This window comes from Pseudomonas frederiksbergensis (assembly GCF_001952935.1).
Classification (GTDB): domain Bacteria; phylum Pseudomonadota; class Gammaproteobacteria; order Pseudomonadales; family Pseudomonadaceae; genus Aquipseudomonas; species Aquipseudomonas frederiksbergensis.
In genome coordinates, this window is sequence record NZ_CP018319.1 from 1,751,825 (window position 1) to 2,213,197 (window position 461,373).

The 461,373-nt window shown below is 59.5% G+C and carries 391 protein-coding genes, 5 tRNA genes, 10 pseudogenes and 1 riboswitch (1 of these 407 running past the window's edge); of the genes and pseudogenes, 181 read left to right on the forward strand and 225 right to left on the reverse strand.

The genetic code is table 11. The annotated features are described in order from the left end of the window. The 3 genes from PFAS1_RS08255 to PFAS1_RS08265 form a co-directional block, all read right to left on the reverse strand. On the reverse strand, positions 1 to 3,561 hold the 5' portion of the coding sequence (locus PFAS1_RS08255; protein WP_076028826.1) for an NEL-type E3 ubiquitin ligase domain-containing protein. 1,737 nt of this gene lie to the left of the window's left edge; the window shows 3,561 of its 5,298 coding nt (coding positions 1–3,561); the start codon lies at positions 3,559 to 3,561; the stop codon falls past the left edge of the window. A 210-nt stretch (positions 3,562 to 3,771) separates the two neighbouring features. Then, on the reverse strand, positions 3,772 to 4,077 hold the full coding sequence (locus PFAS1_RS08260; RefSeq protein ID WP_074873330.1) for a chaperone modulator CbpM: 306 nt from the start codon (positions 4,075 to 4,077) through the stop codon (positions 3,772 to 3,774). A 23-nt stretch (positions 4,078 to 4,100) separates the two neighbouring features. Further along, positions 4,101 to 5,048, reverse strand: a complete 948-nt coding sequence (locus tag PFAS1_RS08265) for a DnaJ C-terminal domain-containing protein (protein WP_076028827.1) — start codon at positions 5,046 to 5,048, stop codon at positions 4,101 to 4,103. Between the two features lie 289 nt (positions 5,049 to 5,337). On the opposite strand from PFAS1_RS08265, the gene PFAS1_RS08270 reads away from it, so the two are divergent. Next, on the forward strand, positions 5,338 to 6,612 hold the full coding sequence (locus tag PFAS1_RS08270) for an Hsp70 family protein (RefSeq protein ID WP_076028828.1): 1,275 nt from the start codon (positions 5,338 to 5,340) through the stop codon (positions 6,610 to 6,612). 123 nt (positions 6,613 to 6,735) lie between these two features. On the opposite strand, the gene PFAS1_RS08275 is transcribed toward PFAS1_RS08270, so the two are convergent. The 3 genes from PFAS1_RS08275 to PFAS1_RS08285 all read right to left on the reverse strand — a co-directional run bounded on the left by PFAS1_RS08275 (position 6,736) and on the right by PFAS1_RS08285 (position 9,150). Next, positions 6,736 to 7,749 carry an AI-2E family transporter gene (locus PFAS1_RS08275; RefSeq protein WP_076028829.1) on the reverse strand — a complete coding sequence of 338 codons (1,014 nt, stop codon included), beginning with the start codon at positions 7,747 to 7,749 and terminating at the stop codon, positions 6,736 to 6,738. A gap of 236 nt (positions 7,750 to 7,985) precedes the next feature. Continuing rightward, positions 7,986 to 8,291, reverse strand: a complete 306-nt coding sequence (locus PFAS1_RS08280; RefSeq protein WP_076028830.1) for a PsiF family protein — start codon at positions 8,289 to 8,291, stop codon at positions 7,986 to 7,988. Positions 8,292 to 8,355: 64 nt separating this feature from the next. Further along, positions 8,356 to 9,150 carry an AraC family transcriptional regulator gene (locus PFAS1_RS08285; protein WP_198044960.1) on the reverse strand — a complete coding sequence of 265 codons (795 nt, stop codon included), beginning with the start codon at positions 9,148 to 9,150 and terminating at the stop codon, positions 8,356 to 8,358. Positions 9,151 to 9,246: 96 nt separating this feature from the next. Here PFAS1_RS08285 and PFAS1_RS08290 point away from each other — a divergent pair, with 96 nt between their 5' ends. Continuing rightward, entirely contained in the window at positions 9,247 to 10,122 is an 876-nt protein-coding gene (locus PFAS1_RS08290; protein ID WP_076028831.1) for a DMT family transporter, read from the forward strand. 116 nt (positions 10,123 to 10,238) lie between these two features. Here PFAS1_RS08290 and PFAS1_RS08295 read toward each other — a convergent pair whose 3' ends face one another. The 3 genes from PFAS1_RS08295 to PFAS1_RS08305 all read right to left on the reverse strand — a co-directional run bounded on the left by PFAS1_RS08295 (position 10,239) and on the right by PFAS1_RS08305 (position 12,184). Further along, entirely contained in the window at positions 10,239 to 11,129 is an 891-nt protein-coding gene (locus PFAS1_RS08295) for an esterase/lipase family protein (RefSeq protein ID WP_076028832.1), read from the reverse strand. A gap of 110 nt (positions 11,130 to 11,239) precedes the next feature. After that, positions 11,240 to 11,545 carry a DMT family transporter gene (locus PFAS1_RS08300; RefSeq protein ID WP_008157366.1) on the reverse strand — a complete coding sequence of 102 codons (306 nt, stop codon included), beginning with the start codon at positions 11,543 to 11,545 and terminating at the stop codon, positions 11,240 to 11,242. Then, on the reverse strand, positions 11,546 to 12,184 hold the full coding sequence (locus PFAS1_RS08305) for an FMN-dependent NADH-azoreductase (RefSeq protein WP_076028833.1): 639 nt from the start codon (positions 12,182 to 12,184) through the stop codon (positions 11,546 to 11,548). A 123-nt stretch (positions 12,185 to 12,307) separates the two neighbouring features. Between PFAS1_RS08305 and PFAS1_RS08310 the strand changes: the two genes are divergently transcribed. Then, entirely contained in the window at positions 12,308 to 13,231 is a 924-nt protein-coding gene (locus PFAS1_RS08310) for a LysR substrate-binding domain-containing protein (protein ID WP_076028834.1), read from the forward strand. Between the two features lie 131 nt (positions 13,232 to 13,362). Here PFAS1_RS08310 and PFAS1_RS08315 read toward each other — a convergent pair whose 3' ends face one another. Continuing rightward, on the reverse strand, positions 13,363 to 15,438 hold the full coding sequence (locus PFAS1_RS08315; protein ID WP_076028835.1) for an AsmA family protein: 2,076 nt from the start codon (positions 15,436 to 15,438) through the stop codon (positions 13,363 to 13,365). Positions 15,439 to 15,825: 387 nt separating this feature from the next. Between PFAS1_RS08315 and PFAS1_RS08320 the strand changes: the two genes are divergently transcribed. The 7 genes from PFAS1_RS08320 to PFAS1_RS08355 all read left to right on the forward strand — a co-directional run bounded on the left by PFAS1_RS08320 (position 15,826) and on the right by PFAS1_RS08355 (position 21,033). Next, positions 15,826 to 16,212, forward strand: a complete 387-nt coding sequence (locus PFAS1_RS08320; protein ID WP_076028836.1) for a hypothetical protein — start codon at positions 15,826 to 15,828, stop codon at positions 16,210 to 16,212. A 156-nt stretch (positions 16,213 to 16,368) separates the two neighbouring features. Beyond that, a complete protein-coding gene (locus PFAS1_RS08325; protein ID WP_076028837.1) occupies positions 16,369 to 17,001 on the forward strand; it encodes a TetR family transcriptional regulator in 633 nt (210 codons plus the stop codon). Positions 17,002 to 17,297: 296 nt separating this feature from the next. Continuing rightward, positions 17,298 to 17,798: an urease accessory protein UreE gene (gene ureE, locus PFAS1_RS08330; RefSeq protein ID WP_076028838.1), complete on the forward strand. Its 501-nt coding sequence runs from the start codon at positions 17,298 to 17,300 to the stop codon at positions 17,796 to 17,798. Beyond that, complete coding sequence (locus PFAS1_RS08335) at positions 17,795 to 18,469, forward strand: urease accessory protein UreF (protein ID WP_076028839.1); 675 nt, start codon at positions 17,795 to 17,797, stop codon at positions 18,467 to 18,469. Before ureE ends, PFAS1_RS08335 begins: the two co-directional genes overlap by 4 nt. Before the next feature lie 37 nt (positions 18,470 to 18,506). After that, positions 18,507 to 19,121, forward strand: a complete 615-nt coding sequence (ureG, locus tag PFAS1_RS08340) for an urease accessory protein UreG (protein ID WP_074873292.1) — start codon at positions 18,507 to 18,509, stop codon at positions 19,119 to 19,121. A 35-nt stretch (positions 19,122 to 19,156) separates the two neighbouring features. Beyond that, on the forward strand, positions 19,157 to 19,729 hold the full coding sequence (locus PFAS1_RS08345) for a HupE/UreJ family protein (RefSeq protein WP_076028840.1): 573 nt from the start codon (positions 19,157 to 19,159) through the stop codon (positions 19,727 to 19,729). Between the two features lie 176 nt (positions 19,730 to 19,905). Further along, positions 19,906 to 21,033 carry an AGE family epimerase/isomerase gene (locus tag PFAS1_RS08355; protein ID WP_076028841.1) on the forward strand — a complete coding sequence of 376 codons (1,128 nt, stop codon included), beginning with the start codon at positions 19,906 to 19,908 and terminating at the stop codon, positions 21,031 to 21,033. A gap of 36 nt (positions 21,034 to 21,069) precedes the next feature. Here the strand turns inward: PFAS1_RS08355 and PFAS1_RS08360 are convergent, their stop codons facing one another. The 9 genes from PFAS1_RS08360 to amaB form a co-directional block, all read right to left on the reverse strand. Beyond that, positions 21,070 to 21,975, reverse strand: coding sequence for a cation diffusion facilitator family transporter (locus PFAS1_RS08360; protein ID WP_076028842.1), 906 nt, complete (start codon positions 21,973 to 21,975; stop codon positions 21,070 to 21,072). 213 nt (positions 21,976 to 22,188) lie between these two features. Next, entirely contained in the window at positions 22,189 to 22,956 is a 768-nt protein-coding gene (locus tag PFAS1_RS08365) for an SDR family oxidoreductase (protein ID WP_076028843.1), read from the reverse strand. Positions 22,957 to 23,796: 840 nt separating this feature from the next. After that, positions 23,797 to 24,513: an ABC transporter ATP-binding protein gene (locus PFAS1_RS08375; protein ID WP_074873278.1), complete on the reverse strand. Its 717-nt coding sequence runs from the start codon at positions 24,511 to 24,513 to the stop codon at positions 23,797 to 23,799. Beyond that, complete coding sequence (locus PFAS1_RS08380) at positions 24,510 to 25,385, reverse strand: ATP-binding cassette domain-containing protein (RefSeq protein WP_074873276.1); 876 nt, start codon at positions 25,383 to 25,385, stop codon at positions 24,510 to 24,512. The genes PFAS1_RS08375 and PFAS1_RS08380 overlap by 4 nt, the downstream gene beginning before the upstream one ends. Then, positions 25,382 to 26,665, reverse strand: a complete 1,284-nt coding sequence (livM, locus tag PFAS1_RS08385) for a high-affinity branched-chain amino acid ABC transporter permease LivM (protein WP_076028844.1) — start codon at positions 26,663 to 26,665, stop codon at positions 25,382 to 25,384. The genes PFAS1_RS08380 and livM overlap by 4 nt, the downstream gene beginning before the upstream one ends. A gap of 3 nt (positions 26,666 to 26,668) precedes the next feature. Next, on the reverse strand, positions 26,669 to 27,583 hold the full coding sequence (locus PFAS1_RS08390) for an ABC transporter permease subunit (RefSeq protein ID WP_076028845.1): 915 nt from the start codon (positions 27,581 to 27,583) through the stop codon (positions 26,669 to 26,671). 170 nt (positions 27,584 to 27,753) lie between these two features. Beyond that, positions 27,754 to 28,887, reverse strand: a complete 1,134-nt coding sequence (locus PFAS1_RS08395) for an ABC transporter substrate-binding protein (protein ID WP_074873270.1) — start codon at positions 28,885 to 28,887, stop codon at positions 27,754 to 27,756. Between the two features lie 364 nt (positions 28,888 to 29,251). Then, positions 29,252 to 30,535, reverse strand: a complete 1,284-nt coding sequence (gene amaA / locus PFAS1_RS08400) for an L-pipecolate oxidase (protein WP_008153371.1) — start codon at positions 30,533 to 30,535, stop codon at positions 29,252 to 29,254. An 88-nt stretch (positions 30,536 to 30,623) separates the two neighbouring features. After that, on the reverse strand, positions 30,624 to 32,114 hold the full coding sequence (amaB, locus tag PFAS1_RS08405) for an L-piperidine-6-carboxylate dehydrogenase (protein WP_076028846.1): 1,491 nt from the start codon (positions 32,112 to 32,114) through the stop codon (positions 30,624 to 30,626). Positions 32,115 to 32,288: 174 nt separating this feature from the next. Between amaB and PFAS1_RS08410 the strand changes: the two genes are divergently transcribed. The 3 genes from PFAS1_RS08410 (at position 32,289) to nadE (ending at position 35,507) form a co-directional block, all read left to right on the forward strand. Further along, complete coding sequence (locus PFAS1_RS08410; RefSeq protein ID WP_076028847.1) at positions 32,289 to 33,200, forward strand: LysR family transcriptional regulator; 912 nt, start codon at positions 32,289 to 32,291, stop codon at positions 33,198 to 33,200. Between the two features lie 248 nt (positions 33,201 to 33,448). Beyond that, positions 33,449 to 34,675 carry a nicotinate phosphoribosyltransferase gene (pncB, locus tag PFAS1_RS08415; RefSeq protein WP_074873257.1) on the forward strand — a complete coding sequence of 409 codons (1,227 nt, stop codon included), beginning with the start codon at positions 33,449 to 33,451 and terminating at the stop codon, positions 34,673 to 34,675. Positions 34,676 to 34,679: 4 nt separating this feature from the next. Continuing rightward, positions 34,680 to 35,507 (forward strand): ammonia-dependent NAD(+) synthetase, encoded by an 828-nt coding sequence (gene nadE / locus PFAS1_RS08420; protein WP_076028848.1) that lies wholly within the window; start codon positions 34,680 to 34,682, stop codon positions 35,505 to 35,507. Positions 35,508 to 35,683: 176 nt separating this feature from the next. Here nadE and azu read toward each other — a convergent pair whose 3' ends face one another. Continuing rightward, on the reverse strand, positions 35,684 to 36,130 hold the full coding sequence (azu, locus tag PFAS1_RS08425; RefSeq protein WP_046054918.1) for an azurin: 447 nt from the start codon (positions 36,128 to 36,130) through the stop codon (positions 35,684 to 35,686). A 343-nt stretch (positions 36,131 to 36,473) separates the two neighbouring features. Between azu and PFAS1_RS08430 the strand changes: the two genes are divergently transcribed. Both PFAS1_RS08430 and PFAS1_RS08435 read left to right on the forward strand, forming a co-directional pair. Beyond that, a complete protein-coding gene (locus PFAS1_RS08430; protein WP_074873251.1) occupies positions 36,474 to 37,061 on the forward strand; it encodes an LOG family protein in 588 nt (195 codons plus the stop codon). A 68-nt stretch (positions 37,062 to 37,129) separates the two neighbouring features. After that, a complete protein-coding gene (locus PFAS1_RS08435) occupies positions 37,130 to 37,321 on the forward strand; it encodes a hypothetical protein (RefSeq protein WP_074873247.1) in 192 nt (63 codons plus the stop codon). Between the two features lie 223 nt (positions 37,322 to 37,544). On the opposite strand, the gene PFAS1_RS08440 is transcribed toward PFAS1_RS08435, so the two are convergent. From PFAS1_RS08440 to PFAS1_RS08465, 6 genes are all read right to left on the reverse strand, one after another. Continuing rightward, complete coding sequence (locus PFAS1_RS08440) at positions 37,545 to 38,435, reverse strand: transglutaminase family protein (RefSeq protein ID WP_076028849.1); 891 nt, start codon at positions 38,433 to 38,435, stop codon at positions 37,545 to 37,547. Next, entirely contained in the window at positions 38,435 to 40,921 is a 2,487-nt protein-coding gene (locus tag PFAS1_RS08445; RefSeq protein WP_076028850.1) for a circularly permuted type 2 ATP-grasp protein, read from the reverse strand. The genes PFAS1_RS08440 and PFAS1_RS08445 overlap by 1 nt, the downstream gene beginning before the upstream one ends. An 88-nt stretch (positions 40,922 to 41,009) precedes the next feature. Further along, positions 41,010 to 44,285, reverse strand: a complete 3,276-nt coding sequence (locus PFAS1_RS08450; protein ID WP_076028851.1) for a transglutaminase family protein — start codon at positions 44,283 to 44,285, stop codon at positions 41,010 to 41,012. A 189-nt stretch (positions 44,286 to 44,474) separates the two neighbouring features. Then, complete coding sequence (locus tag PFAS1_RS08455; RefSeq protein WP_076028852.1) at positions 44,475 to 44,924, reverse strand: hypothetical protein; 450 nt, start codon at positions 44,922 to 44,924, stop codon at positions 44,475 to 44,477. After that, positions 44,921 to 45,841: an NAD synthetase gene (locus tag PFAS1_RS08460; protein ID WP_076028853.1), complete on the reverse strand. Its 921-nt coding sequence runs from the start codon at positions 45,839 to 45,841 to the stop codon at positions 44,921 to 44,923. Before PFAS1_RS08460 ends, PFAS1_RS08455 begins: the two co-directional genes overlap by 4 nt. A 201-nt stretch (positions 45,842 to 46,042) precedes the next feature. Beyond that, positions 46,043 to 48,346 carry a YgiQ family radical SAM protein gene (locus PFAS1_RS08465; protein WP_074873229.1) on the reverse strand — a complete coding sequence of 768 codons (2,304 nt, stop codon included), beginning with the start codon at positions 48,344 to 48,346 and terminating at the stop codon, positions 46,043 to 46,045. A 227-nt stretch (positions 48,347 to 48,573) separates the two neighbouring features. On the opposite strand from PFAS1_RS08465, the gene PFAS1_RS08470 reads away from it, so the two are divergent. After that, positions 48,574 to 52,539: a dermonecrotic toxin domain-containing protein gene (locus tag PFAS1_RS08470; RefSeq protein WP_076028854.1), complete on the forward strand. Its 3,966-nt coding sequence runs from the start codon at positions 48,574 to 48,576 to the stop codon at positions 52,537 to 52,539. A gap of 30 nt (positions 52,540 to 52,569) precedes the next feature. On the opposite strand, the gene dnaB is transcribed toward PFAS1_RS08470, so the two are convergent. The 7 genes from dnaB to rnr all read right to left on the reverse strand — a co-directional run bounded on the left by dnaB (position 52,570) and on the right by rnr (position 59,867). After that, a complete protein-coding gene (gene dnaB, locus PFAS1_RS08475; protein WP_033055553.1) occupies positions 52,570 to 53,964 on the reverse strand; it encodes a replicative DNA helicase in 1,395 nt (464 codons plus the stop codon). Between the two features lie 121 nt (positions 53,965 to 54,085). Further along, positions 54,086 to 54,532, reverse strand: coding sequence for a 50S ribosomal protein L9 (gene rplI / locus PFAS1_RS08480; RefSeq protein ID WP_003197251.1), 447 nt, complete (start codon positions 54,530 to 54,532; stop codon positions 54,086 to 54,088). A 19-nt stretch (positions 54,533 to 54,551) separates the two neighbouring features. Then, positions 54,552 to 55,445, reverse strand: a complete 894-nt coding sequence (locus PFAS1_RS08485) for a YybS family protein (RefSeq protein WP_074873225.1) — start codon at positions 55,443 to 55,445, stop codon at positions 54,552 to 54,554. 36 nt (positions 55,446 to 55,481) lie between these two features. Beyond that, positions 55,482 to 55,712 (reverse strand): 30S ribosomal protein S18, encoded by a 231-nt coding sequence (gene rpsR / locus PFAS1_RS08490; RefSeq protein WP_002551829.1) that lies wholly within the window; start codon positions 55,710 to 55,712, stop codon positions 55,482 to 55,484. Positions 55,713 to 55,740: 28 nt separating this feature from the next. Then, a complete protein-coding gene (gene rpsF / locus PFAS1_RS08495) occupies positions 55,741 to 56,163 on the reverse strand; it encodes a 30S ribosomal protein S6 (RefSeq protein ID WP_003217491.1) in 423 nt (140 codons plus the stop codon). Between the two features lie 309 nt (positions 56,164 to 56,472). After that, positions 56,473 to 57,240, reverse strand: a complete 768-nt coding sequence (gene rlmB / locus PFAS1_RS08500) for a 23S rRNA (guanosine(2251)-2'-O)-methyltransferase RlmB (protein ID WP_074873222.1) — start codon at positions 57,238 to 57,240, stop codon at positions 56,473 to 56,475. Then, positions 57,237 to 59,867 (reverse strand): ribonuclease R, encoded by a 2,631-nt coding sequence (gene rnr / locus PFAS1_RS08505; protein ID WP_074873219.1) that lies wholly within the window; start codon positions 59,865 to 59,867, stop codon positions 57,237 to 57,239. Before rnr ends, rlmB begins: the two co-directional genes overlap by 4 nt. 226 nt (positions 59,868 to 60,093) lie before the next feature. Between rnr and PFAS1_RS08510 the strand changes: the two genes are divergently transcribed. From PFAS1_RS08510 to PFAS1_RS29440, 3 genes and pseudogenes are all read left to right on the forward strand, one after another. After that, a tRNA-Leu gene (locus PFAS1_RS08510) sits at positions 60,094 to 60,180 on the forward strand. A 166-nt stretch (positions 60,181 to 60,346) separates the two neighbouring features. Continuing rightward, positions 60,347 to 60,433 (forward strand) — tRNA-Leu (locus PFAS1_RS08515). 93 nt (positions 60,434 to 60,526) lie between these two features. Next, positions 60,527 to 60,661: pseudogene (locus tag PFAS1_RS29440) on the forward strand (hypothetical protein); the annotation flags it as partial. Between the two features lie 123 nt (positions 60,662 to 60,784). Here PFAS1_RS29440 and PFAS1_RS08520 read toward each other — a convergent pair. The 12 genes from PFAS1_RS08520 to PFAS1_RS08575 form a co-directional block, all read right to left on the reverse strand. Continuing rightward, positions 60,785 to 62,719, reverse strand: a complete 1,935-nt coding sequence (locus tag PFAS1_RS08520; RefSeq protein ID WP_076028855.1) for a methyl-accepting chemotaxis protein — start codon at positions 62,717 to 62,719, stop codon at positions 60,785 to 60,787. Positions 62,720 to 62,868: 149 nt separating this feature from the next. Then, complete coding sequence (locus PFAS1_RS08525; RefSeq protein ID WP_074873214.1) at positions 62,869 to 64,158, reverse strand: adenylosuccinate synthase; 1,290 nt, start codon at positions 64,156 to 64,158, stop codon at positions 62,869 to 62,871. A 54-nt stretch (positions 64,159 to 64,212) separates the two neighbouring features. Further along, entirely contained in the window at positions 64,213 to 65,400 is a 1,188-nt protein-coding gene (locus PFAS1_RS08530; RefSeq protein ID WP_076028856.1) for an ATP phosphoribosyltransferase regulatory subunit, read from the reverse strand. A gap of 315 nt (positions 65,401 to 65,715) precedes the next feature. Beyond that, positions 65,716 to 66,585 carry a protease modulator HflC gene (gene hflC, locus PFAS1_RS08535; RefSeq protein WP_056746351.1) on the reverse strand — a complete coding sequence of 290 codons (870 nt, stop codon included), beginning with the start codon at positions 66,583 to 66,585 and terminating at the stop codon, positions 65,716 to 65,718. Further along, positions 66,585 to 67,757, reverse strand: a complete 1,173-nt coding sequence (gene hflK / locus PFAS1_RS08540; protein ID WP_074873211.1) for an FtsH protease activity modulator HflK — start codon at positions 67,755 to 67,757, stop codon at positions 66,585 to 66,587. Before hflK ends, hflC begins: the two co-directional genes overlap by 1 nt. A gap of 96 nt (positions 67,758 to 67,853) precedes the next feature. Continuing rightward, positions 67,854 to 69,155 (reverse strand): ribosome rescue GTPase HflX, encoded by a 1,302-nt coding sequence (gene hflX / locus PFAS1_RS08545; RefSeq protein ID WP_076028857.1) that lies wholly within the window; start codon positions 69,153 to 69,155, stop codon positions 67,854 to 67,856. A 12-nt stretch (positions 69,156 to 69,167) separates the two neighbouring features. Beyond that, positions 69,168 to 69,428: an RNA chaperone Hfq gene (gene hfq, locus PFAS1_RS08550; protein ID WP_007902656.1), complete on the reverse strand. Its 261-nt coding sequence runs from the start codon at positions 69,426 to 69,428 to the stop codon at positions 69,168 to 69,170. A 94-nt stretch (positions 69,429 to 69,522) separates the two neighbouring features. Further along, positions 69,523 to 70,494, reverse strand: coding sequence for a tRNA (adenosine(37)-N6)-dimethylallyltransferase MiaA (gene miaA, locus PFAS1_RS08555; protein WP_076028858.1), 972 nt, complete (start codon positions 70,492 to 70,494; stop codon positions 69,523 to 69,525). Further along, the gene (mutL, locus tag PFAS1_RS08560; RefSeq protein WP_076028859.1) at positions 70,494 to 72,404 is read right to left on the reverse strand and encodes a DNA mismatch repair endonuclease MutL; all 1,911 of its coding nucleotides are present in this window, start codon (positions 72,402 to 72,404) and stop codon (positions 70,494 to 70,496) included. Before mutL ends, miaA begins: the two co-directional genes overlap by 1 nt. After that, positions 72,401 to 73,798 (reverse strand): N-acetylmuramoyl-L-alanine amidase, encoded by a 1,398-nt coding sequence (locus tag PFAS1_RS08565; protein WP_418329257.1) that lies wholly within the window; start codon positions 73,796 to 73,798, stop codon positions 72,401 to 72,403. Before PFAS1_RS08565 ends, mutL begins: the two co-directional genes overlap by 4 nt. A gap of 30 nt (positions 73,799 to 73,828) precedes the next feature. Next, positions 73,829 to 74,299 carry a tRNA (adenosine(37)-N6)-threonylcarbamoyltransferase complex ATPase subunit type 1 TsaE gene (gene tsaE / locus PFAS1_RS08570; RefSeq protein ID WP_074873195.1) on the reverse strand — a complete coding sequence of 157 codons (471 nt, stop codon included), beginning with the start codon at positions 74,297 to 74,299 and terminating at the stop codon, positions 73,829 to 73,831. Further along, a complete protein-coding gene (locus PFAS1_RS08575; RefSeq protein ID WP_076028861.1) occupies positions 74,287 to 75,786 on the reverse strand; it encodes a bifunctional ADP-dependent NAD(P)H-hydrate dehydratase/NAD(P)H-hydrate epimerase in 1,500 nt (499 codons plus the stop codon). The genes tsaE and PFAS1_RS08575 overlap by 13 nt, the downstream gene beginning before the upstream one ends. Positions 75,787 to 75,849: 63 nt before the next feature. On the opposite strand from PFAS1_RS08575, the gene queG reads away from it, so the two are divergent. Next, entirely contained in the window at positions 75,850 to 76,929 is a 1,080-nt protein-coding gene (queG, locus tag PFAS1_RS08580; protein WP_076028862.1) for a tRNA epoxyqueuosine(34) reductase QueG, read from the forward strand. Here the strand turns inward: queG and PFAS1_RS08585 are convergent. Then, positions 76,911 to 77,522 (reverse strand): trimeric intracellular cation channel family protein, encoded by a 612-nt coding sequence (locus tag PFAS1_RS08585; RefSeq protein ID WP_008153267.1) that lies wholly within the window; start codon positions 77,520 to 77,522, stop codon positions 76,911 to 76,913. The genes queG and PFAS1_RS08585 overlap by 19 nt on opposite strands. 227 nt (positions 77,523 to 77,749) lie before the next feature. Continuing rightward, positions 77,750 to 78,292 carry an oligoribonuclease gene (gene orn / locus PFAS1_RS08590; RefSeq protein WP_008035288.1) on the reverse strand — a complete coding sequence of 181 codons (543 nt, stop codon included), beginning with the start codon at positions 78,290 to 78,292 and terminating at the stop codon, positions 77,750 to 77,752. A gap of 107 nt (positions 78,293 to 78,399) precedes the next feature. On the opposite strand from orn, the gene rsgA reads away from it, so the two are divergent. Continuing rightward, complete coding sequence (rsgA, locus tag PFAS1_RS08595; protein WP_074873186.1) at positions 78,400 to 79,431, forward strand: small ribosomal subunit biogenesis GTPase RsgA; 1,032 nt, start codon at positions 78,400 to 78,402, stop codon at positions 79,429 to 79,431. Positions 79,432 to 79,587: 156 nt separating this feature from the next. Here the strand turns inward: rsgA and PFAS1_RS08600 are convergent, their stop codons facing one another. The 3 genes from PFAS1_RS08600 to motA all read right to left on the reverse strand — a co-directional run bounded on the left by PFAS1_RS08600 (position 79,588) and on the right by motA (position 82,118). After that, a complete protein-coding gene (locus tag PFAS1_RS08600; RefSeq protein WP_076028863.1) occupies positions 79,588 to 79,857 on the reverse strand; it encodes a hypothetical protein in 270 nt (89 codons plus the stop codon). 210 nt (positions 79,858 to 80,067) lie between these two features. Continuing rightward, a complete protein-coding gene (gene motB / locus PFAS1_RS08605) occupies positions 80,068 to 81,102 on the reverse strand; it encodes a flagellar motor protein MotB (RefSeq protein WP_076028864.1) in 1,035 nt (344 codons plus the stop codon). Between the two features lie 164 nt (positions 81,103 to 81,266). After that, entirely contained in the window at positions 81,267 to 82,118 is an 852-nt protein-coding gene (gene motA / locus PFAS1_RS08610) for a flagellar motor stator protein MotA (protein ID WP_074873180.1), read from the reverse strand. A 166-nt stretch (positions 82,119 to 82,284) separates the two neighbouring features. On the opposite strand from motA, the gene PFAS1_RS08615 reads away from it, so the two are divergent. From PFAS1_RS08615 to asd, 3 genes are read left to right on the forward strand one after another with little or no spacing between them, the layout of a single operon-like run. Further along, positions 82,285 to 83,823 carry an HDOD domain-containing protein gene (locus tag PFAS1_RS08615; RefSeq protein ID WP_076028865.1) on the forward strand — a complete coding sequence of 513 codons (1,539 nt, stop codon included), beginning with the start codon at positions 82,285 to 82,287 and terminating at the stop codon, positions 83,821 to 83,823. Positions 83,824 to 83,865: 42 nt separating this feature from the next. Next, complete coding sequence (locus PFAS1_RS08620) at positions 83,866 to 84,681, forward strand: rhodanese-like domain-containing protein (protein ID WP_076028866.1); 816 nt, start codon at positions 83,866 to 83,868, stop codon at positions 84,679 to 84,681. 18 nt (positions 84,682 to 84,699) lie between these two features. After that, positions 84,700 to 85,560 (forward strand): archaetidylserine decarboxylase, encoded by an 861-nt coding sequence (asd, locus tag PFAS1_RS08625; protein ID WP_046045706.1) that lies wholly within the window; start codon positions 84,700 to 84,702, stop codon positions 85,558 to 85,560. Positions 85,561 to 85,616: 56 nt separating this feature from the next. Here the strand turns inward: asd and PFAS1_RS08630 are convergent, their stop codons facing one another. Next, positions 85,617 to 86,018 (reverse strand): lectin OAA family protein, encoded by a 402-nt coding sequence (locus tag PFAS1_RS08630; RefSeq protein WP_042932429.1) that lies wholly within the window; start codon positions 86,016 to 86,018, stop codon positions 85,617 to 85,619. 198 nt (positions 86,019 to 86,216) lie between these two features. On the opposite strand from PFAS1_RS08630, the gene PFAS1_RS08635 reads away from it, so the two are divergent. After that, positions 86,217 to 87,995, forward strand: a complete 1,779-nt coding sequence (locus tag PFAS1_RS08635) for a molecular chaperone (protein WP_076028867.1) — start codon at positions 86,217 to 86,219, stop codon at positions 87,993 to 87,995. A 162-nt stretch (positions 87,996 to 88,157) separates the two neighbouring features. Here PFAS1_RS08635 and serB read toward each other — a convergent pair whose 3' ends face one another. Then, a complete protein-coding gene (gene serB / locus PFAS1_RS08640) occupies positions 88,158 to 89,372 on the reverse strand; it encodes a phosphoserine phosphatase SerB (protein WP_008153333.1) in 1,215 nt (404 codons plus the stop codon). Positions 89,373 to 89,507: 135 nt separating this feature from the next. Between serB and PFAS1_RS08645 the strand changes: the two genes are divergently transcribed. Next, positions 89,508 to 91,037: an AhpA/YtjB family protein gene (locus PFAS1_RS08645; protein WP_076028868.1), complete on the forward strand. Its 1,530-nt coding sequence runs from the start codon at positions 89,508 to 89,510 to the stop codon at positions 91,035 to 91,037. 230 nt (positions 91,038 to 91,267) lie between these two features. Here the strand turns inward: PFAS1_RS08645 and PFAS1_RS08650 are convergent, their stop codons facing one another. The 9 genes from PFAS1_RS08650 to PFAS1_RS08690 form a co-directional block, all read right to left on the reverse strand. After that, entirely contained in the window at positions 91,268 to 91,981 is a 714-nt protein-coding gene (locus PFAS1_RS08650) for a PqiC family protein (RefSeq protein WP_076028869.1), read from the reverse strand. 176 nt (positions 91,982 to 92,157) lie between these two features. After that, a complete protein-coding gene (gene parC / locus PFAS1_RS08655) occupies positions 92,158 to 94,425 on the reverse strand; it encodes a DNA topoisomerase IV subunit A (protein WP_074873163.1) in 2,268 nt (755 codons plus the stop codon). A 7-nt stretch (positions 94,426 to 94,432) separates the two neighbouring features. Then, positions 94,433 to 94,957, reverse strand: coding sequence for a retropepsin-like aspartic protease family protein (locus PFAS1_RS08660; RefSeq protein WP_076028870.1), 525 nt, complete (start codon positions 94,955 to 94,957; stop codon positions 94,433 to 94,435). Beyond that, a complete protein-coding gene (locus PFAS1_RS08665) occupies positions 94,954 to 95,943 on the reverse strand; it encodes an esterase-like activity of phytase family protein (protein ID WP_074873158.1) in 990 nt (329 codons plus the stop codon). Before PFAS1_RS08665 ends, PFAS1_RS08660 begins: the two co-directional genes overlap by 4 nt. Next, positions 95,943 to 97,847, reverse strand: coding sequence for a DNA topoisomerase IV subunit B (gene parE / locus PFAS1_RS08670; RefSeq protein WP_076028871.1), 1,905 nt, complete (start codon positions 97,845 to 97,847; stop codon positions 95,943 to 95,945). Before parE ends, PFAS1_RS08665 begins: the two co-directional genes overlap by 1 nt. Before the next feature lie 55 nt (positions 97,848 to 97,902). Further along, positions 97,903 to 98,511, reverse strand: coding sequence for a YqiA/YcfP family alpha/beta fold hydrolase (locus tag PFAS1_RS08675; protein WP_076028872.1), 609 nt, complete (start codon positions 98,509 to 98,511; stop codon positions 97,903 to 97,905). 204 nt (positions 98,512 to 98,715) lie between these two features. Further along, the gene (gene cpdA, locus PFAS1_RS08680) at positions 98,716 to 99,531 is read right to left on the reverse strand and encodes a 3',5'-cyclic-AMP phosphodiesterase (RefSeq protein WP_076028873.1); all 816 of its coding nucleotides are present in this window, start codon (positions 99,529 to 99,531) and stop codon (positions 98,716 to 98,718) included. A 104-nt stretch (positions 99,532 to 99,635) separates the two neighbouring features. After that, positions 99,636 to 100,088, reverse strand: a complete 453-nt coding sequence (locus PFAS1_RS08685; RefSeq protein WP_074873145.1) for a DUF1249 domain-containing protein — start codon at positions 100,086 to 100,088, stop codon at positions 99,636 to 99,638. Further along, positions 100,079 to 100,696 (reverse strand): NUDIX domain-containing protein, encoded by a 618-nt coding sequence (locus PFAS1_RS08690; RefSeq protein ID WP_076028874.1) that lies wholly within the window; start codon positions 100,694 to 100,696, stop codon positions 100,079 to 100,081. Before PFAS1_RS08690 ends, PFAS1_RS08685 begins: the two co-directional genes overlap by 10 nt. Positions 100,697 to 100,925: 229 nt before the next feature. On the opposite strand from PFAS1_RS08690, the gene PFAS1_RS08695 reads away from it, so the two are divergent. Then, positions 100,926 to 101,672, forward strand: a complete 747-nt coding sequence (locus tag PFAS1_RS08695; protein WP_074873139.1) for an RsiV family protein — start codon at positions 100,926 to 100,928, stop codon at positions 101,670 to 101,672. Here the strand turns inward: PFAS1_RS08695 and cytX are convergent. Next, a complete protein-coding gene (gene cytX / locus PFAS1_RS08700; protein ID WP_076028875.1) occupies positions 101,641 to 102,933 on the reverse strand; it encodes a putative hydroxymethylpyrimidine transporter CytX in 1,293 nt (430 codons plus the stop codon). The two genes, PFAS1_RS08695 and cytX, sit on opposite strands and share 32 nt — an antisense overlap. Before the next feature lie 140 nt (positions 102,934 to 103,073). Beyond that, on the reverse strand, positions 103,074 to 104,963 hold the full coding sequence (gene thiC, locus PFAS1_RS08705; RefSeq protein WP_076028876.1) for a phosphomethylpyrimidine synthase ThiC: 1,890 nt from the start codon (positions 104,961 to 104,963) through the stop codon (positions 103,074 to 103,076). A 163-nt stretch (positions 104,964 to 105,126) separates the two neighbouring features. Further along, a riboswitch (TPP riboswitch) is annotated at positions 105,127 to 105,232 on the reverse strand. Between the two features lie 192 nt (positions 105,233 to 105,424). Here thiC and PFAS1_RS08710 point away from each other — a divergent pair. Beyond that, entirely contained in the window at positions 105,425 to 106,864 is a 1,440-nt protein-coding gene (locus PFAS1_RS08710; RefSeq protein WP_076028877.1) for a TolC family outer membrane protein, read from the forward strand. Between the two features lie 174 nt (positions 106,865 to 107,038). Here the strand turns inward: PFAS1_RS08710 and waaA are convergent, their stop codons facing one another. Further along, the gene (waaA, locus tag PFAS1_RS08715; protein ID WP_076028878.1) at positions 107,039 to 108,319 is read right to left on the reverse strand and encodes a lipid IV(A) 3-deoxy-D-manno-octulosonic acid transferase; all 1,281 of its coding nucleotides are present in this window, start codon (positions 108,317 to 108,319) and stop codon (positions 107,039 to 107,041) included. 11 nt (positions 108,320 to 108,330) lie between these two features. After that, complete coding sequence (locus tag PFAS1_RS08720; RefSeq protein WP_076028879.1) at positions 108,331 to 109,233, reverse strand: LysR family transcriptional regulator; 903 nt, start codon at positions 109,231 to 109,233, stop codon at positions 108,331 to 108,333. Positions 109,234 to 109,336: 103 nt separating this feature from the next. Here PFAS1_RS08720 and PFAS1_RS08725 point away from each other — a divergent pair, with 103 nt between their 5' ends. The 4 genes from PFAS1_RS08725 to PFAS1_RS08740 all read left to right on the forward strand — a co-directional run bounded on the left by PFAS1_RS08725 (position 109,337) and on the right by PFAS1_RS08740 (position 112,894). Then, on the forward strand, positions 109,337 to 109,669 hold the full coding sequence (locus PFAS1_RS08725) for a DMT family transporter (protein ID WP_008027887.1): 333 nt from the start codon (positions 109,337 to 109,339) through the stop codon (positions 109,667 to 109,669). Between the two features lie 239 nt (positions 109,670 to 109,908). Continuing rightward, positions 109,909 to 111,084: an NAD(P)/FAD-dependent oxidoreductase gene (locus PFAS1_RS08730; protein WP_076028880.1), complete on the forward strand. Its 1,176-nt coding sequence runs from the start codon at positions 109,909 to 109,911 to the stop codon at positions 111,082 to 111,084. Next, positions 111,081 to 111,893: an aldo/keto reductase gene (locus tag PFAS1_RS08735; RefSeq protein ID WP_076028881.1), complete on the forward strand. Its 813-nt coding sequence runs from the start codon at positions 111,081 to 111,083 to the stop codon at positions 111,891 to 111,893. Before PFAS1_RS08730 ends, PFAS1_RS08735 begins: the two co-directional genes overlap by 4 nt. A gap of 32 nt (positions 111,894 to 111,925) precedes the next feature. Continuing rightward, positions 111,926 to 112,894 carry a metal ABC transporter ATPase gene (locus tag PFAS1_RS08740; RefSeq protein WP_076028882.1) on the forward strand — a complete coding sequence of 323 codons (969 nt, stop codon included), beginning with the start codon at positions 111,926 to 111,928 and terminating at the stop codon, positions 112,892 to 112,894. A gap of 112 nt (positions 112,895 to 113,006) precedes the next feature. Here the strand turns inward: PFAS1_RS08740 and hldE are convergent, their stop codons facing one another. Continuing rightward, positions 113,007 to 114,431, reverse strand: a complete 1,425-nt coding sequence (hldE, locus tag PFAS1_RS08745; RefSeq protein ID WP_074873111.1) for a bifunctional D-glycero-beta-D-manno-heptose-7-phosphate kinase/D-glycero-beta-D-manno-heptose 1-phosphate adenylyltransferase HldE — start codon at positions 114,429 to 114,431, stop codon at positions 113,007 to 113,009. Positions 114,432 to 114,664: 233 nt separating this feature from the next. Next, positions 114,665 to 116,464 carry a lipid A export permease/ATP-binding protein MsbA gene (gene msbA, locus PFAS1_RS08750; RefSeq protein ID WP_076028883.1) on the reverse strand — a complete coding sequence of 600 codons (1,800 nt, stop codon included), beginning with the start codon at positions 116,462 to 116,464 and terminating at the stop codon, positions 114,665 to 114,667. A gap of 115 nt (positions 116,465 to 116,579) precedes the next feature. On the opposite strand from msbA, the gene PFAS1_RS08755 reads away from it, so the two are divergent. Next, positions 116,580 to 117,221 (forward strand): BUD32 family EKC/KEOPS complex subunit, encoded by a 642-nt coding sequence (locus tag PFAS1_RS08755; RefSeq protein ID WP_074873105.1) that lies wholly within the window; start codon positions 116,580 to 116,582, stop codon positions 117,219 to 117,221. Positions 117,222 to 117,263: 42 nt separating this feature from the next. On the opposite strand, the gene PFAS1_RS08760 is transcribed toward PFAS1_RS08755, so the two are convergent. From PFAS1_RS08760 to glnE, 16 genes are all read right to left on the reverse strand, one after another. Next, positions 117,264 to 118,412: an O-antigen ligase family protein gene (locus PFAS1_RS08760; protein WP_083671730.1), complete on the reverse strand. Its 1,149-nt coding sequence runs from the start codon at positions 118,410 to 118,412 to the stop codon at positions 117,264 to 117,266. A 4-nt stretch (positions 118,413 to 118,416) separates the two neighbouring features. Next, positions 118,417 to 119,184 carry a glycosyltransferase family A protein gene (locus tag PFAS1_RS08765; RefSeq protein WP_074873099.1) on the reverse strand — a complete coding sequence of 256 codons (768 nt, stop codon included), beginning with the start codon at positions 119,182 to 119,184 and terminating at the stop codon, positions 118,417 to 118,419. Between the two features lie 38 nt (positions 119,185 to 119,222). Beyond that, positions 119,223 to 120,179 (reverse strand): glycosyltransferase family protein, encoded by a 957-nt coding sequence (locus PFAS1_RS08770; protein WP_076028885.1) that lies wholly within the window; start codon positions 120,177 to 120,179, stop codon positions 119,223 to 119,225. Then, positions 120,176 to 121,606 carry a PIG-L deacetylase family protein gene (locus tag PFAS1_RS08775; protein ID WP_076028886.1) on the reverse strand — a complete coding sequence of 477 codons (1,431 nt, stop codon included), beginning with the start codon at positions 121,604 to 121,606 and terminating at the stop codon, positions 120,176 to 120,178. The genes PFAS1_RS08770 and PFAS1_RS08775 overlap by 4 nt, the downstream gene beginning before the upstream one ends. Before the next feature lie 8 nt (positions 121,607 to 121,614). Beyond that, positions 121,615 to 122,511, reverse strand: a complete 897-nt coding sequence (locus PFAS1_RS08780; RefSeq protein WP_076028887.1) for an antimicrobial resistance protein Mig-14 — start codon at positions 122,509 to 122,511, stop codon at positions 121,615 to 121,617. After that, complete coding sequence (locus PFAS1_RS08785) at positions 122,511 to 123,641, reverse strand: glycosyltransferase (RefSeq protein ID WP_074873088.1); 1,131 nt, start codon at positions 123,639 to 123,641, stop codon at positions 122,511 to 122,513. Before PFAS1_RS08785 ends, PFAS1_RS08780 begins: the two co-directional genes overlap by 1 nt. Next, positions 123,625 to 125,382: a carbamoyltransferase family protein gene (locus tag PFAS1_RS08790; RefSeq protein ID WP_074873084.1), complete on the reverse strand. Its 1,758-nt coding sequence runs from the start codon at positions 125,380 to 125,382 to the stop codon at positions 123,625 to 123,627. Before PFAS1_RS08790 ends, PFAS1_RS08785 begins: the two co-directional genes overlap by 17 nt. A gap of 176 nt (positions 125,383 to 125,558) precedes the next feature. Further along, entirely contained in the window at positions 125,559 to 125,891 is a 333-nt protein-coding gene (locus PFAS1_RS08795; RefSeq protein ID WP_076028888.1) for a YceK/YidQ family lipoprotein, read from the reverse strand. 223 nt (positions 125,892 to 126,114) lie between these two features. Continuing rightward, a complete protein-coding gene (locus PFAS1_RS08800) occupies positions 126,115 to 127,566 on the reverse strand; it encodes a lipopolysaccharide kinase InaA family protein (protein WP_076028889.1) in 1,452 nt (483 codons plus the stop codon). Further along, positions 127,566 to 128,318: a lipopolysaccharide kinase InaA family protein gene (locus tag PFAS1_RS08805; RefSeq protein ID WP_076028890.1), complete on the reverse strand. Its 753-nt coding sequence runs from the start codon at positions 128,316 to 128,318 to the stop codon at positions 127,566 to 127,568. Before PFAS1_RS08805 ends, PFAS1_RS08800 begins: the two co-directional genes overlap by 1 nt. After that, positions 128,315 to 129,049: a lipopolysaccharide kinase InaA family protein gene (locus PFAS1_RS08810; protein WP_076028891.1), complete on the reverse strand. Its 735-nt coding sequence runs from the start codon at positions 129,047 to 129,049 to the stop codon at positions 128,315 to 128,317. Before PFAS1_RS08810 ends, PFAS1_RS08805 begins: the two co-directional genes overlap by 4 nt. Then, complete coding sequence (rfaP, locus tag PFAS1_RS08815) at positions 129,049 to 129,855, reverse strand: lipopolysaccharide core heptose(I) kinase RfaP (RefSeq protein ID WP_076028892.1); 807 nt, start codon at positions 129,853 to 129,855, stop codon at positions 129,049 to 129,051. Before rfaP ends, PFAS1_RS08810 begins: the two co-directional genes overlap by 1 nt. Further along, positions 129,855 to 130,976, reverse strand: coding sequence for a glycosyltransferase family 4 protein (locus tag PFAS1_RS08820; RefSeq protein WP_076028893.1), 1,122 nt, complete (start codon positions 130,974 to 130,976; stop codon positions 129,855 to 129,857). The genes rfaP and PFAS1_RS08820 overlap by 1 nt, the downstream gene beginning before the upstream one ends. Beyond that, a complete protein-coding gene (gene rfaC / locus PFAS1_RS08825; protein ID WP_076028894.1) occupies positions 130,976 to 132,037 on the reverse strand; it encodes a lipopolysaccharide heptosyltransferase RfaC in 1,062 nt (353 codons plus the stop codon). Before rfaC ends, PFAS1_RS08820 begins: the two co-directional genes overlap by 1 nt. A gap of 1 nt (position 132,038) precedes the next feature. Beyond that, positions 132,039 to 133,073 (reverse strand): lipopolysaccharide heptosyltransferase II, encoded by a 1,035-nt coding sequence (waaF, locus tag PFAS1_RS08830; protein WP_076028895.1) that lies wholly within the window; start codon positions 133,071 to 133,073, stop codon positions 132,039 to 132,041. Positions 133,074 to 133,365: 292 nt separating this feature from the next. Then, positions 133,366 to 136,305: a bifunctional [glutamate--ammonia ligase]-adenylyl-L-tyrosine phosphorylase/[glutamate--ammonia-ligase] adenylyltransferase gene (glnE, locus tag PFAS1_RS08835; RefSeq protein ID WP_076028896.1), complete on the reverse strand. Its 2,940-nt coding sequence runs from the start codon at positions 136,303 to 136,305 to the stop codon at positions 133,366 to 133,368. Positions 136,306 to 136,688: 383 nt separating this feature from the next. On the opposite strand from glnE, the gene aceE reads away from it, so the two are divergent. From aceE to msrA, 5 genes are all read left to right on the forward strand, one after another. Continuing rightward, the gene (gene aceE / locus PFAS1_RS08845; RefSeq protein WP_074873054.1) at positions 136,689 to 139,334 is read left to right on the forward strand and encodes a pyruvate dehydrogenase (acetyl-transferring), homodimeric type; all 2,646 of its coding nucleotides are present in this window, start codon (positions 136,689 to 136,691) and stop codon (positions 139,332 to 139,334) included. Positions 139,335 to 139,345: 11 nt separating this feature from the next. Further along, positions 139,346 to 141,325 (forward strand): dihydrolipoyllysine-residue acetyltransferase, encoded by a 1,980-nt coding sequence (gene aceF / locus PFAS1_RS08850; protein ID WP_076028897.1) that lies wholly within the window; start codon positions 139,346 to 139,348, stop codon positions 141,323 to 141,325. A gap of 298 nt (positions 141,326 to 141,623) precedes the next feature. Further along, complete coding sequence (locus PFAS1_RS08855) at positions 141,624 to 143,018, forward strand: alkaline phosphatase D family protein (RefSeq protein WP_076028898.1); 1,395 nt, start codon at positions 141,624 to 141,626, stop codon at positions 143,016 to 143,018. 289 nt (positions 143,019 to 143,307) lie between these two features. After that, positions 143,308 to 146,001, forward strand: coding sequence for a putative bifunctional diguanylate cyclase/phosphodiesterase (locus PFAS1_RS08860; protein WP_076028899.1), 2,694 nt, complete (start codon positions 143,308 to 143,310; stop codon positions 145,999 to 146,001). A gap of 228 nt (positions 146,002 to 146,229) precedes the next feature. Next, positions 146,230 to 146,877, forward strand: coding sequence for a peptide-methionine (S)-S-oxide reductase MsrA (gene msrA / locus PFAS1_RS08865; RefSeq protein WP_074873040.1), 648 nt, complete (start codon positions 146,230 to 146,232; stop codon positions 146,875 to 146,877). A gap of 127 nt (positions 146,878 to 147,004) precedes the next feature. Here msrA and PFAS1_RS08870 read toward each other — a convergent pair whose 3' ends face one another. The 9 genes from PFAS1_RS08870 to putP form a co-directional block, all read right to left on the reverse strand. After that, the gene (locus PFAS1_RS08870; protein WP_076028900.1) at positions 147,005 to 147,844 is read right to left on the reverse strand and encodes a 23S rRNA (adenine(2030)-N(6))-methyltransferase RlmJ; all 840 of its coding nucleotides are present in this window, start codon (positions 147,842 to 147,844) and stop codon (positions 147,005 to 147,007) included. 309 nt (positions 147,845 to 148,153) lie between these two features. Continuing rightward, positions 148,154 to 148,477: a hypothetical protein gene (locus PFAS1_RS08875; protein WP_076028901.1), complete on the reverse strand. Its 324-nt coding sequence runs from the start codon at positions 148,475 to 148,477 to the stop codon at positions 148,154 to 148,156. Positions 148,478 to 148,952: 475 nt separating this feature from the next. Further along, positions 148,953 to 149,369, reverse strand: a complete 417-nt coding sequence (locus tag PFAS1_RS08880) for a hypothetical protein (protein WP_076028902.1) — start codon at positions 149,367 to 149,369, stop codon at positions 148,953 to 148,955. Next, positions 149,369 to 149,566, reverse strand: coding sequence for a hypothetical protein (locus tag PFAS1_RS08885; RefSeq protein WP_076028903.1), 198 nt, complete (start codon positions 149,564 to 149,566; stop codon positions 149,369 to 149,371). The genes PFAS1_RS08880 and PFAS1_RS08885 overlap by 1 nt, the downstream gene beginning before the upstream one ends. Before the next feature lie 296 nt (positions 149,567 to 149,862). Then, complete coding sequence (locus tag PFAS1_RS08890; protein ID WP_076028904.1) at positions 149,863 to 150,273, reverse strand: hypothetical protein; 411 nt, start codon at positions 150,271 to 150,273, stop codon at positions 149,863 to 149,865. 8 nt (positions 150,274 to 150,281) lie between these two features. Continuing rightward, positions 150,282 to 155,045 carry an RHS repeat-associated core domain-containing protein gene (locus PFAS1_RS08895; RefSeq protein ID WP_076028905.1) on the reverse strand — a complete coding sequence of 1,588 codons (4,764 nt, stop codon included), beginning with the start codon at positions 155,043 to 155,045 and terminating at the stop codon, positions 150,282 to 150,284. Continuing rightward, on the reverse strand, positions 155,045 to 155,782 hold the full coding sequence (locus tag PFAS1_RS08900; RefSeq protein ID WP_076028906.1) for a DUF4123 domain-containing protein: 738 nt from the start codon (positions 155,780 to 155,782) through the stop codon (positions 155,045 to 155,047). The genes PFAS1_RS08895 and PFAS1_RS08900 overlap by 1 nt, the downstream gene beginning before the upstream one ends. Continuing rightward, positions 155,772 to 157,790 carry a type VI secretion system Vgr family protein gene (locus PFAS1_RS08905; protein ID WP_076028907.1) on the reverse strand — a complete coding sequence of 673 codons (2,019 nt, stop codon included), beginning with the start codon at positions 157,788 to 157,790 and terminating at the stop codon, positions 155,772 to 155,774. Before PFAS1_RS08905 ends, PFAS1_RS08900 begins: the two co-directional genes overlap by 11 nt. Positions 157,791 to 158,154: 364 nt before the next feature. After that, positions 158,155 to 159,639 carry a sodium/proline symporter PutP gene (gene putP, locus PFAS1_RS08910; protein WP_074873014.1) on the reverse strand — a complete coding sequence of 495 codons (1,485 nt, stop codon included), beginning with the start codon at positions 159,637 to 159,639 and terminating at the stop codon, positions 158,155 to 158,157. 466 nt (positions 159,640 to 160,105) lie between these two features. Between putP and putA the strand changes: the two genes are divergently transcribed. Together putA and PFAS1_RS08920 are read left to right on the forward strand one after the other, a co-directional pair. Continuing rightward, on the forward strand, positions 160,106 to 164,059 hold the full coding sequence (gene putA / locus PFAS1_RS08915) for a trifunctional transcriptional regulator/proline dehydrogenase/L-glutamate gamma-semialdehyde dehydrogenase (protein ID WP_076028908.1): 3,954 nt from the start codon (positions 160,106 to 160,108) through the stop codon (positions 164,057 to 164,059). 262 nt (positions 164,060 to 164,321) lie between these two features. Next, positions 164,322 to 166,124: an acyl-CoA dehydrogenase gene (locus tag PFAS1_RS08920; protein ID WP_076028909.1), complete on the forward strand. Its 1,803-nt coding sequence runs from the start codon at positions 164,322 to 164,324 to the stop codon at positions 166,122 to 166,124. A gap of 114 nt (positions 166,125 to 166,238) precedes the next feature. Here PFAS1_RS08920 and PFAS1_RS30365 read toward each other — a convergent pair whose 3' ends face one another. The 4 genes and pseudogenes from PFAS1_RS30365 to PFAS1_RS08935 all read right to left on the reverse strand — a co-directional run bounded on the left by PFAS1_RS30365 (position 166,239) and on the right by PFAS1_RS08935 (position 168,806). Next, positions 166,239 to 167,084 carry a methyl-accepting chemotaxis protein gene (locus PFAS1_RS30365; protein WP_371922128.1) on the reverse strand — a complete coding sequence of 282 codons (846 nt, stop codon included), beginning with the start codon at positions 167,082 to 167,084 and terminating at the stop codon, positions 166,239 to 166,241. Between the two features lie 21 nt (positions 167,085 to 167,105). Beyond that, positions 167,106 to 168,176, reverse strand: a pseudogene (locus PFAS1_RS30370) (HAMP domain-containing protein); the annotation flags it as partial. A gap of 100 nt (positions 168,177 to 168,276) precedes the next feature. Next, a complete protein-coding gene (locus PFAS1_RS08930) occupies positions 168,277 to 168,579 on the reverse strand; it encodes a cell division protein ZapA (RefSeq protein ID WP_076028911.1) in 303 nt (100 codons plus the stop codon). Then, on the reverse strand, positions 168,576 to 168,806 hold the full coding sequence (locus PFAS1_RS08935) for a hypothetical protein (RefSeq protein WP_008149645.1): 231 nt from the start codon (positions 168,804 to 168,806) through the stop codon (positions 168,576 to 168,578). The genes PFAS1_RS08930 and PFAS1_RS08935 overlap by 4 nt, the downstream gene beginning before the upstream one ends. A 275-nt stretch (positions 168,807 to 169,081) precedes the next feature. Here PFAS1_RS08935 and PFAS1_RS08940 point away from each other — a divergent pair, with 275 nt between their 5' ends. From PFAS1_RS08940 to selO, 4 genes are all read left to right on the forward strand, one after another. Continuing rightward, on the forward strand, positions 169,082 to 170,707 hold the full coding sequence (locus tag PFAS1_RS08940) for a methyl-accepting chemotaxis protein (protein ID WP_076031509.1): 1,626 nt from the start codon (positions 169,082 to 169,084) through the stop codon (positions 170,705 to 170,707). A 257-nt stretch (positions 170,708 to 170,964) separates the two neighbouring features. Further along, positions 170,965 to 172,707, forward strand: coding sequence for a potassium/proton antiporter (locus PFAS1_RS08945; protein ID WP_076028912.1), 1,743 nt, complete (start codon positions 170,965 to 170,967; stop codon positions 172,705 to 172,707). A 34-nt stretch (positions 172,708 to 172,741) separates the two neighbouring features. Further along, positions 172,742 to 176,092, forward strand: coding sequence for a mechanosensitive channel MscK (gene mscK / locus PFAS1_RS08950; protein ID WP_076028913.1), 3,351 nt, complete (start codon positions 172,742 to 172,744; stop codon positions 176,090 to 176,092). A gap of 48 nt (positions 176,093 to 176,140) precedes the next feature. After that, positions 176,141 to 177,604: a protein adenylyltransferase SelO gene (gene selO, locus PFAS1_RS08955; RefSeq protein WP_076028914.1), complete on the forward strand. Its 1,464-nt coding sequence runs from the start codon at positions 176,141 to 176,143 to the stop codon at positions 177,602 to 177,604. Positions 177,605 to 177,622: 18 nt separating this feature from the next. On the opposite strand, the gene PFAS1_RS08960 is transcribed toward selO, so the two are convergent. Next, complete coding sequence (locus tag PFAS1_RS08960; protein ID WP_076028915.1) at positions 177,623 to 177,844, reverse strand: hypothetical protein; 222 nt, start codon at positions 177,842 to 177,844, stop codon at positions 177,623 to 177,625. Between the two features lie 203 nt (positions 177,845 to 178,047). Here PFAS1_RS08960 and trxC point away from each other — a divergent pair, with 203 nt between their 5' ends. After that, on the forward strand, positions 178,048 to 178,482 hold the full coding sequence (gene trxC, locus PFAS1_RS08965) for a thioredoxin TrxC (RefSeq protein WP_076028916.1): 435 nt from the start codon (positions 178,048 to 178,050) through the stop codon (positions 178,480 to 178,482). A 182-nt stretch (positions 178,483 to 178,664) separates the two neighbouring features. On the opposite strand, the gene PFAS1_RS08970 is transcribed toward trxC, so the two are convergent. After that, complete coding sequence (locus PFAS1_RS08970; protein ID WP_074872981.1) at positions 178,665 to 179,435, reverse strand: ParA family protein; 771 nt, start codon at positions 179,433 to 179,435, stop codon at positions 178,665 to 178,667. A gap of 355 nt (positions 179,436 to 179,790) precedes the next feature. Between PFAS1_RS08970 and PFAS1_RS08975 the strand changes: the two genes are divergently transcribed. From PFAS1_RS08975 to PFAS1_RS09070, 20 genes are all read left to right on the forward strand, one after another. Next, the gene (locus PFAS1_RS08975; protein ID WP_076028917.1) at positions 179,791 to 180,516 is read left to right on the forward strand and encodes a beta-ketoacyl synthase chain length factor; all 726 of its coding nucleotides are present in this window, start codon (positions 179,791 to 179,793) and stop codon (positions 180,514 to 180,516) included. Then, entirely contained in the window at positions 180,492 to 181,301 is an 810-nt protein-coding gene (locus PFAS1_RS08980; RefSeq protein ID WP_046053983.1) for a lysophospholipid acyltransferase family protein, read from the forward strand. The genes PFAS1_RS08975 and PFAS1_RS08980 overlap by 25 nt, the downstream gene beginning before the upstream one ends. Further along, positions 181,282 to 181,542, forward strand: a complete 261-nt coding sequence (locus PFAS1_RS08985) for a phosphopantetheine-binding protein (protein WP_008149626.1) — start codon at positions 181,282 to 181,284, stop codon at positions 181,540 to 181,542. The genes PFAS1_RS08980 and PFAS1_RS08985 overlap by 20 nt, the downstream gene beginning before the upstream one ends. A 9-nt stretch (positions 181,543 to 181,551) precedes the next feature. Beyond that, the gene (locus tag PFAS1_RS08990; protein WP_028622164.1) at positions 181,552 to 181,806 is read left to right on the forward strand and encodes an acyl carrier protein; all 255 of its coding nucleotides are present in this window, start codon (positions 181,552 to 181,554) and stop codon (positions 181,804 to 181,806) included. Next, the gene (locus PFAS1_RS08995) at positions 181,803 to 182,348 is read left to right on the forward strand and encodes a COG4648 family protein (RefSeq protein ID WP_076028918.1); all 546 of its coding nucleotides are present in this window, start codon (positions 181,803 to 181,805) and stop codon (positions 182,346 to 182,348) included. Before PFAS1_RS08990 ends, PFAS1_RS08995 begins: the two co-directional genes overlap by 4 nt. After that, positions 182,345 to 184,027: an acyl-CoA synthetase family protein gene (locus tag PFAS1_RS09000; protein ID WP_076028919.1), complete on the forward strand. Its 1,683-nt coding sequence runs from the start codon at positions 182,345 to 182,347 to the stop codon at positions 184,025 to 184,027. The genes PFAS1_RS08995 and PFAS1_RS09000 overlap by 4 nt, the downstream gene beginning before the upstream one ends. Before the next feature lie 149 nt (positions 184,028 to 184,176). Beyond that, positions 184,177 to 184,911: a glycosyltransferase family 2 protein gene (locus tag PFAS1_RS09005; protein WP_076028920.1), complete on the forward strand. Its 735-nt coding sequence runs from the start codon at positions 184,177 to 184,179 to the stop codon at positions 184,909 to 184,911. Continuing rightward, positions 184,908 to 185,855 (forward strand): LpxL/LpxP family acyltransferase, encoded by a 948-nt coding sequence (locus PFAS1_RS09010; RefSeq protein ID WP_076028921.1) that lies wholly within the window; start codon positions 184,908 to 184,910, stop codon positions 185,853 to 185,855. The genes PFAS1_RS09005 and PFAS1_RS09010 overlap by 4 nt, the downstream gene beginning before the upstream one ends. Next, entirely contained in the window at positions 185,836 to 187,380 is a 1,545-nt protein-coding gene (locus PFAS1_RS09015; RefSeq protein ID WP_076028922.1) for an HAL/PAL/TAL family ammonia-lyase, read from the forward strand. Before PFAS1_RS09010 ends, PFAS1_RS09015 begins: the two co-directional genes overlap by 20 nt. Then, positions 187,373 to 187,798, forward strand: a complete 426-nt coding sequence (locus PFAS1_RS09020) for an acyl-CoA thioesterase (RefSeq protein WP_076028923.1) — start codon at positions 187,373 to 187,375, stop codon at positions 187,796 to 187,798. The genes PFAS1_RS09015 and PFAS1_RS09020 overlap by 8 nt, the downstream gene beginning before the upstream one ends. Before the next feature lie 146 nt (positions 187,799 to 187,944). Continuing rightward, the gene (locus PFAS1_RS09025) at positions 187,945 to 188,538 is read left to right on the forward strand and encodes an outer membrane lipoprotein carrier protein LolA (RefSeq protein WP_076031510.1); all 594 of its coding nucleotides are present in this window, start codon (positions 187,945 to 187,947) and stop codon (positions 188,536 to 188,538) included. Beyond that, positions 188,522 to 190,861, forward strand: coding sequence for an MMPL family transporter (locus PFAS1_RS09030; RefSeq protein ID WP_076028924.1), 2,340 nt, complete (start codon positions 188,522 to 188,524; stop codon positions 190,859 to 190,861). The genes PFAS1_RS09025 and PFAS1_RS09030 overlap by 17 nt, the downstream gene beginning before the upstream one ends. Further along, positions 190,861 to 192,018, forward strand: a complete 1,158-nt coding sequence (locus PFAS1_RS09035) for a cation:proton antiporter (protein WP_076031511.1) — start codon at positions 190,861 to 190,863, stop codon at positions 192,016 to 192,018. Before PFAS1_RS09030 ends, PFAS1_RS09035 begins: the two co-directional genes overlap by 1 nt. Then, positions 192,005 to 193,252: an NAD(P)/FAD-dependent oxidoreductase gene (locus tag PFAS1_RS09040; RefSeq protein WP_076028925.1), complete on the forward strand. Its 1,248-nt coding sequence runs from the start codon at positions 192,005 to 192,007 to the stop codon at positions 193,250 to 193,252. Before PFAS1_RS09035 ends, PFAS1_RS09040 begins: the two co-directional genes overlap by 14 nt. Then, the gene (locus PFAS1_RS09045; protein ID WP_076028926.1) at positions 193,249 to 193,974 is read left to right on the forward strand and encodes a class I SAM-dependent methyltransferase; all 726 of its coding nucleotides are present in this window, start codon (positions 193,249 to 193,251) and stop codon (positions 193,972 to 193,974) included. Before PFAS1_RS09040 ends, PFAS1_RS09045 begins: the two co-directional genes overlap by 4 nt. Further along, positions 193,974 to 194,579 (forward strand): hypothetical protein, encoded by a 606-nt coding sequence (locus tag PFAS1_RS09050; RefSeq protein WP_076028927.1) that lies wholly within the window; start codon positions 193,974 to 193,976, stop codon positions 194,577 to 194,579. Before PFAS1_RS09045 ends, PFAS1_RS09050 begins: the two co-directional genes overlap by 1 nt. Next, positions 194,576 to 195,772, forward strand: coding sequence for a beta-ketoacyl-[acyl-carrier-protein] synthase family protein (locus PFAS1_RS09055; RefSeq protein ID WP_076028928.1), 1,197 nt, complete (start codon positions 194,576 to 194,578; stop codon positions 195,770 to 195,772). The genes PFAS1_RS09050 and PFAS1_RS09055 overlap by 4 nt, the downstream gene beginning before the upstream one ends. After that, the gene (locus PFAS1_RS09060) at positions 195,769 to 196,230 is read left to right on the forward strand and encodes a hotdog family protein (RefSeq protein WP_076028929.1); all 462 of its coding nucleotides are present in this window, start codon (positions 195,769 to 195,771) and stop codon (positions 196,228 to 196,230) included. Before PFAS1_RS09055 ends, PFAS1_RS09060 begins: the two co-directional genes overlap by 4 nt. Continuing rightward, on the forward strand, positions 196,227 to 196,955 hold the full coding sequence (gene fabG / locus PFAS1_RS09065; RefSeq protein WP_008149595.1) for a 3-oxoacyl-ACP reductase FabG: 729 nt from the start codon (positions 196,227 to 196,229) through the stop codon (positions 196,953 to 196,955). The genes PFAS1_RS09060 and fabG overlap by 4 nt, the downstream gene beginning before the upstream one ends. Continuing rightward, on the forward strand, positions 196,955 to 198,181 hold the full coding sequence (locus PFAS1_RS09070) for a beta-ketoacyl-ACP synthase (protein WP_076028930.1): 1,227 nt from the start codon (positions 196,955 to 196,957) through the stop codon (positions 198,179 to 198,181). Before fabG ends, PFAS1_RS09070 begins: the two co-directional genes overlap by 1 nt. A 274-nt stretch (positions 198,182 to 198,455) precedes the next feature. Here the strand turns inward: PFAS1_RS09070 and PFAS1_RS09075 are convergent, their stop codons facing one another. Together PFAS1_RS09075 and PFAS1_RS09080 are read right to left on the reverse strand one after the other, a co-directional pair. Continuing rightward, positions 198,456 to 198,722, reverse strand: coding sequence for a DUF6124 family protein (locus tag PFAS1_RS09075; protein WP_076028931.1), 267 nt, complete (start codon positions 198,720 to 198,722; stop codon positions 198,456 to 198,458). A 510-nt stretch (positions 198,723 to 199,232) separates the two neighbouring features. After that, complete coding sequence (locus PFAS1_RS09080; protein WP_076028932.1) at positions 199,233 to 200,135, reverse strand: LysR family transcriptional regulator; 903 nt, start codon at positions 200,133 to 200,135, stop codon at positions 199,233 to 199,235. A 118-nt stretch (positions 200,136 to 200,253) separates the two neighbouring features. Between PFAS1_RS09080 and PFAS1_RS09085 the strand changes: the two genes are divergently transcribed. After that, positions 200,254 to 201,528, forward strand: a complete 1,275-nt coding sequence (locus PFAS1_RS09085; protein ID WP_076028933.1) for an MFS transporter — start codon at positions 200,254 to 200,256, stop codon at positions 201,526 to 201,528. 173 nt (positions 201,529 to 201,701) lie between these two features. Here the strand turns inward: PFAS1_RS09085 and hemE are convergent, their stop codons facing one another. From hemE to PFAS1_RS09145, 11 genes are all read right to left on the reverse strand, one after another. Continuing rightward, positions 201,702 to 202,769, reverse strand: coding sequence for a uroporphyrinogen decarboxylase (gene hemE, locus PFAS1_RS09090; RefSeq protein WP_008149581.1), 1,068 nt, complete (start codon positions 202,767 to 202,769; stop codon positions 201,702 to 201,704). A gap of 252 nt (positions 202,770 to 203,021) precedes the next feature. Next, entirely contained in the window at positions 203,022 to 204,440 is a 1,419-nt protein-coding gene (locus PFAS1_RS09095) for an FAD-dependent oxidoreductase (protein WP_008149580.1), read from the reverse strand. A 33-nt stretch (positions 204,441 to 204,473) separates the two neighbouring features. Next, complete coding sequence (gene gltB, locus PFAS1_RS09100) at positions 204,474 to 208,919, reverse strand: glutamate synthase large subunit (RefSeq protein ID WP_076028934.1); 4,446 nt, start codon at positions 208,917 to 208,919, stop codon at positions 204,474 to 204,476. Positions 208,920 to 209,269: 350 nt separating this feature from the next. Continuing rightward, positions 209,270 to 210,874 carry an AAA family ATPase gene (locus tag PFAS1_RS09110; protein ID WP_076028935.1) on the reverse strand — a complete coding sequence of 535 codons (1,605 nt, stop codon included), beginning with the start codon at positions 210,872 to 210,874 and terminating at the stop codon, positions 209,270 to 209,272. A 10-nt stretch (positions 210,875 to 210,884) separates the two neighbouring features. Then, positions 210,885 to 211,985 (reverse strand): 3-dehydroquinate synthase, encoded by a 1,101-nt coding sequence (aroB, locus tag PFAS1_RS09115; RefSeq protein WP_033055371.1) that lies wholly within the window; start codon positions 211,983 to 211,985, stop codon positions 210,885 to 210,887. 151 nt (positions 211,986 to 212,136) lie between these two features. Further along, on the reverse strand, positions 212,137 to 212,655 hold the full coding sequence (gene aroK, locus PFAS1_RS09120) for a shikimate kinase AroK (RefSeq protein WP_010464421.1): 519 nt from the start codon (positions 212,653 to 212,655) through the stop codon (positions 212,137 to 212,139). Positions 212,656 to 212,659: 4 nt separating this feature from the next. Next, the gene (pilQ, locus tag PFAS1_RS09125) at positions 212,660 to 214,750 is read right to left on the reverse strand and encodes a type IV pilus secretin PilQ (protein WP_076028936.1); all 2,091 of its coding nucleotides are present in this window, start codon (positions 214,748 to 214,750) and stop codon (positions 212,660 to 212,662) included. A 13-nt stretch (positions 214,751 to 214,763) separates the two neighbouring features. Beyond that, positions 214,764 to 215,291: a pilus assembly protein PilP gene (locus tag PFAS1_RS09130; protein WP_076028937.1), complete on the reverse strand. Its 528-nt coding sequence runs from the start codon at positions 215,289 to 215,291 to the stop codon at positions 214,764 to 214,766. Next, entirely contained in the window at positions 215,288 to 215,911 is a 624-nt protein-coding gene (gene pilO / locus PFAS1_RS09135) for a type 4a pilus biogenesis protein PilO (protein ID WP_076028938.1), read from the reverse strand. Before pilO ends, PFAS1_RS09130 begins: the two co-directional genes overlap by 4 nt. After that, positions 215,908 to 216,474 carry a PilN domain-containing protein gene (locus PFAS1_RS09140; protein WP_076028939.1) on the reverse strand — a complete coding sequence of 189 codons (567 nt, stop codon included), beginning with the start codon at positions 216,472 to 216,474 and terminating at the stop codon, positions 215,908 to 215,910. The genes pilO and PFAS1_RS09140 overlap by 4 nt, the downstream gene beginning before the upstream one ends. Continuing rightward, complete coding sequence (locus PFAS1_RS09145; protein ID WP_076028940.1) at positions 216,474 to 217,538, reverse strand: pilus assembly protein PilM; 1,065 nt, start codon at positions 217,536 to 217,538, stop codon at positions 216,474 to 216,476. The genes PFAS1_RS09140 and PFAS1_RS09145 overlap by 1 nt, the downstream gene beginning before the upstream one ends. Positions 217,539 to 217,756: 218 nt before the next feature. Between PFAS1_RS09145 and PFAS1_RS09150 the strand changes: the two genes are divergently transcribed. Then, entirely contained in the window at positions 217,757 to 220,198 is a 2,442-nt protein-coding gene (locus PFAS1_RS09150; protein ID WP_371916910.1) for a penicillin-binding protein 1A, read from the forward strand. Positions 220,199 to 220,429: 231 nt separating this feature from the next. Here the strand turns inward: PFAS1_RS09150 and PFAS1_RS09155 are convergent, their stop codons facing one another. The 3 genes from PFAS1_RS09155 to rpmE all read right to left on the reverse strand — a co-directional run bounded on the left by PFAS1_RS09155 (position 220,430) and on the right by rpmE (position 222,927). Next, positions 220,430 to 221,698, reverse strand: a complete 1,269-nt coding sequence (locus PFAS1_RS09155; protein ID WP_008149557.1) for a malic enzyme-like NAD(P)-binding protein — start codon at positions 221,696 to 221,698, stop codon at positions 220,430 to 220,432. A 183-nt stretch (positions 221,699 to 221,881) separates the two neighbouring features. Next, complete coding sequence (locus tag PFAS1_RS09160; RefSeq protein ID WP_076028941.1) at positions 221,882 to 222,682, reverse strand: thermonuclease family protein; 801 nt, start codon at positions 222,680 to 222,682, stop codon at positions 221,882 to 221,884. Between the two features lie 14 nt (positions 222,683 to 222,696). Continuing rightward, positions 222,697 to 222,927: a 50S ribosomal protein L31 gene (rpmE, locus tag PFAS1_RS09165; protein ID WP_008149553.1), complete on the reverse strand. Its 231-nt coding sequence runs from the start codon at positions 222,925 to 222,927 to the stop codon at positions 222,697 to 222,699. A 302-nt stretch (positions 222,928 to 223,229) separates the two neighbouring features. On the opposite strand from rpmE, the gene PFAS1_RS09170 reads away from it, so the two are divergent. The 10 genes from PFAS1_RS09170 (at position 223,230) to PFAS1_RS09215 (ending at position 236,443) form a co-directional block, all read left to right on the forward strand. Then, on the forward strand, positions 223,230 to 225,449 hold the full coding sequence (locus PFAS1_RS09170) for a primosomal protein N' (protein WP_076028942.1): 2,220 nt from the start codon (positions 223,230 to 223,232) through the stop codon (positions 225,447 to 225,449). Between the two features lie 239 nt (positions 225,450 to 225,688). Beyond that, positions 225,689 to 227,425: an arginine--tRNA ligase gene (gene argS, locus PFAS1_RS09175; protein ID WP_076028943.1), complete on the forward strand. Its 1,737-nt coding sequence runs from the start codon at positions 225,689 to 225,691 to the stop codon at positions 227,423 to 227,425. A gap of 1 nt (position 227,426) precedes the next feature. Then, positions 227,427 to 228,131: an SPOR domain-containing protein gene (locus PFAS1_RS09180; protein ID WP_074872886.1), complete on the forward strand. Its 705-nt coding sequence runs from the start codon at positions 227,427 to 227,429 to the stop codon at positions 228,129 to 228,131. 404 nt (positions 228,132 to 228,535) lie between these two features. After that, complete coding sequence (gene hslV / locus PFAS1_RS09185; RefSeq protein ID WP_007899242.1) at positions 228,536 to 229,066, forward strand: ATP-dependent protease subunit HslV; 531 nt, start codon at positions 228,536 to 228,538, stop codon at positions 229,064 to 229,066. 54 nt (positions 229,067 to 229,120) lie between these two features. Next, positions 229,121 to 230,461, forward strand: coding sequence for an ATP-dependent protease ATPase subunit HslU (gene hslU / locus PFAS1_RS09190; RefSeq protein ID WP_076028944.1), 1,341 nt, complete (start codon positions 229,121 to 229,123; stop codon positions 230,459 to 230,461). 206 nt (positions 230,462 to 230,667) lie between these two features. Then, a complete protein-coding gene (locus PFAS1_RS09195) occupies positions 230,668 to 231,048 on the forward strand; it encodes a gamma-butyrobetaine hydroxylase family protein (protein ID WP_033055352.1) in 381 nt (126 codons plus the stop codon). 257 nt (positions 231,049 to 231,305) lie between these two features. Further along, positions 231,306 to 232,985, forward strand: a complete 1,680-nt coding sequence (gene phaC, locus PFAS1_RS09200; RefSeq protein ID WP_076028945.1) for a class II poly(R)-hydroxyalkanoic acid synthase — start codon at positions 231,306 to 231,308, stop codon at positions 232,983 to 232,985. Positions 232,986 to 233,129: 144 nt separating this feature from the next. Then, positions 233,130 to 233,984 (forward strand): poly(3-hydroxyalkanoate) depolymerase, encoded by an 855-nt coding sequence (phaZ, locus tag PFAS1_RS09205; RefSeq protein ID WP_076028946.1) that lies wholly within the window; start codon positions 233,130 to 233,132, stop codon positions 233,982 to 233,984. Between the two features lie 128 nt (positions 233,985 to 234,112). Continuing rightward, entirely contained in the window at positions 234,113 to 235,795 is a 1,683-nt protein-coding gene (gene phaC, locus PFAS1_RS09210; RefSeq protein WP_076028947.1) for a class II poly(R)-hydroxyalkanoic acid synthase, read from the forward strand. A 27-nt stretch (positions 235,796 to 235,822) separates the two neighbouring features. Next, positions 235,823 to 236,443 (forward strand): TetR/AcrR family transcriptional regulator, encoded by a 621-nt coding sequence (locus PFAS1_RS09215; RefSeq protein ID WP_008149531.1) that lies wholly within the window; start codon positions 235,823 to 235,825, stop codon positions 236,441 to 236,443. A gap of 201 nt (positions 236,444 to 236,644) precedes the next feature. Here the strand turns inward: PFAS1_RS09215 and PFAS1_RS09220 are convergent, their stop codons facing one another. The 3 genes from PFAS1_RS09220 to PFAS1_RS09230 all read right to left on the reverse strand — a co-directional run bounded on the left by PFAS1_RS09220 (position 236,645) and on the right by PFAS1_RS09230 (position 238,409). Beyond that, positions 236,645 to 237,463 carry a phasin family protein gene (locus PFAS1_RS09220; protein WP_076028948.1) on the reverse strand — a complete coding sequence of 273 codons (819 nt, stop codon included), beginning with the start codon at positions 237,461 to 237,463 and terminating at the stop codon, positions 236,645 to 236,647. Positions 237,464 to 237,473: 10 nt separating this feature from the next. After that, entirely contained in the window at positions 237,474 to 237,896 is a 423-nt protein-coding gene (locus PFAS1_RS09225; RefSeq protein WP_074872868.1) for a phasin family protein, read from the reverse strand. 237 nt (positions 237,897 to 238,133) lie between these two features. After that, on the reverse strand, positions 238,134 to 238,409 hold the full coding sequence (locus tag PFAS1_RS09230) for a polyhydroxyalkanoic acid system family protein (protein WP_074872865.1): 276 nt from the start codon (positions 238,407 to 238,409) through the stop codon (positions 238,134 to 238,136). Positions 238,410 to 238,564: 155 nt separating this feature from the next. On the opposite strand from PFAS1_RS09230, the gene ubiE reads away from it, so the two are divergent. From ubiE to PFAS1_RS09285, 12 genes and pseudogenes are all read left to right on the forward strand, one after another. Next, positions 238,565 to 239,335: a bifunctional demethylmenaquinone methyltransferase/2-methoxy-6-polyprenyl-1,4-benzoquinol methylase UbiE gene (ubiE, locus tag PFAS1_RS09235; RefSeq protein ID WP_007948968.1), complete on the forward strand. Its 771-nt coding sequence runs from the start codon at positions 238,565 to 238,567 to the stop codon at positions 239,333 to 239,335. Beyond that, a complete protein-coding gene (locus tag PFAS1_RS09240) occupies positions 239,335 to 239,958 on the forward strand; it encodes a ubiquinone biosynthesis accessory factor UbiJ (RefSeq protein WP_076028949.1) in 624 nt (207 codons plus the stop codon). Before ubiE ends, PFAS1_RS09240 begins: the two co-directional genes overlap by 1 nt. Continuing rightward, positions 239,955 to 241,559: a ubiquinone biosynthesis regulatory protein kinase UbiB gene (ubiB, locus tag PFAS1_RS09245; protein WP_074872859.1), complete on the forward strand. Its 1,605-nt coding sequence runs from the start codon at positions 239,955 to 239,957 to the stop codon at positions 241,557 to 241,559. The genes PFAS1_RS09240 and ubiB overlap by 4 nt, the downstream gene beginning before the upstream one ends. Before the next feature lie 79 nt (positions 241,560 to 241,638). Beyond that, a complete protein-coding gene (hisI, locus tag PFAS1_RS09250) occupies positions 241,639 to 242,040 on the forward strand; it encodes a phosphoribosyl-AMP cyclohydrolase (RefSeq protein ID WP_074872856.1) in 402 nt (133 codons plus the stop codon). Then, positions 242,033 to 242,365 carry a phosphoribosyl-ATP diphosphatase gene (locus tag PFAS1_RS09255; protein WP_076028950.1) on the forward strand — a complete coding sequence of 111 codons (333 nt, stop codon included), beginning with the start codon at positions 242,033 to 242,035 and terminating at the stop codon, positions 242,363 to 242,365. Before hisI ends, PFAS1_RS09255 begins: the two co-directional genes overlap by 8 nt. Positions 242,366 to 242,390: 25 nt before the next feature. Continuing rightward, on the forward strand, positions 242,391 to 242,669 hold the full coding sequence (locus PFAS1_RS09260) for a twin-arginine translocase TatA/TatE family subunit (RefSeq protein WP_076028951.1): 279 nt from the start codon (positions 242,391 to 242,393) through the stop codon (positions 242,667 to 242,669). 10 nt (positions 242,670 to 242,679) lie between these two features. Continuing rightward, on the forward strand, positions 242,680 to 243,132 hold the full coding sequence (tatB, locus tag PFAS1_RS09265) for a Sec-independent protein translocase protein TatB (RefSeq protein ID WP_076028952.1): 453 nt from the start codon (positions 242,680 to 242,682) through the stop codon (positions 243,130 to 243,132). After that, the gene (tatC, locus tag PFAS1_RS09270; protein WP_076028953.1) at positions 243,129 to 243,923 is read left to right on the forward strand and encodes a twin-arginine translocase subunit TatC; all 795 of its coding nucleotides are present in this window, start codon (positions 243,129 to 243,131) and stop codon (positions 243,921 to 243,923) included. Before tatB ends, tatC begins: the two co-directional genes overlap by 4 nt. Beyond that, entirely contained in the window at positions 243,920 to 244,627 is a 708-nt protein-coding gene (locus tag PFAS1_RS09275) for a 16S rRNA (uracil(1498)-N(3))-methyltransferase (RefSeq protein ID WP_076028954.1), read from the forward strand. The genes tatC and PFAS1_RS09275 overlap by 4 nt, the downstream gene beginning before the upstream one ends. 355 nt (positions 244,628 to 244,982) lie before the next feature. Continuing rightward, positions 244,983 to 245,864: pseudogene (locus PFAS1_RS30375) on the forward strand (methyl-accepting chemotaxis protein); the annotation flags it as partial. A gap of 201 nt (positions 245,865 to 246,065) precedes the next feature. Beyond that, complete coding sequence (locus PFAS1_RS30380) at positions 246,066 to 246,770, forward strand: methyl-accepting chemotaxis protein (protein ID WP_418329258.1); 705 nt, start codon at positions 246,066 to 246,068, stop codon at positions 246,768 to 246,770. Between the two features lie 107 nt (positions 246,771 to 246,877). After that, positions 246,878 to 247,258, forward strand: coding sequence for a hypothetical protein (locus tag PFAS1_RS09285; RefSeq protein ID WP_076028956.1), 381 nt, complete (start codon positions 246,878 to 246,880; stop codon positions 247,256 to 247,258). Here the strand turns inward: PFAS1_RS09285 and mdoH are convergent. From mdoH to hutC, 17 genes are all read right to left on the reverse strand, one after another. Beyond that, positions 247,224 to 249,794, reverse strand: coding sequence for a glucans biosynthesis glucosyltransferase MdoH (mdoH, locus tag PFAS1_RS09290; RefSeq protein WP_076028957.1), 2,571 nt, complete (start codon positions 249,792 to 249,794; stop codon positions 247,224 to 247,226). The genes PFAS1_RS09285 and mdoH overlap by 35 nt on opposite strands. Further along, positions 249,787 to 251,622 carry a glucan biosynthesis protein G gene (locus PFAS1_RS09295; RefSeq protein WP_076028958.1) on the reverse strand — a complete coding sequence of 612 codons (1,836 nt, stop codon included), beginning with the start codon at positions 251,620 to 251,622 and terminating at the stop codon, positions 249,787 to 249,789. The genes mdoH and PFAS1_RS09295 overlap by 8 nt, the downstream gene beginning before the upstream one ends. Before the next feature lie 321 nt (positions 251,623 to 251,943). Next, a complete protein-coding gene (gene dtd, locus PFAS1_RS09300; protein ID WP_074872833.1) occupies positions 251,944 to 252,381 on the reverse strand; it encodes a D-aminoacyl-tRNA deacylase in 438 nt (145 codons plus the stop codon). After that, on the reverse strand, positions 252,378 to 253,349 hold the full coding sequence (gene pip, locus PFAS1_RS09305; RefSeq protein WP_074872830.1) for a prolyl aminopeptidase: 972 nt from the start codon (positions 253,347 to 253,349) through the stop codon (positions 252,378 to 252,380). The genes dtd and pip overlap by 4 nt, the downstream gene beginning before the upstream one ends. A 113-nt stretch (positions 253,350 to 253,462) precedes the next feature. Further along, the gene (locus PFAS1_RS09310; RefSeq protein ID WP_076028959.1) at positions 253,463 to 254,383 is read right to left on the reverse strand and encodes an alpha/beta hydrolase; all 921 of its coding nucleotides are present in this window, start codon (positions 254,381 to 254,383) and stop codon (positions 253,463 to 253,465) included. 207 nt (positions 254,384 to 254,590) lie between these two features. Then, positions 254,591 to 255,538 (reverse strand): choline ABC transporter substrate-binding protein, encoded by a 948-nt coding sequence (locus PFAS1_RS09320; protein ID WP_076028961.1) that lies wholly within the window; start codon positions 255,536 to 255,538, stop codon positions 254,591 to 254,593. 252 nt (positions 255,539 to 255,790) lie between these two features. After that, positions 255,791 to 256,591, reverse strand: a complete 801-nt coding sequence (gene hutG, locus PFAS1_RS09325; RefSeq protein WP_076028962.1) for an N-formylglutamate deformylase — start codon at positions 256,589 to 256,591, stop codon at positions 255,791 to 255,793. Between the two features lie 10 nt (positions 256,592 to 256,601). Next, a complete protein-coding gene (gene hutI / locus PFAS1_RS09330) occupies positions 256,602 to 257,807 on the reverse strand; it encodes an imidazolonepropionase (protein ID WP_074872816.1) in 1,206 nt (401 codons plus the stop codon). A gap of 136 nt (positions 257,808 to 257,943) precedes the next feature. Continuing rightward, positions 257,944 to 259,476 carry a histidine ammonia-lyase gene (gene hutH / locus PFAS1_RS09335; RefSeq protein WP_076028963.1) on the reverse strand — a complete coding sequence of 511 codons (1,533 nt, stop codon included), beginning with the start codon at positions 259,474 to 259,476 and terminating at the stop codon, positions 257,944 to 257,946. Positions 259,477 to 259,591: 115 nt separating this feature from the next. Then, the gene (gene hutH / locus PFAS1_RS09340) at positions 259,592 to 261,115 is read right to left on the reverse strand and encodes a histidine ammonia-lyase (RefSeq protein ID WP_076028964.1); all 1,524 of its coding nucleotides are present in this window, start codon (positions 261,113 to 261,115) and stop codon (positions 259,592 to 259,594) included. 158 nt (positions 261,116 to 261,273) lie between these two features. Further along, positions 261,274 to 262,104 (reverse strand): quaternary amine ABC transporter ATP-binding protein, encoded by an 831-nt coding sequence (locus PFAS1_RS09345; protein ID WP_074872806.1) that lies wholly within the window; start codon positions 262,102 to 262,104, stop codon positions 261,274 to 261,276. Then, entirely contained in the window at positions 262,101 to 262,952 is an 852-nt protein-coding gene (locus tag PFAS1_RS09350; protein WP_074872803.1) for an ABC transporter permease, read from the reverse strand. Before PFAS1_RS09350 ends, PFAS1_RS09345 begins: the two co-directional genes overlap by 4 nt. Positions 262,953 to 263,022: 70 nt before the next feature. Further along, on the reverse strand, positions 263,023 to 263,991 hold the full coding sequence (locus tag PFAS1_RS09355) for an ABC transporter substrate-binding protein (RefSeq protein ID WP_076028965.1): 969 nt from the start codon (positions 263,989 to 263,991) through the stop codon (positions 263,023 to 263,025). A gap of 68 nt (positions 263,992 to 264,059) precedes the next feature. Beyond that, entirely contained in the window at positions 264,060 to 265,532 is a 1,473-nt protein-coding gene (locus PFAS1_RS09360; RefSeq protein ID WP_076028966.1) for a purine-cytosine permease family protein, read from the reverse strand. A 148-nt stretch (positions 265,533 to 265,680) separates the two neighbouring features. Next, a complete protein-coding gene (gene hutU, locus PFAS1_RS09365) occupies positions 265,681 to 267,369 on the reverse strand; it encodes a urocanate hydratase (RefSeq protein ID WP_074872794.1) in 1,689 nt (562 codons plus the stop codon). Between the two features lie 481 nt (positions 267,370 to 267,850). Further along, a complete protein-coding gene (locus tag PFAS1_RS09370) occupies positions 267,851 to 268,420 on the reverse strand; it encodes a HutD/Ves family protein (RefSeq protein WP_076028967.1) in 570 nt (189 codons plus the stop codon). Further along, positions 268,417 to 269,085, reverse strand: a complete 669-nt coding sequence (gene hutC, locus PFAS1_RS09375) for a histidine utilization repressor (protein ID WP_232252242.1) — start codon at positions 269,083 to 269,085, stop codon at positions 268,417 to 268,419. The genes PFAS1_RS09370 and hutC overlap by 4 nt, the downstream gene beginning before the upstream one ends. Before the next feature lie 200 nt (positions 269,086 to 269,285). Between hutC and PFAS1_RS09380 the strand changes: the two genes are divergently transcribed. Next, on the forward strand, positions 269,286 to 270,650 hold the full coding sequence (locus PFAS1_RS09380) for a formimidoylglutamate deiminase (protein ID WP_076028968.1): 1,365 nt from the start codon (positions 269,286 to 269,288) through the stop codon (positions 270,648 to 270,650). Positions 270,651 to 270,779: 129 nt separating this feature from the next. Here the strand turns inward: PFAS1_RS09380 and PFAS1_RS09385 are convergent, their stop codons facing one another. Continuing rightward, positions 270,780 to 271,349, reverse strand: coding sequence for a lipocalin family protein (locus PFAS1_RS09385; protein WP_076028969.1), 570 nt, complete (start codon positions 271,347 to 271,349; stop codon positions 270,780 to 270,782). Positions 271,350 to 271,380: 31 nt separating this feature from the next. Further along, complete coding sequence (locus PFAS1_RS09390) at positions 271,381 to 271,635, reverse strand: hypothetical protein (RefSeq protein ID WP_074872779.1); 255 nt, start codon at positions 271,633 to 271,635, stop codon at positions 271,381 to 271,383. 30 nt (positions 271,636 to 271,665) lie between these two features. Between PFAS1_RS09390 and PFAS1_RS29445 the strand changes: the two genes are divergently transcribed. Then, the gene (locus PFAS1_RS29445; RefSeq protein ID WP_156886708.1) at positions 271,666 to 271,818 is read left to right on the forward strand and encodes a hypothetical protein; all 153 of its coding nucleotides are present in this window, start codon (positions 271,666 to 271,668) and stop codon (positions 271,816 to 271,818) included. Positions 271,819 to 271,918: 100 nt separating this feature from the next. Then, positions 271,919 to 273,811, forward strand: coding sequence for a methyl-accepting chemotaxis protein (locus PFAS1_RS09395; RefSeq protein WP_156886709.1), 1,893 nt, complete (start codon positions 271,919 to 271,921; stop codon positions 273,809 to 273,811). A gap of 127 nt (positions 273,812 to 273,938) precedes the next feature. Here PFAS1_RS09395 and PFAS1_RS09400 read toward each other — a convergent pair whose 3' ends face one another. The 5 genes from PFAS1_RS09400 to PFAS1_RS09420 all read right to left on the reverse strand — a co-directional run bounded on the left by PFAS1_RS09400 (position 273,939) and on the right by PFAS1_RS09420 (position 283,511). Further along, positions 273,939 to 274,541: a DUF924 family protein gene (locus tag PFAS1_RS09400; RefSeq protein WP_076028971.1), complete on the reverse strand. Its 603-nt coding sequence runs from the start codon at positions 274,539 to 274,541 to the stop codon at positions 273,939 to 273,941. Between the two features lie 3 nt (positions 274,542 to 274,544). Continuing rightward, the gene (locus PFAS1_RS09405; protein WP_074872770.1) at positions 274,545 to 275,555 is read right to left on the reverse strand and encodes a class 1 fructose-bisphosphatase; all 1,011 of its coding nucleotides are present in this window, start codon (positions 275,553 to 275,555) and stop codon (positions 274,545 to 274,547) included. A 273-nt stretch (positions 275,556 to 275,828) separates the two neighbouring features. Further along, the gene (locus tag PFAS1_RS09410) at positions 275,829 to 277,202 is read right to left on the reverse strand and encodes a DUF3999 domain-containing protein (RefSeq protein ID WP_076028972.1); all 1,374 of its coding nucleotides are present in this window, start codon (positions 277,200 to 277,202) and stop codon (positions 275,829 to 275,831) included. Further along, on the reverse strand, positions 277,199 to 280,771 hold the full coding sequence (locus PFAS1_RS09415; protein WP_076028973.1) for a DUF2339 domain-containing protein: 3,573 nt from the start codon (positions 280,769 to 280,771) through the stop codon (positions 277,199 to 277,201). The genes PFAS1_RS09410 and PFAS1_RS09415 overlap by 4 nt, the downstream gene beginning before the upstream one ends. A 289-nt stretch (positions 280,772 to 281,060) precedes the next feature. Further along, entirely contained in the window at positions 281,061 to 283,511 is a 2,451-nt protein-coding gene (locus PFAS1_RS09420) for a glycogen/starch/alpha-glucan phosphorylase (RefSeq protein ID WP_076028974.1), read from the reverse strand. A 254-nt stretch (positions 283,512 to 283,765) separates the two neighbouring features. Here PFAS1_RS09420 and PFAS1_RS09425 point away from each other — a divergent pair, with 254 nt between their 5' ends. Then, entirely contained in the window at positions 283,766 to 284,209 is a 444-nt protein-coding gene (locus PFAS1_RS09425) for a YkgJ family cysteine cluster protein (RefSeq protein WP_008149447.1), read from the forward strand. A 193-nt stretch (positions 284,210 to 284,402) separates the two neighbouring features. On the opposite strand, the gene typA is transcribed toward PFAS1_RS09425, so the two are convergent. After that, positions 284,403 to 286,223, reverse strand: a complete 1,821-nt coding sequence (gene typA, locus PFAS1_RS09430) for a translational GTPase TypA (protein ID WP_008149445.1) — start codon at positions 286,221 to 286,223, stop codon at positions 284,403 to 284,405. A gap of 139 nt (positions 286,224 to 286,362) precedes the next feature. Next, positions 286,363 to 287,817 (reverse strand): tRNA uracil 4-sulfurtransferase ThiI, encoded by a 1,455-nt coding sequence (thiI, locus tag PFAS1_RS09435; protein WP_076028975.1) that lies wholly within the window; start codon positions 287,815 to 287,817, stop codon positions 286,363 to 286,365. 330 nt (positions 287,818 to 288,147) lie between these two features. Here thiI and glnA point away from each other — a divergent pair, with 330 nt between their 5' ends. From glnA to ntrC, 6 genes are all read left to right on the forward strand, one after another. After that, positions 288,148 to 289,554 (forward strand): glutamate--ammonia ligase, encoded by a 1,407-nt coding sequence (gene glnA, locus PFAS1_RS09445; protein WP_046045568.1) that lies wholly within the window; start codon positions 288,148 to 288,150, stop codon positions 289,552 to 289,554. A 161-nt stretch (positions 289,555 to 289,715) separates the two neighbouring features. After that, positions 289,716 to 290,303, forward strand: coding sequence for a hypothetical protein (locus tag PFAS1_RS29450; protein WP_156886710.1), 588 nt, complete (start codon positions 289,716 to 289,718; stop codon positions 290,301 to 290,303). Positions 290,304 to 290,369: 66 nt separating this feature from the next. After that, positions 290,370 to 290,879 carry a DUF4124 domain-containing protein gene (locus PFAS1_RS09455; RefSeq protein ID WP_076028977.1) on the forward strand — a complete coding sequence of 170 codons (510 nt, stop codon included), beginning with the start codon at positions 290,370 to 290,372 and terminating at the stop codon, positions 290,877 to 290,879. Beyond that, the gene (locus tag PFAS1_RS09460; RefSeq protein ID WP_076028978.1) at positions 290,876 to 291,493 is read left to right on the forward strand and encodes a DUF4124 domain-containing protein; all 618 of its coding nucleotides are present in this window, start codon (positions 290,876 to 290,878) and stop codon (positions 291,491 to 291,493) included. Before PFAS1_RS09455 ends, PFAS1_RS09460 begins: the two co-directional genes overlap by 4 nt. Before the next feature lie 229 nt (positions 291,494 to 291,722). Then, positions 291,723 to 292,808, forward strand: coding sequence for a nitrogen regulation protein NR(II) (gene glnL, locus PFAS1_RS09465; RefSeq protein WP_074872746.1), 1,086 nt, complete (start codon positions 291,723 to 291,725; stop codon positions 292,806 to 292,808). Continuing rightward, entirely contained in the window at positions 292,805 to 294,241 is a 1,437-nt protein-coding gene (ntrC, locus tag PFAS1_RS09470) for a nitrogen regulation protein NR(I) (RefSeq protein ID WP_076028979.1), read from the forward strand. Before glnL ends, ntrC begins: the two co-directional genes overlap by 4 nt. Positions 294,242 to 294,788: 547 nt before the next feature. On the opposite strand, the gene PFAS1_RS09475 is transcribed toward ntrC, so the two are convergent. Beyond that, the gene (locus PFAS1_RS09475; RefSeq protein WP_076028980.1) at positions 294,789 to 295,229 is read right to left on the reverse strand and encodes a hypothetical protein; all 441 of its coding nucleotides are present in this window, start codon (positions 295,227 to 295,229) and stop codon (positions 294,789 to 294,791) included. On the opposite strand from PFAS1_RS09475, the gene PFAS1_RS09480 reads away from it, so the two are divergent. Next, positions 295,228 to 295,683 (forward strand): tRNA (cytidine(34)-2'-O)-methyltransferase, encoded by a 456-nt coding sequence (locus PFAS1_RS09480; RefSeq protein WP_076028981.1) that lies wholly within the window; start codon positions 295,228 to 295,230, stop codon positions 295,681 to 295,683. The genes PFAS1_RS09475 and PFAS1_RS09480 overlap by 2 nt on opposite strands. 205 nt (positions 295,684 to 295,888) lie before the next feature. On the opposite strand, the gene secB is transcribed toward PFAS1_RS09480, so the two are convergent. The 3 genes from secB to PFAS1_RS09495 are packed head-to-tail and all read right to left on the reverse strand — an operon-like array spanning position 295,889 to position 297,085. After that, positions 295,889 to 296,374, reverse strand: a complete 486-nt coding sequence (secB, locus tag PFAS1_RS09485; RefSeq protein WP_007897410.1) for a protein-export chaperone SecB — start codon at positions 296,372 to 296,374, stop codon at positions 295,889 to 295,891. 41 nt (positions 296,375 to 296,415) lie between these two features. Continuing rightward, the gene (grxC, locus tag PFAS1_RS09490) at positions 296,416 to 296,670 is read right to left on the reverse strand and encodes a glutaredoxin 3 (protein WP_008149430.1); all 255 of its coding nucleotides are present in this window, start codon (positions 296,668 to 296,670) and stop codon (positions 296,416 to 296,418) included. A gap of 1 nt (position 296,671) precedes the next feature. Continuing rightward, positions 296,672 to 297,085 carry a rhodanese-like domain-containing protein gene (locus PFAS1_RS09495; RefSeq protein ID WP_076028982.1) on the reverse strand — a complete coding sequence of 138 codons (414 nt, stop codon included), beginning with the start codon at positions 297,083 to 297,085 and terminating at the stop codon, positions 296,672 to 296,674. Positions 297,086 to 297,238: 153 nt separating this feature from the next. Between PFAS1_RS09495 and gpmI the strand changes: the two genes are divergently transcribed. The 5 genes from gpmI to PFAS1_RS09520 all read left to right on the forward strand — a co-directional run bounded on the left by gpmI (position 297,239) and on the right by PFAS1_RS09520 (position 303,828). Next, the gene (gene gpmI, locus PFAS1_RS09500; protein ID WP_076028983.1) at positions 297,239 to 298,768 is read left to right on the forward strand and encodes a 2,3-bisphosphoglycerate-independent phosphoglycerate mutase; all 1,530 of its coding nucleotides are present in this window, start codon (positions 297,239 to 297,241) and stop codon (positions 298,766 to 298,768) included. A 271-nt stretch (positions 298,769 to 299,039) separates the two neighbouring features. Beyond that, a complete protein-coding gene (locus PFAS1_RS09505; RefSeq protein ID WP_076028984.1) occupies positions 299,040 to 300,338 on the forward strand; it encodes a murein hydrolase activator EnvC family protein in 1,299 nt (432 codons plus the stop codon). A gap of 31 nt (positions 300,339 to 300,369) precedes the next feature. Continuing rightward, positions 300,370 to 301,689, forward strand: coding sequence for a S41 family peptidase (locus PFAS1_RS09510; protein ID WP_076028985.1), 1,320 nt, complete (start codon positions 300,370 to 300,372; stop codon positions 301,687 to 301,689). 1 nt (position 301,690) lies between these two features. Beyond that, positions 301,691 to 302,488: a divergent polysaccharide deacetylase family protein gene (locus PFAS1_RS09515; RefSeq protein WP_076028986.1), complete on the forward strand. Its 798-nt coding sequence runs from the start codon at positions 301,691 to 301,693 to the stop codon at positions 302,486 to 302,488. A 104-nt stretch (positions 302,489 to 302,592) separates the two neighbouring features. Further along, complete coding sequence (locus PFAS1_RS09520) at positions 302,593 to 303,828, forward strand: trypsin-like serine peptidase (protein ID WP_076028987.1); 1,236 nt, start codon at positions 302,593 to 302,595, stop codon at positions 303,826 to 303,828. 3 nt (positions 303,829 to 303,831) lie between these two features. Here PFAS1_RS09520 and PFAS1_RS09525 read toward each other — a convergent pair whose 3' ends face one another. From PFAS1_RS09525 to PFAS1_RS09555, 7 genes are all read right to left on the reverse strand, one after another. Next, a complete protein-coding gene (locus PFAS1_RS09525; protein ID WP_076028988.1) occupies positions 303,832 to 304,587 on the reverse strand; it encodes a substrate-binding periplasmic protein in 756 nt (251 codons plus the stop codon). A 77-nt stretch (positions 304,588 to 304,664) separates the two neighbouring features. After that, positions 304,665 to 305,435 carry an imidazole glycerol phosphate synthase subunit HisF gene (gene hisF, locus PFAS1_RS09530; protein WP_007897430.1) on the reverse strand — a complete coding sequence of 257 codons (771 nt, stop codon included), beginning with the start codon at positions 305,433 to 305,435 and terminating at the stop codon, positions 304,665 to 304,667. A gap of 9 nt (positions 305,436 to 305,444) precedes the next feature. Continuing rightward, positions 305,445 to 306,182: a 1-(5-phosphoribosyl)-5-[(5-phosphoribosylamino)methylideneamino]imidazole-4-carboxamide isomerase gene (hisA, locus tag PFAS1_RS09535; protein ID WP_007897434.1), complete on the reverse strand. Its 738-nt coding sequence runs from the start codon at positions 306,180 to 306,182 to the stop codon at positions 305,445 to 305,447. Positions 306,183 to 306,224: 42 nt separating this feature from the next. After that, positions 306,225 to 306,482 carry a DUF2164 domain-containing protein gene (locus tag PFAS1_RS09540; protein ID WP_008024930.1) on the reverse strand — a complete coding sequence of 86 codons (258 nt, stop codon included), beginning with the start codon at positions 306,480 to 306,482 and terminating at the stop codon, positions 306,225 to 306,227. Then, positions 306,483 to 307,121, reverse strand: coding sequence for an imidazole glycerol phosphate synthase subunit HisH (gene hisH / locus PFAS1_RS09545; protein WP_076028989.1), 639 nt, complete (start codon positions 307,119 to 307,121; stop codon positions 306,483 to 306,485). It lies immediately after the preceding gene. Further along, positions 307,121 to 307,714 carry an imidazoleglycerol-phosphate dehydratase HisB gene (gene hisB / locus PFAS1_RS09550; protein ID WP_003218037.1) on the reverse strand — a complete coding sequence of 198 codons (594 nt, stop codon included), beginning with the start codon at positions 307,712 to 307,714 and terminating at the stop codon, positions 307,121 to 307,123. The genes hisH and hisB overlap by 1 nt, the downstream gene beginning before the upstream one ends. A gap of 269 nt (positions 307,715 to 307,983) precedes the next feature. Continuing rightward, positions 307,984 to 309,648 (reverse strand): OFA family MFS transporter, encoded by a 1,665-nt coding sequence (locus PFAS1_RS09555; RefSeq protein WP_076028990.1) that lies wholly within the window; start codon positions 309,646 to 309,648, stop codon positions 307,984 to 307,986. Between the two features lie 220 nt (positions 309,649 to 309,868). Between PFAS1_RS09555 and PFAS1_RS09560 the strand changes: the two genes are divergently transcribed. The 5 genes from PFAS1_RS09560 (at position 309,869) to PFAS1_RS09580 (ending at position 314,083) form a co-directional block, all read left to right on the forward strand. Continuing rightward, a complete protein-coding gene (locus tag PFAS1_RS09560) occupies positions 309,869 to 310,273 on the forward strand; it encodes an acetyl-CoA sensor PanZ family protein (protein WP_076028991.1) in 405 nt (134 codons plus the stop codon). Positions 310,274 to 310,351: 78 nt separating this feature from the next. Then, on the forward strand, positions 310,352 to 312,571 hold the full coding sequence (locus PFAS1_RS09565; protein ID WP_076028992.1) for an AsmA family protein: 2,220 nt from the start codon (positions 310,352 to 310,354) through the stop codon (positions 312,569 to 312,571). Further along, positions 312,568 to 313,635 carry an A/G-specific adenine glycosylase gene (mutY, locus tag PFAS1_RS09570; protein ID WP_076028993.1) on the forward strand — a complete coding sequence of 356 codons (1,068 nt, stop codon included), beginning with the start codon at positions 312,568 to 312,570 and terminating at the stop codon, positions 313,633 to 313,635. Before PFAS1_RS09565 ends, mutY begins: the two co-directional genes overlap by 4 nt. Further along, complete coding sequence (locus PFAS1_RS09575; protein ID WP_008149405.1) at positions 313,632 to 313,904, forward strand: oxidative damage protection protein; 273 nt, start codon at positions 313,632 to 313,634, stop codon at positions 313,902 to 313,904. The genes mutY and PFAS1_RS09575 overlap by 4 nt, the downstream gene beginning before the upstream one ends. A gap of 103 nt (positions 313,905 to 314,007) precedes the next feature. Next, positions 314,008 to 314,083 (forward strand) — tRNA-Phe (locus PFAS1_RS09580). Positions 314,084 to 314,167: 84 nt separating this feature from the next. On the opposite strand, the gene PFAS1_RS09585 is transcribed toward PFAS1_RS09580, so the two are convergent. Further along, complete coding sequence (locus PFAS1_RS09585) at positions 314,168 to 314,617, reverse strand: hypothetical protein (RefSeq protein WP_076028994.1); 450 nt, start codon at positions 314,615 to 314,617, stop codon at positions 314,168 to 314,170. Between the two features lie 262 nt (positions 314,618 to 314,879). Between PFAS1_RS09585 and PFAS1_RS09590 the strand changes: the two are divergent. From PFAS1_RS09590 to vapC, 6 genes and pseudogenes are all read left to right on the forward strand, one after another. After that, positions 314,880 to 315,938 (forward strand): annotated as a pseudogene (locus PFAS1_RS09590) (PDDEXK nuclease domain-containing protein). Positions 315,939 to 316,007: 69 nt separating this feature from the next. Further along, positions 316,008 to 316,982, forward strand: a complete 975-nt coding sequence (locus PFAS1_RS09595) for an alpha/beta hydrolase family protein (RefSeq protein ID WP_076028995.1) — start codon at positions 316,008 to 316,010, stop codon at positions 316,980 to 316,982. Positions 316,983 to 317,018: 36 nt separating this feature from the next. Next, positions 317,019 to 317,435 carry a hypothetical protein gene (locus PFAS1_RS09600; RefSeq protein ID WP_076028996.1) on the forward strand — a complete coding sequence of 139 codons (417 nt, stop codon included), beginning with the start codon at positions 317,019 to 317,021 and terminating at the stop codon, positions 317,433 to 317,435. Between the two features lie 6 nt (positions 317,436 to 317,441). Further along, positions 317,442 to 317,894 (forward strand): hypothetical protein, encoded by a 453-nt coding sequence (locus PFAS1_RS09605; protein ID WP_076028997.1) that lies wholly within the window; start codon positions 317,442 to 317,444, stop codon positions 317,892 to 317,894. A gap of 177 nt (positions 317,895 to 318,071) precedes the next feature. Next, positions 318,072 to 318,302: a type II toxin-antitoxin system VapB family antitoxin gene (vapB, locus tag PFAS1_RS09610; RefSeq protein ID WP_033058311.1), complete on the forward strand. Its 231-nt coding sequence runs from the start codon at positions 318,072 to 318,074 to the stop codon at positions 318,300 to 318,302. Next, positions 318,302 to 318,709 (forward strand): type II toxin-antitoxin system tRNA(fMet)-specific endonuclease VapC, encoded by a 408-nt coding sequence (gene vapC, locus PFAS1_RS09615; RefSeq protein ID WP_076028998.1) that lies wholly within the window; start codon positions 318,302 to 318,304, stop codon positions 318,707 to 318,709. Before vapB ends, vapC begins: the two co-directional genes overlap by 1 nt. A 77-nt stretch (positions 318,710 to 318,786) precedes the next feature. Here vapC and gabP read toward each other — a convergent pair whose 3' ends face one another. Continuing rightward, positions 318,787 to 320,178 carry a GABA permease gene (gabP, locus tag PFAS1_RS09620; RefSeq protein ID WP_076028999.1) on the reverse strand — a complete coding sequence of 464 codons (1,392 nt, stop codon included), beginning with the start codon at positions 320,176 to 320,178 and terminating at the stop codon, positions 318,787 to 318,789. 566 nt (positions 320,179 to 320,744) lie between these two features. Here gabP and PFAS1_RS09625 point away from each other — a divergent pair. The 11 genes from PFAS1_RS09625 to PFAS1_RS09685 all read left to right on the forward strand — a co-directional run bounded on the left by PFAS1_RS09625 (position 320,745) and on the right by PFAS1_RS09685 (position 334,368). Next, positions 320,745 to 321,518 (forward strand): ABC transporter ATP-binding protein, encoded by a 774-nt coding sequence (locus PFAS1_RS09625; RefSeq protein ID WP_007897462.1) that lies wholly within the window; start codon positions 320,745 to 320,747, stop codon positions 321,516 to 321,518. Positions 321,519 to 321,531: 13 nt separating this feature from the next. Continuing rightward, positions 321,532 to 322,278 carry an ABC transporter substrate-binding protein gene (locus tag PFAS1_RS09630; protein ID WP_074872681.1) on the forward strand — a complete coding sequence of 249 codons (747 nt, stop codon included), beginning with the start codon at positions 321,532 to 321,534 and terminating at the stop codon, positions 322,276 to 322,278. A gap of 77 nt (positions 322,279 to 322,355) precedes the next feature. Next, a complete protein-coding gene (locus PFAS1_RS09635) occupies positions 322,356 to 323,048 on the forward strand; it encodes an ABC transporter permease (protein WP_076029000.1) in 693 nt (230 codons plus the stop codon). Next, positions 323,048 to 323,737 (forward strand): ABC transporter permease, encoded by a 690-nt coding sequence (locus tag PFAS1_RS09640; RefSeq protein WP_074872677.1) that lies wholly within the window; start codon positions 323,048 to 323,050, stop codon positions 323,735 to 323,737. The genes PFAS1_RS09635 and PFAS1_RS09640 overlap by 1 nt, the downstream gene beginning before the upstream one ends. Further along, positions 323,718 to 324,947, forward strand: a complete 1,230-nt coding sequence (locus PFAS1_RS09645) for a methyltransferase (RefSeq protein WP_076029001.1) — start codon at positions 323,718 to 323,720, stop codon at positions 324,945 to 324,947. The genes PFAS1_RS09640 and PFAS1_RS09645 overlap by 20 nt, the downstream gene beginning before the upstream one ends. Before the next feature lie 297 nt (positions 324,948 to 325,244). Further along, on the forward strand, positions 325,245 to 326,486 hold the full coding sequence (locus PFAS1_RS09650; protein WP_076029002.1) for a nucleoside deaminase: 1,242 nt from the start codon (positions 325,245 to 325,247) through the stop codon (positions 326,484 to 326,486). 129 nt (positions 326,487 to 326,615) lie between these two features. Continuing rightward, positions 326,616 to 326,691: transfer RNA gene (locus PFAS1_RS09655), tRNA-Thr, on the forward strand. Positions 326,692 to 326,855: 164 nt separating this feature from the next. Beyond that, on the forward strand, positions 326,856 to 328,184 hold the full coding sequence (locus PFAS1_RS09660) for a tyrosine-type recombinase/integrase (protein ID WP_076029003.1): 1,329 nt from the start codon (positions 326,856 to 326,858) through the stop codon (positions 328,182 to 328,184). A 903-nt stretch (positions 328,185 to 329,087) separates the two neighbouring features. Further along, entirely contained in the window at positions 329,088 to 330,068 is a 981-nt protein-coding gene (locus PFAS1_RS09670; RefSeq protein ID WP_076029004.1) for an integrase domain-containing protein, read from the forward strand. Positions 330,069 to 330,649: 581 nt separating this feature from the next. Then, on the forward strand, positions 330,650 to 332,479 hold the full coding sequence (locus PFAS1_RS09680; protein ID WP_076029006.1) for an ATP-dependent nuclease: 1,830 nt from the start codon (positions 330,650 to 330,652) through the stop codon (positions 332,477 to 332,479). Further along, a complete protein-coding gene (locus tag PFAS1_RS09685) occupies positions 332,479 to 334,368 on the forward strand; it encodes an ATP-dependent helicase (protein WP_076029007.1) in 1,890 nt (629 codons plus the stop codon). The genes PFAS1_RS09680 and PFAS1_RS09685 overlap by 1 nt, the downstream gene beginning before the upstream one ends. A 357-nt stretch (positions 334,369 to 334,725) precedes the next feature. On the opposite strand, the gene PFAS1_RS09690 is transcribed toward PFAS1_RS09685, so the two are convergent. The 8 genes from PFAS1_RS09690 to PFAS1_RS09725 all read right to left on the reverse strand — a co-directional run bounded on the left by PFAS1_RS09690 (position 334,726) and on the right by PFAS1_RS09725 (position 341,607). Further along, complete coding sequence (locus PFAS1_RS09690) at positions 334,726 to 335,655, reverse strand: restriction endonuclease (RefSeq protein ID WP_156886711.1); 930 nt, start codon at positions 335,653 to 335,655, stop codon at positions 334,726 to 334,728. A gap of 330 nt (positions 335,656 to 335,985) precedes the next feature. Then, complete coding sequence (locus PFAS1_RS09695; RefSeq protein ID WP_076029009.1) at positions 335,986 to 336,216, reverse strand: hypothetical protein; 231 nt, start codon at positions 336,214 to 336,216, stop codon at positions 335,986 to 335,988. 506 nt (positions 336,217 to 336,722) lie between these two features. Next, positions 336,723 to 337,364, reverse strand: a complete 642-nt coding sequence (locus PFAS1_RS09700; RefSeq protein ID WP_076029010.1) for a BRCT domain-containing protein — start codon at positions 337,362 to 337,364, stop codon at positions 336,723 to 336,725. Positions 337,365 to 337,464: 100 nt separating this feature from the next. After that, positions 337,465 to 339,204: a dipeptidase gene (locus PFAS1_RS09705; protein WP_076029011.1), complete on the reverse strand. Its 1,740-nt coding sequence runs from the start codon at positions 339,202 to 339,204 to the stop codon at positions 337,465 to 337,467. 375 nt (positions 339,205 to 339,579) lie between these two features. After that, the gene (locus PFAS1_RS09710) at positions 339,580 to 340,290 is read right to left on the reverse strand and encodes an SDR family NAD(P)-dependent oxidoreductase (RefSeq protein WP_076029012.1); all 711 of its coding nucleotides are present in this window, start codon (positions 340,288 to 340,290) and stop codon (positions 339,580 to 339,582) included. A 43-nt stretch (positions 340,291 to 340,333) separates the two neighbouring features. After that, on the reverse strand, positions 340,334 to 340,990 hold the full coding sequence (locus tag PFAS1_RS09715) for a DsbA family oxidoreductase (RefSeq protein ID WP_076029013.1): 657 nt from the start codon (positions 340,988 to 340,990) through the stop codon (positions 340,334 to 340,336). Further along, positions 340,987 to 341,208: a tautomerase family protein gene (locus PFAS1_RS09720; RefSeq protein ID WP_008149366.1), complete on the reverse strand. Its 222-nt coding sequence runs from the start codon at positions 341,206 to 341,208 to the stop codon at positions 340,987 to 340,989. Before PFAS1_RS09720 ends, PFAS1_RS09715 begins: the two co-directional genes overlap by 4 nt. A gap of 210 nt (positions 341,209 to 341,418) precedes the next feature. Further along, positions 341,419 to 341,607, reverse strand: a complete 189-nt coding sequence (locus PFAS1_RS09725) for a hypothetical protein (protein WP_076029014.1) — start codon at positions 341,605 to 341,607, stop codon at positions 341,419 to 341,421. A 200-nt stretch (positions 341,608 to 341,807) separates the two neighbouring features. On the opposite strand from PFAS1_RS09725, the gene PFAS1_RS09730 reads away from it, so the two are divergent. Next, positions 341,808 to 342,965, forward strand: a complete 1,158-nt coding sequence (locus PFAS1_RS09730) for an AAA family ATPase (RefSeq protein ID WP_076029015.1) — start codon at positions 341,808 to 341,810, stop codon at positions 342,963 to 342,965. 256 nt (positions 342,966 to 343,221) lie between these two features. Continuing rightward, the gene (locus PFAS1_RS09735) at positions 343,222 to 343,515 is read left to right on the forward strand and encodes a DUF3077 domain-containing protein (protein ID WP_076029016.1); all 294 of its coding nucleotides are present in this window, start codon (positions 343,222 to 343,224) and stop codon (positions 343,513 to 343,515) included. Positions 343,516 to 343,571: 56 nt separating this feature from the next. Here the strand turns inward: PFAS1_RS09735 and PFAS1_RS09740 are convergent, their stop codons facing one another. From PFAS1_RS09740 to PFAS1_RS09750, 4 genes are all read right to left on the reverse strand, one after another. After that, entirely contained in the window at positions 343,572 to 345,185 is a 1,614-nt protein-coding gene (locus PFAS1_RS09740) for a Fic family protein (RefSeq protein ID WP_076029017.1), read from the reverse strand. Between the two features lie 31 nt (positions 345,186 to 345,216). Continuing rightward, positions 345,217 to 345,480: a hypothetical protein gene (locus PFAS1_RS29455; protein WP_156886712.1), complete on the reverse strand. Its 264-nt coding sequence runs from the start codon at positions 345,478 to 345,480 to the stop codon at positions 345,217 to 345,219. A gap of 90 nt (positions 345,481 to 345,570) precedes the next feature. Then, positions 345,571 to 346,872: an OprD family porin gene (locus PFAS1_RS09745; RefSeq protein WP_076029018.1), complete on the reverse strand. Its 1,302-nt coding sequence runs from the start codon at positions 346,870 to 346,872 to the stop codon at positions 345,571 to 345,573. A gap of 254 nt (positions 346,873 to 347,126) precedes the next feature. Continuing rightward, positions 347,127 to 347,798, reverse strand: coding sequence for a DsbA family protein (locus tag PFAS1_RS09750; RefSeq protein WP_076029019.1), 672 nt, complete (start codon positions 347,796 to 347,798; stop codon positions 347,127 to 347,129). A 254-nt stretch (positions 347,799 to 348,052) separates the two neighbouring features. Here PFAS1_RS09750 and PFAS1_RS09755 point away from each other — a divergent pair, with 254 nt between their 5' ends. After that, the gene (locus tag PFAS1_RS09755; protein ID WP_076029020.1) at positions 348,053 to 350,143 is read left to right on the forward strand and encodes a TonB-dependent receptor; all 2,091 of its coding nucleotides are present in this window, start codon (positions 348,053 to 348,055) and stop codon (positions 350,141 to 350,143) included. Between the two features lie 196 nt (positions 350,144 to 350,339). Here the strand turns inward: PFAS1_RS09755 and PFAS1_RS09760 are convergent, their stop codons facing one another. The 4 genes and pseudogenes from PFAS1_RS09760 to PFAS1_RS09775 form a co-directional block, all read right to left on the reverse strand. Continuing rightward, entirely contained in the window at positions 350,340 to 350,552 is a 213-nt protein-coding gene (locus PFAS1_RS09760) for a hypothetical protein (RefSeq protein ID WP_076029021.1), read from the reverse strand. A gap of 245 nt (positions 350,553 to 350,797) precedes the next feature. Then, positions 350,798 to 351,903 (reverse strand): annotated as a pseudogene (gene aguA, locus PFAS1_RS09765) (agmatine deiminase). Positions 351,904 to 351,908: 5 nt separating this feature from the next. Continuing rightward, positions 351,909 to 352,787 (reverse strand): N-carbamoylputrescine amidase, encoded by an 879-nt coding sequence (gene aguB / locus PFAS1_RS09770; RefSeq protein ID WP_076029022.1) that lies wholly within the window; start codon positions 352,785 to 352,787, stop codon positions 351,909 to 351,911. Positions 352,788 to 353,087: 300 nt separating this feature from the next. Then, positions 353,088 to 356,000, reverse strand: a complete 2,913-nt coding sequence (locus tag PFAS1_RS09775; protein WP_076029023.1) for an aminotransferase — start codon at positions 355,998 to 356,000, stop codon at positions 353,088 to 353,090. A 194-nt stretch (positions 356,001 to 356,194) separates the two neighbouring features. Here PFAS1_RS09775 and rfbC point away from each other — a divergent pair, with 194 nt between their 5' ends. From rfbC to PFAS1_RS09795, 4 genes are all read left to right on the forward strand, one after another. Then, positions 356,195 to 356,740, forward strand: a complete 546-nt coding sequence (rfbC, locus tag PFAS1_RS09780) for a dTDP-4-dehydrorhamnose 3,5-epimerase (RefSeq protein ID WP_076029024.1) — start codon at positions 356,195 to 356,197, stop codon at positions 356,738 to 356,740. A gap of 105 nt (positions 356,741 to 356,845) precedes the next feature. Then, on the forward strand, positions 356,846 to 358,654 hold the full coding sequence (locus PFAS1_RS09785) for a sensor histidine kinase (protein ID WP_074880443.1): 1,809 nt from the start codon (positions 356,846 to 356,848) through the stop codon (positions 358,652 to 358,654). Further along, positions 358,651 to 360,042: a sigma-54-dependent transcriptional regulator gene (locus tag PFAS1_RS09790; RefSeq protein ID WP_076029025.1), complete on the forward strand. Its 1,392-nt coding sequence runs from the start codon at positions 358,651 to 358,653 to the stop codon at positions 360,040 to 360,042. Before PFAS1_RS09785 ends, PFAS1_RS09790 begins: the two co-directional genes overlap by 4 nt. 40 nt (positions 360,043 to 360,082) lie before the next feature. Next, a complete protein-coding gene (locus PFAS1_RS09795; RefSeq protein ID WP_076029026.1) occupies positions 360,083 to 360,538 on the forward strand; it encodes a YiiD C-terminal domain-containing protein in 456 nt (151 codons plus the stop codon). Between the two features lie 109 nt (positions 360,539 to 360,647). Here the strand turns inward: PFAS1_RS09795 and cysQ are convergent, their stop codons facing one another. Together cysQ and nudE are read right to left on the reverse strand one after the other, a co-directional pair. After that, the gene (gene cysQ / locus PFAS1_RS09800) at positions 360,648 to 361,475 is read right to left on the reverse strand and encodes a 3'(2'),5'-bisphosphate nucleotidase CysQ (protein ID WP_076029027.1); all 828 of its coding nucleotides are present in this window, start codon (positions 361,473 to 361,475) and stop codon (positions 360,648 to 360,650) included. Beyond that, positions 361,472 to 362,038 carry an ADP compounds hydrolase NudE gene (gene nudE, locus PFAS1_RS09805; RefSeq protein ID WP_008149334.1) on the reverse strand — a complete coding sequence of 189 codons (567 nt, stop codon included), beginning with the start codon at positions 362,036 to 362,038 and terminating at the stop codon, positions 361,472 to 361,474. The genes cysQ and nudE overlap by 4 nt, the downstream gene beginning before the upstream one ends. Positions 362,039 to 362,128: 90 nt before the next feature. Here nudE and yrfG point away from each other — a divergent pair, with 90 nt between their 5' ends. Next, positions 362,129 to 362,791 (forward strand): GMP/IMP nucleotidase, encoded by a 663-nt coding sequence (yrfG, locus tag PFAS1_RS09810; RefSeq protein ID WP_076029028.1) that lies wholly within the window; start codon positions 362,129 to 362,131, stop codon positions 362,789 to 362,791. A gap of 126 nt (positions 362,792 to 362,917) precedes the next feature. Here yrfG and lysM read toward each other — a convergent pair whose 3' ends face one another. Next, positions 362,918 to 363,358 carry a peptidoglycan-binding protein LysM gene (gene lysM / locus PFAS1_RS09815; RefSeq protein ID WP_076029029.1) on the reverse strand — a complete coding sequence of 147 codons (441 nt, stop codon included), beginning with the start codon at positions 363,356 to 363,358 and terminating at the stop codon, positions 362,918 to 362,920. Between the two features lie 136 nt (positions 363,359 to 363,494). Between lysM and PFAS1_RS09820 the strand changes: the two genes are divergently transcribed. The 4 genes from PFAS1_RS09820 to PFAS1_RS09835 all read left to right on the forward strand — a co-directional run bounded on the left by PFAS1_RS09820 (position 363,495) and on the right by PFAS1_RS09835 (position 368,408). Next, on the forward strand, positions 363,495 to 364,382 hold the full coding sequence (locus PFAS1_RS09820) for a LysR family transcriptional regulator (RefSeq protein ID WP_076029030.1): 888 nt from the start codon (positions 363,495 to 363,497) through the stop codon (positions 364,380 to 364,382). A 94-nt stretch (positions 364,383 to 364,476) separates the two neighbouring features. Then, entirely contained in the window at positions 364,477 to 365,316 is an 840-nt protein-coding gene (fdhD, locus tag PFAS1_RS09825; RefSeq protein ID WP_076029031.1) for a formate dehydrogenase accessory sulfurtransferase FdhD, read from the forward strand. After that, positions 365,313 to 367,661 carry an FdhF/YdeP family oxidoreductase gene (locus PFAS1_RS09830; RefSeq protein ID WP_076029032.1) on the forward strand — a complete coding sequence of 783 codons (2,349 nt, stop codon included), beginning with the start codon at positions 365,313 to 365,315 and terminating at the stop codon, positions 367,659 to 367,661. Before fdhD ends, PFAS1_RS09830 begins: the two co-directional genes overlap by 4 nt. Before the next feature lie 261 nt (positions 367,662 to 367,922). Beyond that, positions 367,923 to 368,408, forward strand: a complete 486-nt coding sequence (locus PFAS1_RS09835; RefSeq protein ID WP_076029033.1) for a glycine zipper domain-containing protein — start codon at positions 367,923 to 367,925, stop codon at positions 368,406 to 368,408. 69 nt (positions 368,409 to 368,477) lie between these two features. On the opposite strand, the gene PFAS1_RS09840 is transcribed toward PFAS1_RS09835, so the two are convergent. From PFAS1_RS09840 to PFAS1_RS09850, 3 genes are all read right to left on the reverse strand, one after another. Beyond that, complete coding sequence (locus PFAS1_RS09840) at positions 368,478 to 368,897, reverse strand: acyl-CoA thioesterase (protein WP_074872585.1); 420 nt, start codon at positions 368,895 to 368,897, stop codon at positions 368,478 to 368,480. Positions 368,898 to 369,038: 141 nt separating this feature from the next. Next, positions 369,039 to 370,265 (reverse strand): 3-hydroxyacyl-CoA dehydrogenase, encoded by a 1,227-nt coding sequence (locus tag PFAS1_RS09845; protein ID WP_076031512.1) that lies wholly within the window; start codon positions 370,263 to 370,265, stop codon positions 369,039 to 369,041. A 197-nt stretch (positions 370,266 to 370,462) separates the two neighbouring features. After that, entirely contained in the window at positions 370,463 to 372,397 is a 1,935-nt protein-coding gene (locus PFAS1_RS09850) for a RecQ family ATP-dependent DNA helicase (protein WP_076029034.1), read from the reverse strand. Positions 372,398 to 372,667: 270 nt separating this feature from the next. Between PFAS1_RS09850 and PFAS1_RS09855 the strand changes: the two genes are divergently transcribed. Further along, complete coding sequence (locus PFAS1_RS09855) at positions 372,668 to 373,765, forward strand: S8 family peptidase (protein WP_076029035.1); 1,098 nt, start codon at positions 372,668 to 372,670, stop codon at positions 373,763 to 373,765. Here PFAS1_RS09855 and PFAS1_RS29890 read toward each other — a convergent pair. Continuing rightward, positions 373,762 to 373,938, reverse strand: a complete 177-nt coding sequence (locus PFAS1_RS29890) for a hypothetical protein (RefSeq protein WP_232252220.1) — start codon at positions 373,936 to 373,938, stop codon at positions 373,762 to 373,764. The genes PFAS1_RS09855 and PFAS1_RS29890 overlap by 4 nt on opposite strands. A 278-nt stretch (positions 373,939 to 374,216) precedes the next feature. Here PFAS1_RS29890 and PFAS1_RS09860 point away from each other — a divergent pair, with 278 nt between their 5' ends. The 7 genes and pseudogenes from PFAS1_RS09860 (at position 374,217) to PFAS1_RS09890 (ending at position 377,930) form a co-directional block, all read left to right on the forward strand. Then, positions 374,217 to 374,480 (forward strand): hypothetical protein, encoded by a 264-nt coding sequence (locus PFAS1_RS09860; protein WP_074872576.1) that lies wholly within the window; start codon positions 374,217 to 374,219, stop codon positions 374,478 to 374,480. Positions 374,481 to 374,581: 101 nt separating this feature from the next. Next, positions 374,582 to 375,709, forward strand: coding sequence for a hypothetical protein (locus PFAS1_RS09865; protein ID WP_076029036.1), 1,128 nt, complete (start codon positions 374,582 to 374,584; stop codon positions 375,707 to 375,709). 382 nt (positions 375,710 to 376,091) lie between these two features. Then, on the forward strand, positions 376,092 to 376,388 hold the full coding sequence (locus PFAS1_RS09870) for a hypothetical protein (RefSeq protein WP_076029037.1): 297 nt from the start codon (positions 376,092 to 376,094) through the stop codon (positions 376,386 to 376,388). Between the two features lie 141 nt (positions 376,389 to 376,529). Then, positions 376,530 to 376,634: pseudogene (locus tag PFAS1_RS29735) on the forward strand (transcriptional regulator); the annotation flags it as partial. A gap of 113 nt (positions 376,635 to 376,747) precedes the next feature. Continuing rightward, entirely contained in the window at positions 376,748 to 376,918 is a 171-nt protein-coding gene (locus PFAS1_RS09880; protein WP_076029039.1) for a YhfG family protein, read from the forward strand. Next, a complete protein-coding gene (locus tag PFAS1_RS09885; protein ID WP_076029040.1) occupies positions 376,918 to 377,532 on the forward strand; it encodes a putative adenosine monophosphate-protein transferase Fic in 615 nt (204 codons plus the stop codon). Before PFAS1_RS09880 ends, PFAS1_RS09885 begins: the two co-directional genes overlap by 1 nt. 32 nt (positions 377,533 to 377,564) lie before the next feature. Then, complete coding sequence (locus PFAS1_RS09890; RefSeq protein WP_076029041.1) at positions 377,565 to 377,930, forward strand: DUF1493 family protein; 366 nt, start codon at positions 377,565 to 377,567, stop codon at positions 377,928 to 377,930. 129 nt (positions 377,931 to 378,059) lie between these two features. Here PFAS1_RS09890 and PFAS1_RS09895 read toward each other — a convergent pair whose 3' ends face one another. The 3 genes from PFAS1_RS09895 to PFAS1_RS09905 form a co-directional block, all read right to left on the reverse strand. Further along, positions 378,060 to 379,601, reverse strand: coding sequence for a phosphoenolpyruvate carboxykinase (locus PFAS1_RS09895; RefSeq protein WP_074872562.1), 1,542 nt, complete (start codon positions 379,599 to 379,601; stop codon positions 378,060 to 378,062). Positions 379,602 to 379,783: 182 nt separating this feature from the next. Next, positions 379,784 to 380,686 (reverse strand): Hsp33 family molecular chaperone HslO, encoded by a 903-nt coding sequence (hslO, locus tag PFAS1_RS09900; protein WP_074872561.1) that lies wholly within the window; start codon positions 380,684 to 380,686, stop codon positions 379,784 to 379,786. A gap of 491 nt (positions 380,687 to 381,177) precedes the next feature. After that, a complete protein-coding gene (locus PFAS1_RS09905) occupies positions 381,178 to 381,585 on the reverse strand; it encodes an RNA-binding S4 domain-containing protein (RefSeq protein WP_017335914.1) in 408 nt (135 codons plus the stop codon). Positions 381,586 to 381,701: 116 nt separating this feature from the next. Here PFAS1_RS09905 and rimA point away from each other — a divergent pair, with 116 nt between their 5' ends. From rimA to rimK, 3 genes are read left to right on the forward strand one after another with little or no spacing between them, the layout of a single operon-like run. Further along, on the forward strand, positions 381,702 to 382,481 hold the full coding sequence (rimA, locus tag PFAS1_RS09910) for a S6 modification regulatory phosphodiesterase RimA (protein WP_076029042.1): 780 nt from the start codon (positions 381,702 to 381,704) through the stop codon (positions 382,479 to 382,481). Between the two features lie 17 nt (positions 382,482 to 382,498). After that, on the forward strand, positions 382,499 to 382,978 hold the full coding sequence (rimB, locus tag PFAS1_RS09915; RefSeq protein WP_074872557.1) for a retropepsin-like aspartic endopeptidase RimB: 480 nt from the start codon (positions 382,499 to 382,501) through the stop codon (positions 382,976 to 382,978). After that, on the forward strand, positions 382,975 to 383,880 hold the full coding sequence (gene rimK / locus PFAS1_RS09920; protein WP_008149287.1) for a 30S ribosomal protein S6--L-glutamate ligase: 906 nt from the start codon (positions 382,975 to 382,977) through the stop codon (positions 383,878 to 383,880). Before rimB ends, rimK begins: the two co-directional genes overlap by 4 nt. 126 nt (positions 383,881 to 384,006) lie before the next feature. Here rimK and PFAS1_RS09925 read toward each other — a convergent pair whose 3' ends face one another. Both PFAS1_RS09925 and ompR read right to left on the reverse strand, forming a co-directional pair. Beyond that, a complete protein-coding gene (locus tag PFAS1_RS09925) occupies positions 384,007 to 385,320 on the reverse strand; it encodes an ATP-binding protein (RefSeq protein ID WP_074872555.1) in 1,314 nt (437 codons plus the stop codon). Positions 385,321 to 385,435: 115 nt separating this feature from the next. Then, the gene (ompR, locus tag PFAS1_RS09930) at positions 385,436 to 386,176 is read right to left on the reverse strand and encodes an osmolarity response regulator transcription factor OmpR (protein ID WP_008149284.1); all 741 of its coding nucleotides are present in this window, start codon (positions 386,174 to 386,176) and stop codon (positions 385,436 to 385,438) included. A 361-nt stretch (positions 386,177 to 386,537) separates the two neighbouring features. Between ompR and PFAS1_RS09935 the strand changes: the two genes are divergently transcribed. The 7 genes from PFAS1_RS09935 (at position 386,538) to tauD (ending at position 394,962) form a co-directional block, all read left to right on the forward strand. After that, positions 386,538 to 388,862 carry a Tex family protein gene (locus PFAS1_RS09935; RefSeq protein WP_076029043.1) on the forward strand — a complete coding sequence of 775 codons (2,325 nt, stop codon included), beginning with the start codon at positions 386,538 to 386,540 and terminating at the stop codon, positions 388,860 to 388,862. Next, positions 388,862 to 389,245 carry a PaaI family thioesterase gene (locus tag PFAS1_RS09940; RefSeq protein WP_007903088.1) on the forward strand — a complete coding sequence of 128 codons (384 nt, stop codon included), beginning with the start codon at positions 388,862 to 388,864 and terminating at the stop codon, positions 389,243 to 389,245. Before PFAS1_RS09935 ends, PFAS1_RS09940 begins: the two co-directional genes overlap by 1 nt. A gap of 255 nt (positions 389,246 to 389,500) precedes the next feature. Then, entirely contained in the window at positions 389,501 to 391,084 is a 1,584-nt protein-coding gene (gshA, locus tag PFAS1_RS09945; protein WP_076029044.1) for a glutamate--cysteine ligase, read from the forward strand. Between the two features lie 273 nt (positions 391,085 to 391,357). Continuing rightward, complete coding sequence (gene tauA / locus PFAS1_RS09950) at positions 391,358 to 392,335, forward strand: taurine ABC transporter substrate-binding protein (protein ID WP_076029045.1); 978 nt, start codon at positions 391,358 to 391,360, stop codon at positions 392,333 to 392,335. Positions 392,336 to 392,350: 15 nt separating this feature from the next. Beyond that, the gene (tauB, locus tag PFAS1_RS09955; protein WP_076029046.1) at positions 392,351 to 393,145 is read left to right on the forward strand and encodes a taurine ABC transporter ATP-binding subunit; all 795 of its coding nucleotides are present in this window, start codon (positions 392,351 to 392,353) and stop codon (positions 393,143 to 393,145) included. Further along, on the forward strand, positions 393,142 to 393,975 hold the full coding sequence (gene tauC / locus PFAS1_RS09960; protein WP_076029047.1) for a taurine ABC transporter permease TauC: 834 nt from the start codon (positions 393,142 to 393,144) through the stop codon (positions 393,973 to 393,975). Before tauB ends, tauC begins: the two co-directional genes overlap by 4 nt. Before the next feature lie 144 nt (positions 393,976 to 394,119). Then, on the forward strand, positions 394,120 to 394,962 hold the full coding sequence (gene tauD, locus PFAS1_RS09965) for a taurine dioxygenase (protein ID WP_076029048.1): 843 nt from the start codon (positions 394,120 to 394,122) through the stop codon (positions 394,960 to 394,962). 131 nt (positions 394,963 to 395,093) lie between these two features. Here tauD and mgrA read toward each other — a convergent pair whose 3' ends face one another. Further along, on the reverse strand, positions 395,094 to 396,131 hold the full coding sequence (gene mgrA, locus PFAS1_RS09970) for an L-glyceraldehyde 3-phosphate reductase (protein WP_076029049.1): 1,038 nt from the start codon (positions 396,129 to 396,131) through the stop codon (positions 395,094 to 395,096). Between the two features lie 524 nt (positions 396,132 to 396,655). Here mgrA and PFAS1_RS09975 point away from each other — a divergent pair. Beyond that, the gene (locus tag PFAS1_RS09975) at positions 396,656 to 396,916 is read left to right on the forward strand and encodes a hypothetical protein (protein ID WP_076029050.1); all 261 of its coding nucleotides are present in this window, start codon (positions 396,656 to 396,658) and stop codon (positions 396,914 to 396,916) included. 27 nt (positions 396,917 to 396,943) lie between these two features. On the opposite strand, the gene betT is transcribed toward PFAS1_RS09975, so the two are convergent. Together betT and epsC are read right to left on the reverse strand one after the other, a co-directional pair. Continuing rightward, complete coding sequence (betT, locus tag PFAS1_RS09980; protein ID WP_198044978.1) at positions 396,944 to 398,899, reverse strand: choline BCCT transporter BetT; 1,956 nt, start codon at positions 398,897 to 398,899, stop codon at positions 396,944 to 396,946. Between the two features lie 397 nt (positions 398,900 to 399,296). Next, entirely contained in the window at positions 399,297 to 400,223 is a 927-nt protein-coding gene (epsC, locus tag PFAS1_RS09985; RefSeq protein WP_033058482.1) for a serine O-acetyltransferase EpsC, read from the reverse strand. 193 nt (positions 400,224 to 400,416) lie between these two features. Between epsC and PFAS1_RS09990 the strand changes: the two genes are divergently transcribed. The 12 genes from PFAS1_RS09990 (at position 400,417) to PFAS1_RS10045 (ending at position 412,769) form a co-directional block, all read left to right on the forward strand. Next, a complete protein-coding gene (locus tag PFAS1_RS09990; RefSeq protein WP_076029052.1) occupies positions 400,417 to 401,409 on the forward strand; it encodes a D-cysteine desulfhydrase in 993 nt (330 codons plus the stop codon). A gap of 298 nt (positions 401,410 to 401,707) precedes the next feature. Continuing rightward, entirely contained in the window at positions 401,708 to 402,502 is a 795-nt protein-coding gene (gene tcyJ / locus PFAS1_RS09995) for a cystine ABC transporter substrate-binding protein (RefSeq protein WP_074872532.1), read from the forward strand. Then, entirely contained in the window at positions 402,502 to 403,167 is a 666-nt protein-coding gene (gene tcyL / locus PFAS1_RS10000; RefSeq protein ID WP_074872530.1) for a cystine ABC transporter permease, read from the forward strand. Before tcyJ ends, tcyL begins: the two co-directional genes overlap by 1 nt. Before the next feature lie 4 nt (positions 403,168 to 403,171). Beyond that, positions 403,172 to 403,927, forward strand: coding sequence for an L-cystine ABC transporter ATP-binding protein TcyN (gene tcyN / locus PFAS1_RS10005; RefSeq protein WP_076029053.1), 756 nt, complete (start codon positions 403,172 to 403,174; stop codon positions 403,925 to 403,927). Positions 403,928 to 404,428: 501 nt separating this feature from the next. Beyond that, positions 404,429 to 405,232, forward strand: coding sequence for a hypothetical protein (locus PFAS1_RS10010; RefSeq protein WP_076029054.1), 804 nt, complete (start codon positions 404,429 to 404,431; stop codon positions 405,230 to 405,232). A 175-nt stretch (positions 405,233 to 405,407) separates the two neighbouring features. Beyond that, positions 405,408 to 406,649 (forward strand): SfnB family sulfur acquisition oxidoreductase, encoded by a 1,242-nt coding sequence (locus PFAS1_RS10015; RefSeq protein WP_076029055.1) that lies wholly within the window; start codon positions 405,408 to 405,410, stop codon positions 406,647 to 406,649. A gap of 38 nt (positions 406,650 to 406,687) precedes the next feature. Continuing rightward, positions 406,688 to 407,881, forward strand: a complete 1,194-nt coding sequence (locus PFAS1_RS10020; protein WP_076029056.1) for an SfnB family sulfur acquisition oxidoreductase — start codon at positions 406,688 to 406,690, stop codon at positions 407,879 to 407,881. Beyond that, on the forward strand, positions 407,881 to 409,233 hold the full coding sequence (locus PFAS1_RS10025; protein ID WP_076029057.1) for an LLM class flavin-dependent oxidoreductase: 1,353 nt from the start codon (positions 407,881 to 407,883) through the stop codon (positions 409,231 to 409,233). The genes PFAS1_RS10020 and PFAS1_RS10025 overlap by 1 nt, the downstream gene beginning before the upstream one ends. Positions 409,234 to 409,389: 156 nt before the next feature. After that, the gene (locus tag PFAS1_RS10030; protein ID WP_076029058.1) at positions 409,390 to 410,199 is read left to right on the forward strand and encodes a MetQ/NlpA family ABC transporter substrate-binding protein; all 810 of its coding nucleotides are present in this window, start codon (positions 409,390 to 409,392) and stop codon (positions 410,197 to 410,199) included. A 2-nt stretch (positions 410,200 to 410,201) separates the two neighbouring features. Beyond that, positions 410,202 to 411,323 (forward strand): methionine ABC transporter ATP-binding protein, encoded by a 1,122-nt coding sequence (locus tag PFAS1_RS10035; protein ID WP_076029059.1) that lies wholly within the window; start codon positions 410,202 to 410,204, stop codon positions 411,321 to 411,323. Then, entirely contained in the window at positions 411,313 to 411,957 is a 645-nt protein-coding gene (locus PFAS1_RS10040; RefSeq protein ID WP_076029060.1) for a methionine ABC transporter permease, read from the forward strand. The genes PFAS1_RS10035 and PFAS1_RS10040 overlap by 11 nt, the downstream gene beginning before the upstream one ends. Before the next feature lie 185 nt (positions 411,958 to 412,142). Next, positions 412,143 to 412,769 (forward strand): class I SAM-dependent methyltransferase, encoded by a 627-nt coding sequence (locus PFAS1_RS10045; protein ID WP_076031513.1) that lies wholly within the window; start codon positions 412,143 to 412,145, stop codon positions 412,767 to 412,769. Positions 412,770 to 412,877: 108 nt separating this feature from the next. Here the strand turns inward: PFAS1_RS10045 and PFAS1_RS10050 are convergent, their stop codons facing one another. Genes PFAS1_RS10050 through PFAS1_RS10060 form a run of 3 tightly spaced genes read right to left on the reverse strand, consistent with a single transcriptional unit; the run spans position 412,878 to position 418,095 of the window. Further along, positions 412,878 to 415,931, reverse strand: a complete 3,054-nt coding sequence (locus PFAS1_RS10050) for an efflux RND transporter permease subunit (protein ID WP_076029061.1) — start codon at positions 415,929 to 415,931, stop codon at positions 412,878 to 412,880. Beyond that, on the reverse strand, positions 415,928 to 416,995 hold the full coding sequence (locus PFAS1_RS10055) for an efflux RND transporter periplasmic adaptor subunit (protein ID WP_074872509.1): 1,068 nt from the start codon (positions 416,993 to 416,995) through the stop codon (positions 415,928 to 415,930). Before PFAS1_RS10055 ends, PFAS1_RS10050 begins: the two co-directional genes overlap by 4 nt. Beyond that, positions 416,992 to 418,095: an efflux RND transporter periplasmic adaptor subunit gene (locus tag PFAS1_RS10060; protein WP_076029062.1), complete on the reverse strand. Its 1,104-nt coding sequence runs from the start codon at positions 418,093 to 418,095 to the stop codon at positions 416,992 to 416,994. Before PFAS1_RS10060 ends, PFAS1_RS10055 begins: the two co-directional genes overlap by 4 nt. Before the next feature lie 215 nt (positions 418,096 to 418,310). Between PFAS1_RS10060 and PFAS1_RS10065 the strand changes: the two genes are divergently transcribed. Then, positions 418,311 to 419,507 (forward strand): AAA family ATPase, encoded by a 1,197-nt coding sequence (locus PFAS1_RS10065; protein ID WP_076029063.1) that lies wholly within the window; start codon positions 418,311 to 418,313, stop codon positions 419,505 to 419,507. 574 nt (positions 419,508 to 420,081) lie between these two features. Here PFAS1_RS10065 and PFAS1_RS10070 read toward each other — a convergent pair. The 4 genes from PFAS1_RS10070 to PFAS1_RS10085 all read right to left on the reverse strand — a co-directional run bounded on the left by PFAS1_RS10070 (position 420,082) and on the right by PFAS1_RS10085 (position 424,248). After that, entirely contained in the window at positions 420,082 to 420,864 is a 783-nt protein-coding gene (locus tag PFAS1_RS10070; RefSeq protein ID WP_074872503.1) for a MetQ/NlpA family ABC transporter substrate-binding protein, read from the reverse strand. Between the two features lie 254 nt (positions 420,865 to 421,118). After that, positions 421,119 to 422,048, reverse strand: a complete 930-nt coding sequence (locus tag PFAS1_RS10075) for a sigma 54-interacting transcriptional regulator (protein WP_076029064.1) — start codon at positions 422,046 to 422,048, stop codon at positions 421,119 to 421,121. Positions 422,049 to 422,119: 71 nt separating this feature from the next. Further along, complete coding sequence (locus PFAS1_RS10080; protein WP_076029065.1) at positions 422,120 to 422,701, reverse strand: alpha/beta hydrolase; 582 nt, start codon at positions 422,699 to 422,701, stop codon at positions 422,120 to 422,122. A 473-nt stretch (positions 422,702 to 423,174) separates the two neighbouring features. After that, positions 423,175 to 424,248 carry a fatty acid desaturase gene (locus PFAS1_RS10085; RefSeq protein ID WP_076029066.1) on the reverse strand — a complete coding sequence of 358 codons (1,074 nt, stop codon included), beginning with the start codon at positions 424,246 to 424,248 and terminating at the stop codon, positions 423,175 to 423,177. Between the two features lie 100 nt (positions 424,249 to 424,348). Between PFAS1_RS10085 and PFAS1_RS10090 the strand changes: the two genes are divergently transcribed. Further along, a complete protein-coding gene (locus PFAS1_RS10090; RefSeq protein WP_076029067.1) occupies positions 424,349 to 425,353 on the forward strand; it encodes an AraC family transcriptional regulator in 1,005 nt (334 codons plus the stop codon). Here PFAS1_RS10090 and PFAS1_RS10095 read toward each other — a convergent pair whose 3' ends face one another. The 4 genes from PFAS1_RS10095 to PFAS1_RS10110 all read right to left on the reverse strand — a co-directional run bounded on the left by PFAS1_RS10095 (position 425,354) and on the right by PFAS1_RS10110 (position 428,060). Continuing rightward, positions 425,354 to 426,586, reverse strand: a complete 1,233-nt coding sequence (locus PFAS1_RS10095) for a type II toxin-antitoxin system HipA family toxin (RefSeq protein ID WP_076029068.1) — start codon at positions 426,584 to 426,586, stop codon at positions 425,354 to 425,356. Then, a complete protein-coding gene (locus PFAS1_RS10100) occupies positions 426,579 to 426,827 on the reverse strand; it encodes a helix-turn-helix domain-containing protein (RefSeq protein WP_074872489.1) in 249 nt (82 codons plus the stop codon). The genes PFAS1_RS10095 and PFAS1_RS10100 overlap by 8 nt, the downstream gene beginning before the upstream one ends. A gap of 110 nt (positions 426,828 to 426,937) precedes the next feature. Further along, the gene (locus tag PFAS1_RS10105; protein WP_074872488.1) at positions 426,938 to 427,303 is read right to left on the reverse strand and encodes a response regulator; all 366 of its coding nucleotides are present in this window, start codon (positions 427,301 to 427,303) and stop codon (positions 426,938 to 426,940) included. 70 nt (positions 427,304 to 427,373) lie between these two features. Continuing rightward, positions 427,374 to 428,060 carry a Crp/Fnr family transcriptional regulator gene (locus tag PFAS1_RS10110; protein WP_076029069.1) on the reverse strand — a complete coding sequence of 229 codons (687 nt, stop codon included), beginning with the start codon at positions 428,058 to 428,060 and terminating at the stop codon, positions 427,374 to 427,376. Positions 428,061 to 428,145: 85 nt separating this feature from the next. Between PFAS1_RS10110 and PFAS1_RS10115 the strand changes: the two genes are divergently transcribed. Then, a complete protein-coding gene (locus PFAS1_RS10115; protein ID WP_074872484.1) occupies positions 428,146 to 428,664 on the forward strand; it encodes an Mpo1 family 2-hydroxy fatty acid dioxygenase in 519 nt (172 codons plus the stop codon). A gap of 131 nt (positions 428,665 to 428,795) precedes the next feature. Here PFAS1_RS10115 and PFAS1_RS10120 read toward each other — a convergent pair whose 3' ends face one another. The 6 genes from PFAS1_RS10120 to dibA all read right to left on the reverse strand — a co-directional run bounded on the left by PFAS1_RS10120 (position 428,796) and on the right by dibA (position 435,132). Continuing rightward, positions 428,796 to 429,785 (reverse strand): sulfate/molybdate ABC transporter ATP-binding protein, encoded by a 990-nt coding sequence (locus PFAS1_RS10120; protein ID WP_076029070.1) that lies wholly within the window; start codon positions 429,783 to 429,785, stop codon positions 428,796 to 428,798. A gap of 3 nt (positions 429,786 to 429,788) precedes the next feature. Continuing rightward, entirely contained in the window at positions 429,789 to 430,658 is an 870-nt protein-coding gene (gene cysW / locus PFAS1_RS10125; RefSeq protein ID WP_007899636.1) for a sulfate ABC transporter permease subunit CysW, read from the reverse strand. 12 nt (positions 430,659 to 430,670) lie between these two features. Next, entirely contained in the window at positions 430,671 to 431,489 is an 819-nt protein-coding gene (gene cysT, locus PFAS1_RS10130) for a sulfate ABC transporter permease subunit CysT (RefSeq protein ID WP_007899634.1), read from the reverse strand. 208 nt (positions 431,490 to 431,697) lie between these two features. After that, complete coding sequence (locus PFAS1_RS10135; RefSeq protein WP_076029071.1) at positions 431,698 to 432,711, reverse strand: sulfate ABC transporter substrate-binding protein; 1,014 nt, start codon at positions 432,709 to 432,711, stop codon at positions 431,698 to 431,700. A 70-nt stretch (positions 432,712 to 432,781) separates the two neighbouring features. Next, positions 432,782 to 432,964, reverse strand: coding sequence for a sulfur starvation response protein OscA (gene oscA / locus PFAS1_RS10140; protein WP_007941032.1), 183 nt, complete (start codon positions 432,962 to 432,964; stop codon positions 432,782 to 432,784). 242 nt (positions 432,965 to 433,206) lie between these two features. After that, a complete protein-coding gene (dibA, locus tag PFAS1_RS10145; protein WP_076029072.1) occupies positions 433,207 to 435,132 on the reverse strand; it encodes a phosphodiesterase DibA in 1,926 nt (641 codons plus the stop codon). Between the two features lie 147 nt (positions 435,133 to 435,279). Between dibA and desA the strand changes: the two are divergent. Together desA and PFAS1_RS10155 are read left to right on the forward strand one after the other, a co-directional pair. Continuing rightward, a pseudogene (gene desA, locus PFAS1_RS10150) lies at positions 435,280 to 436,466 on the forward strand (delta-9 fatty acid desaturase DesA). A 238-nt stretch (positions 436,467 to 436,704) separates the two neighbouring features. Continuing rightward, the gene (locus PFAS1_RS10155) at positions 436,705 to 437,694 is read left to right on the forward strand and encodes a GGDEF domain-containing protein (RefSeq protein ID WP_076029073.1); all 990 of its coding nucleotides are present in this window, start codon (positions 436,705 to 436,707) and stop codon (positions 437,692 to 437,694) included. Positions 437,695 to 437,739: 45 nt separating this feature from the next. Here PFAS1_RS10155 and PFAS1_RS10160 read toward each other — a convergent pair whose 3' ends face one another. From PFAS1_RS10160 to gabD, 3 genes are all read right to left on the reverse strand, one after another. Beyond that, positions 437,740 to 438,954, reverse strand: coding sequence for a response regulator (locus PFAS1_RS10160; RefSeq protein WP_076029074.1), 1,215 nt, complete (start codon positions 438,952 to 438,954; stop codon positions 437,740 to 437,742). A 149-nt stretch (positions 438,955 to 439,103) separates the two neighbouring features. After that, positions 439,104 to 440,381, reverse strand: coding sequence for a 4-aminobutyrate--2-oxoglutarate transaminase (gene gabT, locus PFAS1_RS10165; protein ID WP_007899625.1), 1,278 nt, complete (start codon positions 440,379 to 440,381; stop codon positions 439,104 to 439,106). Positions 440,382 to 440,578: 197 nt separating this feature from the next. Next, entirely contained in the window at positions 440,579 to 442,021 is a 1,443-nt protein-coding gene (gene gabD / locus PFAS1_RS10170; protein ID WP_074872468.1) for an NADP-dependent succinate-semialdehyde dehydrogenase, read from the reverse strand. Positions 442,022 to 442,371: 350 nt separating this feature from the next. On the opposite strand from gabD, the gene PFAS1_RS10175 reads away from it, so the two are divergent. Then, positions 442,372 to 442,448, forward strand: a tRNA-Arg gene (locus tag PFAS1_RS10175). A 121-nt stretch (positions 442,449 to 442,569) separates the two neighbouring features. On the opposite strand, the gene PFAS1_RS10180 is transcribed toward PFAS1_RS10175, so the two are convergent. From PFAS1_RS10180 to PFAS1_RS10210, 7 genes are all read right to left on the reverse strand, one after another. Then, positions 442,570 to 442,902 carry a type II toxin-antitoxin system HicB family antitoxin gene (locus tag PFAS1_RS10180; RefSeq protein WP_076029075.1) on the reverse strand — a complete coding sequence of 111 codons (333 nt, stop codon included), beginning with the start codon at positions 442,900 to 442,902 and terminating at the stop codon, positions 442,570 to 442,572. Then, positions 442,899 to 443,153: a type II toxin-antitoxin system HicA family toxin gene (locus PFAS1_RS10185; protein WP_076029076.1), complete on the reverse strand. Its 255-nt coding sequence runs from the start codon at positions 443,151 to 443,153 to the stop codon at positions 442,899 to 442,901. Before PFAS1_RS10185 ends, PFAS1_RS10180 begins: the two co-directional genes overlap by 4 nt. A 527-nt stretch (positions 443,154 to 443,680) precedes the next feature. Next, on the reverse strand, positions 443,681 to 443,950 hold the full coding sequence (locus PFAS1_RS10190; protein WP_232252221.1) for a hypothetical protein: 270 nt from the start codon (positions 443,948 to 443,950) through the stop codon (positions 443,681 to 443,683). Positions 443,951 to 443,971: 21 nt separating this feature from the next. Beyond that, complete coding sequence (locus PFAS1_RS10195) at positions 443,972 to 444,595, reverse strand: hypothetical protein (protein ID WP_076029077.1); 624 nt, start codon at positions 444,593 to 444,595, stop codon at positions 443,972 to 443,974. Beyond that, a complete protein-coding gene (locus tag PFAS1_RS10200; RefSeq protein ID WP_074872463.1) occupies positions 444,592 to 445,158 on the reverse strand; it encodes an RNA polymerase sigma factor in 567 nt (188 codons plus the stop codon). Before PFAS1_RS10200 ends, PFAS1_RS10195 begins: the two co-directional genes overlap by 4 nt. A gap of 1 nt (position 445,159) precedes the next feature. Next, positions 445,160 to 446,863 carry a vWA domain-containing protein gene (locus PFAS1_RS10205; protein WP_076029078.1) on the reverse strand — a complete coding sequence of 568 codons (1,704 nt, stop codon included), beginning with the start codon at positions 446,861 to 446,863 and terminating at the stop codon, positions 445,160 to 445,162. Between the two features lie 88 nt (positions 446,864 to 446,951). Then, positions 446,952 to 447,512 carry a YbhB/YbcL family Raf kinase inhibitor-like protein gene (locus PFAS1_RS10210; protein WP_074872461.1) on the reverse strand — a complete coding sequence of 187 codons (561 nt, stop codon included), beginning with the start codon at positions 447,510 to 447,512 and terminating at the stop codon, positions 446,952 to 446,954. Positions 447,513 to 447,651: 139 nt separating this feature from the next. On the opposite strand from PFAS1_RS10210, the gene PFAS1_RS10215 reads away from it, so the two are divergent. Beyond that, positions 447,652 to 449,181 (forward strand): apoptosis inducing factor family protein, encoded by a 1,530-nt coding sequence (locus PFAS1_RS10215; protein ID WP_076029079.1) that lies wholly within the window; start codon positions 447,652 to 447,654, stop codon positions 449,179 to 449,181. A 119-nt stretch (positions 449,182 to 449,300) separates the two neighbouring features. On the opposite strand, the gene PFAS1_RS10220 is transcribed toward PFAS1_RS10215, so the two are convergent. From PFAS1_RS10220 to PFAS1_RS10245, 6 genes are all read right to left on the reverse strand, one after another. After that, complete coding sequence (locus PFAS1_RS10220) at positions 449,301 to 450,806, reverse strand: YdgA family protein (RefSeq protein WP_076029080.1); 1,506 nt, start codon at positions 450,804 to 450,806, stop codon at positions 449,301 to 449,303. A 327-nt stretch (positions 450,807 to 451,133) separates the two neighbouring features. Beyond that, positions 451,134 to 451,772: an NADH:ubiquinone oxidoreductase subunit N gene (locus tag PFAS1_RS10225; protein WP_076029081.1), complete on the reverse strand. Its 639-nt coding sequence runs from the start codon at positions 451,770 to 451,772 to the stop codon at positions 451,134 to 451,136. Positions 451,773 to 451,854: 82 nt separating this feature from the next. Continuing rightward, entirely contained in the window at positions 451,855 to 452,184 is a 330-nt protein-coding gene (locus tag PFAS1_RS10230) for a type II toxin-antitoxin system RelE family toxin (RefSeq protein ID WP_076029082.1), read from the reverse strand. After that, the gene (locus PFAS1_RS10235; protein ID WP_076029083.1) at positions 452,174 to 452,419 is read right to left on the reverse strand and encodes a type II toxin-antitoxin system Phd/YefM family antitoxin; all 246 of its coding nucleotides are present in this window, start codon (positions 452,417 to 452,419) and stop codon (positions 452,174 to 452,176) included. The genes PFAS1_RS10230 and PFAS1_RS10235 overlap by 11 nt, the downstream gene beginning before the upstream one ends. A 111-nt stretch (positions 452,420 to 452,530) precedes the next feature. Then, positions 452,531 to 452,776 carry a DUF2789 domain-containing protein gene (locus tag PFAS1_RS10240; protein ID WP_074872451.1) on the reverse strand — a complete coding sequence of 82 codons (246 nt, stop codon included), beginning with the start codon at positions 452,774 to 452,776 and terminating at the stop codon, positions 452,531 to 452,533. 137 nt (positions 452,777 to 452,913) lie between these two features. Beyond that, the gene (locus PFAS1_RS10245; protein ID WP_008148137.1) at positions 452,914 to 453,375 is read right to left on the reverse strand and encodes an aminoacyl-tRNA deacylase; all 462 of its coding nucleotides are present in this window, start codon (positions 453,373 to 453,375) and stop codon (positions 452,914 to 452,916) included. A gap of 197 nt (positions 453,376 to 453,572) precedes the next feature. Here PFAS1_RS10245 and PFAS1_RS10250 point away from each other — a divergent pair, with 197 nt between their 5' ends. The 3 genes from PFAS1_RS10250 (at position 453,573) to PFAS1_RS10260 (ending at position 455,604) form a co-directional block, all read left to right on the forward strand. Next, positions 453,573 to 454,103, forward strand: a complete 531-nt coding sequence (locus PFAS1_RS10250) for an NfeD family protein (protein WP_076031514.1) — start codon at positions 453,573 to 453,575, stop codon at positions 454,101 to 454,103. A gap of 2 nt (positions 454,104 to 454,105) precedes the next feature. Further along, positions 454,106 to 454,864, forward strand: a complete 759-nt coding sequence (locus tag PFAS1_RS10255; RefSeq protein WP_008148132.1) for a slipin family protein — start codon at positions 454,106 to 454,108, stop codon at positions 454,862 to 454,864. 356 nt (positions 454,865 to 455,220) lie between these two features. Then, the gene (locus PFAS1_RS10260) at positions 455,221 to 455,604 is read left to right on the forward strand and encodes a DUF6124 family protein (protein WP_076029084.1); all 384 of its coding nucleotides are present in this window, start codon (positions 455,221 to 455,223) and stop codon (positions 455,602 to 455,604) included. Positions 455,605 to 455,740: 136 nt separating this feature from the next. On the opposite strand, the pseudogene PFAS1_RS30385 reads toward PFAS1_RS10260, so the two are convergent. Both PFAS1_RS30385 and PFAS1_RS29470 read right to left on the reverse strand, forming a co-directional pair. Next, positions 455,741 to 455,938 (reverse strand): annotated as a pseudogene (locus PFAS1_RS30385) (sulfotransferase family protein); the annotation flags it as partial. After that, positions 455,937 to 456,029: pseudogene (locus tag PFAS1_RS29470) on the reverse strand (efflux RND transporter periplasmic adaptor subunit); the annotation flags it as partial. The pseudogenes PFAS1_RS30385 and PFAS1_RS29470, both read right to left, overlap by 2 nt. A gap of 289 nt (positions 456,030 to 456,318) precedes the next feature. Between PFAS1_RS29470 and PFAS1_RS10270 the strand changes: the two are divergent. Beyond that, positions 456,319 to 457,007: pseudogene (locus tag PFAS1_RS10270) on the forward strand (NYN domain-containing protein). On the opposite strand, the gene PFAS1_RS10275 reads toward PFAS1_RS10270, so the two are convergent. The 3 genes from PFAS1_RS10275 to PFAS1_RS10285 form a co-directional block, all read right to left on the reverse strand. Then, positions 456,988 to 458,421 (reverse strand): efflux transporter outer membrane subunit, encoded by a 1,434-nt coding sequence (locus tag PFAS1_RS10275; protein WP_418329253.1) that lies wholly within the window; start codon positions 458,419 to 458,421, stop codon positions 456,988 to 456,990. The pseudogene PFAS1_RS10270 and the gene PFAS1_RS10275 overlap by 20 nt on opposite strands. Before the next feature lie 143 nt (positions 458,422 to 458,564). Next, positions 458,565 to 459,629: an HlyD family secretion protein gene (locus PFAS1_RS10280; protein ID WP_076029085.1), complete on the reverse strand. Its 1,065-nt coding sequence runs from the start codon at positions 459,627 to 459,629 to the stop codon at positions 458,565 to 458,567. A gap of 26 nt (positions 459,630 to 459,655) precedes the next feature. Further along, positions 459,656 to 461,191, reverse strand: coding sequence for an MFS transporter (locus PFAS1_RS10285; protein WP_076029086.1), 1,536 nt, complete (start codon positions 461,189 to 461,191; stop codon positions 459,656 to 459,658). Between the last annotated feature and the right edge of the window lie 182 nt (positions 461,192 to 461,373).

Consider the following 461,373-nt stretch of genomic DNA (forward strand, 5'->3'; position numbering starts at 1 on the left):
CTGCCTGATTTTTCGGGCGAATTGATTCCTGGCATTCCACTCCCCGACGCCACTGGGACTCAAACGAAAATCCCGGGTCGGCGAATTCACCCACCGCTTCAGCGTTGTATTCAACCGTTCGAACTCAAGTTCAAGCTCTTCGAGCTGCATGTCCACCGGAATCCCTTGTTGGTTGAAAAGCTCCAGCAACGCAGTGGTTTCTTCCTCCGTGAAAGCGGGGTAGAGCCTTCTTATCCGCGCCTGGGAACTTTGCTCCCCACGCCCGTCAGCGAGCTCACGCAAATACCCCAACATGCCGCCTGGCAAGCGCATGGCTTGCGAGTCGTACACCGGTTTACGAATCGGCTGCTCAAGCAGGATCGGTTCGAATTGCTCGTGGCTGAGTGGTGAACGCTGCACCGCCTCCTTCAACCGGGTACCTTCGTGAATGTCATAACCCAATGCGTTGCGTTCGGTATCCGGCAGGGCATGCAACAGCGAGGCGTAGAGATCGTCGGTACCGTGCAGGTGCTGATCCTCCGCGCCCCGCGCCTGATAACGACCGTCCTCGTCCAGCACCAATACTTTGCGGATCGGCGCATCCGCCGCCCCTGCGCTTGCGAGCAGATCCCCGGAAAATCCCAAATGACGAATTTCGATCCGGACTTGCGTCGACCATCCGGGCAGGCTGGCCAGCGTGGCCAGTTCGAGCCGGCGAGTATCGTTACTTTCCAGTTCATCCAGGTAGAGCCCTTCATACGCCCGGTTCAAGCGCACGCGCTCCTGCGCCCGGCGTGTCTGGTGGCGCAAACGCAGCGGCAGGCGCTGTTTCTCGGTCAGGTGTTGCAGGTCGGTGGGCTCGGCGCTATCGAGTAATTCTTGCGCCACGCTGGCGGGCAGTTGCGGGGAATCGTCCACCAGCAAACGCACCTGCGCGCTGTCGGACACATTTCGACTCTTGTATAGCGCGTCGAACAGGCGCTTGTGTTGTTTGCGCGCCTGCATGGCCAATCGGCTGCGCAGCGCGTCGATCCGTGAGGGCGTGTCATTGGCGACCTGTGCGCCAAGCATTTCCCGCAGCTCGGTCGGGTTCAGGGATTCAATCACTCGCTCAGGCAGTTTCCCGGCCACCACCTCCGAGCGGCTGATCTTGATGCTTTGTGGTCCCGTGGCCATGGCGTTGCCATGTTTGACGGATGCCCCGGTGCGATCATCGCCTTCGAACACCTCCAGGGCTCGGGACTCCGGCCAGCGTGGCAGCTCGACCAGAGTCGCCGGCAGAAAACCGGACATCTCCTCCGGCACCTGATTCGCTAGGATTTGCTCGGGATAGCGTTCCGCGTCGGCATAGGTATTGAAGCGTTTGAGGGTGTCGCGCAGCAGCGCCGGCGGTGTTTCATGCTCGGCATGCAGCCGGCGCAACACGCCCTCTTCAACGCCGCTCACCTTCTGGATTTTGGCCAGGGTGGCGGCCGAGTAATCCTCCATAGAGTCGTCCAGTCGACGCATCAGGCGAGTCGTGTCCCAGGCCAGCGGTTGCTCGGTTTCAGCTTTCCAGGCACCAGCGCCGTTATGCTCCACCACCGGTTGATAAGCGTTGGACCGGGTCGGATGTTGCAGGCGATGCTCGCCCGTCGCCGGGTCCTGGCGCACCTGGTAGTGCTTTTGTTCCAGGCGCAGCCATTGCTGATCGCTGTGCTTATACAGCCCCAGGTCATCGGGTTTGGCCTCGGTTGGCAGCGTCACCGGGTGCTCGTACGGCGTCAGGTCCGGTTTCCACAGGCGGGTCTTGCCCGTGGGCAGTTCCACCGGTTTGAGGTTGTCGATCAGCGGACTGGGTTTGACCGGGATCCGCGCCGCCTGCGGGATGACGTGCCCGGCGCTCATCAGGGCCAGTTGCGCAAAGTTGATGATCACTCCGTTGATGTGTGCCGACGCCTCGTCGCGGTCGCCCTTGCTCCAGTCTTCGATGCCTTCCAGCAGCTCGGCGGCCATCTGCGCCACCATCAGCGCCAGCATGGCTTCGCCCAGCCCCGGCACCAGCATCGCGGCAAAGTTGAAGACGTTCCAGCCGATGTCCAGGTAGCTGCTCAGGCGCTTCCAGCGCGTGGTGGCGTCTTCATCGCCGGTGGGGACGGCAATCGCTCGCGCGTCGCTGAGCGCCTTGTCGCGCTTGAGCCGATACAGCTGCGGCCACAGCTCGCCCGTCAACCGGTTGGTGATCGGCTCGGCATTCGGATTCTCCACCGCGGTTTCCCGCCACCACGGCCCCATGTCCAGCGGTTCGCGCTGCTGCCAGGTGATCCGGCTCAGACGCTCGCGGACCCGGGCAAAGAACCGGCCCTGGTCCTTGTGTGCCACGAAGCGGCTGAAGAACGCCTGATAGTCCGGCGCGCGCAGTTGGCTGATCAGCGTTTTCATGAAGTCCGCCAGCGAGGCGTACTCTTTCAGCGGGTGCAGCGGGTCGTCCGGCACATAGGCAATCACCGGGCCGCTCAAGCGGCTTTGCCGGTAGATGTCCTGCTGGCGCAGCATCTCTTCGCTGACCCCGGTCGGGCCATTGGCGAAAAAGGCCTGCAGCAATTTGAACTTGTCCAGGTCGCGACCCGGCGCCATCAGCGACAACACGCTCGACCAGTCGAGCCAGGAGGCCCGCGCGTCAGGCGCCAGGGCCTCCACCGCCGCCTGGATCTTGCCCGCATCGCCCTCGGCGCTGAACAACACCACACCGTGCAACTTGAAGCCCATCAGCGACAGCCGATGCAGGTGCAGCGGCCGATGGTGAAAACGGATATCGCTTGTATGCTCGCGGACCTGGCGCAGCACTCCGTAGGCGTTGGAACTGATGTCGCCTTTCAGCAGGGCGATCAGCGAGGCCAGTTCGAACGCCGCTTTTTCACTGGCGGCGCCATGCCGTTCCAGGGTTTGCCTTTTCTGCGCATCGGCCGGCAGCAGCCGGGCTTGCAGATGCGCTTGATACTGCCCGCCGAGGTCCAGCCGACGACACAGCGTGGCGATTTTACTCACCGTCATCGCCGGTATCAGCGACGGTTCCCCCCTGAAGTTGCTGCGATAGACCCCGGAGCCGGTCCGGAAATAATCGGCGGCGGTTTCCGGTTCCTCGAAGTTATGCAGCGCCGCGTCCAGGAGGCTGGACTCGCGCAAATGGCTGGCGCCGCGATCGATACCGAAGATGATCCGGTCCGGCACATACAGTTTAAGGGTCAGTTGGCTGGCGTCCTCCTGGCTATTGAAGTTCGAACTCATCGACAAGGACAGCAAGGGCTTGGCAAACGCCCTGATGTCCTGTTGCAGGTCTTGCAACGGTGCATCCACCAACCGCTGCAACAACCAGCGTTTGTCGATCAGTTCCTTGAGGTATTGCCGATCGACTGCGGACGCTTTCAGGTACCAGTCCGGTGTCGGCACCGTGGTGCTGGCGGGCACCGACACCCTGACCGGCGGGGTCGCTGTTATAGCGGGAGGAAGTGCCTGAACGATACGTTCATAATGAACACCGTTGTTGTCCGCCGGTAATACTGACGAACTTGAAACATCGTTAACATCCTGTAACTCATCCATAGACTGACATTCCAAAACAACTTGATAAGCCCTCAGCTTAAATCCTGCGCAATAAAACAAAAGACTAAAAACCTGCTGAACTTTGCGGACAGTAGTTGAATAATCATTCGAATATTAAAAAGATGGATATATATAAATACCACCACGCCTTGCCGATACATCAACTAACAGAGTATCAATCTCGAGAAGGCCAGATCTTTTGATGTTGAACTACTCGATCACCAACCGGGCCAACCGCTGCTTGAGCATGCGGTTCTCGGCCCGCAGTTGCTGGACCTCTTCCAGCAGGTCCAGCGCCAGGGCGACGCCTTCCCATTCCAGCTCAAGGTCGCGCCGCAGCTTGGCGGCACGTTTGGCCAGCACCAACTCATAATCGGTGAAACGCCAATCCTTGGGCTGCTTGCCCTGAGGTTCGAGGATGCCGTGCTCGACGATTTCGATCACGTAGACGTCCGGGAGGTCGGTCGCCTCGCAGAATTCTGCCAGGTCCAGTTGAACGATCAGGGGGTTGCTCATGATGGGCTACTCCGTCTCTTGGATCAGAAGTTTTCTCTGGGGTTGAAAGCCGCTTTTTTCGCCAGTTCCTGCCACAGCGCCTTGACCTCGTCGTCCGAGGTTTTAGGCATGACTGCCTTGAGCTGCACAAACAGATAACCGCGATGACCGGCCTTGTTCAGCAAACCGTGGCCCTTGGCGCGCATGCGCTGGCCGTTCTGGCTGCCGGCCGGGATCTTGAGATTGATCTTGCCTGTCAGTGTAGGCACTGCCACCTCAGTCCCTAATGCCAACTCCCACGGAGCCAGCGGCAAGGTAATGATCAGGTTCTCGCCTTCGACGTCGAACTTGGGGTGCGGCGCAAAGCGAATGATCAGGAACAAGTCGCCATTGGCCCCGCCACCAATGCCCGGGGCACCCTGGCCCTTGAGGCGGATGCGCTCGCCGTCGGCCACGCCGGCCGGGATCTTCACGTTCAGGCTTTTGCTGGTGTTGCTGACGTGCTGGCCGGCAGCGTTGTACTGCGGCACCTGGAAAGTAACCTTCTTCGATTCGCTCGAAAGGGTTTCTTCCAGAAAAATCCCGAGTTCCATTTCCACGTCTTGCCCTCGACGCCCGGCGCTACGGCCCGACTGTCCACCACCAAAGCCAGGGCCACGGTTGCCGAAGATCGAACTGAAGAAGTCCGAAAAATCGCCCGTGTCCTGACCACCACCGAAACCACCTGCGCCACGCCCCTGCCAACCCGGCGGGCCCTGGAACGGTTGGCCGTGCTGGCCGTATTTGCGCAAGTCGTCGTATTCGGCGCGCTTGTCGGCGCTTTTCAGCGCTTCATAGGCTTCCGAGGCGTCCTTGAATTTGGACTCGGCGTCCTTTTCCTTGCTGACATCCGGGTGATATTTACGCGCCAGCTTGCGATAGGCGGCCTTGATCGTCTTATCGTCCGCGGTCGGTTCCACACCGAGAATCTTGTAATAGTCTTTGAAGTCCATCTAAGGATCACCATCCGTTATCGATATCGCGCCACTACCGGCAGCATGCGCTCTTTGGCAGCCGCCAGGTTGATCGATCTCAAGGTGGCAGCGCATCAGAAGTTTTTCGGCAGCAGTGGGCGGTTCTTGCGACCGTCCGAGGGCTGCCAGGGCCAATGCAGACAAGTTTGGGGCATCTGGCCGTCTTATCAAGGCGCTAATCGCTGAGATTTAGCGGATAGTCGGCCTTCGAATCTGCGCCGCACTGACATACACTGCGCGGCCGTTTTTTAACCGGAACTCGATAGACATGAAAAACGCATCTCCAGCCCGTGCCTGTGGTATCGACTTCGGCACGTCCAACTCCACCGTCGGCTGGCTGCGCCCCGGCATGGAAACGCTGATCGCGCTGGAGGACGACAAGATCACCCTGCCTTCGGTGGTCTTCTTCAACATGGAAGAACGCCGCCCGGTGTACGGCCGCCTCGCGCTGCACGAGTACCTGGAAGGTTATGAAGGCCGGCTGATGCGCTCGCTCAAGAGCCTGCTGGGCTCCAAGCTGATCAAACACGACACCAGCGTCCTCGGCACGGCAATGCCGTTCAAGGATTTGCTTGGGCTGTTTATCGGCCAACTGAAGAAACGCGCCGAAACCGCCGCCGGTCGCGAGTTCGATGAAGTGGTGCTCGGTCGTCCGGTGTTTTTCGTCGATGACGATGAATTGGCCGACCAGGAAGCCGAAAACACCTTGGTGGACGTGGCCCGCGCCATCGGCTTCAAGGATGTTTCGTTCCAGTACGAACCGATTGCGGCGGCCTTCGACTATGAGTCGACCATCGAAAAAGAAGAGCTGGTGCTGATCGTCGACATCGGCGGTGGTACCTCGGACTTCTCGCTGGTGCGCCTGTCCCCTGAACGCCGTACCCACGACAACCGCCACGATGACATCCTCGCTACCGGCGGCGTGCACATCGGCGGGACCGATTTCGACAAGCAGCTGAGCCTGCAAGGCCTGATGCCGCTGTTCGGCTATGGCAGCCGGATGAAGAGCGGCGCCTACATGCCGACCAGCCACCACATGAACCTGGCGACCTGGCACACCATCAACTCGGTGTACTCGCAAAAGTCGACCCTGGCGCTGGGCAGCATGCGCTACGACATCGAAGACACCGGCGGCATCGATCGCCTGTTCAAGCTGATCGACCAGCGCGCCGGCCATTGGCTGGCGATGGAAGTGGAAGAAACCAAGATTCAGCTGACCCACGCCGACAGCCGCCATGTGCCGCTGGACCGCATCGAACCGGGGTTGAGCGTGGAACTGAGCCGGGCACTGTTCGAATCGGCCATCGACAACCTGCTCGAGCGCGTGCGTAACAGCGTGACCCAGCTGTTGAACGACGCCAACGTACGAGTCGATCAGGTCGATACGGTGTTCTTCACCGGCGGCTCGAGCGGTATTCCGGCACTGCGCAACAGCGTCTCGGCGATGTTGCCGAACGCACGGCATGTGGAAGGGAACATCTTCGGCAGCATCGGCAGTGGCTTGGCGATTGAAGCGATGAAGCGCTACGGCACGATGGACTGACCCAGGACCGAGTCGCGCCCTTCGCGAGCAAGCCCGCTCCCACATTGGATCTGAGTCGCCTCGGTCAATTGTGGGAGCGGGCTTGCTCGCGAAGGGGCCCTACCAGGCGCTGCATCTGTTGGATCAAACCATCCCCACCTGCTTCAACTCACTCTTCAGGTACGCGTAGTAAATCGGCCCTGCCACCACCCCCGGCAGGCCGAACGCGGCCTCGAACACCAGCATCGCCAGCAGCAACTCCCACGACTTGGCACTGATCTGCCCGCCAACGATGCGCGCGTTGAGAAAGTATTCGAGCTTGTGGATAACAATCAGGTACCCCAACGCCGCCACGGCCACCCAGATCGACAGCGACAGACCGACGATGGTGATCAGGGTGTTCGACATCAGGTTGCCGATCACCGGCAGCAGGCCGAGCAGGAACGTCAGCACGATCAGGGTTTTGGTCAGTGGCAGCTTGATCCCGAACATCGGCAGGACCACCGCCAGGAAAATCCCGGTGAAGAAGGTGTTGAGCAGGGAAATCTTGATTTGGGCGAACACGATGTTGCGAAACGCCTGGACCAGCAGGTGCAAGCGGTCGAACAGCGCGGCGGCCAATGGTTTGCGTTTGGTCACGTCCGGCACGCGCTGCAAGGCAATGATCGCCCCCAGCACCATGCCGATCAGCAGCGTCACAAACATGTGCGCCGCGTCCTTGCCCACCAATTGCAAGTCGCTTAGATGCTTGCTGATCCACTCGCCGATCGCCACGCGGAACTCGGCGGCGCTGGCGGGCAGATAGGCGTCGATGAACGGCGGCAGTTGCCCGCGTGCCCGATCAACCACACCCATGAATTTGTCGAGAGAAGCGCCGGGGTTTTCCGCTTCATGCAGCAGAAAGCTGAAGGCACCGGCAAAGATCAGCGTCAACACACTGACCACTAGCGTCCCCAACAGCGCCACCGCCAGCCAGCGCGCACGCCGACCTTCGATCAGCCGCTGCAATTGCGGGGTGAGCATGTTGACCAGTTCGAACACCAACAGGCCGGCCAGCAAACTCGGCAGTAATCGCAGCGGGATCACCAGCAACAAACCGCCGAAAATGATGACCCAACTGATGAGTTGCAAGACTTGGCGTTGAGAAAACGTTGGCATACAGCCTCAAAACGAACGGCGTAAAAGGATTGGCAGTCTGCCAGCGTTCCGGTGCAAGCACTAGGGATTGTGTAGGTCGACCTTAGTGGGGGCGGGGGCGGCTTTTTGCAGTGCCCTTGCCGGCCCCTTCGCGAGCAAGCCCGCTCCCACATTTGTCCTGCGAACACAGATCCATTGTGGGAGCGGGCTTGCTCGCGAAGAGGCCCTCACAGCCGCCACATATCCCGACCCAATGTTTATTTCTTCTTCAGGCAATCACTCATGAAGGCCTTGCGCTCATCACCCTTTAGAGCTTTGGTCGCCGCATCGGCATTACAGGTTTTCATCTTCTCTTGCTGAGGGGTAAGGGTTTTTGCGTCATTGGCGGCCGGCGCCGCCTTGAGGCAATTGCTCATGAAAGCTTTGCGTTCGTCTCCCTTGAGGCTTTTCGCGGTAGCGTCAGCATTGCAGGTGGTCATCTTGTTCTGTTGCTCGGTGGCGGCAAAGCCCTGGGCGCAGAACAGCAGACCGATCATCAACAAAGGGACACGCAACATCTTCATGGAGTTTTCTCCTTGTTGCCGCGCCGACGAGCACGGCCTCGCTCAGGAGTGTAGACAACACCTGTTACACCTTCCTGGCCTCAAGGTGACTGCGTCGATACTGTTCCGGCGTGCACTGCGCCTGGCGTTGAAACATCGCGATAAACGCAGAGCCAGTGCTGTAGCCCATGTCGAAGGCGATCTCCTGGACGCTGCGATGACTGTCCAGCGCTTCGATCGCCGCCAGAAACCGCAGCCGCTGCCGCCACTCGCCAAAACTCATGCCCAACTCACCCACGAACCGCCGCGCCAGGGTGCGTTCGCTGACATGGATCTGCGCGGCCCACTCCGCCAAAGGTCGGTTATCACCGGGCTCGGCCTGCAAGGCTTCGAGTATCCCGAACAAGCCAGGGCTGCTGGCGTAAGGCAAATAACACTCCTGCACCGGCGCCTGCTGCAGTTGGTCCACCAACACTTGGGCCAGACGTTGGTCCGCGTCGTGCTGAGGAATCTTCACATCGCGGCTGGCGAAGTCTTTGAGGATCGCTTTAAGAATGTCGCTGATGGCCAGGGTGCAGGCCTGTTGCGGCAGGTCCTGGCACATCGGCGGAGCCAGGCAGACCGCGCGATAGTTGATCGGCTGATGGCTATAGAAGCTGTGTTCGGTCTGCGGCGGCACCCACACCGCGTATTGCGGCGGTGACATAAAGCGGCTGCCAGCGATTTCCATGTGTAATACGCCGTGGGCCGAATACTCCAGCGTGCCCCATGGATGACGGTGCGCTGAGGCATAACGATGCGCATCAAAGTCGGCATAACGGAAGTACACCGGGGCAGGCAGTTCGCTGAAGTCGAGCAGATCGATGTGTTTACTGGTCATGCTGTCCGTCATCGGGGGCAGGTTGTCTGGATCGAAGTATAGGCTTGTATCCAGACAGGCGATAATCACCCCTCATTAACGTTCTGGTTTTCTCTGATGCAATACGCTTATCCCCTGCTGGCCATTTTCATTTGGGCCGGCAACACCGTGATCACCAAGATGTCGGCCGGGGCGATTTTCCCCGCCGAGATCGGCTTTTACCGCTGGCTGCTTGCCGGACTGCTGTTCACTCCCTTCATGCTCAAACCGGTGATCGCCCATTGGCCAGCGATCCGCCCGAACCTGGGCAAGATCTTTGTCCTCGGCGTGCTCGGCATGGCGGTTTACCAAAGCCTGGCGTACTTCGCGGCGAGCCTGACCTCGGCCACCAACATGGGCATCATCCTGTCGCTGATGCCACTGATGTCGCTGGCCATGGCGATCATCAGCCTCGGCCAGCGCCTGACCATTGGCGCACTGGTCGGCGCGCTGCTGTCGCTCGCAGGGGTTTTGGTGGTCGTCTCGTCCGGCAGCCTTGGTGCGCTGCTCGAACACGGGGTGAACCTGGGTGATGCGATGATGCTGATCGCCACCCTGGCCTACGCGATCTACAGCACGCTGCTGAAAAAGTGGCAGCTGCGTTTGCCGCCGCTGGTGTTGCTGTACTTGCAGGTATGGGTGGCGGTGGTGGTGTTGTTTCCGCTGTTTGTCGCCTCGCCTAAGATTGGCCCGACCTTGCAGAATATTCCGCTGGTGCTTTACGCCTGCCTGCTGGCCTCGATGGTTGCGCCATTGGCGTGGATGCAGGCCGTGATCCGCCTGGGGCCGAGCCGGACCACGCTGTTTTTCAATCTGCTGCCGTTGATTACTGCGCTGATTGCGGCGGTGGTGCTGCATGAGCAGTTGGCGATGTATCACCTGGTGGGCGGGATGTTGACGTTGGGCGGGGTGATTCTTTCGGAGCGTTGGACCACGGTTCTTGGCCGCGCCTAATCCTTTGTGGCGAGGGAGCTTGCTCCCGCTCGAGCGCGAAGCGGTCGCAATTCGGGGCCGCTTCGCAGCCCAACGGGACGGTGCGGCGATCCGACAAGCTCCCTCACCACAAGAGGCTAAACCCCGGCCGCTTTCAGCCGCGCCGCATGCTCGACAAACAACCGCACCGGCTCCGCCCCTTTGCCCACCAAACCCAACGACTGATTGACGATATCGAAGTGATCCATCGGGTACTCATCGCCAATCACCGTCCCCAGGTGGGAGCTGTAACGCCCGACCATCCCGTCGCAATGCCCGACCTCTCGAACGAAGGTCCTGGCAAACAACCGACAACTGCGGTTAGTCCCATCAAACCGGTTTCGCCCGCCATCGGTCTTGCCCGGCTGCAAGGTCCCGGACCAGGAGTAATACCGCACGCCGTTGACCTCTTCCGGCCCATGCCCGCCCCAGGTTTCAGGCAAGCCCTGTGGATAACGCTGGTTGAACAGCGCCACCCCTTCGGTCGTCAGTGAATGATGGGAGGCGGGGATATCCACTGGCAATTTCGGTCCGCGATACCCGGTTTCCAGCAGGCACATCAGCGCACTGATCCAGCGCAGCAAAACGCTGAGCAAACGCCCCTTGGCGCTGTCTCCCGGATAGTGTTTGTGCAGGTAATCCGCCAGTTCCGAACCGTGATTGGGCCCGGCCACCGACGTCACCGACGCCACCCGATCCGGGCGCTTGGCAGCGGCGTAGCGGGCGGTGAGCGAGCCCTGGCTATGGCCGATCAGGTTGACTTTCTCGGCCCCGGTTTCTCGCAGGATTTCCTCGATCCGCGCCAGCAGCTGCTCGCCACGCACCTCGCTGGAGTTGAGCGGAGAAACCTGTACCGCAAACACCGTCGCTCCACCCCGGCGCAGCGCAGAAATAATCCCGTACCAATACGGATAGATCAGCAGACGGATAAACCCGAGCATTCCCGGGACCAGCACCAACGGATAACGCGTGGCGGAACCTTGCGACATGGGCGAACGTCCTTGTGATCGGTGAGGTGAAGCAAGGCTTGAATGCAAGACATCAGCCAAGCATCGGTATCGAAGATGACAACTCGACGACCAGTCTATGACATCCCGCCCTACTTGAGCCCCACCACCCCCGCCACGATCAATCCGACCGACACCAGTTTGACCGCCGTCAGGCTTTCACCGAGCAACGCAAACCCGAGAAACACCGTGCCCAGTGAGCCGATGGCGGTCCAGATCGGGTAAGCGATACTCACCGGCAACTCGCGCATGGCCAGGGTCAGGAAGTAGATCCCGCCCACCGCAGCCACCACGGTAATCATCGACGGCCAGAGCCGGGTGAAGCCCTCGGCGTACTTCATGCCCATGGCAAAGGTGACTTCGAAACCGGCGGCGATCAGCAAAAACAGCCAGGCCATCTAGAACTCCCTGGCCAGCGCCAGCAAGCGCTGCTCGGCCTCGGCGGCGGAGATCTGGAAAGTGCGCGCCTCGGACTCTTCGCCTTCGGCGGCCACGACCGTGATGTCGGTGATGCCGATGAACCCCAACGCCGTTCGCAACAACGGATCGGCATGGTTCATCGCCTCAAGTTCCCCACCGGGCCCGAAACCGAACCCGCCGCGACTGGTGACGATCAACGCCTTTTTGCCCTGCACCAGCGGCTCGTATTGAGCGATGCCATTGTCCAGGGTGTGATTGAAGGTCAGCCCCAGCCGCACAATCTGATCGATCCAGGCCTTGAGGCCGCTGGGCACGCTGAAGTTGTACATCGGCGTGGAAATCACCAGCAAATCGTGACCGAGCAACTCGCCCACCAGTTCATCGCTTAACGCCAGGTCGGCCTGCATCGACAGCGGCCGCGCATCGGGCTCGGGGTAAAACGCGGCGGCCACAAACGCCTCGTTGACCGGCGGAATCAACGCCCGACCGACTTCGCGGCGGGTCAGGTGCGACTGCGGATTGGCCGCCTGCCAGGCTGAAAGGAACACCTCGGCCAAGCGCCGGGAGTGAGAACGCTCGCCACGGGGGCTGGCATGTATGGCAAGAATTGTGCTCATCTATATCTCCTGAAGAATTAAACTAAAACTGCTGGCGGCTTGCAGCTTGAAGCGCCTCGCAGTCCTTCTTCAAATGAGAAAAAATCAGTCTGGATGAATTTATTTCATCCATGGAGTTTTCAAATGTTTGCCTCGCTGCCGCTGACCGCCTTGCGCGCCTTTGAATCCGCCTCGCGCCTGCTGAGCTTCAAGGCGGCCGCCGAAGAACTCGCGGTGACGCCGACGGCGGTTTCCCATCAGATCCGTTCGCTGGAGACCTGGCTCGGCGTGCCGCTGTTCGAGCGACTGCCACGGCAAGTGCGCCTGACGGACTGCGGTGAACGGCTGTTCCGCAGCTTGCACGGTGCCTTGCTGGAAGTGGCACAAAGTGTCGACACCTTGCGCCCGCAACGCAGCGGCGCGAGCCTGACAATCTCCACCACCGCCGCTTTCGCCGCGTTGTGGCTGGTGCCACGACTGGGCCGGTTCTACACCCGGCATCCGAACATCAGCCTGCGGCTCGATACCCATTGCGAAGTCATCGATTTGCATCAAGACGCCAGTGTCGATCTGGTGGTGCGCTACAGCCTCGATGACTACCCGAACCTTTATGGCCTGTGCCTGTTCGACGAATCCTTCGGCGTCTATGGCTCGCCGGAGCAAGTCGCCCTGGCCACCAGCCGGGCGCCGACGCTGATCAGCGTGCGCTGGCACAACTCCAAACTGTACGCCCACGGCTGGGAGGCCTGGTGCGCACAATCCGGCGAAAACTGGCTTGCCGGGCAACCTGCGGTTCGCGAATACGACGAAGAGCACTACGCCCTGCAAGCGGCAATTGCCGGGCAAGGCCTGGTGCTGGCGAGCAATATTCTGGTGTCCGAGAGTGTGGCCAATGGTTTGCTGGTGGCTTACAAGGGTGAAGTTCAGGTCGATGGCGCCGGTTACGCTGCACTGTGCGTGCCGGGGCGCGAACGGCATCCGCCGGTGCGGGCATTTTTTGCGTGGTTGCAGGAAGAAGCAGCGTTGTCAGGGTTATTGCCAAGGTCGCAGCTTTCGGCAACTGACTGATCGTTGACTGATCGTTCCCACGCTCTGCGTGGGAATGCAGCCCGGGACGCTCTGCGTCCCAAGAGCGGACGCGGAGCGTCCGTAGAGGCATTCCCAAGCAGAGCGTGGGAACGATCTCCAACGATCTGTGACTACCGGGTGGGTTTGACGGTGACCGGCGCCTTGCCGGCCTTCATCTGTTCCAGCAACGGCGCGCACTGATTCGGTTCGCCAGCGCTCGGCGCTATCAGCGCCAGCAAGCCCGCCGCCGGCGCGGCAAGCACACCCAGCGCCACCATTCCCGCCCCTCGCAACATCAGCGGTACAGCCTTCACACCGGCATCAGGCTTGATGAACTTACCCCGCACATACAGCGGCGAACGCAGCGAAATCACGCGCCAGCCCTTGGATTCCGGGGTGATGGTCAGGTCCAGTTGCTCAGTCGCCATGTTGGCGGTGCCATCAATGTAGACGATCGCGTTTTCGGTATCGAAGACGAACAGGCGCGTAGTCGCCAGACCCGCCTGGATGTCGAAGTCGGCGGCAGCGCAGTTGATCTTCACTTCCTTGTCGCCAAAGATCTTGCCGACCACATAGTTGCCGACGTTCAACCCGGCCAGCTCCATCAACTCACGGCTGATGGCCCCATCGTTAATCAGCAACTTCAGATTGCCATTGGCAGTGCCCAGCAGTTTGGCCACCGAGTTGCCACGACCGGTGATGTCGGCGTCACCGTTGAGCTCGCCGAAACTGGTTTTCATCAGCTCAAAGGTCGGAAACAACTGCTTGAGTTTGAACTTGCGTGCGGTGAGTTTGGCGCGACCTTCCAACGGTTCGGTTCGGCCATTGAGGCGAATCTGAGCGTCCAGGTTGCCGCCAGCCACCCCGAAGCGCAGGGGTTCCAGGCTGAGCACGCCGTCAGTGAGTATCAGGTGAGTGTAGAGATCGTTGAACGGCAGTTTTTCGCTGTGGACGATGCGCTTGCCGGTGAACTCGACGTCCGCGTCCATAACCCGCCAACGCTCGGTTTTGAACTCTTCGACCGGCAACACCTTGTCGGCCGGCTGCTTACTTTCGCCGCCACGGGCCTTTTGTTCGGCGTTGGAATCGGCACCGATCAGCGGGGCGAGGTCGGCAAACAGCAATTGGTTGGAAACCAGCGATCCACTCAGTTTCGGGCGCGGCTGACTGGCGACATACACCAGGCTGCCATGGATATCGCTCTGACCGATCTTGCCGTTGAATTCTTCGTAACGGAACACTGCACCGCCCGCTTCCTGCAACTTGGCGATCAAGTGCCCGTCAGTCTCATACGGCGGTGTGTCCGGCAGGGTTACGCCGGTCAGCGGGTAGAGATTGCCCAGGCTGGTGCCGGCCAGTTTCAGGCGCAAATCCAGGGCGCCGAGGTTCAGTGGATCGGTGAGGGTGCCCGCCAATTCCACGCGGGTGTCAGCGATTTTCACCTGTGCCTGAAGCGGGAGCGGTCTGGACGCATCCTGCAACGCCAGCAAGCCGCCGACCTTGCCTTCGCCCGCGAGTGTCTGGCCGTGGTACTGACCTTTGACCTTCAGCGCGAACGCGTAATCCTGCGGCGCGGCGCCCTTTTCCGCGGCGGTTTTCGCGGCTTTGTCACCGACGATGTCACTGAACGGAATCGGTTTACCCAGCGGGTCGATGATCAAGTCGAGCTGAGTCTTGAGGTTCTGGTCGTCGAGGATGACATGGCCTTTGTCGAAACCGATCGCACCGATGTCCACCACCCAGTTTGAAGGCTCGGCGTTCGGGTCCTTGGGGTCGAACTTGAAGGTCCAGTTAGCACGACCGTCGGCCAGGCGCTGGAGCTCGGCATTCGGTTCGGTCAGGTCAATGCGCGGAATGACCAGGCGCTGCGCCAGCAAGGCCAGGGGCGAAATGCGCAGCTCGACGCGTTTGAGGGTGACCATCTGCGGTTTCTTCGACCAGTCCGGGTTGCCCAGGCTCAAGTCTTGCGCCACGACATGCGGCCACGGCACCCAGGCGCGCCAGCCGCCCTCGTCGGGCTCACGCTGCCAGATCACCGCCAGGTTGCCGTTGATGGAGAACGGGCGGTGCAGCTCTTCGGAAACCTTGGCGTTAAGTGATGGTTTGATCCGGTTCCAATCGAAGAACGCGATGATCACAACCAATGCAGCCAGCAGGACAACAAGGCTGGCGAGGGTCCAGGTAAATACTTTACGAGTGCGCGTCATTGCACAGGGCTCCTGATACGACTGAGCGCCCGGACCGCGACGCATGTTTGAAACGTTAGGCCAGAACCAGCCTGCCATTGAGTTTAGGACTTGGAAATGGTGCGCAGGTTTAACCGAAATTCTGCTTAACGTTCAAATAATCGGTCGGCGAGAGGATGCGCCCCGAGTCCAGCGTTACCGGCCCCGCACTTTTGCAATGCGCAAGTGAGTGGAAAATACCCATCCCAGCGCAAAAACATCCGCCGGAAACGCCCGATTTAGAGCTGTCTCACGGAACAATCAATTCCGTTGATTATTACCATTGCGTTTATGAACTTTTGTATCGACTTATCGAGAGTAGCATTGCCCTCGTACCCACTTTACCGCCCTCCTACGGAGCACCCGATCATGAAACGCCAATTACTGCTTAGCCTTACCCTCTCAATGCTGGCCAGCACTGCTTTCGCCCTGCCAGCGGCTGACCAAGCAACCCCTCAAGTGAAATCCACCCACTCGGCGTTCAGCCAAACCGTTGCCGAAGGTGGCAATGATCGCCTGAAAGAAAAAGGCCTGATCACCCAGGATGGCTCGGACCGCACTCCACAAGGCCAAACCCTCGCTGCTGATGGTTCCGATCGCACTCCACAGGGTCAAACCCTCGCTGCTGACGGTTCCGATCGCACTCCACAAGGTCAAACCCTGGCGGCTGACGGTTCCGACCGCACTCCACAAGGTCAAACCCTGGCCGAAGGTGGTGGTGACCGTGTCATCGAACGCAACAGCGCCTTGAGCTGAGCCCATGGCGGCCCTGAAAAAAAGCCCAATCTCCGGATTGGGCTTTTGACGTTATAGAGGCCTCACTTCCCCGCTTGATTCCCTGATAGTCATTCGACGCCGGCAAAGCCGATTTGCTAGAGTGCGCCGCTGTCTTATCCAGAAAACACCCTTGCGATGCTGCCCCGCGCCGAACAGAAACAACAGACCCGCAACGCCCTGATGGACGCTGCCCGCCACTTGATGGAATGCGGCCGAGGATTCGGCAGCCTGAGCCTGCGCGAAGTCGCCAGAACCGCCGGCATCGTGCCCACCGGTTTCTACCGGCATTTTGCCGACATGGATGAATTGGGCCTGGTGCTGGTAAGTGAAGTCGGCCAGACCTTCCGCGAAACCATTCGCCTGGTGCGCCACAACGAGTTCGTCATGGGCGGCATCATCGACGCCTCGGTGCGGATCTTTCTCGACGTGGTCACGGCCAATCGCTCGCAGTTCCTGTTTCTCGCTCGCGAGCAGTACGGCGGTTCGCTGCCCGTGCGCCAGGCGATTGGCCGATTGCGTGAAGACATCAGCTCGGACCTGGCGGCCGACTTGTCCTTGATGCCGAAGCTGCAACACCTGGACCTCGCCGGCCTGAGCGTCATGGCTGACCTGATTGTCAAAAGCGTGTTCGCGACCTTGCCGGACATCATTGATCCGCCTGCCGAGGCGCTACCCGAACATCTGACCCCGCAGGCAAAAATCACCCAGCAGTTGCGCTTTATCTTTATCGGCCTCAAACACTGGCAAGGCCTGGGCAGCACCGAATAACCCCCTTTATCACTAATGATCGTTCCCACGCTCTGCGTGGGAATGCAGCCCAGGACGCTCTGCGTCCCAACAGCGGACGCGTCCATTGAGGCAATCCCCCGCAGAGCGTGGGAACGATCTGGAGCACCGCACACGCACCAACTTTGCGCACAACCCTCCCCGCACGCACCAATCCCAGCCAAAGCCCGCCACTTCCTGAATCATCTCCTCCATTCCGACAGGCATTTCCTACGCATCACCCGATTGGCAAGCCCCTTGCTCTAGCCTAAGCATTGTCCATTGCTGGAAGCCTTCCGATGCTGGTGATTCATCGCAGAATCGACCCTCAACCCGTCTGGGCCGCCGAGTTGCACCTGAACTTCGAAGCCCGGAGCAAAAGCCGTTTGCGCTGTTTCAGTGCCGAGGGTGAAGACGTCGGGCTGTTTTTGGAGCGCGGTCAGCCGCCGCTGTATGACGGCGAGTGCCTGCAAGCCGAAGACGGACGCATCGTGCGCGTCTGCGCCCGAGCCGAACAGCTGCTGCACGTCACCTGCGCCAATGCTTTCGAACTGACTCGCGCCGCCTATCACCTCGGTAATCGCCATGTCGCCCTGCAAGTCGGTGACGGCTGGTTGCGCCTACTCGACGACTATGTGCTCAAGGCCATGCTTGAACAGCTTGATGCCAAGGTCGAGAACATCGAAGCGCCGTTCCAGCCGGAACACGGTGCTTATGGCGGCGGCCACCACCATTCCCGTCACGGCGATGAAGACTTCAACTACCCGCCGAAATTGCATCAGTTCGGCGTGCGGCTATGAACCCAGCCTGGGCGTTGTTGCGCCTGGCCAGTCCGCAGTTGCCGATTGGCGGTTACAGCTATTCCCAAGGTCTGGAAATGGCGGTGGATAACGGCCGAGTGAATGATCCTGACAGCGCACGTCGCTGGATCAGCGATCAGTTACTGCTGAACCTGGCGCGTTTCGAAGCGCCGTTGCTGCTCGCCCATTGCGTGGCCGCAGCAGAAGAAAACTGGGGTGAACTGCTGCAACGCTGCGAAGAACATCGCGCCAGTCGGGAAACCCGCGAGCTGCATCAGGAAAGTCGGCAGATGGGTTATTCGTTGCAGCAACTGCTCAACGGTTTGCCAGAACTCGATGCGCCCGCCCGTGCTTTTCTCGAACAACATCCCGAGCCGCACCTGGCCCTCGGCTGGGCACTGGCCGCTCGCGCCTGGAATATCAGCCCGCAAGATGCCTTGGCCGCATGGCTCTGGAGCTGGCTGGAAAACCAATTGGCGGTGCTGATGAAAACCCTGCCGCTGGGTCAGCAAGCCGCGCAACGCCTGACCAGCGAACTGCTACCGCTGCTGCAACAAGCCCAACAGAACGCCACCCGCATCAACCCCGAACACTATGGCAGCGCCGCTTTCGGCCTGTCCCTGGCGTGCATGGCCCATGAGCGCCAATACAGCCGTCTATTCCGGTCCTAGGGCCTGTTATTTTGGCCCTGTTATTTTGGAGAAACACATGAACACACAACCTCTGCGCGTCGGCATCGGCGGCCCGGTCGGTTCCGGCAAAACCGCTTTGACGTTGGCCCTGTGCCTGGCGCTGCGCGACCGCTACAACCTGGCGGTGGTCACCAACGACATCTACACCCGCGAAGACGCCGACTTCCTGGTGCGCAACGAAGCCCTGGCGCCGGAGCGAATCATCGGCGTGGAAACCGGCGGTTGCCCGCACACGGCGATTCGCGAGGACGCTTCGATCAACCTTGAAGCCGTGGACCAACTGAACCGTCGCTTTCCGGGGCTGGACCTGATCCTTGTGGAGTCCGGTGGTGACAACCTGTCCGCCACCTTCAGCCCGGAACTGTCCGACCTGACCATCTACGTGATCGACGTCTCGGCCGGCGACAAGCTGCCGCGCAAGGGTGGGCCGGGGATCTGCAAATCGGATCTGCTGGTGATCAACAAAATCGACCTCGCGCCATTGGTGGGTGCGTCGCTGGAGTTGATGGACAGCGATACCAAACGCATGCGCAACGGCAAACCGTTCGTTTTCAGCAACCAGAAAACCGGTCTGGGCCTGGAAGAGATCATCGCCTTCATCGAACGCCAGGGCCTGCTGATAGCGGCGTGAACACGATCAACTTTTATCAACAAGGAAGCTTATCCATGACACTTAAACGCATTCTGGGCGCCATGGCCCTGCTGCTGGCCCCGACTATCGCCTTCGCCCACCCGGGGCATGACGATAACGGTTTGATCGCCGGTATCAGTCACCCGATCGGCGGCCTCGACCACTTGTTGGCGATGCTTGCAGTCGGTTTGTGGGCGGCCCAACAGAAGGGCGCTGCACGCTGGGCGCTGCCATGCACGTTCGTCGGCATCATGCTGATCGGCGGGTTGCTGGGGTTTGAAGGGCTGAACTTGCCAGCACTGGAGAGCGGGATTGCGGCGTCGGTACTGGCGCTGGGTCTGGCGGTGGCTTTGGCCGTGCGTCCGCCGTTGAGCCTCGCCGTTGCGGCAACCGCTTTGTTCGCGCTGTTCCATGGAGTGGCGCACGGACTGGAGTTGCCGCAGATGTCGAGCCCTTGGGCGTACGCGGCGGGTTTTGTAGCGGCGACGGCTGCCTTGCATGGTTTGGGTTACGCCGTAGTGCGGGTGTTGCCGCAAGCGGCGGCGCCGCTGGTTCGGTTGGCGGGAGCGGCCTCGGCGGCGACTGGCGCGTGGTTGTTGGCAGGCTAACGCCCACCGATCGTTCCCACGCTCTGCGTTGGAATGCCTAATTGGACGCTCCGCGTCCGCTTCGAAAGGGACGCTGAGCGTCCCGGGCTGCATTCCCACGCAGAGCGTGGGAACGATCGATGCGTTCACTCTGATAACATGTCGCGCAATCAACCCTGCCGTGACGACGCCAGCCAATGCCGCCTGTTTCCCGCTCCGCCTCCCAGCCTGAATTGACCGCTCTGTTTGCCTCGGTGCAACAGCACTTTTTGGACGTGATCGTGCCGCTCTGGCAAGGGCCCGGCTGGAATGCCGACATGGCGCTGCCCTATGAAGCGCTGGACGCCGAGCATCAACCCTTGCAGCCCCAACGCTACCGGGCCATGGCTTGCGCGCGTCAGCTCTATCTGTTTTCCAGCCTGATCGGCCAGGTACCGGCCGCCGAAGAGCGCGCCGCAGCGCTGTTCCGCTCCTTGCAGGAGCATTTCCACGATGCCGAGCATGGCGGCTGGTTCTACAGCGTCGACCCGCAAGGCGCACCGCTGGATCAGCGCAAAGACCTCTACACCCACGCCTTCATCCTGTTCGCTTGCGCCCATTATTGGGACAAAGTCCGCGAGCCGCGGGTGGAATCGGTGCTCAACGCCGCATTGGAAGTGGTCGCGCAGCGCTTTGCCACGGGCGACGGCCTGTATGAAGCCAGCCTTGACCGTGACTGGTCCTCGCTAAAATCCGGCCCACTGCAAAATCCCCTGATGCACCTGGCTGAAGCCTTCCTCGCCACGCTGTCGGTGCGCGAAGACGTTGCCGTGCAAGGCGCGCTGATCGAGTTATGCACAGCCCTGCAGCAACGCTTTATCGATCCGCAATATGGTGTGTTGATGGAACAGCCGTTGGAGGCTGTGGATAACTGGTTTGAACCAGGGCATCAGTTCGAATGGTATTTCCTCCTGGAGTCGTCGCCGTTGCTGCGCGGCTCGGCACTGCACACGTCACTGGAACGCGCGTTCGCGTTCACTGAACAAAGGGGCGTCGATCCACAAACCGGTGCTGTTCGGGCGATGCTCGATCCGGGTGGCCCTACGAAAGACGCCACCCAACGAATCTGGGCTCAAGCCGAATACCTGCGGGCGCTGACCTTGCGACCCGACAGCGAGGACGCGGTACTGCGCCAGCTGCGGGCATTGCAGCAGCGTTTTCTGCATTCGGGCGGCTGGTATGAGTGCAGGGATCAGAACGGTGACGTGAGCCGTCAGGACATGCCGTCGACCACGCCTTATCACTTGGCGACTTGTTATCGCGGCTTGGTCGACTATCTCGGTTGACTGCTCGCGAAGGACCTCAAAGAGGTCACCGGCTGATCACGCAATCCATTTTCGATCACCGGTAAAGCTGATGGTCAGCCATCGCGCCGCATCCGGCTTGCCGAGCTTCGTGGAAATCTCTTCCCGCAGGCTGTCCAACTGTCCCACGCTCTTCAGCGGATACTCCACCGGCAATACCACATGAATCTCGATAAAACGGGCACGTCCGTGCTTCTGCACGTAGGAAACGTAGTCGTCGAAGCCATGCTCAAGTTTCGCCGCGTCCATCACCTGGCGCACCTTGTCGTCCAGTTGATCCGGCGCAATCCCCAGCACGTCGCGCAAGGCCGGGCCGAGGATTTTGAAGGCCGGTGCAAGCATGCTCAGGGCCAAAAGAATCAGGATCAGCGGGTCGACGTACACCGCCCACTGGCCATAACCCTGCGCCTTGAGCAGCAGCGCGGCGAGAAAACTCACCAGCAAGCCCACCGATAGCATCGCGTCCACCAGCCAGCTGATGTTGTCGAACTGGATCAGCGTTGATTTGAGCCGCCGATTACGGTGGCGGATGTAGAAGAAATACGCGAACTCGACAACGGTAAACACCGCCGCGTAGATGATCACCAGTCCAAGTTCAATCTCGCGTCCGCCATTGATGATGCCGAACACACCGTTGAGAAAGGCGTAGATCGCAATCAAGAACAGAAAGCTGCCTTCGATCAGCAGCACCATCGGCTCCAGGTGCCAGAAGCCGAACTGGAAGCGCTGGTTGCTTTCCTTGGCGATCAGCTTGGCGGTGATCAGCATCAGGACTTTGATAAAGGTCGCGATCAACGAAAAAAAGCCATCGAACAGGATGGATTGGGCACCCGAAACAAAACCGGTGACGACCCCGGCAATCGCCACGGCGAGCATCAGGAGGGTCGATTGTTTGAGCAGCGACTGCTCACCTCGGTTACTCACATAACCTCCTCTGAAAACCTTGAAACCGCGGGGTGCGGTGGGGTTATTGGACGAGGAGTCTAGCTTATGTGTTGTTTTGCCTGTGCCGGCCTCTTCGCGAGCAAGCCCGCTCCCACACTGGAAATGCGTTCCCTGTGGGAGTGAGCCTGCCCCCACATTGGAAATGCGCTCCCTGTGGGAGTGAGCCTGCTCGCGATTGGCCGTTATGCGGTCTTACGCCTTGGCATTGCGCTCAATCGCAAACCCGCTCCACGTCTGGCTCACCGGCATCAGCTCAAGGCTGTTGATGTTGATGTGAGCCGGGGCATTGAGCACCCAGAAAATGGTGTCGGCGATGTCTTGCGGCTGGATCGGCTCGGCACCGGCGTAGGTCGCGTTGTAGCGCTCCTGGTCACCGGCGAAACGCACCAGCGAAAACTCGCTTTCGCACAGGCCCGGCTCTATGTTGCTGACCCGCACGCCCGTACCTTGCAGGTCGCAGCGCAGGTTCAGGGAGAACTGTTTGACGAATGCCTTGCTCGCGCCATACACATGGCTGCCCGGGTACGGGTAGTTGCCGGCGATGGAGCCGAGGTTGACGATGCCGGCACCGCGACCGTGAGCAATCAGGCGGGGCAACAACAGACGAGTGCTGTACATCAGGCCTTTGATGTTGGTGTCGACCATGGTGTCCCAATCGTCGAGGTCGCACTTGGGCGCCGGGTCCACGCCCAGAGCCAGGCCAGCGTTGTTGATCAGCCCGCGCAGCTTGGCGAAGGACGGCGGCAGGTTGGCAATCGCCTCCTCCATGGCCCTGCGATCACGCACGTCGAGCACCAGGCCATGGACCTCGGTCTGCTTCGACAGCTCGGCGCACAACGCATTGAGGCGCTCTTCACGACGGCCGGTCAGCACCAGTTTCCAGCCGGCTTCGGCAAAACGACGGGCGCAGGCTTCACCAAAACCGGAGGTCGCGCCGGTGATAAACAGGGTGTTGGACATCGTGTTCTCCTTACTTCGGCTGATCGGCAGCCACTGGAATAGAAAATCAGCAGCCAGCATGCCCGGCCTTGCCCACAGCGGCAACTACCGCAGAAGCTGTACAAAAAACGATCAAACGTCGCCACGCCTTACCGGCCGTGGCTTCCAACCATGTGCGCGCACCTTATCCACAGGCCGGTCCACAGTTTCCGGGGGCAAGTTGAAAAGCTGTAAGCCGCTGTGCACAAGGCTTTGCGGGCAAATTGGAAATTTTTTTGCTTGACCCTGGAACGCGCGGTGTGTAGCCCATGGCATTCTGCACGATTGACCGGTCATACCGACGATGGCGCCAAGCCAGTAACTACGGCCTTCAGCCAAGTCTTTCCAGAGTTTAACCACAGACTTATCCACAGGCAGCCTGGCCCGGTTTCAGTCCGTTTTCATCACCAACAAAAAGGTTGACAACGCCCGTTCGAGGCCGCGTAAAAACCCCTGATCAAAAAACAACCACAACTCTGCAAGCCACGGTTTCAAAGGCTTTCAGCCAGCTACTCCCACGTTATTCACAGCCAGTTCCACAGCAAACGGGGACAAGTCAAAACCGTGACAAAACAACTATTTGCAGCGGCTTTATGTCGCGCTTTGAGAGCTTGTGAATATTGTTTTCCACAATTTCCGGAAAGCACACAGAGACACCTGTGGGAGTGAGCCTGCTCGCGATAGCGATAGGTCAGTCGACGTTGAAGTGACTGATCCACCGCTATCGCGAGCAGGCTCACTCCCACATTGATTTGTGATGTTTTGAAGGTGTAAAAAAGCCCCGGCGATTGCGCGCCGGGGCTTGGTGCTACAACAGCGAACTCAGTGCCCGCCGAGATAGGCGTTGCGCACTTCCTCGTTAACCAGCAGCTCCTTGCCGGTGCCCGTGAGGCGGATCTCGCCGTTAACCATCACGTACGCCCGATCGGACAGTTTGAGGGCGTGGTTGGCGTTCTGCTCCACCAGGAAGATGGTCATGCCGGTTTTCGCCAGCTCCCGCAGGGTCGCGAAGATCTGTTTCACCACAATCGGCGCCAGACCCAGGCTCGGCTCGTCAAGCAACAGCAGTTTCGGCCGGCTCATCAACGCTCGTGCGATGGCGAGCATTTGCTGCTCGCCGCCGGACATGGTCATCGCCCGCTGATTGCGCCGCTCTTCGAGTCGCGGAAACAACTCGAACATCCGTTGCATGTCTTCCTTGGCGTACTTGTCACCGATAGGAATGGTGCCCATTTGCAGGTTTTCCTCGACAGTCATGTCAGGGAACACCCGCCGGCCTTCCGGCGATTGAGCGATGCCGTTGGAGGCGATGTAGTGGGACGACTTGTGGGTGATATCCACACCCTGATAGATGATCTGCCCGTCCGCCGCCCGTGGCTGACCGAAAATCGACATCAGCAGCGTCGACTTGCCGGCGCCGTTGGAGCCGATCAGGCTGACGGTTTCTCCTTCATTTATGTGCAGCGAGACATTCTTCAGGGCCTGGATCGGCCCGTAAAACACATCCAGATCCTTCAGTTCGAGGATGGGTTGGCTCATAGCACCACTTCCTCTTCATCGGCGCCCAGGTAGGCCGCAATCACTTTCGGATCGTTACGAATCGCATCAGGTCCGCCCTCGGCGATGACGATGCCGTGGTCCAGCACCACGATGTGGTCGGAAATGCTCATTACCATGCCCATGTCGTGTTCGATCAGCACCACGGTCAGATCGTGCTCGTCGCGCAGCAGCCGGATCATCGCGCTCAGCGCTTCGGTTTCCTGAGGGTTGAGGCCGGCGGCCGGTTCGTCGAGGCAGATGATCTGCGGCCGGGTGCACATGGCCCGGGCGATTTCCAGACGACGTTGTTGACCGTAGGACAGCTCACCGGCCAGACGGTTGGCGCAGTCCACCAGGTCCACCACTTCCAGCCAGTAGAACGCATGGTCCAGCGCATCGCTTTCGGCCTTGCGGTAGCCCTTGGTGTTGAGGATCCCGGCCAGCAGGTTGCGGTTGACCCACATGTGCTGGGCGACCAGCAGGTTTTCCAGCACCGACATTTCCTTGAACAGGCGAATGTTCTGGAACGTCCGCGCCAGGCCGGCCCGGTTCACCAGGTGGGTGCCGCCGAACATCTTGTAGAACATCCGGCTGGCGAAGGATTTCGGCGAAACGAAATCGACCGGTTTGAACGATTCACCCAGCAGCTTGATGACGTTGGTCTGCTCGCCGCGGATGTTGAGTTCGATCTTGCCGCCCGAGGCCTTGTAGAACCCGGTCAGGCAGTTGAACACGGTGGTCTTGCCAGCGCCGTTGGGGCCGATCAGGGCGAAGATCGAGTTGCGCTTGACCTTCAGGCTGACATCGTTCAACGCCTTGATGCCGCCGAAGTGCATCATCAGCTTCTCGACCGAGAGTACGACTTCGCTCATGGCGCTACTCCTTTACGCGGGGTCACACCGGTACGGCTGATCCGAATCAGGCCGCGCGGTCGCCAGATCATCATCAACACCATCAGGATGCCGAACAGCAGCACGCGATATTCAGCAAACCCCCGCAGCAGTTCCGGGGCGACGGTCAGCACGAAGGCCGCAATCACCACACCGATGGTCGAGCCCATCCCGCCGAGTACCACAATGGCAAGGATCAATGCCGATTCGAAGAAGGTGAACGAGGTCGGGTTGACGAAACCTTGATAGGTGGCGAAGAACACGCCAGCCAGACCGGCCGTCGAGGCACCGATGGTGAACGCCGAAAGCTTGACCAGTACGTGGTTCAGGCCCATGGAGCGGCAAGCGATTTCGTCTTCACGCAAGGCTTCCCAGGCGCGACCAACCGGCATGCGAGTCAAGCGGTGCTTGATGTGCAACACGGCCAAGACCACCAGGAACAACACCGCGTAGATGAAGTAATACTTCACGTCCGGGTTGTAGGCGATGCCAAAGAACTCATGGAACGGCACCCCGCCCTCTTTCGCCCTCTTGCCGAACTCGATGCCGAAGAAGGTTGGCAATGGAGCGGCCATGCCATTCGGGCCGCCGGTCAGGGACAGCCAGTTATTGAGGATCAAGCGGATGATTTCACCGAAGCCCAGAGTCACGATCGCCAGGTAGTCACCGTGCAGGCGCAGCACCGGAAAACCGAGGATGCAACCGGCAAGGCCCGCGGTGATCGCCGCCAGCGGCAGCACCGTCCAGAAGCCCAGACCGAGGTATTGGTAACCGAGCGCCAGGCCGTAGGCACCGATGGCGTAGAACGCCACGTAACCCAGGTCGAGCAGACCGGCCAGGCCGACCACGATGTTCAGCCCCAGGCCCAGCAGTACGTAAATCAGCCCGAGGATGACCACGCCCAGCAGGTAGGAGTTGGAGAAGAACGGGAACACCACGGCAATGACGATCACCAGAGGGATGATCCAGCGCAACCGGGTTTTGTAATCAGGCGGCAGTACATGAACCCCGGAGCCGGTGCTTTCAAAGCCTTCGAGAATTCTCAGGCCCTTGGGAGTTTGCAGGAACAGGCTCAAGGCAAAGCGGCCGGCCATGACGATGGCGACGATCCATGCCACCCGGGTCGTTTCCAGATTGAAGCCGTAGCCGTCGAGGACCACGCCGACAATCGGGCCGAACACAATCAGGGCGACAAGTCCGGCAAGAATCGCGTCAACCAGGCTTCTTTTGAGATCAATGGTTTTTTTAGTGGTTGAAGACATCGCTTACACCTTCGACACAAGAGGACGGCCGAGCAGGCCTTGGGGCCGAAAGACCAGAACGAGAACGAGCAGCGAGAAGCTGAAAACGTCTTTGTAGTCCGAGTTCACCAGACCAGAGAACAGCGATTCGGAAATCCCCAGAATGATCCCGCCGAGCATGGCGCCAGGTAATGAGCCGATCCCGCCGAGTACCGCGGCAGTGAACGCTTTGATCCCGATGATGAAGCCCGCGTAGAAGTCGAATGTGCCGTAGTTCATGGTGATCAGCACGCCGGCCAGGGCCGCCATCGCTGCACCGATGATGAACACGTAGGAAATCACCCGATCGGTGTTGATCCCCAGAATCGAGGCCATCTTGCGATCTTGCTGGGTGGCGCGGCACATGCGGCCGAGCTTGGTGTACTTGATGACATAGGTCAGCAGGGCCATCCCGGCAAACGCTGCGACCAGAATGAAGATCTTGGTGTAGGTCAACTGCACAAAACCTGTACCGACCTCGACGCGCCAGGCCCCCGTGAGCAAGGTAGGAACCCCTTGTTGCTTCGCGCCCTGGGCGATCTGTGCATAGTTTTGCAGGATCAGCGAAATACCGATGGCGCTGATCAGCGGTGCCAGTCGGGTGGAGTTACGCAGGGGTTTATAGGCCACCCGTTCGATGACCCAGCCATACACCGCCGTGACGATGATGGTGAAGATCAGTGTGCCAAGCATCAGCAGTGGGAAGGATTCAATACCGAAGTATGCCAGCAGAGCCAGACTGATCGCCGCGAGGTAAGCAGAGATCATGTAAACCTCGCCGTGGGCGAAGTTGATCATGCCGATGATGCCATAGACCATTGTGTAGCCGATGGCGATCAGGCCATAGACCGACCCGAGGGTCAGGCCGTTGACCAGTTGCTGCAGGAAAATACCATCCATAACGCAATCTCACGCATTTGAGAGACTGCACAGAAGCCGGATGCGACGGACCGGGGTTCAGCCACCGGCGCAACACGGTTGTGTGCAGCTCTACGAGAAAAGACAGGTACTGCACGGACATGTTGATTGACGGCTCGGCGCAAAAGGGGCCGAGCCATCAGCAGTTCATATCACTTCTGTTTTTCCAGTTGGTGGTATTTGCCGTCCTTGTCCCACTGGTAAACCACGTAGTCGGAGACTTTCAGGTCGCCCTTGGCGTCCCAGGTCTTCTCGCCCATCACGGTTTTGACCGGGTTCTTCTTCAGCCACGCGGCAGCCTCTTCGCCCTTGTTGGACTTGGCGCCATTGAAAGCAGCGGCCAGGGTCTGAACCGAAGCGTAGGCGTACAGGGTGTAGCCTTCAGGCTCGGTGCCTTTCTTGCGGAACTCGTCCACAACGGTCTTGCTGTCTGGCAGCAGTCGTGGGTCGGCGCCGAAAGTCATCAGCACGCCGTCGACGAATTGCGGACCGCCAGCAGTGGTCACCAGTTCATCGGTCACGATGCCATCATCGGACATGAACTTGACGTCTTTGAGGCCTTGTTCACGAAGTTGACGAACCAGAGGACCGGCTTCCGGGTGCAGACCACCGAAGTAGACGACGTCGGCACCAGCGCCGCGGATTTTGGTCACGATGGTGCTGAAGTCTTTTTCACCACGGGTCAGGCCTTCGTACAGCACCGGCTTCACGCCGCGTTTTTCCAGCTGGGCCTTGGTAGCGTCCGCCAGGCCTTGGCCGTAGGTGTCCTTGTCATGCAGGACAACGACTTTTTTGCCCTTGAGCACATCGACGATGTAATCACCGGCCACGATGCCTTGCTGGTCGTCACGCCCGCACATACGGAACATGGCGCTCAGGCCACGCTCGGTAACGGCCGGGTTGGTGGAACCTGGAGTGATCGCGATGATGCCCGCTTCGTCGTAGATCTCCGAAGCCGGGATGGTCGAGGAGGAGCAGAAGTGACCGACTACCCCAGCGACTTTCTGGTTGGTCAGGTCCTTGGCGACCGTCACAGCCTGTTTCGGTTCGCAGGCGTCATCGCCTTTGACCAGTACGATTTTTTCCCCGTTTACGCCGCCCGCTGCGTTGACCGCATCGGCCGCAGCCTGTGCACCCTTCATGTACTGCTCGCCAAATGCCGCGTTGGCGCCTGTCATCGGTCCCGCCACACCGATTTTCACATCAGCCTGTGCAAACGCAGAAACACCCAACGCAGTTGCCACTGCGAGGGCCAAAAAGCCTTTTTTGTAAAACGTCTGGGACATGAGGTGGTGCTCCAAGGGTTTTTTTTAGTTGGCACTGCGACTTCCTGAATGCTCAGAGCAAGGGCCGTGCCATCGGTTTTTTATTCTGAAAAAAGTCGCTGCTTTATTGTTATTTCGACTGTTTCGATCCCATTTTCATTGGGCGTGCAACCGTCTAAACCGCGGAAGGTGAAACCATTTATTTTTAAAGGCGCAACCCGAGCGCGCCATCATTGCAACCGCGGCGCCAAACGACGTGCAACCAGCCTGTAACAACGTGCGTCACCGAAGTGCACACTGCTGGTGCGGAACTGCTACAACCCGCACCTTTTACAGGCTAGCCGCTGCGCGAAAAAGCGCCGCTTTCAGCAACAAATTTCAACAATCAAATAACGATCCGCAAGCACTGGCCTGCGTGATACAGCGAGAATCCGGCCTCGTACAGGCAGCTGCGCAATCCCACGCCCGCCAATGGCTGCATGGGCGCGAAGGGAATCGGCAGCGCCTGAGGATTTCCGTTACACAGATAATCGGCAAAGGCTTTGCCGACGACAGTGCCAGTCGTGACGCCCCGGCCGTTGTAACCGGTGACTGCCACTAAACCGGGCGCCGGCTCGAACAAACGCATCAAATGATCGGGGGTAAAGGCAATGCAACCGGTCCAGGTGCACTCCCATTCCACCGGTTTGAGGTAAGGGAAATAGTGCTGCTGAACCCGATCGGCCCAGGCTTTGAGAAACCAGGTTGGTTTCTGATTGCCATTACCGAGACTGCCGAGCAGCAGACGACCGTCCTTGTCGCGACGAACACTGCTGAGAACCTGGCGGGTGTCCCAGGAACCCTGGCCACCGGGGAGAATTTGCTGCGCCGCCTCTTCGGTCAGTGGGACCGAGGCCACTTGATAGTAATAGCCGGGGAAGAAGTTACGCCGCAATTCCGTCCAGTCACCTTCGGTGTAGGCGTTGGAGGCAATCACGACTTGCTCGGCAAGCACCGAACCCTGAGCGGTTTGTACCGACCAGCGCTGGCCCTGGCGTTCGAGCCGGGTTACCGGGGAATGATCGAACAACTGACCGCCCAGACCGATGGCCGCTTTGGCCAGCCCCGTCGTGTAAGCCATTGGGTTGATCGTGCCGGCTCGACGATCGAGCAGCGCAGCGGCGATCTTTTTGGTCCCCGTTGCTTGTTCGCAGGCTTGACCGGTCAGCAGTTCCACCGGCGCGCCGCGACGTTTCCATTGTTCTTCACGACTGCGCAAGTCCGCTTCGCCACGGGCGTTGTGCGCCATGTGCAGCGTGCCTTCGCGACGCAGTTGGCAATCGATGTTGTACTTGTCCACAAGGCTGAACACCAGGGACGGTGCCGCACCGAGCATGCGATTGAGCTGACTGCCGACCGCTTCGCCAAATCCGGCTTCGATCTCGTCCGGTGGAATCCACATCCCGGCGTTGACCAGCCCGACGTTGCGCCCCGATCCGCCATGACCGGCGCGATGGGCTTCCAGCACACAGACGCTTTTGCCTTTTTCCAGCAGATGCACCGCCGCCGACAGACCGGTAAAACCGGCGCCGATGACGCAGACATCCACCGTCACCTCCCCCTTGAGCGCCGCGTTGTCAGGCCTTTGCGGCGTCAGCTTTTCCCACAGACACTCTTCGCGTAACGGCATTGCCAGACTCCGAAAATGAAACCTAACCAACCCGATCGTTCCCACGCTCTGCGTGGGAACGATCAACAACAAAAAGCTCCACGGTCCATCAGTCGAAGGTAATGCCCTGAGCCAACGGCAACTCCAGCGAGTAGTTCACGGTGTTGGTCTGACGGCGCATGTAGCCGCGCCATGCATCGGAACCGGACTCACGACCACCGCCCGTTTCTTTCTCACCGCCAAACGCCCCGCCGATTTCCGCGCCGCTCGGGCCGATGTTGACGTTGGCGATGCCGCAGTCGCTGCCCACCGCCGACATGAACTGTTCGGCTTCACGCACGTCAGTGGTGAAGATGCACGACGAAAGGCCTTGTGGCACGGCGTTGTTCAGGCGCAGCGCTTCGTCGAAATCCTTGTAACCGACCACGTACAGAATCGGCGCGAAGGTTTCGTTGCAGACCACGTCGCTCTGCTCCGGCATTTCAACGATGGCCGGCGAGACGTAATAAGCGTTGGGGAATTTGTCTTCCAGCTGGCGCTTGCCGCCGAACACCCGGCCGCCTTCGCTCAAGGCCTGCTCAAGCGCGTCCTGCATGTTTTCGAAGCTGTGTTTGTCGATCAGCGGACCGATCAGATTGCCTTCCAGTGGATTGCCGATACGCACTTTGGAGTACGCGGCTTTCAGGCGGGTGACGATTTCTTCTTTCACCGATTCATGGGCAATCAGGCGACGCAACGTGGTGCAACGCTGACCGGCAGTGCCGACGGCGCTGAACAGGATGGCTCGTACGGCCATGTCCAGGTCGGCGCTTGGGCCGAGGATCATCGCGTTGTTGCCGCCCAGTTCCAAAATGCTGCGAGCGAAACGTGCGGCGATTTTCGGCGCCACTTCACGCCCCATGCGGGTGCTGCCGGTGGCGCTGATCAGCGCGACACGCGGGTCATCGACCAGGGCTTCGCCAGCATCGCGACCGCCGATGATGACCTGACTCAGGTGCGGCGGCGCGTCGCTGAAATTCTTCAATACACGGTCGAACAGTGCCTGGCAGGCCAGTGCGGTCAGTGGAGTTTTCTCCGATGGCTTCCAGATCACCGGGTTACCGCAAACCAGCGCCAGCGCGGTGTTCCAGGCCCAGACCGCAACCGGGAAGTTGAACGCGCTGATCACGCCAACGACGCCCAGCGGGTGCCAGGTTTCGCGCATGTGGTGGCCCGGACGCTCGGAAGCGATGGTCAAACCGTACAGCTGACGGGACAGGCCGACGGCGAAATCGCAGATGTCGATCATTTCCTGAACTTCACCCAGGCCTTCCTGAGTGATCTTGCCGGCTTCCCAGGACACCAGCTCGCCGAGGTCGGCCTTGTATTCGCGCAGGATATCGCCCAGTTGGCGAACCAGTTCGCCACGGCGCGGCGCCGGGACCTTGCGCCACAATTCGAACGCATGATCTGCACGACTGATGTGCTGCTCGACTTCAGCGGCGCCTTCCCAGTTCACGGCGGCGATCCGGCTGCCATCGATCGGCGAATGCACCGGCACTTTGCCGTTCTGGTACAGGGCCGGGTTCACACCAAGACGATCAAGCAATGCGGCAACCATGGGTCACTCCTCAAGCGAAAAACAGAAAACGTGCAGCCGGATTGATTCGGCTGGTGAGGCCTGTAGTTTTAGCGCTCCCGACGTTACCCAACAAACGACCTTTAAGAGAGATATCATTCCGTTTATTCATGCTGCGAATTGCTGGTAAGAAAGAAACAAGAAAAAGGACAACCAATGCTGAATAAACGCTACTTGCCGTCGATCACCGCGCTGCAGTGTTTTGAGGCCGTAACCCGGCATTTGAGCTTCACCCGGGCGGCTGAAGAGCTGAACCTGACCCAGAGCGCTGTCAGCAAACAGGTCGCGCAACTCGAAGAATTGCTGCAGCACCTGCTGTTCCGCCGGGTGCGCCGACGCCTACAAATGACTCCGGCCGGTGACTTGTACCTGGTGGAGGTCAGAAAAATCCTCACGCAAGTCGAGATGTCGACCCACTACCTTCGCTCCTACGGCGGTGAAACCGAAGTCCTGCGCGTTTCGACGCCTCCGACCTTCGGCGCGCGCTGGCTAGTGCCACGCTTGAAAGGCTGGCGCCTGCGCCATCCGTCGATCCATCTGGACCTGTGCAGCGAACAGGAAGCTGATGATCTGTTGCAAGGTCGCAGCGACCTGGCGTTTTATTTCGGCCAGGGCTCACGGCCCGGCACTGAATGCCTGAAGCTGTTCGGCGAAGAACTGGTGCCGGTCTGCGCACCGGGCAGCCTGCCGGACACGCCGTTCACCGACCCGACGCAACTCACCGACCTGGTCCTGCTGCAAAACGCCTCCCGGCCCCAGGCCTGGCATGACTGGTTCGACAGTCAGGGCTACCACACCGAACACAGCTACCACGGCCCGCGTTTCGAAACCTTTTATATGTGCATCCGCGCCGCCCAGGTCGGCTGCGGCGTGGCGCTGTTGCCGCGGTTTCTGGTGGAAGAGGAATTGGCCGACGGCAAACTGGTCATACCCTGGCAGCACGCGATGCCCAGCACCGACGCCTATTACCTGGCGTATCCGGAGCATTCGGCGGAAGTGCCGAAGGTGCGCGATTTTGTGAAGTGGATGCTGGAGCAGATCGACAGCCCGGAGATGCCGCAACATTAAGTCCGCATGCGATACCTGTGGCGAGGGAGCTTGCTCCCGTTGAGTCGCGGAGCGGCCCTAAAATCGACGACTGCTGCGCAGCCGAGCGGGAGCAAGCTCCCTCGCCACAAAGGCTAGCTCCCACAAAGATTTCCAGCGCCTAAAAAAACGCTGGCAATACCTGCCGTTGATATGCGCCACTAGCCCCATTCATTGAAACAGCTGCAACGTCGCTGCCACAGGCCGCGGCCAGCCTGGAGAACCCCGTTATGAGCGAGAGCGTGTTTGGCGATCGCATCGTGCAGAACCTGCTCGACACCGACTTCTACAAACTGACGATGATGCAGGCGGTGCTGCACAACTACCCGAACGTGGAAGTCGAATGGGAGTTTCGTTGCCGTAACAGTGAAGATTTGCGCCCGTACCTGGCGGAAATCCGCTTCCAGATCGAGCGCCTCGCTGAGTTGAGCCTGAGCGCCGACCAGTTGAGTTTCATGGAGCGCATCAGCTTCATGAAGCCGGATTTCCTGCGCTTTCTCGGGTTGTTCCGCTTCAATCTGCGCTACGTCCATACCGGTATTGAAAACGGCGAGCTGTTCATCCGCCTGCGCGGGCCATGGCTGCACGTGATTCTGTTTGAAGTGCCGCTGCTGTCCATCGTTAGCGAGGTGCGCAACCGCTATCGCTACCGTGAAGTCGTCCTGGAACAGGCGCGGGAGCAGCTCTACCGCAAGTTCGACTGGCTCACCACCAACGCCAGCGTGGAGGAATTGTCCGAATTGCAGGTAGCCGATTTCGGCACTCGTCGTCGCTTCTCGTACCGCGTGCAGGAAGAAGTGGTGAACGTGCTCAAGCACGATTTCCCCGGGCGTTTTGTCGGCACCAGCAACGTGCACCTTTCACGGGAGCTGGACATGAAACCGTTGGGCACCATGGCCCACGAATGGATCATGGCCCACCAACAACTCGGCCCGCGGCTGATCGACAGTCAGATTGCTGCCCTTGATTGCTGGGTCCGCGAGTACCGTGGCCTTTTAGGGATCGCCCTCACCGACTGCATCACCACGGATGCCTTTCTCAGCGATTTCGACCTGTACTTCGCCAAGCTGTTTGACGGCCTGCGCCATGATTCCGGTGATCCAGTGCTCTGGGCAGAAAAGGCCATCGCGCACTATCACAAGCTGGGCATCGACCCGATGAGCAAGACGCTGGTGTTCTCCGATAGCCTGACGCTGCCCAAATCCCTGGAGATTTTTCGGGCGTTGCGCGGTCGGATCAATGTCAGCTTCGGTATCGGCACCAACCTGACGTGCGATATTCCGGGTGTCGAACCGATGAGCATCGTGCTTAAAATGGCCGCCTGCAACGGCCAGCCCGTGGCAAAGATTTCCGATGAGCCTGGCAAGACTCACTGCAAAGACCCGAATTTCGTCGCCTATTTGCGACACGTTTTCAAAGTACCTGCTGCCATTTCCAGCACATCAAGCAAGGAGTGAATTCATGCAAGCCGAACAGCGTGAGATTGCTGAACAGCTCAAGGTCCAGCCGCCGTTCGCTGACCAGGCCACCCTCGAGGCTGAAGTCGCCCGGCGGATAACCTTCATCCAGGATTGCCTGGTCAATTCCGGGCTCAAGACCCTGGTGCTCGGCATCAGCGGCGGCGTCGATTCCCTGACCGCCGGCCTGCTGGCCCAGCGTGCCATGCGCGAACTTCGCGAGCGCAGCGGTGACGACAGCTACAAGTTCATCGCCGTGCGCCTGCCGTACGAAACCCAGTTCGACGAACACGACGCACAGGCCTCGGTGGATTTCATCGCCCCGGACGAGCGCCACACCGTGAACATCGGTCCGGCGGTCAAATCCCTGGCCAGTGAAGTCGCAGCCTTCGAAGGCAAGCACGCAGTCTCGGTGGATTTCGTGCTCGGCAACACCAAGGCGCGGATGCGCATGGTCGCCCAGTACACCATCGCCGGCGCAGCCCACGGCCTGGTGATCGGCACCGACCACGCGGCGGAAGCGGTGATGGGTTTCTTCACCAAGTTCGGTGATGGCGCCTGCGATCTGGCACCGCTGAGCGGACTGGTGAAAAACCAGGTCCGGGACATCGCCCGCAGCTTTGGCGCGCCGGAATCGCTGGTGGATAAAATCCCGACGGCGGACCTTGAAGACTTGTCGCCCGGCAAGCCGGATGAAGCGTCCCACGGCGTGACCTATGCCGAGATCGACGCGTTTTTGCACGGTCAGCCAGTGCGTGAGGAAGCGTTCAAGATCATCTGCGACACCTACAAAAAGACTCATCACAAGCGAGTGATGCCGTTTGCGCCTTAAGTGAGGCGGCGCCTGGACGGACGTCTTCGCGAGCAGGCTCGCTCCCACAAGGACTGCGCAGTACCTGTGGGAGCGAGCCTGCTCCGGGCGGCGTTCCGACGAAGAACGATGATGCGGTCCAGCGTCAGGCAAAAAAAAAGCGTCCGGTGGACGCTTTTTTTAGGCGTTCGATTCGCTTACTTCAGGACAACAGTGCCTTTCATCATCGAGATGTGGCCAGGGAACGAGCAGAAGAAGCCGTACTTCTCGGCAGCATCGAGCTTCGACACGTCGAAGGTCACCGAGTCGGTTTCCTTGGCGCCGATGATTTTGGTGTGGGCGATGATGCGCGCGTCACCTTCCGGCAGGTAGTTCTTTTCGATGCCTGCTGCCAGGCCCGCGGTGGCGATCGGCTGCATGTCAGCTTCTTTACTCAGCACCCAGTTATGGCCCATGACGTTTTTCGGCAGGTTGCCGGAGTGTTTCAGCTCCACGGTGAACGTCTTGCAGCTCTTGTCGATGCTGATTTCCTTGGTATCGAAGGACATCTGGTCAGTCGAGTCGACAGTGACCTTGCACTCGGCAGCCATCAATTGGCTGCTGGCCAGTGTCAGCAGGGATACTGCAACAAGTTTGGCAAACATGGTGAATCTCCAAGGCAGGGTTAATAAAAGTGCGAGTGGACAGAAGACTGCCTGAAAACTTCGCAAGTTCCTATGACCTGAATCAAAAATTGTATACAACTTTCGGGCTATGACACCTATCGAAACAATCTACCAGCCAGACGTCTGGGGCGGCCCTATCATCAGCTCGTCCTCACCCATCTGGAGCGTCAGTCATGTCCCTTAACAGCCTCTTGCGCAGTTTGCTCGCCGCCTACGCCTATGGCGCCAGCGGAACCTGTGAAACACCTGAAAGCGAAGTGTAGACCTTGGAACGTCGTGTGCCTGCCTTTACTCTGTGGCCATCCTGACCATGGAGTAAGGCATGTCTTTAGCGTCCGTTTGTGTATTTTGCGGTGCCAGCACTGGCACCAACCCGGCTTATCGTGAAGCGGCTGTCGCCTTGGGGCGAGCATTGGCCGAGCGTAAGCTGACCCTGATTTATGGCGGCGGCGCGGTCGGGCTGATGGGCATCGTCGCCGATGCTGCGCTGGCGGCCGGCGGTGAAGTGATCGGGATCATCCCGCAAAGCCTCAAGGACAAGGAAATCGGCCACAGCGGCCTGACTCGTCTGGAAGTGGTCGACGGCATGCACGCACGCAAGGCGCGGATGGCCGAACTCAGTGACGCCTTTATCGCCCTGCCCGGCGGCCTGGGCACGCTGGAAGAACTGTTCGAAGTCTGGACCTGGGGCCAGCTCGGCTACCACGGAAAACCACTGGGGCTGCTGGAAGTGAACGGTTTCTATAGCAAATTGACGTCTTTTCTCGATCATATCGTCGGCGAAGGCTTCGTTCGCGAACCGCACCGTGACATGCTGCAAGTGAGCGAATCGCCGCAAACCCTGCTTGATGAACTCGATGCCTGGCAGCCGACAGTAGTGCCAAAGTGGATCGAGCAAAAACCCAGCTAACGGCTGGGCATCGATACAGGGCAGAATACGCGCCGCTCAACATCACCTTCGACCCCAGAGGATCGCCCATGGCTAAACCCAATTATTCCTTCGCCAAACGTCAGAGAGACTTGGCCAAGGAGCAGAAGAAAGAGGAAAAGCTTCAGCGCAAGAAAGCTACAGCTGAAGAAGAAGCCGCCGCACTGAACCCGGATGCAGAAGGTGAAGTGGCCGCAGAAGACGCTGTTGAAACACCGAAAGATCAGGCGCCCGACGCCTGAGACCCTCAGGGCCCGATGATCTGATCAGGCCCACCGGATCTGTGTCCAGGGTCAGCAGTTCCTTTGCTGACCCTCACAGTCCCATCTGAAATGCCCCACCCAGAAATCACCGCACATTCCCTCTGTGGGAGCGGGCTTGCTCGCGAAAGCGGCGGCACATCCAACATCTATGTGAATGACAGACCGCTTTCGCGAGCAAGCCCGCTCCCACATTGGATCTCTATTACTCCAGTGGCATTACGGTGACGCGGACTTCCGGATCATGGTTGCCGCCACCCAGAATCACCCCACGCAACGGCGATACATCGGAAAAATCCCGGCCCCAGGCCAAGGTGATGTGTTCCAGCGCTGGCTGCACGTTGTTGGTCGGGTCGAAATCCACCCAACCGAGCACCGGGCAAAACACTGAAACCCAAGCATGTGACGCATCGGCGCCGATCAGTCGCGGCTGGCCCGGTGGTGGCTGGGTCAGCAGGTAGCCACTGATGTACCGCGCCGCCAACCCACGGGAGCGTACACAGGCGAGCATCAGGTGAGCGAAGTCCTGACAAACACCGCGCCGGCGCTCCAGCACTTCTACCAGCGGCGTCGCCACTTGGGTCGCCTCGGCATCGAAGGTGAACTCGCTGAAGATCTTCTCCATCAGCGCCTGAACACCCAACAGTAGCGGCCGACCCGGTGGAAAACAGCTTTCGGAAAACTCGACGAAGTTGCGTTTCAAATGCACGTAGGGCGATTCGAACCGGTAACGACACGCTTCCAGCAATTGGGGGGAAAGCGGCTGACTGCTGTAGGTCAACGCGTTGCGGGTTTCTTCCCACGCGGGGGATTGATTGAAATCCAGCGCGGGCCGGGCCAGCACTTCGACGGTGAGCCGGGCATTGACCAGCAATTCATCATGCGGCCGTTCGAACGCCAATCGGGTCAGCGGATTACCGAACACATCCAGTTCATCGCGGCGGCTCGTCGGGTCGGGACTGATCTGCAGTTGCTGCTCGGTGCAGCGCTGCCAGGCACACGCCCGCGGCCACAGGTGCGCAAGCTGCTGGGCCAGAGAGACCGGGCTGTCATAGTGATAATGGGTGTCGTGGAGAATCTGGTAATGGGCGCTCATCAGACGGACACCGTACGCTGGCTGACGTCATCGACGTGGGCGAAATGGCGCAACGCCAGACGATCCGACACTTGTCCGCTGGCGTCGGCGATCTCTTGTAACAGGTCGGCCAGCCCCTCGATGGCTGCCCGCACGCTGGCTTCGCCGAACAGCGAGTTCTCCAGGCATCCCAGATCGAACTGTGCCAGTCGTTCCACCAACTGCGGCAACCCCACTTCGCGAGGCACGCCGAAGTCGTCATTCAAGCGTTTCAAGGTACGAGTCACCAGTTTCAACTGAAACAGCACGGCATGAGGGTTCTGCTCGTCGAGCAGCAACAGGTCAAGCACCGGGATCAGTTGCGCCACCGCCAGATACCGCGAACGGTAGGTGATGCTGCTGTTGCCCAGCTCCAGCAGCCACTCCAGTCCGGCCTGATCGTAAGCACCGGCACCGCGCAGAAATGCCGCCAGGCTGGCGCTGAGAAATTGCAGGCGTTCGATCCGGCGGCCGATCATCAGGAAGCGCCAGCCTTCGTCCCGGGTCATGTCGTCGAGGGCAAAACCGGATAACGCCGCCAGGGACATCACCAAACGGTTGAGGAAATCCAGCAACTCGCCGAAATCCGGCGCTTCGGCTTCCAGCTCCAGGGCCTCGCGCTGCAGCTCCACCAGCGCTTGCCAGTTTTCCCGTGAGAGCTTGCCGCGAACCTGCGAGGCCGCCCACTGCAAACGCTGCAGGTTGGAGCGCAGGCTGAACGACCAGTCATCGCCGAGCAATGCCGCCAGCAAACGCTCCGGCAACTCGCCTTCATCGGGCAACAACATCAACCGTTCGCCCAGATCGACCGCCGCCTCAAGGGCTTGAGGGTCATCGCCATCGACATACCGCGCCAGCATGATTCGCAGCAGCCGCGCGCTGTCATCACAGCGTTCGCAATAACGGCCGAACCAGAACAGGTTTTCCACAACCCGGGAAGGCAGATACGGATCCCGTCGCACCAAATCGTGTACGCCGATTGTGCGCTGGGTTTTCCATTGCTCACCGCTCGGCGGGCGATCGCCCAACACCCAGGTGTCCTTGCTCGCGCCACCGCGTTGCATCGACACCACTTCGGCGTCAGCCTCGGCGGCAACCCGGGTAAGGCCGCCGGGCAAAACCCGATAGCCCTCACGGCTGGCCACTGCGTACACGCGCATGCCAATGGCTCGAGGTTGCAGATGACCGTCTTCAGCCTGCCAGATCGGCGCTTGAGAGAGCTGAGCCAATTCTTGCGCGACATAGGCGTAAGGCCGGGCCTGCATGCGCTCAGCCAGCTCCTGACGCTGTTTTTCACTCAAATCGCGGCCAAAAACCGGAGTAAAGCTCTGCGACGGAAAAGCCGGTTTGATCAACAACTCCGGCAATTTTTCCAGGGCCTGGGCCAGCACCGGCGCTTCACCGCACCACCAGGTGGCGATGGAGGGCAGGATCAATTCTTCGCCGAACAGGAATTGATTGATCCTCGGCAGAAAGCCCAACAACCCCGGCGACTCCAGCACACCGCTGCCGAGGGCGTTGGCCACCAGCACCCGCCCGCGGCGTACCGCTTCCAGCAATCCCGGCACGCCAAGGGCCGAGTCAGTGCGCAGCTCCAGCGGATCGCAGAAGTCATCGTCGAGTCGCCGCATGATCGCGTGAACCCGGCGCAATCCGCTCAAGGTTTTCAGGTAGACCGTGGCATCCCGGACGGTCAGGTCGCCGCCCTCTACCAGCGGATAACCGAGCTGGCGCGCCAGATAGAGGTGCTCGAAATAGCTTTCGTTGAAACGTCCCGGCGTCAGCAGCACGATCAGCGGCGCTTCGTCATCACTGGGCGCCTGACGGGCCAGGGTTTCCTGAAGCGTGCGAAAGAACCCGGCCAGGTGCTGCACTTTCAGGTCGCGGTACAGCTCGGGAAAGGCCCGGGACACGATGGTGCGGTTTTCCAGCGCATAACCGGCACCGGATGGCGCTTGCGTCCGATCCGCCGTGACCCACCAGCGGCCGTCAGGCGTACGCGCCAGATCCACGGCGTACAGATGCAGAAAAGCCCCGTCGGGGGGCGTAATGCCCTGACAGGGCCAGAGGAAATTGTTGTGACCGAAGACCAGTTCAGCAGGCAGCAGACCCTCAGCGATCAGTCGTTGCGGGCCGTACAAATCTGCCAGCACAGCATTGAGCAAGCGTGCCCGCTGGGCGATTCCGGCCGATAACTGTTGCCATTCATCAGCCGCAATCACGTGCGGCAGCAGATCGAGTTCCCAAGGTCGATCCGCCCCCTTGGGATCGGCGTAGACGTTATAGGTCACGCCGTTTTCCTGGATCTGCCGAGTCAGCAGCGCCTGACGCTGCACCAATTGTGTTGGCGTGCTGCGCTGCAATTGATCGAACAACCGGCGCCAATGCGGGCGCACCGCGCCGCTGTCGTCGAGCAGTTCGTGATAAGTGCCCGCCGTCAGCGGGTAGCGGTCAAGCAGGTCAGGCATGGAAAGCTCGGCAGACAGCTAGGAACGGTCAGACTAACGCAGGCTCATGACGCCCGGATATACGAAAAATCCGAGCGTCGCGTACGGTTTAGAAACGTCGTAAATCGAGAGTCATCGGTAGCTCGTCGTTAATTTCCATATTGGGTATAGGAAGTTTCCCCGGCGTATGTCCGATGCGGAAAAAACGCGCCATTCGACGGCTCTCCGCCTCATTGGCGTTCACCGGCAAGCTGTCGTAGTTGCGCCCGCCCGGATGGGCAACGTGGTACTGACAACCACCCAGCGAGCGCTGCATCCAGGTGTCGAGCAGGTCGAACACCAACGGCGCATGGACCGGGATAGTCGGTTGCAGGCAGTTGGCCGGTTGCCAGGCGCGAAAACGCACCCCAGCGACAAACTCGCCGACCCGCCCGGTGGGTTGCAATGGCACCGGAATGCCATTGCAGGTCAGCACGTAACGCTGTGGTGGCAGGCCCGTGAGCTTGACCTGCAAGCGTTCCAGCGACGAATCCACATAACGCACCGTGCCGCCGACCGCGCCCTCTTCGCCCAGCACATGCCAGGGCTCCAGCGCTTGACGTAATTCCAGTTCGATCCCGCTGACCGCGTAATCGCCGACCTTGGGAAAACGAAACTCAAGATGCGCCGCAAACCACTCGGCGCGCACCGGATAACCGGCGGCATTGAGGTCGACGATGACGTCGGCGAAATCCTGTTCGATAAAGTGGGGCAACAGGAATCGATCGTGCAGCTCCGTGCCCCAGCGTGCCAGTTTCGGCGGTGCATAAGGTTCGCGCCAGAATCGAGCCACCAGCGCCCGCAGCAACAACTGTTGTGCCAGGCTCATGCGCGCATGGGGCGGCATCTCAAAGGCGCGTAATTCGAGCAACCCCAGGCGTCCCGTCGCGCCATCCGGTGAATAAAGCTTGTCGATGCAGAACTCGGCGCGGTGTGTGTTGCCGGTCACGTCGATCAGCAGGTTGCGCAGCAGCCGATCCACCCGCCACGGCGCGCACTCCTCACCCGGCTCAGGCATCTGGGCAAAGGCGATTTCCAATTCATACAGCGCATCATTACGCGCTTCATCAACCCGTGGTGCCTGGGACGTCGGGCCGATGAATAATCCGGAAAACAGGTAGGACAAGGACGGGTGGTTATGCCAGTAGCTGATCAGGCTGCGCAGCAGATCGGGGCGGCGTAGAAACGGTGAGTCAGCCGGTGTCGCGCCACCCAGTACGAAATGGTTACCGCCGCCGGTGCCGGTGTGCCGGCCGTCGATCATGAATTTCTCGGTGGTCAGTCGGGTCTGGCGCGCTTCTTCGTACAGAAATTCGGTGCGCTCGACCAGTTCATCCCATGTGGCGGACGGCTGCACGTTGACCTCGATCACACCCGGATCGGGGGTGATCCGGAAGTTGCTCAGGCGCGGATCGCTCGGCGGTTCATAGCCTTCCAGCAACACCGGGCAATGCAATTCCTCGGCGGTGGCTTCGATGGCGCTGACCAGTTCCAGATAATCCTCGACCCGCTCCAGCGGCGGCATGAACAGGTACAACCGGCCTTCTCGCGCCTCCGCGCAGAACGCGGTGCGGGTCAGCCAATCGGCGGATTCGTCGATCTTTGGCGTGCGTTCATCAGCCACCGCAGGCTCGCCTTGGCGCTGAAGTTGCGCAGTGTCGGGCAGTGCAGGGAAATCCTGATTCGGGTCCACAGGATGAATGAACGGGTATTCCGCCGCTTTCACCCAAGGCTGCGAGCCGAGCGGCAAGCGATAGCCCAGCGGCGAATCCCCCGGCACCAGTCGGCAATGCTCATCGCGCAGATACCAGCGGCCGCTTTGCCACTGATCACCCTTGGCGGTGCGCGCCAGCGGCAGGACCTGGCCGATGACCTTGTCCAGGCCCTGGCTGAAGACTTTGCGCAGGCGCGCCCGCTCCAGCGGCTCTTCCAGACGCGAGTCTTCGGCGCTGACGTTCTGCGGCAAAGTGCCTTCGCGCCAGAGGTAATAGAAATTGTCTTCGTAGGCTGGAAACACAAAACGTGTCGGAATTTTCAGACGCTCAGCGACACTCGCCAGAAAACGCCCGGCCAACTCGCCATCGGCACCGTAGCCTTGCTGCTCATCGGCAATCAGCGCGCTGTTGCGCCAGATCGGTACATTGTCGCGGCGCCAGTAGCAGTTCAGCGACCAGCGCGGCAATTGCTCGCCGGGGTACCACTTGCCCTGGCCGAAATGCACCAGACCATTGGGCGCGTAGTGCTTGCGCATGCGCTGGAACAGTTCGGCGGACAGACGCCGCTTGTCTGGCCCCAGTGCCGCCGTGTTCCACTCGGCGCCGTCTGGATCGTCGATGGAAACAAACGTCGGTTCGCCGCCCATGGTCAGGCGTACGTCACCTTCCAGCAGGTCTGCATCGATCTGCCGTCCCAACGCCTGGATCGCCAGCCACTGGTCTTCGGTGTAGGGCTTTGTTACCCGTGGTGCTTCCCAAATCCGTTCCACCGACATTTCGTGAGTGAATTCGCACTCGCACGGTTCAACCAAGCCACTGATTGGTGCCGCAGAGCCCGGATCGGGACTACAGGCCAACGGAATGTGTCCTTCCCCGGCAAACAGCCCTGACGTCGCGTCCAGGCCGATCCAGCCAGCACCGGGCAAATAGACTTCACACCAGGCATGCAGGTCGGTGAAGTCCACGTCAGTGCCCGACGGGCCGTCGAGGCTTTTGACGTCGGCGGTCAGTTGAATCAGGTAGCCGGAGACGAAACGCGCCGCCAGGCCGAGGTTGCGCAACAGCTGCACCAGCAACCACGCCGAGTCGCGGCAGGAACCAGAGGCATGTTCGAGGGTATGTTCGGGCGTTTGCACGCCCGGCTCCATGCGGATCAGGTAGCCAATGTCCTCGCTCAAGCGCTGATTAAGTGCGACCAGAAAATCCACACTGGGCAGCGGCGTTCGGTCGATGCCATCCAGATACGCCTTGAATTTCGGCGTCAGGGGCAAGGTTTCCAGATACGGCGCCAGCTCCTTGCGCTCATCCGCGGCGTAGGCAAAAGGAATCTTTTCCGCGTAGGGCTCGAGGAAGAAGTCGAACGGATTGAAGACTGCCATCTCCGCCAGCAGATCGACTTCAATGCGCAGCTCTTGGGTTTTCTCCGGGAACACCAACCGCGCTAGGTAATTGCCCTGGGGGTCCTGCTGCCAGTTAATGAAGTGCTGCTCGGGAGAGACTTTCAGCGCATAGGACAATATCCGCGTGCGGCTGTGGGCAGCCGGGCGCAAGCGAACGATCTGCGGACCGAGTTCGACGGCGCGGTCGTATCGGTAATGCGTGACGTGATGCAATGCGACATGAATCGACACGGCGTGCCTCCTGCGAGCCTGGACGTTATCGAAAGCGGCGCAAGACTTATGCCAGAGCGGCGGTCATTGCGCTTTATCAACAGACCCGGTGCAGTACAGCACCAAAACGGCGCCGCAGCTGCGGTTATAGTGCGAGGGCTGCACATATTTGTGGCGCACGTGTGAGGCGCGGGTGCTGAATCTATCCAACTAACGGGCTTTGTGCTTTGCAATAAAAGCTTGGCGCAAGTGACGTACTTCAAGCAGCTTCTGGCGCATCTCGCGGTGACGTTTGCTGTTGAGCAGCAATAGCGCCAGCAGTGGGAACAGCAACGTCACAGCATAAACCAGGGGATGCACCTCATATGCAATGGTAGGCAATACCCCAAGAAAACAAAGGGCCAGGAGCACAACCAGAGGCCGCACCCATTGCGGGCGACCGCGCGCGACCATGAAATGGCAGTGCACGACGATGAGGGTCAGCGCGATCCCCCCGAAAAAAGAGTACTTGGCGTTGTCAGCCAACGGAAGGTTTCGAAAATAGCTTTCGAAAAACAAAGGCACCGCAAAGACCAGGGTAAAAATTGACGCGAATATTGCCCCAATGAAGACCGGGAAATACTTCGATAGAAAATGGCGAATGCTGGGCAGCTCATTCATTGCTCAGCCTCTTCGTACAGGCCTACGGCAATGGTGCGGACATTCCCCGAAATTGCACTGCCGGTAAAACCGATAGCGGCGCCCAAGGCGTCTTTTATCTGAGTGACCGTTGCATGCTTGACCTCGGTGGGTGTGAAACGCTTGGGCAATTCACCCGACAACTGCTTCAACTTGATCATCTTCGACGTCAAACGCGGGTCGTTGATGCTCAATAGTTCTTTGGTCAGTTTGGCGCGTTCCTGTCGATTCAGCCCCCTGAGCACTTCCCTGACACTTTTCCCGGTCGTGGCCTTATTCAGCCTGACCAGTTTGAGTGTTGTCAGCGCGGATGCGCCTACCCCGACCAAGGACGCAGCATCCAGCGCAATCATGGTGTACTGGTACCACTCTTCGCTGTCGAGCTCATCGTTACGGGCAGGGTTGACGATCTCATTGCGGGTCCGATAGCCGCTGGCAAAACACTGCACTGAGCTGGCAGCCGCAGCGGTATAACCGAGCGCAGCGACCACCGTACTTGCCCCTGCCGAAAACGGAATAGCCACTGAACCACTGAGCACTACGATCCAGCCGATCACTGCACCCACGCACGATAAGCTGGTGTTGACTGCCTCACCCACCAGGCGCGATTCACGCGGATTGTCCCGCACCTGCTGGGCGAATTGAGCAGGCGCAATGTACTTCTGCGCCTCGCGCAAAATGATTCGCTTGGGCCTGATACTACAAATCGGCTTGAACTCGCGCAGGGTCACTACGTTGAATTCGGCATCGATGTACACCACGCCCGCGCCAACGATTCCGGGGTCGGCGTCGATGGCGGCGAACAGGCGTGGCAGGTTGATCTGGCTTTCGATGCGTTGGCGGGCCATGAACTGGGAGGGGCTGTAGTCCATGCCGATACCCGGTAAGGGGTTGCTCATGTGAATCGTCCTTGAAGATCGCGGGTTAAATCTTTAATGCCTGTGCAGGCGACTTCCGTCTTCCACAGGGTTGGCGTTGCACGGGAAATCGATTTTCCGGTCAGCCATTGAAGCGAGCGTCACCTTAGCAAACGGGCCGCACAGTCGCTAGAAAACAAAACGCCAGCACTCAGGCTGGCGTTTTGCGATATCGCGGGCAGATTAACGCGGCACGACTGGTTTGCGGGCCGGTTTGGGCCCCTTGCCTTTGGCCGCATCCTTGCGATCCTTGGCCGCCTGCTGGTTGCGGGCGAATGCCGCAGCCTTGGCCTGTTCACGCTTGTCCCACGGGTTGCCGCCATCGCTGGCGCGCGGTGGCAAGCCAGTGTGCTGGGTCAGGATCTTGGTGGTCTTCTCACCCGCAACTTTGTGGCTGCCAGCCGGCGTCGAGTTCTTGCGACGGGCGCTCTGGTAGCTGTCGGTCGCCGGCTGATGCAGCGGGATCAACTGGTTCTTGCCCGGCCCGATCAGGTCGGCGCGGCCCATGCGGGTCAGCGCTTCACGCAGCATCGGCCAGCCTTTAGGGTCGTGATAACGCAAGAACGCCTTGTGCAGACGACGCTGCTCTTCGCTCTTGACGATGGTCACGGCGTCACTCTTGTAAGTGACTTTGCGCAGCGGGTTCTTGCCCGAGTGGTACATCGCAGTAGCGGTGGCCATCGGTGACGGGTAGAACGCCTGCACCTGGTCGGCACGGAAGCCGTTGCCCTTGAGCCACAGGGCCAGGTTCATCATGTCTTCGTCGGTGGTACCCGGGTGAGCGGCGATGAAGTACGGAATCAGGTACTGCTCTTTCCCGGCTTCCTTGGAGTACTTCTCGAACATGCGCTTGAACTTGTCATAGCTGCCGATGCCCGGTTTCATCATCTGATTGAGCGGACCTTCCTCGGTGTGTTCCGGGGCGATCTTCAGGTAACCACCGACGTGGTGGGTCACCAGCTCTTTGACGTATTCCGGTGACTCGACTGCGAGGTCGTAGCGCAGACCGGAAGCGATCAGGATCTTCTTCACACCCGGCAAGGCACGGGCGCTGCGGTACAGCTGAATCAGCGACGAGTGATCGGTGTTCAGGTTCGGGCAAATGCCGGGGAACACGCACGAAGGCTTGCGGCACGCGGATTCGATTTCCGGGGTCTTGCAGGCGATGCGGTACATGTTCGCGGTCGGGCCGCCGAGGTCGGAAATGACACCGGTGAATCCGGGGACCTTGTCGCGGATCTCTTCGATTTCGCGAATGATCGACTCTTCGGAACGGTTCTGGATGATCCGGCCTTCGTGCTCGGTGATCGAGCAGAAGGTGCAGCCGCCGAAGCAGCCACGCATGATGTTCACCGAGAAGCGGATCATGTCGTAGGCAGGGATCTTTTCCTTGCCGTACGCCGGGTGCGGAATGCGCGCATAGGGCATGCCGAACACGTAGTCCATTTCTTCGGTGGTCATCGGAATCGGAGGCGGGTTGAACCAGACGTCGACTTCGCCGTGCTTTTGCACCAGCGCACGGGCGTTGCCCGGGTTGGTTTCCAGGTGAAGCACGCGGTTGGCGTGAGCATAAAGAACCGCGTCACCGCGGACTTTCTCAACCGATGGCAGACGAATCACGGTCTTGTCGCGAGTCATCTTCGGACTCGCCAGGATCTGCACGACCTTGGCTTCGCTCGGGTCTTCAACCGGGCCCTTTTCCTGCTCGATCGCACAGGCCTGGGTGTCCTGGGTGTTCACGTACGGGTTGATGATCTTGTCGATCTTGCCCGGACGGTCAATACGCGTGGAATCGATTTCGTACCAGTCTTTCGGGGTATCGCGACGGATGAACGCGGTACCGCGCACGTCGGTGATGTCTTCGATCTTGTGACCGTAGGACAGACGCTGGGCAACTTCGACGATCGCACGCTCGGCGTTGCCGTAGAGCAGGATGTCGGCGCAGGCGTCGATCAGGATCGAGTTGCGAACCCGGTCCTGCCAGTAATCGTAGTGGGCGATGCGACGCAGGGAGGCTTCGATGCCACCAAGAACGATCGGCACGTTCTTGTAGGCTTCCTTGCAACGCTGGCTGTAAACCAGGCTCGCGCGATCCGGACGTTTGCCCGCCATGCCGCCAGGGGTATAGGCGTCATCGGAGCGGATTTTCTTGTCGGCGGTGTAGCGGTTGATCATCGAGTCCATGTTGCCGGCCGCGACACCGAAGAACAGGTTCGGCTCGCCGAGCTTCATGAAGTCGTCTTTGGACTGCCAGTCTGGCTGGGCAATGATCCCGACGCGGAAGCCTTGCGACTCCAGCAGCCGGCCAATGATTGCCATGCCGAACGACGGATGGTCAACGTACGCATCACCGGTGACGATGATGATGTCGCATGAATCCCAGCCAAGCTGATCCATCTCCTCCCTGCTCATCGGCAGGAATGGCGCTGGACCGAAACATTCGGCCCAGTACTTGGGATAGTCAAATAACGGCTTGGCTGTTTGCATGACGATGACCGGTGTTGAGATGAAAAATCGCGGGCGCGGAATATAGCACAAAAAATAACCAATTCCGACAACAGCGGTCGGCTTTTACCCTCAGGCCTGCCCCCCTGACCGATACAGCACATTTCGCTGGGCAAAGGTCACTACATAGAGATTCTTCAAGCAAAAAACCCGCGAGTAATCTGGCGCTTCAATTATCAGACTGGCTTATCCAGAGCCACGGAGCGCCCTTGAACGATTCGACTTTACACAATACAGCCCCCGCACCTGCCCCTGCGGCCCTATCTGCTCACGCAAGTTTCATCCAGAGCAAGCTGCCTGGCTGGCTAGTCGAGGGATCCGCCGAACAACGCAAAACGTTTCGCGCTTGCCTGCTCAAAAGCAATGCCGCCAGGCAGGCGTTGGTCTCAGTCTTCGAGGATCTGAAAAACCCCGTGAACTTTGCCCGAACCTTGTTGAGCGAAAAGCTTACAGGGCACCTGGGATCGCTGGACGCTGAAAAATCCACACTGCTGCGCGAGTGGAAGAACTCCCATCTCCTGGGGCTGATCAAAACACATCATAAAACCACCGAACAAACGCTTGTAGACGCCGCTCTGCAGAACTTCGAACCTTCCGAAGCCCTGAGCGGTGGTTTTGAAGCGGGATCGGCCATCTATTTGTCCGGGTACGTCGAAAAGAAAAAAAGTGCTGTCAGCCCAGAAAACTTCGCCGGGGTTTGCCGCGAGCTGGACATTGGCATGCAGTACCAGAGACACATCAGCGAAATACTGGAACCTTCCGCGACTGCGGGAACAACCGCCACTCACTCGGCAAACCAGATAAAGGCCCTGATCAGGAACGACGATCAAAATACTTTTGAGGCGGCGATCCACATCGCCCTGATGAAGAAATCCATCAACAACGATCTTTACACGCTATTACTCGAACTGAAACACGCCGGCAGCCACAAGGACTTGATCTGCTCACAGCTGACACTGGACGGCATAGCCCTTCCGGGCATCGTGATACTTCGGGATAAATGGCCTCAGATCAAACACGTCCTTTACATTCCCGATGACCCCGATCACGCGATCAAACGATATGACTCATATAACGAGCTTCAAAAAGCCTTGGCAATCAAGCTGGACACACCCTCTTACCGCAAGTTCTTCAATCGCTTCATTTCGTTTGAGCGCCAGGGAACGCCGCTGACCACAGGCACTTTGTGGTCAGGCGAATCCCGCCTGAGTAATCCGTCTTTTGCCAAACCCTTAGTGCGTGTCGATATTGCCGGTGACATCTATGAAACGGCCTTCAAGCAACGCATTGCCCACCTGAAAGCTGATGCACGTGTGCTGGCGGTCCCCACGGCAGATGCCAACACCGCCGGCAGTTTGAAAAAACGTCAGGAGCTCGAGGCAGCAGGAGAGTCGCTGTTGGTTTTCGCCGCGTCCTTCATACCGGTCATCGGTGAAGTGATGCTGGCGGTAACAGCCTTGCGGTTACTCCATTCGGTCTATCACGGCGTCGCCGCCTGGAGTCGTGGCGATACCGATGAAGCGTTGAATGATCTGCTCGACGTCGCAGACGCCGCGGCCCTGGGCATCATCACGGCCGGCGCAATAAAAACCACCGGGATCGCCACTCATCTGGTGAGAATCAGGTTGAGCGACAATAGCGAACGACTCTGGCACCCCGATCTGACGCCCTACCGGAATACACTTCAACTTCCTGAAAACATCCATCCCAACGCTCAAGGCTTGTACAAACACAACGCAAAAACCTATGTAGCACTGGAAGACCATTTCTATGAAGTAAAGGTCGACATCGCCACCCAAAAGTGGGAGCTGCAACACCCTTCTGACCCAGACGGGTATGCACCACAGATGGTACAAAACGATGCCGCCGGATGGCGCCATCTACACGAGGACCCGCGCACTTGGGATGGGTTGAAACTGATCAGACGTCTTGGCCCTGTCGCACGCAATATCCGCCAAGAAGCCGTCGAGCCCATTCTGCTGGTCAGCGGACTAGACCGATTGGCTCTCATTGAACTTCATCTGAACACCCAACGTCCGCCCCCCCTGCTGACCGATGTGTTGAAGCGCTTTGATTTGAGGCAGGAAATAAATGATTTCAAGATAGAACGCAGCAAAGGTACTAAAACCGGCACTTACTCACCGTTCATCTTGATGCACCTGCTCACCACTCTGAGCGGCTGGCCAACCACTCGATACCTGACCGTAGTCGACGGGACTGAAACGCTCTTTGCTTTTGGTGACTCCGCCAATGCAACACTGCCAGAACTTAGATTGACCTACGCCCAAATCAGAAACGGCGTACTGACTGACGCTGTTGTCGAGAAGTTGGAAACTGAAGAGCTCAGTGAGCTGTTCAAAGGGCTGGCGCCATCCACTGCCTCTAACGCAGAGCGCCTGGCGCAGTGTCTCGAGATCAAACTTGCGGCAACAAAAGATCTGCTGTTTCCAAAAATTTATGCACTGACCGATCAACCGGAAAACTCGATACAGGAACACATTCGCACCCAGTATCCAGCGCTGCCAAAAAGCTATCTGCAACAAATGACACTCAGCCTCAGCACACTGGAAAAACAACAAATCGTGCGGGAACGGCAGTTGCTGCCACTCATGGAAAAGGAAGCAGCCGAATATTCCAAGGAAGTTGAAACAGCACGTACTTATGAGGGGCTTTATCTTGATTCGGCTCGCCCTCTCGACACCGACAAACTCATCCTCACGAACCTCAAGCACTTGCCTGACTGGTCCGACTCGGTGCACATCGAAATGCGTGATGCAACTCTCAACGGCACATTGCTGAGCAGCGTCGGCAGTGACACAGCCGTTCATCGCAGGGTTCTGGTTCGAGTAGGCGCGCAGTACAGGGCTTACGATGCTGCGGGAAATTCGCTTAATGGATTGGCCGACCTCTATACCTCGATCAAAGCAGCCCTGCCTGAAGCCGAGCGCTTTGCCATCGCCAATCGCTGGACTGACCGTGTCAAAACCGCGCTCAACAACGTCATGGAGCATTTACACAAACAACCTTTGGCTATTCGGGAAGCTGATGCGTCATGGGCTACCGAGCCCGTAACTCCAGGCTTGCCTCTTGATACCTATTTTGCCCGGCAAGAAACACCAACGAACCTGTCGCTGCGCGCAGATGGCGTTTATGAACAGCGCCCCGGACAAGGTGGCACGCACACGTATTACGTGCAGGAAAACCGCCTGTACTATCAAGTGCAATACGCCAAACCGGGCTGGCAAGTCATCGATGCGCGCAGCCCCTATCGAGCGTACAAGCCTTATGTGCGGAAAAAGGCTGGGGGTGGTTGGGAGATCGATACCGATAGCGGATTACCGGGCGGCACCCCGGGCGTTGGCTCGTCAAGGCACCTCGATATTCCGGAGGAGGCAAGCGGCAGCTATCACAGCGCCACCGAATACATCATGCCTGTGCCATTCACTGCCGCCGAACGAGAGCGAATGTCCAGCATCAGATCCTTTCAACAGGCCATCAACACACGCGGCAACTATGATCGCGCCAACAACGGCCGTTACCCCCTCAGGGACTTGAAAGGGCAACCGTTACGCATCAAAAAAATTCAGCAGCAGGCCAGATCGGCTGATGGCAGTACCCGCTACCAGGCCGCGGCAATCAAACCTTACATTCAATGGGAGGGCTTCGAAGACGTAGCCAACCTGTACGAAGAGAAACTGGCGCTACGTACATTCACCGCTGCCGACTGCAAGATGCCTGAGGAAAGGACCTTGATCGGACAAGACATGGTGAGCAACAAAAAACCGCTGGTTAAAGGAGAGATTCTTGGGGTCTATGGAGGAGGATTGATACCCGGTTATGTCGGTGTCGCCAGAAAGGACCCGTTCCTCATCGATGTACTGCCCGGGAAGCTGTTCACCCACGCCAGACCCTCTACCGTTCTGTTGTCTGGAGACAATGTACTGTCCCGAATGAATACTCTCTTCGAGTATGAACAGGGGAAGCCGGCACGACAGGCAACAACGGGTTACAACGTCGAAGCCGTGTCGTTTGATGTGGTGGTTCAAGCCCAAGGCGCAGGCACGGAAAAATACTTGCTGTACGCATTCTTTGCCATCGACGACATTCCCGTCGATAACGAACTGCGTTGGAACTATGGCTACACCGAGCAAGCGATCAGAGCCCTGTTCGCCTGAAACACAGCTATCAACCGGACCCCCTTGACGTTACTCGTCGTCGAAGTTGTAGCTGCCCGGCGCCAGGTTTTCGAAGCGGGTGTACTTACCGATGAACGCCAGTCTTGACGTGCCGATCGGGCCGTTCCGCTGTTTGCCGATGATGATCTCGGCGATGCCTTTGTGCTCGGTTTCCGGGTGATACACCTCGTCCCGGTACACGAACATGATCACGTCGGCATCCTGCTCGATCGCTCCGGATTCCCGGAGGTCGGAGTTGATCGGGCGTTTGTTCGGTCGTTGCTCCAGGGAGCGGTTGAGCTGGGACAGCGCCACCACCGGGCAGTTGAATTCCTTGGCCAGGGCCTTCAAGGAACGGGAGATCTCGGAAATCTCGTTGGTTCGGTTGTCGCCGCCAGAACCCGGGATCTGCATCAATTGCAGGTAGTCGATCATGATCAGGGCGATGTCGCCGTGTTCACGTACCAGACGCCGGGTCCGTGCGCGCATTTCCGACGGGCTGATACCGGCCGTATCGTCAATGAACAGCTTGCGATCATTGAGCAAGTTGACCGCCGATGTCAGGCGCGGCCAATCGTCGTCTTCCAGGCGACCGGCACGAACCTTGGTCTGGTCGATCCGGCCGAGGGACGACAACATACGCATGATCAGCGATTCGCCTGGCATCTCCAGCGAGTAGACCAATACGCATTTGTCACTGCGCAGCACGGCGTTTTCCACCAGGTTCATCGCAAAGGTGGTTTTACCCATGGATGGACGGCCGGCGACGATGATCAGGTCAGACGGTTGCAGGCCGCTGGTCATACCGTCGAGATCGGTGTAACCGGTGGACAGGCCGGTAATCGCGTTGTCGGTGTTGAACAAGGTGTCGATGCGGTCGATGGCCTTGGTCAACAGGTCATTCACGCTCACCGGGCCGCCGGTTTTTGGCCGGGCCTCGGCGATCTGGAAAATCTGCCGTTCGGCTTCGTCGAGAATCTCTTCAGCCGAGCGGCCTTCCGGGTTGAAAGCGCTGTCGGCGATTTCTGTGGCGATGCCGATCAACTGTCGCAACGTTGCCCGTGCACGGACGATCTGGGCATAAGCCTTAATGTTGGCGACGGACGGCGTGTTTTTTGCCAGTTCGCCAAGGTATCCGAGACCACCGACTTGCGAGGTCTGACCTTCCTTGTCCAATTGCTCGGCAAGGGTCACGACATCGATCGGGGAGTTCTGGTCGGCGAGCTTGGCGATCGCGCGGAAGATAAGGCGGTGGTCATGTCGATAGAAATCACCGTCCGACACCTGATCCAACACGCGTTCCCAGGCGTTGTTGTCCAGCATCAAACCACCGAGCACGGCCTGTTCGGCCTCGATGGAATGGGGCGGCACCTTCAGGGCAGCGGTTTGCAGGTCGTATTGCTCAGGAGCGGAGATATCGTTCATGGCCACTTGAATAGTTTTGTGAAAATCAGGAACTGCAGAAAGACAAAGGGCACGACCTGTAAACAGGATCGTGCCCGATGTTACCGGCAAGTACCCGAGGGTACCAGCCGACAAGTGCTGCTTAAGCTGCTACCACGACAACGCGTACGGTGGCTTCAACTTCGGCGTGCAGGTGCACGGCTACGTCGAATTCGCCTACGTTGCGGATAGTGCCGTTCGGCAGACGAACTTCGCTTTTTGCAACTTCAACGCCAGAGGCGGTCAGTGCATCAGCGATGTCGTGAGTACCGATCGAACCGAACAGCTTGCCTTCGTCGCCAGCGGTGGCAGTGATAGTCACTTCCAGCTCAGCCAGTTGGGCAGCGCGGCTTTCAGCCGAAGTTTTACGATCTGCTGCGGCTTTTTCCAGCTCAGCGCGACGCTCTTCGAACGCAGCCAGGTTGGCAGCGGTCGCAGCGGTAGCTTTGCCGTAAGGCAGCAGGTAGTTACGACCGTAGCCAGCCTTAACGTTCACTTTGTCACCCAGGTTGCCCAGGTTGGTGACTTTTTCCAGAAGGATCAGTTGCATGTGAAAATCCTCTTAACTTTTAACCTTCACCGTTCGCGCTATCGACGTCTTTCGGCGTCGAACGACCGCGAAAATCAATCAGGCTGTCGACGATGGCCAAGACCACCAGCAACGGATAGATCAGCTGCATGAACAGCAACAGCGTGACGTACAACCCCACCAGCCAGAACCTGGCCAGTCGCTTTTGCGCCACCAGCCCATGAATCAGGGCCAGCCCGGCGAACACCAGCGGTACACTGCACAACGGCGTCAACATGGCCATCTGCGGACCGATGTTCGGCCCCAGAAGCATGAACGCCAGCAGTAACATCGCCAGCCCCAGCGGGAATCGGATGGCGCGAAACTCGCGACCAAAACCACCCGGGTTGTACAACAACGCCTGCCAGTAGCGCCCGACAAGCAGGCTCAGCACACTGACGATTTGCAACAAAGCCGCAATCAGGCCGGTCAGGACCGGTGCGATCAGGGACGCAAATTGCGCTTGCTCGTCTACCGACAACTTCTGGTAGACATCACCGAGTAGCGACGGCATGACTTTTATCAAAGCCTGCGCCAGCATCTCGATTTGGGGAGCAAAAACTGTCCCCAGCACCACTGAAAACACCACTCCCATCGCTATGCTGACCAGCAGCACGCGGTTCCAGGACTCGCTTGCGCGCAAAACCAACGCAAGGCTCCAAGACCCCAGCAGCACCAGAAGTGCCCGTGGGTCATCGGAATAAAACCACCAGATCAACGCCGGCAGCAGTCCCAGAGCAAGAACGCCCAGGGCGTCCTTCAATCCGCGCCGCAGGAGCACAAGGCAACCCGCGGCAGCACCCAACCAATACAACAACGGCAACGTTGCGCATCCGGCCACTACCAGAGTGGCCTGCATACGGCCGCGCATGATGAACTCAGCTATGGCACGCATGCTTTCAATCCTTTGCTACGTGTCGACTGCCCGGTCTCAGCGGCCGTGGCTGTCGGTGTAGGCCAGCAGGGCCAGGAAGCGGGCGCGCTTGATAGCGGTGGCCAGCTGACGCTGATAACGTGCTTTGGTACCGGTGATACGGCTTGGAACGATTTTGCCGGTCTCGGATACATAAGCTTTCAGAGTGTTGAGATCTTTGTAATCGATCTCTTTCACGTCTTCAGCGGTGAAGCGGCAGAATTTACGACGACGGAAGAAACGTGCCATGTAATAGGCTCCTCAAAAGGTCCGTGGATTACTCGTCAGCGTTATCGCTGTTGTCGCTGTCATCACTATCAGCGCTTTCAGCGCCTTCGTGCTCAGGACGGTCGCGACGCTCACGGCGCTCACTGCGGTTTTCTTCAGCCTTGAGCATCTCGGATTGGCCGGTAACGGCTTCTTCGCGACGGATGACCAGGTTACGGATCACTGCATCGTTGTAGCGGAAGTTGTCTTCCAGCTCGGCCAGGGCCTTGCCAGTGCACTCAACGTTCAGCATCACGTAGTGAGCCTTGTGAACATTGTTGATTGCGTAGGCCAGTTGACGACGGCCCCAATCTTCCAGACGGTGGATTTTGCCGCCGTCTTCTTCGATCAGCTTGGTGTAACGCTCTACCATGCCGCCGACTTGCTCGCTTTGATCCGGGTGGACCAAAAAGATGATTTCGTAATGACGCATGAATGCTCCTTACGGGTTGTAGCCTGCCGCTCAAAAGCGGTCAGACAAGGAGTGAATGACACTTATGGACTTGCTTGCGATAGACACATGCGTGCCTGCCGTCACAGCAAGGGGCGCAATTGTAGAGAAGGGACGGAAGAGGCGCAAGGCAATTGGTGATTATTTGAACAACCACGACTAATTGCCCAAAACACAAACCACTGTGGGAGCTAGCCTGCTAGCGATGAGGAAATAACATTCAATATTGATGTTGAATGTGACTCCGCCATCGCTAGCAGGCTAGCTCCCACAGGAGGGTTTAGCGCTGGATCAGGACTTCTTGGCAGTTCCGGCAGCCTTGACACTGCGCTGGCGCCGGGCTTCGAACAGGCAGACGCCGGTTGCCACGGAAACGTTGAGGCTGCTGACGCTACCCGCCATCGGCAGGTGCACCAGGTAGTCGCAAAGATCGCGAGTCAGGCGACGCATGCCGCTGCCTTCAGCACCCATGATCAAGATGGTCGGGCCGGTCATGTCTTGCTGATACAGACTCTGCTCAGCCTCGCCCGCCGTACCGACGACCCACAAGCCGCGCTGCTTGAGCTTTTCCAGGGTGCGCGCCAGATTGGTCACCGCAACCAACGGAATCACTTCCGCCGCGCCGCAGGCCACTTTACGCACCGTCGGAGTCAACGTCGCCGACTTGTCCTTTGGAACGATCACCGCCAGTGCGCCCGCCGCATCGGCAGAACGCAGACAAGCGCCAAGGTTGTGCGGATCGGTCACGCCGTCGAGCACCAGCAACAGCGGCGCGCCTTCGGTGCGATCGAGCAGTTCGTCGAGCATCGCCTCGCCCCAGACCTGGCTCGGACTCACCTCTGCCACCACGCCCTGGTGCACGCCTTCAACCCAGGCATCCAGCTCACGGCGCTCGGCATTACCGACGGCCACACGATTTTCGCTCGCCAACTCGATCAGCGTCTGAACACGCGGATCACTGCGACCTTCGGCCAGCCAGATCTGCTTGACGCGTTTTGGGTGGTGACGCAGCAACGCTTCTACAGCGTGCACGCCGTAGATCTTTTCCAACTGACTCATGACTTGGCCTTCGGTTTACGCGCCCCGCCGCTTTTGGCGGCTGGAGCAGAACCCGCTTTTGGCGGGCCTTTACGGTGTTTGCTCGGTTTGGCTGGCTTGCCGCCGGGAGCCTTGTCAGGCGCCGACCGTCCGGTCTTTCCCCCAGACGCCGCTTTACCGCCGCTTTTCGCTTCAGACAGCAACGCCTGCTTCAATTCGCGGCTTTTGCGCAATTCGGCATTTTTCGCCGCGGCATCGCTCGGACGATAAGCTTCGACAGCCTTTTCCTTGGCAGGACGACGACCGGTTTTCGCCGGGGCCGGTTCTGCGGCTGTTTTTGCAGCAGGAGCAGCAGTTTCAGTCCCGCGCTTTTTGCGACCGATCGGCGCACTGATGGTCTTTTCAGCCATCTCGAAGTCGATCTTGCGTTCGTCGAGGTCGACGCGCATGACCCGCACTTCAACGGTATCGCCTAGACGGAAGCTGCGACCGGTACGCTCACCGGCCAGGCGATGGTGCACAGGATCGAAGTGGTAGTAATCGCCCGGCAGCGCGGTGACGTGCACCAGGCCTTCGACGTAGATATCGGTCAGCTCGACGAACAGGCCAAAACCGGTCACGGCAGTGATCACACCCGGGAACGACTCGCCCACACGGTCTTTCATGAACTCGCACTTGAGCCAGTTCACGACGTCGCGGGTCGCTTCGTCGGCACGGCGCTCGCTCATCGAGCACTGCTCGCCGAGCTGTTCCAGGATCGCTTCGTCGTACGGATAGATGCGCGCTTTCGGAATGGTCATCGCGCCGGCGCGGCGAACGTGCGGGGTGTCCATTTTCGAATGGATGACGCTGCGAATCGCCCGGTGCGTGAGCAAGTCCGGGTAGCGGCGGATCGGCGAGGTGAAGTGGGTATAGGCTTCGTAATTCAGGCCGAAGTGGCCCTGGTTATCGGCGCTGTACACCGCCTGGCTCAACGAACGCAGCATGACAGTCTGGATCAAATGGAAATCCGGACGGTCCTTGATGCTCGCCAGCAATGCCTGGTAATCCTTCGGCGACGGGCCGTCCTTGCCTTTGTGCAGGGACAGGCCGAGCTCGCCAAGGAAAGCGCGCAGCTTTTCCAGACGCTCCGGTGGCGGGCCATCGTGGACGCGGTACAGCGCAGGGATTTCGTGCTTTTTCAGGAATTCGGCGGTGGCCACGTTGGCCGCCAGCATGCATTCCTCGATCAGCTTGTGCGCGTCGTTACGAACGGTCGGACGGATTTCGGCAATCTTGCGCTCGGTCCCGAAGATGATCCGGGTTTCCTGCGTTTCGAAATCGATCGCACCACGCACGTGACGAGCGGCCAGCAGCACTTTGTACAGCGCGTAAAGCTGCTTGAGGTGCGGCAGAACGTCGTTGTACTCGCCACGGAGCTCACGCGCCTCGGTGAGTTTCGGCGTTTCCAGCATCGCGCTGACTTTGTTGTAGGTCAGGCGAGCGTGGGAGTGGATCACCGCTTCGTAGAAGCAGTAGTCGGTCATCTCGCCGGATTTGGAGATGGTCATCTCGCAAACCATGGCCAGGCGATCGACGTGCGGGTTCAGCGAGCACAGGCCGTTGGACAGCTGCTCAGGCAGCATAGGCACGACGCGCTCGGGGAAGTACACCGAGTTGCCACGAACCTGGGACTCGTTGTCCAGCGCCGAACCGATTTTCACGTAGCTGGAAACGTCGGCGATCGCCACGTACAACTTCCAGCCGCCGGAGAACAGGCGCAGCTTGCCCGGTTTGGCTTCGCAATAGACCGCATCATCGAAGTCACGCGCATCTTCGCCGTCGATGGTCACGAACGGCAGATGGCGCAGGTCGATGCGCTTCTCTTTGTCTTTCTCTTCGACTTCCGGCTTGAGCTTGGCGGCTTCTTTCAGCACAGCCTCAGGCCAGACGTGGGGAATATCGTACGTGCGCAGGGCAACGTCGATTTCCATGCCCGGCGCCATGTAGTTACCCACGACTTCAACCACGTCGCCTTGCGGCTGGAAGCGTGGCGTCGGCCAGTGAGTGATCTTCACTTCGACGAACTGACCGATCTGGGCGTTGGCGTTACGGCCCGGCGTCACCAGCACTTCTTGCTGGATCTTCGGATTGTCCGCAACAACAAAACCAATACCGCCCTCTTCGAAGTAACGGCCAACGATGGTCTCGTGGGCACGGGACACCACTTCGACGATCATGCCTTCGCGACGACCGCGACGGTCGAGACCGGAAACACGGGCAAGGGCACGATCGCCATCGAACACCAGACGCATTTGCGCCGGGCTCATGAACAGGTCGTCACTGCCGTCGTCCGGGACCAGGAAGCCGAAACCGTCACGGTGACCGCTGATGCGGCCCAGGATCAGGTCGAGCTTGTCCACCGGCGCATAGGTGCCGCGACGGGTATAGATGAGTTGAGCGTCGCGCTCCATGGCGCGCAGGCGGCGGCGCAGGGCTTCGATCTGGTCTTCTGTGGTCAGACCAAACTCTTCAACCAGCTGCTCGCGGTTAGCAGGCGAACCCCGATCAGCAAGATGCTGAAGGATCAGTTCGCGGCTAGGGATAGGGTTATCATATTTTTCCGCTTCACGAGCGGCCTCGGGATCGAGGGACTGCCAATCGGCCATTAGAGAGTTTTCACCTTGTCTATATGCGGGTTAGTTTGGCATAGGCGTAATGAAACGGGAAATTTCAGGCTGTGACAGCCCATCTAAAGCCCTATATCGACACCGAGAAGCTGAATTAAATGCCACTGGTAAAATTTTCCAGGTTTTTTCGACCTCAGGGGTTTACAGTTAAAAAGACGCTCCGTATAGTGCGCGCCATCGACGACGCAGACGCATTGCCGATAATGCCCAGATGGTGAAATTGGTAGACACGCCAGCTTCAGGTGCTGGTGACCGCAAGGTCGTGGAAGTTCGAGTCTTCTTCTGGGCACCAATTTCGAGCTTGAGATTAGATCAATTTCAAGGCTCATACAAAAACCCGCGAAAGCGGGTTTTTTGCATTCCAGGCCCCTGGATTATTAAAACTAAATCAGGGGTTTACAGATCAAAAAGCTCTCCGTATAGTGCGCCACATCAACAGCGGCGACGCTGAAGATAATGCCCAGATGGTGAAATTGGTAGACACGCCAGCTTCAGGTGCTGGTGACCGCAAGGTCGTGGAAGTTCGAGTCTTCTTCTGGGCACCAATTCAAATTTCAGAGTCGATCTGAAATTTCTCAAAAACCCGCGAAAGCGGGTTTTTGCGTTTCTGGCTTTCGAAAAACCGGCTGCACGCACGCACACTGGCGACGGAAGTCTGGGCACATACCGCGAATGTGGAGTTTGCGGCGGCGGCGCCTTATGCGGCGCTGTTGATTGTGGTGTCGGGTTTGCCGGTTTATCTACTTACTACCCGGATGTATTTGAGCCGCTGAGATTACCTTCGCGAGCAAGCCCGCTCCCACATTTGATCTGATGTGTTCACAAATCTTGTGCCCACCAACCATCACTTTGGGAGCGGGCTTGCTCGCGAAGAAACCAGCCCAATCAATACAAGTTTAAGCCCTGAACTGCCCCAGACTCGCCTTCAACTGCGCCGCCAACCCATCCAGCACCTTGCCGCTGGCCGTGGTTTCCACCACTGCTTGAGCCGCTTTCTCAGCCTGTGCATGAATGGTTTCAACCCGACCGCGCACCGCTTGCGCGCCTTGCGCCTGATGCGCCGCGGCCTGCGTTGCCAGACCAATCGCCGCATGCACCTGCTCGACCGACGCCTGCACCGATTGCTGCAACCGCGCACTGTCACGCAGCACCAGCAAACCTTCGCTGGCTTGGCGCCCGGCCTGACCGATCGCTGCCACCGCTTCACGCGCCCCCTTTTGCAAGGCAACGATGTGCGCCTGAATGTCGCCAGTGGAGCTCTGCGTCTTGCTCGCCAGCGCTCGCACCTCGTCAGCGACCACGGCAAACCCGCGACCAGTCTCGCCCGCACGCGCCGCTTCGATGGCCGCGTTCAGCGCCAGCAGGTTGGTTTGCTCGGCGATCCCGTGAATCACCGTCAACACCACTTCAATCTGCTCACTCTGCTGTGCCAGTCGTTCGATGACTTTCGCCCCGGTGTCGACCTGCCCGGCCAACGCCTCGATCAGGCCGCCGACTTTCGCCGAGGTCCGCGTGTTTTCATCCGTGGCCGAACGAATATCCACCACTTGCTGCAAGGCCGCCTGCATGGCATGACTTTCAGACTGGGCTTCGTCAGCCATTTGCGACAACGCACGCAGGCTCTCGGCCACTTCATCGCGCTGCATGCCCGCCGCTTTGTCGGCCCCGGCATTGCGTAAAGTCATGGCGCCGATTTCCACGCCGGTACGCTGAGCTACATCGCCCGCTTCGCGCACGATCGGCTGCAACTTATCCACAAAGCGATTGACCGCCGAAGCCATGTCGCCGATTTCGTCCTTACTGTTGATCTGTACTCGCTTGGTCAGGTCGCCCTCGCCCGCCGCCAGGTCATCCATGGCCGCAATCAGCAGCTTCAGGCGATTGACCACGCGACGACCCAGCACCACGGCCAGCAACAGCAATACGCCGAAGCCCACCACCGCCAGGCCCATGCCGATGCGCCAGCGCAAGGTGCCCGCTGCTTCCTGCACGGTGCTGGTGGTGTTGGCCTGCATCTCTGAAGCCGTGGACTGCGCCGACTTCAGGCGCGCGCCCATCGCTGCCGCACTGTCAGCCGCCGCGCCTTTGAGACTGTCGCCTACCAATTGATCACTGCTGGCGATCAGCGCCGAGAAGCGCTTGTCGAGGGCTGCCAGATCGACTTCCACGGAAGCAGTGGAGACGCCCATCAAGACCTTGCCGATTTCCACGCCATTGGGGCTGATGGAGGCTTCGAGGTAGTAGACCGACGGATCGTTCTTCGCCGCATCCAGCACTTTGTCCAATGCGCGCTCGCCCTGGCCTTTCTCCAGCAGCGCTTTGTTGATCGGGTTCTCGCGGTTCAGGTAGCGCGTCAGGTGCTGGCCGGTAGCGTCGTCGTAGATTACGAACAGCACGTTGGGATTGCGCTGTGCCCGGCGGGCGAATTCGGACAGGGTTGGAACGTCGCTGTCCCACATGGCCCGAGGTGCGACCGAAGCCAGAAGCTGCGCCATATCGTTGGCGGAGTCCTTCAGATCCTTCTCCAGCGTCGCACGCAGCTGTGCTTGTTCGTCCTTCAATCGCGAGGACAAACCCGTCGCAAGACGCTGACGCGTGCTGGTAGAAAGGCTATCGAGGCTCGACGTGACTTCACGCCCCGCCTGCTCAAGTTCCCCGGAAAGTTTTTGACTGTCGGCACCCAGGCGCACACCCAGATCGGCTTCGAGCGCGGTCACTGTGCTCCGAGTCAGAGCGACAGCTACAAGCACTTGCACCAAAAGGGCGATACCCAGGGTAACGAACACAGGCCGCAATAGACGGCTTTGTAACAGTGAGAGAATGGCTGACACTTAAAATCCCTCTGCTTGGCGCCATTAAATTGATGGCGCACTGGAAGCGATGCTTTTAATCAACATCACAGCAAAGGTCGTGCCGTCCGACAGACAGATACGACAAAGGCCCCAAATGAGGGACCTTTGTGTTTTACATCAACGACTTATTAAGCGAACGGATGACGCAAAACGATGGTTTCGTTGCGGTCCGGGCCCGTCGAAATAATGTCGATCGGCGCACCGATCAGTTCTTCAACGCGCTTGATGTAAGCACGGGCGTTAGCTGGCAGCTCTTCCATGGTTTTGGCACCCACAGTCGATTCGGTCCAGCCCGGCACTTCTTCGTACACAGGCTGCAGGCCCACGTAGCTGTCAGCATCAGTCGGGGCAACGGCATTGCCTTGCGCATCTTTGTAGCCGACGCAGATGTTGATGGTTTCGAGGCCGTCGAGCACGTCGAGCTTGGTCAGGCAGATGCCCGAGATGCTGTTCACATCGATGGCACGACGCAGGATAACGGCGTCGAACCAGCCGCAACGACGGGCACGGCCGGTGGTAGCACCGAACTCGTGACCTTGTTTGGCCAGGTGAGCACCCACTTCATCAAACAGCTCAGTCGGGAATGGACCCGAACCTACGCGAGTGGTGTAAGCCTTGGTGATGCCCAGGATGTAATCCAGGAACATCGGACCAACGCCCGAACCGGTCGCCACGCCACCTGCGGTGGTGTTGGAGCTGGTCACGTACGGATAGGTACCGTGGTCGATGTCGAGCAACGAACCTTGGGCGCCTTCGAACATGATGTCTTTGCCGGCGCGACGCAGGTCGTGCAGCTCGGCGGTCACGTCCAGCATCAGCGGCTTGAGCAGCTCAGCGTATTCCTTGCACTCGGCCAGGGTTTTTTCGAACTCGATGGCAGGCTCTTTGTAATAACCGACCAGCATGAAGTTGTGGTAGTCCACCAGTTCACGCAGTTTGTCTTCAAAGCGCGGCATGTTGAGCAGGTCACCCACACGCAGGCCACGACGTGCAACCTTGTCTTCGTACGCCGGGCCGATGCCGCGACCGGTCGTACCGATCTTCAGTTCGCCACGGGCCTTTTCACGGGCCTGGTCCAGCGCTACGTGGAAGGACAGGATCAGCGGGCAGGACGGGCTGATACGCAGGCGCTCGCGCACCGGTACGCCTTTCTCTTCCAGCTTGATGATTTCCCGCAGCAAGGCGTCGGGTGCAACCACCACGCCGTTGCCGATCAGACACTGCACGCCTTCGCGCAGCACGCCCGACGGAATCAGGTGCAAGACGGTTTTTTCGCCGTCGATCACCAGGGTGTGACCAGCGTTGTGGCCACCCTGGTAGCGCACTACGGCGGCAGCATGTTCGGTCAGCAGATCAACGATCTTGCCTTTGCCCTCATCACCCCATTGGGTGCCCAGGACTACGACATTCTTACCCATAACACTTGTCCTCATTCGCGCAAACTTGGTGCCGGCGGCAGCCGGCAGGAAAACTCAAGAAGCCAGTGGCGATACTTGCCAAAGCCCGTTCTGCTGAATCAATTGCCGGTCGCAGTCCGCTTCACGGGCGGCGGCCAAAGGTTGTCCAGGCAACGCCTGAACGACACGCTGACCCTCACTGCGCAACTGGCAAACCCGCTGCCAGAGAGCGGCATCCGTACTGTCAGGCATCCAGATACCGCCAGACGGTAACTCGATCTCAGCACGCCCCAGGGTCACCAGGGTTTTCAAATCGGTAGAGAAGCCGGTTGCCGGACGGGCGCGACCGAAGTCGGCACCGATGTCGTCGTAACGCCCCCCCTGAGCAATGGACTGGCCAACACCCGGTACGAATACAGCGAACACCACACCGGTGTGGTAGTGGTAGCCGCGCAACTCGCCCAGGTCGAAATACAACGGCAACTCAGGGAAACGCGTGGACAGACGCTCGGCAATCGCCAGCAAGTCATCCAGAGCCGCCAATACTGGCGCCGGCGCATTCGCCAGGCGCTCGCGGGCAGCGCTCAATACTTCACGGCCGCCACACAGATCGACCAGCGCCCGCAGCATGCCCGACAGATCGGCAGGCAGGCCTTCGGTCAAGGTAATGACCTCGTCGATGGCCTTGCGTTGCAACGCGTCGAACAACTGTTGCTCGACTTCACCGGACAAACCGGCGGCGCGAGCCAGGCCGCGGTAGATACCCACATGACCGAGGTCCATGTGCACATCCGGCACATCGGCCAGTTGCAGCATAGCCAACATCAGGCTGATGACTTCCACGTCGCTGCTCGGGCTGGCATCGCCGTACAACTCGGCGCCCAGCTGGATCGGGCTGCGCGAGGAAGACAAGGCGCGCGGCTGAGCGTGCAGCACGCTACCGGCATAACACAGACGGCTCGGGCCTTCGCGACGCAAGGTGTGCGCATCGATACGCGCCACTTGCGGCGTGATGTCGGCACGGAAACCCATCTGCCGGCCCGATTGCGGGTCGATGACCTTGAAGGTACGCAGATCGAGGTCCTGGCCCGCGCCGGTCAGCAGGGATTCCAGGTACTCGATATGGGGAGTCACGACAAACTCGTAACCCCAGCTCTGGAACAGATCCAACACCTGACGACGCGCGACTTCAATGCGCGCCGCTTCTGGTGGCAGTACTTCTTCGATGCCATCTGGCAGCAGCCAGCGGTCTACCGTTGCCATTACGCCATTCCCCTATGATCCGGGCGGCAAGCCTTTGGGCGAGCCTTGAGTGAAGCAGAAAATGATCGGCTCATGCGCAAAAAACGCGCATGAACAACGCGGCGAAAAGCCTGAAATCGGCTTCACCAACCACTTTCCTCGAAAAACCTGTCGAGTCATTCAACTCGCACGCCTGCATAAAAACAGCAATCAAACGTGCAGACGCAAAAAAGCCGGGAATTTCCCGGCTGCCGCATCATACACACGTTTTCCCAAAGGATCACCCCGCCCGAGGTGTTAGCCGCCAGGCGGGGGATGATTCAGGTCAACGTTGTATCAAGGCTTGGCTTTTTCCAGGTAACGGAAGAAGTCGCTGCTTGGGTCCAGGACCATGACGTCGGATTTGTTCGCGAAGCTTTCACGGTAGGCACGCAGGCTACGGTAGAAACCGTAGAACTCCTGGTCCTGGCCGTAGGCCTTGGAGTAGATCGCAGCGGCCTGGGCATCACCATCACCGCGAACCTCTTCAGATTCACGATAGGCTTCAGCCAGCAACACGCGGCGCTGACGATCAGCGTCGGCACGAATGCCTTCTGACAGCTCGTTACCCTTGGCGCGGTGCTCGCGAGCTTCACGCTCACGCTCGGAACTCATGCGTTCGAACACGCTGCGGTTCACTTCTTTCGGCAGATCAATGGCCTTGACCCGAACATCGACAACTTCGATGCCCAGCTCTTTTTCCGCCATCTTGTTCAGCGAAGCCGTGATATCGGTCATCAGCGCATCGCGCTCACCGGACACCACTTCATGCAGCGTGCGCTTACCGAACTGGTCACGCAGGCCCGACTCCAGACGACGGGAAAGACGCTCGTCGGCAATCTGCTTGAGGCCGGAAGTCGCGGTGTAGAAGCGCTCGGCATCTTTCACGCGCCACTTGGCGTAGGCATCGACCATCACGGCTTTCTTTTCCAGCGTCAGGAAGCGCTGTGTCGGTGCATCCAGTGTCATCAGGCGTGCGTCGAATTTGCGCACCTGGTTAACGTAAGGCACTTTCACATGCAGACCTGGCTGAACATCAGCCTGGACCACGCGACCGAACTGCAGCAGCACCGCACGCTCGGTCTGAGCCACGATGTAGAAGCAGTTCCAGGCAGCGATCGCCACGACGACGCCGACAATAAGGGCGATCAGCGATTTATTGCTCATCAGCGACTCTCCCTGGTACGTGCTGGCTGTTGCTGCAGATCGGCTGCCGCACGCGCATTCGCTTCATTGCTGCTGGCTGCCGCACCGGTCACCGAAGTGCTGGTGTTGCGACCACTTTCGACCATCTTGTCCAGCGGCAAGTACAGCAGATTGCTCTGGCCATTCTTGTTGCCGGTCACGAGAACCTTGCTGGTGTTGCTGAAGACTTCCTGCATGGTGTCCAGGTACAGACGCTCACGGGTGACTTCAGGTGCCTTGCGGTATTCGGCCACCAGTTTGGTGAAGCGATCGGCCTCACCCTTGGCGCGCGAGACGGTTTCGTCACGGTAACCATTGGCATCTTCGATGATGCGCTGGGCCTGACCACGGGCTTCCGGCACGACGCCGTTGGCATAGGTTTCAGCCTGGTTGCGCGAACGCTGCTCGTCTTCACGGGCGCGGATCACGTCATCAAAGGCTTCCTGTACTTCACGCGGTGCGGCTGCGCTCTGTACGTTGACCTGGGTGACGGTGATGCCGGTGCGATAGGTATCCATGAAGCGTTGCAGACGCTCCTTGATTTCGCTGGCCATCAATTCACGACCTTCGGTCAGCACCTGATCCATCGCGGTGGAACCCACCACGTGGCGCAAGGCACTTTCGGTCGCGTGCTGAAGGCTGATTTCCGGCTGATCAACGCTCAGCACGAAGTCCTGCAGGTTGCTGATCTTGTACTGCACGGTCAGCGGCACTTCGACGATGTTCTCGTCTTCAGTGAGCATTTGACCCTGCTTGGTATAGGCACGCTCACGCGTGACGTTTTCCAGGTACTTGCGATCGAGCGGCGGGAAATAGATGTTCAGACCCGGGCCGACAGTTTCGTAGTACTTGCCGAAGCGCAGCACCACGGCTTGCTCCTGCTCGTCGACGACGTAGACCGCGCTGTACAACCATACGGCCGCCAACACGACCAGGCCGATGCCGAGCAGACCGCCGAAGCCGCTACTCCTGCCCGAACCGCCCCCGTCATCACCGCGTTTCTTACCACCACCGAACAACCCGTTCAGGCTTTCCTGCAGCTTTCGGAAGGCCTCGTCGAGATCCGGTGGTCCCTTGCGGTCGCCGTTATTGCGGCGCTTGCCACCCCAAGGATCCTGATTATTCGAGTTGCCACCCGGCTCATTCCAAGCCATAGCGCTCTCCATCTGATAAAGCAAAGACGCACCCACGGCGCGCCGACCAATGCTACAGAATGCCTGTCACCGCGGCACAACCGCTTTTTCAGGCTTTTATTGCAAAGTGTGTTGTTCGAGGAATTCCATCGGTTGCAGACCTTCGCGACTCACCAGTCGATTCAACTCAACCCGTGGCAAGCGAACGGCCAGCAGGCTGATGCCTTCTTCGTCGTGTTCTTCTTTCTGCACCGCACCGAGTTCGAAAAACTGCGCACGCAGTCGAGCAAAACGTTGCGGCAAACGCAAGGTGCCAACAAACAAATCACCGCCCAGCAACTCGGCAATGGCTTGCTCAAGCAATTCCAGACCACTGCCATCACGCGCCGATAGCCAGACCCGTTGGGGCTTGCCGTTTTCGTCGCGCTGGATTTGTGGCTCAACGCCTTCAAGCAAATCGAGTTTGTTATAGACCTCGAGGATCGGCAAGTCCTGGGCACCGATCTCGCCCAGCACCACCATCACTTGCTCGATCTGCAACATGCGATCCGGTTCGGCCGCATCGATCACGTGCAACAGCAAATCTGAGTTGCTCGACTCTTCGAGCGTAGACCGAAATGCCTCAACCAGTTTGTGGGGCAAGTGGCGTATGAAACCCACCGTATCGGCCAGGACAATCGGCCCCAGGTCGTCGAGTTCCAGACGGCGCAAGGTCGGGTCCAGCGTGGCAAACAACTGGTCAGCCGCGTACACGTCGGATTTCGTCACGTTATTGAAGAGCGTGGATTTGCCGGCGTTGGTATAGCCCACAAGGGACACGGTAGGAATATCCGCACGCGAACGGCCGCGTCGCGACTGTTCGCGCTGACTGCGCACTTTTTCCAGTCGGCCCTTGATCTGTCGCAGGCGTACCCGCAGCAAACGGCGGTCGGTTTCCAGCTGGGTTTCACCCGGGCCACGCATACCGATACCGCCACCCTGACGCTCAAGGTGGGTCCAGCCACGAACCAGCCGGGTGCTCATGTGGTCAAGCTGGGCCAGTTCTACCTGGAGCTTGCCTTCATGGGTACGGGCGCGTTGGGCGAAAATATCGAGAATCAGACCGGTACGGTCGATCACGCGACACTCGAAAACACGTTCGAGGTTACGTTCCTGACTGGGCGTGAGGATGTGATTGAAAATCACCAGATCGGCCTCTTCGGCCTTGACCAGGTCGCGCAGCTCCTCGACCTTGCCGCTGCCAATCAGGAATTTGGCGGTTGGCCGATGACGCGGCACGTTAAAAAACGCAACGGTCTCGGCGCCGGCCGAATTAGCCAACTCCTGAAACTCCTGCGGATCTTCGCGCGCCTCAGGGTCCTGTCCATCCAAGTGAACGAGGATCACTCGCTCACCACCACCGTGGCGCTCAAAGAACAAAGGAGACTCCTATCAGGCGTTACCTGGCTCAGCGTCACCCGCTTCGGATTCGGTTGCGCTAGGCAGACGAATTGGACGAACCGGCACCACTGTAGAGATAGCGTGTTTGTAAACCATCTGGCTGACGGTGTTTTTCAGCAGGATAACGAACTGGTCGAAAGACTCGATCGTGCCTTGCAGCTTGATCCCGTTGACCAGGTAGATGGAAACCCCCACTTTCTCTTTACGTAAAGTATTCAAGTAAGGGTCTTGTAGCGAATGCCCTTTTGACATGTGCCGCACTCCTTTAAGGATTCAATATAAAAAATAGGTAAACAGATGGCTTGGGGCCGTCACACCCCCAAGGATAGACGGCAATTGCAAGGACTCAGCTCAATATGGAGATGGTCCCAAGGTATTTCAAGGCGCGCGGCAGATTGTCGCAATCGAGGCTGTCCAACCAATGTAAATCAGCCCAACTGCGCAGCCAGGTGAACTGGCGCTTCGCCAATTGGCGCGTGGCAATGATTCCACGCTCCTGCATCTCGGCTTGCGTCAGCTTGCCATCCAGGTAATCCCAGACTTGTCGGTAGCCTACTGCACGTATAGACGGCATCCCCGAATGCAGGTCACCTCTATCTCGCAGGGCTACGACCTCGTCGATGAATCCCTGTTCCAACATATTCGTGAATCTTTGTTTAATTCGCTCGTGCAATACCTGGCGATTTGCCGGAGCAATGGCCAAGTTCGCGACAGTATAGGGCAATTGTTGCAGTCCAGAGGCGGCTGCTTCAGTACTTTGCGCAGATTGTTGCAACCTTAGTGCAGTCATGCTCTGGCCGCTGACGCGATAAACTTCCAGCGCTCGACTCAGTCGCTGCGGATCGTTCGGATGAATACGCGCCGCAGATTGCGGATCGATGACTGCCAATTGATCGTGCAGGGCTTGCCAGCCAAGGCGTGCGGCCTCTTCTTCGATCTGTGCGCGAATGGCCGGGTCAGCCGCCGGCATGTCTGCCAGACCTTCAACCAAAGCCTTGTAATAGAGCATTGTGCCGCCCACCAGCAGCGGGATTTTGCCCCGCGCGGTGATCTCGGCCATGGCTTGGAGGGCATCACGACGGAAATCGGCGGCCGAATAACTCTCTGCCGGATCAAGAATATCGATCAAACGGTGTGGAAATTCAGCCAAAAGCTCTTTTGAAGGCTTGGCGGTGCCGATGTCCATGCCACGGTAGACCAGCGCCGAATCGACGCTGATCAGCTCACACGGCAAGACTTTGGTGAGTTCGATGGCCAGGTCGGTCTTGCCGGCGGCGGTCGGGCCCATCAGGAAAATCGCAGGAGGGAGCTGGTTCATCAACGACCGCGCAGGAACAGTTTGTCCAGATCGTCCAGGCCCAGTTGGGTCCAGGTCGGTCGGCCATGGTTGCATTGACCGCTGCGTTCAGTGTTTTCCATATCGCGCAGCAGACCGTTCATTTCCGGGATCGCCAGACGCCGATTCGCCCGAATCGCACCGTGGCAGGCCATGGTGCCGAGCAGTTCGTTCAGGTGCGCCTGAATCCGGTCGCTGGTGCCGTATTCCATCAAGTCCGCCAGAACGTCACTGACCAATCGATTGGCTTCAGCTTGTTTGAGCAAGGCCGGAATCTGCCGGATCGCCAGGGATTCCGGCCCCAGACGCTGCAATTCAAAGCCCAGGCGCTGGAACCACGCGACGTGTTCTTCGGCGCAATCGGCTTCACGCTGACTGACCGCCAGCGACTCCGGCACCAGCAGCGGCTGACCGCTCAGGCCTTCGCTGGCCATGGCGATTTTCAGGCGCTCGTACATGATCCGCTCATGAGCCGCGTGCATGTCCACCAGCACCAGGCCCTGGGCGTTTTCCGAAAGAATATAAATGCCTTTGAGCTGCGCCAATGCATAACCCAGCGGCGGAACATCGTCCTGCCCGGCCGGCAGCGCTACCGCGTTGGCTTCTGGCAACGGTGCAAAAAACTCGCGATACGCTGCCTGGGCCTCAGCAACCGGCACACCGGATTGAGGCCGCGGCGAGTACTGATATTGATAACCGGCACCCGCGCCCGAGCCGGCCGGCGTATTGAACGACGGCTGGGCTTGAGGCTGTTCCAGCAAGGCATTGGCCGCCAGACGCATTTCGCCCTGTGGACCGAATTCGCCAGCATCAATGCCGGTAGGTCGAACGATCGCGGTCGCGACAGGCGCGGCCAGATGGTCTTCCGGCCGCACATCGCCCAAGGCGCGGTGCAGGGTGCCGTAGAGGAAATCGTGAACCATGCGTCCGTCACGGAAGCGCACTTCGTGCTTGGTCGGGTGCACGTTGACGTCAACGCCCGCCGGATCGACTTCGAAAAACAGCACGAACGTCGGGTGCCGACCGTTGAACAACACGTCGCGATAGGCCTGGCGCACCGCGTGGGCCACCAGTTTGTCGCGTACGGCGCGGCCATTTACGAAGAAGTACTGCAAATCCGCCTGGCTGCGGTTGAATGTCGGCAAACCGACCCAGCCCCACAAATGCAGGCCATTGCGCTCTATCTCGATCGGCAGCGCCTGCTCGAGGAAACCCGAACCGCAAATCGCCGCCACACGCCGGGCACGGGCCGCGTCGTCATGGGCTTCATGCAGGCTGAGGATGGTCTTGCCGTTGTGGCGCAGATGGAACGCCACGTCGAACCGCGCTAACGCCAGACGCTTGATCACTTCTTGCAGGTGATCGAATTCAGTTTTTTCGGTTTTGAGAAACTTGCGGCGTGCCGGGGTGTTGAAAAACAAGTCACGCACTTCCACCGAGGTGCCCACCGGATGGGCCGCCGGCTGCACGCGAGGCGCCATGTCCCGGCCTTCGGTTTCGACCTGCCAGGCCTGATCAGCGTCTTTGGTGCGGGATGTCAGGGTCAGGCGCGCCACGGAGCTGATCGACGCGAGTGCCTCACCGCGAAAGCCCAGGCTCATGACCTGTTCGAGGTCTTCCAGATTGCGGATTTTGCTGGTGGCATGTCGCGCCAAAGCCAGCGGCAAGTCATCGGAAGAAATGCCGCTACCATCGTCGCGCACCCGCAGCAGCTTGACGCCGCCCTGCTCCACATCGACATCGATACGCCTGGCGCCGGAGTCGAGGCTGTTTTCCAGCAACTCCTTGATCACCGAAGCCGGGCGCTCAACCACCTCACCGGCGGCAATCTGGTTCGCCAGTCGCGGGCTGAGCAGCTCGATACGAGCCGTGTTGGTCAGCACCTGGTTCATTCTTTGGCCGCCAGCTCAGTGCCAGGGATGGTCAAGTGCTGACCGACCTTGAGCTCATCACTCGACAGCTTGTTGGCGCTGCGCAGCGTGGCCGGAGACACCTGATATCGCACGGCAATCATCGCCAGCGTCTCGCCGGGGTTCACCCGATGGTCACGCGGACCTTGGGCGATCCCACCGGAGTCGCGCAGCCAGGCGATGTAGGTGCCCGGCGGTGGGTTTTGCTGGAAGAACTGGCGCACGCCGCTGCTGATCGAACGCGCCAGCGCTTGCTGGTGGTTCGCTGCGGCAAGCTTGGACGCTTCGTTGGCGTTGGAGATGAACCCGGTTTCCACCAGGATCGAAGGAATGTCCGGCGACTTCAGCACCATGAACCCGGCCTGCTCCACGCGCTGTTTGTGCAACGGCGTGACGCGGCCGATGTTGCTCAGGACTTTCTGGCCGACGTTCAGGCTAGAAGTCAGGGAAGCCGTCATCGACAGGTCAAGCAGCACGCCCGCCAGCATGCGGTCCTTGTCGTCGAGGCTGACGTTGCCGGCACCACCGATCAAGTCGGAACGGTTTTCGCTGTCGGCCAGCCAACGGGCCGTTTCCGAGGTAGCACCGCGATCAGACAGGGCAAACACTGAGGCACCGAAGGCTGCGGCCGAAGGTGCGGCGTCGGCGTGGATCGAAACGAACAGGTCGGCGCCCTTCTTGCGGGCGATTTCGGTACGGCCGCGCAGTGGGATGAAATAGTCGCCGGTGCGGGTCAGTTCGGCGCGGAAGCCTTTCATGCCGTTGACCTGACGCTGCAGTTCACGGGCGATGGCCAGTACCACGTCTTTTTCACGCTGACCGCGAGAGCCGGAGGCACCCGGGTCTTCGCCGCCGTGACCGGCATCGATGACGACAATAATGTCGCGCTTGCCGGCCGGGGCTGGCGGCAGTTTTACCGGAGGCTCCACCGGAGTGACCGGCACCGGGGCTACCGTCGCAACATTGGTCGGCGCCGGAATGGGCGCGGCATCGGCAGCGTTGTCGAACAAGTCGACCACCAGGCGATTGCCGTACTGGGCGTTTGGCGCCAAGGTAAAACTTTTCGGCGTCACGGCTTTTTTCAGGTCGATGACCACCCGCAGGTCGGTCGGGGTACGTTGAGCCGAGCGCATGGCGGTGATCGGAGTGTTCGAGCTGTTGACGTTCAGCGGCGCCCCCAGAGTCGCGCCATTGATGTCGATGACCAGCCGATCCGGGGCGGTCAGGGTAAAGACACTGTGCTGGACAGGCCCGGTCAGGTCGAACACCAGTCGCGTGTTGTCCGGAGCTCGCCACAGGCGAACGCTGTTGACCTTCGTCGCGGCCACAGCATCGACGGTCACCGCCAAAAACAACAATCCTACGGCAGCTACCATCGCGCGAAAGCGCATACCTAACCCCATCATTTAATTGGTTTCCAATGCCAAAGCGGCACACCACGACTCGCCACGCGAGCCCTGGGACAAAATTTTCAGCGAACGCCCGCCATCTTGCGGGCTAATGGTAATGGTCAGGTCGGGCTTTGGCAAAAAGCCTGCACCTTTTTCGGGCCACTCGATCAGGCACAACGCGTCGTCTTCGAAGTAGTCGCGGATGCCGAGGTACTCCAGCTCCTCAGGGTCGACCAAGCGATAGAGGTCGAAATGGAAGGCCCGGATGTCACCAATCTCGTAGGGTTCGACCAAGGTAAACGTAGGGCTTTTTACCGACCCTTGATGCCCCAGCCCCCTGATGATGCCCCGGGACAGCGTGGTTTTCCCCGCGCCCAGATCGCCCTCGAGAAAAATCAGACCGTGCCCTTCAGTGGTTTGTGCGATGCGTGCGCCAAACGCGGTCATCGCCTCTTCATCAGCCAGGTACAGGGTTACTTCAGACACGGGGTTTGCTCCTCCAACAACTGACGAATGGCTGGAATCAGATCACTGGCCGCCAGCCCACGGCCCGATTTACCTTCTTGCGCGCCAGCATTGGCGTGCAGCCAGACGGCCAGGCAGGCGGCGTCGAACGCTGCCATGCCTTGCGCCAGCAACGCGCCAACCAGACCGGCCAGCACATCACCCAAACCGGCGGTGGCCATGGCCGGATGGCCCTGATGACACAACGCCAGTCGCCCATCGGGACTGGCGATCAAGCTGCCGGCGCCTTTGAGCACCACGACAGCTGTATATTTTTTGCTCAATGCGTGAGCCGCCGCAGGACGATCGGCCTGCACTTGGGCAGTACTCATCCCCAACAAGCGCGCCGCCTCGCCCGGATGTGGGGTGATCACACAATCCCTGGGCAAGCTCACGTGCTCTGTGGCAAGCAGATTCAATGCATCGGCGTCCCAGACTTGCGGCAGCGGCGCATTGGCAGCCGCCGACAAAAGGCTGCGCCCCCAGGAAGCCTGACCCAAGCCTGGGCCGACCACCAGCACGGAAACCTTTTGCAGCAGTTCCATCAGCTGATTGGCCGACGAAGTGCCCAACACCATGGCTTCAGGAATTCTCGCCAGCGCGGCCGGAACATGCTCACTGCGCGTCGCCACAGACACCATGCCTGCACCGCTGCGCAGGGCACTTTGCGCGCTCAGCAGGATGGCGCCACCAAAGCCGCGATCACCGCCGATCAGCAGGACGTGGCCGAATTTGCCTTTATGGGAGGTTGGAGCACGGCCCGCCAGACGCGGCAAGGAACTGGCTGTCAGGCGACATGCACTGATGGCGACTCCGTTAAACGACTCGGGGGAGGCTTGCAGATCGTTGAATACCAACTCGCCGACCACGTCCGCAGCATCGCCGGTGAACAGACCCAGTTTCAGGCCAATGAACGTCACCGTCAGGTCCGCCCGCACCGCCGCGCCGAGTATTCGGCCGGTATCAGCGCTCAACCCCGAAGGGATATCCACCGCCGCAACCGGCAACCCGCTGCCGTTGATCAGCGCGATGGCGCCCGCGTAGGGCTCTCGCACCTCTCCTGTCAGACCGGTGCCGAGCAAGGCATCCAGTACGACACCGCGCAACTCTGACTGCGCACTGAAAGCTTGAACCACGACACCTTCGGACACAGCCTCAGCATGGGCTAATGCCGCATCACCCTGTAAACGCTTGGGATCACCGACTGCCAATACCCGCACATGCCAGCCGGCACGTCGGGCCAGCACGGCCACCAGATAACCGTCGCCGGCGTTGTTGCCGTGGCCAGCCACAACACTTAGTTCATTCGCCGACGGCCAGTGGCGGACCAGTGCACGCCAGGTCGCTCGCGCCGCGCGCTGCATCAATTCGAAGCCCGGCGTGCCGGCCGCGATCAGGCTCGCATCGAGGGCTCGCACTTGCGCGACGCTATACAGCGCGTCGGGTAAATCATCTTTAGTGTGCGGCATGCGTCTTCGGGCTCCGATGTCTGGCAGAATTATACGCACCTCAGCTCCGGTTTCTCTCGCCTCATGCCCGCAATTACCACAGACCTGCCCGCCCTCGCCCAATCCATCAAGGACTGGGGCCGCGAGCTGGGCTTTCAGCAAGTCGGCATCAGCGGCCTCGACCTGGCCGAGCATGAGCAGCACCTGGAGCGCTGGCTCGCGGCCGGTTACCACGGCGAAATGGACTACATGGGCGCCCACGGCAGCAAACGCTCACACCCGGAAGAGCTGGTGCCCGGCACACTTCGGGTGGTTTCCCTGCGCATGGACTACCTGCCGGGCGACACCGAAATGGCCAAACGTCTGGCACAACCGGAAAAAGCCTACGTCTCGCGTTATGCCTTGGGCCGCGATTACCACAAATTGATCCGTAAACGCGTGCAACAACTGGCCGATAAAATTCAGGCCGAAATCGGCCCGTTTGGTTTCCGCGCCTTCGTCGACAGCGCACCGGTGCTGGAAAAAGCCATCGCGGAACAGGCCGGTCTTGGATGGATCGGCAAAAACACCCTGGTCTTGAATCGAAAGGCCGGCAGTTACTTCTTTCTCAGCGAACTGTTTGTCGACCTGCCGCTGCCGGTTGACCCGCCGCACAGCACCGAACATTGCGGCCGTTGCACGGCGTGCCTCGACATCTGCCCGACCAATGCCTTCGTCGGCCCCTACGTGCTGGATGCCCGACGCTGTATTTCCTACCTGACCATCGAACTGAAAAGCGCGATCCCGGAAGATTTGCGGCCACTGATCGGCAATCGGGTATTTGGCTGTGATGACTGCCAGATCGTCTGCCCGTGGAACCGCTTCGCCCGTCCGTCCGGCGAAAGCGACTTCAAGCCACGGCACAATCTGGACAACGCGGAGTTGGCAGAGCTGTTCATGTGGGATGAAGAGAAGTTTCTCAGCAGCACCGAAGGTTCGCCGCTGCGGCGGGCGGGTTATGAGCGCTGGCTGCGAAACCTGGCGGTTGGCCTGGGCAATGCCCCGTCGAGCATTCCGGTGCTGGAAGCGTTGAAGGCGCGCAAGGATTACCCGTCGGAGTTGGTGCGAGAGCATGTCGAGTGGGCGCTCAAGCAACACGCCAAACGTCAGGCTTCGTCGTTATAAACGAACTTCGGCATTTCCCAATGAAACCGGATCGCCAGCAAGCGCAGCAGGAAACCGCCAAACAGGGTGATCAAAATCGCCTGTTCCCCCGGCAATTGCAGGTAAATGCACAGCATGTAGCACCACGCCGCGGCGAACGAGACGCTGGCGTAGAGTTCGCGGCGGAAGATCAGCGGGATGTCGTTGCAGAAGATGTCGCGCAGGATGCCGCCGAACACCCCGGTGATTACGCCGCTGACCGAGGCCACCAACATACCGTGACCCATTTCCAGCGCGGTCATGCAGCCGATCAGGGTGAATGCCACCAGGCCCACGGCGTCGAGCACCAGAAACAGCGAGCGCAGGTGGCGCATCCAGCGTGCGGCGAAGACCGTGAACATCGCTGCCACCGAGGTCAGCACCAGATATTCCGGGTGTTTGACCCACGTCAGCGGGTAGTGGCCGAGCAGCACGTCACGCACCGAACCGCCGCCCAATGCCGTGACACAGGCGATCAGCACCACGCCAAACCAGTCCATCCCGCGACGACCGGCAGACAGGGCACCGGTCATGGCTTCGGCGGTAATGGCAATCAGGTAAAGCATCAGCAACATGGTGGCGGTCCTTGCAAGAAGGCGCGCAGTCTAGCCATTTAGTCCCGGCACCAAAAGGGGGCAAAACAGACACTGATACCTGTGGCGAGGGGATTTATCCCCGTTGGAGTGCGAAGCACTCCCCTGCATTGGCAACGCATTCGCAGGTTTACGACTGCTTCGCAGCCGAACGGGGCGGTGCGACGTTTCGATAAATCCCCTCGCCACAATGGCCCGCGAGCACCCAATCAGAACTTGATGAAATGCTTGCGATAGTGCTGCAGCTCGGCGATCGATTCGCGAATGTCGTCCAGGGCCAGGTGAGTGCTGCCCTTTTTGAAGCTGTCGCGCACGTCCGGCGCCCAGCGTGCGGCCAACTCTTTCAGAGTCGACACGTCGAGGTTGCGGTAGTGGAAGAAGCTTTCCAGGGATTTCATGTGCGTATAAAGGAAGCGACGATCCTGGCAGATGCTGTTGCCACAGATCGGTGATTTGCCCTTCGGCACCCATTTCTCCAGGAAAGCGATGGTTTCGGCTTCGGCTTCGGCCATGCTGATGCGGCTGTCGCGAACGCGCTGGGTCAGCCCGGAGCCGCCGTGTTGACGGGTATTCCACTCGTCCATGCCAGCGAGAATTTCGTCGCTGTGGTGGATGGCGATCACCGGACCTTCGGCCAAGGTGTTCAGGTCACTGTCGGTGACGATGGTGGCCATCTCGATGATGACGTCGGTATCAGGGTTCAGACCGGTCATTTCCAGGTCGATCCAGATCAGATTCTGCGGGTTTTGCATGTGTCGGCTCCTAGGCAATGCTGCGCAGTTTAGCCTAGGGCGGCGGCCGGGCGTGCTAAACTCGCGGCCGTTTTACCTAATCGCTGCATTCTTGATACGGAACACCCATGGCCAAACGCCAACTCAATCGTCGTCAAAACTGGCGCATCGAAAAGATTCAGGGCGAACGCGCTGCCCGCGCCGCCAAACGCGAGTCCTCGGCTGTCGAGGCACTTGAGGGTGGCGATCTGGGTCCGGAACAGACGGGCCTGGTGATCGCGCACTTCGGTGTGCAGGTCGAAGTCGAAGCCCTCGATGGCGATCTGGCCGGCCAAGTGTTCCGCTGTCACTTGCGCGCCAACCTGCCGGCGCTGGTGACCGGCGATCAGGTGGTCTGGCGTGCCGGCAACCAGGGCATCGGTGTGATCGTGGCGCAACTGCCGCGTAAAACCGAACTCTGCCGTCCGGACAGCCGTGGCCAGCTCAAGCCTGTAGCGGCCAACGTCGACATGATCGTCATCGTCTTCGCGCCGCTGCCCGAGCCCCATGCCAACCTGATCGACCGTTATCTGGTTGCCGCTGAGCACGCCGGTATCCGTCCACTGCTGCTGCTCAACAAGTTCGACCTGATCGACGAGCAGAACGCCCCGGCGTTGAATGCCTTGCTGGCGGTTTACCGCACGCTGGGTTATCCGGTGTTGGAGGTTTCGGCGCACCACGGCAATGGCATGGAGCAATTGCAGGCACAACTGGACGGGCACATCAGCGTGTTCGTCGGCCAGTCCGGCGTCGGCAAATCGTCGTTGGTCAACACCCTGTTGCCTGAAGTCGAAGCCCGTGTCGGCCCGCTGTCCGAGTTGTCCGGCCAGGGCACTCACACCACCACGACCGCGCGGTTGTTCCACTTCCCCGGCGGCGGTGAGTTGATCGACTCCCCGGGTATCCGCGAATTCGGCCTGGGCCACGTCAGCCGTGCCGACGTCGAAGCCGGTTTCATCGAGTTCAACGACTTGATCGGCACCTGCCGCTTCCGCGATTGCAAGCACGACCGCGAGCCGGGTTGCGCTCTGCTCAAGGCCCTGGAAGAAGGCCGCGTGCAGCAGCAACGGATGAACAGCTATCGCTCGATCATCGCCAGTTTGCCCGAAACCAGTTACTAGACCACCACAAAACCTGTGGGGGCGAGCTTGCTCGCGAAAGCGGTAGGTCAGTCAACATTGATGTTGAATCTGCTGACCCCTTCGCGAGCAAGCCCGCTCCCACAGGGTTTCAGTGATCCACAAAAAAGCCGCGATTATCTCGCGGCTTTTTTGGTTTCAGGGTCCTGCTTTTTCCAGCTTCCAGCCCAGGGCGTCCAAGGCGTCACAGCCATCCTGAATCAACAGGTGCGCGGCATTGGCGAAATGCTCCAGATCATGACCTTCGGCGTCTTTGACACACAGGCAGGTGACGCTGTTGAGCAGATTACGCGCGGCTTTGAGTCGGTGGACGGCGGTTTCGAGGAGATCGGAAGCGCGGGCTTCGGTGTCGATGTACAGCGTCGGGGCGACGCTGAAGTTGCCTTGGAGCGGGTGATACTTAGCCATGGGTCAAAACTCCGGATAATTTCGAGAGATTTCATCTGTGGTTCGACCGGCTAAGATCGGTCACCGTGTTGGCAGCAACGGCGGAACTATAGTCAGATGTTTGTACGACTGAGAACCCCGGCACGAAATTTCAGATCGTTCCTACAACCACCACCAACGCACAAACAACAGGCACAAAAAAGCCGACATCACTGTCGGCTTTTTCATGGGTCACTGCTTCGGCGGCTCACCCGGTTTCGGTGCCGGATCTTCGAACAGATTCAACCGCTCCCGAAGCTCATGCGCCGGCAACGGCTCTTTATCCGCCGGCAACGCATTCGGGTCGGCTGGCGTGGCGGGCACTTCGCCCGGGCCGCCCTGCCCTTGCGTCGGCGTTGTTTCTGGAGCCGGCTCCGCACCTTGCGAACCTTCGATGGCACGCTGGGCTTTCTTGGTCAGCACCACGATGTCGATACGGCGATTGATCGGATTGAACGGGTGCTCGCGATCGAACAGTGCCGACGAGGCATAACCGACGATCCGCGCCACCTGTGCATCCGGATAGCTGCCGGCGACCAGCGCACGACGTGCCGCGTTGGCACGGTTGGCCGAAAGTTCCCAGTTACCAAAGTCACCGGTGCCCGTGTACGGCTTGGCATCAGTGTGGCCGCTGATACTGATCTTGTTCGGCACCGCTTTAATGGTGTCGGCCATGGCCAGCAGGATGTCTTCGAAGTACGGCTTCAGGCGAGCTGAGCCTGAATCGAACATCGGCCGGTTTTCGGCGTCCACGATCTGGATGCGCAAACCGTCCGGCGTGATTTCGAAACTGATCTGGTCTTTGAATTTCTTCAGCTGCGGGTTCTCTTCGACCTTGGTCTGCAGTTCTTGCAGCAACAGCTCCAGGCGCTCCTTCTCGACCTGTTCGGCCATGCCTTCGACCTGCTCAGTGTCGATGGTCACCTTGTCTGGCTGCGGCTGAGATTTCACCTCGGGGTTGAGGGTGTTCTCCGGCGCCAGGGTCGGTGTGCCGCCCAGGTCGATGATGTACGGCGTGCCGCTTTCGGAAAAGCCGACCGGGTCCTTGAAGTAACCGGCGATGGCGATTTTCTGTTCAGGCGTTGCGGTGGACAGCAGCCACAGCACCAGGAAGAACGCCATCATCGCCGTTGCAAAGTCAGCGAAGGCGATTTTCCAGGCGCCCCCGTGATGACCGCCGGCGATGCGCTTGACGCGCTTGATGATTATCGGCTGGTTATTTTCCATGATCTAAGTGCTCTGTCTCACAAATACTGTTCCTTTTTGGCGGTGCCTGTTGTCGCCATACGGCGTTGCCGCTCCTCGCCATAGCGGGCTATGACTCGTCGCGGCGCCTTGTCTGGCAACAACAGTCACTCGCCAAAAAAGGAACGTACTTGCGAAACAGAGCACTAGCGACCGCGAACCGCTTGTTCCAGCTCAGCGAAGCTAGGACGGTGCGCCGGGTACAGAACCTTGCGACCGAACTCTACCGCCAGCGATGGCGGCATACCGGAAGCCGAAGCAACCAGCGAGGCCTTGATGGCTTCGTAGACGTTGAGTTCTTCCTTGGCATCGTGGGCCAGGGAGTGGGCCAGCGGGCCGAAGAAACCGTACGCCGCGAGAATACCGAAGAAGGTACCGACGAGGGCCGCACCGACGTGCAGGCCGATGGATTTCTGATCGCCCTCACCCAGCGAAGCCATGGTCACCACGATACCGAGTACCGCCGCGACGATACCGAAACCGGGCATGGCGTCGGCAATACCGTTCACCGCGTGGGACGGATGCTCGAGGTCTTCCTTGAGGCTGTAAAGCTCCATGTCGAACAGGCCTTCAAGCTCATGGGGCGCCATGTTGCCGGAGGACATGATGCGCAGGTAATCGCAGATGAATGCGGTCATGCGTTCGTCTTTGAGCACGGCCGGATACTTGGCGAAGATCGGGCTCGCAGCAGCGTCTTCGATGTCGCCTTCGATGGCCATCATGCCTTCGCGGCGGCTCTTGTTGAGGATCTCGTAGATCAGGCCCAGCACTTCCAGATAGAACGTATGGCTGAAACGCGAAGTGAACATGCCCAGGGATTTCTTGAGCACGTGCATGGTCATGTAACTGGGGTTGGCCTGGAGGAATGCGCCGAGGGCCGCACCACCAATAATCAACACCTCGAAGGGCTGAATCAGGGCGGCAATTTTGCCGTGGGAGAGCACGTATCCGCCGAGCACGCTCGCGAATACGACGATGATGCCGATTATTTTAGCCATAGGTAGGAGAGCACTTACTGAGTCGGGTTCAAGGTCATATTCGGAAGTTAAAAAATCTCTTCTTCTACTTATCGGCAAAACTGCGCCAGACTATAGCCAGTTCAGGCGAAAAGCCAATTTGGCCCGCTCCGGGCATAGGTAATGCAGACGGTGATCGCGTCCAGACATGGCTAACGAAACGAACGTTCCAATTCCAAAACCGACCACTCTTGAAGGCTGGGTCAAGCTTCTCGATGGCGTGCGCCTGCCGGTTCCGCAAGCCAGTCATGACCGTGTCTGCAAGGCCATCGCCAACAATCGCAGCTCCCTGCGCGATATCGCCGAACTGATACAGGACAGCCCGGCGCTGGCCTTGAGCGTGATTCGCGAAGCCAATCGCCACACCCATGGCAGCATGACCGAACCTGCGGAAAACCTTGAGGTGGCGATCAATCGCCTCGGTTTGAAACGCACCGAAGAACTGCTCGCCCGGTTGCCTGCCCTGCCGCAATCGGAGATCCCGATTGCCCTGCGTCAGCTGCAGCTGATCAGCCAGCACGCGACCCAACAGGCCAACGGTTTTTTCGCCAGTCGCCTGGCGCGGCTGTGGCAGGACATCCACTGGGGCAGCCTGCTGTTTCTCTCGCCGCTGTGGCCGATGGCATTGACTCATCCGCAGTTGCTCGAAGAGTGGGAACTGCGGGTCATGCACAAAGGCGAGTCGGCGCACAACGTTGAAAAGCAATTGTTCGGCACGCGCCTGCTGGAAATCTGCCTGGCGCTCGTGGACATCTGGCGCCTGCCGATCTGGGTGCAGCAGGGTTATCGGCTGCTGCTCAACGAGCAGCGTGAGCTGGTGAAAGTGCTGCGCATCGCGCGCGACAGCGATCATCCATTGCGCCAGCAGAACCGCCTCGATGACGACCCGACCCTGCGCCGCTGGCTCAATCAGCCGGCCAATACGGTGCTGCTGGCCAACGGTCTAGCGCTGTCGGCGCAGCAGTCCTGGAACAGTCCGCACAGTGAACGCTGGCAGTACCTGACCAGCCTTTACCTGCAAATGCCGATGGACGAAGTGCAGCAGCAGTTGCACCAACAGGCCGCCAACAGCGCCCGCCATCACGCCATGCCAGACCTTTGGCACCCCGCCGTTTCGCTGATCTGGCCGTGGGGCATGAACCGCGTGCACGCAGGCTTGCTGCCGGCCCCGGCGCCGACCGCCGAAGACCTGGCGAAATGGCGCAGACAATGCGCCGAGTTGCTGGTCGAGCCCAGCCGCTTCACCAATGCCATGCACTTGACCACGTCTGCCCGGGACGCTTTGGTCGCGTGCGGCATGCGTCGGGTGATGATCCTGATGGCCGACCGCACCCACGCCAATCTGCGGGTGCACCAGACGGCCGGGCTGCCAAAGGAAGCGGCCGGCCTGAATTTTGTCGTCAGCCAAAGCACCGTGCTGCAACGCCTGCTCTCGCAACAAGCCCAGGTGCGCCTGACGCCGGCCAACAACGCACAATTCTCGGCCATGCTGCCGGCCAGCCTGCGCTCGCAGTTCGACGGCGAACACCTGCTGCTACGCTCACTGGTCAATAACGGCCGGGTGATCATGATTGTGGTGGCGGATCAGGGCGGCGGACCGTTCTCTGAAATCACCGTACAAGCCTTCGGCAAAACCGCGCAGTGCATCGAAAAGGCACTGTACAGCTTTAGTCACCGCGGCCAATGACGCTGCTATACAATCCTCCCCTTTGTGCTCTGGAGACCTCACATGTCTGACTTCTCTGGCTTGCCGCTGGTGATCGAGCCGAGCGACTTGCTCCCCCGTCTCGACGCCCGCGATCTGATTCTGGTGGACCTGACCAGCAGCGCCCGCTATGCCGAAGGGCATATCCCCGGTGCGCGTTTTGTCGATCCGAAACGCACGCAACTCGGTCACGCGCCTGCGCCGGGACTGATGCCGCCGCAAGCGGCGCTCGAAGCGTTGTTCGGTGAGCTGGGACACAACCCTGATGCGGTCTACGTCGTCTATGACGACGAAGGCGGCGGTTGGGCCGGGCGCTTTATCTGGCTGCTGGATGTCATCGGCCACAGCAAGTACCACTATGTCGACGGCGGCCTGAAGGCCTGGCTGGCAGAAGGCTTGCCCATGTCGATCCAGATCCCGGCTCCGGTCGGCGGCCCGGTTGCGTTGACCCTGCACGACGAACCCACTGCCACCCGCGAATACCTGCAAAGCCGTCTCGGTGCCGCCGACCTGGCGATCTGGGATGCACGCGGACCGCTGGAATACTCCGGTGAGAAAGTCCTGGCAGCCAAGGGCGGGCACATTCCCGGCGCGGTCAATTTCGAATGGACCGCGGGCATGGATCAGGCGCGCAACCTGCGCATCCGCACCGACATGCCGCAGATCCTGGAAAAACTCGGGATCAGCAAAGACAAAGAAGTGATTACCCACTGCCAGACTCACCATCGTTCTGGCTTCACCTATCTGGTGGCCAAATCCCTCGGTTATCCGCGGGTCAAAGGCTACGCCGGTTCCTGGGGCGAATGGGGCAACCATCCCGATACGCCCGTAGAGCTTTAAGGTTTTTAAGGACAGTTAATGAATAAGCGTTTGTTTATCCTCAGCCAATACCTGCTGCCCCATCACTTGCTGTCGCGCCTGGCCGGCTGCATTGCCGAATGCCGCGTGCGCTGGTTCAAGAACGCCTTCACCGCCTGGTTCGCCAAGCGTTATCAGGTGGACATGTCCCAGGCGCTGGTCGAAGACCTGACTGCCTACGAACACTTCAACGCATTCTTCACCCGCGCCTTGAAGGACGGCGCTCGCCCGCTGGACGAGACGCCTGGCGCGATCCTCAGCCCGGCCGACGGTGCGGTCAGCCAACTCGGCCCGATCGAACACGGTCGCGTGTTCCAGGCCAAGGGCCACAGCTTCAGCGTGCTGGAATTGCTGGGCGGCGACGCTGCCAACGCAGCGCCGTTCATGGGCGGCGATTTCGCGACTATTTATCTGTCGCCGAAGGACTACCACCGCGTGCACATGCCGTTGGCCGGCACCTTGCGCGAGATGGTCTACATCCCGGGCCGGATCTTCTCGGTCAACCAGACCACCGCCGAAAACGTTCCGGAACTGTTCGCCCGTAACGAGCGTGTGGCGTGCATTTTCGACACCGAGCGCGGGCCGATGGCCGTGGTGCTGGTGGGCGCAATGATCGTTGCGTCGATCGAAACCGTCTGGGCCGGGCTGGTCACGCCGCCGAAACGCGAGCTGAAAACCTTCCGCTACGACGAAGCTGCCCGTGCGCCGATCCATTTGGAGAAAGGTGCAGAACTGGGTCGCTTCAAACTGGGTTCGACCGCTGTCGTGCTGTTCGGGCCTGATCAAGTGAAGTGGGCTGAAGAGCTGGCGGCCGGTTCGCCGGTGCAGATGGGCCAGGGCATGGGCCTGGCAAAAGCCTGATCCCTGATCCGAACCCCGCGAACGTCTTCGCGGGGTCGGACATTTCGGTGGTGCCGTTACTCTATCTGTCCACGGAAGCCGATCGGCCCTTCGTTAGCGTAGGTATTGGTGCCACTGAGGTTTTTCCCTCCATCACTGGAGGTCACGCTCAACGCCACAACGTTCTGATTATCACGGCCGCCGATGACCCATTTGCCACCCGGATGCCATGGAGCGTCGTTGCCGCCCCACTGATTTTCAACGTTGTACTGGTTCTGGCCCGTGCGCTGAGCCTTGAAGCCAATGGGACCTTCACCCGCATACGTCATGGTGCCGGTGAAACTCTTGCCGCCATCGCCCGATTTGATCTCGATCGCGACAACGTTCTGGTTGTCCCGCGCGCCTAGCGTCCAGTCTCCGCCCGGATGCCAGGGTGCCGAACTACCGCCCCATTGATTTGCCACTACATATCTAGACATAAACTTCATCTCCTTGAAGTTACAAGAGACCTGCCCTGCGTAGGCAGCAGGCCGTACGACTGTGCGTATCCAGTCGCACGACTGTCAGATTAGTAGTACGCCCGGACGGCATTCGACTGACAGACAAACGGTAAAAATCCATAGCTGCTACAGTCAGGTCATTCACTGCCCATTTACCGGTTGGAGTTTTTTCACGGCATGAATGAGACCAGCCCCCATCTTCTGCTACGCGCGCCCGTTCCGCTGCAGGTGCGCCTGTCGTTCTGTGAAGCCACCCCGCGCGATCTCAAGCGCTGGATCGCCAATCTGCCCAAAGCCAACATCGGCGAAACTGCTCGCCAGCTGTATCAAGGCTTGAGCGAACTCAATCAGCTGTTCACGCCCAGCGACAATCGCCTGCAATTGCTCGAACTGCTGCGGCCTGAGGTGTATTACGTCTGCAAACACCTTGAGCAGCATTTCCTGCATCAATCGATTGTCCTCGACGAGCGTTCCCGCAAGATCGCCAACCTCTGCCAGGCGCTGCAAAGTCACTTGGCCATTGGCTATAAACAGATCGTGGTGCGCATCACACCAAAGTTCAGCAAGGACCGTGCACCGCTGCTGACCCAGGCATTGCAACGGGCGATCCATTGCCTGAACGGGCCGCTGATTCGCGCGACCAAACTCTATTGCCCGGTGCCGGAAGGCTTGTGGCTGGAGTTGCATCAGCTCTACCGGATCGCTTGCACGCACCGGCTCCAGCACACAAACCTGCGCGATGAGCTGGCCAGCCAGACGCAAACCCTGAGCATCGAACAGACGTACGTGGTCGCCTTGCTGCTGGGCGCCTCACGCTGCAACCAACTGCGCCAGCATCAGATTGCCCGGGTGGCCGAGGTGCTGGAGCCCTGGAGCCGATGGATCAAGCTGCAACCGGGCATGCCGGCCACCGGGTTGTTTGCCGTCGCGCAAGACCTCGACACCGGGCCGCGTTACCGCACCAAGTTCCGCGCAGAACAGCAGGAGAGTTTGCTGGGGATCGATCCGCAGCCGTTGGTCGCGGCAATTGAAGCTCATCTGCAAAAAAATGACAGTTCATCGCCACTGCCCGTGCCGGCGGGATTAAGCCTGGACACGTTGCAACACCTTCATGCCGCCTGGGGCCAGACGGCCGAGCGCGGTTTCCAGCGTACCGTGGGCCATGGCACGCTGACCCTGTGCCTGGGCATGAGCGCGCTGCATTTTTATCTGGGTGGGCAACGCTCATTCAGCGACATCCTGAAAAACCCCGGCGCCCGGCCTGCACAGTTTTCGGTGACGCCTGTGTCCGGCCGGGAAAAGGATCAATGGCACCATGCCTTCGACGCTGCACCCCAAGGCAATCCAGACGCTTTATTGCCCTACGAAGAGATCGAATATCCACAACTTCAGAATGACGACAGTCGCGAAGCGTCCGACCGCAATCAGCACTTCCCGACCCATGTCCTGTCGGTGGTCAATCACAGCCCCGGCGGTTACTGCCTGGCCTGGCCTGGCGCAGTGCCGGCCGAGTTGCAGGCCGGTGAGATGGTCGGCATCGAGGATGCTGCCGGTCAGGGTTGGAGCATCGCGGTGGTGCGCTGGATCCGCCAGGTGCGCGGCGGTGGCACGCAGATGGGGATCGAGCAGGTTGCGCCCTGCGCCGAGCCTTGCGGCCTGCAACTGGTGCGTACCCACGATGACCACAGCCAATACCTGCGCGGCCTGTTGCTGCCGCAAATCAGCGCCATCGACGTGCCGGCCACTTTGCTCGCGCCGCGCCTGCCCTTTCAGGAGGGCAACAAGGTCATGATCAATACCCACGGCGAGGAACGCCGGGTCGGGCTGGAGCGGCGGCTGGCGAGCACCAACAGTTTCAATCAGTTCGCCTACCGTCCACTGGAGGTAGCCAGAAACGACAACGCCGCGGTGAGCGGCGCTGAGGAGGATTTTGATTCGTTGTGGAAAACACTTTGAGGGTGAATCTGTAAGACCGCGGCGCGGCCTTCGCGAGCAAGTCGGATCGCCGCACCGCCGCTCCCACAGTGGATCTCTGGAGTTCACAAATTATGTGTTCACAGCAGATCAAGTGTGGGAGCGGGCTTGCTCGCGAAGAGGCCCTTTTAGTAAATACAAGACTTAAAGCTGCCCGTCGCGATCCCGGAAACCCAGCAGATACAGCACGCCATCCAGCCCAAGGGTGGAAATCGCCTGCTTCGCCGACTGCTTGACCAGCGGCTTGGCACGGAACGCCACGCCCAACCCGGCAATCGCCAGCATTGGCAAATCGTTGGCGCCGTCGCCGACCGCAATGGTCTGCTCCAGACGCAAACCTTCCTTGTGCGCCAGTTCCTTCAGCAGATCCGCCTTGCGTTGCGCATCAACAATCGGCTCGACCGCCACGCCAGTCACTTTGCCGTCCACGACTTCCAGTTCATTGGCGAACACGTAGTCGATGCCCAGCTTGGCCTGCAATTGCTTGGCGAAATAGGTAAAGCCGCCCGACAGGATGGCGGTCTTGTAGCCCAGACGCTTAAGTTCGGCGAACAGTGTTTCGGCACCTTCGGTCAACCGCAGGGAGGCGCCGATGGAATCCAGCACGCTGACGTCCAGCCCTTTCAACAAGGCCAGGCGCTCCTTGAAGCTGGCGCGGAAGTCCAATTCGCCGGCCATCGCCCGCTCGGTGATCGCAGACACCTGATCACCGACGCCGGCAGCCTTGGCCAGTTCGTCGATGACTTCGGCTTCGATCAGCGTCGAGTCCATGTCGAACACCGCCAGGCGACGGTTACGACGGAACAGTGAATCTTCCTGGAAGGCGATGTCGACGTTCAGTTCCTGCGCGACGCTGAGGAATTCGGCCCGCAGCGCTTGCGGATCAGCCGCTTCACCACGAACGGAAAACTCGATGCAGCCCTTGCCCTGATCGGCCGGTGTGTCCAGCGGCATGCGCCCGGACAGACGATCGATGTGGTCGATGTTCAGGCCATATTTGGCAGTGATCGAACTCACGGCCTGCAATTGTCCGGCGGTCACTTTGCGGGTCAGCAGGGTCACGATGTGGCGTTTCTTGCCCTGATTGCCAACCCACTGCTGGTAATCCTCTTCGGACACCGGCGTAAAACGCACTTGCTGATCGAGTTTGTAAGCCGTGAACAGGATGTCCTTGAGCACCGACTTGCCTTGTTCGGTGTCAGGAATTTCAACCAGGATGCCAAACGACAGGGTGTCGTGGATCACCGCCTGGCCGATGTCGAGAATGTTCACACCACCCTGGGCCAGAACGCCGGTAATGGCCGCAGTCAGACCCGGACGGTCGACTCCCGTGATGTTTATCAGGACGATTTCGCGCAAGGCGCACCCCCGCAAGTGGAAAAAAACCGCATTCTACCTACATTCAGTGACCATCGGGCACCGTGAGCGCTTTGACGGTCTAGGGCCTGTCGCTATACTGCGCGTCAACTTCACGGACAAAAGAGCCGAGCTCAAGTGAACCGGCCCACGCCAGTAAAAACCGATAACTTCTTTCTGCTGATCTTCCGTGCACTGCGCCACCGCCGTGTACCGATTGCATTGCGCATCGCCAGCCATAACGTGATCCTGGTCGCTCTGGCCCTGGTGATCTATGCCTGCGTGATGGGTTTGCAGTTCAAGCAGGCCATGCACGAGCAGGCGGATGCGCTGGGCGAAAGCCTGACCACCCAGACTGCCACGTCCGCCACGGAGCTGTTGGTGTCCAACGACATCCTCAGCCTCAACGTGCTGCTCAACAACCTGACCAAAAACAAGCTGGTGGCTCACGCTGCCATCTACAGCGTGGATAACCGCATCCTCGCCGAAGCCGGTCAGCGCCCCAAGCACAGCCTGCTGGGCGAAGCCGAAGGCATGTACCAGAGCAAGATCACCTTCCAGGATGTGACCGCCGGGCAACTGCGCATCAGCCTGGACATGGATCAGTTCCAGCAGCCGATGACCATCAGCCTGCAAAGCATGGGCATTTTGAGCGCGATTCTGCTGGCACTGTCCCTGGCCTTGAGCCTGCGCCTGGGGCGGCACATCTCCACGCCGTTGCTGCAATTGCGAGTGTGGCTGCGCCATATCGACGAACACACCCCGGCCACCGAGCGTCAGGATGAGATCGGCGATCTGGCCCGTCAGTTGCACGCCGACTTCGCGCCAGAGCCCGCCGAGCCGGAACCCGCTCCCGAGCCTGAATACGACGAAAGCGACTACGAAGACGCGGACGATAACGAGCCAACCTTCGAAGTGCGCAATTTGCGTGACCCGAGTTTCGATGAAACCAAGCCTGTGGCCGGCCTCAAGCCTGCACCACGGCGCGTTGTCAGCACCGTTGAAGACGATGACGACGATGCATTTGCCGATTTGCGTGACGAATCAGCTGCGACCGCGCCGAAACTGCTAGTCAAACCGCAACTGTCGAACGTGCCGCAACACAGCGCGGTGCTGGCCGTGCAGCTGGGTGCCCAGGATCAGCTGCGTCGCCTGCCCCGCACACGTTTGGAAGAGCTGCTCAAACGCTATCGCGACTGCCTCGATCAGGCCGCCTCGCTCTACCAGAGCGAACTGCACACCCTGAACGATGGCAGCACGCTGATGCTGTTCCACACCGAAGACAGCGGCGACGACTACCTGACCAACGCTATCTGTTGCGGTGAGTTGTTGCGGGCTCTGGGCCATCAATTGCAGATCGAAGTCGCCGACAGCGGCATCACCCTGCAATTGCAATTAGGCCTGACCCTGGGTGACGAGCTGTTCGGCCTGAGCCAGATCGATCTGCTGCTGACCGAATCCGCCCAGGATGCGTTGGCCCTGTCGCAACACAGCCGCAACCTGTTGCTGGTGGAGCGCAAGATCGGTGACGACGCGCTGATCCGCCAGCGCGCACGAATCCGGCCGATTGCCAGCCCGGAAGGCGCTTGTTGCGTAGAGCGGCTGATGGAGCCTTATCCGTCGATGCTGGAGCGGCAACTGGCGCGGATGCACGAACGACGGGCGTAATAGCCCTGTTGTGAAGAAGCCCGCAGACGAGTGATTGTCTGCGGGCTTTTTGTTGCCTGTCCTGGCCTCATCGCGAGCAGGCTCGCTCCCACAGGGACCTTGTGTACGCCAGAAAACCATGTGGGAGCGGGCTTGCTCGCGAAGGGGCCAGGACGAACAACAGAGATCTCCAACCTGCAGAAACAACAAAGCCCGCATCTCTGCAGGCTTTGTGTTGAATCCATCCAGGCTTAGAACCTGAACACTTCCATATCGGTCCTGATCGGCGAAGCCATCGGGATCTTCGGTTGTTTGTCTTGCCCGGCTGCCGGTGCCGCAGGCTTTGCAGGAGCTTTACGTGGCGCCTCGGCGATCGGTGGCTGATTCGCCAGCGGCTTGAGCGCCGTCGACAGTTGCTCGGCCAGACGCTGCAACAACACACCCTGGGCTTGAACCTGAGCCGCAGTCCCGCCCGCATGCTGCTCTTGCAGATGAATGATGCGGTTATCACGAACCTGGCCACGACGGTCGATCAGACGCCATTGCGCATCCAGGATCGCCGGTTGCGACTCACCCGAGTCCAGGCGAGTAATCGTCAGGAGAACCTGCACATCCGGCGTGAAGCCTACTGTCGCTGGCGCCAGCACCACGCGCTGGCTGTCCAGATGACCGGCGACCTGACGCAGCAGCAGCTGGTCGATATCCGACGACAGGCTACCCGCCCAACGACCATCCGTCGAAGCTTGCAAGCTGCCATCCGGCTGTCGCTGCAACAATGTTTCGCGTTGCAGGTAATCGGCAACCGTTACCGGACCCAACAATACCGCCATGCCCGCGCTTTGCGCAGGCTGAGCCGGACTTCCGCTGTCCAGCTGATACAGCGACACCGGTTGGTGAACGCTGCAACCCGCCAGGCCAAGAACGCCGGCGAGCATCAAAATAAAAGGAAGGCGCAGAGCAGTCATCGTCCCATCCAGGTGGTTGCCACAAGGCTAACCACAGTGAAAATACTCAAAAAATGTGAAGAACGCTCGGCCACGCCGGCGCTTGAAAGGCCATATCATCCGTGAATATGCGTTCCGACTCCAGCGGCAAAGCGTCGATCTACGCGTTAAATCGTAGATCGAGCGCTCTAGGACGCTTAATTGAGGTTTTCGACGAGCAGTGCATCTACCCTCTGAAAGCCACGTGGCAGTTTGTTACCACGACGCCCACGCTCACCTTTGTAGTGTTCGAGGTCGTCTGCTTTTAGTGACAAGGTACGTTTTCCGGCCTGCAACACCAATGTGGCGCCATCCGGCAGAACGGCGATGTCCGTGACATATTCTTCGCGGCTGGCCACACGCTCGCCGGAAATCCCGATGATCTTGTTGCCTTTGCCCTTACCTAATTGTGGCAGGTCGCTGATTTTGAAAATCAGCAGGCGACCTTCGGTAGTCACCGAGGCCAGCCAGTTCTGTTCACGATCAGCCACCGGACGCGGCAAAATGACCTTCGCGTTGTTCGGCAGACTCAACAGAGCCTTGCCGGCCTTGTTCTTGGCTTGCAGGTCTTCACCTTTTACCACGAAACCGTAACCGGCATCGGACGCAATCACGTACAGCGAGTCGTCTTCCGGCATCAGCACGCATTCAAAGCTCGCCCCCGGTGGCGGCGTCAGACGACCGGTCAGCGGTTCGCCCTGGCCTCGGGCCGATGGCAGCGTGTGCGCGGCCACCGAATAGCTGCGACCGGTGGAGTCGATAAACACCGCAAACTGGTTGGAGCGCCCGGGCGCCAGAGCCTTGAAACCGTCCCCGGCCTTGTAGGAAAGCCCGGTGGCGTCGATTTCATGACCCTTGGCGGAACGAACCCAGCCTTTTTCCGACAGGACGACGGTCACTTTCTCGTTTGGCAGCAGATCGTGCTCGGTCAGGGCCTTGGCTTCGGCGCGTTCGACGATTGGCGACCGGCGGTCGTCGCCGTACGTTTCGGCGTCCTTGATCAGTTCGGTGCGCACCAGTTTTTTCAGTTTGGCTTCGCTGCCCAGCAGGGCTTGCAGCTTGGCTTGTTCCTTGAGCAGTTCATCCTGCTCGGCACGCAGCTTCATTTCTTCCAGTCGCGCCAATTGACGCAAACGGGTGTCGAGAATGTAGTCGGCCTGGATTTCGCTCAGGGCGAAACGCTCGATCAACGCGGCTTTCGGGTGCTCCTCGGTGCGGATGATGTGAATCACTTCATCCAGGTTGAGGTAGGCGATCAACAAACCGTCCAACAGGTGCAGGCGACGCTCGACCTTATCCAGGCGGAATTGCAGGCGGCGACGCACAGTCTGCACCCGGAATTCCAGCCACTCGACCAACAGCGCGCGCAGGTTTTTCAGCTGCGGCTTGCCGTCCAGACCAATGATGTTGATGTTGACCCGGTAACTCGACTCCAGCTCGGTGCTGGCGAACAGGTGGGTCATCAATGCATCGTGGTCAAAGTTTTTGCGTGCGCCCGGAATAATCACGATCCGGCACGGGTTTTCGTGGTCGGACTCGTCTCGCAAGTCAGCGATCTGCGGGGCTTTCGACGGTTTGGCCTGCATCATGGCCGCGATCTGTTCCAGCACCTTGGCGCCAGACACCTGATGCGGCAGCGCGGTGACGATGATGTCGCCGTCTTCGACGTGGTAAACAGCGCGCATGCGCACCGAGCCCTTGCCGGTTTCGTACATTTTCAGCAGGTCGGCACGCGGCGTGATGATTTCCGCTTCGGTCGGGTAATCCGGGCCCTGGATGTGTTCGCAGAGTTGCTCGACCGTGGCTTTGGGCTCATCAAGCAGACGCACGCAAGCCGTGGCGACTTCGCGCAGGTTGTGTGGCGGTACATCGGTGGCCATGCCCACGGCGATGCCGGTGGTGCCGTTGAGCAGGATGTTGGGCAAACGCGCCGGCAACACCAGCGGCTCTTCCAGCGTACCGTCGAAGTTCGGCCCCCAGTCCGCAGTGCCCTGGCCCAGTTCGCTGAGCAGCACTTCGGAATAACGCGACAGCCGCGCTTCGGTGTAACGCATGGCGGCGAAGGACTTGGGATCATCCGGCGCACCCCAGTTACCCTGGCCGTCGACCAGCGTGTAGCGATAGCTGAACGGCTGGGCCATCAGGACCATGGCTTCGTAGCAGGCCGAGTCACCGTGCGGGTGGAATTTACCAAGCACGTCACCGACGGTACGCGCCGATTTTTTGTGCTTGGAATCGGCGTCCAGCCCCAACTCGCTCATCGCGTAGATGATGCGCCGCTGTACCGGTTTCAGGCCGTCGCCGATATGCGGCAAGGCACGGTCCATGATCACGTACATGGAGTAGTTGAGGTAGGCATTTTCGGTGAAGTCAGCCAGTGACCGGCGTTCTACACCGTCCAGGCTGAGATCAAGGGAGTCGCTCATGCGGGCCTCATCGGTTCGTTGTCTGGCGCAGCAGCATGGTGCCACCGCGCTGGGTAAATTCAAGTTTGTTCAGCGCGCTCATTCCGAGCAGCACTTGCTTGCCATCCAGGCCCGGCACGACGAGGGCGCGCACATCACGCAGCACAATGTCGCCCAGTTGCAGGCGGTCGATGCGGGTTCGGTAACCCTGGGCTCGACCGTTGGCTGTGCTCAGGGTCACCCCGAAGCCTTTTTCCAGCTTCAGCCGTTCGGCCAATTCCGCCGGGATCGACACGTCGGTCGCCCCGGTATCGAGCATGAAATCCACCGGTTGGCCGTTGATCTGGCCGCTGGCGACGAAGTGACCCTGGTTGTTACTGGCCAGTTTCACCTCGATAAAACCTTCGCCCTGCTCCGAGCTGACCACAATATTAGGATTCTGCTGACGCGCTTCCCACTGGCCGAAAAATCGAGTGGCCAGAAACAGCGCCGCGCACCAGGCCAGCACCATTAACACACGACCGACGCGTTTGCCTGGCGGCTGCTGACTCATGACTTGGCACTCCAGCCACCTTCAGGCGCGGCAAAGCGCCAGACGATCGGCCGTTCCTCGCCATCGGCGCGGGCATCGTTGTTGTTGTCAGTGCCAATCCACGCGCCCTCGGCGTCAACAATCAACGCTTCGGTCAGGCCGTAGGGATTTGAATAGCGGCGCTGCACCTGCAAGGCTTCATCGGCAAAGGACCAGCAGCGCTCGACCTTGGCCGTCACCGAATCACGGCGGCAGATCTGGTAGGCGTTGCGCTCAAGGGTAAACAGCTTGCCGTTGAACAGCGACAGGTCGGCGAAGTCTCGGGTCACCGCTTTGGCTCGGGGAAACGGTGCCGGCTGCATTTCTTTACCGGCTTCGCTCAGCAACACACAGCCACCATCGCAATCCCAGACCGTCTGTTTGCGCTTGATCAGCAACAAGCCACGGCTTTGACGCTCAGAGGCGAGCCACAATTGATCACCCGCCGGATTGATCGCCAGGCCCTCGAACAACGCATTGAAGTGCAACAGCATGCCGCTGGCCCGGGCTTCGCGAATCAGCATCGGCGAGATTTTCAGCCAGGACGATGGCCCAACGGGTGGCACTTGCAGAATCGCGGCATGGGATTCGCTGACGAGGTAGCGATTACCGGCGCTGTCGCAGGTGATGCCTTCAAAATCCAGGTCCCCGCCACGGACAAACGACGCCACCCAGGTTCGTGAACGCAAGCCCCAGGGCAAACCGCTGTCTGGCACCGGTGGTACGCCGATGGCCACCGTTTCGGCTTGCCATACCTTGTCGCGGGTATCGAGCCGGTATATCTGATCGTCGTCGCGATCAGACACCGTCCACAGGTCATTACCGCACTGGGCCAACCCTGACAGGTTGCCGCCGCGCATACCTTCAACGGGATGCTCGGACAACAGGCGCAGTTCCGGCACCGGCTCGGCAACCGCCGAAATCGAGGTCAGAAGTAACGCACACGCCAGGGCAAAGCCAACCCGCATCAGCCAAGAACCTCGGCCAGGTTGCCTTTGGATTCCAGCCAGGATTTGCGGTCACCGGCGCGTTTCTTCGCTAGCAGCATGTCCATCATTTCCGAGGTTGCGTCGAAATCTTCCAGCGTCAACTGCACCAGACGCCGAGTGTTCGGGTCCATGGTGGTTTCGCGCAGCTGCGGCGGGTTCATTTCACCCAGGCCTTTGAATCGTGTGACCTGCGGCTTGCCGCGTTTCTTCTCGGCCACCAGGCGATCGAGGATGCCATCGCGCTCGGCTTCGTCCAGGGCGTAGTAAATCTCTTTGCCCAGGTCGATTCGGTACAACGGCGGCATCGCGACGTAGACATGACCGGCATCCACCAACGGGCGGAAATGCTGGACGAACAACGCACACAGCAACGTGGCGATGTGCAGACCGTCAGAGTCGGCGTCAGCGAGGATGCAGATCTTGCCGTAACGCAGCTGGGCGATGTCAGCCGAGCCGGGATCGACACCGATGGCGACGGCGATGTTGTGCACTTCCTGGCTGGCCAGCACTTCGCTGCCGTCGACTTCCCAGGTGTTCAGAATCTTGCCGCGCAACGGCAGGATCGCTTGAAATTCTTTGTCTCGCGCTTGCTTGGCCGAACCGCCGGCGGAATCACCTTCCACCAGGAACAGCTCGGAACGCATCGGGTCCTGCCCGGCGCAGTCGGCGAGTTTGCCCGGCAGTGCCGGCCCCGCCGTGATGCGCTTGCGCTCGACCTTCTTGCTGGCCTTCAGACGTCGGCCGGCGTTGTTGATCGCCAGCTCTGCCAGCAACATGCCGGTTTCCGGGTTGGCGTTGAGCCACAGGCTGAACGCGTCCTTGACCACACCGGAAACGAATGCAGCCGCTTCACGGGACGACAGACGCTCTTTGGTCTGGCCGGAGAATTGCGGCTCTTGCATCTTCATCGACAGCACGAAAGCGATGCGTTCCCAGACGTCTTCCGGCGCCAGCTTCACGCCGCGTGGCAGCAGGCTGCGGAATTCGCAGAACTCGCGCATCGCATCGAGCAAGCCCTGACGCAGACCGTTGACGTGGGTACCGCCCTGCGCCGTCGGGATCAGGTTGACGTAGCTTTCCTGAACGCTGTCGCCACCTTCGGGCAACCACAACAGCGCCCAATCGACCGCTTCTTTGTTACCGGCCAGGCTGCCGCAGAACGGCTCGTCCGGCAGGCGTTCGAATCCGTTGACCGCGTCCACCAGATAGGAACGCAGGCCGTCTTCGTAATGCCATTCGACTTTCTCGCCGGTGGCCTTGTCTTCAAAACTGACCAGCAGCCCCGGGCACAGAACGGCCTTGGCCTTGAGCACATGCTTGAGGCGGCTGATGGAGAATTTCGGCGAATCGAAGTATTTTGGGTCCGGGGCGAAGAACACGCTGGTACCGGTGTTGCGCTTGCCGACAGTACCAATGATTTCCAGCTCGGTTTTCTTGTAACCGTCGGCGAACGTCATCTGGTATTCGTTGCCGTCACGTTTTACGCGCACCCGGACTTCGTTCGACAAGGCGTTGACCACGGAAATACCCACCCCGTGCAGACCGCCGGAGAACTGGTAGTTCTTGTTGGAAAACTTGCCGCCCGCATGGAGCTTGGTGAGGATCAGCTCGACGCCCGACACGCCTTCTTCGGCGTGGATATCCACCGGCATGCCGCGGCCGTCATCGCTGACTACCAGGGAGTGATCGGCGTGCAGGATGACCTGCACCGAGGTCGCGTGCCCGGCCAAGGCTTCGTCGACGCTGTTGTCGATGACTTCCTGGGCGAGGTGGTTCGGCCGACTGGTGTCGGTGTACATGCCGGGGCGTTTGCGCACCGGGTCGAGGCCCGAGAGGACTTCGATGGCGTCTGCGTTATAAGAGCTAGCGCTGGGAGTGGCCATGGGGTCTCGTCGTCCGCCTGTAAAAAGAGTGCTCGTTGAAAATAGGGGCGATGAGTCACAGTGCAGTGAAATCAATCGCCTGATACAAATCTGCGCCGATGCCGGCAAAACTCAGCATTGCCGGCAATTGCTCGGCAAAACCCTGGAAGCTATGGTCGCCGCCGGCCTGGATGCGCAAGGCACAGGCCCGGTAATACTGCTGGGCGAGGCGGTAGTCCAGCGTTTCATCGCCGGTCTGCAACCACACCTGATAACGCTGCGGGTCCCGGGGCGCCGGCACTTCCAGCTCGGCCAGGGCCGTCACGTGGTCGTGGGTCAATTCCCAGGCCTCATCGGTATACAGGTTTTTCTGCGTCCCCAGATACCCGTCGAACATCCGGTGCGGACTGACGGCAGGATTGATCAACAGGGCCTTGAGGCCATGGCGCTCGGCCAAGTGAGTCGCATAGTAGCCGCCGAGTGAGCTGCCGACCAGCAGTGGCCGCCCAAGCTCCTCAATCGCCTTGTTTAGCTGACCGATGGCCTCACGCGGATGGTGATGCAAGGCCGGGACGCGCAACTGATCGCTCAAGCCCAGACGTTCCATTACTTGTACCAACTGCGTGGCCTTTTTAGACGAAGGCGCGCTGTTGAAACCGTGGATATAAAGGATCGAACCAGACATTTGAGCTCCCTGTGCGTCGGGTAAAGAAGGCGGAGTTTACAGGGAGTCGGGGGATCGGGGATATCCGTGGGAATGAGCGCGGCTGTGCCGACGCCTTCGCGAGCAAGCCCGCTCCCACATTGGATCTGTGTCATTCACAAATCCCCTGTGGGAGCGGGCTTGCTCGCGAAAGCCGCGACTCGGTCCTGCCGAATGACAAAAAAGTCAGTAGCCGTTGGAACCGTAATCGACCTCAAAGTCGAAACCGGTAACGCGTTCCACGCCGGTTTCGAGCTGACCATCCGGCAAAAGCCGCAACCACCGATATCCCGGCGCCTGGTCACTGACCTTGAAATCATCACTGCCCGGTTCGAACTGAATACAGGTCGAAGGCGAGGCAATCAGCCGCACGCCATTGCGAACCTGATCGACCTCTTGATGCACATGCCCCCATAAAACAGCGCGCACCTGCGCAAACCGATCCAGCACGGCGAACAAAGCGTCTGGATTGCGCAATCCGATCGGCTCCATCCACGCACACCCGATCGACACCGGATGATGATGCAAGCACACCAGATGATGCCGTTCAGGCGCCTCGCTCAACGAGCGGACCAGCAACTGTAACTGCTCATCCTGCAAATACCCCGGCACCGAACCCGGTACGGCCGAATCGAGCAACGTGACGCGCCAGTTACCAACGTCCACCACTGGTTCCAGCAACGCACTCTGCACAGCGGCCTGCGCCATGATCTGCGGCTCATCATGATTGCCGGGAATCCAGCGCGCCGGCGCATCGAGTTGCCGCGTCAGGTCACGAAACTGCTGATAGGACTCCAGCGTCCCGTCCTGAGAAAGATCGCCACTGGCAATGATCAGGTCGATCCGCGGCTGCTGACGCCGAACCAGCTCGATGACTTTTTGCAGGCTGTCCCGGGTATTCATGCCCAGCAACGTTTCATCCGATTCGGCAAACAGATGACTGTCGGACAGTTGCACCAGCAACGCCGGATCGGCGGTGGTCAAAGTGGATACGCTCGGCAAGGCGTTCTCCCAGGGCTGAATCACGGGATGGATGAGTGCCGCAATTATGCTGGGGGATGATCAAAAGGGGAAACCTGTGAACCTGACGCAGTTCACATCTACCGCTACCGCACCACCGCGTACTCGTGTCCGCAGGCCAGGCAATGGCTCAGCCATTCACCCAGGAACATATTCAGCTGGGCCTTTTCGTCCGGCTGATGCATTGAAGCATTCGGGTAAGGATAGATGCCGCGAAAGCGTCGTGCATGTTCGGCGCTGACCACTTCGGCCATGCACGCGTCGTGATAGACCTGAACTTCCAGTTGCGGCACCGGCAGCCACGGCAGGCTGTGTTCCTGGCGTACTTGCAGGGTTGTGGTGTACGGGCAGACTTGAAGGACTTCGAGGGCCAGTACGCCGAGCATCTGCTCGCCATGAGTCACGGCTATGCGCCGCGCCTCCGGTTCGTTGCGCATGTCGGGCAGCAATCGCATCAGGCGCGCGTAGTTGGCCTCGCAGGAGGCTTGCAGCCCCACCAGGTCGACCCTATAGCGATCGCGCAACTTGTTTACGACCATAACCCCCTCACTTCAACGCGGTTCAAAGCTAACCATTGCAAGGCAATGATGCTGGCCGCGTTGGCAATTCGTCCGTCGCGTACGGCTTGCAAGGCATCTTCGAACGCCCAGACCGTGACGCGGATATCTTCTGCTTCTTCCTCCAGCCCATGCAGGCCACCGACCCCTACACTGTCACAGCGCCCCAGGTACAAGTGCACAAATTCATTGCTGCCGCCCGGCGATGGAAAATATTTGGTCATCGGCCAAAGCGCCCCGAACACAAGCCCAGCTTCCTCCTGCGCTTCGCGGTGAGCAACTTCTTCCGGCACCTCATCCTTGTCGATCAGACCGGCGACCAGTTCGATCAGCCATGGATTGTCGATTTTGCCCATGGCGCCGACGCGAAACTGCTCGATCAACACCACTTCATCGCGCTGCGGATCGTATGGCAGCACGCACACCGCATCGTGGCGAACGAACACTTCACGATTGATCTCGCGACTCATGCCCCCGGCGAACAATTCGTGGCGCAAGTGCACACGATCGAGCTTGTAGAAACCCTCGTAGCACTTTTCGCGCCGAACGATATCAACGGCGGTCGGAACGGCGTTGGCAAAATCAGTCATGACTATCCTCGTTTACTGCAAATCCGTTATGAGGCTCCTTTTTGTTACTTGCAACCTCGACTTCGCGCCATCCTAACGCGCCCGCGATGTTTGATGCAGCCCCTTTCCAGTCAGCGGGATAGACGGTGAGAGCAAAACCAACTCTAATCAGCTTAGTGGCGAACTGACTGCTTCGTTGAGAGTCGAAGCGGATAACTTTTTGCCTTTCCCTGTTTCATGAAGGACGCCCATGTCGCTTTTTAAAATCGCCTCCGTGGCTGCAATCGCCCTGACTTTGGGCGCCTGCCAGAGTTTGTTCCAACCCAACTACCGGGCGCCGCTTGAAACTACCCGCGATGCATCCGAACAGCTGAAACCGGGTTGCACAACAGCTGACTGCCCGCTGGTTAACATCGATACGCTGCGCTTCCCTGCCGAACCTGCGCTTGACGGCATCATCGAAAAACGCCTGCTGCAACTGACCCGAACCTCGCCCGACGCCCCGGTGGCGCCCACGCTGGCCGCGTATCGCGAGCAGTTTTTGAGCAGTGCCGGCCCGCGTAACAGCAGTTACTTGCAAGCCAAGGTACGTGAGCAGCATGACGGCTTGGTGATCGTCGAATTTTCCAGCTACCTGGACACTGGCGGTGCCCATGGCACGCCGGGCCGCAGTTTCATCAACTATTCACGCCAGCAACACAAAGTGCTGACGCTGTCGGACATGTTGGTGCCGGGGCAGGAAGAAGCGTTCTGGAAAGCGGCGCAAGTAGCGCACAACAGCTGGCTGATCAGCACCAAGCTCGATCAGGAGCCAGAGTTCGTGAAGAGCTGGCCTTTCGTCAAAACCCAAAACATTGCGCTGACGTACGGCGGGGTGATCCTCAAGTACGAAGTGAGCACCATCGCGCCATACGCGCTGGGCCACGTCGAACTGAAGATCCCCTACCCGCGCCTGAACGGTATTCTCAAGCCCGAGCTGTTTCCCGGCCGTAGCTGAAGGCTCGACCGAGCAGCAGTTGCAGCAGCCCTGCCAGAATCAGCGACGGCAGGGTTGCGCCGATGTCCGGATACAGATTGGCCAGCAAATGATAGGTACTCACCCCGCCCAACCAGGCGAGCAACACCGGCCAGCGCAATGCGGCTGACGCCACGCGAGCACTGCGCTTGCGCAGGATGAAGTGATCCACCAGCACCACGCCGAACAGCGGCGCAAACACCGAACCGATCAACAGCAGGAAGTTCTGATACTGGGCCAACGGCGCCAGGCAGGCGATCAGTGTGCAGATCACGCCAATCGCCAGTGCCAGATGCTCAACTTTCAAGCGCAGCAAAATCCCGCTGGAAACGGCCGCCGAGTGAATGTCGGCGAAGGCGTTTTCCGACTCGTCCAACAGGATCAGCAGCAGCGGAATCCCCAGGCCGGCACCCGCCAATGCCAACAGCAAGGCATTCACTTCACCGCTCGGCGCGAACGCCAGGGTGTAGGCCACGCCCAGGCTCATCAGCCAGAAGTTACCGATAAAGAAGCCGATCGCTGTACCGCCGAACACGTTTTTCGCACGCTTGCCGAAACGCGAGTAATCGGCAATCAGCGGCAACCACGACAGCGGCATGGCGATGGCAATGTCGAAGCCCACGGCGAACGGCATCGAACCATCACCGGCCTGTGCCCACAGCGCCGCCAGATCAGCTTTGGCGAACAGGTTCCAGGTCAGCCAGATGCACGCGGCCAGCAGCAACCAGATGCCCCACTTGCGCAGGATCTGACGGACGAATGTCAGCGGACCACTGACGGCCAGCAAGGTCGCCAAACCACCAAAGAACACGGTCCACAGCAGCGGATTGGACAGCAGGCTGCTTTCGCTGAACGCCCGCGCACCGAGCAGGCTGGCGGCGTCGCGCATGACGATGATTTCGAACGAGCCCCAACCGATCAGTTGCAGCAGGTTCAGCACGGCCGGCAGGCTCGCGCCTTTTGCACCGAGGCTGAGTTTGAGCGCGGCCATTGACGACAGACCGGTGTCGCTGCCGATCACGCCGACGGCGGCCAGCAGCAAAACGCCGACCAGCGTGCCGAGGAAGATTGCCAGCAGCGAACCGGACAGGCCCAGGCCTGGCGCGAGCAGAGCGCCGGTCTGCAACACCATCAGACCGATGCCGAGGGAGAACCACAGGGAAAACAGATCGCGGCCGCCGAAGACACGTTTGTCTTGGGGCACCGCGATATCAGGGGAATACGTGCTGGGTTGAATGCTCAAGGGTGTTATCTCAGAGGGGCATTTGTTGTGATCGTTCCCACGCTCCGCGTGGGAATGCCTCTAGGGACGCTCCGCGTCCAGTGACGCGGAGCGTCACGGGCTGCATTCCCACGCAGAGCGTGGGAACGATCAGTACGGAATCAAACCTTCTTGTACAGCTGGCTGCCTTCCTGCTTGAACCGCTCGGCCTGTTCCGCCAATCCCTGGGCGACTTCGGCATCGACCGTTTCGATGCGCTGGTTGGCCGCGTATTCGCGGACTTCCTGAGTGATCTTCATCGAGCAGAATTTCGGTCCGCACATGGAGCAGAAGTGCGCGACCTTGGCCGAATCCTTCGGCAGGGTCTCATCGTGATACGAACGAGCGGTATCCGGATCGAGACCCAGGTTGAACTGGTCTTCCCAGCGGAATTCGAAACGCGCCTTGCTCAAGGCGTTGTCGCGGATCTGCGCGCCCGGATGGCCCTTGGCAAGGTCGGCGGCGTGCGCGGCGATCTTGTAGGTGATGATCCCGGTCTTCACGTCATCCTTGTTCGGCAGACCCAAGTGTTCCTTCGGCGTCACGTAGCAGAGCATGGCGCAACCGAACCAGCCGATCATCGCCGCACCGATACCCGAGGTGATGTGGTCGTAGCCTGGCGCAATGTCCGTGGTCAGCGGGCCGAGGGTATAGAACGGCGCCTCGTCGCAGCATTCCAGCTGCTTGTCCATGTTCTCTTTGATCAACTGCATCGGCACATGGCCCGGGCCTTCGATCATGCACTGCACGTCGTGCTTCCAGGCGATCTTGGTCAGTTCGCCGAGGGTTTCCAGCTCACCGAATTGCGCCGCGTCGTTGGCGTCGGCAATCGAGCCCGGACGCAGGCCATCGCCCAGCGAGAAGCTGACGTCGTAGGCCTTCATGATTTCGCAGATGTCTTCGAAATGGGTGTAGAGGAAGTTCTCTTTGTGGTGCGCCAGGCACCACTTGGCCATGATCGAACCACCACGGGAAACGATACCGGTCACGCGTTTGGCGGTCAGCGGCACGTAGCGCAACAGCACGCCGGCGTGGATGGTGAAGTAGTCGACGCCCTGTTCGGCCTGTTCGATCAGCGTGTCGCGGAACAGCTCCCAGGTCAGGTCTTCGGCAGCGCCGCCGACTTTTTCCAACGCTTGATAGATCGGCACGGTACCGATCGGCACCGGCGAGTTACGGATGATCCACTCGCGGGTTTCGTGAATGTGTTTGCCGGTGGACAGGTCCATGACCGTGTCCGAACCCCAGCGAATGCCCCAGGTCAGTTTCGCCACTTCTTCTTCGATGGACGAACCCAAGGCGCTGTTGCCAATGTTGCCGTTGATCTTCACCAGGAAGTTACGGCCGATGATCATCGGTTCCAGTTCGGTGTGGTTGATGTTGGCCGGAATGATCGCGCGACCGCGGGCGATCTCTTCACGGACGAATTCGGGGGTGATGATTTTCGGCACGCTGGCGCCAAAGCTGTAACCGGCGTGTTGCTGGTCCAGCAGGCCGGCGGCGCGAGCCACTTCAAGCTTCATGTTTTCGCGGATGGCGACGTATTCCATCTCGGCGGTGATGATGCCTTTGCGCGCGTAGTGCATCTGGCTGACGTTGGCGCCGGCCTTGGCCCGGCGCGGGTTGTTCACGTGAGCGAAACGCAGCTTGGTCAGCTCCTCATCAGCGAGGCGTTCCTGGCCGAAGTTGGAACTCAGGCCTGGCAGGCGCTCGGTGTCGCCACGGGATTCGATCCACGGCGAACGCACATCGGCGAGACCTTTGCGTACGTCGATGACGACGTTGGGATCGGTGTACGGGCCCGAAGTGTCGTACACAACGACCGGCGCGTTGATCTCGCCGCCGAAGTCGGTCGGGGTCACATCAAGGCTGATTTCGCGCATCGGCACGAGGATGTCCGGGCGGGAGCCCTGAACGTAGATTTTTTGCGAGCGGGTAAACGGCTGAACCGATTGCTGATCGACTTGGGCCGAATCACTCAGGTTCGTAGTGTTTTTTAGTTTTATCGTCATCACGGGCTCTCCAGACACATCCAGGCAGTGGATTTTTGTCGGAGCGAACCTGTAAACGAATGGACGCACGTGCGCTGGGAAAACCAGCTGTGCTGTGCTCAGTGCTCGAGGGGTGTTCGATTGTCGAACAACATCCCGGACGAAGCACAAGAGGACTCGCCGGGTGACGAGAAATCTTGTTCCCTACGCAGGCGCTAACCTGATCAGGTTCAACGGGATCCGAAATTATTCGATCTCAGCCTCATAGCAAGGCACCCCGACAAGAACCCGGCCAGTCTAGACACAACCGGCAAAGAACGCCAACACCGCGGTAAACACCGTGATGAATGGCGCAATTACAGGATTGTTGCGGTCGTTGCGCACAACTACACTCGCTACGCCATACCGCGCCTTGACGCTGTATGGGCCGCGCCGTAGCCTTGGCGCTCAAATTATCAGCGTAATTTTTTAGGGATGGCCTCATGCTGCGCAAACTCTCACTGGCCGTTGCCGTGTCTTGTGCGTCCAATGGAATGGCCTGGGCAGCAGAAGCGCCCTTATCGACCAAAACCGATCTGGTCAGCGTCTACCAGGAAGCGGTGGACAATAACGCCGACCTGGCTGCCGCCATCGCCCAATATGGCGCCCAGAAAGAAGTCGTGCCCCAGGCCCGCGCCGGGCTGCTGCCGAACCTCTCTGGTGGTGCCGAAGTGGCTAACGTGCGCACGTCGATCGATCAGCCTGCGTCCACCTTCAGCCGCAATGCTCATTCGTATCAGGCAACGCTGGCGCAACCGCTGTTCCGGGCCGATCGCTGGTTCCAGTTCCAGGCTGCCAAGGACGTTAATGAGCAGGCCGCGTTGCAACTCTCGGCGACCCAGCAAAACCTGATCCTGCAGACCGCCGAAAGCTACTTCAACGTATTGCGCACCCAGGACAACCTGGCCTCGACCAAGGCCGAGGAAGCCGCATTCAAACGCCAGCTCGATCAATCCAACGAGCGCTTCGATGTCGGCCTGTCGGACAAGACCGACGTGCTGCAATCCCAGGCCAGTTACGACACCGCGCGGGCCAACCGGATCGTCGCGCAGCGTCAGGTGGATGATGCGTTCGAAGCCCTGATCACCCTGACCAACCGTCAGTACAACTCGATTCAGGGCATTGTCCACACCCTGCCGATTCTGCCGCCATCACCGAACGACGCCAAATCCTGGGTCGATACGGCGGCCAGGCAGAACCTCAATCTGTTGGCCAGCAACTACGCCGTCAGCGCCGCCGAAGAAACCCTCAAGCAGCGCAAGGCCGGCCACGCGCCGACCCTGGACGCCGTGGCGAAGTACGAGAAAGGCGATAACGATGCCCTGGGCTTCAGCAACCCGAATGTCTTCGGCTCGCCCTACAAGGGCGACGTTGACCAGACCACCGTGGGCCTGCAACTGAATATCCCGATCTACAGCGGCGGCCTGATCAATTCCCAGGTGCGTCAATCGTATGCCCAGCTGGATCAGTCCGAGCAGCAACGTGAAGCCCTGCGCCGGCAAATCGTCGAAAGCACCCGCAACCTGCACCGCGCGGTGAACACCGACGTCGAGCAGGTGCAGGCACGCAAGCAGTCGATCATCTCCAACCAGAGCGCGGTGGAAGCGACCGAAATCGGTTATCAGGTGGGCACGCGAAATATCGTCGACGTGCTGGATGCCCAGCGTCAGCTGTACACCTCGGTGCGCGACTACAACAACACGCGTTACGACTACATCCTCGACAACCTGCGCTTGAAGCAGGCCGCGGGCACGTTGAATCCGGGGGACTTGCAGGATCTGGCGCGTTACCTCAAGGCTGATTACAACCCGGATAAAGACTTCCTGCCGCCGGACCTGGCGAAGGCTGCGGCGGAGCAACTCAAAGCCAATCCAACGCAGTAAAGGTAAACCTGTGGCGAGGGGGCTTGTCGGAACGCCGCATCGCCCCGTTCGGCTGCGAAGCAGTCGTAGAATCAGCTGCCTCGGTGCTTCTGGAAGAAACTGGTCGCCTGTTTTGGGGCTGCTTCGCAGCCCAACGGGGGCAAGCCCCCTCGCCACAATGGATCAGCGGCGGATTCAGGACTTGTCGATCAACCGCCCCAACCCATCCAGCAATCGCTGCAACGCGCCCTGATTGGTGCGCATCACTTTCAACCCCGCCTGCGCCATCCGTTGCGCATCGCTCGGCAATTCGAACAGCCGCTGCACCGCCAGCGCCAGACCTTCGGCATCCTCCACTTCCTGCAACGCCCCGGCACTGCGCAACTGCGCGGCGATTTCGAGGAAATTGAACAGGTGTGGCCCGCTCAACACCGGTTTGGCCAGAGCCGCCGGCTCCAGCAGGTTGTGCCCGCCGTTCGGCACCAGACTGCCGCCAACAAAAGCGCTGTCGGCCAAGGCATACAGAAACAGCAACTCACCCATGGTGTCGCCCACCAGCACCGACGTTTGCGCGGTGACCGGGTCGCCAGTGGAGCGACGCACCGTGGCGAAACCCTGTTGCCGACATAGCTCGAACACCGTGTTGAAACGTTCTGGATGGCGCGGCACCAGAATCAACAATGCATCGGGATGATTGGCCAGCAACTGACGATGAGCCGCCAGCACCACTTCGTCTTCGCCTTCGTGCGTACTGGCCGCAATCCACACCGCGCGCTCCTGCGCCTGCCATTGCGCACGCAACTCGGCGGCACGCTGAAGCAGTGCCGGGTCGATGGTCAGGTCGAACTTGATCGAGCCGGTCACTTCGACGGTTTCCGGGCGCGCGCCCAAATCGCGGAAGCGCTGGGCCTCGGCTTCGGTCTGCACCGCGAACAGGCTCATCTCGGCGAGCATCGGCTGGGTCAGTTTGCCGAAGCGGCCATAACCCTTGGCGGAACGCTCGGACAGTCGCGCATTGGCCAGGGCCACGGGAATCCCGCGCCTGGCGCACTGATGGATATGGTTCGGCCAGAGCTCGGTTTCCATGATCACCGCCAGTTTCGGCTGCACCCGATCAAGGAATCGCTTCGCTGCGCAAGGCAAGTCATAAGGCAAATAGCAGTGCTGGATGCGCGGTTCATTGGCGAACAGCGCGTGGATACGCTCCGAACCGGTCGGGGTCATGCAGGTCACGGTAATGGGCAACTGTGGATAACGTTGCAGCAAGGCGCGAATCATCGGCGCCGCGGCAATGCTTTCGCCCACCGACACCGCGTGCACCCAGATGCCGCCCGTTTTCATCGTCGGTAACCCGAGGGAGAAACGTTCGCCAATGCGCTTGGCGTACGCCGGCGCCTTACGCGCCCGCAGCCACAGCCGAATCGCTACCAGTGGCAGCCCCAAGTAAAACAGCGCGGTGTAGAGAGTTCTATTCATGGCGGCGGAGTTTATCGGCTTTTTTCACCGATCGTCTGCAAGTGCACGGCAAAACGTTCCGCCAACCAACGAGCCGCCGGCCCAAGAGGCTCATCGCGGCGCCAGACCAGCTCCACCACCAGCGCCGGCGGGGTCCATTCGCTGACCAGTTCGACCATCAGATCCTGATACGCCGGGTACTGCACCACGTGGCGCGGCAGCCAGGCCCAACCGAGTCCGCGTACCAGCCATTCAGCCATCACGTAGAAACTGTCGGCCCGCCAGACTTGCGGGCTGGCCGGCTCGCTGCCGGGATAGACACTCGACTGTGTGGACATCAGCAACTGTCGATGCTGCGCCAGTTGCTGGCAATCGACCTGGGTCTGTTGCGCCAGTGGGTGGGCGACGCCGCACACCGTGACCATTTCAACGCTGCCCAACACCCGGCGCTCGAGCGCTTCGGGAATCTGGTCGTGATAAAACAGCAACCCCAAATCGGCCCGACGCTCCACCAGTTTGCGCGCGACATCGCCCTGGGCGGCGCTGGTCAGCTGCACTTCAAGGCTGGGAAATTGTTCAGCCAGGGCTTCGAAGCTTTCGATGATCGGCTGATAAGGCATCGCCTCATCCTGGGCCACACGCAAACGCGCCTCCTGGCCGCGCATCATCGCCAGCGCCCGACCGTTAAGGCGTTCGCATTGGCGCAGCACTTCCCGCGCCTCATCCAGCAATGCGTTACCGGCCTCGGTGAGTTTCGGCTGGCGGCCGCTGCTACGGTCGAACAGGCTGACGCCCAGGTCCTCTTCCAGCAGCGCAATCGAACTGCTGACCGCCGACTGCGCCTTGCGCTGATCCCGCGCTACCGCAGAAAACGAACGCTGCTCCGCTACGCTGACAAACAGCCGCAGCTGCTCCAGATTCCATTGCGTGTTCATGGCTCAACCCATCTTCAGAACAGATAGGTAATGACTTTACCGCATCTGGAGAATCTCTAAAATGCCGACCTCAGAAAGCAACACTTCACACGAGGATGCACCTATGACCGCTTACTACTACCTGGCCATTGCCATCTGCGCCGAAGTGATCGCCACCGTTTCGATGAAAGCGGTCAAAGGCTTCAGCACCCCGCTGCCGCTGATTCTGGTTATCGTCGGTTATGGCATCGCCTTCTGGATGCTCACGCTGGTGGTGCGCAGCGTTCCGGTAGGCGTGGCTTATGCGGTATGGGCCGGCATGGGGATCGTGATGGTCAGTGTCGCGGCGCTGTTTATCTACGGCCAGAAACTGGATGTGCCGGCCATGCTGGGGATGGCGTTGATCGTATTGGGCGTTGTCGTCATCCAGCTCTTCTCCAAAACTGCCGGGCACTAACTGACACCAGCAATCCCTTGTGGCGAGGGAGCTTGCTCCCGCTCGGCTGCGAAGCAGACGCAGATGGATTGATGCGATCTGCCTGAACAAACGCGGCGTCCGGTTGGGGGCCGCTTCGCGACCCAGCGGGAGCAAGCTCCCTCGCCACAGGTTTTGCATCCTGGCTGTTGATCACCAACAAATCCCCTCTTCGTCGAGTCTGTATACTGCGCCCTCGTCTTGAACACTGAGGTCGCTGCATGCCATCCGTTATTTCCACCGACGTTCTGATTGTCGGCGCTGGTGTCGCCGGCCTCTGGCTGAATGCGCGCCTGCGTCGCCAGGGTTTTTCGACCGTGCTGGTGGAAAGCGCCAGCCTCGGTGGCGGGCAAAGCGTGAAATCCCAAGGCATCATCCATGGCGGCGCCAAGTACGCCTTGCATGGCGCCCTGACCGGCGCCTCGGAAGCCATCGCCGACATGCCTCGGCGCTGGCGCGAAGCCCTGGCCGGTGACGGCGAACTGGACCTGAGCGGCGTGCGCCTGCTGTCCGAAGCCCATTACCTCTGGTCCCCCGGCACGATCGCCGGCAATCTCACCAGTTTCTTCGCCAGCAAAGCGGTGCGCGGCCGCGTCGATCAAGTCAAGGGCGAGCAACTGCCGCCCGCCCTGCAAGACAAGCGTTTCAAGGGCAAGGTCTATCGTCTGGCGGAATTGGTGATCGACGTGCCTAGCCTGATCCGGCGCCTGGCCGATCTGGCGGGTGATGGCCTGCTCGCCGGCCAGCACATCGAACCGTTGCTGGAGGGTGGAAAACTGGTCGGCCTGAAGGTCGACGAGCGCGAGATTCGCGCCCAGCGCATCGTCTTGAGCGCCGGTGCCGGGACGGCAGCGCTGCTCGAAGCCCTGGGCTTGAGCCAGCCCGCCATGCAGCGCCGGCCGTTGCACATGATCATCGCCAAAGGTCCGGGCCTCAAACCACTGTATGCCCACTGCCTGGGCGGCGGCACCAAGCCGCGCATTACCGTGACCACCCATCCTGCCGCCGATGGTCAATGGGTCTGGTATCTGGGCGGTGACATCGCTGAAGCCGAAGGGGTCGCCCGCGAACCCGCCGAGCAAATTGCCACCGCGCAAAAAGAACTCGGCCAGTTGCTGCCATGGATTGACCTGAGCACAGCGCAATGGGCCACCCTTCGGGTGGATCGCGCCGAGCCACTGCAATCGGGACTGACCCGTCCCGACAATGCATTCCTTGCCGAAGAAGGCCGCTTGCTGGTCGGCTGGCCGACTAAACTGGCGCTGGCTCCTGACTTTGCTGATCGCGTCATCGCGTCCTTGCAGCGCGACGGCATCCAGCCAAGTCATCCGGCGCCACTGCCCGAGCTGCCAAAACCGCCGATGGGCGTCCCTGCCTGGGAGCAACTGCTGCCATGAGCCAACCGACCTTGCACGACCTGCATCGCCCGCTGGGCAGCACCGGCCTGCTGGTTTCACCCCTGGGCGTGGGCACGGTAAAACTCGGCCGCGACCAAGGCGTGAAATACCCCAACGGTTTTCAGATTCCCGATGATGACGAAGCGCGCATGCTGCTCAAACTGGCGCGCGACCTGGGCATCAACCTGATCGACACTGCTCCGGCCTATGGCCGCAGCGAAGAACGCCTCGGTCCATTGCTGCGGGGTCAGCGCCAGGATTGGGTGATTGTCAGCAAGGTCGGCGAAGAGTTTGCCGATGGCCAGTCCCATCACGACTTCAGCGCCGCCCACACCCGGATGTCGGTGGAACGTAGCCTGCAACGCCTGGAAACGGACTTCATCGACCTGGTGCTGGTGCACTCCGACGGCAACGACCTGGCGATCCTCAACGACAGTGAAGTCTATGCGACCCTCGCCGAGCTGAAGAGCGAAGGCAAGATTCGCGGCTTCGGTTTTTCTGGCAAAACCGTCGAAGGCGGTTTGAAGGCTCTGGAACAAGGTGATTGCGCGATGGTCACCTACAATCTGAACGAACAGAACGAGAAGCCGGTCATTGACTATGCTGCTGCTCACGGCAAAGCCATTCTCGTCAAAAAAGCCCTCGCCAGCGGTCATGTTTGCCTGAGCCCGGGGGTGGACCCGGTTCGCGCCAGCTTCGAGCTGTTGTTTGAACACCCGGGTGTTGCCAGTGCTATTGTCGGGACCATCAATCCGCTGCACCTCGCCCATAACGTCGCGACCGTTGCCCAGGTCCTACGTAGAAACTGATGCCGCCCACGCGGCCTTAAGCAGGAGCCGACATGCCGCGTACGCTCATAAGAAAGAACCCGAGCAACTTCAAGACCCTGCCGTTATTCGTCGAAGCGACTCCCGAAGGCCTGAGTTATCAAAGCGTCGGGATGCCGCTCAATTTCTCCCAGACGCTGCAACGTCGCCGCCCGGTGACGGTGGCTGACACGCAGCGGTTTTCGCTTGAGCTGGCCAACCTCGGGGTTTCGGTGCGCCTGACCCTGCATTGGCAGAACCGCGATTACTGGGTGTTGGTGCGTCAGCGTCGGCAAGACCGCGGCGATGTGGTGCTCAAGCTGATCTCCGGTTACGTGCCCGCCCATGAGCTGAACCTGCCACTGCACACCGCGATTCAGGAAATTGCCGAAGAGTGCCTGCTGGAAACCCCGGAAGGCTGGCTCGGCGGGCGTTTCAACGACACGTGGCTGCCGGCGCCCTACTCGTCCGCGCTGCATTACCGTGAAGCCCTGCCGTTTCGCCTGACGCCGTTGTCCGGTTCGGCGCGGCCGGTGCGTTGCGCCAAGATGCAGTTGATCGAACGCCCGCGGGCTTATGTACATTTGCCGACGGCCTCGCTGCAATTGATTTATGACTTGCGCCTGGACGTGCCCAAGGAGGCCAAATCCCTGAGCCTGTTCCATGTCGACGAACGACTCGAAGGCGATCAACTGGTGGCCCGGCTCGATCGCAAACGTCCCGACTTGTATTTGATGCCGCTGCAGGACGGCCAACCGATGGCCGAGCTCTACACCTTGAAAAAGGATCAGCTGTACCCGGCGAGTACTCGCGGGTTGTACCTGGCAGAGAGTTTTGCCCAGCAGGAAGGCTGGCTGGTGAGGGATGAGCGGATTCGCTGGAAGGATTGGGTGCGGCAACAGGGCTTGAGCCCGCCGGGGAAAGATTCAGGTTTGGCGCGGTTGCGTGGGAAGGCCAAGCTATTACTGAAAAAAATGGTGCCGCGTAAAAAAGTCAGCTCCTGATTGATCGTTCCCACGCTCTGCGTGGGAATGCCTCAATGGACGCTCTGCGTCCGCTTTGGGACGCGAAGCGTCCCGGGCTGCATTCCCACGCAGAGCGTGGGAACGATCAGTGTTACTCAGACTTGCGGATCTTCTCGACAATCGCGGTAGTCGAGCTGTTTTCCACCAGCCCCAGCACTTTCACCGTTCCGCCATAAGCGGTCACGATGTCCGCGCCGACAACCTGCTCGATCCCGTAGTCCCCGCCCTTGACCAGCACATCCGGCTTGACCTCGCGCAGCAGGTTTTCCGGGGTGCCTTCAGCGAAGCTGATCACCCAATCCACGGCGCCAAGCCCTGCCAGTACGGCCATGCGACGGTCGACGCTGTTGATCGGACGGCCCGGGCCTTTCAGTCGGCTGACCGACGCATCGTCGTTGACCGCCACGATCAGGCGATCGCCCTGGGCCCGCGCCTGCTCGAGGTAAGTCACATGGCCGGCGTGCAAAATGTCGAAGCAGCCGTTGGTGAAGACGATCTTCTCTTTATGCGCACGCGCATCATCGACGGCCAGTAACAGTTGCTCCAGGCCAAGCACACCACGCTCCGAACCTTCTTCACGCTGGATGGCGCGACGCAGTTCCGGCGCGCTGATGGCTGCCGTACCGAGTTTGCCGACCACGATGCCCGCCGCCAGGTTGGCCAGGGCCACCGCGTGGGGCAGTTCTTCGCCTGCGGCAATGGCGGCGGCGAGGGTGGAAATCACCGTGTCGCCGGCACCGGTCACATCGAACACTTCACGGGCACGGGCCGGCAGGTGCAGCGCCGGATGATCCGGGCGCAACAGGGTCATGCCGTGTTCGCCGCGGGTCACCAGCAAGGCGCCGAGATCAAGGTCGTGCATCAACTGCGCACCCTTGCTCACCAGCTCGTGCTCATCGGCGCATCCACCGACGATGGTTTCGAATTCGCTGAGGTTCGGGGTGATCAGGCTTGCACCCCGGTAGATCGAGAAATCCTTGCCCTTGGGGTCGGCCAGCACCGGAATGCCACGGGCACGGGCGGCCTGGATCAGCACCTGATGGTTTTTCAGCGCGCCTTTGCCGTAATCGGACAGCACCAGCACTTTGATGCCTTCGAGCAATTCGTCGACTTGCTCGCCCAACGCCAATGCGTCGGTGGCGAAAGGTTCTTCGAAGTCGATACGCAGCAATTGCTGGTGACGGCTCATGACCCGCAGCTTGACGATGGTCGGCTGGTGCGCAATGCGCTGGAACACCGCTCGCACGCCAGCACCCTTGAGGCTGTTGGCCAGGCTGTCGGCGGCTTCATCGTCGCCGGTCACGCCGAGCAGCGAGGCCGGGGCGCCGAGGGCGGCAATGTTCAACGCAACGTTGGCGGCACCGCCCGGGCGGTCCTCGATTTGCTCGACCTTGACTACCGGTACCGGCGCCTCAGGGGAAATCCGTGAGGTACCACCATGCCAGTAACGGTCGAGCATGACATCGCCGACCACCAAGACAGGGGCTTGATCGAATCGCGGCATGGACAACTTCATGGAGCAACCCACATACAAAATGAACAGGGGCGCGATATTAACACAGGGTTGGCGTGGGCTTGTGTGACGGCTGCAATGGGAAGGTTCGGCAGATGTTTCTGATCATTTATTGATCAGAAAATCCGACAATCGACAGGTTTGGTCAAGGAGGGTAAAGGTTTGGGTACCAATCACCGGGCGCATTGCACGCCGGGTGGACAAAGGGGTGAGCCAGGCTCACCCCTTTTTTCGGGTCAGGCGATGTCGCCAACCGGGGCATCGAGGCCCATCGCATGCAGGCGCGAGTAGTAGCCGTTTTGCGCGAGCAGTTGAGCGTGAGTGCCGCGCTCGACGATTTCACCATGATCCATGACCAGGATCAGGTCGGCTTTCTCGATGGTCGACAACCGGTGAGCGATCACCAGCGTGGTGCGACCTTTCATGACCTGATCCAGTGCCGCCTGAATGTGTCGCTCGGACTCGGTATCAAGCGCCGACGTTGCCTCGTCGAGAATCAGCAACGGTGCGTTCTTCAACAAGGCCCGGGCAATCGCCAGGCGCTGACGCTGGCCACCGGACAACAACACGCCGTTTTCGCCGACCTGGGTGTCCAGGCCTTGCGGCATTTCCGAGATGAAGTCCATCGCGTAAGCATCCGTGGCGGCCTTTTCAATGTCGGCACGTGGGGCGCCGGCCAGGTCACCGTAAGCGATGTTGTTGGCGATGGTGTCGTTGAACAGGGTCACATGCTGCGTCACCTGTGCCACGTGTCGACGCAGATTACGCAGGCGATAGTCTTCGATTTCCACGTCATCGAGCATGATTTCGCCGGTTTCGTGGTGATAAAAACGCGGGATCAGGCTGGCCAGGGTCGACTTGCCGCTACCCGAACGACCGACCAGGGCGACCATTTGCCCCGGTGCCGCCGTGAAGCTGATGTTCTTCAGCACTTCACGCTCGGTCCCTGGATAGGTGAAGCTCAGGTTGCGCACTTCCAGGTGGCCGCTGACGCGATCACGCTCGACAGTACCCAGGTCAACCTCTGGCTCGACGTCCAGTTGCTCGAAAATGCTCTCGGCGCCGGCAACGCCTTTCTGGATGGTCGAGCTGACTTCCGACAGTTGCCGAATCGGCTTGGGCAACAGGCCCGCTGCGGTGATGTAGGCCACCAAATCACCGGCGGTGGCATCGCCGCGCAGGAACAGCACCAGGAACATCAGCACCGCCATGGCGGTGTAGATCACCAATTGCAGCATGGGCGTGTAGACCGCACCGGTCTTGGTCATGCGCAATTGCTTGTCGGTGTTGCCCTGGCTGGCTTCGGCGAAACGACGCTCTTCATAGCTTTCGCCACCGAAGCTGCGCACCACGCGATAGCCCTGGATGGTTTCGGAGGCGACGTGAGTCACATCGCCCATCGCCACCTGGATTTTCTTGCTCTGCTTGCGGAATTTTTTGCTGGTGCTGCTCACCATCACTGCGATGATCGGCAGGATTGCCAGCATTACCAACGTCAGCTTCCAGTTCATCCACAGCAGGTAAGCAAACAGGAACACCACGGTCAGGCCTTCACGAATGACCACTTTGATGGCGTCCGTGGCAGCACCGGTGACCATGGTCACGTTAAAGGTGATGCGGGAAATCAGGTGCCCGGAGTTATGGGTGTCGAAATAACGGTTGGGCAATACCAGCAACTTGTTGAACAGCTCGACCCGCAAGTCGTGGACCAGCCCCAGCGATACTTTGGCCAGGTAGTAATTGCCCAGGAAAGAGCCCAGTCCTTGCCAGGCGGCGATCAGGATGATCAGCAGCGGCACGGCCATCAGCAACTGCAGATCTTGCAGATAGGGAACAGTCGGGAAGAGCACCGCTTCGGGGTTGCTCAGGCCATCGACGAAATATTTGAGAATCCCTGCGAGCATGGGCTGCGTCGAGGCAAAAATCACAAAGCCGACGATACTGATGGCAAACATGCCCCAGTACGGGCGCACATACGACAGCAGGCGCAGGTAAATCTTCAAGCTCGACGGCGCAGGCGAATCAGGGCTGGTCATGAGAACCCGTTGTATGAGAAAAGAGCCCGCGAGTGTAACACAGGCCATTTTAGTCGCTGAGCTGCGGTAACATGGCCGGCTATCCATGCCTCACGGCGCCCAACCCGGAGTATTGATGCAAGCGCTTGATCACACCCGATATCTCGCCCTGCGCGAGGGAGCACAAGTCCTTGAAGCGGATGGTTCGGGGGACAAGGTTCTGCGGTTGACGGACGGTTCAATACTCAAACTGTTTCGCCGCAAACGCCTGCTGACGTCGGCCGCGTGGTACCCGTACGCCAAACGCTTTGCCGACAACTGCGATGCGTTGCGTGAACGGCACATTCCCTGCCCCACGATTCGTCAGGTTTACCGTATTGCGAGTATCGAGCGCGATGCCGTGCACTACGATCCGCTGCCGGGCCAGACCCTGCGTCAGCTGCTGGACATCCAGGGCGATGCCGATCCGTTGCGCGGCCAATTGGGGGTCTTCATGGCCACCTTGCATGAGCGGGGGATTTACTTTCGCTCGGCGCACCTGGGCAACATCGTACTCACACCCGAACATCAGCTGGGTCTGATCGACATCGCCGACCTGCGGGTGTATCGCCGTCCGCTGCGCAAGACGCTGCGACTGCGCAACTTCAAGCATATGGTGCGTTACCCGCAAGATCGCCAATGGCTACTCGACAGTCGCGGCGAAGTCTTCATGCAGCATTATGGCCAGACCCAGAGCATCTGCTCCAAGGAGGAGCTGAGCGTCGCCCTGCAAAAATGATCTGATTGCCTTCGCCTCCGGGGAGGAAGCGAAGGCCAGGCATTACACCAGCGCAGGTTGTCGCGTCTTCAGCACTCGAGAGAGGATCATCGCCGCGGGCAGCAGCACCAGTGGCCACAACTCGTCAGGGTTACCGATCAGCAAACTGCCATCGAAATTCAACATCACCAGCGCACACGCCAGGTACATTCCCCACGCGTCGCGCAGACGCCAGGCCTGCCAAAGGCTTGCGACCATCAGCGCGACGAACAACGCCAGCGCGACCCCGCCGCTGTAAAGCCCCAGCGCTACGAAAATGTTGTGTGGATGCTGAATCGGCATAGAGCCATCGAGCACCTGGGCGGTATGAAAGTTGATGCCGCAGCCCAGCGTCCAGCCACAGTGGCGCCACTCGCCAACCATGATCTGGAAGATTTCGATACGGTACGAATCGCCTCGAGTCCAGAGGGACTGGTACCAGGCTTCGTTGTGCACCATCAGGAACAACAGGCCTGAAACAACCGCGCCAATCGCCACCGCAGTGCCAACCAGCCGCGGCTTGAGATAAATGCCGTAAAGCAACCAGATGCCAAACAGGAACACAGCCCCCACGAACGCAGTACGCGTCTGCAGGACGAAGGCTACCGCGAACACCGACAAAACGATGGCCAGGCCACCCTCAATATACTTTCGCTCCTTGAGCCAGATTGGCAGCGCCAGCGCCAACGCACAAAACAGCCAGATGCTGGCGTAGATGACGTTCTCCAGGCGTGCCGGAAGTATCGCCACCCGGCTACCGACGGCGAACTCACCGGTTGCCCATCCGTAGAGCGCACTGCCGAAAATGTACAACGTCAGAATCCAGAACTGAGCGCGAATAAAAGCTGCGCTGCGGAAAAACTGCGGATCGGTGAGGGCTGCGGCCACCATCACGAACATCAGTACATAGAAGACGTGTTTGTAGAATTGCAACTGCCCGGCAATCGTCGCAGGCACCAGAAACCACAGAATGAACGCCAGCCAGCCCCATGCCATTGGCTCCTTGAACAAGCCCGCACCGCGCGCCTTGATCAGGAAGACCAGGCCCGGCAATGCCATCAGGACGTAGAACAGGTTGTTGGTCCACTTCGACGACCAGCCCACCACAAAGCTCAACAGAAACAGGCAAAGCACTGCGCCGAAATAGGTCAAGGTGTTCTTTGCTGGCTTCATGCCGCTAAATTCCATGGAGCACCCAACCTATTGCCAGACCCAAGATAAGAGCTGCAATCAGCTTCAGCCGATCGAGACGTTTACGCCGTAACTTGTTCTCCCGCTCCTTCGGAACCACTACATGCTCTCCGAAGCCGGTGTGCAATACCGCGTCGTTTTCCAGAATCAACGCATAGCGGTTTTCGCCAGCGTACAGGCGCGACAGGTCTTTCTCCCCGGAGAAACCGGAATACGGTGCATGCATCAAGTAATCCGCACGACGGCGCAGCCCTGGATTAAAGGAAAAACCTTGCCACTCGGCTTTTTGCGAGCCCAGTACGTAGAAAGGAATGCCATGGCTGACTTTGCGTTCGTTCAGGAACACATAAGGACTGTGAACCATCAGGTCATGATTGAAGCTGCGCAACCACACTTGCAGTGCCTGAGGATCTTCTTCCAGCAGGCATTGGGACTCTTCGATGAACCCTTCGCGATAGAAGTCCCAGTCGTCCTCACAGTGGAAAATCCACGATGTCTGCACTTGAGCATAAGCAGCATCGATGGATCGCAACTGCCCAAGACGTGGCTGATTGATGAAGAACTGAGTGTGCGCTCTCCAGTGTTCCGGAATACAGGCCTCTACGGCGCTGTCGCCGGAGTCCTCGGTAATGAACACCTTACGAATGGGAGCCGTGTTGAACCGGTCAAACGTCTCGAGCGTACGCTTCAACAGATCGAAGCGACCGCAACTAGTGATTACTACCGAAATGTCGCTAGTCTCGCTGAACAGCATTTATTTGCACCGCACATTGGTTGTGTAATCGCCCGGCTTCACAGCCCCAGCGACAAGCGTAATTTTTCTTTCCAGCCCAGCGGAACATGCTCGCGCAGCGGCGCACGCAGGGCGTCGACGATCGCATGTCCTACCGCCCGGAACGTGTAATGCTGCTCTACCAAAGCCTGCCCGGCCAATGAAATGGTCTCGGTCAGCTGTGGGGACTGGCGCAACACCGCCAGTTTTTCCCTGAGTTCGTCGCGGGTTCGATAGAGCACGATGTTGTGCATATCGACAAACCCCAGCGCGCGATTCTCTGCTTCCCCTTGATCGTAAGCAAACAGCACACAACCACAGGCCATGGCCTCGAAGTTCTTGATCATGTATTCGCCCATGCCGACGTCGGCACTCACGAAGTAACGGATCCGGCTCAACGTCTCGCAGTATTCCTCGCCCGACTTGGTGCGCGTGATCAGCAGGTTCTCCACTTCGGCCACGGACTCGAGCATGGCCTTGCGCCCGGCATACGCCACGCTGTTGAGGCTGCCGACGAAACCCAGCTCGATATCACGTTCACGCTGGCAGTTTTGCAACAACGCCTGATCGTAGCCCTTGGGCACGAAATGCGCGTCAAACCCTTCCTCACGCAAGCGCTGGCTGACCATGAAGCCCGAGCTGATCACCCGCACCCAGGGCAGCTTGCGGTAATGGGCGCTGAACTTGCCGGTGTACTTGCACGGGATGTAATTCTGGTACGCATCGTGTTCCAGAATAACCAGATTGGGCAGGGTCTGGATGAACCTCACCTGTCTGATTTCTTTTTTGAAGCGCAGGAAAAACACTATCCGGTCGTAGCGGGTCACATCGACATGCTTGCGGAAATATCCACGCAAGTCGTCCTGCTCCGCGCTGGTCAGATCGCGTTTGTCGCAGTCGCAGTGCTCGGCAATACCGTCGTACAGTCGATCGAGGATCGCTCGCTGCTCTTTCTGCACCAGAAACAGAACTTTCAATTGGTCTCTCTCTTTCCAGACAGCTCTTGGACCCAGAACAATTCGTGGCGTCGCACCGCTTTACGGAAGAACTCGTTTTCGCCGAAAGCCGGCCAGCGTCGGGCCGCCAGACAACGTTGGATCGCCCGGCGAAGTAGACGCTTGAGGGGCAGTCGGGGCTGAAGGTCGTGCATCATGCCCAACGACATAGCCTTGTGCCACTGTTTTTCGGCCGACAGACAAAGCGCCCAAGGACGCAACGGTTCGTGATTATTGATCTGTGGCGGCAGGGTCACACCGGTCCCGGCATCACCCATTGGCCAGCGATCGTTGTCGTGAAGATGATTGGCGTAATGCAATAAGGTGCCGGGCTGCCAGGCTGTACCGTTCAGTGCCTGCATTACCGCCTGCTGTGAGCATAGATGGTCCGGGTGCGGGTCGAAACGCGGATGTGGCAAAACGATGACCTCAGGCTGAATACGCTCGATCAACTCACTCAGGTCGGCCAGCAGATTGTTCCATGACGGTATGCCATCGACGTCACTGCCCAGGGCAAACGGATTGAACCGTCGAAAATATCGGGTATCACCCAGTTGTGCCTCACGGGACACCACGGCCTCGGTCGGCGCGCTTTGCATGGCGGGTAATTGCAGACAGAAATACCCCAACTGAATGCAGCGCTCCTGAGGTACACCGCCCCACAGCGGCACGCTGAGACTGTCCCAGGCGCGAAGCGAGCCTTTCAACCGGGACGCTTCGACGCCATCGAGCCCCATCTGCTGATAGTGCCCGGCCTCGATTTCACCGGCAGTCAGGGTCACGATCCAGCTTTGACTGGCGCTGCTGTACAGGCCAAATGCGGCCAACTCGGCATCGTCGGCATGGGGTGCGATCACCATCACCCGTTGACGGCTGTAATCCGGATGCTCGAACGCCCTGAGCACCGGCTCACCCAGCAGTCGGCAGAACCGCCCGCGCAGGCGTAGCTCACCTTGCGACAGAACCTGCGCCTGACCACTGAGGTTGAGGTAACGCAGGCCGTTCACACCCCGCTCGAACGTTTGTCGGTCCGGGTTATCTCCCCCCGACAACTCGACCACGGGATCGATGAAGCGTCCCAGCCAAGTGCTTTTTATCCGTAGCGCCAGGATCAGCGTAGCGTCGTCGACCAGCATGACCCCGTCGTCCAGGCGCAAACGTTCACCGTCAAGATGAACCTTGGGCTGTTGGGTGTACGGTGGAAAGCTGTACTGATAATCGTCATTGGGCGAATAGAACAAATGGTCGGCGAACCAGGCCTCATGAGCAATCCAGCCTAGAACCGCGAGCACCAGCGGCAGCCACCAGGCCACCAGCACACCCACGGCAATCAAAAGCACCAGCGCGATGAGCAGACCGATGCGTTTGTTGCGCCGATGGCGCTTGAGCAATTGCTGTTTGCGGTTCATGGGCTGGCTCATACGGTGAACACCGGCACAGGATTGCACCAGCGATCCTTGTATTCACGGTCGGCGCGACCGAAAGAAAAGCGCAACGGTTTGCCCAACGCCCGGGCATGCTCCCAGGCGCTTTGCGTATTGATAAAGCTCAGCACGCTGCCCGGACTGAATTCGCGGGTTTCGGGATCGACGCCGCCATTGATGTACTCGACGCTGATCCACTGCGGTGTCTCGACACGGTAGACCAATTGAATCGCGATGGGCGCATCGTTGAGAAAAATCACCGAGCCGATCAGCAAGTCACGCAGCAACTCGATGACCTCCGCCATGCGCTCGGCCCCCGTCGCCGGGAAGCCCCAGCGACGCTGGAACAGGTCGCAATAGATCGCCGCCAGTTCACTGCTGGAAAACTCCGCGACCGGCCGAACCACTCCGCCCGCTTCTTCCAGCAATCGCAATTCACGGCGCTGGTTGTAGCGAAACTTCTTCGACAGTTCTTCGGGAGTGCGGGCCATCGCCAGCTGTTCAGCTTGCAACTTGATGCCAGTGAAGCGGCCTTCATTCAGCGCTGACAGGTAGCGTCCACGATGACGCAGCGGCGCTTGTGCATCGGCAGCAGCCGGCAGGATGAACTCGGCATTACCGAGGTCGAACAGGCCTTTTTTACCGCGGCGCTTGAGCACATCCTTGGACAAGGCAAGGTCGCGGCCCCAGGTCGGGATCGCCGCTTTGACTTCACCGTTTTGCTCCCAGGCCAGGTAGCGCACAGGAATCTCGGCCAGCTGCGAAAGCCGCTCGACCACCATGGGATGAGTGGCGACACTGCCGCCATATCGTTGCCAGGCCTGGGCATATGTCGAGGCGTCGACTACCGCCCAGCCACGTTCGCGCCAGCCTTGAAATCGGTTGAGCATCAGGCCCTCGACGCCAGTTCGGTAACGTGCGGCAAACGCCAGAAGGCATCGCGTACCGCGCGGTCGGAGAAGCGTTCACGCAAGCGATCGAGCATCAGCTCGGCACACTGGTGACGCTGCTGCTCATCCATCGCGGCCAGATGTTGCAGCCCTTGAGCCAAGTGTTCGGCATCGCCCAGCGGGAACAGGATACCGACGCCCTCGACCACTTCCTTCGCCCCGCCACACGCCGTAGCGAGCAACGGCACACCGGCCGCCATCGCCTCCAGCAGCACCATGCCGAACGGTTCGTGATCGGAACTCAGTGCAAACACATCGAAGGCACGGAAATAACGTCGGGCTTCAGGCACTTGGCCGAGGAACAGCACGCGGTCGCCGATACCCAACTCGCGGGCCAGGGCCTTGAGGTCCTGCTCCAGTCGACCGGCACCGAGAATCACCAATTGACTGCTGGCCGGCAAACCCGGCAACGCCGCAGCAAAACCGTGCAGCAGCGTGGTCTGATCCTTGTCCGGGTGCAGCCGTCCGACATTGCCGACAACCCACGCATCCGGTGCCAGGCCGAGGGTTTCCCGGGCCTCGCGAACTGATACCTGACTGTCCTGCAAGGTCTGCACATCGATACGGTTATAGAGCGTCTGAATCCGCGCCGCCGGCCACTTCGTCAGGCACTGGCGCATGTCGTCGCGCACGGCATCGGAAACCCCGAGCAGGCTCAGGCGCTTGCGGAAAATATTGGCGAAGAGTTTGCGCGTGCCGCGCTTGTAATCGTCAAACGCGTGATGCACGCCAATCACTGGCAACGACGTGCCGAGCAAGGCGATATAAACAGGCTTGAAACGGTGAGCGATGCAGAAACTGAAATTGCGCGAGGCGGCGATCTTGCGCAGGTCGCTGATGGCGCCCAGCTTCAGGCCACGAATGGCCTTGGAGCTGTATTCCATGAACAGCACCTCATCGGAAGCGCAGCCCGCGGCGACTTCGGCATCGGCGGCCCCGGTCAGAAACACCGTGGTCACGCGATAACCGGTCCCCGCGAACAGGCTGGCGTACTGCCGGGCGCAGTCTAGAAACGGCCCGTCATAGCCGTGACAGAACTGCAGCACATGGCGTTCAGCCGAGCGTGTCATATGCGTCCGCGCCCTCTTTGACCACCAGGATGTCTTCCATGATCAGGTACTGCAGATCGGAACCGAAGAACATGTTCAGGGCGTCCGTCGGCGAGCAGATCATCGGTTCGCCACGACGGTTGAGCGAGGTGTTCAGCGACACGCCGTTACCGGTCAGCACTTCCAGCGCCTTCATCATGTCGTAGTAGCGCGGGTTGTATTCGCGCTTGAGCACCTGGGCCCGGGACGTACCGTCTTCGTGGACGACTTCCGGCACACGGGTCTTCCACTCTTCCGCCACTTCAAAGGTGAAGGTCATGAACGGCGCCGGGTGATCGATCTTGATCATCTGCGGTGCAACGGTGTCGAGCATCGACGGGCAGAAAGGCCTCCAGCGCTCGCGGAACTTGATCTGGTGGTTGATGCGGTCAGCCACGCCAACGGCGCTCGGGCAACCGATGATCGAACGACCGCCCAAGGCGCGCGGACCGAACTCCATGCGACCCTGGAACCAGGCCACCGGGTTGCCATCGACCATGATCTTGGCGATGTTTTCCGGCATGTTCTCAAGCTTGCGCCATACCGGCTTGCTCGGGTGACGGGCACACGCGGCGAGCACGTCTTCGTTGGTGTACGACGGGCCGAGGTAGACGTGTTCCATCTTCTCGACCGGCACACCACGGGCATGGGACACATAGGCCGCCGCGCCTACCGCGGTGCCGGCATCGCCGGACGCAGGCTGCACGAACAGTTCTTTAACGTCATCGCGGGCGATGATTTTCTGGTTCAGCTTGACGTTCAACGCACAGCCACCGGCGTAGGCCAGCTTGCCGGTTTCCTTGAGCACGTCGCCCAGGTAGTGGTCGATCATCTGCAGCGAGATTTTTTCGAACAGCGCTTGAATGCTCGCTGCGTAGTGGATGTACGGCTCGTCGGCGATATCACCTTCGCGCTTCGGGCCCAGCCACTCGATCAGCTTCGGCGAGAAGTAGTAACCTTTGCCTTTTTCCTTGTAACGACGCAGGCCGATGACGTTGGCGTAGTCGGTGTTGATCACCAGCTCGCCGTTTTCGAACGAAGCCAGGCGCGAGAAATCGTATTTGCTGGCGTCGCCGTACGGCGCCATGCCCATGACCTTGAACTCACCGTCGAGCATATCGAAACCGAGAAACTCGGTGATCGCGCCATACAGGCCGCCGAGGGAATCCGGATCAAAGAATTCCTTGATCTTGTGGATCTTGCCATTCTCGCCGTAACCGAAGAAGGTCGTGGCGTACTCACCCTTGCCGTCGATCCCCAGGATCGCGGTTTTCTCTTTGAAACCGGAGCAGTGATAAGCGCTGGAGGCGTGGGCCAGGTGGTGCTCGACCGGCTCGATCTTGATTTTCTTCGGATCGAAGCCCAGTTGCTCGAGGCACCAGACAATCTTGTTGCGATAACGCTTGTAGCGACGGTTGCCCATCAGGATCGCGTCAAGAGCCCGATCCGGGGCGTACCAGTAACGCTTGGCGTACTGCCAGCGAGCCTTGCCGAACAGGCTGATCGGCGCGAACGGAATCGCTACCACATCAACGTCGGATGGCTTGATACCGGCCTGCTCGAGGCAGAACTTCGCCGACTCGTAAGGCATGCGGTTCTTTGCATGTTTATCGCGCACAAAGCGCTCTTCCTCAGCTGCCGCGACCAGCTTGCCGTCGATGTACAGGGCTGCGGAAGGATCATGGCTAAGGGCGCCGGACAGGCCAAGAATCGTCAATGCCACAGGGGTCTAGCCTCTTTAGTCTGCATGCAGGCGCAAGGCGCCTCAAAGATTAATGTGCCCTCGCAAAGGGCGAGTGGCAGCTAAAGGGCGGGATTATAGCGTAAACATGGCGGGAATGACCCAGCGCATATTGCCCCCGTGAAGATGGCTCGGGCGATAGCAGGCGGCATTGCTCATCAGCGGCCTGCTCGCCAATAGATGCTGATATTGCCGTCAGTAGCCTGGCGGTAAATCGTATAGGGCAGGAGGACGGTATCGAAAACACCCGACAGGGTGAAATCCACCAATACGAACGGCAAGAGAATTCCCGTGGGATCAGGCGCTGCATTCAATACGCAAAAGTCGAACGCCAGACCACTGTAGATACGCGGGATGGACTGGCAGTAGGTCTTCTGCTTTCTAAGACTGCGAGCCGCGTCTTCTTCATCTTGCAGCACTGTAACAGCGGTCCCGCAGCCTGATAAAACCAGTGCAAAAGCGCTCAGCAACAGCGTTATTTTTATTGTCAAAATCTGCCCTCCGTGAACGTCAGGCAAACTAGCATTGCGGCTATTCAGGGCACAGTTCACGGGTTCTGCAGATCATGTAGGACATTTCATAAGAACCTGTCCCTTAATCTCGGGGGGCTGTTCTGGCCCCATCGCGAGCAGGCTCGCTCCTACAGGGGATCTGTGTCGCAACGGAGATCCAGTGTGGGAGCGAGCCTGCTCGCGATAGGACCGAAGGTCCGATTCAGGCAGCGCTAGAGATATCTTTGGGAAGACGCTGATCGATGACCTGATACAGCGCGCTGCTCTCAGGCCAGTTACGCATGAACCGCGCCCGATCCCGCGCATACGCCGGGGCGAAGCTGTTGAGCGAGGCATGCTGACACATCGAATCCAGATCGATCAGCGCCCAGCGATCGTGCTGCCAGAACAGGTTATGTCCCTTGAAATCGCCGTGACTGATCCGCTCGCCAATCAGCTCGGCAAACAAATGATCCAGCGCCCGCAACTCGGCTTCCGGTGCCTCACCGCTTTCAACGTAAGGCGCAAAGCGCTCGATGATGTCCGGCCCCGGCAAATACTCGGTCACCAGATAAGCCCGACTGCGCAGCCAGAGAAAACGTTTCTCCAGCAACGCCAACGGTTTGGGCGTGGCGATGCCGAGAAACGCCAGGCGATTGCCTTCGCGCCAGGAGTGCCAGGCACGGCTCGGGCGCCAGAAGCGTTTGAGCCAATGGGCAAAACCTTTGATGTTGTAGCGCTTGATCACCAGCGTGCGGCCGCCCACCTCGACCTTGCCGACGCTCGCCGCGCCGCCGGTCTTGTACAGATGACCCTGATCGAGCAACACATCGGCCTGCGCCAGCACCGGCAGCATCGCCGCTTCTTCCTCGCGACGAATCGCCCGCAAGCCGAACGCTCCGTGCTGGACACTGAACAGCGTGCAGTCGCGGCCGACCTTGATCAGGAAGTCCTTCAGGCGCCAGCTGCGCACCTTGTTGATCTGCTTCTGCAACGCTTCCATCGGCAAGGCATGCTCGCCGTTGCTCAGCAGGTAATACACCAGCAGCTCTTCGGTGAAAGGCTCCAACGTCTTGGGCAACTGGGCGAAAAACACCCCGAGGTTTTCCAGGACTTTCTGTCGCGACAGCGGCTGGCCAGGGGTTTCGGAGCAGACGCCGCCGCCATCGATCAAATACAACCGGCCGCGCTGGCGCAAAAGGTTGTCCAGGTGCAGGTCTTCCTGCCAGAGCCCCTTGCGATGCATTTGGCCGATGGCGCCCAACGCCTCGGCCAGCACAGCCCCTTGCATATCCGCCAGCACCGGCAAATGCTCGACCTGTTTCCAGGTTTCACCGAGGCTTTCGGCGCCCTCGATGAACTCGAACAGCAGCCAACCGCCCTCGCCGTCCTTCAGGCCATCCGCCAGCAACAACGGCGTGGTCAACCCCTGAGCCGCCAGCAACCGCACGCCGTCCAGTTCACGCTGGAAATGCCGCGCCGCTTTGCTGCCGACCAACAACTTGGCCAACACCGGCCGCCCGCGCCAGACGCCGGCACCGACATAACGCTGCCCCGGCAACACCCGCAACAGACTCAGCAACTGCAACTCGGCAGGGCCGGCAGCATCGGCCAGTGGAATGTTCAGCGGCAGGCGCGGGCTGCGGCCAGCATTTTTCAGCTCAGACAAACGCATCAGCGCGTCTCCTTATGGGTGCGCCGCGCGGTCAGTCGCGCAAGCCAGGCGTCGATCAACGAACTGTCTTGCGATTGATCCAGATAGGCGGCCAGCAGCTCACGCAACTGCGCTTCGCTCCACTCAGGCGCCCGACGCAGCAACGGCTCCAGGTCTTTGGCCCGATCACGCAGGCCAAACAGCAACGGCCGGGTCTTTTCCAGGTCGATCAGTTGGGCCAGGTAACCATCGCCAGTGGCCTGGAGAAAAATGTGCTTGGGGTAGAAGCAACCGTGAACCTGACGCGCGCCGTGCAGGCGCCGGGCCAATAGCCCACAGGCCTGAAGAATGGCCGAATGCTGCGCCGAACTCAGGTCCGACCAGCGCTGCAACAGCGAATCCAGATCATCCCAACCGTCCAGGGCACGGGTCAGCAGAATCGCCCGGACTTCGCCGTCGACTTTACGCTCACCGAAAAACGCCGCTTTCAATGCTGGAATACCGAGCTTTTCATAGCGACTGATATTGCGAAATTCACGGGCAAAGCTCGGCTCGCCAAAAGGCGCATGCAAGGTGCGCATCTGGTAGTTGCTCTGGCGTTTGAGGTAGTAACCGTGACCTTCCAGATTCAGCCGAAACACGCTGCTCCAGCCGCCGCGAGCGGTGTTGGGCTCGTCCACAGCGTCGAGCTGCTTGGCCCAGAGTGCGTCGAAGGTGCCGAGGCCGTGACGCTCAAGCAGCGCACGGTCTTCAGCGGCCAGAAAATCAGTCATTCGCGTCCCTCGAAAAATCTCACCACGTGCCGGATCCGTTTTTTATCGGCGGCATTCAGCCGATCACACTGGCGGTATTGCAGATAAAAGCGCAGGCGCTGGGTAGCCGACAAGTGATACTTGGCGACCTTGTCCAGACAGGCCAGGTCCTTGGTGATCCGGTATTTGAGCCAGAAGCCGCGCCAGAAATCGCCGTTCGGGCAGTCGATCAAAAACAGCCGGGGCTCATCGTCGATCAGCAGGTTGCGCCACTTCAAATCGTTATGGGTGAAGCGGTGGTCGTGCATGGTCCGGGTATAACTCGCCAGCTGCCGGCTGACGTTGTCGACCCAGGCGCGGTCCGCCAGTTTCGGATCATGCCGTTCGGCCAGGGCCGACAAGTCTTCGGTATGCGGCAGCTCACGGGTGATCATCGCCCCGCGATCGTACGACGCGCCGCGACGCTCCAGGCCCCAGGCCACCACTTCAGCGGTAGGAATGCCCCACTTGGCGAAGCGCTTGAGATTCTGCCATTCGGCCTTCACCCGGGGTTTGCCCAGATAACGGCGCAGGCCTTTTCCGGCACCCACGTAGCGTTTGACGTAATAGTTGACGCCATTGCGCTGAACGCGAATGACCTCGGACAACGGGTCGCGGGTCAAGCGCTCGCCCTGAAGCGAAAACACAGCCTCAAGGCTGCCGAAATCTTCTGCCAGATCGCTGTACTCAGGCTCCAGTGTCCAACCCGCCATCAGAGCGCATCCCCGTATCGCTGTTTACGGTCGTAGAGTTTATTGGCCTTGCCTTCGAGCCAGGCGAGCAACCCGGCCTCGTCACCCAGGATCTGGCGCAGGGGCCGCTGGAAATAGCCCTTGAGGAAACGCAGTTTGTCGCGGCGGGTCAGGCCAATGTCCAGCGCCGAAAAATACAGCGCCGCCAGGTCCTTGTTGCGCCAGCGCCGGGTAATCGTCGGGCGGGTCTGGGCGCGGTGCAGGTCGATCACCGAGAGCCTGAAATCGTCGGCCGTCACCGGTTTGTCGGTGTGCAGCAGAAAGTGGCAGATGTAGCAGTCACGATGGTTGACCCCGGCGCGGTGCATCATGCCGGTCATGCGCGCGACCTCGGCGATCAGCGCTCGCTTGAGTCTTGGCTCGGGCGGTTGCTTGACCCAGTCGATGCTGAAATCTTCAAGGCTGACAGTGGGCGCCAGCTCTTCGGTGATGATGAACGAATGCTGGTCCGCCGGGTTGCTGCCCTTCTCGCCGTAAGCCACGGCGGTCATGGTCGGCACACCGACTTCTTGCAGGCGCTGGATGGCCTTCCATTCCTGGCCGGCACCGAGCACCGGCAGCTTGGCGGTAAACAGGTTCTTGAAGATTTCGCCCCAGCCAATGCCACGGTGGATCTTCACGAAAAAACCACTGCCGTTGACTTCGGTACGCAGAGTCCGGCGCGCTTCAAGTTCGCGGTATACCTCGCCCTGGAGACCTTCGACTTCGGCGAACGGGTCGCGTCCGGCCCAGAGGCTCTTGAACGGTTCAGCCAGCATCAACTTCATTAAGCGTGCTCCGCCAGAATCACATCGGCCGCGTGCTGCGGCATGCTGTAGAGGTCGGCCGTCTCGGCGAAGGCCAGACCGTTGCGGCTCCAGGCCGCCCGTGCTTGAGCGTCGTTCAACATACCGGTCAGGTACTGGGTCAGCTGCGCCTGATCGAAAGGCTCGTCCAGCACCAGACCGGCGTCGGCCTCGGCGATGTAGTGGGCGTAACCACACACCGCGCTCACCAGCACCGGCAACCCGGCCACCAGGGCTTCGAGCAACACAGTCCCGGTGTTTTCGTTGTACGCCGGGTGAATCAACAGATCGGCGCCGAGCAGAAAACGCGGGATGTCGCTGCGACCCTTGAGGAACGTCACGTTATCGCCGAGCCCCAGTGTGGCGCTCTGCATCTGGAACAATTTGGGGTCGTCCTGGCCAATTACAAACAGCCGGGTGCGTTTCTTCAGATCGGCGGGCAATGCAGCCAGCGCCTTGAGGCTGCGATCCACGCCTTTGGTCTTGAACCCGGAGCCGATTTGCACCAGCAGCAGATCGTCCTCTTTCAGGTTGAATTCGCGACGGAATTCGGCACGGATCTCGGCGGCATTGGCCGGTGCACGACGGTCCTGAGAGATACCCGGCGGCAGCAGATGGAAGCGTTCCAGCGGCGTGTCGTAATGCTTGATGAACAGCGGCTGCTGGACTTCGGAAATCATCAGCACTTCGGTCTTGGCGTCCTTGGCGAACACCGCGCGCTCGTACTCGGCGAAGTGCCGGTAGCGGCCCCAACGGCGGTACAGCGAGTTGCGCAGGTTTTGCGCCTTGTCTTCGAAGCAGCCGTCAGCGGCGTAGTAGACATCCAGGCCGGGCATCTTGTTGAAACCGATCAGGCGGTCCACCGGACGCTTGGCCAGATCCGCTTCCATCCATTCGCTGAGTTTCTCGTTGCGACGATGATTGAAGAACGCCTTGACCGGCGCCACCAACACTTCGAAGCCCGGCGGAATATCGCCTTCCCAGATCAGCGTGTAGACCCGAATCTGATGGCCGCGCTGCTGACATTCCAGGGCGATGCGCATGAAATCGCGCTGCAAGCCCCCGAATGGAAAGTACTTGTACAAGACGAATGCCAATTGCATCAGCGCAGCTCCTCAGCCAGTAACAACGTGCTCAGTCGGGTCGCGACACGCTCGGGATTCAGACGCGTGAAGCACAGGGGCCACTCGCGCTTAAGGTCAAACTGACGGGCATCTTCGGCCGTCGGTTGATACGTACATTTCTTTTGCATACACGGCGCACAGGGGAAATCGCTGGCCATGTGGATCTGCGCTTTACCGTAGGCGCCGGTCAGGCCCGGGTTGGTCGGGCCGAACAGCGACAACGTTGGCACGTCCAGCGCAGCGGCGAGGTGACCGAGACCGGTGTCCACCGCCACGCAGGCTTGCGCGCCGGCCAGCACTTTGCCGACACCCGCCAGGTTCAGCTTGGGCAGCACTTCGACGTGCCGCATGTCTTTGGCAATGCGCTCGGCCCGGGCTTTCTCGATCGGATTACCCCACGGCAGCTTCACCGCGACACCGAGATAGCCGACACGCTCTGCCAACTCGCGCCAGTAGGCTTCAGGCCAGTGTTTGGTGTCCCACGTGGTGCCGTGCAGGAACACCACGTAAGGATTCTTGCGCGGCAGCTCCACCAGTCGCTCGATGTTCAGGCCGTAATCGCCCAGGCCTTTGGGCAGGTCGTAACCCAGGGCCACGGCGAACAGCTGACGCACTCGCTCTACCGCGTGTTGCCCACGGGCCACGGCCAGACGCCGGGAATAGAAGCGTGCGGCAATCGGCTCGCGGGCCGAGTTTTTATCCAGCCCGGCCGCCGGGGCTTTGGCGTATCGGGTCAGCAAGGCACTTTTGAGCAGGCCCTGGGCATCGATCACCAAATCATATTTGTTGGCGCGAACGCTTTGCTTGAAGCGCTTCCACTCGCCACTCTTGATGGTCTGCCAGATGTTTTTGCGCCAGCGACGGATCGCCACCGGAATCACCTTGTCCACGGCCGGGTGCCAGGTCGGGATTTCGGCGAAGCCTTCTTCCACCACCCAGTCGAACTGGATGCCGGGGATCGCCCGTGCCGCGTCGGTCAGCGCCGGCAACGCGTGAATCACGTCGCCCAGCGAAGAAGTCTTGATCAGCAGTACCCGCAAACTATTTGACCTCGACCACAGTGCCCTGCAAACGCTGCAAGGCTTCGTTCACCGCTTGCGGCATGAGCTGGCGCAGGCAGTTGTAATGACCGAAACGACACGTGCGATCGAAGCAGGGGCTGCATTCGATGCCCAGGCGCACGATCTCGACGTGCTCAGCCAATGGCGGCGTGAAACCCGGCGATGTCGAGCCGTAAATCGCCACCAACGGGCGATTCAACGCAGCGGCGACGTGCATCAGGCCGGAGTCGTTGGACACCACCGCGTCGGCGCAGGACATCAGGTCGATGGCTTCGGCCAGGGAAGTGCCACCGCTGAGGTTCACCGACTCTTCACGCAAACCGGGAATCAGCCGAGAACGGATGTCTTCGCCGACGGCGTGATCGTTTTTCGAACCGAACAGCCAGACTTGCCAGCCTTCGCGGATCTTCGCTTCGGCAACCTTGGCATAGTGCTCGGACGGCCAGCGCTTGGCCTCGCCAAACTCGGCACCGGGGCACAGCACCAACACCGGGCGATCGAGAGCCAGGCCGAACTTGGCCAATGCCGCTTTGCGAGTGACCGGATCAATCTGCAGGCTCGGCCGTGGATACGGGGTCGGCAGCTCGGCACCCGGCTCGTAAGCCAGGGCCATGAAGCGTTCGATCATCAGCGGGTAACGTTCTTTGTCCAGCGTGCGCACGTCATTGAGCAGGCCGTAGCGGAATTCGCCACGCCAGCCGGTGCGTTTCGGGATGCCGGCGAAGAACGGCACCAATGCCGACTTCAGGGAATTGGGCAGCAGGATCGCCTGGTCGTACTGGCCGGCCAGGGATTTGCCGATGCGCCGACGCGTCGCCAGCTCCAAAGCACCGTGACCGAGCGGAAAGCTCAAGGCCTGGCGTACTTCGGGCATGCGCTCAAGAATCGGCCGGCTCCACTCGGGGGCCAGCACGTCGATTTCGCATTGCGGGTGGCGCTGCTTGAGACACTGAAACAGTGTCTGCGCCATCACCATGTCACCGACCCAACTGGGCCCAACGATCAGAATTTTCATGTGGTTTCCATAAACGAACCGGGGAGGCATACGCCTCCCCGCCTCGAGAATCACTGCGGGAGCGAGGCTGCTTGCGATGGGTCATCACCTTCAACATTATTGTCGACTGTCATTCCGCTATCGCGAGCAGGCTCGCTCCCACATTGGGATTTGGTGTACTTCGATCTGCGAAACACTGCAGATCTACTGTGGGAGCGGGCTTGCTCGCGAAGGCGTAGTGTCAGTCACTATAGAGGCTGAATGTGACGGCCTCTTCGCGAGCAAGCCCGCTCCCACATTTGAATTGTGTCGCTTAACTCAATCCCAGCTCGCGCCAGATCCGCACTACCTGCCGCCGTTCGTCCACGAACTGGTCGCCCGGTATCACCCCGGCGTCCTTCTGCAAGGCCTGCCGGTGAGCGGCTGAACGATAGGCTTTATAGGCCTCGCGCAACAGGCTGGCGTCTTCGGCGGGCATCAGCCCTTCCTCCTCCAGCCCTTCCAGAATGCGGATGTTGTCAGTCCAGCGCAGCAATGGCGGGTGCGATTCGGACCACGCCAGGGCCGCGTATTGCACCATAAATTCAATATCGACGATACCTCCGGCGTCCTGCTTGAGATCGAAGGGCGCCGTGGCCTCGAAGGCATTTGCCCCGGTGCCCGCCGCCGTGCTCTTGCTGCCAAGGTTATCGCGCATTTTGGCGCGCATCTCGCTGACCTCCTGGCGCAAGGTAGCCAGGTCCCGCGGCTTGCCCAATACCGCTGCGCGGACTTTCTCGAATGCCTGGCCGACGTCCGGGCTGCCCACCAGCACCCGCGCCCGCACCAGCGCCTGATGCTCCCAGGTCCAGGCTTCATTTTCCTGATACCGGGCAAACGCTCCGAGCGAACTCACTAGCAACCCCGACGCGCCGGACGGCCGCAGTCGCATGTCCACTTCATACAGCTGACCAGAGTTGGTCTGGGCCGTGAGCAAGTGAATGATCCGCTGCCCCAGCCGGGTGAAAAATTGCGCGCCGTCGATAGGTTTCGGCCCGTCGGTTTCCGCCTGCGGATCGCCATCGTGGATGAACACCAGGTCCAGGTCGGAACCATGCCCCAATTCCAGGCCGCCGACTTTCCCGTAACCGACAATGATGAAGCCGGGATCGCACAAAGTGCCGTCGGTACGCAGCGGCGTACCGTACTTGGCCACGGTCTGGCGCCAGGCCAGGGCCAGCACTTGCTCGAGGATCGCTTCGGCGAGCCAGGTCAGGTAATCGCTGACTTTCATCAACGGTAGGCTGCCAGCGATTTCCGAAGCGGCGACGCGCAAGCGGTGCGCCAGTTTGAAATGTCGCAGGGCTTCCATTTGCTGTTCGAGGTCGTCTTCGGGAATCCGCGTCAAACGCTCGCGCAACTCGGCGGCCAATTCCGGTGCCAGCGGCGGCTTGAACAGCCGGCCTTCGTTGAGCAATTCGTCAAGCAGCAGCGGGAAGCGGGTGATCTGTTCGGCGATCCACGGGCTCGCGGCGCACAAGGTCAACAAACGTCGCAGCGCGCCCGGGTTTTCGGTCAGCAACACCAGATACGCGGAACGACGGGCCACGGCTTCCACCAGCGGCAAGACTCTTTCCAGCACCAGATCCGGATTGGCGTGCTCCACGGCCTGCGCCAGCAACCGCGGAATAAAGGCATCGAGGCGCTCACGCCCCAAGCGCTGCATCGCGCGCAATTGCGGACTGCCGCGCAAACCGGCCAACGCTTTCAAAGCTTTGGTGGCATCTGCGAAACCGCCCTCTTGCAACTGACGGCAAGCGGCCTCTTCATCCTGAGCCTCTTCCCACAACGGCAGCCATTCACCGCCGACCACCACTTCGCTTTCGGCGCCTTGCTCTTCGTCGGGATCGGCGATCACCTGACCAAAGTGCCAGGCCACGCGACCGCGCCAATACATAAGCTGTTCGTGGAAAGCGGGCCAATCGGCGAAGCCCAACATAAAGGCAATACGCGCCTGATCCTGCGCGCCGTCCGGCAGCATCTGGGTTTGGCGGTCGGCAATCGCCTGGATCGCGTGCTCGGTGTACCGCAGGAATTCGTAGCCTTCGCGCAGTTCGCTGATCACCGCTGGCGGCAGGTAACCCTGACCTTCCAGCGTGCTCAGTACTTTTAATAGAGGTCGTTGCTGCAAGCTCAGGTCGCGGCCGCCGTGGATCAGCTGGAAGGCCTGGGCGATAAATTCGACTTCACGGATACCGCCAGAGCCGAGCTTGATGTTGTCGGCCATGCCCTTGCGCCGCACTTCCTGCTGGATCAGCTGCTTCATGGTGCGCAGCGCTTCGATCGCCGAGAAGTCGAGGTAACGCCGGTAAACGAACGGCCGCAGCATCTCTTGCAACTGCGCACCAGCCACTTGATCGCCGGCCACCACCCGCGACTTGATCATTGCGTAGCGTTCCCAGTCACGGCCCTGATCCTGGTAATACTGCTCCAGCGCGTTGAAGCTCAGCACCAACGCGCCGGCCGAACCGTAAGGCCGCAGGCGCATGTCGACGCGGAAGACAAAACCGTCGACGGTCATCGGGTCCAGGGCCTTGATCAGGCGCTGGCCGAGACGGATGAAGAACTCCTGGTTATCCAGCGAGCGTTTGACCCCGACGGTTTCGCCGCCCTCGGGATAGGCGAAGATCAGGTCGATGTCCGACGACAGGTTGAGCTCCACCGCACCGAGCTTGCCCATGCCGAGAATGACCATCTGCTGCGGCTCGCCGCTGCGCCGGCCAGTCGGCACGCCGAACTGCTGGCAGTGTCGCGAGTACAACCACTGATAGGCCTGATCGATGCTGGCATCGGCCATGTCCGAGAGGTCGCGGCAGGTCTGGATCAGATCGCACTGACGTGTCAGGTCGCGCCAGATGATCCGCACCTGATGACGGCTACGCTGACGGCGCAGGGCGCGACCGAGCTCATCGTCGGTGTCCGCTGCACTCACCGCGGCCGCAATCTGTGCGCACAGCTCGCCGGGCGCAAAGCTTCGGTCCAGCTCACCGGACTGCACCAGTTCCAGCAACATCAACGGGTCGCGGACACTTTGTTCAATCACGAAGTCGCTGGCAGCGGTGACGCGGGCGAATTGCGCCCAGCGTTCAGGCGTCCAGCCGGCCAGGCCATGGTCGTCGTCGAGGCCGGCGACGGCCGTGCGGAACGACTGTTCGGCACGGGTGACAAACGGCAGGAGGATGCCGGGCAGTTCGGCAAGCGAAGGGAGGCTCATGGTCTATCCTTGATCGGCGTGTAGAGGGCTGCATGTAGTGATTCGCGAGAATGCACTACCTGATCGACTGTCGAACAAAGGTTAGAAATAGCTGAAATTTCTTTATTTTTGGCAGACAGCATCAAGCTTTCACCTTTTCTGGTTGGTAAAAGACCAACCTTAACGATTATTCTCACAACGCAGCTGGAGGCCACAAGCCGCTCATCTGTAGTTTTACTACTCGTATATACATTCGAAAGGCTGAAATGCCCGATGATTTGTAGTAAAACTACACGCCGCCGGAACAACCTCTCGGCAATCCAAGAATTTATATCGTCTGCCCACAAGGCCAGTCGCAAACTCAGGCAACCGATTCTGGAAGCCTTTCCGCCCTGGAGCAAGCCATGCAAGACCTCGATCCCGTCGAAACCCAGGAATGGCTGGACGCCCTGGAATCGGTTCTCGACAAAGAAGGCGAAGACCGCGCTCACTATCTGATGACCCGTATGGGCGAACTCGCAACCCGTAGCGGTTCGCAATTGCCTTACGCCATCACCACGCCATATCGCAACACAATCCCTGTTACTCACGAAGCACGCATGCCTGGCGACCTGTTCATGGAACGCCGCATTCGCTCGTTGGTACGCTGGAACGCGATGGCCATGGTGATGCGTACGAACCTGAAAGATTCTGACCTGGGCGGTCACATCTCCAGCTTCGCCTCCAGCGCAACCCTGTATGACATCGGCTTCAACTACTTCTTCCAGGCCCCTACCGACGAACACGGCGGCGACCTGATCTACTTCCAGGGCCACACCTCGCCAGGCGTTTACGCCCGCGCATTCATGGAAGGCCGCATCACCGAAGACCAGATGAACAACTTCCGCCAGGAAGTGGACGGTCAGGGCCTGTCGTCCTATCCGCACCCTTGGCTGATGCCTGATTTCTGGCAGTTCCCGACCGTATCCATGGGTCTGGGCCCGATCCAGGCGATCTACCAGGCACGCTTCATGAAGTACCTGGAAGCCCGTGGTTTCATCCCGGAAGGCAAGCAAAAAGTCTGGTGCTTCCTGGGCGACGGCGAGTGCGACGAGCCGGAATCCCTGGGCGCGATCTCGCTGGCTGGCCGCGAGAAGCTCGACAACCTGATCTTCGTTATCAACTGCAACCTGCAGCGCCTTGATGGCCCGGTTCGCGGCAACGGCAAGATCATCCAGGAACTCGAAGGCGTGTTCCGCGGTGCTCAGTGGAACGTGACCAAAGTCATCTGGGGCCGTTTCTGGGACCCACTGCTGGCCAAAGACGTCGACGGTATCCTGCAACGCCGCATGGACGAAGTCATCGACGGCGAGTACCAGAACTACAAAGCCAAAGACGGCGCGTTCGTGCGTGAACACTTCTTCAACTCGCCAGAACTCAAGGCGATGGTTGAAGACTTGTCCGACGACGAGATCTGGAAACTCAACCGTGGCGGTCACGACCCGTACAAGGTCTACGCGGCGTACCACGAAGCGGTCAACCACAAAGAACAACCGACCGTCATCCTGGCCAAGACCATCAAAGGTTATGGCACCGGTGCCGGCGAAGCGAAGAACACCGCGCACAACACCAAGAAAGTGGATGTTGAAAGCCTGAAGCTGTTCCGCGATCGTTTCGACATCCCGGTAAAAGACGAAGAGCTGGAAAACCTGCCATTCTTCAAGCCAGAGCCAAACAGCGCCGAAGCCCGCTACCTGAGCGAGCGCCGCACTGCACTGGGCGGTTTCGTGCCACAGCGCCGCGCCAAGAGCTTCGACATCCCGACGCCACCTCTGGATACCCTCAAGGCAATCCTGGACGGCTCGGGCGACCGTGAAATTTCCACCACCATGGCTTTCGTGCGGATCCTCGCGCAGCTGGTCAAGGACAAGGAAATCGGTTCGCGCATCGTTCCGATCATCCCGGACGAAGCCCGTACCTTCGGTATGGAAGGCATGTTCCGTCAGTTGGGCATCTACTCCTCCGTCGGCCAGCTCTACGAGCCAGTCGATAAAGACCAGGTGATGTTCTACAAGGAAGACAAGAAAGGCCAGATCCTCGAAGAAGGCATCAACGAAGCGGGCGCCATGAGCTCCTTCATCGCTGCCGGTACGTCGTACTCCAGCCATAACCAGCCAATGCTGCCGTTCTACATCTTCTATTCGATGTTCGGCTTCCAGCGTATCGGCGACCTCGCCTGGGCCGCTGGCGACAGCCGCACCCGTGGCTTCCTGATCGGCGGCACCGCCGGCCGGACCACGCTGAACGGCGAAGGCCTGCAACACGAAGACGGTCACAGCCACATCCTGGCTGCCACCATCCCGAACTGCCGCACCTTTGATCCAACCTACGGCTACGAGCTGGCGGTGATCATCCAGGACGGCATGAAGAAGATGACCGAAGAGCAGCAGGACGTTTTCTACTACATCACCGTGATGAACGAGTCCTACCAGCAGCCAGCCATGCCGGCCGGTGTCGAGGAAGGCATCATCAAGGGCATGTACCTGCTCGAGGAAGACACCCGCGAAGCGGCGCACCACGTTCAGCTGATGGGCTCCGGCACCATTCTGCGCGAAGTTCGCGAAGCGGCGAAAATCCTGCGTGAACAGTTCAACGTCGGCGCTGACGTGTGGAGCGTTACCAGCTTCAACGAACTGCGTCGCGATGGCCTGGCCGTAGAGCGCAGCAACCGTCTGCACCCGGGCCAGAAGCCTAAACTGAGCTATGTCGAAGAGTGCCTGAACGGCCGTCAAGGTCCGGTCATCGCGTCTACCGACTACATGAAGCTGTTCGCTGAGCAAATTCGTCAGTGGGTCCCGTCCAAGGAATTCAAAGTCCTGGGCACCGACGGTTTCGGCCGCAGTGACAGCCGTAAGAAGCTGCGTCACTTCTTCGAAGTCGACCGTCATTTCGTGGTGTTGGCAGCCCTGGAAGCCTTGGCTGACCGTGGTGATATCGAGCCTAAAGTGGTGGCTGAAGCCATCGCCAAGTTCGGGATCAACCCGGAAAAACGCAACCCACTGGACTGCTGAGGAGACACTCTGTGAGCGAACTCATTCGCGTACCTGACATCGGCAGCGGTGAAGGTGAAGTAATCGAACTATTTGTGAAGGTCGGCGACCGTGTGGAAGCCGACCAGAGCATCCTGACGCTTGAGTCGGACAAGGCGAGCATGGAAATTCCTGCGCCCAAGGCCGGCATCGTCAAAAGCATCAAAGTGAAGCTGGGCGATCGCCTGAAAGAAGGCGACGAACTGCTGGAGCTGGAAGTCGAAGGTGCCGCTGCTGCGGCCCCGGCGGCTGCGGCTGCCGCTGCCGCTGCGCCGGCTGCCAAGGCTGAAGCGAAACCGGCTGCCGCGCCTGCTCCGGCAGCAGCTGCACCGGCCGCAGCTCCGGCTGCCGCCAGCGTCCAGCAAGTGCACGTGCCGGACATCGGTTCGTCGGGCAAGGCCCAGATCATCGAGATCCAGGTCAAGGTCGGCGACACCGTCGCGGCTGATCAGTCGCTGATCACCCTGGAATCCGACAAGGCCAGCATGGAAATCCCATCGCCTGCCGCTGGCGTGGTCAAGAGCATCAGCGTCAAGCTCAACGACGAAGTCGGCACTGGCGACCTGATTCTGGACCTCGAAGTGGCGGGTGCTGCGGCCCCTGCTGCTGCCGCGCCAGCCCAGGCTGCTGCGCCTGCTCCGGCCGCCGCTGCTGCTCCAGCCGCCGCGCCTGCTGCACCGGTTGCCGACAGCGTTCAGGACATTCATGTCCCGGACATCGGTTCGTCGGGCAAGGCCAAGATCATCGAAGTCCTGGTCAAGGCTGGCGACACCGTCACCGCCGACCAGTCGCTGATCACCCTGGAATCCGACAAGGCCAGCATGGAAATTCCATCGCCTGCCGCGGGCGTGGTGGAAAGTGTTTCCGTCAAGCTGGATGACGAAGTCGGTACCGGCGACCTGATCCTGAAGCTGAAAGTCAAAGGCGCTGCGCCTGCTGCTGCCCCGGCAACCGCCGCTGCTGCTCCTAGTGCTCCAGCTCCAGCCGCCGCTGCTCCTGCCGCTCCGGCACCGGCACCGGCAGCACCAGCTGCTGCACCGGCCAAGCCGGGCGCCAAGGTTCATGCGGGCCCGGCAGTGCGCCAACTGGCTCGCGAGTTCGGCGTCGAGCTGAACGCCGTCGGTGCCAGTGGTCCGCACGGTCGCATCCTGAAAGAAGACGTGCAGGTTTACGTCAAAGCCATGATGCAGAAAGCCAAGGAAGCACCGGCCGCTGCTGCTGGCGCAACCGGCGGCGCGGGCATCCCGCCGATTCCGGTCGTGGACTTCAGCCGCTTCGGTGAGACCGAGGAAGTGCCGATGACCCGCCTGATGCAAATCGGCGCGTCGAGCCTGCACCGCAGCTGGCTGAACATTCCGCACGTGACTCAGTTCGATTCGGCTGATATCACCGACCTGGAAGCGTTCCGTATCGCTCAGAAAGCCGTTGCAGAGAAGGCTGGCGTCAAGCTGACCATCCTGCCGCTGCTGCTCAAATCCTGCGCGCACCTGCTCAAGGAACTGCCGGACTTCAACAGTTCGCTGGCACCAAGCGGCAAGGCGATCATCCGCAAGAAGTACGTGAACATCGGCTTCGCCGTCGACACCCCTGAAGGCCTGCTGGTACCGGTCATCAAGAACGTCGACCAGAAGAGCCTGTTGCAACTGGCAGCCGAAGCCGCTGTGCTGGCCGCCAAAGCCCGCGACAAAAAGCTCACCGCTGACGACATGCAAGGCGCCTGCTTCACCATTTCCAGCCTCGGCCACATTGGCGGCACCGGCTTCACGCCGATCGTCAACGCGCCGGAAGTGGCGATCCTCGGTGTTTCCAAGGCAACCATCCAGCCAGTCTGGGACGGCAAAGCCTTCCAGCCGAAACTGATGCTGCCGCTGTCGCTGTCCTACGATCACCGTGTGATCAACGGCGCCGCTGCTGCACGCTTCACCAAGCGTCTGAGCGATCTGCTGGCGGACATCCGCACGATCCTGCTGTAACACCGATCGGCCCTCCTTCATCGGAGGGCCCGTCGCGTTCCACGTTTTCCGAGCGCCACGCTCGTACCTCAACCCCGCCAGTTTGGCGGGGCTTTTTTTGCCCTCAAGAAAACCACTCCGTTCAGCCCTCTCTTCCGATTTTTATTCCTACATTCACGGCTTACGCCGCCTACAACTCGAGTCCACTTCCGCCCGATATTTTTCGCAAGCCAATAACTAATCTTAGTTAGGAGCACCCCCAATAGACACTTCTACAACTTAATCTGCTTAGTTAGCATTACTTCGAATGGATTCGAACATGTTCAAACCGACTGTCGGCCCTATTATTGGCCATACAACAACTAACCACGCCCGCATTTTCTTGCGCGGCGAACTTCAAAACACTGCGCCAGTATTTGCAGGCATTCGTTATCGCCGGGCAGGCGAAGAGCGTTGGTCCCAAGGTGTATTTGCAAAATTGACGATCTTGCGGGATATGTCCGATGTGATTGCACTCAACGACCTTGCCACCGACACCGAGTACGAATACCAGGCAGGCTGGTTCAGCCCCATGAGCCCGGTGCACACCGTGGAAACGGTTCAGGAACTGCCGCTGCAATGGCCGCGCGACATCTACCGGTTTCGCACACAATCCAGCAAAGTCACGATTCCACGGGCCTATATCGTCGGTTCATGTCGCTACCTGCGCATGACCGCTGGCATCCCGTCTGCACCGTATCTGGGCGACAGGATTTTCGCCTCGATCACGAATCTGGCGCAGCAGGCCGAACCGCCCATTAGCGCCATGCTGATGACCGGCGATCAAATCTATGTCGATGACCTGAACGTCATCGCTCCCGACCGGGAATACAAGGCAATACTCAGCAAGTACCGCGCAGCTTTTTCCCAACCCAATATTGCAAAGTTAATGTCCGGCGTCCCGACTTACATGATCCTCGACGATCATGAAATCGAAGACAACTGGCCCGCCAACGAAAGCAAGGCAGATGCCTATTTATACAAAAACGCCATCGCGGCGTATGAGTTGTATCAAGCCAGTCATAGCCCGACACATGAACTTCTTGCCAACGGGCAAGTAAACAGACAACTGCAGCACTATTGGTATCAATTCGCCGAAGGCGATATCGAATGGTTTGTCACTGACAGTCGAACCCGACGCAACCTGTCGGCCAATGATCGACGCATCCTCGACGACGAGCAGGAACTAGCCTTGTGCAAGTGGTTGATTCACAGCCCGGCCAGGGTCAAGTTCGTGGTCACCAGCGTAATGTTCTACCCCGACCGCAAGCTTCACGGTGATGACGCCTGGAAAGCTTTCCCGGAACAACGGCTACGACTGCTGGAGACCATTCGTACGCACCGAATAAAGAACGTCTTCTTCGTGTCCGGCGATGTCCATGGCTCCCTGACCAGTCGCCTGACCCACAGCGAAGACCCGGACTTCGCGGTGCACACCATCGTCTCCTCGCCTTTGTGCAACAGCAAACTGCTGCCGTATGCCAAGGCATCCACTTTCATCCTCGGCCAACCATTGGCGCGAACAGCCGCTGGCGACTATCAGCATGAACTGACCAGCCAGGTGGTCAGCCAGGACAACTTTGCCCATCTGGTCGTTGATCAGGAGAAGGTACAGGTCAACTATCACGACCGGGACGGCCAGCGGCTGCAATCGGTAGGCATTCCTTTGCGTTAAACCAAACCTGTGGCGAGGAAGCTTGCTCCCGCTTGAGTGCGCAGCGCTCACAAGATTTTTGGGCCGCTGCGCAACCCAGCGCGAGCAAGCTCGCTCGCCACAGGGCTCCAAACGATTACTTTTAGCCATCCATTGGAGAAATCCTCTCTCCTGCCGACATATTCTTATAGCACTTGGCCTTCATGTCTCTTGTCAGTCACTGTCGCAATGATGCAACCTTGCCGCAGTTAACAGTACAGAGGGCGGAAGCCCGGCGCGATCAGCCTATTCGAAGTGAGTTCCCCTCCATATGAAGAGCCAACCCGATGCCGCCAGCCGTATGGTGGCCGAGGTAGTGACGCAGTTGCCTGTGCCCTCGCGGCTCGGCATGCTGCGTTTCGAACGGCTGAATGAAGCGAGCTGGGCGCTGCTGTTTCTCGATCCCAATTGCGAACGACAGTTCGGCCTGCCGGCGGTGGAGCTCTGCGCTCTGGTCGGCTCGCCCTACGCCAGCCTGATGGAGCCCGAAGCGCGCTATCAGCTGCATGACGCGGTGCAGCAGCAACTCACCGAAAGCCCGCATTACCTGATCCGCTACACACTGCACACCGCCGCAGGCTCCTTGAACCTGCTGGAACTGGGCGAAGCCTACAAACAACACAATCGACACCTGCTGCGCGGCTACCTGTTGGTGATCGACGGCTTGCTCGAGGGTGAGCAACTGCTGCCGGCCCTGGACCTGGAAACCCAGAACTCTCGCCTGCAAATCGCCCTGGAACTCAATCAGCGCGCCCAGCAGGAACAGCTCCTGCACCTGGACCGGGTGCGCGCCCAGCAAGACTTGATCCTGCTGCTGACCCGCCAGCGCTATAGCAGCAACAACTCCCTGAAAGAAGCCGCCGAACTGATCACTCGCAGTGCCTGTGACATTTACGAAATCGACTGTGCCAGCCTGTGGAACCTCGAAGGTTCGCTGCTCGTGCCGATTTCGGCCTATCACCGCGCCAGCCAGGAATACCTGCTGCCGGAGCCGATCGACGTCAGTCTCTTCCCTGATTACCTGGATGCCTTGCAGACCGGCCGCGCCATCGACGCCCACAACGCCATGCGCGACCCGCGTACCCGGCAAATGGCCGAACACATGCGTCCGCGCGATGTGAATGCGATGCTCGACGCCAGCATCCGCGTCGACGGCCAAGTGGTCGGCGTGCTCTGCCTGGAGCAGACCGGTACGCCCCGCGCCTGGCAATCGGACGAAATTGCGTTCGCCGGTGAATTGGCGGATCAGTTTGCCCAAGTCATCAACAACCACAACCGCCGCACCGCCACCAGCGCCCTGCACCTGTTCCAGCGTGCGGTAGAGCAAAGCGCCAACGCCTTTTTGCTGGTCAATTGCGATGGCGTGGTGGAATACGTCAACCCCAGCTTCACGGCGATCACCCAGTACACCACCGAAGAAGTCCACGGCCAGCGGCTGTCGGAACTGCCGGCACTGGAAAACCTCAGCGAGTTGCTGTTCGACGCGCCCTCGGCGCTGGCCAAGAGCAACAGCTGGCAGGGTGAATTCAAAAGCCGTCGTAAAAACCTCGAACCCTACTGGGGTCAGTTGTCGATTTCCAAGGTTTACGGCGACAACCGCGAGCTGACGCATTACATCGGCATCTATGAAGACATCACCCAGACCAAGCTCGCTCAGCAGCGCATCGAGCGTCTGGCTTACACCGACAACCTGACCAACCTCGGCAACCGTCCGTCCTTCATCCGCAACCTCGACGAACGTTTCGCCCGAGACAGCGATACCCCGATCAGCTTGTTGCTGGTGGACATCGACAACTTCAAGCGGATCAACGACAGCCTCGGCCACCAGACCGGCGACAAACTGCTGATCAGCCTGGCCCGGCGCCTGCGCAACAGCCTGAGCCCGAGCGGCAGCCTGGCGCGGTTTGCCAGTAACGAATTCGCCGTGCTGCTGGACGACACCGACCTGCGTGCGGGTCAACAGATTGCCAATCAACTGCTGGCGACCCTCGACAAACCGATGTTCGTCGACAACCAGCTGATCAGCGTCACCGGCTCCGTAGGCCTGGCCTGCGCGCCGTTGCACGGCCGCGATCCGCAAACCCTGATGCGCAACGCCGGCCTCGCCCTGCACAAGGCCAAGGCCAACGGCAAACATCAGGTCCAGGTGTTCACCGAAGCGCTGAACGCCGAAGCCAGCTACAAACTGTTCGTCGAAAACAACCTGCGCCGCGCCCTGACCCAGAACGAGCTGGACGTGTTCTACCAGCCCAAGCTCTGCCTGCGCAGCGGTCGCCTGCTGGGGATGGAAGCGCTGCTGCGCTGGAACCATCCGGAAAAAGGCATGATCCGCCCGGACCAGTTCATCAGCGTCGCCGAAGAAACCGGCCTGATCATTCCGATTGGCAAATGGATCGCCCGCCAGGCCTGCCGCATGAGCAAAGACCTGACCGCCGCGGGCCTGGGCAATCTTCAGGTGGCCATCAACCTGTCGCCCAAGCAGTTCTCCGATCCGGACCTGGTGTCGTCCATCGCCAACATCCTCAAGGAAGAAGCGCTACCGGCAAACCTGCTGGAACTCGAACTCACCGAAGGCCTGCTGCTGGAAGCCACCGAAGACACCCACTTGCAGCTCGATCAGCTCAAGCGCCTGGGCCTGACCCTGGCCATGGATGACTTCGGCACCGGTTACTCGTCGCTCAGCTACCTGAAAAAATTCCCGATCGACATCATCAAGATCGATCGCAGCTTCATCCACGAAATCCCCGACAACCAGGACGACATGGAAATCACCTCCGCGGTGATCGCCATGGCCCACAACCTGAAACTCAAGGTCGTGGCTGAAGGCATCGAGACCGCCGAGCAGTTGGCTTTCCTGCGCCGCCACCGCTGCGACGTCGGCCAGGGTTACCTGTTCGACCGACCGATCCCCGGCGTAGAGCTGATCGAAAAGCTCAAACGCTACCCGCGTGGCCCGATCGCCTGACACCCCCCCTTTGGGAGTCAACCTGTGGCGAGGGGGCTTGCCCCCGTTGGGCTGCGAAGCAGCCCCAAAATCCCTGAGGCACCAAAGATCTTGTGAGTGCTACGCACTCAAACGGGGGCAAGCCCCCTCGCCACAGTTCGCTCCCACAGGGGTAGTGATTAACTTGGCATCATTGGGCACACTGGCGGTCTGTGTATTTACATTCAAACCTGACTGAGAGGACTGATCATGGTTCTGCGCTCGGAAATCCTGGTGAACAAAAACGTGCTCCCGACTAAAGAACAAGCTCTGCCCGGCCGTGAAACCCCAATGACCGTGCCGGAAAAACACTTCGTCCACGACGCCCCGCTGCTGGGCCCATTCGCGATGGACGTGGATTTCGCGATCTTCGGCCTCGGCTGCTTCTGGGGCGCAGAGCGCAAGTTCTGGCAGCGCGAAGGCGTGGTCAGTACGGCGGTGGGTTACGCCGGCGGCTTCACGCCGAACCCGACGTATGAAGAAGTCTGCTCGGGCCTGACCGGCCACAGCGAAGTGGTACTGGTGGTCTACGAGCCGGCGAAAGTCAGCTACGAAGAGCTGCTGAAAATGTTCTGGGAACTGCACAACCCGACTCAGGGTATGCGCCAGGGCAATGACATCGGTACTCAGTACCGCTCGGTGATCTACGCCACCAACCCTGCTCAACTGGCGGCGGCCGAACACAGCAAGCAAGTGTTCCAGGCTGAGCTGACCAAGGCTGGCAAAGGCACCATCACCACTGAAATCGAAGAAGCCCCGACGTTCTACTTTGCCGAGGCGTACCACCAGCAATACCTGGCGAAAAACCCTGAAGGGTACTGCGGGATTGGCGGTACCGGCGTGACTTGCCCGATCTGACTTTCGGGCCCTGATCGTTCCCACGCTCTGCGTGGGAATGCAGCCCGGGACGCTCCGCGTCCCTACCGAAGTGGACGCGGAGCGTCCGTTGAGGCATTCCCACGCAGAGCGTGGGAACGATCACTGGTCAACTTTCAGCAATCAACCAATCCATCTGCCACCCACCCTGGGTCTGCCCCAACTTCTTGGACAACCACGGCAGCAACTCACGCAATTCCTCTTCCAGCCCCCACGGCGGATTCGCAATCGCCAGCCCCGAACCGTTCAGGCTGTTCGGCGTATCCAGCGGATGCACCAGCAACTCGACCCGCAACAACTTCGGTGCGCCCGTGCCCGCCAGGTCCTGATAAAAACGCCGCAACAGGCGCTGGTCCTTCACCGGGTACCAGATCGCCGCCACGGTTTGGCGCATCCGGCCAATCGCCTCTTTCAGCGACGCCGCACAGCGCTGCATCTCATCCAGCTGCTCGAACGGCGGATCGATCAACATCACCGCCCGCTTCTCCTGCACCGGCAACATCGCACGCGGCACATGCCAGCCTTCGCCCAGATGCACCTTCACCCGACGGTCGCCGGCCATGTTGTCCTTGAGCAACACACCATCTTCCGGGTGCTTCTCGTTGAGCATCACCCGATCCTGCGGCCGCGTCAGCCGCCGCGCCAACTCCGGCGACCCCGGGTAATAGCGCAACTGGCCATCCGGGTTCATCTCGTGCAGCACCTTCATGTAATCAGCGGTCAACGCCGGCAGATCAGGCTGATCCCACAAACGCGCAATACCTTCCAGGTATTCACCGGTACGGCTCGCCTGATCGCCCTGCAGGTCATACAGACCAATGCCGGCGTGAGTGTCGAGATAGGCAAACGGCTGCTCCTTGCGCGACATCAAAGCGATGATGCGGGTCAAAGTCAGGTGTTTGAACACATCGGCGTGATTGCCGGCATGGAAGGCGTGACGATAATTCATGGCTGCTCCTGCGAAGGGCGGGAAGTTTACCTTGTACGGGGCTGGACGTCAGGGGTTCGCAGCCGAGCGGGCAGTTGCAGCACTCACAAAGGGGAAAACACACCTCAGCTAGGCCGCAACACGATCTGTAGCAGCTGGCGAAGCCTGCGTTCGGCTGCGCAGCAGTCGTAAACCCTGCCTGCACGGTGCACCTGAAACACCGCAAGCTATGATTTTACGACTGCTGCGCAGCCGAACGCAGGCTTCGCCAGCTGCTACAAAAACGTGCGTATCAACTTAACTGAACAGCATCAGCGAAAGCCCCCGGCGCTACTCCGAAGACCGCGCCTTCAACCGCCGCCCTAACACATCCAGCACATCACACCCATCCCGCAACGGAATGGCACAGAGCAAAGCAAAATCACTAAGAAGAAAGGACTGACACTCGATCGAACCGCGCATGGACAAGTTCTCCATCACCTGGGTGACGGCACGAATTCGGTAGTTGGCAGCGTCATACAAAACATCCAGCGGCGCTTGGGTGTCGACGAACAGGGTTGGCATGTCGTCGCAATTGCTGGTGAGTGCCATGAAGCGGCTTTGGGGATGGGGGGTTGGTTTTTCATAGGGGGGATCGGGATGAAGTGTTTTCATTTTTTGAGACCTTGGTGGATAAATTCAAGCTACCAACGGCCTTTCCTACGGGCTTGGGTGGCAGCCGTGCGCGGGAGTAGGAAACTGAGGATCCACCAAACTCAGCCACGCCGAAGCGTGTCCCACGCACAGCCGCCGCGAACGATCTTACGGACACAAATAAAGTGCCGCAATCAAACGACAGCGTTGACGCGCGGTGAATTTCCAAGGGTTCCTACACCCTGCCACTGCATTTGCAGCGACAGCCAAAGACTATCCATGGAGCTCACTTCGCACCAGTTCATGGAAACCGCTACGAGTTGAAGGAAACTTCCGACGATCTTGCCCAGAAAATTCGCTACCCTTCACATCGTGCATGGTCAAATAAGCAAGCACCAACAAATTAAAAAGCCGAGAAAACACTCACTTATTATTGACAATAATTCTCAAACACTACAGCCAAGCATTAAATTTATCTCTCGGTTAAGTACTACCCTCACCAAGTTGAAAAATCCTCCTGACTCGCTTTATACAGATCATCAACCCACGCTTCGGATAACTTGAGGTACACATCTTCAAAAAACGCCCGCGGATTTTTCATTTCGTTCCACCCAGGAGGGAGCAAGGAGGGGGACATCGGATCATGTTCCAAAATCTCAGAAAAAACACTTGAGTCACCATCAAGAGCCTCTCCCAACACAAAAAACAAAACAAATTTGTGCCGATAACTCAACGCAGCGAAACGCTTGACAATAAACCGAGATATTAAGAACTCTCTATCTGAAGGACAATCAGGATCGTACGCCGACAACTCAACCCCAAGACTCTCCTCGCGATCATATATATCGAACCCGCCGAGAAAATGCCCTAGGCTTGGGTTGTATGGAGCATTCAGATACGGATGCATCAGCATTAGATTTTCTCTATCGGATAAAGCGCTATAGGCTGCAGTGTCTCAAAGTCGAATTTCATCTCAAAGGCATTCATCTGAGGAATGAAACGCGGATTTGTTGGATCTAAAGGATTAGGCTCATATCCCTGACCTACGTTTTCAGCCTCCATTCTTACTAACAAATTTCCTTTACTATCCTCCCCAGTAAAACGAGACATTTTTCTAGTCTCCCTTGTCATCGCTTCATTATAAGCATTCAGCTGCGCTCTATAGCTTATAAACTTAGAGCTCGGAACGGCTCTCCACCTTTCGCTCTCACCATGAAGTTCGCAGCTAGTGGTTTGTTGCTGAACAGCAGGACCCGAACCATTCGCCCAATTCTTATACATAGTTCGCAGTGTAGAAATCAATTTTTTAATAGGTATTAATAACATCATTTTTCAAAAGCCGACCATAACTGAACACAATAGAATACGGGGCAGAAGCAACTAAACTAAAAAATCACTAAAACTCTTTACCAACTCGCTGGGTCTTCAAGATTGGCCTTTTGAAAATCCTCTTTCCACTCGATAGTTGCCAAACGATAAATATCTTCAAAAAAAGCTCTCGTATTTTCCATTTCATCCCACCCACAGGGAAATGAGGAGTACGCCTCTGGGTCGTACTTAAAAAGCGACTGAAAGTCGTAGTTTTTATCCTCAAGCGCCTTTTCCAAACACTTGTAAAGTAAAAAGCGGTGTCGATAGGTACGATTTCTAACCAGACAATACTTGAGTATTAGCTCCTCTCTGTCCGACGGGTCATTCGGATTAAATTTCTCCAACTCCTCTCCAAGTGTTTCTTCACGATCATAAATATCGAAGCAGCCCAAAAAATATGAAGGTGTCGGTATATATGGCTGCTGAGTATCAGGATCAATAAACATAATCTTCCTCACTTGATCGGATATAACGTAAAAGGAACGCCAGCATCATCAAACTTCATTTCAAAACCGTCCAATTTAATAAGCCTTGGATTTTCCTTTGACCTAGTGTTTGGTATATATCCCTCCCCGGCACCCGGAAGCCTCATTCTAACGATGTTATTATCCTCTCCGTCCTTCCCCGTAAATCGAGACAGCCCTCGCTCAGTCCTCGTTGTTGCAAGAGTGTAAGCCTCGAGCATCAACTCCCAACTGCTAAATCTGGAACTTGGATTACCACGTTGGTGCCTAGGTCTTCTACCAGTTATCGGATCCGTACCATCAATAGCACGCTGCTTCCACTTAGCATCTGGTACCGCTGGACTATGTTTTCCAACCATATGCATGCCTTGACTGTCGTTTAATCTTTTAACTTCTTTCTTGGCAAGCTCCGCAGCACTCAGCTTGGGCTTCGGCAGCGCCGGCTCACCCTCATCCACCCTAGCGCCAGTCGTATCATCCGGCGCCCCACACCCAAGCTTATTAGGCGGCGGACAACTCCCGCTCAACCCCAACGGATCAACCCATCCCGTCGGATTCGGCGTGTACTGGTACTGGTTCAGCCCACCCGCCAACTTGATCGGATCGGGCGTCAGGTACCGACCCACCTCCGGATCATAGTACCGATGCCGGTTGTAATGCAGACCACTCTCGGCATCGAAGTACTGCCCTTGAAAGCGCAACGGCTGCTCGAGTTGTTCTCCTCCACCGAACGCCAGGCGAGTGACTTGGCCGTAGGCGTTGTACGTCGCCGACCAGACGATGTCGCCGCTGTAATCGGTGAGTTCTTGCGGTGTGCCAAGGTGGTCGAGTTGGTAATAAAAGGGGCAAGCCTGGTCCGGGCCTTTGCCGTCGAGCATGGCGAGCGGGCGGAATGTGCCGGGTTCGTAGACGTAGCTGCGGTAGTGCTCGCGGCTGCTTTCGGCGATGAGGTGGTCGCCTTGCCAGAAGAATTCGGTGGTCTTGCCGTCGACGGTTTTGCTGATGCGGCGGCCGAAGGCGTCGTAGCGGTAGCTGGCGCTGCGGCCGTCCGGGGTGGTGACGCCAACCAAGCGGTGCTGGCCGTCGTAGCGGTATTCGGTGACGCGTTTTTGCCCGGTGCCGCGGCGTTCGCGGATCAGGTTGCCGTAGGCATCGTAGTCGTAGTGGCGGTCGCCTTGGATCAGCAGGCGGTTGCCTTTGACGGTGGACGGGCCGGGACGATCGTGCATCAGCAGGTTGCCGGCCGGGTCGTGGGCGAAGCTTTCCGGGGGTTGATCGCGGGTGTGGCGGACGCGGATCAGGCGGTTGAGCGGGTCGTAGTGGTAACTGCGTTGGCCGTGACGGGTGTCGGCAATGTAGTCGAGGTTGCCGTTGGCGCTGTAGGCATAGTCGCGGCGATACAGCGCTTGGTGCTGTTGGCTGACCGCGTGGGCCTTCAACCGGCCCTGATCGTCGTAGGCATATTCGCTGAGCAACTGCCCCTGCTGGCGTTGCTGTTCGCGGCCGAAGGCGAATTGGTGCTCGCTGAGCCGCGCGCCGTTGAGGTCGATCGCCGTCAGCGCGCCACCCCGGGCGTGGTGGTAATCGAGTTTGCTGCCGTCCGGCAGGCGCAGGCGATTGAGCTGGCCGCAGGCGTCGTAGCCATAACGCAGCGTGCCCCAGCCCTGATGCTCGGTGATCAGCCGATCCTGCGGGTCGTACTCGAATTCCAGCGGATGGTCGTGGCCGTCGTCGACGCTGAGCAGTCGGCCGAGGCGGTCATAGCGGTATTCAACCTTGATGCCGTCGGGCAGGGTTTTGACCCGCAGGCGTCCGGCCGAATCCCGCTGGTAAGCGGTCATTAGCTGCGAGCCGTCATCGCCGAACTCGGTTTTCTTCAGCAACTGGCCATTGAGGTCGTAGGCGTACGCCGTGCGTTGGCCGTCGAAGCCGGTTTCCTGTCGGATCAAGCCGTTGGGCGTGTAGTCCAGGCGATAGGTTTCGCCGGATTCGTTTTCGATTGCCGTGAGCAACAGCTGGGCGTTGTCGTAGCGGTAGCGCAGCTGGGTGCCGTCGGGATTGAGGCGGCGGCTGACCAGGTGCAGGTCGTCGAGGTATTCGTAGCGGGTGACGCGGCCCAGTTCATCGCGCTCGGCGGTGATCTTGCCGTAGGCGTTGTAGCTGAAGGCGCGACTGGCGCCGGTAGGCAGCGTGGTCTGGATCAGTCGGCCAACGGCATCCCAGTGGTACTGGGTAACGGCACCGTGTTCATCCTGACGGGTAATCTGCCGCCCCAACGCATCGTAGGAAAAGCGCCGCTGACCGCCGTCCGGCAAGGTCTCTTCGAGCAGTTGCCCCAAGGCGTTCCAGACGAACACATGCCGGCTGGTGTCCGGGTAGCGGATCGACAGCAGTTGCCCTTTGTCGTCGTAGTAATAGTGGCTGACCTGGCCGTCGGGGTCGGTCGCTTCGGTGATGTCGCCTTGCGCATTGCGCTGATATTTCCACACCGCTTTGCCGCGATACCGCGCGTGCAGGAAACCGTTGCGATACTCGTAGGCTGTCGGCTCGTCTTCCGGCGGAATCAGCGCGATCAGCCGTCCGACTTCGTCGTAACGGTATTCGGTGACGGCGCCAAGCGGGTCCTGCTCGGCCAGCAGCCGACCGTGGTCGTCGTAGGCCTTGAGGTGTTCGCCGCCGTCCAGCCCGACCTTGCGCACCAGCCGCGCGCGCTCGTCGTGCTCGTAAACCTCTTCGCTACCGTCGGCGTTTTTAACCCGCACACTGCCGTTGTCATCCCAGACATACCGCGCGTCCATCTGCGAAAACGACGCCCAATGCCGGATGCAGCGGGCCGCCTTGCCGGAGCGTTCCCACTCCCAGAAGAAACTCGCCCCACCGGCCAACTGCCGCTGCAGGATGACGTGCTGATCGTCGTAGTCGTAGCGCTCGCTTTCGCCGGCGGCATTGGTGGCTTCGATCAAGCGATGACGAGCGTCGTAGCGGTAGGCAACCAGTGTTTGCTCGGTACGCCAGGCGTCTTCCAGGGTGTCGGCGGGCTGAAAACGCTGATAGTCGATGGCGACCAAATGGCTGCGGTCATAGCGCAATCGCAAGGCACGGCCAGCGCCGTTGTCGAGATGCTTGATGCGGTCTTGCCGGTCGCGGGTGATGCGCAGGCGGTTGTCGTAGACGTCGCTGATCGCCGTCAACCGACCGTTATGAAAGTGATAGAACCGTGCGTCGTCACCGGCCTGGGCGAGGATCAGTTCTTCCGGCTCGTCACCCAGATAAATCGCCGCCCGCGACAGGCTGTTGTGAATCGCCGGGCGCTCGATATTCGGTAACGGAAAGGTGGTACGGCGGTTTTCGTGGTCGATCCAGATAACGCTGTCGCCCTCGATTTCCAGTCGATGCGACAGCGAATGACTCCAGCCGAACCCGAGCCCGCAATCGATCTCCACCGCACTGGTGCGATAGAGCCGGGTGAACTCGAACGGCAAAATCCCGTCCAGCGTACCGTCGGTCAGGGTCAGCAGTTCTTCGCCGGTGACCATCGACACCGGGCATTTGTTGGTGGCGGTTTTATCAACGGAATCGGCGCTGTCGCCATTGGGGTTTTTCGCCTGATCCGGGGCGTTGTCGTGGTGTTCGTCTTTTTTCAGCGTGGTGTTCTTGCGGCCATTCCAGCGCAGTTGCATCCGACCTTGTTTGAGCCCCGCCGCCACACCCCGTGCGGCAACTGTTTTATAGCGATCAACGTAAGCCATGAAGTTGTTGATGATCGTGACCATCGACTTCACGAAGCCCATCGCGGCCTCATAAATCTGCGCGCTGTACTTCTTTAATCGCATCGCGAGCCAGGCAACACCCACCCCAACCACGCTCAGCACCAGGCCAATCAACAAATCGATGACCAAGCCAACCACGACCCTGGAAATGGCTTCCGCTGAGGACCCGGCAAGTTGCGAAGGTGGCAATGCTTCAAGCCATAGCACTGCGGTACGCATCAACAAACACAGCGCCGCCTCGTCGCTGGCCAGCAACATGGCTTTTTCCATCAGGTCGGGGGCGGTTACGGCCAGACCGGCAAGTTGCCCAGCACTTTCGCCAAGCTTCTCGGCAAAAGCGTTGGGGTCTTTCAGGATGTCGGCAAGTTCACCGATGCCATCCCAAACAGCCTCGACCGCCGCCCAGCTCCCCGCGAGCATTCCATTGCCCACCGCCGCCAGTGAAGCTGATGCCGATTGCTGCGACCATTGCGGCTTAAACCCTTCCCACTCTTTGCGCAGCCAGACTTCCAGCTCTTGGGTCAGGCCGTCGTAAGAGGAGAAAAGCGCATCAATTTGTTTCGCAGTGACTTCGCTCCGAACATGAACGCGATAGAACTTGCCGGGAGTGCCTTCGAACTGCCCTTTACCGTTTTTATCGAGTGTTACAGGCGTCGACTTGCCGCCATCAGAGGCAATCACATCGACCTGAATATTCCCCAGCGGAATGTCGTAAACCGACTCGAACTTGCTCTCGATCTCCAGAATCCCGCTCTTGGGGCACTGCGCAAGACTGGAGAAAAAATCGTCATCACGACTGCTCACCGCGGTGGTGGTATTACCCAGTTTTATGAGCCGCTCCATGTCCATCAGCGAGGGCATGTCCGTAGCTCGGCTGACTTTGTCCGCATTCCTGCTTAAGAAGCCACCAAGTTGTTGGCGATACAGACTCAAGGTGTCTTTAAAACCGTCGAGTTCCTGCTCGATCCGTACGATCTGATCCATCAGTTCAGCTCCGCCATCAGGTAGTCCACCAAGGCTGTTTTGGGTGCTTGAGGCAGGTCGGGCGTTTCAAGAAAGATCGCGACTTTGTGGCGAAAAACGCTTTCGGAGAACGCCTCGTAAAGGTCAGGGCGTTCCTCGCTCAGCCACTTCACCAAGTTGTTGATGCGGGTTGTTGCGGACTCTTCGGCGAGCTGTTTGAGCAGCGATTCGGAAACTTCCCACCACGGAAAAACCCGAGAAGTGGTCAGCGCTTGGCCACCGATGTCGAGCGATTGACCATTGATCAAACAACGCTCGATCACCGGCATCAGCTGCGTAGCGTCAACCTCGGCCGACCGAAGAATCGGCAGCAAATAACGCCCATCCCAGAAGCGGAAAAACACCGCATTACCGTTGGGTAAAAGAACTTGAGTAAGGCTGCGAAGATGCTCAACCAACACCTCCTGAGGGGCAGAAGAAACCACCAGCCAACCCCAATCGCGAGACTCGGTTGTTGCAACCCACTGCAGAAACTCACTACCCGCAGCGACGATTCCGACATAGGGCATCACCGGTTCCCACTCCGCGTAAGCGGTGCCGGCCCAGATCGGACTGGGTGCTTGAGCTTTGATCGAACGCTGCCAGGCTTTAAACGGTTCAGCGGTACTCGCGCTGCCGAAAATCGCGAACAACTGCTCGGAAGGTTTGAGCGGTTGGCGATCCAACCAGGCGTGGGGTGACAAGGCATCAGGCTGCACAGACACCCTCCTTGCAGCGCTCACATTCCTCACAGAACGGCGCGTCGCTTTTCAGGCTCAGAATTTGTGCAGCGCTTAACAGTGCTGCCGGGGCAGCGGCGAGTTTCAGTGGCGTATCCGGCGACACGGGCGCAGCGGCCATGGCCGGCATCAACGCGCCTCCCACCTGAATCGGCACGCTGCTGAAGATCCCGCCGGGACCGATGTTGATCCACTGCCCGCCCGCCTGAATCGTCGCGCTGGCGCCGCCGTCGATCACCACTTGCTGGCCAGCGCTGACATGGAACTGCTGGCTGGCATTCAGCGCCTGGCTGGTCACCCGAATGTGTCGGTCACCGACCACCACCAAGTGATCGTCCAGCTTCACTTCGGTCTGGCGCTGGCCATGGGTGATGCGCTGCTCGTCGGCCTTCAGCTCATGGCGAGCGGTGCCGGTGACGATGATGCTGCGGGCGTTATCGACCTGCACCTGTTGATCATTGAGTACGTGCTGAGTCCAGTTTCGCTGGGCGCGCAGGTAGATTTCCTCGGCGCCTTTGCGATCTTCGATGCGCAATTCGTTGTAACCGCCACCACCGGGACTGCTCTGGCTGCGGAAAATGCTGCGGGTTTTGTCGGCGGGCAGATCAAGCGGCACCGGGGTTGCGGCGTTGGGCAGGCAACCCATCACCAGCGGTTTGTCGGCATCGGCGTCGACGAACCCCACCAGCACTTCCATGCCGACTCGCGGGATCATCACGCTGCCATAACGGTCGTGCGCCCAGCCGGTGGCGACGCGTAGCCAGCAACTGGAGTGTTCATCGAGCTGACCGTCGCGGTCCCAGGCGAGCTGAACCTTGACCCGGCCGAACTCGTCGCAATGGATTTCACTGTCGGTCGGGCCGGTGACCACGGCTGATTGATAGCCGAGCATGCGCGGTTTTTCCGGCCCGAGTGGAGGACGAAACCAAACGTCCCACGGTGTGGCCAGGAAGGTATTGCGATAGCCCTGGAAATCATCCGGGCCGTCACTGGCAACCGACTCTTCCAGCACTTGTGGTTGACGGCCATGGTGTTCAATTTCAGTGATCAACCACAGGTCATTCCACGCCTGATGCGGGTGTTCGGCCAGGTGTAGGAAATGCCCGCTGACCAAAGCCGATTCGTCGCCACGACCTTCGGCCTGACGGAAGTCGGCGTTGTGCCGTTCGAGTGCTCGTTGGGCCAGATGCTTGCCGTGTTCGCGGTCGGTGAATTGGCCAGGAAAGTGATAATCCTCGAGCACCGGTCGCAGCTCACTGTCGAGGCGGCTTTCAAGTTGCAGGCGAGGTTTTTTGAAGTCGTAGTCGCGACGGGTGACCGCTGTCGTCCGGGTTTCCAGTCGCACGTTGAAACGTTTGATGGCCGGCGCATCCGCCGCCATTCCGCTGCCCGGCAGGTAGAGCGTCGGCTCGGGCAGGCGAGGGAAAACCGTCTGGTCATCGCCAAACACCAGCAGGTGCCCGTCGAGGCTGTGCTGAAAGTGGTAATGAATGCCGATCTCGGCACACAGCCGCTGGATGAAAGCCAGATCGCTTTCCGCGTATTGCACGCAGTACTCACGCTCGGGGTAATCGCTGCCGAGTCGAAACTCGAAAGCATCGCGCTGGATGCCGTGGTCCTTGAAGATTTGCGCGATGATCGTCGGCACGCTTTTGTGCTGGAAAATCCGCTGATTGATGCGCTGGCCGAGGTAGGCCAGGCGCGGCACGAGACTGATTTGGTAGCCCGTCAGACGTTGTCCGGAATCGCTTTGGCCAACGCGAAAAATCTGACCATGAATGCCGGAACCCTGCGCATCGAAACTCAGGAATGCCTGACGATGCAGGAGGCTTTCGAGTTCGATGTCGGGCCGTTCGCTGACCAGTTCCAGATCAAAACGGTAGGGCTGACTGATCGCTTCCGTTCCCGTGAACTCAAGCACCTTGAGCTCATTCTGGAAGCCGTCGATCGTCAACGTGAAACGCGGTTGATTGGCAGGAGCGAACATCCGATGTGTCTCTGCAGAATGAAGGCGGGCGATTCTGCATGAGCGACAAGGGGTATTGATGGAGGGGTGGGGAAATCAGATTTTCCCTACTTTTTCTGGAGATTCCCCCTTCAGAAAACAGTGTATTTGGCTACAGACATTCCTGTCAGAAGCACCACCGGACAAATGTGGGAGCGGGCTTGCTCGCGAAAGCAGTGTGTCAGTCAACATTAATGCCGGATGACCCACCGCATTCGCGAGCAAGCCCGCTCCCACATTGGAACTTCAATGCCACAAGATCGCGCCATAAAAAAACGGCCCGCATCCATAAGGAAACGGGCCGTTTTCATGTTCGGCGAAAGGTCAGAGCATCAGCTCATCCCCATCACTTGTTCAGGCGGAAATCTGCCTCGGCAGCGGCGAAGCGCTGAAGCATGCCTTTGGTAGGCTCGCCCAGTTTGCTGACGATGTAGATCGCCAGGCTGGCGAAGATGAAACCAGGGATGATTTCGTACAGGCCCAGCAGTTCGAAGTGTTTCCACACGATCACGGTGATCGCGCCGACCAGGATGCCGGCCAGTGCGCCGTTGCGGGTCATGTCTTTCCAGATCACGGAGATCAGGACAACCGGACCGAAAGCAGCACCGAAACCAGCCCAGGCGTAGCTGACCAGACCCAGCACACGGTTTTCCGGGTTAGCGGCCAATGCGATAGCGATCAAGGCAACCAGCAACACCATGGCACGACCGACCCAGACCAACTCGACCTGGGAAGCGGTTTTACGCAGGAAGGTTTTGTAGAAGTCTTCGGTCAGTGCGCTCGAGCACACCAGCAATTGGCAGCTCAGGGTGCTCATCACCGCAGCCAGAATGGCCGACAGCAGTACACCGGCAACCCATGGGTTGAACAGGATCTTGGCCAGTTCGATGAACACACGTTCGTGGTTTTCGCTCACTGGCATGGCCACGGCAGGGTTTGCCGAGAAGTAGGCAATACCGAAAAAGCCTACAGCCACGGTGCCGCCCAGGCACAGGATCATCCAGGTCATGGAGATGCGGCGAGCGTTAGCGATCGATTTGACCGAATCCGCCGCCATGAATCGCGCCAGGATGTGCGGCTGACCGAAGTAGCCCAGGCCCCAGCCCATCAACGAGATGATGCCGATGAAGGTGGTGTTTTTCAGCATGTCGAAGTTGCTTGGATCTTGCGCTTCGATGGCCAGGAACGTGGTGTCGATGCCGCCAGTGGCCAGCAGCACGATGATCGGCGTCAGCAACAGCGCGAAGATCATCAGCGTGGCTTGTACGGTGTCAGTCCAGCTCACTGCCAGGAAACCGCCAACGAAGGTGTAGGCAATCGTCGCCGCAGCACCGGCCCACAGCGCAGTCTCGTAAGACATGCCGAAGGTGCTTTCGAACAGACGGGCGCCGGCCACGATGCCGGATGCGCAGTAGATGGTGAAGAACACCAGGATCACGACCGCAGAGATGATCCGCAGCAGGCCGCTTTTGTCTTCGAAACGGCTGGAGAAGTAATCCGGCAGGGTCAGCGCATCGCCGTTGTGCTCGGTCTGCACGCGCAGGCGGCCGGCGACGAATAGCCAGTTCAGGTAAGCACCGATGATCAGACCGATGGCGATCCAGCTTTCGGAGAGACCGGACATATAGATAGCGCCCGGCAGGCCCATCAACAACCAGCCGCTCATGTCGGAGGCGCCGGCGGACAATGCAGTCACGACGCTGCCCAGGCTGCGACCGCCCAGAATGTAGTCAGAAAGGTTGTTGGTGGAGCGATAGGCCATGAAGCCGATCAGCACCATTGCTGCGATGTAGATCACGAACGTGATCAGTGTTGGATTGCTTACGCTCATTTGAGTGATGCCCTGGCTTTGTTTTTATGTAGCGGCAGAGTGTGAAAGCGCCGACAAACGACAATGTTTGTTCAGACGATTTCCGGGCCCGCGCATTTAATGACTGATGTTTCCCCAGGAAAGCCATCAGCCGGTACACCTGTCTTTTTTGACCGGTTGCACCTTGGGCGCGAATGCTATTCAACAAAGCAAATAAGGTGCAACCAGTTTCGAGCGAATAAGTTGCACCTAGTCGGATTTACTTGAAAAAAGCCTGTTTTTGCTCCCTTTTAGCGCAGTCCTGACGGTTTACTAGAAGCAAAAGCACCAAGCAGGAGCAGTACATTCGTACCGGAATTTATTTCCTGACGAGCTGCGTATTATTCCGACAAAAAAAGGGTTGCACCCGGTTGCACCTCGACGGTTGCGCGGCTAATCTTGCCGCCAGCTGATGCCACGCGGTCGTGGCAAACATGAGGATAAAAATATGGCTACCACCACCCTTGGGGTCAAACTTGACGACCCGACCCGCGAGCGCCTCAAGGCCGCCGCGACCTCGATTGATCGCACGCCACACTGGCTGATCAAGCAGGCAATTTTCAATTACCTGGAAAAACTCGAGGGTGGTGCAACCCTGTCCGAGCTGAACGGTTTGAACGGCAAGGAAGTTGACGAAGCGGGCGAGATCCACGTCGATCACGCGCATCAGTGCTTCCTGGAGTTCGCTGAAAGCATCTTGCCGCAATCGGTGCTGCGCGCTTCGATCACCGCCGCTTACCGTCGCCCTGAGCCGGAAGTGGTGCCGATGCTGATCGAGCAGGCTCGCCTGCCAGCCTCGATGGCCGAAGCCACCAACAAGCTCGCCGCCTCGATTGCCGAAAAACTGCGCAATCAGAAAAGCGCCGGCGGCCGTGCCGGAATTGTTCAGGGCCTGTTGCAGGAATTTTCCCTGTCGTCCCAGGAAGGCGTGGCCCTGATGTGCCTGGCCGAAGCGCTGTTGCGTATCCCGGACAAAGGCACGCGTGATGCATTGATTCGCGACAAGATCAGCACCGGCAACTGGCACCCGCACTTGGGCAACAGCCCGTCGCTGTTCGTCAACGCCGCCACCTGGGGCTTGCTGCTGACCGGCAAACTGGTCGCCACCCACAACGAAGCCGGCCTGACATCGTCCTTGAGCCGCATCATCGGCAAGAGCGGCGAGCCGATGATTCGCAAGGGCGTCGACATGGCCATGCGCCTGATGGGCGAGCAGTTCGTCACCGGCGAAACCATCGCCGAAGCCCTGGCCAACGCCAGCAAGTTCGAAGCCAAAGGCTTCCGCTATTCCTACGACATGCTGGGTGAAGCCGCACTCACCGAGCACGACGCCCAGAAGTACCTGGCCTCGTACGAACAAGCCATCCACTCGATCGGCAAAGCGTCCCACGGTCGTGGGATTTATGAAGGTCCTGGCATTTCCATCAAGCTGTCGGCACTGCACCCGCGTTACAGCCGTGCGCAGTACGAGCGCGTGATGGACGAGTTGTACCCGCGCCTGCTGTCGCTGACCCTGCTGGCCAAGCAATACGACATCGGCCTGAACATCGACGCCGAAGAAGCCGACCGCCTCGAGTTGTCGCTGGATCTGCTGGAGCGCCTGTGCTTCGAGCCGCAACTGACCGGCTGGAACGGCATCGGTTTCGTGATCCAGGCTTATCAAAAGCGTTGCCCGTACGTGATCGATTACGTGATCGACCTGGCTCGTCGCAGCCGTCATCGCCTGATGATCCGCCTGGTAAAAGGCGCGTACTGGGACAGCGAAATCAAGCGCGCCCAGGTCGAAGGCCTGGAAGGCTATCCGGTCTACACCCGCAAGGTGTACACCGACGTTTCCTACATCGCCTGCGCTCGCAAATTGCTGTCGGTGCCGGAAGTCATCTACCCGCAGTTCGCCACGCACAACGCCCATACCCTGTCGGCCATTTACCACATCGCCGGTCAGAACTATTACCCCGGCCAGTACGAGTTCCAGTGCCTGCACGGCATGGGAGAACCGCTGTACGAACAGGTTGTAGGCAAAGTTTCCGAAGGCAAGCTGAACCGTCCGTGCCGCGTGTACGCTCCGGTTGGCACGCACGAAACACTGTTGGCGTACCTGGTACGTCGTCTGCTGGAAAACGGTGCGAACACCTCGTTCGTCAACCGCATTGCCGACCAATCCATTTCGATTCAGGAGCTGGTGGCCGATCCAGTGGCCAGCATCGAGCAGATGGCTACGCTGGAAGGCGGCTTCGGCCTGCCACACCCGCGTATCCCGCTGCCGCGTGATCTTTATGGTGCCGAGCGCGCCAACTCCAGCGGCATCGACATGGCCAACGAACATCGTTTGGCTTCGCTGTCCTGCGCACTACTGGCAACCGCTCATAACCACTGGAAAGCCGCGCCGATGCTCGGTTGCGCGTCCAGCAGCGAAACCCCTGCGCCAGTGCTGAACCCGTCGGATCTGCGTGACGTGGTCGGCCATGTACAGGAAGCGACCGTCGAAGACGTCGACAACGCGATCCAGTGCGCCCTGAACGCTGCGCCGATCTGGCAGGCCACTCCGCCCGCCGAGCGCGCCGCGATTCTGGAACGTGCCGCTGATTTGATGGAAGGCGAAATCCAGCCGCTGATGGGCCTGCTGGCCCGCGAAGCCGGCAAGACCTTCGCCAACGCCATCGCCGAAGTGCGTGAAGCCGTGGACTTCCTGCGTTATTACGCGGTGCAGGCGCGCAACGATTTCACCAACGACGCCCACCGTCCATTGGGTCCGGTGGTCTGCATCAGCCCGTGGAACTTCCCGCTGGCCATCTTCAGCGGCCAAGTCGCTGCGGCACTGGCTGCCGGCAACCCGGTTTTGGCCAAACCTGCGGAACAAACTCCGCTGGTGGCTGCTCAAGCCGTACGTTTGCTGCTCGAAGCCGGGATTCCGGAAGGCGTGCTGCAACTGCTGCCGGGCCGTGGCGAAACCGTTGGTGCTCGCTTGGTCGGTGACGATCGGGTTAAAGGTGTGATGTTCACTGGCTCCACCGAAGTCGCTCGTTTGCTGCAACGCAATGTCGCCGGTCGCCTGGATGCTCAGGGCCGTCCGATTCCGCTGATCGCTGAAACTGGCGGCCAGAACGCAATGATCGTCGACTCTTCGGCATTGACTGAACAAGTCGTGATCGACGTGGTGTCGTCGGCCTTCGACAGCGCCGGTCAGCGTTGCTCGGCGCTGCGTGTGCTGTGTTTGCAGGAAGATTCCGCTGACCGTGTCATCGAAATGCTTAAAGGTGCCATGGCTGAATGCCGTCTTGGCAACCCGGAACGCCTGTCGGTGGACATCGGCCCGGTGATCGACGCCGAAGCCAAGGCCGGTATCGAGAAGCACATCCAGGGCATGCGCGACAAAGGTCGCAGCGTGTACCAAGTGGCAATCGCCAACACCGAAGAAGTCAAACGCGGCACCTTCGTGATGCCGACGTTGATCGAACTGGAAAGCTTCGACGAGCTGCAACGGGAGATCTTCGGCCCGGTGCTGCACGTGGTTCGCTACAAGCGCAAAGACATCGATCAGCTGATCGGTCAGATCAACGCTTCCGGTTATGGCCTGACCTTGGGTGTGCACACTCGTATCGACGAGACCATCGCCAAGGTGATCGACAACGTCAACGCCGGTAACGTCTACGTGAACCGCAACATCGTCGGTGCCGTGGTAGGTGTGCAGCCGTTCGGTGGCGAAGGCCTGTCGGGTACGGGTCCGAAAGCCGGTGGTCCGTTGTACCTGTACCGTCTGTTGTCGACACGTCCTACCGATGCGATCGAACAATCCTTCGCTCGCGGTGATGCCATCGCGGCACCGGACGTTCGTCTGCGTGATGCCATGAGCAAACCGCTGAAGGCCCTGCAAGCTTGGGCCGACAGCAACAAGTTCACCGACCTGAGCACCCTGTGCGTGCAGTTCGCGGCGCAATCGCAAAGCGGGATCACCCGTCTTCTGGCGGGCCCGACCGGTGAGCGCAACAGCTACGCCATCCTGCCGCGTGAACACGTGCTGTGCCTGGCGGAAGTCGAAGGCGATCTGCTGACACAACTGGCGGCGGTATTGGCTGTAGGCAGCTCGGCGGTATGGCCAGAAGCTGAATTGACCAAGGCGTTGTTCGCACGTCTGCCGAAGGAAATTCAGGCGAAGATCAAACTGGTTTCCGACTGGAGCAAGGACGAAGTGCTGTTTGATGCGGTTCTGCATCACGGCCATTCCGATCAGTTGCGCGCGGTCTGCCAGCAAGTGGCCAAGCGTGCCGGTGCGATTGTTGGGGTTCATGGCTTGTCGCAAGGCGAGACCAACATTGCGCTGGAGCGTCTGGTGATCGAGCGGGCGTTGAGCGTTAACACCGCTGCGGCGGGTGGTAATGCCAGTCTGATGACTATCGGCTAAACCGCAAACAAGACCGGGCATCCGCAATGGGTGCCCGGTTTGCAGTATCCCCTGTGGGAGTGAGCCTGCTCGCGATAGCGGTGTAACAGTCGACAGAGATGTTGAGTGTTATGGCCTCATCGCGAGCAGGCTCGCTCCCACAGTTGTTTTGGGGTGTCTGCTAAGTCGCTGCTCTGCTCCACCATCACGCTCATCAATCATCCTGTTCAGCCCGCCCTCCCCACGCCTAGACTCGGTCCATTCCAAAAAAAGGTAGGCCGCCATGTCCGAGACGTTGCTCAGTTCCCGCAATCTGGCTTTCGAGCTGTATGAAGTCCTTGATGCCGAGGGCCTGACCCAGCGTGAGCGTTTCGCCGAGCACAACCGCGAGACCTTCGACGCCGCCATCGGCACCGCCCGCACCATCGCCGAGAAGTTCTTCGCCCCGCACAACCGCAAGGGTGACGAGAACGAACCGCGCTACGAGGATGGTCAGGCGATTCTGATTCCGGAAGTGAAACCGGCGGTGGACGCCTTCCTTGAAGCCGGTTTCCTCAACGCTGCGCGCAGTTTCGATGCCGGCGGCATGCAACTTCCTACGCTGCTGTCCCAAGCCTGCTTCGCGCACTTTCAATCAGCCAACGCGGCGTCGACCTCTTATCCGTTCCTGACCATGGGCGCGGCGAACCTGATCGAAAGTTTCGGCACCGAGGAGCAGAAACAGCGCTTCCTGCAACCGATGATCGACGGACGTTTCTTCGGCACCATGGCGCTGACCGAGCCGCATGCCGGCTCGTCGCTGTCGGATATTCGTACCCGCGCAGAGCCTGCGTCTGACGGCACCTATCGCCTCAAGGGCAACAAGATCTTTATTTCTGGCGGTGATCACCCGCTGTCGGAAAACATCGTGCACATGGTGCTGGCCAAGTTGCCGGACGCACCGGCCGGGGTGAAGGGCATTTCGCTGTTCATCGTGCCCAAGTTTCTGGTCAACGATGACGGCAGCCTGGGCAAACGCAATGACGTGTTGCTGGCCGGGCTGTTCCACAAGATGGGCTGGCGCGGCACCACCTCCACCGCGCTGAACTTCGGCGATAACGGCGAGTGTGTCGGCTACCTCGTGGGCAAGCCACATCACGGGTTGAGCTACATGTTCCAGATGATGAACGAGGCGCGGATCGGCGTCGGCATGGGCGCGGTGATGCTCGGTTACGCCGGTTATCTGTATTCCCTGGAATACGCTCGCGAACGTCCGCAGGGTCGCGTGCCGGACAGCAAGGACCCGAATACCGCACCGGTGGCGATCATTCAACACGCCGACGTCAAACGCATGTTGCTGACCCAGAAAGCCTACGTCGAAGGCTCGTTCGACCTGGGGTTGTACGCGGCGCGGCTGTTTGACGACACCACGACCCTTGAGACTGAAGCCGAGCGCAAACAGGCCCATGAACTGCTGGATTTGCTCACGCCGATCGTCAAATCCTGGCCGTCGGAGTTTTGCCTGAAGGCCAACGAACTGGCGATCCAGATACTCGGCGGCCATGGCTACACCCGCGAATACCCGGTGGAACAGTATTACCGCGACAACCGGCTGAACCCGATCCACGAAGGGACTCACGGCATTCAATCGCTGGACTTGCTGGGTCGCAAACTGGCGCAGAACGGTGGTGCGGGGCTCAAGCAATTGATCCGCCTGATTGCCGACACCGCCGAGCGCGCTCAAGCGTATGAATCGTTGACCACGCTACGTGAGCCGCTGGAGAAACTGTTGGCGCGCCTGCAAACGGTGACCATTGGCCTGCTGACGGATTTGGGGCAAGGCAAGGTTAATAGCAGCCTGGCGAACTCGGCGCTGTACCTGAAAGTGTTCGGGCACACGGTGATTGGCTGGCGCTGGCTGGAGCAGGCGATTCGCGCGGAGGAAGGGTTGGCCAAAGGGAATGTGGCGGATGTGAGCTTCTATAAAGGCAAGCTGCAGGCGGCGCGGTATTTTCTGACGTGGGAAGTGCCGGGTTGTCACCATGAACTGGCGATTCTTGAGGCTCGGGATGATGTGTGTTTGACGATGCAGGATGAGTGGTTCTAACTAGAGCCTTGTGGTGCTGCTGATATCCATTCGCGAGCAAGCCCGCTCCCACAGGTGACCGTGTTCCAATGTGGGAGCGGGCTTGCTCGCGAAGGCGCCCGCACAGACAACTCATCAACTCAACTTGAACCCACCCACTTGCCGCGCCAGATCATCGGCCAACCGCTGCAACGTCTGACAATCCTCACGGCAAGCCCTGACCTCCCCGGCGGTGGCACGGGCCAGATCAGAAATCCCCTGCACGTTCCGGTTGATCTCTTCCGTCACCGCCGACTGCTCTTCCGTCGCCGCCGCCACCTGATGGTTCATGTCGCTGATGCGCTCCACCTGACCGGTAATCGCCGTCAACGACACCCCGGTGCGCTGGCTCGACTCGACGCCCGTACCGGTCGCCGCTTGCCCGGAATGCATCGACGACACCGCGTTCTCCGCGCCTTGCTTGAGGCTGCCGATCATCTGCTGAATCTCATCAGTCGACGACTGCGTCCGCCGCGCCAACGTGCGCACCTCGTCCGCCACCACCGCAAACCCACGCCCCATGTCCCCGGCCCGCGCCGCTTCGATGGCCGCGTTGAGCGCGAGCAAATTTGTTTGCTCGGAGATCCCGCGAATCACTGCCAGCACCTGATCGATGGATGCCACCTGATGGGCCAACTCGCCCACCGCGCTGGCAGCGAGGCCGATTTCATCCGACATGCTTTCGATATGCCGGATCGACCCGCCCACCACTTCCCGCGCCTGCATCGCCTCATCGCGGGCAGTTTGTGAAGCCACCGCAGCGTTGCCGGCGTTCTGGGCGATTTCCTGCACGGTCAGGCCCATTTCGTGGACGGCAGTGGCGACCATGTCGGTCATTTCCTGTTGGCGGCCAGAGCGTTCAGCGGTGTTGTCCACCACCCGCGCCACCTGCCCGACTGCCGTGCGTAAACGTTCGCTGGTGGTCAGCACTTCGCCGATCATGTCGCGCTGGCTTTCCAGGAATCGATTGAAGCCGCGAGCCAGGTCACCCAGTTCATCGGCGCGACTGGAATCTAACCTGTGGGTCAAATCTCCACCACCGCTACCGATGGCTACCAGCGCCGCTGTTACCTGACGAATCGGCCGCACCAAGCCACGGGCCAACAACACCACCAGCATCAGGCAAACCAGCGCGACCGCCAGGCCGATGCCGCTGCTCATCCACATCGCGCGGCGGGCTTCGGCGTAGATCTGCGACTGCGGCACTTCGGCCACCAGCGTCCAGCCCAGGTCCCGCAACGGCAGGCTCAATGCCAGGAAATCTTCGCCCTCGCGTATAAAGCTGCTACTGGTGGCGGCTTTTTGAGCCATGACCGCTTGCGCTGCCGCAGCGCCAATCTGTTCGGCCAAGGTGCGTTTGCCGCTGAACTGAGCCTCGGGATGAACCTGGATCAAACCGTCGGAACGTACGAGATAGACCTTGCCGCGCTCACCGAAGTTGAAGTTGTGGATCAGCTCCGACAGCTCTTTCATGCTCAGGCCAAGCCCGGCAACGCCCACGACTTTGCCGGCCTGCTCGACCTTGAGGTCGATGAACAGCGCCAACTCTCCGGTCGCGGTGTCATTGTCGATATTGAGGGTGCGCGGCTGATTGCTGTCGAGAAAGGAATAGAACCAGGCGTCTTTGGGGTTGGAACGACTAAGGGTCCGGTCCAGGCCTTTTTCCGTGAAGTAGTGGTTTGAAGCCGTGCCGACGATCAGCGCGGTAAAGGCTTTGTGCTCGGCGCGGATGCCTTCCAGATACTTCACGAAGGTATCGGTCTGGGCGCTGTTTTCGCCCCCGGCCAACCAGTCGCGCACCATGCTGTTGCTGGCGATGTCCTTGGCGGCAGTGAGGGGTTGAACGAGGATTCGCTCGATGTCGTTGCGCATCGCTTCGATGCTCGACGGCAGCGCTTGTTCGACCAGATAGCGCTCGGTGAGACGGTTGACCACCAGGGTATAAATGCCAACCACGATCAGGATACTGACCAGCAGGGCAGTGCCCATGCTCAGGATCAACTGCCATTGAATACTGCGTCGCCAGAACTGCATGGAGCACCCCCAAAGAATAAGAGGCTGAAACACTGCAACAGCCGTGCCGATTGTATACAACACAAACGACGATTTATTCTTTGGTTGTGCGCAAAGCCGATCAGGCCTGATTGATCGTCTTGGAAATCACTTCAACCGTGGCGCTGACTTGCTCTTGGTAACGGTCGAGTTCCTGCTGGTGCTGCTTTTTCATTTCAATCTGCTGGGAGCACAGATTCATCGCGGCCAATACCAGCAAGCGGTCACCGATCAGCGTCGGGTACTTCCTTTTGGTGTCAGCCAGGGCAGCCTTCAGCATTAACGCGGCGTCCAGCAGGGTTTGCTCTTCCCCGGCCGGCGCCTTGATCGAATAGTCCTCCCCCAGGATCGAGACGACTTTTACCCCTGCGGCGCCGTGATTCATGCGCTGACCGGGCCGGCGCTGACGCGCTCAACCAGGGCCTGGATGCGTGCAGCGGTGGCACCTTGTTTCTCTTCCTGTTCCATCAGGCTCAGTTGCAGGCTTTCGTTTTCATCCTTGGCCTGGGCCAATTCTGCGCTCAGGGTCTGGTTGGTGCCGAGCAGGGTCTGGTTCTGTTGCACCAGGTCGCTGACCAGCTGTTCCAATTGGCTTAGGGATGCTTCCAACATTTTGATTTTCCAAGCATTTTCAAAGGGCGCGTACGATAAAGAAAAGTCACCACGGATGCCAGGGTTATTGGGGTGCAAACCCTTGATTTTCCTGGCGGGCGACCGTCCTCGCGAACTTTAAAGACTGTGATTGGCGGATCTGGTTCCTGCACTTCGTCGCCGAAGCGTTTGTGCGACAAAAACGCGCAGGGCCTCAAGACTTTAGTCGTATGACCGATAAGCCATCCATACGTCAGTCTCAGCGCCGCACGGATGCGCTCTTTTCGGTAAACACCATGTCCCTTCGTAATATGAATATCGCGCCACGGGCGTTCCTCGGTTTTGCCCTGATTGGCGGCCTGATGCTGATTCTGGGTGTGTTTGCCTTGAACCAGATGAGCAAGATTCGCGGTGCGGGTGAAGACATCGCCTCCATGAGCGTGCCGAGCATCAAGAGCCTCGACGAATTCACTCAGTTGACCCTGCGTCTGCGAGTGCTGTCCTATCGTTTGCTGGTGAACCGCGAACCTGATGTGCAGCAGAAAACTTTCGAGCTGTTTGAACTGCGTAATCAGCAGATCCGCGACGCTCAACGAGTCTACGAACCGCTGATCGACGGCCCGCAGGAACGCGCTGCTTACGATCAATACGTGCAGTTGCTGGCGCAGTATCGCCAACTCGAAGACCGGATGAAGACGCTCTCGCGCAACAACCAGGTCGACGAACTGCGCGCCATGCTCAACAGCGAATTGCTCTCCAACTCCGAAGCAGTCAACTCGGCCCTCGCGAAGTTGCTTGAGATCAACACCCAACAGATAGAAGCAACCGACACGCGTGCCGGTGAGCAGTATTCGACGTCCCTCAATCTGGTGATCACCTTGCTGGTCATCGCCAGTGGCCTGACCCTGCTTTTCGCCTGGTTGCTGACCAACAGCATCACCAAGCCGATCGCCAACGCCCTGAGCGCTGCCGAAGAAATTGCCGAGGGCAACCTGACCCGCCCGATCACCGTCGATGGTGAGGACGAAGCCGGCCGCTTGCTGCTGGCCATGTCGAAGATGCAGGACAAGCTGCGCGACACCCTGCAACGGATTTCCGGTTCCGCCACGCAACTGGCGTCCGCCGCTGAAGAGCTCAACAGCGTCACCGACGAAAGCGCTCGTGGCCTGACCCAGCAGAACAACGAAATCGAACAGGCTGCCACCGCGGTCAACGAAATGACCAGCGCCGTGGAAGAAGTCGCGCGCAATGCCGTCAGCACGTCCGAAGCCTCGAAAAATGCCACCACCTCTGCCGGTGATGGCCGTGACCTGGTGCAGGAAACCGTCAGCGCCATCGAACGCATGAGCGCCGACGTGCAGAGTACCGCGACCCTGATTGGCGACCTGGCCAACGAGTCCCGTGACATCGGTAAAGTGCTGGACGTGATTCGCGGCCTGGCTGACCAGACCAACCTGCTGGCATTGAACGCAGCCATCGAAGCGGCCCGTGCCGGTGAGGCCGGTCGTGGATTTGCCGTGGTCGCGGACGAGGTTCGTGCCCTGGCGCATCGCACCCAGCAATCGACCAGCGAAATCGAACGCATGATCGGCAGCATCCAGAGCGGTACCGAGCACGCGGTGGATTCGATGCGCAACAGCACCGAACGCGCCGAGTCGACGTTGAACATCGCTCGTGGTGCTGGCATGTCGCTGGACACTATTAATAGTGCAATCGTCGAAATCAACGAGCGCAACCTGGTCATCGCCAGCGCGGCCGAAGAGCAGGCGCAAGTGGCCCGTGAAGTGGACCGCAATCTGGTGAACATTCGTGATCTGTCGGTGCAGTCGGCGACCGGGGCCAACCAGACCAGTGCCGCGAGCAATGAGTTGTCGCGATTGGCGCTGGACCTGAACAACATGGTTGGGCGGTTTAGCCTCTAACAACCCTATGGAGAGGGGATGTTGATCGTTCCCACGCTCCGCGTGGGAATGCAGCCCGGGACGCTCCGCGTCCCAAAAAGCGGACGCGGAGCGTCCGTTGAGGCATTCCCACGCAGAGCGAGGGAACGATCACTGTCCTTGCGTCCCCCCTCTGCAAAAAGCTTTTTGACAGCATCACATTTCAACAGGTTAGAATCGCTGGCACGCAGACTGCATGGTCAGTTTGCGCCCGCCTTTAGCTTTCTGGAGTACTGCCTTTGAATGCGACGACCATCAACAGCCTGTTCTTGATCGGCGCGTTGCTGGTAGGTGCAAGCATTCTGGTGAGCTCACTTTCATCGCGCCTTGGCATCCCGATTCTGGTGATCATCCTCGCGGTGGGCATGTCGGCCGGCGTCGATGGCGCCGGCATTATCTTCGATAACTACCCAACGGCTTATCTGGTCGGCAACCTCGCGCTGGCTGTCATCCTGCTCGACGGCGGCTTGCGCACCCGGGTTTCCAGCTTCCGCGTGGCGTTATGGCCGGCGCTGTCGCTGGCGACGGTCGGGGTGTTGATCACCACCGGGCTGACCGGCATGGCCGCCGCGTGGCTGTTCGATCTGAACCTGATTCAGGGCCTGCTGATCGGCGCTATCGTCGGCTCCACCGACGCCGCGGCGGTATTCTCGCTGCTCGGCGGCAAAGGCCTGAACGAACGGGTGACCGCCAGCCTCGAAATCGAGTCCGGCAGCAACGACCCGATGGCGGTGTTCCTTACCGTGACCCTGATCGACATGCTCGCCAGCGGCCAGTCCGGTCTGCACTGGAGCCTGCTCGGGCACTTTTTGCGTGAGTTCGGTATCGGCGCTGTCATCGGTCTGGGCGGCGGCTGGGTCATGTTGCAACTGGTCAACCGTATCCACTTGGCCACCGGCCTGTACCCGATCCTGGTCATTGCTGGCGGATTGGTCGTGTTTGCCCTGACCAACGCCTTGCACGGCAGCGGCTTCCTGGCGGTTTACCTGTGCGGTCTGGTCATCGGCAACCGCCCTGTGCGCAGCCGCCACGGCATTTTGCACATGCTCGACGGCATGGCGTGGCTGGCACAAATCGGCATGTTCCTGGTGCTGGGGTTGCTGGTAACACCCCACGACCTGTTGCCGATTGCCCTGCCCGCCCTGGGCCTGGCGCTGTGGATGATTCTGTTTGCGCGGCCGTTGTCGGTGATCGTCGGCCTGCTGCCCTTCAGGGCATTCCATGGGCGCGAGAAGGCGTTCATTTCCTGGGTCGGGCTACGCGGCGCGGTCCCGATCATTCTGGCGGTGTTCCCGCTGATGGCCGGCCTGCCCAACGCTCAGCTCTATTTCAACCTCGCCTTCTTTATCGTGCTGGTGTCGTTGCTGGTGCAGGGCACGAGCCTGCCGTGGGTGGCGAAGCTTTTGAAAGTGACCGTTCCGCCGGAGCCGGCACCGATCTCCCGCGCAGCCCTGGAAGTCCACGTCACCAGTGAGTGGGAGCTGTTCGTTTATCGCCTCGGGGCCGAGAAATGGTGTATCGGCTCGCCCCTTCGCGAACTGAAAATGCCCGAAGGCACTCGCATTGCAGCCCTGTTTCGGGGCCAGCAACTGCTCCATCCGTCGGGTAGTACGGTGCTCGAAGTCGACGATTTGCTGTGCGTAATCGGCCACGAACACAACCTTCCGGCCCTCGGAAAACTCTTCAGCCAGGCACCGCAACGAGGCCTCGATTTGCGCTTCTTCGGCGACTTCGTACTCGAAGGAGACGCCCAGTTGGCCGCGGTTGCGGCGCTGTACGGGTTGAAAGTGGAAGGCATCGATCCGGACATGTCGCTCGGCCACTTCATTGCCCAGAAAGTGGGCGGTGCTCCGGTAGTCGGTGACCAGGTGGAATGGAACAACACCATTTGGACCGTCGCTGTCATGGAAGGGAACAAGATCGGTAAAGTGGGCGTCAGATTCCCCGAAGGAAGTCGCCCCGGCCCGGGACTCTTCCTCTAAACTCCACACTTCGTCTCGCTTTCGATCGGTCTCTATGTCAACCCTGCGCACGTTCATCATTACGGCCCTGCTGGGCTTGAGTCTTTCTGTCGGTACATTGCAAGCGGCCGAACCGCCGTCCAGCGAAGCCGTGCAGGCGAACCTGAACAAGATCGCCGAGCGCAAATTGCCGGAAGCCGATCAGAAAGCCCTGCAGAGCATCCTGCAAAACACGCTGACACAACTCAACAACAAGCGTGATTACGAGCAGAAGCTGGCCGATCTCAAGCAGCAACTGGCCAACGCCCCAAAGCAGAACATCGAAAACCAGCGAGAACTGACCAAGCTCAAAGCCAGCAAAGTGCTGCCGGTGCCGCAGCGCTATGCCAAAGAGCCTATTCAGCAACTGGAGCAAATGCTCACCGAGCGCTCCACTCAGCAAAGCGATCTGCAGAAGGCCCTCTCGGACGCCAACAGTCTGGTGATCACCGCCCAGACCCGCCCCGAACGCGCCCAGGCGGAAATTTCCACCAGCCAGACGCGCATCCAGCAGATCAACAACATCCTCAAGATCGGCAAGGACGCCGGCAAGACCTTGACCCCTGAGCAACGCGACCTGCTCAACGCCGAGCTCGCGGCGCTGAATGCCCTGATCCCGTTGCGTCGCCAGGAACTGGCCGGCAACAATCAACTGCAGGACCTGGGCAACAGCCAGCATGACTTGCTCTCGGAAAAATCCGATCGCCTGGATCAGGAAATCCAGGAGCTGCAAACCCTGATCAACCAGAAGCGCCTGGCCCAGTCCCAGGAGACGGTGACCCAGCAGTCCATCGAAGCGCAGAAATCCGGCGGCAGTACCCTGCTGGCTACCGAAAGCGCAGCCAACCTCAAGCTTTCCGATTACCTGCTCAAAAGCACCGACCGCCTCAACGAAGTCACCCAGCAAAACCTGCAGACCAAGCAGCAACTGGACAACGTGACCCAGAGCGACTCGGCGCTGGAAGAGCAGATCAACGTGCTCAAGGGCAGCCTGCTGCTCTCCAAGATTCTCTACAAACAGAAGCAGGCCCTGCCACGCCTCAAGCTCGACCGAGACCTGGCCGACCAGATCGCCGACATTCGCCTCTATCAATTCGAAGTCAGCCAGCAACGGGAACTGCTCAGCAACCCGGCGACCTACGTCGACAACCTGCTGTCGACCCAGCCTCCCGAGCAAGTCACCCCGCAATTGCGCAAGAGCCTGCTGGACCTGGCCACGACCCGCGCCGACCTGCTGGAGCGGCTGAACCGCGAACTCAGCGCGGTGCTCAACGAATCCATCACGTTGCAACTCAACCAGAAGCAACTGCTCAGCACCGCGCAAAGCCTGCGGGCGACCCTCGATGAGCAGATGTTCTGGATTCCCAGCAACAAGCCGCTGGACCTGGAATGGATGCGCGCCGTGCCGGAGCGCCTGGAACGTCAGGTCACCACGCTGCCGTGGGCTTCCAGCCTGAGCGAATTAGGTGACGGCCTGACCCAACGGCCGCTGCTGTTCCTGCCCCTGGCGCTGTTGATCGGTGCCCTGCTGTGGCGACGCAAAAGCCTGTATGCCCGACTGAGCAAGGTTCACCAGGACATCGGCCACTTCAAACGCGACAGCCAGTGGCACACGCCGCAGGCCATCCTGATCAACATTCTGCTGGCGATGCCGGTGTCCCTGGGCCTGGCCTTGTGTGGCCTGGCCTTGCAAATCGACGCCCGCGGACAAAACGCGAACATGGGCGCAGCGCTGCTGCAAATGGCCCAGGCCTGGCTAGTGTTCTACACCGCCTACCGGATACTTGCGCCGGGCGGCGTGGCCGAACTGCATTTCCGCTGGGAAAAACCGCAAGTCGAATTCCTGCAGGGCTGGGTCCGTCGACTCGGTCTGGTGGTCATGGCCCTGGTCGCGGTGGTGGCGGTCGCCGAGCTGCAACCCGCCACCCTGGCCGATGACGTACTCGGCATGCCGGTGGTGCTGACCTGCTACGCGTTGATGGCCTGGCTGCTCAGTCGCCTGCTGATCAGCAGCCCGACTCACCAGAACGCTTCGTTGTTCCGCAAGGCCGTGGGGGTCATATTCACCGTCCTGCCTGTGGCGCTGTTCGTGGCGGTGTGCTTCGGCTATTACTACACCGCGCTGAAGCTCAGTGACCGGTTGATCAACACCCTTTACCTGCTGATGTTCTGGCTGGTGATCGAGGCCACCTTCGTGCGCGGCCTCAGCGTTGCCGCACGCCGCCTGGCCTACCAGCGCGCCCTGGCCAAACGCCAGGCCGCGAAAGAGGCCGGCGACGGCGAAGCGGTGATCGAAGAGCCAACGCTGGATATCGAGAAGGTCAACGAACAGTCCCTGCGCCTGATCCGCCTGGCACTGCTGGGCGGCTTCATCGCGGCGTTGTACTGGGTCTGGTCGGACCTGATCTCGGTGTTCTCGTACCTGGATAACGTCACCCTCTACGAATACACCAGCGGCACCGGCGCCAACATGAGCATGGTGCCGATCAGCATTGGCGACATGCTCGGCGCGTTGATCATCATCGGCATCACCTTCGCCCTCGCGCGCAACTTGCCGGGGTTGCTGGAAGTGTTGGTGCTGTCGAAGCTGAACCTGGCTCAGGGCAGCGCCTACGCCACCACTACCTTGCTGTCCTACGTGATCGCCGGTATCGGTTTCGTCTCGACCCTGTCGACACTTGGCGTGAGTTGGGACAAGTTGCAATGGCTGGTGGCGGCGCTGTCGGTGGGTCTCGGCTTCGGGATGCAGGAAATCTTCGCGAACTTCATCTCCGGGATCATGATCCTGTTCGAACGTCCGGTACGGATCGGCGACACCATCACCATCGGCAACCTGTCCGGCACGGTGAGCAAGATCCGCATCCGTGCCACGACCATCACCGACTTCGACCGCAAGGACATCATCGTCCCGAACAAGACGTTCATTACAGGACAACTGATCAACTGGTCCCTGACCGACACCATCACCCGAGTGACCCTCAAGCTCGGTGTCGATTACGGCTCGGACCTGGACCTGGTCAAGGAATTGCTGCTCAAGGCCGCGCGCGATAACCCGCGAGTGCTGAAAGACCCGGAACCTCACGTGTACTTCCTGAATTTCGGCGAAAGCACCCTCGACCACGAGCTGCGCATGCATGTGCGCGACCTCGGTGACCGTAACCCGGTGCTCGACGAGGTCAACCGCTTCATCAATCGCGAGTTCAAGAAGCAGCACATCAACATCTCGTTCCGGCAGATGGAGGTTTACCTCAAGAACATCCAGGGCCAGGAATACAGAATGGTACCCGTCGATCCGGAAGCCAAAACCATCGTGCCCAAACCCGATGGCCAACCGCTGCAAGAGCCGCCAGCCGCCAAGCTCGACTAAGCGGCTTATCCCTAGCAGAATGCTCGGACATTCTGCTGGAGATGGCCCTTGAAAGCCCTCGACGAACTGACCTTCGATAATCGTTTCGCTCGCCTGGGCGATACGTTTTCCACCCACGTGCTGCCCGAGCCGATCGACAACCCGCGCCTGGTGGTGGCCAGCCCTGCCGCCATGGCGCTGCTCGATCTCGACCCTGCCGAAGCCGAAACCCCTGAGTTCGCCGAACTGTTCAGCGGCCATAAGCTCTGGGCCGACGCGGTCCCCAGGGCAATGGTCTATTCAGGACATCAGTTCGGGTCCTACAACCCACAGTTGGGCGATGGTCGCGGTCTGTTGCTGGGCGAGGTCTACAACGAGGCCGGCGAGCATTGGGACCTGCACCTCAAGGGTGCCGGCCAGACGCCCTTTTCGCGCATGGGTGACGGGCGGGCGGTGCTGCGGTCCTCGATCCGCGAATTTCTTGCCTCCGAAGCGCTGTATGCCCTGAACATCCCGACCACCCGCGCCCTCTGCGTGATTGGCTCCGACACGCCGGTGTGGCGCGAGAAGCAGGAACGCGCGGCCATGGTCCTGCGCATGGCGCCGAGCCATGTGCGTTTCGGGCATTTCGAATATTTCTACTACACCAAACGTCCCGAGAAGCAGAAAGAACTCGGCGACCACGTGCTGGCCATGCATTTCCCGGAATGCCTGGAACAGCCGGAACCGTACCTGGCGATGTTTCGCGAAATCGTCGAGCGCAACGCCGAGCTGATCGCCAAATGGCAGGCCTATGGCTTCTGCCACGGCGTGATGAACACCGACAACATGTCGATCCTCGGCATTACCTTCGACTACGGCCCGTTCGCCTTCCTCGACGATTTCGATGCCCATTTCATCTGCAACCATTCCGATGACCAGGGCCGTTACTCCTTCAGCAACCAGGTGCCGATCGGCCAGTGGAACCTCAGCGCCCTCGCCCAGGCCCTGACGCCGTTCATCAGCGTCGAAGCCCTGCGTGAAACCCTCGGCCTGTACTTCCCGCTGTACCAGGCCCATTACCTGGACCTGATGCGCCGCCGCCTCGGTTTCACCACGGCCGAAGATGATGACCAGAAACTGCTGGAGCACCTGCTGCAACTGATGCAGAACAGTGGCGTCGACTACAGCCTGTTTTTCCGCCGGTTGGGGGATGAGTCACCGGAACTGGCCGTCGCCCGTTTGCGCGATGACTTCGTCGACATCAAGGGCTTCGATGCATGGGGCGAGCTCTACATCGCCCGGGTCACCCGTGAAGGCGAGGTTGTTCAGGAACAACGCCGCAAACGGATGCATGCGGTCAATCCGCTCTACATCCTGCGTAACTACCTGGCGCAGAAAGCCATCGATGCAGCGGAGAGCGGCGACTATGCAGAAGTTCGTCGGCTGCACGCGGTGCTGAGCAATCCGTTCGAGGAGCAACCGGGGATGGAGAGCTATGCGGAGCGGCCGCCGGAGTGGGGCAAGCATCTGGAGATCAGTTGTTCGTCTTGAGGTAAAACACTGAATATTTCAAATTGGCATTGATCGGTGCGCACGGTCATAGGCTTCGATATGGTCGCCTATGATCGACACCAGCCCCTCCAGCGGATGCAATTCATCGCTGCCCATCATTCCCCGCAGCTCATCCCGCGACTCGACCAACCGATTGTATTCAGCTTCGGATTCAGGACGTTTCAATAACCATGACACAGATGGCCAATGTTCAATGGCTTGCTTGACGAGTTCACTCATTTTCGTACCTGTTTGGTTGCTATCTGAAAGTGCGAGTGAAGGTTAAGAGTTGAATCACTCGCTAACTAGCAGACAGAGGCACCTTGACCTGTAGGTCACCTCTCCAATTGCAGAAGGCTCCTGCCTACATATCTCTGCCTTGATAAACGCGGGCTTTGCCTCCAGATCCATCGCATCGACTGCCAACTTTCGAAGAGCCAACCATGACCGACCCACTCCTCATCCCCTGCCCCCACTGCAACGGCCTCAACCGCATCCCCGCCGAGCGTCTCAACGACCATCCAAAATGCGGCCGCTGCAAAGCCGAAGTCCTGCTGAACAAACCCTTTGAACTGAAGCAAATCGATTACGCCAGCCAGATCAAAGGTGATCTGCCGTTGCTGGTGGACGTTTGGGCGGATTGGTGTGGGCCGTGCAAGTCGTTTGCGCCGGTGTTCGAGCAGGCGGCGGTGCAATTGGCCGGCAAATGTCGGTTGGCCAAGCTGGACAGCGAGGCCAACCAGCAGCTGTCGGCGCAGCTGGGGATCCGTTCGATCCCGAGTCTGATCCTGTTCAAGAACGGCCGGGAAGTGGCGCGTCAAAGCGGGGCCTTCCCGTTACCGCAGTTGATGAGCTGGTTGCGTAGTCAGGGGATTTAAGAACACCTCAATCAAATGTGGGAGCGGGCCCCTGTGGCGAGGGGATTTATCCCCGTTCGGCTGCGAAGCAGTCGTAAACGCGCTTTAACTTTGAAATGCCGGGGCCGCTCCGCAGCCCAACGGGGATAAATCCCCTCGCCACAGGGGCTCACTCCCACAGTGATTGGGCGTCATCCACGCAATCAGGCATTTTCCAGCAAGTTGTGCAGATCGACGAATTGCTGCGTCAGCTTATGACGCGGGTCGAGGTGAATCAGCGGCGTGTTGGCCTGGTGGGATTCACGCATGCGCACCGAACTGCCCAGGTACACCGGTAATACCGGCAGGCCTTCGGCGATCAGTTCGTCGAGAATTTGCTGGGGCAGACTGGCGCGAGCCTGGAACTGGTTGACGACAATCCCTTCGACTTCCAGCCCTTCGTTATGGTCATCCTTCAATTCTTCGATTTCCGCCAACAGGCCGTACAGCGCCTGGCGCGAGAAGCTGTCGCAGTCGAAGGGAATTAGCACACGATCAGCGGCAATCAATGCAGATACCGCGTAAAAATTCAGCGCTGGCGGCGTATCGAGGTAGATCCGGTCGTAATCGCCGCTCAGCTCTTCGAGCAATTTGCGCAGCTTGTTGATCTTGTGCTTGGCCTCAAGCTTGGGCTGCAAGTCAGCCAGCTCGGCGGTGGCCGTGATGACGTGGAGGTTGTCGAACGGGGTTTCGTAGATATCGACCTGGTTTTTCTTGGAGAACGGTCCGGATGACAGGGTCTGCTTGAAAAAATCGGCAATACCCATAGGAATGTCATTACCGGTGAGGCCCGTCAGGTACTGAGTGGAGTTGGCCTGGGCATCGAGATCCACCAACAGGGTGCGATAACCCTCGCTGGCACTGACCGCCGCCAGATTGCAGGCAATGCTGGATTTGCCTACGCCACCTTTCTGATTGAACACCACGCGCCGCATGTCAAAACCTCCGTGTATCAAAGAATGACCGAGTGTAGTAGTCCACGGCGCTGCTTAGCTACCTCGCTGGCATCGGGACTACACAGTCATCGGCAATCTCTCAGTAAAAAAGCCGCTGACTCTGTCGTTGATCTCCGATTAGAGCCGACAGACAGGCTCACTACGATGTGGATAATGGCCAAGTGACAGCCTCGCACGAACCAACCGGTACATTTCATTGAGCAAAATGTAACCATCATTTGCTACACGCCCGCTGCAACGGGATAATGCGCACCACTCAGCGCTCAGCGCTCCGTAAGGTAGTTCGCGTGTTTTGCGACTCGCCGCGTCAAGGAAGCCCGCAGGGGCGGGATGAATGTCTGTGATCAATTTCAACATCGCCCAATGGCGCGCGTGGGCCCCTGGGCTCGAAAGCGTGGACGATTGGCAAGCCTGGAGCCGACAACCGGTCGTGCTTGCGAGCAGCGATGCCGCACCCGACGTCTCGTTTCTGCCGGCCATGCAGCGCCGGCGACTCAGTCGTCTCGCGCGGATGGCGTTCAGTGTCGGCTGGCCATTGGCCGATGGCCGCCAGGACCTACCGTTGGTCTTTATTTCGCGCCACGGCGAAACCCCGCGCACTTTCGAGATTCTCAGCGACCTGGCTGCCGATCAACCGCTGTCACCGACTCAATTCAGCCTGTCTGTGCACAACGCGATCATCGGCCTGTGGTCGATCCTGCGCGGCGAAACCAGTGAAATGACGGCCCTCGCAGCAGCCGGCGACGGCCTTGAACACGGCATGCTAGAGGCCGCGGCCTTGCTTGCCGAGGGCGCTCCCGCGGTCCTGCTGATCGTCACCGAAGAGCAACCGCCCAAGGCCTATTCGACCTGGATCGACGACGTGCCGTTCCCTTACGCGGTCGGCCTGCTGATCACTCCCGGAAACGACTGGCAGTTGTCCCTGAACAGCGCCTCGGATGAGTTGTCCAAAGCCCAATGGCCCCATGCCTTGAACCTATTGCGTACCCTGCTCGGCCAGCAGACCACCTGCCAACATGCCTGGAAAAATCGTGTATGGACCTGGCAACGCAACCTGTAACCGAAAAAAACCGCGACGCCTATTACTGGCGCCTGCTGGCTACCGCCGCAAGCTTCACCCTGTTCGGGTTGGGCGGGCTGTGCCTGCGGCTTGTGGTTTTTCCGCTGCTCAATTGCCTGCCCGGCGATGCCCGGACACACCGGCGGCGAGCGCGGCACACCGTCGCCCGCCTGTTCTGGTTTTTTGTGCGGTTCATGGCGCGTACCGGCGTGCTGACTTACGACATCCAGGGCGCCGAAAAACTCGGTCGGCCGGGGCAAATGATCATTGCCAATCACCCGTCGCTGATCGATGTGGTGTTCCTGATCGGCCTGGTGCGCCACGCCAACTGCGTGGTCAAGAAAAGCCTCTGGGAGAACCCCTTTACCCGCGGCCCGCTACGCTGCATCGAATACATCAGCAACGACGGCAGCATGGACATGCTTGATGCCGCTGCCGACGCGCTGAAAAGCGGCCAGACCCTGATCATCTTTCCCGAAGGCACCCGCACTCAGCCCGGCCAGGCACCCGCCTTCCATCGGGGGGCTGCGGCAATCGCCCTGCGCGGTGCGAAAATCCTCACCCCCGTGATCATCAAGGTCAACCCGACCACATTGACCAAGGCCGAACCCTGGTATCGGATCCCCAAACGCCGCGTGCACTTCAGTTTCCGTGTCGGGGCCGATATAGATCCACAAGCCTTTGCCTCGCTGGGCCCTGCTCCTCAGGCCTCGCGCAAGCTCAATGACTATTTGCATCACTACTACATTAAGGAGCTCGCCGAAGATGAGCGATCTACACCGTGAAATCAAAGAACTGATCATCGACGCCCTGGGCCTTGAAGACATCAGCGCACAAGACATCGGCGACGACCAGACGCTGTTCGGCGAAGGCTTGGGCCTGGATTCGGTAGACGCTCTGGAACTCGGCCTGGCCATCCAGAAAAAATACGGCATCAAAATCGACGCCGACGCCAAGGACACTCGCAATCACTTCAGCAACGTGGCGAGCCTTGCGGCGTTCGTCACTGCAAAACAGGCAGCTTGAGACCGGACCATGCAAACTCGTGACGACATCTTCAACACCCTGCGTGATGCTCTGGTCGAACTCTTCGAGCTGGAGCCGGAGCGTGTAAGCCTCGAATCCAACCTGTATCAGGACCTGGAAATCGACAGCATTGACGCGGTCGACCTGATCGATCACATCAAGCGCCAGACCGGCAAGAAAATCGCTGCCGAAGAGTTCAAGTCGGTGCGTACCGTCAGCGATGTGGTCGAGGCGGTCTACCGTCTGGTTCAGCCGGCCGCATGAGCCGACTGATCGGCCTCGGCCTGCTGCTGGCGGGCCTGCTGTACCCCTTCGCGGTGTATTTCGGCATGGAACATTTCGCGCCGTGGCAGTTCGGCCTGCTGCTGGGCAGCCTGTGGCTGGCCCGGGCGCTGTTCGGTACGCGCAAGCCTGGCAGTTTGTGGATGGCAATCACCGCGATTGCCTTTTGCCTGTTGCTGGCGTTGTTCGACAGCCCGCTGCTGTTGCGCTGGTACCCGGTGCTGATCAGTGCGTTCATGCTCGGCCTGTTTGGCCTGAGTTTGATCGTTGGCCCGCCGATCATCGAACGCCTGGCGCGTTTGCGCGAACCGCAACTGCCGGCCAAGGCGATTGTTTATACCCGCCAGGTGACGATCGTCTGGTGCGTGTTTTTCTTCTGTAACGGTTTGCTCGCTGCCGCCCTGACCCTTTGGGCGCCGCTCAGTTGGTGGATGTTGTACACCGGCCTGATTTCCTACGGATTGATGGGCCTGCTGTTTGCCATTGAATGGCTTATACGACAACGGGTACGAGGCCACCCATGAATTGGATAAAACTTGAGCACCTGTTGCTCAAGGCACAACCGGAACGTGCCGTGACGGCCGAACCGAACCTGAACCACGCTCAGCTGTGCGAACAGGCTTTAAGCCTCGCCGCGGGCCTGCAAGCCCAGGGTGTGCGGCGTATTGCCGTGCACCTTGAGGACGCCGCTGACCTGGCGATTGCCCTGCTCGGTGCCTGGCGCGCCGGGGTCAGCGTGCTGCTGCCCGCAGACCTGCAAGCCCAGACTCGCCAGCGCTGGTCGACCGAAGTCGATCTGTGGCTGACCGATCAGGCCGATGACGCACACCTGAGCGATTACCGGCATCCGCCGTTGATCGCGGCTGCACTGGATCTGGATCGCTGTTCGCTGAGCCTGTGCACGTCCGGCTCCAGCGGCGAGCCCAAGCGCATCGACAAAACCCTGCGCCAACTGGCCAATGAAGTCGAAGCGCTGGAACAGCTCTGGGGCGCCGATCTTGGCGCGGCTTGCATTATCGGCAGCGTCGCCACTCAACATATCTACGGATTATTGTTTCGAGTGTTGTGGCCGCTGTGCGCCGGGCGCTCGTTTGTGCGCAAGCAACTGGCATTCCCTGAAGACCTGCAGCGCGCCAGCCGCGAACACCCGGCGTTTGCCTGGGTCGCCAGCCCGGCGCTGCTCAAGCGCATGGGCGACAACCTCGACTGGACCGCATTAAGTGCGGTCCGCCGAGTATTTTCCTCCGGAGGTGCCTTGCCGGCCGAGGCTGCACATAGCCTTCAGCAACGCTTGCAGCAATGGCCGACAGAGATCCTCGGCAGCTCGGAAACCGGCGGTATCGCCTGGCGTCAGGGGCTCGCGCTCTGGCAGCCCTTTGCGGGTATCGAGTTGAGCCAGGACAGCGACGGCGCCCTGCTCATTGCTTCGCCGTACTTGCCTCCCGGGCATATCGAACACACCGCGGATGCCGCACGATTCGCTGCCGACGGTCGATTCGAACTGCTCGGACGCCTGGACCGGATCGTCAAACTGGAAGAAAAACGTATCTCGCTACCGATGCTGGAACAGGCACTGATGGCCCACGACTGGGTCGCCGAAGCGCGTCTTGGCGTGGTTCAGGAAAACCGCGCCTCATTAGGTGCGCTGCTGGTGCTGACCGAATCAGGCCTGCATGCCTTGCGCAATCAGGGTCGACGCACCCTCACGCAAGAACTGCGTCAGCATCTGCACCAGCATTGCGAAGCCCTGGCCCTGCCACGACGCTGGCGCCTGCTGCGGCAACTGCCGCTGAACGCTCAGGGCAAACTGCCCCAAGCCACCGTTGAAACCCTGCTGCTGGCGCCGCGCCCAAAGGCGCCGGAAGTGCTGGATCAGCTCGAAATCGATGGCGAATGGAACCTGCAACTGGCGGTACCACCCGACCTCGCCTACTTCAGCGGCCACTTCCCCCAGACACCGGTATTGCCCGGCGTGGTGCAAGTGGAATGGGCGTTGACGCTGGGTCAGCAACTGATGAACCTGCCGGCAAAATTCGCTGGCATGGAAGTGCTGAAATTCCAGCAACTGGTACGCCCCGGCGATGAAGTCCAGCTGCACCTGCGCTTCGATCCGACGCGCAGCAAGTTGTATTTCACCTATCGCAACGAAACTGCGACCTGCTCTAGTGGGCGGATCTTGCTGGAGGCCTCCGGCGATGCATAACTATGGTGAGTGCTGCGCACTCATTCGCGAGCAAGCCCGCTCCCACAATGGATTGGCGTCGTGCACAAAATGGGTGTTCGACACTGATCAAATGTGGGAGCGGGCTTGCTCGCGAAGCAGGCACCTCGGTCTTTCAGGTGAACACAAGCATGCATAACCCCTGCGCCGTGGTCCCGGTCTACAACCACGAAACCGCCATCACCACGGTGGTCGATGCGCTGCTCGCCAGCAACCTGCCATGCATTCTGGTAGACGATGCCAGCGATAAACCCTGCGCAAAGGTGCTGGACCAATTGGCCCGGCGCGACAAAGTGTTCCTGATCCGGCTCGGCGCCAACCAGGGCAAGGGTGGCGCGGTCATGACCGGCATGCGTGAAGCCTCGCGCCTGGGCTTCAGCCATGCCTTGCAGGTGGACGCCGACGGCCAGCATGACTTGCAAGATGTCCAGACCTTTATCGAACTGTCGCGCGCCCATCCCGAGGCGGTGATCTGCGGCTATCCGCGGTACGACGCCAGCGTGCCGAAAGGTCGCTTGTACGCACGCTACCTGACTCACGTCATGGTCTGGATCAACACCCTGTCGTTGCAGATTCGCGATTCCATGTGCGGCTTCCGCGTCTATCCGCTACCGCCGACCCTGGCGCTGATCGATTCGGCGAAGATCGGCAAGCGCATGGACTTCGACTCGGACATCCTGGTACGACTGGCCTGGCGCAATCTGCCCATGCAATGGCTGCAAACCAACGTCCGTTACCCGCTGGATGGCGTCTCGCATTTCCGCCTGTTCCACGACAACGTGCTGATTACGAGCATGCACACCCGGTTGTTCTTCGGCATGTTGCTGCGGGCGCCAGTGATTCTCTGGCGACGGTGGCGAGCATGAGCACTGACGCCGATAAAAAGCACTGGGCTGACCGCCAGGAGCGCGGCAGTTTCTGGCTGATGAAATTCACCGCATTCTGCGCCAAAGTGCTCGGCCGTCGACTGCTGAGCCCGCTGCTGTACGGCATCGTCCTGTATTTTTTCCTGTTCGGGCGCAGCGCCCGTCACAGCGCCTGGCAATACCAGCAGCGGCTCGCCGACTGGAGTGGTCGCAACGAATTGCGCCCGAGCCATTGGCGAGTCTTCAGCCAGTTCATGGCCTTCGCCGACTCAATGCTCGACAAGCTCGACGTCTGGAACGGCAAGTTGAGCATCGAACAGATCGAAATCATCGACCCGGCCTTGCTGCGCAATCAACTGCGCGGCACCCGCGGGCAGATGCTGGTAGGCGCGCATCTGGGCAATCTCGAGGTCTGCCGTGCGCTGGCCGAGATCGGCGAAAAAGTCACGATGAACGTGCTGGTGCACACCAAGCACGCCGAGCAATTCAACCGCTTGCTCGGTGAAGCCGGCGCGACCAATTTGCGCCTGATTCAGGTCAGCGAGCTGGACCCGCTGATCATGCTGCAACTTCATGAGCGCCTGGAGCGCGGCGAATGGCTGGCGATTGCTGGCGATCGCGTTCCGCTGCACGGCGGGCGCAGCGTGACGGTGGATTTCCTCGGCCATCCAGCTGCGTTCCCGCAGGGGCCCTGGTTGCTGGCCGGTCTGCTGAAATGCCCGATCAACCTGATGCTGTGCCTGAAGAAGCCGACGGGCGACTATCGACTGACCCTCGAACCGTTCGCCGAAGCCGTGGTGTGGAAGCGCAGCGACCGCGAGCAGGTCATTCATCAGTGGGCTTCCCGCTATGCCGAACGCTTGGGTCACTATTGCCTTGAAGCGCCCCGACAATGGTTCAACTTTTACCCTTTCTGGAAGACCGATGACGACGCCAACGCTTGAGCCGGTAACCTTCGGCGAACTCCCTTTGCGCATCGAAGACGTGCTGGCCCTGGCCAACCGTCAGGTGCCGACGCAGTTGCAAAGCGACCCTGCGTACCGTGAGCGTATCGCCAAGGGTGCGCGATTCCTGGACTCCCTGCTGGACAAGGAAGGCGTGATCTACGGCGTGACCACCGGTTACGGCGATTCCTGTGTGGTCGCGGTGCCGCTGCATCACGTCGAGGCATTGCCTCGTCATTTGTACACCTTCCACGGCTGCGGCCTGGGCAAACTGCTTGATGCGCAGGCCACTCGCGCGGTGTTGGCGGCGCGGTTGCAGTCGCTGTGCCACGGCGTGTCCGGGGTGCGCGTGGAACTGCTGGAACGCCTGCAAGCCTTCCTCGAACACGACATTCTGCCGCTGATCCCGGAAGAGGGCTCGGTGGGCGCCAGCGGTGATCTGACGCCGTTGTCTTACGTCGCCGCGACGTTGTCCGGCGAGCGTGAAGTGATGTTCCGTGGCGAGCGCTGGCAAGCGGCCGACGTACACCGCGAACTCGGCTGGGAGCCGCTGGTATTGCGCCCCAAAGAAGCCCTCGCCTTGATGAACGGCACCGCCGTCATGACCGGTCTCGCGTGCCTGGCCTATGCCCGCGCCGATTACCTGCTGCAACTGGCCACGCGCATCACCGCGTTGAACGTGGTCGCCCTGCAAGGCAACCCCGAGCACTTCGACGAGCGCCTGTTCGCCACCAAACCGCATCCGGGGCAAATGCAAGTCGCCGCGTGGCTGCGCAAGGATCTGGCGATCGACGCGCCGACCGCGCCGCTGCATCGTCTGCAAGACCGCTATTCCCTGCGTTGCGCACCCCACGTCCTCGGCGTATTGGCCGACAGCCTGAACTGGCTGCGCTCGTTCATCGAGATCGAGCTCAACAGCGCCAACGACAACCCGATCATCGACGCCGAAGCCGAGCGCGTGCTGCACGGCGGGCACTTCTACGGCGGCCACATTGCGTTCGCCATGGACAGCCTGAAAAACCTGGTGGCCAACGTCGCCGACCTGCTCGATCGTCAACTCGCCCTGCTGGTGGACGAGCGTTACAACCACGGTTTGCCGAGCAACCTGTCCGGCGCCAGCGCGGATCGGGCGATGCTCAACCATGGCTTCAAAGCCGTGCAGATCGGCACCAGTGCCTGGACCGCCGAAGCGCTGAAAAACACCATGCCGGCCAGCGTCTTCTCGCGCTCCACCGAATGCCACAACCAGGACAAAGTGAGCATGGGCACCATCGCCGCCCGCGATGCGATCCGTGTGCTGGAGCTGACCGAACAGGTCGCCGCCGCCACCCTGCTGGCCGCCAACCAAGGCGTTTGGCTGCGCAGCAAAGCCGAGGATGCACGGCCATTGCCGCCAGCCCTGGCCGCCATGCACGAAGAGTTGGCCAAGGACTTCCCGCCGGTCATCGAAGACCGCGCGCTGGAAGGTGAATTGCGCCTGTGTCTGCACCGCATCGCCGAGCAACACTGGAGGCTGCATGCGTAGCAAGGGAGTGCTTCACACCGATACGGAAATCCTCGTGCCGTTCTTTGATGTCGACACGATGAACGTCGTCTGGCACGGCCATTACATCAAATACCTGGAAGTCGCCCGCTGCGCGCTGCTGGACAAGATCGGCCACAACTACACGGCCATGGTCGAGTCGGGTTACGCCTGGCCGGTGATCGATCTGCAATTGCGTTATGTGCGCGGCGCCGTGTTCGGCCAAAAGCTCAACGTGCGGGCCAATCTGGTGGAATGGGAGAACCGTCTGAAGATCAGCTACCTGATCAGCGATCTGCAAACCGGCGAACGCTTGACCCGTGCCAGTTCCGTGCAGGTCGCCGTCGACATGAGCAGCCGCGAAATGCAGCTGGCCTCACCCAGGGTCTTCACCGACGCAGTTGAAAGGGTGCTCGCATGACCCCAGGAATCGACACCTCTTTTGATGCCAAGCCAATTCCTTGTGGCGAGCGAGCTTGCTCGCGCTTGAGTGCGAAGCACTCACAAACCCGCCAATTTTGGGGCCGCTACGCAGCCCAGCGCGAGCAAGCTCGCTCGCCACGTTCAGTGTTCAGATGCATTGCTGCGTTGGTGCTGCTCGGGTTGTCATCGATCGCTCATGCATTCGATCTGCAACAGCTCAGCGATCAATTGGCAAAACCTGACGTGATCCATGGCAGCTTTATCCAGGAAAAACACCTGCGTGCCCTGCCCCAGCCGCTGACCAGCAAGGGCACTTTCGTCCTCGCTAAAAACCACGGTTTGCTCTGGCTGCTGAAAAGCCCCCTGCAACAGGATTACCGCATCAGCGACAAAGGCATTGCCCGGCGTGACGCCAGCGGTTGGCAGATGCTGCCGAGCAAGAGTGCCGGCGCCGAGCAGAACCGTTTGTTCCTTGCCGTCCTGCAAGGCGACAGCAGCGGGCTGCAACGGGATTTCGAGCTTTCACTGAGCGGCGATGCACAGAACTGGAAGCTGACGCTGACCCCGCGCTCCATGCTGCTCAAGCAGGTGTTCACGCAGATCAACATTGCCGGCGGCGAACTGGTGCACAGCATCGAGCTGCTCGAAACCCAAGGCGACAGCACCCTCTTGCGCATGCAGGACGTCACCAGCGCCCAACCGTTGAGCGACGCGGAGCAACATGACTTTGCCGAGTGAACGGAAGCTTCCATGGCTGTTTCTGATCCTGCTGCTGGCGGTGCTTGCGCTCGCCGGCTGGCAATGGCGTGACGGTGCCCCGCTGTCGGCCAACCTGATGGAACTGGTGCCGGGCACGGCGCCAGACCCGCTGGAACTGCGCGCCGAACAGCGCATGCAAGAACCACTGAACCGCGAAATGCTGGTGCTGGTCGGTCACACCGATCGCCAGCAAGCGGTCGCGATGGCGCAGAAACTGGGTGAGCAATGGCAGGCGAGCGGCTTGTTCGAGAAGGTCCAGTGGAACCTGCAAGCCGACTTGCCGGCGCTGCGCACGCAGTTGCTCAATGGCCGACTCGCGATGTTGTCAGCGGCTGACCGACAGCAACTGATCGAGCATCCCGACGCCTTTATCCAGCAGCGAGTCCAAGCGCTGTTCGACCCCTTCACCGGTTTCAGTCTGGTGCCGAGCCAGGATGACTGGCTGGGCCTGACCGGACGCATCCAGAACAGCCAGCCGCAGCGCGGTTCGGTGCAATTGGACATCGGCAGCGGTGCGCTGGTGGCCGATGCCGACGGCAAGAGTTGGGTGCTGCTACGCTCGCGCACCACGGGCAACGCCTTCGACATGAACCTGCCGCTGCAAGTGGCCGACCTGCTCCAGCACAGCCGTGAAGAAGCCGCCCAGGCCAACGTCCAATTGCTTGCCGCCAGCGGTTTGCTCTATGCGGCCAGTGGGCAAAAGCAAGCCGCCCGGGAAATGACCTGGGTCGGTGGCGGCGCCACGGCGGGCATTCTGTTGCTGTTGTTGCTGGCCTTCCGGCGCTGGCGGGTGTTGCTGGCCTTCGTCCCGGTGCTGGTCGGCATGCTCTTCGGCGCGGTGGCCTGTGTGGCGCTGTTCGGCCGGATGCATGTGATGACACTGGTGCTCGGTTCGAGCCTGATCGGCGTAGCGGTCGATTACCCGCTGCATTACCTGTCCAAGAGCTGGAGCCTGAAACCCTGGCACAGTTGGCCGGCCCTGCGCCTGACATTGCCGGGCCTGACGCTGAGCCTGATCACCAGTTGCATCGGTTACCTGGCCCTGGCCTGGACACCGTTCCCGGCGCTGACCCAAATCGCCGTGTTCTCTGCCGCGGGTCTGCTCGGCGCTTATTTGTCCGCGGTGTGCCTGCTGCCGGCACTGCTCAAGGGCGCAGATTTGCGTCCAGCGCAGTGGCCGCTGCGGGTAGCCGAGTATTTGCTGGGGCGGCGTGAAGCGCTGCTCAAACTCGCGAGCACGCCGGTGCTGCTGGCGCTGCTGATCGCCTTTTGTGTGGCCGGCCTGTTGCAGCTCGAGACCAAAAACGACATTCGCCAATGGGTCGGTGCACCGCAGCAACTGACTGACGAAGCACAAACCATTGCACGCATCACCGGCTATCAACCCACCAGCCAGTTCTTCCTGGTGCGCGCGGCCAATCAGCAGCAATTGCTGGAACGCCAAACCGCGCTGAGCGAGCGGCTGGATCAGTTGGTCAACCTGGACAAACTCCAGGGTTATCTGTCGCTCAATCAATTGGTCAGCCAACCCACCGAACAGCGCAAAGTGCGTGAAGCGCTGAACAAGTTGCCGCAGTTCTGGCAACCGCTGCTCGATGTCGGCGTGCCGGCCGAGGCGCTGCAAGCTGAGCTTACGAAATTGCAGGCGATGCCCACCGAAGACATCGACGCGGCGCTGGTCGGTCCGTTGGCCGAGCCCTATCGCCCGCTGTGGCTGGGACCGACCGAGGACGGCGTAGCGGCGATGGTCAGTCTGCAAGGCTTGAACAACCCCTCTCTGCTGCGCGTCCAGGCGCTGGATTTGCCGGGCGTGGAACTGGTGGACCGCCTCGGTGAGTTGAACAAGGTGTTCGCCGACACCCAGATCAGTGCCGCAGAGTTGAAACTCGCTTCCTGCGTGTTGATCGTGCTGGTGCTGATCCTGCCGTTCGGTTTCGGCGGCGCCCTGCGAATCGTCGCCCTGCCGCTGTTGGCCGCACTGTGCAGCCTGGCCAGTCTCGGCTGGATGGGCCAACCGCTGACGCTGTTCAGCCTGTTCGGCCTGCTGCTGGTGACGGCCATCAGCGTCGATTACGCGATCCTCATGCGTGAGCAGGTCGGCGGCGCTGCCGTGAGCCTGCTGGGCACCTTGCTGGCGGCGCTGACCACCTGGCTGTCGTTCGGTTTGCTGGCGGTGTCCAGCACCCCGGCGGTGAGCAATTTCGGTCTGTCGGTGAGCCTGGGGCTGGCATTCAGTTTCATTCTTGCGCCATGGGCCGGACGCCAGGTTCACGTTGCCCCGGTCACGGAGTCGGCGACATGATGATCGTCGTGTTCTGGATCATGGCCCTGGCGCTGTTCGCCGTGGCCACCCGTGTCGGTCGTCACTTCGGCGTGATCCCGATTGTCAGCCAGTTGCTGCTGGCCACCTTCGGCCTGCCGCTGCTGATGTACTTCTGGATCGAGCCCCAATGGCAATTGAGCGGCGCCGCACTGGTCGCGCCGGTCTGGCTGAAAAACCTCTACAGCCTGGGTTTTGCCTTGTTGCTGGGGCACATTCTCAGTGACGTGATTGACCTGCGACTTGACCGTCAAAGCCTGAAAATCGCCCTGCCGAGTTTCTGCATTCCGTTTGCCTGCGGCCTCGCGACAGCGGTCTGGCTGTTGCCGCCGCAACCCTGGATCAGTTCGCTGGCGGTCGGCCTGCTGTTCGCCATCACCGCGATTCCGGTGTTGTATCTGTACCTGCGGCACATCAAGTACCCACCTGCCGCTACCCGGCGACTGGTGCAGACCGCGATCCTCATCGACCTCACTTGCTGGACCCTGTTTGCCATCGCCCAGGGCAGCCTGCACCTGAGCAGCCTGTTACTGCCGCTGGCCGGCGCCTGCCTGCCGCTGCTGCTGCGTCTGCTGCGCTTGCGCCAGCCATTGCTGCACAGCGTGTGCTTCTTCGCGCTGCTGGTCGTGGCGGAACACTTCAAGCTCAATGCGCTGATTTTCGGCATCGGTTACCTGCTGTGGATGGCCGCGCTCAAAGTGCCGCTGGTGTTGCCGTTGCCGGTGATCTGGATGAGTCACTTGCAGACGTATATCGCGATCCCGCTGATCCTCACGTTCGGCATCGTGCAAATCAATGTCCACGCGGCCATGGCCAGCCTCGGTTGGGTGCAACTGGCGGCACTGCTGCTGTTCCCGATTGCCAGTAAGCTGCTGGGCAACTGGCTGGGCCTCGGCTGGGCCGGCGCCTCGTTTGAGGGTGCCAGCCGCTGGCGCGAAAGCGTCTTGCTGAATATTCGTGGGTTGAGCGAGATCGTCTTTCTCAACCTGCTGCTGCAACAACAACTCATCACCCCGGCGCTGTACTTCGCGCTGATGGTGATGGGCCTGATCGCGACACTGCTGCCGGCACTCGCCGGTATGCACCGAACCCCTCTGAACATCGCCGTCCCGGCAAGGAGCTCCCGTGCCAACAGTTGAAATGGAACATCGTCAGGTCGTGGTGATCGGTGCAGGTCCATCGGGCGCCATCGCCGCCGCGCTGCTCAAGCGCAAAGGCCATGACGTATTGATGATCGAACGCCAGCATTTCCCAAGGTTTTCCATCGGTGAAAGCCTGCTGTCCCACTGCCTGGATTTCGTCGAAGAAGCGGGCATGCTCGAGGCGGTGAATGCCGCCGGATTCCAGTTGAAAAACGGTGCGGCATTCGCTTGGGGCGAGCAATACAGCGCCTTTGATTTCGGCGAGACGTTCAGCAATGGCAAGCCGACCACCTTCCAGGTCCAGCGGGCCGATTTCGACAAGCTGCTGGCCGATCAGGCCGCGCTGCAAGGGGTGGACGTTCGTTACGGCGAAGCCATCGTCAGCGTCGATTTCACCCTGGCGAAACCGCAACTGGACGTGCTTCGCGAAGACGGCAGCCAGTACCGCGTCGAAGCCGATTTCGTGCTGGATGCCAGCGGCTACGGCCGTGTGCTGCCGCGCCTGCTCGACCTTGAAGCGCCGTCGGACTTCCCGGTGCGCCAGGCCGTGTTCACCCACGTCGAAGACCACATCGACAACCCGGCCTTCGAACGGGAAAAAATCCTCATCACCACCCATCCGATCCACCGCGACATCTGGTTCTGGACCATCCCGTTCAGCGACGGCCGTTGTTCGGTGGGCGTGGTCGCGGCAGCCGAACACTTCGAAGGCCGCATGGAGAACCTGGACGATTGCCTGCGTGGGTTCATCGCTGAAACCCCAAGCCTGGCCGGTGTGCTGAACAACGCCGTGTGGGACACGCCTGCCCGAACCATCGGCGGCTACTCGGCCAACGTCAAAACCCTCCATGGGCCAGGTTTTGCCCTGCTCGGCAACGCGGCGGAATTCCTCGACCCGGTGTTCTCCTCCGGCGTGACCATCGCCATGCGCTCGGCGAGCATGGCCGCCGCGGTGCTGCATCGCCAACTGCAAGGCGAAAGTGTCGATTGGCAGACTGAGTTCGCCATCCCCCTCAAGCGCGGCGTCGACACGTTCCGTTGCTACGTCGAAGGCTGGTACGCCGGGACGTTCCAGGATGTGATTTATTTCGAGGGCGGCTCGCCGGATATTCGCCGCATGATCAGTTCGATCCTTGCTGGTTATGCCTGGGACGAGCGTAATCCGTTCGTCACCGAACCCAAGCGTCGGCTGCGGATGCTCTCGGAGCTCTGTGCAAAGGACGCCACATGAGCTACTTGAGCGACACCTACGTCGAAGAGACCCGCTTCGGTTTCTGGTTCCTGCGCAGCCACACCTGGCAGCACCATGTTTTGCGCGTGGCAATCGCCGATTTGCGCAGCCTGTTCAGCGAAACACCGCCGAGCAACCCGGTGCTGCTGGATGCCGGTTGCGGTCAGGGCAAGTCGTTCCAGTACCTGCGCCAGACCTTCGCGCCCCAGCGCCTGATCGGTCTGGACGCCGACCCGCACAGCCTGAACCTGGCCGGCGAAGAAGCCGTCCGCCAGGGCATGGCGGTGGAGTTGATCGGCAGCGACTGCGCGAGCATCAACGTCCCGGACGCCAGCGTCGATTTGCTGTTCTGCCACCAGACCTTCCATCATCTGGTGCAGCAACAACAGGCACTGACCGAGTTCTACCGCGTGCTCAAACCCGGTGGCTATCTGCTGTTCGCCGAATCCACCGAGGCTTACATTGATACTTGGGTGATCCGCTGGTTGTTCCGTCATCCGATGCACGTGCAAAAGAGCGCCGCCGGGTACCTGGACATGATTCGCCAGCAGGGTTTCGAACTCGGCTCGCAGAATGTGTCTTATCCATACTTGTGGTGGAGCCGCGCCAAGGATTTCGGCCTGTTTGAACGCTTGGGCCTGCGCCGGCCAAAGCCCTTCGGCCAACGGGAAGAAACCCTGGTCAATGTGGTCGCGCGCAAACCTCTTGAGGGTGTTGTGTGATGTTCAGTGCAACTCAAACCTGTGGGAGCGGGCTTGCTCGCGAAAGCGGTGTGTCAGTCGACATCATTGGTGAATGTAAGACCGCATTCGCGAGCAAGCCCGCTCCCACAGGGATAGTAAGCATTCTGCGATTTCTGCTGCTTGGCGCGGTCCTGTTGCTGAGTGCCTGTGCCAGCCGGGCGCCTTTGCCCGAGCAAACCCCGAACCTGTCGTTGCCGCTGCAATTGCACATCCAGCGTCTGGTGGCCGACCAACGGCAGGACTGGGTGCTGGTGATCCAGCGTGAAGGCCCTGGCATTCGCTGGTCGATGATGGACTTGCTGGGCATTCCCCAGGCACGCCAGAAACTGGTCGATGGCAAGTGGCAGGCTGACGGTCTGCTGCCGCCCAATCCGGAAGCGCGAGAGCTGTTCGCGGCGCTGCTGTTTGCGCTGACCCCAAAAGATGAACTGTCGGGCAACTATCCCGCCGCGTGGCAGCATGGCTCGCAACGGTCCTTGCCAGCGCACTGGGAAGTCCGCTACTCACAACCCATGAGCTTTGAATTGAACCTGCCCAAAGGCCCGAAATATCAAGTCACGCCGCTCAGCGGGGAGACGCCATGACGGCCTACCTGAATGCCCTCGGGGTGATCTGCGCCCTGGGCCGTGACAAGTCCGAAGTCGCCCGTAACCTGTTTGCCGGTGATTGTTCGGGCATGCGTGATGAGGCTGGCTGGGTGGCAGAACGGTCGTTGCCTGTGGCCGCAGTCCAAGGCGAACTGGCACCGATCCCGGCCGAGCTTGCGCCGCAAAACACCCGCAATAATCAATTGCTGCTGGAAGCCGCGCTGCAAATTCGCGAAGACATCGACCAGGCGATCCAGACCTACGGCCGCGACCGCATCGGTATCGTCCTGGGCACCAGCACTTCGGGCATCGACGAAGCCAGTCGCGGCCTGGCCCATTACATCCGCGAGCATCAGTTCCCGGCCAGTTACGACTATCAGCAACAGGAACTCGGCGCCCCGGCGAACTTCCTCGCCGACTGGCTGCAATTGAGCGGCCCGGCCTATGTGATTTCCACGGCCTGCACCTCCAGCGCCCGAGCGCTGATGAGTGCGCAGCGACTGCTGGACCTGGGCATTTGCGACGCGGTGCTGTGCGGCGGTGTCGACAGCCTGTGCAAGTTGACCCTCAATGGGTTCTCGGCGCTGGAAGCGGTGTCCGGGCAACGCTGCAACCCGTTTTCGGTGAACCGTAACGGCATCAACATTGGCGAAGCGGCGGTGCTGTTTTTGATGAGCAAAAATGTCGGCGACAGCCAGCCGATTGCCCTGCTCGGCAGTGGCGCCAGCTCCGATGCCCACCACATTTCCGCACCGGAGCCGACCGGCCGCGGCGCCCTGCAAGCGATGCGCAAAGCCTTGAGCCGCGCCCAACTGCAACCGCAGCAGATCGATTACCTGAACCTGCACGGCACCGCCACCCAACACAACGACGCCATGGAAAGCCTGGCGGTGGCGACGTTGTTCCCGGCGGGGGTGCCGTGTTCGTCGACCAAACCCATGACCGGCCACACCCTCGGTGCGGCCGGCGCGCTGGAAGCGGCGTTCTGCTGGTTGAGCCTGAGTGCAGGCAACCGCGAGCACGCCCTGCCGCCCCACGTCTGGGACGGCCAACCGGACCCCGATTTGCCAGCCCTGAAATGGGTGACCCCGGCCGATCGCCTGACGTCCATTGCACCTCGCTATCTGATGAGCAATTCCTTTGCCTTCGGTGGTAACAACGTCAGCCTGATTATCGGAGACGCCCCATGATTGACTGGCCGATCGCCGAGCTGCTGCCGCACGCTGGCGACATGATCTTCATCGAACAGATCCTGTCGTTCGATGACGAGCAGATTTACACCCGCCTCACCGTCAAACCCGATGGCCTGTTCAGCCGCCCGGACGGCAGCCTGCCGGCCTGGGTCGGCATCGAACTGATGGCCCAGAGCGTCGCCGCCTATGCCGGTTGCCACGCGCGCCAGCGAGGCGATGCGGTGGAGCTGGGGTTTCTGCTCGGCACCCGCAAATTCGAGTGCAACGTCGAGCACTTCCCCGTCGGCACCGAGTTGACCATCCACGGCATCCGCTCACTGGAAGACGACAACGGCATGGGCGTGTTCGAATGCCACATCACCGCCCCCGGCATTCACGCTACCGCTCGTCTGAACGTGTTCCGTCCGCCTCAGGCCGCCCAATACCTTCATGAAACCCAAGGAACCCAGCCATGACTGAATCCGTACTGATCACCGGTTCCAGCCGTGGCATCGGCCGCGCTATCGCTTTGCGCCTGGCCCAGGCCGGGCATGACATCGTGCTGCATTGCCGCAGCGGCCTGGCGGACGCAGAAGCCGTGAAGGCGGAAATCGAAGCCTTGGGGCGCAACGTACGCATTGTGCAATTCGACGTGTCCGATCGCGCCAACTGCAAAGCCATTCTCGAAGCCGACGTGGAAACCCACGGCGCCTATTACGGCGTAGTGCTGAACGCCGGCCTGACGCGCGACGGTGCCTTTCCAGCCCTTACCGAGGATGATTGGGACGTGGTGATGCGCACCAACCTCGATGGTTTCTACAACGTGCTGCACCCGGTGATGATGCCGATGATTCGCCGTCGCGCGGCCGGACGGATTGTTTGCATCACCTCGGTGTCCGGGTTGATCGGCAACCGTGGCCAGGTCAACTACAGCGCCTCCAAGGCTGGTTTGATCGGCGCGGCGAAGGCGTTGGCGATTGAATTGGGCAAGCGCAAAATTACCGTTAACTGTGTCGCACCCGGCTTGATCGACACCGCGATGCTCGATGAAAACGTGCCGGTGGAAGAAATGATGAAGATGATCCCCGCCCAACGCATGGGTACCCCGGAAGAGGTGGCCAGCGCGGTGAATTTCCTGATGTCGGCGGAAGCGTCGTACATCACCCGGCAGGTTCTGGCCGTTAACGGAGGCCTGTGCTGATGAAGCGCGTCGTCGTCACCGGCATGGCCGGCATCACCTCACTGGGCAGCGATTGGGCCACCATCGTCGCCAACTTCGCGGCCAACCGCAGCGGTATCCGCCGGATGGACGAGTGGGATCGCTTCACCGAACTCAATACGCGCCTGGCGGGGCCGATCGATGATTTCAAAGTGCCGAGCCACTGGACCCGCAAGCAATTGCGCAGCATGGGCCGGGTTTCACGCCTGGCGGTCGGCGCGGCAGAACAGGCATTGGCCGATGCCGGTCTGCTGGGTGACGAATCGATCAAGGACGGGCGCATGGGCGTTTCCTGCGGCTCATCCACCGGCAGCACCGACGAGATCAAGGCGTTCGGCAACATGCTGCTCAACTCAGTGGCCGAGGGCCTGAACGCCAACTCCTACGTGCGCATGATGCCGCACACCACGGCGGCGAACATCAGCATCTTCTTCGGCCTCACCGGTCGGCTGATCCCGACCTCCAGCGCGTGCACCAGTGGCAGTCAGGGCATCGGTTACGCCTACGAGTCGGTCAAGTTCGGTCGCCTGCCATTGATGCTCGCCGGCGGTGCCGAAGAACTGTGCCCCACTGAAGCGATGGTCTTCGATGCGCTCTACGCCACCAGCCTGAAAAACGATGCGCCGCAGACGTCCCCGCGCCCCTACGACAGTGGCCGCGATGGCCTGGTGATCGGTGAAGGCAGCGGCATGCTGGTGCTTGAAGAACTCGAACACGCCTTGGCTCGCGGTGCGCACATCCACGCCGAACTCGTCGGTTTCGGCAGCAACGCCGACGGCCAGCACGCCACCCGCCCAGAGCAGGTCACCATGCGCCGGGCCATGGAGCTGGCGCTGGAAGACGCCGGGCTGCAGCCTTCCGACATCGGCTACGTGAATGGTCACGGCACGGCCACTGAACAGGGCGACATTGCCGAAACCCTGGCAACGAGCGCGTTGTTCGGCGAGCACATGCCGATCAGCTCGCAAAAGAGCTTCCTCGGTCACACCCTCGGAGCCTGCGGTGCGCTGGAATCCTGGTTCAGCATCGAAATGATGAACCGCGACCTGTACGTCCACACCCTCAACCTCGACGACGTCGACCCGCACTGCGGCAAACTCGATTACCTGCGCGGCGAGTTCCGGCAGATGAGCAACCAATACGTGATGAACAACAACTTTGCGTTTGGCGGGGTTAATACATCGCTGATCTTCCGGCGCTGGTCGTAACGAGGCAATGCCCGGCAGATAAATAAACGCTGCGAGCAATGAATAACCTGTGGCGAGGGAGCTTGCTCCCGCTGGACTGCGTAGCAGTCCTTTCTTTTGGGGCCGCTTCGCGACCCAGCGGGAGCAAGCTCCCTCGCCACAATAGCGCCGTCTCAAACAGGTCGGTTCGACATAGCCCCGGCCCTGTCTGGCTCTGCGATGGCTGGTTACCCAGGATCCTCAGAGTCTCACAAGCCCCTCTCGGGAAAGCAGGCAGTGTTAGCGCCCTGACGCACTAGGATGGATCGAGGTTATCCAGCACCCGATTCACCGCCAGCTCCCCCAGCATGATCGACTGCTGAATCCCCAGCAGTGTGTTGCTTTGCGATCCCTCCAGAGACCTCGCGAAATCGCTCGCCATGACGTTGGCTGATGCCAGGGATTCACAGGCGTATGCCAGCAGGGTGTGATTGTCGATATTGGGGGCGATGAGGAAGATTTTGCTTGGTTGGCGTGGAGCATCCGGATCGGTGTCCGGTGAGTTCGATTTATATTCACGCATCATTCGGGTCCTGGAGATTAGAGCTACCACCACATCCCTACTAATAAGATGAGGTGGTAGCTGTGCGCAGGTTAGTAGACCGGGGACCCGTGAGACCGGCGCGCTCGAGAGCACCCTACGCACAGCCACCATAAAGTACAGGGATGGGGATACCTGACAATCTGATGCGCTACACGCCACGGGTAAACACGGGCTACTAAACCCGATCACTGGAAATCAGTGATGCGAACGAAGTTACCGATGGCCCCCAAAGCGCACAAGCCGGCGGATTCTGGAGTAGTTGTAGGCAATGCCGCAAGGCGCTGTGGCCTGTTCAAGGTAGTTCGGAAATGTCTTACACCCTTCAGCGAAGCGTCCGCTTTGGCATAGGCAACTGCAGCTTTTTTGGTGGACTTGCGGACGCTTTCGCGGGCAAGCCCGCTCCCACAAAGTCCAGCAGCGCGCCGAAACAGGTGTTCACACCGCTGAACCCTGTGGGAGCGGGCTTGCTCGCGAATGACTGCGAAGCAGTCACGCCTTCAACGGCTCAACCTTACGCGTCAACAACTCCACAAACGCCTTGGCCATCGGCGACTTCTGATCCTTGCGCTGTACCAGCCACACTGCCGACACGGCCTCAGGATCGAGCAGTGGCCGATAGACCACCCCATCGATGCGCATCCGCTGATAAGACGCCGGCAGCACCGAAACACCCAACCCCGCCGCCACCAGACCAATGATCGTCATCGCCTCGCCCGCCTCCTGGGCAAAGTGCGGGCTGAAACCGGCATCCCGAGCCAGGCTGAGCAATTGTGCGTACAAACCACTGCCATAACTGCGCGGGAAAAATACGAAGGGCTCGAGGGCCAGGGCCGACAGAAACAAGCCCTCTTCGCTGTCGTTCACCAATGGATGCTTGGAGCTGAGCACCGCCACCAGTGGCTCACGCATCAGTTCCACCACGCTGAGCGAGTCCGGTAACCCAAGCGGTCGCATGATTCCTACTTCGATCGACTCCTCCACCAACGCATCGGCGACCTGGGTGCTGCTCATCTCCCGCAGGTTCAGGTGCACCGCCGGGAATCGCTGACGAAATGAAAAGATCGCCTGTGGAATAGTCGAGTTGAATGGCGCCGACGAGGTGAAGCCAATTTTCAGTTCGCCCAGCTCACCCAACTGCGCCCGCCGTGCAACATCCGCCGCTTTGTCGACCTGCGCCAGCACCAGCCGCGCCTCTTCCAGAAACAACCGGCCGGCTTCACTGAGCTCCACCCGACGATTGGTGCGTTCGAACAACCGCGCTCCCACTTCTTGTTCCAGCGCCTGAATCTGCTGGCTCAGCGGTGGTTGCGAGATGCCCAGCACCTGGGCGGCGCGGCCGAAGTGCAGCTCTTCGGCGACGGCGATGAAGTAGCGCAGGTGACGCAATTCCATGAAAACTCCATTAGGTCGTTAAACCTATCAAACAGGTCGAACAATATATTGGATTGAATCATTAGGCGGCTATATGCTTTTTTCATTGCCTGACCGGCTGCTTGTCCCGAGGTCTGAAGTGAAAACTGCTGTCGCCCCACTCGCTCATGAAGTTCCGCCCGCCGCGGTGGACGATGTTATCGCCGAATTAAAGGAGATCTACATCGAAAAAGGCACGCCAATGTTCATGCGTACCGTGCTGGCGCTGTTCTGCGGCGGCTTCGCGACCTTCGCCCTGCTTTATTGCGTGCAGCCGATGATGCCGCTGCTGTCCCATGAGTACGCCATCAACGCCGCCCAGAGCAGCCTGATCCTGTCGGTCGCCACCGGCATGCTCGCCATCGGCCTGCTGATCACCGGCCCGATCTCCGATCGCATCGGGCGCAAACCGGTGATGGTCGCCGCGCTGTTCGCCGCAGCGCTCTGCACCATCGCCAGTTCAATGATGCCGAGCTGGCACGGCGTGCTGGTGATGCGGGCGCTGATTGGGTTGTCATTGAGCGGCCTGGCAGCGGTCGCCATGACTTACCTGAGTGAAGAGATCCACCCGCAGCACATTGGCCTGGCCATGGGTTTGTACATCGCCGGCAACGCGATTGGCGGGATGTGCGGACGCTTGATCACTGGGGTGTTGATCGACTTTGTCAGCTGGCACACGGCGATGCTGGTAATCGGCGGCCTGGCCCTGATCGCGGCGGCGGTGTTCTGGAAAATCCTTCCCGAGTCGCGCAACTTCCGCGCCCGCTCTTTGCACCCGCGTAGCCTGATTGACGGCTTCACCCTGCACTTTCGTGACGCCGGCCTGCCGCTGCTATTCCTTGAAGCCTTCGTGCTGATGGGCGCGTTCGTCACCCTCTTCAACTACATCGGCTATCGCCTGCTGGCCGGGCCGTACCACATGGACCAGGCCTTCGTCGGGCTGCTCTCGGTGGTGTATCTGTCGGGTATCTACAGCTCAGCGAAAATCGGCTCGTTGGCCGACCAGCTCGGCCGTCGCAAAGTGCTGTGGGCGACCATCGTGCTGATGATCGCCGGCCTTGCGCTGACCATGTTGACGCCGCTGCCGCTGGTGATCATCGGCATGTTGATCTTTACCTTCGGTTTCTTCGGCGCCCATTCGGTGGCGAGTAGCTGGATTGGGCGTCGGGCGATCAAAGCCAAGGGGCAGGCGTCGTCGCTGTATCTGTTCAGCTATTACGCCGGCTCGAGCATTGCGGGGACGGCTGGCGGGTTTTTCTGGCACATGGGTGGCTGGAACGGGATCGGGTTGTTTATTGGCGGGTTGCTGGTGATTGCGCTGTTGGTGGCGTTGAAACTGGCGAAGTTGCCGCCATTAGGCGGTGTAAAAGCCTGAAGCAAAACCCTGTGGGAGCGGGCTTGCTCGCGAAAGCGGTGTGTCAGGCAACATCAATGCTGACTGACACTCCGTCTTCGCGAGCAAGCCCGCTCCCACATTTTGACCGCGTACGATCTGATATCTCATACAAAAACGCCCGGCATAAGCCGGGCGTTTTTATTGGGAGACGATCACTCGTGATACTGCGCCGACAGTTCATGCACCGCGCGCAGGAAGGCGCCGGCGTGTTCCGGGTCGACTTCGGGCGTGATGCCATGGCCAAGGTTGAACACGTGGCCGCTGCCCTTCCCGTAGCTGGCGAGGATGCGGCCGACTTCGGTGCGAATGGCTTCTGGCTTGGCGTACAGCACGGTCGGGTCCATGTTGCCTTGCAGGGCGACTTTGCTGCCGACGCGATCACGGGCGCTGCCAATGTCGCAGGTCCAGTCCAGGCCCAATGCGTCAGCGCCAGCGTCAGCAATGCTTTCGAGCCACAGGCCGCCGTTCTTGGTGAACAGGATGACCGGCACTTTGCGGCCTTCGTGCTCACGGATCAGGCCGCTGACGATTTTGCGCATGTAGGCCAGGGAGAATTCCTGGTACGCCGCCGCCGAAAGGCTGCCACCCCAACTGTCGAAGATCTGCACCGCTTGCGCCCCGGCCATGATCTGGCCGTTGAGGTAGCTGGTGACCGTCTGCGCGAGTTTGTCCAGCAACAGGTGCAAGGCTTGCGGGTTGTCGTAGAGCATGGTTTTGGTCTTGCGGTAGTCTTTCGACGAGCCGCCTTCGACCATGTAGGTGGCCAGGGTCCATGGGCTGCCGGCGAAGCCGATCAGCGGCACACGGCCGTTCAGTTCGCGGCGGATGGTGCTGACCGCGTCCATGACGTAGCCGAGGTCTTTGTGCGGATCAGGAATCGGCAGCGCTTCGATGTCCGCCATCGTGCTGATGACTTTCTTGAAGCGCGGACCTTCACCGGTTTCGAAGTACAGGCCTTGGCCCATGGCATCGGGAATGGTCAGGATGTCGGAGAACAGGATCGCCGCGTCCAGTTGTGGGTAGCGGTCGAGCGGCTGCATCGTGACTTCGCAAGCGAACTCCGGGTTCATGCACAGGCTCATGAAGTCGCCGGCCTTGGCACGGCTGGCGCGGTATTCCGGCAGGTAGCGACCGGCCTGACGCATCATCCACACGGGGGTGACGTCTACGGGTTGCTTGAGCAGGGCGCGAAGGAAACGGTCGTTCTTCAGGGCAGTCATGTCGGCATCCGGAAAAAAAGTGCGGGCATTTTCTCAGAGCGCGACGCAAAAGGCACGGTTGCAGGTCAGCCTTTTGTCTATCGGGGCAATTTGTCGCGGTGGAACACTGTATTCGCAACACCGAGAAACAACTGTGGGAGCGGGCTTGCTCGCGAAAGCGGTGTGTCAGGCAACATCAATGCTGACTGACACTCCGTCTTCGCGAGCAAGCCCGCTCCCACATTTTGACCGTATTCCAATCTCAGGAAGTGATCAGACGCCCAGGTAATCCAGGATCCCTTCGGCGGCGTTGCGGCCTTCGAAGATCGCCGTCACTACCAGGTCAGAACCGCGAACCATATCGCCACCGGCGAAGATTTTCGGGTTGCTGGTCTGGTGCTTGTACTGACCTTGCTCCGGGGCCACGACGCGGCCCTGGCTGTCGGTCTGGATGCTGTGCTGTTCGAACCACGACGCCGGGCTCGGACGGAAACCGAACGCGATGACCACGGCGTCAGCCGGGATGATCTCTTCGGAACCCGGGATCGGCTCGGGGCTGCGACGGCCACGGGCGTCCGGTTCGCCGAGACGGGTCTCGACCACCTTCACGCCTTCGACGCGGTCTTCACCGACGATCGCGATCGGCTGGCGGTTGTAGAGGAATTTCACGCCTTCTTCCTTGGCGTTCTTCACCTCTTTGCGCGAGCCCGGCATGTTCGCTTCGTCACGACGATAAGCGCAGGTCACCGACTTGGCGCCCTGGCGAATCGACGTACGGTTGCAGTCCATCGCCGTGTCGCCGCCACCCAGTACCACCACCTTCTTGCCTTTCATGTCGACGAAATCTTCCGGCGACTTTTCAAAGCCCAGGTTGCGGTTGACGTTGGCGATCAGGAAATCCAGCGCGTCATGCACGCCCGGCAAATCCTCACCGGCAAAGCCGCCCTTCATGTAGGTGTAGGTGCCCATGCCCATAAACACGGCATCGTATTCTTCGAGCAGTTGCTCGACGGTCACGTCCTTGCCCACTTCGGTGTTCAGGCGGAACTCGATGCCCATGCCGGTGAAGACTTCGCGACGATTGCTCAGCACGGTCTTTTCCAGCTTGAACTCGGGGATGCCGAAGGTCAGCAAGCCGCCGATTTCCGGGTTCTTGTCGAACACCACCGGGGTCACGCCGCCGCGTACCAGCACGTCGGCACAGCCCAGGCCTGCCGGGCCTGCGCCGATCACCGCAACACGCTTGCCGGTCGGTATGACCTTGGACATGTCCGGGCGCCAGCCCATGGCGAACGCGGTGTCGGTGATGTACTTCTCGACCGAACCGATGGTCACCGCGCCGAAACCGTCGTTGAGGGTGCAGGCACCCTCGCACAGACGATCCTGCGGACACACCCGGCCACAGACTTCCGGCAGGGTGTTGGTCTGGTGCGACAACTCGGCAGCCTGGAGGATGTTGCCCTCGGCCACCAGCTTCAGCCAGTTCGGAATGAAGTTGTGCACCGGGCACTTCCATTCGCAATACGGGTTACCGCAACCCAGGCAGCGGTGGGCCTGATCGGCCGAGTGCTGGGGTTTGAAGGGTTCGTAGATCTCCACGAACTCTTTCTTGCGTTGACGCAACAGTTTCTTCTTCGGATCCTTGCGCCCGACATCGATGAACTGGAAGTCGTTATTCAGACGTTCAGCCATTGTTAAAACCTCATCAAACTCTTCAGGCGCATATCACTGCGGGTTGGCACGGGTGCTGGAAAGCAACGATTTCAGGTTGGCAGCCTTGGGCTTGACCAGCCAGAAACGACGCAGATAGTCATCGAGGTTTTCAGCGAGGTTACGACCCCACTCGCTGTCGGTTTCCTCGACGTATTCGTTCAGCACGCGTTGCAGGTGGCTGCGATAGGCTTCCATCGCCTCACCGCTGATCCGCTGGATTTCCACCAGTTCGTGGTTGACCCGGTCAACGAAGGAGTTGTCCTGGTCGAGCACGTAGGCGAAACCGCCGGTCATGCCTGAGCCGAAGTTGTAACCGGTCTTGCCCAATACGCAGACGAAACCACCGGTCATGTACTCGCAGCAGTGATCGCCCGTGCCTTCCACAACCGTGTGAGCACCGGAGTTACGCACCGCGAAACGCTCGCCTGCGGTGCCGGCGGCGAACAGCTTGCCGCCAGTGGCGCCGTACAGGCAGGTGTTGCCGATGATGGCACTGTCCTGAGTCTTGTAGACACTGCCCTTGGGCGGAACGATGACCAGTTTGCCGCCGGTCATGCCTTTGCCGACGTAGTCGTTGGCGTCGCCTTCCAGGTACATGTTCAGGCCACCAGCGTTCCACACGCCGAAGCTCTGACCGGCCGTCCCTTTGAAGCGGAAGGTGATCGGCGCATTCGCCATGCCTTGGTTGCCATGCTTGCGAGCGATTTCACCGGAGATCCGCGCGCCGATCGAACGGTCGCAGTTGCAGATATCCAGCGCGAAATCGGCGCCGCTCATGTCGTTGATGGCCGAGGTGGCCATCTCGACCATTTTCTCGGCCAGCAGGCCTTTGTCGAACGGTGGGTTGCGGTCGACCTGGCAGAACTGAGGCTTGTCCGCCGGGATGTGATCGCTGCCCAGCAACGGCGTCAGGTCCAGGTGTTGCTGCTTGGCGGTCTGGCCTTCGAGGATGTCCAGCAGATCGGTACGACCGATCAACTCTTCGAGGGAGCGCACGCCCAGCTTGGCCAGCCACTCACGGGTTTCTTCGGCGACGTAGGTGAAGAAATTCACCACCATGTCGACGGTCCCGATGTAGTGATCCTTGCGCAGCTTCTCGTTCTGAGTCGCGACGCCGGTGGCGCAGTTGTTCAGGTGACAGATGCGCAGGTATTTGCAGCCAAGGGCGATCATTGGCGCGGTGCCGAAGCCGAAGCTTTCAGCGCCGAGGATCGCTGCCTTGATCACGTCGAGGCCGGTTTTCAGGCCACCGTCGGTTTGTACCCGCACTTTGCCGCGCAGATCGTTGCCGCGCAGGGTCTGGTGGGTTTCGGCCAGGCCGAGTTCCCACGGGGCGCCCGCGTATTTGATCGAGGTCAGCGGCGATGCACCGGTACCGCCGTCGTAGCCGGAAATGGTGATCAAGTCCGCGTAGGCCTTGGCCACACCGGCAGCGATGGTGCCGACGCCCGCTTCTGCAACCAGCTTCACCGAGACCAGGGCCTTCGGGTTGACTTGTTTCAGGTCGAAAATCAGCTGCGACAAGTCTTCGATCGAATAGATGTCGTGGTGCGGTGGAGGCGAGATCAGGGTCACGCCCGGCACTGCATAACGCAGCTTGGCGATCAGACCGTTGACCTTGCCGCCAGGCAGCTGACCACCTTCGCCGGGCTTGGCGCCCTGAGCGACTTTGATCTGCAACACTTCAGCGTTGACCAGGTATTCCGGGGTCACACCGAAACGGCCAGTCGCGACTTGTTTGATTTTCGAGCTCTTGATGGTGCCGTAACGCGCCGGATCTTCGCCGCCTTCGCCGGAGTTGGAACGCGCACCGAGGCGGTTCATCGCTTCGGCCAGGGCTTCGTGAGCTTCCGGCGACAAGGCGCCGAGGGAGATACCCGCGGAGTCAAAGCGCTTGAGCACCGATTCCAGCGGTTCGATCTCGCTGATGTCCAGCGGCGTGTCCAGGGTCTTGACCTTGAACATGTCACGGATCATCGACACCGGACGGTTGTCCACCAGCGCCGTGTATTCCTTGAACTTGCTGTAGTCGCCCTGCTGCACAGCGGCTTGCAGGGTGTTGACCACGTCCGGGTTGTACGCGTGATACTCGCCACCGTGGACGAACTTCAGCAAACCGCCCTGCTGGATTGGCTTGCGCGGGCTCCAGGCTTCGGCCGCCAGGGCTTTCTGCTCGGCTTCGATGTCGACGAAACGCGCACCTTTGATGCGGCTTGGCACGCCACGGAAGCTCAGCTCGCAGACTTCTTCGGACAGGCCAATGGCTTCGAACAGCTGCGCACCGCGGTACGAAGTGATGGTCGAGATACCCATCTTCGACAGGATCTTCAACAGGCCTTTGGTGATGCCTTTGCGGTAGTTCTTGAACACCTCATAGAGGTCGCCCAGCACTTCACCGGTACGGATCAGGTCGCCCAGCACTTCGTAGGCCAGGAACGGATAGACCGCCGAGGCGCCGAATCCGATCAACACGGCGAAGTGGTGCGGATCGCGAGCCGTCGCGGTTTCCACGAGGATGTTGGAGTCGCAACGCAGGCCTTTTTCGGTCAGGCGATGGTGCACCGCGCCGGTGGCCAGGGAAGCGTGGATCGGCAACTTGCCCGGGGCAATGTGACGGTCACTCAGCACGACCTGGGTACGACCGGAGCGCACGGCTTCTTCAGCCTGATCGGCCACGTTGCGGATCGCCGCTTCGAGGCCGACGCTTTCGTCGTAGTTCAGATCAATGATCGCGCGCTCGAAGCCCGGACGATCGAGGTTCATCAGCGAGCGCCACTTGGCCGGGGAAATGACCGGCGAGCTGAGGATCACGCGCGAGGCGTGTTCCGGCGACTCCTGGAAGATATTGCGCTCGGCACCGAGGCAGATCTCCAGCGACATGACGATGGCTTCACGCAGCGGGTCGATCGGCGGGTTGGTGACCTGCGCGAACTGCTGGCGGAAATAGTCGTACGGCGTGCGCACGCGCTGGGACAGCACGGCCATCGGCGTATCGTCGCCCATCGAGCCGACGGCTTCGTAGCCTTGCTCGCCGAGCGGACGCAGCACCTGATCACGTTCTTCGAAAGTGACCTGGTACATCTTCATGTACTGCTTGAGCTGGTCAACGTCGTAGAAGGCCGAACCGTGGTCGTTGTCTTCCATGGTCGCCTGGATGCGCAGGGCATTCTTGCGCAGCCATTGCTTGTACGGATGACGCGACTTCAAGCGGTTGTCGATGGCATCGGTGTCGAGGATCTGGCCGGTTTCGGTGTCCACGGCAAAGATCTGACCCGGGCCAACGCGGCCCTTGGCGAGCACGTCTTCAGGCTGGTAGTTCCAGACACCGATTTCCGAGGCCAGGGTGATGAAACCGTTTTTGGTGGTGACCCAACGCGCCGGACGCAGACCGTTACGGTCGAGCAGGCACACCGCGTAACGACCGTCGGTCATGACCACGCCGGCCGGACCGTCCCACGGCTCCATGTGCATCGAGTTGTATTCGTAGAACGCACGCAGGTCCGGGTCCATGGTTTCAACGTTCTGCCACGCAGGCGGAATGATCATCCGCACGCCACGGAACAGGTCGATGCCACCGGTGACCATCAACTCGAGCATGTTGTCCATGCTGGAGGAGTCGGAACCGACACGGTTGACCAGCGGGCCGAGTTCTTCCAGGTCCATCAGGTCATTGGTGAACTTGGTGCGACGGGCCACGGCCCAGTTGCGGTTACCGGTGATGGTGTTGATCTCGCCGTTATGCGCGAGGAAGCGGAACGGCTGGGCCAGCGGCCATTTCGGCAGGGTGTTGGTCGAGAAGCGCTGGTGGAACACGCAAATCGAGGTCTGCAGGCGCTGGTCGCTGAGGTCTGGATAGAAGGCGGTCAAATCCGCCGGCATCATCAGGCCTTTATAAATGATGGTCTTGTGCGAAAAGCTGCAGACGTAGTGATCGGCGTCGGCGGCGTTGGCCACGGACGAGCGACGACGGGAGGTGAACAGCTTGACGGCCATGTCCTGATCGCTCAGGCCATCACCGGCGATGAACACTTGTTCGATCTGCGGCAGGCGCTCAAGGGCCAGGCGACCGAGGACGCTGGTGTCGATCGGCACTTTGCGCCAGCCGACGAGGGTCAGTCCAGCAGCGAGGATCTCGCGGTTCATGTTCTCGCGAGCGGCTTCGGCTTTGACCGGGTCCTGGTTGAAGAAGACCATGCCCACTGCATATTGCTTGGGCAGTTCGACGCCGAAGGTTTCCTGGGCGATGGCTCGCAGGAACACGTCCGGCTTTTGAATCAGCAGACCGCAACCGTCACCGGTCTTGCCGTCGGCGTTGATCCCACCGCGGTGGGTCATGCAGGTCAGGGCCTCGATGGCCGTTTGCAAAAGGGTATGACTGGGCTCGCCCTGCATATGGGCTATCAGGCCGAAACCGCAGTTATCCTTGAATTCATCTGGTTGGTACAGACCTGCTTTCATAGACACTTTCTCACCAGGCTGCCTCTTGTCGAGGCAAATTTCTTTTCAATTCAACCACTTACCATCCGCGCCGAACGTACGCCAGCTTTGCGGGGGCAAAAGGGAGGTCATTGTACACACCGACACGGAGGCTCACAAATTTGACGACGAACTGTCGCAAATCTATGTCGCATTTGTGAAAGGTTTAAAGCGATATGCTGTGCTAGTCAAAACTTTTTTAATTTTGACCGCAACGACTCAAAGACTACTGTGACGCAGACACCACAAGGCACGCGGTCTGTAGAGACGGCATGCGCTTGTAGAAATTTTGAGGTGCTTGGAGAGGCGGCCTGGGTAAGGCCGCCGAATCTTCAGCGAGTTGTTGCCAGTTCCTGTTGGACGCTGGCGACAGTGCGAGGCCAAGGTTTACCAGCCTGAACCTTCGCTGGCAAGGCCTTGATAGCGGTAACGGCTGCATCGCGGTTGGCGAAGCTACCGTAGGTGATGACGTAAAGCGGCTTGCCGTTGAGGACTTTCTTGAAATAACGGTACTCGCCGCCCTGCTCCTTGACGAAGGATTGCGCGGCCGCTTCGGAACTGGTGCCGAGGATCTGCACCACGTAGTTACCCGGCGCTTGCGCTGAGTACCAGGTGCCGCCCGCAGCCTTGGCCACGGTGGCTGGTTTCTCGGCAGGCTTGGCGGCTGCGGCGGCTGGCTTGGCTGGCACTGGAGCGGGAGCCGGCTTCACGGCAGGCGCAACCGGGACTGGCTTGGCCGTCGCGACCTGAGTCGGCGCAGGCACAGGCTTGGCGGCAGGTGCCGGTGTCGGTGCCGGGCCAGGCTGGATGCCCGCAGGCGGCGCGGTGGTCGTCACGGTCGGCGGTGTAGCGCTCGAACCTTCGACCGGCACACCGTCATCGCCTTCGGTGATGCCACCGGCGGCTTCGGCCAGCGGACCGCGCATGACCGGCTGCGAGTTGCCGACCAGCGGCAATGGCATCGGCTGCGAGTTACCGGCGAATTCGACGGCAGGCGCGCCGCCGCTGTCAGGTTGTGGCGTGCCCTGGCCGAGCGGCAGTTGCGCCTGTTCATTGGCAGGTGCGCCGGTGGTCGGTGCTTTGCTGCGACCCGGCATCAACCAGGCGGCGGCTACCGCGACCACGACAACGGCGGAAATCGCCAATACGTGTTTCTTCGGCATGTTGAACCCCATACTTGGACGCTTCACCGCTGAGCGGCTGGCAATCATGGCTTCGATCATTGCATCGCGGGCAACCTGGTTGATGGTGCCAGGCCAACCGTCGGAGCTTTCGTGAATATCAGAGATCTGATCTGCGGTGAAAAGTTCGATACCCCGGCCGGCGCCTTCGAGACGCTGTTCCAGATACTCGCGGGTTTCTTCTTCGGTGTAAGGCTGCAACTCGATGACGTGGAAACGCTCTTCCTCGAGGCTCAGCGCATCCAGTTGAGCAATCAGCGACGACTCGCCGAACAGGAACACATGCGGGCGACCTTCCGGTGCACCGGCAGCCAGGGCCAGCAAGGCTTCCAGCGCGGATTCGTCAAGCTGCTCGGCGTCATCCACCAGCAAATAGACTTCCTGCCCCGTCAACGCAAGTTGCACCACTTGGGCCAGAATCGCGCCGATCTCGGCCTGGGCGACGTTCAGCGCCTGGGCCACCTGACGCAGCACGCCGGCCGCATCACCGGCGCCACGGGCGGAAACCACCACGCTCTGCACCGACTGTTTGTTGGTGCTGGCCACCAGGGCCTGACGCAACAGCGTCTTGCCACTGCCTTGCGGGCCGGTGACAACCAGCAACAACTGACTGTAGCGCGCCAGGTGATGCAGTTGCCCCAGCACCGGTTTGCGCTGGGCCGGAAAGAATTTGAAGCCAGGCACCCGTGGAGAAAAAGGGTCATGACTCAACTGGTAATGGCCGAGGAAAGCCTCGTCGGCGTGCAAACTAGTCATCGGGATCTTATTAACCTTTAAGCTGAGCCAGAGCGCGGTAATCCGCTCCCAGCGTGGCCTGTAAAACCTCTTTCGGATAATCGTCGGTCACCACCGCTTCGCCCATGTGGCGCAGCAGCACCAGGCGCAAACGACCGTCGATCACTTTCTTGTCAATTGCCATGTGTTCGAGAAAATCGGCTTCAGTCATCTCTTCTGGCGGGATAACCGGCAGGCCGGCACGCTGGAACAGACGAATGCCGCGATCGCGTTCCTGTTCGCTGATCCAGCCCAGGCGCGTGGACATTTCCAAAGCCATTACGGTGCCAGCAGCGACCGCCTCACCATGTAGCCAGACACCATAGCCCATGTGGGTTTCGATAGCGTGGCCGAAGGTGTGACCCAGGTTGAGCGTGGCGCGAACACCGGTCTCCCGCTCGTCGGCACCGACCACCGCAGCCTTGGCCGCGCAAGAGCGCTCGATGGCGTAGGTCAGGGCGACCTGGTCCAGGGCGCGCAGGCGATCGACGTTGTCTTCGAGCCAGGTCAGAAACGGCTCGTCGCAGATCAGGCCGTATTTGATGACCTCGGCAAGCCCGGCGGAGAGTTCCCGGGCCGGCAGGGTATTGAGGGTCGCGGTATCGATCAGCACCACGTTCGGCTGATAGAAAGCGCCGACCATGTTCTTGCCCAACGGATGGTTGATCCCGGTCTTGCCGCCCACCGAAGAGTCGACTTGCGACAGCAGCGTGGTGGGGATCTGGATGAAATCGACACCACGCTGATAGCAGGCGGCAGCAAAACCGGCCATGTCGCCAATCACGCCGCCACCGAGGGCGATGACCGTGGTACGGCGGTCGTGTCGCGCAGTCAGCAGACCGTCGAAAATCAGTTGCAGGGTTTCCCAGGTCTTGAACGCTTCACCGTCCGGCAGCACCACGGAAACCACCGAGAACTGCGCGAGGCTGCGGGTCAGACGCTCGAGATAGAGCGGCGCAACGGTCTCGTTGGAGATGATCGCCACTTGCCGTCCGCGGATATGCGGGGCCAGCAGCTCCGGCTGATCCAACAAACCTTCGCCAATATGAATCGGGTAGCTGCGCTCGCCTAGATCGACCTTGAGTGTCTGCATGTGTCCCCACAGTGAAGATGGAATCAGGCGTCCTGCCTTGAGTTAACGTATGTCCACAGCGTCTGCTGCTGTGACGCCGTTCGGTAGCCATCTGCCACAACCTTGAGCGGCCACGACAGGACGCCGAGGATAGCGCATTTCGCGCTGCGCTTTAACGGGGAGGTAGCTGCTGCAAGCGTTCGAGAATATCGAGCACGACCATACGCGGCGGCCGCTCATCGGTTTCCACCACCAGATCGGCGATTTCCCGATAGAGCGGATCGCGTATCGCCAGCAGATCCCGAAGGGTCTTGGCCGGATCGGCAGTACGCAACAGGGGGCGATTGCGATCGCGGGACGTGCGGCCCACTTGCTGCTCGACAGACGCATGCAGATAGACCACTCGCCCCCCGGCGTGCAGCGCCCGGCGATTGGCCTCGCGCATCACCGCGCCGCCACCGGTCGCCAGCACCACGCCGTCGCACCCGCACAGCTCGGCAATCATCGCCTGCTCGCGGTCACGAAAGCCCGGTTCGCCTTCCTTATCGAAAATCCACGGGATATTGGCGCCCGTGCGCAATTCAATTTCCTTATCGGAATCTTTGAACGGCAGGCGCAGCTCTTTGGCCAGCAACCGGCCGATGGTGCTTTTTCCAGCCCCCATCGGTCCAACAAGAATCAAATTTCGCACAGAATCAACGACTCACAGCAATCGCCTGGTTATTCATGATACGCGGTGTGAGAAACACCAACAGCTCGGATTTTTTCTCCGAAACCACGTCACGCCGGAAAAGGCGGCCAAGATACGGCACATCGCCGAGAAATGGCACCTTATCTACAACCTTGCTCTGAGTATTTGAGAAAACCCCGCCAATGACGATGGTCTCGCCGTCGTTGACCAGGACCTTGGCATTGACCTCGTTTTTCTTGATCGGCGGCACATCCTGCACCTTGTTCAGGTAGTCCGGTTCGTCCTTGGTGACCTTGACCTCCATGATGATCCGGTTGTCCGGCGTGATCTGTGGCGTCACTTCCAGAGACAGCGAGGCCTCCTTGAACGACACAGACGTTGCGCCGCTGGAGCTGGCTTCCTGATAGGGAATCTCCGTGCCCTTGAGGATTTTCGCGGTCTCCTTGTCCGAGGTGACCACCTTGGGCTGCGAGACGATTTCGCCGTTGCCGGTCTTCTCCATGGCCGTCAGCTCGAGATCCAGCAACACATTGTCGGTGATGAAGGCGATCCCGAGCCCCGAGGTATTGCCGGCGGCACCCAGATCGACGAATGGCGAGTTGGTGCTGGTGCTGCCAGGCGTACCGATGGTCGATGAAGCATTCGCCCCACTATTACTGACACCCGAGGTGTTCCAGTTGCCCTTGTTCTGGATCGATCCGCCCCAGCGCACGCCGAGGCTTTTGTCATAGTCGACGTTGGCTTCAACGATCCGTGCTTCGATCATCACCTGACGCACCGGGATATCCAGTTGCGCGACGATACGGCGCAGTTCGTCGAGGCGGTTCTGGGTCTGGTAGGCAATGATGTTGTTGGTACGCTCATCCACGGTGATCGAGCCCCGCTCGTCGACTTTCGACTCGACACTGGTGACCGACTGGAACAGCTTGGCGATATCGGCAGCTTTGGCGTAGTTGACTTGCAACAGTTCGCGACGCAGGGGCGCCAGGTCAGCTATCTGCTTTTGCGACTCCAGTTCCTGACGCTCGCGGGCGGCAATTTCATCGGCCGGCGCCACCAGCAAAACGTTACCAATCTTGCGTTTATCCAGGCCCTTGGTTTTCAACACCAGATCCAGCGCCTGATCCCACGGTACGTTCTGCAAGCGCAGGGTGATGCCGCCCTGCACCGTGTCGCTGGCCACCAGATTGAGGTTGGTGAAATCGGCGATCAGTTGCAGCACCGAACGCACATCGATGTCCTGGAAATTCAGCGAGAGCTTTTCACCGGTGTAGGCGAAGCGTTCGGTGTTGCGTTTCTGCAAGTCATCGGCGGTCATCGGCCGGATGCTGACGGTCAGCTTGTTGTCGGTCTGGTAAGTCGAATAATCAAAGGCGCCGCTGGGTTCAATGCTGATCGTGGCCCGATCGCCCGTGGCGCTGGCGTTGACGAACTGCACCGGGGTGGCGAAATCCTTGACGTCCAGACGAACACGTAACGGTTCAGGCAATCGGGTCTTGGGGAAACCGAGAATGATCTTGCCGTCGCGCTCCTGAATGTCCGGGGCAATGGAAGGGTCCGACAGATCGATGACCACATTGCCCTCGCCTTGGGTGCCGCGCTGGAAATCCACACCCCGGATGGCCTTGCCTGCCGGCGCATAGGCTTTCGCCGGGGCTGGCGTTGCAGTCGCTGCACGCGGCGCTTTGGGCGCCGGGCTGGAGGCCGTTTTGTTGGCACCTTGCCCGACTACCACCAACAGCGTGTTGCCTTCGACCCGTGCGTTGTACGGCGTCAACTGGGTCAGATTGATGATCAGCCGCGTACGGTCCTTGGCTTGCACCACCGTGGCGCTGCGGGCATTTCCGCCGCCCAGTTCACGATTTTTGCTTTTCAACTGACTGACGACACCAGGCAGATCCAGCGCAATCCGTGCCGGCGATTGCGTGGTGTAACCCTGAGGCGACGGTGGTGGCCCATCGAACGACAACTTCAACTCGACGCGGTCCCCCGGCAACGCCGCAACATCCAGCGCTTCAAGGTTGGCCGCTAGTACCATCGGCGACAGCAACGCTATCCATAGCGAAGTACCGAAGGTTGAGAAAATCCTGTTCATTATTCGAGTTCCACTATGAGTGTTCTTTCAAAGGGATGGTCCGCGGCCGCTCCAGCCAGGCGCCTTCGCCGTCGGGAACGATTTCGACCACATCGACCTGCGAACCACTGATGGCGACGATCCTCCCATCGTTACGCCCCAGGTAATCGCCGACTTTCAACCGATGCACCCCGCCCGCCCCGCGCAGCAGCGCGAAGGAACCGGTCGCATTGGCGATCGTTCCGACCATTTCAAACTGCTCGATGTTGAAACCTTCGAGGTACTGCTTGACCCGATTCAGGTCAGGTTTGACGTTGCGCGAGCCGTGTTTCTGGCCGGCCAGATCGACTCTGATCTGTCGGGAAAACGGGCTTCGCAGGTTGGCGGCGCTGTAAGTGAATGTTGGGTAAGACCGAAATGTCGGCGTTGGTTCAATCTTGCCGGGCGCACGCAGCCGCATTTCGTTCATGTAGGCATCCAGGTCGCTGAAATCATTGTCGCCGCCGCAACCGGCCAGGCCGGCGACCAACACAACCATCGACAAGCAACGAATCGGGCTCATTTTTGCAGCCCCTTGTCGTTGTAGCGGTAGGTCTTGGCGAGGATTCTCATGCGCAACTTCGAGCCACCTTCCGGGTTGGCCGACGCAAGGTCGAAGTCATGCAGGGTGACAATCCGGGGCAGCCCGGCGACACCGCTGACGAAGGTGGCCAGGTCATGATAGGCGCCGGTGACGGTGATCTGGATCGGCAGCTCGATGTAGAACTGCTGTGTGTTCTCCGGCAGCAGTTTGATCTCTTCGAACTCCAGGCCACTGCCCAGGCCGGTGCGAGTGATGTCCTCCAGCAGGCCGGGCACTTCGGTGTCGCTGGGCAATTGCCGCAGAAGTACGCCAAAGGAGTTCTCCATTTCCTTCATCTGCTGCGTATACAGCTCCAGATTCGCCGCCATATGGGCCTTGTTGGCGAATTGCTCCTTGAGGGCCGACTCTTCCTCGCGCTTGAGTTCGAGATGGCTCTGAAGGTCGCTGATGGAAAAACTGTAGCCCAGCGAAAGCACCAGCATCATGAGCAGGATACCCGCCAGTGCCTTGATGGCTGGCGGCCAGGAACCCATGTTATTGGTGTCCAGGTCATTGATGTCGATCTTGCGCAAGCTTTCGAACCAGTCAGACAGCCTCATTTGCCGCCCTCCGCAGCGGCGGGCTGGGTCTGACGAACGGTCAGCTGAAAGACGTTGGCCTGATCCAGCTGACCGGCGGTCATCGCTTTGACTTCCGTGAGGCTGGGCGCATCGAACCAATCGGACGCATCCAGATTGCGCATCAGGTCCGAGACTCGATTGTTGGACTCCGCCGCTCCGGTGATGGACAAGGACTTGCCGGCCATTTTCACCTCAGTGAAATACACGCCGTCGGGCAGCGTCCGCGCCAGCTGATCGAAAATACGCCCGCTGATCGGCCGGTTGCCTTGCAGGTCCTGGATGATGCGCATGCGCTCGACCAGTTGCTGGCGACGCGCCTTCAAATCGCTGATCTGTTTGATCCGCTCATCAACCACGGCAATCTGTTTGCCGATGTAATCGTTTCGAGCCACTTGCCGATCGATAGCGCCACTGATGGCCTGGTTCGCGATGAGCACAGCACCCACAGCCCCTACCATCACACCGACCAGCGCCAGCAGAAAGCGTTTGCGGCGCACTTCACGCAGTTCTTCGCGCCAGGGTAAAAGATTGATCCGTGCCATCAGTCGAAACTCCTGAGGGCCAGCCCGCAGGCGATCATCAGTGCCGGCGCATCGCTGGCCAAGGCACCGGCGTTGACCTTGCTGCTCAGTGTCATGTCGGAAAAGGGGTTGGCCACTTGCGTCGGCGTACCCAATCGTTGCTCGATCAAGCGGTCCAGCCCCGGGACCGATGCGGTACCGCCGGCCAACAGAATGTGATCGACCGAGCTGTACTGACCGGAGGCGAAGAAAAACTGCAACGAACGCGACACCTGTTGCACCAGCGCATCGCGAAACGGCTGTAACACCTCAATGACGTAATCGTCCGGCAAACCACCCTGTTTCTTCGCCAGCCCCGCCTGCTCGATGGTCAGGCCATAGCGTCGCTGGATTTCTTCCGTCAGTTGACGACCGCCGAACAATTGCTCGCGGGTGTAGATGATCCGCCCCTGGTGCAGCACGCTCAGGGTGGTCATGGTGGCGCCGATATCGACCACCGCTACCGTGAAACGCTCCTGAGAAGCAGCCAGCTGTCTCGCCAGCAATCCGTAGGAACGCTCCAGCGCATAGGCCTCCACGTCGACCACGCGAGCTGTCAGGCCAGCCAGGGCCAGGGCCGCTTCCCGGACCTCGACGTTTTCCTTGCGACAGGCCGCCAGCAGCACGTTGACCCGCTCGGGGTTGCGCGCAGAAACGCCCTGGACCTCAAAGTCGATGGCCACTTCGTCCAATGGATAAGGGATGTATTGATCGGCCTCGATCTTCAGCTGGTTTTCCATTTCGTCGTCGGAAAGACCGGCGTCCATCTCGATGGTCTTGGTAATCACCGCCGAACCGGCCACGGCCACGGCGACGTTCCTGAGGTTGGTCTTGGCCTTGAGCAACACGCGGGCGAGCGCCTGCCCTACGCCTTCGAGCTCGGCGATATTTTTCTCGACCACCGCATTAGTGGGTAAAGGTTCCACCGCATAGGCCTCGACCCGATAACGGTCGCCTTGGCGGCTTAGCTCCAGAAGCTTGACCGACGTGGAGCTGATGTCGATCCCCAGAAGCGTATTGGCTTTCTTATTGAAGAGTCCTAGCACTACCAATTCCCTATGACTATCCGTGTCTTACGGACTCTGTAATATCCATTGCGTTCAAACCACCCGTCTTGACAGCAGCGCAAATCACGCTCCCGCCGGAAAAATGCTTATAATGCCCAGCGCTTTTTTCCGGTTTTTACTTCAAGTGCGGGTCGTTCCCTGTTTATCTGAACCCTGATGCCTAATTCATTCTTTGCCCTGGATGTCCAAAAGCCTTGATTCGTCTGCTGAAATTTTTCGGTTGGTCCATCGTCGCCGTTTTCTGCGGACTGCTCCTCGGTCTTAGCGGCGCCTTTCTCTACCTTAGTCCGGGATTACCATCCGTGGAGGCTCTGAGAAGCATCCAGTTGCAGATTCCTTTGCGGGTCTACAGCAGCGACAACAAGCTGATCGCAGAATTTGGCGAAATGCGCCGCACACCGATCCGGTTCGCCGACATTCCGCCCAATTTCATTAATGCGTTACTAAGTGCTGAAGACGACAACTTCGCCAATCATTACGGTGTCGATCCTGGCAGCCTGATGCGCGCGGCCACCCAATTGATAAAAAGCGGACACATTCAGTCCGGCGGCAGCACTATCACCATGCAGGTGGCGAAGAATTTCTTCCTGACCAGCGAACGCAGCTTCTCGCGCAAAACCACTGAAATTCTCCTGGCCCTGCAGATTGAACGGCAGTTGACCAAGGACGAGATTCTCGAGTTGTACGTCAACAAGATCTATCTGGGCAACCGTGCTTATGGCATCGAGGCCGCCGCGCAGGTTTACTACGGCAAGTCGATTCGTGATGTCAGCCTGGCGCAGATGGCGATGATCGCCGGTCTGCCGAAAGCCCCTTCGCGCTTCAACCCGCTGGCCAATCCGGCCCGCAGCAAGGAGCGTCGCGACTGGATCCTTGGGCGCATGTACAAGCTCGGCAAAATCACCGAAGCCGACTACACGACCGCGATCAACGAGCCGCTGAACGCCAGCTATCACGTGCCGACCCCGGAAGTGAACGCACCGTACATCGCTGAAATGGCCCGCGCCGAAATGGTCGGCCGGTATGGCAGCGACGCCTATACCGAGGGTTTCCGCGTCACCACCACGGTGCCGAGCAACCTGCAGGAAATGGCCAACACCGCCCTCCATGAAGGGTTGATGACCTACGACCAGCGCCATGGTTATCGCGGACCGGAGTCGCGCCTGCCGGGCAAGACTCGCGAGGCCTGGACAACCGAGCTGACCAAGCAACGCACCATCAGCAGCCTTGAGCCCGCCATCGTCACCCAGGTCGACAAGACCGGCCTGCAAGTGCTGACCCGTACCGGTGAGGAACATGTCAGCTGGGACACCATGAAATGGGCGCGGCCGTTCCTCAACACCAACAGCATGGGCGCCAACCCGAAACAGCCTTCGGACGTCGCCCAGGTCGGCGACCTGATTCGTGTGCAGCGCCAGCCAGACAACTCGCTGAAATTCAGCCAGATCCCACAGGTTCAGGGCGCCCTGGTTTCCCTCGATCCGCAGAACGGTGCGATTCGTTCCCTGGTCGGCGGCTTCGCCTTCGAACAGAGCAACTACAACCGCGCCATGCAGGCCAAGCGCCAGCCGGGCTCGAGCTTCAAGCCGTTCGTCTACAGTGCGGCGCTGGATAACGGCTACACCGCCGCCAGCCTGGTGAATGACGCGCCGATCGTGTTCGTCGACGAGTACCTGGACAAAGTCTGGCGCCCAAAGAACGACACCAACACCTTCCTCGGCCCGATCCGCATGCGCGAGGCGCTCTACAAGTCGCGCAACCTGGTGTCGATCCGCTTGCTGCAAGCGCTGGGCGTTGACCGCACCATCGACTACATCAGCAAGTTCGGCTTCAACAAGCAGGACCTGCCACGCAACCTGTCCCTGGCCCTCGGCACCGCGACGCTGACGCCCATGGAAATCGCCACAGGCTGGAGCACTTTCGCCAACGGCGGCTACAAGATCACCCCCTACATCATCGACAAGATCGAAAGCCGCAATGGCGACACGCTGTTCGTCGCCAACCCGCCGAGCGTCCCCAAAGGCAACGTCGTCACCGACGGTATCGCTGCCCCTGTCGCGGCCAACGCCTTCACCGTCAGCGCCACCCCCGGCGAAGCGCTGACCGCACAGCCAGCACCACAAACGCCGGCCGTGGCCGAGCGCATCGTCGATGGCCGCACCACTTACATCCTCAACAGCATGCTCGAGGACGTCATCAAACTCGGCACCGGCCGCCGCGCCCTGGCCTTGGGCCGTAGCGACATTGCGGGCAAGACCGGTACCACCAACGAGTCCAAGGACGCCTGGTTCTCCGGGTATAACGCCGATTATGTGACCACGGTCTGGACCGGTTTCGACCAGCCTGAAAGCCTGGGTCGCAAGGAGTTCGGCGGCACCGTCGCCCTGCCGATCTGGATGAGTTACATGGGCGCCGCACTCAAAGACCTGCCGCCCCACACGCAGCCGGAGCCGGAAGGCATCCTCAGCCTGCGAGTCGACCCGATCAGCGGCCGTGCAGCCAGCCCAGGCACGCCAGGTGCCTACTTCGAGCTGTTCAAGGCCGAAGATACGCCACCGTCGGCAAACGAGCTGGGCAACGGTATTGCACCGGGAAGCCCACTGCCAGCGGATGAAGCGGCGCCGATCGATTTGTTCTGATCGCCTGAAGCTGCAAAAAGCCCCGTCTTCGAAAGAAGAGCGGGGCTGATCGTTCCCACGCTCTGCGTGGGAATGCCTCAAGGGACGCTCTGCGTTCCAGCTCTGGAAAGGGACGCGGAGCGTCCCGGGCTGCATTCCCACGCAGAGCGTGGGAACGATCGGCGACCCTCAGACATAAAAAAGCCCCGACTCAATAAGAGCCGGGGCTTTGTGTTGAAGCGCTACAACGACTTAGCCGTTGAACACGTCATCCACGCTTTTCAGCGGGTAGTTCTTCGGATACGGCAGGGTCGCTACGCCGGTCTCGATCGCAGCCTTGGCCACCGCATCGGAGATCACGGTGATCAGACGGGCATCCATTGGTTTCGGAATGATGTACTCGCGACCGAATTCCAGTTTGATGCCGCCGTAGGCGTCGCACACTTCCTGAGGAACCGGCAGCTTGGCCAGTTCACGCAGAGCGTTGGCCGCAGCCACTTTCATTTCTTCGTTGATGCGCTTGGCGCGAACGTCCAGGGCACCGCGGAAGATGAACGGGAAGCCCAGTACGTTGTTGACCTGGTTCGGGTAGTCCGAACGGCCGGTCGCCATGATCACGTCGTCACGGGTGGCGTGAGCCAGCTCCGGGGCGATTTCCGGATCAGGGTTGGAGCACGCGAACACGATCGGGTTGGCCGCCATGGATTTCAGGCCTTCAGCGCTCAGCAGGTTCGGGCCGGACAGGCCAACGAACACGTCCGCGCCTTTCAGGGCATCGGCCAGCGTGCGTTTTTCAGTCGAGTGAGCGAAAACAGCCTTGTACTGGTTCAGGTCGTCACGGCCGGAGTGGATCACGCCGGTACGGTCAACCATGAAGATGTTTTCGATGTTGGCACCCATGCTCACCAGCAGTTTCATGCAGGAGATGGCGGCAGCACCGGCGCCCAGGCAGACGATCTTGGCGTCGGCGAGGGTTTTGCCAGCGATTTCCAGGGCGTTGATCATGCCGGCCGCAGTAACGATCGCGGTGCCGTGCTGGTCATCGTGGAATACCGGAATGTCGCACTGCTCGATCAGAGCACGTTCGATCTCAAAGCACTCAGGTGCCTTGATGTCTTCCAGGTTGATGCCACCGAAGGTGATGGAGATGCGCTTGACGGTGTCGATGAAGGCTTGCGGGCTTTCGGAGTCGACTTCGATGTCGAAAACGTCGATGCCGGCGAAGCGCTTGAACAGCACGCCTTTACCTTCCATGACTGGCTTGGAAGCCAATGGGCCAAGGTTACCCAGGCCGAGAATTGCGGTGCCATCGGAAATGACTGCAACCAGGTTGCCTTTGCCGGTGTATTTGTAGGCCAGTTCAGGATCGCGGGCGATTTCGCGTACTGGTTCGGCTACGCCGGGGCTGTAGGCCAGCGACAGGTCGCGGGCGGTAGCGGTGGCCTTGGTGAGCTCGACACTCAGCTTCCCTGGACGGGGATGGGCGTGATATTCGAGAGCGGCAGTTTTCAGATCAGACATAGGGGCATTCCGCTTTTTACTGTTGGACAGACGGACCGCCGAGGATACTCGCCTCGCAAAGTCCTCACAAGACTGACCAGTCACCCCTGTCAAGCGCCCGGCCCTACGACTTTGGACCAAGAGCCGCGGAACACAAGGGATTGACTGTTCACAATCGACAGAAAAAATGTCTACAATTTTTTATCACTGCGCCAGTTGAAGCATCGCCGGGTCGGTCAAGGGCAAAAGCCAGCGCGCCTGCCCTTCTTTCAGTCCGCCACGCCGCGAGCGATCCAGCACCCAACCACGGGCCTCGATCTGCCTGCCTTTCAGCCGCTCGAGATTCGCCACATCGAACTGCCCCAGCAAATTGGGTGCAACGCGCAATACAACCGAATCCTGCAACTCGATCCAAACCCCGCCGCGATTGCGCTGAACCTTGCTCACACGGCCGCTGAGCACAGCGAAACCGGACGTGTTGATCTGCTCCGCTTTCAGCACAGGGGATTGACGCCACAACCCGAGCCCGGCCCGACGGGCACTGTGTTCCGCCGCTTGCTGGCAGTCGACCAAATCGACATTCGGCGCGACCGCCACCAGGAAACCGAGCCCTTCAGCAAGCATCTGCGCTTCAAGGTTGGCGCCATCGGCGCCGTAGACATGGGCCAAGGTGCGGCCGTAATGGTCTTTGCTTTCTTTACCGGGCAGCAAACCGACTCGGCCATCACTGGCAGCCACCAGCGCTTCCAGGCGTTGGCGTGCCGCCACGGCGAACGGCTCGTCGGAGCGGCCTTTCTTGCCCAGCTCCGGCGTATTCAAACCGATCATGCGCACGCTGCGGCCATCGCTCAGGCGTAGCGTGTCACCATCCACCACCCGTTGCACCACAACGGATGACAGCCCGCTCGGCGCCGGGCAGAAGGCCTGGGCACCGGAAAGCCAAATCGCAGACACAAAAAAGGCGCCCGCGAGGGACGCCTTTTTCATCAGCAAGGTAAAGCCCATGGGGCTTTGTAACCTTACTCTGCTGCAGCAGCAGGTTTCTTGCCGAAAGCACCGAAACGGTCTGCGAAACGCTGTACACGGCCGCCAGTATCCAGAGTCTTCTGCTTACCGGTGTAGAACGGGTGGCACTCGTTGCATACGTCAGTACCCAGTGGCTTGCACAGGTTCGAACGAGTTTCGAACTTGTTGCCGCAGCTGCAAGTTACTTCGATGGTTTCGTACGCTGGATGGATATCGGCTTTCATGGTGTATTCCTCAGGCTAGTGTGCCGCCACTCAACACTATTGTTGAATACCGCACATAATTAGGCCGCGGATTCTACCAGACCTTCGCGATCACGCAAGCTGTCCCTTACACCGACCGTCTGCTAGGCTCGCGCCCCAAATGCTGATCATCTGCACGCAGACCTGTGGGAGCGGGCTTGCTCGCGAAAGCGTCCTGACAGTCAATGAAGATGCCGACTTTATAGGCCTCTTCGCGGGCAAGCCCGCTCCCACAGGGATTGCGCTCAGCCTTTCTTACTGCCCGCTCAGAGAGAATCCCCCGCGTGCCCGACGCCATTTTGCGCCTCGCCCTGCCTTCGCCGCTGCGCCGTCTGTTCGATTACCGTGCCCCGGCCGGAGTCCTGCGTGCCCAGTTGCAACCTGGCATGCGCCTGCGGGTGCCGTTCGGCCGACGGGAGATGATCGGGATTCTGGTGGAGGTCACCGACACCAGTGAAGTGCCGGTAGAAAAGCTCAAGCCGGCCCTGGCCCTGCTCGATGCCACACCGCCCCTGCCGCCAGCGCTGTTCAAGCTGTGCCTGTGGACGTCTCAGTATTACCAGCACAGCCTCGGCGACACTTTGAGCTGGGCGCTGCCGGTGTTGCTGCGTCAGGGGGAACTGGCCGAAGCACGGCAGGAACGCTTCTGGTCCGCCGCACCCGGCGCCAGCCTCGATGATCCGCGCATCGCTCGCGCCCCGCGTCAACGTGAGGCCCTGGCGACCCTGGCCCAGCATCCCCACGGTGTCGCCCATCAGTTGTTGAGCAAACTGATGTTGAGCAAGGACAGCCTGGATTTGCTGCTGGCCAAGAATCTGGTGCAAGTCGAAATCCGCAAGCACGCCCCCGACGCCCGCCACGAACACTGGCTGGCGCAACCGGAACTGCCGCTCAACCCCGAGCAACGTGCGGCCTATGAGGCGATTCGCGCAGGTTTCGACAGTTATCACGCGTTCCTGCTGGCCGGCGTCACCGGCAGCGGCAAGACTGAAGTCTATTTGCAGTTGATCCGCGAAACCCTCGAGGCCGGTAAACAAGCGCTGGTACTGATCCCGGAAATCAACCTCGGCCCCCAGACCCTGGCGCGCTTCGAGCAGCGTTTCAATGCACGCATCGCGCTGATCCACTCGGCGGTCAACGACCGCGAGCGCCTCGAAGCCTGGCTCGCCGCCCGGGACGGTGACGCCGACATCATTATCGGCACCCGCTCGGCGCTGTTCACGCCGATGAAGAACCCCGGCCTGATCATCATCGATGAAGAGCACGACGGTTCCTATAAACAGCAGGAAGGCCTGCGCTATCACGCCCGCGACCTGGCATTGGTGCGCGCCCGCCAGGAAAACATCCCGATTGTCCTCGGCTCCGCCACGCCGTCGCTGGAAAGCCTGCACAACGCCTACACCGGTCGATACGGGCTCCTACGCCTGAACGAACGTGCCGGCGGCGCCAAGCAACCACGCTTCTTACGTCTGGACGTGAAAAGTCGTCCGCTGGACAGCGGCATTTCCGGGCCGATGCAGCAGGCCATCGGCCAGACGCTGGCCGCCGGGCAACAAGTGTTGGTGTTCCTCAACCGTCGCGGTTTTGCCCCGACCTTGCTCTGTCACGACTGCGGCTGGATGTCCGAGTGTCAGCGCTGCGATGCGCGCATGACCGTGCACCAGCGCTCCGGCGAACTACGCTGCCACCATTGCGGCTACGTCGAACGCGTCCCTCGGCATTGCCCGAAATGCGGCAAGGTCGATTTGCGACCCGTCGGCGCCGGCACCGAGCGCGCCGAAGAACGATTGGGGATTTTGTTTCCGGACGTCCCGGTGCTGCGGGTCGACCGCGATAGCACTTCGCGTAAAGACGCGATGAATCAGCTGTTCGCGACCATACAGAAGGGCCAGCCCTGCATTCTGGTCGGCACGCAAATGCTTGCCAAAGGGCACCACTTTCCACGGGTGACGCTGGTGTCGATTCTCGATGCCGACGGCGGGCTGTTCTCCGGCGACTTCCGCGCCAGCGAGCGCATGGCGCAGTTGATCGTCCAGGTGGCCGGGCGTGCGGGCCGGGCTGAAGAGCCGGGCAAAGTGATTATCCAGACGCACCTGGCCGACCATCCGCTGCTGGTGCAGTTGACTGAACAGGGCTATTTCGCCTTTGCCGAACAGGCGTTGAGCGAACGTCGCTCGGCGGGTCTGCCGCCGTTTGCGCACCTGGCGCTGCTGCGGGCCGAAGCGCACAAACCGGGGCAAGCTGAAGGTTTTCTGGATGAGGCGTGCAGCGAGGCCGAGCGTTTGCTGGCCGAACAGCACCTGACCGGGATTGAACTGCTAGGGCCGGTACCGGCACCGATGGAACGCCGGGCCGGGCGTTATCGTGCGCAGTTGTTGCTGCAAGCGACGGCCCGGGCGCCGTTGCATCGACTATTAAGCAGCTGGCTGCTGGTGTTGGAGCAGATGCCGAGTGGGCGGGCGGTGCGCTGGTCGCTGGATGTCGATCCTGTGGATTTGTATTGATTTCAAAATCGCCATCGCGAGCAGGCTCGCTCCCACAATGGGTCTGTGGTGTTCATTGGTTTGGTGATTGACGCCTATCCCCTGTGGGAGCGAGCCTGCTCGCGATGGGGCCCGATTTGTCACCACATATCCATAACCAGCCCGCTATAGTTGGCAAGCCCGTCTTCGCAACGGATAATGCCCAGTTTTTCCACTAGCGCATCCAGGCGCCGCCGCGCTTGCGGTCGAAAGAGAACACCATGAAAGACACCATTCGCCAGCTGATCCAACAAGCCATCACCCAACTCGTCAACGAAGGTGTGTTGCCTGAAGGCCTGTCGCCGGCGATCCAGGTGGAAAACTCCCGCGACAAGACTCACGGCGATTTCGCCAGCAACATCGCCATGATGCTGGCCAAGCCGGCTGGCATGAAGCCGCGCGACCTGGCAGAGAAAATCATCGCCGCGCTGCCGGCTGACGAAAACGTCACCAAGACCGAAATCGCCGGCCCAGGTTTCCTGAACTTCTTCCAGAACACCCAGGCCCTGGCCACTCGCCTGGACGCTGCTCTGGCCGACGATCATATCGGCGTGCGCAAGGCGGGTCCGGTGCAGCGCACTGTCGTCGACCTGTCGGCACCGAACCTGGCCAAAGAGATGCACGTCGGCCACTTGCGCTCGACCATCATCGGCGACGGTGTGGCCCGGGTCCTGGAATTCCTCGGCGACGAAGTGATCCGTCAGAACCACGTCGGCGACTGGGGCACCCAGTTCGGCATGCTGATGGCGTATCTGCAGGAAAACCCGATCACCAGCGACGAGCTGTCGGACCTGGAAAACTTCTACCGCGCCGCCAAGCAACGCTTCGACGAATCCGAAGAGTTTGCCGATCGCGCCCGTGGCCTGGTGGTCAAGCTGCAAGCCGGCGACCCGGACTGCCTGGCGCTGTGGACCAAGTTCAAAGACATCTCGCTGTCGCACTGCCAGAAAATCTACGAACTGCTGAACGTCAAACTGACCATGGCTGACGTGATGGGCGAAAGCGCCTACAACGACGACCTGATCAACGTAGTCAACGACCTCAAGGCCGCCGGCCTGCTGGTCGAAAGCAACGGCGCCCAGTGCGTGTTCCTCGACGAGTTCAAGAACGCCGACGGCGACCCGCTGCCGGTGATCATCGTCAAGGCTGACGGCGGTTACCTCTACGCCACCACCGACCTGGCGGCCGTGCGTTACCGCAGCGGTGTGCTGAAGGCCGATCGTGCGCTGTACTTCGTCGACCAGCGCCAGGCCCTGCACTTCCAGCAAGTGTTCCAGGTCGCGCGCCTGGCCGGCTTCGTGACGCACCCGATGGAAATGGAACACATGGGCTTCGGCACCATGAACGGCGCCGATGGCCGTCCGTTCAAGACCCGTGACGGCGGCACCGTGAAGCTGATCGACCTGCTGACCGAAGCCCAGGAGCGTGCCTACAACCTGGTGAAAGAAAAGAACCCGGAACTTGCCGAAGACGAACTGCGCAACATCGCCAAGGTCGTGGGCATTGGCGCGGTGAAATACGCCGACCTGTCCAAGCATCGCACCAGCGACTACAGCTTCAACTTCGACCTGATGCTGAACTTCGAAGGCAACACCGCACCGTACCTGCTGTACGCCTACACCCGCGTGGCCGGCGTGTTCCGCAAACTCGGCAAGGACTTCAGCGAAGTCGAAGGCCAGATCGTCCTCGAAGCCCCGCACGAACACGAACTGGCGGCGAAGCTCGCGCAGTTCGGCGAAGTGCTGAACAACGTGTCCGACAAAGGCACGCCGCACATTCTGTGCACCTACCTGTACGATGTCGCCGGCCTGTTCTCCAGTTTCTACGAGAACTGCCCGATCCTCAGCGCCGAGACCCCGGCACAAATGCAGAGCCGCCTGCGCCTCGCCGCGCTGACCGGTCGCACTCTCAAGCAAGGCCTGGAACTCTTGGGCCTGGAAACTCTGGAGCGTATGTAAGTTGGCTGCCAAGAAAAAACCAGCACCCAAGCGTGGCGCCAGCCGTTACCAAGCTCCTGCAAAGCAACCGATCCCGGGTTGGCTGTGGATGGCCATCGGCCTGACGGTCGGCGCTTTTCTGGTGTTCCTGATGAAACTGGAACCGGGCAAGGGTAGCGAGAGCGTCAAGCGCGAGAAGGTCGAGCAGCAGAAAGCCAAGATCGCCGAGGCCAACAAGACCCCGCCGAGCCCGACGCAACCGGTGAAGCCGAAGTACGACTTCTACACGTTGCTGCCGGAATCGGAAGTCATCGTGCCGCCGGATGCGGTGCCGGAGAAAACCCTGCCGACGCCGCAAGTGCCGGCCATTCCGACGACACCGGTTACGCCCGAGCAAGCGGCGAAGATCGATACCGCACGGGCTCAGGCCGCCCTGGCCGGGATTACCCCGCCGCCAGCGCCACCGGTGTCCAAAGCGGCGCCGGTGACCAAGTTCTTCCTGCAGGCCGGTTCGTTCCGCAAGGAAGCTGATGCGGACAAGGTTCGGGCCCAGATCATCCTGCTCGGTCAGGCGGTAGCGGTTGAATCCGGCACCGTGAAGGACGAAACCTGGTATCGAGTGCTGGTTGGTCCGTTCAGTAATCGCGAACAACTGACCACCGCCCAGAAACAACTGGCTGGCAGCGGGTTCAGCAACCTGTTGTTACAACAACGCCAAAGCCGCTAACCCTTCATGATCGTTCCCACGCGCAGCAAAGGAATGCAGCCCGGGACGCTCCGCGTCCTTTCCAGAGCTGGAACGCGGAGCGTCCCTTGAGGCATTCCCACGCAGAGCGTGGGAACGATCAATAAACAGCCTGCTTTTGTGGCGAGGGAGCTTGCTCCCGCTGGAGTGCGCAGCACTCCCAAATCCGGCCACCGCGATCCGTCAGACGGACCGCGGAGGCTGGGTTTACGACTGCTTCGCAGCCGAGCGGGAGCAAGCTCCCTCGCCACAGGAACTCACCCGTCCCCTTCTTTGCCACTGACACACCGCTCGTCCCCTCTCCCTTCCTGCAGTTGAAATCCTCTCCACCACCCCCATATGAGTTGGCATAAGGCATTTTCGCCCCGCTGCGTGGAGACTCTCCCTTGACCACCATCGTTTCAGTTCGCCGCCACGGCAAAGTCGTCATGGGCGGCGACGGCCAGGTTTCTCTGGGCAATACCGTTATGAAAGGCAACGCGAAGAAAGTTCGCCGCCTGTACCACGGCCAAGTGATCGCCGGTTTTGCCGGGGCCACCGCTGACGCCTTCACCCTCTTCGAGCGCTTCGAAGGCCAGCTTGAGAAACATCAGGGCCACCTGGTTCGCGCCGCTGTCGAACTCGCCAAAGAATGGCGCACTGACCGCTCCCTCAGCCGCCTCGAGGCCATGCTCGCGGTCGCGAACAAAGACGCTTCTCTGATCATCACCGGCAACGGCGACGTGGTCGAACCTGAAGAAGGTCTGATCGCCATGGGTTCCGGTGGCGGTTACGCCCAGGCTGCCGCCAGCGCGCTGCTGAAGAAAACCGACCTGTCGGCCCGGGAAATCGTCGAAACCGCCCTCGGCATCGCCGGCGACATCTGTGTATTCACCAACCACACCTTCACCATTGAGGAGCAGGACCTCGCTGAGTAAGCCTGTCTTGGCCACCACGCCACGGCTCACTTTTACCTGAGGACCGCCAATACTATGTCCATGACTCCCCGTGAAATCGTCCACGAACTCAATCGCCATATCATCGGCCAGGACGATGCCAAGCGCGCCGTCGCCATCGCGCTGCGTAACCGCTGGCGCCGGATGCAGCTGCCTGAAGAGCTGCGCGTTGAAGTCACGCCAAAAAACATCCTGATGATCGGCCCGACCGGTGTCGGTAAAACCGAGATTGCCCGTCGTCTGGCGAAACTGGCCAACGCGCCGTTCATCAAGGTCGAAGCGACCAAGTTCACCGAAGTCGGCTATGTCGGCCGCGACGTTGAATCGATCATTCGTGACCTGGCCGACGCGGCGATCAAGCTGCTGCGCGAACAGGAAATGACCAAGGTTCGCCACCGCGCCGAAGACGCCGCCGAAGATCGCATCCTCGACGCCCTGCTGCCACCGGCACGCATGGGTTTCAGCAACGAAGACGCCGGATCGTCCGCTGACTCCAACACCCGCCAACTGTTCCGCAAGCGCCTGCGCGAAGGTCAGCTGGATGACAAAGAGATCGAAATCGAAGTCGCCGAAGTGACCGGTGTCGATATCTCCGCGCCACCGGGCATGGAAGAGATGACCAACCAGTTGCAGAGCCTGTTCGCCAATATGGGCAAGGGCAAACGCAAGAGCCGCAAGATCAAGGTCAAGGAAGCGCTGAAACTGGTGCGCGACGAAGAAGCCGGTCGCCTGGTCAACGAAGAAGAGTTGAAGGCCAAGGCACTGGAAGCGGTCGAGCAGCACGGCATCGTGTTCATCGACGAAATCGACAAAGTCGCCAAGCGCGGCAATTCCGGTGGCGTCGACGTCTCCCGTGAAGGCGTACAGCGCGACTTGCTGCCACTGATCGAAGGCTGCACCGTCAACACCAAACTGGGCATGGTCAAGACCGACCACATCCTGTTCATCGCGTCCGGTGCATTCCACCTGAGCAAGCCGAGCGATCTGGTGCCAGAGCTGCAAGGTCGCCTGCCGATTCGTGTCGAACTCAAGGCGCTGACGCCTGAAGATTTCGAACGCATTCTCAGCGAGCCGCACGCGTCGCTCACCGAGCAGTATTGCGCCCTGCTGAAAACCGAAGGCCTGGTGATCGAGTTCCAGCCGGACGGCATCAAGCGCATTGCCGAAATCGCCTGGCAGGTCAACGAGAAGACCGAGAACATCGGTGCCCGCCGCCTGCACACGCTGCTTGAGCGCCTGCTTGAAGAGGTGTCGTTCAGCGCCGGCGATCTGGCCAGCGCCCACGACGAAAAGGCGATCCTGATCGACGCCGAATACGTCAACAGCCACTTGGGCGAATTGGCGCAGAACGAAGACCTGTCCCGTTATATCCTGTAGGTCACATTCTGTGTGAGCGGGCTTCTGTGGCGAGGGAGCTTGCTCCCGCTGGGTCGCGAAGCGGCCCCAAAATCGGCGAATGCGGTTTATCAGCAAGACCCCATTCGCCGGATTTACGACTGCTGCGCAGCCGAGCGGGAGCAAGCTCCCTCGCCACAGGATCACCCGCCGACACAGGGCCTCCATTAAGACGGACGACCGGCCCCATGACGACCCAACTCCCCACCGACATCAAACTGCACAAAGCCTCGAAAACCCTGTCGCTGAAATATGCGTCCGGCGAGGAACATCACCTGCCCGCCGAGTTCCTGCGCGTGCACTCTCCTTCCGCCGAGGTCCAGGGCCACGGCAAACCTATCCTGCAATTTGGCAAGATCGGCGTAGGCCTGACCAAGGTCGAACCGGCCGGTCAGTACGCACTGAAATTGACCTTCGACGACGGCCACGACAGCGGCCTGTTCACTTGGGAATATCTGTACCAGTTGGGCGTGCGCCAAGAGGATCTCTGGAACGATTATCTTGCCGAACTCAAAGCCGCCGGAAAGACCCGCGACCCGAACGAATCCATCGTCAAGCTGATGCTCTAACTCGGGCCTCTCGCTCATTAGAAGGCATTTTCTAATTCCATCTGTTTGAATGCTCCGCTTTCGGGTCAACGATTGGCCTGCTTGCGAAAAAAATTAAACTCGGGTAACCAATGGAGCTGGCAAGGTACCTGCAGTGCTCTCTGAACTAAAAAGCAGCGATGCAGAATTAACGGTCACCCGAGCAGTAGTACCTGGCACTGGCTGTGGACTGCACAGCTGGACCCAGGTACTCGTCTCAGGACAATGGAGCGTCGTAGATGAGTAACAAGAATAACGATGACCTGAAAGTTCAGGCCTCGGAAAATACCTTGGGGCTGAATCCGGTCGTTGGACTGCGTAGAAAAGATCTGTTGGGCTCTGCCCGTATGGTGCTGACCCAGGCCATCAAACAACCGATTCACAGTGCAAAGCATGTCGCTCATTTCGGTATCGAACTGAAGAACGTGCTGTTCGGCAAATCCGCGCTGCAACCGACAAGCGATGACCGTCGCTTCCACGACCCGGCCTGGAGTCAGAACCCGCTCTACAAACGTTATTTGCAAACTTACCTGGCGTGGCGCAAGGAACTCCACGACTGGATCGGCGAAAGCAACCTCTCGCCCAAGGACGTCGCACGCGGGCATTTCGTGATCAACCTCATGACCGAAGCCATGGCCCCGACCAACAGTGCGGCCAACCCGGCGGCGGTCAAACGCTTCTTCGAAACCGGCGGCAAAAGCCTGCTCGACGGCCTCTCCCATCTGGCCAAGGACCTGGTGCACAACGGCGGCATGCCGAGCCAGGTCAACATGGGCGCATTCGAGGTCGGCAAGAGCCTGGGCGTCACCGAAGGCGCGGTGGTGTTTCGCAATGACGTGCTGGAACTGATCCAGTACCGGCCGACCACCGAGCAAGTCCACGAGCGCCCGCTGCTGGTAGTGCCACCGCAGATCAACAAGTTCTATGTTTTCGACCTGAGCCCGGACAAGAGCCTGGCGCGCTTCTGCCTGCGCAACAACATGCAGACGTTCATCGTCAGCTGGCGCAACCCGACCAAGGAGCAGCGCGAGTGGGGTCTGTCGACCTACATCGAAGCGCTCAAGGAAGCGGTCGACGTGGTCACCGCGATCACCGGCAGCAAAGACATCAACATGCTCGGCGCCTGTTCCGGCGGCATCACCTGCACCGCCTTGCTGGGCCACTACGCCGCACTCGGCGAGAAAAAGGTCAACGCCCTGACGCTGCTGGTCAGCGTGCTGGACACCACCCTGGACAGCGACGTGGCACTGTTCGTCGACGAGCAGACCCTCGAATCCGCCAAACGCCACTCCTACCAGGCCGGCGTACTGGAAGGCCGCGACATGGCGAAAGTTTTCGCCTGGATGCGCCCCAACGACCTGATCTGGAACTACTGGGTCAACAACTACCTGCTGGGCAACGAGCCGCCGGTGTTCGACATCCTGTTCTGGAACAACGACACCACACGGTTGCCCGCCGCGTTCCACGGCGACCTGATCGAGATGTTCAAGACCAACCCACTGATCCGTCCTGATGCACTGGAAGTGTGCGGCACGCCGATCAATCTGAAGCAGGTCACTGCCGACATCTACTCCCTGGCCGGAACCAACGACCACATCACTCCGTGGAAGTCCTGCTACAAGTCGGCGCAACTGTTCGGTGGCAAGGTTGAGTTCGTGCTGTCCAGCAGCGGGCATATCCAGAGCATTCTGAACCCGCCGGGCAATCCGAAATCGCGCTACATGACCAGCTCCGAAATGCCGGTCAAGGCCGAGGAGTGGCAAGAAAATTCCACCAAGCACACCGATTCCTGGTGGCTGCACTGGCAGGCGTGGCAAGCCGAGCGTTCGGGCGAGCTGAAAAAGTCCCCGACGAAATTGGGCAACAAGGCTTATCCAGCAGGTGAAGCTGCACCAGGCACGTATGTGCATGAGCGGTAACTGACACACCTCGCTCCCCTGTGGGAGCGAGCTTGTGTGGCGAGGGGATTTAGCGATACGTCGCTAAATCCCCTCGCCACACAAGCGCGCTCCTACAGGGGATCGGGGGTGAAATTGAGAGAGTGACCCCACAGGGCTTGAAGCATGCCGCAACCGTTCATATTTCGTACCGTCGACCTGGATGGCCAGACCCTCCGCACGGCGGTACGCCCCGGCAAGCCTCACTTGACGCCCTTGCTGATTTTCAACGGCATCGGCGCCAACCTGGAGCTGGTGTTTCCGTTCGTCGCGGCGTTGGACCCGGACCTTGAGGTCATCGCCTTCGACGTTCCTGGTGTCGGCGGTTCGTCGACGCCAAGGCAACCGTATCGCTTTCCGGGCCTGGCGAAACTCACGGCGCGGATGCTCGACTATCTCGACTACGGGCAAGTCAACGTGATTGGCGTGTCGTGGGGTGGCGCCCTGGCACAGCAGTTCGCCTACGACTATCCCGAGCGCTGCAAGAAACTCGTTCTGGCGGCCACGGCGGCTGGCACGGTGATGGTGCCGGGCAAGCCGAAAGTCCTGTGGATGATGGCCAGCCCACGACGCTATATCCAGCCATCCCACGTGATCCGTATTGCGCCGATGATCTATGGCGGTGCGTTCCGTCGCGATCCGACCCTGGCCGCCAGCCATGCCGCCAAGGTCCGCTCGGCAGGCAAGCTCGGTTACTACTGGCAGCTGTTCGCCGGCCTCGGCTGGACCAGCATTCACTGGTTGCACAAGATCCACCAGCCAACCCTGGTCCTGGCTGGTGACGACGATCCGCTGATCCCGTTGGTCAACATGCGCTTACTGGCCTGGCGGATTCCCAACGCCCAGTTGCACATCATCGATGACGGGCATCTGTTCTTGATTACCCGGGCCGAAGCAGTGGCACCGATCATCATGAAGTTTCTCCAGGAAGAACGTCAGCGTGCCGTGATGCATCCGCATCCGGCGCCATTGGGCGGCTAATCGGCCCTGGCTTTTGTTACAAAAAGGGGTCGGGAAGACGCAGCGCCGCGCAACAACCCGCAACAGCGTCTATGGTGTTCTGGTTCGGTGTATCTGTATTTGGCCTGAAGACGAAGGAGTGTTGATTCATGCGCGAAAAACCAGCGAGGGAATTTTTATCCACTCCCGCCGCGTTCATTAATGCGCAGAGTGCAATTACCGGTCTGCGTGGTCGGGATCTGTTTTCCACCCTGCGCAGCGTGGCCGCCCATGGATTGCGCAACCCGGTGCACACCGCCCGACACGCCTTGAAGCTGGGCGGTCAACTGGGCCGCGTACTGCTGGGCGAAACCTTGCACCCGACCAATCCGCAGGACAATCGCTTTGCCGACCCGGCGTGGAGCCTCAATCCTTTTTATCGCCGCAGTTTGCAGGCTTACCTGAGCTGGCAGAAGCAGGTCAAACACTGGATCGACGAGAGCAACATGACCCCGGACGATCGCGCCCGCGCGCACTTCGCGTTCGCCTTGCTCAACGACGCCATGGCACCGTCCAACAGCCTGCTTAATCCGCTGGCGATCAAGGAGATCTTCAACTCCGGCGGCAACAGCCTGGTGCGAGGCATCAGCCACCTGGTCGATGACTTACTTCACAACGACGGCCTGCCCAGACAAGTCACCAAGCAAGCTTTCGAAGTCGGCAAAACAGTCGCCACCACTACGGGCTCCGTGGTGTTTCGCAATGAGCTGCTGGAGTTGATCCAGTACAAGCCCATGGGCGAAAAGCAGTATTCCAAACCGCTGCTGGTAGTGCCGCCACAGATCAACAAGTACTACATTTTCGACCTGAGCCCGCACAACAGCTTCGTCCAGTTCGCCCTGAAGAACGGCCTGCAAACCTTCATGATCAGCTGGCGCAATCCGGATGTGCGTCATCGCGAATGGGGGCTGTCGACGTACGTCGAAGCCGTCGAAGAAGCGATGAATGTGTGCCGGGCAATCACCGGCGCTCGCGAGGTCAACCTGATGGGCGCCTGCGCGGGCGGGCTGACCATTGCCGCCCTGCAAGGCCATTTGCAGGCCAAGCGACAATTGCGGCGAGTGTCCAGCGCGACCTATCTCGTGAGCCTGCTCGACAGCCAGATGGACTCGCCTGCGACCCTCTTCGCCGACGAACAGACGCTTGAAGCGGCCAAGCGTCGCTCCTATCAGAAAGGCGTGCTGGACGGCCGCGACATGGCCAAGGTCTTCGCCTGGATGCGCCCCAACGATTTGATCTGGAGCTATTTCGTTAACAACTACCTGTTGGGCAAAGAACCTCCGGCGTTCGACATCCTCTACTGGAACAACGACAACACACGTTTGCCGGCAGCCTTGCACGGCGACTTGCTGGACTTCTTCAAACACAACCCGCTGAGTCATCCGGGTGGTCTGGAAGTGTGCGGCACGCCGATCGATTTGCAGAAAGTTACCGTCGACAGTTTCAGCGTCGCCGGCATCAACGACCACATCACCCCGTGGGATGCGGTGTATCGCTCGACCCTGCTGCTGGGTGGCGAGCGGCGCTTCGTGTTGTCCAACAGCGGTCATGTGCAGAGCATTCTCAACCCACCCTCAAACCCGAAAGCCCACTTCGTCGAGAGCACGAAGCTGAGCTCTGACCCACGGGCCTGGTATTACGACGCCAAGCAAGTCGATGGCAGTTGGTGGACCCAATGGCTGGGCTGGATTCAAGAACGTTCAGGTGCGCAAAAAGAGACCCGCATGGTGCTTGGCAACCAGAACTATCCACCGATGGAGGCAGCACCCGGTACTTACGTGCGTGTGCGCTGACGTTCAACGAACCATTAAGAAGACTGGATGAAAACCCGCGACCGGATTCTCGAGTGTGCTTTGCAGTTGTTCAATCACAAGGGCGAGCCGAACGTCTCCACCATGGAAGTGGCCAACGAAATGGGCATCAGCCCGGGCAACCTCTACTACCACTTCCACGGCAAGGAGCCGTTGATTCTCGGACTGTTCGAGCGCTTCCAGGCCGAACTGGCGCCCCTGCTCGATCCCCCGGCCGATGTGGAACTGGCACCGGAAGATTACTGGTTGTTCCTGCACCTGATCGTCGAACGCCTGGCCCATTACCGGTTTCTGTTCCAGGACCTGTCGAACCTCGCCGGGCGCTTGCCGAAACTGGCCAAGGGCATACGCAACCTGCTCAATGCGCTGAAGCGCACACTGGCTTCGTTGCTCGCTCGATTGAAGGCTCAGGGGCAATTGGTCAGCGATACCCAGGCGTTGGGGCAGTTGGTGGAACAGATCACCATGACGCTGCTGTTCTCGCTGGACTATCAGCGGATTCTTGATCGCGAGGGCGAGGTGAGATTGGTGGTGTACCAGATCATGATGCTGGTGGCGCCGCATCTGTTGCCGCCGATCAAGGTCGCGACGGAGCAAATGGCCCTTCAATACCTCGAAGAACACGAGTAACCCTGTAGGAGCGAGCCTGCTCCGGGCGGCGTTCCGAGGATGGCGGCGTGTCAGCCAACATTAATATCGACTGACACTCCGCCATCGTCGGAACGCCGCCCGGAGCAGGCTCGCTCCCACAGTGGATCTGTGGTGTTCATTAATCTGTGCACAAAAAAACGCCCGACCTTTTCAGGCCGGGCGTTTTCTTGAGCCCTGGAATCAGGACTGACTGGTTGGCGTCGAAGGAGCTGGCGCGACAGTCGGGGTTGCAGCAGGGGTCGGCGCAGTTGCGGAGTTCGATGCACTGACCGGGGCCGGGGTTGCCGGTTTGGCGGCAGCCGCTGCTGGTTTTGGTGCAGCGGCTTTCGGCGCTGCCGGCTTTTTCACCGCTGGCTTCTTCGCTGCGGCAGGTTTGGCCGCTGGCTTGGTAGCGGGTTTGGCCGCTGCAGTTTTGGCAGCCGGTTTAGCGGCTGGTTTTGCTGCTGCCTTGGCCGCTGCAGGTTTCGCTGCGGCAGTTTTGGCCGCTGGTTTGGCAGCCGGTTTAGCGGCAGCTTTAGCCAGTGGCTTGGCAGCGGACTTGGCTGCAGGTTTGGCCGCCGCGGTTTTCGCCGCAACAGGCGCTACCTTGGCACCGGTGAGTTTTTCGATTTGCTTGGTCAGGGTATCGACCTTGCTGTGCAGTGCCTTGACTTCATTGCGGCTCGGTACACCCAGGCGCGAAATGGCGCTGTTCAGACGCTTGTCGAAAGCCCCTTCCAGCTCATCCCACTTGCCCAGTGCGCGATCTTTCACACCGCTGATGCGCGACTTGGCCGACGTAGCAGAGTCCTTGGCAGCATCGACTTTTTTGCCGACAGCGCTCTTGGTGAGCTTCTCGGCTTTCTCGCCGTCTTTAACCAATGCATCGAAGAGCTTGCTGCCGTCAGTGTCGATCTTCGAGTACACGCCTAAACCAGCCAGCCAGATTTTGCGGGAGTAGTCTTCGACTTTCCCAATCCACGAGCTGCCTTCTTTTTCGGTGTTCTTTTTACCAGCCATCCCGTTCTCCTTAAGATTTACGCGCGACGCGTTCGAGCAATGCCGTCAGCTCATCGAGCTTGGCAGAGAGTGTCTCAACGTCATGTTTAGACGGAATGCCGATACGATTCAAGGTACTTGCGACACGCGAGTCAAAAGCCTTCTCGACCTTGTCGAGTTGAAGTTCGACCTTGCCTTTGAAAGTGCTCACTTCACTCTTGGCTTCATCGATCTCGGCATTGGCCGCTTCAAGCTTCTCGGCAACTACTTTTTTGCCTTTCTTTTCAACAGTTTGACCAGCCTTTACCAACTCTTGAAAGTACTCGCTGCCCTCTTGGCCGACCTTGGTGTAGGCACCCAGGCCTGCCAGCCAGATCTTGCGGGCATAAGATTTAACGTCGCTCAGAGCAGTCGTCGAAGCGTCGATTTTTTTCTTCAAAATAACTTTGGCCATGGTGCACCTCACGCGCAGAAGGTTTGAGGAACTGCCCGCGAAAGCGTCGGGCTCAGGCACAAAGTAGTGAGAATAATTAGAAACGGCACCCTAACAACTGACATAAAAGGTCGGGAACACCACAAAACAAATGTAGGAGTGAGCCTGCTCGCGATAGCGGTCTATCAGTCGAAATCAATGTTGACTGATGGACCGCTATCGCGAGCAGGCCCACTCCCACAGAGGAAGGGATTTCAATCAGGCCAACGCTTTATCGAGGGCCTTTTCGATTTCCGATTTGATGGTGCCGCTCATGGCCGACATCAACAGACCCAGTTCGACATCGACCTTGATCGAGTCCTCACCCACATACACCGCGCCTTTCACACCGGAACGCTTGAGGTTCAGGGTGTCGCCGGACCATTGCGGCTCCAGGCCATACTGATCGGACAGTTTCTGCGCCAACAGATCAGCCTTCTCGCGGGCCGCTTCCTTGCCCAGGCCATGGGCACGCTCAACACTAATACGGGCCATCGAATGACTCCTGCTTTATGAATACTTTCCTGAAGCATCTTGACCGCTACTGCGGCAAAACGTCCCGGTGGTTACCTATCTTACCTGCAGCCTTGCCAAGACAAAGCAGGCCACCGGGATTAGAATGTCCCGCATTCTCTTTTGGTGACAGCGATATGACTGATCAGCGCAAAGGCAGCGATGCCGAACCCACCACTCACTTCGGCTTCAAAAACGTTCCGGAAAGCCAGAAAGCGGAAAAAGTCGCTGAGGTATTCCACTCGGTAGCCGCCAAGTACGACTTGATGAACGACCTCCTGTCGGGCGGCATGCACCGTCTGTGGAAGCGTTTCGCGATCGAGCTGTCGGGCGTTCGCACCGGTAACCGCGTGCTGGACATCGCCGGCGGCACGGGCGACCTGACCAAGAAGTTCTCGCACCTCGTTGGCCCGACCGGCCAGGTCGTGTTGGCCGACATCAACGAATCCATGCTCAAGGTCGGTCGTGACCGCCTGCTGGACCTGGGTGTGGCCGGCAACGTCGAATTCGTCCAGGCCGACGCTGAAAAGCTGCCGTTCCCGGATAACCATTTCGACTGCGTGACCATCGCTTTCGGCCTGCGCAACGTTACCCATAAAGAAGACGCCCTGCGCTCGATGCTGCGCGTACTGAAACCGGGTGGCCGTTTGCTGGTGCTGGAATTCTCCAAACCGACCAACGCGCTGATGTCCAAAGCCTACGACGCCTACTCGTTCGCCTTCATGCCGTTGATGGGCAAGCTGATCACCAACGACTCGGAAAGCTATCGCTACCTGGCCGAATCGATCCGCATGCACCCGAATCAGGAAACCCTGAAGTCGATGATGGTCGAGGCCGGTTTCGACCGCGTGACCTACCACAACATGACCGCAGGCATCGTCGCCCTGCACCGTGGCATCAAGCCCTGATGTTGCTGGCCGGCCTGCTCGCCAGCGTTGAACTCGGTCTGAATCGGGTGCTGCGTCTCGACAGCACGGCGTTGCCGCGGCTGGCGCATTTGAGTGGCAAGGTGATTGCCGTCGACTGCCGCAACCCGGCGCTGCAACTGTTCATCCTGCCCAGCGACGAAGGCCTGATGCTGGCTTCCCAGTGGGAAACCGGCGCCGACTGCACCTTGCGCGCACCGGCCTCCAGCCTGTTGAAGCTTGCCATGAGCAAGGACAAGACTTCGATCCTGCATGCTCCTGAAGTCGAACTCGATGGCGACAGCGGCGTGCTGCTGGAACTGGCGGCGATCCTTCAGGACCTTGAACTGGACTGGGAGTATGAACTCTCGCGCTGGCTGGGGCCTGTCGCCACGCAACTGCTCGGCGGTCACCTGCGCAGTCGCGCACGCTGGTATCAGCAAGGGTTCGCCAGCCTCAATCAGAACCTTGGCGAGTACCTGGCCGAAGAATCGCGCACCCTCGTCGGTCAGCGCGAAGCCGAAGCCCGTTTCAGTGAACTGGACCAGATCAAACTCGATCTGGAACGTCTCGAGGCGCGTTTCGAGCGCCTCTCCCGATCCCTCGACCCAAGCGATAACGCATGAAGCTGCTTGCCGTCCGCCGTTTGTTGCGCATCCAGCGCGTTGTGATTCGCTACCGCCTCGATGACCTGTTGTTCGCCCTGCCACTGCCGTGGTTTCTGTTGGCGTTGCGCTACGCCCTGCCGTGGCGCTGGTTCCCGCGCAAGACGCTGGACCTGAGCCGCGGCGCGCGATTGCGTCTGGCGTTGCAGGACCTGGGACCGATTTTCATCAAGTTCGGGCAAATCCTGTCCACCCGCCGCGACTTGCTGCCGGAAGACATCGCCGATGAGCTGATGAAACTGCAGGACCGCGTACCGCCGTTCGACTCGCAAGTGTCGGTCAGGCTGATCGAAGAACAGCTCGGCAAAAAGATCAGCGAAGTCTTCAGCCGCTTCGACGTCGAACCGCTGGCCTCGGCCTCGGTGGCGCAAGTGCATGCCGCGCAGCTGAAAACCGGTGAAGAAGTGGTGGTCAAGGTGATCCGCCCGGGCCTCAAACCGATCATCGCGCAGGATCTGGCGTGGCTGTTCATCCTCGCCCGCGCCGCCGAAAAACTCTCGGCCGACGCGCGCCTGCTGCACCCGGTGGACGTGGTCCAGGACTACGAAAAAACCATCTACGACGAACTCGACCTGTTGCGTGAAGCGGCCAACGCCAGCCAGTTGCGACGTAACTTCGACGGCTCGGAGCTGCTCTACGTGCCGCAAGTCTATTGGGACTGGTGCCGGCCGAAAGTGCTGGTGATGGAGCGCATCTACGGCATCCAGGTCACTGACCTCGCGACCCTCGCCGACCAGCGCACCGACATGAAAATGCTCGCCGAACGCGGCGTCGAGATCTTCTTCACCCAGGTGTTCCGCGACAGCTTTTTCCACGCCGACATGCACCCCGGCAACATCTTCGTCAGCACCGTGAACCCGTGGAGCCCGCAGTACATTGCGATCGACTGCGGCATCGTCGGCAGCCTGACCCCGGAAGACCAGGACTATCTGGCGCGCAACCTGTTCGCGTTCTTCAAGCGTGATTACCGTCGTGTGGCGCAGTTGCACATCGATTCGGGGTGGGTGCCGGCGGAAACCAAACTCAACGAATTCGAGGCGGCGATCCGCACCGTGTGCGAGCCGATCTTCGAAAAACCGTTAAAGGATATTTCTTTCGGCCAGGTGCTGATGCGCCTGTTCCAGACCGCCCGGCGCTTCAACATGGAAGTGCAGCCGCAGCTCGTGTTGCTGCAAAAAACCCTGTTGAACATCGAAGGCCTGGGCCGTCAGTTGTACCCGGACCTCGATTTGTGGAACACCGCCCAGCCGTTCCTCGAACGCTGGATGCGTGAGCGCGTCAGCCCCAAAGCCTTGATCGGCAATGTGCAGAGCCAGTTCGAACAACTGCCGCACCTGGCCAACATGGCCCGCGATCTGCTCGAGCGCATGTCCCAGCCCCACGCCTACGACCCGCCGCCTCCGTGGCACCGCCGCAAGGACGATTGGCTGCTGCGACTGCTCGGCTGTGCGCACCTGGCCGGCGGCACCATACTCGCTGCCGGCGGGCCGCTGAACGAGCTGGGGCATTGGCCGGCCGGGATCATGGTGGCCGTTGGTTTGTATCTGGTCGTTCGTCGATAGCCAGCGCCCCCGCACGCTGGCACACTGTTTCAACGCTGGGTTCTACTCATGAAGTGTGGAACCGCTGTCGGAGTCAAAGATGAAAAACTGGCTGGACGAGATCAAGTGGGACGCCGACGGCCTGGTGCCGGCGATTGCCCAGGATCACAAGACCGGGCGCGTCCTGATGATGGCCTGGATGAACCGTGAAGCGCTGGAACTGACCGCTGCCGAGAACCGCGCCATTTACTGGTCACGTTCCCGTGGCAAGCTGTGGCGCAAGGGCGAAGAGTCCGGCCACGTGCAAATCCTGCATGAGATGCGCCTGGACTGTGACGCCGACGTGATCATCCTGATGGTCGAGCAGATCGGCGACATCGCTTGCCATACCGGTCGTCAGAGCTGCTTCTACCGCGTCTTCGAGAACGGCGACTGGAAAACCGTCGACCCGGTGCTCAAAGACCCGCACGCCATCTACTGCGCAGGACACACCCATGAATGACACGTTGACCCGTCTGGCCCAGGTGCTGGAAGAGCGCAAAGGCGCCGCCGCCGACAGCTCGTATGTCGCCAGCCTTTACCACAAGGGCTTGAACAAGATTCTGGAAAAAGTCGGCGAAGAGTCGGTCGAAACCATCATTGCCGCCAAGGATGCCGCCATCAGCGGTGACTGCAGCGATGTGATCTACGAAACCGCCGATTTGTGGTTCCACAGCATGGTCATGCTCGCCCAACTGGGACAGCATCCTCAGGCTGTGCTCGATGAATTGGACCGTCGTTTCGGTCTGTCCGGACACGTCGAGAAAGCCTCGCGTCCGTCCGCCTGAACAACTATTAGAGAGGAGCAGCGACATGGGCATTTTTGACTGGAAACACTGGGTCGTCATCCTGGTTGTTGTCGTGCTGGTGTTCGGCACCAAGAAACTGAAAAACCTCGGCACTGACGTGGGCGAGTCGATCAAGGGCTTTCGTAAAGCCATGAACGACGACGAGAAACCGGCCGACCCGACAGCGACCCCGGCGCAACCGGTTCCGCCAGCTCAACCACAGACCACACAGTCCGTGAACCAGCCGCACACCATCGACGTGCAGGCGCAAAAAGTCGAAGAGCCGATCCGCAAAGACGTGTGAGCACTGACTAATGTTTGGTATCAGCTTCTCTGAACTGCTGCTCGTCGGCCTCGTGGCCCTGCTGGTGCTGGGTCCCGAGCGTCTGCCGGGTGCTGCGCGCACCGCCGGCCTGTGGGTCGGCCGCCTGAAGCGCAGCTTCAACGCGATCAAACAGGAAGTTGAACGTGAAATCGGTGCCGACGAGATTCGTCGGCAGCTGCACAACGAGCACATTCTGTCGCTGGAGCAGGAGGCGCGGAAGATTTTCACGCCGACTCAGCAGGAGGCCACGCCGGTTCAGCCGGTTGAGCCTGTGGCGGAGCAGACGATTCATGCTCCGGCCGCTGCCGAACCTGCACCTGTTGTAGCAGCCGCTGAACCTGCGCCCGTTGTTGCAACCACCCCGGCTGAACCAGTTGCTCCTGCCGCCGCGCCGACAACGCCGGCTCCTCACGACACCACTTTGCCGCCGCGAGCCCCATGAGCGATCTCCCCGAAAACGACCAGCACATGCCGCTGGTTTCGCACCTCACCGAGTTGCGTACCCGCCTGCTGCGCTGTGTAGCGGCGATCTTCATCATCTTCGCCGGGTTGTTTGCCTTCACCCAGCAGATCTACACCTTCGTCTCCACGCCGCTGCGGCAATACCTGCCTGTGGGCGCGACGATGATCGCCACCGATGTGTCGTCGCCGTTCCTGACGCCGCTGAAGCTGACGATGATGGTCTCGCTGTTCCTGGCGATCCCGGTGATCCTGCATCAGATCTGGGGCTTTATCGCGCCAGGCCTGTACAAGCATGAGAAACGCATTGCGGTGCCGCTGCTGGTGTCCAGCATCCTGCTGTTCTATACCGGCATGGCGTTCGCCTATTACCTGGTGTTCCCGCTGATCTTCAAATTCTTCGCCGCCGCCACCCCGGCCGGCGTGGAAATGATGACCGACATCAGCAGCTACCTCGACTTCGTCATGACGCTGTTCTTCGCCTTCGGCGTGGCGTTCGAGATTCCGGTAGCCGTAGTGCTGCTGGTGTGGATCGGCGTGGTCAACGTCGCTTACCTGAAGAAAATCCGTCCGTACGTGATCATCGGCTGCTTTGTGGTCGGCATGATCCTGACACCACCGGACATCTTCTCGCAGACACTGTTGGCGATACCGATGTGGCTGCTGTTTGAAATCGGCATCCTGTTCGGCGGCCTGATCAGCAAGCGCGGCGAGCACCCTGACGACCAACCGGCCGACGACCCCAACGACCAGCCACCAGCGACTCAACCGTGAACCTGCTGCTTCTCGAAGAGGCCGACTTCATTGCGGCCGACCGAGTGATCCTGCGTGATCGCCGGTTGACGCACATGCAGGAAGTCCACCGTTCGGTTGTCGGCGACAGCCTGCGGGTCGGGCGTGTCGGCGGGCTGATGGGCTCGGCCGAACTGCTGCGCCTGGACGCCGATGAAGCCGAACTGCGCGTCACCCTCGACCAGCCACCACCGGCCAAGCTGCCGCTGACCCTGGTACTGGCCCTGCCACGGCCGAAAATGCTCCGTAGGGTGTTCCAGACCGTGGCGGCCATGGGTGTGCCACGAATCATTCTGGTGAACAGCTATCGCGTCGAGAAGAGCTTCTGGCAAACGCCGTTCCTGGAACCCGAGGCGATTCGCGAGCAGTTGATCCTCGGCCTCGAACAGGCCCGAGACAGCGTGCTGCCGGAAATCGTCATCGAGAAGCGCTTCAAGCCGTTCGTCGAGGACCGTCTGCCGGCGATCACCGAGGGCACCCTCGGCCTCGTCGGCCACCCCGGCAATTACCCGCCCTGCCCTCGTGGCCTGGACGAACCGGTGACCCTGGCCATCGGCCCCGAAGGTGGCTGGATTCCTTACGAAATCGAGCTGCTCGGCAAGTCCGGCCTGCAACCGGTGCAACTCGGCGACCGCATCCTGCGGGTCGAAACCGCCGTCACCGCGCTGCTCGCCCGCCTGTTCTAAGGCTTGTGGCGAGGGGGCTTGCCCCCGTTCGGCTGCGAAGCAGTCGTAAACCGGTCGGCGTGGTCTGGCTGGGGGAAAAAGGTGGCCGCTTCGCGCCCAAACGGGGGCAAGCCCCCTCGCCACAGGTATTTACCCCTCCATGAACATTGGGTAGCACCTACAGATTCCCGGCTGCCAGCCGACACAGTTCCCATAAAACCAACAAATGGTTCGAGGGAGTTGCAGCATGTACCGATGGCTAGCCGAGAAACTGGGGAACGTCAGCGTCAATCGCAAACTGAGTGTCGGCTTCGGTCTGGTGCTGCTGCTTACCTTGTTGATCACCTTCACCGGTTGGACCGGCCTGAGCGGCGTGATGAGTCGCGGTGACAAGCTGGGGTTTATTGCCAGCCTCAATGACCTGACCAAAGACCTGCGCCTGGCCCGTCTGGATTACGAAATGCGTCGCGGCGACCAAGGCCCCGGGGCGGTCAACGACCTGCTCGGCCAACTCGATACCGGTCTGAAAACCGCACGCACGTTAATAGAACAACCGGCCGACGTGGCCATGATTGACCAGCAACTGGCCGCCGTCAGTGAGTACAAACAAGCCTTCACCGCCATGACCCAGGCTGGCGCCCACCGCGAAGACGCCCGCAGCAAACTCGGCGCCACTGCCGACAACGCCGTGGCCCGTGTCGCCGACGTCGAAAAATCCATGCTGCAAGGTGACAGCGTCGCCGATTTCAACAGCGTGATCGACCTGAGCAAACTGATCCAGCAAGCGCGCTTCCAGGTGCGCGGTTACACCTACAGCGGCAAGACCGAGGCCGAGCAACCGGCGCTGGACGCCATCGACAACGCGCTGAAAAACCTCGAAAGCCTGCCCTCCAAACTGCCGGAACAGCACATCGCCAACCTGCAGCAGGCCACTGACTCACTCAAAGCCTATCGCGCCGCTGTCAGCCAGTTCCGCGACTCTCAGGTGGCCAGCGCTGCCGCGCTTAAGCGCATGGCCGTGCAAGGCGATCTCCTGCTCGATGTCAGCAAAAAACTCACCGCGTCGCAAACCATCGTCCGCGACACCGACGCCGCGCACGCCAAAAACCTGCTGCTGCTGGCCACCGCCCTGGCACTGGCCTTCGGCATCCTTGCCGCGTGGGCCATCACCCGCCAGATCGTGATCCCCCTGAGCCAGACCCTCAAGGTAGCGGAGCGTGTTGCTGCCGGCGACCTGACCCAAAACCTGATCTCTGAGCGTCAGGATGAACTCGGCCAGCTACAGCGCGCCATGCAGAGCATGACCCTGGGCCTGCGCGAATTGATCGGTGGCATCGGCGACGGCGTCACACAAATCGCCAACGCTGCCGAAGAACTGTCGGCAGTCACCGAGCAGACCAGCGCCGGGGTCAACAGCCAGAAGGTCGAGACCGACCAGGTGGCCACCGCCATGAACGAAATGACCGCCACCGTGCAGGAAGTTGCGCGTAACGCCGAAGAAGCGTCCGAAGCCGCCGTCGCCGCTGACCAGCAGGCCCGCGAAGGTGACAAAGTGGTCGGTGAAGCCATCGCCCAGATCGAGCGCCTGGCCAAGGAAGTCGGCCACTCCACCGAGGCCATGGGGCATCTCAAACGCGAAAGCGACAAGATCGGCAGCGTACTCGACGTAATCAAATCCGTGGCCCAGCAAACCAACTTGCTGGCGCTCAACGCCGCCATCGAGGCCGCCCGTGCCGGTGAGGCCGGACGCGGTTTTGCAGTGGTCGCCGACGAAGTCCGCAGCCTGGCCCAGCGTACCCAGAAGTCCACCGAAGAAATTGAAGAGCTGATCGTCGGCCTGCAAACCGGCACCCAGCAAGTGGCGACCATCATGGACAACAGCCGCAGCCTGACCGACAGCAGCGTCGAACTGACCCGCCGCGCCGGTGGCTCGCTGGAAAGCATCACTCGCACGGTGTCGGCGATTCAGTCGATGAACCAGCAGATTGCAGCGGCGGCCGAGCAGCAGAGCGCCGTGGCCGAAGAGATCAACCGCAGCGTGCTGAACGTGCGCGACGTCTCCGAGCAGACCTCGGCAGCCAGTGAAGAGACCGCGGCGTCCAGCGTTGAACTGGCACGGTTGGGGACGCATCTGCAGATGCTGGTGGGCAGGTTCAAGGTTTGAGGTGATGTGAATGCCTCGGTTCGCACAGGACCGAGGTGAGACCTTCGCGAGCAAGCCCGCTCCCACAGGGGATATGTGTCGATCACAAAGCCAATGTGGGAGCGGGCTTGCTCGCGAAAGCGATCGAACAGGCACTGAGGTCAGAGAACCTGGCGCAAGAAGGCCTGCGCCCGCGGATCCTTCGGTGCATCGAAGAATTCGGCCATTGGGCTTTTTTCTGTTTCATGGGTTTAGCAAAATCCGAAAGCTATGTCGCCAGGAAGACCGTCATCGCCAGCAGGCTGGTTCCCACACTGGATCTGTGGCGTACACAAATCCCCTGTGGGAGCCAGCCTGCTGGCGATGGGAGCGACGCGGTTGAACCGATCGAGCCTTATTCCATGTCCTTGAAGGATTTACTGCCTGATGCCGATCATCAGCGCAAAAAAAACCCCGCTTTCGCGGGGTTTTTTGTCAGGCCAACTGAGGCTGCACACTCAGCGGTTTGAGCGGCAACAGCGGCGCATGGGGATCGGCTTTCACCGATTTACGCCACGCTTGCAGCCACTCGGGGTGGGCTTCGTTCCAGACCTGCTCATGCAGGCGACCCAGCGCTACCGGGTCACTGAGCAGTTGCACCCGCTCATCGTTGCTCAGACCCTCTGGCCCGACTTTCAGCGCATGACGCACCCGTTCGATCCGCAGCCACTCGATCGGCTCGGCCTCACGGTGGCGTGAAGTCGCCAGCGAGCATGCCAAGGCATTCTGCTGTGGATCGACCACTGCCCGGACGAAGCCGTCGTTCAGCGCATGCCAACGGTTTTCATGGGTGTACTGGTCGGTCGCCACCAACGCCTGTGGCGGATTGTATTCCTCAGGGATCAGGAACAGGCTTTCGTCACGGGACTTGAGGCCCAGGCCGACTCGACTGGAGATCACCGACACCGGAATCGACAGCATCAACGAACCGACGATCGGCACCAGCCACCAGAGGAAGCTCGGGTTCAGCCAGATCACCAGCAGGGCCCAGAAGAAGCCCAGCAAGGTTTGCGGACCGTGGCGCTTGACCGCTTCGCTCCACGGCGTGGAGTCGTCGTCACGTTGCGGCGAGTTCCAGGTCGCGGCCCAGCCGAGAAATGCGGCGAGCACGAAGCGGGTGTGGAAAATCATCCGTACCGGCGCCAGCAGCATGGAGAACAGCATCTCCAGCAGCATCGACATCGTCACCTTGAACTTGCCACCGAACTCTTTCGCGCCCTTGGCCCAGATCAGGATGATGCTCAACAACTTCGGCAGGAACAGCAGCACGACGGTGGTCGAGAACAGCGCGATCGCCTTGTCCGGGTGCCATTGTGGCCACAGCGGATAGAGCTGACGTGGCTCCAGGAAGTACTGCGGCTCCATCAGCGTGTTGGTCGCCAGCAGCGCCGTCGACAGCACGAGGAAGAAGAACCACAACGGTGCCGACAGGTAAGACATCACACCCGTCAGGAACACCGCACGGTGCACCGGGTGCATGCCTTTTACCAAGAACAGCCGGAAGTTCATCAAGTTGCCGTGACACCAGCGACGGTCACGCTTGAGTTCGTCCAGCAGGTTCGGCGGCAATTCTTCGTAGCTGCCCGGCAAGTCGTAGGCAATCCACACGCCCCAGCCGGCACGGCGCATCAGCGCTGCTTCAACGAAGTCGTGGGACAGAATTGCACCGGCAAACGCGCCTTTACCGGGCAACGGCGCCAGGGCGCAGTGCTCGATGAACGGCTTCATGCGGATGATCGCGTTGTGACCCCAGTAGTGGGATTCGCCCAACTGCCAGAAGTGCAGACCAGCGGTAAACAGCGGACCGTACACCCGGGTAGCGAACTGCTGCATGCGGGCATACAGCGTGTCCATGCCAGATGCGCGCGGCGCGGTCTGGATGATCCCGGCGTCCGGAGTGGCTTCCATCAAGCGCACCAGACTGGTTAGGCAATCGCCGCTCATCACGGAGTCCGCGTCGAGCACCACCATGTACTTGTAATCACCGCCCCAACGACGGCAGAAGTCGTCGAGATTACCGCTCTTGCGCTTGACGCGACGGCGACGGCGGCGATAGAAAATCTTGCCGAAGCCCTTGGCTTCACGGCAGACGTCCAGCCAGGCTTGTTGTTCGGCGACGCAGATATCGGCGTCGTTACTGTCACTGAGGACAAAGAAGTCGAAGCGATCCAGGTCACCCGTGGCCGCGACCGACTCGAAGGTCGCCCGCAGACCGGCAAACACTCGCGGCACATCTTCGTTGCAGATCGGCATCACCAGAGCGGTGCGCGCGTTCTTGGGGATCGGCTCGTTACCGGCGCTTTTACCCGATATACGGTATTTGTCATGGCCGGTGAGCAACTCGAGGAAGCCCATCAGCGCAGTCCAGAAACCAGCCGATACCCAGCAGAACAGAATCCCGAACAAAATCAGGATGCTGGTTTGCAGCGCGTACGGCAGCACTTGAGTAGCCGTTTGCGACAGCGGTTGATGCAGCACTTCGTTCAGGTCGACGAACGACCAGCCCTGGTACGGCATGATGCCTTTCATGTACCAGCCGGCAACGATGGTCTGGCCGAGCATCAGTACCAACAGAATGTAGCGACGGATCGAACCGACGGTGCGCCAGCGAGCCGCCGGCAGCACATTTTCATCCTTGGGCGGGGCCGGCGGATTGGTGCGACCGGTCAGGCGACGCCAGCCACGCACCAGAATATTGGTGCGCCACGGCTCCGGCACGACTTTGGTCCGACGAATCGGCGGGGTCGCCCGCAGGCAAACCCGGCCGCTGGCGTCGAGCATCAGCATTTCAGCGTCGGCCAGTTCTTCGGCAGTGTTCAGGGTCAGGCGACGACCCACCGAAGCTTGAGCAGCCTCGGTCGGCGCGTCGAATGTCGAGGACGAAAGGCGCTCATGCAATTCGCTGAAAGACTGGCAACCCGCAAGTTCCGCGCGCTGCTGGTCGGTCATCGGCAGATGCGCCAGATACTCGGCAAGAGTCTCTGGCTGTACTTGAGAATTACTCATCGGCAGGCAACTGATAGCTCCAGGTCTCGGTCAGGACTTCTTCAGTCGGTACCGATTCCGGTGTGGCTGGGACCGCTTCGGCAGCGACTGGCTGCTTGGCGTCTTTGTTGTCCTTGTCCTTGGAATCTGCGACTGGCTTGGCTTCGGCCGGCTTGGCTTCAACCTGCTTGGCCTCGGCTTGCTTGGTTTCCTTCGCTTCCTTGGCCAGCTTCTCCTGCTGCCGAGCGGCGATCTTGTCAGCCTTGGCGACGGAAGAGTTGGAGGCTGGCGACGATGTCTTGGCCAGGTCGGCAGTCACGGCGTTCTTGACCAGTGCAGCACGCATCTCGGTAGGCTTGCTCGGGTCCTTGATTTTCATCCGCAGCGTCAGGCGCCAGCCCTTGGTTTCAGGGTTGTAACGTACGCTGTTCTCGACCAGCTCGGCATTTTCGCCAACGCTGACCTGGCTACGAACTTCCGTAGCTTCCGGCAATACCGCAAGGGACGGGCCTTCGAAGTCCACCAGATAAGCCACGCTGCCGTCCGGCTGACGAATCAGGTTGGACTGTTTCACGTCACCCGTGGAACGCAGGGTCTGTTGAACCCAGGCGCTGTCCGGTGCGTGAAGCGCGGCTTCGTCGATGGTCCAGTGCATGCGATAAGCGACTTCCAGCGGCTGGCCTGGTTCAGGCAGTTTTTCCGGGCTCCAGAACGCAACGATATTGTCGTTGGTTTCGTCGGCAGTCGGAATCTCTACCAGATCGACGGAGCCCTTGCCCCAATCGCCTTTTGGTTCGATCCAGGCACTTGGGCGCTTGTCGTAGCGGTCGTCGAGGTCTTCGTAGTGGCTGAAGTCACGACCACGTTGCAGCAGGCCGAAACCACGCGGGTTCTCGATCGAGAAATTGCTCACCGACAAGTGTTTCGGATTGTTCAGTGGACGCCAGATCCACTCGCCATTGCCGGCATGGATCGACAGACCGCTGGAGTCGTGCAGTTCGCGACGGTAGTTCAGCACCTTCGACGGCTGATTGGCGCCGAACAGGAACATGCTGGTCAGCGGCGCAACGCCAAGCTTGGTGACCTTGTCACGCAGGAACATCTTGGCCTTGACGTCGACAACGGTGTCGCTGCCCGGACGCAGGGTCAGGCGATAGGCACCGGTAGCGCGAGGCGAATCCAGCAGCGCGAAGATCACCAGGTGCTTGTCACCCGGTTTTGGCTGTTGAATCCAGAACTCGGTGAAACGCGGGAATTCTTCGCCGGACGGCAAAGCGGTATCGATGGCCATGCCGCGAGCGGACAAGCCATAGGTGTGACCCTTGCCGACAACGCGGAAGTAGCTCGCGCCGAGCATGGTCATGATTTCGTCTTGCTTGTCAGCCTTGTTGATCGGGTACAGCACACGGAAACCGGCATAACCCAGTTGTTCGGTGGCTTTAGGATCGAACTTCACATCGCCGAAATCGAAACGACTTGGGTCGTATTTGATCTCTTCGACGGTGCTGGCTGTGATTTCGTTGATTTTCACCGGCGTATCGAAATGCATACCCTGGTGATAGAACGACAGCTTGAACGGCGTCTTCTGATCGGCCCACTCGGCTTTTTCAGTCAGGAAGCGGATTTTTTGATAGTCCGCGAATTTCATCTCGCGGAACTCGTTCGGCAGGTTACTGCGCGGAGCTTCGTATTTCTGCCCGGCCAGCTCTTTTGCCTTGACCGATACATCATCCAGATTGAATGCCCAAAGCTGACCGGCGCTGAGCAGGCAGAGCAGTGCAGAGCCCGCTACCAGAGCGCTTCGTAACCGTTTGGCAGACAATTTTGCATTACAGGGACTAACAATCACGAGCAACCCTCGCCGAAAACAGATCAAAAAACCAACGGCCAGTTAAAGTGCCTGTGGGGAATGCGGCATGGAAAAACCGACCCTACAGACCACTCTTGCCAAGTTGGCGAGCATTGTTCCGACTCCTATGGGGCTAAATGATTCCCCAAGAGGTTCAGGACAAGTCTCTACCTAAGTCAAAATGGACCAACGAACGCTGATCCCCGTAGCGCGCGATTATCTAGTAGGCCGCGTTACAACGCATCAGGGGTAACAAAGTATTTATCGCGAAAAACGCCTGTTTACAGTCGAAATGCCCTTAAAAACATGTTTCAAGCGCTTTCAGGTCTGTAACAGGAAGGTTACCGGGCCGTCATTGACCAGGTGCACCTGCATATCCGCGCCGAATCTACCTGATGCCACAGTGCCATGCACCTGTTTCGCCTTACCTAATAAATAGTCGAAAAGCTCCTCGCCCAAGGCCGGAGGGGCAGCAGTCGAAAAACTCGGACGCAACCCGTTCCTGGTATCGGCGGCCAGGGTGAACTGTGAGACCAGCAGTAACCCACCGCCTACATCCGCCAGGGACAGATTCATCTTGCCCTCGGCGTCACTGAACACACGATAGTTAAGCAGTTTCTGCAAAAGTTTGTCGGCGCTCGCCCGAGTATCCTCGGGCTCAATCGCCACCAGTACCAGCAATCCCTGATCGACGGCACCCACCACTTCCCCCGCTACCTCGACTCGCGCGCCACGCACACGCTGCAGCAGGCCCTTCATGCTTCTTCAGGGGCCAGGTCGAGCATACGATGGGCCATCAGATCGGCGGCGCGAACCAGTGCGTCAGTAATGCCAGGTTCGGAAGCGGCATGGCCGGCGTCACGGATCACCTGCAATTCACTGTTCGGCCAGTTCTGATGCAGTTCCCAGGCATTGTCCAGCGGGCAGATCACGTCATAGCGACCGTGGACGATCACGCCAGGCAAATGGGCGATCTTGCCCATGTCGCGAATCAGCTGGTTGGGTTCAAGGAATGCATTGTTGGTGAAGTAGTGACATTCGATACGGGCAATCGACAACGCGCGCTGTGGCTCGGAGAAACGATCGACCACCATCGGGTTCGGGCGCAGGGTGGCGGTCCGGCCTTCCCAGGTAGACCAGGCCTTGGCTGCATGCATCTGGGCGATCTGGTCGTTGCCGATCAGGCGCTTATGGAAAGCCGAGAGCAAGTCTTCGCGCTCGTCCAGCGGAATTGGCGCGATGTAGTCCTGCCAGTAATCGGGGAACAGACGACTGGCGCCACACTGGTAGAACCACTCGATTTCCTGCGGGCGGCAGAGAAAAATCCCGCGCAGAATCAGACCGTGCACACGCTCCGGGTGGGTCTGCGCGTAGGCCAGCGCCAGGGTCGAGCCCCACGAACCGCCGAACAACACCCATTTATCGATGCCCAGGTGCTGGCGAATTCGCTCAAGGTCGGCGACCAGATCCCAGGTGGTGTTGTTTTCCAGGCTGGCGTGGGGCGTGGAGCGACCGCAACCGCGCTGGTCGAAGGTCACAATGCGATACAGGTTTGGATCGAAATACCGACGGCTCTGGGCATCACACCCGGCGCCGGGGCCGCCGTGGATGAACACAACCGGCAAACCTTCCGGCGAACCGCTTTCGTCGACATACAGCGTGTGGGTTTCATCGACGGCCAGATCGTGCCGGGCGTGGGGTTTGATCTGCGGGTACAAAGTCTGCATTGCGCGCTCCGTAAGGGGTCGAGGTCATCCCTGGGGGGACTTCTATTATTCTGCCGTCCGGCATCATAAACCCGAATTACGCTAATGAGCATGCCTTGCAGAGCCAGAGTTTTTCAGCCGGTTTTTTCAGACAAATAGCCGAGCAGCGTTTCGTAGAGTGCATCGACCTCGGCGACCTGCCCCCGAGCCCGCAAACAGCCATGGACCAAGCCCTCACCGTAACAAAGCGTCGCAGCCACGCCCGCTGCGTTCAATCGCTCGGCGTAGAGCACGCCGTCATCGCGCAACGGGTCGAATTGCGCCACGGCGATCAAGGCCGGCGGTAGCCCAGTGAAATCCTCGGCGAGCAACGGCATCGCATAGGCACTTGGCTGGCCGGTGCCGCGCAAATACAGGGCGTGATAACAATCCACGTCGCTGCTGCTGAGCAAGGGAGCATCGGTGCATTCACTGCGCGACGGCAATCGGTGATCGCCGCCCAGCCCCGGATAAATCAGCACCTGCGCCGCCGGCAATGGCTCGCCCGCATCGCGCAGCGCCAGGCACAACGCCGCCGCAAGGTTGCCACCGGCGCTGTCCCCGGCCACCAGCGTTCGCTCGGGATCGAGGCGGAATGGCCCGGTCCGTAGCGCGCGCCAGACACCCAAACAATCCTCGAACGCCGCCGGAAACGGATATTCCGGCGCCAACCGATAATCGACGGCGATCACCAGCACGCCGAGCGTCGACGCCAGTTCGGCGCAGATGAAGTCGTGGGAATCCAGGTCCCCCACCACCCAACCGCCGCCGTGCAGATAAACAATGCCCGGGCAACCGATGGTCGGTGGCGAAACCGGCGGTTGATAAGACCGCACCGGCACGCCCGCCAATTCGAAATCCACCACATAAAGCCCGGCGGGACGCGACGGAGTGAACGCCCGGCACATGTCGCTGTAGGCCTGGCGTAAACCGTTGAGGCTGCTGTCGGTGCTGTTGAAGCTGACGGTTTTCTCGACGAAAGCCGTCATCTGTGCAGAAAGCGGGTAAGGAGCCATGAGTCAGGTGCCGGTCAGTTCAGCGGTTTGGGATTGGAACTCAGTTCTGTGGCGAGGGAGCTTGCTCCCGCTGGATGCGCAGCAGCCCCCAAACCATTCAACCGAGTTTTATCAGATACACCCGACCAGCCGGGTTTACGACGGCTTCGCCGCCGAGCGGGAGCAAGCTCCCTCGCCACAGACAGCGTACATGCCGAGGAATGGTGATCAGTTTTTCAAACTGGCCTGAACCGTCGCCACGCCATCCTTGCCATCGAAGCTGCTGACACCGGCGAGCCAACGCTGCAGATCCTCGGGATGATCACGCAGCCATTGCCTGGCAACATCCTGAGGCGTCTTGCGCTCCATGATCGGCACCATCAACTGGCTTTCCTGGGCGGCGGTGAAGGTCAGGTTTTCCAGCAATCGATTCACGTTCGGGCAGCGCTTTGCGTAGTCCGGGGCGGTCACGGTGGAGACAGTGGCGGCGCCCTCGTTCGGGCCGTAAACGTCTTCACTGCCGGTCAGGTAGGCGATTTTCATGTTGATGTTCATCGGGTGCGGGGTCCAGCCGACGAACACCACGAATTCCTTGCGATTCACCGCCCGCTGAACGGCGGCCAGCATGCCGGCCTCGCCTGACTCGATCAGCTTGAAATCCTTCAAGCCAAATTGATTGGTCTCGATCATGGTCTTGATGGTGGTGTTGGCGCCGCTGCCAGGCTCGATGCCGTAGATTTTGCCGCCGAGTCGGTCCTTGAATCTGGCGATATCGGCGAAGGTTTTCAGACCCGCTTCGGCGACGTACTCCGGTACGGCGAGCGTTGCCTGGGCATCGGCCAGGCTCGGTTTGTCCATGACTTTTACTTGATTGGCAGCGAGGAACGGCGCGATGTTTTTGTCCATCGCCGGTTTCCAGTAACCGAGGTAGATGTCCAGGCGCTTGTCGCGGATGCCGGCGAAGATGATTTGCTGCACGGCGCTGGTTTGCTTGCTTTCGTAGCCCAGGCCATTGAGCAGTACGTCAGCTACGCCGCTGGTGGCGATCACGTCGGTCCAGTTGACCACGCCCATGCGCACGGCCTTGCAGGAAGCGTCGTCACTGGCCAGGACGCTGGTGCTCAGCACAGCCGTGCCGCAGAGGATTGAGAGACAGCGGGTAAACAGTCTTTTCATTGGGAGGATCTCGTGCGGCAGCGGATTATTGTCGGGCCGGTGTCTTTGTGCACCGTGCCCGGAACATTACGCAGCGTCGAGAGGGCAAAAGCGAACTGTAGCGACCGTGTTTTGCACGGTGGCGACTGTTCGAGTCGATCGTTCCCACGCTCCGCGTGGGAATGCAGCCCGTGACGCTCCGCGTCACTGGACGCGGAGCGTCCCTTGAGGCATTCCCACGCGGGAGCGTGGGAACGATCAGTCAGCGATCAGTCATCCGTAATGCTTTTCGCCCCAGGCCAGCAGCCCTTGCAGCAATTCCTTGAGCACCACCTGCGTCGGTGCCGCCAGGTCCGGGCGATAGCGGAACGGCTCGAACTCGTCCATGTACGTGCACTGGCCCAACTCCAGTTGCACCGCATGGATGTTCTCGGCGGGATTGCCGTAATGCCGGGTGATGTGGCCGCCCTTGAAGCGACCGTTCAGCACATGGCTGTAATCGCCGTGGCGTGCGCAGATGGCTTCCAGCTGAGAGGCCAACTGTGGATCGCAACTGGCGCCGTTGAAGGTGCCGAGGTTGAAGTCCGGCAGCTTGCCGTCGAACAGGTGCGGGATGATCGAGCGGATCGAGTGCGCATCGAACAGCAGCGCATAGCCAAACTCGGCTTTCAGCCGCGCCAGCTCGTTCTGCAAGGTGCTGTGATACGGCGTCCAGATCTGCTCCAGATAAGTCGCGCGCTCTGCGGCTGATGGCTCATGCCCTTCGCGGAACAACGCAATGCCGTCGAACAGCGTCGCCGGGAACAGACCGGTGGTCGCGCCGGCATACAACGGCTTGTCGTCAGACGGTCGATTCAGGTCAATGACAAAACGCGAGTACTCGGCGGCCAAGGTGCTGGCGCCCAGCTCGGCAGCAAACTCGTAAAGCTGCGGAATATGCCAGTCAGTGTCCGGCAGGCTTTTCGCGTCGGGGATCAACCCGGCTTCGACCGTCGGGGTCAGGCGCAGGCCGGCGTGGGGCATGCTGATCAGCAGCGGTACGCGACCTTGTTTGAAGTTCAGGACCTTATCCACAACTGTTCTCCTAAATGCTCACTTCAACGCCGTGACGCACGACGCGTTTTTCCAGGTCGCCGCCCAGCCAGTACGACAGGTCGGCCGGACGATCGATTTGCCAAGCGACGAAATCCGCACACTTGCCGACTTCCAGCGAACCGTGGGTTTCAGCCATGCCCAGCGCGGTGGCGGCGTGAATCGTTGCCCCGGCCAAGGCTTCCTCCGGGGTCATGCGGAAACAGGTGCACGCCATGTTCAGCATCAAACGCAACGACAGTGCCGGCGAGGTGCCGGGGTTGAGGTCGCTGGCGATGGCGATTTTCACGCCGTGCTTGCGCAGCGCCTCCATCGGCGGCAATTGGGTTTCCCGCAGGAAGTAAAAGGCGCCGGGCAGCAACACCGCGACGGTGCCGGACTTGGCCATGGCGATGGCGTCGTCTTCGGTCATGAATTCCAGGTGATCGGCCGATAGTGCGTGGTAACGCGCAGCCAGACTCGAGCCATGCAACGACGACAACTGTTCGGCGTGCAGTTTCACCGGCAAACCGAGCTGCTGCGCGGTGATGAACACCCGCTCGACCTGCGCCGGCGAAAACGCCAGGTATTCGCAGAACGCGTCCACCGCATCCACCAGCCCTTCGGCGGCCAGGGCCGGGAGCATCTCGGCGCAGATGTGATCGATGTAGTCGTCGGCACGGTCCGCGTATTCCGGCGGCAAGGCGTGAGCGGCCAGGCAGGTGCTGCGCACGCTGACCGGGAGCTCGGCGCCGAGACGGCGGATGACCCGCAGGATCTTGCGTTCGCTGGCCAGGTCCAGGCCGTAGCCGGATTTCATCTCGACGGTGGTCACGCCGTCGCGCATCAGGCTCTTCAGACGCTTGGCAGCGCTGGCGAACAGTTCATCTTCAGTGGCCGCACGAGTGGCGCGCACGGTGCTGGCGATGCCACCACCGGCCGCTGCGATTTCCGCATAGCTGACGCCTTGCAGACGCTGCTCGAATTCACCGCTGCGGTTACCGCCGAACACCGTGTGGGTGTGGCAGTCGATCAGGCCCGGCGTCACCCAGGCCCCTTTAAGATCATTGACTGCCGGGTACTCGCCCGCCGGCAGTTCGGCACGCGGGCCGATCCACTCAATGTGCGCTCCTGACGTCACGATGGCCGCATCCTCGATGATCGAGTAGACGCCTTGCGCCATGGTTGCGACGTGGCAGTGTTGCCAGAGAGTTTTCATCCCGAGTTCCTCGTCTTTGATCGTTCCCACGCTCCGCGTGGGAATGCCTCTAGGGACGCTCTGCGTCCAGTGACGCGGAGCGTCACGGGCTGCATTCCCACGCAGAGCGTGGGAACGATCGGTGGGTGGGTGGGGGTTAGAGGCTAGGCAACAACTTCGCCGAGACCAGCTCATTCAGGCAACGCGTCGCCAACAACTCGGTCGCCGCATTGATGTCCGGTGCGAAGAAGCGGTCTTTCTCATAGAACGGCACTTCGGCACGCAGAATCCCGCGAGCTTTTTCGAGTTTTGGCGAGGTCTTCAGACCTTCACGCAGATCCAGGCCCTGGCAGGCCGCCAACCATTCCACCGCGAGAACGCCGCGAGTGTTTTCGGCCATTTCCCACAGGCGCTTGCCGGCAGCCGGCGCCATGGAAACGTGGTCTTCCTGGTTCGCGGAAGTCGGCAGGCTGTCCACCGAGTGCGGATGGGACAGCGCCTTGTTCTCGCTGGCCAGTGCCGCAGCGGTCACCTGGGCAATCATGAAGCCGGAGTTCACGCCGCCATTGGCCACCAGGAACGGCGGCAGTTGCGACATGTGCTTGTCCATCATCAGCGAGATACGACGTTCGCTCAGGGAACCGATTTCGGCGATAGCCAAGGCCATGTTGTCAGCAGCCATGGCGACCGGTTCGGCGTGGAAGTTACCGCCGGAAATCACGTCGCCTTCAGCGGCGAAGACCAGCGGGTTGTCCGAAACGGCGTTGGCTTCGATGGCGAGCACTTCGGCGGCCTGACGGAACTGGGTCAGGCAGGCGCCCATGACTTGCGGCTGGCAGCGCAGGGAGTACGGGTCCTGGACCTTGTCGCAGTTCTGGTGCGAGTCGGACACTTCACTGCGCTCGCCCAGCAGATCGCGGTAAGCGGCAGCGGCGTCGATCTGGCCTTTCTGGCCACGAGCAGCGTGGATGCGGGCGTCGAACGGCGAGCGCGAGCCCAATACCGCTTCAACCGTCATACCGCCAATGGCCAGGGCGCCAGCGAACAGGTCTTCACCTTCGAACAGACCACGCAACGCGTAAGCTGTGGACACCTGAGTACCGTTGAGCAGCGCCAGACCTTCTTTCGCCGCCAGGGTCAGCGGAGTCAGACCAGCCACTTTCAGCGCTTCAGTCGCTTCCATCCACTCGCCTTTGTAGCGAGCCTTGCCTTCGCCCAGCAGCACCAGCGACATGTGGGCCAACGGCGCCAGGTCACCGGATGCACCGACCGAACCTTTTAATGGAATGTGCGGGTAAACCTCGGCGTTGATCAGGGCGATCAACGCGTCAATGACGACGCGACGAATGCCGGAGAAACCACGGCTCAGGCTGTTGACCTTGAGCACCATGACCAAGCGCACCAGCGCGTCGCTGATTGGCTCGCCGACACCGGCGGCGTGGGACAACACCAGCGAGCGCTGCAGGTTTTCCAGGTCTTCGCTGGCGATGCGGGTCGAAGCCAGCAGGCCGAAACCGGTGTTGATGCCGTAAGCGGTGCGGTTCTCGGCGAGGATCTGTTCCACGCAGGCAACGCTGGCTTCGATCTGCGCCGAGGCACTGTTGTCGAGGGTGATTTTGACCGGTTGCTGATAGATATCACGCAGTTGGGCAAGGCTCAGTTGGCCGGGAATCAAATTAAGCGCAGTCACATCATTCTCCTTTTGAGAGTCTTTTATTAACTCACCAGACGCTCCGGAAATGTCCGTTGTCCGTCGCGTCTCGTCTTTTGGGGAGCCGCGCCTTGGCACGCTGGTGTGGTGGGAATCAGTTCAGGTTCGGTAACACCTTGCTCAGCAAAATCGGGTCTTTCAAAACGGCGGCGGCACTGGCGATGTCCGGTGCCAGCCAGCGGTCCTGATCGTAAGCCGGAACCCGCTCGCGCAGCACACGCCAGGCAGCACCAGTGCCGACGCCGAAGCGTTGCTCTTTCAAGAACTCAAACGCCTGAGCCGCCAACAGATACTCGATGGCGAGGATCTGCGTGCAGTTTTCCAACGCGCGGTGCAGCTTCAGCGCGGCGTTGGTGCCCAGGCTCAGATGGTCTTCCTGCAGGCCCGAGGTGACGTAGTTGTCGAGCACCGCCGGTTGCGCCAACTGGCGGTTTTCCGCACACAGCGAAGCGGCGACGTACTGGACGATCATCATCCCGGAGTTCACTCCCGGATTCGCCACCAAAAAGGCTGGCAGACCGCTGACGTGCGGGTTGATCAAGCGGTCCAGGCGACGTTCGGCGATGGACCCGATTTCGGCCATGGCGATTGCCAACAAGTCAGCGGCCAACGCGACCGATTGACCGTGCGGGTTGGCTTGGGACACCACCCGAAAGTCGTCCGGCGTGCCCAGCAACATGGGGTTGTCGGTGACAGAGTTGAGTTCGGTCTCGATCTGCTTTTTCGCGTGCTCAAGCTGATCGCGAGCGGCACCGTGAACTTGCGGAATCGAACGGATGCTCAGCGCATCCTGGGTACGAATGCCTTTGCTGCTGGCAATCACTTCACTGCCATCGAGCAACGCACGCAGGTTGATGCCGACTTGCTGCATGCCCGGGTGAGGCTTGAGCGCGATGATCTCGGCATCGAACGCGGCAATCTGGCCGCGCTGGGCTTCAAAGCTCATGGCACCGATCACGTCGGCCCATTGCAGCAGACGCGTCGCGTCGGCCAGCGCCAGGCAGCTGAGGCCGGTCATGCACGGCGTGCCATTGACCAGGCACAGGCCATCTTTGGCGCCCAGTTGAACCGGTTGCAGACCTTCTTCGGCCAGGGCTTGCTGCGCGGAAACGATCTGACCGCGATAGCTGACATTGCCGACACCCAGCAGCGCGATGCTGATGTGGGCCATGTGGGTCAGGTAACCCACCGAACCCTGGGACGGCACTTGCGGGGTGATGCCGCGATTGAGCAGCGCCAACAGGGCTTCGACCACCCGGCGATGAATGCCGGATTTGCCGTGGCTGTAGTTGCGAATGGCGGCACAGATGATTGCGCGGGTCTGTTCGTCGGCCAAGGGGGCGCCGACGCCACAGGCGTGACTGAGCAGGGTGTTGCGCGACAATTGGCTGAGTTGTTCGTCCTTGAGCGACACGTTGCACAACGCGCCGAGGCCAGTGTTGACGCCATAGGCGCGCTCGCCGCTGACGACGATGCGCTGGACGATGGTCTGGGCATTTTCGATCCGCGCCCAGACCTGTGGTGACAGCTCAAGCTGTGCGCCATGGCGGGCGACGGCAACCACATCCTGCCAACGCAACGGGGCGTCGGCGATAACGATTTTTTCAGCCTGGGACATCTTCAACCTCTTGAACTTGATCGTTCCCATGCTCTGCGTGGGAATGCCGCCTGGGACGCTCCGCGTCCCGTTGTCAGCGCAAGGCTCAAGCCCTGCGCATGTGTGACGCGGAGCGTCACGGGATGCATTCCCACGCAGAGCGTAGGAACGATCGGCCTTTAAACCACCGCAGCCCGCCGCTGTACGAACCGGTCCACATACTCATCCGCCGGCGAATGCAGGATCTCTCTTGGCGTACCCACCTGAATCAGGCGGCCATCCTTGAGGATCGCAATGCGGTTGCCGATGCGCACAGCCTCGTCGAGGTCGTGGGTGATGAAGACGATGGTCTTGTGCAGGGTCTTTTGCAGCTCCAGCAACTGGTCCTGCATTTCCGCGCGAATCAGCGGGTCGAGGGCACTGAAAGCTTCGTCCATCAGGATGATGTCGGTGTCCGCCGCCAAGGCGCGAGCCAGGCCCACACGCTGGCGCATACCACCGGAAAGTTGATGCGGGTATTTGTTTTCGTAGCCCTTCAGGCCCACGGTGTTGATCCAGTGCAGCGCGCGCTCGGCGCACATCTGCTTGCTCTCGCCACGCACTTTCAGGCCGTAGGCGACGTTATCCAGCACGGTCTTGTGCGGCAGCAGGCCAAAGCTCTGGAACACCATGCTGATCTTGTGCCGGCGAAATTCGCGCAGGGCTTCCATGTCGTATTGCAGGATGTCCACGCCGTCCACCAGGATCGCGCCGCTGGTGGGATCGATCAGGCGATTGAAGTGGCGCACCAGGGTCGACTTGCCGGAACCCGACAGGCCCATGATCACGAAGATCTCGCCGGTGCCGATGCTCAGCGACAAATCGTTCACGCCGACCACGCAGCCGGTTTCGGCCAGTACCTGGTCTTTGGTCTTGCCCTGGCCAATCATGGCCAGCGCATCCTTGGAACGGTTGCCGAAAATCTTGAAGACGTTTTTGACTTCGATCTTGCTGATGGCTGCGTTGTTCATTTGCTCACCTCATGCCGTGGCCGACCATACGCCTGAGTAATGCGGTCGATGACCACTGCCAGAATCACGATCGCCAGACCGGCCTCAAGACCACGTCCAACGTTGAGGGTCTGAATCCCCACCAACACATCTTCACCCAAGCCACGGGCACCGATCATCGAGGCAATCACGACCATCGACAGGGCCATCATGGTGGTCTGGTTAATCCCGGCCATGATGCTCGGCAGGGCCAGCGGAAGTTGCACGCCAAACAGTTGCTGCCAGCGGTTGGCACCGAAGGCGTTGATCGCTTCCATCACTTCGCCGTCGACCTGGCGAATACCCAGATCAGTCAGGCGGATCAGCGGCGGCGCGGCGTAGATCACCGTGGCGAAAATCGCCGGGACCTTGCCCAGGCCGAACAGCATCAGCACCGGGATCAGGTACACGAAACTCGGCATGGTCTGCATGATGTCCAGCAGCGGCATCAAGACCGAACGCAGGCGATTGCTGCGCGCCGAAAGAATGCCCAGCGGAATGCCGATCAATACCGAAATGACCGTCGCTACCATCATCAGCGCCAGGGTTTGCATCAGCTTGTCCCAGAGGCCGACCGCGCCCACCAGGAACAACAAGCCAACGATCACAGCGGTGGTCACGACTTTGCGGGTCGCGTGCCAGGCAACGCCCGCCACGATCGCCAGCATCAGCCACCAGGGCGCCGCACGCAGCAGCCCTTCAAGATTGACGATGGCCCACAACAGGGTGTCGGAGATGCTGCGGAACACATCGCCGTAGTTGGTGACCAGCGAATCGACCCAACTGTTGACCCAGTCGGCGATGGAAAAGGTAAAGCTTTCGGGAAACATAAGAGACTCTCAATCAAGGGGTTGCGATCAAGCATCCGACTGCCGCTGCCGACAGTCGGAGACACTCGACCTACAAGGCCGCGTCGATCTTTTTGGCTGCGTCTTCGCTCACCCATGCGTGCCAGACTTCAGGATGTTCCTTGAGGAAGATTTTCGCCAGTTTTGGTGACTCGATCCGCTCTTTGGCCATGCGCCCGAGGTTCTGGTTCAGCAGGTCGATTGGCAGGTTGACCTTTTCCAGCACAGCCACCAGTTCCGGGGCTTGCTCGTGGAAGGTCTTGGACAGGCCGACCTTGATGGTCACGCTCTTGTCCACGCCTGGTTTCTCTTCGAGTTTGACCAGATCAACCTGGCCCATCAGCGGGGTTGGCGACCAGTAGTAGAACAGGATCGGCTCGCCACGCTTGTAGCTCGACAGCACCGCGGCATCCAGTGCCGGACCGGTGCCCGGGCGGAAGTTGGTGTAGGTGCTTTCCAGGCCATAGCTTTTGAGCATTTCGCTGTTGTCCAGCTCACAGGTCCAGCCGGCCGGGCAGTTGTAGAAACGGCCCTTGGATGGCTCTTCCTGATCCTTGAACACGGCAGCGTATTTGCCCAGATCGGCGATCGCTTTCAGGTCCGGGGCTTTAGGCTCCAGCTTGCGCTTGGCGTCGCCTTCGATCACGTAACGCGGCACGTACCAGCCTTCGATCGCGCCAACGACCGGAGCGCCGACACCGACGACCTTGCCGGCCTTCTCGGCCTTGTTCCAGACTTCACTGCGGCCGACCCACTCCTCGGCAAACACTTGAATATCGTTGCTGCTCAGGGCGTTTTCCATGGTGATGGAGTTGCCTGGGAGGCTGTCGACCTTGCAGTCGTAACCTTTCTCCAGCACGACTTGCATCACGTCGGTCAGCAGCATGCCGCTTTCCCAGTTCAGGCCGGCGAATTTCACCGGTTTGCCCGACTCGCACCAGCCCGCCGCCTGAGTGGCGCCGGCGCTGGCCAGCAGGCCCATGGAAAGTAATGTGGTCAGCAGGGTCTTGTTCGATTTCATTGTGTGACGCTCCTAATCATGAGTTGGCTTACGGCAGTCAAGAGGCATCCAGCCCTGTCCACGTCCAATCAGGCCCGCGCCGCAGCGCGACTGGCCCCGCTTGTTATAGGTGCTGCATCGCTGTCCTGCTCGACTGGCAGGATCAGGTGATCGGGTACCGCGCTGTGCCATTTTTTCGCGCAGACGTAATACAGGCCGGCGGGAAGCACCAGACCGATGATCCAGGAAATATCCACACCACCCAGAACGTCCACCAGCGGACCGGTATAGAACTTGGTAGAGATGAACGGCAGTTGCACCAGCACACCGAAGACATAGACGCTGATACCGAGGGGGTTCCAACGGCCGTAGCGACCGTTCGGATCGGCCAGGGCCGGCACGTCATAGCGCTCGCGAGTGATGCAGTAGTAGTCCACCAGGTTGATCGCGCTCCATGGGGTGAAAAAGGCCAGCAAGAACAGGATGAAGGACTTGAACGCACCGAGGAACGAGTGCTGACCGAGCAACGCGATCAGGGTCGCAGTGCCGACGATGACCAGCACGAAGACCAGACGCTGCAAGCGCGTTACTTTCAGATCACCACGGAAACCGCTGATGACCGTCGCAATGCACATGAAGCTGCCGTAGGAGTTCAGCGTGGAAATGGTGACCTTGCCGAACGCGATGCTGAAGTACAGCAGCGCAGCGGTGGCACCGGTTCCGCCCAGACCCACGATATAGGCCACTTCGTGGCCGGCGAACTGCCCGTTGGCCGAGGCGGCGGCAAGCACGCCGAGGATCATCGCCACCTGTGCGCCAATGACCGAACCTGCGCCTGCGGCGAAAAAGGTCTTCACCGAGGAAGTCTTGCTCGGCAGGTAGCGTGAATAGTCAGCCACGTAGGGGCCGAAAGCGATCTGCCAGGATGCCGCGAGCGACACCGCGAGCAGGAAGCTCGTCCAGCTGAAGTGGCGGATTTGCAGGAGTGCGCCAACGTCCGTCTGGCTCATCAGACGACTGAACAGGTAAACGAAGGCAATCACACCAATGACACTGGCAACACGGCCAATCCAATGGATCACCCGATAACCGAGCACCGTGACCAGCACGATGACACTGGCGAAGATGAGGATCCCGACGCTGTCGCTGACGCCAAACAACTGGCCCAGCGCCTGGCCGGAAAGCACGGTACCCGTTGCGGTGAAGCCCAGGTACATCAGGCACACCAGCACGATCGGGATGGCCGCGCCATACACGCCGAACTGTACCCGGCTGGAGATCATCTGCGGCAGGCCAAGCTTGGGCCCTTGCGCCGCGTGCAGCGCCATTACGCCACCGCCGAGCAGTTGACCGATCAACAAACCGATCAACGACCAGAACACATCACCGCCCAGCACCACGGCCAGGGCCCCGGTGACAATTGCGGTAATTTGCAGGTTGGCACCCATCCACAGGGTGAACTGGCTCAACAGACGACCGTGTCTCTCCGCTTCCGGGATGTAGTCGATCGAACGTTTCTCGATCAACGGTTTACTGCCTGCACGATCGCTGTTAACAGCCATGATTCAACCTCTGTGGATTGTTATTGGAATTCACTGTGAAGCGGCTCTTTGTGGGAGCGGGCTTGCTCGCGAAGAGGCCGGCACATCCAACATCAATGCCGACTGGTCTACCGCTTTCGCGAGCAAGCCCGCTCCCACAGGTATTGCATTACTTGCCGGTAATCATCGGCAGGTTCAGACCCTGCTCCTTGGCGCAGTCGATCGCGATCTGGTAACCCGCATCGGCGTGACGCATGACACCGGTGGCCGGGTCGTTGTGCAGCACGCGAGCGATACGCTCGGCCGCTTCGTCAGTACCGTCGCAGACAATCACCATGCCCGAGTGCTGGGAGAAGCCCATGCCGACGCCGCCGCCGTGATGCAGGGAAACCCAGGTCGCGCCGCTCGCGGTGTTGAGCAGAGCGTTGAGCAGTGGCCAGTCGGACACAGCGTCGGAACCGTCCTGCATCGACTCGGTTTCGCGGTTCGGGCTGGCGACCGAACCGGAGTCCAGGTGGTCGCGACCGATCACGATTGGCGCGGACAATTCACCGCTGCGCACCATTTCGTTGAATGCCAGACCGAGCTTGGCGCGCAGGCCCAGGCCAACCCAGCAGATACGTGCCGGCAGACCCTGGAAGCTGATGCGCTCGCGGGCCATGTCCAGCCAGTTGTGCAGGTGGGCGTCGTCCGGGATCAGCTCTTTGACCTTGGCGTCGGTTTTGTAGATGTCTTCGGCGTTGCCCGACAGTGCAGCCCAGCGGAACGGACCGATGCCGCGGCAGAACAGCGGACGGATGTAAGCCGGTACGAAACCCGGGAAGTCGAATGCGTTCTCGACGCCTTCTTCCTGGGCCATCTGACGGATGTTGTTGCCGTAGTCGAAGGTCGGAATACCCATTTTCTGGAATTCGAGCATCGCTTTAACGTGCACGGCCATGGATTGCTTGGCGGCTTTTACCACGGCAGCCGGCTCGGTCTTGGCGCGAGCGCGGTACTCTTCCCAGGTCCAGCCAGCGGGCAGGTAACCGTTGAGCGGGTCGTGGGCGCTGGTCTGGTCGGTGACCATGTCCGGGCGCACGCCACGCTTGACCAGTTCCGGCAGGATTTCCGCCGCGTTGCCCAGCAGGGCGATGGAAATCGCTTTGCCTTCCTTGGTGTATTTGTCGATGCGGGCCAGCGCGTCGTCGAGGTCGGTGGCTTGCTCATCGACATAGCGGCTGTTCAGGCGGAAATCGATGCTGACCTGCTGGCATTCGATGTTCAGCGAGCAAGCGCCAGCCAGGGTCGCGGCCAATGGTTGAGCGCCGCCCATGCCGCCGAGGCCTGCGGTCAGGACCCAACGACCTTTGAGGTCATCGTTGTAGTGTTGGCGACCGGCTTCGACGAAGGTTTCGTAAGTGCCCTGGACGATGCCTTGGCTGCCGATGTAGATCCAGCTGCCGGCAGTCATCTGGCCGTACATGGCCAGGCCTTTGGCGTCGAGTTCGTTGAAGTGTTCCCAGCTCGCCCAGTGTGGCACCAGGTTGGAGTTGGCGATCAATACGCGCGGGGCGTTGCTGTGGGTCTTGAACACGCCGACCGGCTTGCCGGATTGCACCAGCAGGGTCTCGTCGTCGTTCAGGTTGGTCAGGCTTTCGACGATCTTGTCGTAGCATTCCCAGTTACGCGCCGCACGACCGATACCACCGTAAACCACCAGTTCTTTAGGGTTCTCGGCGACTTCCGGGTCGAGGTTGTTCATCAGCATGCGCAGCGGCGCTTCAGTCAGCCAGCTCTTGGCGGTCAGCTTGTTACCGCGTGCGGCACGGATTTCAACGTCACGATACTTCGTAGGTTTCTGGGTATTGTCAGTCACGAAAAAGACTCCTCAGCGATAAATCCAAACCAACCCTGGCGGTGGGTAAGCCAGCCTGTGCGCGTCAACGCGACACAAGCGAATCAGTGGACGTTGCGAGGAGCCTCGATCGACTCATACGCATACGTCTTTACTTGTACATACAAGCATATGCAATCAAGCGGCCAACTTACTGGATGAGTGTTCAAGAAAAGTTTTGAACATGGCTGGAGAGCGCCTGGATCAAGGGTTCTGGCAAAGATGAAATTTTTCGGGAGGGTTTTACGAGGAGGATTACAGCTGTTACTTGAGCGGGGTTTTGCGCCACGCTGGGGCGTTCGGTAACAAGTTGGTGCGCAGTTTCGAATCAGATGATCGTTCCCACGCTCTGCGTGGTAACGCCGCCATGGACGCTCCGCGTCCGCTGTTGCGACGGTGACGCGGAGCGTCACGGGATGCATTCCCACGCGGGAGCATGGGAACGATCAGTGGTGGTATTGGATCAGCGTGCAGTCAGCTCGATCACACAGCACTGGCCCTTGATGGAGATATCCAGCAGTCCGACATTACCGACGAGTTGCAGGCAATCATGGCGACCCAGTTGTGCGTCGCTGTTACCGACCGTCACTTCAAGCGCTTCGGTGACACTGAACACCAACACGGTGCCGGCCGAACTGAAAAACCGCTGCTCGCCGTCCAGCCACTGCAACCGCGCGCTATAACGCTGCGGTGCATAAATCAGATTGAAGTCGCGGATCGGCCCACCGAGCAATGTGCAGGAAACCTGGCTCTCGCCACTGAAAGCAAACGGGTCCAGCGGTAACAATGGCCGAGTGTCCTGACCATCAACCCGCAAGGTCATGCCGTCGCCTTGCAATACGGTGATCACTCGCTCATAGCCGGCGAATGTTGAGAAACCGCCCGACTCGCCGATGTCGGCAATCGACAGGCGCCAGCCGAAACCTTCAAGGCCGGCACCTCCATCACGGGTGATTTCTTCAGTGCTGCCGCCGCCGTTTTTCCACGGCATGCGCGGGTAATCTTTTGCGCGTAGAACCTTTACTTGATTCATTTATGAAACCGACCTTCCAAACGATGACGGGAACCAGGGTGGATCAAACGGGCGGCGGTCACTGGCTGACGGCCGGACCAGGTGCGGCGACGAATCAGCAGGCACGGCTCGCCCTTTTCAATCTGCAGCAACTTGCATTCGGACGGCTCGGCGAGAATCGCTTCGACCACGTGCTCGCCTTCGGTCAGCGGCGCGACCTGGTTCAGATAGGCGTACGGCGTTTGCAGGGTGAAGTCTTGCTTGAGGTACTCCGGCGCCACCAGTGCGTTGACGAAACGGTCTTCGATTTGCACCGGGATATCGTTTTCGAAATGCACGATCAGCGAGTGAAAGACTTTCTGGCCTTCACGCATGTCCAGGGCCAATGCACGCTCGGAACCGGCGGCCTCTTCCTCGAGGGTGATGACCTTGCAGGTGTGGCGATGGCCACGGGAGGCGATTTCGTCGGCGATGTTGTGGACTTCAAACAACGCGGACTGGCTTTTCGGTTCGGCGACGAACGTGCCGACACCCTGCATGCGCACCAGCAGACCATCGGCGGTCATCTCGCGCAGGGCGCGGTTGATGGTCATACGGCTGAAACCCAGCTGGCTGACCAGCTCGCTTTCCGACGGAACGCGGTAGTGCGGCGGCCAGTTTCCACTGTCGATCTGCTGGGTGATCATCTGTTTGACGCGGGCGTACAAGGGCGCCGGACTGTCGCCCAGATTGGCGCTCAGATTGGCATTCGGCGGCAATGTGGCAGAGGGAGTCGGCACGGTTAATCCTTGTTCGTTTAGTAAAGGTTGCTAGCTTGCCGGAGTTTACCGAGCAGGCAAACGTCTGTATATGTATATACAAATAACACACGATGGGGTGCTGAACCATGTCCGCCTTCTTTGCCGAACGCGCGCTGCTGCCTAGTGGATGGGCCAACAATGTACGTCTTGAGGTCAGCGCCGATGGCGTGTTGACCCATATCCAGGCCGATTCCAACGCAGATGGCGCCGAACGGCTTAGCGGTCCGCTGCTGCCGGGTATGCCGAATCTACACTCCCACGCCTTCCAGCGCGCCATGGCCGGGCTGGCGGAAGTGGCGGGTAATCCGAATGACAGTTTCTGGACCTGGCGCGACTTGATGTATCGCCTCGTCGGAAAAATCAGCCCGGATCAACTCGGCGTCATCGCCCGTCAGCTGTACATCGAAATGCTCAAGGCTGGTTACACCTCGGTCGCGGAGTTTCATTACGTACACCACGACACCAACGGCCAGCCTTACGCAGACCCGGCCGAACTGGCGCTGCGCATCAGCCACGCCGCCAGCTCCGCCGGGATTGGCCTGACCCTGCTGCCGGTGCTCTACAGCCATTCCGGTTTCGGCGGCCAGGCCCCGAACGACGGCCAGCGTCGCTTCATCAACAGCACCGAAAACTACCTCAAGCTTCAGTCGCGCTTGCAGCCGATCCTGGCGCAGCAACCGGCGCAGTCGCTGGGTTTGTGTTTCCACTCGTTGCGCGCGGTAACACCGCAGCAGATCAGCGAAGTATTGGCGGCCAGCGACAAGCAGTGCCCGGTACACATTCACATTGCCGAACAGCAGAAGGAAGTCGATGACTGCCTGAGCTGGAGCGGCCGCCGTCCGCTGCAATGGCTGTACGAAAACACTGAAGTCGATCAGCGCTGGTGCCTGGTTCACGCCACCCACGCCAACCCGGAAGAAGTCACGCTGATGGCCAAGAGCCGCGCCATCGCCGGCTTGTGCCTGACGACCGAAGCCAACCTCGGCGACGGGATTTTCCCGGCGGTGGATTTCCTCGCTCAGGGCGGGCGCATGGGCATCGGTTCCGACAGCCATGTGTCATTGAGCGTGGTGGAAGAATTGCGTTGGCTGGAATACGGCCAGCGTCTGCGCGACCAACGACGTAACCGTTTGTATGGCGCGGATCAGCCGATGGTTGGCCGCACGCTGTACGACGCGGCACTGGATGGCGGCGCTCAGGCGCTGGGTCAGCCGATTGGTGCGCTCGAAGTTGGCAAACGTGCGGATTGGCTGGTGCTGGACGGCAACGATCCGTACCTGGCGACAGCCAGCGGCGACGGGATTCTCAATCGTTGGTTGTTTGCCGGTGGCGATCGCCAGGTGCGGGATGTGCTGGTCAATGGCCAGTGGGTTGTGCGCGATGGGCGGCATGCTGGCGAAGAAGAAAGTAACCGCGCCTTCACCCAAGTCCTGCGCGATTTGTTGGGTTAACCCCCCGCCGATCGTTCCCACGCTCTGCGTGGGAATGCAGCCCGGGACGCTGCGCGTCCCAACAGCAGACGCAGAGCGTCCATTGAGGCATTCCCACGCGGAGCGTGGGAACGATCAGTAGCGCAGTGATCAGTTAGAAGTCTTGGCCATCTGCGTATCTGTCGCGCGCCAGATCAGTCGCGTCGTGTCATAACCCTGCTGACGCGCCTTGCTCAGCAGTTCCTCACGCACTACGCCATTGACCGTCGGGGTCCGTGACAGCAGCCACAGATACTTGCGGCTCGGGTCGCCAACAATGGCGGTCTTGTAGTCATCACTGACGTACAACACCCAATACTCGCCCTTCGCCACACCCGGAATCAACCGCGAAAACCAGGTATCGAACTCGACCCACAGCTTGTCGGTCTTGCCCGGTTCCTGTGGCCAGGCAACGCCTTTGGCCTCTTCCCATTGCCAGTCCGCTGTCAGGCAGCGATTGAGCACCAACACCTTGCCGTCAGGCTTGAGCGTGTAATGGGCTTCGGATTGCGCGCAGTTGCGCTGGAAATACATCGGCAGACGAGCCAACTCGTACCAGGTCCCTTGGTACTTCTTGAGATTGACGCTATTGGCAGTTTTCGGTGCCAACGGATCTACGCCAGAGGTGGCGCAGCCGGCCAAAACCAGGCTGGCTAAAAGGACTATCAGTAACCGCTTCATTGTTTTTCTCCCGTGGGCGTATAACCCCGGTTTACTTCAGGCCTTGGCCGGAAAACATCAACACTTTGTCACCGGCGTACTGCACGCTGATAAAGCTGTTCTTGTCACCCCAGGTGCAACTGGACATGCCGAGCGCGCCCGAGCAATCGGCGGGTTTGCCCAGCAAGTTTTCCACTTCGGCCTTGGGCATGCCTGACGACAGCTTCGAGTAGTTTTCCTGATTAACCTTGCTGCACGCGGCCAACAACACGCAGAACGAAAGCAGGGCAATAGAACGCAGCGACATGGTGTAGCTCCTGGGGCGAAGGGGAATGGCATGGCTGCCAAGCTGAAGCTTAGAAGAGAAAACCCCTGTCTGGTTCCCCGGCCGCACGGCTATTTATTTGGCCGTTCGTCTGCCTTATTTGGAAAATCTGCAACTTTACTTTCGCTATTGGGTATTTCGTCGGTTTTCGCAAAAACCGCCTAATCTTTGGCGCCGGCCAGTCGACATAAAAGCAGCGCAACGCCCACGACTGTGGCAAATTGACGCCCCTTTGTTGACCAGCCCCTCCGCGGTAGCTCATTTAATGACCAGAAACATGAAGTTCAGCCACAAGATCTTGTTGGCTGCCGCCCTCGTGGTGGCCGTTGCATTCGCTTGTTTCATACTTTTCAACGACTACCGCCAGCGCCAAACCCTGCGCAGCAGTACCGAATCCTCGATGCAGGAACTCGGCAGCCTGACCACCAGCAACATCCAGACCTGGCTGGAAAGCCGCATTCAATTGCTGCAATCACTGTCCCAGCAGATCGCCGTGGACGGCAGCGCTGCGGCCAGCCTCAAGCGCGCCATCGACTTGCCGGCCTACACCACTAACTTTCAGCTGAGCTATTTCGGTGGCACTGACGGTGTGATGTTCTCGGTCCCGGCCGGCAATCGTGCCGCGGATTACGATCCCCGTGCCCGTGGCTGGTACAAGGCGGCGAACACTGCGCAACAGACCATCGTCACCGAACCTTATATCGCCGCGTCGTCAGGCAAACTGGTGATCACCGTCGCCACGCCGGTGAAACATCAGAATCAAATGATCGGCGTCGCCGGTGCAGACATCGACCTGTCCAGCGTCAGCGCGATCATCAACTCGCTGAACTTCGGCGGCCACGGCCATGCGTTCATCGTCAGCGCCGACGGCAAGATCCTGATTCATCCAGACAGCAAACTGGTGCTCAAGAGCCTGGCCGACGCCTACCCGAACGGTGCGCCGAAAGTCAGCCCGGGCATGAAAGAAGTCGAGATCGACGGCAAGACCCAATTCATCTCCTTTACCCACGTCAATGGTGTGCCCTCTGCAGACTGGTACGTGGCGCTGGTGCTGGATCAGGACACCGCGTTCTCGATGCTCAGCGAGTTCCGCACCTCGGCGATCATCGCCATGGTCATTGCCGTGGTGATTATCATCGCGTTGTTGGGCATGTTGATCAGCTTCCTGATGCAGCCGCTGCTGACCATGGGCCGCGCCATGCATGACATCGCCGAAGGCGAAGGTGACCTGACCAAACGCCTGACGATTCACGGCCAGGACGAGTTCGGTGCGCTGGGCACCTCGTTCAACCGTTTTGTGGAGCGGATTCATACGTCGATTCGCGAAGTGTCCTCGGCCACCGGCCAGGTCAACGAAGTCGCCTTGCGTGTGGTGGCGGCGTCGAACTCGTCAATGTTCAACTCCGACCAGCAAGCCTCGCGCACCAGCAGCGTGGCCGCCGCCATCAACGAACTGGGCGCTGCCGCCCAGGAAATCGCCCAGAACGCCGCCCTCGCCTCTCAGCATTCGAGCGATGCTCGCGCCTTGGCCGAGGACGGTCAGCAAGTCGTGGATAAAACCATCGCGGCGATGCAGCAGCTCTCGGCGAAGATCAGCGATTCGTGCGGCAACATCGAAACACTCAATAGCAACACCGTGAACATCGGGCAGATTCTGGAAGTGATCACCAGCATCTCCCAGCAGACCAACCTGCTGGCACTCAACGCCGCCATCGAAGCGGCCCGGGCCGGTGAAGCCGGTCGCGGTTTTGCCGTGGTCGCGGACGAGGTGCGCAACCTCGCGCACCGAACCCAGGATTCGGCGCAGCAAGTGCAGAAGATGATCGAGGAACTGCAAGTCGGCGCCCGGGAAGCCGTGATCACCATGACCGACAGCCAGCGCCAGAGCGAAAGCAGCGTCGGCATCGCCAATCAGGCGGGCGAACGTCTGGGCAGCGTGACCCAGCGCATCGGTGAGATCGACGGGATGAACCAGTCGGTGGCCACTGCGACAGAAGAGCAGACGGCGGTGGTGGAGTCGATCAACGTCGACATTACCGAGATCAACACGCTGAACCAGGAAGGCGTGGAGAACTTGCAGTCGACCTTGCGTGCGTGTTCAGACCTTGAGCAGCAGGCGGCGCGGTTGAAGCAGTTGGTGGGTAGTTTCAGGATTTAACTGCCAGTCACTGATCGTTCCCACGCTCCGCGTGGGAATGCCTCAACGGACGCTCCGCGTTCGGCTCTGGAAGGGACGCGGAGCGGCCCGGGCTGCATTCCCACGCGGAGCGTGGGAACGATCAAAGCTAGAAGCGGGATCCGGGGCCTGAAAGAAACTCCAGCTCTTCAGCCGTAGATTCCCGGCCCAACACCGCATTGCGATGCGGAAACCGTCCAAAACGCGCAATGATCTTCTGATGCCGCTCGGCATAATCCAGGTTGTCGGCAAACACCGCCCGATCCGCCTCGGGTTGCTGTTCAACCAGATCGATAAACCGCGAAACCGCCTCGTTCTGCACCGCCAGATTCTCGCAATGCTCGAACACCAGGTAGATGAACACTCGCTGGATCGGCCGCAACTGCCGATCGAAATCCGCAGCAATGCCTTGCGCCACCAGTGCCTGGGCCCTGAGATCGCCTGAAAAGGATTTGGGAGTGTCGCGATAGATCATGCGCGGCAGTTGATCGAGCAACAGCACCAGGGCCAGCCAACCTTCGGGGCGTTGCGCCCACTCGGTCAATCCGCCGGCCAGTGCCTGCTCGACCTGGTCCCCGAAACGCGTGCGCGCTTCGAGGTCCTGGCTGGCGCGCTTGCCGAACCATAACTTGCCCTTGTCAGCCGCTATTTCGTTGGGGGATTGGAGTGTTCCGAACCACCATTCGAGCAACGGCTGCCAGGGCGCGGTCATGGTTTATTCCTTGTGGTAAGCCGTGACGCGCTCGACTTCTTCTTTCGAGCCGAGGAATACGGCGACACGCTGGTGCAAGCCGTCAGGCTTGATGTCGAGGATGCGCTGATGGCCATCAGTGGAAGCGCCGCCAGCCTGTTCAACCAGGAACGACATCGGGTTGGCTTCGTACATCAGACGCAGTTTGCCCGGCTTGGACGGCTCGCGGCTGTCGCGTGGGTACATGAACAAGCCACCACGGGTCAGGATGCGGTGCACGTCCGCGACCATCGCGGCGACCCAGCGCATGTTGTAGTTCTTTTTCAACGGGCCTTCTTCGCCCGCCAGCAATTCGCTGACGTAGCGTTGTACCGGCGCTTCCCAGTGACGCTGGTTGGAGGCGTTGATCGCGAATTCCTGAGTGGACTCCGGGATCTTGATGTCTTCATGAGTCAGCACGAAGCTGCCCATTTCGCGGTCCAGGGTGAAACCTTTTACGCCGTCGCCCAGGGTCAGGATCAACATGGTCTGTGGACCGTAGATCGCGTAACCGGCAGCCACTTGCTCGGTGCCTGGCTGCAGGAAAGCCTTTTCGTTCAAAGGCTCGTTTTGGCTCAGGTATTCGTTCGGGCAACGCAGCACCGAGAAGATCGTACCGACCGGTGCGTTGATATCGATGTTCGACGAGCCGTCCAGTGGGTCGAAAACCAGCAGGTACGCGCCTTTCGGGTATTTGCCCGGGATCTGGTAGGCATTGTCCATTTCTTCGGACGCCATGCCGGCCAGGTGACCGCCCCATTCGTTGGCTTCGAGCAGGATCTCGTTAGAGATCACGTCGAGTTTCTTCTGCACTTCACCTTGGACGTTTTCAGTGCCCATGCTGCCCAGAACACCGCCGAGGGCGCCTTTGGACACGGCGTGGTTGATCTCTTTGCAAGCACGCGCCACCACTTCGATCAGGAAACGCAGATCGGCAGGGGTGTTGTTGCTACGGGTCTGCTCAATCAAATAGCGACTCAGGGTAACGCGGGACATGGAAGGCTCCGGTGGAATGGGGGGCTAAAAACCCGCGCAGTTTAACGCGAGTCAGGGCGCATTTCCTCCTATCAGACGTGTTACACCCAATAGAGTTCATGCGCCCGGTTTAGCGTAGTTCGAAACAGAGGAGATGTGAGCGGAGGATGAGTGGCAGTTTCGTGACTTTCTTTGCCTGACATTCCGTCTTCGCGAGCAAGCCCGCTCCCACAGTGGAATGCGGACCCTGTGGGAGCGGGCTTGCTCGCGAATGGCGCGCAGCGCCAGCCATTCTCAAGATTTGGTAGCAGGCTTGCGCAACAGACTGAACGCCATCGCGCCCAGAAACAAAACACTGAGCAACAACACCGCCCACAACCCGAACTTCTTCCAGTTGGTGTCCGTCGTCGCCGCTGTTGTCACGGTCGATGCTGGCGTGGCCACCAGCCCGCCGTCCACTGTGGCCTTGCCCAACGTCGCCAACTTTGCAGCGCTGTAATCCGGAATCAACGTCGACAGCGGCAGGCTCGCCGCCTTCACCGTGGCACTTCCCAGCGCGAGCGTATAAGGCCCTGCCCCGCGCGCCAGGAACACCAGATGAATGGAGCGCACGGCGAATTGCACCGTCGGGGCCTCGGCACCCAGGCCGCCGCCGCGCTCGTCCACCGTCAGCTTCAACTGCTGTACGGTTTGCCCCGGCAGCTGCAATTCGTTCTGCTCCACATCCTGGCCATTCTGGGTCAGGCGATAGAGCAAACCGCTGCTCAACGGCTGCCACGGCAAGCTGCTTTCCCGACGACCGGACAAGGTCACGGGCGCCAAACTGTTGGGCTGACTCAATTCGACCTGCAAGCGCTCGACATTCAGTCCCATCGGTAATTGCCAGGTGTATTCACCCGCCTTAACGCTGCTGCCGGCCAGCGGCTGCGACCAGACAAGCGGTAGCGGCAGGCTGCGGGTCTTGGCGCTTTGCAATTGCGCCGAGGTCAACGTCGGGGCCGATTGCGGCGTGTTCCACAGCAAGCGCAGATAACGGGCCGATTGACCCGGCAGGGCGACTTCATGCTGCTCGACCTGTTCGTCGGCAAACGTGAGGCGCGCCACCTGACCTTCACCCCACGATTGCCAGTGCTGCAGGTCGTCGCTGGCTTCGATGGTGAAACGCTGGAAGCCATCGCGTTCGCTGGTCCAGTCGAGGATCAACTGCTGCAACGGGGCTTTGATGCTGCTGGCGTCGAGCAACCAGCCGCGCAGCACTTCTTCGCCCGCCTCCAGTTGACTGGATGGCTGCACTTCGACCAGCGTGCCGTTGGCGCTCGATTGCACCCGTACGCTCGGGGCACGCTCAGTGGAGTCCGCCGAGTTGTACAGCGGGAACCACTTCACGTCAGTCAGGGTACGGTTGTCGCTGGTCTGCGCCGGCGCACGCGCCAAGGAATACGCCTGGGCCTCACCGGCGGCATTGAAAACGCGCACATCGCTGAGATCGGTTTGCCGCGCATTCAATTGCACACTCAACGGCAATTCGAGGCGATACCACGGACCTTCGCCGCTGACCGACAACGGCACCTGCGTGGCGAAGTCCGCCAGTTTTTCCTGGGCACTGGCCGACAGCGCCACACCCAGGGCAACAGCGCCCAACCAGACCCGGTTCAGCTTCTGACTCAAGACGACACTCCTTCGGTTTGCGGGGCCGGTTTTTCAGCCTCCGGCTCAGCATCAAAGCGCTTGGGCGGCAACGGGGCGAAATAGCCCACCACCAACAGCAATACGCCAACGCCGATAAACGAGACGATCCGGGCGAGTCCGCCGCGGTTACTCAATTCGACAAAGAACAGTTTGGCCACCACCACACCAATCAGCGCTGCACCAATCAGCCAGACTTCGCGGCGATGACGCAAATGACCGCCGATCATCAGACTCAGGGCCATCAAGGTCCAGACGATGGACAGGCCGGCCTGCACCAGCATGGATTCGAGCAATAAATCCAACTCGAACGGCACACCGCCCCAATGGTGAGCCGTGCGCATTACCAGCGCCGTGAAGAACACAAACAGCGAGGCGCCAGCGATCAGTTGCGTGGCGTGTTCGGCATAGTCCTTGCGGATCGCCAGTTGTGTCACGGCGCTGCGGGACCATGCGTAGACGCCGAACAGCGCAAACAGCAGACCCAACTCCAGCGGGTTGATCAGCGGCACGTACGGCAACGGTTCGGCGGTGCCATCGCTAACGATGTTCGCCAGCCAGAACCAGCCGAGCATCAGCAACGCCAGCGGTGCCGCCGCGTACACGCGGTATTCGCGCGAATAAGCCGACACCGGCCATGGCCAGGCACGAGGAGCCGCCGCGAGTACCAGATACAGGCTCGGCAGAATCGCCCAACCCAACCAACGCCAGGCGTTGTACTGCTCGGACAACAGCAACAGGCCGTAACGCAGCTCCAGGGCCAGCACACCGATCAACAGCCAGCAGCCGAGCACGTGCGCGGTACTGAGCGCGCGCGCCGGCAACATCGGCGCCAGACGCCGCAGGGAGATGAAGTGCACGACGAACACGGCCGCCCATACCAGCCAACCAACATTGGCCGCTGGGTGATAACGCGAGTGCCACGCAGCCAGCAACACCAAGCCGGACGCAGGCATCAGCAAGGTGCAGAGCAAGCCCAGCGCCGACCATTTCAAACGCAACGCCAAGACTGTCCACAGAGCCACACTCGCTGCCGCAACCGCCAGCAACAACGTCGCTTGCAGATTCAACGGTACAAAGCGCAGCACCTCACTGACCCACGCCAATGCCCACCAACCCGCGCCCCACACCAGCAGCACTTCGGACAAACGCTGCAAGCTCAGCACATCGAAAGCCGAGGCATGATTGCCGAGCTGCAAGCGCCAGGCGCCCACCATCGCAGCCAAACCCAACACCAGCGGCGTCCAGAAACCGCTATGAGCCAGAGGTTTCAATCCTTCGCTCGCCAACGGTCCAAGCAAATCCGGCCCGGCCAGCAGGAACGCCGCGCCACCGATCACTTGCAACAGCAAACCGAAGACAAAACTCACGCGCTGTTTGAGGTACAGGCTGAGCCAGATGATGAACAAACCGCTGGCCGCCCATACCGCACTCGCTGTTTGCCAAGGCAGGACGAACAGCACCGCCAGATTGATCAACACCAGACCGGCCAGCAGCACCACCGACAAGCCGCGCAGCAAGCGCACGTCGCTTCGGACCATCTCATCGCGCGCCGCCAGCAACATGCCAGCGATCAGCGCCAGGCCGATCAACGACGCACTCAACAAACCGCTCCAACCCGCGTTGAATACAGCGCCGGACTCACCGCTCGAACCTTGCAGCCGCAGCAGGAACAACGCACCGCCGAGCAACTGCACGGCGAATGCGGTGAACAGGAAGGTGCGCGATTGCAGACGCAAGCCAACGAACAACGTCGCCAACCCCGCCAGTGCCCAACTGATCGCCGTGCCATGAGTGAAGAAAAACAACGGCGCCAGCAGATAAAGAAAGGTCAAACCGAGGCAGGCCAATACCGGCAGCCCTTTGCGTTCCCAGTCCGACGCCTGCTCGGGCAAGGCTTTGCGCAACTGGTAGAAACTGAACAACAACGCTACGCCGAGCATCAACGCGCCGAGCGGCGCACCCTCGAGCAGACTACTTTCGCCGATTCGCAATTCACCGAGGAAGGCAAGGGCCGAGCCCAGTTGCAGCAGCAAGGCAAAGGCTCGGGCCAGCGGTCGTTGCTGACGCAGGCCCAGCCAGAAGATGCCGGCGCCTTCGACGGCCCAGGCAGCAGCGGTCCAGCGCGCATCGAGCCCCAAGGGAATCGCCAGGCTGGCGAAGATCACCCCCAGCGCCAGGCAGGTTTCCGCCAGCAGCAACGCGCGTCCGCCCATCAGCAGCCGCGCCAGGCCCATGTAAATCATGCCCAACGCCAACGCGCTGAAGGCTGCGGCGAACTCCAGGTGCTGGACCAACGCGAATTGCAAGCCGAAGCCCACCAACGGAGGACCGAACAGCATCGTGCCGTCGACGTAATCGCCCTTGCGCGCCGACCAGTGCAGCAGCGCTTCACGGCTGTCGTCCTCTGGCGCATCGCTCATTTCCAGCAACTTGCGCCGGGCGAACAGCAGACCGATGGCCAGGTACATCAGGAAGAACACAATCAGGAACGGCTCAGTGCTCCACAACAATTCCGGCGTGTAGGAACGCAGGCCCCAGGCGAAACCGATGCCGAAGGTGCCGACGAAGCCGATCAGGTTGAGCAGCCGCCAGGCCTTGAACCAGGCGATGGCGAGGATGCCGGCGTTGAGCAAGGCGAAGTAACTGAACAGTGCGACATGATTGCCGGCACCGGTTGAGGTCAGGATCGGCGCAGCAAAACCGCCCAACGCCGCAGCGGCAGCCAGGCCCAAGGCATCCTGGGTGATGGCGAGAATCGCCGAGAACACCGTCACCGCGACCAGCAGACCCAACGCCGCCGTAGGATCGAGCAGCGGATGCAGGCGCATCGCAGCAAACACGGTCAGGTACAACACCGCGATCCCAGTGCCTTGCAGCATCAACGCGTAATGGTTGTTGCGCGTTCTAAGCCACCAGCCCAGCCCCAGAAGCCCCAATGCCGCCGCCGCAACACCGGCATAACGCAACTCGATCGGCACCACCATGCCTTCGGTGGCGTAACGCAACAGGAAGGCCAGGCCGAGAAACAACAGCACCACACCGACCCGCAGCACCGTGTTGCCGCCGAACAGCCAGTTGCGGGCGCCACTGATGGCGCGATCGATGAAGTTCGGCCCACGCGGGATGGCGGGTTGTTGCGGCTCGCGGGCGACCGGCTGGGGTTTCCAGGCATCGACGGGCACTGGACGGCTCGCTTCGGCGGCGGCCACGGTGACCGGTTCGAGTTCGGGGGGGAGTTCCCAGATCAGCTCCGGGGCTTCGACAGGAATTTCGTCGAGCGTGAATTCAGGAGACGGCTCGGGCTCGTGGGTTTCCGGCGTCTTGACGCCCGACACTTCCAGCAATGACAGTCGTTGCTGCAGCGCATTCAACGCGATCTGAGCCTGATCAAGCAGCTTACGTTGCTCGGCGGCCTGTGAATCCAGGCGGCCAATGCGAATGGCCTGGCCAATACCCAACCCGAGCAGCGCGCCCAGCAGCGCATCGCTGAACGACTCGTCGAGTACCCAGCCCAGCACCAGCCCAATCAGCATGAACATCCATTGCATGGTCGATATCCCTAAGCGGCCCCGCTGCGGGGCGAATCCGGGCGATACAGCGTCTGGTTCAGTCTAGTGACCAGTCACCCGGAATCCAGTGTGAGAGCAGATTGCATCTGCACCACAAATCCAATGTGGGAGCGGGCTTGCTCGCGAAAGCGGCAGGTCAGTCAACATGAATGCTGAATGATCAACCGCTTTCGCGAGCAAGCCCGCTCCCACAAGGGGTCAAGTTGGCGCTTAGTATATCGATCAGGCCCAACAACCGTCGGGCCTTGCTCGCAATTATTGCTAAAAGTTACTCCAAAGCTTTCCAGATATCGGTGGCGTACTCGCGAATGGTCCGGTCGGACGAGAACCAGCCCATCCTGGAGGTATTCAATACCGCCGAACGCCACCATTCCTTCGAATCGTGCCAATGGGCTTCTACCCGCATCTGCGCTTCCCAGTAAGAGTCGAAATCGGCGCAGACCAGGAAGCGATCGTAGTCGATCAGCGAATCGATCAATCCTGTGTAACGGGAAGGATCATCCGGCGAGAACACCCCGCCGCGTATCGCTTGCAGCACGTCATTGAGCCGGTGGGAGGCCGCAATATCCGGCGTCGCGTTGAACTCATGGTTCTGCTTGCGCGCTTCAACCTGCTGGGCGCTGAGGCCGAAGATGAACATGTGTTCGACGCCGATGCGTTCGCACATTTCCACGTTCGCCCCGTCCAGGGTGCCGATGGTCAGCGCGCCGTTGAGGCCGAATTTCATGTTGCTGGTGCCCGAAGCCTCGAAGCCTGCGGTGGAAATCTGCTCCGACAAATCCGCGGCCGGGATGATGCTTTCCGCCAGACTGACGTTGTAGTTGGGCAAGAACACCACTTTGAGCAAACCGCGCACGGTCGGGTCGTTGTTCACCACCCGGGCGATGTCGTTGGTCAATTTGATGATCAGCTTGGCCTGGTGATAACTGGCCGCCGCCTTGCCGGCGAAGATCTTCACCCGGGGCACCCAATCGACTTCCGGTTCGGCGCGAATCGCCTGATACAGCGCGACGGTGTGCAAAAGGTTCAGCAACTGACGTTTGTATTCGTGGATCCGTTTGACTTGCACGTCGAACATCGCGGCCGGGTTGACCGCAACGCCAAGTCGCTCATGAATGATGTACGCCAGGGCTTTCTTGCTGTGCAGGCGCTGCTCGGCGAAGGCCTTGCGGAACGCGGCTTTCTCGGCGAAGGGTTCCAGGCCGAGCAAGCGCTCTTCGGCGTTGTCCAGCAGATCCGGGCCGAGGGCGTCGACCATCATCGAGGTCAGCTCAGGGTTGGCCTGGTAAAGCCAGCGGCGGAAGGTGATGCCGTTGGTCTTGTTGTTGATCCGGTCCGGGTAGAGCTTGTGCAGTTCGGAAAATACCGTTTTGCGCATCAGCTGCGTGTGCAGCCCGGACACGCCGTTGACGCTGTGGGAACCAAGGAACGCCAGGTTGCCCATGCGCACACGGCGGCCGTTGTCTTCTTCGATCAGCGACACCGCGCGCAGCACCTCGAAGTCATGGATGCCCTTGGCCCGCAGCGAATCGATGTGCTGGGCGTTGATCAAATAAATGATCTGCATGTGCCGTGGCAGCATCCGCTCCATCAAACCGACCGGCCAGGTTTCCAGCGCTTCCGGCAGCAGCGTGTGGTTGGTGTAGGACAGCGTGTCGACGGTGACCTGCCATGCCGCATCCCACGCGACGTCATAGACATCGACCAGTTGCCGCATCAGTTCGGCCACGGCAATCGAGGGGTGGGTGTCGTTGAGCTGGATCGCGGCATGATCGCCCAGGGTCAGGACCGAGGTGTGCATATTGCGATGGCGGCGCAGCAAGTCCTGCAAGGACGCGGCGACGAAGAAATACTCCTGGCGCAGGCGCAGTTCCTGGCCGGCTTCGGTGCTGTCCGCCGGGTAGAGCACCCGGGAAATACTTTCGGCCCGGGCGACTTCTGCCACGGCGCCCAAGTGGTCGCCGGCGTTGAAGCGCTCCAGGTGCAAATCTTCCATGGCCCGGGCGCGCCACAGGCGCAACGTGTTGACGCTCGCTCCGCGCCAGCCGACGACCGGCGTGTCATACGCAATCGCGCGAACGGTTTCCGCTGGCGTCCAGACTTGCTTGGACTTGCCGGCTTCGTCGGTGACGGTTTCGACACTGCCGCCGAAACCGATCGGGTAAACGACCTCTGGCCGCTCGAACTCCCAAGGGTTACCGAAATCCAGCCAGTGTTCGGTCTGTTCCTGTTGCCAACCGTCGACGATGGCCTGGCGGAACAAACCGTGTTCGTAACGAATGCCGTAACCGTGGCCGGCAATACCGAGGGTCGACATGCTTTCCATGAAGCACGCGGCCAGACGACCGAGGCCGCCGTTGCCCAACGCTGCGTCGGGCTCCAGCAGACGGATGCGCTCAAGGTCGACGCCGAGTTCAGTCAGGGCCTCGCGGGCGACGTCCAGCAAGCCAAGGTTGCTCAGGCTGTCGTAGAGCAGACGGCCGATCAGGAATTCGAGGGAAAGGTAATAAACCCGCTTTTGACCTTTGCGGTAAATCTGTCGGGTGTGATCCATCCAGTGCTCGACCATGTGATCGCGCGCCGCCAGGGCAATGGCTTCGAACCAGTCGTGGTCGAAGGCGTGATCCGGGTCTTTGCCCACCGCGTAGGTGAGTTTGGTCAAGACGGCGTCGCGAAATGCGGCCACCTCTGCTTCGCGAACAAGTGGTTCTTGAGTCATTGATAGGACCTCGAGCGAGCGTGGAGTTGTTGAGCCTAGACGGTCTGACAGGCCGTTGGAACTCTGGTTCGGCAGTTTTTCCCGTTAGTGTGAGATAGATCGACATTACCTTGCCGCGCACCGGAAAGAATGCAGGGGCCGTGCCGGGTTACAGGTGTTATCGGGCGAAATACGAAAAAATCTGGCGAAAGGTTGTTCAAAAATCCACCAGTCCCGGTATGATCGCGCGCCCTGATGCACGCTGGTAACAACCGATGATGAAGTCCAACCTGATCGCCGCCGCGGAGATCGATCGCCTCGATACCTGGGCCAAGTACTCCGCCCCGATGTGTGGTTCGTGTGTTTCCAGCTGCTGCACCCTGCCGGTCGAGGTCAAGATCAAGGATCTGATCCGTATCGGCATCGTCGATGAATTCGAGCGAGGCGAGCCGCCGAAGAACATCGCCAAGCGTCTGCAGAAGGAAGGGATCGTCGAGCGTTACAACCAGAAGTCCGAGATCTTCACCCTTCAGCGCATGAGCAATAACGATTGCCTGTACCTGGATCGTAAGAGCCGTCTGTGCACTATTTATGAAAAGCGCCCGGATACTTGCCGCAACCACCCGAAAATCGGGCCGCGGCCGGGGTATTGCGCGTATAAACCCAAAGAAGTGGCGCGCGAGACCAGCGAGAGCCGCCGCACCCTCGAAAAGTTTTAAACCAACCCTGATCGTTCCCACGCTCCGCGTGGGAATGCCTCAACGGACGCTCCGCGTCCGCTTTAGGGACGCGGAGCGTCCCGGGCTGCATTCCCACGCAGAGCGTGGGAACGATCTTCAAACCCCAGACAAACAAAAACGCCCCCGACCTTGCGGTCGGGGGCGTTTTTTTAGCAGCTAACTAAGTCGAAACTCAGTTACCGGCTTTCTTGGCAGCGCGGGTACGCTCGCTTTCGCCCAGGATCTTCTTACGAAGACGGATGGACTTAGGAGTGACTTCGCACAGTTCGTCTTCTTGCACGAACTCAAGAGCTTGTTCCAGGGTGAAACGGATAGGCGGAACCAGAGCGATGGTTTCGTCTTTACCCGAGGCACGCATGTTGTCGAGCTTCTTGCCTTTGGTTGGGTTAACGCCCAGGTCGTTGTCGCGGCTGTTGATGCCGACGATTTGACCTTCGTACACGTCTTCACCGTGACCCAGGAACAGTTTGCCGCGAGCTTGCAGGGTTTCCAGCGAGTAAGTCAGAGCCTTACCGGTAGCAACCGAAACCAGCACGCCGTTCTGACGGCCGGACATGTCGCCGGACTTCATCACGTCGTAACGGTCGAAGATCGAGGTCAGGATGCCTGCACCGGAGGTCAGGGTCAGGAACTCGTTACGGAAACCGATCAAGCCACGAGCCGGGATGTTGTACTCAAGGCGCACACGGCCCTTGCCATCCGGAACCATGTTGGTCAGGTCGCCCTTACGGATACCGATCTGTTCCATGATCGAACCTTGCGATTCTTCCGGCAGGTCGATGGTCACGTTTTCGTACGGTTCGTGCTTGACGCCGTCAACCATGCGGATGATCACTTCCGGACGACCAACACCCATTTCGAAGCCTTCGCGACGCATGGTTTCGATCAGTACCGAGAGGTGCAGCTCACCACGGCCGGAGACTTTGAACTTGTCGGCGGTGTCGCCTTCTTCAACGCGCAGGGCAACGTTGTAGAGCAGTTCCTTGTCCAGACGTTCCTTGATGTTACGGCTGGTGACGAACTTGCCTTCTTTACCGCAGAAAGGCGAGTCGTTTACCTGGAAGGTCATGGAAACGGTTGGTTCGTCAACGGTCAGCGGCTTCATCGCTTCGACGTTCAGTGGGTCGCACAGAGTGTCGGAGATGAACAGCTGGTCGAAGCCGCTGATGCAGACGATGTCGCCGGCAGCTGCTTCTTCAACGTCGATACGGTGCAGACCGTGGTGACCCATCAGCTTCAGGATACGACCGGTACGCTTCTTGCCGTCGGCGTCGATAGCGACAACCGGAGTGTTCGGCTTGATGCGACCACGAGCGATACGGCCAACGCCGATAACACCCAGGAAGCTGTTGTAGTCCAGAGCGGAGATTTGCATCTGGAACGGACCTTCACGGTCGACTTTCGGCGCAGGTACGTTGTCGACGATCGACTGGTACAGCGGGGTCATGTCTTCAGCCATGTCGGTGTGTTCCAGACCGGCAATGCCGTTCAGGGCCGAGGCGTAGACAACTTTGAAGTCCAGCTGTTCTTCGGTAGCACCGAGGTTGTCGAACAGGTCGAAGATCTGGTCCAGAACCCAGTCCGGACGCGCGCCTGGACGGTCAACCTTGTTGATCACCACGATTGGACGCAGGCCGGCTTCGAAAGCCTTCTTGGTCACGAAACGGGTTTGCGGCATAGGGCCGTCTTGAGCGTCAACCAGCAGCAGAACGGAGTCAACCATCGACATTACGCGTTCAACTTCGCCGCCGAAGTCGGCGTGGCCCGGGGTGTCCACGATGTTGATGTGGTAGCCGTTCCAGTTGATGGCGGTGTTTTTCGCCAGAATGGTAATACCGCGCTCTTTCTCCTGGTCGTTGGAGTCCATCACGCGCTCGTCGTTGAGCTCGTTGCGCTCCAGGGTGCCGGATTGACGCAAGAGTTTGTCTACCAGGGTGGTCTTACCATGGTCAACGTGAGCAATGATGGCGATGTTGCGTAGATTTTCGATCACTTGTGTATCTCGATCAGAGGATTCGGTGTGCTGACAAGTCTTGGCAGCGATTTACAGTAGAGTCAGGCCTTGCCGTTACAGCTTGACGGCAGGGTCGGGGGGCCGGTGACGCAGGCCACAGGCATACAGCCCCGGGCTCTTAGCTCGGTCGATAAACGCGCACATTGGCATGCCCCTCACTGAGCAAATGGTGGGCATGCAGGCGACTCATCACGCCTTTGTCGCAATACAGCAGGTACTGGCGAGTAGGGTCCAGTTCCTTGAAACGAGCGTTCAATGCATAAAACGGCATCGTCTGCACCTCAATGCCAGCGAGTTCAAGCGGCTCGTCTTCAGCGGCATCCGGATGACGGATGTCGATGATGATCTGGCCCGCCAGTGCTTCGCTGACTTCTTCGATCTGCAAGTCCTGGCCCAATTCGTCGATTACGCGATCGATCGGCACCAGTTTGGCGTTCTCGAGCGCACGCTCAAGTACTGCCATGTCGAACTGTTGTTCTTCGTACTCCACGCGTGGACGCTTGGCGTGGGTCTTTGGGTTCACCGAGATGACCCCGCAGTATTCCGGCATGTGCTTGGCGAAATCGGCAGTCCCGATTTCGTTGGCCAGGTCGATGATGTCCTGCTTGTGACTGGCGATCAGCGGTCGCAAGACCAGCTTGTCGGTCACGCAGTCGATCACGGACAGGTTCGGCAGCGTCTGGCTCGACACCTGGGAAATCGCTTCGCCGGTGACCAGCGCTTCGATCTCCAGCCGATCGGCAATACGGGAAGCAGCGCGCAACATCATACGCTTCAAAACTACGCCCATATGACTGTTATCGACTTTCCCGAGAATTTCTCCCAGTACTTCCTCGAAAGGCACACTGACAAATAACACGCGTTGGGAGCTGCCGTACTTCTTCCAGATGAAGTGCGCGACTTCCATAACGCCCAGTTCATGGGCTCGTCCGCCCAGATTGAAGAAGCAGAAATGGCTCATCAGCCCGCGGCGCATGATCTGGTAGGCAGCTACAGTGGAATCGAAGCCGCCGGACATCAGCACAAGCGTCTGTTCCAGGGCCCCCAGCGGATAACCGCCGATGCTGTTGTGCTGGTTGTGGATCACGAACAACCGTTTGTCGCGAATTTCGAGACGAACTTCAATTTCCGGCTCTTTCAGCGAGATTCCGGCGGCGCCGCACTGACGACGCAGTTGGCTGCCGACGTATTTCTCGACATCCATCGAGCTGAATTCATGCTTGCCGGCACGCTTGCAGCGCACCGAAAAAATCTTCCCGGCCAACGCATCACCGAAGTGCTGCTTGCACTTGGCGACGATGTCGTCGAAGTCGCCCAGCGGGTATTCGTCGACTTGCAGGAAATGCGCGATGCCCGGCATGCAGCTCAGGCGCTCGGTCATCTCCTTCAGGGCTTTCGGCTCGCTGACGCGGGTTTCCAACTCGAGGTTGTCCCACACACCGTTCACCACCACAGCCGGATCCAGGTCGCGGAGCACGGTACGGATGTTTTTGGCCAACTGGCGGATGAAACGCATCCGTACCGGGCGGCTCTTGATGGTGATCTCGGGGAAGACTTTTACGATTAGTTTCATGAAAACAGCGCGCGCTGGGCCAGCCGAAAAAGGGGGGCGCGGATTATAGCGGAAATTGCTCAAGGTTTAACCAGTTAATGTGCAGAAGGTTTTGCGCGCACCAAAACAGGTCATTTGTTGAATATGACGCTACATTACAGGGCGCTATTTCCCGCTTTGCTGCGCTTTACATCTATAGAAGCGTGAAAATGGGGCAAAAAACCCATGGTGGGGCACTGGCATGCAATTTGCTCCCTTGTGAGGCAGGTTGCCTTGGCAGAGTATTCGCGCCGGCATCACCCACATTCTAAGGGCATCCACTACTAAGCCCGAAGCCACCCGGAGGACACTATGTCGAAGTCGGTTCAACTCATCAAAGATCATGACGTCAAGTGGATTGATCTGCGCTTCACGGATACCAAAGGCACTCAGCATCACGTGACCATGCCGGCTCGCGACGCGCTGGATGAAGCTTTCTTCGAAGAAGGCAAAATGTTCGACGGTTCCTCCATCGCTGGCTGGAAAGGCATCGAAGCCTCCGACATGATCCTGATGCCGGACGACAGCACTGCCGTTCTCGACCCGTTCACCGAAGAGCCAACCCTGATCCTGGTTTGCGACGTGATCGAGCCTTCGACCATGCAAGGCTACGACCGTGACCCACGTGCGATCGCCAAGCGTGCCGAGGAATACCTGAAGTCGACCGGTATCGGCGACACCGTATTCGTTGGTCCAGAGCCTGAGTTCTTCATCTTCGACGAAGTGAAGTTCAAGTCCGACATCTCCGGCTCGATGTTCAAGATCTACTCCGAACAGGGTTCGTGGATGTCCGACCAGGACGTGGAAGGCGGCAACAAAGGCCACCGTCCAGGCGTCAAAGGCGGCTACTTCCCTGTTCCGCCGTTCGACCACGACCACGAAATCCGTACCTCCATGTGCAACGCCATGGAAGAAATGGGCCTGGTCATCGAAGTTCACCACCACGAAGTGGCGACTGCCGGCCAGAACGAAATCGGTGTGAAGTTCAACACCCTGGTCGCCAAGGCTGACGAAGTTCAGACCCTGAAGTACTGCGTACACAACGTTGCTGATGCATACGGCCGCACCGCGACCTTCATGCCTAAGCCTCTGTACGGCGACAACGGTTCGGGTATGCACGTTCACCTGTCCATCGCCAAAGATGGCAAGAACACCTTCGCTGGCGAAGGCTATGCCGGCCTGTCCGACACTGCCCTGTACTTCATCGGCGGCATCATCAAGCACGGTAAAGCGCTGAACGGCTTCACCAACCCATCGACCAACTCCTACAAGCGTCTGGTCCCAGGTTTCGAAGCGCCAGTAATGCTGGCCTACTCGGCTCGCAACCGTTCCGCTTCGATCCGTATTCCTTACGTATCCAGCCCTCGCGCCCGCCGTATCGAAGCTCGCTTCCCGGATCCGGCAGCCAACCCGTACCTGGCCTTCGCTGCCCTGGTAATGGCCGGCCTGGACGGTATCCAGAACAAGATCCACCCTGGCGACGCAGCTGACAAAAACCTGTACGACCTGCCGCCTGAAGAGGCGAAAGAGATCCCACAAGTTTGCGGCAGCCTGAAAGAAGCCCTGGAAGAGCTGGACAAAGGTCGTGCGTTCCTGACCAAAGGCGGCGTTTTCAGCGACGACTTCATCGACGCTTACATCGCCCTGAAAAGCGAAGAAGAAATCAAGGTTCGTACCTTCGTACACCCACTGGAATACGAGCTGTACTACAGCTGCTGATCCGGTAGCGCCAGCACACGCGGCGTAACAAATGAGGCCTCCTTCGGGAGGCCTTTTTTGTGGGCGTAAGTTTTCAGGCAAAACATTTTTTGATAATAGTTCTGCGAAACTTCCAGGCAATTTTCATTTACTGTCCCGGGACTTTTCGGAAGGACCATCAGATGAAATCAGCATCGGCCTCTCTTTATTCGCTAGCGTTGTTTCTTGCGGCGCTGACACCTGCCTGGGCCGTAGCGGATAGTTCCCATACCACTGATCAGGGCAAACACTGGTTGGTGGAAAAATCTTCCGATGACAGCCGGTTTCAAATTGCCCTTCTCAGCGGAAATACACGCTATGACGGCAAAACCGGCGAGGCCCTATTGGCGATAAGTTGTCATCCTGATAACCCGATGAGAATGTCCCTGACTATCCCGACCCAGCGACTTGGCTTCAATGCCGATGATTATGAAGGGCCGGGGGCGCCGGCAAACGGTCCATTGCGCCTGACAACCGGCACACGCGCGCCCATCAGCTCTCTGGTCAGCGGTTCGGGCTCGGTAAGGAGCCTGCAAGAAGACGGCTGGGTATTCGAGTTTGGTACGAGCATCGACAAGCGCGAGTTGCATTACTGGCTCACTGACACAGCCCATGGTCAACCTGTAACGTTGACACTGCCTTCGCTCAAGGGTGATACCCCACTGATTGCAGAGTTTGTATTGCCAGAAGACGACAGCGGGTTGCGCAATGTTATCGGGGCTTGCCTGTAACCAACTATGCCAACCCACGCCCGTAACCTATGCTGCAAGCCAACGCTTTCGTTTCTGGTCGATTTTATGGGTCGTGGTTTTCTACTGATGCTGCTGTTGATCGCCCTGCCCGCCGCAGCGCAGATCTACAAATACACCGACGCCGACGGCAACACCGCCTACAGCAATCAACCGCCCGATGGGGTGAAGGCTCAACCGGTCGAGTTGCCACCGCTGAACAGGGTTGAGCCCCAGGCGCCATCTGCTCCACCGGTTGAAGCCAGCAGTCGCGAACAGCCGCGTAGCGCTTACGAGGTGCTGGAACTGACCAACTTGCCCACCACCGAAGCGCTGCGTGCCAACAACGGCACTTTCACTGTCAACGTACTGATCAAACCCCGCCTGCAAGGCCCACATTTGTTCAGGCTGTTGCTGGACGATCAGCCTTACGGCCAGCCGAGCAACGTGCCAATCCTGCAACTGGTCAATATTGATCGCGGCACGCACAGCCTCGCGGTGCAGGTGATCGACGGGGAAACCATCGTTCAACAAAGTCCCACCGTGACGTTCACCGTACAACGGGTGCATAAGCCGTGAGGCTGTGGCTGCTGATCATCTGTTTGATCGCCCTGCCGGTGACGGCCGAGGTATTCACCTACATCGACGCCCAGGGCAATCGGGTTTACACCGACCAGCCAGGCTCCGGCAATGCCAAGCGTGTCCCGATGGCGCCGAGTAACCGCATGTCCGCCAACCCTGGCGGCGCAGCACCGGTAGCTGGAAAGAAGGCCGCAACAAAACCACTGTTTCACTACGACATGCTGAGAGTACTGGTGCCGGAGCCAGACGCCACGGTACGCAGCAGCGCTGGAGAGATTATTGTCAGCGTCACCAGCGAACCCGGTCTGCAACGTGGCCATCGCTACCGATTGCTCCTCGATGGCCAACCCACCGCAGATCCCGGCTTGAGCCCGGTGTTCGCCCTGAGCAACATCGATCGCGGCAGCCATAACCTCTCCGTGGAAATCCTCGATGAACAGGGCCGCACGGTCGAGCGCACCGCCAACCAGCCGTTCCACATGCTGCGCATCTCTCTGGCGCAGAAGCGTCAAGTCAAACCCTGCATCCTCCCCGATTACGGCCAACGGCCGGAATGTCCGCTCAAAGACAAACCCGCTGAAGAAAAAAATCCCTTCCTGCGCTTCTTCTAACGCCATTCAGGTTTGCGCACTATATTGGTGCAATTGGTTGCACCACACCCATAAACCAACCCATTTTGGTTCGAAAGTACCCGTCAAAGCTGGCAGAACGCCACGCAAACGAGCGTCAAACGCCCGTTTCAGGCCTTAAACGCTTCTTTTCGGAGCCTTGGTTTGGTTTTTGCATTTTCCTCGTATCGGCGCGTTATTCACGCGCATGCCTGCTCCAAAAGAGGTCCTGATGACCATTAGTGACGCACTGCATCGATTGCTACTCGACAACCTGACCACCGCCACCATTCTGCTCGACGCCGAACTGCGCCTCGAGTACATGAACCCGGCGGCGGAAATGCTCCTGGCCATCAGCGGTCAGCGTAGCCATGGGCAGTTCATCAGCGAGTTGTTCACCGAATCCACCGAGGCGCTGAACTCCTTGCGCCAGGCGGTCCAGCAAGCCCATCCGTTCACCAAGCGCGAAGCGATGCTCACCGCCCTCACCGGCCAGACGCTGACCGTCGACTACGCGGTGACGCCCATCCTGGCCAACGGCGCCACCATGCTGCTGCTGGAAGTCCACCCCCGCGACCGCTTGCTGCGAATCACCAAGGAAGAGGCGCAGCTATCGAAGCAGGAAACCAGCAAGATGCTGGTGCGCGGTCTCGCTCACGAGATCAAGAATCCTCTCGGCGGGATTCGCGGCGCGGCGCAATTGCTCGCTCGCGAACTGCCGGAAGAAAGCCTGCGCGACTACACCAACGTGATCATTGAAGAGGCCGACCGCCTGCGCAATCTGGTCGATCGCATGCTCGGCTCCAACAAGCTGCCGTCTCTGGCGATGTGCAACATCCATGAAGTGCTGGAACGGGTTTGTCATCTGGTGGAAGCCGAAAGCCAGGGTTGCATCACTTTGGTGCGCGACTACGACCCAAGCATTCCCGACGTGTTGATCGACCGCGAACAGATGATTCAGGCCGTGCTGAACATCGTGCGCAATGCGATGCAGGCCATCAGCAGCCAGAACGAGCTGCGCCTTGGCCGCATCAGCCTGCGCACCCGCGCCATGCGCCAGTTCACCATCGGCCACGTGCGCCATCGCCTGGTGACCAAGATCGAAATCATCGATAACGGCCCGGGCATTCCCGCGGACTTGCAGGAAACCATCTTCTTTCCCATGGTCAGCGGCCGTCCGGACGGTACCGGGCTGGGCCTGGCCATTACCCAGAACATCATCAGCCAGCACCAGGGCCTGATCGAATGTGACAGCCATCCAGGCCACACCACCTTCTCGATCTTTCTGCCACTGGAACAAGGAGCCACATCGACATGAGCCGTAGTGAAACCGTGTGGATCGTCGATGACGACCGTTCTATCCGTTGGGTCCTGGAAAAAGCCTTGCAGCAGGAAGGCATGACCACGCAAAGCTTCGACAGCGCCGATGGCGTGATGAGCCGCCTGGCGCGCCAGCAGCCGGACGTGATCATCTCCGACATTCGCATGCCGGGTGCCAGCGGTCTGGACCTTCTGGCGCGGATTCGCGAACAGCACCCACGACTGCCGGTGATCATCATGACTGCGCACTCCGACCTGGACAGCGCTGTCGCGTCCTATCAGGGCGGCGCGTTCGAATACTTGCCAAAACCGTTCGACGTCGACGAAGCCGTGTCGCTGGTCAAACGCGCGAACCAGCACGCCCAGGAACAGCAAGGCCTGGAAGTCCCGGTCGCCTTGACCCGCACCCCGGAAATCATTGGCGAAGCGCCGGCGATGCAGGAAGTGTTTCGCGCCATCGGCCGCTTGAGCCATTCCAACATTACTGTGCTGATCAACGGCGAATCCGGTACCGGTAAAGAATTGGTGGCACACGCGCTGCACCGTCACAGCCCGCGTGCGGCTTCGCCGTTCATTGCGCTGAACATGGCAGCGATCCCGAAAGACCTGATGGAATCCGAGCTGTTCGGCCATGAGAAAGGCGCGTTCACCGGCGCGGCCAACCTGCGTCGCGGGCGTTTTGAACAGGCTGACGGCGGCACGCTGTTCCTTGATGAAATCGGCGACATGCCGGCGGACACCCAGACTCGTTTGCTGCGGGTGTTGGCGGACGGCGAGTTCTACCGCGTCGGCGGTCATGTTCCGGTGAAAGTCGATGTGCGAATCATCGCCGCGACTCACCAGAATCTGGAAACCCTGGTGCACGCCGGGAAATTCCGCGAGGACTTGTTCCACCGCCTCAACGTGATTCGTATCCACATTCCACGGCTGTCGGACCGTCGCGAAGACATCCCGACCCTGGCCAAGCACTTCCTCGGCCGCGCCGCGCAAGAACTGGCGGTAGAGCCGAAGCTGTTGAAAAGCGAAACCGAGGAATACCTGAAAAACCTGCCGTGGGGCGGCAACGTGCGCCAGCTGGAGAACACCTGTCGCTGGATCACGGTGATGGCTTCGGGTCGCGAAGTGCACATCAGCGATCTGCCGCCGGAGCTGCTGAACCTGCCGCAGGATTCGGCGCCAGTGACCAACTGGGAGCAAGCGCTGCGCCAGTGGGCCGATCAGGCGTTGGCTCGTGGCCAGTCGAGCCTGCTCGACAGCGCTGTACCGGCGTTCGAGCGGATCATGATCGAAACCGCCCTCAAACACACCGCCGGCCGCCGCCGCGATGCCGCCGTTTTGCTGGGCTGGGGGCGTAATACCCTGACGCGCAAGATCAAGGAGTTGGGGATGAAGGTTGACGGTGGGGATGATGATGAGGGGGATGAGGGTTAATCCCCCCACCTGATCGTTCCCACGCTCTGCGTGGGAATGCCTCAATGGACGCTCTGCGTCCGCTTCGGCAGGGACGCGGAGCGTCCCGGGCTGCATTCCCACGCAGAGCATGGGAACGATCCTCACCACTCTTCCGTGCACCGCAGCAATGCACCGTGAACCGCAATCGCGCACGGCAACCGATCCAAAACCACGCCTTCATCTGCAAGAAAATCCCTATCGCTGAAACACGAAAGCCCCGGAATACGGGGCTTTCGACGTTTCAGCAAGACATTCTGTTTCAACTTGTTAAAACCTGGCACGCCCCCTGCAATAGTCCATTCAGTGATTCGGTTCACTACCCGGTTTCGGGGACCTTGGTACAGGCAGGCCGGGGATTCCCCTCTTTTACATCGGGCTCACACCGCACAAGCGACGAGCCCAGGCAGTTTTGGGGCCCTTGATACAGGCAGGTCAGGGGTTCCTTCTTTACACCGGGCTCACGGCGCAATGCGCGAGCCCTGCCGTTTTGGGAACCTTGGTACAGGCAGGCCGGGGATTCCCTCTTTTATTGCTCCCGGAGATGGATCTCCAGCCGCCAGCGGTCATCGACCTCGCTACCGGCCCACTCGCCTTGCAGTGGCCGGGCCGCCACCACCGTCAGCAACAACCCCCCATCGCTCAAACGCACGCGCCAGTTCGCGTTCTTGTCGTTGATTTTGAGCTGACCTTTCTGTGACTTTCCTTCAGCCTCGAACAGCAACGCGAGGCTACCGTCGACGAACTCGCCGTGAGCCTTGGGTTCGTTGTTGAACCACACCACCAGCCCATCGTTCGTCACCTCGACCTGCTGCAGTTCGCTGGGGTCGGGAGTGGTCAGGCGACCGATCATCAGCCCCACCATCACCCCGACAATCGCCAGCGAAGCCATCACCCGCGGGAATAGTTTCGAACGGTTGTCCGCAGGCGGCGTAGAATGCCGCTCATCTTTACCTTCGGAGCCGTGCATGTTTCACGTCATCCTTTTCCAACCAGAAATTCCGCCGAATACCGGCAACGTTATCAGGCTGTGCGCCAACAGTGGCTGCCACCTGCATTTGATCGAACCGCTGGGCTTCGAGATGGACGACAAGCGTCTGCGCCGGGCCGGCCTCGATTACCACGAGTATGCCACCCTGCAACGCCACGCAGACCTCGCCAGCTGTCTGGAAAGCCTCGGGCATCCTCGGTTGTTCGCCTTCACCACCAAGGGCTCGCGGCCGTTCCACGATGCCAGCTTCGCCGAGGGCGATGCGTTCCTGTTCGGCCCGGAAAGCCGTGGCTTGCCGACCGAAGTACTCGATGCCCTGCCCAGTGAACAGCGCCTGCGCCTGCCGATGCGTGAAGGCTGCCGCAGCCTGAACCTGTCCAACACCGTGGCGGTCGCCGTGTACGAAGGCTGGCGCCAGCTCGGGTTCAAGTAACCTCGTGACTGATCGTTCCCACGCTTCGCGTGGGAATGCCTCTAGGGACGCTCCGCGTTCCAGCAGCACCACTGGCGTCGAGCCTGGCACCGGTGTGACGCGGAGCGTCACGGGCTGCATTCCCACGTGTAGCGTGGGAACGATCATCTCCCGCCCATGAAAAAAGCGCCTGTTATGGCGCTTTTTTCGTTACTGCATCGAACGCTTACTGAACGGTTGGAGTCTCGCCAGCCGCCTGCATGCGTTGCAGCTCTTGTGCGTACAGCGCGTCGAAGTTCACCGGGGCCAGCATCAGGGCCGGGAACGAACCGCGGGTCACCAGGCTGTCCAGGGTTTCGCGAGCGTACGGGAACAGGATGTTCGGGCAGAACGCGCCGAGGGTGTGGCTCATCGAAGCGTCGTCGAGGTTCTTGATCAGGAAGATCCCGGCCTGTTGCACTTCAGCGATGAACGCCACTTCTTCACCGTTTTTCACGGTAACGGACAACGTCAGTACAACTTCGTGGAAGTCGCCTTCCAGAGCCTTTTGACGGGTGTTCAGATCCAGACCGACGCTCGGTTCCCACTGCTGGCGGAAGATTGCCGGGCTTTTCGGTGCTTCGAAGGACAAGTCACGTACGTAGATGCGCTGCAAGGAGAATTGCGGTGCGGTTTCTTCTTCGCTAGCTGCAGTGTTCTGTTGGTCAGTCATCTCAGATCCTTTCTGATCTTGGGGTCTTATAGGGAAGGCATTCAGGCCTTGAGCATGGCGTCGAGCTTGCCGGCGCGCTCAAGGGCGAACAAATCATCACAACCACCCACGTGGGTGCTGCCAATCCAGATCTGCGGCACGGATGTACGTCCGGCCTTCTGAGCCATGGCGGCACGCACCTGCGGCTTGCCATCGACCTTGATCTCTTCGAAGGCCACGCCTTTGTTCTCGAGCAGGTACTTGGCTCGCGAACAGTAAGGGCAGTAATCGCTGGAATAGACGACGACGTTGCTCATTTCACTTCACCAGCGGCAGGTTATCGCCTTTCCAGCTGGAAATACCGCCGGAGAGCTTGGCGGCGGTGTAGCCGGACTTCATCAGTTCGCGGGCATGAGTACCAGCGGTCTGGCCCATGGCATCGACCAGGATGATGGTCTTGGCCTTGTGCTTTTCCAGTTCGCCGACGCGAGCAGTCAGTTTGTCGTGAGGAATGTTCACCGCGCCAACAATGTGACCGGCGGCGAAGTCTTTGGTCGAACGAATGTCGATCACAACGCCCGCGTCCTTGTTGACCAGCCCGGTCAGTTCACCGGTGCTCAGGCTGCGGCCGCCGCCTTGCATCTGATAAGCGATCAGCAACGCCAGCAGTACGACGAAGATACCGACGAGCAGATAGTGGTTAGTGGCAAATTCAATCAGGTGAGCAACCATCGAAGGAGGTTCCAGGGCGTTAAAATGTCGGCCAGTATACACAGCCACTATGGTGGGCCAAACCCCGTCCGGCGGTGACGTGGATTGAACTTGCCTTTAAACTGCCACTCCCTTTTCCATCGCCCTCTATTAACTCAGCCACGAGTGGAATCCATGACTACCACGCCTAAACCTTTGGTCCTGATTATTCTCGACGGCTTCGGTCACAGTGAGAGCCCTGAATCCAACGCCATCTTTGCGGCGAAGAAGCCCGTACTGGACCGTCTGTGGGCCACCGTGCCGAACGGCCTGATCTCGGGCAGCGGCATGGACGTCGGCCTGCCGGATGGCCAGATGGGCAACTCCGAAGTCGGCCACATGAACCTCGGCGCCGGCCGCGTGGTGTATCAGGACTTCACCCGCGTGACCAAATCGATTCGCGACGGCGAGTTCTTCGAGAACCCGACCATCTGCGCCGCTGTCGATAAAGCCGTCGCTGCCGGCAAAGCCGTGCATTTCATGGGCCTGCTGTCCGATGGCGGCGTTCACAGCCACCAGGATCACCTGGTTGCCATGGCCGAACTGGCTTTCAAGCGCGGCGCCGAAAAAATCTATCTGCACGCCTTCCTTGATGGTCGCGACACGCCACCGAAAAGCGCCCAGTCGTCCATCGAACTGCTGGATGCGGCCTTCCAGGCTCTCGGCAAAGGCCGGATCGCCAGCATTATTGGCCGTTACTACGCCATGGACCGCGACAACCGTTGGGACCGTGTATCCCAGGCTTACAACCTGATTGTCGACGGCAACGGCGAATTCAACGCCGCCACCGCTCAGGAAGGCCTGCAAGCGGCGTACGAACGCGGCGAGAGCGACGAATTCGTCAAAGCCACCAGTATCGGCGAGCCGGTGAAAGTCGAAGATGGCGATGCCGTGGTGTTCATGAACTTCCGCGCTGACCGCGCCCGCGAACTGACCCGCGTGTTCGTCGAAGACGATTTCAAGGAATTTGAACGTGCCCGCCAGCCAAAACTGGCCGGCTTCGTCATGCTGACTCAATATGCCGCCAGCATTCCCGCGCCATCGGCCTTCGCCGCGGGCAGCCTGGACAACGTGCTGGGCGACTACCTGGCGAAAAACGGCAAGACCCAGCTGCGCATTGCCGAAACCGAGAAGTATGCCCACGTGACCTTCTTCTTCTCCGGCGGGCGCGAAGAACCGTTCCCGGGCGAAGAACGCATCCTGATCCCGTCGCCAAAAGTCGCCACCTATGACTTGCAGCCCGAAATGAGTGCCCCGGAAGTCACCGACCGCATCGTCGATGCCATCGAAAACCAGCGTTACGACGTGATCGTGGTCAACTACGCCAACGGCGACATGGTCGGCCACAGCGGCGTGTTCGACGCAGCGGTAAAAGCCGTTGAATGCCTGGACCTGTGCGTCGGCCGCATCGTCGATGCGCTGGAAACAGTCGGCGGTGAAGCCCTGATCACTGCCGACCACGGCAACGTCGAGCAGATGTCCGATGAGACCACCGGCCAGGCGCATACCGCCCACACCACCGAGCCGGTGCCGTTCATCTATGTAGGCAAGCGTGACTTCAAGGTTCGCGACGGCGGCGTGCTGGCAGACGTGGCTCCGACCATGCTGATGTTGATGGGCCTGGAAAAACCGGCTGAGATGACGGGTACTTCGATACTGGTGTAATCAAAGGGGAAATTGCTCAAATCCCCTGAAACAGCACCAATCAACTGTGGGAGCGGGCTTGCTCGCGAAAGCGGTCTGACAGTCAACATTGATGTTGAATGTGCTGTCCCCTTCGCGAGCAAGCCCGCTCCCACATTGGTTTTGCGGTGTTTTTGGAGCACGTAACGCCCTGAACCCCACTCCAGTCATCACACAGCCCCAATTGGGCGTTTTTTTTGCAGCGCTTGGCGGGCATACTAGGCCGTCCCTTTCCCTGGTGTCGCCCGCCTCTATGCTTCGCGTCCTGATAGCCCTTGCCCTGACTTGCCTGCTCCAACCGGCCTTTGCTGACGAGCGCGCGCAAACCCAACAACAGTTGGACGCCACGCGTCAGGACATTGCCGAGCTGAAAAAACTGTTGGGTAAACTCCAGGAAGAAAAATCCGGAGTGCAGAAAGACCTCAAGGGCACCGAAACCGAGATGGGCAAGCTCGAGAAGCAGGTCGAAGCCCTGCAAAAAGAGCTGAAGAAAAGCGAATCCGAGCTGCAGCGACTCGATGCCGAGAAAAAAAAACTCCAGAGCGCGCGCATTGAACAGCAACGACTGATCGCCATTCAGGCCCGCGCGGCCTATCAAAACGGTCGTCAGGAGTACTTGAAGCTGCTGCTCAACCAGCAGAACCCGGAAAAATTCGCCCGCACCCTCACCTATTACGACTACCTGAGCCAGGCCCGCCTGGAACAGCTGAAGAATTTCAACGAAACCCTGCGCCAACTGGCCAATGTCGAAAAAGACATCGCCATGCAACAGGCGCAATTGCTGGTGCAGAAAAGCAGCCTCGACAGCCAGCGTGACGAACTCGACAAAGTCCGCAAGGAGCGCCAGCAAGTCCTGGCCAAGCTCAGCGACGACGTGAAAGCCCGCGATCAGAAGCTGGCGGCCCGCGAGCAGGATCAGGCAGACCTGTCTAAAGTCCTTAAAACCATCGAAGAAACCTTGGCCCGCCAGGCTCGAGAGGCAGAAGAAGCGCGGCAAAAAGCGCTGATCGCCCAGCAGGAAGCCGAAAAAAAGCGTTTACGTGAGGCCCAGGCTGCAGCAGATGCTGACACCACTGACGCCCCACGCAAACCCGTTAGATCGACACCCGGCGCCCTGGTATCAAGTTCAGGCGAGACCTTCGGCGGTCCCTTTGCTTCAAGTCGGGGAAAACTTCCCTGGCCTGTTGATGGTCGACTGCTGGCACGCTTTGGCGAATCCCGTGGCGACGACGCCCGCACCAAATGGGACGGTGTGATGATCAGCGCCTCCGCCGGCAGTCAGGTGCACGCCGTGCATGGCGGTCGCGTGGTGTTCGCCGACTGGTTGCGCGGTGCCGGGCTGCTGGTGATTCTTGATCACGGCAACGGTTTCTTGAGTCTTTATGGTCACAACCAGACGCTGCTCAAGTCTGCGGGTGACGTGGTTAAAGCCGGTGAGTCCATCTCCACTGTGGGTAACAGTGGCGGGCAGGACACACCAGCGCTGTATTTCGCTATTCGTCAGCAGGGTCACCCGAGTGATCCAGCGCAATGGTGTCGCGCGCAAGGATAAGCACGCGACCTAATTCAGGAGTTCGTTAGACATGCTGCATTTGTCCCGCCTTACCTCGCTGGCCCTGACGATCGCCCTGGTGATCGGCGCGCCTCTGGCGTTTGCCGCTCAACCGGCCCCGGTGATCGCGCCTGCGGGCACTGCTGCGACCACCAAGGCGCCGTTGCCTCTGGAAGAGTTGCGCACCTTTGCCGAGGTCATGGATCGGATCAAAGCCGCGTATGTCGAGCCGGTGGACGACAAGACCCTGCTGGAAAACGCGATCAAGGGCATGCTCAGCAACCTCGACCCGCACTCCGCCTACCTGGGCCCGGAAGACTTCGCTGAATTGCAGGAAAGCACCAGCGGCGAATTCGGCGGCCTGGGCATCGAAGTCGGCGCCGAAGACGGTTTCATCAAGGTGGTTTCACCGATCGATGACACGCCGGCCTCCAAGGCTGGCATTCAGGCCGGCGACTTCATCGTCAAGATCAACGGCCAGCCGACCCGCGGCCAGAGCATGACCGAAGCCGTGGACAAGATGCGCGGCAAGATCGGCCAGAAAATCACCCTGACCCTGGTGCGTGACGGCGGTGCGCCGTTCGACGTGACCCTGACCCGCGCCATCATTCAAGTGAAGAGCGTGAAGAGCCAACTGCTGGAGTCCGGCTACGGCTACATCCGCATTACCCAGTTCCAGGTCAAGACCGGCGACGAAGTCTCCAAGGCCTTGGCGAAACTGCGCAAGGACAACGGCAAGAAGCTCAAAGGCATCATCCTCGACCTGCGGAACAACCCGGGCGGCGTACTGCAAGCGGCGGTGGAAGTGGTCGACCACTTCATCACCAAGGGCCTGATCGTTTACACCAAGGGTCGTATCGCCAACTCCGAACTGCGCTTCTCTGCCACCGGCAAGGACGAAAGCGAAGCGGTGCCAATGGTCGCGCTGATCAACGGCGGCAGCGCCTCGGCCTCGGAAATTGTCGCTGGTGCCTTGCAGGATCAGAAACGCGCGGTGGTCATGGGCACCACCAGTTTCGGCAAAGGCTCGGTACAAACCGTGCTGCCGCTGAACAACGACCGCGCACTGAAGATCACCACGGCGCTGTACTACACGCCGAACGGCCGCTCGATCCAGGCTCAGGGCATCGTCCCGGACATCGAAGTGCGCAGGGCCAAGATCACCAACGAGCAGGACGGCGAGTACTTCAAGGAAGCCGATCTGCAAGGTCACCTGGGCAATGGCAACGGCGGCGCCGACAAACCGACCAGCTCCAGCGGCAAAGCCAAGGCGATGCCGCAGGATGACGATTACCAGTTGGCCCAGGCCCTGAGCCTGCTCAAAGGACTGAGCATCACCTCCGGCCGCTGAGATGAGCTTGCGGTTGCTCCTCGGCCTGCTGTGCTGTCTGGTGGGTGTCGCTCACGCGGCGCCTGCCACAACAGCGGCCACACCTCACAAGGCTTATCTGAGCCTGATCATCGATGACCTGGGGCAGAACCTGCCCCGGGATCGCCGCGTGCTCGCCCTGCCCGGCCCGGTCACCGCAGCGATCATGCCCGATACACCCCACGCCACCGAATTTGCCCGCGAGGCCCATCGCGCCGGCAAGATTGTCATCCTGCACATGCCCATGGACCCGGCCACCGGCCCGTTCGCCTGGCACCCCGACCTGCCCATCGACGAACTTGAAAAACGCCTGAACGCAGCGTTCAAGGTCGTGCCCTACACCGCCGGCATCAACAACCACATGGGCAGCCGCATGACCTCTCAGCCGGCGGCCATGGCCTGGTTGATGGCGGACTTGCAGCGTCGGCACAAGCTCTTCGTCGACAGCCGCACCAGTGCGCAAACCGTGGCCGCCGCCGAGGCGCAGAAGATTGGTCTGGCAAGTGTTTCGCGGGATGTGTTCCTGGATGACGAGCCCGCTGAAGCGGCAATTTTCACTCAACTGCAGACCGCTATCAGCCTGGCGCACAAGCAAGGTTCTGCGGTAATGATCGGGCATCCGTATCCGCAGACATTAGCGGTGCTTGAACGTGAATTGCCCAAGCTCAAGGCTCAGGGCATTGACTGGATCGACATCAGACAGATGATCAGTGTGCGCGGCAATCGTGCCACGGCAGCGCATGGCAAGGATGGCCAGTACCGCCTTCCGCCCGCCCGGTAATTCCTCACCAGCCACTTCATTTCGCGATAACTATTTATACCTTCCGGTACATCGCCCCGTGCCACGATAGCGCTCACCCTGAATTTCATCCCCAAGGAATGGACATGAAATACCTCAGTTTCTTTTGCTGCGCCGGCCTGATTGGCCTGCTGGCTATTTCGCCAGTGCAGGCCCGCGATTTAGGCGAAGGCGCCGTCAACGACTCACCGTCAAGGGCGCTGCAAAACAGCGACCATTTTTATGAAATCTGGAGTGGCGTGGGACGACTGAGTCTTCAATCGGGCGGGAGTTGCAGCGCCGTCCTACTGGATACGCGAAACAGGCAAGGCCGAGCCACCGGCCCTGCTTACCTGCTCACCGCCGGTCATTGCGTGCTTTTTCAGTACGGTTCGGCACGGACCGATCTGCCTTTGGAAGCCAGCGTCACCTTCCACTACTTTCATGACATGCCACAGCGTAAGCGCCAATACGCCATCCGAACTGCGCGATGGAGCAGTCTGGTCGGGACCGATCTTGCAATACTGGAAGTCGAGGCAACATTGGCGTCGCTGATACAGGCCGGGGTCAATCCGCTCAAATTGGCGTCCCATCAAACCCACGAGAGTCAGGATGCGCTTAACGTAGGCGCGCCGGGCGGCTTTACCGAACAAGGTCTTCGATTGAGCGCCTGCGCTGAACAAACCGCCGGAACGTTCATCGATCACCCCGGGGTGTTCCCTTTGGCCATGAAAAACAGCTGCGATCTTCACGCTGGCAGCTCCGGTAGCCCGATGCTGAACCGCCGCACCAATGAAATCACCGGCATCGTCAGTAAAGTCGCGATCTCGCGCAATACCCCAGCGCCGCCCGAGTGTGAGCACTCGACGTCTTGCACAGCTGCCCGTTTCAACTACAGCTACTCTGCCAACTTTCTGCACTACTGCTTTGTTGATGGCGTCTTCGCCAGCGATGGGGCGAATTGTTCATTAGCGCCGGTGGAGCTGACGGTCACGGAGCCTTGGAAATTCAAGTCAAACGTGTATAAAACGCGAAACGCGGATGGGCAGATCGTACTGCCTGCCTGGGATTTCAGGTTCTCCCTCGGGGCACCCTTCTATCGCTACAAAACGGTCCATAACGCCAGGGACTGCAAAGCGCCCGACAATTACAGCGCCGCCATCAACGCTGTAGACGCTTACATCAATAGTGAAATCGGGCCACAAAGCGGCGCACATGCACTTTGTATTATCGGCGTCGCCTCAGGGGAGCAGCCGCTGACAAGGGCGATGTTGAATAACGTATTTACCAGTGCCGTGTACTTGAGCGCGACACCGGCGCCGTCTCAGGCTGTATCGAAATGAGCGCTACAGATACTTCGCCATGATGTCGTCCACCACGCCTTCCTTGCGTAGCTGATCCAGCGCGGCTTGCAGCTTGGCCACGACGTCATCCGGCACGTCCTTGTTCAATGCCAGGAACAACTCGGCGCTGTTGAAGCGCAGCACGGTCTTGAGCCCGTTCACGCCATCCTGACGCGCCAGATAGCGGCCTGCCGGATCACCCGTGGCCCACAGGTCGATCTGGCCGTTGACCAGTTTTTTTGCGTTGTCCTGATCGCGCAGCACAACGATCGGTTTCAGTCCTTGTTTGGCCAGCGTCTCGGCAATTGCATCACCCTTGTAGGCGCCAATCTTGTACTTGCGCGCCTGCTCCAGCGTCTCGAGGGTGATCTTGCTATCGGCTTTGGCCAGCATGATCCAATCATCCGGACCAATCGGGCCGACCCACTTGAAGAGTTTCTCGCGGTCCGGCAATCGCGCCATTACGAACACCCCATAACCGGGTTTTTCCAGGGCGAGCTTGTAGATTCGCTCCCAAGGGAAACGCAGCGTCAGGCTGTAGGGGATGTCGGCGCGCTTGAACATCTCACGGACAATGTCCACGGCAATGCCGTCGATGTTCTCGTCCTGAGCGAAGTTCTTGCCGTTCTTCGCCATGTTGTACGGCGGGAAGTTTTCCGTCAGTAACACCAGACCGGTGCCCTGATTTTCTGCGGCGTGAACTCCGTTGATGAACAACAGAGAAGCGCTGGCGAAGGCAAGAAGAAGACGTTTAAGCATGTCGGGCTACCGGAATCCATGGCGTGCCCAAGAGTGCCTTGAGCCCGCCATGCTGTCCACTGGCCTGTACCGTTTGTTTAACGCATCACGATGCCGCGATGAGCCATGTAGGCCTTGGCTTCCTGCACGGTGTATTCGCCGAAGTGGAAAATACTCGCCGCCAATACCGCGCTGGCGTGGCCTTCGAGGATGCCGTCGGCCAGATGCTGCAGGTTGCCGACACCGCCGGAAGCAATCACCGGAATCCCCAGCGCATCACTGATGGCGCGGGTGACGCCCAGGTCGAAGCCGTTTTTCATGCCGTCCTGGTCCATGCTGGTCAGCAGGATTTCACCGGCACCGAGGCCTTCCATCTTCTTCGCCCACTCAACGGCGTCGAGACCGGTTGGCTTGCGACCGCCGTGGGTGAAGATCTCCCAGCGCGGGGTTTCGCCCGGACCGGAAACCTTCTTGGCGTCGATGGCGACGACAATGCACTGCGAGCCGAAATGCTGAGCCGCTTCGCCGACGAATTCCGGGTTGAACACTGCTGCGGTGTTGATAGAAACCTTGTCCGCGCCGGCATTCAGCAGATTGCGAATGTCCTGCACGGTACGCACGCCGCCACCCACGGTCAGCGGGATGAACACCTGGCTGGCCATGCGCTCGACGGTATGCAGCGTGGTGTCGCGACCGTCGACGCTGGCGGTGATGTCGAGAAAGGTAATCTCGTCGGCCCCCTGCTCGTCGTAGCGACGGGCGATTTCCACCGGGTCGCCGGCGTCGCGAATGTTCTCGAACTTGACGCCCTTGACCACCCGGCCGTTATCCACGTCCAGGCAAGGGATGATGCGTTTGGCCAGCGCCATGGTCAGTCCTCAGCCTTTGTACGAATCGCAGAAAGCTTGCGCTTCGGCGACGTCGAGGGTGCCTTCGTAAATCGCCCGACCGGTGATGGCGCCGATGATGCCTGGCGCCTTGGCGTCGAGCAGCGACTTGATGTCACCCAGATTGTGGATACCGCCGGAAGCGATCACTGGAATCTTCGTCGCAGCGGCCAGGGCGGCGGTGTACGAAACGTTGCAGCCCTGCATCATGCCGTCTTTGGCGATGTCGGTATAAACGATCGCGGACACGCCGTCGGCTTCGAATTGCTTCGCCAGGTCGATGACCTGAATGGTGCTGATTTCAGCCCAGCCGTCAGTGGCGACAAAACCGTCTTTGGCATCCAGGCCGACGATCACTTTGCCCGGGAATGCGCGGCAGGCTTCAGCAACGAAAGCCGGATCTTTCACCGCTTTGGTGCCGATGATCACGTAGCTCACGCCCGCTTTCACGTAGTGTTCGATGGTTTCCAGGGAGCGGATACCGCCGCCGATCTGGATCGGCAGGTTTGGGTAGCGCTTGGCAATGGCGGTGACCACTTCGCCGTTGACCGGCTGGCCTTCGAAGGCGCCGTTCAGGTCGACCAGATGCAGACGACGGCAACCGCCCTCCACCCACTTGGCAGCCATGCTCACCGGGTCATCGGAGAACACCGTGGAATCTTCCATGCGGCCCTGGCGCAGACGAACACAGGCACCGTCTTTAAGATCGATAGCGGGAATAATCAGCATCTGGCAAACCTTCAAATTCGAGTATTCAGCTTCGCTCGGAAATCAGTTTTTCTCGAGCGCCCACAGGTCGCTTTCGATGCTTTCGAACCTCTCTTTGAGGTGCGTCTGCACATCGAAAATCGCCCTGTTGTAATAGTGCGGCGCAATTTCACGGGTAAACAGCTCAAGGATTTCAGCCGCCTCGAACGAACCCAGGTCCAGTTCGAAGCGATCTTCCATAAAGCGTTTGATCTTGTGATTAGCCTCGTTCTCCTGTTCAGGAGTGAGGGTCAGGATCGGCGGCTTTTTCTTGACGGCCATTTACCAGCGACCATCCCACGCAGCGAAGTTCTGCAGCAATTGCAGGCCATGGGTATGGCTCTTCTCCGGGTGGAACTGCACGGCGAAACGCGAGCCATCGGCCAGCGCCGCAGCGAAATCGACACCGTAGTGACCGCCACCCACCACTTGCCGCGGGTTACCGGCAGCGATGTAGTAGCTGTGCACGAAGTAGAAACGCGCCAGGTCCGGAATGTTGTGCCACAGCGGATGTGTGACCGTCTGCTTCACTTCGTTCCAGCCCATGTGCGGGACTTTCAAATGCTCGCCATCTTCGTGCAAATCCTTGCCGAAGAACTTCACCGCGCCAGGAAACAGGCCGATGCAGTCGACGCCGTCGTTCTCTTCGCTGCTGTCGAGCAAGGCTTGCATGCCGACGCAGATGCCGAGGAACGGGCGGTCCTGGCTGACTTCGCGCACCAGCGAATCGAAGCCCAGGCGGCGGATCTCTGCCATGCAGTCGCGAATCGCGCCGACGCCGGGGAAAACCACCCGGTCGGCTTCGCGAATCACATCGGCATCGCTGGTGATCAAGACCTTGCCGGCACCCACGTGCTCGAGGGCCTTGGCCACCGAGTGCAGGTTGCCCATGCCGTAATCGATAACCGCGACCGTCTGCATTACAGAACGCCTTTGGTCGACGGCATCTGACCGGCCATGCGGTCATCCAGCTCTACAGCCATGCGCAGGGCGCGGCCGAAAGCCTTGAACACGGTTTCGATCTGGTGGTGAGTGTTGGTGCCGCGCAGGTTGTCGATGTGCAGGCTGACGAGCGCGTGGTTGACGAAGCCCTGGAAGAATTCCTGGAACAGGTCAACGTCGAAGCCGCCAACGGTGGCGCGGGTGTAGGGAACGTGCATCTGCAGGCCAGGACGGCCGGAGAAGTCGATCACCACGCGCGACAGCGCTTCATCGAGCGGCACGTAGGCGTGGCCGTAGCGACGGATGCCTTTCTTGTCGCCGATGGCTTTGGCAAAAGCCTGACCCAGAGTGATACCGACGTCTTCCACCGTATGGTGGTCGTCGATATGCAGGTCGCCCTTGCTGACAATATCCAGGTCGATCAGCCCGTGACGGGCGATCTGGTCCAGCATGTGCTCAAGAAAAGGAACACCGATATCAAATCGGGCCTTTCCGGTGCCATCCAGGTTGATCGAGGCTTTGATCTGGGTTTCCAGAGTGTCGCGCTCGACTGACGCCTTACGTTCGGCCATCACCAGCTCCGCAAAATCATTGGGCGAAAAAGGCAATCATTATAGGGGCGCGGGGCCGAAACAGAAACACGCGACGTGATATCCCTGACGGGCTGAACCCGCTGCTGTCGGGGATAGACATGTCCATACAACTCATTTCGGCCCCTCCAAAAACAACTGTAGGAGCGAGCCTGCTCGCGATGGGGACCTCACATTCAACATCTCTGTCGACTGTCAGACCGCTATCGCGAGCAGGCTCACTCCCACAAGGGGTAATGCGCTTACTTAACTTAGTGGAACAAAACTGCAGTCTTCTGCAGCGTCACCCAAACACCCCACGCCAACGGAATCCCCACCACCAGCCACGCAGCCACTGCCAAAGGCTTGGTGCCCGCATCCGCTTTCCACTCCAACACGGTGCTGCTGTCAGCCCCTTTGTCGTGGCCCAGCGCCTGTTCGGCGGCCAGTTCAGCGTCGGTCATGAAGTACTTGTCAGCCACCGGACGCACCAGCAGGTTGCAGATGAAACCCAGCACCAGCAGGCCCGCGAGGATATACAGGGTGATGTCGTAAGCTGCGGCGCGTTCAACGCCAATGCTCAACTGATACTCACGCAGGTAGTTCACCAATACCGGACCCAACACGCCCGCCGCCGCCCAGGCCGTCAGCAGACGACCGTGGATCGCGCCGACCATTTGCGTACCGAACAGATCCGCGAGATACGCAGGAACCGTCGCAAAACCACCGCCGTACATCGACAGGATGATGCAGAAGGCCGCCACGAACAGCGCAACGTTGCCCAGGTGACCGAGGTTCGGGATCAGCGCGTACAGGGCAAAACCCAGGGCGAAGAACACGAAATAGGTGTTTTTGCGACCCAGGTAATCCGAGAACGAGGCCCAGAAGAACCGGCCACCGATGTTGAACAGACTCAACAAACCAGTGAAACCGGCAGCAATCGCCGCGATCGAGGCCAGTTGCGAAGCGTCGAGCTGACCGAATGTCAGGCCATTACCCAACAACGTGCCGGCAAACACTTCCTGCAACAGCGGCGAAGCCATGCCGAGGATGCCGATACCCGCCGAAACGTTCAGGCACAGCACCAGCCACACCAGACGGAATTGCGGAGTTTTCCACGCCACATTCACGTGGACGTGACGGTGAGTGATCATCGCGTTGGAAGCTTTCTTCGCCGGAGCGGTCCAGCCCTCAGGCTTCCAGCCGGTTGGCGGCACGCGGTAGGACAGTGCGCCACCGATCATGAACACGAAGTAGATCGCGGCCATCACCAGAAAGCTCTGCCATACACCAACACTGGTTGGTGAAGCGAAGTGGCCCATCAAGGCTGCAGCCAGCGGAGCACCGACCATCGCACCACCACCGAAACCCATGATCGCCATGCCGGTCGCCATGCCGCGCTTGTCCGGGAACCACTTGATCAGGGTCGAGACCGGCGAGATATAACCCAGGCCCAGGCCGATACCGCCAATGACCCCGGAACCGATCCACATCAGCCATATCTGGTGGGTATAAACCCCCAGCGCTGAAATCAGCAGACCGCCACACCAGCACAGAGCCGATACAACGCCAGCCTTGCGAGGCCCGGCGTGTTCCAGCCAGCCGCCCCAAATGGCTGCCGAGCAACCGAGGAAGATGAAGAACAGGGTGTAGATCCAGCCGAGCATCGAGATCGGCCAGTCACATTCGGACGAGAAGACTTGCGAGATGAAGCTCATCTCCGGCGCGCAGGCCACGGCCTTGGTCACGCCCAGGGCTTTGGACAGTGGCAACCAGAACACCGAAAAGCCGTAGGCCATGCCGATGCACAAGTGGATGGCCAGGGCGGCCGGTGGTACCAGCCAACGGTTGAAACCGGGCTTGGCGATGATGCGCTCCTTGGACAGGAACGCGGGCTGGTCGGCTTTCAGGCCGTCCGCCGTGATGCTCGTGGTCATTATGTTTCCCCCAATTATTAGAATGGTTCGTCAGCGCTCCTCACCCCCAGCCTTTATGCGCACGCATGACTGTTTTTGAGGTAAGGCTTCATTTTGGTGCGACTTCACGTCGCAGAAGGACGAACGAACGGGCAAAGGTTACCATCTGTACGTGACAGAAAAATCAAAGTGATATCACCTTTTGTATGTCATCAGTTCTCGTACCACCGAAGGAGCCCTCATGCCGATCATTGTCGAGCCGCTAAACGAAGCCACTTATCAGGATCAGCAAGATCTGCAGAAGATCTACCGCGATGCTCCGGACTGGCTGTTTGCCCCGTTTTCCGGGGAATTGCAGCTGATCGAAAGCTGTCTGCTGGACGGTTCGCTGATCGCCGGCCGCTTCAACGATCGGCTTTTGGGCGCGGCACGTCTGCAACGGCACTCGGATGTCTGGCATTTGTCCCAACTATGCGTACGAAAAATTACCCGCCGTCGTGGCGTGGCCGAGCGCCTGGTGAACGAAGCGCAGAAAATGGCGTCGCAAGCGGGTGCGACATTGCATTTGTTGGCGCCTGCCGGGCATCTGGAGGCACAAGCGCTGGCGGCCAAACTGAAAATACCGCTGGATGAGTGGCCGACGTGATCGCTGACCGATCGTCCGCTGCGGGGCGCTATACTCCCCGGCTAAATTTCGAATTCGACTAACTACAAGGACTCGCCCATGAAAGCGTTCGGCAAAATCCTGGGTCTGGTACTTCTCGGGCTGTTGCTGATCATTGTGGCGCTGGGCTTTGCCCTGACCCACCTCTTTGATCCCAACGACTATAAAGACGAGATTCGCCAGATAGCCCGCGACAAGGCCCACATCGAGCTGACGCTCAATGGCGACATCGGCTGGAGCCTGTTCCCGTGGTTGGGCCTGGAATTGCACGAAGCCAGCGTCGCGACCCTGGCCAAGCCCGCCGAGCCCTTCGCTGATTTGCAGATGCTCGGCTTGTCGGTCCGCGTGCTGCCGCTGCTGCGCCGCGAAGTGCAGATGAGCGATGTGCGCGTCGAAGGCCTGAACCTGCGCCTGAACCGCGACAAGGACGGCCACGGCAACTGGCAAGACATCGGCAAGGCGCCGGCTACCCCGGCCACACCGCCCGCGACAACTGGCGAACCCGCGACCGAGACCACTGCCCAAGCGGAAAAGCCGGCCCAGCCGATCCGCCTGGACATCGACAGCCTGACCGTCAACAACGCCCGCGTTGAATACAGCGACGAGAAAACCGGCAAGCAATTCAGCGCCGAAAGCATCCAGCTGAGTACCGGCCCGGTGCACGACTCCACGAATATCCCGGTCAAACTCACCGCATTCCTGGGCACCAATCAGCCGGTCTTGCGTGTGCGCACCGAGCTCAACGGCGAGTTGCGTTTCGAGCGTGCCCTGCAACGCTACAAATTCGAAGACATGAAACTCTCCGGCGAAGTGGCTGGCGATCCGCTGCAAGGCAAAACCATGACCTTCGCCGCACAAGGTCAGTTACTGCTGGATAAAGCAGCGAACGTCGCCGAATGGACCGGCATCAAGATCTCCGCCAACCAACTGCGCGCACTGGGCGAATTAAAGGTCAACGACCTCGACAAAACTCCGCAAATCAGCGGCGGCCTGTCCATCGCACAATTCGATCTGGCGAAATTCATCGACAGCATCGGCCAGAAGCTTCCAGCGATGGCTGAAGGCAGCCTGAGCAAAGTCGAACTGGTCAGTCGCCTTGCCGGCACGCCGACCAGCGTGATCCTGGACAACATCAACCTCAAAGTCGACGACAGTACCTTCAGCGGTCGCATCGCCGTCGAGGACTTCGCCAAACAATCGCTGCGGGCGAATCTCAAGGCCGACACCTTCAACGTCGACCGTTATCTGCCACCAAAATCCGCCGAAGCCAACAGTGCGACGCAGGTGCGTCAGGCCGAAGTGGCCAGCACCGAGGCCGACGCCATGGCTGGTCCGGGCAACACCCCGCTGCCGAACGCCCCCACCAAAGATGCCTGGAGCAACGAGCGCCTGTTGCCGGTGGAGCGCCTGGCCAAGCTCGACGTAGACGCCGACCTCACCTTCGGTCAGTTGACCCTCGATAAATTGCCGATCCAGAACGCTGCACTCAAGGCCACAGGCCAGGGCGGCCTGCTGACCCTGGAAAGCCTTCGCGGCGACCTGTACGACGGCAACTTCGACGCCAAAGGGACGCTCGACGTGCGCCAACAGGTGCCCGCGCTGAACATGCAGACGAGCATCACCAAAGTACCCGTGGAAAAAATCCTCGAAAGCCAGGGCAAAAATCCGCCGGTCAAAGGCCTGGTGACGCTCAACAGCAACCTGACCGGCAGCGGCAACAGCCAGAAAGCGCTGATCGAAACCCTCAACGGCAACGCCAGTTTCATCATCAACAACGGCGTGTTGCTCAATGCCAACCTCGAACAACAGCTGTGCAAAGGCATCGCCACCCTGAACCGTAAATCCCTCAGCGGCGAACCACGGGGCAAGGACACACCGTTCCAGGAACTCAAGGGCAACCTGACCTTCCGTAACGGCGTGGCCAGCAACCCGGACCTGAAAGTGCGCATCCCGGGCATGACCGTCAACGCCGACGGCGATGTCGATCTGAGGGTGCTGGGCATGGATTACCGCGTGGGCGTTATCGTCGAAGGCGACAAGAGCGACATGCCGGACCCGGCCTGCCAGGTCAACGAAAGGTTCGTCGGCATCGAGTGGCCGCTGCGCTGCCGTGGCCCGCTGGAACTGGGCGCCAAGGCTTGCCGCCTGGATAACGAACGCATGGGCCAGGTCGCAAGCAAACTGGCTGGCGAACGGATCAGCGAAAAAATCGACGAGAAGCTTGGCGACAAAGTCAGCCCTGAGCTGAAAAACGCGTTGAAGGGGCTGTTCAAGAAATGAGAGCCGAGCAGTTTTCATCGGCGGTGCTGGACTGGTACGACCGCCACGGCCGCCACGACTTGCCCTGGCAACAAGGCATCACCCCGTATCGGGTGTGGGTCTCGGAAATCATGCTGCAGCAAACCCAGGTCAGCACGGTGCTGAACTACTTCGATCGGTTCATGGCCTCTTTGCCGACGGTCGAAGCCCTGGCCGCTGCGCCGGAAGACGAAGTCCTGCACCTGTGGACCGGCCTCGGTTACTACACCCGTGCGCGCAATTTGCAGAAAACCGCGAAGATTGTCGTCGCCGAGTACGGCGGCGAGTTTCCGCGGGATGTGGAAAAACTCACCGACCTGCCGGGCATCGGCCTGTCCACGGCCGGCGCCATCGCCAGCCTGAGCATGGGCCTGCGGGCGCCAATCCTCGACGGCAACGTCAAACGGGTGCTGGCGCGCTTTACCGCGCAAGAGGGCTATCCGGGCGAGCCCAAGGTCGCCAAACAGCTGTGGGCGAACGCTGAGCGCTTTACGCCGCATGATCGGGTCAACGCCTACACCCAGGCGATGATGGATCTGGGCGCCACGCTTTGCACCCGGAGCAAACCAAGCTGCCTGCTCTGCCCGCTAGAAAAGGGCTGCGAAGCGCACATGCTCGGCCTGGAGACGCGCTACCCGATCCCCAAACCGCGTAAAGCCGTGCCACAGAAGCGAACGCTGATGCCGATGCTCGCCAACGGTGACGGCGCGATTCTGCTTTACCGCCGCCCTTCCACGGGCTTGTGGGGCGGCCTATGGAGCCTGCCGGAACTCGACGACCTCGACGACCTGCAACATCTGGCTTCGCAGCATTCGCTGGAGCTTGGCAGCCAACAGGCGCTGCCGAGCCTGGTACACACCTTCAGTCATTTTCAGTTGTCCATCGAACCCTGGCTGGTTCAGGTCCAGGAGGACGGCCATCACGTGGCCGAGGCCGACTGGCTCTGGTATAACCTCGCCACCCCGCCGCGCCTGGGCCTTGCCGCCCCGGTCAAAACCTTGCTCGAACGCGCGGCCGCCGTATTGAACGCAGGAGAGTCGTCATGACCCGCACCATCATGTGCCGCAAGTACAAAGAAGAATTGCCCGCCCTGGAGCGCGCGCCATTTCCTGGCGCAAAAGGTCAGGACATTTTTGACCACGTCTCGGCCAAGGCCTGGGCAGACTGGCAAAAGCACCAGACCCTGCTGATCAACGAAAAACGCCTGAACATGATGAACGCCGAAGACCGCAAATATCTTCAGGGCGAGATGGACAAGTTCTTTTCCGGCGAGGAATACGCCAAGGCTGATGGCTACGTTCCGCCGGCAGAATAATCCCGCTTTTTCGAGGGTCGGAACGTAAGCGACGGTAATAATTAAAATTTTTTTGAAAACTTTCTTGACGACCCCCTGAAAAACCAGTTTAATGCGCCCCGTTGCCCAGATAGCTCAGTCGGTAGAGCAGGGGATTGAAAATCCCCGTGTCGGCGGTTCGATTCCGTCTCTGGGCACCAAATACCGAAAACCCTGAATCGCAAGATTCAGGGTTTTTTTATGCTCGTGATTTGATCAGGCATCGTGCAAGCGTCTCTCTTCGGCTAGTTTTCAGTATTCCAGTGGAAGACAAGATTGCGAGCGGCACCACTTCCCACCTCCGCCGTATCACGCCGTTCCTCACCATTGCGTGTCGCGACGACGGTGTACTTGCCAGGTGGCAGCTGTACGTAAACCAAAGGGCCAGCCTCGCTCAGCGTCAGCACGGGTTGCCCCGGATCTTTCTGAATGACCAGATTTACATCCGGAACATATTTGCCCTCCGCCCCGATGGAGAAAGTCATGTGCAGGTTGTAGCCCTGCGCTTGTTGAATGGCTCGAGCCTCATCCTCTCCGATCCCCCCGGACAGATAAGTAATCCCGTTTTGCTGTTGCTGTTGCACTTGCACACCTGTGCTGTCGACCGGTTCAAGACTGGCGGCGTTAAGTACGACTGGCAACATCAGTACGCCGACGGCGGCGATGGGCAGCATGAATGAATGGACGTTCTTCATGATGGCGACTCCCGGGTTGCTTGGAACCCAATCGTTATTCTTTTTAGATTTGTTACTGAATATTCAAGTTTTAGATCGATTAGCACTTGAGTTCACTGCGAATCGGACTACAGGATGTACTCCTCTTACACAGGCTGTCGTCGGCCCGGTCCTGCAAAGCAAACTCGCCTTTCCTTCCGATTTACCAGCACCGCCCGGCATCGCGGACTACCACTCTTTTGCCATCCTTTTCCGCCTGTTTCCTTCAGCCGCGGAAAATGTCATGAGTCCTCTCAAACCCGGTAACACTCAAGATTCACAGATCACTTCACTGCTCGGAAATCTTGGCGAGTCGATCCGTGAAGCCCGCCAGAAAGTGTTGCGAGCGGTCGATACCGTCCAGGTGCAAACCTGTTGGCAGATCGGACGGCATATTGTGGAGTTCGAGCAGGAGGGGGCCCGGCGGGCGGGATATGGGAAGCAGTTGCTGGCGACGCTGGCGAAGAGTCTGACAGCAGAGTTTGGCAAAGGCTTTGACATCTCCAACCTTCGCTACATGCGCCTGTTCTATCAAGCATTCCCAATTCGTGACGCACTGCGTCATGAATTGAGCTGGACCCACTACCGCAGATTGCTACGAGTCGAGAACGACCACGCTCGCCATTGGTACATGAACGAATCAGCGATGCAGAACTGGTCAAGTCGCGCCCTCGAGCGCCAGATCAATACCCTCTATTACGAACGCTTGCTGGCGAGTCGCGACCGGCCGGCGGTCAAACAGGAAGCCGCCACCCATATCGAGCAAATGAACGCCAGCCCTCGGGATTTCATCCGCGACCCCGTGCTACTGGAGTTTCTCGGCCTGCCCAATGCGGGCTTGGTCCAGGAAAGCTAACTTGAACAAGCCTTGATCAATCAACTCCAGGGCTTCCTGCTCGAACTGGGCAAAGGCTTCGCCTTCATCGCACGCCAGCAACGCATCAGTACCGAGAGCAAAGACTTCTACATCGACCTGGTGTTCTACAACTACCTGCTCAAGTGCTTCGTCATCTTCGACCTCAAGCGCGGCGTACTGACCCACCAGGATGCCGGCCAGATGGACATGTACGTGCGCATGTACGACGACCTCAAGCGCGGACCGGAGGATGGCCCCACCGTCGGCCTCATTCTCTGCGCGCAAAAAGATGAATCGGTGGTGCGCTATTCAGTGCTGCAAGGCAACGAACAACTGTTCGCCAGTACCTACAGACTGGTACTGCCGAGCGAGGAGGAACTTCGCACAGAACTGGATCGGGAATGGGCGGTGCTTGAGGAGCGAATACTCAAGCGCAGGCTCCGATAAGCACGGGTGGATTGTTCATGCGCTGCGCGAAGACTATCGTTGGCAGCTACCCGCAAAGGTCCGACGCCGATGAATTTGCAGGACATGCCCTCACTGGCACCCACTCAAGCCGAGTTGCCACCGCGCATATCTACGGCAGGCGAACCGTTCAAGGAGCCCGCCGCAGACGGCTACAGCCTCGGCGGCTTTACCTGGCGGCACCCCCGTCACGACGCTACCCGCCCGGTGGTCATCATCAACGCCGCCACCTCCGTCCGCTGCCGCCATTACTCGCGATTCGCCGATTACCTGTTCGCCAACGGCTTCGACGTGATCACTTACGACTACCGTGGCATTGGCGACTCGCGCCCCGCGTCGCTGAAAGGACTGCGTGCTTCATGGTCAGATTGGGGCGCGCTGGACTTTGAGGCGATGCTCAAGCGCGCTCAGCGTGAATTTCCCGGGCAACCCATCGATGTTGTCGGCCACAGCTTTGGAGGCTGTGCAGCGGGCCTGGGAGCGTCCGGCCATTTGATTCGACGTCTGCTGACCGTCGGGGCGCAATTCGCTTACTGGCGCGATTACGCACCCGCCCATCGCTGGCGGATGTTCGGCAAGTGGCATCTGGTGATGCCGTTGATGACATTGCTTTGCGGCTACTTCCCCGGCAAACGTCTCGGCTGGCTAGAGGACACCCCCGCTGGGGTGGTTCGCGACTGGAGCATGCCCACCGCGCACTACGAGAAACGCCCCAGCGGTCGCGTTCTTCACGCAAAGACCGGGCGCCTGCCCTTCTCATCCGTCACCGCACACACCCTGGCCATCAGCATCAGCGACGATCCTTACGGTACGATTCCAGCCATCGAACGGCTGCTGGGTTACTTCACCAACAGCACGAACAGCCACCTGCGAATCGCCCCCGAAGACATCGGCGAACAAGAAGTCGGACATTTCGCCTTTTTTCGTAGCCCATACCAAGCCACACTATGGCCCATTGCATTGTCCTGGTTGCAGACCGGCAAACTGGCCCCCGACACACCCGGGCGGCTAGTGCCACGCAACTGACTGATGCGCCCACTCATCGGAATACGGAACGAGCCCATGGCATCCGCCAACAAGCAGAACAAACGCGCCACACGCGCCAAAGCCAAGGCCAAGCAGAACCGCACCCAACGGGCCGCTGCGCCGGTTGAGCTGGACCCGAACGACGACCGCATCGACTTTGAATCGGTGGACCTGACCGACCTGTTCAAAGAAATGATCGACGCGCAAAAGATCAGCCAGCAAGCCATGTGCAAGGCCTTCCTCGAACACCCGCTGCTCGCATTGGTGCTGGAGCAGGAAGGCGAAGAAACAGCGACAGACTTTATCGTCGCCGCGCTGATCGAGTACCGCCAATGGTCCACCGAAGTGGACGAAGCCGGCGCACTGGCGTGGATCGAATCCCCGGCCTTCCAGGCTGACTACGTGGCGGCGTCCGACGCCATCGCGGCCCAAACCCAACAGAAATCGAACTGAGTTCCCATGGCCTCCCTGAACAAGCAACAGAAACGCGCCAAACGCGCCAAGATCAAAGCCAAGCAAATCAATATCCACGGCAGAAAACCCGCCGCACTGGACGATGACCTCGGCGAAATCGGCGAGCCGATCCCGGAATACACCCTGGCGATGTTCAGCAAAATGCGCGATGCAGAGGCCACCAGCCGCAACGACATGCTGCTGACCCTGCTGTCAGACCTCGCCGAAATCATCAGCGACCATCCAGAACTGCTGGACATGGAAAACGCCGACAACGAAGCCATGGCCGCCACTCACCTGGCCGCCGACATGCTGATCGATTACCGCATGTGGACCGACGGCATGGACCGAGACACCGCCCAGGCCTGGCTGACGGATCCGCAGTTCATCACTGACTTCGGCGCGGCGCTCGACAGCTATCGCGAGTCGCTGGATGCTCAGGAAGTAAAGGCCGAGTAAACACTCGCCTCAGAAACAAAAACGGCCGCTTGTCATCACTGACAGCGGCCGTTTTCTTTGGAAGCCACTCACCTGAAACAATCGATCCCCTCGTCAGCAACCGTGTATATCCCGTTGACATATCCTCTAAGAGATCTATTCTCTGGCTCACAAACCCCGCAAATGCAGGAGGCCAAAATGGAACAGACCACCCTTTTCATGAGCAATCGAAGCCAGGCTGTCCGCCTCCCCAAAGCTGTTGCGATGCCAAGCGACGTGAAACGAGTCAACGTAGTTGCCATCGGCAGAGCTCGCATCATCACTCCCGCAGATGAAACATGGGACAGCTGGTTCGACGGGGATGGCGTAAGTGCAGACTTCATGACCGATCGTGAACAACCCGCCGATCAGGAGCGTGAGTCGTTCTGATGATCAAATACATGCTCGATACCAACATCTGCATCTTCACCATAAAGAACAAACCGCAAATCGTACGAGAAGCTTTCAACCGTCATGACGGGCAGCTATGTATCAGCGCCGTCACGCTGATGGAGTTGATCTACGGTGCGGAAAAATCAGCAGCACCCGAAAAAAACCTCGCTGTGATCGAGGGTTTTGCGGCACGCCTTGAAGTCTTGCCTTTCGACAATGAAGCAGCCTCGCATACCGGAATGATTCGATCCGAGCTGGCCAAGGCTGGCACGCCTATCGGGCCCTACGACCACATGATTGCCGGCCACGCACGTTCACGCGGATTCATAGTGGTAACCAACAACCTGCGAGAATTTGAACGGGTTCCAGGGCTACGCGTAGAAGACTGGGTTCACCCCGATTGAGCCCGGCACAACTGACAGAAACAAAAACGGCCGCTTGTCATCTCTGACAGCGGCCGTTTTGCGTCATGCGGTGCGAATCAGCTCAGCACCACCGCACCCATCTTCTGCAGCTTGCGACGACGAGCCACAAACAAACCGGCAGCCACCACCAACAAACTCAGCAGACCGGTCGAGAGAATCTCCACGCGATGCGCTTCCTGGAACAGCATGATGGTCAGGGCCGCCACGATGAATACGATCACCGCGTAGGTCAGGGCCGGGAACAGCCACATGCTGAAAGCGATTTTTTCACCGCGTGCCATGCGCTGCTTGCGCATACGCAGTTGCGAAATCGCGATCACCAGGTACACCAGCAGCGCAATTGCGCCGGAGCTGGCCAACAGGAATTCGAACACGGCGGCCGGGGCCACGTAGTTGGCGAAAACCGCGATGAACGCAGCACCGGTGGACAACATGACGGCCCAGTACGGCGTGCCGCTCTTGTTGGTGCGCTGGGAAACGGCCGGTGCATCACCGCGCTTGCCCAGAGAAAACATCATGCGCGAAGCGGTGTACAGCGCCGAGTTCAGGCAGCTGGTCACAGCAACCAGCACCACGATGTCGACGATCAGCTTGGCATTCGGGATGCCCATGCGTTCAAGCACGGTCTGGTAGGAGCCGACGGCTGCCAGTACTGGATCGTTCCACGGCACCAGGGCCACAACGATGAAAATCGACACGAGGTAGAACAAGCCAATCCGCCAGATCACCGAGTTGGTGGCCTTGGAGATTTGCTGGCCAGGGTTCTTCGATTCCGCGGCCGCGATGGTCACGATTTCGGTGCCCATAAAGGAAAACATGGTAGTCAGGATTGCGCCCAACACTGCGCCCATGCCGTTTGGCAGGAAGCCCTGGGTGTCGAACAAGTGGGAAACGCCGCTGACCTGGCTGGTCGGCAGAAAGCCGAAAATCGCCAGAACGCCGAGGCCGATGAAGCCGATGATCGCGATGACTTTGACCAGGGCGAACCAGAATTCGAACTCACCGTAGTTCTTCACGCTGAACAGGTTCGTCACCGTCAGCAGCAAGGTGATGACCAAGGTGAAGGCCCAGATCGCCACATTCGGGAACCAGGCGTGCAGGATGGTCGCGGCGGCGTTGGCTTCCAGCGGAATCACCAACACCCAGAACCACCAGTAGAGCCAGCCGATGGTGAAACCGGCCCAGTGACCGATCGCGCGATCGGCGTACGTCGAGAAGGAGCCGGTGTCCGGCGAAGCCACGGCCATTTCGCCAAGCATGCGCATCACCAGCACCACCAGCATACCGGCGGCAGCGTAGGCCAACAGCACAGCCGGGCCTGCAGCAGCGATGGCGTGGCCCGAGCCGACGAACAGGCCGGCACCGATAACCCCGGCGATCGACAGCATGGTCACATGACGCGGTTTGAGCCCCTGTTCGAGGCCATTGGAGCTTGGGGTACTGCTCATTGAAACTACCTTTTGTAAGGAAAAGCGACGACGTCCACCCGGCGTGGCGTTCCTTCTCGTAAAAAGAAACCAACAGGGCGTTCCGTATTCTGCACGCAATAATTGCGCCAAAATATTACAAAGCACCCAAACATGGGGCTCTCCGCCGGACCGGACAGTCATCGCAAGTCATTGAGATTAATGGCAATTCGCCAGAGCGTTACCCTGCGACCCACTTTCAGGAACGAAGTGGCGCACCAGAAACACACCCAAAAATAACGCGATGCACAATAAAAGTGCGGATCAGGAACGTTTGGCCGGTTAGCGCTTCCAACCCCCCGTCAAAGCTGGCAACATCGCGCCCTTTTTTACGGGGCAGCCCCAGCCTTTTTATCGACAGACAGGGTTCAAACGGCTGTTCGGTTGATAGCAGCGCGACAGTCTGCTGTACCGATGCGACAACCTGCCACACGCCAGCTGTTTAGCGTCCGTAGCGCTGTTGGCTGTCATTCAGACGCTATGCTAGCTTGGCCGCCTCGCCAGGAAGGCCGCCAATAGCAGGAGCGAAATACTTATGAGGAACGCACATGGCTGAGGCCACGCCCGCGCTTGAAATCCGCAACTTGCACAAACGCTACGGACAGCTTGAGGTGCTCAAAGGCATCTCGCTGACCGCCCGCGACGGCGACGTGATCTCGATCCTGGGTTCTTCCGGTTCCGGCAAGTCCACCTTCCTTCGTTGCATCAACCTGTTGGAAAACCCGCATCAGGGACAAATCCTGGTGGCCGGCGAAGAACTCAAGCTCAAGGCCGCCAAGAACGGCGAACTGGTTGCTGCCGATGGCAAGCAGATCAACCGCCTGCGCAGCGAGATCGGTTTTGTATTTCAAAACTTTAATCTCTGGCCGCACATGAGCGTGCTCGACAACATCATCGAAGCGCCGCGCCGCGTACTCGGCCAGAGCAAGGCCGAGGCCATCGAAGTCGCCGAGGCCTTGCTGGCCAAGGTCGGCATCGCGGACAAACGCCACGCCTACCCGGCGCAACTCTCCGGCGGTCAACAACAACGCGCCGCCATTGCCCGCACGTTGGCAATGCAGCCCAAGGTGATCCTGTTCGACGAACCCACCTCCGCCCTTGACCCGGAAATGGTCCAGGAAGTACTTAATGTCATCCGCGCATTGGCCGAAGAAGGCCGCACCATGCTGTTGGTCACCCATGAAATGGGTTTCGCCCGTCAGGTGTCCAGCGAGGTGGTGTTCCTCCACCAAGGCTTGGTAGAAGAGCAAGGATCGCCACAGCAGGTGTTCGAAAACCCGCTTTCGGCGCGCTGCAAACAATTCATGTCCAGCAACCGCTAACGGAGCTACCCGCATGCAGAACTACAAAAAAATCTTCCTGGCGGCTGCCGTCACCCTGGCCTTCAGCGCCGGTGCCGCCGCCGAGACCTTGAAGATGGGCATCGAAGCGGCCTACCCGCCGTTCAACAACAAAGATGCCAGTGGCAATGTCGTCGGCTTCGACAAAGAAATCGGCGACGCCCTGTGCGCCAAGATGAAAGTCGAATGCACCGTGGTCACGTCTGACTGGGACGGCATCATTCCGGCCCTGAACGCCAAGAAGTTCGACTTCCTGATCTCCTCGATGTCGATCACCGACGAGCGCAAGCAAGCGGTGGACTTCACCGACCCGTACTACTCCAACAAGCTGCAATTCATCGCGCCGAAAAACGTCGACTTCAAAACCGACAAGGCTTCCCTGCAAGGCAAAGTGATCGGTGCACAACGTGCGACCCTCGCTGGCACCTGGCTGGAAGACAACATGGAAGGCGTCGAAATCAAACTTTATGACACCCAGGAAAACGCCTACCTCGACCTGACTTCCGGTCGTCTGGACGCCATCCTGGCGGACAAGTACGTCAACTACGAGTGGCTGAAAAGCGACGCCGGCCGTTCTTATGAGTTCAAAGGCGACCCGGTGGAAGAAAGCGACAAGATCGGTATCGCTGTACGTAAAGGCGATGAGATTCGTACGAAGCTGAACACCGCACTGAAAGAAATCGTCGCTGATGGCACCTACAAAAAGATCAACGACAAGTATTTCCCGTTCAGCATCTATTGATTCTGACCTGTCGGGCCGGCGCCGTTATCTGACGGCGCCAGTCCCTGGCATTGCCTGCGCGATTTGAAAAGAAATCCATGACTATCGATCTCTACGGATTCGGCCCGGCGCTCGCCGCTGGCGCGCTGATGACTGTGAAACTGGCACTCTCGGCCTTGTGCCTGGGGCTGGTGCTCGGTCTGCTCGGCGCCTTGGCCAAGACTTCCCCGTACAAGCCGCTGCAATGGCTTGGCGGCACTTATTCAACCCTGGTTCGCGGCATCCCTGAATTGCTCTGGGTGCTGTTGATCTATTTCGGCACGGTCAACCTGATGCGTGCCCTGGGCGAGTTCTTCGGCAAGCCCGACCTCGAACTCAATGCCTTCGCTGCCGGCGTAATTGCACTGGGGCTATGCTTCGGCGCCTACGCCACGGAAGTGTTTCGTGGTGCGATCCTGGCTATCCCCAAAGGCCACCGCGAAGCGGGTGTGGCGTTGGGGCTGTCGAAATTTCGCATCTTCACCCGATTGATCATGCCGCAGATGTGGCGCATCGCCCTGCCGGGACTGGGCAACCTGTTCATGGTCCTGATGAAGGACACGGCACTGGTGTCCGTCATCGGCCTGGAAGAAATCATGCGTCATGCACAGAACGCCGTGACCTTCGCCAAACATCCATTTACGTTCTTCATGGTCGCGGCCTTCATGTATCTGGGCCTGACAATACTGGCCATGGTAGGCATGCATTTTCTGGAAAAACGCGCCGCCCGCGGCTTTGTGAGGACGACGTAATGGAATGGGAAGTCATCTACAAATGGCTGCCGAAGTTCATCCAGGGCGCCACCCTGACATTGGAGCTGGTGGGCATCGCCGTGATTCTCGGCCTGCTGCTGGCCATCCCATTGGGCATCGCGCGCTCGTCCAAGCTTTGGTACGTTCGCGCGTTTCCCTACGCCTACATCTTTTTCTTTCGCGGCACACCACTGTTGGTTCAGTTGTTCCTGGTCTATTACGGCCTGGCGCAGTTCGACGCGGTGCGCGACAGCGTCCTGTGGCCTTACCTGCGAAGCCCGTTCTGGTGCGCCACGGCCACCATGACGTTGCACACGGCGGCTTACATTGCGGAGATTCTGCGCGGAGCGATCCAGGCGATTCCGCCCGGTGAGATCGAAGCGGCACGCGCATTGGGCATGTCCAAGGCCAAGGCGCTGTTTTTCATCATCCTGCCGCGAGCGGCACGGATCGGCCTGCCTGCCTACAGCAACGAAGTGATCCTGATGCTCAAGGCCAGTTCTCTGGCGAGCACCGTCACTCTGCTGGAACTCACCGGCATGGCGCGCACCATCATTGCCCGCAACTACCTGACGGTGGACATGTTCTTTACTGCCGGTGTGTTCTATCTATTGATGTCGTTTGTACTGGTGCAGGCGTTCCGTCAGTTGGAGCGCTGGCTGCGCGTCGATGCCTGCCAAGGGCGTTGATTCTTACGTGCTGACGGGCGAGGCCCTACTCGCCCGCTTCACGGCGCTGGATGCTTTTCTGACAAAGCATCAGGCGCTGTGGAAGCCTCGTCCATTTACTCACCTGCGGCTTCCGTGGGAAGCGCCCTACCCCGAGTTGTCTGCATGGCTACGCGGCAGGTCATTGGACGATGCGGAAAATGCTCATAACCAACCTGCTCTTCTGGAGGCGCCGGAGCCATTCGCTTCACTGGCGGCGCTGTCCCTCGAACTGAGCGCTGTAGCTGAATTGCCGCCTCACGCACTCGAAGCAGCTGGCCATCGGCTGAATGTCGATGTGCCGGGGCGCAAGTGGCAGCAGATCGAGGCGTTTGCCAGTCGGCTGGAATTTGCTGAGGCGCCGAAGCATTGGCTGGATTGGTGTTCGGGCAAAGGACATCTGGGGCGACGCCTGTTACAAACCGGCCAGCAGCTCACTTGCCTGGAATACGACCCGGCGCTGGTCCTCAGCGGCCAGGCACTCAGTCAGCGTCATCATTTGCATGCGCTTCACGTCGAGCAAGACGTGCTCGCGCCGGGGGCTGCCTCTTTATTGAAGGCCGGCCACACGCCGGTAGCGCTGCACGCCTGCGGTGATCTCCATGTGCGGCTGATGCAACTCGCTAGCGCCACCGGTTGCAAGCAGCTGGCCATCGCCCCTTGCTGCTACAACCGGATCAGTGTGAGCAAATATCAGGCGCTTTCCTCTGCGGGTATACGATCCGACCTACAACTGTCGCTCGAAGATCTCTCGCTGCCGATGAACGAAACCGTCACCGCCGGCGCTCGCGTCCGACGCCAGCGCGACACCTCCATGGCCCGGCGCCTGGGTTTCGACCTGCTGCAACGGCAACTGCGCGGCGTTGACGAATACCTGCCAACCCCGTCGCTGCCCAGTGCCTGGCTGGATAAATCCTTCGCTGATTACTGCCATCATTTGGCCGCGCTCAAGGAGTTATCCACAATCGGAGCGCACGATTGGCCAGCGCTCGAAGCTACCGGTTGGCAGCGACTGGCCGAAGTACGCAATCTCGAGCTGCTGCGCGGACTTTTCCGACGCCCATTGGAGCTTTGGCTGGTACTCGATCGAACCCTTTTCCTCTCCGAGCAGGGGTATGTGGTCCGCCTCGGCACCTTCTGCGAAACCCCGCTCACCCCGCGTAACTTCCTGATCCTGGCTGAGCGCCCTTAAAACGCCTCAACCTGTGGATAACTCTGTTGATGAAATTATCGTGGATCCAATATATCCAGCTGTTTCGGGGCAGAAACACAACTGTTCAATTTTCGTACACCTGTAAAAAAATCGGAAAAACAGGCATTTGCGACCAAATGAGAACGGCTCCGCAAATTTGCCACTAAGCAGGTGCAGAACAGTTGCCGTTGTGCATAAGCATTAAGACAAAACAACATAACGACCGGCGAAACCTCAACTATCTTTGCCAAACGCCAGATTTTACTGGCGCTCAAACAGCAAGGAGCTGGGAAAATCATGAGCACATTGAACAGTGCACAGGAAGCCGTCGATACCGTCGCCAACCAAGCCATTGATGCTGCGCTGCAGCAAACCTTCGCAGTGGGCGGCGCCATCATCAACAACGCAACGGGCGAGGTCATCGCTGCGCTGCACAACAACGTGCTGATGCCTTTCCCCGGCAGTGGCACCACGTACTTTCTACCTCATGACCCAACCGCCCACGGCGAGCGGCAATTGGTGGACTGGTACTACGAAAACGTCGCGCCATTGAACCTGCCACCGCCCAATCAGTTGACCGTCGTCACCACGCTAGACCCGTGCGCCATGTGCGCCGGTTCGCTGCTGACTGCAGGATTTAACGTCGCCGTCAGTGCGATCGATGACTACGCAGGCATCAACTACAACAGCCAGTTCACCTTTCCATCGCTGCCGCCGCAGATCTGCCAACAAGCGCAGGCCACCTGGGGTTATTACGCGATTGCGGCGCCGGTCAGCCGTGCCTATCAGGGCTCGACCAGTCCGGTGTTTGCTGGCCAGACCATCGACTCGGCGGCTTACTTCCTCACCAGTTCGATCTTCTCCGCCAGCGTCAACACCGTCCGCGAGGCCAGCAACAACAGCGGTCTGCCGCCGGATCAACTGCAAAACCCGGCAAACCTGCCGGCCAACAGCAAAGTCCGCCAGGCACTGACTGCGCTCAGCCCGTTTGCGTTGACTGTGCAATCGGCCAACCCACGTGACCCTGGCGCCGAGCTCGCTCCTCCCCTGCTGAAAACCGCGCAACAAAGCACGGTGTTCAACTCGGTGGCGCTGATCGATCCATTCGGCAACCTGCTGGTGTGCCTGGGAGGCGTTGAGAACCAGTCGCCGATTCGTACAGCGTTCATGGAAACGACCCGCAGCTACGCCGTCATGCGCTGGACCCTGATGAACGACCCCGACCCAGCGGTTCGCGCCCAGGCCGAGCAATACCTGACGCATCCAAAATACGGCACCTTCGTCTTCCTCTACGCCCCCGACCCCACCACCCCGCAGGCCGTGATGACCTTCGGCGCGTACGGTTCGACCATGGAAGGCCCGGTTCCACAGAGCTATCCGTCCAACCTCCAATACGTGCTGCTGCCGGGCAACACCACCGCCCAAGCGCTCTCGACACTGGCCCAGAACCTGCCACCGTTCTACACGCAAAGCGTGCAAGTGGCGCCCGCGCAGGTGCTGAGCCAGGACTTGATCAACGCGGTTAAAAACGGCGTGTAAGGGGCTAAAGCAATTGCATCGCTCGGCCCCGCAGAAGCATCCGCGGGGCCAGCTTGACGCCTGCGCAAAAATAGTCTGAATTCAGGGGTTTACAGAACCAACCCAATCGCTATAATCGTCGCCCAACACGCCGGTATAGCTCAGTTGGTAGAGCAACTGACTTGTAATCAGTAGGTCCCGGGTTCGACTCCTGGTGCCGGCACCACATTAGGCTCCATTGCATTCCACCGAATGCTCTGGAAGCCCCGAAAACCCGCCCTTTGGCGGGTTTTTTCGTTCCAGGACCCTCTGTCGGGATCCAACAAAATCCCCCTTCCCCGAGGGTATGTTAGGGGTACTGCGATTTCCCGGTCAGGAGCGCGTACCCCTATGCCACGTCTAGCGATCCCTCTCAGCGACCTGCAATGCCGCACGGCCAAAACCCGCGAACGCGCCTACAAACTGTTCGACGGCGGCGGCATGTACCTTTTCGTCAAACCCAATGGCGTGAAGACCTGGCGCTTGAAGTACACCAAGCCTAGCGGCAAGGAAGGTACGCTCATCATCGGCAATTACCCCATCGTTACCCTTTCCGTCGCACGACGTAAGCGAGACGAAGCCAAAGCGTTGCTGCTCGACAACCTCGACCCAATGGAAGAAAAGAAGAAGGCCAAGATCGTAGCCCAGCGGGCGGCACTGCTTTTCGAAACCGTTGCTCTGGAGTGGCACGCCGACATGTCCCGTCGCTGGACCGAAGGCCACGCAAAAACCGTAATGAGCCGACTGCGCACCCACGTCTTCCCGCTGATCGGCCAACGGCCCATCGCCGAACTCGATACCCACGACCTGCTAGAGATCACCCAGCGCATCAAGGAACGCGGCACCATGGATGTGGCGTTAAGGGTACAGAACTACTTATCCACCATCATGCGCGGGGCCAAAAGGGCTCGGCAGATCACCATGAATCCTGCACTGGATCTGGCAGGCTCGATTCACGCGCCGCGCACAGTCCATCGCCCCGCCCTATCCCTCAACCGCCTACCCGAACTGCTACAACGCATCGACAACTACAACGGCCGCGAGCTGACGCGCCTTGCCGTCCTGTTGACGCTGCACGTATTCGTCCGCTCCAGCGAACTGCGCTTCGCACGATGGAGTGAGTTCGATTTCCAACGTGCCATGTGGGAAATCCCCGACACGCGCGCACCGATTGAAGGGGTACGCAACTCCACACGTGGGACCAAGATGAACGGCGACATTCAAATGGTTCCGCTATCGCCGCAGGTCATCGAAATACTGGAGCGCCTGCGCAGCCTCAGTCGCTTTTCAGAGTTGGTGCTACCGGGCGATCACAAGTACTGGAAGCCCATGTCCGAGAACACGGTGAACACCATGCTCCGCAACGTCGGCTATGACACCAGCAAGGACGTGTGCGGCCACGGCTTCAGGACCATGGCCTGTAGCGCCCTGCTGGAGTCCGGGTTATGGACCGACGCTGCCATCGAAAGACAAATGAGCCACAAGGAACGCAACCGCGTGCGTGCCGCGTATATCCACAAGGCCGAATTCCTCGAACAGCGTCGGCTGATCATGGCGTGGTGGAGCAACTACATCGACGCCAACCGCCATGGGCATGTGACGCCCCACGAGTTCGCTCACCCAGTCGGCGACAACATTACCGCCCTACAAAATAGCCGTGGCGCATCCAAACGTGGGTAAGCCAATGAGATCACCGGAGTCCGCCCTTCCACGCGGGTCCATCCAAGCGGGGCTGCAAAGCCGCCCTGCTTGGATGGACCTCATTTAAAAAATCTAAAGCCCACACAACTGTCTGTGGAAAACCACGGATTTCCACCGGTGGATAATTTCATCCACAGCCGCAGAACTCTCGAAAATTCGAGCCTTGACCCAAAATATCCACAGGCGTAGAAAAGATCGGGCAAGCGCTGTCGTTGACAGCAACCCAGGTAGCCAGAACCTTTAAGGCTACGCCACACCGTGGTGGTTCACCCAAAGTGCGATTAGCGTCCGGCGGCTCGCACAGTCACTCACCGAGTGATGGATGCCTACTTCAGTCATTGCCATTGCGGCAAATACATACCCCTACCCAGCTGCCCTGCAGCAACCTATCCGCTTGGCCATTTCACTGCGCCAACCTGCGCCCGTCTCTTTCTCCCGGAAAGAGACGGGCGCGCCTACCACTGCTGCAGCCCAACTCGTACAAGGCTTTGCGGCATTCCCCCTCGTGACAATCGGCGTGACAAACACCGAAGTCACTAGCAACAGCGATGCAGATGATGGTGCCGCAGCCCACGGAATGGGCTGCACCTGACTGACAGTCAGGCATGCCCCAGTCATCGCATCACTGCCTTCACCCGACTCAGGATCTCGCGGCGTTGGTCTCGTCAGCCAGTGCAGCCTCCACCCGCCCACTTCTGCGTAAGTGTTCAGGAGGCCAGATCATGAAATGCCCAAGCTCCTGGTCGTAAAGAGCCGCCAGTCCCGCGTTAGTGGACAACCCTCACAGGCCGCAGGGGCCTTGATCCCTGATAACACTCAACATTCGTGGCGGGATGACGTGGGGAAAGTTTTAAAAGTTTTGGCTTCGAGAGGCGTTTAATCATGGCATTGGTCGGTAGACGAGATGGGCGCAATTTTGGCTATGGTCGGCAATTGAGTTATGCCGGACCGCAGGCGTTGCAGAACATGTTTGGCGGCGGGCATTACGGCACGGTCAAGGCGCACAGTGATCGCTGGCAGGCGTTTGTTCGGTGGTGTCGGTCGGAGGATGGGCCGGGGTTCAATGATGCGCGGCAGATAGATCGGCAGACGTTGTTGGACTACGCCAGATTTCTGCGCCACGAGGTAGATCAAGGTGGAATCAGCATCGCTACAGCACAAAACCGATTGTCCAGTGTGAACCGGACTATGTCAGCACTTCGCGGTGACCGGAATGTGAGAGTACTGAGTCCGAGTAAAGCGTTAGGCATGCATCGCTCAAATATTCGTAGCAAGGCACCGAATGGCCAAGATCGCGCACAAGTAGAAAAGGTGCTTGAGGCGCTCTGCAGCCTTCAGCAACAGCGAGTCGCTGCAATCATAGTATTAGCCCGCGAAACCGGGATGCGATTGAGAGAGGCCATCCTAGCGGACCTGCCTCGACTTCAACGCGAAGCCAAGCTTCTTGGCAAGATCAATATCCAAGATGGCACCAAGGGCGGCCGATCAGGTGCATCGGCACCACGCTGGATCACTGTGAACAATCGCATACATGACGCCTTGGCATTTGCCAGGGAGGCATCGCCAGGCAGAAGCCGCAACCTGTTGGCGCGAGAGGAGAGCTACGTCGAGTTCATGAAAGACGTCGTCCGAGCAGCCCGAAATGTGCTGCATGAATACGAGTTGAAAGGCTTCCATGAGCTGCGCGCAGCTTATGCCTGCGAGCGCTACGAAGAGATCACCGGGCATCCCGCTCCCGTCAATAGTCGCAACTGTTTCCAACAAGACCGAGCCATTGATCGAGAAGCCCGAGAACAAATCAGCCGTGAACTGGGGCACGGTCGTATCGACGTTGTCTCGGCTTATATCGGAGGCCGACCATGAGTAAGCCATTCGATATAGAGCTGTTCTTGAGTGGCGAGCTGACCGGCTCAAGCGCGACTCGCCATCGACATATGCAGCAGGCAAAAATTATCCATGCAGCGATAGCTGAATACTGGCAGCGTGATAACCCATGGACGTGGCAGCGAAAACATCTCGCGTGGTTTCTGAATCACCGATTAAGAAACAAGAGTGAAGCTACCCGATACCACTATGGGCTGACAATTCAGTTGCTCGTATCTCGGCTTGGAAAACGGTCATTACTACCCCCTAGGTAGCTGGCGGCCTCCCTTGGCATTTTGCCGGAGGCTTTTGCTTCTCAGGTGAGCCATCATCCGCAAGCAAGCCAAATCCACGAGATAAGCTATCTTTCACGGCGGCGACTGTCTGAGTCGACTGCTTGCCGATAGTGTTCATGACTGGACGGTACCGCCGTTTTTTTGGAGGGAGGGGGATGCTAAATGCACACGGTGCTTAAGGGAGACTCCACATTTCCCGGAAGAAGTTGTAGCCTGAAGGTAAGAAAATCCGTCCTTCGGGCGGTGGTGGTTTTCACCGCAGCATTAAATACCTAGAGGAAGGATATGGAAATCTTAGTGGACGTCGTTAGGGTTGCGGGCTTCAGAGGTGTAAAAGAACTAGAGGTAAATTTATCCCCAGTTACAGTTTTAATCGGGATGAACAACTCTGGGAAGACTTCCGTAATCAAAGCGCTTCAACTTTCTCTCGGAGATTATGCGCGACTTCTAACAGAGGAAGATTTCCATATATCTAAAGACCAGACGCGAGCCACAGAAATAAAAGTGGACTCCCGAATTGTGCCAATAGATGCCACCGGAGCGAGAGCCAAAGTCTTTCCGGCCGCTTGGATGGAGCACTTTGGCGATAGCATTCAGTCAGAAGCTGATGGTAGTCAATTTGTGGCATTACGCTCAAATAGCCGCCCAAACTTGATAAAGGGTGGATTTGAAACCAATAGGTTTTCACTCGACAAATGGCCGGAATATACAGACTGGCAAACTGCGTCTGTTAAAGAGACTCGTCTGGGCAATAAAAGATTCAACTTGTCACTAATACCAATTGATGCCCAGCGAGACATACATAACGAGTTAAAAGACAAATATTCATTTGTAGGAAAAATACTTTCGAGTGTCTCCTATGAAAAAGCAGATATTGATTCAATGGAGAAAGTCATAGCTCTTGCAAATAACGAAGCTGTTAGCAAAAGTGAGGAGCTTAAAAACCTAAAGGCACACTTAGAATCGCTTAGTGCGTCATTCCAAGGAGCAGGAAGCGCCGAAATCACACCATTCCCCAAAAAAATTCGCGATCTATCGAAACACTTTTCGATCCAGTTCGGGGAAGACTCCAGCAATTCGTTTTCTATGGAATATCATGGAATGGGTACTCGCAGCTGGGCATCAATGTTGACCGTAAAATCTTTTTTGGAAATGACGGCAAACAAACACAAAGAAGAAGAGGAGCCATTTTTCCCTATCCTGGCTGCTGAAGAGCCAGAGGCGCACCTTCACCCAAATGCTCAAAAGACGCTCTATCACCAACTGGCAAGTTCTGAAGGCCAAGTCGTTGTTAGTACACACTCACCCTACCTCGCGGCCATGGCTGAACAGTCCTATATCCGCTATCTACGAAAGCGCCAAGACGACATTTTTGTAGGACAGTTGGCTAATGGATTAGATCCCGAGGATAAGAGACGTCTGCAAAGAGAGGTCATGCATTCAAGGGGGGAAATAATTTTCTCCAAAGCTCTTGTTCTATGTGAAGGGGAAACAGAAGAACAGGCCCTTCCGCTCCTATTTAAAAAATATTTTAATTTTGATCCGTTTGTCTTAGGTGTGAGTTTCATAGGTGTTGGCGGATCCGGAAAAAAATATCTTCCTTTTCTCAGTTTCGCAAGGGATTTCTCAATTCCGCTGTTTATATTTAGTGACGGTGAGGCTGAAGCCGTCCGCGGCCTGACTAAGGTGTACAGCGGAGTATATGGTGCAACCGATGTGACACACTGCGACAATATAACTATCCTCGACGGTACTGACTTCGAAGGATATCTACTCTCTTCCGGCCATAGGGAATTGGTAGTATCGGTCATTACCGATCTGGACGGAGTTGATGCAGTTGATCGCTGGATTGAAAAAAGAAACGGGACTTCCTCCGGACGCGCCAAGACTAACCAACCTCCTTGTAAATCATGTGGCCAGCCCATTTTCATTGATATTATTAGAGATTATAAAAAGGCAGGCGGTGAAGATATCGCGATTTGTGAAATACTCGATTCAAGCAAACCACGCTTTGCTCCGGCGATAGCTGAAAAACTCTGCACTTTAGACCCCGCTCACCTGCCGCCAAAAATCATAGAGCTTTTTGAAAATATCAAAAAAGGGGCCGGATTGTAATGAATCTTTCAGCTAATCAAATTGCGATTGTAGAAGCACCGATTGGAATTTCAATCCAGGTTCTTGCCTCGGCTGGCTCCGGAAAGACGCGCGTATTAACTGAGCGCATTCGCCATATAGTGCAAAAAACCAAAAAAGACAAAATTATCGCTCTCACCTTTACAAATAAAGCAGCCGGAGAAATGCTTTCGCGGTTAAGCGACCTAGAAGGTGTCGAGGATAGGTGCTGGATAGCTACCGTACATTCAGTGGCTCAAAGAATACTTGAGCAATATGGGCATACAATCGGACTACCCGCCGATCTCCAAATTTACGAAAGGGACTTGGATAGAAAGGCCGTTTTCCTTCAATCCTTGCGTGATAGCGGGGTGGACATTGATGAGTTTCTTAATGTTGATGATCATAATCTGAAAAAAAATCGCTCAAAAATAATCCAAGACTATATGGATAATTTCTCTTTGGTTAAAAGAGAACTTTTGAGCGAATCAGAAATAAAATCTCGATTTAAAGACGCAGGATTTTGGTCTACTTTCCAGACTTACCAACAAGCACTTCTATCCAGCGGCGGCATAGACTTTGATGACATTTTGGTCTACGCCCACAGGATTCTTTTGGAGCAGCCTTGGTGCGGAGACATATATAGAGCAAAATACAAACACCTATGTATTGATGAAGCCCAAGATTTAAACAAGGCCCAATATGAGTTTGTGAAAGCTTTGTGTGGCGATGGAGTTACAAGTATTTTCATGGTCGGCGATCCTAACCAGATGATTTACGGCTTTAACGGTTCGTCTCATCAGTATTTATGCGAATCATTCGTAAAAGATTTTTCTCCAGCCCAGTTCGCACTTAATCAGAACTATAGAAGTTCTCAGTCTGTTATTAGGCTCGCGAACAAAATAAAACCGGGAAGCCAAGAGGTGTCGAGCTTTGCCTTGAAGGGATATGAATTGATCCAAGATCTTGCCGATGAACAGCAAGAGGCGTCCTGGATTTGCAAGACAATCCTTGATCTGGTAGCGCACGCAACTCATCCCGAAATAGAAGGAGACATCGATTTCAGCAAGATGGTTGTAATCGCGAGAAACAGATTCGTTTTTACTACACTTGAAGAAGAGTTACGGGCCAACTCTGTTCCTTACTTCCTGAAGAAAGGAGAGCGCTTGACCGAACCCACTACTGTTTTTGGAAAGGTTTTAGATCTATCTATCAGGCTCAAACTGAATCCGAAAGACTGGGTTGATGGTAAAAAGCTTTGTGCTACACTCGGTGTTACTCCCCCCGCCAGCTGGGGAGGAAGAAACATCCTTCTAGATCTGGCTGGGCTCGTTGATCGCTCTGCTATACCATTGGCAGACATCCAGATCCTATTACTTAAAGCAATTCATGATTTAAATACTGACCAGCCAAACATCCCCAAGATGCATGCTTTTTTTAAAGACACCCTAGAGGCCGCAGGTTCAACCCATTCTATAGAAGTCGATGAAGAGATAGCTTTATCTCTTCAAGAACTTGAAGAATTTAGAGCGTTTTGGACATATTTCAAACGAAAAGGATTAGGTGACTCATTACTCGCATTTAGGAATGCTATGGCGCTAGGTCAGCTAAGTGAAGAGTTCGATCCTAAAGGCTTGATGTTGAGTACTGTTCACACGATGAAGGGTTTGGAAAAAGATATCGTGTTTTTGATGGGTATGTGCGAGGGAGTTTTTCCGGACTATAGAGCAAAGAGCCAACAAGAACTCGATGAAGAGAAAAATAATGCTTTTGTAGCTGTCACTCGATCTAGAAGATGGATATATATAACCTACCCACGATTCAAAAAAATGCCTTGGGGAGACGTTAAGCCGCAGCGACCATCGAGATTTATTAACTTAATGCGCCAGTGATAACGCAGACGCTGAGATGTCATCGCCACAAGGACCTCGCCAACCGTCTCCAGCTATCTCATTGGAGGCGCGGCGTGCCGCCTACTACACCTCCCCTAAAAACAAGCTGGATAAATTATGGGGCCTCAGCATGCGCAATAATCTCTTTTAGTGTTATCCGAGCGACGTAAACGCTAATCACCAGGTAAAGCTGTCCAGCCATGCTGGTGACGAATAGCAGCATTCCACTTCCCGTGCTGATACCTTCTGTGGGCATATCCAGATCAAGTAGATGGATAGCCTCAGGACTCTGCGGATCCGGATTCGATTTCACCGAACGCCATAACTAGCTGATTTATTTATCCCTTCGACAACAAATTAATAACCGTACAATATTTGCCGCGTGGTAAATTCGTTATTGCTATCGTCCAACCAAATGTCTAGACCAGATACTTCCTTTGGAAGAATCAATGCGTTCGCTCGAGGCAGGCTCTTAAGTAGCTCAAGCAATCTTTCACCATCGAAAAGCTCGAGTTCTAACCTAGCATTTACACTATGCTTTAGTTTATCCGGAATCTCTAAAGCTTTTTTACTGTACCTTGTCGCAGTAGTCACGAAGATTCCCTTAGAAACATTCTCAATGGCTAATGCTCCTAGGAAGTTTCTAACCTCCGCCACCCCTTCCACGTCTCGATTTATTCTTCGCTTCACCTGGACCGCCGATAGTATTTTTCCACCCTTGTGGCAAACATGCAAATCTATCCCCCCATCCTGAGTATGTGTATTGGCTGTTGCACTTACCACGTCACAACCTAGATGCTCTTTTAAAAGACTTCCCACAAGTAACTCTGCTGCTGACGCAGAAATCAGCTTGCGATCACTCCACTTTCTGGTCAGATGAAAAACCAGATCATCAATAGCAACCTTGCTGCTCGATATATCTATTTTTTCTATCCCTGGGCAATAATCATCGGGACTTCGCGAGTTTATACCAGACGGATAAATCACTCCTCGCTCGTTTGACCACCACCAACCACACCTAGGGCAAGAGAATAAATTCTTGCACATCAAAATAAAAGATGATCCGGGTTTAGATTTTATTATCTCATCAAACTCCACTATGTCGCCCCGACTCATCTCCTTTGGCTCTCGATAATGCTTTAGCTTACCTCGGCAAATATGACACACTTCGTCATTAAACTCAGACTCCACCACCAATCCTGATCGTTCATATTCCGCAACATCCATATTATGATCAAATTCGAGAAGATGTCTAAATGCTATTCGCTCTGCATAACCAACGCTCAACTTTAACCCCCTAAAAACCAATAAATTTTTTATACTAAAAGACGGCACCGTAAAATCACACCTCGCAACTAAAAACTGGACAGATCAGTGCAACGCGGCACAGACCACTACGATCAAACATAGCCGACTAATGAGTTCGCTTAATATCATGGCCTGCCCCCAATCTTCGCCAAGAGAAGCGTGAAATTAATATCGAATAGCTGGCACGCATTTAGTCAATATTAAAAAACAATAAAAGCACATATCTTTGAGTTTCAGCATAGTTCTGCCCAAAAAAAACCACTCAAAGTGGTAACGATTTAGCCGCTACCACCTCATAAGTGATACAAGTCAATATTTACGAGAAAAATTTGATTTAACCACGCTTGAAATATAGCTATTGAGTCCGCGGCCAGCCACAGCAAGTCGCTGTAATTCAGCAACCATTACTGGTCCGGGACGATTGGAATCATATACATAGGTTCTATAGGCTCCTGAGGCGAACTCTACGGATATCGACCCTTGTGCCAGTTCATATGCCACCACATTTGACTGACCACTGAGATTTTTGTAACGCTCCATGTGTCTCATCTCCTGAAACTGGCAAGTCGCCAGTACACATACTTTAGACATCAATTGACTCCCAGCCAAGTCGAAAGTCCATTACCTCAAGAAGCACGTGTAAATTGCGAGTTTCGCCAACACCGAGTAGATACAAGAAAGGTAGCGGGAGCTCAAAATCAGCAACTCTATGATGTAGTACAAGCCTCCGGTTCGATTCCACTGAGCGCCATAACTAGCTGATTTATTTATAGTTACTAGTTGGGGTACGCCATATTTTCCAGCGAACTCCAGACGCCCGAATAACCTAGTCTCGCTGAAACATACCGTTCGTCTGGTGCCGCACCATACAAAACGAAGCCCTCGTAGAAATACGAGGGCTTTGTTGTTTCTGGAACGTCCACTTTTTGTCCACACACTGGAATCTGTGGGAGCGAGCCTGCTCGCGATGAGGCCGTCAAACCCAACGACGATCTACTGACCAAGAAAAAGGGCTGCCTTTCCAAGGCACCAAACACGAAGCAACCTCAACCAAACAGCATCCTTTGCCAATGATCCTCACCCACGATGGCAATCGAAGCTCCTGCCTCCCGCAACTCCACTGCCTTCATGATCTTCGTTCCATAAGTACTGTGGCGCCACTGCTCATTACCCACGCTACCGACCACCAGATAATGCACCTTCTTACTCACACCGCCCCCAATCAAACCACCTCGTTCTTCGACCAGCGCCTGGCAATCCTTACGCGGCCCAAAGGCCATGACACCCGTAAATACAAACATCCGGCCATCCCACACCAAATCAGGGGCCGGTAAATTGAAGGGAAGGTCCGTAGGAGCAACGGCAACAGCACCGCCGACCTTCGCTCCCTCAATGCCCACTCCAGAAAAACCACGCAGGATGTTAAGCAGCTCCAGGGACTCATCCTTGTCCAGAGCATTTTCCTGAAGCATGCACGCCAAACGCGAATACAGCAGATTGATCACCGGATCGTTCAGATGCGCGAGATTGTTTTCCAACCATTGCTTTAGAAAAACCGCTTCTGTGATGTTCACAACACCGTCGGCCGTAATCCCAGCGGCCAACCCGACCAAGGCATCGGCGGCGCGTCGATCGATTCGGGCGCGGTTGAAGAATTTGCTGTTCTCGAATTCGTGGTGTAGATCCATTACGGGTTTTCCTTGGGGTGGGTACTGGATTGATACCGAAGCATTAGCGGGTAAATGTTGTGTTCAAAGCTAGCATCGCTGCGCGCAGACACCCCTTCTATTAGAGTTCGGGCAACTGGCCAATGCGCCCCATCATTTCTGTCACAACCTGCAGGTCCAGCAGAAATTGATCAACCGTCTTGAACTCCCTGTTGGTATGGCCGGTGTACTTGAGTTCAAGCCTGGCCAGACCAAACTGTACGCCATTGGGTAAATCATGGACTGAGGTGGCGCCGGAAGAGGAGCCGAATCTGCTTTCCATTCCCAGGTTTTCGCTGGCCACGGCCAACAACGCCTTGGCCCATTCTCCTTCCGGATTGCGGTGCATCGGTTCGGCGATCGAATAGTCGAAGGCCACTGCAACCTGAGCTTTCTTGCTCCAAACGCCCAGTTTTTCAGCGATTTCGGCTTTGAGCACTTCAGAGGACTTGCCCTTTGGCAGCCGCAGGTTGATCGCAAGCTTGAAAGCTTTCTCGTCCATCGTGATAGCGGTCGGAGAAGTAGTCAGCGGCCCCATGAATGGATCGGAAAAGCCGATTGCCAGTTGACCGCCCAGGTAGTCCAGGCCCCAATTGTCGGTGCTGTAGCGGGCTGCATCGGTAATGTGGTTGTGCTTGATGGCAACTTTACCGTCAAGGCTGTTGATCAAGCCCAGCATTCTGGCGACCGGGTTAATACCGGACTCGGGCTCGGAAGAGTGCGCAGCAACGCCGGTCACGGTCAGCTTGACGCTTTCGCCGACGACCTCGGTAGTCACCTTGAAGTTGTCGCCGTTGTCGTGGGCATATTCGTTACCGGCCTTCTGCAGGCTGACCGCCAATTCGGCAGGCTTGTCACTCACCAAGGTCGCGACCGATGTTAATGGAATCTGGTTCGCTGCAAGGCCACCTGTCATCGCGGTAATTTCGGCGCCCGTACCCTCTGCGTTGCGGCGGGCAAAGGTTGCCATGACCGTCCCATAGCCTTTTTCGGCAATCACCACAGGATAACCGCCGTCCAGCGCCACGTTGTAACTGGGGGTTGGGTTGCGTTCGAAGTAATAGCGGATAGCATCCCCGGCGATTTCCTCGGTAGTGTCTATCAGCAGCTTGAAGCTCCTGAGCAGCGGCAGTTGCTCTTCCTTGATGATTTTCATGGCGTAGAGCGCCACCACGATGCCGTTCTTGTCATCTTCTGTGCCGCGCCCATACAGGCGGTTGCCAATCAGGGTGACCTTGAACGGGTCGAGGCGGGTGCCATCTTCCAACACCCAGCTTTGCGGATCTGCGGGCACCACATCGGCATGGGCATGAATGCCAACGACTTCATCGCCAGCGCCTTCAAGGGATACCTCATAGACACGGTTGTCGATGTTGCGAAAGTTCAGGTTGAACGAGTGGGCAAGGCCTTGAAGTTTCTCCGCGATTCGGATGAATTCCGGATTGTCATACTGGGCAACGCCATCCACCTGGAAGGTCGGGATGGCCACCAACTGGCCCAGGGTCTCAATGGCAGCGTTGCCGTACTTGATCCGTGCATACAAGCCGAGCAGGCGATGGATCTGGTTCTGCTGTTCGGCGAGAAGGGGCGTGTTGTCAAGGAACGCACGAATGGCTGCATCAAGGTCGTCGTTTTTGGCCAGCTCAGTCCCGCCGATCTGTTCCAGGAACTGTCGGAAATCAGTTGCCGATGTATCACCGAAAGTTTTGAGAATGGCTGTGCTTTGTTGGGGCGGGATATTGGCAAGGGCAGGCAGGGTGATCGGAGAAAGGCAGGCCAACATCAAAGCGGCCTTTGCGAAGTGCTTGAGTGAGGCATTCATCGTGCGGACTTTCCTATCTCTGTAGGCTTTGGGTGATTGATGCTTCATCGATGAAACATCAACCCGCGAAACCTAACACGATGATGGAGTGCCACGACGGCCCCTAAAAAAAAGAGAACTGTCCTACATATATGTAAGAAGCGCTACTCAGCAACGAGCGGCATTTACGCTCATGGGACGCTTGTTTTTTCAGGGTTTGCCAGGGTGTGGGACTGAGTAGTCACCCGTCAGGCTAAGTGGTCGCGCATAGGCATTACAGAGAAAAGGGGGCCGAGAAAAGCGGACTAAAAAGAGGACGGATTTACTTTTTCGACTCTACAAAACAAAAGCCCTCGTACGAGGGCTTTGTTGTTTCCGGGGTTTGGAAAAGCGGTCTTAGTGACCCGCACTCTGCCCACCATCCACATGCAAAATCTCGCCAGTAACAAAGTTCGCGCTGTCCAGATAAACAACAGCCTGCGCAATATCACTGATCTCGCCCATGTGCCCGACCGGGTGCAGATTCCCCAGCGCTTCATGAGTTTCTTCACCATGCATCGGCGTCTTGATGATGCCCGGGGAAACCGCGTTCACCCGAATCCCGCGCTTGGCGTATTCAATGGCCAGGGACTTGGTTGCCGCGTTCAATCCACCTTTAGTCAGCGAAGCCAGTACCGACGGCACGCCGTCGATGGCGTGGTCCACCAGGCTGGTGGTGATGTTGACGACGTGGCCTTTGCCTTGTTTTTCCATCTCGGTAATCGCGAGTTGGGTGATGTAGAAGAAGCCGTTCAGGTTCACCGACAGCACTGCGGCGTAGTCTTCTTGGGTGTAAGCGGTGAACGGCTTGGCAACGAAGATCCCGGCGTTGTTGACCAGGGTGTCGATGCGGCCGAAACGTGCGATGGCTTCACGGATGACTTGCTGGGCGACTTCCGGGTTGCCGATGTCGCCCGCCACAGTGAGGATGTCCGGGTCGTTGGACGGTTTGATCGAACGCGAAGTGGCGACAACTTTGTAATCCAGATCACGGAAAGCTTTGACCATGCCTGCGCCGAGACCTTGGGAGGCGCCAGTAATGACGATGACTTTTTTCGAATTGCTCATGATGAACCTCAACTAATAAATGGTGGTTTGAAAAAGTAAGTAATCAGGCTTCGGCGGGGGCCTTCGCCATTTGTCTCAACATTTGTTCGTAGTACTCGACCGACTGCGAACCGGACACCAGGTGACGACCGTTCAGCACCATGGCTGGAACCGAATTGATGCCGCGCTGGCGGTAAAACGCTTCAAGCTCACGCACTTCTTTGGCGAACGCGCCGGACGCCAACACCTCTTGAGCAGCCACCGCATTCAGTCCCGCTTCAGCAGCCAGACCCACCAGCGTCTCGCGATCGCTCGGGTTCTGGCCGTCGGTGAAGTAAGCGCGCAGCAGGATCTTCTTCAGTGCGACCTGCCGCCCTTCCTGCAACGCCCACATCAACAACCGGTGAGCATCAAACGTGTTGTAGAAGTGGCTGCGCTTCTCCAGATCGAACTTGAAGCCGATGGCCTCACCGCGAGCGATCTGCATCGCTTTGCCGGCGGCGACGTCTTCGGCGGTTCGTCCATACTTGCGCATCAAATGCTCGACCGCTTTTTCGCCGACTGCCGGCATGTCCGGGTTCAACTCGAAGGGCTTGTAGGTCAGCTCTACCGAAACCTCACCGGCCACGTTCTCGATCGCCTGCTCCAGCGCCGTCGCACCCAAGGCGCACCACGGGCACACCACGTCGGAGATGAAATCGATGGAGACGGTCGCGGTCATGACTTCCCCTCCGCCTCAGCCAGCTGCTTGCGGTACTGGGTGGTGGTGATGCCGGCGTAGCCCCAGTTATCGGTGTCGACTTCTTCGATCACGATGTGGGTCAGGTGCGGATCCTTGTTGAGGACGCGCTGCAGGGTTTCAGTGATTTCGGCGATCACCTGAGCTTTCTGCTCAGAGGTAACGCCATCGCGGGTGATGCGTACGCTTACGAAAGGCATGAGGAATCTCCAAGTGACCTTCCCTTCGGAATGAATGGGTCGGCGTTGGAGTTCAATGTATGGGGTTGGTTGGAGGGGATAAAGGTGGGGGCGGGAACATCATTAGTTACGTGGTGTAATGTATGCGCGCGCGGAGTAATAGCTCTGATGGTCCATCTCAGGCGATGACTAATCTGTAGGAATCAGCACCATCCCCCGTAGTCCAGTTTTTTACGTGTCGTTATTTTCCAGTTTCGGCGACACGTTCTTGTGATGTGTCGCTGACGACGACATGTACACCTCAATGCAATCCTCTGTTTGCCGCGGGCGAACCTCAGAGGTCCGAACGGCGCGGCTCGCATTCATTTCGCGCACGGACTCCAGTAGATCCTTCTGAAACTGGCGCAGTTCAACATCCATCTGATCTCTCCTTTGTGGAGCAACAAGTATCAGCAGGCTTATCCAAATTGTGAAGAATTATGGCTGGGCAATAATTATTGCCCAGCCATAACGCTCACCCAAATCTGCAGCATTGAAGTGCGCTCAGGCCGGTTTCCAGTCTTTATGCTAAATTATGGCTGGCCAATAATTATGACGTATCCATAAAAAGAGGTAATTGCATGAGCAGCATTTTTCAGCGCCCTGAACTAGCTGAAGAGATGGCGAACCAGCTTCTTAATCCGGGTGTTCTCGATGAAGGTTTACGCTCAGGTCTGTTTTTATCCGGCCTGCGCAGGACCGGTAAAACGACATTCCTGAGGAGCGACCTCATCCCTGCGCTGGAAGAAGAGGGTGCTCTGGTCATTTACGTCGACCTATGGAGTGACACGCTGGCCAATCCAGCAGCACTGGTGCATGACGCCATCCGTAAAACCCTGCAGCAGCTCCAAACACCAGGCTCCGGTTTGCTCGAGATGCTCAAGCGTGTCAGCGGTGTTGATGTAGGCGCTGCAGGATTCAAATTTGGTTTCAAACTCGACAGCATTGGCAGTGCAGGCGGGCCTACTCTCGCGCAGGCGCTGACTGAAGTGGTCGATCAAGCGAAAACCGATTTGGTGCTGATAATCGACGAAGTACAACATGCCATTTCTTCCGACGATGGTAATCAGCTGCTTCTGGCACTCAAAGCTGCTCGTGATGCGATCAATCCTCGACCAGAAACACCGGGTTACTTTCTATTTATTGGAACGGGATCGCACAGGGCGCAAGTCAGCGAGCTCACGGCAAAGAGGAACCAGGCATTTTCTGGTGCGACATCGACAGCGTATCCAGTACTAAAAGGGGATTACGTTGAATACCTGCTTAACCGGCTCGCTGCGACGGTGAAGAAAGAAAAGCTCCCTTCACTCGAAATCGCCATCGAAGCATTCAATACCTTGGGGAACCGGCCTGAGGAAATGCTCAAAGCCTTGCGGCAACTCATGCAGCAAGAAGGTGATCCCGATCTTTTCCTGCCTGTAATTGCCAGCACATTGCGCTCAGCAGCAGCCAGCATCGAACTTGAAAAAGTGGAGCTGTTAGGCAGCCTGGCTCAGGCTATTTTCAATAAAATCGCGTCTACGGAAGGCGATGCTCGGGGTATTTTCTCAATCGACGCTGCAACTGAATATTCGAAGACGGTGGGCCGTGAGGTGCGCGTTGAAGAAATTCAGCCAGTGGTAATTGCACTGGTTGCCGAGAACATAATCATGCGGCGCGGGCATGGAATTTATGCGATTACGGACCAGTTTGTTCAGGAGATTTGGTTGGAAGAACGAGCGCTGATTGATGCTAGCTAGCGATCTCCACGCTGTTGCCGTTGCTTGTCGAACCAATCAATTCCACACCGACGCCAGCACCTAGCCACGATTGCGCATCCTCCTCCCTCAAGCTACCTTCAGACCGTCGCTGCCAATTCAGCGACCGGGCCTGAGAACTCGAATTCGATGTAGGAACCACCGGAGTTCTCCTTATGCCTGCCCGCAATCTATTCAAAATTTCCGTTCCCGCTTCACTGGTTACCACCCACCACCGCCCAAAAACCGGAGGTGCCCAATGACCAATCCCCAAGACCTGAAAACCATCGGCCTCACGCCTTTCTCCTTCCACGGCAACCAACCGCTGTTCCGCATCAACGCCGGCGTCCCGGTCATCCAGGCCCTCTCCCACGCCTCAGATCTGCTCCACATCGCCAAACTTCTCGCATCTGACGCCGCCATGGTTCGTGACACCGACCGGCATGCCTGGGCGTCGCATTTTTTGCAGGAGATGAGTAAGGCGATCATCGATGACGTAACGAAGGTGCTCGATGCACCGGGTAACAACCGAGCCAGTAACGTCGCGCCCTAAACAAATCGCACACAAGAAAAAGCCCCGAATCAATCGGGGCTTTTTGCGTAAGTCGGTCATCGACCCACTGGCTGATTCGGGTGATATCGATCACTCACGCTACTGTCTATCGGCTCCTCCCCCCGAACCGACTCAGCCACAGCTTCGATAATGGCGGCCCAAATATCCGGCCTTGCCAGCACAGGCATTTCCTTTGCCAATACGTTGCTCAGCTTCCCTTCGTTCTGCTCTATGGATCGCAAGAGCCGATCAGCCTGTTGATCAGGCATCTCAACGACCTCCTTGATTGCCTGCCTGGCCCTTATGTGACTGCGCAAATACCGCGACTCTTCACGCATCTGTTCGGTGATGGTGCGGCGAATGACGTTAGACATGAAAACAACGTGTGGCCCCAGGTTCGGATAGCGCCACACCGGGCGGGCCTGATCCTGGCCTGTGAATTCAATATTCGAGACCACGCCGTCAGGATATTGCGTACGAGTGTTGGCGAATGCTACCTGGTCTCGTATGCCTTGCATGAGCGGTTTTGAAACCTGATCCAGCACGCTGTCATAAAGACGCCGCTCAGCAGAGTCGTCGGTGATAACAGCTGAAATCGGAAGAATCACCGGGTCTGGAATGGCCCCATCACGACGCAGAATGTCGTTGATCAGGAAGCGATGGACCCGGCCGTTGCCGTCGGCCAGCGGATGGATATACACGAAAGCGAACGCTGCTACAGCACTGCGCATGACCGGGGATTGCCCTTGAGTACGATTCAGAAAGATGCGAATGCCTTCCAACATCCGCTCCAAATCGCTCTCCGGGGGAGCGACATAATGGACAATCTCCTGATAGCGGACAGTTTCACCAACAAACACCGGAGATTGCCGAATTCCCAGGCGTGTCAGTGTGGTCACTGCGCCAAGGATTTCTTCTTGCATCTCAGCAAGTGCAGCGTCGGTGAGTGGCAGTTCGCCCTGACCGGTTCGTCGCGCCAACACATCTGCGAAACGCTGAATACGCGTAGAACGATCCGCCTCCCCTTCAATGGCGAAGCTGGCTTTGCTTTCCCTGAGCGTCATCCATGCGGCGGCGCGCAGCAGAAGCGCTTCGCCAAACTCCGCGGTCAGTTGACCAAAGAGGTGAGGCACATCGAGGTCCGCTGCTGACTTGACGGCTGCTGTCTTGACGACGATTGGGCAAAAATAGCTCGAGCCCGGCAGGTTGTCATTCACTCGCCAACGCGGCACTTTCACCGCCTCTTCAGGTGAAGCCGCCACCATCAGATCGGCGTTGATGGCGTCGACATACTTACCGCCTATAGGTTCTGGCGCCTGTAACCGCTCGCCAGTGAGCCACTCAAACAAGAACGCCGACCTACGGGCATATTGGCCGGTGGGCTCGTCATTCAACCAGCCTTGTACCGGTGCAGCACCCACCTTGGTAAACAGTCTGGTCAAGAACTCAAGGTTCGGGACTTCATGCCGCAGGTGAAATTGCAGATGGGATGAAAAGTCCGGACCGGGGCGCATGTTTTCCGTATAGGTCTCAAGACGAAATCCGTCTTCGACCTGAGTTGACCGTCGGCTACCGACCTGACTTAACACGGGTAGCCGTGCCATCGGCCGCACGTCGAATGTCGTTGCTAGCCAGGCAGCACCGATGGGGTCTACGGGAAACTCGCTCACATCACACTCCTTTTAAAACCACGGCCATTAATCAAACCACCACAAATGGAGAGTAACGATCAAAATCAGGTCCCGCTGCATAAAAATGATTATTTTTCGGTGCTAATGCATAAAAACGAACATTCAGAGCACATAAAAATTGAGCTCCGCTATTGAATTGGGCACCGTCGAACTGACCCCAAACGCATAAAAACGATTTTATTTGCTCAAAAACGATCATAAATCTGGCTTTTTGCACAAAACCGTTTCGAATCCGGACTTTCCCACTGAGCCCCTCACGCAATGAAACCCGCAACGCCCCCCCCTTCATCCAAAAAAAAGCCCCGAACCAGTCGGGGCTTTCCTTTCTCAGCCTTGCATCAGGCCTCGATAACGCAACCGATCATCAGAAAATGTTGATCGGGTAATCCACGAACACACGCACTTCGTTACCGCTGGAGTTGTACTCACTCGATTTCTGCGACACACGCAGGATCGAGCTGCGCAGTTTCACGCTCAGGTCTTTGGCCGGGCCGCTTTGCACGACGTACTTGAACTGGTTGAAGATTTCGCGCTCGGTCCCGCCTTCGCTGGTGGAGGTGGTGATGTTGTCGCCGCGCACGTAGGCGAAGTTGTAGCTCAGGCCTGGAATGCCGAAGGTGCTGAAATCGAGGCCGTAGCCCAGCTGCCAGCTGCGTTCGTCTTCGGCGTTGAAGTCGGACCAGTAGGAGTTCGCCAGGTAGATGGTGTTGCCGCCGTCGCCGACGCGACCTTGATCCTTCTGGTAGCCGCCGTAGGCATAGCCCAGGTTGCTGTCGCCGGTGCTGCGCTGGTGGGCGAGCGTGAACGAGTGCGCGCCGGTGGCGAAGGTGGCGGCCAGGCTCCAGATCTTGTTGTCGTCGCCGGTGACGATGCTTTGGCCGGGCACGGTGTTTTCGCGGACGTAGGAACTGTCCAACTTGGTGCGGTAGCCGTTGAAGTCCAGGGTCAGGGACTGATCCTTGTCGATCGGGAACACGTAGTTGGCGTTCACGTATTGCTTCTTCAGCACGTCTTCGACGTCGGAGGCGTACAGCGCAGCCTTGAACTGTTCGGTGAACTGGTAACTGCCGCCCAACACGTTGATCGACTTCAGGCCGCCGCTGTCATGGCCTTCAGCACTTTTGCGCGATTCGGCGGTGAAGCGACCGGCGTTCAGCTCCAGGCCTTTGATCTCCTTGGAGGTGATCAGCGTGCCGGTGTAGCTTTCCGGCAGCAGGCGCCCGTTGTCGTAGCTCAACACCGGCAGGACTGGCATCTGGTCGCCGTAAGTCAGGACAGTGCTGGATACGCGGAATTTTACCGCGCCGCCGGCTTTGGCCAAGTCGCCGGCCGGGTTACCGCTGTCGCCTTCCTTGAAGAAGTCGATGCCTTGGCCGCCGCTGTGGCTACCACGGTCCAGACGCAAGCCGTACAGACCGAAGGCGTCAACGCCCACGCCGACGGTACCTTGGGTGAAGCCCGAGGTGTAGGTGCCGATGGCAGCCTGACCCCATTCACGCTGGTCGTCGTTGCCGTCTTTTTTGTCGCGATTGATGTAGGCATTGCGCAGCAGCACTTTGAGGCTGCTGTCTTCAACAAAGCCCTTGGATTCGGCCTGGTCGTTAGCCATGACCTGTGTAGCACTCAACATCCCCAGAGCGATCAGGCTGATTCGCTTGTTCAACATTTTGTTCTTTTCCTTATGATCGGTTGATACGCACTGTGTCGAACGGCTGAAACGGCGCTATCGCACTCTTTTTTCACCCCAAACAAAAAGGCCCGCGCACGAAGAAATCGTGGCGGGCCTTTTTTGTTATTTTTATGAGTCGTGGCGGTTGGCCACAGGCGTGGGGCGAATCCTAGCCGCGCCCTTAATGGTGTGTCAATTTCATGAATCGTCTGTGAATAGGCGAAAAACGTCTAAGAAATCACTTGTAAACGTCAATCGGCGCAGCCGTTCAGGCCACAGGCTTGAAGCGCTGATGACGACGCTTGTGCGGGAAGCGACTGACTCAGCCATGCCGCGAAGGCTTGCGGCTTGCCGAGCCATGGGCCGATATCGATCAGGGTAAATTGGCCGTTGCGTTCCAAGGCAAAAGTGGGGAGGCCCTGGCCGCCGACTTCGGCCAGCAACGCTCGACTGTCCTTGATGTGGCGATCGGTTTCAGCTTCTTTGAAAGCAGCCTGGAACGCTTGAGGTTCCAGGCCGAGGTCTTTCGCGAGTTCTAACAACACCGCTTCATCGGCAATGCGCCGACCTTCCTCGTAGTGAGCACTCTGCAATCGCCCCAGCAATTCGAGCCCTCGGCCGGCGTTCTGCTCGGCTGCCAGCACCGCGGCAATCGGCGGTGCGGAATCGAACACGGCGGTTTCATCGCGCAACAATCCTTCGAAATACGCCTCGCCGAATGGCTGGCCGGTGTACTCGGCGATACGTCGGTCGTGGGGCATCACGTAGTTGCGCAGGTGTGGCGAGACGGTCTGGCGGTTGGCGCCGGTCATCATGCCGCCGCCGTGGGCGATCACGGACAACACCGCCTGGGCGGCTTGCACCAGCGGTTTTGCGCCATAGCACCAGCCGCATAACGGGTCGTAAATGTAGTGAAGGACCATGAGAAGACTCCGGCAAAAGCGTAGGAAAACGAGATGCCGGCAGATTAGTCCTCCGCCCGTTTCTGAAAAACGCTGGAATGGCTTTCAGTCTGTTTCATGAATCGGTCGAATGGCCTCACGGCCCCACTGCAGCCATCTCGACACAATTAGAAATAATCAAACAGCGGAACCTTTCAAGAATAATTAACGGAAGCAAATAACAAGCATTACCATTCGCGCCCTCGAATTTCTCCACCCTTTCGGATGCGCTTCAGATGCCTGCCCCCTTTCGCCTCACGCCCGTCACCCTTGGGCTTTCTGCATTTCTCTCGGCCGGTTTTGCCTGCGCCGCGCCCACTGTATTACCTGAGACGTCGATCAGCGCCGAAGCCGAAGCCGATGACCCGCGCGTGAAAGAAACCAGCACCGCGACCCGCACCGCCACGCCGGTGCGCTACGTTCCACAAGCCATCGACTCGATTAAAACCGCGAACGTCGTGGATTACGGCACCAACGACCTGGGCACCGCGTTGAGCGGCATCCCCAACGTCAGCAGCGGCGCCGACACTCGCTTCGACAGCCTGCGCATCCGCGGTTTCGACGCCAGCAACGACTTCTACCTCGACGGCATCCGCGACGACAGCCAATACGTGCGCGATTTGCACAACATCGAACGCATCGAAGTGCTCAAAGGCCCGGCCGCTGTTTTGTATGGCCGTGGCAGTCAGGGCGGGATCGTCAATCGGGTCAGCAAGCTGCCTGAATTCGGGCGCCGCTCGACCCTTGAGGCCCAGGGCGGCAGCGATGATTTGCGCAGCCTCTACGCCGACCTCAGCACCGACCCGAGCGAGAACATCAGCCTGCGCCTGAACATGGGCAACATGGATCAAAACAGCTTCCGCGATGGCGTGAGCGGCAATCGCCAACTGTTCGCTCCGTCGATGAGCTGGCAACTGACGCCGGACCTGAACTGGCTGGTGCAGTACGAATACAGCCGCTACAACCGTACGCCGGATCGCGGCATCCCCGGGGTAAACGGACGCCCGGCAGACGTAGGACGGGATACGACCTACGGCAGCGAGCACGATTTCATCGACGACAAGTCGCAATCGCTACGCTCGAAGCTGAGTTATGAGCTCAGCGACAACTGGCAACTGCGCCACACCCTGGGCGTGTTCAAGCTCAACAGCGATTTCGACAACACCTACCTGACCGGTTACACCCCGGCGACCAACAAGGTCACGCGCCAGCACTGGCAACAGGACCTGAGCACCCGCAACGTCTACAACAACGTCGAGCTGGAAGGCGGTTTCGACACGTTCGGCCTCGAGCATCGCTTGCTGACCGGCCTCGAAATCGGCAGCCAGCGGCGCGACCCTACGCTGTACAACGCGGCCACCGGGCGCGGGACTCAGCCGGTGCCAGCGCTGGACCTGTACAACCCCGACCGCAATTTGCGCCATACCGGGCGGATGCAGGTATCCAGCAGCTCTCACACCGAAGTCGAAAGCCGTGCGGTGTACGTGCAGGATCAACTGCGCCTGAACGATCAATGGCAACTGCTGGCGGGTTTGCGTTACGACACTTTCGATATCGAGTCGACCAACAAGCTGCGGGATATTTCCGAAGATCGCGACAGCCATAGCACCAGCCCACGTGTAGGACTGGTGTGGACGCCGCTGCAGAATCATTCCTTCTACGCCTCCTGGAGCAAGACGTTTTCCCCGGTCGGCGGTGGTTTGATCGGTATCACTCCAGGCGCCGCCGGCAACAGCAACGACCTGAGCCCCGAACTGACCAAGCAAAAGGAAATCGGCGTGAAGAGCGACTGGCTCGATGATCGCCTGAGCACCACGTTGGCGATCTACGAACTGGAACTCTACAACCGTCGTACCAGCGATCCCGACAATCCGACCGTCACCTTGATGACCGGCCTGCAACGTTCCCGCGGGATCGAGCTGACGGGCACCGGCAAGATCGCCGGCAACTGGTACGTGCGCGGTGGCGTGGGTGTGCAGGACGCGACGGTCGAAAAGGACAACAACGGCTTTGAAGGCAAACGCATCAGCAACGTGGCCAAGCATAACGGCAGCCTGTTCCTGACCTGGAAACCGGAAATGGGCTGGTACGCCGAAACCGGTCTGACTCTGGTGGGCCAGCGTTACGCCGACAACCTCAACACCACTGTGCTGCCAGGTTATGGCCGCTGGGATGCCTTGGCTGGGTTCCGGCAGAAGGATTGGGATTTGCGCGCTGCGCTGAACAACATCAGCGACAAGACCTATTATTCTTCGGCCACCAGTGCGGCGCAGATTCAGCCGGGTGAACCGCGCAGCGTGGTCGTGACCGGGACCTACAGCTTCTAAATTCACTGCGATCCAATGTGGGAGCGGGCTTGCTCGCGAAGGCGGTGTGTCAGTCGACATTAATGTTGAATGATCGATCGCCTTCGCGAGCAAGCCCGCTCCCACATTGGATCTCCAGTAATCACGAAAAAACCTTCGCCCATAAAAAAAGCGCCGCCATCCCGGCAGCGCTTTTACCAATCCGTTGTTTTTCTTCTTATCCTTCCATCACATCCCACAACGCTTCCAGCTCCGCTTCGCTGAATAACCCAGCGGGGTAGCGTTCGATCATCGTCCGGCGCGGATCAGGTTCTCTGATCTGACGCGTTCCATTGGACTTCAACCAGTGCGCCAGAACCTGGAGCGATTCGCTGTTTACTGCCAGGGGATGCAACGCCCGCTCGTTCACCACATTCATTTCGGCGTTCATTTCCGCGCTCTCTCCTGGATTGTGAGCGGCTAACTTATCCAAGGTTTATGACAGAACATCGCAGTTCTCCCCCCTCCCTGTTTACCCCCTGAGCGATACAAGAGCTGTGCCAAAGTTTCATAACTGTCGACGGGCGGATACAAAAAAGCCCGCAGTCCTGTAGGGCTGCGGGCTTTGTGCTAAACCTCGAGCGAAAACGTTTGCCTGAATTATTTTGCAATCAACTCAAGCTGTTACAACTGCACTCACTCTTTGTGGGGGGCTGGCTGTTGTTGGGTAAGGCAGTGGATGTTACCGCCTCCCAGTAACAGTTCGCGGCCGGGCACCATCACCACTTCGTGCTGCGGGAACAGATTCTGCAAAATCTCTTTTGCCGGGCCATCCAACGGATCATCAAAGCTTGGCGCGATAATGCCGCCGTTCACGATCAGAAAGTTCACGTAGGAACCGGCCAGACGCACGGTCGGATTACGTTCCTGAGTCCCGTCCACCGGATCCACACCCGCGCACTCTTCTTCGGTCGCATACAGCGGCCCCGGAATCGGCATTTTGTGCACCGTGAATGGGCGACCCTTGGCGTCGGTGCTGCTCTCCAGCACTTTCATTGCCGCCTGGCAGCGCGGGTAGTTCGGATCCTGCGGGTCATCGGTCCAGGCCAGCAACACTTCGCCCGGGCGCACGTAGCAGCAGAAGTTATCCACATGACCGTCGGTTTCGTCGTTGAACAAACCGTCCGGCAGCCAGATGATTTTATCCACAGCCAGATTCGCGCTGAGCACCGCTTCGATTTCTGCACGGTTCATGTGCGGGTTGCGATTGCGGTTAAGCAGGCATTCTTCGGTGGTGATCAGCGTGCCTTCGCCATCGACGTGGATCGAACCGCCTTCAAGCACAAAGCCCTCGGTGCGGTAGCGCTGGCTGCGCTCGATCTCGAGGATCTTGCCGCCGACCTGGGAATCGCGATTCCACGGCGAGTACAACCCACCGTCGAAACCGCCCACGAATTGAAGTCCCAGTTCACACCACGGACTTCGCCACTGTTATTGATGACAAACGTCGGGCCCGTGTCGCGAACCCAGGCGTCGTCGCTGGACATTTCCACCACACGAATATTCGGCACGTCCAGACGCGCACGGGCGTTTTCGTATTGGCCGGCGGAAACCGCCACGGTCACCGGTTCGAAACGCGCAATGGCTTTGGCCACCGCGACGTGCGCGGCTTGCGCCGGTTTGCCACCCAGGCGCCAGTTGTCCGGGCGCTCGGGCCAGATCATCCAGGTCTGGGTTTGCGGCGCCCATTCGGCGGGCATGTAAAAGCCGTCGGCGCGAGGCGTGCTGTGCAAAGTGGTCATGACAATCAGGACTCCAGGGAACCGTCGAGGGTTTTCAGTGTGCCATACAGGTTCGGGCGACGATCACGGAACGAGCCCCAAGCGCTGCGGATGTGTTCCAGTTCGTCCAGGTCGAAGCTCTGAACCAGTACGCCTTCTTCGGTTTCGTTGAGTTCTTGAACCTTCTCGCCGAACTGGTTGGCGATGAACGACGAGCCGTAGAACGTAATGTCGTAGCCATCCTGCTCTTCGTTGCCGATGCGGTTGCTGGCGATCAGCGGCATCAGGTTGGCGCCGGCATGACCTTGTTGCACACGCTGCCAGTGATCGCGGGACGAAATGCTCTTGTCGTGTGGCTCGCTGCCGATCGCAGTCGGGTAGAACAGAATTTCCGCGCCCAGTAACGCCATGCTGCGGGCGCATTCCGGGAACCACTGGTCCCAGCAGATGCCCACGCCGATTTTCGCGTAACGGGTGTTCCAGACTTTGAAGCCGGTATCGCCCGGATTGAAGTAGTACTTTTCGTGGTAGCCAGGGCCGTCCGGGATATGGCTTTTACGATAAATCCCGAGGTTGCTGCCATCGGCATCGATGATCGCGATGCTGTTGAAACGCGCACGGCCTGCCAGTTCGTAGAAGCTGACCGGCAGAACCACTTGCAGCTCTTTGGCGACTTTCTGGAAGTGCTTGATGGCGACGTTCTCTTCAACGGTCGTGGCCAACTGCAGGTAATCCGGGTTCGGCTTCTGGCAAAAGTACGGAGCCTCGAACAGCTCCTGGATCAGGATGATCTGCGCGCCTTGCGCCGCGGCCTCACGGACCAGCCGCTCAGCGGTCTCGATATTGGCTTCAAGGTCCCAGGAACAGGCCATCTGGGTGGCAGCAACGGTAACGATACGGCTCATGAATCATCTCCTGGGCAATGCTTGAGGGTCGAGTGTGGCATCGACCAATGACAGAAATGGGAAGCACCGGGCGTGGTGAGGCCACACCGGAGCAGCGGTGACTTTATAGCCGATAAAAATCGGCTTTTAAAGCAACAAATTCTCCACCTGTCGTAAATATCTCAATTAACCCAGATAATAATCGAACTTAACACTATCCCTGTGGGAGCGGGCTTGCTCGCGAAAGCGTCGGATCAGTCAACATCGATGTTGATGAACGACCGCTTTCGCGAGCAAGCCCGCTCCCACAGGGATGTGTGTTTACAGACCTTCTGCGAGAACCTTCGACAGCATGTCCACGAAGAAATCCACGCTCTGACGCGAGGTCACCATAGGCGGTTTGATCTTGAGGACGTTCAGGTAATCGCCCGTCGGTTGCATGAAAATCCCCAGCTCGCGCAATCGATCACACAGCGCCGTGGTTTCTTCGGTTGCCGGTTCCAGGGTTTCGCGATTGCGGATCAACTCGACGCCCAGATAGAAGCCGGAACCATGCACCGCGCCCACCAGCGGATGAATATCGATCAGCGCTTCAAGCCGTTCCTTGAAATACCCGCCCACGACCTGAGCGTTTTCCCAGAGCTTTTCTTCCTCCATCACATCCAGCACCGCCATGCCGATCTGGCAGCTGACCGGGCTGCCGCCGGCCGACGAGAAGAAGTAACCCTCAGCCTCCAGCGCTTCGGCGATTTCCCGACGGGTGATCACTGCGCCCAGCGGCTGACCGTTACCCATGCCTTTGGCCATGGTGATGATGTCCGGCACCACGCCCTGCTCTTCGAAACCCCAGAAAAAGTTGCCCATGCGGCCATAACCGACCTGCACTTCATCGGCGATACAAACGCCGCCCTGAGCACGAACCAGCGCATAAACCTGTTTCAAATACCCTGGCGGCAACGAGATACCACCGGCATTGCCGTAAACCGGTTCGCAGATGAAACCGGCCAGTTGACGCTTCTGCTCGGCAATTTTCGCCAGGTTGTGTTCGACGCTGCGCACGTAGTCCGGGGCGCTATCCGGGCCACGGAACTCGCCGCGATAGGTGTTCGGCGCGGTGACCGGATGCACCCAGTCCGGACGGCTGCTCAAAGCCTTCGGGTTGTCGGCGATCGAGGTCGAGACCGCGTCCGCGCCCACTGTCCAGCCGTGATAGGCCTCCAGCACGCTGAGCATGTCGCGACCACCGCTGTAGGCCCAGGCCAGGCGGATTGCCAGGTCATTGGCCTCGCTGCCGCTGTTGACCAGGAATACCCGGTCCATGGAATCCGGCGACAGTTTCAGCAAACGTTCGGAGAACTCGGCCACCGCCGCGTAGTTGAACCGCGAGTTGGTATTGAGCAGCGACCACTGACGACTGGCGACCGCGGCCATGCGCGGATGACCGTGGCCAAGCACCGCGACGTTGTTGAGCATGTCGAGGTAGGAACGGCCTTGCATGTCGATCAGGTGATTGCGCCAGCCGCGTTCGATGCGCGGCGGGTCGACGTAATAGTGTTTCTGCGTGCGGGCGAAACTGGCGTCACGGCGCGCCAGCAAGGTCTGCGAATCGAGCTCCTCTTCGGCGTCACAGGCCAGTCCCAGCAGCATCGCCGGTGACGGGCACAACGCTTGCCAGGCCGCTGCGCGGGACGGCGTGCAAAACAACGGCGCCGTGAACGAAGCGCCGCGGCACAACTGCACGATCAACGGCCCGCTGACCGAACCCAGTACCTGGCCTTTGACCAGCGCAGCGCCCGTGTGCAGCGACGGCGTCACGCCCCATAGGCGCACGCTCAACTGCGGACCGTCCAGTTGCAGCACGCCCACCGCAGGCTGATGCACCACCCCGACAAACGGCGATTCGACCGCCGTGCCGTGGGGCACGCGCAATTCGACGTGCAATGGGCAGGTGTCCGGCTCAGTGGCGCAGTCCGGGCGGGTGCGGGACAAGCGATATTGCCCGTAACGACTGGCCGCCAGACCATGAGCCACGGCAGCTTCAGTCAGCAGACGCTGATCGATCCCCTCCTGCTCCCAGTTGCCGGCCTCGAAATGCGGACTGAGCACGCCCAAATCGATCAACGCAAACTCACGCCCCACCAGGCTCGGCAGCAGCGGCGCGAAACCTTCGCTGCCGATGCTTGGCAGGTTCTGGCCGACGGCGGTGAGGATCGCCGCTTCCATCAACGCCAACGGCACCGAGGTGGCGACGCGGAAAATTTCCCATTCGTGGCTGAGGTTGTCGCGGCTGTATTCGTTGCCCGGATCGATGCTGACCTGCTGTTCGCCGCTGAGCACCAACACCGCCGCGCGGGCGACGATCAGCGGCCAGAGCGCCAGTAGCTCTTCATGGGTGAGCGGATTGACCGCGTGATAGGCCTGAACCGCCGGCAAAATGTAGAACGGATCGCCATCAGCGTGGTGCAGCAGCGCCGCGCAGGTTACCGACAGATCAGTGATACGCCAGGTACGAACCAGGTCGCCGAAATCGATCACCCCCTGCAATTGCCACTGGCGTTGCGAATCTCGCTGCCACACCACGTTGTCGTCGGTGATATCCATGTGAATGGCCTGCACCGGCAACTTATCCACAAGCGGCTGCAAATGACGCTCGGCCTGTTCGGCCACATCGGCGATCAACCCGCGTTGCTGGTCGTCGTTGATGACCGGCAGCAAATGCGCGATCAGCGCGCTGGCGTGGCGGGCGTCCCATTGAAGCGTGCGCTCAAGGCCCGGATGGTCGAAACCGGCCAGCGCCAGGTCCATTTCACCGCAGAGCCGACCAAAACCGGCCACCACTGGACCGGGCAGATGATCCAGGTGCGTGAGCGACTGGCCTTCGATGTAATCGAGCAGACGCACATGCACCGCTTGGCCGCCGACTTCCAGAGTGAGAAGGTCTGCACCGTTTTTGGCGGGAATCACTCGTGGCACATGCACATCGGGGTGTTCACCTAAATGCTTGAGTCCGGCGTGCTGGGCGTGCAGCTCCTGCGCCGAGTAATCGCCACGGCAGATTTTCAGGACAAAACGCCCCTGGTCGCTGTCGACCCGATAGTTAAGATCCTGCTGGCTGCCAAGGGCCTGCAACCTTCCACTCAGGCCGAAATGTTCCTTCAGCAGCTCAAGCGCTTGCTCCGCAGACACTTGCGGGCTGGGCAAACTGGCGCGATGAATCAACGTGGCAAGTGGCATACAACGACCCCTGAAATATTATTAGGCGCCTATATCGCCACTGCTTTGGGTGATACGCAACCCCCCTCGCCAGCCTGCCCCCTTCCTGAGGCTCGGATCAGTGAATGAAATCAGCAAAGAAATCACTCCCCTCGCACCGGCCGCCACTTTGCGCAAGAATGTCGCCCATTAACGCCTATTGCTGGAGATACCCCATGAATGTAGTCACCACCGACCTGCCTGGCGTTCTGATCATCGAACCCAAGGTATTTGGTGACGAACGCGGTTTCTTCTATGAAAGCTTCAATGCCAGGGCTTTCAAAGAGGCGACTGGCCTGGAGACGAATTTCGTTCAGGACAACCATTCCCGCTCGCAAAAAGGCGTATTGCGCGGTCTGCATTACCAACTGGAAAACACCCAGGGCAAACTTGTTCGCGTCACAACGGGCGAAGTCCTCGACGTGGCGGTGGACATTCGCCGCAGTTCGCCACATTTCGGCAAATGGGTGGCCGTGCGTCTGTCTGCCACGAACCATCGTCAAATGTGGGTCCCGGAAGGCTTCGCCCATGGTTTTGTGGTGCTGAGCGAGTTCGCCGAATTCCTCTACAAAACCACCGACTATTACACCCCGTCCGCCGAACGCTGCATTCGCTGGGACGATCCGGACCTGGCCATTGATTGGCAATTGGACGAAGCACCGAAACTGTCCCATAAAGATCAGGCCGCCGCATTCTTCAAGGACGCTGACGTCTTTTCCTGAAACGCCGTCTGAATCTTCGCCGCGCAGCGTGCCCGACCCACGGCGCGCAGACTGCGCCCGCAAGCCTAGGCATAATGCGCCTGTACCCACAGGCGCTCGATGCTCATGACTCCGACCCTCCCCCGCAGACCCCGTTGGCGCAGCCTGGCCCTGCTCGCGCTGTGCCTGGCGCCATTGCTGTGGCCGCTGGAGCATCTGGCCGAGCGTTACTACCGCAGCGAACTGGCCGGGCAGAACCGTCAGACCCTCGACCTTTACGTCGCCAACCTGCTGGGCACCCTGCACCGCTATGAAGTGTTGCCGCAGATCCTCGGCGATCTGCCGGCCCTGCGAGCGGTCCTCGGTGCGCCCGACGATGGCGTCACCCAAGGCAACGCCAATCGCTTGCTGAAAAACATCAGCGCCCAGACCGGCGCCGAAGTCATGTACCTGATGGACACCACGGGCAAGACCCTGGCCGCGTCCAACTGGGACAAACACGACAGTTTCGTGGGGCGCAATTTTTCCTTTCGGCCGTACTTCAGCGAAGCCATGGCCGGGCGGCTCGGGCGTTTTTTCGGTTTGGGCACAACCTCGGCCAAACGCGGCTATTTCTTCGCCGCCGCCGTGCGTAGTGGCGAAAAAATCATCGGCGTGCTGGTGGTCAAGGTCGACCTGGACCACACCGAAAGCCTCTGGGGCAAAACCCCGGAACAACTGCTGGTGACCGACCATAACGGCGTGGTCATTCTCACGTCGCGGCCCGAGTGGCGATTCCGCTCAACCCGCCCGTTGGGCGAAGAAGAACGCAAGGCGATTACGGCGATTCAACCTTATCCGACCCGTGATCCCAAACCATTGCGGCTCAACCCCAACGCCTGGCTGACGCAAACCCAGCCCATAGCAGAAACCGGTTGGAACGTCAGCATCCTCGCCCCACGCACCTTGATCGATCGCCCGGTACGCACGGTCGTCGCCATCGGTGGCGCGGCGTTGCTGGTGTTGATGTTGCTGCTGGGGCTGATGATGCAGCGCCGTCGTCATTATCTTGATCGAATCGCTTTCGAAGCCAAGGCCCGTCGCGAGCTGGAAGGCCGGGTAGCCGAGCGGACCAGCGACCTCGAAGGCCTCAACCGTCGACTGAAACAGGAAGTGCTGGAACGCGAACACGCCCAGCAAGAACTGGTTCGCGCTCAGGATGATCTGGTGCAGGCCGGCAAACTGTCGGCCCTTGGCACCATGTCGGCGAGCATCAGCCACGAATTGAATCAACCGCTGGCGGCGATCCGCAGCTACGCAGAAAACGCCGAGGTGCTGCTCGATCATCAGCGCACCGACGAAGCGCGGGGCAACCTCAAGCTGATCAGCGACCTGACCGGGCGCATGGCGTCGATCATCGCCCACTTGCGCGCCTTCGCCCGGCGCGATCGCCACGCCCCGGAAAGCGTCGCCCTGCAACCGGCGCTGGACGATGCGCTGGCGCTGCTGGCCAAGCGTCGACGCAGCATGGAAGTCGAGCTGATCCGCGACTTGCCGGCCGCCACCCTGTGGGTCGAGGCCGGGGAAACCCGTCTGCGTCAGGTGCTCGGCAATCTGCTGGCCAACGCCTTGGACGCCCTGACGGAAAAAGGCCCGCCGCGTAAGCTCTGGTTGAGTGCCCAATCCACTGCCGACGGCGTCAACCTGTACATTCGCGACAATGGCCCCGGGTTCTGCCTGGAGGCACTTGGCCGCGCCAGCGAGCCCTTCTACACCACCAAGACCCGCACTCAGGGGCTCGGGCTAGGGCTGGCAATTTGCGAAACCCTGATGCGCGCCTTCGGCGGTGAACTGTCGTTCGCCAACCACAAGGAAGGCGGCGCCCTGATTACCCTGAAGCTGCGTGCAGGCGCGCCGGGTGTGAACCTGCAACCGTCCGAGGACCGAAGTGCATGACCATCGACAACCGCATCCAGGTCGTGCTGATCGACGACGATCCGCACCTGCGCCAAGCCCTGAGCCAGACCCTGGACCTCGCCGGTCTGAAAATCCTGCCGCTCGCTGAAGCCAAGGGCCTGGCCGCGCAACTGGAACGCGACTGGCCCGGCGTGGTGGTCAGTGACATCCGCATGCCGGGCATGGACGGTCTTGAACTGCTGACTGAACTGCATGCCCAGGACCCGGAACTGCCAGTGCTGTTGATCACCGGTCACGGCGATGTGCCGCTGGCGGTGCAGGCCATGCGCGCCGGGGCTTATGACTTTCTGGAAAAACCCTTTGCCAGCGACGCCCTGCTCGACAGCGTGCGCCGCGCCCTGGACCTGCGCCGGCTGGTGCTGGACAACCGCAGCCTGCGTCTGGCCCTGAGCGATCGCAATGCGCTGAGCGCCCGACTGGTCGGGCAATCGGCGCCGATGCTGCGCCTGCGCGAGCAGATTGGTGCATTGGCGGCGACCAAGGCCGATGTGCTGATCCTTGGCGAAACCGGCGCCGGCAAAGAAGTTGTCGCCCGCGCCTTGCACGATCTGTCGAGCCGTCGCAACGGTCCGTTCGTGGCGATCAATGCCGGCGCCCTGGCCGAGTCGGTGGTAGAAAGCGAGCTGTTCGGTCATGAGCCAGGCGCCTTTACCGGCGCGCAAAAGCGCCGCATCGGCAAGTTCGAGTTTGCCAATGGCGGCACGTTATTCCTCGATGAAATCGAAAGCATGAGCCTGGATGTGCAGGTGAAATTGCTGCGTTTGCTGCAAGAGCGGGTCGTCGAGCGCTTGGGCGGTAATCAGCTGATCCCGCTGGACATCCGCATCATCGCGGCGACCAAGGAAGACCTGCGTCAATCCGCCGATCAGGGCCGCTTCCGTGCCGACTTGTATTACCGCCTGAACGTTGCGCCGCTGCGTATTCCGCCGCTGCGCGAGCGCGGCGAAGATGCGCTGATGCTGTTCCAGTATTTCGCCGATGAAGCGAGCGCTCGCCACGGTCTGCCGCCCCACGAATTGCAACCGGGACAACGCGCCCTGCTGCTGCGCCACACCTGGCCGGGCAACGTGCGGGAATTGCAGAACGCGGCCGAACGCTTTGCCCTGGGCCTGGAACTGGCCCTGGACAATAGCGCCGCCGATGGCGCTGCTGGCATGACGGTCGAAGTGGTCAGCGGTGGTCTCAGCGAACAAGTGGAAAACTTCGAGAAGAGCTTGATCGCCGCCGAACTGGCGCGCTCTCACAGCTCGGTGCGCAGCCTCGCCGAAGCCCTCGGCATCCCACGCAAGACCTTGCACGACAAACTGCGCAAGCACGGGCTGAACTTCGCCGACGGTGGCAGCAGCCACACCGACGAACCCGATTGAGCTACCGTCAAATCATCATCTTCAGACAAGAGAACCGTGCATGAGCCGCGACAGCCGTCATCTGGAATCCGTCCTCCATCGCGACATTCCCCTGACGCGGGATATGGGCCTCAAAGTGCTCGATTGGCACGACCAGCAACTGCGCCTGCACTTGCCGCTGGAGGCTAACGTCAATCACAAAAGCACCATGTTCGGCGGCAGCCTGTATTGCGGTGCAGTGCTGGCCGGTTGGGGTTGGCTGCATTTGCGTTTGCATGAAGAGGGGGTTGAAGGCGGGCACATCGTGATTCAGGAAGGACAGATCAGCTATCCGCTGCCGGTGACCATGGACGCGACAGCGATTTGCCATGCGCCGAGTGCGGCGGTGTGGAAGAAGTTTTTGGCGATGTATCGGCGGTATGGACGGGCGCGGTTGACGCTGCATTCGCGGATCGTCAATGCCGACAGTGATGACGATGCGGTGAAGTTTACGGGGCAGTACGTGTTGCACCGCTAAAGCAAAAGATCGTTCCCACGCTCCGCGTGGGAATGCCTCTAGGGACGCTCCGCGTCCAGTGACGCGGAGCGTCACGGGCTGCATTCCCACGCGGAGCGTGGGAACGATCTTAACGGCGGGCGAGTTCCAGCAGTTTTTCGCGCCACGCAGCCTTGGCCGGCAGCGCCAGGAAAAACTCATTCAACAACGATTCCCGCGCCGGATAACTGAACGGCGCACCGCTCAAATCCAGCACCTCACCGCCAGCGCCTTCCAGCACGCCTTGCGCCGCCGCCGTGTCCCACTGCGAAGTCGGCGCCAACCGCGGATAACAATCCGCCGCCCCTTCCGCCAACAAACAGAACTTCAACGAGCTGCCGATGTTAGCCAATTGCAGCTCACCCAAACTGTCGCTCAACCCGGCCAGCAGGCGCTCCTGCTCAGGACTTGAATGCCGTCGACTGGCGACCACGGTAAACGCTTCACCCTCAGCAGGCACCTCGCGAACCTGAATCGGCGAAGGCGCCGCGTCTTTATCGCCACGCCACGCGCCCAGACCCGTCCCACCGACGTAGAAGCGCCCGTTGGTCGGCATCGACACCACGCCGAACACCACTCGCCCCTGCTCGATCAGCGCGATGTTGACGGTAAATTCTTCGCTGCCGGAGATGAACTCCTTGGTCCCGTCCAGCGGGTCCACCAGCCACCAACGCTGCCACCCGGCGCGCACGCTCTGGGGAATGTTGGCGTCTTCTTCGGACAGCACCGGGATGCTCGGGTCCAGCGCCGTCAGCCCGGCCAGGATCACATGATGAGCGGCCATGTCGGCGGCCGTGACCGGGGAATCGTCAGCCTTGGCGGTTACAGCCGTACCGATGCGCCAGAACGGTAGTATCGCTTCGCCAGCCTTCAGCGCCAGTTCAACAACAGGCGCCATCAACGGATGAGGGAAAATCATGGCTGGAATGCTCCACGCTGAGTCAGTAGATCACGGGCCAGATACAGCGCTGCCAATGCACGGCCCTCAGTGAATCGCGGGTTCTGGGCCAGGGCCGACAACTCACGCAGGTTGATTTTGTCCACGCCCATCGGCTCGGGCTCATCGCCTTCCAGGCTTTCTTCGTACAGATCAGTGGCCAACACCACCTGGATCTTCTGGCTCATGTAACCGGGCGACAGCGACAACTCAGTCAAATGCTCCAGTTGCCGCGCGCCGTACCCGGCCTCTTCCTTGAGCTCCCGCTCGGCCGCCGCCAGCACGTCCTCGCCCGGCTCGATCAAGCCTTTGGGCAAGGACAGCTCGTATTCATCGGTGCCGCCGCAATACTCTTCAACCAGCACGGCGTGGTCCGCATCCAGCATCGCCACGATCATCACCGCGCCATAACCGGCGCCCTTGCCGACCAGTCGCTCATACGTGCGCTCTACGCCATTGGAAAAGCGCAACTTCAGCTCTTCGACGCAAAACAAACGGCTGGTGGCGACGATCTCGCGGGCGAGGATGGTGGGTTTCTGGCGCATGAGCGGCTCCTTGGCGATAGCGCGTTACTATACCCGGCCTATCCTGATTGTTTACGTCGGATATCTTTTTTACCGCTGGAGAAGTTTTTTATGTCCCTGCTGCCCTGGCGCGACATCGACACCGTTCTGCTGGATATGGACGGCACGCTGCTGGACCTGCACTACGACAACCATTTCTGGATGGAACACCTGCCCCAGCGTTACGCCGAATTGCACGGGGTGAGCCGGGCCATGGCCGAGATGGAATTGCAGCCGTTGTTCGAACGCAACGCCGGCCAGTTGCAGTGGTATTGCCTGGATTTCTGGAGCGCCGAGCTCAAGTTGCCGGTGCGCGAACTGAAACTGGAAACCGCGCACCTGATTGCCTTGCGACCGGATGCGGACACCTTTCTGGCCGCGATCAAACAGGCGGGCAAGCGCGTGGTGCTGATCACCAATGCTCACCGCGATTCGCTGTCATTGAAACTGGAAAGAATTGAACTGGCGCCGTATTTCGAGCGGTTGATCAGCTCGCACGATTACGGTTTTGCCAAGGAGAACCCGCAATTCTGGGATGCCTTGCAGGCGGACATCGGCTTTGATCCGGCGCGCAGCCTGTTTATCGACGACACCTTGCCGATCCTGCGCAGTGCGCGGAATTTTGGGGTGGCGCATCTGTTGGCCGTGAGTGAGCCGGACAGCCGCAAAGGGCCGAAGGACACGGCCGAGTTTGCGGCGGTGGGGGATTATCGGGAGTTGATTGCAGGGCTTTGAGACCGAGGTGCCTGCTTCGCGAGCAAGCCCGCTCCCACAGGATCTATGTCGTTCGCATCCATCGTGGACGACACAGACCCTGTGGGAGCGGGCTTGCTCGCGAAGGCCATCACACGGCCTCGAGGCTTACTCAGGAATACGCAACGACTGCCCCGGATAGATCTTGTCCGGGTGAGACAGCATCGGCTTGTTGGCCTCGAAGATTTTGTTGTACTTGTTGGCATCGCCGTACTCAGCCTTGGCAATCGCGCTGAGGGTGTCGCCCTTTTTCACAGTGACGAACCGCGCCGCCTGAGCAACCGGGCCCTTTACGGTGATCTGGTCATCCACACTAGCGACACCGGCAATATTGCCCACCGCCAGCAGGATTTTTTCCTTCTCTTCCTGACTGGCGACTTCGCCGGTCAAGGTGACTTTGTCGCCATCCACCGTCGCCTGCACATTCGGGTTACCCAGGCCGACTTTGCTGATGTGTTCCTTCAATTGCTCGCTGGCATTGGCGTTGCCTGGCGTCAGCAGATCGATAAGTTTTTCGCCTGCTTCTTTCACAAAGCTAAAAATACTCATGGTGCGCTCTCCTTGGGTTTTGGGTTCCAGACGCAAAAGCCTAGCCCAAGGCCGTCACTTGCGGTTCCCACCCGACCAATGACGCCGCTTCCCAGCAAGCGCTAGAATCCAAGCCTTCCCGCGCCCTGGAGCGAAGATGGACATCAAACAACTTAAATTCCTCATCGCCCTCGACGAAACCCGGCATTTCGGCCAGGCCGCTGCGCGTTGTCACATCACCCAGCCGACCCTGTCCATGCGCCTGCGCAGCCTCGAAGAAGAACTCGAGTTGCCGCTGGTCAATCGCGGACAGCGCTTCGAAGGTTTTACCGCACCGGGTGAACGGGTGCTGGCGTGGGCCCGCACCGTGTTGGCGGCCTACGACGGCTTGCAGGCCGAGGCAGCGGCCTGTCGCGGCAATCTGGTCGGTACGTTGCGTCTGGGCGTGGTGCCGCTGTCGAGCTTCGATCCGCTGCCGCTGATGCAACGCTTGCACGCCGAACACCCGAACCTGCGCTTCGAGCTCTCGGCCCTGAGTTCCGAGCAGATCCTCGAACAACTGGCAAACAATCGCCTGGATCTGGGCGTTTCGTACCTGGAGCGACTGGACGGCGAACGCTTCGATTCCCTGGCATTCAGCGAAACCCGCATGGGCCTGCTCTACGATCAGCGCTTCTTCAGTTTCGGCGAGGCGCCGCTGAGCTGGGAATCGCTGATCGAACTGCCGCTGGGTATGCTTTCCAGCGGCATGCATTTTCGCCAGTCCATCGACCACAACTTCCACAGTCGCGGCCTCACCCCGCAACTGTTGCTGCAGACCGATGCCGTCCACCAATTGTTACAAGCGGTGCACGGTGGATTCTGCTGCGCCGTGATGCCAATGGACGGCGGCCTGGAAAAACTCACCGATCATTTGCGTCTGCACCCTATCGAAAATGCGCAAACCCTCGCCCGGCTGGGGCTGATCATGCGTCGCAGCGCCCCGCGGTCGGCGCTCGCGGAAGCCTGTTTCGCGATACTTCAGCAATCGCTGCCTAGCTCTTGATCGACGTCATCTATCGGTAGATCAGTATTAGCGATTAGACGCGACAAGTTGACGCGCCTAGGCTTAAGGCAGCCTAACCCTTCGGTGATACCTCATGAACGCCAAGCGCCCTGCCTGCGCGGCGCCAGCCCTCGAAACGCCAGCGCCCGCCGCAAGCCAGACCTACAGTTACTGCGACCTTCAAGACACGGAATCGGCCAGCACCGCGCTGGCTGAAGAAGTCGCGTTGGCGATCGCTTATAACGGCATCAGTCAGGCGGTCATGCTGGTGACGCCGACGGACCTTGAAGACTTCATCGTCGGCTTCAGCCTCGGCAGCGGCATCATCGAAGACGCCTGCGACATCTATGACCTGCAACTCAGCGGCTCGGGTTCAGCGCAATACGCGCAAGTGACCATCGCCAACCGCGCCTTCTGGAACCTCAAGCAACAGCGTCGGCAAATGGCTGGCACCAGCGGTTGCGGGCTCTGCGGCGTGGAAGCGGTGGAGCAGGCATTGCCTGATCTCAAGGTGTTGCCCGGCGCACCCTTGCCGCCCGCCGAATGGCTCGATGGCTTGCGTCAGCGCATCGGAGCATTCCAGCCTCTTGGCCAGTACTCCGGCGCGGTGCACGCCGCCGTGTTCATGGACAGTCAGGGCCAATTGCTGTTGGGTCGCGAAGACATCGGCCGACACAATGCCCTCGACAAACTGATTGGCGGACTGATCCGTCAGAAGATCCCGACCACCGGCGGGCTGGTGATTGTCACCAGTCGTTGCAGCCTCGAATTGATCCAAAAAGTGTTGCGCGCAGGTATCCAGACCCTGGTCAGCCTGTCGTCGCCCACGGGCCTTGCCGTGCAATGGGCCCGTCGCCACAACCTCAATCTCATCCACCTGCCGCAGAAAAATGCGCCGCGGGTCTACAGCCCCGCGACGGAGAACCCAGCGTGAGTCAACATCAACAAGCCGACCAGAAACCCGTTCCGCGTTACAAGCCCTACAAAGGCCCAGCCGGTGGCTGGGGCGCGCTGGCCAGCGTTGCCCGCGCCTGGTTGACCAGCGACAACGCGCTGAAAAACCTGCGCATGATGCTCAAAACCAACAAGAACGGCGGGTTCGACTGCCCCGGTTGTGCCTGGGGCGATTCCAAGGAAGCCGGCATGGTGGCGTTCTGCGAGAACGGCGCCAAAGCGGTGAACTGGGAAGCGACCAAGCGCCGTGTCGACGGCGCGTTCTTTGCCAAACACAGCGTCAGTTCATTGCTGGAACAGAGCGACTACTGGCTGGAATATCAGGGCCGTCTGACCGAGCCATTAAGCTATGACGCCGCAACCGATCGCTACAAGCCGATCAGCTGGGAAGCCGCGTTCTCCTTGATCGCCAAGCATTTGCAGGGCCTGTCGAGCCCGGATCAGGCCGAGTTCTACACCTCGGGCCGCGCCAGCAACGAAGCGGCGTACCTGTATCAATTGTTCGTGCGCGCCTATGGCACCAATAACTTCCCCGATTGCTCGAACATGTGCCACGAGGCCAGCGGTGTGGCCATGGCGCAAAGTGTCGGCGTCGGCAAAGGCACCGTCACCTTCGACGACTTCGAACACGCCGACGCGATTTTTGTCTGGGGTCAGAACCCTGGCACCAACCATCCACGGATGCTCGAACCGTTGCGCGAAGCGGTAAAACGCGGCGCTCAGGTGGTCTGCATCAACCCGCTGAAAGAGCGCGGCCTGGAACGCTTCCAGCACCCGCAACACGCGATCGAAATGCTCACCAACGGCGACAAGCCGACCAACACCGCGTACTTCCGTCCGGCATTGGGCGGCGACATGGCGATCATGCGCGGCATGGCCAAGTTCCTGCTGCAGTGGGAGCGTGACGCACAGAAGGCGGGTGAGCCTGCCGTTTTCGACCACGACTTCCTCAATGAACACAGTGTCAACGTGCTGGAATACCTGGGCACCGTCGACGACACCTCGTGGGAGCAGATCATCCAGCAATCCGGACTGACGCTGGTTGAAATCGAGCAAGCGGCGCGGATGTACGCCAAAGGCAAGAACGTGATCATGTGCTGGGCAATGGGCATCACCCAGCATCGCCATTCGGTGGCGACCATCCAGGAAATCGCCAACCTGATGCTGCTGCGCGGCAACATCGGCCGGCCCGGCGCCGGTCTGTGCCCGGTGCGCGGCCACAGTAACGTGCAGGGCGACCGGACCATGGGCATCAACGAGCGTCCGCCGGTGGCGTTCCTCGATTCCCTGGAGCGTCGCTTCAAGTTCAAGGTGCCGCGTGAAAACGGTCACAACGTGGTCGAGGCGATCCATGCCATGGCCGATGGCCGCGCGAAAATCTTTATCGGTCTGGGCGGCAACTTCGCCCAAGCCACCCCGGACAGCTCACGGACCTTCCAGGCCCTGAGCAACTGCGACCTCACCGTACAAATCAGCACCAAGCTCAACCGCAGCCATCTGGCCCACGGCAAAGAGGCGCTGATCCTGCCGTGCCTGGGCCGCACCGACATCGACATCCAGACCGAAGGCCCGCAAGCGGTGACCGTCGAAGACTCGTTCAGCATGGTTCACGCCTCCAACGGCCAGTTGCAGCCGCTGTCGAACCAGATGCGTTCGGAGCCGGCGATCATTGCCGGCATCGCTGCCGCGACCCTGGGCAGCCAACCGGTGGACTGGAACTGGCTGGTGGCCGATTACCGGCGCATCCGCGACCTGATTGCCGACACCGTGGTGGGCTTCAAGGACTTCAACGAAAAGATCCAGAACCCGGGCGGGTTCTACCTCGGCAACAGCGCCGGTGCTCGCCGCTGGAACACGGCGTCGGGGCGCGCCAATTTCCGTGCGAACGTCCTGCCCAAAGACCTGGTGCACGAACGCACTCGCGCTACCGGCGTATTGCCGGACCTGATCATGCAGTCGATGCGTTCTCACGATCAGTACAACACCACGATTTATGGGCTTGATGACCGCTATCGCGGCGTGAAAGGTCAGCGTGATGTGTTGTTCGTCAACGAAGCCGACATCATTCGGCTGGGGTTCAAGCCGGGGCAGAAGGCTGACATCGTTTCGATCTGGGATGACGGCCGCGTGCGTCGGGTGAAGGGCTTTACGCTGCTGGCGTTTGATATCCCTGCCGGGCAAGCCGCGGCTTATTACCCGGAAGTGAATCCGCTGGTGCCGCTGGAGAGCATTGGGGATGGCAGCCATACGCCAACGTCGAAGTTTGTGGCGATCCGGTTGGAAGCGGCGAGTGAGACTGGACTCATCATGGCCAAGTCGGCCTGACCCTGATCGTTCCCACGCTCTGCGTGGGAACGATCAATCGAATATTCCAGATCAATCACTTTCCAAACGCCCACAAAAAAGGCCGTTTTGCATGAAAACGGCCTGTCCGAAGTAGTTAAAGACCGGCGAAAAACGCTTAAGTTCCGACTAAAAAACAGTAACTTATAGAAATGTGCTCAAGTCGTGTTACTCGTCGGATTTCGATTGTCACGACCATGACACGGCCTCAGGATCGCGCCGTCATCCCCTTGAGGTTCCTCTATGAAGTTCTCCTCGATTCTCTTGTTGTCCCTTGGCCTGGTCAGTGGCTTCGCTTCTGCCGGCGGCACCACCGAAGCAGGTGTGGGCGGCGCATTGGGCGGGGTTCTTGGCTCGGTCGTCGGTCAGTCATTAGGCGGCAATACAGGTTCCACCATTGGCGCGGCCCTGGGCGGCGCGGGTGGTAGTGCTGTTGGCGCAGACAAACGCAGCCGTGGCGAAGCCGCTATTGGCGGTGCGTTGGGCGCAGCAGGCGGTAACGTGGTCGGCCGCAGCGTGGGCGGCACCACCGGCAGCCTGATCGGCTCCGCAGCAGGCGGCGGTGCCGGTGGCGCGCTGGGTAACTACATGGGCAACAAGAGCGATGACGATGATGATCGTCGTTCCTATCGTGGTGGCCATGGTGATCGTCGCTACTACCGCGACGGCCATCCGGGGCGCGGTCATGCCTATGGTCATCGCAAGCACAAACATCGCTATCGCGACTGAGGTTGAATCACCTCGTTGACCGGTAGATCAAAAAAATCGCAGCCCAAGGGCTGCGATTTTTTTTGCCCGTCAAACCACCAACCGCTGCAGTGCCTCGCGCAAGCCGGCAGGAATCGCCACCGGCTGATTAGAGGCCCGATCCACAAACACATGCACAAAACGCCCTGCCGCGCAGGCCTCGTCTTCCCCGGCCTTGAACACTGCCAATTCGTATTGCACCGAACTGTTGCCCAACTTGCCCACCCGCAAACCGATTTCGATTCGGTCAGGGAAGGCAATGGACGCGAAGTAATCGCAAGCCGAACTCACCACAAAGCCCACCACTTCGCCGTCATGGATATCCAGACCGCCGACTTCGATCAGGTAGGTGTTCACTGCTGTGTCGAAGAAGCTGTAGTAAGTGACATTGTTGACGTGACCATAGGCGTCATTGTCGTGCCAGCGGGTGGTGATGGGCTGGAAGTGCGGGTAGGTGGCGCGTTGAGTCATGGGTTCTCGCCTTGAGGATCGTTCCCACGCTCTGCGTGGGAATGCAGCCCGTGACGCTCTGCGTCACATTCAGGAGCGGACGCAGAGCGTCCATGGAGACGTTCCCACGCAGAGCATGGGAACGATCAGCAGTAGTGGAGTCTACCGATCCGCAAACCCTTTACCCACCGCCGCCAACTCCCCGATCAGCCGCGCCGGGTTCCATTGATCCCCCTGCCTTGTTTCAAGCGCCAGCAACCGTTGGTGAATATCCGCCAGCCCTTGTTGATCCGCCCACGCCATCGGCCCGCCCTTGTCCGCCGGGAAGCCGTAGCCATTGAGGTACACCAGATCGATGTCGTGCGCCGACTCGGCAATCCCTTCCTGGAGGATCTTCGCCCCTTCATTGACCAGTGCCAGCAAGCAGCGCTCCAGGATCTCTTCGGGGCTTATCTCGCGTCGCTGGAACCCTAGTTCTTCACTGACCTGCAACACCAGCGCATCGACTTCAACATCGTGCTCAGCCTGGCGACTGCCCGGCTCATAGTGGTAATAGCCATTGCCACTCTTCTGGCCGAAACGCCCCAATTCGCACAGACGATTGTCCACCTGAACCTCAGGCGCATCCTGTCCTTCACCCGCCAACTGCCGGGCACGCCATTCCAGATCGATGCCGACTACGTCGTACATGCGGAACGGCCCCATGGCAAAGCCAAAACCTTGCAGCACCGCATCAATCTGATGTGGATAAGCGCCTTCGAGCAACATCTTGCGCGCTTCGAGCGCATACGGATGCAGCATGCGATTGCCGATGAAACCATGGCAGTTGCCCGACACCACGCTGACCTTGCCCATGCGTTTGCCCAGTGCCAGGGCAGCCTCCAGCACCGCCGGTGAAGTCTGTGCACCGCGAACGATTTCCAGCAATTTCATGATGTGCGCCGGGCTGAAAAAGTGCAGGCCCAACACCTGTTGCGGACGACGAGTAGCCGCAGCGATGGCATCGATATCCAGCGCCGAGGTATTGCTGGCCAGGATGGCTTCGGGTTTGAGCAGGCCGTCCAGTTCACGAAAGATTTTCTGCTTGAGTTCGAGGTTTTCGTACACCGCTTCGATCACCAGATCGACATCGCGGACCGCCGCGTAGTCTTTAGCCGCCGTTACTCGTGCAATGCGAGCGTCCGCCTCGGCCTGATCGATCCGTCCCTGATGCACGTTGTGGGCGTAGGTGTCCGCCACGGTAGCCAGCGCCTGCTCAAGCATCTGTGGATTGTTATCAACCCATTGCACCGGGACGCCGGCGTTGGCCAGGCACATGACGATGCCACGGCCCATGGTGCCTGCGCCAATGACGGCGGCGCGCTGAATAGTGAACGGTGTCTGGCTCATGGTTGTTCTCTTGTTGGCGATCCAAAGACAGCCTTCACCATAGTCAGCCACCGCGCCTTTTTGAAATTTATTACTGTGATGAGCGACATTCAGCGGATGGATGACCGCCCACCTGATCATTCCCACGCTCCGCGTTCGGCTGTGAAAGGGACGCGGAGCGTCCCGGGCTGCATTCCCACGCAGAGCGTGGGAACGATCTAGCGTGGCAAATGCGCCTCGGCCCACGTCCGGACTTCGGCATACGGATAATCCTCAAGCGCCGCAAAACCGGAAATCGAGCGAGCCTTGAGCTTGGTGAACAGCGGCACGCCGATACCGCATAAAAACCGCGTCACGCGCTCCGCGGACGGAACGTTGCTGGTGTGCTGTTCATGCCTGTGGATAAAGTCAGCGCACAACGCCTCGAAATTTTTATCCACAAGCGCCGGTAATTCCGGTGGCGCCGGCAACCGCGCCACATCCCCGTGACACACCGAACAATGTCCGCACTGCTGCGGCGCATTTTCATCGCCGAAGTACTCGGCCAGGCGATAACCCAGGCAATGGTCCGTGGCAAACAGATCCAGCATGGCGTGAATCCGCGCGATCTCGGTTTGCTCATGGCGGGTGAAATAGGCGTGCAACTCTTCGCTCAAGGCTTGGGCATCAAAACCGGTTTGCAGCAGGCTGTAGACCTCGGTCATCTGCTTGCTTTCGAGCTCGACCCAGCCCTTTTCCTGGAAATAATCCAGCGCCTTCACCACCCGATTACGCTCGGCCTGATGCTGTTCATAAAGCGCATCGAAATTCACTGTGGCCCAGGTCCGTGCGCGGCTCGAGGTCTGGATGATCGCCGCGACGAAATCCTTGCGCTCACCCTCGAAGCGGGCCAGCAAAGCCTCGGGTTCCTGCAAGTATTTGAAGCGGTATTCGGCGTAATAGGCGTAACGCGGCGCAATGATTCCCCGCAGTTCCAACTGCACCAGCAAGGTCTTGAGCGGCAATTGGCGGATGTTGCTGTGGTCTGCCAACGGCCCCAACAGAAATTCCCACTGCCCCTCGGGCGCGGCGGCTTGCAACTCGTCGAGCACATGGCGGATGCCATCGAGCTCAGGCGTATCGCCGTAGACGAAGTTTTCCAGCACGTTGAGGCTGTCGCGGTTGGCCAATACCAGGCAGTCGGATGGCTGCCCGTCACGCCCGGCGCGGCCGATTTCCTGGCTGTAGTTTTCGATGGATTTGGGCAGGTCAAAATGCACTACGTTGCGGATGTCGCTCTTGTCGATGCCCATGCCGAACGCGATGGTAGCGACGATGCAATTGGACTGCCCGCCCATAAAGCGCTTTTGGATGGCTTCCCGTTGTTCGTGGGGCAAACCGGCGTGATACGCCTCGGCCTGTATGCCGTTGCGTCCCAGGTGTTCAGCGATGTGCTCAGCGGTTTTCTGCAAAGTGACGTAAACGATGCTCGGCTCGCCTGGACGTTCGCTCATCCATTCGACAAGGCGTCGGCGTTTGTCCTGTCCGCGCACCGGTTCCACTAACAGATTGAGGTTCGGCCGATAGAAACCGGTGGTCACCACATCGTCGGCGGCAATGCCGAACTTGGCCTCCATGTCAGCGATCACCTTGGGTGTCGCGGTGGCGGTCAGCAGCAACGCCTGAGGGATGTTGAACTGGCGCTGATAGTCGGGAAGCTTGAGGTAATCGGGGCGGAAATTGTGGCCCCATTCCGAGATGCAGTGCGCCTCATCCACCACCAGCAACGAGATGGGTACTTGCTGCAGGAAATTGCGGAAACGCTCGTTCTTCAGGCGCTCCACGGAGATCATCAAAATCTTCAGCTCGCCGGACTTGGCCCGAGCCATCACGTCGCTGGCATCATCGCGGCTCTGCGCCGAATCGATACTGCCCGCCGCAATGCCGTGGCGCTGCAGGAACGCCAGTTGATCCTGCATCAACGCCAGCAGCGGCGAGACCACCAGTGTCAGATGCGGCAGCAGCAAGGCCGGCAATTGATAACACAGGGACTTGCCCGAGCCGGTGGGGAAAATCGCCGCCGCCGAACGCCCGGCCAACACCGCGCTGATCGCCGCTTCCTGGCCGGGCCGAAACTGTGGATAACCGAAAACCTGTTCCAGGGTGTTGTGCATAAGCTGTCACTCCGTTGACCGCTGCGAAGCCCAAAGCCTAGCCGGCAAACGCAGCGAGTCGAGAAAAGGTCGGGGACCAAAACGATACGGGATGATACAGCGTCTATCGGACTAACTTTCGCCACAGGCTGAAACATACAGAGCACTTTGCCACCTGATTCCCCGCCACACTCCACTGGTAAGGTTCAACTTCGATAAAAATCACTCTCCGCGAAAATGGTCATCACGGCAGGAAGCCTGATGTACGCGGATACTCATGAAGGAACGACCATGCTTCAAATACCCGGTTTTTCAATTATCTTCGCGCTTTTGTTGCCATTCCTCTTAAGTGGATGCCTGACAAACCTCACGCAGCTCCCCATCGATCCGACCCCGTTCGAAACACCGGAGTACCGAGCCCAAAAGGGTTTGGCGATCGTTCACGCGTCAACCCTTTATGCCCGCGGTGGCACCGGTCAAGGCGTGGCCGTGGCACTGGTCGATTCAGGCCTGAATAGCAACTTGCCGGAATTCCAGGGAAGAATCCGCGATCCGGGCTTTGACCATGTCGAGAACCAGGTCGGTACCGTTGACAGAATCGGTCACGGCACCCAGATGGCTGGCATTCTGGCGGCCAACAAGGATGGTCAGGGCATGCATGGCGTTGCGTTCAATGCACAACTGATCCCCTTTCGTTTCGGTGACGACAACGAGCCATTTTTCTTCGACCGTGAGATTGCGCAATCCTGGCAGTCCGGTTTCGACAAGGGCACGCGCATCTTCAATAATTCGTGGGCCAACGCCATTCCCGCGACCGAGATCAATGAGGCCCGTTATAAGCAGGTCATGCCTGAGTCGCTGGTGACCGCCCGAAAACTGGTCCGGGGCGGCGCGGTATTTGTGTTCCCGACCGGTAACGAACTGAAACGAGAGCCGCTGGTCGAGCCCGGTTTGCCGATCGCCATACCTGAACTGGAAATGGGCTGGATCGCGGTGGTTGCGCTGAAGAACGACGGCAGCGCCATCAATGCAAAATCCAACTACTGCGGTGTGGCTGCGGCCTGGTGCATCGCCGTACCGGGCGGCGATTCGGGCGCCGACCAAGGTCTGCTGACCACCCACAAGGATGGCCAATACACCCAAACTGCCGGCACCTCTCCTGCGGTCGCGCTGGTCAGCGGTGCCCTGGCAGCACTGCATAGTCGCTATCCTGAGCTCACCGCGCAGCAAGTGCGCAAACGCCTGCTGACGACCGCGAACCGGACCGGCATCTATGCAAACAGTGAAGCCTACGGCCAAGGATTGATGGACCTGGACGCAGCCTCGCGCCCAATCCCGGAATCCGAGATCGGTGCGACAGGGCAATCAGATTTGTCGTCACCCATCTAGGGCACCAACACCGCCTTCTCGTGAAACACCTGGCTCTTGCTCGCCAAAATGGCATGGGCCGGGCTGATTTCGCCGGTGACATCTGCAGCATCCACCGCACCACATGCCCCGGCCCACAACAACAAAATCGAGGCCATTGCATACCTAATTCGTGATAAGCGTTGGGCGGACATTTGGAAACGTCCTACTGATTCTGGCGCGCACCCTACAGAGGTTTGATGGGTTGCGCCTGACAACCCCGTAGGAAATCTGCCGTCTAAGGGTTTGGGCATAAAAAACCTCGGAAAACACGTAGGTTCGGTCCGAAAAGACAGGAAAAACCCCTACAAAACCTGTCCATCGAAGCCGTATTGCCGCGCAGCGCCGTGCCCTTCTATAGTCTGCGGCGCGGCTGAAATCAGGGTGTCGGCCTGCCGGCGAGATTGCCCGAATTCCTATAGGACTGACCTAAATGCAAGACCGCTATCGTCCCCTCAAAACCAGCTACAGCGAAACGCCCGTCCTCGTCATCGACACCACGGCCAGCACCGGCGCCGTCCTCGACGCCGCGCACCAACGTCTGCGCGCGGCCAGCGATTTGCTCGAAACGCTTTATTGTCTGTGCTTCAAACAGGCCGATGTTAAAGACATACCTCATATCGTGAATGCGCTTTATTTATTAACGCAGGATGGTTGCGAACTACTGGAAGTTGCCAAACAAAGAATAGGGCACTAAATCCTCTAACACACACTACAACCCCGGTAACAACTAACCACTTCATTATTTAAATAACTCAAACTAGCCTGTACGCTCTTAAACCAAACAAGAGCACAACAATGACTACATTAACTATTTTCTTTTGCGGTACCGGCTCGACCAAATTCGACAACCAAAACCCAACTTACTGGAATGGCGAACTGGTTTCGGCACTCGCCTCCCATCATGCTGGCCGAGAGTTTGCCGAATGGATCGTGATCGACGGTCCCGGTACCAGCAACCTGCAAGCTGATGAACTGTTCACTCAATCCAAGGACTATGGCCTGAGCGGCACGCTGTTCGGCAAGGGCTGGGAGGGGAACGTCAAGCACGCCATCAACATCATCAAAGGCCAGTGTGACTGGCAACGTGAAAAACTGACCGAGACCGAATACAACCGCCTGAAGGCTGCAGGCATTCCAATCGAAGACGTGATCGTCGAAGGTTCCTGGCTGTGGCGTAAATACAACTACGGCGACCGCAGCGTGACCCAGCAGAAGTTGCAAGAACAAATCATTAAAACGTTTCGCAAGGACGGCGTTATTCCAACCAAGGTCAACTTGGTAGGCTGGAGCCGCGGCGGTATTAGTTGCCATATGCTGGCCAACGCCATGTTCAAGGACAGCAAACTGAAGAACATCCCGGTCAATATCTTTGCGATTGATCCGGTACCGGGCATCGGTAACTTTCAGGAAGACAAAGTAAAACTGAATGCCAACGTAAAAGAATACGTCGGCTTCTACGCCCGAGACGAGCGCTCCAAAGGCTTCAGCTGCGTCATCCCGCAAACGGCCACCGGCACCCGAACCCACATTTACCCGATGCCCGGCCGCCATGGCACGCTGGTTGGCAACGCCGCAGCAGACGGTGTCAGCGGCCCTAAAGTGCTGGCCGAACCCGGCCTGATCGTCCGCCACTTTGCCGAAGTGTGCCTGAAGCGTTGGGGCGTGCCGCTGAACAAAATCCTCAACCTGAGCGCGGCCGACCTGCAGAAACACCACAACACCATGGCCAGCGCCGCCGCGAAATACAAAGCGATGGAAAAGTGCTCGTACACCTACTTCACCGAGCTGGACCAGGGCGAGCGCTACGTTTCGCTGGGCAGTAATGGGGTCAGGTTCTCGGCAGTGAAAGGCACGATCTATGCGCCGGCGACCGGGCTGAGCACCAACCTTCTGGATGTGGCTTCGTATCAGCATATTCGTTGAGGTGATGGGCGCGGGATGGTGGAAAGCGCGAGAACATTCGTCGCGAAAATTCCGATAGAAAGGGCCTAGCCGAGGTTCGGCCCGATCCTACAAGCGGGGACTCTTTATCGTCTATCGCTGCCCGGTGGCTGACACCTATAGTCGGGCTGTCGCTGCTAATTCAGCGACTCGGGCTTGGTCACCCGAATAGCTCATATCGACGCGTCCGTTGTATGCTGCCGGCACTTCAAATGCCTGCACGCTATATGGTGGCTGTGTTTGGGACGCCCTCGGGCGTGCCGGGATGTGAGCCTCATCGGTTGACCAACCCGAACACAGTCCGCCTCCTATCGCTTGGTCACGATAGCGCGGGTTATTGCTGATGCATTTGAGGCTATAAACAATGAAAACGTTGAACCCGTTCCCCGATCGCTACCGCCCCCTCCAAACCAACCTCACCGATTCCCCACCCCTGATCATCGACACAGAAGCCAACCCGCAAGACATCCTCGAAGCCGCCCTCCAGCGAATCCGAGCCTCCGGCGACCTGCTCAAAACCCTACATTGCCAATGCTTCAAAAACGGTGACGTGGAAGACATCCCGCACATCACCCACGCCCTCTACCTGTTGACCCAGGACGGCTGCGACCTGCTGAAAGTCGCGCAACAACGCATGATGGGCTGGAAAGCACCAACCTGACGCCGAGCCAGGATCGTTCCCACGCTCTGCGTGGGAATGCCTCAAGGGACGCTCCGCGTTCCAGCTTCCGAAAGGGACGCAGAGCGTCCCGGGCTGCATTCCCACGCAGAGCGTGGGAACGATCAAAACCCGGGGATAACCTTGAGCAAGTTTTTTGATGAGCTGACGGAAAGCGTGCAACAGATGAACGAGATCGTACGGGGTGAGCGCCAGCCTTCCCGCGAATTCCATGTTGATGCGTTGAAGACGTTGCCGCGCTCAACTTGGGAACGATCATCCTCCGCGAAGCATCAAAAATACCGGTCTATCGACCAGATCGTTTGAGCTACACTTGGGCATTGCACAAAGAGGCAGATGTCATGAGCGAACTGACTTTTCAGCAAAAACAGGATTATTACGACAAAGTGCGCCGTTCAAATTACTTGGCGAGCTTGCGTCTTGAAGGCTTCGACACTTCGCGTGCCGATGCTGAAAAACCGCTCCCATCGCGGGAGTCGGTACTCAAAAAATATCGTCAGAATCCTCGTTAATGGTGGATAAATACGGGGTCGGCCAAGACCCCTATTGCTACCCTGGTAGCGACGTGCTGCGTAACCTGCTCAACATTCATGATGAAGAGCAACTACACAAAGCAGAGCGAGAACTCTCAGAAATCGCCGTCAGCAAATTCCGCCTCCTCCCCCCTCCGTACGACCTCAGCCTTTTACAGCATATTCATAAATCCTTGTTTTCCGATGTCTACGAATGGGCAGGACTATTGAGGACAGTGAATATCCAGAAAGGAGACACACTTTTCTGCACAGCAGACCGAATCGCCCCTGAAGCCGAGAAGATTTTTCGGGTCATGGAAAATGCTGCTTGGTTCGTAGGCGTCAGTAAAGCGGAGCTCATCGTCAAGGTTGCTGAAACGTATGGTGATTTAAACGTAATTCACCCTTTTCGCGAAGGTAACGGTCGGGCTCAACGAATCTTGTTCGAGCAAATCATCATCAATGCAGGGTTTGCAGTTGATTGGTGGCTGATCAAAGACAGCGCATGGATTCCCGCGAACATTGATGCGGTAACCTGCGACTACCGTGGCCTCGAAACTATTTTCGAACGTTGCATTGGGGATCCGCTGAATATGCCACCCCTACTGAATTGACCATTTATGCCCCGGTATCGGATAAATCCGCAATGAACCTCGCCCCCAACTTCCCCGACGACCAAACCATGCATCTGCTCATGCAGTTGCTGCACGAAGAGCTCGGCCTGCCCGAACGCAAAACCATCAGCCTCACCACCTCGATCAATTTCGACCTGGGTTGCGATGGCGCGGACGCTCGGCATCTGATGGAAGCATTGGAAGAACAATTCGCCATCGACTTCATCGACTACGACGCTTATCGGTATTTCCAGCCCGAAGGCTTTGACGTATTCCTCAAGCGCCGGGCCAAGGGGCGTGGCGATAAGGCCCCGCTGACCATTGGAATGATTTACCAAGCGATCAAGTTACAACGGTGGGATACGCAGAAATTGGAAGGCATCGAGCCCAACGCATAAGCGCCATTATTCTGGTCGTTTAGCGACAATTCAGATGGAATATTGGCAGTTGTGCGTTTGACGGTTAAACCGAGCGCCCACAAAAAAGCCGCCCCGAGAGGCGGCTTTTTCATTCGCTAAATCCAAGCCTTACAGCTTAGGCCCAGCAGCCTTGATCGCGTCGCTCACTTCAAACTTCTTGAAGTTCTCAACAAACAACCCAGCCAATGCTTTAGCCGCTTCATCGTAAGCAGCCTTGTCAGCCCAGGTGTTGCGTGGGTTCAACAGGCCGGTTTCAACGCCCGGTACGGCCAGTGGCACGTCGAGGTTGATGGTGTCGAGGTGCTCGGTTTCAACGCCGATCAACGCGCCGCTCTGGATCGCTGCGATCACGCCGCGAGTGGTCGGGATGTTGAAGCGTTTGCCGACGCCGTAGCCGCCGCCGGTCCAGCCGGTGTTGACCAGGTAGACCTTGGAGCCGAAGCCGCGGATGCGCTTGATCAGCAGTTCTGCGTATTCGCCGGCCGGACGCGGGAAGAACGGTGCGCCGAAGCAGGTGGAGAAGGTCGACTTGATGCCGCTGCCGGAACCCATTTCGGTCGAGCCCACCAGTGCGGTGTAGCCGGACAGGAAGTGGTAGGCCGCTTGTTCTTCGCTGAGGATCGACACTGGCGGCAGCACGCCGGTCAGGTCGCAGGTCAGGAAGATCACAGCGTTTGGCTCGCCACCGAGGTTTTTCTCGGAGCGCTTGGCAACGTGCTCCAGCGGGTAGGCGGCGCGGCTGTTCTGGGTCAGGCTGACATCGGTGTAATCGGCGTGCTTGGCGTCGTCGATAACGACGTTTTCCAGGACTGCGCCGTGCTTGATGGCTTTCCAGATGACCGGCTCGTTCTTCTCGGACAAGTCGATGCATTTGGCGTAGCAGCCGCCTTCGATGTTGAAGACAACGCCTTCACCCCAGCCGTGCTCGTCGTCACCGATCAGGTAACGGCTTTCATCGGCGGACAGGGTGGTTTTGCCGGTGCCGGACAGACCGAAGAACAGGGTCACGTCGCCCGCTTCGCCGATGTTGGCGGCGCAGTGCATTGGCAGTACGTCGGCAGCCGGCAGCAGGTAGTTCTGCACCGAGAACATGGCTTTCTTCATTTCACCGGCGTAACGCATGCCGGCGATCAGCACTTTCTTCTGAGCGAAGTTGAGGATCACGCAACCGTCGGAGTTGGTACCGTCACGCTCTGGCACGCACTCGAAGTTGGCAACGTTGAGCACTTGCCACTCATCACGGCCAGCCGGGTTGTACTTTTGCGGGTTGATGAACAGGCAACGGCCAAACAGGTTCTGCCAGGCAGTTTGGGTGGTCATCTTCACGGCCAGGTAGTGGTCTTCGGACGCACCTACATGCACGTGGGAAACGAAGTGATCTTGCGCGTTGTTGAACGCTTCAACGCGGTCCCACAGGGCATCGAACTTGTCGGCCGGGAACTTGCGGTTGATCGGGCCCCAGGCGATGGAAGCCGAGGTGGACGGCTCGTCAACGATGAAACGATCGACTGGCGAGCGGCCGGTGCGGTGACCGGTGCGAACAACCAGCGCGCCGGTATCGGCAAGCTCGCCCTCACCGCGACTCAGAGCTTCTTTTACCAGATCATCAACACTCAGATCGGTGTACACGGCGTTATTGGCTTGCGTCATGAGATTCCCCGTCGGCCATTGGCCGAGTGTGCTCCAAACGTTTTGTAGTAGAAAGTCGTGCACTACTACCGCGACAAAAAGTGGGCCGGATTATGCCAGAAAAGCCCAAAAATAGTAGGGCCCTCCCGTCAGAACGGCGTTATTCCGGCACAAACCAGTGAATTTACCTGCGCTGAACCGTTTTAGTGCCGGGTATCTGACGGTGTATCGACACCCGCTCCAGCGAATAATTGAGCGATATCGGCGGCATCGAACAGGTAGCGCTCGTTGCAAAACTGACAGTCGATCTCAATGTTGCCGCCATGTTCGATCACGAGCGACTGGGCATCTTCCAGACCCAAACTGACCAGCGCATTGGCAGAACGTTCGCGCGAGCAGCTGCAACGGAAGCGCAATTTCTGCACATCGAACAGACGAACCTGCTCTTCGTGGTAGAGACGATGGAGGATGGTTTCGTTGTCCAGGCTCAGCAATTCATCGGCGGTCAGGGTGCTGGCCAGCGCGGTGAGGTGCTGCCAGCTGGCGGCGCGTTCTTCTTCGTCTTTCAACCGATCAGCAGGCAGTTGCTGCAGCAGCAGGCCACGGGCGCGACGACCATCGGCGTACAACCAGAAACGCGTGCCGACTTGTTGCGACATCACGAAGTAGTTGGTGAAGCACTCCGACAGGGTTGCGCCATCGAGGTCGACGATGCCCTGATAACGCTTGCCTTGGGTCGGGTCGACGGTCAACGCCAATACGCCGTTGGGCATCAGGTCGGCGAGGGTCGCGTCGGGGGCGATCTGGTCGGCTTCGTATCGGGCCAGGCCACGGATTTCGCGCTCGCTGGAGCACTCGATCATCAGCAGCGGGATCGGGCCATCGGAACGGGCCTGGAGAATCAGCAAGCCATCGAACTTCAAGGTGCCGACCAACAACGAGGCCGCCGCCATCAGCTCGCCGAGCAGTTGCGCAACCGGCTCCGGGTACGGGTGTTTAGCGAGGACTTCGGCGTAGCTACGCTCCAACGCCACCAGCTCGCCGCGGGTGTCGCTGTCATCGAAGATGAAGCGTTGGGTGTAGTCGGTATCCGGTAGATCGGTCATAGGTCTGGGTATCTGAGGTAATGACAAAATGATTTCTGACAGCGAGAAACTGCGTCTCTGCGGCACCGTTTTGGTGCGAGATGTTCAGCCGTGAGCGGCATTTTAAGAACAATCCGGGTTTGTTCCAAGCAAGGTGGTCCTCCGCCGGTTGGCTTGATGCAATTTCCTGCCTCTGGTGCTGCTGGCCATCTGGTTATGGCCTACGGGTCAGAGGCTGTGTGGGGTTTTCGACGAGTGGTGCTTTCACCCATCCACGCGGTGCTGGCGATTAACCCGATATGGCTACACGGTTGGGCAATTGCAAGTCTGGGTCCTTTCGATGCGGTGGTTGGGGCTGTTTTTTATCCGCATGTTATTCGCCAAATTCGCTGGCCAGGCGAGTGCTGCGCACTCGTTCGCGAGCAAGCCCGCTCCCACAAGGACTGCGCAGTACCTGTGGGAGCGGGCTTGCTCGCGAAGGCTGCCTCACAGGCAACACAGAAACAATTGGCTTACTCGTCGTTACTGCTTCCACGAAACTTGAACAAGTCCCGTCGCTGCTTCTTGCTCGGTTTGCCATCAGTGCTCACGCCCAGTGAACCGGCCTTGCGCATGGCCGCAGCCGCTTCACGCTTGGCGATGCTGGCTTCGGTTTCAGCGTAAAGCGCCTGAGCCTCTGGCGCGCCACGGCGTACGATCGACAGCGCCTGAACCACCACCGTGCGCTCTTCGAACCCGGTACGAATCTGAAACTCGTCGCCGATTCGCGGTTCCTTGCCCGGCTTGCAGCGCTCGCCCCGGCAATGCACCTTACCGCTTTCAATCGCCGCCTTGGCCAAGGCGCGTGTTTTATAAAAACGCGCGGCCCACAACCATTTATCGAGACGGACTTTGTCGTCCTCTTCCTGTTTTTGTGCCACTTGAATTCCTCTTTCAGCCAATAGTCGGAACTGTACTACCGTTTCTGTCGGACGCAATAACTCGACCCTCCAGCTAGAATGCGATCTTGGCCGGATCACCGGCATGGAGTGATCGTGTGACTACATTTCCGTCTTCATTGACCTCGCCTCAGGGCGGGTGCCAGGGTTGTCAGCAAAGCGAGCCATTGGGCTTCGATTTTGCCTTCGCCTACCAACCGATCGTCGATTTGCGAGACCAGTCGATTTTCGCCCACGAAGCGTTGGTTCGCGGCTTGGCCGGTGAAGGTGCGCTGTCGGTGCTCGATCAGGTCAACGAGGAGAATCGCTACCGTTTCGACCAGCTCTGCCGGACCCGTGCCATTGAAGGAGCGGCCAATCTAAACATGCAGACACACTTATCCATCAACTTCATGCCCAACGCCGTGTACCGCCCGGAACTGTGTATTCGCACCACGCTGGAAGCAGCGAAAAAACATAACTTCCCTATCGACCGGTTGATTTTCGAAACCCTGGAAAGCCAGCACGTAGATAACTATCGCCATTTGACCAATATTCTGCGTGAATACCGCGAATTCGGCTTCAAGACTGCCATCGACGATTTCGGCGCGGGCTATTCGGGGCTCAATCTGCTGGCTGATTTCCAACCGGACCTGATCAAACTCGACATGGCGCTCATCCGCGATGTCGACCGTGATCGTGTTCGTCAGGCTATCGTTCGAGGGATTGTCACAATCTGTGCGGAGCTGAACGTTACAGTCATTGCCGAAGGGATCGAAAGCGCCGGAGAACGGGACTTCCTGGCGGACTGTGGAATTTTTCTGATGCAAGGTTACTGGTTCGCCAAACCTGCATTCAAAGCGTTGGCTCAGGTAACGCCTGAGGCCTGGACGCATTAATCGCTGGTTTACTCCTATTGAAAACATTTGACCATTTGACCGTTGTCGGTCTGCGCGAATGGGTGGCGCTCCCAGACTTGGGAGTCGCAGGCCTGCGCGCAAAAATCGACACTGGCGCCAGCACTTCCAGCCTGCATGCCACTGATATCGAACCGTTCGAGCGCGACGGTGAACAGTGGGTGCGCTTTACTGCTCACTTGGGCACGGTGGTGCAACTGCGTCACCGGCGCTGCGAAGCCCCCCTGGTGACGATGAAAACCATCAAAAGCTCCAACGGCCACGCGCAGATGCGTTACGTGGTCAGCACTACGCTGGCCCTCGGTGATCGGGTCTGGCGGGTCGAATTCACGCTCGCCTGCCGCAAGTCCATGCGTTATCGCCTGTTACTCGGTTCCAAAGCCTTGATCGACGGCCAGTTGGTGGTCAATCCGGGCATCAAGTACGTACAAGACAAGCCGGTGTTCCCGGTATCTACCTTCTCCACAGGTGTTGCATGAAGATCGCTGTGCTGTCGCGGAACCCGCGTCTGTATTCCACTCGTCGTCTGGTCGAAGCCGGTACCGAGCGTGGCCATGAAATGGTGGTGATCGACACCTTGCGCGCCTACATGAACATCGCCAGCCACAAGCCGCAGATCCACTACCGCGGCAAGCCGCTGGAGGGTTTCGATGCGGTGATCCCGCGGATCGGCGCGTCGGTGACGTTTTATGGCTGCGCGGTGTTGCGTCAGTTCGAAATGATGGGCGTGTTTCCACTCAATGAATCGGTGGCCATCGCCCGTTCGCGGGACAAACTGCGGTCCCTGCAATTGCTGTCACGCCGGGGGATCGGTTTGCCGGTCACCGGTTTTGCGCACTCCCCGGATGACATTCCCGACTTGATCGAGATGGTTAACGGCGCGCCGCTGGTGATCAAGGTGCTGGAAGGCACCCAGGGCATCGGCGTGGTGCTGTGTGAAACGGCGACGGCGGCGGAGTCGGTGATCGAGGCTTTCATGGGCCTGAAGCAGAACATCATGGTTCAGGAGTACATCAAGGAAGCCGGCGGCGCGGACATTCGCTGCTTCGTGGTGGGCGACAAGGTGATCGCGGCGATGAAACGTCAGGCGAAGCCGGGGGAGTTTCGCTCCAACCTGCATCGCGGCGGCAGTGCCAGCCTGATCAAGATCACACCGGAAGAACGCATGACGGCGTTGCGCGCGGCGAAGGTCATGGGGTTGGCGGTGGCGGGTGTGGACATCTTGCGTTCCAATCACGGGCCGTTGGTGATGGAAGTGAACTCGTCGCCGGGGCTTGAAGGGATTGAAACCACCACCAGCAAGAACGTGGCGGGGATCATCATTGAGCATCTTGAGAAGAATGGTGGGCCGAATATGACGCGCACCAAAGGCAAGGGCTGAAGCTGACTCGGTGATCGTTCCCACGCTCTGCGTGGGAATGCAGCCCGGGACGCTCTGCGTCCCCTCCAGAGCCGAACGCGGAGCGTCCGAAGAGGCATTCCCACGCAGAGCGTGGGAACGATCGGGTTAGACGGCATCCCGCGGCAGCATCAAACCAAGCGGCAACCGCACCCGCGCTTCAAGCCCGCCACCGGACCGATTGCGCAGTTCAACATTCCCGCCATGCATCGAAGCAATCCGCTTCACGATCGCCAGGCCCAACCCGGTCCCCTTCCCGCCACGGGCTCGATCACCTCGCGTAAACGGGTTGAAGATCGCCTCCAGCTCCGACGGATCAATCCCCGCCCCACGGTCCATGACACTCAGCACCACATACGGCGCGCTGGTGTCCCCGGACACATAAGCCGCCACTTCAACCCCGCTGCCCGCGTGATGCAAGGCGTTGCCAATCAGGTTGTTCAGCAGCCGCTTCATCGATACCCGACGCAATGGAAACGGCTGGATCGGCTCCAGGCGCAGGCGCACTTTCTCTTCGTTCTGGTTGTATGGCGCCGCGACTTCGCGCACCAGATCGCTCAGGTCCACCTCTTCCACCGACTCGTCACGACCATCGCGAATGAACGCCAGGAACTGGTCGAGAATCGCGTCCATGTCTTCGATGTCGCGGATCATGTCGTCCGTCAGGTCGCTGTGGTCGCCCATCAGCTCCAGGGACAGCCGCAAACGGGTCAGTGGCGTGCGCAAGTCGTGCGACACCCCGGCGAGCATCAGTTCGCGCTCGCGGCCGGCCTGTTCGACGTCTTCCGCCATCTGGTTGAAGGCGCGGTAAACCTCGGTCATTTCACTTGGCGTGTCGCTGATCGGCAGACGCACACTGCGGCCCTGGCCGAGTTGCCTCGCGGCATAGACCAGACGTTTCAAAGGTTGATTGAGCTGGCTGACGAAGATCCACGCCGAGGCAGTGGACAGCAGGCCGATAGCGAGGAACCAGCCGAGTACGTTCCAGATTTTCTGGCCGCGCAACGGATGCGGATAAAGCGGCACTTTCAACCAGCCATCACCCAGGCTTGGCGCCCGAACCCACAGGGCCGGCGGCGAATGCATGCGCAATCGGACTTCAGTGTCGGCACCGAGCTCTGCCTGCATCTGCCGCTGATAGATCTCGCTGTAAGGCCAGTGTTGCTCACCTTCCGGCACGCCAGCACCGACTACCCGGATCAGGGTCGCGGCATCGGCAATCTTCGTGCGGTTTTCTTCATCGGCCGCCCAATAGGCGCGTAGCGTCAGGGCGACGCCGTGGCTGTATTGGCGGTCCACCAGCACGTCTTCGTTCATCAACAGATAAACCAGGGTCAGCGCCTTGGAGAACAGCACGACGATCAGCACCAGCCAAAGGGTGCGGGAGAAGAAACTCTGGGGGAACCAAACGGGGGTTTTCATGGATAACCGCTACACACTTGCAGGAGCGAGCGATGCTCGCATATTGCGGATCGCGAGTCTGCGAGCAAAGTCATCTGACCCGTTGCCCGCAAGACCCGCTCCTACAAATCGCCGATCACTTGGTGGCGGCGCCATCCGGAACGAACACGTAACCCACGCCCCAGACTGTCTGGATGTAACGCGGCTTGGACGGATCGGGCTCGATCATCCGGCGCAGGCGGGAAATCTGTACGTCGATGGAGCGCTCCAGGGCGTCCCACTCGCGGCCACGGGCCAGGTTCATCAGCTTGTCGCGGGTCAGTGGCTGACGGGCGTTCATGACCAACGCCTTGAGCACCGCAAATTCACCGGTGGTGAGCATGTGCACTTCGTCGCCGCGCTTGAGCTCGCGGGTCGCCAGGGACAGTTCGTAGTCACCGAAGGTCACGCTTTCGTCTTCGCTGCCCGGAGCGCCCGGTACCGGAGCCGACTGACGACGCAGGACCGCTTTGACACGAGCCATCAGCTCGTCCGGGTTGAACGGCTTGGCCAAGTAATCGTCGGCGCCCAGTTCCAGGCCCTTGATGCGGCTCAGCTCATCGCCCTTGGCGGTCAGCATGATGATCGGAATCTGGTTGTTCGCGGTGCGCAGGCGGCGGCAAGCGGTCAAGCCGTCTTCGCCGGGCAGCATCAGGTCGAGGACGACCAGGTTGAACACTTCACGCGCCAGCAGGCGATCCATTTGTTCCGTGTTCGGGACGGCGCGGGCGCGGTAGCCCTTGCTGACGAAAAAACGTTCCAGCAGGCTGCTCAGCCCTGGATCGTCGTCAACAATAAGAATTTTTTCGCCTTCAGCAATGTTTGCAGTGCTGCTCATTAGATGCTCCTTTGATCTCGGCGCGCATTATGGCGTAGCTGCCGTTATACGCACCGTGTGCATTGTTAGCAGATTTTTCCTTCATCGCCAGAAATCCGGCCCTTATGCCTACAGCCTGCGATGCCCCCGAATGACAGAACGCTGGTTATAATGCGCGGCCTTTTGTGTCAGGCAACGTCTGATCATTACTGTAGGTGGCCGTTTTTTATTTTCATGGCGCAGGCAGTAATTGTTCGATTTCACGGGTCAACGGGATGCCTGTTGATCCAGGTAGCGGCGCAGGCCAGGCCGCTCAACCAGACTCGCCGAGGCCTTATCTCTGCGCCTGCGAGCCTGCTTTCACAATTTGTCAGGTGGTTTTATGGACAGCATCAACAGCCGCATCGCCGAGGAACTCGGCGTCCGCCCACAACAGGTCGAAGCGGCCGTCGCGCTACTCGATGAAGGCTCCACGGTGCCTTTCATCGCCCGCTACCGGAAAGAAGTGACCGGCAGCCTCGATGACATCCAGTTGCGTCATCTGGAAGAGCGTCTGCGCTACCTGCGAGAACTCGACGAACGGCGCATCAGCATCTTCGCCAGCATTCAAGAGCAGGGCAAACTGACCCCGCAACTCGAACGCGACATCAAGCTCGCCGACACCAAGACCCGCCTCGAAGACTTGTACCTGCCGTACAAGCAGAAGCGCCGCACCAAGGGCCAGATCGCCCTGGAAGCCGGCCTCGGCGAGCTGGCCGACGGCCTGTTCAACGACCCGACCCTGACGCCAGACGCCGAAGCCGCGCGCTTCGTCGATGCCGAAAAAGGCGTCGCCGATGTGAAGGCCGCCCTCGAAGGCGCCAAGTACATCCTGATGGAGCGCTTCGCCGAAGACGCCGGCCTGCTGGACAAGCTGCGCAGCTACCTCAAGCAGGAAGCCATCCTCAGCGCCCGCGTCATCGCCGGCAAAGAAGAGGAAGGCTCCAAGTTCCGCGACTACTTCGAACACGATGAACCGCTCAAAAGCATGCCGTCGCACCGCGCGCTGGCGATTTTCCGTGGCCGCAACGAAGGCATTCTGAGTTCGGCGCTGAAAGTCGGCGACGAACTTCCGGGCGCCATGCACCCATGCGAAGGCATGATCGGCCAGCAATTCGGCATCCAGAATCAGAACCGCGCCGCCGACAAATGGCTCGGCGAAGTGGTGCGCTGGACCTGGAAGGTCAAGCTCTACACCCACCTCGAAACCGACCTGCTGGGCGAACTGCGCGACGGCGCAGAAACCGAAGCAATCAACGTGTTCGCCCATAACCTGCACGACTTGCTGCTGTCGGCGCCGGCTGGTCCTCGCGCCACATTGGGTCTCGACCCGGGCCTGCGTACCGGTTGCAAGGTGGCCGTGGTCGATTCCACCGGCAAGCTGCTGGATCACGCCACGGTTTACCCGCACGTGCCGCACAACAAGTGGGACCAGACCATCGCGATTCTGGCGGCCCTGTGCGCCAAGCATGCCGTGGACCTGATCGCCATCGGCAACGGCACCGCCAGCCGTGAAACCGACAAGCTGGCCGCTGAGCTGATCAAAAAATACCCCGCCATGAAGATGACCAAAGTCATGGTCTCCGAGGCCGGCGCATCGGTTTACTCGGCGTCGGAACTGGCCTCCAAGGAATTCCCGGACCTCGACGTGTCGATCCGTGGCGCGGTGTCGATTGCCCGTCGCCTGCAGGATCCACTGGCTGAGCTGGTGAAGATCGATCCGAAATCCATCGGCGTCGGCCAGTACCAGCACGACGTGTCGCAGCTGAAACTGGCACGCGGCCTGGACGCGGTGGTCGAAGACTGCGTAAACGCCGTGGGCGTCGACGTCAATACAGCCTCCGTGGCGCTGCTGGCCCGTATCTCCGGCCTCAACGCAACGTTGGCGCAAAACATCGTCAGCCACCGCGACGAGCACGGCGCGTTCAAAACCCGTGCTGCATTGAAGAAAGTCGCGCGTCTGGGCGAGAAAACCTTCGAACAGGCCGCTGGCTTCCTGCGCGTCATGAACGGTGACAACCCGCTGGATTCGTCTGCGGTTCACCCGGAAGCCTATCCGCTGGTCCAGCGTATTGCTGCTGAGACCGACCGCGACATTCGCTCGCTGATCGGCGACGCCAGCTTCCTCAAGCGTCTTGATCCGAAAAAGTACACCGACGAAACCTTCGGTCTGCCAACGGTCACCGACATCCTGCAAGAGCTGGAAAAACCTGGCCGCGACCCACGTCCCGAGTTCAAGACCGCCGAGTTCCAGGAAGGCGTTGAAGACCTCAAGGACCTGGAGCTGGGGATGATCCTCGAAGGCGTGGTGACCAACGTGACCAACTTCGGTGCTTTCGTCGACATCGGCGTGCATCAGGACGGTTTGGTGCACATCTCTGCGCTTTCGGAGAAGTTCATCAAGGATCCGCGTGAAGCGGTGAAGGCCGGTGACGTGGTGAAAGTGAAGGTCATGGAAGTCGACATCCCGCGCAAACGCGTTGGCCTGTCGATGCGCATGAGCGACACACCGGGCGAGAAAATCGACGGCGCCCGTGGTGCACGTCCGGGTTCGGCGCCACGCCAGTCCCAGAACACCGCGCCGCGTAAAGAAACCACGGCGGCAGCCCCGGCCAACAACGCCATGGCTTCGCTGTTCGCCAACGCCAAGCAATTGAAGAAACGCTGATGGAGATCCCGGCCGGGCTGACCGAAAGCGCTTTTTTCAAGTTGCTGGGGTGTCGCTTGCACAGCCTGGAGACCGGGGTGGCGCAAGTCGCCCTGGGGCTTGCGCCAGAACTGCGCAATCGCGGCGGCAAGCTGCACGGTGGGGCCTTGTTCAGCCTGGTGGACATTGCCATGGGGCTGGCCTGTTCCAGCACCCATGGTTTCGACCAGCAGAGCGCGACCATCGAGTGCAAGATCAACTACATTCGCGCCGTCGCCGACGGTGAAGTGATGTGCACGGCGCGGGTGATCCACCCGGGCCGCCGCACGCTGGTGGTCGAAGCCGATGTGATGCAAGGCGACAAACTCGTCGCAAAAGCACAAGGCACGTTCGCTGTCCTGTAGATGAATGCCATCAATTTGAGTTAATTTCGGCGCTGTGACCGCAGCGTCGGAGTTTCCTGTGGGAGCGGGCTTGCTCGCGAAGGCGGTGTGCCAGACGACTTAGTGCCGACTGACACGCCCTCTTCGCGAGCAAGCCCGCTCCCACAGGGATTGTGGCGATCCAAAACCAGGCGACAACGCCAGTTTCAACTTCACCCTTGTAGACCGTCTTGCCCACCCCCATATTGGGGCGACTGACGCGTGAAGGAATCCAACTTGAGCGAACTTCTCAACCGCCGCCTGGCTCTGCTCGGCGAGCGCGCTAACCTCTCTCTGCTCGAACAGTGCCTTCACGGCATCGAACGTGAATGCCTGCGCGTGACCAGTGAAGGTCGCCTGGCGCAAACGCCGCACCCGGAAGAATTGGGTTCCGCGCTGACCAACGAACAAATCACCACCGACTATTCCGAGTCGCTGCTGGAGTTCATCACGCCCGCCCTGCCCGACCCGGCGGACACGCTGGCGAGCCTCGACAGCATTCACCGTTTTGCCTACAGCAAGCTCGGCAACGAGTACCTGTGGAGTCCATCGATGCCGTGCCCGTTGCCGGCCGAGGAAGACATCCCGATTGCCTATTACGGCACCTCCAACATCGGTCAGCTCAAGTACGTCTACCGCAAGGGCCTGGCCCTGCGCTACGGCAAGACCATGCAGTGCATTGCCGGGATTCACTACAACTTTTCCTTGCCGGAAAAGCTCTGGCCGCTGCTTAAAGAGGCTGAAGGTTTTGTCGGCACCGACCGCGACTATCAGTCGTCGGCCTACATCGCGCTGATCCGTAACTTCCGCCGCTACAGCTGGCTGCTGATGTACCTGTTCGGTGCTTCGCCTGCGCTGGACGCCGGCTTCCTGCGCGGTCGTTCGCACCAGTTGGAACAACTGGACCCGGACACCTTGTACCTGCCGTACGCCACCAGCCTGCGCATGAGTGACCTGGGTTACCAGAGCAACGCCCAGGCCGGCTTGACCCCTTGCTACAACGATCTGGCGAGCTACACCGACAGCCTGCGTAAAGCGGTCGCCACGCCTTACGCGCCCTACGTCGAAATCGGCACGCATCAGGACGGTGAGTGGGTTCAGCTCAACACCAACATCCTGCAGATCGAAAACGAGTACTACTCCAACATCCGCCCGAAACGCGTGACTTACACCGGCGAACGGCCGATCCAGGCGCTGGTGGCTCGCGGCATTCAGTACGTCGAAGTGCGCTGCCTGGACATCAACCCGTTCCTGCCGATGGGCATCGATCTGCCGGAGGCGCGGTTCCTCGACGCATTCCTGCTGTATTGCGCGCTGAACGACAGCCCGCTGCTGACCAATACCTCGTGCAGCAACGCGACCTCGAACTTCCTCAGCGTGGTCAAGGAAGGTCGCCGTCCGGGCCTGCAACTGCAACGCGACGGCCATCCGGTGGACCTGAAAGAGTGGGCCAGCGAGTTGCTGGAGAAGATTGCACCACTGGCGGCGATGCTGGATCAGAGTCATGGCGGCGACGCGCATAGCAAGGCGCTGGATGCCCAACTGGCCAAGGTCAGGGATCCATCGCTGACGCCATCGGCCCAGGTGCTGGCGGCGATGGCTGAGCACAAGGAGAGCTTTGCTCAGTTCTCCCTGCGTCAGAGCCAGGCGCATGCAGAGTTTTTCCGCAGCGAACCGCTTTCAGGCGAAGAACAGGCGAAATTTGAAGAGCGGGCGCGTTCGTCGCTGGCCGAGCAGATTGAGCTGGAGCAGAACGAAGTCGGCGATTTCGATGTGTTTGTCGGGTCGTATCAGGCGAGCATTCTGGCGATCAGCAACTAATCTCCCAGTGCAAGTCCCCTGTGGCGAGGGGGCTTGCCCCCGTCCGGCTGCGAAGCAGTCGTAATGCAGGCGACTCGGTTTTTCCGAAATATTGGGGGTGTCGGTTTTGGGACTGCTACGCAGTCCAACGGGGGCAAGCCCCCTCGCCACAGGGTACCTGCTTAGAATTTTCCGCTCATAAGCTCATTCGAAAAAGTTATTTATTTTCGGATTCTTATATCATTTAGTCTTCTTTTCACGCCGGCTCTCGGTCGTCTGAAAAGGAGCTTCTCAATGAAACTGACTTCCCCCCTTCGCCTCCTGGCCGCCGCGTCTCTGGCTGCGGTGAGTTTCTTTGCCCAAGCGGCTGACGTCACCGTCGCCTACCAGACCACCGTAGACCCGGCGAAAGTCGCCCAGGCCGACGGCGCGTACGAGAAAGCCACCAACGCCAAGATCGACTGGCGCAAATTCGACAACGGCGCCGACATCATCGCCGCCATCGCTTCCGGCGACGTGCAGATCGGTTACCTCGGTTCCAGCCCCCTGACGGCGGCAATCACTCGCAAAGTCCCGGTAGAAACCTTCCTCATCGCCACGCAGATCGGCGCCGCTGAAGCCCTGGTGGCCCGCGACGGTTCCGGGATCAAAACCCCGCAGGATCTGATCGGCAAGAAAATCGCCGTGCCGTTCGTTTCCACCGGCCACTACAGTCTGTTGGCCGCGCTGAAGCACTGGAACATCGACCCCTCGAAAGTCACCGTCCTCAACCTTGCCCCGCCAGCCATCATTGCCGCGTGGAAACGCGGTGACATCGACGCCACTTACGTGTGGGACCCAGCCCTCGGAGTGGCCAAGGAAAACGGCAAAGTGCTGATCACCTCCGGCGAACTGGCCAAGTTCGGCGCGCCGACCTTCGATGCGTGGATCGTGCGTAAAGACTTCGCCGAGAAGCACCCGGAAATCGTCACCGCGTTCGCCAAAGTGACCCTCGATGCCTACGCCGACTACCGCAAAGACCCGAAAGCCTGGCTCGCCAATCAATCCAACGTCGACAAACTGGTGAAACTCTCCGGCGCCAAGGCCAGCGACATCCCATTGCTGCTGCAAGGCAACGTCTTCCCGCTGGCGGCAGATCAGGTGATCACCCTCGGCGCGCCGACCACCAAGGCCATCACCGACACCGCCGCGTTCCTGAAAGAACAAGGCAAGGTTGACGCCGTACTGCCCGATTACGCCCCTTACGTCAGCTCCAAGTACATCACCAACTGATCGGAGTTAATTGCGATGGCTTTGCTTGAGCTGGAGCGCATCAGCGCACAGTACCCCGGTGCCGCCGAACCGGTACTGGCGGATATTTCCCTGAGTCTTGGGCCCCGGCAATTGCTGGTCGCCCTTGGCCCGTCCGGCAGTGGCAAGACTTCGCTGTTGAACCTGATTGCCGGCTTCGTCGAGCCCAGCGCCGGGCGCATCACCCTTGATGGAGTGCCAGTCAAAGGCCCGAGCGCCGAACGCGGCGTGGTGTTCCAGGACGATGCCCTGCTGCCCTGGCAGGACGTGCTGGCCAACGTCGGTTTCGGTCTGGAACTGGCCGGCATTTCCCGAGACAAACGTGAATTCCGCGCCCGGGAAATGCTCGCGTTGGTGGACCTTTCCGGCTTCGAAAACCGCCGGATCTGGCAGCTTTCAGGCGGGCAGAAGCAACGTGTCGGCCTGGCCCGTGCCCTGGCGGCTGATCCGCGGGTTTTGCTGATGGACGAACCCTTCGGCGCCCTCGATGCCTTCACCCGCGAACAGATGCAGGAGCTGTTGCTGCAAGTCTGGCAGCGCACCACAAAACCGGTTTTTCTGATTACTCACGACATCGAAGAAGCGGTGTTTCTCGCCACGGACCTGATTCTGCTGGCGCCGAATCCAGGGCAAATCGTCGAACGCCTGAGCCTGGATTTCGGTCAGCGTTACGCCGCCGGTGAGTCCGCTCGGGCAATCAAGTCCGACCCGCGCTTTATCGAAACCCGCGAACACGTGCTGGCCAAAGTGTTCTCCCAACGCAGCGCCGCCCAGCGGCAGGAGCGCGCATGAGCAGCTATGAAATTCCCGCCGCGACGGTGAAACCGGGCTCGACGGTAATCCCGCTGCGTCGCAGTTTGAACACGCGCTGGATCAGCCTGCTGACGCTGGTCGCTCTCGTTGCCATTTGGTGGGCCGTCACCGCCACTGGAATGATCGAACCGCTGTTCCTGCCGCCACCCTCTGCCGTGCTGCAAAAAGGCTGGCTGCTGGTGACCACCGGCTACATGGATTCAACGTTGTGGCAGCACCTTGGCGCGAGCCTCAGCCGAATCGGTCTGGGCCTGGGCTTCGCAGTGCTGACCGCCGTACCCGTTGGAATCGCCATCGGCCACCACCGCATTGCTCGCGGCATTCTCGATCCGTTGATCGAGTTCTACCGCCCTATTCCACCGTTGGCTTATCTGCCGCTGATCGTGATCTGGTGCGGCATCGGTGAGCTGTCGAAAGTCTTGCTGATCTACCTCGCGATCTTCGCCCCGATCGCCATCGCTACGGCGACCGGCGTGCGCACCGTCGACCCGGCAAAATTGCGCGCTGCGCAATCATTGGGCGCGACCCGGGCGCAGTTGATTCGCCATGTGATTCTGCCGAGTGCGCTGCCGGATATTTTGACCGGTGTGCGCATTGGCCTGGGTGTGGGTTGGTCGACGCTGGTCGCCGCCGAATTGATCGCCGCCACCAGTGGTTTGGGGTTCATGGTGCAGTCGGCCGCGCAGTTCCTGGTCACCGATGTGGTGGTGCTGGGGATTCTGGTGATTGCGCTGATCGCCTTCGCCATGGAAATGGGCTTGCGCGCCCTGCAACGCAAACTGGTGCCGTGGCATGGCCAGGCTCACTGAAAAATCATCATGTGAATAACCCTGTGGGAGTGAGCCTGCTCGCGATGGCGGTGTATCGGCCACAGGCATGTCGCCTGACACTGCGCTATCGCGAGCAGGCTCACTCCTACAAAAGCCCGGCACCCCGGATTGAAGAGAAAGTCCATGAGTAACCTGACCATCATCCCCCTCAGCTCGGCCCTCGGCGCGCAAATCAGCGGCGTCGACATCAGCCAACCGCTGAACCTCGAACAGCGCGACGCCATCGAGCAGGCACTGCTCGAACATCAAGTGTTGTTCTTCCGCGATCAGCCGATCACACCGCAGCAACAGGCGCGTTTCGCCGCCAATTTCGGCGACTTGCACATTCATCCGATCTACCCGAATGTGCCGGAACAACCCGAAGTGCTAATCCTCGATACCGCCGTCACTGACGTGCGTGACAACGCGATCTGGCACACCGACGTGACCTTCCTGCCGACGCCGGCCCTGGGCGCGGTGCTCAGCGCCAAGTTGCTGCCGGAGTTTGGTGGCGACACGCTGTGGGCCAGCGGCATCGCGGCGTATGAAGCGCTTTCGGCGCCGATGAAAACCTTGCTCGAAGGGCTGACCGCGACCCACGACTTCACTCGTTCGTTCCCGCTGGAGCGCTATGGCAACACACCCGAAGCCTTGGCCCAGTGGGAAGAAGCGCGCAGGAAAAACCCGCCGCTGTCCCACCCGGTGATCCGCACTCATCCGGTGAGCGGACGCCGGTCGTTGTTCGTCAATGAAGGCTTCACGTCGAAGATCAATGAGCTGTCGGAAACCGAAAGCGAGGTGATTCTGAAGTTTCTGTTTGCCCACGCTACGCGGCCGGAATTTACCATTCGCTGGCGTTGGCAGAAGGATGACGTGGCGTTTTGGGATAACCGCGTGACACAGCACTACGCCGTGGATGACTACCGGCCGGCGCGGCGGGTGATGCAGCGGGCGACGGTGTTGGGGGATGTGCCGTTTTTCCGGTAATCCGATCACCCGATCGTTCCCACGCTCCGCGTGGGAATGCAGCCCGGGACGCTCCGCGTCCCATCAAGAGCCGAACGCGGAGCGTCCGTTGAGGCATTCCCACGCAGAGCGTGGGAATGATCAGTTAGAGGTTATTCAGCCGTTGAAGGCTTCTCCCAAAGATTGACCCCGCCCTCTTGGGCAAACCGGTCAATCTCCGCCAATTCCTCCGAACTAAAGCTCAGATTCTTCAACGCCCCGACGTTCTCGATAATCTGCTCCGGCCGACTCGCACCGATCAACGCCGACGTCACACGCGGATCGCGTAAGGTCCACGCCAATGCCAGCTGCGCCAGGCTCTGACCGCGACGCTGGGCGATCTCATTCAGCGCACGCACATGGGCGATGTTGGCTTCGGACAGGTGCGCCGCCTGCAACGAACCACCTCCCGGACGATTGACCCGCGCGTCGGCCGGCACACCGTTGAGGTACTTGTCGGTCAATAACCCCTGAGCCAACGGCGTAAACGCAATCACGCCCGCACCGAGTTCGTCCGTCGTATCCAGCAGGTCTTTTTCCACCCAACGGTTGAGCAGGTTGTAAGCCGGCTGATGAATCAGCAACGGGACTTTCCACTCTTTCAGCAGCGCGGCCATTTCCCGGGTTTTAACCCCCGAGTACGAAGAGATACCGATGTACAACGCCTTGCCCTGTTGCACCGCGGTGGCCAGTGCGCTGGCGGTTTCTTCCAGCGGCGTGTCCGGGTCGAAGCGGTGTGAATAGAAGATGTCCACGTAGTCCAGGCCCAGGCGCTGCAGGCTCTGATCAAGGCTGGCCAGCACGTATTTGCGCGAACCGCCGCCCTGGCCATAAGGGCCGGGCCACATGTCCCAACCGGCCTTGCTGGAGATGATCAGCTCGTCGCGATACTGCTTGAAATCTTCACGCAGCAAACGACCGAAATTGATCTCGGCGCTGCCATACGGCGGGCCGTAGTTGTTGGCCAGGTCGAAATGGTTGATGCCAAGATCAAACGCGGTACGCAGCAACGATCGCTGGGTGTCGATCGGCGTGCTGTCGCCGAAGTTGTGCCACAGGCCCAGAGACAGTGCCGGCAGCACCAGCCCACTGCGCCCCACGCGGCGGTAAGGGATGGAGTCGTAGCGGTTTTCGGCAGCGGTGTAGGTCATCGAATCCTCTCTTTTCTGTCTTGAAGTTGGTATCGACTGCTTCGCAAGTTGCCCAGCATACGCCCAGACAAACGCCGATAAACCTCGGACTCGAGAAAATGCTGAAACGTTTCATATGATCGTTCCCACGCTCTGCGTGGGAATGCAGCCCGGGACGCTCCGCGTCCCAATCCAAAGCCGAACGCGGAGCGTCCGTTGAGGCATTCCCACGCGGAGCGTGGGAACGATCTGTGGAACTGCGGCTACCGTGCCCCCGCAAACACTTCCCCCAACCGGCATCGGCGGTGGTGGCATATCGATCAGGATTTCCTGCACTGCGCGTCAACGGCGGGCTGGTTTAACTATGCTCACTTGATACCGCAGTGCCCAGATCGCGAAGGCGGCCGCAAAAGCAACACACATTGATCGTTCCCACGCTCTGCGTGGGAATGCCTCAAGGGACGCTCCGCGTCCAGTGACGCAGAGCGTCACGGGCTGCATTCCCACGCAGAGCATGGGAACGATCATTTACTCAGGAGCACACCATGCACACCACGATCATCATCACTTTCGGCCTGATCCTGCTGGCGCTGATGCTGTTCATCGGCGACAAAATCGGCTTCAGCCAACAGACGCTGACCTATAGCTTCGTGGTCCTGTGGCTGGCGTTGACGTTGATCAATGGTGCCGTTGGCATGGTCACCGCCGGCCAGTCTCTGAGTACGGAACTGATGATCGGCACGGTGGTGTTCAGTGTGCCGGTGGCGGCGCTGGTGCTGTTCATGGTGTTGAGCGCCGAGACCTGAAAAAGGCTCGGCGCCACCGGTTCTCGATCAACGCACCAGATGCAAGAATTGCAGATGTCGTTCGTACTGATCGAGGATGTCGTTGATGATCTGCTCCTTGGTGTAACCCACCAGATCGTAATCCTGACTGCCCTCGCTCAAATGCACTTCGGCCCGGTAGTAACGACGGTTGTTGAGTTCCTTGGAGCCCATGCCGCCACGGGCGAAGGACGGCGTGAAGTAGCCGCGCATCTGCACCTGATAAATGAACGGACGCTCCTCGCCGTGACCGATTTCCAGGCTGACGTTGTCGTTGGTCGGGTCCGGTTGTGTGACCACCTTCAAACCCTTTTCGACGAACACTGCCGAGACTTCTTCAATCGCCGGGCGCACCGCCGTATCGAGGAAGCGATAGACCTCATCCCGTGACGGGAAATGCACCGCCTGACTCAGGCGTTGACGCCAGCCGCCTCGCCGCGATCCGGACACCGGCGCCAGCGAATGCAGTTGCGCGATCTGCTTCTGCGACTCCAGGTAGAACGCCTTGTGCAGCCCCCACATCATCAGCAGCAAGATCATCGAGAACGGCAATGAAGTCAGCACCACCGCTGACTTCAGCGCATCGATGCTGCCGGAGAACAGCAGCGCACTGGTCACCAACGCGGTCATTGCGCCCCAGAACACCCGCAGCCATTTCGGCCCGTCTTCGTCGGGATTGCCGCCCTTGGCGGACAGTGTCGACAGCACGACGGTGCCGGAATCGGCAGACGTCACGAAGAACACGAAGCTGATGAACACCGTGACCGCGATGACGGTTTTGCTCCACGGGTAGGTTTCCAGCAGCAGGTAGAGGGTCATCGACGGGTTATCGATGGCCGACATGCCGAGGGCGCTCATGCCGTGATTGAGGACTTGATCGATGGCGCTGTTGCCAAAGATCGACATCCACGCCAGGGTGAAGCCGAGCGGAATCAACAGCACGCCGAAGACGAATTCACGGATGGTCCGGCCACGGGAAATCCGTGCGATGAACAGGCCCACGAACGGCGACCAGGCGATCCACCAAGCCCAGTAGAACACCGTCCAACCGCCCAGCCAGTCACTGGGTTTGTCGTAGGCGTAGAGGTCGAAACTCTTCATCGGCAAGGCGCCGAGGTAGTCGCCGATGTTCTGGATCAACGTATTGAGCAAGTGCTGGGTAGGGCCGGCGAACAACACGAACAGCAGCAGCGCGCAGGCCAGCAGCATGTTGATGTCGGACATCACGCGCACGCCTTTATCGACGCCAGACACCGCGACGATGATCGCCGCGCCCATCATCAGCGTGATCAGGCCGACCTGAATCCACTGGGTGTGAGCGATGCCGAACAGGTAGTCCAGACCTGAGTTGAGGTGCAACACGCCAAAGCCCATGTCGGCACCAAGGCCGAACACCGTGGCGATGATGCCGAAGCCATCCACCGCGTAACCGATCGGGCCGTTGATGCGCTTGCCGATCAGCGGATAGAGCGCCGAACGCAGGGCCAGCGGCAGGTTATGACGATAAGCAAAGTAGGCCAGCGCCATGCCGACGAAGGCGAACACGCCCCAGCCGTGCAGGCCCCAGTGCAGGAACAGAATCTGCATCGCCTGACGCGCTGCATCCGCCGTGCCCGCTTCGCCTTGCGGGGGTTGCGCCAAGTGGGTCAGCGGTTCGGACACGCAAAAGAAGAACAGCGTGATGCTGATCCCGGCGGCGAACAGCATGCCGGCCCAGGACAGGTAACTGAATTCGGGTTCGTCGTGGTCGGCACCGAGCTTGATCTTGCCGTAGCCGGACAAGGCGGTGACCACCACGAAGACCAGATACAGGGTCATCGCGAGCATGTAGTACCAGCCGACCGTGTTGGCCGCCCAGTTTTGCGCTTCCAGAAGCCAGGCACCGGCCTGTTCGGGTATCGCCATGACCACCACGGCGAACAACAAGATAAAGGTCGCCGCGAAATAAAAAACCGGCGGATTCATGCGGACCTGGCCGCTGGCGGGGGTGGGCGATGCACTCATGAAAGGTGCACCTCAAGGGGGTGAAACAGGGCAATCAATAACGGACTCGGCAAAGGCAAGCCTCCTGTTGTGAGCGGGCAGCAAACCGGCGGTTTAACTTGAATGAGCGTTCAAGTTAAACATGAATAGGGTGCTAAGGACTAATCGCAAGGCTCGGCGGCACTTTTCGTACGCTAGCTCAAGGAAGGGTATGACGTGGGATGAATATGATCGTTCCCACGCTCTGCGTGGGAATGCAGCCCGTGACGCTCTGCGTCACATCGGTGCCAGACATTGCATCGGCGGCGGCCCTGGAACGCGGAGCGTCCCTTGAGGATTCCCCACGCAGAGCGTGGGAACGATCAGTCAGCTGACGGGCTTACTTCTGCGTCCCGTCATCATGTTGCAGATTCGCCTGAGTCAGGTTGCTCCCCGCCGGCACGCTGCGGGTCAGCCAGACATTGCCGCCAATGGTCGAGCCCTTGCCGATGGTGATCCGCCCCAGAATCGTCGCACCGGCATAGATCACCACGTCATCCTCGACGATCGGATGTCGCGGCTGCCCTTTCTGCAACTGACCGTCTTCATCCGCCGGGAAACGCTTGGCGCCCAACGTCACGGCCTGATAAATCCGCACACGCTCGCCGATGATGGCGGTCTCGCCGATCACCACACCCGTCCCGTGATCGATGAAGAAGCTGCGACCAATCTGCGCGCCAGGGTGAATGTCGATGCCGGTGGCCGAGTGCGCGATTTCCGCGCTGATCCGTGCCAGCAGCGGCAACCCGGCGCGGTACAAATGGTGGGCCAGGCGATGGTGAATCACCGCCAGAATCCCCGGATAGCACAGCAACACTTCATCGACGCTGCGAGCCGCCGGATCGCCGTGATAAGCCGCCAGCACGTCGGTGTCGAGCAGACTGCGCAGCCCTGGCAATGCGAGGGCGAAGTCCTGAATGATCTGGATGGTCTTGGCCTCGACTTCGGTGTCGGCCTGGGCACTGTGGCGAGCGGCGTAGCGCAGTTCGAGTCGCGCCTGAGCCAGCAACGCGTTCAACGCCACGTCCAGCGTATGGCCGACGTAGAAGTCTTCACTTTCCTCGCGCAAATCCACCGGTCCCAGGCGCATCGGGAACAACGCGCCGCAGAGGGCTTCGAGAATCTCTGCCATGGCCGCTCGGGAAGGCAACTCGCGACCGCCCTGTTCGGTGCTGGCGCGGCCATTTTGTAGGCGCCACTGGTCACGCGCCGTGCGCAGTTGGCTGACGATGGTCTGCAGTTGCCAATGACTGGAACGCTCGCTCACGGTAAAAACTCCTCACGGGCGGCCGGACTGTCTGGCCGCGTTAACCGCGATTACTTTACGGCATGGCCTGGAAGCCGAATTAAGAACCGATTGTGCTGTGCTCAGCACTTTTTGGCATAAGGCCGATTGGCAGTTGCCCCGCTAAATAGGCGTGCCTATAGTCCTGTCATCTCCCTCCCCCAGTACGGACCCCATGATCAAACAACAGCTTGCCCGCTTTAACCGTCTCGAATTGCTCGGTCATCCTACCGCCCTGGAAAAACTCGAACGCCTGTCGGCCTGGCTGGGCCGCGATGTATACGTCAAGCGTGATGACCTGACGCCGCTGGCGATGGGCGGCAACAAGCTGCGCAAACTCGAATACCTGGCGGCCGATGCACTGGCACAAGGCGCCGACACCTTGATCACCGCTGGCGCGCTTCAGTCCAACCACGTGCGCCAAACCGCCGCCATTGCGGCCAAGCTTGGCCTGGGCTGCGTAGCCCTGCTGGAAAACCCCTTGGGTACCGACGACGCCAACTATGTCGGCAACGGCAATCGACTGTTGCTGGACCTGTTCGACGCCAAGGTCGAGCTGGTGGAAAACCTCGACAACGCCGACGAACAATTGCAGGCCTTGGCTGATCGCCTGCGCAACAACGGCAAGAAACCGTATCTGGTGCCGATTGGTGGCTCCAACGCATTGGGCGCTTTGGGTTATGTGCGTGCCGGGCTGGAATTGGCCGAGCAGATCAAGGACACCGGACTGACATTCGCGGCCGTGGTGCTGGCTTCGGGCAGCGCCGGGACCCATAGCGGTCTGGCGTTGGCGCTGAATGAAGCACTGCCGGACTTGCCAGTGATTGGTGTCACGGTTTCTCGCAGCGACGAAGACCAGCGCCCGAAAGTCCAGGGTCTCGCCGAACGCACTGCCGAGCTGCTGGGCGTGAGGCTGCCGGCGAGTTTCAAGGTCGAGTTATGGGACGAGTATTTCGGCCCGCGCTACGGCGAACCGAATGCCGGAACGTTGGCCGCCGTGAAGCTGGTGGCGGGTCAGGAAGGTTTGCTGCTGGACCCGGTTTACACCGGCAAGGCCATGGCGGGTTTGCTCGATGGCATCGGGCGCCAGCGCTTCAATGATGGCCCGATCATCTTCCTGCATACCGGCGGGGCGCCGGCATTGTTCGCCTACAAAGACTTTTTGTAGGCGATCGTTCCCACGCTCTGCGTGGGAATGCCTCTAGGGACGCTCCGCGTCCATTGACGCGGAGCGTCACGGGCTGCATTCCCACGCAAAGCGTGGGAACGATTACTTAGCTAAAAAAAGAATAACAAACTTGATATTCATTATTTTCCAATCTAAAGACGCCAGCATATAGTCACGCCGCAGGCGAATTTGCAGCGAGACGCATACGCTGCTTTAGGGCAGGATATCGCAGTCGTCCAAATCCCGATTTTGCCAACATTCCTAAAAGCGTCTTCATAAGAAAACACAGGGGCTTGTCATGAATTTTTCCGCACTACGTCGAAACCTGCTGGTTGGTTCGCTGGGCCTGGCGCTGAGCGCCGGTCTGCTGGGGCAAGCGGTTGCCGGTGAGCAACTGCAAAAAATCAAAGACGCCGGCGTGATCAACGTGGGTCTGGAAGGCACTTACCCACCGTTCAGTTTCGTCGACGCCGACGGCAAACTGGCCGGCTTCGAAGTCGAGTTTTCCGAAGCCCTGGCCAAAGAGCTGGGCGTGAAAGTCAAATTGCAGCCGACCAAATGGGAAGGCATCCTCGCTGCGTTGGAATCCAAGCGTCTGGACGCGGTGATCAACCAGGTGACCATCACCGAAGAGCGCAAGAAGAAGTACGACTTCTCCACGCCGTACACCGTTTCCGGGATTCAGGCGCTGACCCTGACCAAAAACAAAGACACCATCAAGACCGCCGCCGATCTGGCCGGCAAGAAAGTCGGCGTAGGCCTGGGCACCAACTACGAGCAATGGGTGAAAGAGAATGTGCCCAAGGCTGACATCCGCACCTACGAAGATGATCCGACCAAGTTCCAGGACCTGCGCGTTGGCCGCATCGACGCCATTCTGATCGACCGCCTCGCCGCGCTGGAATACGCCAGGAAGGCCAAGGACACTTCCGCCGCCGGCGAAGCGTTCTCCCGCCAGGAAGCCGGTATTGCCCTGCGCAAAGGCGAGCCTGAGTTGCTTGCTGCAGTGAACAAAGCCATCGACAAGCTGCGTGCCGACGGTACGCTGAAAAAGCTGTCGGAAAAATACTTCAGCGCTGACGTCACTCAATAATGGGAGAAGCTTTCCAACTTGCGCTGGATTCCGCGCCTTTCCTGCTGAAGGGCGCGTACTACACGGTGATCTTGAGCCTGGGCGGGATGTTCTTCGGCCTGGTGATGGGCTTCGGCCTGGCATTGATGCGCCTGTCGCGCTTCAAACTGGTGAGCTGGATCGCCCGCATCTACGTGTCGTTCTTTCGCGGCACGCCGTTGCTGGTGCAACTGTTCGTGATCTATTACGGCTTGCCGCAATTGGGCATCGAACTTGATCCGCTACCAGCGGCCCTGATCGGCTTCTCGCTGAACATGGCGGCCTATGCCTGCGAAATCCTCCGTGCCGCGATCAGCTCCATCGAGCGCGGCCAGTGGGAAGCCGCCGCGAGTATCGGCATGACCCGCGCGCAAACCCTGCGCCGGGCCATCCTGCCGCAAGCGATGCGCACGGCCCTGCCACCATTGGGCAACAGCTTCATTTCGCTGGTGAAGGACACCGCGCTGGCAGCCACGATCCAGGTGCCGGAACTGTTCCGTCAGGCGCAGCTGATTACCGCCCGTACCTTTGAAATTTTCACCATGTACCTTGCCGCCGCGCTGATCTACTGGGTTCTGGCCACGGTGCTTTCGCACCTGCAGAACCAGTTGGAAGCACGGGTCAATCGGCACGATCTGGAGTCCTGACCCAATGATTGTCGTGGAAAAACTGACAAAGCAGTTCAAGGGTCAAGTGGTGCTCAACGGCATCGATCTGCAAGTGAAGGAAGGTGAGGTGGTGGCGATCATCGGGCCTAGCGGCTCGGGTAAAACCACGTTCCTGCGTTGCCTGAATTTTCTTGAAGAACCCACCAGCGGCCGGATCAAGGTCGGTGACATCGAGATCGATGGCAGCCGTCCGCTGAACCAGCAGCAAAGCCTGGTGCGACGCTTGCGCCAGCACGTGGGTTTCGTGTTCCAAAACTTCAACCTGTTCCCTCATCGCACCGCCCTGGAAAACGTTATCGAAGGCCCGATCATCGTAAAGAAGATCCCGCACGCCGAAGCCGTTGCCCTGGGTAAAAAGCTGATGGCCAGGGTCGGCCTGGCGGGCAAGGAAGATGCGTACCCGCGTCGCCTTTCCGGTGGTCAGCAACAGCGTGTGGCGATTGCCCGCGCGCTGGCGATGGAGCCGGAAGTGATTCTGTTCGACGAACCGACCTCAGCCCTCGACCCGGAGCTGGTAGGTGAAGTGCTGGCGACCATCCGCAGCCTCGCCGAAGAGCGGCGCACCATGGTTATCGTCACCCACGAAATGGGCTTTGCCCGGGACGTGGCGAACCGCGTGGTGTTTTTCGACAAAGGTGTGATCGTCGAACAAGGCGAAGCCAAGGCCCTGTTTGCCAATCCAAAAGAAGAACGGACGAAGCAGTTTCTCAGCAAGTTCCTGACTAACGCTCAGCACTGAAACATCGCCTCACTACTTGTTAACTTCCATGGATGGAAGTGACAACCACTCCTACCAACAAAACCCTCGATATAGGCTCTTCGCTTATTCACCTCTTTGCACAATAGATAAATTCTTATAACCGCAGGCGGTACATATATATCTCCTGCAACAGAATAACCTCGCTTAAAATCCAGCCAAGACCCGCACCCTTGCCGTACCGGGCTTCGCCGTCGGCACCCCGCTAAAAGCCCATAGAACAAGGTCAAGTTCGACAGAGCGGTGCAGCTTATTAACTCCACTGCGTAGGATTTTTCTGAATAACACTCGATCCAATACTTAACTAACAAACTCTATTGACACTTATACAAGCACACTCTTATCTAGTCTCCAACAGGCAATTAACCTCGCACTCATTCACTATTTAATTCCACACGCAGTGAACAGTTTTGTTGCTCGGTAATTCACGCCTTTCGAACTTTCAGAAACGGACTTTCGCTGCAAGGCTTCAAGGAGAATCCCATGACAAGCACTTCGAACAAACCCGAACTTGCGGCCCCGACCCTGGCGCAATCTCACAAGACCTGCATCAACATCACCTCGGCGGCGCACCTGCTGATCGATGTGGCGCCCTACTCCGGCATGGACGAAGGCGACCTGATCGAACTGTTCTGGGATAACTGCTACGTGGCCTCCAGAGTACTGACGGCTGACGATGTCGGCCAACCGGTCCAATTGCGTGTGCCCGAGAGCTTCATCGCCAATGGCACCTCGCGCGTTCACTACCGGATCATGCAGATCGGGCAAGGCCCCACCCTTTCCGCCACCAGACGGGTGCAGATCAAACTCGACTGCCCCGGCGGCCAACCGTCAGCGCTGTGCGGCGATGAAAACCAGAGTCTGGAACCGGTGAACATCCCCGAGACCATTCGCCGTCAGGGCGTTAACCCGAACCAGATCAAGCGCGGTGTTCCGTTGACCATCGAGCCTTACCTGAACATGGCCGCCGACGACGAAATCACCTTGCGCTGGGGCGATGTGCGCATGGACCTGCCCAAGCTCAAGGCTTGCGATGTCGGTCAGCCGATTCAGGTCTGGGTGCCGCCGGCGATCATTCTCGAAGCCGGCGAAGACCTGCGGCTGGAAGTGACTTATTGCATCCTCGACCGGGCGGGCAACAACTCCCGCTGGGCACCGCCGCGCTGGCTGAAGATCGGTTGCGCCAATCCGTATTTGAAGGCTCGGCCAAAGGAGATGCTCATGGCCGCCGAACCCCGCCACAGGGTCTGCGCTAACCAACCTTCTATGCATATTCCTAAAAGTTAGTTTATTAATTTTTTATACACGCTTAGGGTATATGCACCGGACCACCGGACATTCTTGTTTTCGTTCGTCGCAACCATCGCGGCGTTTTCATGAGATGTGAGGTAGGTATGGTCCGGAACACAATCACCCCAGTGCAGATCGCCAGGGCATTGCGTGCAGCCAAGGAGCGGCACTGATGTCCAGTCTGGCAGATGCAATCGTCCAGAGTGATCTGGACATCGCCCCGTTGTTGTTGCCCGCGCAGGTCTTGCGTAACGACGCACAAGCCATCAAGGCCGCCCATGAGCTGGCGCAAGTCGCCCGTCTGCAAGCAGCCAAACGCGACCAGCAGCGCAAGCTGCCGTGGTCGGAAATCGAACAGTTCACCCGCAGCGGCCTGGGCAGCATTTCTATCCCGCGCGAGTACGGTGGCCCGCAGGTTTCGTTCGTCACGTTGGCCGAAGTCTTCGCGATCATTTCCGCGGCCGACCCGGCACTGGGACAGATCCCGCAAAACCAGTTCGGCATTCTCAATCTGTTACTCGGCAGCGCCACTGAATCGCAAAAAAAGCAGCTGTTCAAAAGCGTGCTCGACGGCTGGCGGATCGGTAACGGGGGACCTGAGCGCGGCACCAAGAACACCCTTGAACTCAAGGCGCGAATCACCGCCAGCGGCGACGGCTTCGTCCTCAACGGGCAGAAGTTCTATTCCACCGGTGCCCTGTTCGCCCACTGGGTCGCCATCAAGGCGCTGAACGACGATGGCAAGCAGGTTCTGGCCTTCGTCCGTCGCGGCACTCCTGGGCTGCGCATCGTTGATGACTGGTCGGGCTTCGGCCAACGCACCACCGCCAGCGGCACCATTTTGCTCAACAACGTGCAGGTCGACGCCGAGCTGGTGGTGGATAACTGGAAAATCAACGACAGCCCGAACATTCAGGGTGCCGTGTCGCAGCTGATTCAAGCTGCCATTGACGCCGGCATTGCCCGGGGCGCCATCGACGATGCTATCGAGTTCGTGAATACCCGTGCGCGGCCGTGGATCGACGCCAAGGTTGAACGGGCCAGCGACGATCTTTATGTGATCGCCGACATCGGCAAACTGAAAATCGAACTGCACGCCGCTGAAGCGTTGTTGCGCAAGGCCGGGCAAGTGCTCGATCAGGTCAACGCCGCGCCGCTCACCGCCGAGTCCGCCGCCCGCGCCTCGATTGCCGTGGCCGAAGCCAAAGTGCTGACCACCGAAATCTCGCTGCTGGCCAGCGAAAAGCTTTTCGAACTGGCCGGCAGCCGCGCCACCCTCGCCGAATTCAACCTCGACCGCCATTGGCGCAACGCCCGCGTGCATACATTGCACGACCCGGTGCGCTGGAAATATCACGCCGTCGGCACCTATCACCTGAACGGCACGCTGCCCGCACGGCACTCCTGGATCTGACGACCAGAACCTTTTTGACCAGATCTCTGGAGAAACACATGACTCTTTCTCACCACGTCGCGGTCATCACCAGCGATGAGCAAGCCCTGATCGTCGCCAGTGACCTGGCCGAAGATTTCAAACGCGACAGCGCCCTGCGCGACCGCGAACGCCGTTTGCCACACCCGGAACTGGAAGTGTTTTCCCGCTCGGGCCTTTGGGGGATCAGCGTGCCAAAAGCATATGGCGGCGCCGAGGTTTCCAACGTCACCCTGGCCAAGGTGATCGCGCTGATCGCCCAGGCTGACGGTTCCCTCGGCCAGATCCCGCAGAACCATTTCTACGCGCTCGAAGTGTTGCGAGTGAACGGCAGCGAAGAGCAGAAAAAACGTCTCTACGCAGAAGTGCTGGCAGGGCAACGCTTCGGCAATGCCTTGGCGGAACTGGGCACCAAAACCGCCCATGACCGTGCTACCAGCCTGACTCGCGACGGCGACGGCTACCGCATCAACGGCCGCAAGTTTTACGCCACGGGCGCTATTTACGCCCAACGCATTCCGACATCGGTCGTGGACGAAAACGGCGTTCAGCAACTCGCTTTCGTCCCTCGTCATGCCAAGGGCCTGACGGTCATCGACGACTGGAGCGGCTTCGGCCAGCGCACCACCGGCAGCGGTTCGGTGGTGTTTGAAGATGTTTACGTCGCCGCCGAAGACGTGATTCCGTTTCAAAGTGCGTTCGAGCGCCCGACCACCGTCGGCCCGCTGGCGCAGATTCTTCACGCCGCCATCGACACCGGCATCGCCCGCGCCGCCTATGAAGATGCACTGCATTTCGTGCGCACCAAGACCCGGCCGTGGATCGATTCCGGCAACGACAAAGCCATCGAGGACCCGCTGACCATCAAGAGTTTTGGCCACTTGAGCATTCGTCTGCACGCCGCCGAAGCCTTGCTGGAACGCTCCGGCGAATTCCTCGACAAGGCCCAGGCCGACACCAACGCCGAGACCGTCGCCGCCGCGTCGATTGCCGTCGCCGAAGCCCGCGCCATCAGCACCGAAATTTCCCTCGCCGCTGGCAGCACGCTGTTTGAACTGGCCGGCAGCCAGGCAACCCTGATCGAACATGGTCTGGATCGCCACTGGCGCAACGCTCGGGTGCACACGCTGCACGACCCGGTGCGCTGGAAGTATCACGCGGTGGGCAACTACTACCTCAACGATGAAAACCCGCCACTGCGGGGGACCATCTGATGGCGAAGAAAAAGATTTTGCTTAACGCGTTCAACATGAACTGCATCGGGCACATCAATCATGGTCTGTGGACGCACCCACGGGACACTTCAACCCAGTACAAAACCATCGAATACTGGACCGAACTGGCGCAATTGCTGGAGCGTGGCCTGTTCGACGGATTGTTCATCGCCGACATCGTCGGGGTTTACGACGTCTACCAAAACTCGGTGGACGTCCCGCTCAAAGAGTCGATCCAACTTCCGGTCAACGACCCGCTGCTGCTGGTCTCAGCCATGGCCGCGGTCACCAAAAACCTGGGCTTCGGCCTCACCGCCAACCTGACGTACGAACCGCCGTATCTGTTCGCCCGACGCATGTCCACCCTCGACCACCTGAGCCGTGGCCGGGTCGGCTGGAACATCGTCACCGGCTACCTCGACAGCGCCGCCAAAGCCATGGGGCTGAGCGAACAGGTGGAACACGACCGTCGTTACGACCAGGCCGACGAATACCTGCAAGTGCTCTACAAACTCTGGGAAGGCAGCTGGGAAAACGGCGCGGTGCTTAACGATCCGCAACAGCGGATCTACGCGCAGCCCGAGAAAGTGCACAAGGTCGAGCACAAGGGCGAGTTCTATCAGGTCGAGGGTTATCACCTCTGCGAACCCTCGCCGCAGCGCACACCGGTGCTGTTCCAGGCCGGCAGTTCGGATCGCGGTTTGCTGTTCGCCGGCCGGCATGCCGAGTGCGTGTTCATCAGCGGCCAGAACAAACCGTCGACCAAGGTTCAAGTGGACAAGGTGCGCGCCAGCGCCGTCGAGGCCGGGCGCAACCCTGAGGACATCAAGGTGTTCATGGGGTTGAACGTGATTGTCGGCGAAACCGAAGAGGCAGCCTGGGCCAAGCACGCCGAGTACTTGAGCTACGCCAGTGCCGAGGCCGGCGTGGCGCATTTCTCGGCTTCCACCGGGATCGATTTTTCCGAGTACGACATCGACGAACCGATCCAGTACGTGAAGAGCAACGCGATCCAGTCCGCTACCAAAAACCTGCAAAACAACGACTGGACCCGCCGCAAATTACTCGAGCAACACGCCCTAGGTGGTCGCTACATCACCGTGGTGGGTTCGCCTGAGCAAGTCGCTGATGAGCTGGAATCGTGGATCGCCGAGACCGGGCTGGATGGCTTCAACCTGACGCGAATCGTCACGCCGGAGAGTTATGTGGATTTCATCGACCTGGTGATTCCGGAGTTGCAACGCCGAGGGTCGTACAAAACCGCTTACGACGACGGCAGCCTGCGAGAAAAGCTGTTTCACGGCGCGGCGCATTTGCCTGAGCAACATACCGGGTCCGATTACCGACACTAACCCCTGTAACTGATCGTTCCCACGCTCTGCGTGGTAATGCCTCCCGGGACGCTCCGCGTCCCTGCGGCGGTGACGCAGAGCGTCACTGGCTGCATTCCCACGCGGAGCGTGGGAACGATCGCCAATCCAATCCAATGCACTGACTGGAAAATCATCATGACCAAAAAACTATTCAGCCACCCAGTCAAAGCACTGGCCTTGGCCCTCGGCCTTTTCAGCTCCATCACCTTCGCCGCCGACGCGCCGCTGAAAGTCGGCACCACCGCCGCTTTCGCCATTCCCCTGGAAGCCGCCGTCGAGGAAGCCAGGAAACAAGGCCTGCAAGTCGACCTGGTGGAGTTCAGTGACTGGATCGCGCCCAACGTTAGCCTCGCCGCCGGCGACATCGACGTGAACTACTTCCAGCACGTCCCGTTCCTGGAAAACGCCAAGGCCGCCGCCGGTTTTGACCTGGTGCCGTTCGCACCGGGGATCATCAACAACGTCGGCCTCTACTCAAAGAAATACAAAAGCTTCGACGAACTGCCGGAAGGCGCCAGCGTGGCGATCGCCAACGACCCGATCAACAGCGGTCGTGGCTTGCAACTGTTGGCCAAGGCCGGGCTGATCACCCTAAAACCGGGTGTCGGCTACAAGGCCACCGAAGAAGACATCATCGCCAATCCGAAGAAGATCAAAATCCTTCAGGTCGAAGCCGTGCAACTGGTGCGCGCCTATGACGACGCCGATCTGGTCCAGGGTTACCCGGCCTACATCCGTTTGTCGAAGACCTTCGATGCCAGCTCCGCCCTGCTGTTCGACGGCCTCGATCACAAGGAATACGTGATCCAGTTCGTGATCCAGCCGAAAAGCAAAACCGACCCGCGCCTGATCAAATTCGTCGACATCTACCAGCATTCGCCGGCCGTTCGTGCAGCGCTGGATAAAGCCCACGGCAAGCTCTACCAAGCCGGTTGGGAAAGCTGAATATGACGGCAGCCACGCAACTGCGACTGGAGATTCCAGAGCTCAAAAACGCTGAACAAACGGAACTGCACCCGAACCTGAACCGTGCTCACGTGCGCTTCATTGGCCTGGGCAAAACCTACGACGGCCAGCAAGGTCCGGTCGCGGCGCTGCACGGCATCGACCTGGCGATCCAGCGCGGCGAGGTGTTCGGCATCATCGGTCGTAGCGGCGCCGGCAAGTCGTCGCTGATCCGCACCATCAACCGCCTGGAACAACCGAGCACGGGGCGCGTGCTGATCGATCAGGTCGACATCGGCGAGTTCGATGAAGACCGCCTGGTGGCGCTGCGTCGGCGCATTGGCATGATCTTCCAGCACTTCAACCTGATGTCGGCCAAGACAGTTTGGCAGAACGTCGAATTGCCGCTGAAAGTCGCCGGTGTGCCGAAGGAAAAACGCCAGCAGAAAGTCCGCGAATTGCTGGAACTGGTAGGTCTGCAAGAGAAACACAAGGCCTACCCGGCGCAGCTGTCCGGCGGGCAGAAACAGCGCGTCGGCATCGCCCGCGCCCTGGTGCATGACCCGGCGATTCTGCTGTGCGACGAAGCCACTTCGGCACTGGACCCGGAAACCACGCAATCGATCCTCGGCCTGCTGCGCGAGATCAACCAGCGCCTGGGCCTGACCATCGTGCTGATCACCCACGAGATGGCGGTGATTCGCGATATCTGTGATCGGGTCGTGGTGCTGGAACACGGACGAATCGTCGAACAAGGGCCGGTCTGGGAAGTCTTCGGCAACCCGCAGCACGAGGTCAGCAAAACCTTGCTGGCGCCGTTGCAACACGGTTTGCCGGAAGAACTGCAAAGCCGCTTGCAGGCACATCCACAGTCCTCGGATGCCGCTGTTGTGCTGCGTTTGCAGTTCACCGGCAGCGCCAGCGACGAGCCTGACCTGGCCGCGTTGTTCAGTGCCCTCGGCGGTCGCGTGCGCTTGCTGCAAGGTGGCGTGGAACGGATTCAGGGCCATGCCCTCGGGCAACTGCTGCTGGCGGTGGCCGGTTCGTCCCTCGGCGCAGAGGAATTGCGTCAGCGCGCCGGCAACTGGGCGCAACAGGTGGAGGTGCTGGGTTATGTGGTTTGATCGCTTGCTGCAAGGCTTCATCGACACCTTCCTGATGGTCGGCGTGTCGTCATTGATCGCACTGCTGGCGGGCATTCCGCTGGCGGTGATCCTGGTCACCAGCTCCAAGGGCGGCATCTACGAAGCACCGGCGCTGAACCGCGCGCTGGGCGCGTTCGTGAACCTGTTCCGTTCGATCCCGTTTCTGATTTTGATGGTGGCGCTGATTCCGTTTACCCGGTTGATCGTCGGCACCACGTACGGCGTTTGGGCCGCCGTGGTGCCGCTGACCATTGCCGCCACGCCGTTCTTTGCGCGCATTGCCGAAGTCAGTTTGCGTGAGGTGGATCACGGGTTGATCGAAGCGGCGCAGGCGATGGGTTGCCGACGCGGGCATATCGTTTGGCATGTGTTGTTGCCCGAGGCGCTGCCGGGAATTGTTGGCGGTTTCACGATTACGCTGGTGACGATGATCAACTCGTCGGCCATGGCCGGGGCGATTGGTGCCGGTGGGTTGGGCGATATCGCCTATCGATACGGGTATCAACGCTTTGATAGCCAGATCATGTTGACGGTGATTGTGTTGCTGGTGGTGTTGGTGGCAGCAATTCAGTTGGGCGGGGATCGGTTGGCGCGGGGTTTGAACAAGCGCTGAGTCTTGCTCAAGTCATTGGTTGTCAGCGATACCGCTTTCGCGAGCAAGCCCGCTCCCACATTCGACCGCGTTGCCCGGGCGGACGCGATCAAATGTGGGAGCGGGCTTGCTCGCGAATGACTGCGAAGCAGTCACCGACCTCATGGCGTATATTCGGCAAATCCCAATTGCCTGCGCAGCCGACCATGAAACAGACCCCCACCGACCTCGAGCAGATCACCTCCACCACCCTGGGCCATTACAACTCGGTGGCTGAAAGTTTTCGCGAAGGGACGCGCGATCATGATGTCAGCCAGAACATCGATGCGCTGTTGCGGCATATTCAGGGTGAGGCGCCGTTCGACATCCTCGATTTTGGCTGCGGGCCGGGTCGTGATTTGCAAACCTTCACGCGCATGGGCCACACCGCCGTAGGGCTTGATGGTTCGGAGAAGTTTGCGCAGATGGCCCGACAGGACAGCGGCTGTGAGGTCTGGCAGCAGGATTTCCTGAAGCTGGATTTACCGGCCGAACGCTTTGACGGGATCTTTGCCAATGCGGTGCTGTTTCATATTCCGCGCCAGGAACTGCCTCGGGTATTGAAGGAGTTGCGCGGGGCCTTGAAGCCGGGTGGCGTGCTGTTCAGTTCCAACCCGCGTGGCGAGAATCAGGAAGGCTGGAACGGGCCGCGTTATGGGGCGTACCACGATCTTGAGACGTGGCAGCAATTGCTGACGGCGGCGGGGTTTGTGGAGCTGGAGCATTACTACCGGCCGGCGGGGCTGCCGCGGGAGCAGCAGCCTTGGCTGGCGAGTGTCTGGCGTAAGGCCTAGACACTGATCGTTCCCACGCTCCGCGTGGGAATGCAGCCCGTGACGCTCCGCGTCACTGGACGCGGAGCGTCCCTAGAGGCATTCCCACGCGGAGCGTGGGAACGATCATTACGCAGCGCCTTTTTTCGGTTCGCGGATTTTGTACCAGGCCACATAAAGCGCCGGCAAAAACAGCAACGTCAGCAACGTCGCAATAACAATCCCGCCAATCATCGCGTAGGCCATCGGCCCCCAGAACACTTCCCGTGCGATCGGAATCATCCCCAGGCTCGCCGCCGCTGCGGTCAACAGAATCGGCCGGCGACGATGCTCCGTGGCTTGCACCACCGCATCCCACGGTGCATGGCCGTCCTTCTCCAGGGCTTCGATCTGCGTCACCAGAATCACCGAGTTGCGGATGATGATGCCGATCAGCGCCAGAATCCCCAGGATCGCCACAAAGCCCATCGGCGTGCCCGTCGGGATCAGCGCCAGCACCACGCCGATCAAGCCGAGCGGTGCGACGCTGGCCACCAGGAACAGCTTCTGCACGCTGTGCAACTGGATCATCAGGAAGGTCGCCATCAAAAACAGCATCAACGGCACAACCTTGGCAATCGGCCCCTGGGCCTTGGCGCTTTCCTCGACGGTGCCGCCCGTGGCGACCTTGTAGCCCACCGGCAGACTGGCGGCGAATTTATCGATGTCGGGTTGGAGTTGTTTCACCAGGTCGGTCGGCTGAATTTCATCACGCACCGCCGCCTTGATGGTGATGGTCGGTTTGCGGTCGCGGCGCCAGACCAGCGGCTGCTCAAGTTCATAGCGCACGGAAGCGAACGCCAGCAGCGGAATCGACGTGCCGCCCGGCGTGACGATCTGCAGGTTCTGCAGGGTTTCCGGAGTGCCGCGCTCGGCGTCTACCGCACGCCCCACCACGTTGATCAGGTAGATATCGTCATCGACCTGAGTCACCGGCGCACCGACCACAATGCTGTTCATCAGGTTGGCCACGTCTTCCGACGACAGCCCCAATTGCCGCGCCTTGTCCTGCGCGATGTCGATGCGCAGGACTTTGCCCGGTTCGTTCCAGTCGTAAATGATCTCGCCGATGTGGGTGTTTTTATCCAGTTCGGTGGCCAGGGCGATAGCGTGCTTGCGCACCTGATCGATGTCCTTGCCGCTGACCCGGTACTGAATCGGCCGACCTACCGGCGGGCCCATTTCCAGCGCCTGGACGTAGCTGCCGACACCGACAAAATCCTTGCGCAGGCGCTCGCGCAAGCGTTGGCTCAGCGCGTTACGCGATTCCAGCCCTTTGCTGACGATCACCAATTGCGCGTAGTACGGGTTCTGCAATTGCTGGTCGAGGGGCAGGTAAAAACGGATCGCACCTTCGCCGATGTAGGTGCTCCAGCGCACGATGTCCGGGTCGTCCTTGAGCGTCGCTTCGAGTTTGTCCACAGCCTTGCGGGTTTCGGCAATCGAGGCGTTTTGCGGCAGGTTCAGGTCGACGAGGATTTCCGGGCGATCCGAGGACGGGAAGAACTGGTTCTGCACAAACTGCATGGAAAACACCGACGCCACGAACAGCGCGATCGTGATGCCGATCGCCCACCAACGATTGCGCATGGCCCAGAGCATGCCGTAATTGAACGCCCGACCGATGCGCCCCGGTTCCGCGTCGTGAGGTTTCACATTGGCGCTGAGGATGTGCACGCCGATCACCGGGGCGAACAGCACCGCGACAACCCACGACACGATCATGGCCACCGCGATCACCGCGAACAGGGTGAAGGTGTACTCGCCGGCCGAGCTGGCGTTCAGGCCGATGGGCACGAAACCGGCCACCGTCACCAACGTACCGGTGAGCATCGGGAACGCGGTCGAGGTGTAGGCGAACGTAGCGGCCTGCTCCTTGGTATCGCCCAGTTCCAGGCGCGTGACCATCATCTCGACGGTGATCATCGCGTCATCCACCAGCAGGCCGAGGGCGATGATCAACGCGCCGAGGGAAATCCGCTGCATGGTGATGCCGCTGTATTCCATGAAGACGAAGACCATCGCCAGCACCAGCGGAATCGAACACGCCACCACCAGCCCGGCACGGACGCCGAGGCTGATGAAGCTGACGATCAGCACGATCACCACCGCTTCGAACAGCGCGCTGGTAAAGCCGCCGACGGCTTTTTCCACCACTTCGGCCTGGTCGGAAACGTTGTGCACGCCGACGCCCACCGGCAGGTCGGCGGTCAGGTCGTTCATGCGCTGGTGCAGCGCGCTGCCGAACACCTGGATGTTGCCGCCCTTCTTCATCGCAATGGCGAGGCCGATGGCTGGTTGGCCGTTGAAGCGGAATTCCGGCGTTGACGGATCGACGTAACCACGGCTGATCTCGGCGACGTCGGCCAAGCGGTAGAAACGGTCGTTGAGCCGCAGGTTGACGTTTTCCAGGTCTTTCTCGGAGGCGAACTGCCCGGTCGTGCGCACGGAAATACGCTCGGGACCGGCCTCGATCACACCGGCCGGGGTCACCGCGTTTTGCGATTGCAGGCTCTGCACCACCTGACGCTGATCGATGCCCAGCGCCGCGAGTTTGCGGGTGGAGAAGTTCAGGTAGAGGACTTCATCCTGTTCGCCGACCATCTCGACCTTGCCCAGCCCCGGTACTTCGCGGATCTCGGCGCGGACTTGCTCGACGTAATCGCGCAATTGGCGCATCGACAAACCGTCAGCGGTGAAGGCGTACACCGAGCCGAACACATCACCGAATTCATCGTTGAATCCCGGCCCTTGCAGGCCTTGGGGGAAGTCGCCGCGAATGTCGTTGATCTTCTTGCGCACCTGGTACCAGATTTCCGGGATGTCCTTGGCGCTGGTGGTATCACGCAAATTAACGAAGACCGTCGACTCGCCGGGGCGGGTGTAGCTTTTCACGTAGTCGAGCGAGTCGAGCTCTTCGAGTTTTTTCTCGATCCGGTCAGTGACCTGCTTGAGGGTTTCTTCCTGGGTCGCGCCCGGCCAGCGGGTCTGGATCACCATGGTTTTGATGGTGAACGACGGGTCTTCCTCGCGTCCCAGGTTCAGGTACGAGAACACGCCCATCAGCAGCGCGACGAACATCAAATACCAGACAAACGACTGATGCTTGAGGGCCCATTCGGATAAGTTGAAACTCCCTTTCATTGCGGGCTGTCCTCATCGATTTTTACTTTCTGCCCCGGTTTCAGGCTGTTCACGCCGGCACTGACCACTCGCTCGCCGGACTTCACGCCGTTGGCCAGCACCATCGTTGAGCCAGTGCGGCTGATCAGGCTGACGTCTCGCGGAGAAACGGTTTGGGTCTGCGGGTCGACGACCCAGATCCGCGGTTTTCCATCGACTTCCTGGAGCGCGGTCAGGGGCAGTTCGATACGCGGTTTGATCGCGGAGCTGAGGGTCACGCTGATGGCTGTGCCCAGGCGAAAACCCGGTGGGGTGTCGGTCAATGTCAGGCGGGCGCGACGGGTGCGGGTCGCGCTTTGCGCCTGGGGCTCGATTTCGCGAATGATCGCGGTGCTGGTGATGCTCGGGTCGAGTTGGGCGGCAACCTGAAACACCACGTCATTCGGCAACTGGTCGACCAGGGTGTCCGGCAGGTCGATCACCGCTTCCTTGATGTTCGGCTGCGCCAGGGTCACCACTTGCTGGCCGGCGCTGACGACTTGCCCGGCTTCGGCGTTCCACGCGGTGACGATGGCTTGGTGATCGGCGCGAAGTTCGACGTAGTTGAGCTGGTCCTTGGCCTGATCGACCGCAGCCTTCGCTTGATCGAGGGAGGCCTGGGTGGTTTTGAGGTCTGTCTGTGCGATGTCGAGTTGCGCCTGGGCGCCCACGCCGCGATCGAACAACTCTTGCTGACGCCGGGCGTTGGCCTGGGCGTTGATGAGTTGCGCCTGGACATTGGCCAGATCACCCTGGGCGGAGCGCAACTGGTTCTGCTGATCGGTGGGGTCGAGGGTTGCGAGTAACGCCCCCTGATCGACTTCGGCACCGACATCCACATGACGGCTGGCGATACGCCCTGACACCCGGAAGCCGACATTGCTTTCATACCGGGCCTGGATGCTGCCGGCGAAGCGGCCCAGGCTTTCTTCGTCCAGGGACTGGACCTTGATGGACAACACCGGACGCACAGGCTCCGGCGGCGATTCCTTTTCCGAGCAGGCCACCAGCATCACACCGGCGCATACCAGTAACAGACGCTTCATGGCTGGGCTCCCGCGGCTAAATCCTTAGAGGTGTCTTCGGCGATTTCCACCTTCACGCCAGGGTGCAGCAACTGGCCGCCGGCAATGACCACTTTTTCACCGCCCTTCAGGCCGGCGCTGACGATCACTTTGCCCGTCAAGTAGCGGCCGACCGTGACGTTGTGCAGCTGTGCCTTGCCCTCGCCGTCCACCAGCCACACCGCCGGCTCGCTGAGATTTTTGGTCAGTGCCGACCAGGGCAGTTCGACCGCCGACTTGCCTGGCGTCTGGGCCGTGGCACTCACCACCGAACCGAGCTGCATGCCTTCCGGTAGTCCTTTGAGCGTGACTTTGACCTGCACCGTGCCAGTCTGCGCGGAGACGGCCGGGGTGATTTCCCGAACGGTGCCGGTGGTTTTCACCTCAGGTTTGTCGATCAGGCTGACGACCACCGTTTTCCCCTCTGGTGGCTCTGTCAGCAGCGATTCGTAGACGTTGAACACGGCGTCGCGCTCACCGTCCCTGGCCAGGCTGAAAATCGGCACGGTGGCCTGCACCACTTGGCCGACTTCGGCCTGCCGCGCGGTAATCACCCCCGGCGCGTCGGCGACCAACGCGGTGTAGCCCAGTTGTTCCCGGGCGTTGGCCAGTTGCGCCTGGGCAGCCGTCAGGGCGCTTTGGCTGCTGCGCAAGGCGGCTTGGGCGGAATCGTATTCACTTTGGCTGGTATAGCCCTTGGGCAGGAGTTTTTGCTGGCGAACGAAGGCGGCGGCGGTCTGTTTGACTCGGGCCTGCTCGGCAACAACTTGCGCCTGGGCCGAGTCGACGCTGGTTTGCAGGTCCTTGGGATCGAGCCTGGCCAGAACCTGTTTAGCCGAAACCCGGTCACCGACATCGACTGTACGCTGGATGATCTTGCCGCCCACGCGGAACGACAGATCGGTCTGGACCCGCGCCTGAACATCACCGGTCAGGGTCACTGTCGCCGCGTAATCCGCAGGTTTTACTTCTTGAACGAATACCCGCGGACGGTCCTTTTCGACCGGTTTTTCATCGCCACAGGCGCTCAGCAGAACAAGGAGGCTCAGGCCAACCACTGTTTTCAATCCGGGACCCACTATGCAGACTCCTTTGCGTTGTACGAACGTGCAGATGGCGATACGACTGTGAGCTTAGAACAGGGTTCCACGTCCGCACGAGCAATCCTTATACTCCCTCTCGATTGTTCCCACGCTCTGCGTGGTAACACCGCCATGGACGCTCCGCGTCCGCTGTGACGCGGAGCGTCACCGGATGCATTCCCACGCAGAGCGTGGGAACGATCAGTGAGAGAGTAATGCTCAAAACCCTTGCGGTGGCCAATTACCGCTCGATCAATAAATTGGTGATTCCTCTGGGTCGGTTGAACCTGATCACCGGTCCGAATGGCAGCGGCAAATCCAACCTCTACCGCGCGTTGCGCCTGCTGGCGGAAACCGCTCAGGGCGGCGTGGTCAATGCGCTGGCCCGCGAGGGTGGGCTGGATTCGACATTCTGGGCCGGCCCGGAAAACATCAGCCGGCGAATGCGTAATGGCGAAGTCCCGATCGAGGCGAGCGTACGACACGGTGCCAAACGCCTGCGACTGGGGTTTGCCGGTGAGGACTTCGGATACTCGATCAGCCTCGGACTACCCGACTCCAACGGCCACTTCATGCTCCCCGGACACAGTTCACCCATTGCGTCACGTTTCAGCCTTGACCCGCAAATCAAACGCGAATGCGTCTGGGCCGGGCCGTTTTATCGTCCGGCGAGCCTGCTGGTGGATCGCGACGGACCTATGATCCGCGCCCGAGCCAATCGCAGCTGGGAGGTGCTGGCCCAGCACACACCGACTTTTGACAGCCTGTTCGACCAGGTCGGCAGCTTGCGTACTTCGCCGGAAGTTCTGCAAATGCGCGAGTTTATCCGGCGCTGGCGCTTCTACGATCACTTTCGCAGTGACGCCGATGCCCCCGTGCGCCAACCACAACTCGGCACCCGCACGCCGGTGCTGCACCACGACGGTCGCGACCTGGCGGCAGCCTTGCAGACCATCATCGAAATCGGCGACCCCGAGGCGCTGTGGGCGGCCATCAGCGACGCCTTCCCCGGCGCGAGACTGAACATCGAATCGCTGCCCGGTGGACGCTTTGCCATCGAGTTTTATCAGGAAGGCTTGTTGAGGCCCTTGTCGGCGGCCGAGTTGTCGGACGGGACGTTGCGCTATTTGCTGCTGGTCGCGGCGCTGCTGACACCTCGGCCGCCGACGCTGATGGTGTTGAACGAGCCGGAGACCAGTTTGCACCCGGACCTGTTGCCGGCGTTGGCGCGGTTGATTATTTGCGCATCCGAGCAGTGTCAGGTGTGGGTGGTTTCGCATGCACGGCGGTTGATCTCGGCGTTGCAGGAGGACCCGGAGTGCAATTGCATTGTGCTGGAGAAAAACCTGGGCCAGACCGGGATTGTCGGGCAGCGGATGCTGGATGAGCCCGCGTGGTATTGGCCGGACTGAGGTACACAGATCGTTCCCACGCTCTGCGTGGTAATGCAGCCCGTGACGCTCCGCGTCACTGGACGCGGAGCGTCCCTAGAGGCATTCCCACGCGGAGCGTGGGAACGATCATGATCAGCGTCTGACACGCTCCCACAGTTGACCGGGTTGTCTCGGCCAAAAAACTGTCCTGCGCATTTGCCGGGGCAACGGAAGACGACTATTTTTCTTTGCGCTGTAGGAAGGATCTTTTTTTCAGAGTCCCCCTCCAAGGATGCACAGCTTTTGGTCAGACTCCCCCGGCCAAACCATCACAAGGAAGAGAAAATGGCTGACGTAAAAGTGCCACAGCGGCTGGATCCGCAGGACATCGTAAAGTTGTTGATGGCGTTGCGCAGGGCGTTGAAGGCGCGGGTGGCCTAAGACGATCGTTCCCACGCTCTGCGTGGGAATGCCTCAACGGACGCTCCGCGTTCGGCTCTCGATGGGACGCGGAGCGTCCCGGGCTGCATTCCCACGCGGAGCGTGGGAACGATCACGCCGACGCTGTATCAGCCGTCGGCGTTTGAAACCTTGAAGGGGTTTGCCTCGCGAATCAGAACGCCGGCAATACCGCGCCGCTGTACTTCTTCTCGATGAATGCTTTCACTTCAGGACTGGTTAACGCCTTGGCCAGTTTCTGGATGGCTACGCTGTCCTTGTTGTCCGGACGAGCCACCAGGAAGTTCACGTAAGGCGAATCTGCGCCTTCGATTATCAGCGCGTCTTTAGCCGGGTTCAGACCTGCTTCCAGCGCGTAGTTGGTATTGATCATGTCCAGGTCGACCTGGTCCAGAACACGCGGCAGCATGGCCGACTCCAGTTCCTTGAACTTGAAATTGTGCGGGTTCTTGGCGATGTCTTTCGGTGTAGCCAAGGCGTTTTTCGGGTCTTTCAACTCGATCAGGCCAGCCTTCTGCAACAGGATCAAGGCACGGCCGCTATTGCTGCCTTCGTTCGGGATCGCGATGGTTGCGCCGTCTTTCAGCTCAGCCAGGGTTTTGACTTTCTTCGAGTAGCCGCCGAAGGGTTCGACGTGCACGCCGATCACAGTCACCAGGTTAGTGCCTTTGCCTTCGTTGAAGCTTTTCAGGTACGGCAGGGTCTGGAAGTAGTTGGCGTCCAGACGCTTCTGGTCAACCTGCACGTTCGGCTGAACGTAGTCGGTGAAGACTTTGATTTCCAGGTCCACGCCTTCTTTGGCGAGGGTTGGCTTGATCAGCTCCAGAATCTCGGCGTGTGGAACCGGGGTCGCCGCCACTACCAGTTTCTCGCCAGCCTGGGCCAGGCCCGCGGTCAGGGCAGCCGCCAATGCGGTGAACAACAGAACCTTTTTCATGCAGTGTCCTTATCGAAAATCACGGTCGTCATCGACGACGGCTTGTTTAGTACGAGTGCCAGTGAAGTGCTATCGCTGGCGAGACGCGGACAATACCGGGATTTTTTATTCCCGAACAATATCTTTTATTCACTTTCATATTCCATTTTGTTCATACAGCTCTAACTTACGCCTCTACCCGTAGGAGCAAAGCTTGCTCGCGATTCTGGCGACGCGGTCTGTCTGGAAAACCCTATCGCGGGCAAGCCTTGCTCCTACAAAAGCGCGGTGTTTTTGAGGAGTTGTTTGAGGGCTTCTTTCTCGGCGGCGGAGCCGTTGCCGAGGATTTTTTTGAAATGCTGTTCGATCTGAAGCAGCGATAGCGATGCCTCGGGCAAATTCAAATGCTCCGGCAAAATCTCCTCACCGGTACTGACCAGCAACGCAAAGTGAATGACGTTTTCCAACTCCCGGGTATTACCCGGCCAACTGTGTTGCTCTAACAAATGCTGCGCGGCTTCGCTGATCAGCGGCACCGGCAGGCCCAGACGCTGGCTATAGATGCCGAGGAAATATTCGGACAGCGAAAGAATATCCCCCACCCGTTCGCGCAAGGCCGGCAGTTCGAGCTGGCCTTCGCTGAGGTAGTGGTAGAGCCGCTCATGAAATTTGCCGGCGGCCACCGCTTGGGCCAGGTCAATGCTGGTTGCCGCCACCAAGCGCACGTCCACCGGGCTTGGTTGGTGAGCGCCGACACGGGTGACTTCGTGGTTTTCCAGCGCCGCGAGCAATTTTGTCTGGATCGGTAGGGGCAAGTCGCCGATCTCATCCAGATAGAGCGTCCCGCCATTGGCAGAACCGAACCAGCCGGCGCGGCTGCTGGCCGAACCGCTGTAACTGCCAGCGGCATACCCGAACAATTCCGCATCGGCGTAAGTCGGGCTGATCGCGCCGCAGTTGACCGAGACGAACAACCCGCCGCGATCACTCTCACGATGGATGTGCCGCGCAAGCAACTCCTTGCCGCTGCCGGTTTCGCCACGGATCAACACCGAGATCGAGCGCGGCGCCAATAGCTCCAGCTCCTGGCGTAATTGACGCGAACGCGAATCGACAAACACCAGCGCCTTGGCGCGAATGCTCAGGGGACTTTTTTCTGCATCGGGGAAGGTCAGCAGCGGCTGACCGAAGGCTTCAAAACTCATGGCAGACTCCCGCCCAAAACCGCCGGGAGACGGGGGCGTTGTTTAAAAAACAAAAGCAAAAAAGAAAAGGTTCAAGCGCGGCGCAGGGCGTGGTGTTCCATTCGGTTTTGCAGGCGATAGAGATAGGCAAAACCCTGCTCCCAGCGTTGGTGACCGGACTTCACGTTGATGTGCCCGGCACCCGACAAAATCCCCGCTTCGGCACCCCAGTTGCGCGCCAGTTCCATCGCACGCGGCGCGCTGACGGCGCTGTCGTTGTCGGAGCTGACAACCTGGCTCGGGAATGGCAGAAGGTGGGTTGGAATCGGTGCGAAATTGCGCAGAGCCGGTGCGCAGGCCGGACGCTCGACGTCCGCCGGGGCGACCAGCAAGGCGCCGCGTACCTGACGCAAAAACTGCGCGGGCGCCGTGGCCGCCCAATGCGCGACAGTGATGCAACCCAGGCTATGGGCGATCAGGATCACCGGCGTGCTGTCGGCGGCAATCGCCTCAGCCAGCGCCGCGACCCAGTCTTCACGGCGCGGCGTCAGCCAGTCGGCCTGCTCCACCCGTGCGCTGTTCGGCAGGCTGTTCTGCCAATGGCTTTGCCAATGATCTTCTGGCGATCCTTGCCAGCCCGGCACAATCAGGTAGCGAATTGATTCGTTGCGCATGGGGGAACTCTCCTGCTGCGTGTCTGTTCCTGAGCGAGTATAGGGAGGAGAGTTATATTCGTTAAGGAATAAGAAGCTATTTATTAAGATCCATATGGAATATTAACTCTCCACTGATCGTTCCCATGCTCCGCGTGGGAATGCCTCAACGGACGCTCCGCGTTCGGCTCTTGATGGGACGCAGAGCGTCCCGGGCTGCTTTCCCACGCAGGAGTGTGGGAACGATCACTTTACTGAAGACAAAAAAAGGGACCGCACCCTGCCAAGGAGACGGCCCCGGAAACTCAACATTTGATAGCGCGATGATTGGCCCGAAAGGGTTATCCGATAAAGGAATATTTAATTCCTTTGTTAGATCCAAAACACATATACCCATCAGCACCAAACACCCCTGCTTGCGTCATAACGTATCGCCCTTTTGGGTCAGATTGATGACGGCCGCCTTTGCCGTTTTGAGTTTCCGGACACATCGATCAAGCCTGAGCGGCACGCACCTCCTGTGCCTCTGTTGCTTGCATGCGCACAAACCGGTTCGCCCGCCCAAACGTCCCGAAATCATTGAACCGCACGCCCATCTCACGCATCACTTTATGCGCCACCGGCACCGTCATCTGGCGGATGTAAAACGGTTCCTTCACCACAAAATGATGAATCCCGTGACTGCTGCCGAAGTTGAAGCAGAACGCCTGCAACGGCCACATCCACCAAGGGTTCAGCACCTGGGTCTGCTGGATGACATTGCCCGGCTCCAAGTCACCGTAGTAGTGCATGTTCGAGCTGACGAAATGCAGACAAAAAGTACGCAACACGTTCGGGCCGATGATCACCACGGCCGCGATGTCGATCACCTGCATCACCGCCAAAGTAGTCGCCGACCATTCGATGGGCGCCCCGAGCAGATGCGCGATGCCGTTAGCGGTGTGAAAACCGAGGAACACGTACCAGGCTCCCCAATGCGCCAACGCCAGCGGTGCGTAAACCTTCAGAAAACGTTTGATGATGCTGAATTTATGCGCCCAAGTCCTGGCCCGCAGCATACGGATGAAGGCCGACATCACGTTGTCGCCGACCATCAACAGCCGCGCGAAACCCCAGGGTTCGCCGTTGGTGATCGCCCGTTCTTCCATGTCGGCTTCGGTGCCGGAGACCTTGTGGTGATTGAGGTGCAGATGCCGGCGAATCCACGGATTGATCGTGCTCGGCCGCGCCAGCCACACCAGGCCCATCATCAGGTTGTGCGGTACGCGCTGTTTGCGGAAGTACATGCTATGAATCAGGTCGTGTTCCAGCTCGTGAGTCAGCGAGGCAAAAAATGCGTTGAGCAACAGGCACGCCCACCACGCCATCTGCCCGGTCATGTAGAGCGTCGCCGAGCCGATCATGCCGGCCAGGGCCAACGTCAGAATAGTCGCGCCGATAGCGTCCTGATGATTGAGTATCGGGTAGCGCTGACGCAGTTCGACCCCCTTGGCCAGCACCACTTGGCGAATATGCGCTGATCGCTGAGCGGCATTCAGTCGCTGGGGACTTGCAGAAGTACCGTGCATGCTTCCATCCTCTGGTTATTGATGTTCGCATCCTGCCTTGTGAACCCTCGCAACGCGGTAGCCGTGAACGCCAACCTGTTGACCGGAAGCGCCAATCAGCATGACTGAACCGACCTCCCTCGCCAGCTGGACCCGTGCCCTGCGCAAGCAACTCGATGCGTTGGGCCTCGACAGCACCGCCCTGTGCCAACAGGCGGGGCTCGACCCGCAACTGATGGACGACCCGAACGCCCGTTACCCGTTGTCGGGCACCACGCGGCTGTGGGAAATCGCAGTGCAGGTCAGCGGCGACCCGGCGATTGGTTTGCGGGTATCGCGCTTCGTCAGCCCCACCACGTTTCACGCCCTCGGTTATGCGCTGGTGGCCAGCGGCAGCCTGCGAGAAGTGTTCGAGCGCATCGTGCGTTACCACCAGGTGGTCAGCGATGCCCTGGACCTGGAACTGACTCGCACCGAGGACCGCTACCGCTTCCGCCTGAAAATCCCGCCAGGCAATCCGGCCCCGGCCTTCGAAGCCATCGACGCCTTCACAGCGATTTACGTTCGCACCTGCCGCAATCGCCTGGGCCGCGATTACGCCCCGTTGGCGGTGTACCTGCGTCGCCCGGAGCCGGCAGACCCGCATCAATGGCACAAGGTCTTCCGCTCGCCGGTGTATTTCAACGCCGATGAAGATCGATTGGAGTTCGCTCTGCTGGATTTCGACAGCCACCTGGACGACGCCAACCCGGAACTGGCCGAGCACAACGAAACCGTGCTCAAACGCACCCTCGCGCAACTCAAACCCCTGACCTGGGAACGCAAGGTGCGCGACGCCATCGAGGAGCAATTGCCGGAAGGCGAGCCCAGCGCCGAACACATCGCCCAGGCTTTGCACCTGAGTTTGCGCAGTCTGCAACGGCATCTGGCGGACGAGGGTTGTCGGTTCGATACGCTGCTCAACGAGAGTCGCGAGAACCTGGCGCTGCTGCATCTGCGCGACCCGCAATGCTCATTGAGCGAGATCAGCTATCTGCTGGGATTTGCCGACACGAGCAGCTTCAGCCGCGCATTCAAGCGCTGGACGGGGATGACGCCGGGGCAGTTTCGGGATGGGTTGCGGTAATCAGCTTTTGACCAAGCTGCGGACTACACCTGATTCCCACTGCTCGATCATCGCTTCGCCAACCATGGCAAAGGCGCCATTTCCCCTGATGTAATCAACCATTTCCGCCTTCGCGACATCAATTCCATGAGCGACTTGCTGCAGCAGTTCATTGCACCGTCCCTCGGTCAGGTTGCAAGCCGACCGACCAAAACGCATCAACATTTTGTATTTGGGCCACGCCTTTGAACCGCCTAACAGCAACGCCATGCTGTCTGCCTTGATGTAGACCGAAGTCGTGACGATGTCATAGGCCGGAGCCAGTCTGATTTGCGCATCAGCCCCGCAATGTTCGTACAGCACACCGAAGTTCTTGAGGTGAGCATCGCCATTCTTCAGAGCGGACGACAACGCCACTATTTTGAAAAAAGACTCCAGGGCGTCATTGAGCAATGGCGGGGAGACAAACTCCTTGATCTGCCTCGCAGCACCTTCGTACGAACCATCGTATTTGGCCTTCGAAGGCCAGGCATTGAGCACGCAGAAATCCTCAAAGCCCAGATAACCTCTTTCATTCAGATCGAAACGTTCGACGACCAGAAACTTACCGTGATCGCTCAGTTCGAAAACCGGCACTTCAAGACCCGAATGCCGTGCAGCCCTCATGCAGAAGTATTCGTTGGCAGCGAGCTCTGGGTACTCCTCTGGCCGAAACGATTTGACCAGATGCGTTGCCCCTCGATGGGTCAATCGGTCGACAGTGGTTGCACTGTCACGGATAAGCACCTTCGGCTGCACCCCGGAAACGCCCGAATACTGGCCATAGGTGTGCAGCAAATCTTCGAACAAACCTTGCGCACCGTCATGAACCAGCAGATCGGCGAGACTGGTTTCAGGTAGCCGGTCACTTGCGTCTTGCGCGTTTTTAATCCCCACTCGCCCAAGCTGGTGCGGGCCAACGATCGCCAGCATCGCGAAATCGTCAAACCCTCGAATCACTTTGCTGAAGCGACGAGTCAATTCATCGCGCAGAGAACCTTCCGGTAGATTCATTTCAAAAACCGGCGGTACACCTCGCTCCCACGTGTAGCTCTCGAGGCGAGCGGGCATGGTCAACGAGACCGCGTTTTCTTCCAGCGCGTCTTCGGCGTAGGCAAACACTGAATCAATGCGAGACTGACCACGGCCGAGGGTTCCGACCGTTGTGCCGGAAACACTGATGTGCAGCCGGTCCTTTTCCTGCTGCTCACCCATGGAAGTTCACCTTTTTGAGGGTGTCCAGTGTAGGACGCGTCGACCGCCGCGGCACGGCCGTCAGTTCGTACCCGAAGCCATTGAGGATCGCTTCAACCTTGCGCAGGCCAATTTCGGAAATGGTGTTGTTCTCGATACCCGAAATCGTGGAACGGCTCATGCCGTACTGCTTGGCCAGGTCTTGTTGAGACAACTTTCGTTCTTTGCGCAGCAACCTGATCAATTCGCCGAGGTTTTCCATTCCACCCACCCGCACCCTATACAGTGCATATTTACTGAAATTACCTATTTGCATTGTATTTAATGCATGAACAAGTCGAAGTCTAGCTCATTGATTGATCGGAACCGGTCTCAGCGCCCCCGATCCCGCCGCAACAACTTGCGCACCCGCTTCACCAGTTCACTCACGGCAAACGGCTTGAGCAGGTAATCATCTTCATGCAATTCCAGCCCGCGCAGCCGGTCTTCGATGCCGTCCTTGGTGGTGAGGAGGAGCACCGGCGTATCACCGAGCTTGCGGATCTGCTGCAGCAACTGCCAGCCATTGAGCCCGGGCAGCATCACGTCGAGGATGATCAGCTCGTATTCGCCAGACTCGATGAAACGACGGCCGTCCATGCCGTTGACGGCCACATCGACTGAGTAACTTGCCTCGTTCAGACCTTTAGCCAGGAGTTTGGCGGTCTCAGGTTCGTCTTCCACTAACAGCACACGCATGGCACACCTCGATTGTCGTCATCACAGGCTAGGCGCCTTCGCGTCCAAAGCCCACCACTAATGCCGGGTTTCAGATAATCGCCAACATTCGCAATCGTTGCGCATCCAGAATCTCGATCTCGCCATACTTGAGATTCAGTATTCCTTGCCCCTGCAAATCCTTGAGGAGCTGGTTGGTGGTCTGGCGCGACAACGACAACATCGACGCCAGTTGCTCCTGAGGCAATTGCAGAACACGGCGCGGCGGATCTATTTCGCCGTAACCCTCGGCGATCATCAGCAAGCGATGAGCCAGGCGCGCCGGGGCTGGCATCAGGCTGAGCTGTTCGAGGTTGATGAAAGTAAGGCGCAGTTTATGGCTCATCAGCAATGCCAGTTGCCGCCAGTAAACCGGTTGTTGGTCGAGCAACTTCAGCAGCGTCGCCTGCGGGATGTGCAACAGGCTGCACTGGCCAACGGCATAAGCATCGTGGGTTCGCGGCTGGCCATCGAACAGGCAGATTTCGCCGAACCAGTGCGGCGACTCCACCAGGCTCAGCAACGCCTCCTTGCCCTGTTCGCTCACCGCGCCAATGCGTACCGCCCCTTCAAGGACTGCATACAGCCCGCACGGCGGATCACCGCGTTTGAAGAGTAATTGCCCCGACGCCAGGCGCCGAACCCGGGCCACAGCCAGCAGACTATCCTTTAAGGGAACAGGTAAATGGCTGAACCACTGCCCCGTCTCCAGGCGCGAACGCCAAACCTGCATGCCCATGAAAACTCCTGGAAATTGTCGTCTGGCTGACAGAGCGAGAGATGAAACCCGGGGCATCATCCATCACCCTACAGGAGGAATAACAATGAAAAGCCTCGTTGACCATCTCAGTCAATACGCCGCCTACCACCGTGACCCGCGCAATATTGCCAGCCACTTTATCGGGATTCCGCTGATTGTAGTGGCGGTTGCGGTATTGCTGTCTCGGCCGCAATGGGGCGCAGGCTGGGTTTCGCCGGCGGTGCTGGTCGCGATGGCATCGGCGTGGTTTTACCTGCGCCTGGAGATTCGTCTCGGGCTGTTGATGACCGTGTTACTCGGTCTGTGCATTTGGGCGGGTCAGGTTCTTGCGCAGCAAAGCACGCTGGTCTGGCTGGCGAGCGGCATCGGGATGTTTGTGCTGGGGTGGGCGATTCAGTTTGTCGGACATCACTACGAAGGACGCAAACCGGCGTTTGTGGATGATGTGACCGGGTTGATTGTCGGGCCATTGTTTGTGGTGGTTGAGCTGGCGTTTTTGCTGGGGTTGCGGCGGGAGCTGAAAGAGCAGATCGAGGCGCGGGTGGGTGGTGTGCGTTTGCGTCAGAAAAACGCTGCGGCGTAAGACGCGATGCTTTTGATTGATCGTTCCCACGCTCTGCGTGGGAATGCATACCGTGACGCTCTGCGTCACTGGACGCGGAGCGTCCCATGAGGCATTCCCACGCAGAACGTGGGAACGATCAGCTGGAGGGGTTAAATATTGGCGAGTTTCTGCCAGACCTTTGGCTTGAAGAACAGCGTCTCGCCCTTCGCCAACCCGATCAGGCTGTCGTGATCTTTCACCACTTCAGCTTCGATCAATTCGCTCTGGCCTTCGACCTTCAGCGTCACCCGTGTCGTCGCGCCCAACGGGCGAATATCCCGCACCTCGGCCGCGTGGTGATCCTCCAGCTCGTGACGCGACAGCGACACTTCGTGTGGACGGAACAGCACATGGTTGTCATCACCCAGATGCAGCCGGTTCGAGTCACCCAGGAAGTGATAAACGAAATCGCTGGCCGGGTTTTCGTAGACGTCGCCCGGTGAGCCGATCTGCTCGATCACGCCCTTGTTCATCACCACGATGCGGTCGGCGACTTCCATCGCTTCTTCCTGGTCGTGCGTCACGAACACCGAGGTCAGGTTGATGTCTTCGTGCAGACGCGCGAGCCAGCGACGCAGTTCTTTACGGACCTTGGCGTCGAGGGCGCCGAAGGGTTCGTCGAGCAGCAGGACTTTCGGCTCCACCGCCAAGGCGCGAGCCAAGGCAATACGTTGGCGCTGACCGCCGGAAAGTTGTTCCGGATAACGATCCGACAGCCAATCCAGCTGCACCATGTTCAGCAGCTCGTGGACTTTCACCGCGATCTGGCTTTCGCTCGGGCGCTGGTTTTTCGGCTTCATGCGCAGGCCGAAAGCGACGTTGTCGAACACGGTCATGTGGCGGAATAGCGCGTAGTGCTGGAACACGAAACCGACGTTGCGATCACGCACATCGTGGCCGGAGACGTCTTCTCCGTGGAACACGATGTTGCCCTGATCCGGGGTTTCCAGACCGGCGATGATCCGCAGCAATGTGGTTTTACCGCAACCCGAGGGGCCCAGCAGCGCCACGAGTTCGCCGCTTTGAATGTCCAGGCTGATGTTGTCCAGCGCCTTGAACGCGTGAAAGTTCTTGCTGACGTTACGCACTTCGATCGACATGACTTATTCCTCCGCGGCGCTGGCGCGCAGGCGGTTAATACGGTTTTCGCTCCACTGCTTGAGCAGCAGGATGAAGAGCGCCAGGATCAGCAACAGGCTCGCCACGGCGAACGCGGCCACGTGGTTGTATTCGTTGTAGAGGATCTCGACGTGCAGCGGCAGGGTGTTGGTCACCCCGCGAATGTGCCCGGAAACCACCGACACCGCACCGAACTCACCCATGGCCCGCGCCGTACACAGCACCACGCCGTAGATCAGGCCCCATTTGATGTTGGGAACGGTGACGTGCCAGAACATCTGCCAGCCATTGGCCCCGAGCAGACGCGCGGCCTCTTCTTCCTGCGTGCCTTGTTCCTGCATCAGCGGGATCAGCTCGCGCGCCACGAACGGCACGGTGACGAAGATCGTCGCCAGCACGATGCCCGGCAAGGCAAAGACGATCTGGATGTCGTGGTCCTGCAGCCACGGCCCGAACAAGCCCTGAGCACCGAACATCAGCACGTAGACCAGACCGGCGATGACCGGCGACACCGAGAACGGCAGGTCGATCAGCGTGACCAGCATACTTTTGCCACGGAACGAGTACTTGCTCACGCACCATGCAGCGCTGACGCCGAACACCAGGTTCAGCGGCACCGAAATCAGCACGGCGATCACCGTGAGTTTCAGGGCCGACAACGCGTCGGGCTCGAAGATCGCGGTGAAGAACGCACCGATTCCGAGCTTCAGGCCCTGAGACACCACGATCACCAGCGGCAGTAACAGGAACAGGGCGAACACCAGCCAGCCGAGGCCGATCAAGATTCGCCGCGATGAAGCACTGCCACGGCGGGCGGCGTTCGAGGAAGCAGCAGCAATAGACGATTGGGACATTTCTGCGCCTCCTTATGGGGTTTCGATGCGCCGCTGCAGCAAGTTGATCAGCAGCAACAGGACGAAGGAAACCACCAGCATCAGTACACCAATGGACGTGGCGCCGGTGTAATCGTACTGGTCGAGCTTGACCATGATCAGCAGCGGCAGGATCTCGGTTTTCATCGGCATGTTACCGGCAATGAAAATCACTGAACCGTACTCGCCGACCCCGCGGGCAAAGGCCAGCGCGAAACCGGTCAGCCAGGCTGGCAACAGTGCAGGTACCAGAATATGGCGGAAAACCTGTAGTGGTTTTGCACCCAGGCACGCCGCCGCTTCTTCCACTTCACGAGGGATATCGGCCAATACTGGCTGTACGGTACGTACTACGAATGGAAGTGTCACAAAAGTGAGGGCAAGGGTGATGCCGAGGGGGGTATACGCGATCTTGAAGCCCAGGTCCGCTGCAAACTGACCCACCCAACCATTGGGCGCGTAGAGCGCAGTCAGCGCGATACCGGCCACGGCGGTGGGCAATGCGAAGGGTAAGTCGATCATCGCATCGATGACTTTGCGTCCAGGGAAGGTATAGCGCACCAGCACCCAGGCCAGCAGCGTGCCGATGATGCCGTTGATGATCGCGGCATAGAGCGCGGTGCCGAAGCTGAGCTTCAACGCCGCCAGCACCCGTGGCGCCGAGATAATCGCCCAGAACTGGTCCCAGGTAAGTTGAGCGGCATGCACGAACATCGCCGCCAGTGGAATGAGCACAATCAGGCTGAGGTACACCAAGGTGTAACCCAGCGTCAGCCCGAAGCCGGGTATGACGGGGGAGATACGACGCGACATAAAAGTCCTTGGTTGATAACGCGCTAAGCCCCGACGGTGAAATCGGGGCCTGTTTAGCCAATGCCAGCCACTTAAGCGCTAAACCTGTGTGGGAGCGGGCTTGCTCGCGAAGGCGGTGTCTCAGGCGACATCAAAGTTGACTGTGTCGCCGTCTTCGCGAGCAAGCCCGCTCCCACATGGATTGCACATTGGCAGGTCTATTTACAGGTTATTGCGCCTGGTAAATCTGGTCGAACACGCCACCGTCGTTGAAGAATTTCGGCTGAGCGGTTTTCCAGCCGCCGAAGTCCTTGTCGATGGTCACCAGGTCCAGTGTCGGGAACTGTTTGGCGTACTTGGCGGCGACATCCTTGTCACGTGGACGATAGAAGTTTTTTGCCGCAATTTCCTGGCCGGCCGGGCTGTAAAGGTGCTTGAGGTACGCTTCGGCGATCTCGGTGTTGCCCTTTTTCTCGGCATTCTTGTCGACCACGGCGACCGGAGGTTCGGCGAGGATCGACAACGAAGGCACGACAATGTCGAACTTGTCAGCACCGCCGTCTTCTTTCAGCGCCAGGAAGGCTTCGTTTTCCCAGGCCAGCAACACGTCGCCCTGACCGTTGTTGACGAAGGTAATGGTCGAACCGCGAGCACCGGTGTCCAGCACAGGAACGTGTTTGAACAGGGCTTGCACGTATTCCTTGGCTTTCGCTTCGTCACCGCCATTGGCTTTCAGGCCATAGGCCCACGCCGCGAGGAAGTTCCAGCGGGCGCCGCCGGAGGTTTTCGGGTTCGGGGTGATGACTTCCACGCCGTTCTTGATCAGGTCGCCCCAGTCCTTGATGCCCTTGGGGTTGCCCTTGCGCACCAGGAACACGATGGTCGAGGTGTAAGGCGTGCTCGCTTGCGGCAGACGCTGCTGCCAATCCGCCGGCAAGGTTTTGCCGAGCTTGGCGATTTCATCGATGTCACCGGCCAGGGCCAGGGTCACCACGTCGGCACGCAGACCGTCGATCACAGCTCGCCCCTGCTTGCCCGAACCACCGTGGGACTGCTGGATTTTCACGTTGTCGCCGGCATGATCTTTCTGCCAGAACTTGACGAATTCGGCGTTGTAGTCCTGATACAGCTCGCGAGTCGGGTCGTACGACACGTTGAGCAGTTCGTAATCCTTGGCAACCGCAGAACCAGCAAAAAGGGCGCTGGCCAGGGCGGCCAAAGCGAAATGACGAATCGACGACATGGTGAAAGCTCCTGGAATTCTGATTGTGTTGGCTTTTTCTTATGGTGTGCTGGTATCGGCTTGCCGGTTTTTAACTCGGTTTGTTGCCCGGGTTCTGCAACCGGAATTTCTCTTTGCGTTCAATCTGGACCACTTGGGCGTTATGCACGGTGATTTCCACTGCGCCAAAACGCAGATCGCGCAAGGCGCTCTGGATCTCACGCAAAATGGTTGCTTCGTCCTGGCCGTCAACGCTGCGTAGGGATGCGCTCATGATGCTGCTCCTTCAACTAGAGGTTGCCTGGCAGTGGCGGGACTGCTTGCGGCGTGAGGCCAATAGTAGATAAGCGCAGATATTCTTAAAAAGACTATTTAAGAATGTTTATATAACCAAAATATAGTTAACGGCTCGCTCCCACGCTCTGCGTGGGAATGCATCCTGTGACGCTCTGCGTCACGCTTGAGAAGGAACGCGGAACGTCCCGGGCGGCATTACCACGCAGAGCGTGGCAACGATCAGTGCTGGAGAATCTGTGGAGTCCGGTCCCAATCCAGCTGCTGCGCCGGCACCGGACGTCCAAACCAGTACCCCTGCCCCAGGTCGCAGCCGTGTTCGAGCAAAAAGCTCGCCTGCTCGACCTGCTCGATCCCCTCGGCATGAACCTGCATCCCCATGCTCTGGGCCAGCGCAATGATCACCCGCACAATCGCCGCGTCATCTTCATCCCATGGCAGCCCCGCCACGAAGCCCTGATCGATCTTGAGTTTCTGAACCGGCATCCGCTTGAGGCGCAGCAACGACGAATAGCCTGTACCAAAGTCATCGATGGCCAGCCGAACGCCTAGTTCACGCAATCTGTGCATCTGCTCCAGCGCGACTTCCGGATCATCCATCACAGCGCTCTCAGTGACTTCCAGCTCCAGACAGGCAGGGTCCAGCCCGGTTTCGTGCAGCACCTTCGCCACCTGCCCAAACAGCTCACGGCGGGCGAACAGCCGGGAAGAAACATTCACCGCGACAAACGACACCACCACCCCGGCCTGCTGCCACCGGCACATCTGCTCACACGCCTGGCGCATCACCCAGGCATCAATTTCGGCGATCAGACCGGTGCGCTCGGCAATGGGAATGAATTCTGCCGGCGACACCAACCCTCGCTGCGGATGCTCCCAGCGCACCAATGCCTCGACGCCGATCAGGCGGCTGGTCTTGAGGTCGTGAACCGGCTGGTAATAAACCCGCAACTCCTGCTGCTCCAGCGCACGGCGCAATTGGAATGCAGTCTCGACCCGTTGCTGGGCATGGGCGGTCAATTCTTCGGTATAGAGGGCGTAGCCGTTGCGGCCGGCACTCTTGGCCTTGAACAGTGCCGAGTCGGAGTTGCGCAACAGCTGCTCGGCGCTCAGGGCGTCACCGGGGAACAAGCTGATGCCGACGCTGATATTGACAAACAACTGATGCCCGTCGATCTGGAACGGTTCTCTGAGGCCATCGATGATCCGCTGAGCCAGCGCCGCCGCGTGCACCATTTGCGGACAGCTTTCAGCCAGCACCGCGAACTCGTCACCGCCAAGGCGCGCCAGGGTGATTCCCGGACCGACCATCGCGTTCAAACGCTCGGCCACACCCTTGAGCAACTGGTCGCCAATGCTATGCCCGAGGCTGTCGTTGATCATCTTGAAGTGATCAAGGTCGATCATCAGCAACGCGCAGCCGCGCTTGTGGGTCTGCGCCGAAGCCAGGGCCTGCTCGGTGCGGTCGGTAAACAGCAAGCGGTTGGGGAGGTCGGTCAGCGGATCGTAGTGAGCCAGACGTGTCAGCTCATGTTCGGAGTTCTTGATGGCGCTGATGTCGGAAAACACTGCAACGTAATGACTGGGCCGCCGTCGGTCGTCGTGAATGATGCGGATAGTCTGCCATTGCGGGTAAATCTCGCCGCTTTTGCGGCGGTTCCAGATTTCTCCGCTCCACTCGCCCGTGCTGTTGAGTGTCGCGAACATCGCTTGATAGAAAGCCGGCGGGTGATGGCCGGACTTGAACAGACTGGGTCGATGACCCAGCACTTCCTCACTCTGATAACCGGTGATTTGCATGAAGGCCCGGTTCACATGAACGATCAGGCCCTGACTATCAGTGACCAGCACCCCTTCACGGGTGCAATCGAAGACCGCCGCCGCCTGACGCAAGCGTTCACGGTCTTCAGTGCGCTCACGCAACTTGGCGCCGATTCCCAGGCAACGGAACAATCGCGCCCGAGCGAGAAAAATCAAACCGGCACTGAACACCACCCAGGCATAACCGTTGATCAGTTGCCAACGCATTAGCTCGGCAGAGCTATCGAAGAAACTGTTCAATAAATGGCCACTGAACTGCAGCCAACCGACAGAAACCAGAAGATAAAGCAGCGCTGCACGCAGAGCATCGCGGTAGGTAGCAGCCATTAGGTCGTCCATGTCCCTTAAAAGTGGATGGAATTATAGTTTAAAGAAACATCCGGCCACTCTTATCTGAAAGGGCGACTGGTTTTATCTGTGGGCTCAGTGATAATGCAACGGCTGTTTTTTTCTTTATCGAGGGCCCAATAGCCTATGTGGTACGAAGGTTTTCTCGGCTTGTCGCCCTGGTCACTGGTGGCAGTCACCCTGCTGATGACCCACGTGACGATCATCGGCGTCACGGTCTATCTGCATCGTTATTCAGCCCATCGCTCGCTTGAGCTCAATGCTGGCCTGAAACATTTCTTCCGCTTCTGGCTGTGGCTGACCACGGCACAGAACACCCGCGAGTGGACCGCTATCCACCGCAAGCACCACGCCAAATGCGAAACCGTCGATGACCCGCACAGCCCGGTCATCAAGGGCCTGTCCACCGTTCTGCGCAAAGGCGCCGAGCTGTACCGCGCCGAGGCGGAAAACCCCGAGACCCTGCGCATCTACGGCAAGAACTGCCCGAAGACTGGATCGAACGCAACCTGTACAGCCGTTTCCCGCTGCTGGGCGTGGCGATCATGGGCGTCATCGACCTGCTGCTGTTCGGCACCATCGGCATCACCATCTGGGCGATCCAGATGATGTGGATCCCGGTCTGGGCCGCCGGCGTGGTCAATGGCCTGGGCCATGCCATCGGCTACCGCAACTTCGAATGCCGCGATGCGGCAACCAATCTGGTGCCGTGGGGCATCCTGATCGGCGGCGAAGAACTGCATAACAACCATCACACCTACCCTAATTCGGCAAAACTGTCGGTGAAGAAGTGGGAATTCGATCTCGGCTGGGCCTGGATCCAGGTCTTCAGCTTCCTGCGCCTGGCCAAGGTTCAGCGTGTTGCACCTATCGCCCATCGGGTCGAAGGCAAAGGCAACCTGGACATGGACACCGCCATGGCGATCCTCAACAACCGCTTCCAGATCATGGCCCAGTACCGCAAATTGGTGATCGCACCGCTGGTCAAGCAAGAGCTGGAAAAGGTCGATCACTCGGTCCGCCACCAGTTCCACCGCGCCAAGCGCCTGCTCTCGCGGGAAACCAGCCTGCTGGATGACAAACACCACGTTCGCATCCAGACCATGCTCGAGCACAGTCAGGCGCTGAAGGTAATTTACGAGAAACGCCTGGCCTTGCAGCAGATCTGGGTCAAGACCAGTTCAAATGGTCACGACATGCTGGCCGCCATCAAGGATTGGGTACACGAAGCCGAAGCCAGCGGGATTCAATCCCTGCGCGACTTCGCCGATCAGTTGAAAACCTACTCCCTGCGCCCTGCCGCTGCAGTCTGACTGTGGCGAGGGAGCTTGCTCCCGCGTGACTGCGCAGCAGTCGCAAAACCTGGCGACGCGTTCTTTCATTGAAAAACGCGTCGCCAGTACCGCCCGGCGGGAGCAAGCTCCCTCACCACATAAGGCGGGAACTTCGCTCAAAATCCCCTATCTCAAAGACACTTCGCCATTCAGGCGGGTTCTGGTATTGGCCGCTTTCGAACCTCGAGCGGCACACGCCCTTTGAGATTTTGTGTCTATGGTCAATAAAAGCCTACAAGACTCATCCCTCCCGCAGTGGCCCGAGGCTGCGCAAACCCTGCTGGCGCTAATGCATGCACAAGGCGAAGTGGCACGCCTGAGCGAGCGCGAACAACTGTTCAGCACTCTGCTGGTGAGCGTCAATGCGGTGCTTTGGGCCTTCGACTGGGAATCTCGCCGGGTGCTCTATGTCAGCCCGGCGTATGAACGGATTTTCGGCCGCTCCGCAGGCTTGTTACTGTCCGACTACAACCAATGGCGCGACAGCATTTACCCCGACGATCTGGACTATGCCGAACGCAGCCTGGCCGAAGTATTGGTCAAAGGCGCCGTTGAAGACCGTGAGTACCGAATCATTACCGCCGACGGCCAGGTCCGCTGGCTCAGTGACAAGTGCTTCATCAACCGCCAGGTCGAGCCAGGGCAGCCGGTGATCATTGTCGGCATTGCCGAAGACATTACGGACAAGAAGCAGATGGAAACCGAGCTGCAACGCCTGGCCACCACCGACGTGCTGACCCAAAGCAGCAACCGCCGACACTTCTTCGACTGCGCCCACCGTGAATTCGAACAGGCACTGCACCAACGCACGCCGCTGGCCTTCCTGCTGCTGGACATCGATGACTTCAAAGTGATCAACGATACCTACGGCCACCAGGAAGGCGACAACGTGCTGCAACGAATCGCCGAGTGCGGCCGCGCGACGTTGCGGCGAGGCGATGTGTTCGGGCGAATTGGTGGCGAGGAATTCGCCGCGGTGTTTCCCGGCTGTGCGCCAGACATGGCCATGCAAGTGGCTGAGCGCCTGCAACGGGAGATTCAGCGATTACGTTTCAGCCATGGCGACCAGACGTTCGGCATCACCGTCAGCCAGGGCCTGACCAGCCTCACCGCCGAGGACGAAAGCGTCGACAACCTGTTTGCCCGCGCAGATGCGGCAATGTATCAAGCCAAACACCAGGGCAAGAACCGCATCGTCTCATCCTGAGCCCATGATCGTTCCCACGCTCTGCGTGGGAACGATCTCCCTGCGTTATTTCTTGCGTAAGCGCATCAGCTCCGGCAATCCGATCTTGAGCAACCGCGCCGTCCGGCTCTTCGCCAGGTCTTCAATGCCCTCATGCTCGGTCAGGCGCGCCAGTTGCGCAGCCATGTTCATCACCAGCGCTTCGCGGGAGTAAACCCCGCCACCGAACTGGTAGACCGCCGCAATCAGCTCTCGCAGCTCCAGCGGCAGGCGCCAGCGAGTGCGAAGCGCCGAACCATAAGCCGCGCCGAACTCGGCCAGCGCCTCGCCGACTTCCTCCCATTCATCCAGCTCGCCCCCGGCCTGCTTCCACTCCTGCAAACACCGCAACAACGCAAGATCGCCGAGGCGATGCAGCATGCCGGCGCAATAACAACGCTCCTGATCCAGATCCAGCAAGCGCGCCAGGGTCCGGCCATACTCAGCAGTGCGCAGCGACAGCTCCCAATAGCGCTCGGCATAATCGGCCAGAAACGGATCGCTGAGTCGGGCACTGCGCTTGAGGGCCAGCCCCAGAATCAGGTTCATGCTTTGCCCGGTGCCGAGGCGGTGCAGCGCCTGGGACAGGGTTTGTACGGCGGCGCCGTGGTGCTGGGCCGCGCTGTTGGCAGCGGCGATCAGCACAGCGGTCACTTGCGGATCGGTACGGATCTCGTCATGCAGCAGTGTCAGGTCGAGGCCATTGGGATTGAGGCTGCGCTTGACCGCCAACTGTACGTCGGTCATCAGTGGAGCACCGTCGGCCAGCTCACGCCGACGCTCCAGGTAAACCGCCAACGTCATGCCTGGCGATAGCAAAGGCGTTTCGCAAGACACCTCTTCACCGGCATTCAACAGCAAATCCTGCAGGCGCTGAGTCAGGCTTTCCATGTTCAGGGGTTTGGTCAGGTACGCCGCAGGCGTCAGCGGCAGAACTTCGCGAACGCTGGCGCTGTCGTTGCGGCTACTCATGAGGATGAACGGCAGCGGCGGGTTGCGTTTGCGCTGACGGACATTGCGCAAGACATTCAAACCATCGACGCCGGGCAGCTCCCAGTCGACGATTACCAGGTCGTAAGGATTTTCCGCCAACAGGTGCAGCGCCTCCTGACCATCGGCACACAGATCCAGCCGCGCGTCACAGCGCACATTCAACAAAACCTGCTTGAGCAGGTCGCGGGACCATGGATCGGCCTCGGCAATCAGCACACGCGGCGCAGCGGGTAACACAACAGCAGTCATTTACACACTCCAGAGTCGTGCTTGCACCTTAGTCAATGATGGCCATTCGATACAGCGCATTTGCTATCAATGGGTTCCATGGACACAAAAAAACCCGCCGAAGCGGGTTTTTTTGTCGATCAGTTCACAAATCGATCAGAGCCTGGGGATCACAGCTCAGAGAAGCACTCTTCGATGATTGCCAGACCTTTGTCCAGTTGCTCGTCCGGCGAAGTCAGTGGTACCAGGACGCGCAGAACGTTGCCGTAAGTGCCGCAGGACAGCAGGATCAGACCCTTGTCACGCGCCTTGGCCACAACCGATGCCACAGCAGCAGCGTTCGGCTTGTGGCTGTCGCCATCAACAAACAGCTCGACCGCGATCATCGCGCCAAGGGCACGGACTTCGCCGATCACCGGGTATTTGGCCTGAATGGCTTTCAGGCCAGTCACCAGACGCTCGCCGACCGCTTTGCAACGGTCCAGCAGGTGCTCTTCTTCGAACACTTCCATCACGGCCAGGGCCGCGGCGCAAGCGATCGGGCTACCGGCATAAGTGCCGCCCAGGCCGCCTGGAGCAATGGCGTCCATGTATTCGGCCTTGCCGCACACACCGGCCAACGGGAAGCCGCCAGCGATGGATTTGGCGAAGGTGGTCAGGTCAGCAGCAACGCCCATCTGTTCCATGGCGAAGAAAGTACCGGTACGGCCAGCGCCGGTTTGTACTTCGTCAGCGATCAGCAGGATGCCGTGCTGGTCGCACAGCGCGCGCAGACGCTTCATGAACTCTTTAGGCGCGACGTAGAAACCGCCTTCGCCCTGAACCGGCTCGATGATGATGGCAGCGATGTCACGCGGCTCGGCGTCGTTCTTGAAGATGCGTTCGATGCTCGCGATCGAATCGTCGATGCTCACACCGTGCAGTTCGTTCGGGTACAGCGCGCGGAAGATGCCGCCTGGCATCAGGCCCATGCCGGCCGAGTAAGGCACGACTTTGCCGGTCAGGCCCAGGGTCATCATGGTGCGGCCGTGGTAAGCGCCAGTGAACGCGATCACGCCGGCACGGCCAGTGGCGGCACGGGCGATCTTGATGGAGTTTTCCACGGCTTCGGAGCCGGTGGTCACCAGCAGGGTTTTCTTGGCGAAATCACCCGGCACCTTGGCGTTGATTTTTTCGCACACTTCTACGTACGGTTCGTAAGCCAGCACCTGGAAGCACGTGTGGGTCAGCTTGTTCAGTTGCTCGGTCACGGCGGCGATGATTTTCGGGTGCACGTGGCCGGTGTTCAGCACGGCGATACCGCCGGCGAAGTCGATGAACTCGCGACCTTCAACGTCGGTCACGGTGGCGTTCTTCGCGGACTCGGCGAAGATCGGGTGAATCTGGCCAACACCGCGTGGTACAGCGGCTTCGCGGCGTTTCATCAGGGATGCGTTAGTCTTGCTCATAAAGTCCTCATTCACCGCTCATCGGGCGGCGTGGTTCAAGGAAAATGCGGCGGGGAGGCAACTACGGCAGCATGCGATGATCGACTGCCACAGCTTTCCCGACCACAGAGAAAATTCCGTTTGAAGCACGCAAAGGGACAGCGCTCTCGTGCCCTTTGCGTTTGAAGCAATGCCCTGCCGGGCTTATCCCTTCGAGCTTAGATGCCCAGGCAGAGGTATTTGATTTCCAGGTAATCTTCAATGCCGTACTTGGAGCCTTCACGGCCCAGGCCCGACGCCTTGATGCCGCCGAACGGCGCGACTTCGTTGGAGATCAGACCGGTGTTGACGCCGACCATGCCGTATTCCAGGGCTTCAGCCACGCGGAACACACGACCCAGGTCGCGAGCATAGAAGTACGAAGCCAGACCGAACTCGGTGTCGTTGGACATCGCGATCACGTCGGCTTCGTCTTTGAAACGGAACAACGGCGCCAATGGACCGAAGGTTTCTTCCTTGGCCACGGCAGCGTTGTTCGGCACGTTGGTCAGAATGGTCGGCTCGAAGAAGTTGCCTTCCATGACCTTGCCACCCGCCAGAACGGTTGCGCCTTTGCTGATCGCGTCAGCAATGTGCTCTTGAACCTTGGCCACGGCTTTTCCGTCGATCAGCGGGCCAGTGGTGGTGCCGTCATCCAGACCGTTACCGATCTTGAGTTTGGCCACGGCCACTTTCAGTTTTTCGGCGAACGCGTCGTAGACCGAATCCTGAATGTACAGACGGTTGGCGCAGACGCAGGTCTGGCCGTTGTTGCGGTACTTGGAAATGATCGCGCCTTCGACGGCCTTATCCAGGTCAGCGTCGTCGAACACGATGAACGGCGCGTTGCCGCCCAGTTCCAGGGACACTTTCTTGATGTCCTTGGCGCATTCAGCCATCAGCTGGCGACCGATTTCGGTCGAGCCGGTGAAGGACAGTTTGCGCACGATCGGGTTGCTGGTCAGCTCGCTGCCGATGTCGCCGGCACTGCCAGTTACCACGCTGAACACACCGGCAGGAATGCCGGCACGTTGGGCCAGTTCGGCCAGGGCGAATGCGGAAAACGGAGTTTGCGAAGCAGGCTTGAGCACCATGGTGCAACCGGCGGCCAGGGCCGGGCCGGCTTTACGGGTGATCATCGCGGCCGGGAAGTTCCACGGGGTGATTGCAGCGGTCACGCCGATTGGCTGCTTGATCACGATCAGGCGCTTGTCTGGCTGGTGACCCGGAATCACATCCCCGTAGATGCGCTTGGCTTCTTCGGCGAACCACTCGATAAAGGAAGCGGCGTAAACGATTTCGCCCTTGGCTTCGGCCAATGGCTTGCCTTGTTCGAGGGTCATCAGGCGAGCCAGGTCGTCCTGGTTCTCGATGATCAGTTCGAACCAGCGACGCAGCTTGTTGGCGCGGTCCTTGGCGGTCAGTGCACGCCAGGCCGGCAGCGCTTTGTCAGCGGCTTCGATTGCACGGCGGGTTTCGGCAGCGCCCATTTTCGGCACGGTGCCCAGAATTTCGCCCGTTGCCGGGTTGTTGACCTTGATCGTCTGACCATTGTCCGCATCAACCCAAGCGCCATCGATAAAGGCTTGCTGGCGGAACAACTGGGTGTCTTTAAGCTGCATGTCGGCTTTCCTTAACAGCACCGCGGCAAGCGCGGAGCGAATTATGATTGTAGAAAGGCGCCTTAAAGGCTGCCGTCAGGGAAATCATTCACCGGGCTGAAGCACATAAATAGCGCACTGATTGAAACTCGTGCGGTTCAGCACCCAGACAAGAGCGTTTGAAATCTCAAACGAATCCTAGGATCAAAGGGGGTAAAGGACAATAGCCTGTTCGAAAAAAAGAACGAAAACGCCGCATTTGCCTAATTTTTCTGATCAACGTAGCAAACACAGGTTACGCTTTGGAAAACCGCAGGCGATTCAGCAGCATGGACGCCCGCAGTGCATATGAGTATCATGGCGCCCGCATTGCACCAGTAGCTCAGCTGGATAGAGTACTGCCCTCCGAAGGCAGTGGTCGTGGGTTCGAATCCCGCCTGGTGCACCATACGTAGAAACGAGAAAGCCTCAGATCTTAGGGTCTGGGGCTTTTTTGTGGGTGTTGCTTCGTCCTGAATAAGGTTTACACCTTCTGGCTTTCTTTTCAGGAAGGTGCAATTGCACAGTAGTCAGGCATGCACCTCACGATCAAGAACGTCAGCTACCCACTGATTGATACTCTTGTGGGCTAGCTGCGCTTTTACGGCGACAGTTGCGTGGAGTGCCGGCGCTAAACGCAGACTAAGGTGGCCAGAATAGGGCTTCTGCGGCGTGCGCCCGAGCTTGGAGCAAGTTTCCAGATAATCAGTAACGGCCTCTTCAAATGCATCTCGAAGCTCCTGCACTGACTCGCCATGAAACCCAACAATATCTCTGATACCAGCAATATGGCCGATAAACAGGCCATCTTCCTCGCTGTATTCAATTCGGGCGGCATAGCCTTTGTAATTCATTACGCTCATGGGGTGACTCCTGCTTGTTCAAGGAAAGCCCGAGCATCACGAACCTGGTAGGGCTTTGCTTCTTTGTCCGGGTGTGGTCGGTGAAAGGTGGCGACCACACCGTTCAGCTCAAAGCGCACCCGGGACCCATTACCTTCAATGGTCTTGGCGCCAGCGGCACCGAATAAAGACTCGATACGGGCCCACTCCAGCGTAGCTGGGGTCGGCCTTGAGAATACTGTTTTCAGGGTGCTGAGCTGCTTGTTATTCATGGTATGAAATTATGATACCGCGCAAAAGAAAGCAACCGTGAATCCTGACTCATTGCCCAATCCACACCCAAGCGCGTGGCGGCCAATTGATGCTCCCAGCTGGAAGATGGCCTCGGACGATGGAAGCGACTTAGACTGACGGAAACGCGACCGATAAGACGGACAAATCCTAGGCAATAAAAACCCCCTAAGCGGGCTGAAGGGGCAGTGATTGTTGTTGTGGTGAAAGTGCCGGCCCCATGACTAACGTCACGCAATAGAAACCACAGGAATGAGGCAAACAACCAAATTGCAGTTTCTGATTTTGTCGGGATCTGCAATATGAAGATTAGCGCGTCCTACGAGCCGCATTGCTCTGCGTCAATGTCATTAATGAGCGCATCAATCTCAGCAAAAACTGTTTCGGCAGAAGTATCAGGACGTGAATCGTTACGGCTAGCTGCAATGGCCTCAATAATCTCTGAAGCTAGCAACCGATCCCGCTGTGAGCCCGTGTCATGGCCGGAAACGGACTCAGCGCGGTTTTTTCATTCAGTCGTCCAGTCGAACTCGTCGTACTCATCATCGTCTTCTTCATCCTCGACCACCTCATCATCAAGAACGTCTTCCTCAAACGCTTCTTCTGCCTGCTTCGCCAGCAGAAACTCCTTACGACTCTCAGTCACCGCGCGCCGTAATTCCTCACCCTTCTCCGGGCAGTTGAGCATTTGGGCGATGCGGTCGATTTTTTTTGCCATGGCTTCCTCCAACGCATCGGCTATGGGCCGATAGTGCGCGCTTTCGGGTGTCGATGCCAAATTTGCCGACCGCTGTTCCCCTCATTCCTTCTGCAAATCCTTGAGTCTGGCGGTGAGATTTTCCTTGGGAAAGCGTTTGTGCAAGGTCGCCATCAGGTCAGCGGCCGCTTGAGCCTGACCAGCCTTTTGCAGGCGGATCACTTCCCTTAATTGATCGTCGACAAACGTGGCCGGAGCTATCGCCGAGCGTTTGCTGACCTTCGCTTCATCGGCCATTTCAGCGTTGATCGATTCGCTCTGCGCTGGGGCAGCAAGATCGGCCATTGGCGCCGCAGGCGCGGGGGCGGACAAGGCGCCGGTCGGGGCAGCCATGGAACGCGCAACCGATGACGATGCTTCTTTTTTGGCGGCCGGTGCAGACGCCTTAGGTGCAGGCGCGAAGTCGTAACTCGGCGGTTGCTCCTCGGTGCGTTGCACCAGTGCAAGCATCAGGGCCACACCGACGAGGCTGGCAAATGCGACCTGCCAACGGGGTTTCTGGCAGGCCTGGACCCAGCGTTTCCACAGACCTGGTTTCTGCACGGGGACTTCGCGCTGTGCGGTAGCCAGGAGGAACGCGTCGAGATGGGACGGCGGTTCGCCGGTCGTGTGTTCACGATAGTGCTTCAACACTTGGTCTTCTGGCGTAGGACGGGCGTCAGTCATGTCAGTACCTCCTCGGCCAGCAGCCGACGCAGTTTTTGCTGGGCGTAGCGCAAGCGGCTTTTGACGGTTTCCAGCGGTGTTTCGGTGAGGGTCGCGATCTGCGGCAGGTCGAGATCGCCGTGGGCGCGCAGCAGGAACACTTCGCGCTGGTCAGCGGGCAGGTTTTGCAGGGCCGCTTCGAGGCGCTGGCTGTCGCGGCTCAGGCTCAGAAGTTGTTCGGGATCGGCAGCGTCATCGCTCAGGGCGTGGATCTGTTCGTCATAGCTGTCGTGCAAGGGGTTGTGGATTCCGTGTTTGCGCCAGTGATCGATCAGTCGATTGCGGGCAATCTGATAGAGCCAGGTACGAAAATTCGCCCGGCCTTGTGGCTGACTGGTGCTGCGGATCAGGCTCAGCCAGGTGTCCTGGTAAACCTCTTCCGCCAGTTCGGACTTGCCGCTCAGGCCGAGCAGGAATCGGTAGAGTCCTTGGCGGTGGCGGGCGTACAAAATCTCGAACGCCGGCCCGTCGCCTGCGCGATAACGGGCCAGCAGCGATTCGTCGCTCGATTCAGGCGCTGACATTTCAGTTGTAGCCTCCTTTAAGCGGCTCACTGTTCGAGGCGGTCGTGGTTCGCAGACTTTGCGCCAACTCCACCAATTGCACGAACTCTGCCCGCAGACCAAATCGATCTTCGCCCCGCGCACCACGCGCCAAAGCCTCGGTGTCCTTCAGGCTGAAATCACCGATGTAACGCCCGTCCTTGAGCTGCTGGGAAAACGCCGCCACGGCTGCGGCAAATCGCAGGTCTTCACTGGCTGGCGCAGCACTGTCAGTGATCGGCCGCTCGATCAAGCGACTGTTCCCACCTTCGGGCAACTGATATCGCACGCGCAGTATGGCCATTTCCCCAGATTTCCCGGAAGTAACTGCCCCGGAGTTGCCATACCGCAGCGGCTCCAGCCAACCCTTCTCGCCCTTGGGCACAATTTCATACAACGCCGTCACCGTATGCCCTGCGCCGATTTCACCGGCATCGACCTTGTCGTTGCTGAAATCCTCACGCTTCAACGCACGATTTTCATACCCCAACAGCCGATATTCACTGACCTGTGCCGGGTTGAACTCCACTTGCAACTTCACATTCTTCGCCACAACCGCGAGGGTTGAGCCGAGTTGATCCACCAGCACCTTGCGCGCCTCGCGCAGGTTGTCGATGTAGGCATAGTTGCCGTCGCCAGCATCAGCCAACTGTTCCATCAGGTGTTCATTGTAGTTATCCACACCAAAACCCAATGTGGTCAGGGAAACGCCGGTCTTGCGTTTATCCACAGCCATTTGCTTGAGGCTGTCGAAGTCGCTGATGCCGACGTTGAAGTCACCATCGGTGGCCAGCAGGATGCGGTTGATGCCCTTGGGAATAAACGCCTGCTGCGCCATCTGATAGGCCAGTTCGATGCCTGACGCCCCGGCAGTTGATCCACCCGCGGTTAATTGATCGATGGCTGTACGAATTTTCGCTTTTTCGCGTCCAGACGTTGGCTCCAGCACTACACGCGAATCGCCGGCATAGACGACCAATGAAACCCGGTCCTGCTCGCGCAATTGATCGACCAGCAATTTCAGGGTGCTTTTGACCAGCGGTAAACCCTCGCGTCGGTCCATCGAGCCGGACACGTCCACCAGAAACACCAGGTTCGCCGGGGCCAGTTGCGCAACTGCACGGTCCGAGGCCTTGATGCCGATGCGCAGCAATCGGGTATGCGGGTTCCACGGCGACGGCGCCAGCTCTGTGGTCACGCCGAAGGGCGAGCCATCGGAGGGCAATGCGTAATCGTAGGGAAAGTAATTGACCATCTCCTCCAGTCGCACCGCACCCTCCGGTGGCAGGCGCCCTTGATTGAGCAAGCGGCGGACGTTGGCGTAGGCGCCAGTGTCGACGTCGGCGCTGAAGGTCGAGACGGGCGCTTCGGCCACGCTGTGAATCGGGTTATCCGCCAGCGCTCGATACTGCTCCCGCTGCTCATCCTGATAGCCCTGCGGATACGCCTCGCTCGCGGGCAGCGGCGCATAGCTTGGTGCCGGGCGAACGCTGCGTTTGGCCATCGAGGTGTCGGCCATGACAGCCTCGCTGCGCACCAGTGTTTCAGCCGATAGCGCGCCCTTAGCCGGCGGCGCAGCCGAGGCGGAATCAGGCTTGGATGAAACGCCGCAACCGGCGATGGCCAGCAGCAACCCGGCGGCGAAACCCTGGGCGGCGGGGCGGAGGAAATGCAGAGGGAGGGACATGGGGGCTGACCTCAGGAGGAAATTGATCCATTCATCCTCTGAGACGAGCCCCTTTTCAGGTTCGGGTTAAACCGGCCGAAAATTAATTTCAGCGGTGATAACGCCGCACCACACTGCTGTTTTTCAGCACATGGCCTTTGATTTTTTCCAGTAGCTGCGCGCGCGTCAGGCCGGCGGGCAAAGCTTGCGGCGCCAGATCCAGGGCGTAGAGCTGGATGATGTAGTGGTGCGCGCTGTCGCCGACCGGCGGACAAGGGCCGACATAACCGGTGGTGCCTTTGCTGTTGGTACCACCGACGCCTTCAAGGGCGGATTTTGCGCCAACACCAGCGGCAATCTGATGAGTCGTGGCTTTGATGCCGTAATGCACCCAGTGATCGACGCCTTGGCCTTTTTGGCCGTCAGGATCGTGCATGACGATGGCATAACTCAACGTGCCCGCCGGCCCGGCGTTCCAGTTCAGTGCCGGTGACGCGTTATGCCCGCCACAACCCGGAGCATCGCTGGCGGCGGCGACCGTGAACAGTCGGTCATCGGAAACACCTGGGATGTTCAGGGTAAAACGTTCTTGGGCCTGCGCCGGAAACTGCACGCAAAGGGCGACTGCAATGGCCGCCAGCCAAGGGTTCAGAGAGGTCAAACGGGTCATACCGGAGCACCTTGTGCGGGTGGGGCCGTCGTCGGCGGGCAAACTATAGCCGGACCGTTCATTCGGTGGCAGCGGCAATTGGCTGAACCTCAAGATAAGCGCCAAACTCTTAAGTGAAACGCTTGCCTGGAGAGCGATCATGGCACTGCACCGCGTCGCCCGTTTCGCCGATGTGCCCGAAAACCGGGGCCTTGAAGTCCAGATCGCGGACACGAAAATTGTCCTGCTGCGGGTAGGTGATCATCTGCGCGCCTTTCAGGGCGAATGCCCCCATGCCGGGGCACCGCTGGCCGAAGGCGCTCTGTGCCACGGACGGTTGATCTGCCCGTGGCACAAGGCGGCGTATCGGATCGAGGACGGTGCGCTGTGTGAACCGCCGTCTTTGGACAGCCTCAAGCGCTATCGGCTGGAAATACTCGATGACGAGGTCTGGGTCGACGATCAGCCCATGTCCGACCCTCATACCCCTCCGGCGGACGACGAGCGAACGTTTGTGATCATCGGTGCCGGCGCAGCAGGCACGGCGTGCGCGGCGGCGTTGCGCGAAAAGGGCTTCGGTGGCCGGGTGCTGTTGATCGACCGTGAAACCGGCGCCGGTTACGACCGTACGGTCTTGAGCAAATTCGTGATTGCCGGGGAGATGCCGCCAGAAGAAGTCCCGCCGTTGCGTGATGAAGACTTTTACCGCGAACAGCGTATTGAACGAATAAACGCCGAAGTGGCGAGCCTGGACGCGGCGAACAAAACGTTGCGCCTGGCTGATGGTCAATCCCTGAGCTACGACGCTGCGCTGCTCGCCACCGGTGGCACACCCAACCCGCTTACGCTGCCTGGCGCCGAGCTGCCGCAGGTGTTCGTGCTGCGTTCGAAGGATCAGGCGCAGCGGATTCTGGGTTCGGCAAAACCAGGCCAACGAGCGGTGATCATCGGCGACAGCTTCATCGCCATGGAATCCGCGTCCTCCCTGCGTCAATACGGCCTGGACGTCACCGTTCTGGCCCGCCACGCCGTGCCTTTTGCCAAACAGTTTGGCGAGGCCGTCGGCAAGGCGATTCGTGCCCTGCACGAGGCCAATGGCGTGGTGTTTCATACGGATGGCAACGCAACGCACATCGAAGGAACCGCCAGGGTCGAAGCGGTGCGCCTGGACAATGGTCAACGTTTACCGGCGGATCTGGTGTTGGTCGGCATTGGCGTCAGCCCGGCAACCGGTGCATTTACCGGCCTTCCCCTGGAAAAAGATCAGTCGCTGAAGGTCGACGGCGGGATGCGCGTGACCGATGGGCTTTGGGCCGCCGGCGATATCGCGACCTTCCCGCTCAACGGCCAGCCCCAACGGATCGAACATTGGCGCCTGGCACAGCAACAGGCACGGATCGCGGCGATGAACATGCTCGGCGGCGACGAGCATTACCTCGACGTGCCTTATTTCTGGACCTGGCACTTCGGTAAAAACTACGACTACCTCGGCCACGCCGCGACCTGGGACGAGGTCGAGCTCAAAGGCGACCCTGACCATCCCCCTTTTATCGGCCTGTTCGGCAAGGACGGATTGGTCGTCGCCGCGGTGGCATGCGATGAAGAACGCGCAATAGCGCTGCTCGCCGAACGGATGAAACAGCCGTTGTCGGTGGATGAGGCGTGGCGGTTGGTTCGGGACTTGAATTAACGGGATGTGGGAGTCCTTCGGCCTCCAGCGGGAGCAAGCTCCCTCGCCACAAGCCAGACAGCAAAACGCCCGGTGCCTGCGTTGTGCAGAGGCCGGGCGTCGGTGTGTAAGCCCTGGGTTTACTCGACGGCGACATTCCCGCCGAATTTGCTCATGACAAACCCGACAAACTCTTCGACGGTCATCTTCTGGCCGTTGAATTCCACCTGATTATTGGCGTAATGCAGTGTGGAAACGATGTTGTTGCCATCCAGTTTTGCCAACTGCGTACCGACGGCCATGCTGCCAAACATGTCGGCGGTGGCGGTGGCCTGATCGGCGATGAGCTTGGCGTCGGTCTGACCGTCGATTTGTGACTGCACGCTCAGCAGGTCAACGAGCATTGGCTTGGACACTTTCACGTTGACGTCCAGCAGCGCGATCAGTTGTTGGGTCAACTGGTCCGGCGGCAGGTCCATGGATTGTGGCTTGGTCAGGTTGAGCACCAGATTGGCGCGGCTTTCGCCATTAGCGGTGTTGAACGACAGGTTCTCCAGGGCGACCTGCGGACCGGCGGCCAGCAGTTTCTCCAGGTCGGTTTTGACCTGCGCCTCTTCGGCCGGGGTCAGGACCAGCTCTGGCGCCGGTTCACCCGCAGCCACGGCCTCGGCGGCGGCCCTCTCGTACGGTTGCAGTTTGGTCTGGTAAATCTGCATCAGCGACATGGTTGCCGGGATGTCGAGGTTCTTCAGGCTCATCGCCATCTGTGCAGACCCGACAGCCTTGCCGTTCAGGGACACCTCACCCACCTTGTAATCGGCACGCCCCGAAGCGCTGGTGCCGGATTCCTCGGTCTGGTTTTTCATTTCAAATTTCTTGAAGCCCAAGACCGACTGCTTGGCGCCGAAGGTGGTCTTGCTGTCGGTCAGCTCGACGGTGTTCTCGCCGGTGTAGTAGCCGTAAGTGCTTTTTGTCAGGTTGCTGGCCACGGTCAGGCCATGCAGTTCAACCTTCACCGGCGTCTGATCTTCAGCCACCGTGCTCAGTGTCAGGCTGTCCATGTAACCGTTGGCCTTGACCTTCTGCGCTTGAGCGCTGGCGGCGACATCGAGGTTCAGCCCGGAGAATTTCAGGTTGGACTTGTCGTCAAGCGCCACGTCCAGCGGCAGCAATTGCAGGGTGCCGTTGGTGGCATTGTCGTAACCGATGTTGACCACGCCCGTGAGTGGCGATTTGTCCTTGGCGGCGACGAACCACTTCTCGGTGGTCGGGGTTCTTTCCAGTTCGTAGTGACTGGTGGCCAGGACCGGCAGCCACTTCAGCGACACCAGGCGCGAAAACGGCAGCGGGCCGTGTTCGATGCGATCGACGAACAGCAACTCCACCGGTGCTTCACCGAACATCTCGCCTTCGCCCTTGAGGCGGTAGTGCGCGGTGCTGCTGAACACATGGCGCTCCAGCGACACCAGCTCCAGCGACGCCGTGCCGTTGGAACCGACCAGCGCAGCTTGCAGCTCTTTGTTGGCGTCGGCGATGGAGGTGTTCAGCACACCTTCGAGTTTGGTGCCGGTGTACCAGGCACCGCCGGCGCTGATTGCGCCGATGGCAACGACGATTCCAAGAAGCACGCCTGCTGATTTATTCATGAATGACCCGATCAATGTCCGTTGTTTGGAGGTGTGGTCGTCTTCCCTGAACCCTGACGGGTTACGGTCACGACTGCGTAAAAGTGCGGTGCAGATTAGCATCAGGCGCACCGGGCGACCCAATGATTAAAGGTGAAAGAGTGTCTATGGGATGTCGCTGCTTGTGGACAACTGGCAGGGGGTGAGAGTTTCAGTGCTCATTAGATCGCCTTCGCGAGCAAGCCCGCTCCCACATTAGATCGGTGGCGAACACAGAATTTGTGAACGCCTGAGATTCAATGTGGGAGCGGGCTTGCTCGCGAAGGCGTCAGTACAGGCAACATAAATTCAGGAATACTGAACCTCAATCTCATCAAGCTGATGATCAAAACTCTTGAGCCGTGCGGTCCATGTATAGACCAGCACTTCGAAGTCGCGATTGATCACCGCCGTGCCGCTGGGGGATTCCGAGCGCGGGTCGCAGAAGTCCAGTTGATAGCGTTCGCGGGCCATGGCGGTGGCGACATCGGAGAGTTCACGGGCGTTATTGAACCAGTGCCAGCCCTCCTCGGCCACTTGCTTGTCCAGCGCCTGGCATTGTTTTTTCAGGGTTTCGAGGCTTTTTTCCAGCGGTGTGCCGGTCAGTTCGCCCATGACTTCCTGGAACGTACGGCCCGGTTGCCAGTAACTGCCCCAGAAATACCGATCGAACACCGTTTCGACACGGCGCAGCGCGACCTTGGTGTCCCAGATCAGCACCAGGGTCTTGCCTTGTTCGAGCTGTCTTTTCTTGATGCGCTGACCCTGGACCGACGCCCAGGCCACCACCACGATGGCCATCACGGCAATCAATGCCGCGGCGCTGTCGAGGAACACCAGCGCCGTGTCGATCTGGTGGGCCAGCATGATGCCGTAGAAATAGGTGGCCGACAGCAACACCAATGCCGCTATAGCGCACCAGAAGCCGGGAGCATAAGGGTTTTTCATTATTGGAATCCCCATGACCAACGCGAGCCTTGATTGATGAGGTCAACGCGCGACCTCATCAAGTCAAAGCATAGCAACGGCTTCAGGGTTTGCCGGAGTTCGGGCCTTGCGTTCGTCCGCTTTCCCAGCTGCCACGTTTCTTGGCTCGATCATAAACAGCGCTGCGCTCACGCTTACCCACCGCCACCACGGAAACGACTACACGCTCATCAATAACCTCATACACCAACCTGTACCCCGATGACCGCAGCTTGATTTTGTAGCAGTCAGGCATTCCATGGAGTGAATCTGAGGGCACTCGCGGGAGTTCAAGTCGCTCTGCCAGTTTCTTTTTGAATTGCTCGCGCAATGTATGACCCAGTTTGTCCCACTCCTTGCGTGCAGACGGCAGGAATTCGAGCTTATAGGTCATCCAGATTTACCGGGACCGGCGTTTCATGCCTGCGCGAGCGAACGATTTCTGCCAATTCAAGGTCATCGAGGCGTTCCATCATGGCCTCGAAAACATCGGCCGGGACCATGTAGCCCATTACTCGATTGTGATTCAGCACTGCAACGGGCCCACCATGGGCGCCGCTCAAAACCGCAGATGGGTTTTTCTTCAGCTCAGACACACTGACAGCCAGGTCGGCCAGAACATTTTGCATAATTAAGACCTCAATTCAGGTCACGATTCTGGTCCATTCATGCTTTATGAGCAACCTGGAAAAAACTCTAAAACTGTATTTGCATTCGAATTATTTACCGCTAACCCGTTTTTACACCCCCCGCCCCTTCCTCAGCAGCACATCCAACTGATCCACCACCTCCGCCCAATCGGCGTCATCCAGAATGTCGTCGCGCAGGAATTCCGCCTGGCTCTGGGTCCAGAAAAACGCATCCGCCAGGTGCAGTTCGGGTTTGAGCGGGGAATGGGTGGCGATGAATTTGTCGATGCTTTCGGCGTCGTCGGGCAGGCCGAGTTGTTTGAACAGGTTGGGAAGGCTGTGGATTGGGGATTCCATGGTGGGCTCCTTTTTCATGGCAAATGATTGGGTGACTGCTGCGCAGTCAATCGCGAGCAGGCTCGCTCCCACATGGAATCGCGCTCAACTGTGGGAGCGAGCCTGCTCGCGATGGCGATGAAACTGACGCCGAGAATCTACTGACTCAACTCACACACTTCAGCATGCGGCACCATTTTCAGGAATTCCGGCACGCTCATGTGCACCAGGTTGTTGTGGTTACCCGCCTCCAGGTAGATGTCTTTTTGCCGGGTCAGCAGTGGGTCGATGACCATGTCCAGGCCATAGGATTCGCCCAACGCAGGCACGGCGCCGCGTTCGCAATCCTGGAACAGATGCGCCAGGGTGCTTTCCCGGGTGATCTGCCATTCGCCACTGCCGCGTACTTTGCTCAGGTCCAGGTGACGGCTCGCTGGCAGCACAGCCATCAGGTAATGGCCGTGGTGGTCGTCGAGGATCACCGATTTGGCCACCCGCTCGGCAGGAATGCCTGCGACCCGCGCCGTTTCAAGGCTGCTGGCCGAGTGCGGATGGGTGACGACGTCAAATTCGCATTGAGCCTTGTCCAGGCTGTCCTGCACTGTTCTTGCCATACGCATGATGCACCTCGGTGTCCGCAACAACGTTTCGCGGACGATGGTTAAACCTTTCTCACCACTAAAAGTCTAGGCCCGCTGACGCCAGCGCGCGGGAAATCTGCCCGCCGGAACACGGTCAACAACTGATCAAAATTCGTACAGCTGAGCGCTCAGCTAGACTGTATAAAGAACCATCAATGACTCTCCCGGAGGGTCACGTGAACACTCGTTGTTTTACGGTTGCGCTGCTGTGGGCTCTATGCGGATCGGTTTTCGCGGCGGACACCGTTGTCCTGTTGGTGCCCAATCCCATCGGGATCTGGCTGATCACGTTCGGCATCGCGTTTCTGATCGCCGAGGCGGCCCTGCCCAATTACGGCGTGATCGGTCTGGGTGGCATTGTGATGTTCGTAATCGGGGCGGTGATTCTGACCAACACCGAAGTGCCGGTTCCGTTGATGATCGGCCTGGGACTGATCAGCGCCCTGCTGTTGATTTTCCTGCTGATCCGCGCCCTCAAAACACGACCGCGCGAAAACGTCAGTGGCGATGCAGGGCTGGTGGGCAGCGTGACACAAGTGATGTCGCTGGCCGGCAATGCCTACAACGGTTGGGTGCACCTGCAAGGAGAAAAGTGGCAAGTGCTCAGCGCCACGCCGCTGCAACCCGGGCAAAGTGTCCGGGTGGTGGCACGCAAGGGATTATTGCTGGAAGTGGCCGCGGCTGACGCGGCGCCGGGTGGAGAATAACCATGGGCTTGCAACTGGGTTTCGCCGCGCTGCTGTTATTGGTGATTGCACTGGCGGGGTCGACCTTCCGCATCCTGCGCGAATACGAACGCGGGGTGGTCTTCCAGCTCGGGCGCTTCTGGCAGGTCAAAGGCCCTGGCTTGATCCTGCTGATTCCGGTGGTGCAGCAAATGGTTCGCGTCGACTTGCGCACGGTGGTCCTCGACGTGCCGCCACAAGACGTGATCACCCGCGACAACGTCTCGGTCAAGGTCAACGCAGTGTTGTATTTCCGCGTCCTCGATCCGCAGAAGGCGATTATTCAGGTCGAAGACTTTCTCATGGCCACCAGCCAATTGGCCCAGACCACGTTGCGGGCGGTGCTCGGTAAACATGAACTCGATGAGCTGCTGGCCGAGCGTGAGCGGTTGAACATCGACATCCAGCAAGTGCTCGACGCCCAGACCGATGCGTGGGGCATCAAGGTCGCCAACGTCGAGATCAAGCACGTGGACCTCAACGAATCGATGATCCGCGCCATCGCCAAACAGGCCGAAGCCGAACGGGAACGCCGGGCCAAGGTGATCCACGCCGAAGGCGAATTGCAGGCCTCGGAAAAACTCATGCAGGCCGCCGAAATGCTCGGGCGCCAGCCGGGGGCCATGCAGCTGCGGTACATGCAGACGTTGAGTTCGATTGCCGGGGACAAGAGTTCGACGATTGTCTTTCCGCTGCCGATCGAGTTGCTCAAGGGCATGGCGGATTTGTCGTCCAAATCCTGACCTTTCCTACAGGCGCCAACGTCCGGTAACCGCGTCGGAGATTTCCTTCAAGTTGTAGCGGCGTTGGTGAACTTGTTCCGGTCCGAAGCCGGGTCTAGTCTGGCTTTGTCACTGAATAAACGGTGACACGGACGTGCAAGTCCGGGTAAAAGCACCATCAATACCTAGCCTATAGGCATTCATCGGGCGTTCTGTGCTCGTTGTCTTCGCTTTATGGCGGCTGTGTGCGGGAGATCTTCGGGTCTGCCGAGGTTTTGATGGTGGTCTTCCTACTCGGTCTTGCACCCCGCACATAGCTGCCACCTTTATTCGCGTGCAAGCGAACTGGTTCAGCTTCCCATTTTGAGGAAACTACTATGTTCAAGCCTACGCCTAATCCACCAGATAACTCTGGTGCCCCGTCCGAAGATCCACTCGAAGCCGAAAAACTCAAAGAAGCCGCCGACCGCGCCTTCGCCCACTACTTCCCCCCGACCACCGAAAAGCCGCCCAGGCACCGCAAAGGCCACCTCTTCACCGTCGCCCCCGAGGTCAACACCGAAACCCTGCTGGCCAACGCCGCCGAAGACCTGCTGTCCATCAGCGCCATCGCGGCCAATCTGGCAGACGAAGTGGACGGGACACGGCGCTCCGTAGCCCTGGCGCTCAGCCGCATGGCCGATGGCGTGCAGTTGCTCGTAGAGCGAGTGCAGGATCATTGGGATGAGTCGGAGGTCATGCAGGCTCGGGTCAAGGTTTAGCCGGTAGATTTATGGTGAATTGACCACCGCTTTCGCGAGCAAGCCCGCTCCCACAGGGGACCGCATTCCAACTGTGGGAGCGGGCTTGCTCGCGAAGGCGTCGGCACGGTCAATGAATGAATCAGCGGTTATCACGGCGATCTTTTTCCAATGCTTCATAAGGCCCTCGCGCCCACCGTTCCACACGTTCGTGTAAAAGCACCGAGGCTTCGCTGCGCTTGTCATCGCTGTCCCCGACAAACACCTCTGAAGGCCGTTTGGCATGCTGCCCCACCGCCGCAAACACTTGCTTACGCTGAACGTCATCCAATCCCAAAAAATCAGCCAACCGCCCGCGCGCCGAGGCGTTTGACCGTGGCATCCAGTGGCTGACCGGTTTCATCGGGAACAAAACTGAAGGTCTGGCCAGGCTTGAGCCGAGCCATCTAGCTGTTGCTAGCCCTGCATCACGTCTTACCTTCTGCCGTAACAATCATTAACAGATGAGGCAATTCACGCCTTGACCCTCGCCCCGGCAACTGCACAAAACTGGCTCGCCGGAGCTGGAAAAGATCCAGTTGAGCGGAGCCTTGATGACTCGATGGTTGACGTGCGTAATGCACTCAATTTAGGATCAGCGCACTACTCAACCCCGTACGCAGAGATTCAGTTCTCTGGCAGTTGGGGTGAAAAAACCGGCTTCGGCCGGTTTTTTCGTTTCTGAGGATTGGATTTGTGCGCACTGCATTCTTTGTTGATGGTTACAACGTGTTCTACGGGTTGCTGGCAGACACACCTTACAAATGGCTAAATCTGCCGCAGTTACTGGCGCATATCGCCCATATTGAAAATCCTCAGAGCTCGCTAGCCTCAATTGACTACTTCACATCCTCGGTTAAACCAGAGCTGGCTACTCGCGGCATCGTTTCCAAAGAGGCACAAGACACTTACGTCCGTGCCCTGAGGGCTCACAATGTTGCCGTTCATTATGGTCGCCACCAACTTGAACCTGCGCGCGCACCCCGATTTATCAACAAGAAGATCGGCGCCTCACGCCAAGATACAACTGCCATATGGAAGCTCGAGGAAAAGGAAACCGACGTCCATATTGCAATAAGCATGTATCGCGCAGCAGCCAGACAAGCCAAGGTCAATGGTGCTGAAGGCATCCAACAACTGGTTTTAGTTTCCGGGGATACAGACATGGCCCCCGCGCTGAGAGCTATCCGAGAAGACTTTCCCCAAATGACAGTGGGTGTCGTTCTTCCTTACAGAACAGGGTTCAAACGAACCCCACCAGGCTGCTGAAGGAACATTCCCATTGGATGCGTCGAGTCATCTCGGCAGAAGAGCTGCGGTCACACCAGTTTCCAGACAAGGTACCTACCCGTAAGACTCCGGCGATCAAACCGGATTATTGGTAACAATATCCGCCAACGGATACACCGACTCCCATCCCCCACCCAACGCCTTGTACAACCCGACCATCGCCAGCGACACCCCGGTCGAACTCTCCACAAACTGCTCCTGAGTCGCCAACAGCGCGCCTTGCACCGTCAGCACGTTAACGAAATCCACCACCCCTTCCACATATTGCTGTTGCGCGGTGCGCAGGGCGATCTGGTTCTGGCGGACGGCTTCGGCAAGGCTGTCGCGGCGCAGTTGGCTGGCGTTGTAGGCGGTCAGTTGATCGTCGATTTCATGCCAGGCGCGCAGCACGGTTTGCTGGTAGGCGATGGCGGCTTCCTGTTGTTGCGCTTCACGCAAGTGCAGCACGCCGCGCAGACGTCCGCCGTCAAACAACGGCAGGCTGAATTGCGGGCCGACACCGAAAGACCGCGAGCCCCAGGAGCCGAAATCGCTGAGTTGCATGGCTTGCGAACCGATGTTGCCCGACAAGGTGATTCGCGGATAGAAATCACCCTTGGCCACACCGATGTTCGCGGTCGCGGCATGCAGGCGGGCTTCGGCCTGGCGGATGTCCGGGCGGCGTTCGGCCAGTTGCGACGGCAGACCGATGGCAACCTGGCGCGGGGTTTGCGGCACCGGGGCGTCTGTGGATAACTCGGCAGACAGCGCTTGCGGCGGCTCGCCCATCAGCAGGCTCAAGGCGTTGATCAGTTGCGACTGGCGCTGTTCCAGCGCGGGTAGGCGCGATTCGATGGCCGCTACCTGGGCGGCGGCTTCGGCGACATCCAGGTCGGTGGCGACACCGTCGGCCAGGCGCAGCTGCGAGAGTTTCAGGCTGTGGCGGGCGACGTCGAGGTTCTCCTCGGTGACGGCTCGGGTACTTTGCACACCGCGCAGTTGAATGTAGTCCTGGGCGGTCTCGGCGAGCACCGACAACAGCACGCCGCGCCGGTCGTTTTCCGCGACTTCCAGGGTCGCGTCAGCCGCTTCGGTTTCACGGCGCACACGGCCCCAGAAATCCAGTTCCCAGGACGCGGAGAAGCCTGCATCCCACAGGTTGTAAGCCGAGTCACCGTTGTGTCCCGACGGATCGTTCAAGCCTTCGCCGCTGTTGCGTTTCCGCCCGTAGCTGCCAGTGGCGGCGGTGTTCGGGTAGCGGTTGGCGGTGATCACCTGACGCACGGCGCGGCTTTGTTGCAAACGGCTGCTGGCGAGTTTCAGGTCGAGGTTGTCGGTCAGGGCGCGTTGAGTCAGGGCCGAGAGTTTTGGATCGTGGAAGACGTCCCACCAATGTTCGTCCATGGTTTCGGCGATGGCTTGGCTGGCGGCGGACCTGGATGGTTTCGACCACTCGGTGATTTGCCGGGGTTGAGGCTTTTGGAAATCAGGGCCGACGGTGCAGGCGTTCAGTGAAAACAGACTCAACACAATAGCTACTGAAGGAAAGCGGCTCTTGTGGCGAGGGGGCTTGCCCCCGTTCGAGTGCGAAGCGCTCGCAGCTTTTGGGGCCGCTTCGCGGCCCAACGGGGGCAAGCCCCCTCGCCACAGGGATGGATGTCTACCGAAAATAATCACCGTTGAACAACCTCACGCTTATCGGCACTGGCAGTATCAATCCTCGCCTCCACCGACATCCCAACCCGCAACCGCTCCGCCAATGCCTGACCCGGATCAAGGACGATTTTCACCGGAATCCGCTGCACCACCTTGGTGAAGTTGCCGGTGGCGTTGTCCGGTTTGATCGAGGCGAACGTCACGCCCGTGGCCGGTGCGATGCTCTCGACACGACCGCGCAGCGCCTCGCCGCCGAGGCTGTCGACACGCACTTGCACGCCCTGCCCCGGCTGCACGTCGGTGAGTTGGGTCTCCTGAAAATTGGCGATCACATAGGCTTGCGCAAGCGGCACCACCGCGAGGATTTTGCTCCCCGGCGTGACATAGGCGCCGACCCGAACGGCGCGCTCGCCGACCATACCGTCCTGAGGCGCGACGATGCGTGTGTAGGAGAGCTCGTAGCTGGCCATTTCCAGCGCCGCTTGCGCCCGTTTCAATCCGCCTTCCGCCGCGTCACGCTGGGCGGTGAGGATCTCCACCTGCTTGCGTTCCGCCGCCAGCACCGCCGTCACGTTAGCCAGCCGCGCGGTGGCCTGATCGATGCGGGTCCGCGCTTGTTGAGCGTTCTGCACCGTACCGGCGCCCACTCCGGCGAGATGGTTGTAGCGGTTCAATTCATGCTCGGCAAAGGCCATTTCAGCCTTGGCCGACACCACTGAGGCCTGGGCCTGAGCGATCACCGAAGCCTGGCGTTCAAGGGTCGCACGGGCATTTTGCAGTTGCGCCCTGGCCACCAGGGTTTCGGCGTCTGCCGCTTGGGCGGCGGCACGCAAATCCCGGTCATCAATCAACGCCAGCAACTGCCCGGCCTTGACCTGCTGGTTGTCCTCCACCAGCACTTCCTTGATGAACCCGGCCACGCGCGGCACCACCAGGGTGAAGTCCGCCGAGACAAAGGCGTCATTGGTGTTCTGTTGCGTGCGTTTGCCGAACAGGCCGGGCGCCAGCCAATACACCAGCACCCCGAGCGCCATTACTGCGGCGATGCCAACGGCCACTTTTTGCTTTGATTGAGTCGTCATGAAAACCTTCTGTTTCAGTGAAGCATTCAAGTCGGCGCGCGCGGCGGATAGATCCGCGTCGGCAGCCAGAAAATCAGCAGGATCAGCGCCAGCGCGACACCGGCCATGCACAGATAAAGATCCGAGGCCGTCAGCACCACGGCCTGTTCATGCAGCCGGTGGGCAAGGCCTGCGCTATCGCTGTCGACCAGGGGTGAGTTGCCGAGGTTGTCCACCAGCATCATCGAGTGGAAGTGCAGCCTTGAGGTGGTCAACGCCTCCAGCACACCGGTAGCGATCACCGCCGCCAGGCCTTTTACGGTGTTGAACCAGGCTGAAGCGAAGGGCCCTTCCATCGGGCTGATGCTGCCGGTGGAGAGCATCAACAGCGGCAGCACCGCCATCGGCTGACCGAAGATTTGCAGCAGTTGCAGCACATAGAAGTCGTCGCGTATCCACACCGACGTCAGCTGCGACCCACCGATGCAGGACAGCGTCAGCATGCTCAGGCCGATCCCCAGCACCCAGCGGCAATCGACCCAACGCAGGTTGCATAACGCCGCCACCAACGGCAGTGCGATCAACTGCGGCAGCGCTGCCAGCAACATGATGGGTGCGGTCTGAACCGGGCGATAACCCTGTACTTGCGCCAGGTAGCTGGACGGAATAATGATCACCGCCAGCAGCACCACCAACACCCCGGCCAGGGTCAGCAAGGCGAACGACAGGTTGCGGATGCCGAGCATCTGCAGCTTGAAAAACGGCAGCGGTTGCGACCATTCGTTGATCAGGAACAGCACCAACAGCAACAACCCACCGCCGAGCAATCCGCAGATCAGGCTCGACTCGAACCAGTCCAGTCGATTGCCTTGCAAAATGCCGATCACCAGCATGCAGATCGCCGGAAAACCCAGCAGCAAGCCGCGCCAGTTGAATTGTTTGAAGCGCTCCAGGCGCAACGGGTCCTGGGGTAAGCCATACGCAACCGCGACCATGGCGATCAGGCACGGTGCGATGATTTGCCAGAAGGTCCACTGCCATCCGACGTGTTCGGTCCACATCCCGGCCAGCGGAGTGCCGAGCCCCGGGCCGAACGTCGCGGTCAGGGCGTAACCGGCCAGACCATATAGCTTCACGTTGGCCGGCAAAAAACGCAGCGCCACGGTCATCAGCATCGGCGGCAATGCGCCGCCCGCCAGGCCTTGCAAGGTGCGCATGACCAGCAGGCTTTCATAGTCTGGCGCGAACGGGCACAACGCGCCTAACAGGGTGAATGCGCTGATGGCGCAGAGGGTGAAGCGCCGCAACGAGAACGTCACCGAGCACCACGGCGCGAAGGCCATGGCGGCCACCGAGGTCGCGGTGTAACTGGCGACCAGCCAGGTGCCTTCGTCGTAGCCGATGGCCAATGCGCCGCGGATGTCGGCCAGGGCAACCTTGGTCACCATCTCGTTCAGGCCCGACACCAGCACTGCCAACAACACGCCCACCAGGCCGATGATGATCCGCGGACCAAAGACCGGTGACGTGATGGCAGTCGGGCTGGCCGCGGCGAGAGGTGCCGTGACCGTGAGGGAAGTCATGACTGCAAGCTCCGGGGTTTGAACACCGAAGCATTTTAAGAAGCGCGAGGCCTTACGAAAATTGACTTATTGGCAGCTTATAAGTGCGTTTGATGCAGTAATACAAAACCCCTGTGGGAGCGGGCTTGCTCGCGAAAGCGGTGTATCAGTCGCCATAGATGTTGCATGTGATGGCCCCTTCG

Bases quoted from the DNA above. Each gene is read 5' to 3' on its own strand.
- PFAS1_RS08260 (WP_074873330.1), bottom strand. From the start codon at position 4,077: ATGAGCAACCCCCTGATCGTTCAACTGGACCTGGCAGAATTCTGCGAG.
- PFAS1_RS08265 (WP_076028827.1), bottom strand. From the start codon at position 5,048: ATGGACTTCAAAGACTATTACAAGATTCTCGGTGTGGAACCGACCGCG.
- PFAS1_RS08270 (WP_076028828.1), top strand. From the start codon at position 5,338: ATGAAAAACGCATCTCCAGCCCGTGCCTGTGGTATCGACTTCGGCACG.
- PFAS1_RS08275 (WP_076028829.1), bottom strand. From the start codon at position 7,749: ATGCCAACGTTTTCTCAACGCCAAGTCTTGCAACTCATCAGTTGGGTC.
- PFAS1_RS08280 (WP_076028830.1), bottom strand. From the start codon at position 8,291: ATGAAGATGTTGCGTGTCCCTTTGTTGATGATCGGTCTGCTGTTCTGC.
- PFAS1_RS08285 (WP_198044960.1), bottom strand. From the start codon at position 9,150: ATGACCAGTAAACACATCGATCTGCTCGACTTCAGCGAACTGCCTGCC.
- PFAS1_RS08290 (WP_076028831.1), top strand. From the start codon at position 9,247: ATGCAATACGCTTATCCCCTGCTGGCCATTTTCATTTGGGCCGGCAAC.
- PFAS1_RS08295 (WP_076028832.1), bottom strand. From the start codon at position 11,129: ATGTCGCAAGGTTCCGCCACGCGTTATCCGTTGGTGCTGGTCCCGGGA.
- PFAS1_RS08300 (WP_008157366.1), bottom strand. From the start codon at position 11,545: ATGGCCTGGCTGTTTTTGCTGATCGCCGCCGGTTTCGAAGTCACCTTT.
- PFAS1_RS08305 (WP_076028833.1), bottom strand. From the start codon at position 12,184: ATGAGCACAATTCTTGCCATACATGCCAGCCCCCGTGGCGAGCGTTCT.
- PFAS1_RS08310 (WP_076028834.1), top strand. From the start codon at position 12,308: ATGTTTGCCTCGCTGCCGCTGACCGCCTTGCGCGCCTTTGAATCCGCC.
- PFAS1_RS08315 (WP_076028835.1), bottom strand. From the start codon at position 15,438: ATGACGCGCACTCGTAAAGTATTTACCTGGACCCTCGCCAGCCTTGTT.
- PFAS1_RS08320 (WP_076028836.1), top strand. From the start codon at position 15,826: ATGAAACGCCAATTACTGCTTAGCCTTACCCTCTCAATGCTGGCCAGC.
- PFAS1_RS08325 (WP_076028837.1), top strand. From the start codon at position 16,369: ATGCTGCCCCGCGCCGAACAGAAACAACAGACCCGCAACGCCCTGATG.
- ureE (WP_076028838.1), top strand. From the start codon at position 17,298: ATGCTGGTGATTCATCGCAGAATCGACCCTCAACCCGTCTGGGCCGCC.
- PFAS1_RS08335 (WP_076028839.1), top strand. From the start codon at position 17,795: ATGAACCCAGCCTGGGCGTTGTTGCGCCTGGCCAGTCCGCAGTTGCCG.
- ureG (WP_074873292.1), top strand. From the start codon at position 18,507: ATGAACACACAACCTCTGCGCGTCGGCATCGGCGGCCCGGTCGGTTCC.
- PFAS1_RS08345 (WP_076028840.1), top strand. From the start codon at position 19,157: ATGACACTTAAACGCATTCTGGGCGCCATGGCCCTGCTGCTGGCCCCG.
- PFAS1_RS08355 (WP_076028841.1), top strand. From the start codon at position 19,906: ATGCCGCCTGTTTCCCGCTCCGCCTCCCAGCCTGAATTGACCGCTCTG.
- PFAS1_RS08365 (WP_076028843.1), bottom strand. From the start codon at position 22,956: ATGTCCAACACCCTGTTTATCACCGGCGCGACCTCCGGTTTTGGTGAA.
- PFAS1_RS08375 (WP_074873278.1), bottom strand. From the start codon at position 24,513: ATGAGCCAACCCATCCTCGAACTGAAGGATCTGGATGTGTTTTACGGG.
- PFAS1_RS08380 (WP_074873276.1), bottom strand. From the start codon at position 25,385: ATGAGCGAAGTCGTACTCTCGGTCGAGAAGCTGATGATGCACTTCGGC.
- livM (WP_076028844.1), bottom strand. From the start codon at position 26,665: ATGTCTTCAACCACTAAAAAAACCATTGATCTCAAAAGAAGCCTGGTT.
- PFAS1_RS08390 (WP_076028845.1), bottom strand. From the start codon at position 27,583: ATGGATGGTATTTTCCTGCAGCAACTGGTCAACGGCCTGACCCTCGGG.
- PFAS1_RS08395 (WP_074873270.1), bottom strand. From the start codon at position 28,887: ATGTCCCAGACGTTTTACAAAAAAGGCTTTTTGGCCCTCGCAGTGGCA.
- amaA (WP_008153371.1), bottom strand. From the start codon at position 30,535: ATGCCGTTACGCGAAGAGTGTCTGTGGGAAAAGCTGACGCCGCAAAGG.
- amaB (WP_076028846.1), bottom strand. From the start codon at position 32,114: ATGGTTGCCGCATTGCTTGATCGTCTTGGTGTGAACCCGGCCCTGTAC.
- PFAS1_RS08410 (WP_076028847.1), top strand. From the start codon at position 32,289: ATGCTGAATAAACGCTACTTGCCGTCGATCACCGCGCTGCAGTGTTTT.
- pncB (WP_074873257.1), top strand. From the start codon at position 33,449: ATGAGCGAGAGCGTGTTTGGCGATCGCATCGTGCAGAACCTGCTCGAC.
- nadE (WP_076028848.1), top strand. From the start codon at position 34,680: ATGCAAGCCGAACAGCGTGAGATTGCTGAACAGCTCAAGGTCCAGCCG.
- azu (WP_046054918.1), bottom strand. From the start codon at position 36,130: ATGTTTGCCAAACTTGTTGCAGTATCCCTGCTGACACTGGCCAGCAGC.
- PFAS1_RS08430 (WP_074873251.1), top strand. From the start codon at position 36,474: ATGTCTTTAGCGTCCGTTTGTGTATTTTGCGGTGCCAGCACTGGCACC.
- PFAS1_RS08435 (WP_074873247.1), top strand. From the start codon at position 37,130: ATGGCTAAACCCAATTATTCCTTCGCCAAACGTCAGAGAGACTTGGCC.
- PFAS1_RS08440 (WP_076028849.1), bottom strand. From the start codon at position 38,435: ATGAGCGCCCATTACCAGATTCTCCACGACACCCATTATCACTATGAC.
- PFAS1_RS08445 (WP_076028850.1), bottom strand. From the start codon at position 40,921: ATGCCTGACCTGCTTGACCGCTACCCGCTGACGGCGGGCACTTATCAC.
- PFAS1_RS08455 (WP_076028852.1), bottom strand. From the start codon at position 44,924: ATGAATGAGCTGCCCAGCATTCGCCATTTTCTATCGAAGTATTTCCCG.
- PFAS1_RS08460 (WP_076028853.1), bottom strand. From the start codon at position 45,841: ATGAGCAACCCCTTACCGGGTATCGGCATGGACTACAGCCCCTCCCAG.
- PFAS1_RS08465 (WP_074873229.1), bottom strand. From the start codon at position 48,346: ATGCAAACAGCCAAGCCGTTATTTGACTATCCCAAGTACTGGGCCGAA.
- dnaB (WP_033055553.1), bottom strand. From the start codon at position 53,964: ATGAACGATATCTCCGCTCCTGAGCAATACGACCTGCAAACCGCTGCC.
- rplI (WP_003197251.1), bottom strand. From the start codon at position 54,532: ATGCAACTGATCCTTCTGGAAAAAGTCACCAACCTGGGCAACCTGGGT.
- PFAS1_RS08485 (WP_074873225.1), bottom strand. From the start codon at position 55,445: ATGCGTGCCATAGCTGAGTTCATCATGCGCGGCCGTATGCAGGCCACT.
- rpsR (WP_002551829.1), bottom strand. From the start codon at position 55,712: ATGGCACGTTTCTTCCGTCGTCGTAAATTCTGCCGCTTCACCGCTGAA.
- rpsF (WP_003217491.1), bottom strand. From the start codon at position 56,163: ATGCGTCATTACGAAATCATCTTTTTGGTCCACCCGGATCAAAGCGAG.
- rlmB (WP_074873222.1), bottom strand. From the start codon at position 57,240: ATGAGTCAGTTGGAAAAGATCTACGGCGTGCACGCTGTAGAAGCGTTG.
- rnr (WP_074873219.1), bottom strand. From the start codon at position 59,867: ATGGCCGATTGGCAGTCCCTCGATCCCGAGGCCGCTCGTGAAGCGGAA.
- PFAS1_RS08525 (WP_074873214.1), bottom strand. From the start codon at position 64,158: ATGGGTAAGAATGTCGTAGTCCTGGGCACCCAATGGGGTGATGAGGGC.
- PFAS1_RS08530 (WP_076028856.1), bottom strand. From the start codon at position 65,400: ATGGCAACGGTAGACCGCTGGCTGCTGCCAGATGGCATCGAAGAAGTA.
- hflC (WP_056746351.1), bottom strand. From the start codon at position 66,585: ATGAGCAATAAATCGCTGATCGCCCTTATTGTCGGCGTCGTCGTGGCG.
- hflK (WP_074873211.1), bottom strand. From the start codon at position 67,757: ATGGCTTGGAATGAGCCGGGTGGCAACTCGAATAATCAGGATCCTTGG.
- hfq (WP_007902656.1), bottom strand. From the start codon at position 69,428: ATGTCAAAAGGGCATTCGCTACAAGACCCTTACTTGAATACTTTACGT.
- miaA (WP_076028858.1), bottom strand. From the start codon at position 70,494: ATGAACCAGCTCCCTCCTGCGATTTTCCTGATGGGCCCGACCGCCGCC.
- mutL (WP_076028859.1), bottom strand. From the start codon at position 72,404: ATGAACCAGGTGCTGACCAACACGGCTCGTATCGAGCTGCTCAGCCCG.
- PFAS1_RS08565 (WP_418329257.1), bottom strand. From the start codon at position 73,798: ATGGTAGCTGCCGTAGGATTGTTGTTTTTGGCGGTGACCGTCGATGCT.
- PFAS1_RS08575 (WP_076028861.1), bottom strand. From the start codon at position 75,786: ATGCCGCACACTAAAGATGATTTACCCGACGCGCTGTATAGCGTCGCG.
- queG (WP_076028862.1), top strand. From the start codon at position 75,850: ATGCCCGCAATTACCACAGACCTGCCCGCCCTCGCCCAATCCATCAAG.
- PFAS1_RS08585 (WP_008153267.1), bottom strand. From the start codon at position 77,522: ATGTTGCTGATGCTTTACCTGATTGCCATTACCGCCGAAGCCATGACC.
- orn (WP_008035288.1), bottom strand. From the start codon at position 78,292: ATGCAAAACCCGCAGAATCTGATCTGGATCGACCTGGAAATGACCGGT.
- rsgA (WP_074873186.1), top strand. From the start codon at position 78,400: ATGGCCAAACGCCAACTCAATCGTCGTCAAAACTGGCGCATCGAAAAG.
- PFAS1_RS08600 (WP_076028863.1), bottom strand. From the start codon at position 79,857: ATGGCTAAGTATCACCCGCTCCAAGGCAACTTCAGCGTCGCCCCGACG.
- motB (WP_076028864.1), bottom strand. From the start codon at position 81,102: ATGGAAAATAACCAGCCGATAATCATCAAGCGCGTCAAGCGCATCGCC.
- motA (WP_074873180.1), bottom strand. From the start codon at position 82,118: ATGGCTAAAATAATCGGCATCATCGTCGTATTCGCGAGCGTGCTCGGC.
- PFAS1_RS08615 (WP_076028865.1), top strand. From the start codon at position 82,285: ATGGCTAACGAAACGAACGTTCCAATTCCAAAACCGACCACTCTTGAA.
- PFAS1_RS08620 (WP_076028866.1), top strand. From the start codon at position 83,866: ATGTCTGACTTCTCTGGCTTGCCGCTGGTGATCGAGCCGAGCGACTTG.
- asd (WP_046045706.1), top strand. From the start codon at position 84,700: ATGAATAAGCGTTTGTTTATCCTCAGCCAATACCTGCTGCCCCATCAC.
- PFAS1_RS08630 (WP_042932429.1), bottom strand. From the start codon at position 86,018: ATGTCTAGATATGTAGTGGCAAATCAATGGGGCGGTAGTTCGGCACCC.
- PFAS1_RS08635 (WP_076028867.1), top strand. From the start codon at position 86,217: ATGAATGAGACCAGCCCCCATCTTCTGCTACGCGCGCCCGTTCCGCTG.
- PFAS1_RS08650 (WP_076028869.1), bottom strand. From the start codon at position 91,981: ATGACTGCTCTGCGCCTTCCTTTTATTTTGATGCTCGCCGGCGTTCTT.
- parC (WP_074873163.1), bottom strand. From the start codon at position 94,425: ATGAGCGACTCCCTTGATCTCAGCCTGGACGGTGTAGAACGCCGGTCA.
- PFAS1_RS08660 (WP_076028870.1), bottom strand. From the start codon at position 94,957: ATGAGTCAGCAGCCGCCAGGCAAACGCGTCGGTCGTGTGTTAATGGTG.
- PFAS1_RS08665 (WP_074873158.1), bottom strand. From the start codon at position 95,943: ATGCGGGTTGGCTTTGCCCTGGCGTGTGCGTTACTTCTGACCTCGATT.
- parE (WP_076028871.1), bottom strand. From the start codon at position 97,847: ATGGCCACTCCCAGCGCTAGCTCTTATAACGCAGACGCCATCGAAGTC.
- PFAS1_RS08675 (WP_076028872.1), bottom strand. From the start codon at position 98,511: ATGTCTGGTTCGATCCTTTATATCCACGGTTTCAACAGCGCGCCTTCG.
- PFAS1_RS08685 (WP_074873145.1), bottom strand. From the start codon at position 100,088: ATGGTCGTAAACAAGTTGCGCGATCGCTATAGGGTCGACCTGGTGGGG.
- PFAS1_RS08690 (WP_076028874.1), bottom strand. From the start codon at position 100,696: ATGACTGATTTTGCCAACGCCGTTCCGACCGCCGTTGATATCGTTCGG.
- PFAS1_RS08695 (WP_074873139.1), top strand. From the start codon at position 100,926: ATGTCGCTTTTTAAAATCGCCTCCGTGGCTGCAATCGCCCTGACTTTG.
- thiC (WP_076028876.1), bottom strand. From the start codon at position 104,963: ATGACGATAAAACTAAAAAACACTACGAACCTGAGTGATTCGGCCCAA.
- PFAS1_RS08710 (WP_076028877.1), top strand. From the start codon at position 105,425: ATGCTGCGCAAACTCTCACTGGCCGTTGCCGTGTCTTGTGCGTCCAAT.
- waaA (WP_076028878.1), bottom strand. From the start codon at position 108,319: ATGAATAGAACTCTCTACACCGCGCTGTTTTACTTGGGGCTGCCACTG.
- PFAS1_RS08720 (WP_076028879.1), bottom strand. From the start codon at position 109,233: ATGAACACGCAATGGAATCTGGAGCAGCTGCGGCTGTTTGTCAGCGTA.
- PFAS1_RS08725 (WP_008027887.1), top strand. From the start codon at position 109,337: ATGACCGCTTACTACTACCTGGCCATTGCCATCTGCGCCGAAGTGATC.
- PFAS1_RS08730 (WP_076028880.1), top strand. From the start codon at position 109,909: ATGCCATCCGTTATTTCCACCGACGTTCTGATTGTCGGCGCTGGTGTC.
- PFAS1_RS08735 (WP_076028881.1), top strand. From the start codon at position 111,081: ATGAGCCAACCGACCTTGCACGACCTGCATCGCCCGCTGGGCAGCACC.
- PFAS1_RS08740 (WP_076028882.1), top strand. From the start codon at position 111,926: ATGCCGCGTACGCTCATAAGAAAGAACCCGAGCAACTTCAAGACCCTG.
- hldE (WP_074873111.1), bottom strand. From the start codon at position 114,431: ATGAAGTTGTCCATGCCGCGATTCGATCAAGCCCCTGTCTTGGTGGTC.
- msbA (WP_076028883.1), bottom strand. From the start codon at position 116,464: ATGACCAGCCCTGATTCGCCTGCGCCGTCGAGCTTGAAGATTTACCTG.
- PFAS1_RS08755 (WP_074873105.1), top strand. From the start codon at position 116,580: ATGCAAGCGCTTGATCACACCCGATATCTCGCCCTGCGCGAGGGAGCA.
- PFAS1_RS08760 (WP_083671730.1), bottom strand. From the start codon at position 118,412: ATGAAGCCAGCAAAGAACACCTTGACCTATTTCGGCGCAGTGCTTTGC.
- PFAS1_RS08765 (WP_074873099.1), bottom strand. From the start codon at position 119,184: ATGCTGTTCAGCGAGACTAGCGACATTTCGGTAGTAATCACTAGTTGC.
- PFAS1_RS08775 (WP_076028886.1), bottom strand. From the start codon at position 121,606: ATGAACCGCAAACAGCAATTGCTCAAGCGCCATCGGCGCAACAAACGC.
- PFAS1_RS08780 (WP_076028887.1), bottom strand. From the start codon at position 122,511: ATGCTCAACCGATTTCAAGGCTGGCGCGAACGTGGCTGGGCGGTAGTC.
- PFAS1_RS08785 (WP_074873088.1), bottom strand. From the start codon at position 123,641: ATGACACGCTCGGCTGAACGCCATGTGCTGCAGTTCTGTCACGGCTAT.
- PFAS1_RS08800 (WP_076028889.1), bottom strand. From the start codon at position 127,566: ATGCGTTTGTCTGAGCTGAAAAATGCTGGCCGCAGCCCGCGCCTGCCG.
- PFAS1_RS08805 (WP_076028890.1), bottom strand. From the start codon at position 128,318: ATGACTGATTTTCTGGCCGCTGAAGACCGTGCGCTGCTTGAGCGTCAC.
- PFAS1_RS08810 (WP_076028891.1), bottom strand. From the start codon at position 129,049: ATGGCGGGTTGGACACTGGAGCCTGAGTACAGCGATCTGGCAGAAGAT.
- rfaP (WP_076028892.1), bottom strand. From the start codon at position 129,855: ATGAAGTTGATGCTGGCTGAACCGTTCAAGAGCCTCTGGGCCGGACGC.
- PFAS1_RS08820 (WP_076028893.1), bottom strand. From the start codon at position 130,976: ATGCAATTGGCATTCGTCTTGTACAAGTACTTTCCATTCGGGGGCTTG.
- waaF (WP_076028895.1), bottom strand. From the start codon at position 133,073: ATGAAAATTCTGATCGTTGGGCCCAGTTGGGTCGGTGACATGGTGATG.
- glnE (WP_076028896.1), bottom strand. From the start codon at position 136,305: ATGAGCCTCCCTTCGCTTGCCGAACTGCCCGGCATCCTCCTGCCGTTT.
- aceE (WP_074873054.1), top strand. From the start codon at position 136,689: ATGCAAGACCTCGATCCCGTCGAAACCCAGGAATGGCTGGACGCCCTG.
- PFAS1_RS08855 (WP_076028898.1), top strand. From the start codon at position 141,624: ATGTTCAAACCGACTGTCGGCCCTATTATTGGCCATACAACAACTAAC.
- PFAS1_RS08860 (WP_076028899.1), top strand. From the start codon at position 143,308: ATGAAGAGCCAACCCGATGCCGCCAGCCGTATGGTGGCCGAGGTAGTG.
- msrA (WP_074873040.1), top strand. From the start codon at position 146,230: ATGGTTCTGCGCTCGGAAATCCTGGTGAACAAAAACGTGCTCCCGACT.
- PFAS1_RS08870 (WP_076028900.1), bottom strand. From the start codon at position 147,844: ATGAATTATCGTCACGCCTTCCATGCCGGCAATCACGCCGATGTGTTC.
- PFAS1_RS08875 (WP_076028901.1), bottom strand. From the start codon at position 148,477: ATGAAAACACTTCATCCCGATCCCCCCTATGAAAAACCAACCCCCCAT.
- PFAS1_RS08880 (WP_076028902.1), bottom strand. From the start codon at position 149,369: ATGCTGATGCATCCGTATCTGAATGCTCCATACAACCCAAGCCTAGGG.
- PFAS1_RS08885 (WP_076028903.1), bottom strand. From the start codon at position 149,566: ATGTCTCGTTTTACTGGGGAGGATAGTAAAGGAAATTTGTTAGTAAGA.
- PFAS1_RS08890 (WP_076028904.1), bottom strand. From the start codon at position 150,273: ATGTTTATTGATCCTGATACTCAGCAGCCATATATACCGACACCTTCA.
- PFAS1_RS08895 (WP_076028905.1), bottom strand. From the start codon at position 155,045: ATGGATCAGATCGTACGGATCGAGCAGGAACTCGACGGTTTTAAAGAC.
- PFAS1_RS08905 (WP_076028907.1), bottom strand. From the start codon at position 157,790: ATGTTCGCTCCTGCCAATCAACCGCGTTTCACGTTGACGATCGACGGC.
- putP (WP_074873014.1), bottom strand. From the start codon at position 159,639: ATGAGCGTAAGCAATCCAACACTGATCACGTTCGTGATCTACATCGCA.
- putA (WP_076028908.1), top strand. From the start codon at position 160,106: ATGGCTACCACCACCCTTGGGGTCAAACTTGACGACCCGACCCGCGAG.
- PFAS1_RS08920 (WP_076028909.1), top strand. From the start codon at position 164,322: ATGTCCGAGACGTTGCTCAGTTCCCGCAATCTGGCTTTCGAGCTGTAT.
- PFAS1_RS30365 (WP_371922128.1), bottom strand. From the start codon at position 167,084: ATGATCGGCGAAGTGCTGACCACCAGCGAACGTTTACGCACGGCAGTC.
- PFAS1_RS08930 (WP_076028911.1), bottom strand. From the start codon at position 168,579: ATGAATCACGGCGCCGCAGGGGTAAAAGTCGTCTCGATCCTGGGGGAG.
- PFAS1_RS08935 (WP_008149645.1), bottom strand. From the start codon at position 168,806: ATGTTGGAAGCATCCCTAAGCCAATTGGAACAGCTGGTCAGCGACCTG.
- PFAS1_RS08940 (WP_076031509.1), top strand. From the start codon at position 169,082: ATGTCCCTTCGTAATATGAATATCGCGCCACGGGCGTTCCTCGGTTTT.
- mscK (WP_076028913.1), top strand. From the start codon at position 172,742: ATGTCAACCCTGCGCACGTTCATCATTACGGCCCTGCTGGGCTTGAGT.
- PFAS1_RS08960 (WP_076028915.1), bottom strand. From the start codon at position 177,844: ATGAGTGAACTCGTCAAGCAAGCCATTGAACATTGGCCATCTGTGTCA.
- trxC (WP_076028916.1), top strand. From the start codon at position 178,048: ATGACCGACCCACTCCTCATCCCCTGCCCCCACTGCAACGGCCTCAAC.
- PFAS1_RS08970 (WP_074872981.1), bottom strand. From the start codon at position 179,435: ATGCGGCGCGTGGTGTTCAATCAGAAAGGTGGCGTAGGCAAATCCAGC.
- PFAS1_RS08975 (WP_076028917.1), top strand. From the start codon at position 179,791: ATGTCTGTGATCAATTTCAACATCGCCCAATGGCGCGCGTGGGCCCCT.
- PFAS1_RS08980 (WP_046053983.1), top strand. From the start codon at position 180,492: ATGGACCTGGCAACGCAACCTGTAACCGAAAAAAACCGCGACGCCTAT.
- PFAS1_RS08985 (WP_008149626.1), top strand. From the start codon at position 181,282: ATGAGCGATCTACACCGTGAAATCAAAGAACTGATCATCGACGCCCTG.
- PFAS1_RS08990 (WP_028622164.1), top strand. From the start codon at position 181,552: ATGCAAACTCGTGACGACATCTTCAACACCCTGCGTGATGCTCTGGTC.
- PFAS1_RS08995 (WP_076028918.1), top strand. From the start codon at position 181,803: ATGAGCCGACTGATCGGCCTCGGCCTGCTGCTGGCGGGCCTGCTGTAC.
- PFAS1_RS09000 (WP_076028919.1), top strand. From the start codon at position 182,345: ATGAATTGGATAAAACTTGAGCACCTGTTGCTCAAGGCACAACCGGAA.
- PFAS1_RS09005 (WP_076028920.1), top strand. From the start codon at position 184,177: ATGCATAACCCCTGCGCCGTGGTCCCGGTCTACAACCACGAAACCGCC.
- PFAS1_RS09010 (WP_076028921.1), top strand. From the start codon at position 184,908: ATGAGCACTGACGCCGATAAAAAGCACTGGGCTGACCGCCAGGAGCGC.
- PFAS1_RS09015 (WP_076028922.1), top strand. From the start codon at position 185,836: ATGACGACGCCAACGCTTGAGCCGGTAACCTTCGGCGAACTCCCTTTG.
- PFAS1_RS09020 (WP_076028923.1), top strand. From the start codon at position 187,373: ATGCGTAGCAAGGGAGTGCTTCACACCGATACGGAAATCCTCGTGCCG.
- PFAS1_RS09030 (WP_076028924.1), top strand. From the start codon at position 188,522: ATGACTTTGCCGAGTGAACGGAAGCTTCCATGGCTGTTTCTGATCCTG.
- PFAS1_RS09035 (WP_076031511.1), top strand. From the start codon at position 190,861: ATGATCGTCGTGTTCTGGATCATGGCCCTGGCGCTGTTCGCCGTGGCC.
- PFAS1_RS09045 (WP_076028926.1), top strand. From the start codon at position 193,249: ATGAGCTACTTGAGCGACACCTACGTCGAAGAGACCCGCTTCGGTTTC.
- PFAS1_RS09050 (WP_076028927.1), top strand. From the start codon at position 193,974: ATGTTCAGTGCAACTCAAACCTGTGGGAGCGGGCTTGCTCGCGAAAGC.
- PFAS1_RS09055 (WP_076028928.1), top strand. From the start codon at position 194,576: ATGACGGCCTACCTGAATGCCCTCGGGGTGATCTGCGCCCTGGGCCGT.
- PFAS1_RS09060 (WP_076028929.1), top strand. From the start codon at position 195,769: ATGATTGACTGGCCGATCGCCGAGCTGCTGCCGCACGCTGGCGACATG.
- fabG (WP_008149595.1), top strand. From the start codon at position 196,227: ATGACTGAATCCGTACTGATCACCGGTTCCAGCCGTGGCATCGGCCGC.
- PFAS1_RS09070 (WP_076028930.1), top strand. From the start codon at position 196,955: ATGAAGCGCGTCGTCGTCACCGGCATGGCCGGCATCACCTCACTGGGC.
- PFAS1_RS09075 (WP_076028931.1), bottom strand. From the start codon at position 198,722: ATGCGTGAATATAAATCGAACTCACCGGACACCGATCCGGATGCTCCA.
- PFAS1_RS09080 (WP_076028932.1), bottom strand. From the start codon at position 200,135: ATGGAATTGCGTCACCTGCGCTACTTCATCGCCGTCGCCGAAGAGCTG.
- hemE (WP_008149581.1), bottom strand. From the start codon at position 202,769: ATGACTGCCCTGAAGAACGACCGTTTCCTTCGCGCCCTGCTCAAGCAA.
- PFAS1_RS09095 (WP_008149580.1), bottom strand. From the start codon at position 204,440: ATGGCTGAACGTCTGAATAACGACTTCCAGTTCATCGATGTCGGGCGC.
- gltB (WP_076028934.1), bottom strand. From the start codon at position 208,919: ATGAAAGCAGGTCTGTACCAACCAGATGAATTCAAGGATAACTGCGGT.
- PFAS1_RS09110 (WP_076028935.1), bottom strand. From the start codon at position 210,874: ATGACTAGTTTGCACGCCGACGAGGCTTTCCTCGGCCATTACCAGTTG.
- aroB (WP_033055371.1), bottom strand. From the start codon at position 211,985: ATGCAGACACTCAAGGTCGATCTAGGCGAGCGCAGCTACCCGATTCAT.
- pilQ (WP_076028936.1), bottom strand. From the start codon at position 214,750: ATGAACAGGATTTTCTCAACCTTCGGTACTTCGCTATGGATAGCGTTG.
- PFAS1_RS09130 (WP_076028937.1), bottom strand. From the start codon at position 215,291: ATGAGCCCGATTCGTTGCTTGTCGATGGTTGTGTTGGTCGCCGGCCTG.
- pilO (WP_076028938.1), bottom strand. From the start codon at position 215,911: ATGAGGCTGTCTGACTGGTTCGAAAGCTTGCGCAAGATCGACATCAAT.
- PFAS1_RS09140 (WP_076028939.1), bottom strand. From the start codon at position 216,474: ATGGCACGGATCAATCTTTTACCCTGGCGCGAAGAACTGCGTGAAGTG.
- PFAS1_RS09155 (WP_008149557.1), bottom strand. From the start codon at position 221,698: ATGTCTGATCTGAAAACTGCCGCTCTCGAATATCACGCCCATCCCCGT.
- PFAS1_RS09160 (WP_076028941.1), bottom strand. From the start codon at position 222,682: ATGGGCTTTACCTTGCTGATGAAAAAGGCGTCCCTCGCGGGCGCCTTT.
- rpmE (WP_008149553.1), bottom strand. From the start codon at position 222,927: ATGAAAGCCGATATCCATCCAGCGTACGAAACCATCGAAGTAACTTGC.
- argS (WP_076028943.1), top strand. From the start codon at position 225,689: ATGAAAGACACCATTCGCCAGCTGATCCAACAAGCCATCACCCAACTC.
- hslU (WP_076028944.1), top strand. From the start codon at position 229,121: ATGTCCATGACTCCCCGTGAAATCGTCCACGAACTCAATCGCCATATC.
- PFAS1_RS09195 (WP_033055352.1), top strand. From the start codon at position 230,668: ATGACGACCCAACTCCCCACCGACATCAAACTGCACAAAGCCTCGAAA.
- phaC (WP_076028945.1), top strand. From the start codon at position 231,306: ATGAGTAACAAGAATAACGATGACCTGAAAGTTCAGGCCTCGGAAAAT.
- phaZ (WP_076028946.1), top strand. From the start codon at position 233,130: ATGCCGCAACCGTTCATATTTCGTACCGTCGACCTGGATGGCCAGACC.
- phaC (WP_076028947.1), top strand. From the start codon at position 234,113: ATGCGCGAAAAACCAGCGAGGGAATTTTTATCCACTCCCGCCGCGTTC.
- PFAS1_RS09215 (WP_008149531.1), top strand. From the start codon at position 235,823: ATGAAAACCCGCGACCGGATTCTCGAGTGTGCTTTGCAGTTGTTCAAT.
- PFAS1_RS09220 (WP_076028948.1), bottom strand. From the start codon at position 237,463: ATGGCTGGTAAAAAGAACACCGAAAAAGAAGGCAGCTCGTGGATTGGG.
- PFAS1_RS09225 (WP_074872868.1), bottom strand. From the start codon at position 237,896: ATGGCCAAAGTTATTTTGAAGAAAAAAATCGACGCTTCGACGACTGCT.
- PFAS1_RS09230 (WP_074872865.1), bottom strand. From the start codon at position 238,409: ATGGCCCGTATTAGTGTTGAGCGTGCCCATGGCCTGGGCAAGGAAGCG.
- ubiE (WP_007948968.1), top strand. From the start codon at position 238,565: ATGACTGATCAGCGCAAAGGCAGCGATGCCGAACCCACCACTCACTTC.
- PFAS1_RS09240 (WP_076028949.1), top strand. From the start codon at position 239,335: ATGTTGCTGGCCGGCCTGCTCGCCAGCGTTGAACTCGGTCTGAATCGG.
- ubiB (WP_074872859.1), top strand. From the start codon at position 239,955: ATGAAGCTGCTTGCCGTCCGCCGTTTGTTGCGCATCCAGCGCGTTGTG.
- hisI (WP_074872856.1), top strand. From the start codon at position 241,639: ATGAAAAACTGGCTGGACGAGATCAAGTGGGACGCCGACGGCCTGGTG.
- PFAS1_RS09255 (WP_076028950.1), top strand. From the start codon at position 242,033: ATGAATGACACGTTGACCCGTCTGGCCCAGGTGCTGGAAGAGCGCAAA.
- PFAS1_RS09260 (WP_076028951.1), top strand. From the start codon at position 242,391: ATGGGCATTTTTGACTGGAAACACTGGGTCGTCATCCTGGTTGTTGTC.
- tatB (WP_076028952.1), top strand. From the start codon at position 242,680: ATGTTTGGTATCAGCTTCTCTGAACTGCTGCTCGTCGGCCTCGTGGCC.
- tatC (WP_076028953.1), top strand. From the start codon at position 243,129: ATGAGCGATCTCCCCGAAAACGACCAGCACATGCCGCTGGTTTCGCAC.
- PFAS1_RS30380 (WP_418329258.1), top strand. From the start codon at position 246,066: ATGACCGCCACCGTGCAGGAAGTTGCGCGTAACGCCGAAGAAGCGTCC.
- mdoH (WP_076028957.1), bottom strand. From the start codon at position 249,794: ATGAGTAATTCTCAAGTACAGCCAGAGACTCTTGCCGAGTATCTGGCG.
- dtd (WP_074872833.1), bottom strand. From the start codon at position 252,381: ATGAAGGGCCTGCTGCAGCGTGTGCGTGGCGCGCGAGTCGAGGTAGCG.
- pip (WP_074872830.1), bottom strand. From the start codon at position 253,349: ATGCAGACTTTGTACCCGCAGATCAAACCCCACGCCCGGCACGATCTG.
- PFAS1_RS09310 (WP_076028959.1), bottom strand. From the start codon at position 254,383: ATGGCTCCTTACCCGCTTTCTGCACAGATGACGGCTTTCGTCGAGAAA.
- PFAS1_RS09320 (WP_076028961.1), bottom strand. From the start codon at position 255,538: ATGAAAAGACTGTTTACCCGCTGTCTCTCAATCCTCTGCGGCACGGCT.
- hutI (WP_074872816.1), bottom strand. From the start codon at position 257,807: ATGAAAACTCTCTGGCAACACTGCCACGTCGCAACCATGGCGCAAGGC.
- hutH (WP_076028964.1), bottom strand. From the start codon at position 261,115: ATGTCCCAGGCTGAAAAAATCGTTATCGCCGACGCCCCGTTGCGTTGG.
- PFAS1_RS09345 (WP_074872806.1), bottom strand. From the start codon at position 262,104: ATGAACAACGCAGCCATCAGCAAGATCGAAGTCAAAAACGTCTTCAAG.
- PFAS1_RS09350 (WP_074872803.1), bottom strand. From the start codon at position 262,952: ATGTTTCCCGAAAGCTTTACCTTTTCCATCGCCGACTGGGTCAACAGT.
- PFAS1_RS09355 (WP_076028965.1), bottom strand. From the start codon at position 263,991: ATGAAATCGAACAAGACCCTGCTGACCACATTACTTTCCATGGGCCTG.
- PFAS1_RS09360 (WP_076028966.1), bottom strand. From the start codon at position 265,532: ATGGCTGTTAACAGCGATCGTGCAGGCAGTAAACCGTTGATCGAGAAA.
- PFAS1_RS09370 (WP_076028967.1), bottom strand. From the start codon at position 268,420: ATGAATCAAGTAAAGGTTCTACGCGCAAAAGATTACCCGCGCATGCCG.
- hutC (WP_232252242.1), bottom strand. From the start codon at position 269,085: ATGATCACCCAGCAGATCGACAGTGGAAACTGGCCGCCGCACTACCGC.
- PFAS1_RS09380 (WP_076028968.1), top strand. From the start codon at position 269,286: ATGTCCGCCTTCTTTGCCGAACGCGCGCTGCTGCCTAGTGGATGGGCC.
- PFAS1_RS09385 (WP_076028969.1), bottom strand. From the start codon at position 271,349: ATGAAGCGGTTACTGATAGTCCTTTTAGCCAGCCTGGTTTTGGCCGGC.
- PFAS1_RS09390 (WP_074872779.1), bottom strand. From the start codon at position 271,635: ATGTCGCTGCGTTCTATTGCCCTGCTTTCGTTCTGCGTGTTGTTGGCC.
- PFAS1_RS29445 (WP_156886708.1), top strand. From the start codon at position 271,666: ATGGCTGCCAAGCTGAAGCTTAGAAGAGAAAACCCCTGTCTGGTTCCC.
- PFAS1_RS09395 (WP_156886709.1), top strand. From the start codon at position 271,919: ATGACCAGAAACATGAAGTTCAGCCACAAGATCTTGTTGGCTGCCGCC.
- PFAS1_RS09400 (WP_076028971.1), bottom strand. From the start codon at position 274,541: ATGACCGCGCCCTGGCAGCCGTTGCTCGAATGGTGGTTCGGAACACTC.
- PFAS1_RS09405 (WP_074872770.1), bottom strand. From the start codon at position 275,555: ATGTCCCGCGTTACCCTGAGTCGCTATTTGATTGAGCAGACCCGTAGC.
- PFAS1_RS09415 (WP_076028973.1), bottom strand. From the start codon at position 280,771: ATGCAATGGATGTTCATGCTGATTGGGCTGGTGCTGGGCTGGGTACTC.
- PFAS1_RS09420 (WP_076028974.1), bottom strand. From the start codon at position 283,511: ATGACTCAAGAACCACTTGTTCGCGAAGCAGAGGTGGCCGCATTTCGC.
- PFAS1_RS09425 (WP_008149447.1), top strand. From the start codon at position 283,766: ATGATGAAGTCCAACCTGATCGCCGCCGCGGAGATCGATCGCCTCGAT.
- thiI (WP_076028975.1), bottom strand. From the start codon at position 287,817: ATGAAACTAATCGTAAAAGTCTTCCCCGAGATCACCATCAAGAGCCGC.
- glnA (WP_046045568.1), top strand. From the start codon at position 288,148: ATGTCGAAGTCGGTTCAACTCATCAAAGATCATGACGTCAAGTGGATT.
- PFAS1_RS29450 (WP_156886710.1), top strand. From the start codon at position 289,716: ATGAAATCAGCATCGGCCTCTCTTTATTCGCTAGCGTTGTTTCTTGCG.
- PFAS1_RS09455 (WP_076028977.1), top strand. From the start codon at position 290,370: ATGGGTCGTGGTTTTCTACTGATGCTGCTGTTGATCGCCCTGCCCGCC.
- glnL (WP_074872746.1), top strand. From the start codon at position 291,723: ATGACCATTAGTGACGCACTGCATCGATTGCTACTCGACAACCTGACC.
- ntrC (WP_076028979.1), top strand. From the start codon at position 292,805: ATGAGCCGTAGTGAAACCGTGTGGATCGTCGATGACGACCGTTCTATC.
- PFAS1_RS09480 (WP_076028981.1), top strand. From the start codon at position 295,228: ATGTTTCACGTCATCCTTTTCCAACCAGAAATTCCGCCGAATACCGGC.
- PFAS1_RS09475 (WP_076028980.1), bottom strand. From the start codon at position 295,229: ATGCACGGCTCCGAAGGTAAAGATGAGCGGCATTCTACGCCGCCTGCG.
- secB (WP_007897410.1), bottom strand. From the start codon at position 296,374: ATGACTGACCAACAGAACACTGCAGCTAGCGAAGAAGAAACCGCACCG.
- grxC (WP_008149430.1), bottom strand. From the start codon at position 296,670: ATGAGCAACGTCGTCGTCTATTCCAGCGATTACTGCCCTTACTGTTCG.
- PFAS1_RS09495 (WP_076028982.1), bottom strand. From the start codon at position 297,085: ATGGTTGCTCACCTGATTGAATTTGCCACTAACCACTATCTGCTCGTC.
- gpmI (WP_076028983.1), top strand. From the start codon at position 297,239: ATGACTACCACGCCTAAACCTTTGGTCCTGATTATTCTCGACGGCTTC.
- PFAS1_RS09505 (WP_076028984.1), top strand. From the start codon at position 299,040: ATGCTTCGCGTCCTGATAGCCCTTGCCCTGACTTGCCTGCTCCAACCG.
- PFAS1_RS09510 (WP_076028985.1), top strand. From the start codon at position 300,370: ATGCTGCATTTGTCCCGCCTTACCTCGCTGGCCCTGACGATCGCCCTG.
- PFAS1_RS09515 (WP_076028986.1), top strand. From the start codon at position 301,691: ATGAGCTTGCGGTTGCTCCTCGGCCTGCTGTGCTGTCTGGTGGGTGTC.
- PFAS1_RS09520 (WP_076028987.1), top strand. From the start codon at position 302,593: ATGAAATACCTCAGTTTCTTTTGCTGCGCCGGCCTGATTGGCCTGCTG.
- PFAS1_RS09525 (WP_076028988.1), bottom strand. From the start codon at position 304,587: ATGCTTAAACGTCTTCTTCTTGCCTTCGCCAGCGCTTCTCTGTTGTTC.
- hisF (WP_007897430.1), bottom strand. From the start codon at position 305,435: ATGGCGCTGGCCAAACGCATCATCCCTTGCCTGGACGTGGATAACGGC.
- hisA (WP_007897434.1), bottom strand. From the start codon at position 306,182: ATGCTGATTATTCCCGCTATCGATCTTAAAGACGGTGCCTGTGTTCGT.
- PFAS1_RS09540 (WP_008024930.1), bottom strand. From the start codon at position 306,482: ATGGCCGTCAAGAAAAAGCCGCCGATCCTGACCCTCACTCCTGAACAG.
- hisH (WP_076028989.1), bottom strand. From the start codon at position 307,121: ATGCAGACGGTCGCGGTTATCGATTACGGCATGGGCAACCTGCACTCG.
- hisB (WP_003218037.1), bottom strand. From the start codon at position 307,714: ATGGCCGAACGTAAGGCGTCAGTCGAGCGCGACACTCTGGAAACCCAG.
- PFAS1_RS09555 (WP_076028990.1), bottom strand. From the start codon at position 309,648: ATGACCACGAGCATCACGGCGGACGGCCTGAAAGCCGACCAGCCCGCG.
- PFAS1_RS09560 (WP_076028991.1), top strand. From the start codon at position 309,869: ATGCCGATCATTGTCGAGCCGCTAAACGAAGCCACTTATCAGGATCAG.
- PFAS1_RS09565 (WP_076028992.1), top strand. From the start codon at position 310,352: ATGAAAGCGTTCGGCAAAATCCTGGGTCTGGTACTTCTCGGGCTGTTG.
- mutY (WP_076028993.1), top strand. From the start codon at position 312,568: ATGAGAGCCGAGCAGTTTTCATCGGCGGTGCTGGACTGGTACGACCGC.
- PFAS1_RS09575 (WP_008149405.1), top strand. From the start codon at position 313,632: ATGACCCGCACCATCATGTGCCGCAAGTACAAAGAAGAATTGCCCGCC.
- PFAS1_RS09585 (WP_076028994.1), bottom strand. From the start codon at position 314,617: ATGAAGAACGTCCATTCATTCATGCTGCCCATCGCCGCCGTCGGCGTA.
- PFAS1_RS09595 (WP_076028995.1), top strand. From the start codon at position 316,008: ATGAATTTGCAGGACATGCCCTCACTGGCACCCACTCAAGCCGAGTTG.
- PFAS1_RS09600 (WP_076028996.1), top strand. From the start codon at position 317,019: ATGGCATCCGCCAACAAGCAGAACAAACGCGCCACACGCGCCAAAGCC.
- PFAS1_RS09605 (WP_076028997.1), top strand. From the start codon at position 317,442: ATGGCCTCCCTGAACAAGCAACAGAAACGCGCCAAACGCGCCAAGATC.
- vapB (WP_033058311.1), top strand. From the start codon at position 318,072: ATGGAACAGACCACCCTTTTCATGAGCAATCGAAGCCAGGCTGTCCGC.
- vapC (WP_076028998.1), top strand. From the start codon at position 318,302: ATGATCAAATACATGCTCGATACCAACATCTGCATCTTCACCATAAAG.
- gabP (WP_076028999.1), bottom strand. From the start codon at position 320,178: ATGAGCAGTACCCCAAGCTCCAATGGCCTCGAACAGGGGCTCAAACCG.
- PFAS1_RS09625 (WP_007897462.1), top strand. From the start codon at position 320,745: ATGGCTGAGGCCACGCCCGCGCTTGAAATCCGCAACTTGCACAAACGC.
- PFAS1_RS09630 (WP_074872681.1), top strand. From the start codon at position 321,532: ATGCAGAACTACAAAAAAATCTTCCTGGCGGCTGCCGTCACCCTGGCC.
- PFAS1_RS09635 (WP_076029000.1), top strand. From the start codon at position 322,356: ATGACTATCGATCTCTACGGATTCGGCCCGGCGCTCGCCGCTGGCGCG.
- PFAS1_RS09640 (WP_074872677.1), top strand. From the start codon at position 323,048: ATGGAATGGGAAGTCATCTACAAATGGCTGCCGAAGTTCATCCAGGGC.
- PFAS1_RS09645 (WP_076029001.1), top strand. From the start codon at position 323,718: ATGCCTGCCAAGGGCGTTGATTCTTACGTGCTGACGGGCGAGGCCCTA.
- PFAS1_RS09650 (WP_076029002.1), top strand. From the start codon at position 325,245: ATGAGCACATTGAACAGTGCACAGGAAGCCGTCGATACCGTCGCCAAC.
- PFAS1_RS09660 (WP_076029003.1), top strand. From the start codon at position 326,856: ATGCCACGTCTAGCGATCCCTCTCAGCGACCTGCAATGCCGCACGGCC.
- PFAS1_RS09670 (WP_076029004.1), top strand. From the start codon at position 329,088: ATGGCATTGGTCGGTAGACGAGATGGGCGCAATTTTGGCTATGGTCGG.
- PFAS1_RS09680 (WP_076029006.1), top strand. From the start codon at position 330,650: ATGGAAATCTTAGTGGACGTCGTTAGGGTTGCGGGCTTCAGAGGTGTA.
- PFAS1_RS09685 (WP_076029007.1), top strand. From the start codon at position 332,479: ATGAATCTTTCAGCTAATCAAATTGCGATTGTAGAAGCACCGATTGGA.
- PFAS1_RS09695 (WP_076029009.1), bottom strand. From the start codon at position 336,216: ATGGAGCGTTACAAAAATCTCAGTGGTCAGTCAAATGTGGTGGCATAT.
- PFAS1_RS09700 (WP_076029010.1), bottom strand. From the start codon at position 337,364: ATGGATCTACACCACGAATTCGAGAACAGCAAATTCTTCAACCGCGCC.
- PFAS1_RS09705 (WP_076029011.1), bottom strand. From the start codon at position 339,204: ATGAATGCCTCACTCAAGCACTTCGCAAAGGCCGCTTTGATGTTGGCC.
- PFAS1_RS09710 (WP_076029012.1), bottom strand. From the start codon at position 340,290: ATGAGCAATTCGAAAAAAGTCATCGTCATTACTGGCGCCTCCCAAGGT.
- PFAS1_RS09715 (WP_076029013.1), bottom strand. From the start codon at position 340,990: ATGACCGCGACCGTCTCCATCGATTTCATCTCCGACGTGGTGTGCCCG.
- PFAS1_RS09720 (WP_008149366.1), bottom strand. From the start codon at position 341,208: ATGCCTTTCGTAAGCGTACGCATCACCCGCGATGGCGTTACCTCTGAG.
- PFAS1_RS09725 (WP_076029014.1), bottom strand. From the start codon at position 341,607: ATGGATGTTGAACTGCGCCAGTTTCAGAAGGATCTACTGGAGTCCGTG.
- PFAS1_RS09730 (WP_076029015.1), top strand. From the start codon at position 341,808: ATGAGCAGCATTTTTCAGCGCCCTGAACTAGCTGAAGAGATGGCGAAC.
- PFAS1_RS09735 (WP_076029016.1), top strand. From the start codon at position 343,222: ATGACCAATCCCCAAGACCTGAAAACCATCGGCCTCACGCCTTTCTCC.
- PFAS1_RS09745 (WP_076029018.1), bottom strand. From the start codon at position 346,872: ATGTTGAACAAGCGAATCAGCCTGATCGCTCTGGGGATGTTGAGTGCT.
- PFAS1_RS09750 (WP_076029019.1), bottom strand. From the start codon at position 347,798: ATGGTCCTTCACTACATTTACGACCCGTTATGCGGCTGGTGCTATGGC.
- PFAS1_RS09755 (WP_076029020.1), top strand. From the start codon at position 348,053: ATGCCTGCCCCCTTTCGCCTCACGCCCGTCACCCTTGGGCTTTCTGCA.
- PFAS1_RS09760 (WP_076029021.1), bottom strand. From the start codon at position 350,552: ATGAACGCCGAAATGAATGTGGTGAACGAGCGGGCGTTGCATCCCCTG.
- aguB (WP_076029022.1), bottom strand. From the start codon at position 352,787: ATGAGCCGTATCGTTACCGTTGCTGCCACCCAGATGGCCTGTTCCTGG.
- PFAS1_RS09775 (WP_076029023.1), bottom strand. From the start codon at position 356,000: ATGCCACTTGCCACGTTGATTCATCGCGCCAGTTTGCCCAGCCCGCAA.
- rfbC (WP_076029024.1), top strand. From the start codon at position 356,195: ATGAATGTAGTCACCACCGACCTGCCTGGCGTTCTGATCATCGAACCC.
- PFAS1_RS09785 (WP_074880443.1), top strand. From the start codon at position 356,846: ATGACTCCGACCCTCCCCCGCAGACCCCGTTGGCGCAGCCTGGCCCTG.
- PFAS1_RS09790 (WP_076029025.1), top strand. From the start codon at position 358,651: ATGACCATCGACAACCGCATCCAGGTCGTGCTGATCGACGACGATCCG.
- PFAS1_RS09795 (WP_076029026.1), top strand. From the start codon at position 360,083: ATGAGCCGCGACAGCCGTCATCTGGAATCCGTCCTCCATCGCGACATT.
- cysQ (WP_076029027.1), bottom strand. From the start codon at position 361,475: ATGATTTTCCCTCATCCGTTGATGGCGCCTGTTGTTGAACTGGCGCTG.
- nudE (WP_008149334.1), bottom strand. From the start codon at position 362,038: ATGCGCCAGAAACCCACCATCCTCGCCCGCGAGATCGTCGCCACCAGC.
- yrfG (WP_076029028.1), top strand. From the start codon at position 362,129: ATGTCCCTGCTGCCCTGGCGCGACATCGACACCGTTCTGCTGGATATG.
- lysM (WP_076029029.1), bottom strand. From the start codon at position 363,358: ATGAGTATTTTTAGCTTTGTGAAAGAAGCAGGCGAAAAACTTATCGAT.
- PFAS1_RS09820 (WP_076029030.1), top strand. From the start codon at position 363,495: ATGGACATCAAACAACTTAAATTCCTCATCGCCCTCGACGAAACCCGG.
- fdhD (WP_076029031.1), top strand. From the start codon at position 364,477: ATGAACGCCAAGCGCCCTGCCTGCGCGGCGCCAGCCCTCGAAACGCCA.
- PFAS1_RS09835 (WP_076029033.1), top strand. From the start codon at position 367,923: ATGAAGTTCTCCTCGATTCTCTTGTTGTCCCTTGGCCTGGTCAGTGGC.
- PFAS1_RS09840 (WP_074872585.1), bottom strand. From the start codon at position 368,897: ATGACTCAACGCGCCACCTACCCGCACTTCCAGCCCATCACCACCCGC.
- PFAS1_RS09845 (WP_076031512.1), bottom strand. From the start codon at position 370,265: ATGAGCCAGACACCGTTCACTATTCAGCGCGCCGCCGTCATTGGCGCA.
- PFAS1_RS09850 (WP_076029034.1), bottom strand. From the start codon at position 372,397: ATGCACAACACCCTGGAACAGGTTTTCGGTTATCCACAGTTTCGGCCC.
- PFAS1_RS09855 (WP_076029035.1), top strand. From the start codon at position 372,668: ATGCTTCAAATACCCGGTTTTTCAATTATCTTCGCGCTTTTGTTGCCA.
- PFAS1_RS29890 (WP_232252220.1), bottom strand. From the start codon at position 373,938: ATGTCCGCCCAACGCTTATCACGAATTAGGTATGCAATGGCCTCGATT.
- PFAS1_RS09860 (WP_074872576.1), top strand. From the start codon at position 374,217: ATGCAAGACCGCTATCGTCCCCTCAAAACCAGCTACAGCGAAACGCCC.
- PFAS1_RS09865 (WP_076029036.1), top strand. From the start codon at position 374,582: ATGACTACATTAACTATTTTCTTTTGCGGTACCGGCTCGACCAAATTC.
- PFAS1_RS09870 (WP_076029037.1), top strand. From the start codon at position 376,092: ATGAAAACGTTGAACCCGTTCCCCGATCGCTACCGCCCCCTCCAAACC.
- PFAS1_RS09880 (WP_076029039.1), top strand. From the start codon at position 376,748: ATGAGCGAACTGACTTTTCAGCAAAAACAGGATTATTACGACAAAGTG.
- PFAS1_RS09885 (WP_076029040.1), top strand. From the start codon at position 376,918: ATGGTGGATAAATACGGGGTCGGCCAAGACCCCTATTGCTACCCTGGT.
- PFAS1_RS09890 (WP_076029041.1), top strand. From the start codon at position 377,565: ATGAACCTCGCCCCCAACTTCCCCGACGACCAAACCATGCATCTGCTC.
- PFAS1_RS09895 (WP_074872562.1), bottom strand. From the start codon at position 379,601: ATGACGCAAGCCAATAACGCCGTGTACACCGATCTGAGTGTTGATGAT.
- hslO (WP_074872561.1), bottom strand. From the start codon at position 380,686: ATGACCGATCTACCGGATACCGACTACACCCAACGCTTCATCTTCGAT.
- rimK (WP_008149287.1), top strand. From the start codon at position 382,975: ATGAAGATCGCTGTGCTGTCGCGGAACCCGCGTCTGTATTCCACTCGT.
- PFAS1_RS09925 (WP_074872555.1), bottom strand. From the start codon at position 385,320: ATGAAAACCCCCGTTTGGTTCCCCCAGAGTTTCTTCTCCCGCACCCTT.
- ompR (WP_008149284.1), bottom strand. From the start codon at position 386,176: ATGAGCAGCACTGCAAACATTGCTGAAGGCGAAAAAATTCTTATTGTT.
- PFAS1_RS09935 (WP_076029043.1), top strand. From the start codon at position 386,538: ATGGACAGCATCAACAGCCGCATCGCCGAGGAACTCGGCGTCCGCCCA.
- PFAS1_RS09940 (WP_007903088.1), top strand. From the start codon at position 388,862: ATGGAGATCCCGGCCGGGCTGACCGAAAGCGCTTTTTTCAAGTTGCTG.
- tauA (WP_076029045.1), top strand. From the start codon at position 391,358: ATGAAACTGACTTCCCCCCTTCGCCTCCTGGCCGCCGCGTCTCTGGCT.
- tauB (WP_076029046.1), top strand. From the start codon at position 392,351: ATGGCTTTGCTTGAGCTGGAGCGCATCAGCGCACAGTACCCCGGTGCC.
- tauC (WP_076029047.1), top strand. From the start codon at position 393,142: ATGAGCAGCTATGAAATTCCCGCCGCGACGGTGAAACCGGGCTCGACG.
- tauD (WP_076029048.1), top strand. From the start codon at position 394,120: ATGAGTAACCTGACCATCATCCCCCTCAGCTCGGCCCTCGGCGCGCAA.
- mgrA (WP_076029049.1), bottom strand. From the start codon at position 396,131: ATGACCTACACCGCTGCCGAAAACCGCTACGACTCCATCCCTTACCGC.
- PFAS1_RS09975 (WP_076029050.1), top strand. From the start codon at position 396,656: ATGCACACCACGATCATCATCACTTTCGGCCTGATCCTGCTGGCGCTG.
- betT (WP_198044978.1), bottom strand. From the start codon at position 398,899: ATGAATCCGCCGGTTTTTTATTTCGCGGCGACCTTTATCTTGTTGTTC.
- PFAS1_RS09990 (WP_076029052.1), top strand. From the start codon at position 400,417: ATGATCAAACAACAGCTTGCCCGCTTTAACCGTCTCGAATTGCTCGGT.
- tcyJ (WP_074872532.1), top strand. From the start codon at position 401,708: ATGAATTTTTCCGCACTACGTCGAAACCTGCTGGTTGGTTCGCTGGGC.
- tcyL (WP_074872530.1), top strand. From the start codon at position 402,502: ATGGGAGAAGCTTTCCAACTTGCGCTGGATTCCGCGCCTTTCCTGCTG.
- tcyN (WP_076029053.1), top strand. From the start codon at position 403,172: ATGATTGTCGTGGAAAAACTGACAAAGCAGTTCAAGGGTCAAGTGGTG.
- PFAS1_RS10010 (WP_076029054.1), top strand. From the start codon at position 404,429: ATGACAAGCACTTCGAACAAACCCGAACTTGCGGCCCCGACCCTGGCG.
- PFAS1_RS10015 (WP_076029055.1), top strand. From the start codon at position 405,408: ATGTCCAGTCTGGCAGATGCAATCGTCCAGAGTGATCTGGACATCGCC.
- PFAS1_RS10020 (WP_076029056.1), top strand. From the start codon at position 406,688: ATGACTCTTTCTCACCACGTCGCGGTCATCACCAGCGATGAGCAAGCC.
- PFAS1_RS10025 (WP_076029057.1), top strand. From the start codon at position 407,881: ATGGCGAAGAAAAAGATTTTGCTTAACGCGTTCAACATGAACTGCATC.
- PFAS1_RS10030 (WP_076029058.1), top strand. From the start codon at position 409,390: ATGACCAAAAAACTATTCAGCCACCCAGTCAAAGCACTGGCCTTGGCC.
- PFAS1_RS10035 (WP_076029059.1), top strand. From the start codon at position 410,202: ATGACGGCAGCCACGCAACTGCGACTGGAGATTCCAGAGCTCAAAAAC.
- PFAS1_RS10040 (WP_076029060.1), top strand. From the start codon at position 411,313: ATGTGGTTTGATCGCTTGCTGCAAGGCTTCATCGACACCTTCCTGATG.
- PFAS1_RS10045 (WP_076031513.1), top strand. From the start codon at position 412,143: ATGAAACAGACCCCCACCGACCTCGAGCAGATCACCTCCACCACCCTG.
- PFAS1_RS10050 (WP_076029061.1), bottom strand. From the start codon at position 415,931: ATGAAAGGGAGTTTCAACTTATCCGAATGGGCCCTCAAGCATCAGTCG.
- PFAS1_RS10055 (WP_074872509.1), bottom strand. From the start codon at position 416,995: ATGAAGCGTCTGTTACTGGTATGCGCCGGTGTGATGCTGGTGGCCTGC.
- PFAS1_RS10065 (WP_076029063.1), top strand. From the start codon at position 418,311: ATGCTCAAAACCCTTGCGGTGGCCAATTACCGCTCGATCAATAAATTG.
- PFAS1_RS10070 (WP_074872503.1), bottom strand. From the start codon at position 420,864: ATGAAAAAGGTTCTGTTGTTCACCGCATTGGCGGCTGCCCTGACCGCG.
- PFAS1_RS10075 (WP_076029064.1), bottom strand. From the start codon at position 422,048: ATGAGTTTTGAAGCCTTCGGTCAGCCGCTGCTGACCTTCCCCGATGCA.
- PFAS1_RS10080 (WP_076029065.1), bottom strand. From the start codon at position 422,701: ATGCGCAACGAATCAATTCGCTACCTGATTGTGCCGGGCTGGCAAGGA.
- PFAS1_RS10085 (WP_076029066.1), bottom strand. From the start codon at position 424,248: ATGCACGGTACTTCTGCAAGTCCCCAGCGACTGAATGCCGCTCAGCGA.
- PFAS1_RS10090 (WP_076029067.1), top strand. From the start codon at position 424,349: ATGACTGAACCGACCTCCCTCGCCAGCTGGACCCGTGCCCTGCGCAAG.
- PFAS1_RS10095 (WP_076029068.1), bottom strand. From the start codon at position 426,586: ATGGGTGAGCAGCAGGAAAAGGACCGGCTGCACATCAGTGTTTCCGGC.
- PFAS1_RS10100 (WP_074872489.1), bottom strand. From the start codon at position 426,827: ATGGAAAACCTCGGCGAATTGATCAGGTTGCTGCGCAAAGAACGAAAG.
- PFAS1_RS10105 (WP_074872488.1), bottom strand. From the start codon at position 427,303: ATGCGTGTGCTGTTAGTGGAAGACGAACCTGAGACCGCCAAACTCCTG.
- PFAS1_RS10110 (WP_076029069.1), bottom strand. From the start codon at position 428,060: ATGGGCATGCAGGTTTGGCGTTCGCGCCTGGAGACGGGGCAGTGGTTC.
- PFAS1_RS10115 (WP_074872484.1), top strand. From the start codon at position 428,146: ATGAAAAGCCTCGTTGACCATCTCAGTCAATACGCCGCCTACCACCGT.
- PFAS1_RS10120 (WP_076029070.1), bottom strand. From the start codon at position 429,785: ATGTCGATCGAAGTGCGTAACGTCAGCAAGAACTTTCACGCGTTCAAG.
- cysW (WP_007899636.1), bottom strand. From the start codon at position 430,658: ATGTCCCAATCGTCTATTGCTGCTGCTTCCTCGAACGCCGCCCGCCGT.
- cysT (WP_007899634.1), bottom strand. From the start codon at position 431,489: ATGTCGCGTCGTATCTCCCCCGTCATACCCGGCTTCGGGCTGACGCTG.
- PFAS1_RS10135 (WP_076029071.1), bottom strand. From the start codon at position 432,711: ATGTCGTCGATTCGTCATTTCGCTTTGGCCGCCCTGGCCAGCGCCCTT.
- oscA (WP_007941032.1), bottom strand. From the start codon at position 432,964: ATGAGCGCATCCCTACGCAGCGTTGACGGCCAGGACGAAGCAACCATT.
- dibA (WP_076029072.1), bottom strand. From the start codon at position 435,132: ATGGCTGCTACCTACCGCGATGCTCTGCGTGCAGCGCTGCTTTATCTT.
- PFAS1_RS10155 (WP_076029073.1), top strand. From the start codon at position 436,705: ATGGTCAATAAAAGCCTACAAGACTCATCCCTCCCGCAGTGGCCCGAG.
- PFAS1_RS10160 (WP_076029074.1), bottom strand. From the start codon at position 438,954: ATGACTGCTGTTGTGTTACCCGCTGCGCCGCGTGTGCTGATTGCCGAG.
- gabT (WP_007899625.1), bottom strand. From the start codon at position 440,381: ATGAGCAAGACTAACGCATCCCTGATGAAACGCCGCGAAGCCGCTGTA.
- gabD (WP_074872468.1), bottom strand. From the start codon at position 442,021: ATGCAGCTTAAAGACACCCAGTTGTTCCGCCAGCAAGCCTTTATCGAT.
- PFAS1_RS10180 (WP_076029075.1), bottom strand. From the start codon at position 442,902: ATGAGCGTAATGAATTACAAAGGCTATGCCGCCCGAATTGAATACAGC.
- PFAS1_RS10185 (WP_076029076.1), bottom strand. From the start codon at position 443,153: ATGAATAACAAGCAGCTCAGCACCCTGAAAACAGTATTCTCAAGGCCG.
- PFAS1_RS10195 (WP_076029077.1), bottom strand. From the start codon at position 444,595: ATGACTGACGCCCGTCCTACGCCAGAAGACCAAGTGTTGAAGCACTAT.
- PFAS1_RS10200 (WP_074872463.1), bottom strand. From the start codon at position 445,158: ATGTCAGCGCCTGAATCGAGCGACGAATCGCTGCTGGCCCGTTATCGC.
- PFAS1_RS10205 (WP_076029078.1), bottom strand. From the start codon at position 446,863: ATGTCCCTCCCTCTGCATTTCCTCCGCCCCGCCGCCCAGGGTTTCGCC.
- PFAS1_RS10210 (WP_074872461.1), bottom strand. From the start codon at position 447,512: ATGACCCGTTTGACCTCTCTGAACCCTTGGCTGGCGGCCATTGCAGTC.
- PFAS1_RS10215 (WP_076029079.1), top strand. From the start codon at position 447,652: ATGGCACTGCACCGCGTCGCCCGTTTCGCCGATGTGCCCGAAAACCGG.
- PFAS1_RS10220 (WP_076029080.1), bottom strand. From the start codon at position 450,806: ATGAATAAATCAGCAGGCGTGCTTCTTGGAATCGTCGTTGCCATCGGC.
- PFAS1_RS10225 (WP_076029081.1), bottom strand. From the start codon at position 451,772: ATGAAAAACCCTTATGCTCCCGGCTTCTGGTGCGCTATAGCGGCATTG.
- PFAS1_RS10230 (WP_076029082.1), bottom strand. From the start codon at position 452,184: ATGACCTATAAGCTCGAATTCCTGCCGTCTGCACGCAAGGAGTGGGAC.
- PFAS1_RS10235 (WP_076029083.1), bottom strand. From the start codon at position 452,419: ATGCAAAATGTTCTGGCCGACCTGGCTGTCAGTGTGTCTGAGCTGAAG.
- PFAS1_RS10240 (WP_074872451.1), bottom strand. From the start codon at position 452,776: ATGGAATCCCCAATCCACAGCCTTCCCAACCTGTTCAAACAACTCGGC.
- PFAS1_RS10245 (WP_008148137.1), bottom strand. From the start codon at position 453,375: ATGCGTATGGCAAGAACAGTGCAGGACAGCCTGGACAAGGCTCAATGC.
- PFAS1_RS10255 (WP_008148132.1), top strand. From the start codon at position 454,106: ATGGGCTTGCAACTGGGTTTCGCCGCGCTGCTGTTATTGGTGATTGCA.
- PFAS1_RS10260 (WP_076029084.1), top strand. From the start codon at position 455,221: ATGTTCAAGCCTACGCCTAATCCACCAGATAACTCTGGTGCCCCGTCC.
- PFAS1_RS10280 (WP_076029085.1), bottom strand. From the start codon at position 459,629: ATGACGACTCAATCAAAGCAAAAAGTGGCCGTTGGCATCGCCGCAGTA.
- PFAS1_RS10285 (WP_076029086.1), bottom strand. From the start codon at position 461,191: ATGACTTCCCTCACGGTCACGGCACCTCTCGCCGCGGCCAGCCCGACT.